The organism is Capnocytophaga haemolytica, assembly GCF_001553545.1.
Taxonomy (GTDB): Bacteria; Bacteroidota; Bacteroidia; order Flavobacteriales; family Flavobacteriaceae; genus Capnocytophaga; species Capnocytophaga haemolytica.
This window is the reverse complement of sequence record NZ_CP014227.1, coordinates 1,620,574-2,081,946: the sequence shown is the minus strand read 5'-3', so window position 1 is coordinate 2,081,946 and position 461,373 is coordinate 1,620,574. Positions and strand designations below refer to the sequence as shown.

Below are 461,373 nucleotides of genomic sequence, written 5' to 3'. Positions count from 1 at the left end.
TTTTATAGATTTTCGATTAGCAAAAAACAAAAAAAATGAACCTCAAGTGAACCCTACTTGAACCTCAAGTGAACCGCACATAAGCCCGACAAAAATTTTCCCTGAGAGAAAAGAAAGACACAGCACTCACTTTTCGCTTCTTATTTCTGATTTTTTTCGTACCTTTGCCGCCGAATCAGAAAACCATTTACAGCATAGCAATATGAAAAAACTGATTTTAGCAGCCTTGTTTGCGGTGATGCCCCTCTGTATCTCGGCGCAGCAGGATACAATTCCTCTGGCAACAGACACCCTGCAACTCGCCAAGGCTCATATTACCGAAAAATCACCCTCCGAGCGTTGGTACAAGCCCTATGTCGCGCCCGCTGCCTTGGTTAGCTTTGGGCTCATCGCAAATGCTACGTATATCAACAAGTACGTACAGCAGCAGGCTTACCGCTACTCAGGAGGACACAAACTGCGCTTCGAAGACTATATCCAATACGCACCCATCGCCGAGGTGTTCCTATTCAGCAATTTGGGCGTGAAGGCAAAGCATTCCCTACGCGAGAGGCTTCTTGTTAGCGCAACGGCTTACGCCATAATGGGCATACTTGTCAACGCCACAAAATACAGCACCAAAGTGCGTCGCCCCGACGGATCGGCATATAATTCTTTCCCTTCGGGGCATACGGCAACTGCTTTTACAGGGATTGAAATCCTTTGGCAAGAGTATAAGGACGAAAATCTGTGGATTGGCATCAGTGGCTATGCCATTGCAGCCACCGTTGGCATAATGCGGCTACACAACAACCGCCACTGGCTCGGAGACGTATGCGTAGGGGCGGGTATCGGCATACTCAGCGCAAAGCTCGCGTATATGACCCTTCCGTATACCTCGAAGTGGCTTTTTGGCAAGAAAACAACCTCTGACAAAGCTGCGATGCTATATCCTATGATAAGCCAAGAGGGTAGAGGTGTGGGACTTACTTTAATCCTTTAATGATGAATATTAAATGTTTAACAACTCATCATCTAAGAAAAATAACACCCTATGCGATTCATCATTGAACAATCATTATTGAACATTGTGTTGTAATGACTCTATTTTCCAAAATATTAAACACCGTTCCTCGTCCGTGGCTTATCAAAGCCAGCTATTGCGTGCGTCCCGTCCTTTCGTGGTGGTATAAGGGCGATCGCTTCGAAGATCCGATTGACGGGCGGCGATTTCGCAAATTCTTACCCTACGGTTACGCCTCTGAACGCCCAAACGTGCTCTCGCCATCGACGCTCTCCTTAGAGCGGCACCGTTTGCTATGGCTCTACTTAAAATCATCCACCGACTTTTTTACCCAGCCTTTAAAAGTATTGCACGTGGCTCCCGAACAGGCATTCTACACGCGTTTTAAAAAACAGCCGAATTTGGACTACACAACCACCGATCTCCACTCGCCATTGGCTGACGTAAAGGCAGATCTCTGCGCCTTACCCTTTGCCGATGCTTCCTTCGACGTGGTGCTTTGTAATCATGTGCTCGAGCATATCCCCGACGACGAGAAGGCAATGCGCGAACTTTTTCGAGTAATGAAAAAAGGCGGATGGGGCATTTTTCAAGTACCTTTAGACAATGCACGCAGCGAGACCTTTGAAGACGACAATATCACCGACCGCAAAGAGCGAACACGCATTTTTGGGCAGTACGACCACGTACGCGTTTATGGAATGGACTATTTTCAGCGGCTGCGAAGCGTTGGTTTTCAGGTAGATGCCATTGCTTACGGCGCGCAGTTGCCGACAGAGCAAATCGAGCGATTTCGTATCGTGAAGAGCGAACTCCTACCCGTAGTGCACAAAATTTAACTACTTTTATTTTTAAGATTAGTAATTTAACTTGCATAAACATAAAGAAAATGAAATATTTAACCATTACAATGGCGTTGTTACTCATTGCCTGTAAGCAAACTTCAACGCCTTCAATACACAAAATAGCCGGTGAGGCGCAAGGCAGTACCTACCATATCAAATACATATCGGCGAGCGATGAGGACTTGAAACCTGCGGTGGACTCTATCCTTCAGGTGATCGACCGCTCGATGTCGGCTTATCGTCCTGATTCGATGATCTCGAAGATCAATGCGGGGGAAGCACAGACGCAGGTAGATGCGCATTTTGAGAAAGTATTCCGTGCTTCGGAGCAGATATGGAAGGAGAGCGGCGGGCTGTTCGACCCTACGGTAGGCGTATTGGTGCGCGCTTGGGGTTTTGGCAATAAGCCTATCAGCGAGCAGGAGATTCCTTCGGCAGCGAAAATCGATTCGCTTAAAGCCTTTGTGGGCTTTGAAAAGGTGAAGCTCACCCCCGATCATCGCATTGAGAAGGCGCGTCCTGAGATTATCTTTGACTTTAATGCTATTGCGCAGGGATATACCTCGGATGTGATCGCTGATTTTCTTAAGGCGAAGGGGATTACCAACTTTATTGTAGAGGTGGGCGGTGAGATGTATCTCAGTGGGCGAAATACGCTTGAGGATACGCCGTGGACTATCGGTGTGGAGAACCCTGTAAAGCCACTCGATGAGGCAGAGCTGATCGCAACGGTGCAGTTCACCGATGCGGGGCTGGCGACTTCGGGCAACTACCGCAAGGTGTGGACAGATAGCAAGGGGCGTCGCTATGTGCATTCGATCAATCCGCTGACGGGGCTCGCCACGCAAAGCGATGTGCTCAGTGCCACCGTCATTGCGCCTACTGCGATGCTCGCCGATGGCTACGCAACGATGTTTATGGTGATGGGATTTGAGAGGAGCAAGCAGTTCCTCGAGGCACACCCCGACTTCAGAGTGTTGTTAGTATATACCCATCCCGAGACAGAGAAGGTAGAGGTGTTTAAGACTCAACCTTTTGCTGAATTAATAGCGGAATAGTCATTTTCTCTCACTTTCTTTATATTCTTTTTCCATGGTGTCTCCGTAGTGTATTCGTTTGGGATCCGTTGTGTGTTCGGTGGGGATTTTTCCTGTTGGTAGTTTTTTAGAAGATTAGCTGGTGAGGTGTTAGAGCATAGAAGTATAGAAAGTAGGTAAGTGTTAAATTGATTAAAAGTATAAGTATATGAAAATAGGTGTTATAGGGGCGATGGAGCTTGAGATTGAGAGCCTTCACGCGGCTATTGAGGGCTGTAAGGAAACGAAGGTCGGTCGGTTTGTGTTCTATGAGGGTACGATGGCGGGCACTGAGGTAGTGCTGTTGCTTTCGGGTATTGGCAAGGTGAGTGCGGCTGTGGGTACGGCGTTGCTTATTGAGCGGTTTGCCCCTGACTTGGTCGTTAATACAGGTACGGCAGGTGGGCTTGGTGATAGCTCGGTTTACGACCTTATCCTCGCCTCTGAGGTGGCATATCACGATGTGGACGTAACGGCTTTTGGCTATGCCTATGGTCAGCAAGCGCAGATGCCGCCAACCTATCACAGTGATGAGACGTACACGGAGCGGCTTCGTGAGGTAGCGTCAAAGCATAGCGGAAGACTACACTTTGGCGAGGTTGTCAGCGGTGATTCCTTTATTTCTGACCCTGAGCGGCTACGAGGTATTGAGGCGTTATTTCCTAAGGCGAAGGCGGTGGAGATGGAGGCGGCTGCCATAGCGCAGACTTGCTATCTGTTTGCGGTGCCTTTTGTGATGCTTAGGGCTGTTTCAGATAAGGCAGGCGAGGGCAATACGGTGTCGTATGATACTTTTGTCAATGAGGCAGGACGGCTGTCGGCTGCTATTGTTAAAGACTTTATAGTGCATAGTGCATAGTGTACAGTGTATAGTGCATAGTTCTCAGGGCTATTCTAAAAACTAAAAGTTAACTCCTAAAAGCTAAAATAGATGATACATAATACAATAGAAAGTAAACCTCATTATGTTGTGCTTGATGCACTCAGGGGTGTTGCTGCCTTTATGGTGCTCTTTTTTCATATATTTGAATCGTTTGCCACCTCTCCGCTTGATCAGGTGATTAATCACGGGTATTTGGCTGTGGACTTCTTCTTTATGCTTTCGGGTTTTGTGATTGCGTATGCGTATGACGACCGTTGGGATAGGTTGTCGGTAAAGGATTTCTGCAAGCGGCGATTGATACGCTTACAGCCAATGGTGGTGATAGGTGCGCTGATAGGGGCATTGTTGTTTTACACACAAGGCTGCCAAATGTGGGACGTGTCGCAGGTGTCGATAGGGGTGCTACTGGTGGCGATGTTGCTCAATATGCTAATGATACCAGTTACGTCTTCGGTAGAAATACGAGGTATTGGAGAGATGTACCCACTCAATGGGCCTACGTGGTCGTTGTTCTTTGAATATATAGGGAATATACTTTATGCATTGGTGCTCAGGCGTATGGGGACGAGGGTGCTTGCGATCTGGACAGTACTGATGGCTGTAGGGCTTTGCTGTTTTGCTGTGGGTAGTCCGTGGGGATATCTCAGTGTAGGTTGGGCGATGGATAGCACGAATATGCTTGGAGGTTCACTGCGTTTGCTTTTTGCTTTTTCGTGTGGGCTCTTGCTCAGTAGGTTATATCGTTATAGAGGTGTTAAACACGGTTTTTTGTGGGCAGCGTTACTGATTGTTTTGGTAACGGCAGCACCGCGCATAGGTGATAAAGATACGCTTTGGATGAATGGGCTGTACGACTCATTGGTGATTATACTTGTATTCCCGTGTGTAGTGCTTTTAGGGGCTTCGGCAAGTGTGAAAGGGAAGGCTATGGCAAGAGTAGCTAAGTTTTTGGGTGATATTTCGTATCCGCTTTATATGGTGCATTATCCTTTTATATATTTGTATTACGCTTGGGTAAAGAATAACGAACTTACTTTTTGGATGTCGATACACGGTGCTATAGGGGTAGTGGTAGGCTCGGTATTATTGGCGTATTTGTGTTTGAAATGGTATGATATCCCAGTGAGGCGATGGCTTGCTGGGCGTTTGAAGTAGGTTAGGCTAAAAGGAGTGTTGTTCTGTGTTTTTCTAAGCTATTGATTATAAATGAACTGTAAAAATAATTTATTTTTTTAGTAAAAAAATTGTGAAATTATTTGCAAGGAATGAAAAGTAGTTATACCTTTGCACCCGCAAAAAAGAAACAAAGACGTTCATCATAATATTAGGAGAGGTGCCGGAGTGGTAACGGAGCAGATTGCTAATCTGTCGGCGGGTAACTGTCGCCTGGGTTCGAGTCCCAGTCTCTCCGCACATAAAGAAAAGGTTATACAATAGATAGAGTTTTCGGGGCGTAGCGTAGTCCGGTCATCGCGCCTGGTTTGGGACCAGGAGGTCGCAGGTTCGAATCCTGCCGCCCCGACGAAGAGAGTATTTCAATAAATGTTTCATTTTGCATTGTTGAGATACTTTTTTTGCATATTTAAAGGTTTTAAAGGGTTATTTGGGGTCACGTAGCTCAGTTGGATAGAGCATCTGCCTTCTAAGCAGACGGTCACAGGTTCGAATCCTGTCGTGATCACGAGAATTTGTTTCATTTTGTATTAAAATTTATGTTCGAAATAACGCAGGGTTTACGCTCTGCGTTATTTTGTTATAGACGTTTTAGATAGAGAAGGTTATTGCTTTTTGTGTTGAAAGACAATGATATAAGCTACTGTTAGGTTTCATTGTTTAAAAATATATTGTCTTTTTAGCTTGTTAATTTAAAAGAAAGTCGTACTTTTGCCTCCTATGAATGTATTGGATATAGAAACGGTAAAGAACTTACTGTCTAAGCAATTGAAGATTAGTATTATACCTCATAAAAGTCCTGATGGCGATGCTATTGGGAGTTGTTTGGGGCTGTATCATTATTTAAAGATGAAAGGTCAGGACGTTACGGTGGTTTCGCCTAATGATTTTCCTGAGTTTTTGAAGTGGATGCCAGAGGCGGAGAACATTGTTATTTATGATACAGATAAAGAGCGTGCTACTAAGCAAATTGAGAAATCGGGGCTTATTTTTACGCTCGACTTTAATTCGCTGAGCCGTGCGGATAGTTTGACCCCGTTGTTGGAGGCTTCAAAAGCTACGTTTGTGATGATTGACCACCATCAGCAGCCTGATGACTATGCACGGGTGAAGTTCTCAAATCCAGAGGCGAGTTCGACGTGTGCGATGCTCTATTTATTTATGGATGCGATGGGAGATAAGAACCTTATTGATAAGACCATAGCTACTTGTCTTTATACGGGTATTATGACTGATACGGGCAACTTTAAATATCCAACGACGACTAGCAATACGTTGAGGATCGCATCTTTCCTCATTGATAAAGGGGCTAATAATGCTAAGATTAATAGTGATGTATTTGATACACAGAGCTATGATAGGTTGCAGCTTCTGAGTGTGGCTATTCGCAATATGGTGTATAATCAGGAATACCAAGCGGCTTATATCACACTTAATGCTGAGGAGATGGCAGCGCATAACTGCCAAAAGGGTGATACTGATGGCTTTGTAAATTATGGTTTGAAGATTGATGGAGCTAAGTTAGCAGTGATTTTTATTCAGGAAGGGAGCTTTGTGAAGATATCACTGAGGAGTAAATATCCTTATGACGTGAATGTATTTGCACGTAAGCACTTCAATGGTGGGGGACATATCAATGCAGCAGGAGGAAGATTTGATGGGACAATAGAGGAAGCGGTTGCTTACTTCAAAAAGGTGTTGCCTGAAATACGCTATACTGTGTAAGTAAGTTCATTTTAGGTTTTTACAGTATTTATAATGATAAATTACAATACAATGAATATACTAAAAAAGATACCCCTGTTGATGCTTTTTGGCACGTTTTTGGTGGGGTGTGGTGATAAGCCTGCTCGTCATCCTGTGATGAAGAAGACAAGTACTTTTCTGAAGGAATCGGCGAAGAAGAATAAGGCTTTGCTCAAGACGGAAGAAGCACTGATTGATTCTATTATTAAAAGGGATACTGTGCATACTTTTGTAGATTCGCAAAATGGCTTTAAGTTCTATTACACAGAGCAGAAGCCAGAGGCGAGTTATACGGCTCAGTTTGGTGATTTGGTGACTTATGATTACAGTCTGTCGGACTTACGAGGAAAGGAAATCTATCAAGAGAAACCTGATGGAGAGTACACTTATAAGGTAGATCAGCAGGAGCTTTTTCAAGGGCTAAATTCAGCGCTAAAGCTGCTTAAGGAAGGCGAGAGTGGAGTGTTTTATTTTCCTTCAAGTATGGCGTACGGCTATCGAGGCGATAAGGATAAGATCGGCACTAATCAGCCTGTGATAGCAAGAATACAGGTCTTCAAAATAGAAAAGAACAAAGAGAAGATAGCTCCACGACCTGAGTAAAAAATGAATTTAATTGATAAATTATATGAAACGAATGAATTTTTTGATGCTGCTTGCATCGATGCTTGTATTTTTTAGTTGTAATTCACAAAAGAAAGTTTACAACGATTTAGGAGATGGCTTATTTGCTGACATCCAAACTACCAAGGGCAATATGATAGTGAAGTTGAACTATAAATTAGCTCCTATTACGGTAGCGAACTTCGTTAGCTTGGCTGAAGGGACTAACACTTTTGTAAAACCTGAGTATAAAGGGAAACACTACTACGATGGCACTACCTTTCACCGTGTGATTAAAGACTTTATGATTCAAGGAGGTGACCCTACTGCCACTGGTATGGGTGAGCCTGGTTACCGTTTTGAAGATGAGTTCTCACCTGAGCTGAGGCACGATAAGAAAGGGATTATCTCAATGGCTAACTCAGGACCTGCTACTAATGGTAGTCAGTTCTTTATTACACATAAAGCAACTCCTTTCTTAGACGGTCGCCACGCGGTGTTTGGTGAAGTGGTAAAAGGTTTAGACGTACTTGACGCTATTGCTACTACTGAGACAGGACCTCAGGATAAGCCCGTACAAGATGTGAAGATCAATAAGATTGTTATCGTTCGCAATGGCAAAGATGCAAAGGCTTTTGACGCACCCAAGGTGTTTAAGAAATACTTTGACGATATTGCTAAGGTTGAGAAAGAGAATGCAGCTAAAGCTGAGGCAGCAGCTACTAAATTCTTAGCAGAAGTAAAAACACAAGAGCCACAAGCGAAAGCACTTCCTTCAGGAGTGAAGATATTTACTCTTAATAAGGGCACTGGCGCACAGCCAAACCACAAACAATCGGTATTGGTGAACTACGCAGGTCACTTAAAGAATGGAATGCTCTTTGATTCAAATGTTAAGGAAGTTGAAGAGGCTTATGGTAAATATAACCCAATGCGTGAACAAGGAGGAGGTTATCAAGCCTTCCCAATGCCATATAGCAGTGATGCACAGTTGATACCAGGCTTTAAAGAGGCTTTACTGACAATGAAAGTAGGTGATAAAGTAAGAGTATTTATCCCAGCAAGTCAAGGATATGGCGAGCGAGGTGCTGGTGATGTAATCCCACCTAATAGCGACCTTATCTTCGATATTGAGATTACTGGTATCGCAAAGTAATTAGAAATCACGGATCAGGAGATAGAGATCAGAGGCAAGAGATGAATGCTGTTACTAACAGTTGTACTCTTGCCTCTGATCTTTTTTTGGATTTCTTTTTCTGTTTGATAAAAAAGTCGTATCTTTGCAAAAATATTTAGTAAGGAAGATGGTATATAAGTTTAGAGTAATACTTGATGTAAAGGAAGATGTATTTCGAGATATTGCTATACAAGGTGAAGATAGCCTTGAGGATTTTCATAATGTGATTACACAGTCGTTTGGCTTTGCAGGTGATGAGATGGCATCGTTCTATCTTTCAGATGACGATTGGCAACAAGGGGAGGAGTTTACCCTTTTTGATGTTTCTGAGAGCGGTGAAATCCGCCTGATGGAAGAGACGCCCATTGACGAGGTAGTAGATGAAGAAAATCGCCGATTGCTGTATGTGTACGACTTTATGTCGATGTGGACTTTCTTTGTGGAGCTTGTAGAAATAGATGAAGAGGCAGTAGGTGTGAGCTATCCGCTGTTGCTGAATGCTGTGGGCAGTATTCCCGCAGAAGCCCCTGAAAAGGAGTTCGTAGCTGATGACTTCAATGAGTTCGACGATGAGTTCAACGACTTCGATATGGATGAGGAGGACTACGGGGCTTTTGCCGAAGATGCTTATTACTAATGTACAATTTATAATGTATAATTCATAATAAAAGGAATGCTTAATTTATATACAACGAATATAGAGACGCTCTCCATTCACCGTGTGGGGAACCAAAGCAAAGGAGAGCCGATATTTCTCTCTGAGCAGCCTTATGCCCTTAATGATGAGGTAGTGGGTTTGCTCAAGGAGTATTTTTTTAGACCTTTCCGTGAGAAGGAAGAGAACTACTACCGCTTTACGCACGAGGTGGATGTAGAGGGGAATGAGTTATACCGATTGGTAAGTGCTATTTTTGAGGATGAGCGCACCGTGCACGAGCAGTCGAAGAAGATTGCTGAACTGCTCTACCGCCAGAGTAATCACCCTCATATCAAGAGTGGTGAGGTGTACGTAACCCTGCTGCACGACTCGTATTTGGATAATGAGAAGGTGCACGCGGTAGGTATCTTCAAATCGGAGGTGAAGAACCCTTTCTTGCAGTTTGAAGAACACCAGAACCAGCTGGATATGATTGTGCAAGAGGGGGTGAATATCCACAAGCTCGACAAGGGTTGTATCGTGTTCAATGTCAATAAGGATGAAGGCTATAAGGTGCTTTCTATCGATAGCAATCGCTATGATACCAAGTATTGGCTTGAGAACTTCCTCGGGGTAGATGCGCTTATTGATGATAATTTCTACACTAAGAAGTACTTAAAGTTCAGTCAGGATTTTGCTAAGGATGTGGTGCTCCCCGCTGAGGATAAGAAGCAGGAGGTACTCTTTATGAACCGCGCTATCAATTACTTTGCTAAGAACGATGAGTTTGAAGAAACACAGTTTATGAACGAAGTTATAGACAACCCCGATCTGATCCCTGAGTTTCGCAATTATAAGGTAGAGAAGGGACCTAAATACCAGATTGAGGACGTTTCTGCCTTCCCCATAGCCAATAAAGCGGTGTCGGACGTGCGCAAGAAGATTAAGAACGTCATCGACCTTGATACCAACATACAAATCCGTATGGACTTCGTAAACCCTGAGTCGGCTGAGAAGTTTATTGAGAAAGGTTGGGATGAGGAGCGCCAGATGTACTATTACTTAGTGTATTTTAATAAAGAACAAAAAGCCTGATGACTGAGCTTTGAGGTCTCAGGTATGAGTATAGAAAGATAGCTTTGAGTGATCATAATAATCGCTCAAAGCTATCTTTTTATGTTCGTGCTACACGGATGGTAGCTACTTATTTACGTTTTAATACGCGCTGTACGGCAGCTATTATCCCATCTTTATCAAGCCCGTATTTGTGCATTAGCTCAGCAGGGGTGCCACTTTCGCCAAAGGAGTCATTTACGGCTACCAGCTCTTGTGGAGTAGGACAGTGAAGTGCCAATACGCGTGCTACACTCTCGCCCATCCCGCCGTAGTAATTGTGTTCCTCACAAGTAACAATGCAGCGAGTTTTGTTCACTGAATGTAAGATGATACTCTCATCCAAAGGCTTAATAGTATGAATGTCAATCACCTCGGCATTGATACCCTGAGCCTCCAACACTTCAGCGGCTTGGAGAGCTTCCCAAACTAAGTGCCCTGTAGCTACGATAGTAACATCATTGCCCTCAGTGAGCCGTAAGCCTTTGCCTATTTCAAAAGTCTGTTGCTCAGGTGTGAAGTTAGCTACCGCAGGGCGACCAAAGCGTAGGTACACAGGTCCTTCATAGTCGGCAATGGCAATGGTAGCCGCCTTTGTTTGGTTGTAGTCGCAAGGGTTGATCACTACCATATTAGGCAGCATTTTCATCAAACCTATATCTTCTAATATCTGGTGTGTTGCCCCATCTTCACCGAGGGTGAGCCCAGCGTGTGAGGCACATATTTTCACGTTTTTATTAGAGTAGGCTATCGACTGGCGTATCTGGTCGTAAACGCGCCCTGTGGAGAAGGCTGCGAAAGTGCCTGTGAAAGGTATCTTTCCGCCGATAGCTAAGCCTGCGGCAATGCCCATCATATTTGCCTCAGCAATCCCTACTTGGAAGAAACGCTCAGGGCATTCCTCGATAAATTGCTCCATCTTCAACGATCCGATGAGGTCGGCACAGAGGGCTACTACACGCTCATTGGTGCGCCCGAGTTCTGCTAAACCCGCGCCAAAGCCGCTGCGGGTGTCCTTTTTTCCTGTATCTGTATATTTTTTCATTGTAATAATTTGGTATCTAAAATGGTGTATTTGTTAACAGTTTGCAAATTTAAACTTTTTGTCTTTAATCTTCCAAATTTTTCCTAAATAATTTTTGTTAAGGATTAAAAAAGGATGTCTCCGTTCTCGCTTCGTTGTGGCTTCGATGGTGACTTAGCATCTCAATAGGGTAGGGGGGAGGGCTTCTTTTTAAAAAAACGTATAAATACTTTCGTATGTTTGTAAAAAGTATTATTTTTGCGCTTTCATTTTAGGATAAGACAAGCAAATGACATCACAAGAGATACGACAGAAATTCTTACAATTCTTTGAGAGTAAGGGACATACGATTGTTCCATCTGCGCCTATGGTCATCAAGGGCGACCCTACGCTTATGTTTACCAATGCGGGGATGAACCAGTTTAAGGAGTATTTCCTTGGACACTCTAAGTCGCCGATGAAGCGCGCTACCGATACGCAGAAGTGTTTACGCGTATCGGGTAAGCACAACGATTTGGAAGAGGTGGGGCGCGACACCTATCACCATACAATGTTTGAGATGCTCGGCAACTGGTCGTTTGGGGATTATTTTAAGAAAGAAGCCATTACGTGGGCGTGGGAACTGCTCACTGAGGTGTATGGTATCCCGAAAGAAAACCTCTATGTAACGGTTTTTGAAGGCAGTGAGCAAGACGGCGTGCCTTTCGACCAAGAGGCGTTCGATATATGGAAAGGGCTGGTGCCAGAGGAGCGTATCCTCTTTGGGAATAAGAAAGATAACTTTTGGGAAATGGGCGACCAAGGTCCGTGTGGGCCTTGTACCGAGATACACGTAGATATACGTTCGGCAGAAGATAAGAAGAAAGTCGCTGGGCGTGAGCTCGTTAATAAAGACCATCCGCAGGTGATTGAGATATGGAACAACGTGTTTATGGAGTTCAATCGTAAGGCAGACGGCTCATTAGAGAAGCTGCCTGCGCAGCACGTCGATACCGGTATGGGCTTTGAGCGACTTTGTATGGTGCTGCAAGGCAAACAATCGAACTACGATACAGACGTCTTTACGCCGCTTATCCACAAGATAGAGGAAATCACAGGCACTCAGTACAGCAACGGCACCGACCTTACTGAGGGGCAAGAGGCGGTGAATATCGCTATCCGTGTGATTGCCGACCACGTGCGCGCCGTATCCTTTGCCATCGCCGATGGGCAGCTGCCCTCTAACAATGGGGCAGGCTATGTGATACGCCGCATTCTGCGTAGGGCAATACGCTATGGCTTTACCTTTTTGGGGCAGAAAGAACCCTTTATCTATAAGCTCTTGCCAACGCTTGTGGCGCAAATGGGTAGCACTTTCCCTGAGATTGAGAAATACCAGTTGCTCATTGAGAATGTGATTCGTGAGGAAGAAAACTCGTTCCTGCACACCTTAGAGCAAGGACTTTTGATGCTCGATGTGATGATACAGAACACCACCGACAAGGTGCTCTCAGGCGGCAAGGCGTTTGAACTGTACGATACCTACGGCTTTCCGATAGACCTCACCGCACTGATACTCTCAGAGAAAGGCTTAACCCTTGATGAGGCAGGATTTGAGGAGCATTTGCAGAAGCAGAAAGAGCGTTCGCGCGCCGCAGCCCAAGTGAAGACAGACGATTGGGTGGTGCTTCGCGATGACGATGAAGAGGAATTTATCGGCTATGATACCCTTGAGGCAGTGGTGCGCTTGGTGAAATATCGCAAAGTGGAAAGCCAAAAGGACGGCACATACTACCAATTGGTGTTCAACACTACGCCTTTCTATCCCGAAGGTGGTGGACAAGTGGGCGACAAGGGAACGCTTACCGATGCTAGCGGTACTATTACCTATATCCTCGATACTAAGAGAGAGAACAATCTCATTGTACACCTATCGGAAACCCTCCCCGATAACCTCACCGATCCATTTCAAGCACAGGTACACCCCGCAGCACGTGCGTTAGCCGCTGCCAATCACTCCGCTACCCACCTGCTGCACCAAGCCCTGAGAGAGGTATTGGGCACGCACGTAGAGCAAAAAGGCTCAAAGGTAGATGGCCAAAGTTTGCGCTTCGACTTCTCGCACTTTGCCAAGCTAACCGATGAGCAACTCGCTGAGGTGGAACGCAGAGTAAATGAGCGCATTATGCAGAAGATACCGCTACAAGAGCACCGTAATATCCCCATTCAGCAGGCAGTAGAGCAGGGGGCTATGGCACTCTTTGGCGAGAAATACGGCGATAAAGTACGTATGATACAATTCGGTGAGAGCCGAGAGCTTTGTGGGGGTACACACGTGAAGAATACAGGTGATATTTGGTACTTTAAGATCGTATCAGAAGGGGCAGTAGCAGCAGGGATACGCCGTATTGAGGCCATCACTGCGCTGGCAGCTTTAGAGCACTTTAAGCAACAAGAAAAGCAGCTCGCAGCCGTGAAACACACCTTGAAGAATGCCCAAGACCCTGTGAAAGCCGTGAGTCACCTACAACAAGAGAACGCACGATTGCTCAAAGAGATAGAAGAGCTCAAGCACGCCCAGGCGTTGCAGAAGAAAGGAGAACTGAAAGCCGCCTTTAAGGAAGTGAATGGTGTGCAGCTCCTCACCCAAAAGCTCGATATGGATATGGCTACCTTAAAGGATTTGGCCTTTGCCCTCGGTGCTGAGGTGCCCAATGCGTTTATCCTCTTTGGGGCAGAGCAAGAGGGTGGTAAGGCGTTGCTCTTGTGCTATATCAACAAAGAGCTGGCAGCAGCCAAAGGCTTAGACGCAGGCAAGGTAGTGCGCGAATTGGGTAAGTATATACAAGGAGGCGGTGGCGGACAGCCGTTCTTTGCCACAGCAGGCGGTAAGAAGCCCGAAGGCATTGCTGAGGCACTCGATAAGGTAGTGGAATTTATATGAACTTCTTAGCACATATTTATTTATCAGGAGATGATGACCCGCTGTTGACGATCGGCAATTGTATTGGCGATACAGTGCGTGGCAATCAGTATAAGGAGTACCCCGAGGCGTTGCAGCGGGGTATTCTTTTGCATCGGCGTATAGATACCTTTACCGATGCGCACCCTGTGTTCAGGCAGAGCAAACGCCGCTTGGTGCCGCGCTTTAATCACTATGCGGGGGTGATAGTCGATATTTTTTATGACTATCTGCTCGCTAAGCATTTTGGGGAGTATTCGCCTATATCGCTGCACGATTTTGCGCTGCGGTTCTACACCTCAGTGCAGCAGAATTGTCAGCTATTGCAGCCCGAGGCACAGCACTTGTTGCACTATATGCTCCGCGACAATTGGCTGGAACGCTATGCCACAGTGGAGGGCATCACCCGCACATTCCACCAAATGGACGCTCGCACCGACTTTAAATCGGGAATGCAGCACGCCCCAGAGGTGCTCTTTGCAGAAGAAGAGGCGTTTGAGGCGGAGTTTAGGGTATTTTTTGAGGAGGTGCGAGGAGGAGTAAAACTAAAATAGCAATCTAAAAGTTTGTATATCTCAGTGCAAATGTGTTATTTTGCAATTCTAATTTACAATAGCAATGCTGGAGAAGATACGTTTAGAGGATATTCTTTTTTTTGATATAGAAACGGTACCAGAGTACGCGGATTTTGCCGAGCTTTCAAATGAGGAGCAGACATTGTGGGAGGAGAAAACGCGCTATGTGCGCAAGGAGGAGTTCAGTCCACAGGAGTACTACGAGCGTGCTGGGATATGGGCAGAGTTTGGGAAGATTGTTTGCATATCGGTGGGGGCTTTTTCGTTTAGAAATGCACAGCGCACGTTTAGGGTAAAGTCCTTTGTGGGTCAGGAGTGCACTATCTTAAAAGGTTTTGCACGCTTGCTCGAGGAACATTACAGCAGGGCACAGCAGCTGCTCTGCGGTCACAACAGCAAGGAGTTTGACATTCCTTACGTGGCGCGGCGTATGATTATCAATGGGTTGCCATTGCCTCAGAAGTTGCAACTCTTTGGCAAGAAACCGTGGGAGATTCCTCACATTGATACGTTGGAGTTGTGGAAGTTTGGTGATTATAAGCACTATACCTCGCTGAAACTCTTGGCACATATACTGGGTATTCCCTCACCTAAGGATGATATTGATGGCAGTGAGGTGCGGACGGTGTTCTATGAAGAGAGTGATATAGACCGCATTGCGACTTATTGTGAGAAGGATACCATCACAGTGGCACAGATACTGCTCAGGCTGCGCAATGAGCCGCTGTTGGAGGATGATGAGATATTAATTATAGATTAAGGAGAGTGGTTACTTAACTTTATCAAGGTGGGCTTGAATTCCTATATAATTAAATTTTAATTGCTTTATTCCTCAGATAAAAATCTACCAGCACCAAGGCCGTCATCGCTTCTACGATAGGCACGGCTCGCGGCACCACACAAGGGTCGTGTCTGCCTTTGCCTTGCATTGCCACCAATCTGCCGTCAGTGCTGAGGGCTTCTTGCTCCTGCATCAGCGTTGCCACGGGCTTAAATGCCACGTTGAAATAGATGTCCATCCCATTGCTGATACCGCCCTGCACGCCACCCGAGTAGTTGGTACGAGTAGTGCCATCGGCATTGAAGCGGTCGTTGTGGGCACTGCCACGCATCCGTGCACCTGCAAAGCCACTGCCATACTCAAAGCCTTTCACAGCGTTGATGCTCAACATTGCCCGCCCCAGCTCAGCGTGGAGCTTATCAAACACGGGCTCGCCCAAGCCTATGGGTACGCCTTGCACCACACAGCTGACTACCCCGCCTACCGTATCGCCCGCCTTGCGCACTTCCTTGATGTATGCCTCCATCTGCGCGGCTATCTCCACATCGGGACAGCGTACGGGGTTCGCCTCCACAAGCGATAAATCCAATTGCTCGTATGGGGTTGCTAAGGCTATTTCGCCCACGGCAGAAGTATAAGCAGTGATGCTTACGCCTTTGAGGAGTTGCTTACCGATAGCTCCCGCCACTACACGAGCCGCCGTCTCACGGGCTGAGGACCTGCCCCCACCTCTGTAATCGCGTATGCCGTACTTTTGTGCGTAAGTGTAATCGGCGTGGCTGGGGCGATACACCTCCTTAATGTGGTCGTAATCTCCTGAGCGTTGCGCTTCATTCTCAATAACAAAACCAATGGGGGTACCCGTAGTGCGCCCTTCAAATAGCCCCGAGAGGAAGCGAACCCTATCGCTCTCCTTGCGCTGGGTTACGATAGCCGACTGCCCTGGCTTGCGCCGATCGAGTTCTCGCTGGATAGCCTCAAAATCCAAAGCCACATTGGGTGGACAGCCGTCAATCACCCCACCTATCGCCTCACCGTGCGACTCACCAAAGGTCGTCAGCCTAAATAACCTGCCAAATGTATTCCCTGCCATTACAATTCCTGCATTTTACTAACAATCGTCTCTATGAGTTTTCCTAGTGGCGTCTTTACCATCATCGCGATGAGCGGGTTAAAGTCGCCATTGAAGTGCATTTGCACCTCCGTACTGTCCTCACTCAGGGCGTTCAGGTTGGTCGTCAGCATAAAAGGCAGTTTTCCCTCAGGAGCCCCCAATACCAACTGCGTAGCAGGCACTTCGCTCTTCTTCTCCAAAGTGATTTCAGGCATACCTTTCAGCGCAAAGACAAAAGCATCGTCCCTAAGCATCTCAAACTTTACGAGGTTATCAGGCATCAGTCGTTCAAAGTTCCGTACCTGCGCCAGCTGCTCAAAAAGAGCCCCTTGCGACTTCCCCACCACAATTTTCTTACTTTCTAATTCCATACTTCCTTATTCCTTATTTCTTATTCCTTATTTCTTATTCCTTATTTCTTATTCCTTATTCCTTAACTATCATCGTTTCCCATCCATCATATTCCCCGTTATTATCCAACGCCACATCTACCAAATCCCACGTATCGACGTTGATAGCTACGGGCGTACCCACCTTCGATGCCAAGATGCGATACCCCAAATCCGCATTAGGATCGTCCTCCTCATCAGGCTCCACCTTGCCCACATCGATAATCTCATAGCCCAGTTCGCGCATCTTATCCGCAGCGCGCTGTGTATCCTTGTCGGTTTCAAAATAGAGATAATGCTCTATCGGGCGAGGCACCTCCACTTGGTCGCCTACCTCTCTGGCGTGATCCCTCACTTTGTCATTTTGGATTGCCTGCATCTCGTAAATATTGGGGTAGAGGTAATCGAAATACACCTCCCAAGCCTCATTGGCAGCTATTTTCACCGCAAGCGGATAGTCAGAATATTGCCCCTCTACAGCCTTTACCGCCTCTTCCAACGCCTTCCCATTGGCGGCATAGCAATGCCACGCCACTTCCCCTTGGTAGGTTACCACCCCAGCGAGGATAGCCCCCTGCGCCTCAACCACTGCTGCGATAGCATCGTCAATAGCATAAGCAATCTCCCGTTCTTCTTCATCGTAAAAACCATTCTCATCAGGCTTTTTCAGCTGAATACTCACCCGCACCGCCTCGGGATACCCCTCAAGGGGCAAGACCTCAGCCAGCCCCAAATTCACTCTAAAAACCGCAGACTTATCATCTATATCACCGATATAGACCGCCCAATTCTCAGGTATTTTAACATTCTCCATAAAAAGTCTATTATAAGTAAGTTATTTTTTCCACGTTTCTGGACTCTTCCTCCACTCCTGAAGCGTTTCCAATTCGTCATTTTCAATGTACCCTTCTTTTAAGGCTGCTTTAAGTAGGTGATCATAATCACTTAACGTCTGTAAAATGACATTTTCCTTCTGGAAATTCTCTTCCGATAGCTTAAATCCGTAAGAAAATATAGCAAGCATTCCCAATACATCTGCCCCAGCATCTCTTAAAGCTCGTACAGCGTTAAGACTACTCATTCCAGTGCTTATTAAATCTTCAACAACAATTACCTTAGCTCTCTCTTCGAGCAAACCTTCTATCTGGTTTTGTCTTCCGTGTTTTTTAGGTTCCGGGCGAACATATATAAAGGGTAATTTAAGTAGATTTGCCACTAACATACCTATGCCGATCGCTCCCGTAGCTACCCCAGCAATGACTTCGGTTTGCGGATAATTTTGTTGTATTTGTAAAACTATTCGCTGAGCTACAAATTCTCTAATCCCTGGATATGAGAGAATTATACGATTATCGCAATAAATTGGCGAATGCCAACCGCTCGCCCACGTAAAATAATTTTCTGGTTTCAATTTAATTGCGTTAATTTGCAATAAATATTGAGCCGTTTGTTTAGCGGTATACTCATTAAATATCATAATATATGTGTGTAATTTACTTAGACGATAAGTCTATTATTTTGACAAATGTACGGGAAAATATCGGAACCAACAAATTTTTCGAGCTAAAAGATATCTCCTTTGAGGTAATCCTCTCGGAACTAAGTAGAAAGGATGTAGACAGCCTCTATCTTTTTCATCCTAAAAAGGGGAAACTTCTCAAAAAGTTTAAGAAATTGATCCCTACCATAAAAGCGGGAGGAGGCATCGTGCGCAACAAGAAATCCCAGATTCTGATTATGAATCGACGTGGAAAATGGGACTTCCCTAAAGGAAAGAAGGAAAAAGGAGAAAATATTGCCACTTGTGCACTTCGGGAAGTGGAAGAGGAAACTGGAGTGAAGAAATTGTTAATTGACCGCTATCGTACTACAACTTATCACATCTTTAAACGTGATGGACAGTACTTTCTCAAAGAAACGGTGTGGTATGATATGCATACTTCTTTCAAGAAAAAGCCTGTGCCTCAAACCGAAGAAGATATCGAAAAGGTCTGCTGGAAGGATGAAGAAGAGGTAAAACTGCTTATTAAGGATTCCTACAAGAATATCCAGCAAATCTTTGAGGAGGAGACCTCTAACCAATAGAAGAACACTATGCTCAAAGCCTCATTACTCGTTTTCCTTGGCAGTGGCGCGGGCGGCGTGCTGCGGATGCTCCTCGCGGGGGTGGTGAACCTCAAGCTACAAAAGTCGATGGCTTTCCCCATAGGCATTTTCACAGTAAACCTACTCGGTTGCCTGCTGATGGGCATCGGGTACGCCTATTTCAAGCAGCGGATCGCCCTTAGTGAGATGCAAATACTCCTTCTACAAGGCGTTTTAGGTGGTTTTACTACCTTTTCAACCTTCTCCGTGGAAGCTTTACAGCTGCTACAAGAAGGAAATCTGCTAAAATTCCTCATTTATAGCCTCGGAAGCATCGTTTTAGGAATAATAATGTGCTTTCTGGGAGCCAAATTAGTCGTTTAACAAGAAAATAACTTCGTATGAAAAGATTTATACTTGGAGCACTCGCTGCCCTGGCAGTAGTAGCCCTACTTTATTTTGTATTTAAGAAAAAGGAAAACAAAGAAATCCTTGAGGCTGATACGGCACTCATCCAGACGCAAATCGAGAACGTTAGCAAGTTGGTGGTAACCGAGGGACACTTTGCCGAGGTCATCTCCTACACCGAGAGCCAAAAGTACTTTATGGATCTCTTCACCGTTGATAAGAAGATACTCACCGTAGTAAATGCTGACGTTACAGTCGCTTACGATTTGAAAAAACTCCAATACGAGATCGACGAGGCGCAGAAGAAAGTCGTCATTAAATACATTCCGCAGGCAGAAATCAAGATCTTCCCAACGCTCAAATACTACGACGTAAGCCAAAGTCAAATCAACCCCTTTAAGGCTGAGGATGTGGAGAAGATCCGCAAGAAGGTGAACCTCCAACTCCGCAAGAAGGTAGAGGCATCTAACCTGAAGTCCAACGCCGAAAACCGTCTCCTCTCCGAGCTCTCCAACATTCTGGTGCTCACCAAGTCGATGGGATGGACGCTCGAATACAACAGCCTCCCCCTCAACGATTCGCAAGACCTAAAACTCATTGAGAAACCTTAACTACACTTCACTTTTAAAGCAATCCAACGATGAAAATCATCTGTATAGGTAAGAATTACACCGATCTATTAGCCGCAGAAGGCGCACCAACTCCCACAGAGATGGTGCTATTTACCAAACCCGATACCGCAGTTCACAATACCGAATTGCCTTATTACATTCCTGAATTTACTTCTGACTTGCTCTATGAGGCAGAAGTAGTGCTGAAAATCAATCAAAACGGAAAGGCTATCGCACCTCGATTTGCCCATAAGTATTATGAAGAAATCACTGTGGGACTTGATTTTACCGCCCGCGATGTGCTCGCACGCTTACAGCAAGCTGGATTATCGTGGGAGCGAGGTAAGGCATTCGATGGATCGGCAGTAGTAGGCACTTTTCTACCTAAACAAACCCTTGGCGACCTCTGCGCACTGCCTTTTTCACTTCAAAAGAACGGTGCAACAGTTCAAAATGGCAATACGCAGCGTATGTTATGGGGTTTTGATGCTATCGTATCGGAAGTTTCACATTACTTTACCCTCCGCAAAGGTGATTTAATCTTCACCGGAACCCCCGCAGGCGCCGCTCCTGTTAGCGTAGGCGATGTTTTAGAAGGATTTTTGGGTGATACATCTGTATTTAAACTCAAAATAAAAGGATAAACTAATGAGTAGAGCGTAGAGAGTAATGAGTAATCTTGTAGAACGTGTATCATAGTTTGATTATTTCATAATTCTACTCATTTTTCTTTAAAACTAAGTCGTTTTTCTTTAAAATTACATCGAGAACGCTTTTCTCCACTTGTAGATAACGCTTCTCCACTTATAGATAATACTTCTCCACTTGGAGATAAAGCTTCTCCACTTAGAGATAACGCTTATCCATTTGGAGATAACAATTCTCCACTTCAATTATCACATAATTCTACTTATTTTGTACAAATCTTACCTATTTATATACAAAATAAGGTAGTTTTTCTTCAAATCAATATGGATTTTCTTTAAATTAATGTGTAGCAGCACTAAATCAATGTAGATTTTCTCCCGCTCAATGTGGATTTACTAAATCTAAACATTGAGATTTGTTTTCTCAACATTGAGATACACTTTCTCAACATTGAGATACACTTTCTCAACATTGAGATACACTTTCTCAACATTGAGATACACTTTCTCAACATTGAGATACACTTTCTCAACATTGAGATACACTTTCTCAACATTGATATTTACTTTCTCAACATTGAGATTTACTTTCTCAACCTAAAAATGAGCAAAAAATGACTGTTTTTGTCAAAAATAAAATAGTTTTTGTCAAAAAATAAGTGTAGTAGATCTTCCTACAAGTGTAGTAACTCCTTCTACAAGTGTAGTAACTCTTCCTACAAGTGTAGGAACTCCTCCTACAAGTGTAGGAACTCTCCCTACACATAAAAAAACTCCTCCTTCAGGTGAAGGAGGAGGTTTCTAACCAAATTTTCAGATTAATTTAACAAAAATTGAAGAAAATCGATTTTATTTTAAGCCTCAGTAAGTATGCGGACATCTCTGAGGTAGATTTCGGCGTTGGGTCCCTCGTGGAAAAGCAAGTCCAACACTGAGAGATTGGCGATATAGCCGTGTTTGTCGGCAAAAATCTGATGGTAGGGCGGTGCCTCCACCTCGATGGGCTTCTTCGCCGTGCTGAGAAAGCGGTAATCTTGTACGCCCGAGGGGTGCTCCTCATAGGTGGAAGTGCGCGAAAAGTTGATATCGATCTGCATACACGCCAGAAGGGTTTCCACCGTGTCGATATTCACGTCCAAGAGGTAATCGTAATGCTTCTCGAAGAGGGGGGCGAGCTCATCCTCATAGTACTCGAAGTAAGGCGAAGTGCGGTAGGCGGTCTCAAGGCTTTTGAAGTGTTGCCGCTGCCAAGGGAAGTGGTTCTCCACCTTGACGTCCTTGTAATACTGCCTTCCGGTTTCGCCCCCAACGTGTTTTATGGGCACGCTGAGCATCTGCTTGCCGTTCGCACCATAGATATAAGCGCGGTTTCGAAGGGTTTGCTTCTGGTAATTGTCGCTTACCTCGAGGATACACAAGTTATTGAGCATTACGTGGAATGCGGCAATCGAAGGGAAATAAGTAGGATGTATAACGACTTGTCGCAGCATATTATTCTTTTTTCTTTTTCTTCAGTAGACTATACGCAGCCCATAATCCAAGTAGGGCGAAGACGTAGTAACGATAGGAAACGGGTTCTCCTTCTCCATTAACGGTGGTGAAAAGTCGCTCCCAACGCACCTTACGTAACCCTGATTCATTGCGATTTAAACTCATCCATACCAGCACTGGTTTGCCCACGATGTGATCTTCGGGAACGAATCCCCAAAAACGACTGTCCTCTGAATTATGTCGATTATCGCCCATCATCCAATAATAATCCTGTGCGAAAGTATACTTATCGGTTGGCTTACCATCGATGAGGATTCGTCCATCTTTCACAGCCAATTGGTGATGTTCATACACGGTAATGATACGTCGATAGAGGGGCAAGTTATCCGTAGTAAGCGCCACGGTAGTTCCCTTTTGAGGTATGGTAACAGGTCCGTAATTATCTTCATTCCAAGCGAATCGCTCGCTATGTGGGAATATCGCTGGGTTATATACGCCGGCCTTTTCGAGTTGTTTCTCCACGGATACCACCCCTGGGAATTGCCTCAACTGACTTGCGGCAAGGTCTGTGAGCGATGGAATGAGGTATACGTTTTCTTGATAACGGAACAATCCATCTGTCGCGCCCAGCTGTTTATATAGCGTATAAGGATCGAGCTGTAGCCCATCCTTTACGGTAACAAAATAAGAGGTTTGGAGCTTTGCTCGAACGGGATATCGCTCTTTCGCACCGTTAATATAAACATCGCCAGCGCGTATTTCAAGTCGATCGCCAGGTACGGCAACTGTGCGCTTCACGTAGTTAGATTTCTTATCGATTGGTTTATCAATATGTATCTTTGATTGATCACGGAAGAAGCGTACGGTATCTGTCGGCCAGTTAAATACAGTAATATCATTGCGCTGTACCTTTTGCAGGGCTGGCAATCGAAGGTAAGGCAACTGTGGGCTTTTTAGATAGGACTTTGTGCCAATCAGCGGGACGGAGTCGTGCACCATTGGCAAGGAAAGCGGCGTCATCGGCACGCGCACCCCGTAGTGGATTTTGCTTACAAAGAGGAAGTCGCCCACTAAAAGCGTCTTTTCCAAGGAGGAAGAAGGTATCATATAGGGCTGGATGAAGTAGGTATGGATTGCCGAGGCTGCGACCACGGCGAAAATCACTGCGCTGACCCACGAAGAGACGTTTTTCTTGATGACCTCCACGTCTTTGCCCACATAAGTGGCACTGGGCAGGTAGCTAACGTAAGCGGCGAAGAGCCCTAAGGTGAGGAGGGAGAGCAGGGTGTAGCGTTTCTTGCGGTACCCGAAGACGTGGAGCCATTCGTAGGTCATCACCACGACCATAATGTTGCCGATCACGGGCAAATACAGTAGGAATACCCACCACCACGGGCGCGAGATGATCCGCAAGAAGATGACGGTGTTGTAAAACGGCACGAACGCCTGCCACGCCTTGTAGCCGGCTTTCTCATAGCCTTTCCAGAAGAATAATCCGTTGAGGATTTGGGTAATTACGATGATGTAAACGTATATCATAAGTGTGATTTCTTTTTATGAATAATGATTTTGCAAAAGTAGGACTTTATTTTTGATTTGCTACTAAATGTTCCTTTAAAAAGTGCGCTACGCCGTCTTCTTTGTGATGTGTAGTGATGTAATCGGCAACTTGCTTTACTTCCTGACGAGCATTGGCAACAGCTACGCCACATCCCACACCTTCTATCATCTCAAGATCGTTGTAATTATCACCAAAAGCAACTACTGCGCTCAATGGGAGATGGTATTTCTTCTCAAGGAGGAGCTTTATTCCTGTGAGTTTGGAGACTTTAGCATCTGATACCTCGATGTAAGTCTCTTTGCCGCGATAGATATGCAAGTCGCTGGAGAATTGCTCAATAAGGAGGCGAAACATCTCGTCGATGAGGGCTTCTTCACCCATTAGCATCAGCTTGTGAACGCCTACGCCCTCGGCTTTCCACTGCTCGATGGCGGCTCTGTTGGAGAGGATTTGAGGCTCAGTGCGTGTGTTATGGGCTTCGCACTTTGCCCAGAAGTCGTCGGCAGGGGCATACCAGAGGTCGTTGTGGTAGAGGCTGATGTGTATCTGTCCGTCAAAGGTTTCCTCATTGTGTAGGACGATCTGCTCTGCGATGCTTAAGGGTATCTCGGTGGAGTGCAGCACTTGCTCGCCTTCTCGCACTAAGGCACCGTTGTAAGCGATCAGAGGCAGCTCAAGGATCCCTAATTGTCGCTGTAGGTACTCCATTTGCTTGGGCATTCGCGAGGATACCAGCACAAAGGGGATGTGCCCCTTGAGGTGTTTTACAGCTGAAATGGTGTTGTGTGAAAGTCCGCGCTCGTTGTTGAGGAGCGTACCGTCTACGTCGGAGAAGATAATCTGGTACTGCTTCATATTCCCAAGACGTCGTTCATAGTGAATATACCTTTTTTACCAGCGATCCACTCGGCTGCCATCACGGCACCTATGGCGAAGCCTTTGCGCGAGTGTGCGGAGTGTTTTATCTCGATGGTATCGACCTCGCTACGGTAGGTAATGCTGTGTATCCCAGCCACATCGCCGATGCGCTTAGCTTCTATGGGTATCTCATCTTTGGGGGCATTGCCGAGCTTCCATCCCACCTTGTCGGAGTGTGCGATGATGCCCTCGGCAAGGGTGATGGCAGTGCCGCTGGGGGCGTCGAGCTTCTGCGTATGGTGGATTTCCTCAATAGCGACATCGTAGTCCTTCAGGGGAGCCATCAGCTTGGCAAGCATCTTGTTGAGGGCGAAGAAAACGTTTACGCCCACACTGAAATTGGAGGCGTAGAGCAGGGCACTGTGGTGCTGCTGGCATAGCTCTACGGCTTTGTCATAGTCGGAAAGCCAACCCGTAGTGCCCGCAACCACAGGCACTTGGTGAGTGATGCAATTGGTGATGTTAGCAAAGGCGGTAGCGGGGGTGCTAAACTCGATAGCAACCTCAGCTTCCTCAATATTGTAAGGCGCGGAGTCCTTATCGATCTTCAAGACCACTTCGTGCCCGCGCTCCACGGCGATTTGCTCAATGGCTTTGCCCATTTTTCCGTATCCTAATAAAGCTATTTTCATATCTTACTGGTCAATCTCTATTGTGAGGTGCAAAGGTACGACATTTGGCTGAGTTATCAAAATGATTTGTGAAATCTTTGTGAAAAATAGAGAGAAATTGCATTAAGGTGCATTTCTGGAAATTTTATGTATTTAAGTTTATTTTTCCTTATATTGACCTTTAATTAGATTTTAGACGAGTCTAAAAAGGTGGGAGATGTGTTCGAGATGTGTTCGGGATGTGTTCGAGTAGTGTTCGAGATGAGCTCGAAAGAAAATTTTTCTGTGAGGAGGGGTGGGTTGTTTCGGCCTTTGATTAGGGGGTAGTGGGGTAGGGTAGGGGTAGGGCGATTTTATACTTTTTCGTATTTTTTAATGGTTTTATTTTGGTAGTTTGGTGCGAAATGCTACTTTTGCGCCCTCAAAATAACTAAAAGAATCACTAATGAAGAGAATTTTATTGCTATTGGTAGTAGTAAGTATCTCATTCCTAACGAGTTTTGCTCAGAACAAGCTCAGCAATCCAGAGATGTATACCGACCATAACAAGGGTAAGTTTTTCCTGTTTTGGGGTGGTAACCGTGATTATTACACCAATTCGGACATCCGCTTTAAGGGTGCGGATTACGATTTTACGATCTACGATGTGGAGGCGGTGGATAAGCCCAAGGGATGGCATATCGACTATATCAACCCTTTGCGTATGACTATTCCGCAGACGAATGTGCATTTGGGCTATTTTGTGAGTGATCACTACTATATTTCGGCGGGGGTAGACCATATGAAGTATGTGATGAAGCAGGATCAGATGGTGCGTATGAATGGGTATATCAATAACTCGGGCACTGCCCACGATGGGGTTTACAACAATGCGGAGAAGGTGCTCACTGAGGATTTCCTGACTTTTGAGCATACAGATGGGCTTAATTACGTGGTGCTTGAAGGGGCGCGTGTAGATGATATTTCACGCTTGTTTGGCATCAGAAACACCGATGCTTTCCAAGTACAACTCACTGAGGGTCTTGGCTTTGGTATGGTTTATCCGCGTTCTAACACTAAGTTGCTCAAGAAGGAGCGTTACGATGAGTTTCATATTGCTGGGGTGGGTGTGAATGCCAAAGCGGGCTTGCACCTTACGTTCTTAAAGCATTTGCTCATTGTAGGCGAGCTGAAAGGAGGCTACATTAATATGTACGACGTGCGCACTACTTACAGCATTGCAGACAAGGCGCAACACGATTTCTTCTTCTTTGAAACTGTGCTTGGTATTGGCTGGACTTGGCGGTTTTAAGAGTGTAAAGTAAAGATTAATAGGAGAGGCTTTTTAGCCTCTTTTTTTGGCTATATGGGTGATTTATGGTAACTTTGCCGTCATAAAGGTTTTTGTTATGAAAGATTACAGTACAGAGATCGCAAAGTGCTCACTATGGCTAATGGGGATAAGTGTTGTAGGGGTGTTGCTGTGTGTTATTTTTGATGCTGCGAATAGCTTTATGCGCTTGCTCATTGGGGTTGAGGCTGTATTGCTGCTTCTATTGCTCTTTGGTTTTCCGCTGTATTATCTTTATCACTTGGTGTTGCGGTTTATCTTTAAGAAAGAGCGTAAAGGCTTCCGACTGCTATGTTACGCAGCTATTTGCTATCTTGTGAGTATAGCCTTCTACGTAGTGCTTTTTTGGATTATCTATAATTACTCTTATAATGATGCAATAAGGCGACACCACCCGTAGCAATTAAAATGGGCTAACACACCGCTGACGTATTGGTGTGTTAGCCCATTGATTTTTAACGGCTATCTACTAAACTCTGATTAGGTATAGAACAACTGCGTAATCACTGAGTTAGAGAGTATAATCACGATGCTCGTCCATACGAAGGAGACGGTACTTGCCTTACCCACATCGAGGGCGCCCCCTTTCATATAATAGCCGTGATAGGAAGGGATGGTAGCCAAGAAGAAGGCAAAGACAATAGTCTTGGTAAAGGCATAGACGAGGCTATAGGCCTTGAAGTCGTACTGTACCCCCTGCACGAACTCGCTTGAGGTGGTATAGCCACTCATCACTGAGGCTGCCCATCCGCCCAGCACCCCGAGATACATCCCCAGAGCGATGAGGAAAGGCAGGAGCATCAAGGCTACTATCTTCGGAAATACCAAGTAATTGACAGAGTTTACCCCCATAATGTCTAAGGCATCGATCTGCTCGGTTACGCGCATCGTACCGATGCTTGAAGTAACGAAAGAGCCTATCTTACCAGCGAGGATAATCGCCGTGAAGGTAGGAGCAAATTCCAGCACAATGGATTGCCGTGTAGCAAACCCGATGAGGTACTTTGGTATAAAAGGATTGTCGATATTCAAGGCTGTTTGTACGGCTACTACACCCCCTACGAAGAAGGAGATGAAGGCTACTATGCCTATAGAGCCAAAGATGAGGTCGTCGATCTCCCTAAGTATTAAATCCTTGGTGATTGACCAACGCGTGCGCTTGCGAAATATGTCGTAGAGCATAATAAAATAGCCCCCAACCGCTGCTATGTGTTTCATTATCTAATGATTTTTTTAATGGGTAATGAGTAGTGAATAGAGAGTAATGAGTGTTATCGTTGTCTTGCTACTTGTTTCTCGCTTCTCTCTACTTATCCTAATGTTTAAAGTGTCGTATTCCCGTAAATACCATTGCCACGTCGTGATGGTTGCAGAAGTCAATACTCTCTTGGTCTTTAACAGAGCCTCCAGGTTGAATTACGTCCTTAATACCCTCATTGTAAGCGATTTCTACGCAATCAGGGAAAGGGAAGAAGGCATCGCTTGCCATTACAGCCCCACGAAGGTCGGCTTTAAACTCCTTAGCCTTTTCAATAGCCTGCTTTAAGGCATCAACACGGCTGGTTTGCCCTACCCCGCTGGCGATGAGTTGCTTATCCTTAGCCAGCACAATGGTGTTGGACTTGCTGTGTTTGCATATCTTTGAGGCAAAGAGCAGATCCTCCATAGCTTTGACAGTAGGCTTGGCAGATGTTACATAAGTAATGTCCTCTTCCTTATCTGTCTTTAGGTCTTTTTCCTGCACGAGATAGCCATTCAGGCAAGAGCGTAGGCTCATTTTAGGCAAGTCAGCCGAACGCTTCACAAGGATAATGCGGTTCTTCTTTTGCTCTAAGATGGTGAGAGCCTCATCGCTATACGAAGGGGCGATAATCACCTCAAAGAAAAGCGGGTGAATGAGCTCTGCAGTAGCTGAGTCTATCTTCGTATTGGAGATGAGTATTCCCCCAAAAGCTGACACAGGGTCGCCTGCAAGTGTCGCTTGGTAAGCCTCAGCGATTGTCTTTCGAGTAGCCACTCCACAGGCATTGTTGTGTTTGAGAATTGCAAAGGTAGGGTCATCGTGGCTGAACTCTGCCATTAAGTTTACAGCTGCATCTATATCAAGCAAGTTGTTGTAAGAGAGTTCCTTGCCGTGCATCTTCTTGAAGAGAGCGTTGAGGTTGCCATAGTACTCGCCCTTCTGGTGGGGGTTCTCACCGTAGCGGAGCACTTGCCCCTCGCTCTCGCTAATCTTAAGGCAAGGTATTTGCTCCTTTTGGTTAAAATAGTTGAATATCGCCGTGTCGTAATGTGAAGAGACTGCAAAAGCCTCAGCTGCAAAGTGGCGACGCTCTTCAAGGGTAGTAGCCCCGTGTTGCTCTACTAATATATTCAAGAGGGCATCATACTGATTCACAGAGGAAATACACAGCACATCGGCAAAATTCTTAGCGGCTGCCCGTATGAGCGAGATGCCGCCTATATCAATCTTCTCAATGATTTCAGCCTCACTTGCCCCTGAGTGCACGGTCTTTTCAAATGGATACAAATCTACAATTACAATGTCAATCTGTGGAATGGTATATTGCTTCATCTCCTCTACATCATTATCGTTGTCTTGACGGTTGAGAATACCGCCAAAGATTTTAGGGTGCAGCGTCTTCACTCGCCCTCCTAAAATAGAGGGATAATCGGTAACACTCTCCACGGGAATAACCTCAACTCCGAGATTTTTAAGAAAACTTTCAGTACCGCCAGTAGAGTAAATAGTGATGCCTAAAGTTTTCATTCTGTGCACAATAGGTTCTAAACCTGTCTTGTCAAAGACAGATATCAATGCAGATTTTGCTTGTTTTGTAGTGCTCATTTGAAATAAATGTCTTAATTTTGGCTACAAAAATAATACTTTTTTACGAGATAACGCCTATAAAGTTTAAAAAAAATTACAGCCATCGCTTATGTTTATTTATTTACAACTACTTAAAGAGAGCTTTAACTTCGCCATCAAATCCTTGCGCGATAATAAGCTGCGCACTGTCCTTTCGCTACTGGGGGTAACGGTGGGCATCTTCTCCATCATCTCAGTGCTCGCTGCGGTGGATTCACTCAACAAGATGATCCAAGACCAGCTCTCGGGCTTGGATAAGAATATGATCACCCTCTGCAAATTCTCCTTCGCCCCTACGGATGTGCCTCAGTGGAAGCGCTTTCAGTTTCCGCAAGTTACCTACCAAGAGTTTGAGCAGTTGCAACGCGAAATGACCAACACAGAGGTAGTGGTTTACCAAATATTTGGTGTAAATAGTAGCTTAAAATACGGTGGGAAAACCATAGAAAATGTTTCGGTAGAAGCCGTGAGTGCAGGGGTGGAAATGCTCAATGACATTAAGATCGCCAAAGGGCGTTTCTTTACGGATACAGAAGCCAATACAGGCAGTGCAGTGATTGTACTTGGACACAATATCGCACAGCAACTCTTTGGCAGTGAAGAGCCTCTGGACAAAGAAATACGTGCCTTTGGTCGCAAGATGCGGGTCGTAGGGGTACTGAAACGTTACGGTGATATGGGCGATGATACCGATGAGAAGGCCTATACAGACGCCAACTTTGTGCGTACGTTTATCCCCACAGGTCCCAATGGTTACCCTGCCGCCGTTACCTTTAAACCCAAGAAGGGCACCGATGCCATCGCCTACGAGGAGACCCTCCGCGCACGCGTCCGCACAATGCGAGGCTTAAAACCTGAACAGATCGACAACTTCTTCCTCAACAAAGTCTCTTCCTTTACCGATATGATCGATGAGACCATCAGTATGATGAACCTCATCGGTTGGATTATAGGGGGCTTCTCTATCCTTGTGGGAGGCTTTGGCATTGCTAACATTATGTTCGTAAGCGTCAAAGAACGTACGAACCTCATCGGCGTACAAAAATCGCTCGGGGCAAAGAACCAATTTATTCTCTTCCAATTCCTCTTTGAGGCAGTGCTCTTGGCAATCATTGGGGGCTTAGCTGGGCTCCTATTGGTATGGTTGCTCACCTTTGCACTCTCGGGCATCAGCGAGACCTTCCATTTTATCCTTTCCTTTAAGAACATCGCCATAGGGCTGGGCATTTCCTTTGTCGTAGGGCTACTCTCGGGTATTATCCCCGCCTCGTCAGCCGCACGCCTCAACCCCGTAGAAGCCATTAGAACAGGACAATAATATATGAAAAACCTTTACGCACTCGTAGGGCGCAACATCGCCTATTCATTCTCAAGAGCCTACTTCGCTGAAAAGTTTCAACGCGAAGGGCTTGCCGATTGTCAGTATGTCAATTTTGATATTCAGCGCATTGAAGAATTACCTGCGCTCATCGCCGCACACCCTCATCTCAGGGGCTTTAATGTTACCATTCCTTATAAGCGTGATATACTGCCGTTGCTTAGCTCTATTGATCCTGTGGCAGAGGCTATTGGGGCGGTAAATACCGTAAAAATAACCCCCGAAGGTTTAGTGGGCTACAACACCGATGCCTATGGCTTTGCCGAAAGCCTGAAACCACTGCTCAAACCGCAGCACACCCACGCCCTTATTTTAGGTACAGGAGGAGCTTCGCAGGCAGTGGCTTATGTGCTCAAAAGTTTAGGTATCGCTTACCGCTTTGTATCGCGCACACCTCACCTTGGGCAGTTTGCCTACACCGACCTCAACGGTTCCTTACTCAAAAAATATACTCTAATTATCAATTGCACCCCGCTGGGTACTTTTCCTAACACAGAAGCCTGTCCACCGCTGCCTTACCAGCACCTCACTGAGGCACACCTATTGTATGACCTCATTTACAACCCTGAAAAAACGACATTCTTACAGAAAGGAGCTGCAAAAGGAGCACACATCTGCAACGGTCAGCAAATGCTTGAACTTCAAGCCGAAGCTGCTTGGGGAATATGGAGACAACCCTGAGGAAAAACAACATAATCCAACGTAATGTCCGTAGGTGACATCACTGCACTCATATCGTCCTCAGGAGGAAAAAAAGAAAGCCCCACCTTCAAAGTCTCATCCTTACATTCTGATAGAAAGCGGTCGTAGTAGCCCCCGCCGTAGCCTACGCGGTTTCCTTGACGGTCATAAGCCAGTAGTGGCACAAATACTACCTCTATCGCATTAGGGGGTACTTCAATACCTCCATCGGGCTCAGCAATGCCCCAGCTATTGAGGCGCAGGAGCGTCTGCTCTGTCAGCAAGATACTGCTAAGGCGCTTCTCTTTAGTGTGCATCTTAGGCACTACCACATTTTTATCCTTCCCGTAGAGAATATCCAAGAGGTACTCCGTATTGATCTCGCCCAGTCGCTCCACTGTCAAGAAGATGTGGTAAGTACTCTTATCCCATATTGGCAGAGTGAGCAGGCGATTAGCGATTTGCATACTTAGGTTATCGCGCTGCTCTTGCGTAAGAGCCAAACGCAACTGCATATAGTGCTTGCGTAGTTCTTTTTTAGTCATAAATGCGCTGGAAAAGAGTTATTTTATCAAGATAGCCTCCATTTCTTCATAGGAACCGTTGTAGATGTTCAAATCTATCTTCACTTTTGCACCAGGGCTGATGCCATTCTCAGTGAACTGCCACATCTGCCACTTAAAGATAGTGGTCGGTACCTCTACATTGTTGTAATTAGCCACCCAAAAAGGATATTTCTTGAACTTCTGAGAGAGATAATCCTCGTAGAAGCTGATATAAGTGTAAATAATAGGCTTGCGTTTGTATTTCTGCTCTACTATGTCAAGCCACTTTTGTATATCCGCCAAGAAAGCCTCTGTTGATTTCTTCTTAGGCAACTTCTCCACATCTAAGATAGGAGGCAAATCGCCCTTCTCCAATTGAGCATTCTTCAGATAAGAGCGCGCCTGTAGCTCTGGGTCTTCATCGGGGCGGTAATAGTGGTAAGCCCCCCTGATAAGGGTGTGTTGCTTAGCCTCCTTCCAGAAGTAGGTAAAGTTCTTATCACTGCCATCATTGCCCATCGTAGCGCGAAATACAGCAAACTGCAAAGGGTATTTATGTTCATTCACCTTTATATGTAGGCTATCCCAGATGATTTCCCCTTTATCTTGGTAATGCGATAGGTCAATACCGAGTATCTTATCCGAGTGGAGACTGACGATGCGCTCAATGCGTTGGCTCTCGTAAGTAGTATTGATCTTGCGAGAAGAAATCTTATTGAGAATCTTTTGGTACATTGCTGGGTAATAAGTCCGTATGTACAAAGCTCCTCCTACGCCTACAACAAAAATGCACAGAAAGAAGCCCCACAGGAAACTTTTCCAATGCGAACCTCCTTTGTGCGCAGAGCGGCGTTGCTTTGATGATTTTCTTCTCATACGGCAAAAGTACAAAAAAAACTTAGATGTACCAAAAATAATGCGATAAACTTTCTATTTCTTTATAAAACCACCCTACGGATACAGCAGGTATTTCTTTCTCACTTCCTTGAATTTCTCTATGTCTTTCTGCCACGAAGCCCTAATCTCTTGTTCGCTTTTACCATCGATGAGCTGCTGTTTCAGGGCGGGAGTGCCTGCTATTTTATTGAAAGAAGCGGTGAAGAACGCCATCTTCACACCCTTGCTCTGCTCGTAGGCTTTCTTGAGCCACGAGAGGTTAAGTGCTGAAAGGCGGACACTGCTGCTGAGGTCTTCACCATAGCATAGTTTGCCGTTGAACTTAGGGTTCTTATCGCCCGCATTAGGCTGGGGTGTAAAGCTAAAATCGGTCTTCTCAAGATAGGGTGAGCCGTAAATCTGGAACTGCTTATCAGTGCCACGACCCATACTCACCTCAGTGCCTTCAAAGAAACACAGGCTTGGGTAAAGGTTGATAGCCACATCGTTAGGTAGGTTAGGCGAGGGCTTTACAGGCAGATGGTAAGCCTTCTGGTGGGTGTAGTGCGCCAGCGGAATGACCTTCAAGTCGCTTTTAGCACGCTGAGCGAGCCATCCCTCACCGTTGATCATCTGTGCGTACTCGCCGATGGTCATTCCGTAGACCACAGGCACAGGGTGCATCCCTATAAAGCTCTGGCACGAAGGCTCCAATACCGCTCCATCGATGTAATGCCCATTAGGGTTAGGACGGTCGAGCACAATAAGCGGAATGTGTTGCTCCGCACAGGCTTCCATCACATAGTGAAGTGTAGAGATATACGTGTAGAAGCGCGCCCCAACGTCCTGCAAGTCAAAGAGCACCAAGTCGATCCCCTTGAGCTGCTCTGCCGTGGGCTTCTTGTTCTTGCCATAGAGGGAGATAATCGGCAAGCCCGTACGCGCATCCTTACCATCTTTCACCACCTCGCCCGCATCGGCATCGCCACGGAAGCCGTGTTCAGGGGCAAAAACCTTCGTGAGCTTCACCTTCTTCGCCAGCAGCGTATCCACCAAGTGAACCAGCGAGCCGTCTTTGCGCTCCACCACACCCGTTTGATTGGTAACTACAGCGACGTTTTTATCGCGTAAATCTTTGATGTAAAGGTACATTCTGTTTGCCGCAGGAATAATCTCTTTCTGCTGACTTTCAGTCTTTTGAGTCATAGAGCTACGATGCTCTTGTCCATTATTTTTGCACGAAAGCAGTGCAATTAATAAAAAAAGTGTAACTTTGGCACCTCTAAACTCGCATATCGATTTGAACTTTGAATATTTCATAGCAAAACGCGTTATATTTAATAGCGGGGGCAAAAGTACAATTTCTTCGCCAATTATCAAAATGGCAATCACAGCTATTGCCGTCGGTGTGGTGGTGATGCTCATTGCCATTGCCACAGGCGTAGGCTTGCAACAGAAGATCAGAGAGAAGCTCGTCGTCTTCCACGGGCATATACAGATCTTCAATTACGACAACAACGCCTCTGAGGTATCCATCAAGCCCATATCCCTTGAGCAGCCCTTTTATCCACAGTTTAAGGATGTTCCCGCTGTAAAGCACATACAAGCCGTAGCCACCAAAGGAGGTATCCTCCGCACGCCCACCACTTACGAGGCTATCTTAGCCAAGGGCGTCGGCAAGGACTACGATTGGCACCTCTTGCAGGACTTCATCACCGAAGGGCGCATCCCCGACTTTACCACAGACGAAATCAGCAACGAAGTGCTCATATCCACCTACTTAGCCAACCGTTTGGGCTTAAAGCTCGGCGACAGATGTCAAGCTATTTTCCTCAAGGACGAAAGCGCACAAGTGCCCTCGCAGCGCAGTTTCGTGATTGTTGGGCTTTACAACAGCGGCTTTCAGGAGTTCGACGCCTCATACCTCTTCGTCGATCTCCGACAGATACAGCACATCAATAAGTGGAAAGCCGATGAGATCGGTACTTTCGAGCTCTTTATCGACGACTTCAACCACATTACCGAGGTAGGCAATGAGGTATACGCCCGCACCAACTCGCACCTCGATTCGCAAACCATCTTGCAGAAATATCCCTTTATCTTCGAGTGGCTCAGTATGTTCGATTTCAATATATACCTGATTATCGGCATAATGCTCATCGTGGGCGTCTTTAATATGATCACTGCCCTGCTGGTGCTCATCTTAGAGAAAACCCCGATGGTTGGCACCCTCAAAAGCCTCGGTGCTGCCGACCGCAGCATACGCAACATCTTCCTTTACAATGCCACATACATCATCACTTTGGGCTTACTTTGGGGCAATGGCATTGGCTTTGCGCTGCTTTGGCTACAACAGCAATACGGCATAGTGAAGTTAGACCCCGCCACCTACTACGTCAGTCAGGTGCCTATTGCCATTCCGTGGGTAGGCGCCCTGCTGGTAAACGTAGGCGTGCTAGTCGTATGCCTATTGATGCTCCTATTGCCATCCTTTGTCATTGCCAAAATATCCCCTACCAAAGCAATGAAATTCGACTAACAAAACAGCACTACGACCCTCAAAGCTCATACCCCACACCTCAGACCTTCAGCGCTATAGCAGTACACAACTAATTGGCTGTCGCCCTGCGACCCCTCATACCTCATACCCCGCACCTCACACCTTCAACGCTGTAGCAGTGCACAACTAATTGGCTGTCGTCCTACGACCCTCAGACCTTCAGTGCTGTGATATACTTATCGATATACAGCTCCTTTTCCTTCGACTTATACTGCTGGATATAGCGCGGATGTTCCAGCACCACCATCTGACCGAATAGCGATGCCTCCTTGTTGAGCTTTGCGATAAAATCCGCATTCTTCTTCCCTAAGATATACACCTTTGCCGTATCCAAGCCCAGCGTAATATGCTTGCGGAGCGTCTCAATCATATAGGGGCGTACACTGGCAAACAGCGCATTATCGTCGTAGTAATTAGCGTTGAGCCAATTGCCATCGCTGCCCCTACGCACGATTGCCAGCGGGAAAGGCGAGTTGATATAAAAATCCTTATAAAACGCTGCGACCCCACCATAAGCGGCAATCATCTCATACAAAAACACCGACGACACCTCGTGCGTATGGGCGGAGTGCATCACAATGCCACAGGCACTCTCAAGGCGCTTCGTATCCGTAAAAGGTACCCCCGTAACGCCCGCCCCGTTCCTACTCGGGTTGATGCCAATGATAAACCTCCGCGGGGCGTTGTCGCTGTAAAAACGCTCGTAGAACGCCCGCATCACCTGCATTGTCTCAGGGTTATCCACATACGGATTGAGCACCGCAAAGCCCTCGGGCAGTGCCTCGTCGTATCTCAAATGGCGATTAAAGTCAATCACCCTTTCACCAAAAGTAGCTTTCATCAACTTCTATTTTAGGCAGCAAAGATACATCTTTACCCTCAAATAGCCAACCCTTGCCCACAGAAAAATTTTCTTTCGGACTCATCTCGAACACTGCTCGAACACATCTCGAACACATCTCCCACCTTTTTAGGCTCCCCTAAAATCTAATAAAGGGTATATTTTTGGTAAATAGTACTAAAAAATAGGTATTTAGTGGAAAACCTCGTAGTGTCATCCAAGGTGCTTTTACCACTTGGTAGGAGCCCACAGCATTTTACCTTCCTTTATCACAGAAAAATTCTTTTGCAAGAGGGGTAAAGGGGGCTCATCAATTTCCACAACAGTGTCTTAGCCAACGGCAATGCAGGCTGTATCGGTTGCGTTTGTAAAGATGAAGATAAAGGCAAAGGTTTCTCAGCGGGCAACTTCAAGAGCTTTGAGGATTTAGACCGCTTTGATATCGACTTCTTCTGCCACGAACTCGGTCACCAGATGGGTGCCAACCACACTCACAATCTGCAGATTGAAGGCTATGGCGTGCAGATTGAGCCTGGTAGTGGTTCTACCATTATGGGCTATGCAGGTATCACAGGGGCGAATGACGTGCAATCGCGTACCGACCCTTACTTTAACCATATCAGCGTAAAGCAGATCGTTGATTACATCAAAACGCAAAAATGCCCTACTACCAAGGATCTTATTAATACCCCTCCTGAGATAGACCCTCTGAAAGGTTATACCATCCCCAAAGGTACCGCCTATGTGCTTAAGGGGTCAGCTACCGATGCAGATAATGATAAGCTCTATTACACTTGGGAGCAGTCCGATGATTTGGGGAGCATCACTGCCGATCGCTTCTCACCTAATAATACAAGGTGACCGATAGCGCGCTCTGTCTCTTCTACAACCACCCCAGTGCGCTACATACCCCGTATGTCGCGCATCTTAGAGGGTAGGCTTACTGAGAGTGCCCCTAATAGGCGTTCCTTTTGGGAAACCGTCTCCAACGTCAGGCGAAAACTACACTGGTCGTTGATGGCGCTCGACAGAAAAGTAGGTGAGAACGACGACCAACTGACAGGTAGCACCAGCTATGCCACTGTAGAAATTGATGTGGAAAGCGGTGCAGGACCTTTCGAGGTGACTTCACAGACTGAAAAATCCTATTGGTTCATCGGTAAATCGCAAACCATCAAATGGAGTGTAGCCAATACCGATAAAGCCCCTATCAATGCCGATAAGGTGAACATCCTCTTCTCTACTGATGACGGCGCTACCTTTAGCCATACCCTTGCCTCAGGCGTCCCCAATAACGGGGCTTACACCTTTACTGTCGATGCCTCGCTCACTACCGATAAGGGGCGTATCCTCATTGAGCCCACTAACAATATCTTCTTAGCCGTCAATATGGGCAGTATCATTGTAAGAGATGACGCTGACTTAGATGGCGACGGAGTAAAAGACAGTCAGGACAACTGTATTGAGACCCCTAACCCCGACCAAAAGGATACCGATGGCGACGGACTTGGCGACCTCTGTGATGAGGATACCGATGGCGACGGGGTGCCTAATGATCGCGACAACTGCCCGAACAATTACAATCCTGACCAAGCAGATGCCGACCGCGATGGCATAGGCGACGCCTGCGACCCTGATAAGGATGGCGACAGCATTGACAACGATAAGGACGACGAGTTCGACAAGGTGCTCATCCCTAACGCGTTCAGCCCTAATGGCGACGGCATTAACGATACGTTCAACATCCGCCGCATCACTCTCTACAGAAAGAACGTCTTGCAGATATTCACCCGTGAAGGGCAACTCATCTACGAGTCGCACGGCTATAAGAACAAATGGGGAGGCATTGGCAACGACGGACAGAAAGTGCCGCGTGGCTTCTATCGCTATAAATTAACTTTACCAGAAATCAAAGAAACCAAAGAAGGTTGGATATACATTAATTATTAAACTATTATGAATAAGATATACATTTTACTTTCAGCGGTGTTATTTTGTGCTTACAGCCATATAATGCAAGCGCAGAATATGAATTACGTTGATTATATTTTCTATACTGAAACCCAGAACCTCATCAATCCTGCCGCCGTAGGGGGTGAAAAAGGACATACTATTATGCTCAATCTGCGCAATCAATGGCTGCAGTCCTATGACTCTGATGCCCCCCAAGTGCAGAGTCTAATTACTACCTATAGGCTTACCAAGCGCATTGGGCTGGGAGTTTCTGTGGTGAATAACAAAGTCTTCATTCAGCGAGAAACAGCCTTCCTTGCCGACTTCTCTTACTCCATTCCATTGAATGAAACCTCCGAAATCTACTTAGGGCTCAAGGCAGGAGGCAACCTGTTCAACCTCGATGGCAGTCGCATCAAGACTTACAACGAAAAAGGGCAGTACGACCCACTCCTCAATGGCTACTCAGGGCGTTTTCAGCCTAATGTAGGGGCTGGAGTATATTACAAAACGGATCGTTTCTACGTCGGGTTATCGGCACCCAACCTCTTAGCTTCTGATGTAGTAAAGAAGAAAGATGGGATTGTCACTTCCGTAGCCGAACAGATGTACTTCTATGCACTTGGTGGTTATTACCTCCCCATCACTCAGGATATAACCCTTTGCCCTTCAATGCAAGCCTATCTCGCTAAGGATACGCATTATCAAGTCTGCGCAACTGCTGCAGCCCTCTATCGCGATTTCTTAGAGGTGGGTATTGGCTACCGCACTGAAACAGTGATGAATGGCTATGCGATGTTCAAGGCTCCCGACTGGCACTTATCAGTAGGGTATGGCTTTGAGACCAACGAGATCCCAACCTGAGCAGTAGCGTTCACAATATCCACGAGTTTATGGTACGATTTAATTGGTAAATAAAATTTTTAGGAAATATTTTGTCTATTTAAAACATTTGCCTTACCTTTGCCCCCAGTAACCATTAAAAACAAAGTGAGTATGCAGACTTTTTTACCTAATATGTTTTATTATGGGTTTCCTGTGGTGCTACTCAGTACGGTAGATAGTGAAGGAAACCAGGATGTTACACCTGTATCTTGCACTTGGACGCTGGGCAATAATGCCGTGATCGGGTTGGTGAGGCTCAACCAAGCCTATGAGAATGTAAAGCAAGTGCCTGAGGCGGTGTTCAACTTGCCGACAGCTACAATGTGGCAGCAGGTGGAGGGCATTGCGCGCTATACGGGGAAGAACCCTGTCCCTGAACAGAAAGCAGCTAAATACACTTATACGGACAATAAGTTTGCCATTGGAGGTTTTACTACCTTGCCCTCTGAGAAGGTGAAACCTTTGCGCATTGCTGAGTGCCCCATACAGGCGGAAGCTGAGGTGTTGCGCATCAACGAGCGCGACAGCTATGCCATTGTAGAACTGAGGTTCTTGACGGTGCACGTGGCGGACGATCTGGTAATGGAGGGCAATAAGATCAACCCTGAAAGGTGGCATCCATTGATATACAATTTTAAGAACTATCAGGAAGTAGGTGCACTATTGGGAAAGAATTTCAGTATCAAATGAGTTATCCCAGATATACATATAAAGCTGGGAAATACCTAACTTCTTTTGAATTTGTGAGTGTTGGGAAGAGAGGGAGTATAAAAAAAGTGGTGGGGTATGCGCCTATGTCTAATCCAAGGATATATAATTTAGGTTTTGGGGATTGGAATGAAGAAACACAAGAGGTTGATGATAGTAATGGAGATATGGTAAAGGTATTATCAACAGTTGTAGCAACAATGTATGAGTTTACAGAGGTATATCCTGAGATAGCTGTATATGCAACGGGTAGTAATGAAACTCGAACAAGGCTTTATCGTATCAATATAGCAAAACACTTAGCAATATTGCAACAGGATTTTTATGTCTATGGACAGAATAGTGATGGCTCTTTTGAGACTTTTGAAGTGAATAAAGAATATATAGGATTTATGGTAAAAAGAAAATGATATGACAGTAGGTAAAGCAGCAATAGAAATAGAAGGGGCTGATATTCAGTACAGTGAATTTTTAGATTCCTTGAAAGAGAAACTTGGTAGGAGCAATCTTTTTCCAAAGAAATTAGCTTTGGCAGAAGAGCAGTTGCGTAATGCTGTACTTCCTTGGGAAACAAAAGAAAAACCTAAAGGTGTAGGCAAAAAGCGTGTAAAGGAATAGTAATTTATTTAATTTTACGATATGAAAAAGATCAATAGAAAAGTGATGGTGCTCTCAGCAGCTTGTCTTTTAGCGGCTTGTGGCACTAAGAAACCAGTAAGTACAACCACTCCAACAATTACAGAAACAGTGAGTACAACAACAGAAATGACCACTCCTGAGAAGGGCTTAGACCTCTCGGCGATGGACCCCAGTGTGCGTCCGCAGGACGACTTCTACAACTATGTGAACGGCGGCTGGATGAAGACCGCTAAAATACCAGCAGACAAACCGCGATGGGGTGCCTTTGATATGCTCCGCGAGGAAACCGATAAGCACTGCTTGCTTATCTTGGACGAAATCCTTAAGGAGAACTACCCCACAGGCACCGAAGGGCAGAAGATTAAAGACCTCTACGCTTCGTATATCGACTGGGATAAGCGTAATGCTGAGGGCTTAAAGCCTATTGCGGCGCGCTTGGCAGCTATTGAGAAGATTAAGACACTCTCTGACCTGCAAGCCTATCTCGAAAAGACGACTCCACAAGGTGGCAACCCTATCTGTGGCTGGGGTGTATATGCCGATATGAAGAACTCTTCACAGAATGCTGTTTATCTCGGTGCTTTCGACTTGGGTATGGGGCGTGATTACTACCAGAAAGAAAGCAAGGAAAATGCAGAGGCATTGGCTAAGTATCAAGAGTTTGTAGCCGATATATTCAAAGTGCTCAAAGACCCTAAGGCAACACAAAAGGCTAAGCAAATTGTAGACTTTGAGCGCAGTGTGGCAAAGCTAATGCTCACCAATGAGGAAGATCGCGACCCTAACCTGAGCTATAATCCTCAGACAATGGCAGAACTTAAAAAACTCGTAAAGAGCCTTAATATCCCTGCTTATTTAGAGAAAGTAGGTGTAAAGACTGACAAAGTAGTGGTAGGTGAAATACGCCTCTATAAGGAGTACGACAAGTTTATCAATAAGAAGAATTTGCCCCTGCTGAGAGATTATCTGCGTTACACCCTTGTAGCAAATAATACAGGTAGCCTCAACAAAGAACTTGATGAGCTTTCGTTTGAGTTCTACAACAAATACCTACGCGGGCAGCAAGAGCAACGCGCAATGAACAAACGCGCTTTAGACCTTATCAACGGCATACTTGGGGAGGCTTTCGGGAAGCTCTATGTTGAAAAATATTTCCCTGCACAAGCTAAAGAAGAAATGGTAGAGCTCATTGGTTACCTTAAGAAGAGCTTTGCACAACATATCAATGACTTGACTTGGATGTCTGCTGAAACAAAGGAAAAGGCTTTGGCTAAGTTAGATAAATTCAAGGTGAAAGTAGGCTATCCCGACAAGTGGAAGGACTACTCTAAGCTCACCATCTTGCCTGCAAGCGAAACGGTGTATTACGATAATCTGCAACAAGTGATCAAATGGGCATACCAGCGCAAGCTTGATAAGGTGGGCAAGCCTGTGGATAAGAGCGAGTGGGAGATGAGTCCGCAAACCGTCAATGCGTATTACAATCCGCTCAACAACGAGATTGTATTCCCTGCGGCGATACTCCAACGCCCATTCTTTAGCTTTGAGGCCGACCCTGCGGTGAACTTCGGCGGTATCGGTGCCGTAATTGGTCACGAAATGACCCACGGCTTTGACGATAGCGGGGCTGAGTTCGATGCTGAGGGTAACTTGAAGAATTGGTGGACTGCTGCCGATAAAGAGAACTTTAAGAAGGTTACTAAAGCCTTAGCAGAACAATACGACAAGTACGAGCCTGTAAAAGGCGTATTCGTAAACGGTACCTTTACTAGTGGTGAGAACATCGCCGACCTCGGTGGGGTAAACATAGCTTTCGATGCGTTGCAGATGTACTTAAAGGATAAGGGAGCGGTAGATAAAATCAGCGACCTTACCCAAGACCAACGCTTCTTCATCTCTTGGGGAACCGTATGGCGTACGCTCTCTACGGAGAAATACCTCATCAACCAAACCAAGACCGACCCGCACACACCAGGGTATTACCGTGCTTTCGGTCCTGTGGTGAATGTGGATGCTTGGTACAAAGCCTTTGACGTAAAAGAAGGCGATAAGCTCTACAAAGCCCCTGAGCAAAGGGTGAAGATATGGTAAGATAAATACATACAAACATACAAAAGAGGCTGCCCGACTTTTCAGGCAGCCTCTTTTTATTATCCATAAACTCACTCAAGGAATTACCTCAGCACATACCACCGCTTTGATAGTTACCCCCACTAAGCCGTGCATCCCGATGCTTTGCCCTGTCAGGTACAAGTTTTTGATGTGCGTCTGGGGCATAATAACACTTTCCATTATACGGTCAGCGTTCTTCTGATAGCCGTAGATAGCCCCCGTAGGGTTGCCAATATAGTCGCGGTAGGTCAGTGGGGTAGAGGTATAGCTATAGGCTATTGCCTCGCGCAGGGTGGGGTATTTCTCGCAAACTACTGCCAACAATGCCTCAGCCTTAGCTGCCTTAAATGCCTCATACTCCTCAGTGCGATCGTTAGGGGCGTTCTTCGTGTTAAAGGTATCTGCCCACGGTGCTACCTCTTCAGGCGACATATAGGTAAGGATTGTAGCATTATCGCTGTAGCCATCCTCTTCACGTGGTGGACTCATAGAGAGCATATAGGTGTGGGGTGCTGCTCCTGCCTCGGGATATGTGCGGTATACGCTTGCCTCGTCGCTGAACCAATACACATTATAAGGCAGATACGGAAAGCTCTTGGGCTTCAAAACCAAGTGCAGTGAGAAGACCGATGCCACAGGTTGTAAGCGCATCACCCGATTGTAGAACGAGGGCTTAAAAGGAGTTTTGCCCGTAAGCTGCAACAATGCCTTGATGTCGATAGCCGATACAAAACTATCTGCTTCAAATACAGCGTTATCTGCGCTTATAGCCCCTGTAATAGAATGCTGTGTATCAAGCTGAAAACCCGTAATCTCAGTGTTCTTAAAGAGCTCTACCCTCAGTTTTCTCAGTTGCTTTATGAGCAAGTTGGTGATCTGCGAGCCCCCTTTTTTGAGTCGCCACGCACTTTGTATATACGAATTGACGCTTAGGGCGTGCACATAGAGCGGCGTTTGCTCACTCACCCCCGCATAAAGGAAGTTCGACCCTAAGAGTACTGCCTTTAATCGCTCGTTGGTAGTGATGGCATCTAAGAAGGGCAATAACTTACGCGAGAGCAGGTCTATATCATAACGCTCCGTCTCTCTCCTGTTGCGATACAGTGGGAAACGGTCGCATACGGCTTGCATCTCCTCAGCATAACGCCTGAGAGCAGTCTCCTCCTCAGGGAAATATACCAGCAATTGCCGTATAAAATTCTCATAACCCTGTGCGTGCGGATACTCAATAGCAGGTGTATCGCCAAAGCAAATACGGTCATAAGCATCAGTATTGAGCCTTTCGAGGGTTAAATCCTCCATAATACCCACCTCTTTGAAGTAGTTATAGAGCACTTCTCCCTCGGCGAGGCTCCCCAGATAGTGCACCCCCGTATCAAAAAGCACCTTATTACGCGAAAAGGTCTGTAAGTTACCCCCATATTGATTGTTTTTCTCTACAATAGCCACCTTCTTACCCCTCTTTGCCAACAATAAAGCGGTATACAAGCCCGAAAGCCCACTGCCTATAACAATTGTATCATAACGATTCATACGCTGATTTACTTCTCTGGCTGCAAAGATAGTGTTTTCTAGGAAAAGAACTGAAAAATAGCCTCTATAAATTTGTTGTTGCTTCGTTATTGCTTCGTTGTTGCATTACCTATGCTTTATCCTTACTTTATCGTTGCTTTTTGTTGCTTTATGTTAGGTTAGTGAGTAGTCTATTTATAATATATGTGGTGATGATGAATATATACTTAGTAATGAATGACTTAACTATATTATACAATTCTGGTGAAAAAAATGGCAGAATATTTGCAAAGCTTGCGAAAAATACGTTATTTTGCACTCTGAATGAATCGCTACAATGTTGTATATATGGAAATAACAGAACAAAAGATTGAAGAGCTGGCTCCCAATGCCGAAGCCGCTAAGAAAGGGCGTGAGCTCGAGAAGAAAAAGAAGTTTGTGAACCTGAAAATCAGTGCTGAGGGCGACCTGATTTGGGGCGAATGTGCGGGGAGCGGCAAGAACCCCTACTACTGCTCGGTGGACTTTAAGGATGCGTATAACCCCATATCGCGCTGCAATTGCCCCAGTAGGCAGTTCCCTTGCAAGCACGGCTTGGGGCTGCTATATTGCTATGCGGCTGATGCATCGCAATTTACGGTAGGTGAAGTGCCTGAGGATATACTCTCTAAGCGCGAGAAGATAGAGAAGAAGCAGGAGAAGAAAGCGCAAGAGAAGGAGAGCATCAAGGAGAAAGCCGAGAAGCCTAAGAAGGTGAATGTGGCGGCTCTCACTAAGAAGATTGACGCGCAGCTCTCAGGGATTGCCATTGCCCAAAAGCTCTTGCAGGACATCGTGCACACGGGGTTATCGTCTATTGATGCCAAGCTGCGCAAAACGCTCAGTGAGCAGGTGAAGGAGCTGGGCAATTACTACATCGGCGGGATACAAACGGCGTTCAACAAGTTGCTATTGCTCTTAGAGGAAGTAAAGGGCGAGGAGTACACCCCTGTGGTGGATCAGCTCAACTACATTGGGGCCTTGCTCAAAAAGGCAACGGATTACCTCACCGCACGCAAGGAAGACCCACAGTCGCCGCCCGAGCTCAATTCAGCCATTGAGGAGCAAATAGGCACGGTGTGGAAGCTCGTAGAGCTGATGCAGAACGGGCTATACGAGGAGAATGCGGAGCTATTGCAACTGTCGTTCAACAGCTTGGACAAGGCGGCGCGCCGTGAGTTTGTAGACGAGGGGATATGGCTGAACCTCAAATCAGGGCGTATCTTCAAGACGCTGAACTATCGCCCCTATAAGGCAGCGAAGTATGTAAAGGAGGACAATAGCGTGTTTAACGTACTCTGCTTGAAGGATTTGTACCTCTACCCTGGAGATCAGAATCCGCGTATACGCTGGGAGGCTGAGGCTGCCTCAGAGCGCAAGGTAGGGGCTGAGGATTTGGCAAAGGTGCATCAGTTTGCCTCTGCGAACTTTGCGGAGACCATCAAGTCGGCAAAGAACACGATGAAGAACCCGCTAATGGATAAGAACCCTGTGGTGCTGCTTGCCTTGCACAAGGCTTATCGCTTTGGTGAGGACTTGGTGGTGGAAGACAAGCACGGCAATGCGCTTACCCTCCGCGACCTCAGTGATGCCCCTGTGGCGAGCACTATCGCCCTGAAGGCTATCCTCCCCGCTGATGCACAGGGGCTTGCCCTCACAGTGATGCTGCACAACGATGTCGCCAGCGGACTGCTATCGGGACAACCGCTGTCGCTCATCACTAAGGAGAAGATAGTGAGGTTGTTGTATTAGAGGTCTGAGGTTTGGGGTCTGAGGTCTGAGGACAGGATGAGAACAATATATGGGTTTAACTTTTGAATGATAACAAATATGGATACAGAAAGAAATACTTATGGTGAGGTGTCCACTTCAAATGAAGCTTCTCCTTGCTGTGTAGCGGAGGCTGCGGCTACGTACGAGGTGGGTATACCTTATGCCCACAAGTTGATTATTGATGAGCGGTTAAAGGAGTTGGAGAAAGACCCTACCAGAGGGATACCTCTTGAGGAAGCTGCAAGAATGATAGAGGAAAAATATGGTATACGAAGTAATTTTAGACCCGCTGGCTTCTGATGAATGGATAGCTATCCTAAGTAGATATAATGCTATACGAGAGGGCTTAGGCACTGAGGCGTATGATGAGGTGAAGGTCTATTTATTTGCTTTGGCTGAGGATGCTTTCTTGTATCAGAAGCGTTATGGTGAGGTAAGAGTCTCGTTTACAAAGCGTTTTCATTTTGCTATTTACTATGTCATACGAGAAACAGATGTGTATGTGATTGCTGTAAAGCATCAGAGGGAAGACCCTGATGCCGTACTGTGGCGCGCAAAGAACAAATAATAAGAATGAAACAGTTATACGAATTACAACAAGAGATCAACCGCTTGTTTATAGCGGGGAGTAAGTTTGCGGGGGGCGACCCGCGTTTGGCAAAACACGTGCCTGTGCTCAAGAAGTTGGGCGAAAAAGCTCCTGTATTTGCTAAGATAGCCAGCGATGTGGAGGCACTATTGCAGGCAGCGGCTAAGGAGTCGGCAGAGAGGCTGCTGGCGGTATCAACGTTGCTCTATTCCGTGCTCTATACGCAGGGCAAAACCACTGAGGAGGGCACGGGTGAGGCGAAAGTAACCCCACAGGAGCCTAATGTAGCCCTCGCACAGGTGAACACCGCCTACTCCTATTTGCAGCTCAAGCCTGTGATGCAGGCACTCACCGAGAGCAAGTCGGGGCGATTGGAGGTGCTGAAAGAGGCGCAAGAGCGCGGTCTCTTTGCCGACTCACGTACGTTTGCCTACCTGAGCAAGGGCTTGGGCGATAAGTACGGCGAGCTGGCGGACTATGTGGAGCAAGAGATTATCCCGAGCTTGGGGACAGGTATGCTGCCCTTCCTCGTGCAGGATTTTGCCTTTGAGGATAGTACGCAAAACGTGAGACGCCTCAGGCTGTTGCAGCACTTTAATTATGAGGGCTTGAAGGCGATTGAGGACAAGGTGTTTGAGGAGAATTTGCCTAACTTGCAAGCTGCCGCACTCACTTCTATTGTAGCACGCGGAGGGGCGGAGGTAGAGGCACTTATTATCTCTCTGACGGGCGATAAGAACAAAACGGTACGTGGGGCAGCTTATAAGGCATTGGCGAAGTTGGGCACGGATACGGCGATTGATAAGCTGTATGAGGTGTATAGCAAGAATAAGAAAAAGAGCGATACGGAACTATTGGCAGCGGCGATAGGTTCGGTAGCCTTGCCGAGGCACTATAAGGCATTTTTGCAGACGCTGGAGGCGCACTTTGATGCGTTTATGGCAATGGATAAGAGCGACCAAAAGAAGGTAGGCACTGCCCTTGATAACTTTCAGGAAGAGCTGCCACTGCTCAAAGGCAAAGACTATGCAGAGGTATACGACTTTATCGCCAAACTCTACACTACCCAAGACTTTTGGAACTTCCAAAGGAGGGAATACGGCTATAGAATCGTAATGTATATCCGTGAGATATTAGGCAGCCTTGACGCTAAGAAAGTGCTCGCCTTCTACGAGCAGCATCTATCAGAGTTGCCAAAGCTCAATGAGTACTTCAATCCATTATCGCAATACCTTGAAAAAGCCGCAACAGTATACAGCAAAGAGCAGCTATTTGACTCCTTTAGCAAATACTTAAATAATGGCTTACAGCTGGAGCATTTCTACAATGTCTTTACCAATGGGCACGCTAATTACTATTACGACCTTGCACAAGTGGAGGTATATAAAGAGCGCATCGACCCGCGCTGGGCGTATAAGTTCGTAAACTACATTAAGAACTTTAACAAGTACGACTACACCTACCTCCACACAATGGTGATGCTTGAGGCGATAGACCCTAAGCGTGAGGAAGTGTTGGAGATGCTGCTATTCTTATTGCCCAAGGTGCCGCTGGATAGCCGAGAGCCGTATTACCAAATGCTCTTAAAGCAAGAAACCCCAGAGAAGTACGCCCTCATTTACGAGGCAATAGAGAAGACGCCTAAGAACAACTACTACGCCCCCAGCCTCTACAAACGGCTGATAGAGAAAGGCTTCTTTACGACTTTCCCCAAAGAGTATGCCGAGAAGCTCAACACCTTAGCCGAAAGCAGGAAAGAAGAGATATTTGAGAAGATAGCGAGGGAGATAAAATAGAGAGTAAAGAGTAAAGAGAGCACCCATTAAAGGCACTGAAAAGTGTGTAAAATGGGTGCTTTTTTGATGCTTTATAATTCGTTGATATTTCGGGGGTTGTATGCTAAACCTAATACTAACCTAATACTATGGTAATACTATATTGGGACTTTAATACGTAGTGAACGGCGTATGAACCCTATGTGAACCGCATATCAACGCTATATCAACAGTATCAACGCAGGGGCAGGGAGGCGGAGATCAAGGGGCAGGAGAGGAGAAAATTATTCATTGTACATTATTCATTATTCATTAAAAAGTCGTACCTTTGCCGTCTGATTTAGCATATAATCCTCAATGAAAGAGACTAAAAAGAAAACTAAGAAAGACAATAAACTCACTGATATACAACCTTCTAAACCACTCCTTACCGATGTAGAATACATCGAAGTACAGGGCGCACGGGTACATAATCTTAAAAATATAGACGTCAATATCCCGCGTGAGCAGCTCGTGGTGTTCACAGGGCTCTCGGGCAGTGGGAAGTCCTCTCTGGCATTTGATACCATCTATGCAGAGGGGCAACGCCGCTATATCGAGACGTTCTCGGCGTATGCACGGCAGTTCCTCGGCGGATTAGAACGCCCCGATGTAGACAAGATTGATGGGCTCTCCCCCGTGATTGCCATTGAGCAGAAGACCACCTCGAAATCGCCGCGCTCTACGGTGGGCACCGTAACGGAGATTTACGACTTCTTGCGCCTCCTTTTTGCGCGCGCCTCAGATGCCTTCAGCTACGTTACGGGCGAGAAGATGGTCAGCTATAGCGATGCCCAAATACAGACGCTTATCACCGAGCAGTACGCAGGCAAGCGCATCAATGTGCTCGCCCCCGTAGTGCAATCGCGCAAGGGACACTATCGCGAACTCTTTGAGCAGATCGCTAAACAGGGCTTCGTAAAGGTGCGTACCGATGGGGTGATACAAGACATTGAGCGCGGTATGAAACTCGACCGCTACAAAACCCACGACATTGAGATTGTGGTAGATAGGCTACAAGTGGGCACTACTGAGGAAGACCAAAAGCGGCTGCAAGAAACCATACAAATCGCTATGAACTACGGCAATGAGGTGCTGATGGTGCTTGCGGAAGGCGAGACGAAACCTCAGTATTTTAGCCGTACGCTGATGTGCCCCACCTCAGGGATTTCCTACCCTATGCCCGAGCCGAACACCTTTTCGTTCAACTCCCCCAAAGGAATGTGCCCCCATTGCAACGGCTTGGGTGAGATACAGGAGGTAAACCTTTCCAAGATTATCCCAGACGACAGCCTTTCTATCAAGAATGGTGGGATATTGCCCATAGGTGAACAGAAGAATACCTGGATATTCAAGCAATTGGAGACTATCGTGCAGAAATTTGGCTGCAAACTCTCCGATCCGATTAAGAAGTTGCCCAAGGAGGCAATAGATATTATCCTTTACGGGGGTAAAGACAAGTACGCTGTAAAATCGGAAGTATTGGGCGTTACCCGCAATTTTGAGATAGATTTCGAGGGCATCATCAGCTTTATTGAGAGCCAATACGAGCAGAGCGATTCTACTTCCGTAAAGCGTTGGGCAACAGACTTTATGGATACCATTCCCTGCCCAGAGTGCAAGGGCACGCGGCTGAGGAAGGAAGCCCTTTACTTCAAGATTGCTGATAAGAACATCGCAGAGCTTTCCGCTTTCGATATTGCCGAGCTATTGGTGTGGTTCAAGGCATTGCCTGAGCAGCTGAGCCCTAAGCAGTGGCAAATCGCAGAAGAGGTAGTCAAAGAAATCACAACGCGACTGCAATTCTTAGTAGATGTAGGGCTTACCTATTTGGCATTGGGGCGCGGCTCTAAGACGCTTTCGGGCGGTGAGGCACAGCGCATACGGCTCGCTACACAGATAGGCTCACAGCTCACGGGCGTGCTCTACATCTTAGACGAACCCAGCATCGGGCTACACCAAAGAGACAACAAGCGACTTATTAATTCCCTCAAATCACTACGCGACATCGGCAACTCCGTGATCGTAGTAGAACACGATGAGGAGATGATTACCGAGGCTGATTATGTAATTGATATTGGTCCCAAAGCAGGGGTAAGTGGCGGTGAGATTATCTTCGAAGGAACGCCCGCCGAGCTACTCCAAGCCGATACCACCACTGCGGATTACATCAGCAAACGCAAGGCGATAGCCCCAGGCGAACGCCGCAAAGGCAATGGCAAGAGCATAGTGCTCAAAGGCTGTACGGGCAATAACCTCAAGAACGTTACAGTAGAGTTCCCTCTCGGGGTGATGATAGGCGTAACAGGTGTATCGGGCAGCGGTAAATCCACCCTTATCAACGAGACCCTTTACCCCATACTCAATGCCCATTTCTTCAACGCCGTAAAGAAGCCGATGCCCTACAAGAGCATCGAAGGCTTAGAGCATATCGATAAGGTTATCGATATCGACCAATCGCCCATTGGTCGCACGCCGCGCTCCAACCCAGCGACTTACACAGGGGTATTTAGCGAGATACGCTCCCTTTTCACCCAAACCCCCGAGGCGATGATACGGGGCTATAAACCAGGGCGATTCAGCTTTAATGTAAAGGGCGGCCGTTGCGAGACCTGCGAAGGCTCAGGCCTGAAACTCATCGAGATGAACTTTCTCCCCGATGTGTACGTCCCTTGTGAGACCTGCAAAGGCAAACGCTTCAACCGTGAGACTTTAGAGGTGCGCTACAAAGGCAAGTCCATAGCCGATGTGCTGGATATGACCATCAGCGAGGCCGTGCAGTTCTTTGAGCATATCCCCAAGATATATCGCAAACTCAAGACTATTGAGGAGGTCGGATTGGGGTATATCACACTCGGGCAACAGTCCACCACGCTATCAGGCGGAGAGGCACAGCGCGTAAAGCTCGCTACCGAACTCTCCAAGATAGATACGGGCAACACGTTTTACATCTTAGACGAGCCCACCACAGGGCTACACTTTGAAGACGTAAAAGTGCTCTTAGACGTCCTCGACCGCCTTGTGGACAAAGGCAACACCGTGCTGGTGATAGAGCACAACTTAGATGTGATAAGGAAAGTAGACTACATCATTGATATAGGCTATGAAGGAGGCAAAGGCGGCGGCAAGGTAGTAGCCACAGGCACCCCTGAGGAAGTCGCCAAGAATAAAAAGAGTTACACCGCTGAATTTTTGAGATGAGGGGGTAATATTTATATGAAAAAGGTTCGGGTAAATATACTCTTTTAGTTAAAAAGTAGTGTTTTGTTTGGAGGTAATTTATTTTTTTATACCTTTGCCGAGAAATTAAAATTAATTAATAACATTATGAACAGTAAAGTTACTTCAATTGTTAGTTACTTTTCCCTTATTGGGTGGTTAATTGCATTTTTTGCAGGAACAAAAGATGAGAAATCTGTGTATCATCTTAGACAGAGTTTTGGATTGATCGTCGCAAATTTTGTATTAGTTGTTCTATATAGAATACTTGCAAGAGTATCTGAAAGCTTAGGATTTGTAGTAGGCTTATTGGCTCTTGTACTATTTGTGTTCTGGATCATCGGTTTGATCAATGCAATAAATCAAAATCAAAAACCAATTCCACTTATAGGGAAGTATTTCGAAGGGATTACTTCTATTAAATAAGTTGGGATCACTTATTTGTAAAAAGGAAAGGGCGGAAAGAATATTCTTTCCGCCCTTTCCTTTTTTATGATTATCGTAAAATTGTTTGGGTTCTATCAGGTCCTACCGATACGAGTGTGATAGGTACCTCTAAATTCTTTTCTAAGAACTCGATGTAGCTTAAAAGTTCCTTGGGTAGCTGTTCGTACTGCTTGATGGAGGTTAAGTCTTGCTTCCAACCTTTCATTTCAGTGTAGATAGGTGTCACATTTTGCTCTTCGATATTGTAGGGAAGGTGGGTGATTTCCTCTCCTTGATACGAATAGGAAGTGCACACCTTGATAGTGTCGAAGCCACTTAGTACATCAGCTTTCATCATCATTAATTGGGTTACTCCGCTTATTTGTACAGCGTATTTTAGTGCGACTAAGTCGAGCCAACCACAACGACGGCGTCTACCAGTTGTTGCCCCAAATTCTCGACCTATTTGGGTCATTTTCTCGCCTATTTCATCGAATAGTTCAGTTGGGAAAGGACCGCTTCCTACACGGGTGGTATAGGCTTTAAAAATACCGAAAACTTCCCCGATATGGCAAGGAGCTACCCCCAAGCCAGTGCAGGCACCTGCAGCAGTCGTATTGGAAGAAGTAACAAAAGGATACGTACCAAAATCAATGTCGAGCAAAGAACCTTGAGCACCTTCGGCTAAAACTTTCTTACCAGCTTTAATTGCTTGATAAAGATACTCTTCACTATCGATGAGGGAGAAGGTTTTCAGCTGAGCGATAGCTTCAAAGAATTCACTTTCGAGCTCAGCGAGATTATATTGAATATCGACATTGTAGTGGGAAAGCATTTCCACGTGTTTGTTAGCCAGATTGCGATAGCGCTCTTCAAAATCATTGAGCTCAATGTCGCCCACACGCAGACCGTTACGCCCTGTTTTATCCATATAAGTAGGTCCGATGCCTTTGAGGGTTGAACCTATCTTAGCCTTCCCTTTTGAGGCTTCGGAAGCAGCATCGAGCAAACGGTGAGTAGGTAGAATCAGGTGGGCTTTGCGAGAAATCACCAAGCGTTCTTTGATATTACTGATGTACTTTGCCAGTTCGTCGACTTCCTTTTTAAAGATAATTGGGTCAATGACCACCCCATTACCAACAACGTTGATAGCACTTGGGTGGAAGATACCCGAAGGTATGGTGTGCAATACGTGCTTTATTCCGTCGAATTCGAGAGTATGCCCCGCATTAGGTCCTCCTTGAAAACGAGCGATCACATCATATTTCTGGGTAAGCACATCTACAATTTTTCCCTTTCCTTCGTCTCCCCATTGGAGTCCTAATAATAAATCTACTGCCATTTCCTTAGTTCTTTATTGGTTATCCTCTGCTTTTTCCTTTTTACGAGTGCCATAGAAGTAAAGCGAGTGCGCTGTGATGTCAATGTTAAACACCTCTTCTATGGTTTTCTGTATACCTTGGATTCTCGGATCGCAGAACTCAACTACTTCGCCTGTATCAGTGAGGATAACGTGGTCGTGTTGCTTATCAAAGTACGATTTCTCGTAGTACGCTTGGTTTTGTCCAAATTGGTGCTTGCGTACCAGCCCGCATTCGAGTAGCAACTCCATAGTGTTATAGAGTGTAGCTCGGCTGACGCGGTATTTCTTGTTTTTCATATTGATATAGAGTGTCTCTATATCAAAGTGGTCGTTATACTCGTAGATTTCCTTTACAATAGCATAGCGTTCAGGAGTTTTGCGATGCCCCTTGCTCTCTAAGTATTTGGTAAATACTTTCTTAACGATTTCTAGATTCTCTTCGGTAGTTTTATTCATAAAGTATTAATCTTTTTTCGAGCGACAAAGGTAATGTATTTTTTTTAGATGGCAAAATGTGATGTGTTTTTGTCAGTTTTTATTTGTATTTTTTGTATAGGGAGGGATAGAGGAAAATGCGCTGTATTCTTAAAAAATGTTAAAAAGTGAGCAACTCTCTAAATAGTTGTTAATCACATTACTGTAAAAAGTATTGAAATTTTTATTTCGTTTTTTTGTCAAAATGTTTGGTTTATCAAAAGTAATCTTTATCTTTGCGCAGTTTTTCTTACTAAAAATAGTAAGAAGGTTCAGGGCAAAGTGTTCTGAATATAATAAGAATTTTTTAACATTGTAATTAAATAAAATTAAAGTTATGAATGATGCAGTTCAAAGGAAGAGTTATGCGCTTCCTATCGCAATGATGTTTGCGTTATTTTTTATGATTGCCTTTGTTACAGGCTTGCAAAATCCACTTGGGTTGATTGTTAAGAACCAATTCCACACCAGCAATTTGCTGTCGCAGTTGGGTAACTTGGCAAACTTTATCGCTTATGCTTTTATGGGGATCCCAGCAGGGCTATTGTTGCAGCGTAAAGGCTATAAGACCACCGCTTTATTAGCCATATTAATAGGCTTTGTTGGTGTGGCGATTACTTTCCTTTCGGGTATAGCAGGTAGTTTTGGGGTATACCTTATGGGGGCTTTGGTATCGGGCTTCTCAATGTGTATGCTTAACACTGTGGTAAACCCAATGCTCAACACACTTGGTGGTGGTGGCAAATCGGGAAACCAGCTGTTGCAATTTGGTGGAGTGATTAACTCTACTGGGGCTACCTTGGCACCTGTGCTCGGCGGTTATTTAATTGGTACTATTAGTCAAGACACTTCAATTGCAAATGCCAACCCTGTGCTTTACTTAGCTATGGCTATTTTTGCATTGGCTTTCATTGTGCTCTATTTGGTAAAGATCCCTGAGCCTCATATTGTGAAGGACAAGGTAGTGGAAAAGAGTTCACATAGTCCACTTTCATTTAGGCACTTTGTGCTTGGTGCAGTGGCTATTTTCATATATGTGGGCGTAGAAGTGGGGATACCTAATATCTCTAACTTGTATATGACTGGTGAGCGCGGTATAGACACTACTATTGCGGGTTCTGTGGTAGGTACTTACTGGTTTTTGATGCTCTGTGGGCGTTTGCTCGGTGGGGTATTAGGTACAAAAATATCACCTAAGGCGATGCTTACCTTTGTGTCTTGCTTAGGAATGGTATTAGTGCTTTTAGCGATTTCATTACCAAAGGAAACAATGGTAGATATGCCTGTATTTCGTTCAGATATCTCATTTGGATTTGCTGACGTGCCGCTGGGAGTGATGCTTTTGGTGCTTTGCGGTTTGTGCACCTCAGTGATGTGGGGTGGTATCTTTAACCTCGCTACTGAGGGCTTAGGTAAATACACCGCTGCGGCTTCAGGTATCTTTATGGTGATGGTGTGTGGTGGTGGTATCCTTCCTGCTATCCAAGGAGCAGTTGCTGACGTAGCGGGCTATATGGAAAGTTTCTGGGTGATATTCATCGGTATGGCATTCATCCTTTACTTTGCCCTTATTGGTAGTAAAAATGTAAATAAAGATATCCCTATGGATTAGCTTTACAAACTAAGATTATAAATATAAAAAGGATTTTCAGTTTTTTCTGAAAGTCCTTTTTATTTACTCTTTTATCCAATTGGCTCTGTCGGCAGCACTATACGCCCACGGAGCGCCGTTATTCTCTATGTTGTTCATCATTGTGTTGAGTTCAGTAGGAGCTGCAGATTGCTCCATAACTAAGTACTGGCGTAGCTCCATAATGATCGAAAGCGGACTGATGCTGATAGGGCAGGCTTCCACACAAGCGTTGCAGGTAGTGCAAGCCCATAGCTCTTCAGGGGTAATGTAGTCGTGTAGCAATTGCTTGCCGTCGTCTTTAAAAGTGCCCTTATGGGTGTCAATATTCCTGCCGACTTCCTCTAAGCGATCGCGTGTTTTCATCATAATAGCACGAGGAGAGAGCAGTTTACCTGTCTGGTTGGCAGGACACTCATCGGTACATCTACCACACTCTGTGCACGTATAAGCGCTGAGGAGCTGCACCCAGCTCAGGTCTGTAACCTCCGAAGCACCAAATTTATCGGGAAGTGTCGTTTCTTCAGTAGGAGTAGCAAATGGGTCGGTATTAGGGTCGAGCATCATTCGCACTTCCTTTGTCACAGTCTCGTTTACCTTAAAAGCGCCTAAGGGTTTTACAGAGGCAAAATAGGTGTTTGGAAAAGCTAATATGATGTGCAGGTGCTTTGAGTAATAAAGGTAGTTCAAAAAGCATAATACCCCTGCAATATGTAGCCACCAGCACGTGCGTTCAATGATTATTAGAGTAGGGGAGGAGAGAGAGCTGAGCAGTGGCGTAATCAAGGTGCTGCTTATAGGAAAGTATCCAGCGGTGATATAATGACTCACGCCTAATTGTTGCAAGCGGTAGTCAGCGGCATTCATCACCAGAAAACAGAGCATTAGGGTGGTTTCTGCATATAGAATGAGGCTAGCGTCTTTTTTAGCCCAACCGTTTAGTTCTTTCTTTTGAAAGCGATTGATTTTTAATACATAACGCCGTATCCAGAATACTATGATTGCCACGATTACCAATAGGGCAAGTACTTCAAATGCTGCGATCAGCCCATTGTAAAGGCTGCCTAATGGGGCGAATACTCTATGGGTGCCGAAGATGCCGTCAATGATGATTTCAAGCATCTCTATGTTGATGATAAGGAACCCAGCATACACAAAGATGTGCAGCACACCAGCCACAGGCCGCACCACCATCTTGCGTTGCCCAAGAGCAATACGGAGCATATTTTTCAGTCGTATAGCCTTGTGATCTGATACGTCCTCTGCTTTCCCTAATCGGATATTCCGAATTAGTTTGCGGATATTGAAAATAAAAAAGCCTACCCCTGCACAGAGCAATATTATAAACAGTATGTTAGGGATAAGCCGTATCAATTTGTACGAGATTATTATTCAGTAGGTTGCTTTTTAGTTGCTGGGTCATCGGTAAGCTCATACGGCTGTGATTTCTTCCCGAAAACAGAGATATGCACATAGCGCTTAGGGTTTAAGCGCAAATCCTGCAATAGCAATTCCAATTGTTTAGATGAATTGTTTAAGTTTTTGTAGAGTGCTTCGTCTTTCATAAGTTTGCCCATAGTGCCCTTGCCAGCATCAATATTTGCGAGCATAGTGTTCAGTTCAGTGAGTGTTTTCTGTGCATCGGCAATCACTTTGTTGAGTTCTGCTTGCGAGAGCGATTCCGACACTTTGCTTAGGTCAGTGGTGATCTTATTGGCATTCTGCAAAGTAGCGTGTAAGTTCCCTTGGTTAGAGGCAATCATATTGTTGAGCGCCGCTGAGGCTTTGTTCAGGTTCTGCATTGTGCTGCTAAGCTCCTTGATAGCCTTCTTTAGTTCAGCACTTGTTTCAGCGTCAAGCACTTTGTTTACTCCTGTAAGGGTAGTGTCTGCTTGCGATAATAGCCTATTGAGCTTGTCCTGTGTGGGCTCTATTTTTGAGCCTATTGAGGCTAACATATCTTCAGCAAAGGATGATTTGAGCACATCTCCCGACTGTGCTATAGGGGCGTCGTCAAAGGCAGGGATAATTTGCAATCCCGCACCTCCTAAAAGGCTACTATAAATCTGCGCCTCACTGTTCTTTGAGAATGTAAAGTCAGTGCTGCACTCCATTGTTATTTTTATCTTTGCTGTCTTCTCTTCCAATTGCACTGCCTCTACCGAGCCCACTTTCACACCGTTCACAGTGATCTGTGTCCCTGTCTTAAGCCCGCCCGAATGGTCAAAGTAGGCGTAGTAGGTGTTACTCCTTCCGAATAATGACTTTGACTTCAGAAAGTTAAATCCTATAAAAAAACAAACAATCCCAACTACTACAATTAGGGCTACTTTGATCTCTCTTGATATTTTCATTGATTTATTATTAATGTTTTACTTTTCTAAACGTTTCGCTTCCTCCACAGTGATGCGCTTCCCCTCTGAATAGGCTGCTATGTAAGCGTCTTTATACCCTTTTTTTTTTGCCTTAGCAAGCAAGGCTAAGGCTTCCCTATGGGTGGTGGCTTTTCCGTAGTAATACACAAATACCCTCCCCATCTTTTCTACTGAGATAGGTGCAAGCCCACTGAAGTTATACCCCTTGAGCTCTAAGCGCTTAGGGCTTGATGATATTTGCACTTTGTAAATGACGTTGCTATCTTTGGTAGCCTCTCTACCAGCTGAAGCTCTGCCTTGCCTTACGCCACTGCTGCGAGTGCTATCTCTTGATGAAATATCCTCATCAGAAGGGGTGTACGAACTCTTAGCCTCCAGCCATTTTTTGTAAGCAATGATGGCATTGGCTATATTTTCAGCAAACTCCTCTTGACCTTTAGCCGAAAGCAGGTAAGCGCGCTCCGTGTCATTGGTTATGAAGGCCGTCTCTATCAAGATGCTCGGCATATACGTCTGGTGAAGAACGATAAACCCTGCTTGGCGCACCCCTCGGTTACTGCGTTTCATCACCGTAGTGAGGTTGTTCTGCACCAATTTCGCCAGCTGAATGCTCTGCTCTAAGAACTCCTCTTGCATTATAGAAAGCCCGATAATTGACTCTGGCGAATTGATATTATACTTAGCGTACTTTTTCTTGTAATCATCTTCCAAATAGATAACCGAGTTCTCAGCCTTCGCCACCTCAAAGTTCTGGCGGTTGGCGTGCAGCCCCAGCACGTACGTTTCGGCGCCATCCACTTGCGTTTCGTGAGCGTTACAGTGCACCGATACGAAGATGTCCGCTTTGTTCCTATTGGCAATTGCCCCCCGCTCATATAGGTCGATAAACACATCCGTCTTGCGTGTATAGATCACTTTGATGTCGGGGTGTTCCTCCAGCTTTTTACCGACGAGCAGCACTATTTTCAGCGCTATATCTTTCTCAAAAACTTTTCCTTTAGCTACTTTACCAGGATCCTTGCCACCGTGCCCCGCATCCAAAACCACTTTGAACACAGATGCTTTCTGCGCATAACCCACACTGAGGGGCGCACACAACAATAGGATAAGTATATTATATAATAATCTCATTCAATACAAGACTTTTATGTTTCAAAAACCAATAGCCACACCAACAGCTATCAGGGCGCAAAGATACGTATTTTAGTTTAAACGGCAAACACTCAGTACATTTTAACAACAAAATAACAACTCAGCTAAACACTTGCTATACCGCTTTTGATAGTGTATCTATTAGTAAATCAATCTCTTGCATAGTGTTGTAGCTGTGTAGACAAACTCGTAGCCGTTCCTCTCCCTTCGGCACTGTTGGCGAGAGGATGGGCAGTACACCTAAGCCCTTTGCTTGCAACTGTGTAGCAACACCCTTTACGTAGTCATTACCAGAGAGTACAACCGCCTGAATGGCTGATTCTGAGGGTATAAAGCGAGGTAATTGACGCTTCTCCAACTCCGATTTGAAGTAGTGAATATTCCCCTTCAATGCCTCCGATGCAGTTGTTGTCCTCAGCAGCTGGTAGCCCGCTAAAATCGTAGCGACAGCGTGCGGTGCCATCGCTGTAGTGTAGATAAACGACCTCGAAAAATTCACTAAGTACTCCTTCACTTCCTTTGTAGAAACTACCGCTGCCCCGTGGGCTCCCAAGCCTTTCCCAAAGGTGACGATACGCGCCAGCACCCTGTCCTCCAACCCTAATGCCTGTACCAAACCCGAGCCGTTTTCGCCGAAAACACCTATTGCGTGGGCTTCGTCTATAGCGATGTGCGCCCCATATTGTGAGGCTAATTCACACATTCTCAGTAGGTCAGGGCTATCGCCGTCCATCGAGAATACACTCTCTGTGGCGATGAGCACCGACTTGCCTCCTCCTGCAAACTTCTGCAACAAAGCCTCTAAATGATCCAAATCGTTGTGCCTGAACTTGTACGACTGGGCTTGGCTGAGTGAAATCCCATCGCGGATCGAAGCGTGGCTATAACTGTCGTACAGCAACACATCACCCCGCTGCAAGATACACGAGAAGAACCCCACATTCGCATCGTAGCCAGAGTTGTACAACAGCGCCGCCTCCGCCTTGTGCGCCCCAGCGATATACGCCTCCGTATCCTCAAATATAGGCGCATTCCCTGAAAGCAATCGCGAGCCTGTCGCACCGTTCGCCTGCTTATACCCCTCCAGAATCATTGATGATAAGCCTCTTAGCTCATCCGATGCTGAAAACCCAATATAGTCATTTGAGTAAAAATCTACTGCAAAATCGCGCACTTGCAACCTGCGGAGCGCATTGTGTGCCTTGCGCTCAGCCAACTTTCTTGAAATATGTTCCATACACATTGATATACTGCTTATTGACTTATTGCAAACCCACTCTTTCGCCTTGCCTAAAAAATAAATTCGAAAGCACTGCCCTAACGAACCGATAACGGATGCGTAACGAAGCCTTACACGTTCAGACGCATTTCAATCCTAAAAATAATTTTGACAAGCAGCCTTTGGGTTTGCAAAAAAGTATTACTTTTGCAAAAGTAAAGAATTTATAGCTAATGAACAAAATTATTATCGCCATTGATGGGCATTCATCAACGGGCAAGAGTACCACTGCTAAGGCGGTGGCAAAAGCCTTGGGCTACGTCTATATTGATACAGGTGCGATGTATCGTGCTGCTACACTGATTGCTATCCGCAAAGGGCTCATCGCCCTCGCTGGGGTAGCACAACCTGATGGCTCCACCGAGACCTTCACTCACATCGATGCCGACAGCCTGCTTGCCGCATTAAAAAAATCGCAGCTTACCTTCAAGTACAATCCCGATTTGGGCTATGCCGAACTCTTTTTAGATGGAGAGAACATAGAGAAAGAAATCCGCAGTCTCGAGGTAGCCAACGCCGTGAGTGAAGTAGCCAAGCTGCCTGCGGTGCGCGCTTTTCTGGTAGACCTACAGCGCGAGATGGGCAAAGCCAAAGGCGTAGTGATGGACGGGCGTGATATAGGCACAGTAGTATTCCCCGATGCCGAATTGAAGATCTTTATGACCGCCTCTGAGCAAATCCGTGCCGAGCGCCGTTTTAAGGAGCTCCAAGCTAAAGACCCTTCGGTGCACTTTGCCGATGTGCTTGCCAACATTCAGCACCGCGACCACCTCGATTCCACTCGCATAGAGTCGCCCTTGCGCAAAGCTCCCGATGCCGTAGTGATCGACAACTCCAATATGACTATCGACGAGCAGGTACAGGCAATACTCAATAAAGCACAAGCCTAATACCCATAGATAATTTGAGCAGCTACCCAATCCCTTATAAAGCAAAGCCCATAAGCTATTAACCTATGGGCTTTGCTTTTTTTAAGCCATTATTTCTTCTGAAATAACAGCTATTTTCCCTCATTGCGGTACTGTCTGAGTTGATTTTCCTTTACCTCGTATCGGTTAACTTTGCCAAGCATATCAACAAAAATTCTCCCATCGTCTAATTCACTTATTTCTGTACCCCCTACATTCGATGTTGAGAAAGTCTTTTTAATGTAATCAAATTCGTATTGACCCAATCAATATATTCGCAGAACTCTTTCCTTGAAAAGTTTTATCTTGCTTGAAGGTTATTGTAAAGCACTCAGGGCATTCCTTTTCTGAAGGTGTTGCCTCGCGCAAAGCCCCGTTCTCTACAAAACCTACTAACCGTCACGTTCCTAATAGGTCGGTAGGTGTGGTGCTATCATTCTCTTTCTTGCACCCCATTGCTGCCGCAATCATTAGTGCTATCAAAACTAATCTTTTCATAAATCAAAAAAATTAAAACCTATGAACTTCTTTTATTACCCAAGATCTCTCAGGTAATTTTTTAACTACAATACCATATACAAATTCATCGGGCTGAGTAGCCAATCCACTAATTTCAACAGTAAAAATATATTTTCCTTCTGTTTCTTTCTTGAAATTAAAGTCAAAATTAGCCAAATTTGGATAGCTGTCATAACCCAAAATCAAAGTTTGTGTTGAAAAATCTATATCCTTTAAGTCTTTTGAGGCATTCACCCATTTTTTTGATAACAAATTATACAAATATTCTTCTTCATTTATTACCATCACCCTGCCAAGTGGAAAATTAATTGTGTCAGGATACATTTTAGGCAATTCTTTGATGATAAGATCTTCCTCTTTAGTTAAATTCCTAATACTTTTTAAGTGTATTTGGTCATAATTTACTTCTCCTCGAAATCCACATCGATAAGGTTCTATCAATTTTGTATATGTGATTATCACTTTTTGCTTATTAATCTTATATTCACTTGGTAAATTATCAGCATATACATAATTAGATTCTATTTTCAGAAGCCAACCGCAACCATCCACTGCAGGGCTTCCACCATCTATTACTTTCGCAGTAGTTGTATATACATACTCAGGGGTATACTCTTTCTTGCACCCCATTGCCGTAGCAATCAACAGTGCTATCAAAACTAATCTTTTCATAATACTATAATTTAATCATTAAACGTATATTCTATTTTCTTAGTTGTCTTAGGCAGTTTTAGAACACAAAAAGGCTGATTCATAACAGCTCCTATTCTATGCAATATTTTTCCTGAAATCTTTATCTGATGCTCTGTTTCTATCACTTTTGTAATTTCAATGTCAGAGGGTCCTGAGCCTAATACCTTCCAAAATATTGCCACAACGCTATACTGCTCAAAATTGACCTTTGTTTCTGAAAAATACTTTGAGACATCGTTATTTGTACTCATCTTTTTGATAAGTTCATCAAGCTCCTTTTGTGAGGTAACAATTAATTCTTGTTGGGCAATTCCTTCCCTGCCATTGCTATATAGCTGTCCTTTTCCAATGATTACAGGAGTAGGTTCCTTTTCTGTAAAGGTATCATTTTTACTACAACCGCACCCCATTGCTGCCGCAATCAGTAGTGCTATCAATATTACTCTTTTCATATCTTTTTAATTTTTAAAATGATTATTCTACGAAATCCTACACGATTTCTGCTACAAAAATAAGGTTCCTCTCCTTCAATATATGTAATACGTACTCTTAAGTTATCAATCTTAAAACCTTCTTCTAATCTTTCTGCATAGACCTTTTCATTATTGATATCTATAAGCCAACCGCACAAATCTACTCTTGGGTCACCACCATCTATTACAGTAGCCTCAGTTGTAAAAGTCCGTATATTGTTACACGAACAATCTTCATCCTTCTTGCACCCCATTGCTGCCGCAATCAGTAGTGCTATCAATATTACTCTTTTCATAAATCTAAAATGCTAAAATTTGCTGTAAAGGTACAAAAAACGCTTGCAAAACACAAACGTTTTGCAAAGAAAATTTTGTTATATTTCACAAATATAAGTGAATCAGTATTTTAGTTAGATAGCAGGAATCGCAAAAGCCTATTTTACAAACTATATTAAATTACAATCCATTTTTGTATTACATTGTTGTAATCTATATATGGATAAATGTATATTTTCTAATAAATATTCTTTACATTGGAATTAATTTTTACTTTCCCTGATTTTTATAGATAAGCACCTTCTAAAATAGGTAGTTTCATCCTATACTGTTCCTATACTCATCCTACACTCTTCCTATACTGATCCTATGGAAAAGTATTTTTTACTGTTGTAAAATGGTGATAAATGCACCTTGCATCATTATACAATTTTCAGTGATAAACAGGCAACAGGAGGTACGAAATGCTTAAATGTGCTATTTTATTGCCGATGGTTGAATGCTTATTCGTTTCTAAATTACATAATCTGCATTGTCCATTATAAATAATTTTGTACTTTTGCCCCCGAAAAATAAGAAGAATTATGAGTGAAACACGTCATAACTGGACAAAAGAAGAGGTGATGGAAATCTACAACCGCCCTCTGATGGACTTGCTCTACGAGGCTGCTACAGTCCACCGTAAATATCATGATCCCAATACAGTACAGGTATCAACCCTGCTTTCTATTAAAACGGGCGGCTGCTCTGAGGACTGCGCCTATTGCTCGCAATCGGCACGCTACGACACCAGCGTAAAGGTTGAGCACGATATGATGACCGTCCCTCACGTAAAGGCGCAAGCCCTACGCGCTAAGGCATCAGGTGCCTCGCGTGTGTGTATGGGTGCCGCTTGGCGCAACGTAAAAGATGGACCCGAGTTCGAAGATGTGCTCGAGATGGTGCGCACCATCAACAAGCTCGATATGGAAGTGTGCTGCACCCTTGGTATGATCACTGAGAACCAAGCACAACGCCTCGCCGAAGCGGGACTATACGCCTATAACCACAATCTCGATACCTCTGAGGATTATTATAAGGAAATTATCTCAACCCGTAGTTATGAAGACCGCCTCAAAACCATTGAGAACGTCCGTAAGACGAGCATCACGGTGTGTAGCGGCGGCATCATTGGTATGGGTGAAAGCCTTGAAGATAGGGCGAGTATGCTCGTTGCCCTCTCCACGCTCAACCCACAACCAGAGTCGGTGCCCATTAACGCCTTAGTGCCTATTGAGGGGACACCTTTAGAGGAGCTTCCTCCCGTAGAGGTGTGGGACTTAGTGCGAATGATTGCCACAGCCCGTATCGTAATGCCCGAAACCCAAGTGCGCCTATCGGCAGGTCGTACCCAGATGAGCCCTGAGGGACAAGCGATGTGCTTCTTCGCAGGGGCAAACTCCATCTTCGCAGGTGATAAGCTGCTCACCACGCCCAACCCCGACATCAACGCCGATATGCAGATGCTCAAAGCACTCGGTATGCGCTTGCAAAAGCCATTTGAGACGCATCCACACCCCACCACTGTTGAGGCTTGCGACTCACAGTTCCCTTCATTGGGTGAAAAGCCTAAATGGTCGCGCCCTACGCATACCATTGAGCGCAATCAGGAGAAATATAAAATTAAGAAGTGAGAAATAAGGAATTAGTAATCAGAGGGCAGAAATTAGCAATAAATAATCAGAATACGCCTCCCACACTTTCTGATCTCTCCCCTCTGATTTCTGACTCCTACGCTCTAATCCCTAACCACTAATCATTAAGAAAATGTTAATCAAGAAAGTAAATGGAAAGCAACCAACCTTCGGGGAAGGTTGCTTTTTTGCTGAGAATGCCATCCTCACAGGCGACGTCAGCTTAGGCGATAACTGCACCGTGTGGTATAATGCCGTCATCCGTGGCGATGTCAATAGCATCACCATTGGCAACAACACCAATATCCAAGATGGGGTGATTATCCACGCTACCTATCAGAAGCACGCTACCTCCATTGGCAATAATGTCTCTATTGGTCACGGGGCAATTGTGCACGGCTGCACTATTGAAGATGAGGTACTCATAGGTATGGGTAGCATCGTAATGGACGGTTGTTTGGTGGAAGAAGGCAGTATTGTTGCTGCAGGAGCCGTAGTTACCGAGGGTACACACATTGAGCGTGGTAGTATCTATGCAGGTGTACCCGCTAAAAAAGTAAAAGAGGTAAGCGATGCACAACGAAGCCTCATCGAACGCACTGCGGAGAACTACCCCAAATACGCTTCGTGGATTGAATAGCAGCGTTAAAGTAAATGAAATATATTTTTAGTAGAAAAATATTACTTTGTAAATACTTGATTAACAATGCTTAGAAAATAAAGTTTAAAATAATTCTAAATAGTCCTTGTCAGAATAAAAAAGATTATTACCTTTGCATCGTTGTTAGTAAGCAAACCAGTGCCGTGAGGTGTTTCTGTTTGCAGCAAAGAGTAATATATGTAGTGTTTTTATATTCCCTTTGCAGATTCACTATGAAGAAAATATCCTTTTTAGTGTTTTTAATCGTTGTTATTATTCTTCCTCTTCATAAGTGAATTAGTTAGTTTTAAGTAAAAAAGTCCGCCAACTTCGGCGGACTTTTATAGTTTATAAATGAGTGTATTAGTTATTAGCTACAAAACTTTACAATATATTTACAACTTTATATTTGTACCTTATGGGCTTATTGATGTACCTTTGCAACGTGAAATAAAGGGTATACCTAAGTTCTTTGACATAGTGAAAAACACACTGCTTTTGCCCTTGCTTAGAATGGATAGTTAATGCCAAAGTTAAATACCATATCTTTGAGATTCATACTTTTAAACCATCTATTGCCTAATTCATAAGCAGGATCATAGATTTTGTTGCCAATATCTAAGCGTATCACAAAGAAATTAAAATCATATCGAAAACCTAAACCACTGCTCACCCCTATGTCCTTCAGTGATGAGAGTCCTTTGAACTTAAATTCCTCAAAACGAGTGTCATCAGCTACATTCCAGATGTTACCTGCATCGGCAAAAAGCGCTCCTTTGAGTTGCCCTAATATAGGGAAGCGAAATTCTGCATTAAGAGTAAGTTTCATATTGGCTTCGTTGTAATCAAGTATAGAGTTGCTCGACCCAGGACCCAAGCGGTAGGCTCTCCATCCACGGTTATCACTCGTCCCCCTGCAAAGTAACTCTGTGAAAAGGGAATATTGCTCGAGTTACCATACGGAATAGCAATCCCAAAGAACGTACGGAAAGCCATATAGCTCTGTCGCCCCACAGGCAAGTGCTTGATATAGTCGAGCTCACCTTTTACGAATTGTGCGTATTCCACCCCGAGGAGCTTATTCTTGTTGTTATCGGTTTTCACCACGTTGTACGTAGTTGCCAAGGCGTTGAGCAACCCACCTGCAGCCTCTGCCTTCATACGGAACTGCCAAAAGTCATTCTGGAAGAACTGAGAGCTATTGTTGAAGATATACGTAAAACTGGTCGATACAATAAAGTCGTTATTAGTAAGGCGGTTATAGCGCTCAAGCACCCCAAGAGTCGGGCGATAGTCAGCGGTCTGCAGAGTGATATTTCCATTAAAAACATCTTGCATAAAGCGGAAAGTTCCCTCATTAGGCGTAAGGTCACCGCGAGCATCTACATAAGTACTACCTAAGTTGTAGTTGCGAGCAATATCATTAAGCCGTTCATAGGTACTTTGGTAGATATTAAAAAAGTTCCCTGGGTTCAGGTTGTTCACGTACTGCACGTTGAAAAGGTCGAAAATCACTCTGTCTTTACGTTTGCGTGGATTCCAAACATAGCGCAGCACCCCTGAGGTCGTACGCTTATCCAGCCCAATATTCGTTTGGTAGCTCATCCCCACTTGGAAGATGGTCTGTGGGGTCATATAGTAAGGAATGAGTCTACCCGTATTGATGGGAAAAAGAATAGAGGGAAAAATGAGCTTGACATCACCACTAATCTCAGAGGTGTTGAAAAAGCGAGTGTCTCTAAGGGTCGGTTGCGAGGCAAAAGCACCCTGCAAACCTACCTCTAATATTTCAGCCCCACGGAATACATTGCGAGCAGAGAAGGTAGTCCCTAAGCCAAAACCAATAGCTTCTATCTCTGAGCGCTTCACCTCTTGAGTAAGCCTGAGTGAGAACTTCTCTAAAGGAGTAAGGTAAATGTGTGCATCCAGCTTATTTTGAAGGCTATCGCCTTTGGTGTATTTGTATTCAATAGTAGGATAGCGAAATATCCGTAAGTTGTTGATTTGTCGATAGGTGTTACTGCGGTCAGTATCTGAGTACAGACGCCCAGCACGCATTGCAGCTGCGTGGGCGAGGATCTTAATGCGGTAGTGTAGCTTATCCTTGTAGTAAACTACTAAGTTGCTGTAAACAATGGAGTCGAGCTTTGAAGGGTCCTCCTTAGCATCGTAGTCAGTGTGGAGATACACCCTATTGATATAGTGAATCTTATAGGGTTTTGTAGTGATAACATCGCCATCGCGCTCCACAAGGTCGCCTATAGTTGTCTTTACATTGATCTTACGGTCGCCTTGCTTCTGCACAGTGTCGCGTTGCACCTCAAAGTTAATAGAGTTTTGCTGAAAGGTATAGAACCCATTATTGCGGAATAGCTCGTAAAGCCTTGAGCGTTCCCCAGCGAAGTTAGTCAACTGGTAATGCTCTCCCCTCTTTAATAGCGATTTATTCTGATGAAGCTCGTATATTGAGTCAATCTCAGCGGAACTAATCGCAGTACTGAGACTATCAATATAGTACCTATCTCCCGACTGGATATAGTAGTCTACTTCCGCTCTTCTTTCCTGCCCCTTGGGGTTTAGCACGATCGTATCCTTCACTTTTGCATTAAAATAGCCAATGCTGTTGTAGTAAGCCCCCAAGCGCTTACTTGAGTTGCTTACCTTAGCAGTATCCAATATAGCTGGGGCTTCACCAATACGTTGTAACTGTTTGCTAAGCCCAGATACTAAGAAAGATTTGCCTAAGCGCCCCACTTGTTTTTTAGAGAGTGTTTTATTTAGGAAGTTATGCCAACGAGGGTGATTGTCAAGCCATTGCCAATATTCTTGCTCAGCCTTAGGATTACCCAAATTGTAGATATAAAGACTCACAGGCATACCTAAAATGTATGAATTAGGCTTTTGTAAAATAAAATTATTTACCTTTGCATCCTCAGTCCTTGTTCCGTTGAGGTAAGTGCGATTTTCCCTCAGAAGGTACTCGTTTTTAGGCACGCGCTTAGTGGCATCACAGGCTGTCAGTAGTGCAAATAGCCCGATGAATAAAGCAATAACAGCTATATGTAAATGATATCGTTTCACAAAGTTTTGTTTTTCAGGGCTCAAAATTACATATTTTTTTATGATTAGCAAGAACCAAATCAAATTTATTCAAAAGTTGCAGCAGAAGAAGCATCGCAATCAGCTGCAAAAGTTCGTCGTTGAAGGCAAAAAAAGCATCCTAGAATTCCTCACAGAAGGCTATGCCGCTCAGGAGCTATTTGTTACAGAAACCTTTGCTAAAACTATTGATAAAGAGCAATATACACTCGTTGCCAAAGAAGAGCTCCGAAAGATAAGCAGCCTTACCAATCCCGATGATGGCTTAGCTGTATTCTCTATGCCTATCCTTGCTCCTATTGACGAAAGAGGATTACTCCTCGCCTTAGATAATTTGCAGGACCCAGGCAATTTAGGCACTATTATTCGACTTTGCGATTGGTTTGGCATCACACAGCTCATCTGCAACACCGATACGGTGGATTGCTACAACCCAAAGGTCGTGCAAGCCTCAATGGGTTCTCTTGCCCGAGTAAAACTATATTACCTCCCTCTTGCTGACTTTCTCGCTCGCACCTCGCTGCCTATTATCACCACAACTATGCAGGGCGAAAACCTCTACACAGCCTCACTCCCTACCGATGCCATTCTTGTTATGGGCAATGAGGCAAACGGCATTTCACAGTCAATACTTCAACTATCTACCAAAACCATTACTATTCCACGCTTTTCGCAGACTACTCGCACCGAAAGCCTTAATGTAGCAACAGCTACCGCTATTCTACTTAGTGAGTTCCGCCGTAGATAGTAGTGCTCTATAAATCAGAAAAGCTACTCATACAGTGATGAGTAGCTTTTCTTTTTGTATACTTATTGAGCTTATCCTCTTTACAACACCCCGTTAAGAGCCTTGTTTACCTCTCTTACAGCCTCTGCATTCTTAGCGAAGGTTGCCTTTTCAGCCTCGTTGAGTTTAATCTCTACAATCTTCTCAACCCCGTTGCGTCCAATGATCACAGGCACACCATAGCTGATATCCTTCTGACCGTATTCACCCTCTAAGAGCACTGAGCAAGGGAACAACTTCTTCTGGTCGCAAGCGATAGCTTGTACCAATGCCGATACCGCAGCCCCTGGGGCATACCAAGCCGAAGTGCCAAGCAGTTTAGTAAGGGTAGCGCCCCCAACTTTCGTTTCTTCAGCCACTTTTTCAAGGCGTTCTGCGCTGAGGCAATCACTTACAGGCACTCCACGACGTGTAGCCAAGCGAGTTAGCGGAATCATGCCCGTGTCGCTGTGAGCACCGATCACCATACCATCTACATCCGAGATAGGGCTTTCCAATGCCTCAGCCAAGCGGTATCTGAAGCGCGCACTATCCAGCGCACCACCCATACCAATCACACGATTCTTAGGCAATTTAGTAGCCTTATGAACCAAGTAAGCCATCGTATCCATAGGGTTGCTCACCACGATCACGATCACGTTAGGCGAGTACTTTACCAATTGCTCTACTACCGACTTTACGATGTTGGCATTCGTACCGATAAGCTCCTCACGAGTCATCCCTGGTTTACGCGGAATACCCGAAGTGATCACCGCTACATCACTGCCCGTAGTCTTTGAATAATCGTTGGTAACACCTACGATACGGGTGTCAAATCCATTCAATGACGCTGTCTGCATCAAGTCCATCGCCTTACCTTCCGCAAAGCCCTCCTTGATGTCGATAAGCACTACTTCCGATGCAAAGTTCTTAATTGCAATGTACTCTGCACAGCTGGCACCTACTGCACCAGCACCTACTACTGTAACTTTCATATAATCAAATATATTTTACACAAGGGCACCGTGCCCCTGATGGTTATTTTCAAGCCACAAAAGTACACATTTTCCAATAAACTGACAAATAAATTCCAAAATATTTTTAATTTAATACAAAACTACCTACTTTTGCCCCCCGTAAAAAACACTTATAAAAATGCAAAAATCAAGCACTTATTTCATTATTGGCACCTCTACCGAAGTAGGCAAAACCATCGCCGCCGCCATCATCACCCAAGCCCTCGAGGCTGATTATTGGAAACCCATACAGTCGGGCGACCTCCATTACACCGATACCGACAAGGTGCAAAAGCTCATCAGCAACCCCCATACCACTTTCCACCCCAACGCCTATGCCCTCAACACCCCCGCCAGTCCGCACCTCTCGGCAGCCCTTGACGGCATTGAGATTGCCCTTGAGAAAATCGTGCGCCCCGCCACCGACCGCCCCTTGGTGATTGAGGCAGCAGGCGGACTCTTAGTGCCCCTCAACGACCGCGACACCATCGCCGATCTCATCCTCCCTACCGATCGCATCGTGCTCGTATCGCGCCACTATCTCGGCAGCATCAACCACACCCTCCTCACTTACGAGGCACTCCAAAGCCGCGGGTTGCCCCTCTATGGTATTATTTTCAGCGGCACCCCCGCCCCTGATACCGAGCGACTTATCCTCGCCAAAACAGGCGCTAAGCACATCGGTACCATCGCCGAAGAACCTTACTTCGACCCAGCAGTCATCCGCGACTATGCCGAGCAGTTTCTGCCCAACCTCTAAACAGAAAAATTTTCTGTCGAGCTCATCTCGAACACTGCTCGAACACATCTCGAACACATCTCGAACATATCTCACCCATTTTTCCGATACCTCAAAAACTATAATACTCACGAAATGCAAAAAATTAAACTTTATAATTGAATGAATATAGAAAAACGTTAAAATTCCTTTTGGGTGGTGCGTAATTCCCCTTGTAGCCACCCCACCTGTCACCCCTGTCATACGTCTGTCATTTTGACATAACTTCGACCGCTGAAATGTTGTAAAACAACAACACTCATACAACACTCTGTTAAAAAACCTGCCATTTTGTCAGGTGTAAGATATTTTGGCATATCTATTGCCTATAGCTAATAGACGTTGCAACGCAATTCAGTTCCAATGGCCAAGGAACGATGGGCGTTGAAGAACGACAAGTTCTTTGACAAATTGTGTAGAAAATCTTTTAAAAAAACATTTTTTATGACAAAGATTAAAGGCAATGCAGTAATGTATGGCGCCTCAGGGATGTTTGGAAAGCAAGTAGTCTTTCGCAAATATCGAGGAGAGTTGATCGCGGCAATAGCCCCAGAGAGATCAGCTAAGTATTCAGCTGCACAAAAGATGCAGCAAGAGAAGTTTAAAGAAGGTTGCGACTATGCAAAACGAGCCGCCAAGGACAGTGATCTGTGGCTTAGGTACACAGAGCGAGCAAAAGAGCTAAAACTCTCACCTCACAATCTCGCCTTGGCTGATTACTTGCTGCCTCCTAAAATTGACAGGGTCAATACCAAAAGCTACGACGGAAGGGTCGGATCTAAGCTATTCATCATAGCTTCTGATAACTTCCAAATAACTTCGGTATCGGTCAGAATCAATAAGGATGATGGCAACCTCTTAGAGGAAGGTAACGCAGTGCTTGAAGGATTGCAATGGGTTTATCCCATCACAGTCGCCAACGCTGCCCTTTCAGATACAAAACTCACTGTATCCGTCACAGATACACCAGGTAACGTAACCGAAAAGGAAATCATCCTCTGACTTTAAGTAAATGGCTAATACGCTTTTCAGTGGCTCAGTGATGAATATATAATAGTAAAAAGCCTAACTGAAAGCACCGATAGTAACTGATGAGTAGCCATAGGACAATAACTCATTACAGATTTACTATCTAATTACTATCCAATCCGATAGGTTCGTTTGATAATGTTCAAGGATATGGGTTCTAAGATTTAATATTGTAATAGTTGAACAAAAGTATGCCTTGATGTGATGTATCACCTATCATCGATTGAAGAAAAAGAAATCCCTTTCACGAGTAGCTAACGTGAAAGGGATTTTCTATTTTAATTGATGGCTTTCTTACGGATAATCGATGTACACAGGATACCGCTCCCCACCTTCTTTTCGCAGTATCGCATCAAAGAAGTTCCAGTTAAAGAACGAGTCAGGAGCTGAGGGCTCAAGCACTTCAAGGAGGTAACGCTTGGCGGGCTGTTGCACCTCGATGAGGTAATCGCCTTTGCGCAATTGCACTGTCCCGCTGTGAGTGCTTGTCTCAGTGTCGTAATGCAAGTAGTGCCCTGCATAAGGTTGAGGCAGTGTCTTGTAGCTGTCGATAGTGTAATAAGTCAGGCTCATCAGCGTGTCCTTCTCTATCTCTTTCATCTCCACCTCGTTGGCTTGCAGGCGTGCTACTACTCCCTTCCACACACGTGGCACGATATACGCCTTAGGCACTGCCACCCTACGCACTGCCTTGAAGCTGTTGTAATAAGGCACTTCCTCAGTGTACGTCTGTAGACTATCGGTGGCAGTATTGAGCTTTTTATAACCGTAGAAGCTAACGGTACTGTGCTGGGTGCTATCGATTGCCCACGCCACAGGGTATTGCCGTTGTGCCAAATCGCTCTCGCGCTGCTTCACTTTCAGCTCTTTGATGTATTTCTGATCAGCACCAGCAATCTCCACTACGGACTTCATCACCTCATAGCAAGCCTCTACTCGCGCCTTATAAGGCTTCGAAGGCTGTGTAGCAATGGTGATTCCCATACAGTTCCACAAGCCCGCATAGCCCGTAGCAGTGTGCGGCAAAGCATCTACGGCGGTGTAGCCCTTAGCGGTAGGCGTTTGCACCCCAGCACTCAGCGGAATCAATCGCCAAAAAGGCTTGGGCAAGGTATCGCTCACAAACGCCTCTTCGCGCTTCACCAACGAGTCCGACAGGCGTGGTATGAAGTTATTGCGCAGATAGTTACCCAAGTAACTCCCCAATTTATTCAGTTGTGAAGTGCTATACATAAGCACGTGCTGCGAGTCCACCCCACTGCTGGCTTGGTTATCGATAAAGAGGTCGGGCTGCACTTTGTGGAAAATAGCCGCAAACGACAGCGCATTCTCGCTATCCGCCTTTATAAAGTCCGCATTGAGGTCTACCTGCACCGCATTGCCCTGCTGAGGCTCCTCTGTGGCAGCACCCCCTTTGTGTGTCGCTGCCAAATCGCGCCGCTGTGCTGCCCCTATATTGTACACAGGGATGGTTACCACCACCACATTCTTAGGCGTGGTGACTTGCTTCTGTGCCAAGTTGCGAAATAATAGCATCGTAGCATCTACTCCCTCAGATGCCGCTGCATCGCTACCGTTGTTGATGAGCACTATCGTCTTGCTCCTTTGCAATTTCTGTAAGTTAAACTCTGCCGTAGGACTGTATATCACTAAATGCAATGACTCGCCGCTATCGGTCATCCCGATGGTTTTCAGGCTGATGGTGCTATATTCCTTCGATAGCCCTTTGTAGAAGTCGATCACCTCGGCGTAGGTAGCACTTTCGCTGCCATTGCTCTCCTCAAAGCGCGTTACAAAGCTGTCTTTCTTTGAGAAGAAAGGCGTATCGCAAGCCCAAAGCAGTAGTCCAAGGCTGTAAAGTATGTATTTTTTCATAATCCTGCGTACAGCTTTCAGCTTTGAGCCTTGAGCTTTCAGAGCTAACGCACAGGGTAGATTCTCTCTCATAGTTAGATAATTCATTAGTTTATATAGCTGTAAAGTAGCATTTCATTTAGCAACACGGGCTTCAAAATCCCCACTGCCTGCGGTAGCGGTCAAAGTCCTCAGCGTTGATGGCGCGGATGCCCTCAGTGAGCAACCGCACTTTGTAGCCTAATGAGAGCGCATCGTTCACGCTGTAAGCCACACAATAGTCGCCTGCCAAGCCGCAGAAAGTAAGCTCGGTGATGCCCTTCTCCTGCAAGTAACCGTGAAGCCCCGTGGGGTGCTGCCGCTGGTTGTCGAAGAAGGCACTATAACTATCCACCTCACGCTGCATTCCCTTGCGGAAGATCGCCGCAATGGGGCGCGTATCGAGCTCAGGGTGAAGGGCTGCACCAAGACTTCCTTGCACGCAATGCGTAGGCCACAACACCTGTGCGATGCCGTTTAAGTCAATCACCTCAAAGGCTTGCTTCCCCTTGTGGTTAGCAGCAAAACTCAGATGGTCAGCAGGGTGCCAATCCTGCGTAGCCACTACCGTAGCGTAATCCTTATGTAGCTCACGGTTGATTGCAGCGACCACCTCATCGCCCTTAGGCACAGGCAAAGCCCCGCTGGGCATAAAGTCATTCTGTACGTCGATAATTACAAGTGCTTTCATATCTACTGTCTATTCGTTTTCGTTCCGTATGCTGTCCGTTACTCCCTACTCCCTAACTCCTAAAAACTTGGCAAAGATACTACTTTTTTGGGAACAATAGGCTTCTTATTCCCAAAATCTTTTTACTTTTGCCGAAAAATAACAAGTCAATGCACTTTATATCTGAAGATTTAGAGGATTACGCCTCACAACACACTGATAGCGAGCCACCTTTGCTGAGCGAACTCAGTCGCCGTACCCACCTAAGCGTATTGCAACCGCGTATGCTCAGTGGACACCTGCAAGGGCGTTTCCTAAGCCTTATCTCAAAGCTCATTGCCCCAAAAACCATCCTTGAGATAGGCACCTATACGGGCTATGCTACCCTTTGCCTTGCCGAAGGATTACAGCAAGGGGGCACGCTGCACACCATCGACATTAAGGAGGAACTCCAAGACCTACAACGCGAGTTCTTCGACCGCAGTGGCTATGGAGCCCAAATCGTTCAGCACTTGGGCGAGGCAGCCACCGTCATTCCCACCCTTACCGACCGCTTCGATTTGGTGTTTATCGACGCCGATAAGCGCAACTACGCCCTCTATTTCGACCTCATCATAGAGAAGATGAACCGCGGTGGGGTCATCCTCTCGGACAATGTGTTGTGGAGTGGCAAGGTAGTCGAAGAAGTAAAACCCAGCGATAAACACACCCAAGCACTGCTTGCCTACAACCAAAAACTAAAGGACGACCCACGCCTTGAGACCGTCCTTCTACCCATCCGCGACGGGATTACCCTCTCACGGGTGAAGTAAAGAACTATCAAAATTTTATTATTCAAAAAACTTTTTATATCTTTGCCTCTCTTTAACTAAATGAATTGAACCGTGAAAACTATCCGTTTTTTATCATTACTAACATTTGTGTTGTTAGTTTCTTGTAAAGGTACATCTTCTTCGGAGATGAAAATCACAGTGCCTGCCCCCCGACAAGTGGCGTGGCACGCTATGCAGTATTACGCTTTTATCCACTTCAATATGAATACGTTTTCGGATATGGAGTGGGGCACAGGGGGCGAAGACCCTGCGCTGTTTAACCCTACTGACCTCGATGTGAACCAATGGGTTCACGTGATTAAAGAAGCAGGAATGACGGGGGTTATCATCACCGCTAAGCACCACGATGGCTTCTGCCTTTGGCCAACGGCTTACGGCGAGCACTCCATCAAGCATTCACCCTATAAGAATGGTAAGGGCGATATCGTCAAAGAGCTCGCTGAGGCTTGCAAGCGCGAGGGCTTGAAGTTTGGGGTCTATCTCTCACCTTGGGATCGCAACCATAAGGATTACGGCAAGCCTGAGTATGTCAGCTATTTCCACAACCAATTGCGCGAGTTGCTCACCAATTACGGTGAGATTTTTGAAGTGTGGTTCGATGGTGCCAATGGTGGTTCGGGCTATTACGGGGGTGCTAACGAAACCCGCACTATTGATGCTAAGACCTATTACCAGTGGGATAAGACGTATGCCATAGTGCGCGAGTTGCAACCCAAGGCAGTGATTTTTGGTGATGACGGACCTGATATTCGCTGGATAGGCAACGAAAAAGGCTTTGGCAGTGAGACCAATTGGGCTACTTTCACCCCTAACGATCTGCCCTACGGCAAGGAGCACATCAGGCACCTACAAGAGGGCGACCCTAATGGCAAGAATTGGACGCCCGCAGAGGCTGACGTTTCTATTCGCCCAGGGTGGTATTACCACGCAAGAGAGGATCATCAAGTGAAGTCGGTAGCGGCGTTGGTGGATATTTACTATAAGTCGATTGGGCGTAATGCGAACCTGTTGCTCAATCTGCCTGTCGATAGGCGCGGACATATCCCAGAGGTGGACGCCCGTCGCCTTATGGAGTTTAAGCAGGTGATCGCAGCCGATTTTGCCAATGAAGTGAAGGGCAAGTTGAGTGAGAAGGACAATGCGCTTACCCTGCAATTTGCAAAACCTACTAAGCTCAATCGCTTGGTGCTCGGTGAGGACATCACCCAAGGGCAACGTGTGAGCGGCTTTGAGGTATTATACCAAAAGGATGGACAGTGGCAAAAGCTCGCTACAGAAACCACTATCGGCTATAAACGTGTGTTGCGCTTCCCAACAGTGGAAGCAACAGCCGTACGGCTGAAAGTGCTCAGCTCCATTGCCGAGCCTAAGGTAGTAGCACTAAAGGCGTATGATGCCCCTGCATTGCTCACCGCACCACAGCTCACGCGCACCAAAGAGGGCGTGGTAAGTCTCGCTACCGATGAGGCAGGACTTGCGATTTACTACACCACCGATGGCAGTGCCCCAACGGTGCAGAGCAAGGCGTATACCGCTCCTTTTGCAGTGGAGAAACCCGCGCAGCTGAAAGCGCTAGCCTACGACCCAGCTACTAAGAAATACAGTGAAGTAGCCGCCTATACCCTCGATGTGCCTAAAACGCAATGGAAGGTAGTAGCGGTAAGTTCTGGTGATATGAAGGGTGCAGAGGCACTCATTGATGAGAACCCCAATAATTGGTACACCAATAAGCGGGAGGGCACATCAGCACCAGTTGTTACTATTGATTTGGGCAGCGAACTGACCCTCAAAGGCTTTACCTATCTGCCTTCGCAAGACCGTTGGGCTGAGGGCACTATCAGTCATTATACCTTTGAGGTGAGCACCGATGGACAGCACTTTAAGAAGGTATCCGCTGGTGAGTTTGGCAATATCAAGAACAACCCTATTGAGCAACGCATTGCTTTCCCTGCAGCCAAAGCACGCTACATCAGGCTTACTGCCGATAAATTAGTTGATGAGGCAAAAGGAGCTTCGTATGGTGAGATAGGTGTCATTACACAGTAATATGGATTTTTTAAAAGACTTGATATCCCCTGCCTTAGCTTGCCTAATTGCGGCAGGGGTATGTATTGTGATGCTTATCGGCATTATCTTAGACAAGGATTGGGCGGTGTTCATCATCAGGAACTCAGGACTGCATTGGCATATTGCCTCACAAGGCAGGGACGCTGTGCGCCGTTATCAAGGGATAGGCTTTGCTATCGGAGCCATTGCTTCCCTATTTTTAGCAGCCTATTACTTTTTTAGAGAGTAAAGAGTAGAGAGTAAAGAGTAGAGAGTAAAGAGTAGAGAGTAAAGAGTAGAGAGTAAAGAGTAGAGAGTAAAGAGTAGAGAGTAGAGAGTAAAGAGTAGAGAGTAAAGAGTAGAGAGTAAAGAGTAGAGAGTAAAGAGTAGAGAGTAAAGAGTAGAGAGTAAAGAGTAGAGAGTTCAGCGCGTTAGCAATTTACTCTCTACTCATTAACCATTAAAAAAAGATGTACATCAATAACGCAAACTTATCCAAGGCATCCAAATGGCTTTATGCAGTAGTGCCAATATTATTTTTTGGCTTTGTATGGCTGAACTATATCGCTTTACAGACAATGGATACCGAAGCGGTAATGGCAGAACAGATAGCCGAGATGGGTGAATTGCCCTTCTTGGTGATGAACTTGTTGCCCTTCGCAGTGCTGCTGGGGCTATTGCTGCTATGGGTGAAGTTCGTGCATCGCCAGTCGCTTACAGCACTTACTACAGCCCGTCCCCGTATCAGCTGGCGGCGGTTCTTCTTTGCTTTCTTCCTTTGGGGTGGAATTTCTACTGCACTCATAGCCGCTGATTACCTCATCAATCCGCAGGATTACCAGTGGGACTTTCAGCTCGTGCCTTTCCTGAAACTCTTGGCTATTGCCATAGTGCTCGTACCCTTACAGACAGCTTTTGAGGAGTATTTCTTCCGCGCCTATCTGATGCAGGGCTTAGCCTTAGTCTTCAAAAGAGCGTGGGTGCCCCTTGTGATTACTTCTGTGCTTTTCGGACTAATGCACATTGCCAATCCCGAAGTGGAAAAGCTCGGCTATGGCTTGCTCATCTATTACATCGGCACCGGATTTTTCTTAGGGATTACCGCGATTATGGACGATGGCATAGAACTCAGCTTGGGTTTCCACGCTGCCAACAATCTCTTTACAGCACTGTGGGTAACCTCCACGTGGACAGTCTTCCAAACGCCCTCAGTGCTCCGCGATGTATCAGAACCCACTTTGGGGTGGAATATGTTCCTGCCTTTGTTAGTGTGCTTTCCGCTGCTTTTGTGGATTTATGCTAAGAAATATAAGTGGAAAGATTGGAGGGTACGACTTGTTGGGTAATGTTGATTGATTTACTTTCCGATGATAAAGATAGCAGGGCGCTTTTGTAGGTTCAGTGCCTTTTTGCGCCATTGTGATACGGGGAGTGTGTATATTTCTTCCGTAGGCAAGGTGATATCTAGTGCTACACATACGAGGGTGCTGGGCTGTAAGGTTCCCAGCATATCGGTGAGGAGCTTCTCATTGCGATAGGGTGTTTCGATGCATACTTGCGTTTGCCCTTCGTGAGCTTTGCGTTCTAAGGCTTTGAAGGTGCGTTTGCGTTCGCTTTTGTCAATAGGAAGGTAGCCATTGAAGGCAAAATGTTGTCCGCTCATACCGCTTGCCATCAGCGCTAAGAGGATAGAAGAAGGACCTACGAGGGGAATAACACGCAAGCCTCGTTGATGGGCGAGGCGCACTACCTCGGCACCTGGATCAGCTACCCCTGGGCAACCTGCCTCGGAGATAATGCCCACTGAGTGTTCTTCAGAGCAAGGTTGGAGCAGGGTTGATACATCAGCAGCGGCGTTGTGCTTGTCGATGACTGCAATGTGTAAAGTGGACTGTTCCTTCTCAGGGGCTACCTGCTTGATAAAGCGCCGTGCAGACTTCTCATTTTCGACGATAAAGTAGCTGAGAGATAGGATAGTGGCTTTGATTTGTGGAGAGAGTACTTCCAAAGAGCTATCGCCTAAGGTACAAGGTATTAAGTAGACGTTTGCCATTAGTTATCAATCTGTTTTTGGAGTTTTTTAGCAATAAGCTCACAGGCGGCATCGACCATTGCGTAGGTGTCGTCAAAAGCTTTTTCATCGCCGTAGTAAGGGTCGGGTAACTCTTTGGCAGCCATTCCGCTGAGAGTGTCGAGCAAGAAGTGAACCTTGCTGCGTTCGCGATCGTTTTTGGCTAAGCGTAGTACATTCTGATAGTTGCTCTTGTCCATCACGAAGATATAATCAAAGGAGGAGAAGTCCTTGGCAGTAAACTGTCGCCCTCTGAGGTTGGAGATGTCTACGCCATTCTTGCGTCCCACGGCAATGGCACGGGGGTCAGGAGCCTCACCTACGTGATAATTGGCAGTACCAGCAGAGTCTACTTCAAAGTGTCCAGTATCTAATTTGCTGCGTAATACGCCTTCTGCCAGAGGTGAACGACAGATATTGCCTAAGCATACTGTTAGAATCTTTATTCTGCTCATTTGTAATAATAAATGGTTTGTATTTCGGGCGGCAAAGGTAGTAAATATTTTGTAATATGAGCTGTTTCAGTGTAAAGCATTTGGTTTTTTAGCTCGGTTTTTGTTCGCTATTTATTAGATTAAATGTATAAATATGAAACAAATTTGGTGTGTATACGTTTTTTTGTGTATCTTTGCGCAATTTTTAAAAGGATAGTTTATATGATACAGTCAATGACAGGCTTTGGGAAAAGCACGCTGTCGCTTGCCGATAAGCATATTAGTATTGAGATTAAATCACTGAATAGCAAAACGATAGATATAAGTACGCGCATTCCGTTGGCGTATAGGAAGAAGGAGCTCGACTTTAGAAAGTTTATAGCTGAGCAGTTACAGCGCGGTAAGATTGATTTCAATATTTTTGTGGAGAATATTGGTAATCAGACTCCTGCTAAGATTAATCAGTCTATTGTGAAGTCGTACATAGAGCAGATGCTGGGTATTGTAGAGGGCGATCTGACGGAGCTACTTAAGATGGCTGTACGTATGCCTGATGCGTTGCAGACCTCAATAGAGGAGGTAAGTGATGAGGAGTTTTCCACAGTGGCTGAGCACCTTGCGATTGCTGTTAAGGATTTACAGTCGTTCCGCGAGCAGGAAGGCAAAGTGCTGGCAAAGGATTTTACACTGCGTATTGAGAACCTACAGCAGTTGCTCATTGAGGTGCAATTAATTGATGCAGAGCGCTTAGCTTCTATCCGTGAACGCTTGGAAAAAGCGGTTATAGAGGTAAAGAATGTAGACCCTAACAGGTTTGAGCAAGAGCTTATTTTCTATTTAGAGAAGTTGGATATCACTGAGGAAAAGATCCGCTTGAAGAAGCACTTAGATTACTTTTTAGAGACCTTGATGAACGAATCGAATGGACGTAAGTTAGGCTTTATTTCGCAGGAAATAGGGCGTGAAATCAATACCTTAGGTTCGAAGGCTAACTTTGCACCGATGCAGCAATTGGTAGTGCAGATGAAGGATGAGCTTGAGAAGATTAAAGAGCAAGTACTCAATGTGTTGTAGGTTTTATTTTAGATATATCAATAATGAATAAGTTAGTTATCTTGTCGGCGCCTTCTGGTAGTGGGAAGACTACTATTATGAGGCATTTACTATCGCTGCCTCAGCTAAATTTAGCCTTCTCGATTTCAGCTACTTCGCGTGCACCACGAGGAAAGGAAGAACACGGAAAGGACTATTATTTTATGACTGTCGAAGCCTTCAAAGAGCAAATAGCTCAGGGAGCTTTTTTGGAATGGGAAGAGGTGTATAAAGACAATTTTTATGGTACGCTTCGCTCAGAAGTTGAACGACTTTGGGCTTTGGGTAAGAATGTAGTGTTTGATATAGATGTTGTGGGAGGACTCAATGTGAAGAAGTTATATCCTGAGCAGAGTTTAGCTATCTTTGTTGAGCCACCGAGTATGGCAGCTTTGGAAGAGCGTTTACGTCAGCGTCATACCGAGAGTGAAGAGAAGATACAAATGCGTTTAAATAAGGCTGCTCAAGAGCTTGCAGTAGCTTACAAATTTGATGTGATTATCCGTAATGATCATCTTTCTGATGCTTTGAAGGAAGCAGAGAGAGTAGTTGAAGAATTTTTACGTTGATGAAAAAGCATATAGGTCTGTATTTTGGTTCGTTTAATCCTATTCATATAGGGCATCTTATCATTGCAAACCACTTAGTGGAGCACTCTGATATAGAGGAGCTTTGGATGGTAGTAACACCTCAGAATCCGCTGAAAGAGAAGCCCTCTTTACTCAATAATTACCAGCGCTTAGAAATGGTGCACCTAGCTTTAGAGCCCTATGATAAATTGCGTCCATCGGATATTGAGTTTCACCTGCCTCAGCCTAACTATACCGTTCAGACACTTTTATACTTAGAAGAAAAATACCCAGAGGCAACTTTTTCACTAATTATGGGGGAAGACAATCTAAAAACACTTCACAAGTGGAAGAATTATGAGTATATACTGGAAAATTACACTATATATGTCTATCCACGTATTTCAGAAGGAGTAATCCCTGAAAAATTTGCTGATCACCCTCATATTACTCGTGTAATGGCACCAATAATAGAACTTTCGGCTACTTTTATACGCAATGAGATCAGGGAAAGACGTAATGTTCAACCGTTACTTCCTGAGAAAGTATGGGACTATATTGATAGAGCTTCACTTTATAAATAGATAAGCAAAATAGGATATGGATTATAATTATTTTACTCAAGAAGGAACACTTTACAAGGCAAAAATACGTAATAAGTCGGTTTTTATACTTATTTTTTCACTTTTACTATTCACTGTATTTAGCTTCTATATCCAACTGTGGATAGCGGGAGTGGTTATGCTGTCATTGGCAGTATTTATCTATGTAGCTGATAAGCAGCGTAAGTTAGAAGTAGATATGCAACGACGGGAAATACGTGGTAAATTAGCTTTTGGTCAGCCTGATTTTGTTATCCCGATTGATACAATTAAGGAGTTTATGCTCACTTCATATAAAGCGAGTGTACTTGTTACCGCAACACAGATAAGTGTATCATACTCAGAAGATGGGCAATGGAAAATGCTACCTATCATACAGGAAAATAAGACGGTCGTGGTACAAAGTATTCTCGAAGAGTTAAAAAAGATTATTCAGTAAGAAGATTTTTCCCAGTTCAGCCGTTGTGGTAGTATTTGGCTATTATCAATTCATTTTATAGCATCATTATTTTTTTCTTCGTGGAATGACGCTTATATCTCTAAAAATGATTACCTTTGCGCGATTTTAATAGAGAAATGTACTTTTAGGTTTCTCTTTCACAATGACTTTTTTCAATAAATACAACAAAATGAAGGTAAAACTTTTTGTCCTCTTAGGGCTCTTGGCAGTAGTGCTGTGCTGCAAGCGCAAGCAAGCTGAGCCTCCTGCTCCCAAGCCTGAATATGTCGATGGCAAAGAAATCTACGCGAATGCCAAGACGCTCACTGTGGATACTGCCCAGATTACTTTTGAGGTGATACCTGTGGCTGACAGCCATTACAAGCGCATCATTCAGCGCGAGGCTAAGGAGTATTACACCCGCAACGGAATGAAAACCCGCTGGCTCTTCTCCCATAAGCCTTCACGCCTTTTTACTGAATATATGGCTGTGCTCGATAGTGTGAGCAATTACGGCTTAAACCCTAAAACCTATCGGCAACATACACTCAAAAAAGCAGTCGATAGCCTTTATACAAACGAAAAAAGCGATGAGGAAAAAGTAGCTCTCGACCGACAAATAACAGCTTCTTTTCTACTCTTTACCAAGCACTTAACCTCAGGGCGATTGGCACGTTCTTACTATGGAACGCACATCTGGTTAAAACCCAAACCAAAAAACAATCCGAATATACTGCTGGGTATTGGCGATGACGATGCGCTGGCAACAGTGGTTGGTGCGTTGCACCCAAAGACAGCTCAATACAAACAATTGCTGGCTAAGTACAAAACCCTAAAAGCTATCCCTGATGAGTCGGTGGAAATAGTGTATATGGAAGAGCCTAAGCTGTTTCGCTATGGCTACACCGACCCTGTGGTGCTAAAAGTGCGCCGCAACCTCGAGCAACGTGGCTACAAAGCTGAGCCCGAAATCGATGATATGGAGGTCGATAGTACACTCATTCGCACCCTCATTCGCTTTCAGCGCGATAAGGGACTGCTGGCAAACGGTCGCCTAACCGATGCTACCATACGCCGAATGAATATGACCGCTTCCTTCAAAAAGGATATCGTATGGCTCAATATTGAGCGTATGCGTGCTTTCAACAACCACTTAGGCGACGATTACCTCATCGTAAATATCCCTGATTACAAACTGCGTATCTATCATAAAAACAGTGTGATAGGGCAAATGCGCATCGTGGTAGGCAAAGCCGAAACACCTACCCCCATCTTCACTGATTCCATCCGCTTTGTGGAGTTTCGCCCTACTTGGTCAGTGCCGCAGAGCATCATTCACAAAGAGATGATCCCTGAGATGATATCCAAAGAAGACCCTGAACGCTATAAAAAACGCGGCTATTCCCTCTTTGAAAACGGCAAAAAAATTGAGCCCAACCAAGTCAATTGGGCTGACCCCAACATCAGAAAACGCTCTTTTTACTTCATCGAAGAGCCTTCCGAACGCAACTCGCTCGGATTGGTGAAATTCGCCCTGAACAACGGTATGAGCATCTACTTGCACGATACCCCTACCAAATACTTATTTGCCCGCCAAGATAGAGCCCTGAGCCACGGGTGCATACGCCTTGAACAGCCCACACAGCTCGCACGCATTATATTGCGCAATCAAGGGGGAAATGTGAAGTGGACGGAAGACAAAATCAAAGAGGCAATGACCAACGAGAAGCACAACCAATACCGCATCACTCCGAAAACAAAATATATGATCAATGTGCTCTATTACACCACAGAGGTAAACGACCGTGGCGAAATAGAACTCAAAAATGATATTTACGGTATTGATGGTGAGCAACTTAAAGAACTAAAACGCTTCGGTTCATAATGTAGACTCTCCTTAAACAACTTTATAAAGAAAGAGCCTGTCTTAATTTTTTCAAGACAGGCTCTTTTTCTATTCTATAATCAGTAAAACTATCCACTTCAACTAACTATCTCACTCTACAATAGAGGATTAGAAAATATATTACTATGCTAACCTATTGACAACAAGTCGGAAAACTCGCGTTAGCCCTAAAAGCTCGAAGCTAAATATAATATATAGGTGTAACTATCTACAAAGTTGCTTTTATCTCATCAGTAAGTGCTGCTGAAGCTGCTACCAATGGCAAACGCACATAAGGTGCGCAAATGCCCCTTTCAGCTAAGAAGGCTTTTACACCTGCGGGATTTCCTTCCTTAAAGGCAAGCGTTGTAGCGTTCATCAGGCAGTAGTGCAGCGCATTGGCTTTCGCTACTTCGCCCTTGAGTGCCAAGCGTATCATTTCAGAAAACTCACGTGGATAAGCCATCGCGATCACTGAGATGACTCCTTTCCCACCAAGATACGTAGTGAGCAAAGCCGTCATATCATCACCCGAAAGCACGCTAAAGCCCTCAGGCTTGTCGCGCAACAGCTGCATATTCAGCACCATATTGCCCGATGCCTCTTTGATGGCTACAATATTCTTAAAATCTCTTGCCAAGCGCAAAGTCGTTTCTGCCTGCATCGTTACCCCCACACGTCCAGGCACATTATAGAGAATGATAGGTAACTCAGTGCTGCGCGCAATGGCCGCAAAGTGCTCATACATACCCGCTTGCGAAGGCTTGTTGTAGTAAGGCACTACCGAAAGTATCGCATCAAAAGCAGAGAGGTCAGTGCGTTTGATTTCGTCAATAACGCTCTGGGTATTATTGCCACCGATGCCTACCACCAAAGGCAATTGCTTCTTATTTGCTTTAATGATTGTCTCGCGCACTAAGGCTTTTTCCTCAGCGGTGAGCGTAGGTGCCTCGCTGGTAGTGCCCAAAGCCACCAAAAACTCCACACCCTCCGTGCTTACGTAGTCCACCAAGCGCACAAGTGCCTCAGTGTCCACCCGATTGTCTGCCGTAAAAGGAGTAACCAACGCCACCCCTGTTCCTTCAATTATTTTTTTCATATCTTATTTGTGTATAATGGTATTCATCACCTTCTTCACCTCCTCGGCAAAGACCACCTCCTCTTGCAAATTACAAGCGATGATAATATCGTTGTAAACCAAGTCAATCCCTTGAAAGCCAATGCGCAACTTAGCCCTGATGGACGAAGAGAGCAGCAGCAGCGGTAACTTAGGTTCGTTAAAGTAGTTGATCAGCAGGTCGTACTCCTGCTCAGCCAAGCGGTCGGCGTGATAATTGCGTATCTTCCCCTGCCAATTGATTTCTTTATCAATCAGAAAAGGAGTGCCATCGGCGTGCGTTTCCTCCGACTCTTTTTTGTAACCGAGCACAATATAATTCTCTGGTCGGATACCGTAGAATTTTATCAGTTCAAGCAAGGGGTCAACCTTCCTAACTGCGTCCATATCAATGATGCAGCCCACTTTTACAAGCTCGTCACTCACGGGTTTTCGATAGCTCTCAAGCACCTTCAAATTCTTGCGAATTTTATTTTTTATGTTATAATTCTTTATTATTTCCAAAATAGTTGTAATTTTGCGTGTTTGCAAAGGTAAACATTAATTTTTAAACCAATAACATTTTTTATGAGAAAGTTGCATAAATTATCGACTTATTTTTTATTGGCATTTGTAACCGTCTGTTTTATAAGTTCTTGTGGAGCTAAAAAAACTCAGCTCTCAAGGGTTAAAGCGAAGAACATTGAGATCACAAATGCGCTTGCAGGGGCATCGGAAGTAGATGCTTTTGTGAAACCGTACCGTGAGCACGTCCAAAAAGAGATGGACGTAGTGCTTGCGTATAACCCCGTAGAACTGCCAAAGGACAGAAATGAGCCATCACTCAACGCTGCCATCGGCAATTTTATGGCTGACGCCACTTACGAGATTATCAACCCTGTGTACTCAAAAAAGACAGGGAAGAACATCGACTTTGTGCTACTGAATTGGGGCGGTATCCGCACTTCACTCCCCAAAGGAAACCTCACCGTAGGCTCGGCTTACGAGGTGATGCCCTTTGAGAATAAGATTGTGGTGCTGACGATGAAAGGCGAGAAAGTAAAAGAACTCGCACAGTACCTCATTGATAAGCGTGTGCCACATCCGCTGTCAAAACAAGTACATTTGCAAATCACCAAAGATGGGCAAATCACTGAGTTTACCATCGGCGGCAAGCCCTTCGACCCCAACGCTACCTACATCGTAGCCACTTCCGACTACCTGATGAACGGCGGCGATGCAATGTATTTCTTCAAAGGAGCAGAAGCGTTTGAAACAGGCTACTTAGCCCGCAACGTACTAATAGATTACTTTAAAAAAGTAGGCACCTTAGAAGCTAAAAAAGACAACCGATTTGAATATAAACCATAACACGATGGAAAGAAGAACATTTTTAAAGAATATAGGAGCAACTTCGCTCTTAGTAGGGATGGGCGGCTTCTCCCTCTCAATGAAACCAAGCCACGCAAAGCAGATCACCATCTTGCACACCAATGATGTGCACAGCCATATCGACCCTTTCCCTGCCACCGATACACGCAATCCCGACCGTGGAGGCGTAGCAAGGCGCGCAACGCTCATCAATGAGATACGCAAGGAAAACCCTAACACACTGCTCTTTGACGCAGGCGACATCTTCCAAGGTACGCCTTACTTCAACTTCTACGGTGGTGCCCTTGAGTTCAAACTGATGTCGATGCTTAAATATGACGCCGCTACCTTTGGTAACCACGACTTCGACAATGGCATCGAAGGGCTTTATGCACAGTTACCTAATGCCGATTTCGATTTTATCATCTCTAATTACGATGTAAGCAAAACCCTGCTCAACGGGCATACCAAACCTTACAAAACCTATATGGTCGACGGGGTGAAAGTAGGTGTTTTCGGCTTAGGCATCGAGCTGGAAGGCTTGGTAAATAAAGCTATGTATAAAGAGACGGTCTACCTCGACCCGATTGGCATTGCCCAAGATATGGAACGCAAGCTCCACGATGAGGAAAAGTGCGACTTGATCATCGCTCTCTCCCACTTAGGTTATGAGTACAAAAATGAGGATAAAGTTAGCGACCTAAAAGTAGCCGAACAAACCTCATACCTCAACCTGATCATCGGCGGGCATACGCATACCTTCCTACCACGCCCTACCTTAGTTACCAATAAAAAAGGTAACACCACCTTAGTAAACCAAGTAGGTTGCTTCGGACTTAACTTAGGGCGCATCGATTTCTTCTTTGAGGAAGAGCAATTGGTGAAGAATAAAGCCGTAGCTATTGAGGTGTAAGAGTGTCACAACGGATAGGTAACGAAGACGTATCGAAGGGATAACCTTACCCTAAAAAAATGAAAGGCTGTTCATAATTTTTGAGCAGCCTTTTTTAGCTTTTTGACTCACAGATTTTACATAAATTGTGTATTTTTTACCACTACTACACACTTTAACTTTATTTTAACACATTTATAAATCATTGTTTCTAAGGTAATTAAATTGATTTCGAAGGTAATTGTAACTTTTTTACAACCTGAGGGTATTGCGATTTGTAAAAAACTTCATACATTTGCAACCTAAGAGAATTATATACACTAATTACGTGTTCTTATGAAAAGGTTTCTTACTGCAATTTCATTTTTTATTTTAGCGGGTGTAGGGTACGCTCAGCAGTGTATTGATGTACAGCTGACTCCTACAGCAGGTACTTGCTATAGCGATGCAACGCTCAAGGTGGTAGCAACCCCTAAGAGTCCTGCACCAGCAGGTTGTGCACTTTCGGGTAGCTATATGGTCGAACTCACTAAGCCTAAGGGAGCGCCTACTTATCAAGCGATGAGTGGATCACCAGCTACCTATCAGTTCAACGACTTAGCGGAGGGAATGTATACAGTTACCGTTACTGACCCAAGTGGTTCAGCCACAGCGGTAAAATCTGTCTATATCAACTCTTCATATAAGTTGATGAATATCACTGACCTGAAAACCATAGCCCCCTCTTGTGCAGCACAATACGATGGGCAGATACAGTTCAAAATTCCTTCGGGGGGTATTGGGCCATTCTTGGTAAGTGTTGAAGATGGAGCAGGGCATCAATTGGTAGCTCCTGTCTCAAAAACACGTCCTTCAGGTAGTAATTATATCACTATTCAAGGTACAGCCTCTGAGCGTTTGGAGGCAAATAAAACAGTGGTTGTGGTGGTTAAAGACCAAGGAGGTCCTACCTCTTTATGTGGTGAGGAACGCAGAATTACAGATGTAGTCATTCCCGCAGTTGACGGGAAAGCACCAAGCTGTTATGAAATAAAAATCCGTTTTACTACACTCGAGCCTGACCTGAATTGTAAATACAAACTCGGTATTACTCTTGATAGAAAATCGGATAATAAGTCTGTCGACGAAGATGTAACTAATAAGACGGCAGTGAATACTTATTTCAATAATAGAGCTAAAATAGAATATCTTAACCCAGCAAGTAAAGGATCTTTCAACCCACCTTTCAGTGGTTCTACATATAATACAGGTTATGTATTTGAACCAGGCGATAAGATTCGTATTACTATTAATGGTGGAAAAAATACCATCGTTCACGAGATAGAGTTTCCTCAATCAATATTTAAGCCTACTACTTGTGGCTTTGGTATGTCAGCACAGGATAGAAGCGTAAATACCTGTGGAACTACTCCTACACTCAAGTGGGAAATGTTCCGTGATTTTGTAAGGAAAGACTTAACTGATATGAGAACAGGCTCTCCTATACTTAATTATATGTACTATTTCCAATACGCTTATGCTAATGGAAACTTTGTAGCTGAGAAGAAAAATGCAGCAGGTCAGTTTGTAGGCCCAGTAGGTACCTGGGTAAGCCGTGATGTGGTTGACCTCACCGCATCAGGAGCAGGTACTTATCGATTTAAGTTTAGGCACCCTAATGGCTGTTACGAGATTTGTACAAGAGAATATAATGTAAAGCCAGCTAGTACGACCCTCAATAGAGTTTTTGACGATCTGAAGCAAGTAAGAGGTGTCTTTGAAGGTACAGGAGGTTTCGTCATTGAGGCCCTTTCTACTGAATTTAATTTCCCACTGACTATAAACCTCAAGCGTGCTGATGGCAAGACGTCATACTCTTTTGCTACACGCTTACCTTTTGGTGAAACAGAAACTAAGACTATTACTTTCCCACTTACGCAGACTGCTAATGCTTCTGGGCGAAATCGCTTTGGTTGGGGTGATCTCCCTGCAGGTAAATATATCATTGAGATAAAAGATAATTGTAACAATACTGTTCAACAAACAATTGATATTAACCTACTCAGAACACAGAAGGATACCTTTAGTGAAAGCCATAACTGCTCTAATGGGTCAGTGACATATGATGTAGGTTTCCTTTATAAAATACCTGATCGTGTTCACGTTGAGTTGATGAAAGAAAGTAGTCCAGGTGTTTATATATCAACAGGGCAGATTATAAAGAACCCTAAGAGTGCGTTTAACAACATATTGGCAGGAAAGTACGCCTTAAAAGTAAAAAACCTTTATTACGAACTGGCTAATGGCGATCTGTTTATGCAATTGGAAACCACTGCCATTAATGGGGTAGGGGTAAATGGAAAAGTGTATAACCATAGTGCACAAAAGCCTTTTGAAATAAAGCGTACCAATCCACTTGAGCCCGTTATCACCTCTACGGCTTGTAGTGCCTCAAGTGGTTCAGGTATTATTGTTGCTGATGTTACGGGGCAAAATGTAGTTTACCCACTCACCTTTAATTTATATAAGGCATCAGCTCCTACCACTATTTTTAGAACAAAGACATTACAGGCTACTGATCCTGATAATACTTTTTGGGCATTTAATAACTTAGCTGATGGACAATATATTGTACAGGCGCAACACCAATGTCAAGTATCTCCAGGGGCTAATGTGGAAGTAAAGATCAATGCAGCCTTTAATCCTCCTATAACCATCAGCTCTCAACCCCGTTGTAAAGGTGATAACGCAGTACTCAATGTTGGTTTGTCGGAGAACTTGTTTGATATCCGTTGGTTTGAGCTTACTGCTGGTGGCACGCGCAAGACCTCTACACCTATTGCTACAGGTCGCTCTTACTCGCAGGTGATCAGCGAGACTACTACCTTCGAGGTAGAGTACCAGATGCGTGCTAATGTAGGCTGTGGGGCTACAACTCCTCGCAATAAGCGCGTTACTGTCAACCTACCTGTTGATACTACACCACCTACTATTTCGCGCTGCCCTGCTAATATTACGCTGGTAGCCACTGCAGGCAAGTGTAGTGCTAAGGCAAGCTGGGGTGAGCCTACTGCTACCGATACTTGCCAGCCGATAACTGTTTCGCGCAACTATGCTTCAGGCTATGAATTCCCTGTGGGGGTAACTACTGTAGTATATACCTTCACTGACCCAGCAGGTAATGTAGCTACTTGCTCATTTGCGGTTACTGTGAATTCTTCAGCCTTGAAGATGGATGCTTCTGCACGTTACACCAATACCTCGGGAGCACCTATTACAGCGCTTACCCCAGGTGAAGAGTTTATCTACGAAATAAGATATCGCAATACAGGTGCACAAGCTATTGGCGCTGCTTCGCTTACCGTTACCTTGCCTGATGCTACTATCATTCAGCGTAATGGCAATGTCAATACCAGCGGGGCTAAGCAAGGCTCAGCTGAGCCAACAGCCTCTTACAATGCAGGCACCAACAGCTATATCATTACGATCCCTGCAGCTACTTTGGGCACAGGCACAGCTGAGCGTGTTATCAAGATACCGCTCAAGCATAAAGGCAGCTGTGCTGATGCTCAGAAGCCTTGTGGTAACTACTTCGAGGCAGCTTATAGCTTGAGCTATGGTAGCAGCACTCCTGCTTGTAGTGTAGCACCACAGGCAAAGCAAGGCACTAACCCTATGAATATTGATACCTCAGGCTGTACACGCCAAGAGGTGTTCTGTGGTAGCCCAATGAACCTCACCGCTGAGCAAGGCTTTGATAGCTATCAGTGGTATGTGAATGGCACCCTCGATGCTGCACAAACTACTTACCAGTTTATAGGTGCTAACACAGCAGGCACTTACTCCGTAGTGAAGACTAAGAACTGCAACGGTCGCAACCTTACAAGCACTGAGACCATACAGTTTGACACGGTATCCACTACTACCGACCCTATCCGTGCACAAGCAGGTGGAGTAGGGGCTGAGTGTGCTGGTGATGGCAGCTGGACAAGCCACTTCTACCTCTGCAACGGCGGTAGCAAGAACCTCACTGTAAGCTATGTCAATACACAGTACAAATGGCAAAAATGGAATGGTAGCTGTACTGAGTCCTCAGCTAACTGCCGAAATACTAACGACGGCTGCTGGGGCGACCTCCATAGCAACCCTACTTTTACCATCAATAGCTCGAGTGTGGGTAAATACCGCCTCAAGTTTGACAATGCAGGTTGTACTCAGTACTATTACTTCGAGGTATTCAATAATGGCTTATCAGGTTCGGTGAGTGATATTATCCACGAGACTAACTTCTCACGAGGATCAGTGAAGTTGCAGCTCAATAGTACTGGGGTTACCTATAATATTAAGGTGTACACATCAGGAGGCTCTCCTTATAAGACGCTCAATATCACTACCAACGAAACGCGTATTACAGACTTGGCAGAAGGTACTTACCGCATTGTGGTGACCTCACCACAGATACCTAACTGTGAGTACACTGATAACTTTACCATAGAGAAGCGTACCACAATGACGATGAAGGCTAAGTTCATTAGCTGGAAGGATTGTAACACTGCCCGCTTCCGCTTTGAGGCTGAAGGAGGTAAACCTACTTACCGCTTCTTTATTTGGGCGGTTGATGGCGTACAACGTTATGCCAATGGCACAACGGCTGTAGCACCATCTAACACACCAATAGCTACCCAAGGGGTTACTGACACCTATGCTGAGGCAGATGTACCAGGGATTACCCAAGTGGGCGAATACAAATTTATCGTGGGTGATACCCAAAATGGTGCTTTTGCGATCTCTAACCCTGTAACCGTAACTCCCCCAAGCCCACACAGCTTTACTATCTCGGCTACACAAGAGATCAAGTGCGAAAGCAGTCCGAACGCAGGTAATATCAATGTGATATTTGATGTGCCTAACCAGAACCGTACCGTAAACCTCTACCAATTAAAGGCTGACGGTACCCGTAGCACCACTACCGCTTATAAAACAAGCAGCGGTGGACTCTTTACAGGCCTTGCAGCAGGTACCTACGAGGTAGAGATACTTGCCCCAGTAGGGGGTACGATGTGTACCTACACCAAGAAGCCTATTACCATAGCACCCCCTAAAGACCCATTAAAAGCTTATGTAACTATATTAGAGGACAAGTCGTGCAGTACCCGAACACCTAAGATGTACAAGGTGGCAGTTACTAATGTACACGGTGGCACCCCTCCTTACACCTATAGCTTTGATGGCGAAGCTAACTATGGAGCTGCTAACATAGGCTATATGGGTAGCTCAGGCACTGTATATGTGAAAGATAATAATGGTTGTAGGGTAGAACTTTCAGTGGTGATGACCCCTAATGTAGAGCCTACTGTTGATGTGAGTGTACCTACCTATAGGTGCGACACGGGCAGCGGGGTGGTAACGGTGACCATAACCAACACCACTGCAAGCCAAACCTACGAGTATACTATTGACAGCGACCCACGCCAGACCCTTACAGGTACTACCTTTACCCGTGAGTTGACCCCTGGTACCCATACTTTAACAGTATACTATGAGGCAGTATCTACCAATGCTGCTTATAATGCAATATTTAGAGAAGATTTTGGCAAAGGAGTTGATTTGGATGTATTACCACAAAAGGCAATATCAGATGTAATAGTAAAAGTCGTTTCTACTTCACTTGGAAGTATCAACTTTACAGATCCTACAGGAGGTAGATATGCTTACTATGATTCGCAATTATCTTATAATAAGGATATAGATAATATACAACCGAATCAACCATTGAAGATTAGTTTTGATATATCAGCTTATAATCATACTTCGGCTTCTTCCTTTAACCTTTCAGCAGGACTTTATAAATCCGATGGGACATTTATTACAAGTAAGAATATATCAGGATTATATGGTAATGCTTATTTGAACGGCTGGACTAAGAAAGAATTCAATTTTACAGCCGCAGAAATGGCAGGTATCACTGATAATAAGGTACGCATCAAGATCTCCTCTACTGTTATGGGGGCTACATCTTTCACTTATATGTTAGATAACATTGCAGTAAGTCAGCCTACACGTTATTGCGAAAATAAAGTAGAGAAGATCATCAATATAGAGCGTGGTAAGGAAATGCGTTTAGAGGCGTATGGCACACCAACGCCACCTACTTGCCACGGCGGTAATGATGGTACAATGCTTGTAAGGGTGGTAAACCCAAGCTCTAACAGCATTAAGTACAGCATTGACCCTCTCCAAGCCACTTGGAGTACCACAACCCTTAATGCACAAGGGGTATTTACTGTAACAGGCTTGTCGGCTACCCAAACAGGTACTCTTGCCGTACAAGATGCTACCAACCCTGCCTGTGTGGTTGCCCTTAACAACGGCTATAAAGTAGGCGAGCCTTCAGCTATCACGCCTAAGGTAGTGCAAACGCAAAAGGTAACTTGCTTTGCAGCAGGTACTGCAGTTGTTCGTTTGTCAGCCAGCGGTGGTACACCAGCTTCTACAGGCTACAAATACAACTGGACAGGGCCTGTAACAGGCAATGCAGGACCAAGTGTGAACCCAGTAGATGCTACTGGTTTAGCGGCAGGGGTTTACACCCTAACGGTAACCGATAGCAATAACTGTGCTACCACTACCACTTTTGAAATTAAGGATAAAGCAATCCTTTCTGCTACTGCTGAGCCATTGAGCTATTGCTACGCGACAGGTGCTCAAAAGCAAGTGCTTATCAACGTACTGAGCGGTAATGGCAACTATTCTGTAAAACGCGTAGGCGGCTTGAACAACTACGTATTTGCAGGTAATAGCTATACCTTCCCTGAGGATTTAGCAGCAGGGGCACATACCTTTGTAGTAACCGACGGCTTCGGCTGTACTACTACGGTAAGCACCGAGATATACGATGTGCTTGAGCTCACTGTATCGCCTACCTCACAGCAGTACGCAAGCTGTAAAGGTACGCCAGTAAGCTATACCCTTACAGCCAAGGGCGGTATTACTACAATGGCGAAGACCTTTAGGGTAAGTACTGATAACGGCTTGACGTGGACAAATATAGCAACCCACCCAAGCACAGCAACTTATAATACTACGGCGGTAGGTACTACACAATTCAGGTTCCAAGTGACTTACCAGCCTGACGGTTCAGAGTGTAAGGCTGAGAACTTTGTAACCCTGCAATCCGATCCACCACGTCTTACCATAGGAGCGCTCCGCACTAAGAACGCTACTTGTGGCAAAGCCAACGGGGAATTGCAGCTTACTAAGTCAGATTACCACGTAGGTACACAGTCGCATACTGTAGAGGTGCTCGACGGTGGTGGAGCGGTACAAAGCGCTACAGCCTTAGCAGCAGGTACCTACACACTCCGCATCACTGACGACCGCGGCTGTGTGATGACGCAAACCTTCACTATCGGTAGCGACCCAATGCTTCAGATAAGTGCGAGAGTTACTAAGGAGATAGGCTGTGCATCTAACGATGCCGATATCGCTGTGAAACTGATCAGTGGTGGTAAGGCACCTTATGAGGTTACTATTGAGAATAAGACCTTTGGTGGTGTCAAGACGCAGAATATACCTACACAGGCTTCAGGCTTTGACGTGCCATTCACAGGCTTGAACTACGGTACTTACAGTATCACAGTAGTTGATGCCAATGGTTGCGAAACCCATACGGATCTTATAGTGAACCCTAATGTAGCTACAATGACCTTCCGTGCAAACCCACAAAACAGTTGTGCGACTACCAACAGTATGTTCGTAGGAATCTCAGCAGGTACCGCAAATGTATCTCTTACTTCCAACGTATACTTCACTGTATACCGTGCAGGCTTGCAGAACCCTGTAACGCCACCTCACGGCAACGTACTTACTACCAACAACACCGTGATCGCGGGTGGTGTTGATACTTGGTACAAAGGTCAGACAGCAGGCGGCGGATTAGAAGCTGAGATACTAAACCTTATCCCTGGTGTAAAATACACCTTTGTGATGTACAATGCCGATACGAAGTGTCGCTATACTCAAGAGGCTACAATGCCAGTGGCTACTAAGTCGACCTTAGTGATCAACGCTACTAGCAGCAATACTACTTGTGCGGGGGCTAATGATGGTAAGGTGACCTACACATTGAGCGGCTTGCAGGCAGGCACTACAGGAGTTTCGTGGTCTATCTACGATAAGAATACCAATAATATAGTAGCAGGTGGCGTGGGCAATGTGCCAGCACCACTGACAGCGGCACATACCACCCCAAGTAATTTGGCAGCAGGTAGCTATTATATAGTCTTTACTGAGTCACCAAGCAACTGTACCAACGCTTACCACTTCGATGTGAAGAAGTCAGCCGTACAGTTGAAGGTACAGATGAAGGCGTTCGACAAGGCTACTTGCAATACCCTTGGTAAGGCTTGGCTCAATATTGAAGGTGGTACAGCAACCTATACCTACGGTTGGGTAGCTTCAGGTGCACCTTATACGCCAAGTGTGATGACCCGCACTACTACACAATCGCAGTACATCAATATGCCTGATGGCACTTGGGATGTATATGTAGAGGATGCTTACGGTTGTCGCCAGATGGCAAATGTAGTTATCGGTAAAGAACTTACACCTGATGTAGTGAGTGCTACAGCGATGATGTGCGAGGCTTACGGCGATCCTTCAGGCTTAGTACCAGTGAAGATCACTCTCAGCCAAGTAGGTCAAGGCTCACACTATTACAGTTTAGATGGTGCTGCCGATCAGCCTATCGTATGGACAGAAGCAAACCGTGCCTTCGAACTTAAAGTAACCCCAGTGGTAAGCCATACCGTAGTAGTAAAAGATGTTAACGGCTGTGCCGATACAATTACCTTTACCACTACAACGCTCATCACGGCTACGGCTACCGTCACCAAGGTGAAAACTTGTGCGGCACCTACGGCACAGATTACCGTAGCAGCCACAGGAGGTACAGGCAACTATAAATTTACATTAGAACGTTTGGACAACGGCTCTAACCCAACAGAAACGCTTTATCAAGATGTTGCCCTGCCAGCAGGGGGTATCATCCCAATAGCAGCACCAGCTACCGAAGGCAGATACCGCATCAGCTTGTACGACAGCGAAACAGAAAATTGCCCAATCGTTAAGGAAGTGGAACTCAGAGATCCTGTTCAGCCAAATGTTGCAGATGCCGTAGTAGATGGTACTGACGAGCAATGTAACTTAGGCTTAGGCGTAGCAGGTACGGGAAGCATTCAAATAACAATGCCTACCGATGCCGATAGTTACACCTTCCAGATCACTAATGCGGTAGATAACACCACAGGCACTCCGCTTGCAGGCTTTACCCTACCGATGGCTCCAAGTACTTCGGCTTCGCACCAAGCAACCTTCAATAACTTGCACGGCACAGTTATCGGCGTGGAATACACCATCAAGGTAACTTCGGCAGCAACAGGTTGCGAGGCGTTAGTAACCAAGGTACTATACTCAGCAGAGCCACTCACCTTAGAAGAAGGTGTGATTACTGCCACACAATACGAATGCGCAGGAGCAGGAGCTATGGCAATGCCTAAGATCACTGTCGACACTGCGAAAATCAAAGGTGGTAAGGCGCCTTACATTACTGAGTTCTACAAAGGTGGTACGCTCGTGGGTACAGGCACTGAATACACCCTTACTGACCTTAACGGTGGAACCTTCTACGTGACTGTCAAGGATGCCTCAGGCGCTTGTACGACCAATACGAAGAGCGTGACGGTAGCCCCAGCATTCGAATTGAAGACCGTAAGTGTTACCAGCACGCAATCGATTACTTGCTCGCAGTTAGAAGAAGTAACCATCACAGCCAACGTAGCGCCTACCTATATCGCAGGTACGCCGCTCAGGTTTATGATCAGTAGCAACAACGGCTACTCCGAGGTGAGGACAGTAAGCGCTACGACTATCAACCTGACAGGTGCTAAGGGCTTGCCAGTGGGTAATTACACCATCGAAGTAGTCAATGAGAAGACAGGCTGCTCTATTACAGGTGTCTACCAAGTGAAGAATCCTAACACCTTCGAGGTGGAAGCGCTCAACCCAGTGCGTGCACAATGTCACAACGACTTCGGCGCGATCACTTTGAGAGTGGTTGATAAAGACCTTTCTAATGGCGACCAAAGCACCAATGGATTTACTTACACCATCACATCGGTAAGCAATCCATCGATGACGCCGCTTACAGGCACTGTGGCAGGAAATGTCACCACCATCACTGGTCAGCTCAAAGGAGGCTCGTATGACATCGTGGCAACCGTTAGTGGCGTAGGATGCAACATCCCTGCTACAAGGTTCACCATCCCAAGCAACCCAGCCGAGATGAAGATCGAAGCCAAACAGAAAGTTTCCGTGGATTGCGCTAATCAGAACGGTGTAGCCTCAGTATATGTGGTAGGTGGCCAAGAAACGTACACCATCACCCTTACTAACGCTGCAACGGGTGTAGCACATACCCAGAGCGACGTCACTACGGGTTCGCCTGGCGTAGAGTTCGGCGGCTTAGACGCAGGTACGTATAATATCACCATCAAAGATGCGCTGGGCTGTACACAAGTAACGGGGACACTTTCAGTGACCATTGATCCGTACAACGGCATCAACACCAGCACCATCTCGGTAACGACACAGTCGATCACTTGTGTGGATGCTAAGGACGGCAAGCTGAGGATAGAAGGCGTACAAGGTGGCACAAGACCTTACCACTACATTTTGGTACGCACATCAGCTACGGGCAGCCAGCTCCCACCTGTGGCAACCAACGACGACCACGCTGAGTTCACAGGCATCGAGCCAGGCACTTACCGCATCGATATCGTTGATGCTAAGAACTGCTCGATCACCTTAGCAGGCACTTATCAGTTTGATAATCCAACGCCTATCACGGCAGATATCAACACTACGGCTTCGTCGTTCTACACTTGCTACGGCACCAACAACGGCTCGGTGGTGGTACACAACATCGCGGGCGGTACGGGCAGCTACACTGTCGACATCATAAGGGCAGATACCAAGCAGAAGATAACCACTGGCCACACAGGCGTGGCTGCGGGCTCGTCCGAACTGTTTGACAACTTGTCTCCAACACCAGCAGGAACCTTCTACCAAGTAGTGATTGTTGATACCAACAAGTGTACGATGACCCGAACCCTATCGTTTACCGTACAGGAATTCCCTGATATTGCCATCAATTACGTTGAGCAGGAAGGAACCTGCGAGGCGAACACCAACAATTTCAAAGATTTCTTGGTGGTAAGCTTTAGGAATAAGAACATCGACTTTACCAACATCACCTACAGCCTCAATGGAGGTCCCGCCACAACGTTCACTCGAACCGTCGGCAACATTGCCTACATCGACAACTATAACCGTGGCGTAAGATCGCAAACGATAGAGGTTACTTACACAGCTGTGGCGCCACTTACAGGGGTATGTACTTCCACCAAAGACTTCTCCGTGGTGACAATGACGGCATTGGCACTCACCCAAGTAAGTAACACTACGATGAACACCATAGAGGTGAAGGCTACTGGCGGAATCACGACCGCAGTTAAAGGATACACTTACTACTTCAACGGAGTAAGTCAGGATGGAAACCCTGTGTATAAACTGCGCCCAAGAGATCCTGAGCGTGTAGTCGGCGATGTTCACATCAAGATCATCGAAGTGAAGGTCGAAGACGCCGAAGGTTGCACGCGCACGATGACTATCGAGCAGCCGTACATCGACCTTTTCATCCCGAACAACTTTACTCCGAACGGAGACGGCGAGAACGACACTTGGAAACCAGAAAACGTCGAGAATAATATGAATACTCGAATCCATATTTACGATCGTTATGGACGTCGCCTCAAGACGTTGAAGCCTGGTGAAGGTTGGGACGGTAAGTACGACGGCAAAGAGATGCCTTCGGGCGACTACTGGTACATCGTAGAATTGAACGACGAACTCTACGACAAACGTGAGTTCTACGGCAACTTTACACTGTATCGTTAAGCCAACAAATTACGGCTATGTAATTAATTTAAATAATTGTCTTATGAAAATCTGCTGGCTAACCTGTCAGCAGATTTTCTATTTAACTACATTTTATTTTGGAGATAGCACCATATCACTGATAGAAAGACAATAAATATTTGTAAGAAGTCTATAACTGTGGAAATGTTGTTACAATCTGTTTTCAACGCATCAACTATATGAGAACGCCTACCCAAAATTATTTTGAAGACATCAACTATATGAGAATATCTACCCAAAATTATTTTGAATACATCAACGGTATGGGGACGCCTACCCAAAAATGTTGGCGACCTATCAAAGGTATGGGAATACTTAGTCAGAAATTGTTGGGGAGGGTTCAACGGTATGGGGACGGTTACTCAAAAAGTGTTTTGGAAGGTTCAACGGTACGTTAATGGGTAACCAAAAATATTGGTGAGGTTTCAACGGTTAGAGAACGTTATGAATAAAAAGTAAAAGCTGGTATTCTTTATAACAGCTTGTTTTAATTTTTTGTCATTAAAAAGAATGCGCTGCGAGAGATTCTCTCGCAGCGCATTTATTTGTAGGTGTTCGCTATAGGGGATTATCGCGAATAATTAGGTGCTTCTTTCGTTATCGTTATGTTGTGGGGATGACTCTCAGTGATTCCGCTGGAGGTAATACGTACGAACGTGCCCACCGATTGTAGCGTGGCGATGTCCTTAGCCCCACAATAGCCCATCCCAGCTCTCAGTCCGCCAATGAACTGATGCATACTCTCTTGCAGCTCACCTTTGTAAGCCACCCGCCCTACGATGCCCTCAGGAACGAGTTTCTTGACGTCGTCTTCCACATCTTGGAAATACCTGTCCTTACTTCCTTTGGTCATCGCCTCTACTGATCCCATCCCCCGATACGATTTGTATTTACGTCCCTCATATATGATGGTCTCCCCAGGCGATTCCTTGGTGCCAGCTAACATAGAGCCGAGCATCACGCTGTCAGCTCCCGCGGCGATAGCCTTCACGATGTCTCCCGTGTAGCGAATACCGCCGTCGGCAATCACGGGCACTTGACTGCCCCTCAACGCTCCCGCTACGTTCATCACCGCTGAGAGTTGGGGGTAACCCACACCAGCGACTACGCGTGTAGTGCAGATGGATCCAGGCCCGATACCTACTTTCACCCCGTCCGCGCCGTTGGCTACCAAGTAGCGTGCGGCTTCGGCGGTGGCAATATTGCCGACTACCACGTCGAGATCGGCAAAGGCGCCTTTCACTGCCTTAAGAACGCTTACCACGCCTTGCGTATGCCCGTGCGCCGTATCGATCACCACTGCATCCACCCCTGCGGCCACGAGTGCTTCGGCACGTGCTACCGCGTCGGAAGTTACGCCCAAGGCTGCCGCTACCCGCAGACGCCCCAAATGGTCTTTATTTGCTGCCGACTTCTCCTGCAGGTTGGCTATATCGCGAAAGGTGATAAGCCCTACGAGCTTGTAGGACTTGTCCACAACAGGTAGTTTCTCGATTTTCGAGCGTTGGAGTATCTTCTCAGCTTCTTTCATCGAGGTGCCCTCATTGGTGGTAACCAAGTTTTTCGAAGTCATTACTTCCACTATCGGGCGATTGGGGTCTTGCTCGAAACGCAGGTCGCGGTTGGTAACAATACCTTTTAGGATGCCAGCATTATCCACGATGGGGATCCCACCTATATGATTCTCCCTCATACTTTGTTGGGCTTGCCCCACCGTAGCGTTGAGGGGCAGCGTGATGGGGTCGATAATCATTCCACTCTCTGCGCGCTTTACTTTGCGAATTTGGGCGGCCTGTTGCTCAATAGTCATATTCTTGTGCAAAACGCCGATGCCCCCTTCGCGTGCCATTGCGATGGCCATATCGGCTTCGGTGACGGTGTCCATAGCGGCGGAAATCACGGGCACGTTTAGGGTGATGTTTCTGCTGAACTTGGATGTGATGCTCACTTCGCGCGGCAACACTTCCGAGTAGTTGGGAATGAGAAGGACGTCGTCGTAGGTGAGTCCCTCGCTGATGATTTTATCCTGAAATTCCATTTTGATATGTGTAATATAGTTTTTAAATGATGAATTATAGTTGTGGGGGGAAATATTTTCTATGGGGAAACCTCGCCGTAGATCGTTGGCTTAGGTGTGCAACTGCTTGAAGCATTCCCAGATCACCACGCCCGCACTTACCGCGACGTTGAGCGAGTGCTTGGTGCCGTATTGGGGGATTTCAACGGTGTTGTCGCAGGCGGAAACGACCTCTTGGGCGACCCCCTTCACCTCGTTGCCGAACACAAGGGCGTAGGTTTTGCCGCGTTCGAGGTGCAAGTCGGTGAGCATTGTGGCGCCCTCAGCTTGCTCAACGGCTATGGCACACACCCCCGTGGATTGTAGGGCGCGCACTGCCGATAGGGTGTCGGGGGCATACTCCCAAGCGACGCTCTCTTCAGCCCCCAAGGCGGTCTTGTGGATTTCTTTGTTGGGGGGCGTCGCGGTGATGCCACATAGCACCAGCTTTTCGATGCGGAACGCGTCCGCAGTGCGAAACACCGAACCGACATTGTTGAGGCTGCGCACGTTGTCCAAGACGACCACCAACGGGGTTTTTGGCGCGCTTTTAAAGTGCTGCACATCCAAGCGGTGCAACTCGCTATTGGCTAACTTTCGCATAGGTTTTATAGTCGCGTTACTTTGTCGACCCCTTTAATGGCTTTGATGTCCTGCATTAGCTTTTTCAGGGTCGCGTTATTGTTGATGGAGACCGATACCTTGCCTGTGAATACGTCCCCTTCCGTATCGATTTTGATATTAGTGAGTTTGATGTACTTGTTTCCGCTGATTGCGGCGGATATATCCGCAAAGATTCCCTCGCGATCCAAGCCGCTGATTCGTAGTGAGACTTTGAAATCGCGCTCGTCCTGCCTCACCCACTTGGCGGGGATAATTCGGTAGGCGTAGTTCGCTTGCATTGACACGGCGTTGGGGCAAGTTTTCTTATGAACCTTCACCCCTTCATTGATAGTCACAAATCCGAATATAGGGTCTCCCGGTATGGGATTGCAGCATTTTGAAAAGGTGTAGTCGAGGGTTTCCTCTTCTTTACCAAAAACGATACTGTCGTAGTGCTTGTCGGGGGCGTAGGTAAACTCCTCGACGGGTTTTTTCGCGGCTTTCGCCTTAGCGGCTGCCGCGAGCGAGGCGCGCTCGGAGGCGAACTCTTTGAGCATTTGGCTGTTGATTTCTCCTGTGCCCGTTTGATAGTATATGTCGAGGCTTGTCTTGGTTTTGAAGTAAGCCACCAAGTCGTTCATAACCTCTTCCGTAAGATTTATTTTGAGCTGTTTAAGCTTTCGAACGAGCTGTTCTTTTCCGTCGGCAGCCACTGCCTTTACCTCTTCTTTGAGGGCGGATTTTATTTTGGTGCGAGCCCGTGCTGTGGTAGCGTAGTTGAGCCAGTTTTTGGTGGGTTTCGCTCCTTCGGCTGTGATGATTTCGACTGTGTCGCCGCTTTTCAGCACGTAGTTCAGGGGTACGAGGCGATGGTTCACCTTAGCCCCGCGGGTTTTCATCCCCACGCCTGTGTGAATAGCGAAGGCAAAGTCGAGGGCTGTGGCGCCTTTGGGCAGCGACTTGATTTCCCCATTGGGGGTAAAGACGAAAATTTCTTTGGAGTAGAGGTTCAGCTTGAAGTCCTCCACGAAATCGACTGCGTTGGTGTCGCTATTCTCGAAGATCTCCTGCAAACGGTTCAGCCACGTCTCGATCCCTTCTTCGCTTTGGTTGCCGTGTTTGTATTTGAAGTGTGCAGCGTACCCTTTCTCGGCGATCTCGTGCATTCGTTCGCTTCGTATCTGTACTTCGACCCACTTACCCTTGGGTCCCATTACGGTGATATGTAGTGCTTCGTAGCCTGTGGACTTTGGTGAGGAGATCCAATCGCGTAGTCGCGTGGGGTTTGGGCGGAAGTGGTCGGTAACTATCGAATAGATTTTCCACGCCAGAAACTTTTCTTCTTCGGGTTCGCACTTGTAGATGATGCGGATGGCGAATTTGTCGTAGACTTCCTCAAAGCTGACCCCCTGCGCCTCCATTTTTCGGTAGATGGAATAGATAGATTTCGGACGCCCCTTGATGTAGTAGGAGATGCGCTGCTGGTTGAGCGAGGTGGCGACGATGTCGGAGAAGGCTTTAATGTATTCTTGCTGCTCCTCGCGCGATTCTTCCATCTTGCTAAGTATGCTTTGATACTGCTCCGGATTGATGTATTTAAGTGCCAAGTCCTCGAGTTCGGTCTTAATATTATATAGCCCGATGCGATGCGCTATAGGTGCGTAGATGTAGAGGGTTTCGGAGGCGATTTTCACTTGTTTGTGCTCCGCCATCGAACCCATCGTCTGCATATTATGGAGGCGGTCTGCGATCTTTATAAGTATCACGCGCACGTCGTCGTTCATTGTCAGGAGCAATTTGCGGAAGTTCTCGGCTTGCAGCGATATGTCATTCTCCTTGGTAAGATGTGAGATCTTAGTAAGCCCATCGACTATGTGCGCGACAGTTTTTCCGAAGAGTCTCTCCATATCTTCCGAGGTGTAAGCAGTGTCCTCGACCACGTCGTGGAGGAGGGCTGCGGCGATAGCAATGGCGTCCAGCCCGATCTGCTCGGCGACTATCTTGGCGACGGCTATCGGGTGGAAAACATACGCCTCGCCACTACGCCTGCGTTGCCCTTTGTGGGCGTCAATGGCAGTGTCGAACGCCAGACGGATGAGTTTGGCGTCGTCCTCGGTAAGGGTTTGGTAGCTGATGCGCAGCAGGTCCTTGTAAGCCTGCGCTAATGCTTTGTTTTCCTCCTCTGGGGTCATTTCAGTCATAGTGTTATTAGCTTTTAGGGGGGAGCGGGGAGCCGCCCTTTGTGGTTAGTGGTTCGCTACAAACTAATTGCTTCCTGCTCTTTCTTCTTGATAGACTTATTGAAAGTATCAAGTGAAAAGTTAATGCTTTTGAGAGTCTCCGTAGCTCTTTTGGCTTTCTCGGGAAACATCGTTTTTCCTTTGATTTTATTTAAGCTCTCGTCAAACCTTTCATTGGAAAGGTCAATGCTGTTTGTTTTGCTTGTTCTCATATCTATTTTCTTTTTACAAAAAAACCATCGTAGTTCTTATCTTTTATAAATTCTTCATAGCCTATATTTCGTATCACTCCAAACACATAAAAGTCTTGTTTCAACTCTTCTAAGTTCTTAGCAATATTCCAACGGTATAGGCGAGTCCGAGATTTACTGCTTCCTTCTGCATATACAATAGCGTCAGGATAATGTTCTGTGAATACATATAAAGTAGCTGCTACTGTAGCGAGTACTTTTGTCATATCTCCGTTGTCAGATACTATTTTGTCGTCTACTTCTCCTGTTTCTTCGTTATAATCTCCAAATCCTAAGTTATAAATTTTTCCCAGTTCAAACTCTCCTAATTGTACATACTCAACAAGTTTTTTGATAATGCCATTTCTTCCTACACTTTCAAATTTAAAGGCAAAGTATCCTTCCTGAGTAGTGTAATCGTATCTTTCATAGTTTGACATAGTAATCAATTAGTTTTTAACTTATCAAATTATTTGTTGTAGGGCTTTCCTCTTATTGTTTAAGTCCTAACTTTTTTAGTCGTATGGCTGTTAGTACCTTCTTGGTGTACAGTGGGAAATCGGCACCGAGCAGCCAACCGAAGTAGCCAGGTTCCTCGCTAAAGATGTCCTCCACGCGCCTGCCTTTGTGCTTTCCAAAACTAAACACTTCCTCACCTTTATCATTATAGACGATGAAGCCAGCAAAATCGACTGCCTGCTTGCGGTAGGTGAATTCGCTCAGGGCTTTAATGTTGTTCTCAAGCTCGGGGTAACGATCCAGCTGGGCTTTTAGTATTTCGTAAGTTGCATTGGTATCAGCACTTGCCGAGTGTGCGTTTACGAGTTCCTTACCACAGTAGAACTTATAAGCGGCACTGAGGGTGCGCTGTTCCATCTTGTGGAAGATCGTCTGCACATCAACGGCTACACGGTTCTTGAGGTCGAAATCAATGTCGGCACGGAGCATCTCCTCAGCCAGCAGTGGGATATCGAAGCGGTCGGAGTTGTAGCCTGCCAAATCAGCATCTTTGATCATCCCGTGGATTTGTTTTGCCAGCTCGCGGAAGGTGGGCTCGCCCGCCACACGCTCGTCGGTGATGCCATGCACCTCTGACGCCTGCTTAGGGATGGGCATCATCGGATTGACGAGCCAGGTTTTGCTCTCCTTATTGCCGTTGGGGTATACCTTGAGGATGGAAATCTCCACGATGCGGTCGCGGATGATGTCAATACCTGTGGTTTCTAAGTCAAAAAAGACGATGGGGCGTGTTAATTTCAGTTCCATACTTTGTTGTTATTAATGGGGCAAAGGTACAAAGTTTTTGGCAAATAGAAAGCGGAAAGGGAGAAAAAATTTAACCTAAGGGGAACTCTCTACAACTTTTGCCGAGGGTGGAGTAGGGTAGAGGGGACAGCTCAACCTTCGATCATTGCGGTGAGACCTGCCTCGAGGAGGGCTTCGCAGAGAGGACTGAGGTAGTCGTAACTGCCGCTTTTCACGTCGCACTTGCCTTTGTAGTGCACGATAATGGCACATTGCTCTGCCTGCTCGTAAGTGTGTTCGCATACACGCACTAAGGTCTCTATCACATAATCAAAGGTGTGCACATCGTCGTTGTAGAGTACTAAGGTGCTGACCTCGTCAATGGCCTCTTTCACGACTGTTTGGGTAAGGGTTTCTTCGGAGTGGTTGCTGATTACCATAGGGTTATTGTTTTGTAAATTGAACGGCTGCCCAGTTGTTGCGCTCTAAGTTTTGTACAAAACGAAGTGCGTGGGCGGTGCATTGCTCGGTGATGGCGGGTATATCTTCGGTGTAGAAGCCGCTGAGCAATAGGGTGCCGCCGTGGGTGAGTGAGGCAGCATAGTGAGGGATGTCGGCAAGGAGGATATTGCGGTTGATATTGGCAATAATAAGGTCGAAGGTGCGTCCGTTGAGTTGTGAGGCGTCGCCCAGCAATACGGAAATGTGCTCGCAGGCGTTGTGCGCTATGTTCTCAAGGGAGTTTTCAACGCACCAGTCGTCAATGTCCACTGCCAACACTTCTGCTGCGCCGCGCTTTTCTGCCATAATGGCGAGCACACTGGTGCCACAGCCCATATCAAGCACGCCCTTGTCCTTCAGGTCGAGTGTGAGCAGGAATTGGAGCATCATATAGGTAGTCTCGTGGTGGCCTGTGCCGAAACTCATCTTCGGGGTGATGACAATCTCATAAGGGGTGGTTGCCGCAGGGTGGAAGGAGGCGCGCACGGTGCAGGCTCCCTCGACTACGATAGGGTCGAAGTTCTTTTCCCACTCCTCATTCCAATTGACTTGTGGAATGGTCTTATAGGTGTAGGAGACGGTGAAATCAGGGTTTTGCAGGATGTAAATATCACTGAGGATTGCCTCGTTCCACAAGGGCTCTTGGATATAGGCTAAGAGTCCGCCCTCGGTATCTACGAAGCTTTCAAAGCCCACCTCGGCGAGCTCAGCCACTAATATCTCAGCACCTACCTCGCGGGGGGTGATGGTAAAGTCGTATTCTATATAGTTCTGCATATACTTATATTGAGGCTACAAAGGTACGTATTTTTGCTTAAACAGTGCGGAAGATGAATAGAAATATTTTCTGAAGGGGTTTTCTTCAGAGGTGATCCGAAGTGAATCCGATAGGGAACCGTTTGAAAATAGTTTTGTTTTTCAGTGTGATTTTCTTTTTGAGAGAAATGATGCGGTATTGTTTTCTGAATTTTTGGTTTAAAAATGGCAATTATATTAGGATTGGGAGCAGTGATTTTTTTGTGTGAGAATTTTAAAAAAAGTTAAAAAATAGTATTTTTGTGCGTAGATTGAAAAATATTGTTTATCTTTGTGCTCACATTTTGTTGTAAAAGAAAGGGTCAGGAGCCCAATAGTATATGATGAAGAGACTGATTTACTTATTTTTACTACCTGCGATAGGGTATTCACAGCACCTTTGGACGCTTGATGAATGTATTAGTTATGCGCTTGAGCACAATATTTCGGTGCAGCGGTCGGCAGTGGATTTGAAGGCTACGGATATTGATTTGTTGCAGGCGCGTGGGGCTTTTCTGCCTTCGGTAAACGCGAGCGCTCAGTATGGGCTCAATGAGGGGAAGAATGTGAACCCTGTGACGAACCAGTATGAGAATCAGTTCTTTCAGTCGGCTTCGGGGGGTGTGAATGTGGAGCTGACGCTTTTTAACGGTTTGCAGAACTGGCGCAAATTGCAACAGGCGAAGCTCAATGGGGTTGCAGCTCAGTATCAGCTTGATAAGATGAAGGATGACATAGTGCTTTCGCTGATCAATGCTTATTTAGAGGTGCTTTCGCAGAAGGAGAAACTCAAAGTGCTGCAAGCGCAATTGGAGGTTTCGAAGCAGAGTGCTGCTCGTACGCGTGATTTGATTGCAGCGGGTTCATTGCCGAAAGGGGACGTCTATGAGGCGGATGCGACGGTACTGGGGCAAGAGCAGGAGATTATTGCCACTGAAAATGCTTTGTTCATCGCTAAGATGGGGCTTGCGCAGCTGTTGCTTTTGAAAGAGTATCAGAGTTTTGACGTTGCTGATTTACCTCTTGAGGGAGAGCATACGGATATCTTAAACCGTTCGCCACAAGAGATTTACGCTAAGGCAAAGGAGGTGATGCGTGAGGTGAAGATCGCTGAGGCAAATGTAGCGCTGGCGGAGAGCAGTTTGAAGGTGTCGCGTTCGGGCTATACACCGCGTCTTTCGGCTCAGTGGGGCTATAATACGCGTTGGTCGAAGAGCCAGCCTGAGGAGTTCTGGAAGCAATTGGATGCGAATAAGGGGATGTTTGCGGGGCTTTCACTGAATATCCCGATACTCAATGGATTTAATACATTGGGGAGTGTGAAGAGGCAGCAGCTCAATCTGTTGAAGAGCCAGTTTGCTAAAGAGCAGGCTGAATTGACGATGGAGAAGAATATCTATGAAGCTTATACGGATGCAGCCAGTGCTAAGAAGCTGTATGAGGCAAGTGAAAAGACGGCAGAGGCAAAACGACAGTCGTTTGCATACGCTGAGGAGCGCCACAAAGTAGGGCTGATGACTACTTTTGACTATAATCAAGCGAAATATCAGGAGGAAAAGGCTGAGACAGATGCCATTGCGGCTAAATATAAATACCTATTCAAAGTGAAGGTGTTGGAGTATTATTTTGCTCATTAGAGGTTGATAATCAGTAAATAAAAGTATTTTATATATGAAGAAAAGGACTATTATTATCATCGCTATTGCGGCAGTGATATTATTGCTTATTATTCTTAAAAAAGCGGGTGTTTTTGGAGGAAATAACGATGCTTTGCAGGTGGAGGTAGCACAAGTGGAGCTTTCTACATTGACGCAGAAGGTGTCGGCTACGGGTAAGATACAGCCTGAGCTTGAGGTAAAGCTATCGTCGGAAGTGTCGGGTGAGATTATTGAGCTCCCTGTAAAGGAAGGACAGCAAGTGAAGAAGGGTGACCTTTTGGTGCGCATCAATCCTGATATTTACCAGTCGGGTGTGAAGCGTAGTATTGCGAGCCTTCAGACGACACGAGCTTCGCAACAGCAAACAGAAGCGACCCTGAAAGAGGCTGAGGAAAGCTATAAACGCAGTAAGACTTTGTATGATAAGGGGGTCATCTCAAAGTCGGATTGGGATAAGGTTGTAGCTACTTACGAAGGGGCAAAGGCAAATCGCGAGTCGGCGCGCTTTAATGTGCAAAGTGCGATGGCAACTGTATCAGAAGCTCAAGATAATTTGAAGAAGACGGTGATTTATGCCCCTACGAATGGAACGATTTCTAAGCTGAGTGTAGAGCTTGGTGAGCGCGTAGTAGGTACAATACAGATGTCGGGGACTGAAATTATGCGCCTGGCGAACTTGCGAAGTATGGAGGTAGAGGTAGATGTTAATGAAAATGATATCGTTAAAGTAAAGATAGGCGACAGTGTTAATATTGAGGTAGATGCTTACCTGAAGCGTGTTTTTAAGGGGAGAGTGACTAATATTGCCAATACAGCCAACTCGACTACGAGCGTGGATCAGGTGACGAACTTCAAGGTGAAGATCCATATTGAGGAGGATTCGTACAAAGACCTTTTGGTAGGCAAGCCTGAAGGTTATTCGCCTTTCCGACCAGGGATGACTGCAACGGTGGATATCCTTACCAATACCAAAAAGGATGTGGTGGCAGTACCTATCAGTGCTATTATTATAAAGAAGCGCTCGGAGATTGACCCCAAGACTCCAAAAGCAGAGGCAGATAAGCGAACTGAGGCAGTGTATGTGTTGAAGAATGGCAAAGCTGAACTAAGAGCAGTTGATACTGGTATTCAGGATAATGTGAATATAGAAATCATCTCGGGGGTGAGCAAAGGGGAGACGATCATCACAGGTCCGTATAGCACCATTACTAAATTGCTAAAGAATAACGACCCTGTTCAAACGGGGAATAAATAAAGTGATCGAGTCTCTATATTTGATAAGGAATAATTGCTAAAAGGCGCTTGTAATATAGGTAATAATACTTTTTACAGTATTTTTACAAGGTGAAATGAATGCTGTTTTGTGATTTTGTTATATCTTTGCCACCGAAAAGTAGAGCTTAGATATTTGTATGGAATTAGCTTATGAGAAATTGACGTTGCCCAATGAAGGGAAGCGTTTACTGCTGCACACCTGTTGTGCTCCTTGTTCTGGGGGGATTATAGAGGCGATTATCGCTTCGGGGATTGACTTTACAATTTACTTCTATAACCCTAATATCCACCCACGTAAGGAGTACGACTTGCGCAAGGATGAGAATATACGCTTTGCTGAGCAGTGTGGTGTGCCTATCATTGATGCGGACTATGACCCTGATATCTGGTATGCACGTGTGAAGGGGATGGAGTTTGAGCCTGAACGCGGCAAGCGCTGTGAGGTATGCTTTGATATGCGCTTAGAGCGTGCGGCTTTGTATGCCTACGAACACGGCTTTGATGTGATGAGTAGCTCGCTGGGAATTTCACGTTGGAAGAACTTTGACCAAGTAACCCAAAGTGGGCAGAAAGCAGTTTCGAGGTATGAAGGATTGACCTACTGGGATTATAATTGGCGTAAGAAAGGTGGGCAGGCGTGTATGCTCAATATCTGCAAGCGTGAGAAGTTTTATATGCAGGAGTATTGTGGTTGTGCGTATTCGCTGCGTGATGCCAATAGGCGAAGAGTAGAGAACGGGCAAGAGCGCATACGCATCGGAGAGAAGTTCTACGGTGAAGTTACACCTTTAAAAGAAGCTAAATAAGATGATCACAGCAGAAGAGTTTGCCGAAGGACGCATATTGCTGATTGATAAGCCGCTGGGCTGGTCGTCATTTCAAGCAGTCAACAAGATTAAATGGGCGATCCTCAGGCACTACAAGCAGAAGAAAATAAAGATAGGACACGCAGGCACGCTTGATCCTTTGGCATCGGGGCTATTAGTGGTTTGCACGGGTAAGTTTACTAAGAAAATAACAGAGATACAAGACGCTGTAAAGACCTATACAGGTACGATCACTGTGGGGGCAACCACCCCTTCGTATGATATGGAGACTGAGGTGGAAGTTCATTACCCCACCGAGCATATTACCCCTGAGAAGATAGAGATTGTACGGCAGCAGTTTGTAGGTGAAATAGAGCAAGTACCACCTGTGTTCTCAGCAATTAAGCGTGCAGGTAAAAGGCTGTATGAGTTTGCTCGCGAGGGAGAAGCCATCGAAGTGCCCACACGCAAAGTGCAGGTACACCGATTTGAACTTGATACCACTGAGTTTCCGCTTTTGCATTTTGAAGTGGAATGCAGCAAAGGTACTTACGTGCGTTCCTTGGCAAATGATATGGGTAAGGTGCTTGGTTCAGGGGCATACCTATCAGCGCTCAGACGTACTAAGATAGGGGATTACGATGTGGCAGAAGCCCTCTCACCTGATGAATTCATAATAAAACATATACCACGACTATGATACGACCTATTATTCTCACAACAATCGTTGATAGATTTCTCCGCAAAAGTGGGCAGACACTTAATGACCGTTTCGGTAGTGGGAAAACTACACTCAATGAGAAACTCACAAAGCGCAAGAGTGTAAATGAGTTCTATGAAGAGCGTGAACAAGAACGCGCTGCATCACATCAGCGACCTAAACCTATATCAGATCTGAATATGGAGGCTATCTTTGGTAGGCGCCGAAAGAAAAGACAGTCAGCAGTTAAAAAAGAGTTTCGTTACTTCTTCTCAATGTTCTCAAGTTCAGATAAAGCGCTGATACTAACGCTATTGATACTCTTTGGCACCGTAGTAACACTAATGGCAATGCAGCTCAATAATATGCCTAAGGAGATAATGATAGAGATGGCGCTTACTCCCGAAGATCTGCCTTATGAGCCTCCAAAACTTGAAGAACAACCTCAGGCAGATCTACCCTTGGAGCATAGCACTGCCCGCCTGACTACCAGTGCATATAACGAAGCGAATGCTGAGTTGCAGCACTCCGATATGTTTAAGTCGCTCGACGAATTAATGGCTGAGCGAGCAGCACAAGAAATGGAATCAGCTAAGGAAGAGTTAGTAAATGTTAAGAGTCCTAATACGAATATTGTATTGCCTGCTGATAACGATATGCAAAAGACCTTAGAAAAACCTCAACAATCCAATAAGGCTAACAAAAATACCTTAGTGAAATACGCACTCACAGGAAGGACAGGAAATATACCTAATCCTATATTTACTTGTGAAAAACAAGGTACTGTGGTGGTGATTATTACCGTAGATGACACAGGTAGGGTGATACGTACAGCTCTTGACAAGATCAATTCAACCACTACTGATGACTGTCTTATAGAAAACTCCTTGCAGTATGCTCAACGCGCACGATTTAATGCAGTAACTGGCAAAAAGGAACAAACAGGAACCATTACATATACCTTCCAAAGTAAGAGGTAGATTAAGAGAACTATGCTGAAAAAGATACTTTATATCACTTTAATACTATCTGTCTTAAATAGCTGCAAGAAAACTACAACAGCACAGGCAGCCTTTACGATACAGTTGAGACCTATACAAAGCGAATATCATGAGGGAGATACTATTGAGGTATATCTTACCAATAAGCAATTTAGTGAAGACATCAAGCAAGAATTGCATACGCTACACACTATTTCACTGCCCTCAAAAGCAGATAAAGTAGTGCTCAAAGATATACCTCTTGGCAAACAAAAACTTAAAGTAGATCTATTAACTACCGATGGCAAACGTTTTACGGCTCAGAAAGAAATTACAGTATTAGCAAAAGCCGCTCCTGAGATTTATCACTACAAAATCATTGCAGAATATCCACACGATAAAACCGCTTTTACCCAAGGATTGGAGTTTATCGGCGATACGTTGGTAGAAAGTACAGGCGAATATGGCGAGTCAGTAATACGTAAATGGAACCCTTTCACAGGGCAGGTTTATAAGAACGTTCCTTTGAAAGCGCAGTACTTTGGTGAAGGGGCAACTGTATTTAACGACCAAGTGCTGCAGCTCACTTGGCGAGAAGCAGTAGGCTTTATCTATGATAAGAACTTAAACTACCTGCGCTCGTTCCCTTATCACAAAAGCAAAGAAGGCTGGGGGCTCTGTCATAATGGTAAAGACAAGCTCTACAAGAGTGATGGCTCTGAGAAAATATGGATACTCCATCCAGAGACTTTTAGCGAGGTTGATAGTCTACAACTCTGTACTAATACCTCTATCTTCTCTAATGCTAATGAGTTAGAGTACGCCGAAGGTAAAATCTACGCCAATACCTTTCTCAAAGATGGTATAATGATTATCAACCCGCACAACGGTGCTATTGAAGGTGTAGTAGACGTGCGAGGCTTAAAGGACAAAGTAGAGCAAACTCCTAATCTTGATGTCCTTAATGGTATCGCTTATCACCCACAGCGCAAAACCTTCTTCATTACAGGCAAACGCTGGAGCAAAATATTTGAAGTAGTATTTATTAAATAAAAAAGTAGAATAGATAATAGCGAAGGCTGTGCTTTATTTAAAGCACAGCCTTCGCTATTATTTGATACTTACACAATCTCCAATCTAGCAAAGCGCAATAGTATGTTCTTAATACCGCCGACTTCAAACTGTATCTGTGCCTTGCGGTCGTTGCCTGCGCCTTCTACCGAGAGCACTTTCCCGCGCCCAAAACGTGCGTGTTCCACTATGGTCCCTACCTGTAACCCACCTGCACTGCCACTGTCATTGCTGCCCTTATCTGCCAACCCGTTCACAGGCTTTAGCTTGCGTAGCTTCACCGCTTGCTCACCCGTAGGGGCGTTAGCGGCTGGTGGCGTACCACTGATAGGCTTCTGCAAACGCAACTTGCTCTTGTCCACCTCGCCAAAAACATCTCTGTCTATCAAAGGCTTATAGCGGTAATTTGCATTCTGCAGCATAGGGGTTAGGTACTCCAAATAGCGGTCGTCAATCTCGTCGATAAACCTGCTGGGCTCCGATTCACTCAGCTTTCCCCAGCGGTAACGGTTCTCGGCATAAGTCAGATAAGCCTGCTTTTCGGCACGCGTCAATGCCACATAGAAAAGCCGCCGCTCTTCCTCCAACTCCGCCCGCGAGTTTACACTTAGTGCCGACGGAAACAAATCCTCTTCCATACCTACGATGTACACGTAGGGGAACTCCAAACCCTTAGCCAAATGTATGGTCATCAAGGCAACGCGGTCATCGTCGTCCACATCCTTATCCAAGTCAGTCGCCAGCGCAATATCTTCCAAGTACTCATTGAGGCTACCCGTGCTGTCTGCCACATCTTCCTGCCCTTCAACAAAGTCCTTGATACCATTGAGCATCTCCTCAACATTCTCCATTCGCGCAATGCCCTCAGGCGTACCATCCTTCTTAAACTCTTGCAGCAAACCCGTTTTGCGCGCCACCTGCTCAGCCACCTCAAAGGCATTCGCCTCCTTGCTGTACGCCCGCAGGTTGAGTATCATCACCACAAAATCAGTGAGTTTCTGCTTTGTATTGCTTTGTATGTGTAAGTCGGGAAGCTTGTTGATGTTGTACATCACTTCAAAGATCGACTTCTTATAGTGGCTTGCCGCTAAGGTCAGCTTCTCCATAGTAGTGTCGCCAATACCACGCGCAGGGAAGTTGATGATGCGCACCAATGCTTCCTCATCATTCGGGTTGATAATCAGCCGCAGATACGCCAGCATATCCTTTATTTCCTTGCGTTGATAGAACGAGAGTCCGCCGTAGATGCGATACGGAATATCCCGCTTGCGCAAGGCATCCTCAATGGCACGCGACTGTGAGTTGGTGCGATAGAGCACCGCAAAATGCCCGTTAGGCAACTGGTGCTGCATCTTGTTCTCAAAGATTGACCCCGCCACAAAGCGCCCTTCGTCAGCGTCCGTAGCACTGCGATGCACTTTTAGCGGCTCGCCCATCTCATTAGCCGTCCACACCACCTTTTCGAGCCGCACTTTGTTGTGCTCAATCACCGAATTGGCAGCCTCCACAATGTTCTTCGTCGAGCGGTAATTCTGCTCCAAGCGATACTCCTTAGCCCGTGGGTAATCGTGCTTGAAATTCAGTATATTGTTAATATTAGCCCCGCGGAAGGCGTAAATACTCTGAGCGTCATCGCCCACCACGCATATATTCTGGAAACGGTCAGCTAAAGCCTTCACTATCAGGTACTGCGAGTGGTTCGTGTCCTGATACTCATCTACCAAAATATACCTAAAACGCTGCTGATACTTTGCCAGCACATCGGGATAAACATTTAGCAATTCATTGGTTTTGAGCAAGAGATCGTCAAAATCCATAGCCCCCGCCTTAAAACAGCGGTCTACATACTCTTGATAAATCTCTCCCAATCGAGGGCGCTTGCTCATCGCATCCTGCTCCATCAATTCAGGGTTATTAAAGTAAGCGCGCACCGTGATAAGGTTGTTCTTAAACGAAGAAATGCGATTAGCGATCGGCTTGTATTTGTAAACGTCCTTATCCAGCTCCATTTCCTTGATAATCCCACGGATAAGCCGTTGCGAGTCCTCTTGGTCATAGATAGTAAAGTTCTGCGGATAGCCTAATTTATCAGCCTCAGCGCGCAGAATACGCGAAAAAATAGAGTGGAAAGTCCCCATCCAAAGCGTGCGCGCCTCGCTGTACCCCACAATGTCGGCAATACGCTTCTTCATCTCGTTCGCCGCCTTATTAGTAAAGGTCAGCGCCAAGATGTTAAAGCCATCCACACCCTCGTGCATCAGGTGGGCAATCCGATAGGTAAGCACACGCGTCTTGCCAGAGCCCGCACCCGCAATAATCATCAGCGGACCCTCTTTCTGCAACACAGGTGCCCGCTGTGCATCGTTAAGCAATGATAAATAGTCTTCCATTGATATACCTTTCTATGGGGCTGCAAAATTACAAAAGAAATATAAAATAGCAACTATCTCAACGCTTCTTCTTTGCAGAAAAACGCTCTTTGATAGCACCCCAAAGCCCATAGGGCACTACCACCATCACTATAAAAGCCAGCAACCAAAAGCCCATCCCTACCATTACTATGAGCAATAAAAAACCTAAATACGACTCAAAACTCACCATACCACCCACCTTATTAATGAAAGCACACCCAACGATCAAAACCACCATCCAAGTGAATAGCTCCCTCGTAACCCAAGCCTTCCAACAATGCGACAGCCTTACTACTGCGCCCGCCGCTCTTACAATAAATATAAAACGCCATCTCCTTAGGCACTTCGTCTCTGAAAAGCGACACAAAGTCAGGGTCAAAGAAATTGATATTCACAGCCCCCTCGATATGCCCTTGGGCGAACTCCTCAGGCGTACGGACGTCAATGAGCACCTGTCCCGACACAGGGCTATAGCTTTCAATAGGAATATGTTTACGCATCTCGAAATTAAATTAAATCACTCCGCAAAGATAGCACTTTTTTTCCAATGTTGATATGCTTTCATCAAAAAAACACTCCCGAACGCCACCCCTACCTATCTCGCACGGCCTCTGAACGCTTCCCAAAGGATCTCGCAACAGCCCCCAAGGATCCCGAACACCACTCGAACACATCTCGAACACTGAACGAAGTCAGAACGAACTCAGAACGAACTCAGAACGAACTCAGAACGGATTCAGAGCCAACCATAGCTGGATTTCTTCCCAAAAGATACTACATACGATATGTAAAAAAGCACTGCACAGCTCACTTAATTGAGGGTTCTTGAGAAAAATAAAAACATTTTTAGTGAAAACCTTTGTCAGTTCAAAAATAAGTCGTACTTTTGCCGCCGAATTAATAACGAGGTCGAGTACCTCACTAATTAAATATTTTATGCCAGTAAAAATCAGATTACAAAGACACGGTAAAAAGGGAAAACCTTTCTACTGGATCGTCGCTGCTGACTCTCGTGCTAAGAGAGACGGTAAATTCTTAGAAAAATTAGGGACTTACAACCCAGTAAGCAACCCCGCACAAATTGAGATTAATGTCGATGCTTCGATCAAGTGGCTCAAAAACGGTGCACAACCCAGCGATACAGCACGTCGTATCCTTTCTTACAAAGGAGTACTCTTGAAGTACCACTTGCTCGGAGGTGTTGCTAAAGGAGCACTCACAGAAGAGCAAGCAGAGGCTAAATTCCAAGCGTGGTTAGAGCAAAAAGAAGGCAAGCTCAGCTCAAAAACACAGCAACTTGCCAAAGCAAAAGAAGAGGCGCGCATAAAAGCGTTAGCAGCTGAGAAGGAAACCGCCGAAAAGCGCAAACTCGCAGCACAAGCCGCACCAGAGGAGCCCGTAGCTGAACAAGCTGAAGAAGCTCCCGCACAGGAAACTAACGAAACTGAGGCATAACAACGTATGACGCTTAAAGATTGTTTTTTCGTAGGAACAATTGTGTCAAAGTTTAGTTTTAAAGGGGAAGTCTTAGTAAAATTAGACTCCGACGACCCCGAGATGTACGAACAATTGGAATCAGTTTTTATTGCTATAGGCAATAATCTGGTTCCTTTTTTCGTGCAAAAAACCTCTTTGCACAAATCTGACCTGTTGCGCATAAAATTCGAAGACGTAGCCTCAGAAGCCGACGCAGAAGCTCTATTGCGATGCAAGCTCTATCTGCCACTCTCATTACTGCCCAAACTCACAGGCAACCAATTCTATTATCACGAGGTGATAGGCTTTTCCGTAGAAGACCAACGCTACGGAACTGTAGGGAAGATAAAAAATATCGACGAAAACGCCCACCAAGCCCTATTTGTGATAGAAGACCCATCACAAAATGAGATACTCATCCCCGTGAGCGACGAATTTATAGTTTCTGTGGATAGAAAAACCAAAAAAATCGTAGTGAACACACCAGAAGGTTTGATAGAACTTTACAAAGCATAACTAAAACTGTCCGAAAACGAGCGTAAACCCCATTTTTGGACAGTTTTTATGTGTTTTATACCCAGTGTTAATCTCGATTCGGTAAGATAATCTCCGATTTCACGATCGCTTCTACCGCTGCCATTTGCTCCTCTATTGCATTAGGATCAATCTTGATAGGCGCGTGTGTGGTGAATGTTACTCGGTTAAAAATCCCAAGCGGAAACTGTCCGTAGCGCAAAATCTTCCAAGAATTGTTGATGGTAACAGGCACGATGTAACCATTAGGCATATACTTTAAGATGCTCTCCAAACCTTTGGTTTTAAAAGGTTTAGGAACCCCATTGCGGCTGCGCGTCCCCTCGGGGAATATCAATCCAGCCTCGCACTTAGCCTCCAGATCCTTGCCAAAAGCCTCGAGTTGCGGTACCGCGTCCTGAGGGCGTTTGCGATCGATTAGCACCGAGCCATTATGCCTTAAATTAATCGTGATGCTTGGTATCCCCCCGCCCAATTCCTTTTTGCCCACAAAGCGAACGCTGTGCGCGCGCAAATACCAGATAAGTGGCGGTATGTCATAGATACTCTGGTGGTTAGCCACAAAAATCAACGGTGCATCTTTTGGTATTGCTACCTTTTTTCTAAAAATCACCAAGTTGCCCGTAAGCAGCAACACACGCGTGAGCACTAATGTTAAAAAATCGACAATAGCCTTGTGCGTTCTATGCCCAAAGCAATGAATAGCAATCCATTGCAACGGGTGAAATATAAGTAATAAACTACCAAAGATAAGATAGTGTAGCACGCTCAGTGGATAGGAAAGTATCTTCATTTCTAAAAATAATAGGAGATTATAAAAAATCCTTCAAGAGCATAATGCTACAAGAAGGATCTGAGTGCTTTTTAGCAAAAGTCGTTATAAGCCTGCTTTAAGTTATCGGCGATAGTCTCAGCAAAACGCCCCTCAATGTGGTGTCGCTCAAGCATATGAACTAATTCACCATCTTTAAAGAGGGCAATACTTGGTGAAGAAGGCGGAAAGGGCAACATAAATTGGCGTGCTTCCTCAGTAGCTTCACGGTCTACTCCTGCAAATACAGTAGTGAGATAGTCAGGTTTCTTAGCGTTTTCAAGGCTAAAAAGCACCGCAGGACGCGCATTGCGTGCTGCACAACCACACACTGAGTTCACTACTACCAAAGTGGTGCCAGGACGTTTCATTGCTTCTTGTACCGCCTCAGCAGTCTTTAATTCTTCAAAGCCGACAGAAGTCAACTCTTCTATCATAGGTTTAACCAAATCTGGTGGATACATAATATGTTATTTTTAAATTGGCTGCAAAGATAGTAAAAAAAATATTTACGCAAATAATTTTGCCAGTTTGTTTTTTCTTCTTACCTTTGCCCTGATAAAACAATGTACATTTTATGGCTAAATACGTAAGTGCTGATGAGGCATTGAAAGTAGTAAAAAGTAATGATTATATCTATGTGCAAGGGGCTACAGCTACCCCCACACACTTGTTAGATGCATTGGCAAGGCGAGCAAATGAGCTGAGTAATGTAAGGATAGCGCATATCCTTACAATGGGCGATGAGGCTGTAGCACATCCTGAGTTGAGAGAGAGTTTCTTTATCGATTCGCTCTTCTTCTCTAAGAATATGAAGCACGTGCTTCACGAACACAATGGCTCATATACGCCTATTTTTTTAAGTGATATACCATTGTTGTTCGACCGTCATCACATTAAGGTAGATGTGGCACTGCTACACGTTTCACCCCCTGATAAGTTTGGCTACTGCTCAATGGGGATTAGTGTCGAAGCAGCTAAGGCAGCTGCGCGCAACGCTACCTATGTGATTGCACAGATAAACCCGCTGATGCCTTGTACTTATGGAGATGCAATGCTACACATAGATGAGGTTGATTATTTAGTGGAATATGAAGCTCCTATATATACACTTCCCTGTACAGAACCAAGTGCTGTTGAGAAACAGATAGGAAAACATATTGCAGCACTGATTGAAGATGGAAGTACACTCCAACTTGGTATTGGCAATATTCCTAATGCCACTGTAGCAGAGATGGGGCATTTAAAGAATTTAGGAGTGCATACCGAATTGCTCACAGAGGGAGTAGTAGAACTGGTGGAGAAAGGAGTTATAAATGGTAGTGAGAAGAAAGTTGATAAAGGCAAAATAGTTACCTCATTCATTATGGGAACAAGGCGCTTGTATGATTTTGTTGATAAGAACCCAATGGTGGTAGCTAATGAAATCTTCTATACGAATGAAGTGTCAATCATTAGGCAGAATCCTAAGATGATTTCAATCAATTCAGCTATTGAGGTTGATCTTTCAGGGCAGGTATGCGCCGATTCTATTGGGACGAGCATTTATTCAGGTTTTGGAGGGCAAGTTGATTTTGTACGAGGGGCTGCGCTGAGCGAGGGCGGCAAATCCATTATTGCATTTTCTTCACAAACAAGTAGAGGAGAGAGCAAGATTGTGCCTTTCTTAAAGCAAGGTGCAGGTGTGGTAACTACCAGAGCCCACGTGCAATATGTGGCGACCGAGTACGGCGTGGCGGAACTCTTTGGTAAGAATCTACACGATCGTGCTAAATCGCTGATCGCCATCGCTCATCCAGATCATCAGGAGATGTTAGAAAGAGCCTTTTATAAAATAAAAAGTGAATGGTAGCAATTCCATTCACTTTGTATATTGATGCGCTGGATTGTTTATTTTCTTATCCACCACATTTGCAGTCAGGACCGCCTCCGCAGCCTTTCTTGCTCTTCTTCTTAAAAAAAAGAATCTTGATGAGGTAGAGCGCGGCGATGGCTACAAGTACGTAAGCGATAATACTTTGTGCGTCCATATTACTTATTTTTTAATAGTTCGAAACTAACGTTGATCTGTGCTTCGATAGCGATTTTACCCACCGCCAATGTATTTCTAGCAGAGGAAGATTTTAGCTCAGCCATTCCAAGTGTGCCGTAGTCTGGCAAAATAGGAGACGAAGTGCTGAATTCACTGATACTAATAGCTTTACCGATATTCTGGTCGAGACTTACCGCGTAGAGAAGCGCCTTTTTGCGCGCATCCTCGACGGCTGCCATACGAGCGTCTTGAAGTAATTTCTCGCGGTTCTTAACGTCGAAGGTCACGCTATTAATCTGATTTACTCCTGCCTCGAAGATTGTCTCCATCAGCGATTCATATTTAGTGAGATCGTCGAGCTTGATGCGAATTCCTTGCGAGATTTCGTACTTGTAAGTCTTCGTGTCGTAGTTATAAATTTTCTGAAGCGACACTAGGTCCGTTTGGAAATTCTCCAAAGGCAATTGAGCGCTGAGCACTTGCAGCACCTTAGCTACTGCCTCGCCGTTCTTCTGCTTGAGGTCTTTGGCGTTAGCGCCTTCGTTGTTGATGCTAATCGAAATATTGACAATGTCGGGTGTGACAAAAATGCTTCCTTCGCCAGTGACGCTCACTGTCGGAATGGTATTTTGGGCAGCTGCCATTGTCGAGACTAAGGAAAATAATACGATATAATTCTTCATAAATGTTACTTTTTAGAAATGATAGCAATAAACGTGCCAAGAGTTGCAGTAGTGTAGTTTTTCTTAAGAAAAATTTCAGAGTTGTTTCCGCAGTACAAAAAGTAATACGATGGGGATAAGCAAAAGCAATACAGTGCCGCGATGGATAAGCCAGAGTTCTGGATATATAAATAAGGTGAACGCAAAGCCCGCTATCGCCCCGCCAAAGTGCGCCGAATGGCCGATGTTGTCGCTCTTGGCTTTCATTCCGTAGAGGGAGTAAAGCAAATAGGCGATGCCGAACAGATAGGCTGGCATAGGCAGGATAAAAACGAGAATCCGTGCCTGAGGTTCGAAGAGGATGAATGAATACAGAATGCCGACTACCGCACCACTGGCGCCCACTGCCGTATAATAAGGTTGCCTCCTGTAGAAATACAGCGAAAGAGCGTTGCCTAAGACGAGGGCAAGGAAGTACAAAATCAGGTAATTTACTCCGCCGATGATCGCAATCAGGCTGTCGGAGAAGAAATAAAGTGTAAGCATATTAAAAAGCAAATGCTGCCAGTCGGCGTGAAGGAATCCGCTGGTTATCAGCCGATAATATTGCCCTTTCTGTACGCCAGCCACCGAGAATTTGTACTTGTTAAAGAAATCTCCGTTGGAGAAACCCTGCATCGAAATCACGACATTGCAGATAATAATAAGAAAAGGTAAAATCTGTGAAATGGAATACATATTTTATTTTTTTCGGCAAAAGTAATATATTTGCACCAAATTTCAAACAAAAAAATGGATTTAATTATTTACATCATAGCATTTCCACTGATATGGATCCTCTCCCGATTGCCCTTCCGCGTTTTTTATTGGGTATCGGATTTCTTTTATTTGATTATCTACAAATTATTAAAATTCAGAGTAAAAGTAGTTAGAAAGAACCTATCGATTGCATTTCCGTTTAAAAGTAAAGATGAATTACTTGAGATTGAGAAAAAATTCTATCGACACTTTTGCGATACCTTCTTAGAAATGGTAAAATCTTATGGAATGGATGAGAAAGAGATGAAAAAAAGGATGATTTATACCAATCTGGAAGTGCTTAAGAAGTATGAAAACGAAAATCGGAGTATTTTATTTATGTGTGGGCATTACGCCAGCTACGAATGGCTCCTTTCACTTGCCTACTATTTAAAACACAAATCATACGCACTGTATACGCCGCTGAGCAATAAATATTTTGATAAGCTGGTGCAAAAAATTCGTATGAAACACCATAGTTATTTGCTGCCGCGCTACACCGCCCATCGGGAGATGAAAAAACATAAAGACAACCACGATGTGTGTTGCTATGGCTTCGCCTCCGATCAAATTCCTAACAATCGAAAAAATTATATGCGAGCGTTTTTGGGGCTGCGCACCCCCGTTTTTACAGGAGCCGAGCGCCTTGGAAAACAACTCAATACCGTAATTGTTTTTGCTAAGATTGAAAAAATAAAACGTGGATATTACCATACGACCTTCGAAGTTTTGGCAGAAAATCCCAATGAATTTGTCGACTACCAAATCACCGATTATTTTTTCGAGCGGCTAAATCAACTCATATACGCGCAACCTGAGTTTTACCTCTGGACGCACAATCGGTTTAAGCGCGACCACTGACGGCGCCCCGCAAAACAAAAAAGCCTGAGAATTTTCTCAGGCTTTTTCATTTAAAATAAATTCATATCAATTATAGCAAACTTCCATCAAAAAGAAATGGAAGCAGATCTTTTATAGAATCGGTTTGGACAATCGCACCTTCAGCACCCATAAAATAAACGCAGATAGGCTGCTGCTGTTTGGTTTCATATTCGGATAAAGATTGCCGACAAGCTCCACAAGGTGAAACAGGATATTTTGTAGGGAGCTCAGCTGATCCACTTACGCAGATCATTTTTATTTTCTCCGACGGGCACTGTGTAGATGCCTGATAGATCGCCACACGTTCAGCGCATAAGCCTGAAGGATAGGCGGCATTTTCTTGGTTGGATCCGACGAAAATCTGTCCGTTTTCAAGCAAGACGGCAGCACCCACTTTAAATTTAGAATAAGGGGAGTACGCCTTTTTTCGCGTTTGGATTGCTACCTCCATCAGCTCCTTAGCTTCTTTTGGTAACTCTTCCAGCGATTCGTATACAGTATATTTTATTGATAACTGACGCTCTGCTTTCATAAGACACCTAATTTTTAAAAAATTACCTACGTGCTATCAAATCAGCATAATATTTTCGACTATTATTGATAACATCCAATAATTTTATGAACAGCTCCGTTTTCTTTACCTTAGCCATCGATAGCACATAGTTAGATAAAGTATTGTAAAGCTCCGCAATTTCTTTGCGAACTAATTTTATATTCTGATTATCTGCCTGCAAAGTTTTGAAGGAGCGATGCGCAAAAGTTTCATTGAATGACTTGTTAGCTTTCTCCAGCTCGTCAATAAAATACTTGATGCGCAATTTATCCACGTGAGCTTTATTATCGCTGTTACGAAGTATAGTGAGGAGAATATCGATATCTTTACTCTCTTCCTCATAGTTTTCTTTTTCGAGTCCCTTATATTTTTCCAGAACCCCGTAAATTGTATCGTATGAACTTTTATAGGTTTCGTCCTGATTTCGTTTATAAGGGCGAATGCTATCGCGGAGCGCTTGCACCGCATTATCGCGCACCTTGTCCAACGCTACAATTTTCTTTGATTCTTCTTTGCCGCGGGTCTGCTCCAAACTTTTATCATAGTTGGGCAATCGCTGCTTTAAAGTTTCAAACATTTCCTTTAAGCTCTCATCTTCTTCTAAGTTTATTTCAGATTTCTCTAAATCCTGAAATAAGCGAGTGAAGAACTGACCAAATTCTGCATTACGCAAGCGCGTATAATTTACAGATATTAATTTGTGCTCTTTCATAAGCTTTCACTATTAAAATTTTATATTTATTTTTACACCTATAATTATATATAGGGTGAATTATTTTTTATTTTCGGCGACAAAGTTATGGCAAATAAAAATAACTTCCAAATTTTTTCACAAAAAATTTTCAAAAAATTTTTCTTAGTGTTAAAATAGATACTTTAAGATGCTTTATTACAGTAGATTTTAGAGGTGATTTTATGAGAAATAATAGTAATAATATTTTTCAATCGACAATGATAAATTATTTTATTTTAGCCATTGTAAAAAGGAGACGAACTTGATTATTTTATTTTATGTAGAGATTTATGTAAAATTTACTTAATTATTTTTGAAAGTATTTTATACTATTGACGAAATATATTATAAAAATGGATTTACTATATTATTTTAATAAAATTATATAAATAGAAGTTATTTTACTTCATATTTACTTTAAATTGATATAATCAAAAATGATTTAGTATATTTTTATGCAAAAAATAATAATTTTAGTTTGTAAAAATTTAAAAATAGAGTAGAGGAGGTATTGCTATTTTACAGAGGATCATTTTAAATTTTTACATCTATATATATAAGTGAAGAAATATAGCTTATAAAAAAATATAACAAAAAAAATTAAAAAATATTTGGAAAATATTTTGCAAATGAAAAATAAGTTATAAATTTGCGGCGTAAAACAGATATGAAGTACCTCACTATTGCTTATGTCTGTTTTTTATAGCGAATAAGATATATAAATTCACAGAAAATAAAATTAAAAATTATGATTTACGAAATATGTGCTAGCTCATTCGAGTCGGCTAAGAATGCGCAAATAGCAGGCGCGAGACGTATAGAACTATGCAGCGAACTTGGTGTGGGAGGTATTACCCCGAGTTTTGGATTAATTAAGAAGATTCAAGATGAATTAACGATAGAAAATTGTGTGTTGATACGCCCAAGAAGTGGAGATTTCACGTATAGCGATGAAGAATTTGATGTAATGTTGCGAGACATCAAATTGTGTGGTGAATTGGGTTGTAAGGGAGTAGTTACAGGTGTTTTAAATAACGATAATACTATTGATGTTGAGCGTACAAAAGCGCTAAAAGAGGCAGCGAAAGGTATGGAATTTATATATCATCGTGCTTTTGATTGTGCTCCTGATGCTTTGCAGGCGCTTGAAATTCTTAAAAAATTGGGTGTCGATAGAGTGCTGACCTCGGGCGGAAAAAAATCTGCTATCGAAGGACTTCCAATTCTTAAAAGCTTATTAAAAAATGCAGAAAATGCGATTACGATTATGCCAGGCGGAGGCATCAATCCACAGTCTATTTTACAGATTAAGGAAAGCGGATTTACCGACGTACATTTTTCAGCTACGGTGTTTGAAAAATTAAAATCGACGATGCCTTTCTCTTTTAAGACTGAATCGTTTTTGGACGAGACAGTACGCCCCATTTCTAATGTAGAAGTGATTAAAAAAATAATGAATAGTAAATAATTGCAGGAGAATGATTCAAGTTTTTTTTATCATAATTTGTGTTGTATATCTTGGGATTACTTTATATGCAAGTCAAATATTATCGGTTTTTTCCTTCCCTAAATACGCTAAATATATTTTCTTTTTGGTCAGCTTACTTATTTTGGCGCTCACGATTTATTTTTGGTATAATCGAAATAAATCAACTTGGGAGGGATACCGGCAATATGCTTTGGCTGCGCTTGCTACGTGGTTAATTGTCTGCACAGTAATTAGCTTGTTCTTATTTTTAGAAGATGTGTTCCGTATCGGAAAGGCATTGACTAATCACAATTATAGCATAAAGCAATTGCCTTCACGTCGCAGATTTATAAGCCTGATTGGTTTGGGTATTGCGGCAATTCCTTTTAGTTCTATTTTGTATGGAATTTTTAAATGGAAATACAATTATAAGGTGTGGAAATATACCCTCTATTTTGAAAATCTTCCGAAATCATTTGATGGCTATAAGATCACTCAGATTTCAGATATTCACTGTGGGAGCTTTGATAATTACGAGAAGATTCGCTACGGCATCGATTTTATTAATGCCCAGCAAAGTGACGTGATATTTTTTACGGGCGATCTGGTGAATAACTGGGCGTCAGAGCTCGATCTTTGGAAAAATTTATTTAAAAAACTTTTAGCTAAGGACGGCGTCTATTCAATTTTAGGCAATCACGATTATGGAGATTACTACGATTGGGATTCTCAAGAGGAGAAAAAACAGAACTTACAAACAATTATTGACACGCAGCGTAATGAACTTGGCTGGGACTTGCTTTTAAACGAGCACAGGCATTTGGAAAAAAATGGAGATAAAATTGCCATTATCGGAGTTCAAAACTGGGGGCGAGGGCGTTTCTCTAAATACGGCGATCTCGATAAGGCGATGGAGGATGTTTCTGACGATGAATTTAAGATCCTGCTGAGTCACGACCCTTCTCATTTTGAGGATATCGTCCTCCCTGAAAATAAAAATATTCAGCTTACTTTAAGCGGACATACCCATGGAATGCAGTGCGGCATTGAAATTCCAAATTTTATTAAATGGAGCCCTGCGCAGTGGGTCTACAAGTATTGGGGAGGTATGTATAAAGAAGGTGATAAATACTTGAACGTCAATAGAGGTTTTGGATATCACGCACTTCCAGCGCGCATTGGGATGCCCCCAGAAATAACGGTGATAGAGCTGCGCTGTAAAAGCTAATTTGAATGAAAACAATTGGATATAAATTATTTTTAAGATGGACTTAGAACAAGAAATAAAGCGTCGTCGCACTTTCGGAATTATTTCCCACCCCGATGCTGGGAAAACCACCCTTACAGAAAAGCTCCTGCTATTTGGTGGGGCGATACAAGAGGCTGGCGCCGTAAAGAGTAATAAAATAAAGAAAGGAGCTACTTCGGATTTTATGGAAATCGAACGTCAAAGAGGGATTTCTGTAGCGACGTCGGTACTCGCCTTTAATTATAAAGACCAAAAAATTAATATCTTAGATACTCCAGGTCACAAGGACTTTGCCGAAGATACTTTCCGAACTCTCACCGCCGTAGATAGCGTGATCGTGGTAATCGACGTGGCAAAAGGGGTTGAGGAACAGACCGAAAAATTAGTAGAAGTATGTAGGATGCGCAATATTCCGATGATCGTTTTTATAAATAAGCTGGACCGAGAAGGAAAGGATGCGTTTGATCTTTTGGACGAGGTCGAGCAAAAGTTAGGATTAAAAGTTACGCCGCTGAGCTTCCCGATCGGAATGGGTTATGATTTTCGTGGAATTTATAATATTTGGGAGAAAAATATTAACCTCTTCTCTGGTGATAGCCGACGCAATATAGAAGAGACAATTGCCTTCGATGATATTAATTCACCTGAATTAGAAAAGATTATCAGTAGCGCTGCTGCAGAAAACCTCCGTAATGATTTGGAGTTAGTGTATGAAGTTTATCCCACCTTCGACAGAAATGAATACCTCGAAGGTAGGCAGCAGCCCGTCTTCTTCGGATCTGCTTTGAATAATTTTGGCGTGCGAGAGCTACTGGATTGTTTTGTAGAGATTGCTCCTTCGCCAAGACCAAAAGCCAGCGAAGAGCGAGTGGTAAATCCCGATGAAAAAAACTTCTCGGGGTTTGTATTCAAGATACATGCTAATATGGATCCTAATCATCGCGACCGATTGGCGTTTGTTAAAATTGTGTCGGGGACTTTCGAACGCAATAAGCCTTATCTCCACGTAAGAAATGATAAAAAGATGAAGTTCTCCAGCCCCAACGCTTTTTTTGCAGAGAAGAAGGAAATAGTTGACATTTCCTTTGCTGGAGATATAGTGGGTTTGCACGATACTGGCAATTTCAAAATTGGAGATACACTCACTGAGGGTGAGATTCTCCATTTCAGAGGAATCCCCAGTTTCTCGCCAGAACATTTCAGATATATTAATAATGCAGATCCACTTAAGTCAAAGCAATTAGAAAAAGGGATTGATCAGCTGATGGACGAGGGAGTTGCGCAGCTCTTTCGATTGGATTTCAACGGACGAAAAGTGATAGGGACGGTCGGCGCACTTCAATACGAAGTGATTCAATACCGATTGGAGCACGAATACGGTGCAAAATGTAGTTATGAGAATTTTCCTGTCCATAAAGCCTGCTGGATTGAGCCTCCGCAGAATGAAAAGGATCCAGAATTTCAGGATTTCTTGCGCGTCAAACAGAAATATCTTGCGCGCGACAAGCAAGGGCAGTTAGTTTTTCTCGCTGACTCCGCCTTTTCTATAGAAATGGTGCGGCAAAAGTATCCCAACCTGAAATTGCATTTTACATCGGAATTCTAATTTGCAACAGTACATAAAAAAAAGCGCTTTAATCGGCGCTTTTTTCTTTTGAAGATCGTAAATTTTTCTAAGGTCAATACAGTCTCCAGAAGGTTTATTTTCCTGCAAATAGTCTCACGTCCTCCTCCGAGATTTCTTTTCCACCTAAGATGATCAGCCGCTCAACTACGTTGCGCAATTCACGGATATTTCCAGTCCAATCCTGTTCTTGGAGCATTGCAATAGCTTTTTCTGAGAATGTTTTAGTTGCAATACCTTGTTCTTGAGAAATTCTGTTGCAAAAATGTTCAACCAATAGAGGAATATCATCTTTTCTTTCGTTCAGCGAAGGTACTTTAATCAAAATAACCGCCAGCCGATGATATAAATCTTCGCGGAAGCGCCCCTCAGCAATTTCTTTTTTCAAATCTTTGTTGGTGGCTGCAATTACGCGCACGTCGATGCTAATATCTTTGTCGCTACCTACGCGCGAAATTTTATGTTCTTGGAGGGCGCGCAGCACTTTAGCTTGAGCAGAGAGGCTCATATCTCCGATTTCGTCTAAGAAGATTGTACCGTGATTGGCTGCCTCAAATTTGCCTGCCCTGTCCTTCACTGCCGATGTAAACGATCCTTTTATATGCCCAAATAATTCACTTTCTATCAACTCCGACGGAATTGCGGCACAGTTTACTTCGATCATCGGAGCTTCTGCACGTTCGCTTTTCTCGTGCAACGCGTGCGCAACAAGTTCTTTACCAGTGCCGTTGTCGCCCGTAATGAGCACTCGAGCCTCGGTAGGCGCCACCTTGTCGATCATCTCTCTGATTTGCTGCAGCGGCTGGCTCTCACCAATCATTTCGTAATTCTGGTTTATTTTCTTTTTGAGACGCTTGTTCTCCACCACCAAATTCTTCCTGTCGAGGGCATTACGTACAGTGCTAAGTAATCTGTTCAGGTCGGGCGGTTTGGAGATATAATCGTAAGCACCGAGCTTCATCGCATTTACAGCGGTCTCCAGATCTCCGTGCCCTGATATCATTACAAACAGCGTCTCAGCTTTTATCTTTTTGATTTCGCTCAGCACTTCTAGGCCATCTTTTTTTGGCATTTTGATGTCGCAGAGTACTAAATCGTAGTCTTCTTTTCTGAGTTTCTCCAACCCCTCAGCACCATCGCAGGCTTCCTCTACTTCATATTCCTTGCTTTCCTCCATCAGGATTTTAGTTAGCACGCGGCGGATGGCAGCTTCATCTTCTATGATTAATATTCTAGGCATATTTAATTATTCTAAATTCGCAGCAAAATTAATAAAAAAATAAAAACCCCCGAAAAAAGTCGGAGGGTTTTTAATATATAGTTATGAAAAAAGTGTATCTCTACTCCTTAAAAGTTCCCTTAAATTTGTTTTGATAAGTTTGAAACTCTTGTTGAGATTTGATGTTTTTATAGTCATTTGTACCAACAACTTTCAAAAAAACTTCAAGCTGCCCTGGCGACATATAGCCGCTCACCGGAAATATATATTCCGCATTCTCATCAAAAAACATCATTGTAGGATAAGCCTGCACTTGCAAGAAATTAGTAAAAGGGTGCGTTGCATTTCGGCTGTTGGCATTCGCTGCATTATAGGCTGTATTTTCAAATTTCTGCCCTTTGTAGTTCACTACTTCATTTCCTTCCCCATTAAATTTCACAGCGTAGAAATTATCGTTGATATATTTTACTAAATCTTTATTCTTAAACGTATTGTTTGAAAGCATTTTACACGGACCGCACCAATTGGTATATACGTCAACAAATAGTTTCTTAGGCTTTTTCTTTTGTGCAGCAATGGCTTGGTCAAAAGTCATCCATTTAATTTCCTGAGCGTTAACCACTGTTCCCGCTACTATAAAAAGCGCAATAGCAATGAATTTTTTAATCATAAGTGTCTCTATTTAATTTTATAATTATACGTGATTATAGCCCATCAAAAACTGTGCCAAACATTTTCTGATCCCTCTCTGTTAGGAATTTCATTTCAATAGGAAGCGAATAAACATTGTTCAACTGTCCTTCCAAACGCACAAAGTCCTTCTCAGTGGTTAATATACGCTCTTCTTTTTCTAACTTACTGATTTCATCCTTGCTAAATGTATGATGATCAGCAAACTGTAAGTGCTTAAATTGTGCTTTCTTTTCTCGAAGGAAACGCAGTAATGGCGCTGGATTAGCAATTCCTGTAACCAGCGTAAAGGTTTTTTCTAAGAATGTATCTAATGGATAATGAGCTTCTTTTGAGAGTACTTCCTTTCCGTAAGCTATCTCAGCAAAGACAACTATCTGGTCTTTTCGCTGTTGAAGTTTTTTAGTGATACGTACTCGTTCTTCCTCAGATAGCTCCTCAGGGCATTTGGTAACAACCACTACATCAGCTACTCGCACTCTCGCTACAATATCACGTAGATTTCCTGTAGGCAGTAGCCAATCATCACTAAAAAGATGACCATAAGCCGTCAGTACGATATTTATTTTGGCTTTGACCTTTCTATGCTGAAAAGCATCATCAAGTATCACTATATCAGGAGGATTGTCTAAAGCTATGAGGCGTTCTATCCCCTCTACTCGATTAGCATCAACGGCTAAATGAATTTCGGGAAACTTTCTCCAAAACTGAAAAGGCTCATCACCTAAGTCATATACAGTCGAGCTTTCCTCCGCCAATACAAATCCTTTCCGTTGTCGCTTATAGCCACGACTGAGCACCCCAACCTTATGAGTACCTCTCAACTGACGGATCAGATACTCTACCATAGGCGTCTTTCCTGTGCCACCCACACTTACATTTCCAACGCATATCGTAGGAATGTCAAAACTGACAGACCTAAATATCCCACAGTCATAGCACCAGTGTCGTAGCCTGATAACTACCCCATAGAGAAGTGCAAAAGGAAATAATATGTAACGGATAAGTTTCAATGGTCAGTTGTGTTATTCTTTATAATGCCTAAAAATACCCATATCGGTGGCTGTCCATAGGGCGTATTGTTGCCCTGCTGCCCTAAGGGCGTAGTTTGCCCAAGTATTGCAAGTATAAGTGAAGTTATACGTGCCCTTTGCCTCATAGAAGGTGTCGTCATTGCCGTAGACCGCATCAGTGGTTATTGGTATATAACGTCCCTGAGCGTCTTTATCAAAGCGACCGTCAATATAGCTGATAAGTCGCTTGTACTGTGTAGGGCTGATTTGTATAGCCACGCTGGTCAGTTCGTATGTTGGGTCACTTTCGTAGGTGCAGTGCATTGCCGACTCACTCATCCAAAAAGCAGCCTTCACTGCTGTCGAAAACTTCAAATCTGCCCACGTAGGCGTATTGAGGTAAAACCCCTTGTCGCCCCAACCAAAAGCAAGCCACTGAGCCGCTTTACCGCCTTTGGTATAGATGGGTAATACCTTCTCCTCCCAGTTGATATACTCGCTATGGGTAGGCACCACTATATCGGTATGCGCTCCATTGGTAGTGATGTAAATCTCTATGCTCTTTTCCTCATTAGTCTTCTCTGAGGGGATGCGTATCATAGGCAAAAGCAAGCACAGCAGTCCGTATGTAAGGATAAAAACTACTACTGCCTTCACTGCCTTTAAAAGATATTTTAACGCTTTCTTAATCATTAATTCCTCCTAATCCCTGACTTTTAACGTAGTCCTTCCCAACTTCCTCAATCGTCTTATCGATATCAGTATACTGAAAGTCAATCGTCTTAGTAATCTTCTCTCCGTTGTATTGCTTTACCTCTCCACCAGCATCTGCAAGTACAAGGGTAAGGGTGCGTTTCTTAAGCCGCAGAAAACTCAAAAAGCCATCTACTCGTGCCATAAAGCGCAATGCCTTATGCGAAATGGGCTTTGTAGGTGCTTTTACTCCCAATACTTTGGCTATCTTCTCAAAGATCTCTTTATAGGTTAGGTTTGCCGCATTGAGCACAAAGCGTTCGTTGGCAACCTCGGAGAACTGCAAAGCCACCATAGCCCGTGCCACATCTTTTGCATCTACATAGCCAGAGCCTCCTGTGGTGTAGCGTGGGGACTCAGAGGCTACTTGTTTGAATAACAATCCCGAACCTGAGTTGTAATCACTGCGTCCCAAGATGATTGAAGGGTTTACGATTATCACCTTTAAGCCCTCTTGCGAACCGCGCCACACCTCCATCTCACCGCCGTGTTTGCTGATGGCATAGTCGCTGTTGCGCGCCTCTGGATTCCACTCATTCTGCTCATCGGCTACCTTGCCCACTGCTGCCGATAGGCTCGCTACCGAACTCACATAGCACAACTTCTGTACGCCAAAAGAGAGACACAAGTTTACAATAGTTGCCGTGCCTTCTACATTGATTTTGATGAGCTTATCAAAATCCTTAGGGTCATAAGAGATAAAGCCTGCACAGTGAAAAACAAAAACAACATCCCTGAATGCCACTTCCAGCGCAGGGATATCGTCTAAATCTGCCTTTACCCACTCAATAGTGGCGAACTGCTGCTCACCATCAGCCGATAAGTCGGTAAAGATACGTTTTACACTCTCAAGCGAAGGCTCTTTCCTGTAAATAGCACGTACCTTCCTTGCTCGCTCTTTCGTAAGTTCGAAAAGCAAGTGGCTACCCACCATTCCTGTTCCGCCTGTTACTAATATCATTACTCGTTTTCTAATGGAATACGCTCGTCGATGAGCTTTAATGCGATTGGTGAATCTTTGTCGGTAGTGAACTCAAACAAGTCGAGAATTGAGTGTACCAACTTCTCTTCTTCAAGCTGCTCTTCAACGAACCACTGTAAAAAATTCTCAGAGGCATAGTCATCGGATTGGCGCGCTTTCTTAAAGATGGCAAAGATCGACTGTGTTACCTTGATTTCGTGTTCCAAAGTCTTCTCATAAACCTCCTTGAGCGACTTAAATTCCTGTTCTACCTTACCTACTTCAGGGGCATAAGCGCGTGCACCATTCTCGTTGAGGAAACGGAAAATCTTCATCATATGGTCGCGTTCCTCTACAGCGTGATTGTAGAAAAACTCAGCACTGCGCGAATAGCCATTGTACTCCGTCCACGAAGCCATTGCTAAGTACAAAGAGCTTGCCTCAGCTTCCTTACTCACCTGCTCGTTGAGCATATCTATAATCTCTGGGTGCAGACTGGTCTGCGTTCTTGTGTATTTTGTCTTTGACATAAATAAAATGATTAAGTTGTTAATTACTTAGTTATTAATTCATCGGCAAAGATACAACAACTTTCCGAAATAGCAATACTTTTATGTCCTAAAACTGAAATATTTAAACAGTTTGTATCTTAATAAGTAGGTAATATGCTTGTAGTCAATGCTTAAACTGCCTGTGAATAGCATTCCTATAAATACGGCAAGGATCTCCTCAGGATCCTGAATACGCGGAGAACACCCAGAAGATACCCAGAGAACACAGGGAAAACACACAACGAAGTCAGAACGAAGTCAAGACGGATTCAGAACGGATCCAGGAGCTACCGTATGAGGTTCTTCAGCGAGGAAAATACCAATTGCAAAAGGATTTTATTAAAAAATAGGGTTGATATGCTGTTTATTTTGACAAAAATGCCTACCTTTGTCGCCCAAAATAGAAGTGATGTCAGTAGAAGTACAGAATCTAACCAAAGTATACGGCGAACAGGTAGCCGTCAATGCCATTAACTTTCGCTTGGAGAAGGGCGAGATTACGGGCTTTTTAGGACCTAATGGCGCGGGCAAATCCACTACGATGAAAATGCTCACAGGGGCACTTATCCCTACCAGTGGAGAGGTGCGCATCGGCGAGGTGAATATCCTCAGTCAGCCCTTGGAAGCCAAAAAGCGCATTGGCTATCTGCCTGAACACAACCCTCTGTATACGGAAATGTATGTGCGCGAGTACCTTAGTTTTATAGTCGACCTCTATCCCAACGTGCCTAAGGGTAGGGTAGAGGAGGTAATTGCCCTTACGGGGTTGAGCCCTGAAAGCCATAAGAAGATTGAGCAGCTCTCCAAAGGCTACCGCCAGAGGGTAGGCTTGGCTTCGGCGCTTTTGCACGACCCCGAGATACTGATACTCGACGAACCCACCACGGGCTTAGACCCCAATCAGCTCACTGAGATACGCCATATTATACGTGAGTTGGGAAAACATAAGACAGTGTTGCTCTCTTCGCACATTATGCAGGAAATACAAGCCGTTTGCGACCGCGTGATAGTGCTTCACAAGGGTAATATCGTTTTGGATAAAAAGATGAGCCAACTGCAAGACAAGCAGCAAGTTATTGAGGTTGCTTTTGATCTTAGGGTGGAAGAAAGGCTATTGCAGCAAATCCCTAAGATTAAGACTGCTGAAAATGTATACGACTTTCTCTATACGCTTACCTTTGATACTGAGGAAGATATGCGCCCAGCAGTGTTTGACTTTGCTTCTGCCAATGGCTTAAAGATACTGCAAATAAACCACAAACACAAGGATTTAGAGCAGCTCTTCTCTGAGCTTACTCACGCACAGTAATGAAAAAGACAGGCACTTACGCCTGTCTTTTTTCATTATGAGAGAAACACTTTTGAGTTGCTTGTGCTTTAGGAACTGCTTTTGTACTGAGAGGTCGAGCCAGCCGTAGGGGTCTAAGTCGGCAATCACGTAGCCATCGCCTGAGGCAAGCCACATCTGCGATTTGCCCATGAGCTTGTAATAAGCCGATACAGCAGTGTTCCACTTCTTGATGTTGTATGAGGCGCTTGCGTTGGCATTGAGGTTCATCAGGAAGCGGTCGTCGTTCTTGTACTTTTCGGTTTCTATTTTTTGAGAGATCCACACTAAGGAAGCCCCCAGAGAGAAATCCCACTGTGGAAGGTGCAGATTGTTAGTGCTCATTAGGTTATAGCTCTGGTATTTACTGATGTTGATGTACTGCGTACGGGGGGTGCCAGCATCAATATCTAATAGCACATTGTGTATTTTATCTTTGATGTTGTTATAGCTTGCGCCGAGTTTGTTGCTCAGATTGCTCTTTCGCTCATTAAATAGGCTTGTTTTCTTTAGGTTTAGCTCAGCTGAGATACCATCCTCAGGCAGGAGGTTTTCATTGCCTAAGAAAGCGTGTCCGCTGAAGATATTGCGTGTGTAGAGCTCCTCAAACGTGGGGGTACGATAGGTTTTACCTACCGAGACACGAGCTTCGGTATCGGCAGGCAATAGGTACCCTTCGGACTCCTCCCGAAAGGTTTTTTCAATAAGTACCCCACCGATCTCGAGCACTACCCGAACACATCTCGAACACATCACGAAGTCAGAACGAACCCAGAACGAAGTCAGATGCCAAGAAAAAGCTACTCGTTCCCTTCTTCTAACTTCATTGATAGCTCGAACCAACGTTCGGTTTTGCTGTCTAATGTGCTGATAGTCTGTTGCAATGCTACTGATTTCTCCTGAATAGCTTCCCCACTGAGTGTGCCAGAGGCAAAGTCCGCCTCAATAGCCGCTTTTTCTTCTTCTAATTTTGCAATCTCCTTCTCTAAGCGGTTGTACTCTTTCTGCTCATTGAAAGTCAGCCCTCTAAGCCCATCTTTACGCCACGTGTTCTTCTGAGGCTCCTTCTTTTCAGGGCTCACTTCGGCAGGGGGCGTACTCTCCTCGTATACGCGGTAATCAGTGTAGTTACCAGGGAAGTCGTCCACTACACCATTTCCTTGAAAAACAAAGAGGTGATCAACTATCTTATCCATAAAAAAGCGGTCGTGCGACACTACCACCAAGCACCCAGGGTAGTCGAGTAAGAACTCTTCCAGCACACCGAGGGTTACCACATCCAAGTCGTTTGTAGGCTCATCCAATATGAGAAAGTTAGGGTTCTGAATGAGCACCGTGCAGAGGTATAGCCGCTTGAGCTCGCCCCCGCTGAGTTTCTCTACATAGTCGTATTGCTTTTTGCGGTCGAAGAGGAACCGCTCCAATAGCTGTGCCGCTGAGAGCGTTTTGCCTTTCAGTAGCGGGATGTACTCGCCATACTTGAGGATGACCTCAATCACCTTTTGCCCCGCCACCACTTCGATACCCTCTTGGGTATAATAGCCGATCTTCACCGTATCGCCCACCACAATCTTCCCTGCATCAGGTACTACACTACCCGTGAGCATATTCAGGAAAGTAGACTTCCCCGTACCGTTCTTCCCGATGATACCAACGCGCTCACCACGCACAAAAGTATAGTCAAACTTACTGAGTATCTGCTTCTCACCAAAGGCTTTGCTCACATTGTGGAACTCCACTGTCTTGCTACCTAACCGCTCCATATTGATCTCGAGCTGCACTGCGTGCTCCTTGCGTCGCTTGTGGGCAGCCTCTTTGATTTTGTAGAAATCGTCAATGCGCGACTTGCTTTTGGTGGTGCGTGCCTTAGGCTGCCTACGCATCCAGTCGAGCTCCTTTACGTAGAGGTTCTTAGCCTTCTCTACGCTGGCTTGCTCTTGCGCTAGTCGCTGCTCTTTTTTCTCTAAGAAATAGGAGTAATTTCCTTTGTATGAATATAGTTCACCGACGTCTAACTCTATGATTTCGTTGCATACCCGTTCCAAGAAATAGCGGTCGTGCGTAACGATAAAGAGCGTGAGTTTCTCTTTGGCAAAATACTGCTCGAGCCATTCGATCATCTCCAAATCCAAGTGGTTGGTGGGTTCGTCGAGGATAAGCAAATCAGGCTTAGCGATGAGCACATTAGCCAATGCCAAGCGCTTCTTCTGTCCTCCTGAGAGCTGCCCTACTTTGAGGCTTAGGTCGTCCAGCTTGAGGCGCGAAAGTATCTGCTTGTACTGCGTCTCAAAGTCCCAAGCACTGAGGCGTTCCATCTTCTCAAAAGCACGTTGGTAGCCCACTTCATCTTCAGGGTGCTGCAAAGCGTGCTCGTACTCCTGAATGACGTGCAAAATAGGGTTCTCAACGGCAAAAATAGTCTCTTCTATAGTTAAATCCTCATTAAATATAGGGTTTTGCGACAAAAATCCGATATGAATTCCCTTCCTTGCCACAATCTGACCGGTATCGGGTGCATCTTTTCCTGATATTATGTTGAGGAGCGTTGTTTTACCCGTCCCATTCTTTGCGATGAAGGCTATTTTCTGGTCTTTATTAATTCCAAAGGAGATGTTTTCGAAGATTACCCGCTCTCCAAAGGCTTTTGATACGTTCTCTACACTTAGTAAATTCATTGTATAATAGTTATAGGCGGCAAAGATAGTAAAAGTTTTCATATCTCGTAGTGGAGTAGGGTAGAGGTTATCTTTTTAACACTTTGATAAGCTGCTGAATAAGAAGAAAATGCGGTATAACAGCTCATAAAAAATAAAAGTTTTTATACAAAAATTTGCTTGTTAATAAAAAATGCTGTACCTTTGCAGCCAATACATAACAAGAGGAAAAATTTGGACTGATTGCGACCTCTTTGGGTACTCCCAGAAAAATGCTAAAACAGTAAGGCTGGCACTTTTTAAAAAGATTCTTCCCACTAAGGCATTTCAATCCTATCGCTTTCCTCCTCTAAAATAATTCAACAAATGGGATACTTATTTACATCCGAATCCGTATCAGAAGGGCACCCCGATAAGGTGGCTGACCAGATCAGTGATGCATTGGTCGATCATTTCTTAGCATTCGACCCTCAGTCAAAGGTGGCTTGCGAAACCTTGGTAACCACAGGGCAGGTGGTCTTAGCTGGTGAGGTAAAATCCAACACCTATATTGATGTACAGCAGATTGCACGCAATGTCATCGAAAAGATAGGCTACACTAAAAGCGAATATATGTTCGAGGCAAATTCTTGTGGGGTGCTTTCGGCTATCCACGAGCAGTCGCCCGATATCAATCAAGGGGTAGACCGTGCTAAGCCTGAGGAGCAAGGTGCTGGCGACCAAGGGATGATGTTCGGTTATGCCGTTAATGAAACCGAGAACTATATGCCGCTGGCGTTAGACCTCTCGCACGCTCTTTTGCGCGAACTGGCTGAACTACGTCGCGAGAACAAGGAAATCACTTACCTACGTCCTGATGCTAAAAGCCAAGTAACATTGGAGTACAGCGACGATAACAAGCCCGTGCGCATCAATACAATTGTGATTTCAACTCAACACGATGAGTTTGACACTGAGGCAAATATGGCTAAAAAGATCAAGGCAGATATGATAAATATATTAGTGCCTCGTGTTATCAAAAAATACCCTCAGTATGCGCCTTTCTTTGATAAGGACATTCTCTATCACGTCAATCCTACAGGGCTGTTCATCATTGGGGGACCTCACGGTGATACAGGACTCACAGGGCGCAAAATTATTGTCGATACCTACGGAGGAAAAGGAGCTCACGGAGGAGGTGCTTTCTCAGGGAAAGACCCAAGCAAGGTAGATCGCAGTGCAGCTTATGCAATGCGCCACGTCGCTAAGAATATGGTAGCGGCTGGGGTGGCTGATGAGATACTCGTACAAGTGAGCTATGCTATTGGGGTAGCGCAGCCTACAGGGGTATATGTCAATACTTATGGCACCGCAAAAGTGAACCTTACCGATGGGCAGATCGCTGAGAAGGTACAGCAGATATTCTCACTTCGCCCTTATGATATCGAGCAACGCCTCAAGCTGCGTCACCCTATTTATAGCGAAACAGCTGCTTATGGGCATATGGGGCGCACCCCAAAGGTAGTGACCAAGGTGTTTAACTCGCCTTATCACAAGAAGAAGTCTGTTGAAGTAGAGCTCTTTACTTGGGAAAAGTTAGACTATGTTGATAAAATAAAAGCTGCTTTTGGACTCTAAAATACAAAATTGACTATCCAAGAAAGTAGTCGATTTTATCCTATAATCGACTGATTACAAGAAGATTGTTTTTATTTTGTTGTATTCACAACAAAAAAAATAATTGTTTTTTCGTGAAATCACTTGCTTTTTGAGTAGAAAGTATTAATTTTGCCGCGTAAAAGATAAGTAAAGTAAAATCTTAAAAGAGTATGTCAGAGCAAATCATAGACAGACCCACCCCTATAAATGAAGAGGTGAGTTGGGATAAAACGCGAACTATCATCAGTACTACTGATAGGGCGGGTATTATCACGGATGTGAATCAAGCATTTGTAGATACTTGTGAGTATTCACCAGCGGAGCTATTGGGTAAACCCCATAATATCGTCCGCCACCCCGATATGCCTAAAATTATCTTTAAGATTTTGTGGGATAACATCGCTATGGGGCGCAATTTCCACGCTATAGTAAAGAACTTGACAAAGTCAGGTAAGTACTATTGGGGGATTGTGAACTTCGAGGTAGGGAGAAATATCTTGGGCGAAGTAGTTACTATTATGGCAAAGCGCAAGGCAGTGCCTGAGAATGTTATCAAAGATCACATTGAGCCTCTCTATGCAACCTTGTTGAAATTAGAGAAGATTGGAGATATGGAACTGAGCAATCGCTATTTTAAAGGTTTCTTAGAAAAGCAGGGCAAGTCCTATATTGAATATATTATGGATATTATGGATCAGAGCAAACGCGAAGTTTACTTTGAGCCAGTGATTAATATTGAGCAAGCACATACTGAATTGGTAGCCACCGATGTTTCAGATGTTGTATTTGCAGAGCAGGCTACCGACCTCTCACCAGAGCGCAAGAGTTTCTTTGAAAAACTATTTGCCACAACATAGAAAAACATTTATAAAGGTTACAATAATGAAAAAAGCATCATATTAATGATGCTTTTTTATTGATTAAGGCTTTTACTACTTGTCCTTAGTCTCTTTGCTTTCAGTAGCATTGAGCTTCTTTGACATTTCCATTGAAATGGCTGAGCGCTCAAACTTGATCTTGCCAGCAAGGGTCTCAATTACACAGCTATCATCTGTGAGCTCAACGATGCGTCCGTGCATACCGCTCTTAGTGATAACTTTATCGCCTTTCTTCATCTCATTGATGAATGTCTTTTCTTGTTTCTGGCGTTTCATCTGTGGACGAATCATCATTAAATAAAGCACCGCGAACATTAGTATAAAAGGTGCCAATTGATTTAGTGTCTGCATTTTATTGAATTATTTAACAGTTAATTATTAAGGTCTATTGTAAACCTCTACCTATTTTCTTTATTTGATTTTTCTCTTGTAATTCCAAAAGCACTTGGTTGAGGATCCCATTAATAAAGGTAGCACTTTTATCGGTGGAATACTCTTTTGCAATTTCTAAGTACTCATTGATAGTGACTTTAATAGGGATGCTTGGGAATTTGACAAACTCGCAGATAGCCATCTTCAGTAAGATTTGATCAATGATGGCAATGCGCTCCACATCCCACTTTGAAGGTTTGTCGATGATGTACTGCCCAAAGTTAGAGTCGTTAAGAGCAGTCTTCTTGAATAAGTCAGTCATAAACTCCTTTAGGTCAGCATTTTTATAAAGAGGAGGGTTGAGATAACTCTCTTTGCTATTGGGTTCCAATCCATTGAGTAGGCGTATGATAAAGGTATTGATCACGGGATAATCATCACTCCAAGTGAGGTTGTAGTCGCTGATGTAGTCGTAGATCTTCTCATCAGGAGCGATAATTTCCTCGTATATGCGAATGATAAACTTCTTGTCTTCTTCAAAAGAAGAGTCCTTAGTAGCGCTGTACTGCTGGTACGTATCGCTTTCGATGATTCTTTTGTAGATGATCTTTACATATTCGCCATTGATGTCCCAAAGGTTCATCTTTGTTGTCTCAATCGTCTCTTGTAAGGTGGTGTTTTCTGCTATGGATTTCAGCAGGAGGTTGCTTGTCAGCTTTCTAAGGAATGCTTTTTCCTCAGCAGTAGCTGTGTATTTCTTCTGCATCAGCTGGTTTTGCTCATTAGCTAGTGTGTATAGTTGTGTGAAGAGAGCTGTAATGAGTAGATAGAGGTGTTGCATTTCGGCAGTACTCTGGGTCAAGAATTTTAGTTCTTGATCTAAATCATTACTTTGGTTTTGCTGCATTGCGTAGATGGATTGCATTACTTTTACGCGAATATGTCTTCTTGTGAGCATAAATTGTAGGAACTTTAACGTTATTTTTTTGCGGGTGCAAAGGTATGTAAAAAGTTGTAAAGGACAAAGAAAAAGCCTAAAAAAGTGTCTGAAATGTTAAAGTTTAATTAAAATTTGCATTTTTCTGTTGTTTTACTTGGCTGGGAATAAAAAAATACATACTTTTGTCCGCACAAACTTTATTTAAAGAGTTATCTTATGAACAAAACAGAATTAATTGATGCAGTTGCGGCTGAATCAGGTTTGACAAAAACCGACGCAAAAAAGGCAGTAGATGCTTTCTTTAAGAGTGTTGAAAAAGCCTTGAAAAAAGGAGACAAAGTAGCCGTTGTAGGCTTTGGATCTTGGTCTGTTGCTAAGAAAGAAGCAAGAGAAGCAAGAAATCCTCGCTCTGGCGCTGTGATTAAAGTTCCCGCTAAGAAGGTTGTAAAATTCAAAGCAGGAGCAGAACTTGCAGAAGCAGTAAACAAAAAGTAAAACAAAAAGTCCTTCTATTTTTAGAAGGACTTTTTTATTTCTTTAATCCACTGAGGCAAGGGTGCATCTTTTACTCTTTGTTGCACTAAGTGCCTTATTATGAATTTCTCTTAAATAAAGTTAATATTTTTACAAGTTTTTATTCTGTCTTTTCACGAGGAAAGTACTATCTTTGCACCAATATTAATTAGTATCAAAATACAATTTTATGAAAAAGAAGAAGATTGTAGTCCTCACAGGGGCTGGCGTCAGTGCGGAGAGTGGTATCAATACTTTTCGCGATGCAGGGGGCTTGTGGGAAGGGTACCGTGTGGAGGATGTGGCTTCGCCTGAGGGCTTTGAGCGAAATCCTGAGTTGGTGCTCAATTTCTACAATGAGCGGCGGCGTCAGCTTGCGGAAGTGCAGCCTAATGAGGCACATAAGCAGTTGGCAGCCTTAGAGAAGGATTATGAGGTGGTGATTATCACCCAAAATGTTGATGACCTCCACGAACGAGCGGGCAGCCATAAGGTTATCCACTTGCACGGTGAGCTTAAGAAGATGCGCTCCGTGGACGACCCTTTTACGATTTACGACTGCCAAGAGGATATTAAAGTGGGCGATTTGAGCCCTTCAGGAGTGCAGTTGCGCCCTCATATAGTGTGGTTTGGCGAAGAAGTGCCAATGATAGTGAAGGCAGTGGAAGAGGTTGAAACTGCTGATATATTGTTTATTATAGGGACGAGTTTGCAGGTGTATCCTGCTGCCGGGCTGATGGACTACGCCCCTGCGCAGTGCCCTATTTACTATATAGATTTGCACCCAGCTATTAGCAGCAGCGAAGGCTTGACGGTGATTGCTGACAAGGCATCGGCAGGGGTGAAAAAGGTAATAGAAATGTTGAAGTAGGAAAGGAGTGATAAAAAAAGAATATTTTATGAGTAATTTTCCAAAGTTTTTATTAGGAGATAATTCCGATTGTGGGGATGATATCTTTGTGGTGCACTTGGAGTATCCACGTTTTGTGCTCAATGTAGTTACCGATGAGGTGGAATGGCTTGAAGAGTTTGATGAAGAAGATGAGCAGGAGCTTGCCAACGAAGCAGAGCAGCTCATTGCTGAGGCAAATGTGTTCTACGATAGAGAGATGGCTCGCATTGAGGAAGAGTATTAATTAAAGCTGCAAGAATGAGATATACACGACTGACAAGAGAGCAGTTGGAAGCACTGCACGAGGAGTTTGCTCGCTTTTTGGCAACCCAAGAGATTACCGCCGAGGAGTGGCGTGAGATTAGGGCACACAAGCCTGAGTTAGTAGAGGAGGAGCTCGACCTATTCAGCGATTTGGTGTGGGAGCGAAGCCTTACTAAGATTCAGTACTTAGAGCGTGTGGATGCCGATGCGTATTACGGTTATTTCTATGGAGAGACTGAGGCGCGCTTGCTTATGATGCAGATAAACGACCCTGCTATCGACCTCCGTAGTAATGAGGGTTGGGGGTGGCTTCTCGAACATATTGATACCGATGCCGTAGAGGTATATAATGGGGTGCAACAGTTTGTAAAAGAGGATCGCAATTTTCAGATCTTTAAGATGATCAGAGATGGTGGAATGGCGGTTACCGATGGACAGCGGCTCAGTAAGTATTTTAGTAGGGAGCATAAATAAGCAGATGGCACAGCTCTGTGGTAGTATCTTTCCGAAAGCAAGTAACGCGCTGTTTTGCGACTGTTAATTTTCGTTCATTTACTATCAAAATCGTGTCAAACGGCTTAATCGTTTGATAATCAGTAGGTACACTATTATAAAGAAATCTTAAAAAAAGACTGCCTTGCAACATTTTTGCTCGTTTTTGGTCAATTTTTGATAGTCAGTTAGCCCTCGTGTGTGTACCTTTGCCGCAGAATTAAAACTAATCAAACGATGAGTAAGATGACACATACACGAAACTTACTTTCACTTTTATGTTGCCTATGTGTGGGAGTGCTTTCCGCACAGCAACACATAAAAGGGATTGTAAAATCAAAGACTGACAACAGCCCTATGATGGGCGTGAGTGTGGTCGTAAAGCACAAGAGCGTTGGAGGCACTACCGACTTTGACGGTAAGTACGACCTATCGGGGGTAGCTGCGGCTGACACGCTTTCCTTTTCTTACATTGGTTATAAGACCTTAAACGTAGCAGTAAAAGGTCGCAAGGAGATCAATGTGAGTTTGGAGGAAGAAGTAACCTCTTTGGAGGCAGTAACCGTTTCGGTGGGGTATCGTAAGGAGCGCAAGACCGACCTTACAGGTGCCGTTTCGGTGGTGAAGGTGGACGAGATGATGTCCACTGCTGAAAACAACCCTATGAAAGCCCTTCAAGGACGCGTAGCAGGTATGCAGGTAACAGACAACGGCGGTCCTGCAGGGAAAGCTACTATTCGCATCCGTGGGGTAGGGACGCTCAATAACAATGACCCACTCTATATTATAGATGGTGTCCCCACACAGGGTGGAATGCACGAGCTTAACTCCAACGACATTGAGAGTATACAAGTGCTCCGCGATGCTTCGGCAGCGAGTATCTACGGATCGCGTGCTGCCAATGGGGTAATAGTTATCACTACTAAGAAGGGTAAGAAAGGCATATTGAAAGTAGATTTTGATCACTACATCACTACCCAATCTTTCCACTCACGTATGAAGATGCTCAACTCCAATGAGTATGCACAAGTGCTTTGGAAGGCGAATATCAATAAAGGGAATAACCCTAATGACAATCCGCTGGGTATCTATTACGACTATACCACCGATGCACAAGGCAATAGCACCCTGAAGAACCTTTATTATCCACGTGAATACTTTGACAAAGGTGGGCACGCAATGTTGCCTTCCAATACCGATTGGTTTAAAGAAATCACACGTATGGGAGTAACCGAATCGTACAACCTATCGGTTACGAATGGTACTGAGAAGGGCAATTACTTCCTATCATTGGGTTACTACCAGAATGATGGTTTGGTAAAGAACACTGACTTCTCGCGTCTCTCAGCGCGTATCAATACCGATTACAAGCTGCTGGGTGATGCCATTACTATTGGTGAGAACTTTACTATCAATCGCACCAGCGAGGTAGAGCAGCCACACAACATTACGGAAGCGGCGATGCGTGGAGTGCCTTTTATCCCTGTGCGCACTAAGGACGGCAAGAATTGGGGCGGTCCTGTCAATGGCTTGCCCGACCGTCAGAATCCTGCGCGCCTTGTCAATGACAATAAGGACAATCGCTATAGCTACTGGCGACTCTTCGGGAATGCTTTTATCAATATTCAGCCTATAAAGGACTTCAACTTGCGTTCTAACTTTGGGCTTGACTATGGCAATCTTTACAAGCGTGCCCTCAACCACTCTTATATCTCAGGTTTTATGGAAGAAGGTAAGGAAAAGACTTTCTCCTTCTTAGAGCAAAGCCATTGGACAAAATGGAACTGGGCAAACACTGCTACTTATGACTTCACTCTGGGCAAAGCGCGTTTTGAAACCCTCGCAGGGATGGAGATGTTCGCACAAAGTGATATTAACTTTGCCGTGCAGGCTAATAACTTTGCTTTAGAAACCCCTGAGTATATGTGGCCATCGTTAGGCACAGGAGCTATCACAGGGCGTGGCGATGCTACAGGCTATAAGCTGATGTCTTACTTTGGCAAGGTCAATATTGCTTATGACAATCGCTACTTAGCCTCAGCGACCATTCGCTACGATGGTTCTTCGCGTTTCTATAAGGACAACCGTTGGGGTACTTTCCCTGCGTTCAACTTGGGGTGGCGCCTTTCGCAAGAGGCTTTTATGGATAACTACCGCCAGACCATCAGCGAGCTCAAGCTACGTTTCGGATGGGGGCAGAATGGTAACCAAGATATCTACAATTACGCGATCTATGACATCTACAATCCTTATTATGGTGTAACAGGCGATTATATTTGGTCAGGTACAGGCATTTGGAATACCTCTTATGATATTGAAGGTAAAGGCACAGGGCAACTTGCCTCAGGAGTGAGACGTAGCCGCTTAGGCAATAAGAACCTCAAGTGGGAGACTACAACCCAAACGAACTTTGGTCTTGACTTTGGTTTCTTTAACAATGCCCTTTATGGTTCGACAGAGTACTATATTAAGAAGACAAAGGACATCCTCGTGCAACCGCCTTATGCAGGCGTAAAGGGTGAAGGTGCTGACCAATGGGTCAATGGTGCGGGAATGGAAAACAAAGGTTGGGAAGTATCTCTCGGCTACCGCAATGAAACCTCTTTCGGCTTGCACTACGACGTGAATGCCAATGTCTCTACCAATAAGAATAAGGTTACTGCTTTGCCTGAATCGGTGATCAATGCCTACGGAGGCAATGGCAAGTGGGACAATATCTTAGGTCGCCCTTACGGTTCTTACTATGGCTATGTAGCAGATGGGCTTTTCCGCACTCAGGAAGAGCTTGACCAGCATCCCGCACAGAATGGGAAAGGCATTGGGCGTATCCGTTACCGCGACCTCAATAACGATGGGGTAGTCAATGAAGACGACCGCACTTGGATAGGCAATCCTTACCCTGATTTTATCTACGGCTTGAATGTCAATTTAGAGTACAAAGGTTTTGACTTTACTGTCTTCCTGCAAGGGGTACAGAATGTGGATATCATCAATGAGGTGAAGAAGCACACTGACTTTTGGAGTGTAGACGACACCTATTCTAACAAAGGTCGCCGCCTCTTAGATGCTTTTGACCCTGTTACCAATCCTAATTCCGATATACCAAGTGTGGCAGCTACCAATGACAATGACGAAGGGCGTCTTTCTACTTACTTGGTTGAGAACGGATCTTACCTTAAGCTCCGCAATGTACAGTTAGGCTATTCATTGCCTCAAGACCTTATTGAGAAGATAAAACTCAGCAAGCTGCGTCTTTACGTCAGTGGGCAAAACCTCTTCACCATCAAGAGCAAGAACTTTACAGGGCAAGACCCCGAAAACCCTAACTTCGGTTACCCTATCCCAATCACCTTTACGATGGGGCTCAATGCATCATTCTAACCTTTAAATGAATTACAGAGATGAAAAAGACAATATATACCATTCTATCCCTCGCAAGCCTATTGACCGCTTGCAACTTCTTGGACGACACTCCTCAAGGGATTATGACACAAGACCAAGTCAAGCCTGAGGACTTAGTCATCGCTGCCTACGCTTCGCTGGGTAATGACCACTACGATGCCCCTTTCAGCCTTTGGCCCTATGGTAATGTGCGTTCCGATGATGCTTACAAAGGTGGGCAAGATATCAGCGATATTCAGGACTTTCACTACTACGAAATAGCACAAAATATCAACCCTACCTTTGGTGAAGCCGACCGCTTGTGGTTTATGTGTTATGAGGCTATATCGCGTGCTAATAATGCTTTAAGTGCTTTGCAGAAGACCACCGACGCAGAGATGCCTGCTCGTCAGGCGCGTATGGGCGAAATGTACTTCCTCAGAGGGCATTTCTACTTTATGCTCAAGACTACCTTCGGCTATATTCCTTTCGTAGAAGAAGGTACCCCCAGCGATGAGTATGAGCGCACTCCTAACACTTTGCCTAATGATGAGCAATGGGCGCACATCACTTCCGATTTTAAGAAGGCTTATGATCTGCTCCCTCCACAGCAATTGCAGAAAGGACGTGCCAATAAATACGCTGCGGCTGCTTATCTGAGCAAGGCTTATCTCTACAAAGCCTACCGCCAAGATGAAGCCCATAACGTTACCGAAATCAATGCGCAGGATTTGCAGCAAGTAATCACCTATACGGCTGAGGTAATAGGCTCAAACTATGGCTTAGAAGATGACTTTGGTTTTAACTTCCTCCCTGGTAGTTACGAGAATGGCAAAGAGTCCATCTTTGCAGTGCAATACTCTGCTGAGGACGGCACAATGTATGGACGCCTCAATTGGGGAGATCAGCTCTCAACGCCTCAAAAGCTCGGTTGCTGCGACTTCCACAAGCCCAGCCAAAACCTTGTCAATGCTTTCAAAACAAGCAATGGGTTACCTGAGTTCGATAACTTTAATGAAGCCAATTACAATGCCACTTCTGATAAGGTCGATCCTCGCCTCTACCATACCGTTGCACTGCCTGATGTACCTTATAAGTACAACCCCGACCTTATCTACAAAGAGGATTGGAACCGCAACCCCAACGTCTATGGTTATTACTCATCTCTTAAAGAAAACGTAGACCCTTCGTGCAGTTGCTTTAAGAATATCAACCCTTTCAGAGGTAACTCTAAGAATCGCATTGTGTTGCGCTATGCTGATGTACTATTGATGCGTGCCGAAGCTCTCATTGAGCTCAACCGAAGCAATGAGGCACTACCGCTCATCAACCAAGTGCGTCAGAGAGCAAAGCAAAGCACTACGCTAACCCCTTATGCCTCCAATACAGACATCGCCCTCTATGTAGACGGAGTGAACTGCACTTGGACGCAAGACTTTGCCCGTAAAGCCTTGCGATGGGAACGCCGCCTTGAGTTTGCTATGGAAGGCTCACGCTTCTTCGACTTAGTGCGATGGGGCATTGCCGACCAAGTGATGAACGCTTATTACACTACTGAGAAGACTCGCCGTCCAGCAATATTCTCAAGTGCTTATTTTACAAAAAATAAAAATGAATACATACCTATTCCTCAGAACCAAATAGGCTATGTAAAGGGCTTTTATAAACAAAACGCAGGATTTTAAAGACTATGAAAAGTATATTACATAACATTGCCATAGCTGCCTTCTCTCTCATTGGGCTATGGGCTTGTGATAAAACCCATGAAGGCGAGCTAATTAACGACCGCGAAGCTAAAATCAATAGCTTTAAAGCGCAAGGAATGCAAGGCATTATCAGTGAAGAGGATAAGACCATTACGGTCTATGCCCCTTGGAGTTATGACCTTACCAAGATGACCACCGATATTTCCCTACCCGCTCAGGCTACCGTAGTGCCTGCAAGTGGTGCAGTAGTAGACCTTAGTCAAGGAGCGCAGTTCCGCGTCTTCAATGGCAATCTCTATTGGGATTATACCGCTACTGCTAAGCACCCCTCTATTGAGAGTTTTGCCGTAGGGAAGTACAAGGCTACTATTGATAATACCAAAGGGGTAATCACCCTAAAATACCCTTCAACAGAAGCCGTAACAGCACTTACTCCTGTGGTAAGCACTACGCCTGGTGCAACCCTCAGCCCAGCCTCAGGAGTAACGCAAAACTTCACCCAGAGCGTTACTTACACCCTGAGTTATGCAGGCGAATCCTTTGCTTATACGGTCAATGTGGTACCAACTTCTTTTGCGCCTATTGCTTTCTTAGGTACTGCCGATAACGCTTCTGCGATTGCTGGTGAGGATGAGAAAGACGCTTACAATTGGCTTATCTCTAACTATGATACTGCTAAGTACATCTCCTTTAAGGATATTAAAGAGGGCAAGGTGAAGCTCTCTGACTACAAGGTGATATGGTGGCACTTAGATACTGATGCCTCCGATTTGCCTGCGATTGCTTCCGATGCTGCTGTAGTGGAAAAACTCAAACAATACTATGCAGCAGGGGGTTCATTCCTCTTGACCTCTTGGGCTGACCAATACGTGGCAACGCTTGGCATCGCAAAAGATGGCAAAGTGCCTAACAACCTCTGGGGGCAAAACAATAAGCCTTTTGATGTAAATGACGACTGGGGTATACGCTTTACAGGCAATGAAACGCACCCACTCTTCAAGGGACTTAACCTTAAAGCAGGAAGCACTGACGTAGCTTATCTTGTCTCTAAAGGAGTAAAAGCCAAGGGACACAACGCGATATGGAACTTTGAATGGGGCGACTATGCTAACAACCCAGCAGCTTGGCAAACAGCCAGTGGAGCTAAGCTCTTAGCCAGCTTCCATTGGAACGATACGATGAACCGCGCAATAATCTTTGAATACACCAAATCAGGCAATAGCGGAAAGACAATATGTATCGGTACTGAAAGCTATGATTGGCATACCGATGAAGGTACAAATACTTACAAAGCCAATATGGAGCTCCTTACTGTCAACGCTTTAGAATATTTAGCAAAATAAAGTCTTAGGGATTAGAGATAAAGAGTATACTTCTAAAGTATCAGAAAGATAACAGAACTGAAAGCTCAAAGTGTTAGTCCTAAAAACTAACCCCTAATCCCTATTCCCTAACCCCTAATTAAAATACAAACAAATGAAAAAAAACATCCTTTTAGCCCTGAGCCTTACGGCATTTATGGCTTGCGATAATAAAGACGATTACGCGTCTAACGACCCTAATGCGCGCCCTGATGCGCCAACCTGCTATGATGTGAACGACACCAAGCAGACGTACGCCACCTACTTCTCACCCAAAGATGCGTGGGTAGGCGACCCTATGCCTTTCTATGACAATGGCACCTTCTATGTCTATTACCTCTACGACCAGCGACCTGCGGGGGCTACTTTTCACCCTTGGCATCTCGCTACTACGTCCGACTTTATCACTTATGAGGATAAAGGAGAGGCAATCGCTTGTGGAACTGCCGATTCTCAGGAGAAAGCACTCGGTACGGGTTCGCTGTTTAAAGACGGCAATACTTATTACGCCTTCTATACAGCTCACAACGCCGAGAAAGACCCCAAAGAGTGGATATACCTCGCTAAGGGAACAGATCCTTTGCACTTGACCAAAGATACTTCTTTTGCCTTCCGCGCTCCCGATGGCTACGATCGCAATGAGTTCCGTGACCCGATTGTTTACAAAGAAGGCAACGCCTACAAGATGCTCTTGAGCACTCGCGCCGATGTAGGCGGTGGCGTATGGAAAGGTGTGGTAGCCAAGTTCACCTCTACCGATATGAAAAAGTGGGAGAAAGACACCGCTGAACCTTTCTTCTACACTGAGGATACTGCCTTTATGGTGGAATGCCCTGATGTATTCACAATGGGTGCTTATCAGTATCTCATTTACTCGAATATTAATACCCGCCGCGTGCAGTATAAATACCGCAAAGTAGGCGAAACCGCTTGGACTACGCCCGCTAATGCCGATCTCAATGATGTGGCTTTCTACGCAGGAAAGACGGTGAGCAATGGCGCAGCGCGTTACCTTGTGGGGTGGGTGCCTACCCGCGATGGCTATAAAGATGGAGGCAATTACCATTGGGGTGGCTCGCTTGCGGTGCACAGCCTTACTCAAAACAGCGACGGATCGCTTAGCGTGAGCTTACCTAAGACCTTCGAGAGCCTTTCCTCGCTCACCTCAGGCTTGGACGCCGTTACACTGAGCGAGCAAACGAAGGAAAAGGTATACCCTCGTCTCTCAAAAGGCTTTCACAAGCTCACCACGACGATAAAAGCCGATACCGCCACTAAGTTCGGACTGATGTTCGGTGCTTGTGGCAATCTTTCAGAGACTTACCGCCTTACGCTAAACCTTACTGAGAAAAAACTCCAACTTGTAAAAGTAAAGACAGGCGATGCTCCTGTGGTGGTCAATAGCCTTGACTTATCCACTACTGCTGACAAGCAATATCAGTTGCAAATTGCTCTTGAAGGCAGTATTGCTACGGCTTACGTCAATGGAAAGTCCGCACTCTCCTTCCGCGTCTACAAGATGAATCAAAACCCTTGGGGCATCTTTGTAGGCAACGGATCTGCTACCTTTAGCTTCTAAAAACGCAGAATGTACGGACAACATACGGACACAGAACGGACACAGGTAAGAGGATAGTAAGAAGATAGTAGGAGGTTAGTAGGAAGATAGTAAGAGGATAAAGCCATCACAAAGCCAAGACAAAGCATAAAGAAAGCCAAATTAAAGCTGCAATAAGGCTAAGATGAGCGTACTATTCTCTAATCCCTAACTCCTAACCACTAATCCTTAAAAAAACTTGTCAATTCAAAAAAAAGTATTAATTTTGTAGCATCAAAAGGCAACAGTAATATGAAACGATTTACATACACCAAAAGCCTTGTTGCTGTGGGGGCGATTGCCCTTGCAGTAGGCTGTAATTCCTCGGGCGACCTGCTTATCGACGACTTCGAGAGCGGCACTTTCGCCCAATGGAAAGTAGAAGGCGATGCCTTTGGCGATAAACCCTCTACAGGGGCTTATGCAGGGCAACAACCCGTAAGTGGATTCGAGGGCAAGTACCTCGCCAATAGTTTTAACAATGGCGACGACTCCCGTGGCGTACTTACTTCGAAAGACTTCACCATAGAACGCGATTATATCAACTTCCTCGTAGGAGGGGGCACTGCTGACGACCTTTACGCCGAACTGATTGTTGAAGGCAAAAGCATTTATCGTTCGCGCTCGCTCTTTGAGAGTGAAACCCTACAATGGATGAGCTGGGACGTAAAGCAATACCGCGGAAAGAAAGCCCAAATACGCATAGTTGATAACCAGCGAGGCGGTTGGGGGCATATTCTTATCGACCAGATCGAGCAGGGTAACAAACAAAAAAGTTTATATATGACTGATTACACCAAAGAGTTCAACGCCGAGAAGAAATTCCTGCTGCTGCCCATTGAGGACGCCGCTCCTGAGGCAAAAATACAGCTCATCGCTGATGGAAAGCCCATTGGCGAGCCGATAAACGTCCGTTTGGCTCAGAGCAAGACCAACTATTGGGTGCCTATCCCTATCGAGGCTTATAAAGGCAAAAAAATAGGATTGAAATTCGCTGTTGTAAAGAGCGACGACCTTTTCCTCAAGGAGATCAAGCAATCCGATACCTATGATTTCAATTATAACGAGGCTTTTCGCCCTATCTATCACTTTACGCCTCAATATGGCTGGATGAACGACCCTAACGGTATGGTTTATCTCGATGGCACCTATCATCTCTTCTATCAATACAATCCTTATGGTGCTCGCTGGGGTAATATGCATTGGGGGCACGCCGTTAGCCGCGATCTTGTGCATTATCAGTACGAACCTATTGCGCTTTTCCCCGATAAACTCGGCGCGATCTTCTCTGGCTCAGCAGTAATCGATAACGACAACACCGCTGGCTTTGGCAAAGGTGCAATGGTGGCAATCTTCACCTCAGCTGGCGAAAAACAACAGCAAAGCATCGCTTATAGCCTCGATGGTGGGAAAACCTTTACTAAATACGAGCATAATCCCGTGCTGACCGACCCTAAGTTCATCGATTTTCGCGATCCTAAGGTGTTTTGGCACGCTCCGAGTAAGCAATGGGTGCTTTCACTCGCCACTACGCAGACAATTACCTTCTATGGATCGAAAAATCTCAAAGAATGGACGCGCCTGAGTGAGTTCGGCGAAAATATCGGCGACCACGGTGGCGTTTGGGAATGTCCCGACCTCTTTCCGCTTACGTATAAGGGTAAAACCAAGTGGGTGCTCTTCGTCAGCATCAACCCTGGGGGTCCTAACGGCGGAAGTGCCACACAATATTTCATTGGCGACTTCGATGGGCGTACATTCACCCCCGATCCGCTTGCGTATCCTTTGTGGATCGATTACGGGCGCGATAATTACGCGGGAGTTACTTGGAGCAATGTGCCGCAGAGCGACGGCAGGCGTCTTTTCCTTGGTTGGATGAACAATTGGGATTATGCCAACGATATCCCGCCGGTAAACTTCCGTGGAGCGATGACCGTAGCGCGCGAGCTTACTTTGGCAGACAATGGCGAGCATCTTGTGGTGGCTAATTATCCCGTGAAGGAATTGACCTCGCTTCGCCGCGATACGAATAGCATCGGCACTAAGGAGGCAAATCCATCGCTTGAGGTGACTCCTCTGCTTGCAAAGAACGACGGGGCTTACGAACTTGAATTTACCCTAAAACCAGACGCCGAAACTCAGAATTTTAACTTTACTCTGGAGAATGACAAAGGCGAAAAACTCACTTTTGCCTTTGATGTGGTAAACAAAACCCTCAGTGTCGATCGCTCGCATAGTGGAGCGAAATTCAACGACAATTTCTCTCAAAATGCCATCAAAGCACCACTGACGAAGAAGGAATCGTACAAAATTCGCCTCTTGGTCGATGTCGCTTCAACAGAACTCTTCGTAAATGGAGGTGAATTAGTGCTTACCAACACCGTTTTCCCGTCATCACCTTATAATAAATTGCGTTTTGCCACAGATAAAGGCAAAGTTACCGCTCAAAATATCACTGTTTACAATTTAAAATAACAAACAATGGAAAAAAATAGTACTTTAAAGTATCTGCTGCCCGTGATGCTCTCCTTTTTTTGTATGGGCTTCGTCGATTTGGTAGGGACAGCAGCCAATTATATTAAGGACGATTTCGATTTGAGCGAAACCGCTACCAACATCTTCCCCTCGATGGTTTTCTTCTGGTTTTTGTTGTTCGCAGTGCCTACGGGCGTATTGATGAACAAAATAGGCAGACGCAAAACCGTACTCATAAGTCTTGTGGTTACTGCCCTTTCGATGGTTGTTCCATTCATAGCCTATTCGTATACCTCTATGCTCATCGCCTTTTCGCTGCTCGGCATCGGCAACGCCCTGATGCAGGTGTCGTTAAACCCGTTGCTCTCATCGATCGTCAGTGGCGATAAGCTGGCAAGCTCGCTCACCTTTGGTCAGTTTGTAAAAGCAATCGCTTCCTTCATCGCGCCGATATTGATGGGTTATTTTCTCGGCAATTTCGGCGATTGGAAATATCTCTTCCCGCTCTTTGCCCTCATATCCGTGCTCACCGTGTTATGGCTCGGATCCACAGTGATTAAGGAAGACGCTTCCGACAGTCGCAATGCCTCATTTATAGAATGTTTTTCGCTGCTGAAAGATCCCTTTGTGCTATTGTGTTTTGTAGGAATAATGTGCCACGTGGGCTTGGACGTCGGTATCAACGTAACCGCACCGAAACTAATGCAAGCACACTTAGGCATCAGCGTAGGCGAGGCAAGTTTTGCCACTAGCGTCTATTTCCTATTCAGAACTATCGGATGCCTCAGCGGATCGGTGATATTAGCGCGCTTTTCTGCCAAAAAATTCTTCCTCGTGAGTGTATTTTTGATGATACTCGCGATGGTTGGCTTCTTCTTTGGCGAAACCAAAGCCGTAATTTACACCTCGCTTGCTTTGATAGGCTTCGGAAACTCGAATGTTTTCTCGATCATCTTCTCGCAAGCCTTATTGCATCAGCCAACGAAGAAAAATGAAGTATCAGGCTTGATGATTATGGGATTATTTGGCGGCACCATATTCCCATTCTTTATGGGATTAGCCTCCGACGCATTGCAGTCGCAAGCAGGTGCTTTAATCGTTCTTTGCTTTGGATTGGCTTATTTGCTATTTATCGGTCTACGCCTCAAAGGAAAAGAGGTGCATACGTCCAATAATTAAATCATAAAGTGAAAAATAGGGTAAATGAATACGTTTACCCTATTTTTATATAAAAAATGAAGTTAAAAATGTTTATTTTTGTCAAAAACCACGAGATGTTGGCTTTTACAAATAGTATTTTTGCAAAAACTACCAAAGTTTTTTAAAAATAAATATATTTTTTGCGCGTCCCAGTTTGGGACAGCGAAAAATAATATATTTTTAAGCAATTTCACTTTGGGACGACATAAAACAATATTTGTAAAAATAAATTTATTTTGCAATTTAAAAGAGTGAAAAGTGAAACAAAATTTTGTCGATGAAATAAAAATAAAAATGAATGTGAAATGAACTTTTATAAGTGAATAAATTAAGAAAAATAAGTGAATAAAATTTTCTGTTTGAAACGAAATTTTAATGCATATTAGTTGAAGTCAAAAATCGGAACAATTTTCTATTTACATATTAAAGTAGCTCAGAGTTCGGAACATTTTTTAATTTATATATTATAATAAGCCAAAGTTCGGCGTGATTTTTGATTTTCAATATTGAAGTAAACAAAAAATCGGATTTTTTGTCTTTTTCAATATGTAAAAAGACAAAAGTTTATCGTAATTTATATTTTTCACATTGTATAAAGGTAAAAATCACCCGAATTTGAGTAATTATTAATAGTTTAAGTATATAAATACACTTATATTTTTATCAAACATTAAAATATTTGGTATATATTATAGGTGTAAATTGACATAAATAAAAGAAGTAATAATTAAAATTTAAAAGTAATGAAGAACACAGTAGTAGGTTTGGGTGAAATATTGTTTGATGTTTTCCCAGAAAGAAAGATATTAGGAGGAGCACCCGCTAATTTTGCGTATCATATCTCACAATTTGGCTTTAATGGATACGCGGTGAGTGCTATTGGAGGTGATTTACTCGGAAAAGAGATCTTAAAAAACCTCGAAGAGAAGGAACTTAACTATATTATCGAAAAAACGGACTTCCCAACGGGCACGGTGAAGGTACAACTCGATAAAAGAGGCGTTCCCACGTATGAAATTTGCGAAAATGTGGCTTGGGATAACATTCCACTCACTTCACGCATTGAAAATCTTGCTAAAAATACGCAAACGGTGTGTTTTGGCACACTTGCACAACGCAGTGAAGTCTCGCGCAACACTATTTACAGCTTTTTGTCGTTGATGCCTGAGGACAGTCTAAAGGTGTTCGACATCAATCTTCGGTTGAATTATTTCACTAAGGAAATCATCGAAGAATCCTTACAGAAAGCCAATGCACTGAAAATTAACGACGAAGAAATCGTTAAGATATCCGATATGTTTGGCTGGCAGGGCACCGAAGTGGAGGTGTGTGAAAGACTGCTGACAACCTTCGGATTGAAGTTTATGATACTAACGAAGGGTACAGCGGGCAGTTGGGTAATAAATACCGAAAAAGAATCTTTTCTTCCAACGCCCAAAATCACAATTGCGGATACAGTTGGCGCAGGCGACTCGTTTACGGCAGCTTTTGTAGCCTCTTATTTGATGGGACGCACTTTGGAAGAGTCGCATCAATTGGCGGTAGAGGTTTCTGCCTATGTTTGTCAGCAACACGGTGCAATGCCACGCTTAGCCGATGCACATTTGGAGCTTTTTAGAGAGTAAAAAGCAAAAAATATGGTGTGGTAGTATTAATAATTAATAAAAAACACCCTTCTTATGGATAAAGGAGGGTGTTTTTTGCGAAATAATACAATCCTAATGCAATAAGGAGATATTTATGATGAAAAAAATAGTATTTTATGCCATAATGGTGCTTTTTGCACTTCTGATAGGAGCTTGTAAGGAGGAAAAGAAGTCAAAATATGTGATAGGAGTCTCACAATGCAGCGAAGATCTCTGGCGTCAGACGATGAATGACGAACTCAAGCGTGAGGCGAGCCTTTCGCAAGAGCCAATAGAGCTTATCATTCGTAGCGTACGTGATAATACTGAAAAACAGATCGCCGACATCGATGAACTTATTAATAGAGGTGTAGATTTGCTTATTGTATCACCCAACGAGTCAAAAGCGTGTACACCCGTGTTAAAAAAGGCTTACAACAGCGGTATTCCTGTTATTTTAGTCGATAGAAAGATCGATTCTGACGATTTTACGGCGTATGTTGGTGCAAATAACTATCAAATAGGCAAAGAAGCAGGCTTATACGCCGCAGGAACGCTCAAAGGCAAGGGAAATATACTCGAAATGCGCGGAACTCGCGGTGCTACCTCCGATACAGAGCGTCATAAGGGCTTTATCGATGCACTGAGTGCTTATCCTGATATTAAGATCGTCGCAGAATTATTTGGGAACTATCAAAAAGCAGCAGCCACAGAGGCGATGGAAGTTGCTTTAAAGGAAAATTTTCCAAAAGTAGATCTTGTTTTTGCAATGAACGATCCAATGGCGGAAGGAGTGCACGAATCTTTGATGCATTTGAGTGGAAAAATGCCCTTCATCATAGGAATTGATGCCTTGCAGGAGGTCGGTTTGAAGAATATTCAGCACGATGTAGAAGATGCTTCCTTTATTTACCCAACAGGCGGCGATAAAGTGATTGAATTGGCATTAAAAATACTCAAAAAAGAGCCTTTTGAGCGTGAGAATATCCTAAATACAGCCGTGATAGATAAAAGCAATGTGCGCATTCAGCAATTGCAAACCGAACAGATCGCACAGAAGCAGCAACGCATCGATGCTATCAACGGACAGCTCTCTGAGAGTCTCGTTCGCTATACAAACCAGCGTTCTCTGGTATATATTGCCCTCATTGCGATCGGTTTTACTACTTTATTCTTCCTTTTATCCATACGAGCCTATTATTTAAAGAGCAAAACGAACGAAAAACTTGCAAAACAGAACCTCGAAATACAAAAACAAGCTGAAACACTTCAAGAACAGAAGGAAAACTTAGAAAAAATATCCAAACAATTAGAAGAAGCTACCCAAGCAAAGCTATTGTTCTTCACGAACATATCGCACGAGTTCAAAACGCCACTCTCTTTGATATTAGGTCCTGTGGATTCGCTCATTGGCAGGCGTTCTTTTAGTGAAGAGGAACGCAATCTCCTGTTTCTCATCAAGAAAAACAGCCACCGACTCTTGCATCTCATCTCTGAGATTATAGAATTTAGAAGTTACGAGAACGGCAAGCTAAAAATGTACTTCACTCGGGGTAATTTGAAGATGTTTCTCATCGAAATGAATACTTTTTTTGAAAATTCGATGCGTCAGAAGCAAATATCGTTTGATTTTTCAGCAGAAGAGGACACCTCCTTCGAAATGGTCTTCGATAAGGAGAAGGTTGAGAAGATTTACTTCAATCTTTTCTCCAACGCGATTAAGTTTACCCCTTCTGGCGGAAAGATTTCTATCAGTATCCATAAAGAACTTATTGACGGCGAGGCTTTTGCTGTCCTGAAAGTCTTCAATACGGGATCTTACATTCCTGAAGATAAGCTCGCCGATGTTTTTGAACACTTTTACAAGGTAAATCCTCACAGTGAAGGCTCTGGAATTGGGCTGGCGTTAGTGCAAGCATTGGTGCTTTCGCATAATGGAAAGGTGTCGGTGGAAAGTTCTGAGCAGCAAGGAACGACTTTCACAGTGTGTTTGCCTTTTTTGCAGAAGGAGATTGCTCAAAATGATGCCTACGAGTCGAGTTATATCGATGCTCACTTAGATTTATTGCCCGAAGGAGCTGTAAAAAGCGAAAAGTTAGCGTTTACGACACTCAATACCCCTAAAAACGACAGTGAGAAGCCTACAGTACTCATCGTTGAGGATAATTCTGATATGAGGAAGTTTATTAAGTACCTACTTTCTGAAGAATACACAGTTGTAGAGGCTGAAAATGGCGAAGAAGGCTTTGAATATGCTAAAAAGTTCCTTCCTGACATCATCATCAGCGATGTTTTGATGCCTTTGCAGGATGGTTTCGACCTTTGCAAGCTGGTAAAGAGCAATTTCTCTACCAATCACATCCCTGTGGTATTGCTTACGGCGTACGCTTTGGATACGCAGAAGCAATTGGGCTTTGAAAGCGGCGCAGATGCTTATATTGCAAAGCCTTTCAACGCTTCTCTGCTGAAAACCCGCGTTCGGAAGCTCATCGAGACCCGAAAACAGATCCGCGAGACCTTTAGCAACTTCTTGGTCAATGAAACTAAGGGCGATACTCTTGGAAAAATGGAGCAGGACTTCATAACCGCGTTCACCGCCTGCGTTGAGAAGTACCTCTCCAACCCAGAATTGAGCGTAGATGAGCTCTCGGACGAGATGGGCTTATCGCGTTCGGCGCTCTACCGCAAGATTAAAACCCTTACCGAGTACACGCCCAACGAGCTTATCCGAATCATCAGGGTGAAGTACGCTCGTCAACTGCTGAACACTAAAAGCAAGAGCATTTCTGAAGTCGCTTATGAGGTGGGTTTCTCTTCGCCGTCCTATTTCGCAAAATGCTTCAAGGACTTCTATTCAGAAAGCCCTTCAGAGTACTTAGAAAAAATAAAATAGCAACCTTTCGGAGACGTTTTTCTTCATTTAATATCATTTTTCTTCCTTTTTATTTGGTCGGACGCAAAAAAATATTTACCTTTGCGGTGTTAAACATTATCAATAACAGATCCGCATAAGGTAGTCGGCTGTTTTTCAGTCGTTATCCGACCTATCCGAGGGCAAAACCTCGTCTTTATCTCGGTGTAGGGGTAATCCTTCTGTGGATAGTTAAAAATTTACATTATGGAAGAATTAATTGCACAGATACGTGCTAAAAAATCGTTGCTTTGCGTGGGTTTGGACACCGATATGTCCAAAATACCACCGTTTTTGCTCACTGAGCCCGACCCTATCTTCGCTTTTAACAAGGCGATTATCGATGCGACGGCGCCTTATGCCGTGGCTTACAAGCCTAACGTAGCTTTTTACGAGGCGCAGGGGCTCGAAGGATGGCAGGCACTCAAACACACTGTCGATTACCTCAATGTTTTCTACCCGCAGCTCTTTACTATTGCCGACGCCAAGCGAGGCGACATCGGCAACACTGCGGCGATGTACGCCAAGGCGTTTTTCACTGACCTTAAGTTCGATAGCGTTACCGTTGCCCCCTATATGGGGCGCGATTCCGTCGAACCTTTCCTCGAATACGAAGGTAAAAACACCATTCTGCTGGCTTTGACCTCCAATGAGGGCGCGGCGGACTTCCAGCTGCAAAAAACGGATAAAGATGCGCTCTATAAAAAGGTGATTCGCACCTCACTCACGTGGAAAAACAGTCAAAATTTGATGTATGTGGTTGGTGCGACCAAGGCTGAGCACTTAAAAGAGGTGCGCGCGCTCATTCCAGAGCACTTTTTGCTCGTTCCTGGGGTCGGTGCCCAAGGGGGAAGCGTGGATGAGGTGTGCGAAAATGCCCTTAACAAACATTTTGGGCTGCTTATCAACTCCTCGCGGGGGATTATCTATGCTTCGCACGGGGAGGACTTTGCCGCAGTGGCGGCTATTAAAGCCAGAGAGCTGCAAGAGGCTATGGCACGTTGGATTCACTAAAAAATTATTGAGATGATTACATTTATAACTAAGGATATGCTAACTCCACAGATGGTTGACGATGCCCATCGCTTATTCGCCCAGTTGAGCCGCAGGTTTCAGCAACCGCTCAACGAGCTTTTCGAGGATGAGAGCAAGGCGCCCTACATCGTGGGCTACATCGAGGATAAAAGATTGCTCGCGATGGCATCAATGGCGGTCTACAAGGTTACTTCGGGATACAAAGGCTGGATTGAAGATGTAGTGGTCGATGCTTCCGTGCGCGGCAAGCAGATCGGAAGGCAGCTCGTCGAGCAATTGATTGCCAAAGGAAAGCAATTGGGGCTGGGTGAGATACTTTTGTTCTCCTCGCCTGACAATCAAGCTGCTATCAACCTCTATGAGAGCGAAGGCTTTAAGGATAAAAGGGTAAACGTGTATGTAAAAGCACTCAAACAGATCTATCCTGAATAGCCAAAGGACAATTTTTTATCGACTTTTTTCATAAAAAAATTAGGTTCGTATCTATTTTTTACTTACCTTTGTAGTGTAATTAATGAGGCACCTCTTTTATAGCGTGCTTCACCTATATAATTATAACAATATTTAAGTTTAATACATAAAGAATTTTATAAAAATGGCAGTAAATCGATTAAACACAGAGATACCTCAAGAGGTAATCACACAAGTATCAGAAAAGTTTAAGGAAATCAAGGAATTATTAGCTCCTTACACTGAAAATTTGTCCACTGAGGAAAAAAGATCCTTGGCGAAGATGAGTGATAAGACGCTCGCCTTCGTAAGTAAGGTGGTTGAGTACACCAATTTGAACCCTAAGTTCATTCCAGCAGTGATGAAGAAGGAAGATTTGCAGCATGACTTCCGTGCGCACCAGTCGCTTACACCTTTGAGCTTCACTTGCGAGCAATTGGCAGGCATCCTCAAAGATACTTTGATGATCGCAGGGCACGAAGCCTACAAATTGGCACTTCTTTACTACGGCAGCATCAAATTAGCAGCCAAAGCGGGAGATACGGAAGCCAAAACCATCTTCGACAACCTCAGCAAGCGATTCCCCAAAGGGAAATCCGCTAAAGAAACGTCCAAAGACGGAGATAATAAAATCAACGACCTCCAATTAAAACCCGAATAGCTATCATTTTTGGTATTTATATTATTAATGAATGAGGAGCAGCAATCATTTTTATTGCTGCTCCTATCTTTTTTATAGGAACTCCTATCAAAACGATAGAACGTTTGGTAATTTTTATAGAACGTTGAATAATTTTTATAGGATAATGGGTAATTTTTATAGGTAATTTGATAACTTTGATAGGACGTTGATTAATTTTTATAGGTTGTTGGTTAGTTTTGATAGGACGTTGGGTAAATTGGATAGGTTGTTGGGTAATTACGATAGGTTGTTGGGTAATTTTGATAGGACGTTGATTAATTTATGTAAGAAAATGTAGTAAAATTATTTTATTTTATAAAAAAAACGATGCTTATTTAATAAACATCGCTTTTAAAACGCTAATTACACAAAATCAATTTTTATTTTTACTTTTTGATGGCTTGCATTACCGATAATGCTTGTTGAACGCTCTTTATATGGTCGAAAATCATAAGAAGACGCAGTCCTCCTCGGGTTTCTTTCTCTTGTATATGGCAAACGGAGGGGTGATGTTGCGCATATTGCAGTATATTTTGGAAAACGGAGCCTTGATAGAACTTACTTTCGGGGTTGAAAATGAAATAAGCGGTCATTTTACCCAATTTCATCACTAATTTTTCCATTCCTAAGGATGAAGCAAGCCATTTTAGGCGTACACTCGTAAGGAGATCGACTGCTTGTGGGGGTAATTTACCAAAACGATCGATAAGGTTATGCTCATATTGCTGCAATTGCACCTCATCGGTGAGGTTGCTCAGTTCGTTATACAAATTAAGGCGTTCGGCAACGCGATTGATATACGTATCGGGGAAAAGTAGCTCAAAATCGGTGTCTATCTGGGTGTCGGTTCGGTAGTTTTCCTCTTCAACGCCGTAAATATCGGCAAAATCTTGCTCTTTAAGCTCGGTAATTGCCTCCTGCAATATCTTTTGATAGGTGTCGAAGCCTATTTCGTTGATAAATCCGCTTTGTTCCCCTCCAAGAAGGTCGCCAGCACCGCGGATTTCGAGATCTTTGAGGGCAATATTCAGTCCGCTGCCAAGATCAGTGTACTGAGAGATGGCTTCCATACGCCGACGGGCATCTTCACTCATCGATGAGAGCGGAGGGGTTATAAAATAGCAAAAAGCCTTCTTATTGCTTCGCCCCACACGCCCACGCATCTGATGTAGATCGGAAAGGCCGAAGTTATGCGCATTATTTATGAAGATGGTGTTGGCATTGGGCACATCTAAGCCACTTTCAATGATGGTAGTCGCCACAAGCACGTCGTAAGTGCCATCCATAAACCTAAGCATTGTTTCTTCGAGCTTTTTACCGTCCATTTGTCCGTGTCCGACGGCTATTTTTGCCTCTGGAACAAGCCGAGAAAGGATCCCCGCGAGTTCTTGGATGTTTTCAACACGATTATGCATAAAAAACACCTGTCCACCACGCTGAATTTCATAAACAATGGCGTCTCTGATGGTTTCTTCATCGAAATTTATGAGCTGACTATCGATTGGGTAGCGGTTTGGGGGTGGCGTATTGATCACTGAGAGGTCTCGGGCTGCCATTAGGCTGAATTGCAGCGTTCGAGGGATGGGTGTGGCGGTAAGGGTCAGCACATCTAAGTTTTCTTTTAAGGTTTTGAGCTTATCCTTGGTATTTACGCCAAATTTTTGCTCTTCATCGACGATAAGTAGGCCTAAATCTTTATAAATGACCTTCTCGCCGACGATTTGATGGGTGCCAATGAGGATATCGATCTGCCCAGAGGCTAAATCTTTGAGTATTTGGCTCTTTTTTTTAAGAGTTCGGAAGCGATTGAGGTATTCCACGCGTACGGGGAGGTCTTTCAGTCGTGAAGTGAAGGTTTTGTAGTGCTGAAAGGCGAGAACGGTGGTAGGAACAAGCACGGCGACTTGTTTTCCGTTGTCAACTGCCTTAAAAGCTGCCCTGATAGCTACTTCGGTCTTCCCAAATCCGACATCACCACAGATTAATCGATCCATAGGACGGTCGCTTTGCATATCATTCTTCACTTCTTCGGTGGTTTTACTCTGATCGGGGGTGTCTTCATAGAGAAAAGAGGCTTCAAGCTCGTTCTGAAGGTATGAATCTTGCGAAAAAGCGAAACCTTTAGCCTCTTTTCGCTTTGCATATAGCTGAATGAGGTTAAAAGCGATCTCTTTGACGCGTGCTTTGGTCTTTTGTTTGAGTGCTTTCCAGGCGTTGGAGCCTAATTTGTAGATTTTTGGAGGTGCACCGTCCTTTCCGTTGTATTTAGTGATCTTATGTAGGGCGTGAATGCTGACAAAGAGCACATCACGGTCGCCATAGATGAGTTTGATAGCCTCTTGCATCTTCCCACCGACGTCTATTTTCTGCAAACCAGCGAATTTGCCTATGCCGTGATCGATATGTGTTACGTAATCACCTACTTGCAGTTGCAAAAGTTCCTTAATGGTGATGGCTTGCTTCTTGGCGTACCCATTTTTGAGGGAAAATTTGTGGTATCGCTCAAAAAATTGGTGGTCGGTGAAGATATTACAGTGATTTTCCAGGTCGATAAAGCCTGCGTGGAGGGAAAGTACGAAAGTTTTATAGTGAACGCTCTGTTGAAGTTCCTCAAATATGTCGCGAAAACGCTTTTCTTGTTGTTCGGAGGCGCATAATAGGTAATTTACGTAGCCTTGATCGTGCTTTTCGTTGAAATAGTTCACCAACAGGCCAAATTGCTTTCCGAATGAGGGTTGTGGTACGGTGTGAAAGTCTATTTGGGGTAGCGAGCTTGTTGAAAATCCTGTAAAAATGTGTTGTAGGGTATCAATTCTCGATAGGAGTTCTTCTTTTTGGCAGAAAAGGGCTTCTGGGGTGATGTGTTTTACTTCATTTGGCAGCGTTTGGTAGGTTTCTGAGGCTTTTTTGAATAGTTTATCGATTTTTTCGCCAAAAGTATCCATATCTTTTGCGAATATAAGGGTGTCATCGGGCAAATAATCGAGAAATGTTTGTCTTATTTCGTTAGAATGCTTGTTTTCTACGTTAGGTATGATGCTTATTTGGCTAAGTTGCGCTGTGGATAGTTGTGTTTCGACATCAAAAGTGCGGATACTCTCAATTTCATTGCCAAAAAACTCAATGCGATAGGGTTCGTTGTTCGAAAATGAGAAAACATCGACGATACCTCCACGGATGGAGAACTCACCAGGCTCGGTAACGAAGTCTGTTCTAATAAATTGGTATGAAAATAGGATTTCATTGAGGAAATCGAGTGAAATTTGCTCGCCTTTTGCTATTGAGAGGGTATTTTTTTCTAATTGCCCTTGTGTGATTACCTTCTCGAAGAGTGCTTCGGGGTAGGTTACCACGATGGTGTTTTTATTTTGGGAGAAACGGTTGAGCACCTCAGCGCGCAGCAATACGTTGGCGTTATCGGTCTGCTCGATTTGGTAAGGGCGGCGATAGCTATCTGGGTAGAAGAGCACGCACTGCTCACCGAGCAATCGTTCGAGGTCGTTGAGGATATAGGCACTTTCTTCTTTGTCGTTGAGCATCACAAAGGTAGGGCGCGCCTTGCGTTGAAAGATATTTGCGATAAGAAAGGAGAAAGCAGCTCCTGCGACGCCCTTCACAGCGGTGTTTTTTCCTTCTTCTATGTTATTTATCAGTGATTTATAGCTATTGCGGGTTGCAAATTGTTGTAATAATTCTTTCACAAGATTCCTGTTTTTTTAAGGTTGCAAAAGTACAAATTATTTAGAGAAATAAAGTATAATACACAGAGAAATTTTTTTGTGAGGTTAGGCATCCGTTACAGCTCCGTTGTGGGTTCGAGGAAAGCAGTGTATTTCAAATCTAAACACATCATCAAGCAAAAACACACCTCGCCAAGCCTATATTCTTTGAACACTACCAATCGGCAATAAATTAAAAACTTTTTGTTATCATTTTTCTATGTGCTATTTTTTTATTACTTTTGCCGAAATTTTCAACTGAGATGAATTATAATTTGAATTTTAGTGGAAAGGAGATCATCTCTGCCACAATGGTGCTATTCGCAGTGATTGATATTATTGGTAGCATACCATTGATCATCAGCCTGCGGCAGAAAGCGGGCAAGATTGAGTCAGAGAAGACCGCCATTGTAGCAGGGGTGCTGTTGATCCTATTTTTGTTCTTAGGAAAGCAAATTTTGAACCTCTTCGGAGTAACGGTGGAGTCGTTTGCCGTGGCGGGGTCATTCATCCTGTTTTTCTTAGCCTTAGAGATGATTCTTGGCATCACCCTCTACAAAGATAGCGAGCCTGAGACCGCTTCGATCGTGCCGCTCGCCTTTCCCATAGTGGCTGGCGCAGGTGCCTTGACCACCGTGCTATCATTGCGCGCCGAGTACGAAACAGAAAACATCATCGTCGCCATTTTGATTAACATCGTCATTGTGTATGTGGTGCTCAAGCTCTCAAATAAGATCGAACGCCTGCTCGGAAAGCAAGGCATCAGCGTGATTCACAAGTTCTTCGGAGTGATTTTGCTGGCGATCGCCGTAAAACTCTTTGCTACGAATATTAAAGCTTTATTTTAGATAGATTTATGTTGAATAAAGAAGAAAATTTTTTCCTCTTAGCAGGTCCGTGCGCCATTGAAGGCGAGGAAATGGCGATGCGCATAGCTGAGCGTATCGTGCAGATTACCAATAAGCTAAACATCCCCTACACTTTTAAGGGCAGCTTCAAGAAAGCCAACCGCAGCCGCATTGATTCCTTCACAGGCATCGGTGATGAGAAGGCTTTGAAGATTCTTGAGAAGGTAGGCCGTACTTTTGGGGTGCCTACCGTTACTGATATCCACGAAATCGCCGATGCAACAATGGCTGCCGCTTATGTTGATGTGCTGCAGATCCCTGCTTTCCTCGTGCGTCAGACCGATTTAGTGGTTGCCGCTGCAAAAACAGGCAAGACCGTCAATTTGAAGAAGGGTCAGTTTATGAGCCCTGAGAGTATGCAGCACGCCGTGCAGAAGGTGCTCGATTCTGGCAACGAGCACGTGCTGATTACCGACCGCGGCACTATGTTTGGCTACCAAGACCTCATTGTCGACTTCCGTGGCATCCCTACGATGCGCGCTTACGCCCCTGTGGTGATGGACGTTACGCATTCTTTGCAGCAGCCCAACCAACAAAGCGGCGTTACCGGAGGTCGACCAGAGATGATCGAAACCATTGCGCGCGCTGCCATCGTTAATAACGCCGACGGGCTCTTTATTGAGACGCATTTCGACCCTAAAAACGCTAAAAGCGACGGTGCGAATATGCTCCACCTCGATCTCTTAGAGGGGCTGCTCACTCGCCTGGTGGCAATCCGAGAAACTATCTACAATTTTTAGCCTTTTAACTTCGGTGCTCACACTTAATTACCAAGCACTTAACAGTAAAAAATGACAAAATATACAGAAGCACTCACTAACCCTATTTTTAACCTCATTAGCGACATTTCCACAGAAGCAGGCGTGGAAACTTACGTCATTGGTGGCTTTGTACGCGACTATCTCTTAGGAAAAAAGCTCCCCAAGGACATCGACATCGTCTCCATCGGCAGCGGCATCTCGCTGGCTGAGAAAGTGGCTGAGCAGCTCCCTAATAATCCCAAGGTATCTATCTTTAAAAACTTCGGAACCGCGATGATCAAGTCCGACAACCTCGATATTGAGTTTGTCGGGGCACGCCGCGAGAGCTACGAGGCTAATTCGCGCAAGCCTTACGTGGAAAGCGGCTCGCTGCAAGACGATCAAAACCGCCGCGACTTCACTATCAATGCGATGGCGCTCTCCCTCGGCAAGGATAACTTCGGCGAACTCATCGATCCCTTCAACGGATTGCACGATTTAGACCAAAAAATTATCCGTACCCCCTTAAATCCTGACGTTACCTACTCTGATGACCCCCTCAGGATGATGCGCGCCATCCGTTTCGCCACTCAACTCGGCTTCGAGATTGAAAAAAACTCGCTCGACGCCATCACAAAGAACAAAAACCGCCTAAAAATCATCTCCAACGAGCGAATTGTTGACGAACTCAACAAAATACTCGCCGCTGAGAAACCTTCCATAGGGCTAAAGCTCCTTTTTGAAACGGGGCTCCTCCATTATATCCTCCCTGAGCTCATCGCTTTGCAGGGCGTCGAAGAACAAGAAGGGCAACGCCACAAAGATAACTTCTGGCACACCCTCGAGGTAGTGGACAACATCGCTGAACACACCGACAACCTATGGCTGCGATGGGCTGCCCTACTCCACGACATCGGCAAGGCACCTACCAAACGCTTCAACAAAAAAATAGGCTGGACGTTCCACGGACACGAGTTCGTCGGCAGCAAAATGGTGTACCATCTCTTCAAAAGATTGCGCCTTCCGCTCAATGAAAAGATGAAATACGTACAAAAAATCGTGAAAATGAGCTCTCGGCCTATCATTATCGCTGATGATGTGGTAACCGACTCCGCAGTTAGGCGGCTCGTCTTCGATGCAGGAGACGAATTTGACGATTTAATGACCCTTTGCGAAGCAGATATTACCACGAAGAACCCTAAAAAATTCAAAAAGTACCACGATAACTTCCAAATCGTACGTCAAAAGGTGGTAGAGGTTGAAGAAAAAGACCATATCCGCAATTTTCAACCGCCTATCTCTGGTGAAGAAATAATGCAGACCTTTAATTTGCCGCCTTCCCGAGAAGTGGGTGTACTTAAAGAAGCTATAAAAGAGGCTATCCTCGAAGGAAAAATACCTAACGAATACGAAGAAGCCAAAAGCTTTATGTTTGACAAGGCTAAGGAACTAAAAATAGAAGCTAAGTAATAAATTAGCAAGGACATCGTTTGTAATCAATACAACAACAGATCTTTTTTACTCGTTATCTTGTAAAAAAGATCTGTTACTTTATACTTTCTTAAACAAGTACAAAGACTAAAAATTCTGAAACTTTTAAATAAAAAAACTTTAATACGAAATTTTTCGTTTATCTATAAATCGAACAGGCTTTCTACTGCCTTTAGGATAGATTTCTTTGTCCAAATCTTCGATATTACAAAATTCTATTCGAGGAACCACACGTATTTTAGCTCTAAAATGATTGCAAATGGCTTCTTTGAGCTCTTGGGTAGGTTTTTTTGTCCCCACACGTATCAATATCTCGTCGGTGAGGATGTCGTTGGTGTTAATCTCGATGATGTAATTGTCAATCTCGTCAAAAGTAGCAAGCAAATCCATCAGCACGGGCGGATAAAGCGTGGTTCCTTTGTATTTAATCATCTGCTGCTTGCGTCCAATCACAGGGCTTATGCGCATTGTGTTTCTCCCACACGAGCAAGGCTTTTTTTCCATAAAAACGATGTCTCCCGTTCTGAATCTCAAAAGAGGCATCGCCTCAACGCCCAAAGTGGTGATAGTAAGCTCTCCTGCGGTTCCTTCAGGGGCGTTTTGTCCTTGATCATCGAGAATTTCAGTGATGATAAGCTCAGGATGGTGATGACCGCCGCGTTTTTCGCTACATTCAGTGAAGGTGGTGCTCATTTCGGTGGAAGCATAGGTAGAAAATAGCTCTAATCCTTCCCATTTTTGCAATATTTTATCAGTGAGAAGGGTGTTCTCAAAGTGTTCATCGCGTAAAGCCTCACCGATACAAATAACGCCCTTTACGGATGAGTTTCTGTAATCAATAGCGTGGTTTTCGGCATATTCTATCATTTTTAGCAGGAAAGAAGGCACCGCTATGAGGTATTTTGGCTTATAAATATGAATAGAATCCCATTGCAGCTCGGGAATGCCCGCTCCTACACGCACAATGCTGGCTCCTAACTTGCGAATACCGAGAAAATATGCCAAACCAGCCATAAAACGCCTGTCGATAGTGGTCATTAATTGTATAATATCCCCTTTTTGGATGCCAGCACAGGCAAGTGATATGGATTCGTTGTAGGCTAATCTGTCGAGATCCCTATCGGTAAGCCCAAAAGTTACGGGCGTGCCCATAGTGCCCGATGTGGATGCATAATCAACGATCATCTGCTTATCAACACAGAGAAAATCATCGCCGAATTGCTGCAAATCGTCCTTATTGGTAGTGGGGATGCGCTTTAAATCGGCGATTGACTGTATGTCCTTCGGATTAATATTGTTTTCTTTGAATAATCGCTGATAGAAGACGGATTTTTCAGCGATATAAGCGATCATTTCGCGTAGTTTTTGCTCTTGGAAGGCGATGATTTCCTTCTCGGAGGCTTGTTCTATGGTTGGGATTTGATTTTTCACGCTCTTTTACCTTTAATATGTTATTTAAAAATGCGTTTTAACCATCCTCCGATTCCTTTTTCGACGATATCGATGCCGATGCCGTAGTTGCTGTCGGCAACAATGTGATAATCTTCGCGCAAAGCCTCGAATTGATCTAAGGGCACCTCAATATTGGTCAGAGGGTCGTATTCCACCACTACTTTACCTGAGTGCTTGGTGATGAACTTCTCTGTCTTATGCTTAAAGTAGAGATTGTTAATATCACACTCTTGTACGGTGTATTTCTCTTTGGTATCAATATTCTCATCAGTGAGAAGTTCAATATCATAGCGTTCACTGTCAAAACTATGCCAAAAACTCGAGTCACTATGCTGAAACTCTCTAACATTATTCTTTACTACACTACCATCGAAGTACATAAGGAATCGCTTTCCTTGCTGATCTGTAAAATAGGGTTCATCAAGGCGTGCTTCATAGCGTGTTACTACTTCATTCTCTACCTTGTCATCTTTAGTAATCTCAATCTTAGCGTCTTTAAAGATATCACGTAAATCCTTTCCTTTTCTATCATTGCAATAGTTCAGGTTGTAATACAAAGCATTACTCCAGCTGTCGAGTATCTCCTTTTTGCTAGTTGATTTAAAGTAAGAACGAATACCATCAGCCCTATTAAAGCGGTAAGTAGTCTCTAATACAATCGTTCCCTTGTTTTCTTTTACCTCTACACGCACCTTTTCATCAATGCAGTAATCTGGGAAATGGGTTGGTTTCCTTATCTTGAGTATATTATCGGGTGCAATCTCCATATAGTGGCAGAATGACAAGACAGCACGTTTTTCAAGCCTGCCAAATCGGTTACGATCTGTAGCATCTACAAAGTATTCTTCTCCATTATATTTGATCTTTACAATTACGTGATTAAATGATAATAGAGAAGGTAGGTAATACTTCAGATAGAAATCCGAGTTGTAATTCACCAATACGACATCAGCCTCTACCCCGAGATACGCCAGCATTACTTTCATTAGTACACTTTTTGCTTTACAATCTCCTTGCTTATTCTGGTAAGTGAGGTGTGGCTCTTGTGGTTTATGACCGTTCATCTCATCGGCGTTGTATAGATAGTATATATTATTCTGTACATATTCAATTACGTACTCTATCTTTTCGTCAAGACTGTTCATAGCATCTAATTTCTGTGTAAAATCAGGTGCAAAATCTTCTAATTTAGCCTCAAAAGCCTCCTTGTAAAGTGGGTAGATATAGTTCGATAAGTCATACCAATTAGCCTCAGTTGCAAAGTCAATAAATGGGAATATCTCACGATTGGGGTCAACAGGATTGATAAAGTCATACTCTAAGATTTCAAAGCTCTGACCTTTATCCAAATGACCTTTTACCTCTGGTAACAATTTACCTTGCGCATCACGATAGAAAAACTTCTTATAGGCTACGGGCTTGTCTCTATCGTTGATAAACTTATAATGATACTTGCCGTAAGCCCAATATACATCTGGACTGATGAGTATATGCTTTACAAAATCTCGGCGCAAAAATTCCTTCTCCGTAAATACCTTTACCTTGATATCCTCCAAGATGAGAATATCACCCAAATGCAAGTCTTTTATAGAGAGATTGAGTTTCTTTGAACTACTGATCACCCCACGGTTGCTCTCACTCTCATTGTCAAGTACTTTTACAGTGGTGTCACTCGTTTTATCAATGAGTTGCCCATTGCGATACACTGCAATGCGATTTACTTCATAGAACTCATTCTCCTCAAGCACCATATCGTACATAGAAGCACGCTCTAAGTTCTCAGGTTGCGTAAGTGTATACGCCATAAAGGCATACTCAGAAGTGCGATCGTTATCCACTTTTATATATTTATGTAGGAAGTAGCAGTAATCACGCCCCTCTTCGGTTACCTCGCGGGCAAAATCACTATTTACTAGCAGTTTAATCATTTCCTCATCTGTAAGGGACTGTGCCCATTCAGGTGCTGCTACAAAGCGGTAAAGTTCTTTGTTTTCTATTTCCATTTGTATGAGTATAAGATTTTAAAACGGCGGCAAAGATAGCCAAAATAAATGAGTATACAAAACTTTTAGAGATTTTTTTCTCTGTTTAATTTATGACCATTTTGGCGGCGATGATGTCTTTATCGGCTTGGACGATTACGATGTAGTCGCCAGCGGAGAGGGTGAGGGAGTTGGTGAGGATCTTGAAGTGCTCTTCGGCGGGGAAATCTTTGTTGAAGAGCTCTTGTCCTAAGATGTTGAATATACGAACGTTGATAGGACTTTTCTCGGTCATCTCGACTTTGATGTAGGGGGCAGTGCCTCTGCCTGCTGGGTTGGGCACTACCAGCACACTGATGCGCTTGTGAAAATCGTCGCTGTTTCCGATACCGATCCGATCTTTCTCCGTCCAGAATTTTTTGTAGACGCGCTTGGTGCAACCGCCGAGTGTGCCTTGAAGCCCGATGGTGTAAACGCCCTCCTTGGGAAAACGGATCTCAGCTTCACGATTTTGCTGTGAAATCATTTCAACTCCCTCAGGTAGAAGCCATTGCTCGGAGTCAATGCGTTTTGAGATGTCGATGAGTTTGAGTGTGTAATCGTAATAAGAGGTGGTGGCAGCGAGGAAATCCATCTCGAAAGTCTCGTTTTTCTGTTTTACGGTGAATTGCTTGGTGATCTGACAACTTCCTTTGTATATGGCTTTTAGGGTGTAAACCCCTGCGAGGGTAGCACTAAAAGTGTTGTCTGTGGCGACTTCCTTGCCTGTGCTATCAACCCAAGAACATTGGGTAAAATCGGTGTCGCTGACAGTGTATAGGTAGTAGTCGCCTTGGCAAAGGGTTATCTCATCGGGGAAGCTAAACGGGATTTCGGCGGCGGGCTTTACCTCTATGAGTTCGGTGACGGTGGGGCAGTCGCTCTCATCGCTGAGGACGACCTTATAAGTACCTGCGGTTAAGTCTGTTAGTTGCTTTTTATCGGCGCTAAGGTGCTCAGTGATAGGTTTTCCAGTGCTGTCGAACCACTGTATGGTGATGGCGCCTTTGCCCCCAGAGATTTTTAGGGAGATACTCCCGTCGGCGACACCATAGCAACGGTTGTGCTGGACAATGGGTTGCACCTCGATGGCGTCGGGGAATTTGAGGATGACCTGCGTTTGTGTGCTGCAACCGTTATGGTCAGTAACAGTGATAAGGTACTTTCCAGCAGTGAGGTTGCTGATGCTGTTGGTGGTATCGCCATTGCTCCAGCGGTAGTGGTAGGGCGGATTCCCCCCTGTGACAAAGACTTTGGCAGTGCCACTGTTGGGCTGTGAACATTGCATCAGAGGCGCCTCCACACGGATGTTGAGCTTTTCAGGGAATTTTAGTTGGACGGTTTGGGTGACGACATTGTTAGAAAAGTCCTTTACTTGAAGAGAGTATATACCTTCTGAGCAATTTTTAAGAATAGGCTCTTGTTTATTTTCCATCTTTATAGGAGTTCCATTTTTTTGCTGGAACCACTGATACTTGTAATTGCCTAATCCGCCAGTGACTGAGGCGGAGAGGGTGCCGTTTTCGTTTTTATCGCCGATACCGTTGAGGTTCTCGTCCTTGTCGTTGGGGTCGGGGTTGGCACTATGGCAGGAGATGGGCTGAGTGACGGTGATGGTGACTTGCATAGGGACGTAATCCTTTATGGTAAAGGTGGTTTGGGTCGTACAGCCCTTGCTGTCGGCAGCGACAAAGCGATAGTCGCCTGCGGAGAGGCCTTGAAAGTTAAATACGTTACCTATTTGCTGGCTTTGATAAGTACTGCCAATCTTGGTGAGGGTGCCTGTGTAAGTATTGCCATTACCGCCTTCAAGAGTTGCGTTATAAGCTCCGTCATTTGCATTTGGGGTAGTAATATGGGTAATACTTTCTGTTCCAGCTTTGATGGATAGGGCAGGGGGCTCTGTGATGGTAAAGCGGAAGTTTATAGGGTTGCCCATGCCATCTTTTACTGAGCAACCGTTAGCGTCTTGAATATGAACGTTGTAGTTGCCCGCGGCAAGATTTGTGATTTTATTGGAGCTATCGCTAAAAGGGGTATAGGGCGAGAATGGGGCACTGTTTTTGGCAATGCTGTAGCTATAGGGAGGCGTGCCGCCTGCGATGTTGAAGGTGATGGAGCCGTTATTGGCACCGTGACAGGTGATATTGGCGCTTGTGGCGGTTGCTGTGAGCGCTGAGGGCATAGTGACGGAAAATCGAAAAGACTGTTTTTCCCCATCGGTATAGAGAGAAATGCTTTTACGAGACCCTGACGAACTTTTATAGTAGTATTTTCCAAATAATTGAACTTCATAATAATTAGTTCCTTCTCGAAAGGGTATATCAGATAATGTAAGTGTATTAGTTGTAAGTAATATTTTGGTAGTATCATTTTTATAATTAATGGCATTATTTAAAGTATGGTTCTTAATAGAAAATGATAATGTTTCTCCCAAATAGGAACAATCCTTATCATCAAGTTTTTTTTTATTAGTTTCATATTCATTTGGATCTCCTATAAGTTTTCGACTAAAAGCTAGCGTAATAGAACCAGTTTCTCCATCGCATTTAGGGGGAGTGATAGTTTTATTTATTATTTCTGGACCTGAAGGGAGAATTGTAAATCTTAGTGGGTCAGACCAAGAGACTAGCTCATCTTTTTCTGCTTTTCCTAAATCATATGAAACGACACGTAAATTAATTTGCTCTCCATATATATCAGGGAATTTACTATCTTCAAAAATATCTTTTGCACATACATTTAAATTGCTATGTCCTAATCCGTATTCCATTTTCACCCATTTATGGCTTGGGTCATTGATTAGCTGGTATTCATAAGCGTACAGTTTTGAGCTAAATCCATCTTTAGCGAATAAAGGTATTCTTATATCACTTGGAAGAAAGCTACTATATATACGGTGAAAAGTAAGAGTATGTAAAGGAATCATCTGATATCTGAAAGACACAATGTATTTTATAGAACTAAATGCAAATCCCTCCCCATCATGAGAAAAAATTCCACTTCTTTTATTACCAGTAGTGACTAAATAAGCACCATATGGAGATGCATCCTCATTAATAATTTTAAATATTTTTTTGAAGCCTACTCTTGGTCCGGTTATATCAACTGATATATTTATCCAAGCAGGGACTTCTTTTACATCAATAGGTAAAAATTGACTTCCATAAGGTCTTTCTATTTCAGCAGATATTATATCTTCTTTTTTTCCATCAAAATAAATAGAAGATTCTTTTTTATCTATCTCAAAAAGAGGCATATAATATCCATACTTTTTCTTTTCCTCAGGAGTAACTCCTTCTTGCGCTATACTGTGGATAGAGTACAACAACACAACTATAATTAAAACAATCTTTTTCATTTTCTTTATTTTGGTTTAGGCTGCAAATTTACAACATTATTTCAAATGAGAGAAATAAAAATGTCAATAATCTTTTTTCAAAAAAAATATGTAAAATAGTTTGTGCACTTGGAAAGTTTATCGTACTTTTGGCGCGGAAAATAATCACTGTGTATTTTAACCAGAGCACAGATTTAAATATTCGTATTATGAAAAGTATTGAAATTGCAAAGACTTGGCTATCAGATGTCTTTGATGCTGAAACCCAAGCAAAAGTACGAGAGCTCATTAGTGGCAATCCTGATGATCTCAACGAGGCTTTCCACAAAAACTTAGAGTTTGGTACGGGTGGGATGCGTGGTATTATGGGTATTGGTACCAACCGTATCAATAAGTACACACTTGGCAAGAATACCCAAGGACTGAGTAACTACCTGCACCAATGTTTTCCTAATCAGGAAATTAAGGTAGCTATTGCACACGACTGTCGCAATAACTCTAAGCCCTTTGCTAAAATTGTAGCTGATGTTTTTTCAGCCAATGGGATTAAAGTTTATCTTTTTTCTGACCTCAGACCTACACCCGAGCTATCCTTTGCGGTGCGGCATCTCAAATGCCAATGTGGTATCGTGCTTACTGCCTCACATAACCCTCCTGAGTACAACGGCTATAAGGTGTATTGGGAAGATGGGGCGCAGTTAGTTCCTCCTCAGGATACTGATGTGATGGCAGCTATAGACAAGATTGATTTCAAAGATATCAACTTCAAAGCTAACGAAAGCCTTATCACCTACATAGATAAAGATATTGACAATGCTTTTGCTAAGGAAAGTATTGCTCATGCTAGCTTTGGTGCACGCGATAAGAATAAGCTTAGCATTGTGTTTACCTCACTTCACGGTACTTCGATTACAATGGTGCCTGACGTATTGGAGCGCGCAGGTTTTACCAATGTACATATCGTGGAAGAACAGCGTGTGCCTAATGGCAACTTTCCTACGGTAAAATCGCCTAACCCTGAGGAGCCAGAGGCACTTACTTTAGCCTTGAAAAAGGCAGAGGAAGTAGGTGCAGATATCGTTATTGGTACTGACCCCGACTGTGACCGTATTGGTGTGGCAGTGCGTGACTTAGATGATAAAATGCGTCTTCTGAATGGTAACCAAACAATGGTGGTAATGACCGACTTCTTGCTTCATAAAGCGCAAGAGAAAGGCTTTAAGGGCAATGAGTTTGTCGGTTCAACTATTGTATCTACTCCTATGATAGCCGAGATTGCTAAAGCCTATAAAGTGGGTTATAAGCAGGGCTTGACAGGCTTTAAATGGATTGCAAAGATGATCCGTGAGGCTAAGGAAGAGACCTTTATCGGAGGAGGTGAGGAAAGTTTTGGCTATATGGTTGGCGACTTTGTGCGCGACAAGGATGCAGTGACGGCTACGCTCTTAGCTTGTGAAATAGCCGCAACTGCTAAGGCAGCTGGGAGCTCTTTCTTCCGTGAACTTTTAAAGGCGTATGTGAAATATGGCTTCTTTAAAGAATATCTTATTTCTTTGGTGAAGAAAGGTATTTCAGGCTCTGAGGAGATTAAGCAAATGATGGTTAATCTGCGTGAGAACCCACTTAAAACTATTGGTGGTGAGAGAGTTACTATGATTGAGGACTATCAAAGTTCGAAAGCCCAAAACCAAATCACAGGTGAAGTAAAAGAGATTGACATTCCTAAATCGAATGTGTTGATCTATTACACTGAGAAAGGCACTAAAATAGCTGCCCGTCCAAGCGGTACTGAGCCTAAGATTAAGTTCTATTTTAGTGTCAATGCTCCATTGGCAAAGGTGGAAGACTACAAAACTGTAGAAGCTCAGCTCGATGCCAAGATTAAAGGTATTGTTGAGGAATTGAAATTAAAGTAGAAAACTCATAGATAACTGCCTGAAAGGTGAGATAACAAGCACTTTTCAGGCAGTTTTTATATTCTTTTTTAGAGATGGTTCACTATATTAAGATTACAGAGAGCTTACCTAAAGTAACAGACTGCTCAACAGAGACACTTGTAGAGTACATCACAATGCTGCAATCGGTTGGTTTTGAAGGCATCGATCTAAGCGAAGTAGAAGAGGGTAAGCTGAGTGAAACTGAACGAGAACAGAAGCGGCTTATAGTGAAGCTCCCTCTTATTGAGAACTGCGAGGCGATACTGGATGAGATTGGTTCTTTACAAGCCAAAGGTGTACACCATATTGTTTTACAAGAGGGTGCAAACAGGGTAGGGGAGCGTTCTTTGTGTGAACTCTTTGGACAGCTCAAACAGTGTTACAGCAATATAGCTTTTGCCTTACAGCTTTCTTTTTCAGAAGATTGGCATCACAAAGTGACAGCCACTTGCCAAGTAGGTTGTGACCATTATTACAGTACAACACGTGCTTGCCAGATACATAGCCCCTATATTCCAACTGAGAAGCTCGTGTCTCTTTTACAAAAGTTGCAACTGTCAACGCATATCAACCTTTTAGCTTTTGAGAGTGCCTATAACGAGGCAAAAAGGCTATTCGGTTAGTTATTTCTTAGCAATGAGATGCCTATTGCACAGTCTAAGCAGTGTTTGGGTGTACAATAGTGCTTGTATTGCTGTAAAAGCACCTGAGAATCGAAAGCTGAGTCTATTTTCACTCCTAAATTCTTGAATTGAGTGATGATTGTGTTCGTTTCAGGGGATAATTTCTTCATCTCTGTCATTAGTTCCTCAGAAATATCCTTTCCTAAGGTTTTAAAGTATAAGTATTTTAGTGGGACAACCGTGTTGATCCACAGGAGTTCAATGAGTTGATTGCTGAGTTGTTTGGTTGTTTTTTTCGATGTTTTTTGGAAGGTGTAATGTGTCTGCCAGAACTCAGAAGTGCTTGAACCTAAGAGTTCTTTGGCTTCTGTAAAGGAGGTAGCTTCCATTAGGTTACTGAAAAGGACGTTACTCTTTTCATAGAGTTGAGCCACTTGTGAGAGCCTGATAGTAGGGAAGCCTTGTGGGCGCAATCCTGTAAAAGTGACCTTTATAAGAGTATCAGTGAGGTTATACTTCTGCTTGAGATAGCGATAGGTGCTATACAGTTCGCTCTGGTAATGCGCCTCACTATTGGGCATCAGTAGATTAGCTTGCCCCAATAGGAGTGCCTCAAGGTGCAGTGGGTGAGTTCTTTCCTTTCTGATGATGGAAAAGTCAATATTTCTTCCTATAGAGATAAAAGATTCGCCGTTGACGGTACTCCCAAAACTCTTTAAGAGCATTAGGAATAGTGTTTTCTCCCAGTCGAAGTTGCAATTGTTGTACAGCATCTCAATAAATACTGCTTTTTCTTCCAGTCTTTCTACGAAAAGGCGCTCATTCCACGTTATGGTGACAATGTCAGGGACTAAATGATGACTTTTTTCGCAAGGAATAAAATTATACTGTGCATTTAGTGTGCTTTTATAGTGATTTATAAGCTCTTTATCTATAAAGCTCTTCAATTCTAAGGTAGGAATGGGTTGGCTATTGTTGTCAAAAACCTCTATATCGTGCTCCCAGACTACGTGGAGGATTACATTGTGATAGCTTGGGTCTTTTTCGTGGTGGTGGGCATACCAATAGGATGATTTTAGGTGCATTTCAACACTTCCAGCCCACTTTTGTCCTCCTATGATGATTTGTGCATTGAAAAAGTCAGGACCTGCGAGGGTATTATAGGTTCCAAAGGAGAGAATCTCTATCAAATCCCCTTCAGAAGTGTACATTTTGGTGGGAATTTTCTTGTATTTCCACAGATAATGCAAAAAATCCTCTTTCATAATTCTAAATCTGAGTGTTTTTCTCGGGGAGATGTACCCGTTGGTTTATTCTCACGAAGAATACATAAAAGATACTGCTTATAAGGATCCCCATCAAGAGTCCTACGGTTACATCGCCAGGGAAGTGAACACCTAAGTAGATACGACTATAGCTGATGATCAGTGACCACGGGAAGAGTAGGTAGGCGATCCACTTTACGTGCTTGCGCAGCACAAGGGTAAAAAACGTTGCTACGGCAATGGTGTTAGCTGCGTGTCCTGAGAAAAAGCCGTACATCCCGCCACAGGTGACCATTCGCATCTGAGGGATGAGCGAGGGGTCGTGGCAAGGGCGCAGACGCTCAAAGCCGTGCTTGAAGAGGTTGGCAGTTTGGTCGGTAACTAAGATAATCAGTGCTACAAAGATGAGAATAAGTAGTACTTTTTTCCAATGGAAGTGCCTAAAACAGAGGTACAGCAGGAATACATATATAGGTATGGAGCTGAGTGGATTGGTGATGAAGAGCCATAAGCCATCGAAGGCTTCGCTTCCTAAGTTGTTGAAGTAGAGGAGTAATTCTTTATCTCTTGCGATGATTTCTTCGAGCATTCGTGTAAATGGTTTAATTGGTGGACAAAAGTACTACAATATTTTGACATACGAAAGTTTTTTAGGTAAATAAAACAGTAGCATACTAAGATCGCAAGGTTTGGTAAAGTTATCCTGTTTTTGTAAAATAGGAATTTTTTGGGTTATTTTTCTAATATTGTACCAGAGACCAGTCGGAGGGGAGATGTTTTTCTTGTTCTCTTCCTTCGGTAGTGGTTCGTTCGTCCTTCGAAGGTGGTTCGATGGTGCTTCGGTAGGATATTTTTCTGTGGAGGGAGGAGCTGCTTTTTATGAAGGTAAAGGGGAGTGGGCATCAACGAAATTTAAAAATCTTTGCTGGTTTTGTGCTCGGTTTGTTATTTTTTTGTACCTTTGCAAAAATATTTAGGAATGACGAAGACTAAGCTACTTTTGTTCGTATGGGTATTGGGGCTGCTTTTGGTGGCTTGCAATGATGGTGACTTGGAGGTGGAGAAGATCACCTTTGATAACACGGATCTGCACGCGCGTACGGACAATGATATTAATGCGACGGTGTTGTTTAAGACCAATGGCAAACAGGCGCTCATACTTGAGATGCCCGCGGGTGTGTTGAAATATCAAGAGGGGACTGTGACGGGCACTATACCGAATCCTTACAAGCTATATTATCGCACTTTTAACGGGGATGTGGGCACTGATTATTTCCGTGCGACAGTTCCGCCTGCTACCCCTATTACAACCTCGAATATAGAGGCTACAGGGGGCGAGGTTACTATTGTATCAAAGGCTATTTACGACGAGACGAGCCAGCGTAGGCTGCTGCGTTATGACCATCAGATTACGATATCGAACTTAGTGATTGTCAATGCAGATGGGAATAAAGTTATTGACTCTAATTATATTTTAGGGACGTACCAGACGGCGACCTCGACGACGCAATCGACGACGGTTACCTCAACTACGACCACGACTACACAACCTTAATTATATTTGCGTATTTCAACTAAAACAGCTATCTTTGCCGTATGAATCACTTTGTAGTATCAGCACGTAAGTATCGCCCGCAATCGTTCAAGGATGTTGTGGGTCAGGAGGCTATTACCAATACCTTGCTTAATGCGATTGAGAATAATCACTTAGCGCAGGCGCTGCTTTTCACAGGTCCGCGTGGTGTGGGCAAGACGACTTGTGCGCGTATTTTGGCGAAGAAGATTAACGAGCAGACTTCTGGGGTGGAGGATGAGAACGATTTTGCTTTCAATGTGTTCGAATTGGATGCGGCTTCGAATAACAGTGTGGACGATATTCGCAATCTGATTGAGCAGGTGCGTATACCGCCTCAGGTAGGCAAGTACAAGGTGTATATTATTGACGAGGTGCATATGCTTTCGACGGCAGCGTTTAATGCTTTTTTGAAGACGCTGGAAGAGCCGCCGAAGCACGCTATTTTTATCTTAGCTACTACTGAGAAGCACAAGATTATCCCAACGATACTTTCGCGCTGCCAGATATTTGATTTCAAGCGTATTACGATCAATGATATGCGTGAGTATCTCAAATACATTGCTTCAGAACAGGGGATAGAGGCGGAGGATGAAGCGCTGCAAATCATCGCTCAGAAGGCAGATGGTGCGATGCGTGATGCGCTTTCGATTTTTGACCGTGTGGTAAGTTTTGCGGGCTCTCATATCACCCGGCAGGCGACTTCTGAGATACTGAATGTACTGGATTACGATACTTATTTTTCAGTTACGGACTTGATATTGGACAATAAGCTGCCTGAGCTTCTGTTGGCATTTAACGATGTGATTGCTCAGGGCTTTGATGGTCAGCACTTTATTTCGGGTTTGGCAAGTCATTTTAGGGATTTGATGGTGTGCAAGAATCCACAGACTATCAAGTTGCTGGAAGTAGGGGAGGAGACTCAACAGAAGTATGCCCAGCAAACACAGAGAACCAGTGTTCCTTTTCTGATGGAGGCTATTGCCATCGCCAATGATTGTGATTTGAAATACCGTACGAGTAAGAACCAGCGCTTGCTGGTGGAAATAGCCTTGATGCAGCTGGCGTCGCTCACCTTTGAAGGAGGCGATAAAAAAAAAATGATGGACGCTTCATAATCCCAGCGTATCACTATAACGGGCAGACTGCACCTGAGGTTGCTACCCCCAAGCCAGTACAGCAGGTGCAGACAACTCCTGAGGCTGTTATGAGTACTATCCCTACGATTTCGAAAGAGGAAAGGAAAGGGCTTGTGTCGAACTTTTCGATCCGCAGTGTTCAGTTAAAAACAGAAGCTCAAAAGAATCGTAAGGAAGAGGTCATTGACCCTAAATTACTGCCACGGGAGCCATTTACAGAGGCGCAATTCTTGGATGCGTGGCGGGATTATATACAAGGACTTCTCGCAAAAGGTGAGCGTTTGCAGGCTTCCATCTTGAATATTAGTAACGTTTCTTTACAAGGTACTACTATTGCTCTTGAAGTGGGTAGCCACATCGCTAAGGATGATATTTTGCATTCAGAAGAGAGGATGTTGGCATTTCTTCACAAAGCGCTGTTGAATTATGATATTACACTATTAGTATCTGTAAATGAAGAGGTTGCTAAGAAGATAGTCGTTACTCCAGAGGAGAAGTACGAGCGTTTACTCACTGAGAATACGGCTTTACAGGAGTTTCGAAATGCCTTAGGATTGGTACCTAAAGCGTAATGGTTTTTCTTTATATTTTCTGAAAATACTGTTAAAAATCACTTAAATATTATTTTTTTATTCGTTAAGTATTTTTCTTTTAGAAAGTTTTTGTAACTTTGCATTTGGAAATTACTCAAAGTAAGATATGTATAATGAATAAGGTCTGTGCTTTTGCACCTGCTACAATAGCGAACTTAAACGTAGGTTTTGATGTGTTGGGTTTAGCCCTTTCGAGTGTAGGAGATAGGGTGGAGGTGAGTGCCAATGGATTGAAAGAGAACCGAATTACGGAGATTATCAGTGAAATACCTTTGCCTACTGATCCTAAGAAGAATTCGTGTACTTATGTGATTGAGAAGATGCAGGCGTCTTTAGGGGTTGATACTTATGTGGATGTCCGTATAAAGAAGGGGTTTGCCTCAGGGAGTGGCTTAGGTTCGAGCAGTGCAAGTAGTGCGGCGGCGGCGTATGCTTACAACGCTTTCTTGGGCAATCCTTTTCAAATAGAGGAGTTATTACCTTTTGCAGCAGAGGGTGAGAGAATAGCTTGTGGATCAGCTCATTTAGATAATGTCTCACCTGCACTATTGGGGGGAATTGTATTGCTCCACAATAGGAAACCAGTGCGTCTGCCTATGCCTAAGGAGCTGTATGCAGTTTCGTTTTTCCCGAAGATAGAGGTGAAGACCTCTTCATCGCGGAGTATTGTAGCTCAACACGCTTCGCTGGATGTTGTAGCAAAGCAGGTGTCAGCAATGGGGGCTTTTGTAGTGGGGCTTTACAGTGGAGATTATCAGTTGATGAACAGCGCTTCTGTAGACTATTTGGTAGAACCTTCGCGTAAGATATTGATACCTTACTTTGATGAGATGCGAGCGGTGGCAATGGGTGCAGGAGGTATTACTTTTGGTATTTCAGGCTCTGGCCCGTCGGTTTTTGCTTTATCGCCAACTTTGATGATTGCAGAAAAGATTAGGAATGCTTTGGAAGCGATCTATGAAGGGAGCGGTATTAGGACGCTTTCGTTTGTGGAAGACCTGAAGAATGGAAAAGGAGCTAAACTATGTGAATATTAAATATAATAATATAGAGATTATGAAGATACTTAATGAACGACAAACAAAGATTTTAGAGAGTTTAGACACTACGAAGTACATTAGTGTGAATGAGCTCAGTGAAATGCTGAATGTTTCAGTGGTTACTATCCGTAAGGACTTGACATTGCTGGAGCAAGAGGGATATCTGCACCGCACACACGGTGGGGCAAGTAAACAAATGCGCTATGTGTTTGATCAGACGATCTCAGAAAAGGAAACACTTAATGTAGATCAAAAGATGCGCATTACTACGAAAGCACTTGATTTTATCCACGAGAATGAGTTTATCATTCTTTCCTCGGGTACTACATTGCATCTTCTGGCACAAAAGCTCTATGGCTTTCGTAGTTTAACTGTGCTGACACCTTCACTGCGTGTGGCTTTGGAAGTTTGTAAGAATCCTAATGTTAATACAGTTCACTTAGGAGGTGAAGTGCGCAAAAATTCTACTTCTACTATAGGGGTATTAGCGGAGGAAACATTGAATAATTTCTCTTGTACAACACTTTTTTTGGGGATTGAGGGAATTGATCTTGATTATGGCTTAAGTACTACAAATGTAGGTGAAGCACATCTTGATAAGAAAATGATGGAAAAGGTAGACAAGACCATTGTTTTAGCAGATTCGTCGAAGATACACAAGCGAGGTTTTGGCTTTATCTGTTATGTAGAGAAGATTGATGTCCTAATCACAGACTCAGGTGTTGATCCGCTATTTGTGGAGGAATTAGAGAAAAGAGGCGTTGAAGTAATTGTGTGTTAAGCCAATGGAGGGAGAGATAATAAAGATATATCATAACCCAAAGTGTTCTAAATCACGTTGTGGTCTTGCTGTTCTAAAAGAAAGTAATAAAGACTATGAGGTGATTGACTATATGAAGCACCCTTTGACAGAGAGTGCTTTGAGGGATATTATAGCTAAGCTTGGCATTGCACCTATGGATCTTGTTAGGACAAAAGAAAGTGTTTGGAAGGAGCAGTTTAAAGAACAACCACTAACAGATGACCAGATTATTGCTGCGATGTTAGAATATCCTCAACTGATCGAAAGACCTATAGTTGTGATCAAAGATAAGGCTATTATAGGAAGACCTACGGAGAGAATTATAGAGTTTGTAACATCTTTTTAAGATATTTTTATTTGTAGTTTCAAATTAAGTTTTACCTTTGTCAAAATAACAAAAATTAAAGGATGAGAAAAAAGTTATTATTGGCAGGGGCTGCTTTGTTTGGAGCAGTAGCAATGCACGGACAAGCATACGTTTCAGTAAGTGGAGGGTATGGATTTGAAACAAATAAAAAAGTAGTAGGTAGAGATGCTACAAATACGCCTCCAATTGACCTTAAAGGCAGTTATGGAGAGGGATTTCAAGCGCAGCTACGGGGAGGGTATTTCTTTCATAGGCGTTGGGGAACAGAGCTCTCATTGGGTTATCTACACGGCGAAGACATTCAGACGAATAGGAATGCCATTCTAGATATGAATGCGAGAGGTAGAGCTTTTGGTGCATCATTATCATTAGTGTTTAATATTACTGACAATCTGTATGTACGCGCTGGAGGTGTTACTAAGATAGGTGGTAGAACAGAAAGTATCACTAAACTTAATGCCACTTTACCATTACAGTTTTTTACTCAAACGCCTGTTCCATCTACGAATAGTAAATATGAAAGCTGATTTTCAAACAAATTTCCACGGGAAAGTGCCTTTTGGTTTTATAGGAGGTGTTGGTTACCGTTTTAAAGTAGCTGACCATATTACTCTTTTTGTTGAAGGAGAATATCTCAACATCAATGTTCCAAGGAAGAAATCAAAGTTGGATAGTTTTTCAGCAACAAGGACTGTAGGTGGAGTTACTACTCCTTTGACAATAGAGGAGTTTAGAGGGTATATGGATATAGTTAAGAATCTTCCTTCAAATGCTAATACAGAGAGGTTAGTACTTTTGGCAAACCAGATAAGCCCTTTACTTGAAGAGGAGTATGATTGGGATGGTAAAGGAGCTCCTGATGCACCTTATTCATCATTTGGAGTTCACTTTGGTGTGACTTATTCTTTTTAAGATAATGGTATAATAATGAAAAGTGGAGAGATAGGTTACCTATCTCTCCACTTTCTATTTTATTATAGTTAATAAAAGTTACAATAAGTTATGTTCTATGAGGTATTCGGCAATCTGGATGGTGTTTGTGGCGGCACCTTTGCGAAGGTTGTCGGCTACCACCCATAGATTGAGGGTTTTGGGCTGGGATTCGTCTCTGCGAATGCGCCCTACGAATACTTCGTCGTGATGGTGTGCGTAGAAGGGCATAGGGTAGGTGTTGGCTTGGAGATTGTCCTGCACTACTAAGCCTGGTGATTTTGCGAGTAGTGTGCGGACTTCTTCGAGGTCAAATTCGGTGTTGAGCTCGACATTGACGGCTTCGCTATGCCCCCCGACTACGGGGATGCGGACTGCGGTTGCCGTTACAGCGATGTGCTCGTCGCGCAGTATCTTTTTGGTTTCTCGCACTAATTTCATTTCTTCTTTGGTGTAACCATTGTCCTCAAAGACGTCGCAATGGGGGATGGCGTTCTGGTGGATTTGGTAGTGATATGCCATCTCGCCTTTGATACCTTTGTACTCGTTTTCTAATTGTTGTACGGCTTTTACGCCGGTACCGGTGATCGACTGATAGGTGGATACGACCACGCGCTTGATACCGTATTTCTTCTGTAAGGGTGCTAGGGCTACTAACATCTGGATGGTTGAGCAGTTGGGGTTGGCGATGATTTTGTCGGATGTGGTGAGCACGTCGGCATTTATCTCTGGGATTACTAGCGGCTTGGTGGGGTCCATACGCCAAGCCGATGAGTTATCGACCACGGTGGTGCCTGCTGCGGCAAACTTGGGTGCCCATTCTTTGGAAACGGTGGCTCCTGCGGAAAAGAGGGCTACATCGGGCTTGAGCGATACGGCTTGTTGCAATCCTACGACGGTGTATTGCTTGCCGTTGAAATCAATCTTGCGCCCCACGGATTTTTCTGACGCGACAGGGATGAGCTCCGTAACGGGGAATTTTCTTTCTTTTAATACTTCTAACATTACGCCACCGACCAGGCCGGTAACGCCTACTACTGCTACTCTCATATTATTTCTATTAATATTTATGGTGTATTTTAAGTTCCTAAGGGATTTTTAAGGCTGCTATTTATGGATATGCTCATAGTGAATAATTGTTTTTAATAGGTATAGGCTGCATTTGCATTGCTTTGGTTACTCATAATGCCCTATTGCGGAGACGATAAAAACCGTTACAATATCTTCTTCTACGTAATAAATTAGTCTGTCTTCTAAATTAATTTGCCTTGACCAAAACCCTGATAATTCATATTTTAAGGCTTCGGGTTGCCCTTCTCCTTCATAGGGAGTCTCTTCAAGCTCCGCCAAAATCTTGTTTATTTTCTTGATACTTGCTTGATTGCCTGACTTTTTGTGTTTTTTGAGATCTTTTAGAGCCTCTTTCTTATATTCAATTATATACTTTCCCATAGTTTTTCTCGGTCAATCCTCACACTTTCTTGCTTCATTGCCTTTCGAATTTTTGATACGAACTTGGGATTGTAATGTAATTTCTCGGTTCTATCTGAGGTTTGTTCAAGTGTAGTATCAATGATTTTAACAAATGAGAATGTGCGCAAGAGTTCTAAAAAGAGCTTTGCTTGCTGACTTGTTTGATCTATTTTTAAGGTAACCTCCATCTATAAAGAGTTTTAAATTTGGTGCAAAGTTACAAATTATTTTGTAAATGGCAATTCTCAAAATGGCTTTATGTTATATCTATAACAAAAAATATCCGCGAACATCCCTGCTCGCGGATACTTAAAATATGAGTCTATCTAAAAAAAAGTTTTATAAAGATGTCTTTGGTGCACCTGATTTAACAGCCGCGTCGGCACCTGCTTCGAACTTCTTGAAGTTTTCAGCAAATGCTTGTGCTAATGCCAAAGAGTTCTTCTTAAATTCTTCTTGTGAATCCCAAGATTTAGAAGGAGACAAGATGTCTTGGTTTGAAAGCCCTTCACATTGTGTTGGGATTTGTACACCAAATACTTCACTTGTTTCGTAAGGTACATTATCAAGTTTGCCTTCCATAGCTGCGGTGATCAGCGTACGAGTGTCCTTTAAGCTAACACGTTTCTTCTGACCATTGAAGCCTGTGTTCACCAACCAAACGTTTACGCCTGTATCTTTAATTTTTTGAGAAAGCATCTTAGCGTACTCAGCTGGGTGTAAAGGCATAAAGGCTGCGCCAAAGCAAGCAGAGAAGGTCTTCTGTGGCTCAGTGATGCCTACTTCAGTGCCAGCTACCTTTGAGGTATAACCAGAAATGAAGTGGTAAGCAGCTTGGTTAGGGTTGAGCTTAGAGATTGCTGGCAATACACCGTAAGCGTCGAAAGTTAAGAAGAAAATGTTCTTAGGGTTGTGCCCAATAGAACCTGGTTGAATGTTCTTGATGTGGTAAATTGGGTAGCTTACACGTGTGTTCTGAGTGATGGTAGTGTCAGCGAAATCAACCACACCTTTGCTATCCATAATTACGTTTTCGAGGATAGCCCCCTTCTTGATAGCACCGAAGATTTCAGGTTCTTTTTCAGCACTGAGGTCGATAACCTTTGCATAGCAACCTCCTTCGAAGTTGAACACTGTGTTTTCGCTTGTCCATCCGTGTTCGTCATCACCGATAAGTTTGCGGTTCTTGTCTGCTGAAAGGGTTGTTTTACCTGTACCTGAAAGTCCGAAGAAAATGGCAGTATCACCAGCCTTACCTACGTTAGCGCTACAGTGCATTGGCAAAGTGTTGCGGAATACAGGCATTTCGAAGTTCATTGCTGAGAAGATACCTTTCTTAATTTCACCTGTATAGCCAGTACCACCGATGAGGGCGATTTTCTTAGTGAAGTTAAGGATAGCGAAGTTGTGTTGACGAGTACCATCAACTGCTGGATCAGCGTGGAATCCTGGTGCATTAACAACTAACCAATCTTCTTTGAAAGAAGCTAGTTCGCTTTCTTCAGGGCGAAGAAACATATTGAAAGCAAACAAGTTGCTCCAAGGAAGTTCTGTGATAGTACGTACATTAGTGCGATATTTAGGATCAGCACAAACATAGCCATCGCGAACGTAGATTTCTTTGTTAGAGAGATAAGCCACTACCTTGTCGTAGAGCTTGTCAAACTTAGCTGGATCAAATGGAATGTTGATTTTGCCCCACCACACACGGTTTTTTGTAACGTCGTCTTCAACGATGAAACGGTCTTGAGGGGAACGTCCTGTAAATTCACCTGTGTTGATAGCTAATGCACCTGAAGATGCCACAACACCTAATTTCTTGTCCAATGTTTCTTTGTACAATTCGTCTGGTGTTAATTGATAACGAACATCAGCACCTTTAATCCCGTAATTTTCAACTGAAATTGTCTTTGGTTTACTCATAATGTTAAAAATTTTTATTAATATCTCTTGTTTATTACTCACTTATGAAGGGATTGCGCTTTTAGCATACCCTCCTGAAAAACGCCGTAAAATTACGCCAATCTCACCAACTGACCAAATTTTTTTTAAACTTTTTTCGAGAAAAATAAAATAAATAGTTATTTTTATTTTGTTTATTATGTTAAAATTTTGTCAATCTGTTAATTACATTGGCTAATTGCCCCGTAAGTTTTTCTCTACTGTATTTGCTTAAATCGGTATCACCGCGCTGTATCGTCCCTTTTTTGTAATTTTCGTAAGCCTCACGTACCGTCTTTTTCATCCGATTCAGGTCGTTATACGGCATAAGAACCCCTGTGTGGGTCTCCTCTAAGATGCGGGTTACGTCCCAACTTTCAGGTCCTACTGCCCAAATCGGTCGCCCCGAAGCCATATACTCGAACAGCTTGCCTGCGATGATCGCCCGTGTTTCGGGGGCGTCAATCTCTATGAGCAGCAGCACTTGCGCGCTGTCTTGCAAGGCAATAGCCTCTTGATGTGGCAGATAGCCCTTATTGACTACGTACTCGCTGAGCCCTGCCGCTGTCAAGTCTGCAAGGATATCCTCACTTATTTTCCCTGCTAAGCACAGCTCAAAGTCGTCAGCAAAGGCACGATCCTCAGCGATGAGTTCGGCAAATGCTTGCCACAGTAGCTTAGGGTTGCGGTCGGAAAGCAACGAACCGATATGCGCCACACGGAACTTTTCAACAGGGGCTACCTCCTGCGTTGGACGCTCGTCATAACCATTGGTAATTACATAAATGGGTGTATCGGTCAGCACTTGAAAATCTTTCCCCGTAGTGAAGCTCGTGGCAATTACGGCATCTGCCTTTTGCAACACCTCGCGCTCCCAATAGTGATGCTGCCGATCCGCCCAGCGTGTGAGCCGCAAATCCTTGTAATAGCCGATGCTCGTCCAAGGGTCGCGAAAGTCGGCAATCCATTTCAGTTCAGGGCATTGCCTTTTGAGGTGATAGCCGATCAGGTGCACACTATGCGGTGGCGAAGTGGTGATAATGGTCTGTATGTCGTTCTCTTTTATATATCTTTTGAGGAACTTCACCGAGGGCTTTACCCAGTATTTGCGGGCATCGGGGATAAAGAGATTACCGCGCACCCACAGCATTAGCTTCTCCAAGAGCGATACCCTCTTGCGGGGGATCATCCCTGCGCTGATGCTTTGCGTTTTCTTCTTTGAGAAGAGCGATGCCAAGCGATAAGGTTCCCATATAGGCTGCTTCACAACAGTTATGTCCTCAGGCAAATCTTTGTCAATCTCAGGGTCGGTAATAGGGTAGAAGGGGTTTTCAGGGGCGTAAATAACAGGCTCTATGCCAAAGTACCGCAGGTATTTAGCGAACTTCAGCCATCGCTGCACCCCAGGTCCGCCTGCGGGTGCCCAGTAGTAAGTGATAATCAGAACCTTTTGCATCTCTTTATTAGCTAACGACGGCAAAGGTACGAAGAATATTTTACATAACAAAAAGAGATTACCTTTCGATAATCTCTTTTCAACTATAAAAATAAAACCTATAAAACTATGCTTCGCTTTCCCCCTCAGTGGCAGTGCTCTCTTCACTGTTTTCCTCCTCATCTTCTTTCATTACTTTTGTAACCGCTGCGATAGAGTCCTTACCTTTAATATTAATCAGCCTTACCCCTTGGGTCGCACGCCCTGAGATGCGCAAATCATCGATCGGTAGGCGAATGGCGATACCACTTTTGTTGATAATCATCAGGTCTTCGCCTTCCAATACACTCTTGATAGCGACTAAATTACCCGTTTTCTCGGTGATAGAGATAGTTTTCACCCCTTTACCACCCCTATTGGTAATGCGGTAGACCGCCTCGCCAGTTTCTGGGTCGTCGATAAACGAGCGCTTGCCATATCCATTCTCAGAAACCACGAGTACGGTCTCTTCCTTCGGATTTTCAATGGCAATCATCCCGATAACCTCGTCATTCTCTGTATTTAAGTCGATACCGCGCACTCCTTGCGAGTTACGCCCTACGGCGCGCACTTTTTCCTCACCAAAACGAATCGCACGCCCTGATTTGATAGCGAGCATCAGCTGACTGTTACCTGAGGTGAGTCGTGCTTCGATAAGCTCATCTCCCTCCTTGATGGTAATGGCGTTAATCCCGTTCTGACGTGGACGCGAGTACTGCTCGAGGAGCGTCTTCTTCACAATACCCTGCTTTGTTGCCATAATCAGGTAATTGCTGTTGATATATTCCGTATCCTTGAGGTTCTTCACGCTTACGAAAGCCTTAATTTTGTCTCCCTGCTCGATGTTGATCAGGTTTTGAATAGCGCGCCCTTTGGCAGTTTTGCTACCTTCAGGTATTTCGTAAACGCGCATCCAAAAGCACTTGCCTTTCTGCGTAAAGAACAGCATATATTGGTGATTGGAGCTTACAAAGAGATGTTCTAAGAAGTCCTGATCGCGGGTGTTGGAGGCTTTTTGTCCTACACCGCCGCGATTTTGTGTTTTGTATTCATTCAGCGGCGTACGTTTGATATACCCCGCGTGGGTGATAGTGATCACCATATTGTCATCAGGAATCATATCTTCCACGCTGAACTCACCGCCTGCGTATTCGATTACGGAACGACGCTCATCGCCGAACTTCTCTTTTACTTCCAAAAGCTCTTGTTTGATGATCTCTGTGCGGCGTTCTTTCTTTGCCAGAATATCTTCCAAATCCAAGATGAGTGCCTTTACTTCTTCATACTCAGCGCGGAGCTTATCCTGCTCTAATCCTGTGAGCTGACGCAAGCGCATTTCCACAATGGCACGCGATTGTATGTCAGTAAGCTCAAAACGCTCCATCAATCGGGTGCGCGCCTCATCAGGACTCTTTGACGAACGGATGATAGCAATCACCTCGTCGATATTGTCCGAAGCGATAATCAAACCCTCTAAGATGTGAGCGCGCTCTTTGGCTTTGCGCAATTCGAACTCAGTGCGGCGGTATACCACATCGTAGCGGTGTTCCACAAAATAATGCACCAAATCCTTGAGGTTTAGCAGCTGCGGGCGACCATTTACCAGCACGATATTATTCACACTGAAAGAGGTTTGCAGCGGCGTATGCTTAAAGAGGTTGTTCAGCACTACGTTGGCAACGGCATCGCGCTTTAAAATATAGATAATGCGCGTATTACCACGCGAACTCTCATCCTTAATATCGGCTACACCATCGAGCTTACCTTCTTTGACGAGCTCCGAAGTTTGCTTGATCATCAAGGCTTTATTCACCTGATAAGGGATTTCGGTAACCACGATACACTCGCGCCCTTTCACCTCTTCTATATTGGCTTTGGCACGGATAATCACCCGTCCACGACCTGTACGGAAAGCCTCTTTTACGCCTTCATAGCCGTAGATCACCCCCGCCGTTGGGAAGTCAGGAGCCTTGATGTACTTCATCAGCTCATCGATCTCAATTTCAGGGTTATCGATATAAGCAATCGTACCATCGACTACCTCGCTGAGGTTGTGCGGCGGCATATTGGTAGCCATCCCCACAGCGATCCCTGAGGAGCCGTTAGCCAGCAGCGTTGGGATACGCGTAGGCAGTACAGTAGGCTCTTCAATGGTGTCGTCGAAGTTTAGCTGCATATCCACCGTTTCCTTGTCGATATCCACTAGCATTTCTTCAGCGAACTTGCGCATACGAGCCTCGGTGTAACGCATAGCCGCAGGCGAGTCGCCGTCTACCGAACCGAAGTTACCCTGCCCATCGACGAGCATATAGCGCATACTCCAACTCTGTGCCATACGCACCATTGTGTCATATACAGCCGTATCGCCGTGTGGGTGGAACTTACCGAGTACTTCCCCGACGATACGCGCCGATTTCTTATAAGGCTTATTGCTGGCTACCCCGAGTTCGGACATCCCGAAGAGCACACGGCGGTGCACAGGCTTGAGCCCATCGCGGACGTCAGGCAGTGCGCGTGATACGATCACCGACATCGAATAATCGATGTAGGCTGATTTCATCTCATCACTGATATCCACAGGGATGAGTTTCTCTCTTTCTGTCATAATTTTTTACTTTATAACTTATAAAATGTTTTATTACATTTAGCGGGCTAAATTACTACTTTTCGGCAAACTGACCAAATAAAAGTGCTATTTTTTTTACCCCTATTTTTTAATCAACTGAAAGTGAAGTCCTTTACAGTTAAAAAAGTTTTTCTTGTGCAAGGCTACTATCTTAAAATAAGCGTATTTTATCACCTATTATAGGAGAGTAAGAGGGGGTGCGGAAAATGAAGTCAAGTGCTTTATATGGGCTTAAAAGGAGTGTTTTTAGAGGTCAGAGGTCAGAGGTCAGAGGTCAGAGGTCAGAGATCAGAGGTCAGAGATCAGAGGTCAGAGATCAGAGGTCAGGGCTGCTCTCTACTCTCTGCTCTCTGATTACTGCCCTCTAAAGAAGCTTTTTTAGTGGTTTTGTAATTCGTTGATTATTCGATAGTTTTTCGCTAAACCTAATACTAACCTAATACCAACCTAATACTATCCTAATATCTTCGTTCACGCTTCCTATACCGTTCCTGTACCGTTCGTTCGGTTGCCGTTGTGGGTGCTCGCATTAGATCTTCGAGATCTATCCGAATGGGCTCCGTATCTCGTTCGTTTGGGATAGGCTCATATTACCTATTTGTTTTAGGCTTCCGAGCACGGCACTCTGCTGCACTATTTATAAAAATTAATCGCTGATCATTGCTCGTTACTCACTAAAAAGTATTACCTTTGCATTTTATTTAAGTGAAGTTTATGGATGCAAAGACGATTGCTTGTGGTATTTTGCGAGCGGTGGCTACGATCGTGCTGGTGGTACTGGGGCTTTATGCGCTTTATCTGCTTAGGGCGATAGTGGTGTACTTGGTGGTTTCTACTGTGCTGACCTTGATGGGGATGCCGCTGCTTACGTTCCTCAGGCGGCGTTGTAAGATACGCAGTCAGGCATTGGCGGCGCTTATCGTACTGGTGATTTTCATTGTATTGACTCTCGGGGTGATTGCCCTCTTTGTGCCGCTACTGATCACTCAGGGGCAGAACCTCTCTGTGCTTGATGTCAATCAGCTGAAAGAGAATGTAGAAGGCTTGATAAATTACACATTGACCTCGATGGGCATACGCGGGAATAAGTTCTCCATCGGTGTGGAAAGGCTTTTGGATTTTATTGATATTCCGAGTTTTCTCAATTCGTTTATCTCGTTTATCAGTGGTTTTGGTGTGGGGCTTTTTTCGGTGCTCTTCATTACGTTCTTTTTTCTAAAAGATGGTAAGAAAATGCTTATTGCTTTGCTATCTTTGCTGTCGGATAAGCGTAAGCGTACTGTAAAAGCGTCTATTTTTAAGATTAACAACCTACTTTCGCGCTATTTTATAGGTCTTTTGTTGCAGTTGTTTATTCTTTTTGTGATTTACACGGTGGTATTACTCATTTTTGGTGTGGAAAATGCTTTTATGATAGCCCTTTTATGTGCTTTGCTGAATATTATTCCTTATGTGGGTCCGATTATTGGCTTTGTACTGATGGCATTGCTTACGATGAGTAGTAACCTACACAACGATTTTATGAGTGTGTCGCTCCCTACGACGATCTATGTGCTTATTGGGTTCTTAGTGGGGCAATTCATTGATAATGTGTTTAGTCAGCCTTTGATATTCTCTAATTCGGTGAAGTCGACGGCTTTGGAGATTTTCCTCATTACGCTGATCAGTGGTACGCTCTTCGGCATTGTAGGGATGGTGGTGGCAATTCCTGCTTATACGGTGCTGAAAGTGGTGCTGAAGGAGTTTTACCCGAATAATAAGCTAGTGGCACTGCTGACGAAGAATATTTAGGTTAGTGATTAGGGGTTAGTGATTAGTGATCAGGAGTGCGATGGTTCTTTGAAGGAGGAAATGTGAGAGAGGGTAGGAGGGGGCTTTTGTGTTTTTAATTGATTGATTGTTAGTGTTGATAGAGGTATTTAAGGTTTGAATGAAAAAGGGTAAGAAGTGTTTTTTTTGTAAGAAAAAGTAATTTTTATTTGGTCATTCAAAATAGACTTCGTAACTTTGTAGCCTCAATTAGAATTGATAAATAATTTAAGAAAATGAGTAAATACGACATTATTGTACTTGGAAGTGGACCAGGTGGCTATGTTACAGCCATTCGCGCTTCACAATTAGGCTTTAAAGTAGGCTTAATTGAAAAAGAGAACTTAGGCGGTGTATGCCTTAACTGGGGTTGTATCCCTACTAAAGCCCTTTTGAAATCGGCTCAAGTGTTTGAGTATCTGAAACACGCTGCTGACTACGGTTTAGTGGTGAAAGGCTTTGACAAGGACTTCAAAGCAGTAGTAAAACGCAGCCGTGAGGTGGCTGACGGTATGAGCAAAGGGGTGCAATTCCTGATGAAGAAGAACAAGATTGACGTGATTGAAGGTTTTGGGAAACTTAAACCAGGCAAGAAGGTAGAGGTTACTGATAAAGATGGCAAGAAGACTGAATATGCTGCTGACCATATTATCATTGCCACAGGGGCACGCTCACGCGAATTGCCTGCTTTGCCACAGGACGGCAAGAAGGTTATCGGCTATCGACAAGCCCTTACCCTGCCTGAGCTACCTAAGAAAATGATCGTAGTAGGTAGTGGTGCTATCGGTATTGAGTTTGCTTATTTCTACAACTCTATGGGCACTGAGGTAACCATCGTTGAGTTTATGCCAAACATCGTTCCTGTGGAAGACGAGGAAGTATCAAAGCAATTAGAGCGCAGCTTCAAGAAGATCGGTATCAACATCCTTACCTCAGCCGAAGTTACTAAGGTAGACACCTCAGGCAAAGGCGTAAAGGCTTATGTGAAAACCGCTAAAGGTGAGGAAGTGCTTGAGGCAGATATCCTCCTTTCAGCTGTAGGTATCAAGACCAACATTGAAGGTATTGGCTTGGAAGATGTAGGCATCAAGGTAGATCGCGATAAGATTCAAGTAGACAAATTCTATCAGACTAATGTGCCAGGCTATTATGCTATTGGCGATGTGGTGCCAGGACAGGCTTTGGCACACGTAGCTTCTGCTGAGGGTATCCTTTGTGTTGAGAAGATCAAAGGCTTGCACGTTGAGCCGCTTGATTATGGCAATATCCCAGGTTGTACCTATTGTACTCCAGAGATTGCCTCAGTGGGCTTAACAGAAAAGCAGGCAAAAGAAAAGGGCTACGATATCAAAGTAGGTAAATTCCCATTCTCAGCTTCTGGGAAAGCAAAAGCAGCAGGTAATGCTGACGGCTTTATCAAGGTGATTTTCGATGCAAAATACGGTGAATGGCTTGGCTGCCATATGATTGGTGCAGGCGTTACCGATATGATTGCAGAGGCAGTAGTGGCCCGCAAATTGGAGACTACAGGTCACGAGATCATCAAGACGGTACACCCTCACCCTACAATGAGCGAGGCAGTTATGGAAGCCGTAGCAGCTGCTTATGGTGAGGTAATACACATATAAAATAATTTAGATTATTGTTGTTAGTGAAGCCCTGAGGTGTCTTTCCTTGGGGCTTTTTTATGAATAATCCTGCCTAATATGTTCAGAAACAAAGTGTAATAAATTAATATTCATTTTTTCAAGAAAATGTTTGGTCGGTTTCGTATTTATTCGTACATTTGTCGCATTAATTTAAACCATTCGTAATGAAGATAAAAATAGTTAGTACATTGCTGCTATTGGTGGCAATGATCTCGTGTAAATCAAAAACGGGGAACGACGTAAACGCTGAGGCTACTTCGGCGGACTACAACGTGATCCCCGCGGTGAAATCAATGAACGTAGCCCAGAGTGAGGAAGGTGCTTTTCACCTGAATTCATCTACTAAGATTGTGTTTCCTCAGAATGACGCCGACTTGCAGCGTTATGCGGGCTTTCTGCAGGAATTCATCAAAAAACAAACAGGCCTGCAACTTGAAGTCAGTTCAGCGCAAGGAAAGACGGACAACAGCATTTCGCTGGTGAAAAATCTTAACAATACCAATAAAGAAGCGTATCGAGTGAGCATCAGCGCCAACGGGATCGTAGTGGATGGGGTGGCTAACGGCGGCGTTTTCTACGGAGTTCAGTTTCTGAGAAAAGCTATCCCTGTGAAAAAAGCAGCGGAGGTGATCTTCAAAGCGGGAACAATTGATGATCAGCCTTATTTTGCTTACCGTGGTGCGCATTTGGATAGTGCTCGCCATTTTTTCACTGCCGATTCGGTGCGGATCTTCATCGATATGATGGCTTTGCACAATATGAATAAATTCCATTGGCATTTAACGGACGATCAGGGTTGGCGTATTGAATCGAAGCGATTTCCAAAGTTGACGACCCTCGGCTCAACGAGAACGCAGACGGTTATCGGGAGAAATAGTGGCGAGTACGACGGGAAGCCTCACGGCGGCTTTTATTCACAAGAAGAACTTAAGAGTATCGTGAAATACGCTCAGGATCGCAATATTACGATTATCCCTGAGGTGGATTTGCCTGGGCATATGCTTGCTGCGCTGGCGGCTTACCCCGAATTGGGATGCACAGGAGGTCCGTATCACGTGATGGAAACGTGGGGCGTGGCTGAAGATGTGCTTTGCGCTGGAAACCCTCAAACTTATGATTTTATCAAGGGAATCTTGGAGGAGGTAACTGAAATTTTCCCGTCGGAGTACATCCACATTGGTGGGGACGAATGTCCGAAAGTAAGCTGGCATAAATGCCCTAAGTGTCAGGCAAGAATCAAAGAATTAGGCATTAAAGGAGATAAGAAACACACTGCTGAAGAGTATCTTCAGAGCCACGTGATTACGTTTGCCGAAGATGTTTTAGCAAAAAAGGGTAGAAGAATTATCGGTTGGGACGAAATTTTGGAAGGTGGACTGGCGCCAAATGCAACGGTGATGTCTTGGCGTGGCATCGAGGGTGCGGTAGAGGCCGCCAAATCGGATCACGATGCGATTATGACCCCGATGTCGCACCTCTATTTGGATTATTATCAGACGGATAAAATCGAAAAAGAACCACTGGCGATTGGCGGGTGCATCACTGTCGAAAGGGTGTATAGCTTCAATCCTTTCCCCGACGCGCTCAATGAGGCGCAGCGCAAACATATTTTGGGCGTGCAGGGCAATATCTGGACGGAATATATCAAGACCTTCAAGCACGTGGAATATATGGCGCTGCCTCGCTTCGCCGCTTTGGCAGAAGTGCAGTGGGAAGACCCAGCTAAGCCTAAAAATTATGAAAATTTCGTGCAGCGATTGCCCAGATTGTTAGCGATTTATAAGCTCGAGGGCTACAATTATGCGACACACGTTTTTGGCTTGCGCGAAGATGTAAAAGCCGATAAGGACGGCATCGCGGTTAGTTTTTCTTGTCTGGAAAATACACCTATATATTATACCACTGACGGCAGCGATCCGACAGAGAAATCAGCTCTGTACACCAGCACGCTTCATTTCACGAAAAATACGTTGGTAAAAGCAAAAACTAAGGGCAGCCAAGGCGAAAGTACTTTTGAGCAGCAATTTTATTTTAATAAGGCAACCGCGCGCCCAGTGCAATTGCTTACAAAACCCAACAGTGCCTACACTTACAAGGGCGTCAGCACGCTTTTCGACGGCATCAAGGGGAATAGCAACTCTCGGTCTGGCAATTGGATAGGCTTCAAAGAAGAAGATTGTGAGGTGATTATTCCACTCGGGACTCCTACCAAAGTGAAGGAGGTCGCCTTTGATACATATATCGATACGGGCGATTGGATCTATCCGCCGACTTATGTGGAAGTATCTACCTCAAATGACGGAAAAACATTTCAAAAAGCGGCAGACCTAAAGGTCCCTGTTCCTACCTCAGCGATAAAGGAGATCAAGACCTACAAAGTTGATTTTCAAGAGAAAGAAACAAGCTACTTAAAAGTGAGAATCAATACGTTGAAAAAAATTCCAGCTTTTCATCAAGGAGCTGCAGGGAATCCAGCGTTCCTATTTATCGATGAGATCGAAGTAAATTAAGTGTAGAAATTAATAATTTTTTTAAAAGGAGAAGATGCTTTTTATCTTCTCCTTTTTTTATGAACTTCTTCAAAATTGAGGATATAAATCTTATGATAAGAAAATGCAAATTAAAATTGTGAGATACCGTCGTCAGTTTACAATTTACTTAATCATTTTTGATTTTGTTCGTCTCCTTTTAAGATTGTGATAAGTAAATATATTTTTACTGTCGTCGGTATACAATTTATATTATTAAAACATTTTTATATCGTCGTCAGTTAGTTATTTTATAATATAAAACATATTTATATAAATGTATATTTAATTTCTCTATAAAATAAAACTTTTAGTACTATTTTTTGATTAAAAATAGAACTTAAATTCTATTTTAGGTTGAATTTTGGTAAAAAATACAGCTTTTTTCACTGTAGATATGATCTTTCGGAGATTTAGAACCCATTTCGATGTAAGCAAATGGACTTGGAGAAAGAAAATGAATTTAACCTTAGGAGGTATTCTCCTTATAAAAAGGCACAAATAGAAATATAAGAATATGAGCGTTTTATAATTTTTTAATCTGCAAAATCTTTGCTGAACGATAATTTTAACAGTTTTTATTTGGCTAACTTGTGGAAAGGTCGTACATTTGTGCTACTTTTTTAGATTGTTTAATTGTAAAATTATATCGACAAAATGAGTTACAGAATTGAAAAAGACACATTAGGCGAGGTGAAAGTCCCTGCCGACAAGTATTGGGGCGCACAGACAGAACGCTCGCGCAACAACTTTAAGATTGGTCCAGCAGCGTCAATGCCCAAAGAGATTATCCGTGGCTTTGCTTACCTGAAAAAGGCGGCTGCTTATGCTAATTATGACCTCGGGGTATTGTCTCAGGAGAAACGCGACCTCATCGCTAAGGTTTGTGATGAGATCTTGGAAGGTAAACTTGATGATGAGTTTCCGTTAGTAATCTGGCAGACAGGCTCGGGTACGCAGTCGAATATGAATGTAAATGAGGTGATTGCCAATCGTGCGCAGGTGCTTGCTGGTGGCGAGATCGGTAAGGGCGACCCTGTGATGAAAGCCAATGACGATGTGAATAAATCGCAATCCTCTAACGATACTTTCCCAACAGGGATGCACATTGCTTGCTACAAAGCGGTAGTAGAGCACACCATCCCTGCGGTAGAAAAACTGCGTGACACGCTCAAAGCGAAGGCTGAGGCGTTTAAAGACGTGGTGAAGATCGGTCGTACCCACCTTATGGATGCTACTCCACTGACGCTCGGTCAGGAGATTTCGGGTTATGTGGCACAGCTCGACCACGGCATTAAGGCTTTGAAGAATACCTTGGCACACCTTTCGGAATTGGCACTTGGGGGCACTGCCGTAGGCACAGGGCTAAATACACCTAAGGGTTATGACGTGAAGGTAGCGGAATATATCGCGAAGTTTACAGGATTGCCATTCGTAACGGCACCTAACAAGTTTGAGGCGTTGGCTTCACACGATGCGATTGTAGAAAGCCACGGTGCATTGAAGCAACTTGCCGTGTCGCTCAACAAGATTGCGAACGACATCCGTATGATGGCATCAGGACCACGCTCGGGTATTGGCGAAATACTTATCCCTGCGAATGAGCCAGGTAGCTCTATTATGCCAGGGAAGGTGAACCCTACCCAATGTGAGGCGATGACGATGGTGGCGGCTCAGGTGATGGGTAACGACGTAACCATCAGTGTAGCTGGGGCGCAAGGACACTACGAGCTGAACGTCTTCAAACCTGTGATGGCTGCCAACTACTTGCAATCAGCACGCCTGCTGGGTGATGCTTGCCTCTCATTTGAAGAGCACTGTGCAAGCGGCATTGAGCCTAACTACAAACGTATCAAGGAACTCGTGGATAACTCGCTGATGTTAGTTACAGCTCTTAATACCAAGATAGGCTATTACAAAGCAGCTGAAATCGCACAGACGGCACACCGCAATGGAACTACTTTAAAAGAAGAGGCGGTGCGTTTAGGCTATGTAACTGCCGAAGATTTTGACAAGTGGGTACGTCCAGAAGATATGGTAGGGTCTTTAAAATAGGAAGCACAACCATAATGATATTAAAGAAGCTCAGCTTATCATAAGCTGAGCTTCTTTATTTTTATATATCAACCTCTATTTGCCCACGTACCAAATCTTCAAAGGTCTCAGCGCGGCGGATGAGCTTAGCCTCGCTACCTGTCCAAAGCACTTCCGCAGGACGCAGACGCGAGTTGTAGTTGCTCGCCATCGTATAGCAGTAAGCACCTGCATTGTGGAAACAGAGAATATCGCCTTCCGTAATCTCGGCAATCTGGCGGTTAGAGGCAAAGGTATCGGTCTCGCAGATGTACCCCACCACCGAGTAGAAACGCTTCTTACCCTCAGGGTTGGAAAGATTCTCAATGAAGTGCGTTGCCCCGTAAAACATTGGGCGTATGAGGTGATTAAAGCCTGTATCCACACCCGCAAAGACGGTTGAGGTCGTTTGCTTTACCACATTCACCTTCACTAAGAAGTACCCCGCCTCGCTCACTAAAAACTTACCAGGCTCAAAGGCAAGCGTAAGCTCGCGCCCGTAGGTATCGCAGAACTCCAAGAAGCGTTGCCCCAAACGCTGTCCGAGCTCCTCGATGTCCGTCTGTATATCGCCCTGCTTATACGGTACCTTAAAGCCGCTACCGAAGTCAATAAACCGCAGATCCTTGAAGTGCTGTGCCGCCTCAAAGAGTATCTCTGCCGCATAGAGAAACACGTCTATATCCAAGATGTCGCTACCCGTATGCATATGGATGCCATTGATATGCATTTTGGTATTCTCCACAATGCGCAAGATGTGCGGAATCTGGTGTATGCTAATGCCAAATTTACTATCAATATGTCCCACCGATATCTTTGAATTACCTCCCGCCATTACGTGCGGGTTGATGCGTATACACACAGGTACCTCAGGGTGTTTGCTGCCAAACTGTTCCAAGAACGAGAGGTTGTCGATGTTGAGTTGCACGCCCAGAGCCGCTGCCTGTTCTATCTCGTCCATCGAAACGCCGTTGGGGGTAAAGATGATTTGCTCAGGGGCAAAACCCGCCCGCAAGCCGAGCTGCACCTCTTGAATAGACACCGTATCTAAGCCACTGCCGAGCTTGTGCATCAGCCGCAGCACCGATAGGTTCGATAGGGCTTTCATCGCATAGTTGATACGTAGATGGGGCACTGCCGCAAAGGCTGAAGTAAGGCGGGCGTATTGGCTAGCAATCTTCTCGGCATCGTACACATACACGGGACTGCCGAAACGCTCCGCAATGGATAGTAAATCTGTATTATTCATTTTATTAGTGGTTAGGGATTAGTGATTAGTGGTCAGTGCTGATCCCTGACCTCTGTTCTCTAAGTTCTTATTTTTAAATGAGCTGCAAAAGTACAAATTCTTTTTGTAATGCTAAGCTAAAAAGTGAGAATTGTATAAAACAAGTTATAATTGTGATATTTGTAACAGAGAGTACTTAGAGATTAGTACTTAAGATAAGGGATCGCTTAATTTTTATAGTCTGTATCCGTATTGTATCCGTAGATCCTTCGTAAGGGTGTTACATTATTTCTTGTTAAATTTGTGGAGGATTTTTGATATTCTGTTAAAAAGGTGTACTTTTGCCTTACCAAACTTATTCATTATGAGAGATGAAGAATTAATATACCGCATTGCACTTAGAGATTTAATAGGTGATAGAGCTGCAAGAGTGTTGATTGACACACAGGGCAGTGCAAAGGCAGTACTAACCGATGGCGAGGAGGTAACACAGCTCTTAGCATTGGGGCATATTCAAGGGCAGCATTTGACGGTAAGAGAAGCACTTCATAAGGCTGAAGAGGAGCTTAATTACGCCTATCACAATGGTATAAAGATACTTAGTTACACCGATGCCGACTATCCTCAGCTTTTATACCAATGTGAAGATGCTCCTGTGGTGCTCTACCAGCGTGGATCTATCAACTTGGAAGGTAAGCGCTTGATTAGTGTGGTAGGCACGCGCAAGGCGAGTGCTGAAGGGTTGCGCTTTTGTCAGCGACTTATTGCAGCGGTGGCACCCTTTGATCCTGTGATTGTCAGTGGCTTTGCTTATGGTGTGGACATTGTAGCACATCGTGCAGCGATGGCACACGGCTTGCAAACGATCGCTTGTTTGGGGCACGGCTTTCAAAGGATATACCCCCAAGAGCATTCTGTGTATTGTGCAGCTATGGAAGCCAATGGAGGGCTCTTTACTGACTACGGACATCTATCTCCCTTTAAACCTACGAACTTCTTAGCGCGCAATCGTATCGTGGCAGGCTTATCGGAGGCAACCGTAGTGATAGAGTCGGGACAGAGAGGAGGAAGCCTATCGACAGCAGGGCTGGCTTTTGAGTACAACCGTGAGGTATTTGCCGTACCTGGACGCCCTATTGATGTGAATAGTGTGGGCTGTAACGAGCTTATTTATCGACATAAAGCTGAAATACTGCTACGCCCTGAACAACTTGCAGAGGATTTAGGTTGGTGCTAATCAATAACAAAAACACCTCTTCTTATAGTTAGAAGAGGTGTTTTTTATATGTTACTTATTCAGTTTAAAATCGTTCTATTGCCTTCTCTATCACCTCATACACCCTGCTGAGTTGTGTATCACTAATAATATAAGGCGGCAGTATATAAATCGTATTCCCCACAGGGCGCAGCAGCACTCCTTCGCTAATGAAGAAGTTGTACAACCTATCGCGGAACGAACCGTAATAGTCCGTATTTTCAGCTGTTTTGAGCTCAAAAGCCATAATCACTCCGAGGGTACGCCCATTCTGCACTTTGGGGTGCTGAGCTATGTGCGCCACAAACGCCTTGTGTCTGCCCATAATGCGCTGTATGTTGGCTTGCATCTCTTCACTTTCCAAAAGGTGTATCGCTTCTAAGGCGATGGCACAACCTGTCGGGTTGGCTGTATACGTATGCCCGTGGAAGAGGGCTTTATTGATGTCCTCACTGTAAAAGGCATCAAACACCGCCTGCGTAGCCGTGGTTACTGCCAGCGGAATCGTGCCACCTGTCAGGGCTTTGGATAGACACATAATGTCGGGCTGCTCGGTGAGGTAGTTTGAGGCAAAGGTGCGCCCTGTGCGTCCAAATCCTGTCATCACCTCATCAGCGATAGTGAGCACGCCGCTCTCTTTAGCAATGCGGATAAGCTCGTCGAGGCTCTCAGCGGGGTAGATATTCATTCCTACCGCCCCCTGCACCAAAGGCTCAAAGATAAAAGCCGCTGGGTTATGCGCTGCAATAGCCGCTCTGAGGGCTTTCGCTGCTGCATCACTGCCTGCTACAGGGGCAGGGATACGCACCACTTTGAGCAGGTGGTCGGCAAAGGCTTCTGTAAAGAACGAAATCCCTGAGGCTGCCATAGCTGCAAAGGTATCGCCGTGGAAAGCATTCTCCAAGGCTATCACCGTAAAGCGCTGTTCGCCCTTGTTAAAGAAGTATTGCAAAGCCATCTTAATGGCAATTTCCACTGCCGTAGAACCATTGTCTGAGAAGAACAATTTCTGCTGATTGCTGGGCAGTATACTGATGAGTTTCTCAGCGAGTTCCACTGCTGGGCGATGGGTAAAGCCCCCGAAAAGTACGTGCTCCAATTCGGTGAGCTGTTTGTAGGCAGCCTTTGCCAAAGCCTCATTGCTATGCCCAAAGGGGTTTACCCACCAGCTGGCAATCGCATCGATGTATTCTTTGCCGTCCTCGTCCCAGAGGAGGGCGTCTTTCCCGCGCACTATCCCCAAAGGCTTGGCAGCGGTTTGGTGTTGCGTATAAGGGTGCCACAAGTGGCGCGCATCTCTTTCTTGTAATGTCATTGTCTTATTTCTTCTTATCTCTAATTTCTGATTTTTTATTTCCTAATCTCGCTGTTATCATATCCCGACTGAGGTCTAACCCCCGTGCAGGGCTATATTCCCTACCGTACAAGATGATCTGTATGTGGAGCTTATTCCAACGCTCTTTAGGGAAGAGTCGCTTGGCGTCTTTCTCGGTCTGTACTACACTGCTGCCATCGGATAAGCCCCAACGCGCCATCAGTCTGTGGATATGCGTATCCACTGGGAAGGCAGGCACCCCAAAGGCTTGCGACATCACTACACTGGCAGTCTTATGCCCCACTGAGGGCAGTGCCTCCAATGCCTCAAAGCTCTGCGGTACCTCGCCGTTATGCTCTTCTATGAGTATCTGTGAGAGCCCATAGATACCCTTTGCCTTGGTAGGAGCGAGCCCCACAGGCTTTATAATCTCAAGGATTTCCTCCACCGAGAGCTTTACCATATCGTAGGGGTTATCCGCACGGGCAAAGAGCAAAGGGGTGATGGTATTCACTCGCGCATCGGTAGTCTGAGCCGAGAGCAACACCGCAATGAGCAGCGTATAAGGGTCTTTGTGTTGTAAGGGGATATCCACCTCAGGGTAAAGAGCCTCCAAGGTGTCCATCACAAACTGTACTTTATCTTTCTTTTTCATTCTTCAAATCCTAATTCTTTTTCAAAGGAGTGCATACTTTTCTCACTCACCTTTTTATTCCTTTAATAATACCCCATACCAATGCCGTTGCCCCAAAGATATGGTGGGTGGGCTCAAGAGCTAAATCCATAAAATAAAGATTCCTTTCATCGAGGCAGCATTCACCTGTGGGTTCAGGGAAGATATACCGTACCCCTATAAAGCTCACCAGCATAAACACCACCCAATCAACCCAGCAGAAGTGCCAAAACACCCTCCTGCGCACTGATAGCCACACTGCGCCATAGCACAAAGCGTGTAGCAATACCGTTGCAAATAGCAGTACAAAGAACCCTTTCATACTATTCCCTATTCCCTACTCCCTAATCTCTAACAACACCACATTCTCCACGTGGTAGGTTTGTGGAAACATATCCACAGGTTGCACGCGTGTTACCTTATAAGCGGCGTCCATTAGGGCGAGGTCTCGCGCTTGAGTGGCACTGTTGCAACTCACATAGACAATCCGCTTGGGGGCAATACGCAGCAGCTGCGCCACCACATCCTTGTGCATACCATCACGAGGCGGATCCGTAATCACCACATCAGGCACCCCATTGGCAGCGATAAACTCCTCATTGAACACCGTCTTCATATCCCCCACGTAGAACACCGCATTCTCAATACCATTATACCGCGCATTGGCTTTGGCATCTTCAATCGCCTCGGGGACAGCCTCTACGCCTACTACCTTCTTAGCACGGCGCGCAACGAACTGCGCGATAGTACCCGTACCCGTATAAAGGTCGTACACCAACTCGTTGCCACTCAAATCGGCAAAGTCGCGCACTACAGTATAGAGCCTATACGCCTGCGCCGAGTTAGTCTGGTAGAACGACTTCGCGTTAATCTTAAACCGCAGCCCCTCCATCTCCTCAAAAATATGGTCGGCACCCCTGTAGCAGATAATCTCCTGATCGTAAATACTGTCGTTTGCCTTGCCATTAACGATATACTGCAAGGAAGTAATCTGTGGGAACTTTTCAGCAATGTAATCCAATAGCAGCCGTATCTTCTCGTCCTCTCTAAAAAACTGCACCACCAGCATTATCTCGCCTGTGGAGCTGATACGCAGCATCATAGAGCGCAATAAGCCCTTTTGCTCCCGAGGATTGTAGAAAGGCATCGCATTCTCTATCGCAAAAGCCTTCACCGCATCACGAATAGCATTGGAGGGGTCTTCCTGCAAGTAGCACTTCTCAAGGTCTAATATCTTGTCCCACGCCCCCGCGATGTGGAAGCCCAGTCCATTGCGATTGTCTACCTGCGCGCCACTCTTCACCTCTTCAGGGGTGAGCCACCGCGTATCCGAGAAGGAGAACTCCATCTTATTGCGGTAAAAATAGGGATTCTCCACCCCAATAATAGGCGAAATCTCAGGTAGGGCAATCCCCCCTAAGCGGCGCAGGTTGTTCTCCACTTCTTTTTGCTTGTAGTAGAGCTGATACTCGTAGCCCATATCCTGCCACTTACAGCCCCCACAATACCCAAAATGGCTGCATACAGGCTGCACACGCTTATCCGACAAGGTGTGATACTTCGTTACAAAACCTTCATAGTAAGCCGATTTCTTCTTGGTAGTCTGCACGTCCACCACATCGCCAGGCACCGCACGGTCAAGGAAAATCACCCGTCCATCAGGGGCTTTGGCAACAGCCTTGCCCTTGGCACCCGCGTCAATTACTGCTACGTGCTCTATCAATATATGTTTCTGTTTCTTCATTGCGGGGGCAAAATTAGTTAATAATTCACAATGTACAATGAATAGTGGATAATTTTAAGGGGTCAGGAGTCAGAGGTCAGGGTTTAGTGGTTAGTAGATGGTTCTGTTCTCTGACCTCTGACCTCTGTTTTCTGCTCTCTTGTAATTCGCTCATTGTTCGATAGTTTTTTGCTAAACCTAATACTAACCTAATACTATGGTAATACATTCCTTCGGCGTTCCTGTACGCTTCCTATACTGTTCCTGTACCGATCCTTCGTTATCTCTCCGTTTGGTGTCCGTTGGGTGTTCGATTGTGGTATTGCTTATTCGGTAGAAATGTGTACTTTTGCAGCCTTGCTAATTTAGTATCAATGTACGAAAAGACTCAAGCGATTGTTCTCTCGGCTTTTAAATATAAGGATAACAGCCTTATAGTGAGGTGCTTTACTGAGGAGTTTGCCGCGCAGAGTTACCTGCTCAAAGGGGTGCTTAGTAGTGGTAAGGGCAAGTTGCGTCCTGCGTTGTTCCAGCCGCTGACGCTTTTGGAAGTTGTGGCAACCCATAAGCATCACGAGGGACTTGAATATATCAAGGAGGCACGGTTGCTTACCGTATATCAATCGCTGCACACCGATATTTACAAGAGTGCTGTCACACTCTTTCTCGCTGAGGTTATCAGTGGTGTATGTGTGTCGGATCACCGTGATATTGAGTTGTTTAGCTTTATCAAGGAAAGGCTTTTGTACTTTGATAGGATGCCTTTTTCAGCTAATTTTCACCTTAAATTTCTGCTGGAAATGACGCGCTATCTCGGTTTTTACCCCGATACTACTGAGGCTGACTTGCCTTATTTCAACTTAGAGGAGGGGCATTTCGACAGTATTGACGACCGTAAATATACTATCAGTGGTGATGTGCTTGTGCTCTTTACCTCTCTATTGGCTGCTGATGACCGTGATTTACCAGCGATTAAAGCTACCAAAGTGCTACGCAATAGGCTTTTGGAGCTTCTTCTGAAATACTATCAGTGGCATTTTCCTGCCTTTAAGCCGATTAAATCCTTAGAGGTGTTGCAGATGTTGTTTTAGTGAGGGCTCTTCACCTCTTAGGAAGTGAGTATTTAGCGGGTATAAAGGCACTTTATTGGGCTTTTAAATAAAAAAAGTTGCGCAAATAGTATTTGGTATTATATTTTTTTGTACCTTTGCGCCCTGAAAAGAACTAATAAGTCCATAACCATATACCATTTGTAGAGAAATGTCTGATATAATGACCTCTAAATCAAAGATATTTGCTTGCTCAAAGAGTCTTGAACTTGCTGAGAAGATCGCTGAGAAATACGGCACGAAGCTCGGTGAAGTGAAGTTGTCGTATTACAGTGATGGTGAGTTTCAGCCTTCATTTGAGGAGTCGATACGTGGGATACGCGTATTCTTAGTGTGCTCGACCTTTCCGAGTTCTGATAACTTGATGGAGCTACTGTTGATGCTTGATGCTGCTAAAAGGGCATCGGCGCGGCATATTACGGCGGTGATTCCTTACTTCGGTTGGGCGCGACAAGACCGTAAAGATAAGCCAAGGGTGCCGATAGGAGCCAAGCTGGTAGCCAACTTGTTGCAGGCGGCAGGGGCAACGCGTATAATGACGATGGACTTGCACGCAGATCAGATACAAGGCTTTTTTGAACGCCCTGTGGATCACTTGTTTGCCTCGTCGATATTTTTGCCTTATATCCAGAGTTTGCAGTTGGAGAATCTCTGTATTGCTTCGCCTGATATGGGGGGCTCAAAGCGGGCTTATGCTTACTCTAAATATCTGAAAAGTGATGTGGTGGTTTGCTATAAGCAGCGCAAGGTAGCCAATGTGATTGAGACAATGGAGCTCATCGGTGAGGTGAAGGACAAGAATGTGATATTGGTAGACGATATGGTGGATACCGCAGGCACACTGGTGAAGGCGGCTCAGATAATGAAGGAACGAGGGGCTAAGAGTGTAAGGGCTGTGGCTACACACGCTATCCTCAGTGGCAATGCTTATGAGCGCATTGAAGGTTCAGAGCTTGAAGAGCTTATCGTTACGGACTCTATTCCGTTGCGCCAGCCTTCGACAAAGATTAGGGTGCTTACGTGTGCGGATCTGTTTGCAGATGTGATGCATCGCGTGAATGAAAACGAGCCTATCAGCTCGAAGTTTATAATGTAAACAAATAATTAATTATATTTTTAAATGAAGTCAATTACAATCAAAGGATCTCAAAGAGAAAGCGTGGGCAAAGCGGCGAGCAAAGCCTTACGTAATGCTGGACAGGTACCTTGCGTATTATACGGAGGGGATAGCGCACTGCACTTTTCAGCACCTGAAATGGCCTTCAAAGGGCTTGTGTACACCCCTAATGTGTATACAGCTACGATTGAATTAGGAGGCAAGAAGTACACAGCCATCTTACAGGACATACAGTTTGACCCTGTAACTGATAAGATCATCCACATTGATTTTTATGAGTTGAAGAAAGACAAGGAAATCACTATTGAGGTGCCTATTCAAATTGAGGGTACATCTCCAGGGGTGATTGCTGGTGGGGTGTTGCGCATTGTGAACCGCAAACTAAAAATCAAGGCATTACCTGATAAGTTACCTGATTTTATTCCTGTAAATATTTCGGAATTAGAGATGGGGAATAGGTTGTACGTTACCAAGTTAGACCAAAGTAACTATAAGATTATGCACCCTGATAATACGGTTGTTTGCCAAGTGAGAGTTTCGCGTGCTGCGATGAAAGCTGCTCAAGAGGCTGCTAAGGCTGAGAAGAAAAAATAAGGCTTTAGGCATAAGTTAATAAAAAGGAAAGGCTATCTCAATAGGGGTAGCTTTTCTTATTTATTTTTGGCAGAAATTTGGTGCTCTCAATAATAATGACTATCTTCGCGCCAAAATAGAGTAGATACAATGATCAAGGTAAATAGTTATTATACTGCACAGGGCAGTAAGATACATAAGGCAGTGGTGTTCTTGCACGGTTTCTTAGAGAATGAAACAATATGGCACCCGCTGATGCACGCCCTTTCGGCTGACTACTACACACTTGCTATTGACTTATTGGGGCACGGGCGAACCCCCACAGTGGCAGAAGTGCACCCTATGGAGCTAATGGCGGAAGCTGTAGTGGAGGTGCTAAATAAGGAGGGGATTGATAAGGCGACTTTTGTAGGGCACTCGATGGGAGGCTATGTAACCTTGGCACTGGCAGAATTATACCCTGAGAGGGTAGAAGGAGTAGTGCTGCTTAACTCGAATACAGGTGCAGATAGCCAGGAGAAGAAAGCCAATCGCGACCGTGTGCTGAAGGTGATCGACAAGGAGAAGGAACTCTTTGTGCGCACGGTGGTTACGGGGCTTTTTAGTGAAGAGAATAGAGTGCGGATGAAGGATGCTTTGGAACGCTTGGTTTCTATTGGGATTGCTACTCCTAATGAGGGTATCAAAGCAGCGGCTATGGGTATGAAAGAGCGTCCTGACCGTACGGAGTTGTTTGTGAACTTAACGGTGAAAAAGCACCTTATTATTGGGCAGCGCGACGGCTTGATGCCTTATACTGATTTGATAGCATTGGCAGATAGCGCAGGAGCGAGCTATTCATTGCTCTCGGGGGGACATCTTACCTATATAGAGAATGAGGCGGAGTGTGCCGAAGCCTTAAAAAAGTTTTTATCGTGATATGAAACAATATATATGTTGGGGACTGTTGTTGCTACTAATAAGCTGCACCGATAGCCCTAAAAAGCAGAAGAGCAATACTGTAGTAAAGACAGAAAAGCAAGAGACAGAAAGTGTAAAAGAGGAAGCGAAGGATACTGTGGTAGAGACCCTTACCACAGAGACGGCTATTCCTTTTCTGTATGAATATGAGAAGAAAAACAAAGAGCGCTTTGTTCGTATCATTACTGATTATGGGAATATTGATATTGAGCTTTTTAAGGAAACGCCTTACCATCGGGCGAACTTTATATTCTTGACGAAGCAGCATTATTTTGATGGAAGTGTATTCCACAGAGTGGTGAAGGATTTTGTGATTCAAGGAGGTAACTCAGAGAGTTGGGAGATCAGTAGGAAGAGAGGTAAGATAGGCGCTTATTTATTACCTCCTGATACCAAGAAAGGGTTTAAGCACCATCGAGGAATCGTGTCAATGCCGAGTAGTGATATAGATAATCCTCATAAATACGCTTCGCCTTATGAGTTTTTTATCGTAGTGCAAAAGCCAGGGGCTTATCACTTAGATGGTAATTATACGGCTTTTGGCAAAGTAATCGCAGGGATGGATGTGGTTGATAAGATCAATAGCGTTGAAACAGAAGGTACGGATAACTGGCCTAAGAAAGATATTAAAATGAAAGTTATCATACTTAATAAACAGTAGCGATATGAAATACTATATCATAGCAGGGGAGGCTTCGGGGGATTTGCACGGGGCGAACTTGATGAAATCAATCACTAAGATAGACCCGCAGGCGGAGTTTCGCGTGTGGGGGGGCGACCAGATGCAGGCTGCTGGGGGTGTGTTGGTAAAGCATTACCGCGACCTCGCCTTTATGGGCTTTTGGGAGGTGCTGACCAACTTGCGCACTATCTTTAAGAATATTGCCCTCTGCAAGCGCGATATTGCGGCTTTTGCCCCCGACCGATTGCTATTTATCGACTACCCAGGCTTTAATATGCGCATCGCCGCTTGGGCTAAGCAACAGGGGATCCCTACGCATTACTACATTTCGCCTCAGATTTGGGCGTGGAAGGAGGGGCGCATTAAGGCGATCAAGCACGATGTAGATGCGATGTACGTGATTCTGCCTTTTGAAAAGGATTTTTATGAGCAGAAGCACGGCTATCCTGTGCACTTTGTGGGGCATCCGCTCTTAGACGCTATCGCCCAGCGCAAGGAGGTAGATGAGGCAACTTTCAAGGCTGAAAATGGCTTAGATGAGCGTCCTATTATTGCGTTGTTGCCTGGCAGTCGCAAGCAGGAGATCGCCAAGATGCTACGGATAATGCTCTCTGTGGTCGATGATTATCACCAGTACCAATTCGTCATTGCGGGGGCTCCTTCGCAGGAGTACAGTTTTTATGAGCAGTTTATCCGCGAGGAGAATGTGCACTTTGTCAGCGGCAAGACCTACGACTTGCTCTCTGTGTCGTTTGCAGCCTTGGTAACCAGCGGTACGGCTACGCTTGAGACGGCACTGCTCAACGTGCCCGAAGTGGTGTGCTACAAAGGTAATTGGTTCTCGTATCAGATTGCTAAGCGGGTGATTAAGCTCAAGTATATCTCATTAGTGAACCTCATTATGGATAAGCCTGTGGTTACGGAACTCATTCAGGGGGCACTCAGTAAGCGCAATTTGGAGGTGGAGCTGAACAAGTTACTGAGCTTGCGCTACCGCTATGATGTGTTTAAAGACTATGTAAAGCTACGAGAAAAGTTAGGTGGTGAGGGAGCAAGTGATAAAGTAGCCCAGTTAGTAGTGAATAGTGAACAGTGTACAGTGAATAGTGAACCGTGAGAAAAGAGGCTGCAATTATAGGGCTGTTGGTGGGGCTGTGTGTGCTGCTATTTATAGGGGCAAAGGTAGCTATCTATACGGGCGTTGTGAGTGAGTATCAGCTCAATGATTGGCTTTGTGTACCTCCGACTTTTGAGGCTTTTGCCGAGCGTTGGTGGACGCTCGTAAGCTATGGCTTCTACCACCTGAAATGGGAGCACCTCTTGGGCAATATGTTGCTGCTCTGCTTGGTAGGGCAGGCATTTACACAATTGTTTTCAGTGCGAGAGCTACTGCGTACTTACCTCTGCGGACTTCTCTTTGGGGGGGCAGCATTCCTCATAGTGAGCAACTACGCGCCAGCCTTTACAGGAGGGAGTATTCTCTTGGGGGCCTCTGCAGCGGTGATGAGTTTGCTCGTGTATATCGCCCTGTGCAAGCCTACTTACCAGGTGTATCTGTTGCGATTTAGGTTGCGGGTGGTGTACTTAGTGCTGGCAATTGTGCTTTACGATATATTTACCCTCAAAGCCGATGTTGGTGGTAAGATAGCACACTTTGGGGGAATATTTGGGGGAGCAATTTCAGTGATTAGCGGTCAGTGGTTAGTGGTTAGCAGTCAGAAGCAAGAAGTGAGAAGTGAGAAGTCAGAAGCGAGAAGTCAGAAGCGAGAGGTGAGCAGTGAGCAGTCTGATACCTCAAAGCTCAAAGTCCAAAGCTCAAAGCTCTTATATGAGCGGTTATTGGAGAAAGTGGCAGCCAGCGGGTATATGTCGCTTACGGACAAGGAAAAGAAGTTTCTCTTTGAGGCGAGTAGGGGAGAGGGTGATATTTAAAAACTATACAGATATGCTAAAACAAACACAATTCCATATATTATTGCTTATTTTTTTATCTTGTATATCAGAAATTAAAGCGCAACTAAAATTTGATATACGAGGAAAGGTAGATCTTATCGCTTACGATGAAGAGGGCAATTTTACCTTTCTTAAGAAGGTGGGCGATTCCTATCGTGAGCTTATATTTTCTTTTGATACGCTGTCAATTAAGAACTCCATTATCAATAAAAATATTTCTAAGGAGAAGGCTAACTTCAATCAATATACTAAACTTATCCCACGTGCTGAACTCAGTGATACACTCTACTCTTGGCAAGAGATATCCAAAGAACTTCCGCTAAAGGTTATCCCCAGCAATCTAAGAAAGACTACAATTGAGGATTTTATAGATAAGAGTTTCAAACTCACTGCCTCTTGGACTAAAGATGATTATGACGACCCTGCTATTTTGCGTTATTCTAAGCGGCAGCTCAATCGCTTGGGTATTGACGTAGATGCAGAGGAGATCATAAAGTACGTGATTCGGTTTTTAAATAAACAAATCATCATCTATCAGACGCTTGAATTTGATTCTTCTTACGATGAGGGGTGGCAATGGCAATCTAATGACAAGAGTTATAATGTTTTACTCCTTACTTGGGATGAGGGCAAAGAGATTTATGCAATGATAGATCGAAATGACAAGATTCGTGGGCTATTTTTACCTCATCGCTCAGGTAATATAGCGATAATAGAAGGTGAAGGTAGTAGTAAGATGAGGTGTATTTCTTCTTCAATGTATGATTTAGATGTAGACCTAAATGGGTTTAAAACACTTTATTGTGATGAAAAAGGTCGGTACAGTATTGTAGGGAAATCAGGAGAGAACCTACTTCAGGATACTTATGAAGCACTTTTAAACGACGAGACTGAGTTTGACTACGGAGGCTATACTATAGGGAAACATAAGCGTTCGGCAGATGTTTATGATGTGTACTTAAAGCGAGTTCCATTAGGGAAGGTTCGGGGAGCGTATTTTTATCATTATGGCAATAAAAAAGGTAGGTCAGATTTGGTAGAAGAGCTCAATGAAAAGGGGGTTGGCTATTACGATCATCGAGGTAAGCGTGTGAAAGTAAAACCAAGACGTTTTTCAGTGTGTGGTACGGTGCCTTACACGAGCTTTGAGCTATCTGTAAAAGAGGGGCAGCACTATCTTGAAGTTAGAGAGGGTGAGTTTGGCTATAACAGAGAAGAGGAAGGCCTCAAACCTTTTATACTCGCTAATATCCCCTTGGAGGTAGCACTTACTTTCGCAGAAACAGCTACAAAAACCTATTACTATGACGGCAATGACTATGTGCTTTCAAATGATAAAAGTTCTTTTAATCAGCGTTATATCATAGCGCAGAAAGGCAATCGCTATGGACTTTATGAGTTTCGAGACCCTAATGAAAGCATACGCGATACGTTGTCCCTCAGCGATAAGAACGACCGAAGAGAAAGAATGCAAGAGATCTTTCGCCCTCTTAGTGTAAATCTCAAAGAGCTGCTTCCTATTGAGCAGGATAAGTTCTATTATGAAAAGGGGGTACTCTTCTTTGAAAAAGAGGGTAAAATAGGCATAGCACCTTACCAAAAATCAGCTACTTATGACAAAGTAAAACGCGTCACACCACACTTTTATCGCGTGTGGCGTAATGGTAAAAAAGGCTGGGTAGATGTAGGCACGGGCGAAGACTATTTTTAGTTCTCTTCAATGCGCGCTTGAATCATCTTTAAGACCTTCTCGGGGCAGCGGATAGGGCGGAAGGTTTTAGCATCGACAAATACGAGCACTGTATTGGCAGTGGAGATCAGTTCACCTTGTGCGTTGAGGATCTCGTAGTCGAACTCTATTTTAGTGGTAGGTAGGGATTTGAGTTTTGTACGTATGGTGATAACCTCATCGTAAAGAGCTGGTTTTTTGTAGTGAATTTGTAGAGAGACAACGGGCATCATCACCCCTTCGGCTTCCATTTCTTTATAAGTAAAGCCAATATCGCGGAGCCACTCTACACGCCCAAGTTCGAGATATTGCGGATAATTACCATAGTATACTACCCCCATCTGGTCAGTTTCTGCATAACGTGTACGCAATTTGTAGTCAAAATATAACTCTTTCATATACAATATAATAAATGTCTTAATAACTTGTTAAAAAAATGTACTGTAAAAAAAAGTAAAAAAACAAGTGTTAAATAATTTTTTTTATCCAGAATTTATTCACAACTTTGCTGACTGAAATAATAGTCTGTTTTGAGCGGGCAAAGTTACTATAAAAAGTCTAATAGTCAAAATTTTAAGCAAAAACGAGTATCACAAAAGCAGTTAATTTATGAAAGAAGCGGCTGAAAAAGTATGGACAAAGTGTCTGGAATTTATCCACGACAACATCGATGAAGCGCCATTTAATACGTGGTTTGCGCCCATTATACCGATGGGGTTAGAGAATAATACACTCAAAATTAAAGTCCCTAGCAAGTTTTTTTGTGAATGGTTAGAGGAGAATTATATTTCTCTTCTCAAATCTGCTATGACCCTTACTTTAGGTACGGGGTCACGACTTGTATATATTATTGATACTCCTGCTGCTCGCCCAGAACAATTGCCAAGTACGAATCGCCCAGAACTGGCTAAACAGTCGCTACCTATAACCTCGGAAAGTAAAAACCCTGAACTGAGAAATCCTTTTGTAATACCAGGGATCCGTGAAATTACTATTGACCCACAGCTAAACTTACACTATAATTTTGATAACTTTGTTGAAGGCTCTGCAAATCGCTTAGCACGTTCGGCTGCAATGTCAGTTGCTAATAAACCTGGAAAGACAGCCTTTAATCCCTTGTTTATATTTGGAGGAGTAGGTTTAGGTAAAACCCACTTAGCACATGCTATAGGTGTGGATATCAAGGAGAAGCATCCTAAGAAGAAAGTACTTTATGTTTCTGCAGAGAAGTTTACACAGCAGTTTATTGCTGCCTCTACAGGGAAAGATAAGAATGCATTGAATGACTTTATTTACTTTTATCAGCTGATTGACGTACTGATAGTGGATGATATACAGTTCTTAGCAGGGAAGGTGAAGACACAAGATGCCTTCTTCCATATATTTAATCACTTACATCAAAATGGACGTCAAGTAATACTCACTTCTGATAAAGCTCCCGTAGACCTCTTCGATATAGAGCAACGCCTGCTCTCTCGCTTTAAGTGGGGGCTATCAGCTGAGTTACAAGCTCCTAACTATGAAATGCGCTTTCAGATACTTAAGAATAAGTTCTATACTGATGGTGCTGATATTGATGGTGAAATTATCGCTTACTTAGCCGAGAATGTCCGTACTAATATTCGTGAATTAGAAGGCGTAAGCAACTCGCTTATTGCACAAGCTGCTTTTGAACGTAAAGAGTATTCTATTGAGTTGGCACAAAGTGTTATTGAAAGGTCGGTTAAAAATCACCGTGTCGAACTTACTATCGACCATATTCAGCAGATTATCGCTGACTACTTCAATTTGGATATACAATCCTTACAGTCAAAAACACGCAGACGTAACGTAGTCCAAGCACGGCAATTAGCAATGTTCTTTGCTAAGAAGTATACCAAGAACTCACTTACTACTATTGGCTCACAGATAGGGCAACGCGATCACGCAACAGTGTTACACGCTTGCAAAACGGTGGAGAACTTAGTAGAGACAGACCAGATGTTCAAGCGATACGTAGTAGAATTAGACACTAAGTTTACTGAGTAAAGACAAAACATATTAAAATAAAAGAGAGGATTGATAGTTGATCTATCAATCCTCTCTCTTCTATTAGACCTAATATATAAATACAATAAGCCCTTAGTTTGCCACCTCACTGATGAACTTAATGCGGTAGATGCGTAGCTCTTCATCCTCGTAATCACCTGCAAACTCCTTCGAAGCCACTGATATCTTATCCGTATCTGCTTCCATAAAGTACTCGTGTAGCTCCTCTTGCTGTTCCTCATCAAGAATCTCATTCACCCAATAGTCAATATTAAGTTTAGTACCACTGTACACTATCTGTTCCATCTCTTTGAGGAAGTCGCTCATCTCTAAACCTTTTGCTTTAGCAATATCTGGCAGAGGCAACTTGCGGTCAATGTTCTGAATGATAAACAACTTCAACGAGGAGTTAGACCCTGTGGACTTCACGATTAAGTCCTCAGGACGCAGAATATCATTCTCCTCAACATACTTCGCAATTAGCTCCACAAAAGGAGCCCCATATTTCTTTGCTTTCCCTTCACCAACCCCGTGTACATTGGTAAGCTCGGTAATTGTGATAGGGTATTTCAGTGCCATATCTTCCAGCGACGGATCCTGTAACACCACAAATGGAGGAACGCCCTTCTGCTTAGCCACCTTCTTGCGCAGGTCTTTCAGCATCTCTAAGAGCACAGAGTCAGCAGTGGCTCCCGAAGAAGTATTTGTGTCCTCAGGCTCTTCGTCAAAGTTGTGATCCTCGGTCATCATAAACGAAGGTACTGTCTCCAAATAAGCCCTACCTTTATCAGTGATAAACATCACTCCGTAGGTCTCAATATCCTTGCGAATGAGCCCATTGACCATCACCTGCCTGAGCAGTGCCATCCAATAATTGTCATCCTTTTCTTTACCAATACCGAAGAACTCCTGTTCGTCAATCTTATGTGCTTTGATCAGGGCACTTACCTTACCAATGAGCGTATTGACAATCTCCTTAGCCTTAAACTTTTGCTTCGTAGCTAATATTATATTTAGCAGCTTTACTACATCTTCCTTAGCCTCCTTCTTCTCTTTCGGGAAGCGTACATTGTCGTCCATATTAGCCCCTTCGCCATTTACCTCGTCGAACTCCTCGCCGAAGTAATGCAAGATAAACTTACGTCTTGAGCTCGACGTCTCTGCATACGCCACGATGTCCTGCAACAACGCCTGACCAATCTCTTGCTCAGCAATAGGCTTCCCTATCATAAACTTCTCGAGCTTCTCAACATCCTTATATGAGTAGAACGCAATGCAATGCCCCTCGCCGCCATCGCGTCCTGCGCGCCCCGTTTCCTGATAATAACTCTCAATACTCTTTGGAATATCATAGTGAATCACAAACCGCACATCAGGCTTATCAATCCCCATACCAAAAGCAATGGTAGCAACCACCACATCCACCTCTTCCATTAGGAACATATCCTGGTGTTTGGCACGCGTCTTAGCGTCCAACCCAGCGTGGTAAGGCACTGCCGAAATCCCATTCACTTGCAGCGTCTGGGTCAGCTCCTCCACCTTCTTACGGCTCAGGCAGTACACTATGCCCGACTTCTTAGGGTTCGTCTTAATGAAACGAATGATGTCCGCATCAATGCTCTTCGTCTTAGGGCGTACCTCATAGTAAAGATTAGGGCGGTTGAACGACGACTTGAACACCTTCGCATCCAAGATACCCAAGTTCTTCAAAATATCCTCCTGCACCTTAGGCGTAGCCGTAGCCGTTAGCGCTACAATAGGAATATTATTCCCCAGGCGCTCAATGATAGAACGTATATTGCGGTACTCAGGACGAAAGTCGTGCCCCCATTCCGAGATACAGTGTGCCTCATCCACCGCTACAAACGAGATGTGAACCGTCTTAAGAAAGTTTGCATACTCCTCCTTGATGAGCGACTCTGGTGCCACATACAGCAGCTTCGTACGCCCCGCACTGATGTCATCCATCACCTCGCGGATCTCATTCTTGGTCAATGACGAATTGAGTACGTGCGCAATGCTATCGGTAGACGAAATGCCCCGCATCGCATCTACTTGGTTCTTCATCAGCGCAATCAGCGGCGAGATCACAATCGCCGTACCTTCCGACACCAATGCAGGAAGCTGATAGCAAAGCGATTTACCCCCACCAGTAGGCATAATCACAAACGTATTCTCTTTATTGATAACGCTCCTGATAATCTCCTCCTGATGCCCTTTAAATGCTTCAAAACCAAAGTAATGCTTCAAGGCACCTTGTAAATCATTCTTAATCATATCCATATCAAATAGTAATCTATTGCTATATCGAGTTTTGTTTGTTATTGATTTAAAATACAAATATACGACCTATTTTTGAATATACAAGTAATTTTATGAAAAAAACTTTCTTATATGAGTTTGATTCTCTTGTTATAACCTGAAAATGAGCTTCTTGTGTTGAATTATTTTTAGAGAAAAAGCCAATTGAATAGCAATTATTTTAAGAGGGGTCACCTTATTTATACGAAAAAAATCCCTACCGATCTCGCATATCCGACGCGAATGCCCACAGCCACAACCGAAGTATCCCGCCCCAGCACCTAAGGATCTCGGACAGCACTCGAACACATCACGAAGTCAGAACGGATTCAGAACGGATTCAGAACAGATTCAGAACGGATTCAGAACGGATTCAGAACGGATTCAGAACGGATTCAGAACGGATTCAGAACGGATTCAGAACGGATTCAGAACGGATTCAGAACGGATTCAGAACGGATTCAGAACGGATTCAGAACGGATTCAGAACGGATTTAGTCCGAAGTCAAAACGAGCTCATAGCGCTATAAACTCATACCATAAAGCGTAATAAAAGGCTTTCAGGAGAGACCGTCACTCGATTTCTCAAGGGTACTTTCTGCTTAAAAAAGGCAGCTCAAAAGGAGCGTTTGCCCCTCTTAAGAGTATTTTTACTGAGTAAGTACTAAAAAAATACTCTTATTTATATAGTTGATTTATAGTTTGTTGCGCTGTATTTCACATTTTATAAGAAAAAAATAATACTTTTTTATTGGTAGTTTCATATAAAATTCGCACCTTTGCAAATATTTTTCAAGTGCGGATTGAGCCCTTAAAAAAAGCACCTCAGTCCACTGCCATTCTTTAAGGAATAATAACAGACTTATACATATATTAATAAGAACAAATGAAGAAAATTGATAAAGCGGTATACCTCAAGTGGTATGAGGATATGCTTTTTTGGAGAAAGTTTGAAGATAAGCTCGCAGCAGTTTATATTCAGCAGAAAGTAAGAGGTTTTTTACACCTTTATAACGGTCAGGAAGCAGTAGCGGCGGGTTGCCTCCACGCTATTGACCCTACAAAAGATAAGATGATCACATCCTACCGTTGCCACGTACACCCGATAGGCTTAGGTGTTGATCCACGCAGGATTATGGCAGAGCTTTACGGTAAAGGCACAGGTACGTCGCACGGCTTAGGAGGCTCGATGCACATCTTCTCTAAAGAACACAACTTCTACGGCGGGCACGGCATTGTAGGGGGGCAAATCGCCTTGGGTGCTGGGCTTGCTTTTGCTGATAAGTATTTCGACCGTGGAGCTGTAACCCTCACCTTTATGGGCGATGGTGCGGTGCGCCAAGGAGCTTTCCACGAAACGCTCAATATGGCGATGAACTGGAAGTTACCTGTAGTTTTCATCGTGGAAAACAACCACTATGCGATGGGTACTTCTGTGGAACGCACGGCTAACCACGCTAATATTTGGAAGCTCGGTTTGGGCTATGAAATGCCTTGCCAGCCTGTGGACGGTATGAACCCTGTGACAGTAGCAGAGGCAGTATTCGAGGCAGTGGAGAGAGCACGCCGAGGCGAAGGACCTACACTCTTAGATGTACGTACGTATCGCTATCGTGGGCACTCAATGTCCGACGCGCAACACTACCGCACTAAGGAAGAGGTGGAAGAGTATAAGAAGCAAGACCCTATCACCTTGGTATTGGACGTAATCAAAAGAGAAAAATACGCTACCGATGATGAGATTGAGACTATTGACGAGCGTGTAAAAGAAAAGGTAGCTGAATGTGAGAAATTCGCTGAGGAATCACCATATCCAGAAACGCACGTGATGTACGACACTGTATATGCTGAGCCTAACTATCCATTCTTACCAAGTAGACTCTAAACTAATGTATAATGGATAATTTATAATGGATAATCATTCATTGTATATTATACATTGTGCATTATAAATTATACATCAAATAAAGGACACTAATTAAAGATAATAATAACGCAAATGGCAGAAATTATTACTATGCCACGCCTTAGCGACACTATGGAAGAGGGTGTTGTGGCAAAGTGGCTTAAAAAAGTAGGAGATAAAGTAAATGAAGGCGACATTTTGGCTGAAATCGAAACCGATAAGGCTACGATGGAGTTTGAATCGTTCCAGTCAGGAACATTGCTATACATCGGCTTGCCAGAAGGTGAGCCTGCTAAGGTAGATACCTTGATAGCAATCATTGGTAAGGAAGGCGAGGACATCTCAGCACTTATCAGTGGAGGTGCAGCAGCACCCGCAGCGGCTCCTGCTCCTGCAGCAGAGGCAGCTCCTGCACCAGCGGCTCCCGCAGCACAAAGCGCAGCAGCTATGCCAGCAGGGGTAGAGATCGTAACAATGCCTCGACTGAGCGATACAATGACCGAAGGTACCGTAGCTTCGTGGCTGAAGAAGGTAGGCGACACTGTAAAAGAAGGCGACATCTTGGCTGAAATCGAAACCGATAAGGCTACAATGGAGTTTGAATCATTCTATTCAGGTACACTCTTGTACATCGGCTTGAAAGAAGGCGAATCGGCAGCAGTGGATTCACTCTTGGCTATCATTGGTCCTGCAGGCACAGATGTGAATGCCGTACTCGCAGCCGTACAAGGCGGTGGCGCAGCGGCAGCGGCTCCAGCAACACCAGCAGCGGCAGCCCCTGCACAGGCTTCGGCTCCAGCAGCAGCTCAAAGTTCACAGCCAGTAGCTGAAAGCAATGGACGTGTATTTGCTTCTCCATTGGCTAAGAAGATTGCTCAGGATAAGGGTATCAACCTCGCTGAGGTGAAAGGTACAGGCGAAAACGGGCGTATCATACGCCGTGATGTGGAAGGCTTTACGCCATCGGCACAGCCAGCAGCCTCAGCAGCTACGGCATCTACACCTGCAATCCCTGCTTACGTACCTGTAGGCACTGAATCGTTTGACGAGGTGAAGAACTCACAGATGCGTAAGACTATTGCTAAGCGCCTTTCTGAATCGAAATTTACTGCACCGCACTATTACTTGGCTATCGACATTGATATGGAGAACGCTATGGCTTCGCGTGCGCAGATCAACAACTTGCCTGATACGAAGATTTCGTTCAACGATATGGTGGTGAAAGCCTCTGCAATGGCATTGCGCAAACACCCACAGGTGAACACTTCTTGGAAGGGCGATACTACCGTTTACAACAAGCACATCAGCATAGGGGTAGCGGTAGCTATTGAGGACGGCTTGGTAGTGCCTGTACTGAAATTCACTGATAATATGACCCTCACACAGATTGGGGCAGCGGTGAAGGAACTCGCAGGTAAGGCACGTAACAAGAAGCTCACACCTGCTGAAATGGAGGGCAGTACTTTCACTGTGTCTAACTTAGGGATGTTTGGCGTAGATGTATTTACTTCTATCATCAATCAGCCTAACTCAGCGATCCTCTCTGTAGGGGCTATCGTTGAAAAACCCGTAGTGAAGAACGGGCAGATAGTAGTAGGTCACGTGATGACTGTAACCCTCGCGTGCGACCACCGCACGGTAGATGGAGCAACAGGAGCTCAATTCCTTCAAACATTGAAGACTTACATTGAGAACCCTGTAACGATGCTTGCATAAGTTTAGTTTCCATAATTATATAATTTTTTAAGAGCTATCGCAGTGATGTGATAGCTCTTTTTTTGTGCGATTTGTATAGAGATTTAACATTGTGAGGCTTTTATTTAATAAGGTTGTATGATGTTGATAGTGTGTTTCTTGAAAAACAAGAGTGTCTTTTTACTTTCTTTTTCTGTCTAAAAGTTTTGTAAGTTCATTAATTATATCTATCTTTGCACTATCTAAAACTAATAATTTAAAACAATGAGTGTATTAGTCAATAAAGATTCAAAAGTGATTGTACAGGGCTTCACAGGTAGTGAAGGTACTTTTCACGCTGAGCAGATGATTGCTTATGGCACAAATGTAGTAGGAGGTACTACCCCTAGCAAAGGTGGACAGACGCACCTCGGCAAGCCTGTATTCAACACGGTAGCTGAGGCGGTGAAAGCTACAGGGGCTAACGTCTCTATCATTTTTGTGCCCCCTGCTTTTGCTGCAGATGCCATTATGGAAGCTGCTGAGGCTGGTATCAAGGTGATTATCACCATCACGGAAGGCATTCCTGTGGCAGATATGGTAAAGGTAGCAGCCTATATAAAGGATAGAGACTGCCGTCTGGTGGGTCCTAACTGTCCTGGGGTGATTACTCCTGAGGAAGCTAAGGTGGGTATTATGCCAGGGTTTATCTTTAAGAAAGGTAGCGTGGGTATTGTCTCTAAGTCGGGCACACTCACTTACGAAGCTGCTGACCAGATCGTACGTCAAGGGCTGGGGATTACTACGGCTATCGGTATCGGGGGAGACCCCATCATCGGCACTACTACTAAAGAGGCTATAGAGCTACTGATGAATGACCCTGAGACAGAAGCTATCGTGATGATTGGTGAGATTGGCGGTCAGTTAGAGCCTGAAGCAGCGCGCTGGATAAAGGCTAATGGCAATAAGAAGCCTGTGATCAGCTTTATCGCTGGTGAGACTGCCCCTAAGGGACGCACGATGGGGCACGCTGGTGCTATTGTAGGCGGTGCAGATGATACAGCTGAAGCTAAGAAGCGCATCCTCAGAGAGTGTGGTATTCACGTAGTGGATTCCCCTGCAAAGATAGGTGAAAAGGTCGCTGAGGTACTTCGTAAGAAAGGTTAATACTTTTATATTATAAAAACCGTAGTAGAATGTTTCTATTACGGTTTTTTTATGTAATTTTGCATCCTGAATTACATATAGTTCGTTTATACTAATGAGAAAACTAATATTTATCGTATTGATTTCAGCTATAATATCATTCTTTAACAACCTTTTTGGGCAGAAGAAGCTCCGTGATGTAGATGTGTTTAAAAAGAACCCTTCAGAGGTGGTGACCTTTGAGGAAGCGCGTGCTGAGGGAGAACGAATCATTAAGTATCTCATACAGGAGGAGCTTATCCCAGGGGCGTCAATCACAGTAGCTAAGCAGGGTAAGATTATCTGGCAAGGTGGTTATGGCTATGCCGATATAGCTAAGAAAATACCTATCGACCCTAAGAATACACTCTTTAGAGTAGCCAGTATGTCAAAGGCTATCACAGGGGTAGTCTTGGCACGCCTGCAAGAGCAAGGTAAGTTCGACTGGAACAAGTCGCTTTATGAATACATACCCGATTACCCCAAGAAGCCTTTTGATTTTACCATCAAGCAATTAGCGGGGCACTTAGCAGGCGTACGCACTTACAAAGGCAATGAATATATCCTCAATAAGCCTTATACTATTGAGCAGGGTGTTGATCTGTTTAAGAACGATATCTTGACTTCTGCACCAGGTACGCAATTCCTTTATAGCAGCTATGGTATCAATTTAATTTCGCTGGCTATTGAGAAATATCTCAATGAGAAGTTTGAGGATGTAGCCAAGAATGAGGTTTTTAAGCCGCTGAATATGTGGCGTACTTTCCCTGATAGAGGCAGGATTATCAAAGGTGAAGCTATCCCGTATAAACGTACTAAGAAAGGTATTATTAAAGCTCCTGAGGTCAATAATTACTTTAAGCTGGCCGGTGGTGGTTTCCTCTCTACTTCTAATGATATTGCTAAGATGGGCATTGCCATTCAGCGACATACTTTTCTTTCACAGCCTATAGAAAATGAGATGCTTAAAAAACAGTGTACTACTAACGAATCTGAGATAAACTACGGTATCTGCTGGCAAAATCAAACTGATTGGAATGGTCGGGAATACTTCGGGCATACGGGTATGGGTGTAGGCGGCTACGGTTGGTTCTCCATTTATCCTAACGACCAAGTGGTGATGGTGCTGCTATTCAATATTACCGACCCAGCTATCAATATCTATTTGCAGCGTTTGGTCGACTTTATTATTGAGGGTGCGGAGAAAATCCCTGCGGATTATAGTCTACCAGCTAAATAAAAGCGATTGTATTAGGTATTAATTATCCCGCACTTTATGGCATTTTGCCATAAAGTGCGGGATAACTATTTAACTATATTTTAGTTATTTGTTGTGTATTCTTTTACCGCTTCTACAAAGGCAATGGCATTCTCCACAGGGATATTAGGTAGGATGCCGTGTCCTAAGTTAGCGATGTACTTATCTTTTCCGAAGGCGTCAATCATTTGCTTTACAGCTTTCTTTATCTCAAGGGGAGGACAAAGTAAGCGCGCAGGGTCGAAGTTGCCTTGCAATACTATGTTTCCACCCGTGAGGATACGTGCCTGCTCGGGGGTACAAGTCCAGTCAATGCCTAAAGCAGCTGCCTTTGAGTGTGCCATCTCAGGAAGAGCAAACCAGCAGCCTTTGCCGAAGATAATTACCTTAGTGAGAGGTGCCAACGCCTCTATAATCTGATTGATGTACTGCCACGAGAATTCCTTGTAGTCAGTAGGAGAGAGGATTCCACCCCAGCTATCGAAGATCTGTACGGCATCTACCCCTGCTTTTACCTTTTCTTTGAGGTATAGGATGGTGGTGTCGGTGATTTTCTGTAATAGGTTGTGCGCTGTTCTGGGGTCAGTAAAGCAGAGTTCTTTGGCAGCGTTAAAGTCGCGCGAGCCTTTGCCTTCTACGACATAACAGAAGATCGTCCACGGAGCACCAGCAAAGCCTATCAGAGGCACGCGCTCGGCGAGGATTTCTTTGGTGATTTTTATCGCTTGCATTACATAGCCCAAGCGCTCGTCGATGTCAGGGATAATTACCGAATCCAAATCCTGTGAAAGGCGTATCGGGTTGGGTACCCACGGACCTACCCCTGAGCGCATTTCCACATTGATGTTCATCGCTTGGGGCACCACTAAGATGTCTGAGAATAGGATTGCTGCATCAACCTCAAGGCGGTCGACAGGCTGTACGGTGATCTCAGCTGCCAGTTCGGGGGTTTTGCAGCGGGTAAAAAAATCGTATTTATCACGTAAGGCTCTGAACTCAGGCAGGTAGCGCCCTGCTTGGCGCATCATCCATACGGGTGGGCGCTCTACGGTATCGCCGTTGAGTGCACGGAGAAATATATCGTTCTTAATCATTTTCAGGATATTAAAAAAGAAAAGATAGAGCCCAAAAGGGGATTACTTCCTTTTATGACTCTATCTTCATCAAAAATTACTAACCTAAATACTTTCAATGATTTTGATAAAATCGTCAGCTTTAAGGGCAGCACCACCGATGAGCCCCCCATCGACGTCAGCCTTAGCGAAGATTTCCTTAGCATTGTCAGGTTTTACGCTGCCTCCGTAGAGGATTGAAACACTCTCAGCGACCTCTTTGCCATATTTATCAGCAATAGTTTTGCGGATAAAAGCGTGTATTTCCTGTGCTTGCTCAGGGCTTGCAGTCTCGCCAGTGCCTATTGCCCAAACAGGTTCGTAAGCCAAAACGATGTGCTTCCAAGCCTCAGCAGGCAGGTGGAATAAGCCTTTTTTAATCTGGCTACCCACTACATCGAAGTGCTTGCCCGCTTTGCGATCAGCCAGCTCCTCACCGATGCAGAATACCACACGGATGCCGTGTTTGAGCGCAGTATCTACCTTTTTAGCGAGGCTCTCATCGGTTTCGTTGAAATAAGCGCGACGCTCAGAGTGCCCTAAAATAGTGGTTTTTACACCTACGCCAAGGAGCATCTCAGCGGAGATTTCGCCTGTGTAAGCACCGCTTTCAGCAAAGTGCATATTCTGTGCGATGACTTCTACTTTCGAGCCTTTTGCAGCTTCAACAGTAGGGATTAAGTTTACAAAGGTAGGAGCTACCATTACCTCAGCGTTCGATGCAGGGAGTTTCTTTAAGATCTCGGAGATGAGTGCCAACGATTTCTTTACGTCGTTGTTCATTTTCCAGTTTCCTGCTACAATTTTTTTTCTCATTATGTTAAAAATTTTATGGGTGAAAATGTAAATTAATATGCTAATTTATTCACTGTCTGCTCACTTGATTAGTAATAATAAGGTAGCAGACTTACGGGGGCAAAGGTACGGAAGTTTTTTTAATTGGGCAAATTTATTTTGTAATGTTAATTCATACGTAAAAAACAAATTCTTAAGAGGGGAAAACCACCACTGCCTATACTTGTAAATGCCTTTACTTAAAATGAGAAGAAAAAAAATATAAAAAAATACAAAAAATTTGTTTGGTATCCAAAAAAGATATATCTTTGTACCGTCTTAATGATGAGTAATGAACCTCATCAAGACGCGATTTTATATTATTTTTTTAACTGTTAAAACATCTAAATATGGGATTAGAAAACCTAATTCAGGTAAGTTTTACCGATGAAGAGCTTCAAAAAATTAATGGGGCTTTTCAAGAAATTGTTTCAGTGTTAGAGGGAAAAACTGTTAAACTCTCGGCTGAAGAGCGTCGCCAGTACGGTAGTATTGCTGAGCAGAATAAACTTTTTGTCAATAAGGCAAAAGAATTAATGGGGCAATACCCTCAATTTGTACCTCAATTCGTTAAGAAAGATGAATTTGATCGTGATTATCAGGCGCGGGTGCACGTGGAAGGGCTATTGCAACGATTAAAAGGTATTTCGGAACAGCTTTCGGATACTAAGATACTGCTCGATCACGATAACTACAACGCTGCGTTGAGTTTCTATCGCCATTTGCGTTATCTTAATGAGGAGAATATGCCAGGCATCAAATCCGTATTTGATGCATTGAAGCAGTTCTTCAAGGGAGGAAGACCCAATGGAAAGGATGCCGAACCTACCTCAACCTCTGAACAAGCCTCTGCAATAGTGTAGTAGAAGGTAATAAAACGGGAATAAAGAGGTATTTAATATATTTTTTAATAGTATTAAATACCTCTTTTTATACTATTAAATACATTAATTTAACGTATTAAATAGATTATTTTGGAGTATTAAATACATTAATTTAATGTATTAAATAGGTTATTAAATGGTATTAAATAGGGTGAAGAGGGGTATTAAATAGGGTGCAGAGGGGTATTAAATAGGGTGCAGAGGGGTATTAAATAGGGTGCAGGTAGGTATTAAATAGGGTGTAAGGAGGTATTAAATAGGGTGAAAGGAGATATTTTATAGGTAATTTGATATATTTTATGATATAATAGTGGTGGATGATGGTAAAAATTACAAAATATAGGGTGACCAAGAGGTAGATTTTTATTTCCTAAATGATAAAGTTATAAAAGCACTATAAATATTATTTTTGCTATCTCAATAAAATTAATTACCTTTGCGCCCTGAATTACACGGGGTGCCCGTGTAGCACTATAAAGAATAAAAAAATGCTTGAGAGATTAAATATTGTAAAACAACGCTTTGATGAGGTGTCGGATTTGATTATTCAGCCCGATATCATCAGTGATCAGAAGCGTTATATCCAGCTCAATAAAGAGTATAAAGACCTTAAAGAGCTGATGGACAAGCGTGAGGAGTACATCCTCGTAACTTCGAACTTGCGTGAGGCTGAAGAAATTATCGCCGACGGGCAAGATGACGAGATGGTGGAAATGGCAAAGCTGCAGCTTGAAGAATCGAAGGAGCGACTGCCACTTCTGGAAGAGGAAATCAAGCTGATGCTCATCCCGAAAGATCCTGAGGATGCCAAAAACGCTGTAATGGAGATCCGTGCAGGTACTGGGGGAGACGAGGCCTCGATATTTGCAGGCGACCTTTATAGGATGTACACCAAGTACTGCCAATCGAAAGGCTGGACGACCTCTGTGATGGACTTCAACGAGGGTACGGCAGGCGGCTACAAGGAGATTATCTTCGAAATCACAGGTGAGAACGTCTACGGTACACTCAAATTCGAGGCGGGCGTACACCGTGTGCAGCGCGTACCACAAACCGAAACACAGGGGCGGGTACATACCTCTGCCGCGACGGTGATTGTATTGCCCGAGGCAGAAGAGTTTGACGTAGAGCTTGATATGGCTGATGTGAAGATTATCCGCACTACCTCCACTGGGCCTGGGGGGCAGTCTGTCAATACCACTTACTCGGCGATACAGTTGCAACATATCCCCACAGGTATTGAGGTGCGTTGCCAAGATGAGAAATCGCAGCACAAGAATCTCGATAAAGCCCTCAAGGTACTTCGCTCACGGCTCTACGAACTCGAATTAGCCAAAAAGATGGAAGAGGATTCTGCCCGCCGTAAGTCGATGGTCTCCAGCGGAGATCGCTCAGCGAAGATCCGTACGTACAACTACCCCCAAGGGCGTGTGACTGACCACCGTATAGGGCTAACCCTCTACGATCTGCAAAATGTGATCAACGGTGATGTACAACGCCTCATCGACGAGCTTCAACTTGCCGAAAACACAGAAAAACTCAAGGAGAGCGATATATTTTAGGGTGAAAAAGGAGGAATTAGGAGGTAGAAGTTAGAAAGTAGGAGAGAGAAAGGAGAATATTATTTCCTAATTTCTAATTCCTATTTCCTCATTCCTAATTTCTATTTCCTAAAAAAAATATTTGTAAAAGTTTGGTAGATAGAAATATTCGCCGTACTTTTGCCGCCGATTTGGTGTAACCTCTGACGAAAGCCGTGAATGTTGCCCAATGATAACATAATTTATTTTTATTTTTTTATGGAACCATTATTAAAGTACGTGCAAGACACGTTTGTTGAAAAGAAAGATTTCCCTGATTTTTCTTCAGGAGACACTATCACAGTGTATTACGAGATTAAGGAAGGGGATAAAAAGCGAACCCAGTTCTTTAAAGGCGTTGTAATACAGCGTAAAGGGTCTGGTGTTACTGCTACTTTCACCATCCGCAAAATGTCGGGCACGGTGGGCGTAGAGCGTATTTTCCCTATTAATATGCCAGCGCTGCAAAAGATCGAGGTGAACAAGCGTGGGAAAGTGCGCCGTGCGAGAATTTACTACTTCCGCGGCCTTACTGGTAAAAAAGCGCGCATCAAAGAAGTTCGCTAATCTTTTTACTTTTGAAAAACGAAGAGCAAAGGGCTGTAAAGGCTCTTTGCTTTTTTTGCACCCCTGTATATGTATGCAATACTCGACATAGAAACCACTGGCGGCAAGTACGACGAAGAGGGAATCACTGAGATAGCTATCTATCGCTACGACGGACACGCGTTGGTAGATCAATTTATATCGTTTGTGAACCCCGAGCGCGAGATTCTGCCGTACGTCTCTCAGCTGACGAAGATCACCAATAAGATGCTGCGCAATGCACCCAAGTTCTACGAAGTGGCAAAGCGCATTGTGGAGATCACTGAGGGCTGTATCCTTGTGGCGCACAATGCCGAGTTTGACTATCGCATCTTGCAGACGGAATTTCGACGCTTGGGCTATGATTATATCCGCACGACGCTCTGTACGGTGGAGCTTTCGCAGCGGTTGTTGCCCGACTGTGAGTCGTACAGCTTGGGCAAGTTGGTGCGCTCCCTCGGCATTCCTATCAGTGATAGGCACCGCGCTACAGGCGGCGACGCGCTGGCGACACTCGAACTCTTCAAATACCTATTGGAGAAGGACAGCAAGAAGGCGATCATCACCGCTTCTGTGAAGAATGACCCGCGATTAGAGCGCAAAGCACGCCATCTGCGTATTGTGGAGGAACTTCCGAGCACCTTGGGGGTGTTTTATCTGCATAATAAAGAGGGGCGCATTATATATATAGGTAAGGATAAGAATATCAAAGGGCGGGTGAACCAGCTTTTTACCTCGCAGAACAAGCGCGATGCTTACTTACAGCGCAATACGCATAAGGTAACCTATCAAGAGACGGGCAATACGCTGATTGCAACCCTTAAATATCTGGAAGAAATAGAGCTGAACCGCCCTCGAGGCAATCGCGACCATAAGCCAGCGGCAGTGAATATTAATTATGTATTGACCTCGCATTATAATAAAGAGGGTTACCTTTGCTTTGCTATCTCGTTGATGGAAGTAGGTACGCCGTTTATCACTACCTTTGAAAGTAAGCGTTCGGCGAAGAGCTTTCTGGGGCATATTACTAAAGAGTTTGAGCTTAATCCTCGCTTTCAGGGGTTCAGAAGGCAAGGCATTTACCCCGAAACATCGGTGGAGGAGTACAACACTCGGGCGATGCAGGTGCTTACTAAGTATGGCTTTATCGGCGCTACAATCGCCATAGTGGATAAGGGTCGGACGGTGAGTGAGCGCAGTGCAATCCTCATCGTTGATGGGCAGATCAAGGGGTATGGCTTCTTCGGGCTAAATTATCAACTGACGCAGCTATCATTTTTAGAGAATTTGGTAACGCCATTGCCCGATAGCCTGCGCAATAGGCATCTGTTACAGGAATATATCCGCACGACGCCCTCACTGAAAATAATTAACTTAAAAGAACAAAAACCTTTTCATAATGATTAAAAGAACATTTATTATCGCAGCCATAGCAGGGGCTCTTGCAGCTTGCTCAGGCAACAACGCTTCGAAGGCAGAGGCTAACGGGGCAGAAACTTCCACCGAAATTGTGATGCAGCTCACTGATTCTATCAAAAAACTCAATGAGCAGGTAGATGAACTCGGTAATTTTAGTTTTCAAACCAATGAATTGGCGCAACAATACTTTGATGAACTTGGGATTGACAATCCGTCGCAGTTGGTTATTAATGCGCTAATGGAACTGAATTTAAAGGATAAGAATCCGTATATTAAATCGGAGACTAACGACAAATATTTAATCAACAACATCAGAATACTGAACCAAAAATGGGTTATCTGTAACTTTTCAGATACACGTCTATGGGGTGAACTCCTTCTGGAATACCATATAGACGGTAATAAGAACGTTACTTTCAAGGTGTTGGACGAACTACTGCATCCTTCTGATAGGGAATAGCTAATCGACTTTAAAGAGGTCGGCGGCGATACCATCAGAAAGGAATTTACCTGCTTTGGTTACCTTCAAGTGATTGTCTTCTATGTGTAAGAACCCATCGTAGAGGTATTTTGAGGCTTGTTGCAACAAGTAGGCGTGATAAGGCTCGCCAAAGGTAGTGTATACCTCCCTCAGGTCAATGCCTACCATTGTTCGGATACGTGTAATAATAAGTTCATTATATTGATTATTGAGTGTAAGCTCCTCTTTTTCAAAGGGGAGCTTTTCTTTTTGCAGTGCTTGTATATACTTGATGTTGTGGGCTATATTCCAGCGGCGTTCTTTGCCGTTAAAGCTATGTGCCGAGGGTCCGATGCCCATATAAGGCTTTCCAAACCAATAAGCAGTGTTATTCCTACTGAAATAGCCCTCTTTGCCAAAGTTAGAGAACTCGTATTGTATATAGCCTTCTGCCTCCAAAAGGTCAATCATCAGCTGAAAGTGAGCCAAAGCCAGCTCATCCTCTACGGGTGGACATTTACCTTTTACGATGAGGCTATGCAGGGCTGTGCGCTCCTCTACTGTGAGGGCATACGCGGAGATATGGGGTACACCAAAGCTCAGTGCCTTACGCAGATTGGCTTCCCAACGCGCTGTGCTCATCTTTGGGATACCGTAAATCAAGTCAATGGTGAAATTGTCAAAGTGCTTAGCTACTAAGGGGAGTAATACTGCTACTTGCTCTGTGTTGTGTACACGGTTCATCAGGCGTAGATCTTCCTCATAAAAGGACTGTACGCCAAGACTTAGTCTGTTTACACTGAGGTTTTTGAGTGTTTGTAAGTACTCCTGAGGAGCGTGCCCCTTAAAGAAGTCGTCGGGGTTAGCCTCCAAGGTGATTTCAGCCTCTGGGCTTACTTTGTAATGCTGGTAGATGGTTTCAAATAGTTGTTGTAGTTCACCCTGAGTGAGAATGCTGGGCGTACCACCGCCGAAATAAACGGTTTGCAGCTCAGAGCCTGTGGCTTCGTCCTTGCGCAGGATTAACTCCTTGCAAAGGGCTTCGACCATTGCGGTTTTGTGCTTTAAAGTAGTTGAGAAGTGAAAATCGCAATAATGGCAGGCTTGCCTACAGAAAGGGATGTGTATGTAAAGGTTGTGCACGGCGTTGGGTGTTAAGCAATACGGTCTTTATTCTGCTGTACAAAAGCCTCCCAGCCGCTGTAAGATTTCTTGGTGAGGTCTTTGCCACCGTTGAAGTGATGGCACACTGCCACTGCCAATCCGTCAGTGGAGTCGAAGTGCTTGGGGAGTTCTTTAATGTTCAATAGCTGTTGGAGCATCTTAGCCACTTGCTCCTTGGAGGCACTACCATTGCCCGTAATAGCCATTTTCACTTTCTTAGGCTCATACTCAGTGATGGGCAACTGCCGTGAGAGTCCAGCTGCCATAGCCACACCTTGTGCACGCCCCAATTTTAGCATCGACTGTACGTTCTTGCCAAAAAAAGGAGCCTCAATAGCCAATTCATCAGGGTGATAAGTGTCAATAAGCTCAAGGGTACGGTTGAAGATTACGCTGAGCTTTATATAATGGTTGCTGTATTTACTGAGTTGCAACTCATTGAGCTGCAAGAGCCGCATTCTATCGCCTACTACTTCAATAAGCCCAAAGCCCATAATAGTAGTGCCAGGGTCAATGCCTAAGATAATCTTCTCCAAAGCCACTAAATGATAGGGAAGTTATTTTACTTTTATCTCAATAGGCACTGTGAACTGAGTGCTCACGTTCTGCCCTTTTAGAGAAGCGGGTACGATAGGGTTCTCCTGTGAAATCAGGTCTAACTTATTGGTTATATTCTCCTTAAAACTCAGGCTATCGTTAGAGAAGAGATCCTTGGTTTTCTCATCAGCATCCATATTCAGCAGGGCAATCTTTCCTTCGTTGTCTACTTTGATGTAGAGCATAACTCTATCGGCAATAGGCTCGCCCACTTTGTAATTATCTTTCTTTAAGCTGTTGAGTAAGAGTGAAGCAAAGGTCTTTTCAAAGCATTCTTTCTGACCGATTTTTGTAGTGGCACTGTCGCATATTCCTCTGAAAAGAGGGTAAGTATCTACTTCCTCTTTATCGATGTCGGAGAATCGTATTTCAGCCAGCGAGTCGAGCTTAGCTTGCTTCATAGCTTCAATCTGCTCAGGTGTAAGCTTAGGCTTATTTTCACACGAGGTGAATGCTAAGGCTATGCCTAAAAGGAATAATAAGTAATATTTCATAATATTTGACTGTCTATATGAGTTACAGGGGTCAAAGGTACAACATAAAAGTGATATAGCCAAATAAAAATGTATTTTTTTATACCGTATTATATGTTAATTTTTAGAAGAGTATCTTTACTCATTGATTTACAATTGATTGTATATGAGGATCATTTTTGATGTTTTTCTGTTAATTGTTCTGAAGGGAGAAAGATGATATGTAATGGGGGTTGGTTAGGAGGCTTTTGTTTGTAGATGGGGGCTTTGTTGTGGGTTCGTTACTTGTTCGATAGGGAGGCTCGAAGAATTGCGATTTTGCTTTTTTCTGTAATGAACGCTTTTGATATAGAAATTTTTTCTGATAGTAACTTGCTTATCTATAAGTTGTTTAACAATTCGTTTTAAATTTTTAACATTTATTTAACACACTGTTTTAAAATAAATGTTTTACTTTGCTGAAAAATAAAAGGAGAACTTATTTTAACGGAATTGTATTGTTTAAACCAATCAACTAAATTATGTCAATTAACGCTTTTATAATGTATTTGTCGGTAGAGATGAAGTACTCAGTGCACACGGTTGAGGCTTATAAGCACGATTTGCGGGCTTTTGAGAAGTATATGCAGAGTGAGGATCAGCAGTGTTTGGAGGAGGCGTCGCAGGAGGATATTAAGAAATGGATCATTAGTCTTTCGCAGCAGGATATTACTTTCAGGAGTATCAATAGGAAGCTATCGGCGCTGAAGACTTATTATTCTTTTTTGAAAAAAACGCAGCAGATAGATCTGAGTCCGTTTGAGAAAGGTATTTTTTTCTTAAAGACTGAAAAGAAACATAAGTTGCCTTTTTCGGAGGTAGAGATAGAGAAGGTATTGTCTCATTTTTCGAGTAAGAGTTCGTTTGATGAGATGCGTGATAGGGCAGTGATTGAGACGCTGTATGCTACGGGGATCCGCCGATCGGAATTGGCAGACTTACGTGTGGGGGATGTTGATTTTTCTCAGAAGCAATTGAAGGTGCTGGGGAAGGGGAATAAGGAGCGCTATATACCTATTATTCCTGAATTGGAGAAGACGTTGGAGGCGTATTTGCAGCTGAGGGAAGAGGTGGTGAATGAGAGGAGTGAGGATTATTTGTTTTTGGTGAAAAGTGGTAAGAAGATATACCCTACGCTTGTATATCGGATTATTAATTCATATTTCAGTGCAGTAACGACTAAGAAAGATGTTAGTCCGCACGTGCTGAGGCACTCATTTGCGAGTCACCTGTTGGATAATGGTGCTGATTTGAATACTGTGAAGGAGTTATTGGGGCACTCTTCGCTAGCTTCGACTCAGGTGTATACGAGTACGAGTTTGGCAGAGCTAAAGCGGCAGTATAACAGTGCACATCCAAGGGCGGCTTCGGATGGGGGAGATGAGAAGAGTTAAATTGTTGAACCTTTAAATTATTAGATTTTATGAAAGTACACGTACATCCAGTTGATTTTACAGTCGATCAGAAATTGGTAGACTTTATCCAGAAGAAGTTAGATAAGCTTGATAATTTTTATGATAGGATTATTGAGGCTGATGTTCATTTAAAGCTTGATAATACGAGCTCGAAAGAGAATAAAATTGTAGAAGTTAAAGTGCATATACCAGGTGAAAGTTTGGTAGTGAAGAAGCAATTTAAGACTTTTGAGGAGGGGATTGATAGCTCGATAACCCCCTTAGAGAGAATGCTTTTGAAGCATAAGGATAAACATTAAGGAATGTTAATTTTTCTTAAATATTTTTTTATATCAAGAATAAAGCTTACCTTTGCCCCAGTTTTATAATAAGTTTTATTTATTCAAGGAAATGAAAAGGACTATTTTTATTTTGGCCTCGCTGGCTTTTATAGGAGTTCAAGCGCAAGAGGACAAGGACTACAACAAGTGGTCGGTTGATTTTAACGGAGGCTTTAATAAGCCTACCACGCCTATGACGACTGGTTATCACACTAATGATCTCAATTTGTGGGGTGCCAATGCAGGGGTTCGCTATATGTTTAACAACAGATTCGGGCTTCGTTTAGGGGGTGGTTATGATTCTTTCACAAATTCAGATAACTCTCAGAAGTTTGATTCAAGCCTTTGGAATGTAAATTTACAAGGGGTTGTGAACGTAGGTAGAGCACTGAATTTTGAGGAATGGACAAGTGATTTAGGTTTGTTACTACACGCAGGTGGTGGTTATGGCCAGCTGAACAGTGATGATTTATCAAGTGCTGACCCATTAGGATTCTTGGTAGTTGGTTTGACACCACAAGTACGTATTTCAAACCGTGTAACGTTCTTACTTGATGGTTCAATTTATATGACTAGCAAGCAGGATTATGCTTACGATACTAAATCACAGGTGAGTAGTAGAGGTTTCCAAGGAAATCACTTTACGCTTACAGGAGGTTTGAGTATTGCTATTGGCAAGCACGGCAGACACGCAGACTGGGCAGCTCAATCTCAAAAAGATGCGATAGAGGAAGTAGCTCAACGTGTTTCGGCTTTGGAAAACAATGTTTCAGATCTGAAGAGCGAAGTGGCTAACAAAGAAAATCGTATGAACGATGCTAATGGCAACCGCGTTCCGGATGAGATTGAAAGTTACTTGAATGATAATTATCAATCTAAGAAGGCTGTAGGTGAGAATGGAGAAGTGAATGATAGTGATGTAGCTGCTGATCTGATCAGAAAGGGCTATATCAATGCTTACTTTGACTTTAATTCGTCTCAACCACAGATATCATCTTCTTGGGCTGTTGATTTCGTTGCTAAGTATATGAAATCGAACCCATCAGCCAATATTCATATTTCTGGCTATGCTGATGAGTTAGGTGGTACTAATTACAATGCAGCTTTATCACAGAAGAGAGCTGATGCGGTGAAGAACTTACTTGTAAAAGCAGGTATTGATGGTTCGCGTATTACAGCAGAAGGTAAGGGCGTTGATAGCAGCGTGGATAAGAATTCACCACGTGCACGTCAATTAGCTCGTAAGGCTGTATTTGAATTGAAGTAAAATTTAGCTTTAATAGTTATAAAAGCGGATAGTTTTGCTATCCGCTTTTTTTATTTTTGAGAGGTTGTTATAAAAGAGAAGCTATATTGACGGTATGGCAAGCTACAATGGCTGCTGTTTCGGTGCGTAAACGATGTTCCCCCAATGAGATAGGGATGAAATGCTGAGAGAGTGCGGTATTGATTTCCTCAGAAGAAAAATCGCCTTCAGGACCTATGAGGATGGTGATTCTTGTAGGGAGTGGGGAGAGTTGTTGTATGAGGAGTTGTTTTGCGGTATCTTCACAATGGGCAATGAATTTGATGCTATCATCTTGTTTGTTTTTAAAGAAATCTGTGGAACTGATGGGTGGATTGAGTACAGGTAAATAACACTGTAAGGATTGTTTCATTGCTGAAAGAATGATCTTTTCGAAACGCTCTAGTTTGATTGTAGTGCGCTCTGAGTGCTCGCAAATGATAGGAGTTACTTCACTTACGCCTATTTCTGTGGCTTTTTCTAAGAACCATTCGTAGCGCTCATTCATTTTGGTTGGGGCGACTACTAAGTGCAGGTAATAGGGCAGGGGAGGTCGCTTTTCACTATTGAGTATTGCTACCTCACAACCCTTGGGTGAGGCAAGACTGAGTTGCGTAGTGAAAAGGAATCCTTTGCCATTGGTGATGTGTAGCATATCGCCTTCTATTTTGCGTAGAACTTTGGCAATATGCTGACTCTCATCTTTATTAAAGCGTATATTTTTACTTTGTTGATCAACTTCAGGGTGATAAAACAGCTGCATATTAGTGATGTTAATTACTTATAAATTATTGATTTAGGCTGCAAATGTAATATTTTTTTATAAAAAAAAGCGTTTTTTATTTTGTAATTGTAAAATTTAACTTACTTTCGCCCCCTGAAAGAAGAATAATTAATTATGAAACGTGTTATCGTTGATTACAACAAACTGACAGCTGAAATACTTGCTATGCTGGTAGAAAAGTATCCTGAAGGGTATACGGATGCCGATGTAATTAGGTTTAAAAATTCTAAGAATGAGACGGTTGAGGCCTTAGAAGTACGTACTGAGGATACTATCTATTTAGTAAAAGTAAGTACACGCTTAGCCGATACAATGGAGAATTACGATGAGGATGATTACTTTATGAATAATGAGGATGATAATATAGGAGGCAATGTAGATCTCTCAGATAATTCGATTGATGGGGATTAGTTGTTAATCTAATTGAGTTGAGCTATGGTCACAGATTTTATTCCGTATGAGAATATTCGTTTTTTTTCAAGGCTAATCAAAGATTATGTGCTTGAAAAGGGTTTATTACGCCCATTTTATAACCGTTTTCCAACTCCGTTAAACTTTGAGGAGCAGATAAAAGAGAAGGCACTTCAGTTTTCAGAGCCATCGCGAAAGAAACTGGTAGAAAGGCTGAAGGAGCAATACTTAGATGTACAAACGAGTGATAAAGTATTGAAAAACATTACTCTTTTAGGTGAGAAAAATACTTTCACTATTACAACTGGACATCAGTTGAGTTTGTTTACGGGACACTTGTATTTTATCTTCAAGATTGTATCTGTAATTAATACAACTAAGCAGCTTTCTAAACTTTATCCAGATTATAACTTTGTGCCTGTATATTGGATGGCAACAGAGGACCACGATTTTGAGGAGATTAATCACTTTCATCTCAGTGGAGGAAAGACTATCTGTTGGAATAGTGAGCAGAAAGGAGCAACGGGTGATTTTAGTACTCGATCATTGTCAATTGTTTTCGAAGCATTCAGTAATGCACTTGGCTTGGGTAAAAATGCAGAAAACTTACGCGTTTTGTTCCGAGATAGTTATTTAGAAAACAGTACTTTAGCACGAGCTACCCGCTATTTAGTCAATGCTCTTTTTCAGGAGTATGGTGTAGTGATAGTTGATGGGAATGATCGTGAGCTCAAGCGTGAGTTTACCCCATATATGAAGAATGACTTGTTACACCATATTGCATATCAGGAGGTTAGTAAACAGGCTGAAAAATTATATACCTTAGATAATACTTACCCCATACAAGTAAATCCACGAGAAATCAATTTATTTTATCTCACCACAGGCTCACGGCATAGAATAGAGCGTAGGGATGAGGGATTTGACGTGGTAGATACGAAAATAAAATTTACTAAAGATAAGATACTGAGAGAATTAGAGGAGTATCCAGAGCGATTTTCTCCTAATGTAATACTACGCCCGATGTATCAGGAAGTGATTTTACCCAACTTAGCTTACATTGGAGGAGGTGGAGAGATTGCTTATTGGTTAGAACTCAAAGGATTTTTTGAGAGAGAAAGAGTTGTGTTTCCAATGCTGATGCTTAGGAATTCAGCAATGCTAATAAGTGAAAGACAGCAAGCTAAGATACAAAAACTCGGGCTTTCAGTAGAGGATTTATTCTTAAAAAGTAATGATTTAAAAGATAAAAAGGTAAGGGCACTTAGTACTTTTCCGATTGATTTTACTCCTCAGAAAGAGGCTCTACAGAAGCAGTTTTCTGACTTATATATCTTAGCAGCACAGACTGATGTTAGCTTTATGAATGCTGTAAGGGCTCAGGAAGTGAAGCAGTTGAAGGGATTAACTCATCTTGAAAAACGCTTACTTAAGGCTCAGAAGCGTAAGCTGTCCGATGAATTGGAACGAGTTGTAGTATTGCAGAGAGAACTCTTCCCTAATGGAGGTTTGCAGGAGCGTTTTTCGAACTTTACTGATTTTTACTTAGAAGTTGGGGAGGAGTTTATCCCAACTTTAATCTCTGATTTTGACCCATTTGATTTTAGATTTGTAGTTGTAAAACTCGTATAGTTTTAGGATTCGTTATGTATATAAACATAAAAAAAGCTCTCTAAGTAATTAGAGAGCTTTTTTCACAATGCATATAAATACTACTACTAACTCCAAAAAATGAAGAATTTTTTAGCTTTTTGAAACTTTATTAAGTAATAAGGTTTCTTTGATAAGACTTTGTTTTAATTTAAAAAAATAATGTTTTAAATAGTTTAACTAATAATTTTTGTTTTTTTTCTAACTTCTGTTTTAATGATGTTTTTTCTAACAATGTTTCTTTTAGCAATTTTTCACTTATTGTACAGAAAAATCCGTGCCAAACTTTTATAAAAATATGTTTTTGTTTTTAAAATATTGATTGTCAGTTGATAAAAGTTTTGTGAGAGAATTTAAATTGAATTTATAACTCTGTGAAATGTGTGTAATTATACGTTTTAAATGTATACTTACACGCCTTTTTACACGTTTATAGCGGTTTGTTTCGATGATTTATTCTTTAAACGTGTTTAAACTTTTTTGAGGAACTTGGAGATAAACCCTAATAGGAGCATTCCAATCCAAGTTACATCAAGATACTCATATCTCATTATCAAACCTTTATATCCGTCAAGCCAACCATTTGCTTGTTCAATTTTAAACCTATTTTTGTACAATTCTTCATCAAAATAAACATCTGGTTGCTCTCCATTTCGGGGATTAGGTTTAATATTTGCTATAATTTCTTTGCTTTCTAAAAAATCTCTAAGAGACTTACTATCAAATCCTGCATCAGCATTGAGAAACAGACCTTTGTACTCTATTCCTGCTTCTTCTAATAAAGCTAAGATTTCTTTTAGTACTTCTTCTATTTCATATAAGTCATTGTGATTTCCTGCTTTAGGACTTCCCATTGCTATCATTTGCCCTTTATTATCACACAAAAAAATACTATTTGTGGTTACGGCTTTTTTTCTTGCTTGATAGCCTGTAGATTCTCCTTTTTACCGACAACGTGTATGACTACCATCCAATTGAACGCAAGACATATCTAATTTTTTTTCTTCTTACTTAATAGATTTAACCATATTCGCTGAAAGCTACCGTCTTTACTCCATTTATTGAAGTAGTAATAGACATTTTGCCAAGAGATTTCACCTTTTTCAAAATAGCTTTCAATTGGAAGTTCTCTCCATTGTACCCCTGTTTTTAATCTCTTGAGAATCAATAAAAATATTGAAGCTAAATCAAAATTACTTTTAAATCCTCTTTTTCCTACACTTAAAAAGGAAATAATCCATTTATTTATTGTATCTTTGCCCAAAGTTCCTGAATTTTGGTGTTTTTTCTCAAACACAAAATTACTAATTTTTGGGAACTTTTACTTCTCTAAAAAAAGTTTAAACAGCTTCTTTCAGAAAAATCTTTTAAAAATTTTTGACATTTTGTTTGCACAGTTAAAAAATAGTACGTACTTTTGCCCCTATAAAATATGTAATTTATAATGCCAAACATTCAAGAACTTACCGATTTGACCACGCAGGTGCGTAGAGATATTTTGAGAATGGTACACCAAGTAAATTCTGGACACCCAGGTGGTTCATTGGGATGTGCAGAGTTTCTTGTTTGCCTATATAATGAGCTGATGGATATCCGCTTACCTTTTAAAATGGAGGGTAAGGGAGAAGATGTTTTCTTCCTTTCTAATGGACATATATCGCCTCTGTTTTACAGTGTGTTGGCACGTAGAGGCTTCTTTCCTGTGAGTGAATTAGCTACTTTTAGGCATCTTAATTCACGTTTGCAAGGGCACCCAACACCTGAGGAAGGCTTAGAAGGGGTACGTATTGCTTCGGGCTCGTTGGGGCAAGGACTTTCAGTTGCCATAGGGGTTGCCTTAGAAAAGAAGTTAGATGGTGATAAGCACTTAGTTTACACCCTTCACGGTGATGGTGAACTACAAGAAGGACAGATATGGGAAGCGGCGATGTTTGCTGGAGGAAAGGGAGTAGATAACCTTATTGCTACCGTGGATTACAACGGCAAGCAGATTGATGGCCCTACGGATAAGGTACTGCCTTTAGGTGATTTACGGGCTAAATTTGAGGCTTTTGGTTGGCAAGTATTCGACATTGAGAAAGGAAACGATATTGCAGCTATCTTAGAAGGAATGCACATTGCCAAGGCTGCGACAGGAAAAGGTAAACCTATTTGTGTGCTATTACACTCAGAAATGGGTAATGGTGTAGATTTTATGATGGGTACACACGCTTGGCACGGGAAAGCACCTAATGATGAGCAGTTGGCAAAAGCCTTAGCTCAAAATCCTGAAACATTAGGAGATTATTAAGTAATAACCATTTATTTCTTAGGAAAGAGATAAATACTAAAATATTTAAAATTTATGAAAGTATCAAAATTGGCACAGAATCTTATTGGTTCTGAAATCGTAAAGATAGGTAATGAGGTAAACGACCTTAAAGCGAAAGGAGAGAAGATTACCAACCTTACTATTGGCGATTTGGATTCAAACATTTATCCTATTCCAGCAGAGTTAAAAGCTGGTATCCAGAAAGCTTATGCAGATAATCTTACTAACTATCCACCTGCAAGTGGATTGCTTAGCTTGCGTGAGAGCGTTTCAGCAGATTTGAAGCAACGTTATGGCTTGGATTACACTCCTAAGGATATCTTGGTGGCGGGAGGATCGCGCCCGCTTATCTATGCGACTTTTAAAACGATTGTGGATGAAGGTGATAAGGTGATTTATCCCGTTCCTTCTTGGAATAACAATCACTATTCATATCTCAATTCAGCAAAGAAGGTAGAAATAGAGGTAAAACCTGAAAATAACTTTTTACCTACGGCAGAAGAGCTAAAACCTCACATTAAAGGAGCTGTATTGATAGCTTTGTGTTCTCCTCTGAACCCAACAGGGACAATGTTTACGGAGAAGCAGCTGCGTGACATCTGTGAACTTATTGTAGAGGAAAATAAGTGTAGGAGTGAAGATGAAAAGCCACTTTATCTAATGTATGATCAGATTTATGCGATGCTTACCTTTGGAGAAAAGCATTTTAACCCTGTGAGTTTAGTGCCTGCAATGAAGGAATATACTGTTTTTATTGATGGTTCTTCAAAATGTTTTGCAGCTACTGGGGTACGCGTAGGTTGGGCTTTTGGACCTTCAGCTATTATATCAAAAATGGCTGCTTTACTTACCCACGTAGGCGCTTGGGCACCTAAACCTGAACAAGCTGCTATGGCTGCCTTTTTAAAGCAAACAGCTGCTGTAAATGCTTTTGTAGCTGATTATAAAGGTAAAATCAAATATAGCTTGGAGACCTTACACGAAGGTATACAAACCTTAAAATCTAAGGGCTTTGCTGTAGAAAGTATTAAGCCTATGGGTGCTTTATATTTGACTATTAAACTGGATTATGTGGGAAAGACAACCCCTAAAAGGCAAAAACTAAATGATACCACTGATTTAGTATTTTATCTGATTCAGGAAGCAGGTATGGCACTTGTTCCTTTCTCAGCTTTTGGTAATAGTAGGACAATGCCTTGGTTCCGTGCTTCAGCAGGAGGTTGCTCGTTACAGGATATCAAAGACGTTTTGCCACGTTTAGAGAAGGCGCTAAGTGTGCTTAAATAACATATCAATTTATTTATAATAAAAGAGGCTGTCCGATTTTTTGGACAGCTTCTTTTTTATAGATGATAGTGTGTTTATTTAAATACTATTTTTTGTAACAGATACATTTTCAATATCTTTTTGTGTTACAAATCTTTTATATCTGCAAAAAATTTCTCGTTTTATATTTTTTTTGTACCTTTGCGCCCTAAAATGTTAGACGATGTTTCACAGAGAAGGATATAAGATTATACTCACCACGTTTGTGATCGTGGCGGTGCTCTCATTGGGGGCTACTTATGCAATGGAGCATTGGGACTTGCCTTTTTGGACAGGGAAGACTATTCAAGGGGCAGGTATCGTGCTGCTCATTCTCATATTGCAGTTTTTCCGTAACCCAAAGCGCGTTACGCCACGCAATGACAAGCATATTATTGCCCCTGTTGATGGCAAGGTAGTGGTGATAGAGGAGGTGTATGAACCTGAGTATTTTAAAGACAAGCGACTGATGGTCTCTATCTTTATGTCGCCACTGAACGTACACGTTACCCGCTATGCGTTGGGTGGTAAAGTGGTTTACAGTGAGTATCACCCAGGGAAGTACCTTGTAGCGTGGCACCCTAAGGCCTCAGAAGAGAACGAGCGCACTACTGTGGTAGTGGATAATCCCGTCTTTGGCAAGGTTATGTACCGTCAAATAGCTGGGGCTATGGCAAAGCGCATTGTCAATTATGCCAAAGTAGGTGATGAGGTAGTACAAGGTACGGACGCTGGCTTTATCAAGTTTGGTTCGCGTGTGGATGTATATCTCCCCTTAGATGCTCAAGTAACCGTCAAATTAGGCGATAAGGCCAAAGGCGGAGAGCAGGTGATAGCAACGTATAGTGAACAGTAAATAATTACAATGCGTATATGCTATGAAGGCGAAACTACTTATTACACTATTATTCATAGCCTCTGTAGAGCTATGGGCACAAACCGATACACTAACGATTGGTACTTTGAAAGATACTATTAGCATTGTGGCAGTAGGAGATATGATGATAGGCTCAGGATTTCCTGAAGGACATTTGCCAAAAGATGACGCACGAAAGAGCTTTAAATATGTGAAGAACTTTTTGAAAGGGGATGTTGTTTTTGGCAATTTAGAGGGGGTACTTTTAGACCGTGGTGACTCTGATAAATGCAAGAAATGTAAGGATGTTGAGGGGAAAGAGACGATATTAATTGATAAAAGTAAGGAGTTCTATAAAAAAGAAGAGGATAAACCAATCACTGATAAAGAGAAGGAAGAGGAGAGTTGTTATGTTTTTCGTATGCCAGAGCGCTATGGAAAGATTATAAAAGAGGCTGGCTTTAATCTTCTTAGTATGGCTAATAATCACGCAAATGATTTTGGTTACATAGGTCGGAAAACTACTGCTAAGGTACTTGATAAGGTTGGAATACAGCACGCAGGTCCTGTGGAGAAAAAGTCAGTGGTGTTTGAAAAGGAAGGTGTAAAATACGGCTTTTGTGCCTTCTCTCCCAATGCAGATATGCTGACTGTAAATAATATAAAGCGAGCAACGACGCTGGTACAGCAATTGCGTACACAAGCCAATATTGTGATAGTGTCATTTCACGGAGGGGCTGAGGGTGCCCCTTATACGCGTGTACCTCGTGGCAAAGAGATGTTCTATGGTGAAAATCGTGGGGATGTTTATAAATTTGCACATAGCGTGATAGATGCAGGAGCGGATATTGTACTCGGTCACGGACCACACGTTACACGGGCTGTAGAGCTTTACAAGAATAAGTTTATTGCTTATAGCTTAGGCAACTTCAATACATATGGGCGTTTTAGTCTTAAAGGATTAAAAGGTATTGCGCCACTGCTGGATATCAAACTCAATAATAAGGGTGATTTTCTCTATGCAAAGGTAGTACCTATAAAACAGACAAAAGCTGCTGGCTTACGCCTTGATAATGATTGCAAAGCATTCGAAGAGCTTAAACGACTGACAAGGTTGGATTTTCCCGAGACAGCATTGAAGTTTGAAGGAGATTTTATATTAAAAGCAGATGATGCTTTAGTGGAAAATAAATGAAGAAACAACTAACTGATATGAGTTTAGAAGAGTTGTGGGAGTTGTTCCCTATTATTTTGACAGCTCATCAGGCTTGTTGGAGTGAGTGGTTTGAAGAAGAGAAGCAATTGTTAGAAGAGTATTTACCTGCTGATAAGGTGGTGAGATTGAGCCATATCGGAAGTACAGCTATTGAGGGCATTTGGGCAAAACCCACTGTGGATATGTTGCTTGAAGTAAAGGAAGGGACAGACTTTGAAGAAATGAAGCATTGTATATTAACAGCAGGTTATCTGTTGATGTCAGCAAAAGAAGCGCGTATGTCATTTAATAAAGGCTATACTTTGCAGGGTTTTGCTGAGCGTGTGTTTCATTTGCACCTGCGGTATGAGGGTGATAATGATGAATTGTATTTCAGAGACTATCTACGTATACACCCTGAGGTGGCAAAGGTTTATGAGAAATTGAAATTGTCTCTATGGAAACCTTATCAGCATAATAGGGATGGGTATACTGAGGCTAAAGAAGATTTTGTAAGAAAGTATACAGAAATAGGAAAGAAAGAAATGAATATTAACCATATAACAGATAAACAAGTTAAAGACAAAGAATAAGAAATGGGAAGAGCATTTGAATTTAGAAAAGCCCGCAAAATGAAACGCTGGGCAGCAATGGCAAAGACCTTTACACGTATTGGCAAAGACATCGTAATCGCAGTGAAAGAAGGCGGTCCACACCCTGAGACCAATGCCCGCTTGCGTGCGGTGATTCAGAACGCTAAGGCTGCCAATATGCCTAAGGAAAACATAGAGCGCGCTATCAAAAAGGCAAGCGAGAAAGACACTGAGAACTATAAGGAAATCCTCTTTGAAGGCTATGCTCCTCACGGTATTGCTATCCTCATTGAGACGGCTACCAACAACAACAACCGTACGGTAGCCAACATACGTAGCTACTTTAACAAATGTGGTGGCGCATTGGGCACCTCAGGTTCGGTAGAGTTTATGTTCGACCACACCTGCAACTTTCGCATCAAAGCAGACGGTATTGACCCTGAGGAGTTAGAACTCGAAATGATAGACTTTGGAGCTGAGGAGGTGTTCGTAGATGAAGACGGCATACTCATCTATGCACCTTTTGGTAGCTTTGGAGCGATACAAAAAGAGCTGGAAAGTAGAGGTCTTGAAATCCTTTCCTCAGGCTTTGAGCGTATCCCACAATCGCTGACGGAGCTTACCCCTGAGCAAATGGCAGACGTGGAAAAGCTGTTAGAGAAAATAGAAGAGGATGATGACGTACAGAATGTATACCATAATATGAAAGAGAGTGAGGAGTAAACAACTCTCACTTGTTATATAAAAATAACTCCTGCTTGGGTATTTCATCAAGCAAGAGTTATTTTTTATATCTTATATTTACTACACTCTGCAAAAGTTTCTTTCAGGCTCTTTATATCAGTGATTACATTGTAGACGGCATCCTCACTGAGTACACCTTGTGGCATATCTTTCGGTAGCTGTCCTTCATTGCTGGCATCGTAGTCCTCCATCCATTGCTCACTCTCGTAATAAGCGATGAGCTGCTTTAGGGCAGGCTGATGGGCTTCCCAACGCTCAAGCATTTCGTAGAGCTCTTTGATGAGTGCCTCTGAGGTGTTGAGCACTCCCTCCATCTGCTGTATATGGGCTATGCGCTGTTCGATTATCATTGCTTTATTTCTTTAACCAGTTGTTGGTAAATTGACATTTGCGATATTCGCCATTTACTGCTACATAAGTCTTCTCAATGTGCTCCTTCATCCACTTGGTGATGGCTTTCAGTTGCTTCTCTTTCAGGGCTAAATCCTGTATTTTCACATAGTCCTTTACGAAGTCGGCTTGGTGCTCATCAATGCGATTGGTAATCTGATAGATCTTATAAGTCTTTTTGCCTGTTCTATCCTCATCTAAGAAAGGAATAGACACCTCATTGTCCTTCAGGTCGGAGATACGTGCATAGAGCGATGGCTCAATACGCGTAAGCTCAAAGCGTGTGGAGAGGTCTTCTGGGTTGATGAGCTGACCACCATCATTGCGGGTCTCTTTTTCATCTGAAAGGCTACGTGCAGCCTCGTCAAAAGTGAGTTCTTTATTCACAATGCGGCTGCGTATCTTCTCTATCTTTTCCTTTGCCTCATCTAAAGCCGCTTGTGGTATGACAGGCATTAGCAATATATGCCTTACGCTTACTTCCTTACCGCGGATCTTATCCATCTGGATGATATGCCAACCAAAACTCGACTCAAAGGGCTTAGAGATCTCCCCCTCTTGCAGTGTAAAGGCTACGTCTTTAAAAGCCTTGTCAAAGGACGAGTTACGGTTGAAGGTCAGCACCTGTCCACCTGTGCCACGGTCTTGCGAGTAGAGGATTGCTTTCGTTGAAAAGCTCGCTCCGTTCTTCTCTACATCTTCCTTAATGTCATTGAGCTGGTCGATCACCTTCTGCACCTCACTCTTAGGAGCTACAGGGTTTACGACGATCTGTGCTATCTCTAATTCAGTGCCGAAGTGAGGGCGATCTTCCACAGGAATATTGTTGAAGAAAGTACGTACTTCCTCAGGTGTAACCTCCACATCCTTCACTATTTGCGACTTCATTCGCTGGGCGAGCATACTCACCTTGAAGGTGTCGAAAAGCTCATCGCGCATTGCCTGCTCATCGTCTTTCTTGTAGAACTCCATCAGCTTCTTGATGTCGCCGCCCAACTGTGCGGTAAGGAACTCTATACGCTGGTTCACCGCATCGCGCACTTCGCTATCACTGAGCTTCACACTGTCCTGTACGGCTTGGTGCGCGTAGAGCTTATCCTCCATCAACTTGCCGAGCATCTGGCAGCGCGTAATATCTTTCGTATCTATCTCTTGTTGCTTCATATCGATGAACGCCTTGTCAATATCCGACTCCAAGATGAGGTAATCCCCCACCACTGCGGCTACACCATCCACTTTCTTGCGTTCTGAGGTCTGCCCCCATAGCTGCCCCGAAAGCAATACTACTGCCAGCAGACACAAAATACGTATGTTCTTCATAAGTCTTTTTTACTTGTTTTATTTATATAACAATTTAGTTTTTAGCGTTTTACTGAGTTATAGGTAGTCCCTTTCCACCCATACAGAGCGCAAAGTTACAAATAATAACGATATTCCCAAAGATTATTGCAAATTAATTTTGCTGCTACCCAATTTCCACCCCAAGGCAGGGAAGTAAAACAGTGCGGTAAAGCCCAACAACCAATCCTGCAAATGCGGAATCATAGGCAAGCCGAGTGCCCCCGAAAATCCTTTGTAAGCGACCAAAAACTCAGTGCATACAAAGGCAAATAGAAAGAGATACACAAGCCATCGATTGGCTTTGTACACCCCTTGTTCTTCCAAGAAAAGCAATATTCCAAGGCTTACAATTCCCAAGAAATTGAAATGCAGATAGCTGATTACCAAGTCCATATTGTGAAATACGAGCACACTCACCTGAGGGATGCACCCTATGAGCATCATCACCACTTTCAAGCTGAAAAAGCCTATAAATATACTGCTGAGCAGCGTTTTGCCCTGCGTTCTCACATAGAGCAAAAGGATAAGCCCCACTGCCATAATCCATATTAGGGCACTGATAGCCCCTACGATGTAGTAAATAGTATAATCGAAATAACCCAACCACGAGATGAAAAGCGTGCCACAAACCCCTATCTGGAAGAGGACAAACACCCGCTGCAACAGCTCAGGGTACTGCCTATCCCATCCGTATTTGCGTATAAACAAGCCCATTAGCGAGCTAAGCATCCAACCGTTGTACTGAAAGTGCAGAAAAAAGGCAATCGAGCACATATATACATCGGAGTATTTGCCAAAATTCACGATAGAGACAGGCATCATCCATATCCCAATACTCGACAGCAATAGGTAAAACACCCCCATCCTCGCAAACTTATAGCTCACCTCTCCCTTCTCCTTTCTATTCTTATAAAAAAAACTCGCATAGAAGTAAGTGCAAATAATGAATATAGACGAAAAGGTGATCGACACAGCTCCGTAGCCCTGAAAAGGAAAGCTAAAAAGCATTCCGATGACGGATAACTGCGTGATGTAGAACAATATGCGGTAGTTCAGTGCCGATCGGTTGAAGAGCCGCACCTCCACACCGTCTGTCTCTAAGAGGGTTGTGGGCACTTGTTGGGGCAATCGCACAAACTCCCTTACGAGGATTGCCGAGAGCGAGACGTATACCCAGCCGAGCAACGCCAAATGTGAATGCGTATGCACGATATTGCGATAAGGAATATCAAAAGGCAACGTGCTGATAGGCAATGCTCTAAGCACTATCCCCAAGCACACCGCAATAAACAGCCACATCAATGCCCATCGTATATCCTTTGTGATATTGATTTTCATAAAGATAAAGTAATTTAGTAATAAGGCTTAATATTCAAACCTCCCAAACGCACTCTCAATCGTTAGCCTTTTTTCCTCAGACGCTTCCACGCGTCCAATCACTTGTGCCTCAACTCCAAAGGACTGTGCAATCATTATGATCTCCCCAGCAATTGCCTCTGGCACATACAGCTCCATACGGTGTCCACAGTTGAACACTTGGTACATCTCCTTCCAATCCGTGCCTGACTCCTGCTGAATGAGCTTGAAGAGCGGCGGTACTTCAAAGAGGTTTTCCTTGATTACGTGCACCTTATCCACAAAGTGAAGCACCTTCGTCTGTGCCCCGCCACTGCAATGCACCATCCCACAGATCTGCGTGTTATCGTAACGCTCCACCACCTTTTTGATGATCGGCGCGTAGGTACGTGTGGGTGAAAGCACCAATTTTCCCATATCAAGTGGGCTCCCCTCCACCGCATCCGTCAGCCTTTTTGTGCCTGCATATACAAGCCCCTCAGGTACTGCTGCGTCAAAGCTCTCAGGGTATTTCCCAGCCAGATACTTCGCAAACACATCGTGGCGTGCCGAAGTCAGTCCGTTGCTACCCATTCCGCCGTTGTAAGCACCCTCGTAAGTCGCCTGTCCGTACGAAGCAAGCCCCACAATCACATTGCCCGCCTTAATATTTGCGTTGTCAATCACCTCACTGCGGCGCATCCGTGCCACTACGGTCGAGTCCACAATAATGGTGCGTACGAGGTCTCCCACATCAGCCGTCTCGCCCCCTGTGGAATGGATCTTCACCCCATACGTCGCCAGCTCTGCTATGAGCTGCTCAGTGCCGTTGATGATTGCCGCAATCACCTCCGCAGGGATCAGGTTTTTGTTGCGCCCAATGGTCGATGAGAGCATCATATCGCTCACCGCCCCCACGCATATAAGGTCGTCGAGATTCATCACTAAGGCATCCTGAGCGATACCCTTCCATACCGAGAGGTCGCCCGTCTCGCGCCAATACATATACGCCAATGCCGACTTCGTGCCCGCTCCATCGGCGTGCATCACAAGGCAATACTCCTCATCGCCCGTTAAGTAGTCGGGCACTATCTTGCAGAAGGCTTTGGGGAACAGCCCCTTATCTATATTTTTGATCGCTGCGTGTACCTCGCCTTTGGCGGACGATACCCCCCGCTGCGCATATCGTTTGCTTACTTCCATTGCGCTTTGATTTATTATTTAGCCGCATAAAGAGCGAGAAATCTGGTTAATTTCTCTGAGATCCATATAGGTCAAAATTTCTGCAAAGGTACAGCTTTTCCACGAATTTACAAGTAAAATACCGAAAAACTTTGCCCTAAAACCCTTCTACTGATTTCCAAGGCAAAACAGCAGTAGGTGCTTTTTTCGAAAAAAAGAAGAAAAAACTTGGCGGATTGCTCTCTTTTTTCTACCTTTGCACCATCATTTCTTCCGAGCAACACAACCGATAAAACCGCTACACCTATCATCCAAAAAAGGATAAAAAATCAATCTGAGTTCGTTCTGACTTCGTTCTGAGTTCGTCTTGAATCCCAAGTGAGCCCCAAGTGAGTCGCAAGTTCCTCCCAAGTATCCCCAGTGTCTTTACCCCTTTGAAAGTAAGGTAGGAGCACACTACCCCGATGAAAGTTTGCGATAAATTTGGAACTTTCCCAAAAAAATGCGTACCTTTGTCACTTCATTATCTGAATATTCTAAATAACAATACTATTATGTCAGAAGAAAAAAACACCGCAAAACCCCTGATGGTTACTCTGAAAAACCCTGATGGGATGGAAGTTACTGTGATGGAATACGGAGCCATCATCACATCTATTAAGGTGCCTGTCGGTGATAAGAAGGTGGAGTGCGTACTCGGGTTCGACACCTATGAGGAGTACAGAGCAGATGCTTACCTTGCTGATTGCCCGTATTTAGGAGCCGTCATCGGACGAAATGCAGGGAGGATTAAGAACGGCAAGGTGTACATCGGTGGTGAGGCAGTGCAGCTGAGCCAGAACCTCGGCGAACACCAGATACACGGCGGCGTTGAGGGCTTCGATAAGAAGTTGTGGAAACTCATTGATCTTACTGAGGGGATGAATCCTTCGGCTGAGTTTGAATACATTTCCCCAGATGGCGAGGAGGGCTACCCAGGGAATGTGACCGTACGCGTGCGCTACACCCTTACGATTGATAACTGTCTGCGAGTAGATTACGAAGGGCAAAGCGATAAGCCTACCATACTGAACCTAACCCAACACACCTATTTCAATCTCAGTGAGGATGATAGTGACATCCTTAAGCACCGCTTGCAGATCCATTCAAGTTACTATATGCCTCTGGCGGAGGACTCCTTTACCCCCACAGGTGAGATACTCCCCGTAAAGGGCACCCCCTTTGATTACACACGTCCAAAGGCTATCTACGAGGATACCGACCGCTCTTATCCCGCGCAAACCAGCGATTCGGTTTATATGGCAAACGTAGTCAACGCAGAGAAGTCCATACGGATGCTCGTGCGTACCAACTACCCCGTGCTTCATATCTATGCAGGCTACTACCTCCCCAATTTCACCCCCGAAGGGCGTAAGACCATTGGCAAGAACAGAGGGCTTTGCTTTGAGGCACAATTCCCTGCGGATGCCACCAAGCACTCAGACTTCCCAAGTGTAGAGCTATCCGTTGGGGCGCTTTATAAGTATTTCACTGAGTTCAGATTTGTGTTTTAATCCTATCTCAGGGCTTACTACCTTAGCGCCTGTCGGATTTCTACCGTATAAGATGATGAAGCGTAGTGCTCCTTCCGTCCTTTAAATGAGTAAATAATTTTTATTAATAATCGCAGTTGAGCTATCATAAAAATATGATAGCTCAATTTTTTTATCAAATAAACTTGTAGATGTGAATATTTCTTTATACCTTTGCAAAAATTTCCATAAAGAAACAATGTTAATAAATAGTGTGATGAACAATTTACAAACAAAAAATCCGTATTTCAACATCTCTGGGCTCACTTCCTCCGAGGCAAACTACATCTGCGAGCGCATCAAGGAGCGGCTTAAGCCCATTCAAGAACAAGTGGGTGCCATCGAAACGCATACTTCTGCCATCGAAGGTGAACCCTTAGACAACTTTAAGCGTGTAGAGAACATCGGTGGCAAACTTGAGGAAATCGGCTCGCTGTATGCCATCTCAGCCTATCTCCGCACAGCCATCAAAGAGAAAGATGCCCGCTTGGAAGAGGTCAGCAAGCAGCTGCGCGAATTGCCCCAGAAAGCCGAACAGGAAATCAAGCCGATCGATTACGATTCGCTCGCTAAGATGAATGAAGTGACCATCGACGACTATCTGCAAACCCTCTCCATTGAAGGCGCCGTGCAGTACAAAGAAGCCGAGGCAAAAGCAGCCCATATCGGTAAATACATCCACAATTTCGACGAGATACGACAAAAACTCACCAAGCAAGAGCTCATCACCTTCAAGCAAGTAGGCGAACAGGTGATAAAAATAAAGCACACCCCGCTCTACAATATCAACGACTTGCAAGCCTTGCAGGAAACCCTCTTAGCCGAGCATCGCCAGTGGGAATCCGAAGTGAATTTCTACAAATCAAAGTTCCGCGAGTACCAAAACGATATGCGCGTAGCCTACAACCAAGCACTCCTGAAAGCCGAACAAGAGCGCAGCGAGAAAATACAACAATGGCTGTTGGACAAAACTACGGAACTTACCAAAATAAAAGAAGAAATCGCCAGTTTCAGAATCGTGATACCGGATATCTACAAAACTGAAATCGACAATTTCCTTAAGCATATAGGTTCAGTCAGAGAGCAATAGTTGACCTATAACAGATGTCTCTCCGTGCTGATTTAGAGCGCTACAAGGCGGATTACTTTCAGATAAGAAGGTCACCATTGGTTCTCTCGCTCTGCACCTTACAGAAGTTTTTTGAGCAACGACCTTTTCGCTCAGCCGCGCCCCAAAGCGCGTTTGTTCTAAAACTTCGCCTTTGTCTTTGTCTTCGTTGGTGCAGAGGTCTTTACCTTCGCCATTAACTTTATCTGCGTACCGCTTTGTAGCCTCACTATTATAAAGTCTCCTTGAGCCATCTAAAGAAAGTGCGCTGCCAAAGCAAACCGTTTTGCGGCTGCAACACCCAGTGGCTTTCATCAGGAAAATACAGCAGCTCACTTTTTATACCGCGAAGCTGTGCCGCCGTAAAGGCTTGCAAGCCCTGCTCTTCGGGCACGCGGTAATCCCTCCCGCCGTGTATCACCAATATCGGCGTATCCCAAGCCGCCACTTTTTCTATTGGGTTAAATTCCGCATACGACTTCTGCGCCGCTGCGTTGTCCTTCTCCCAATACGCACCCCCGATTTCGTTATTGTTAAAGAACAGCTCTTCGGTAGTGCCGTACATACTCCTGAGGTTGAACACCCCGCAGTGGGCTATGAACGTCTTAAAACGCTTGTCGTGGATCCCCGCCAGATAGTACACCGAGTAGCCCCCGTAGCTCGCCCCCACGGCGCCCAAGCGATCCCTATCCACGTAAGGCTCTTTGGCGATATCGTCGATAGCCGAGAGGTAGTCGCGCATCGGCTGCCCGCCCCAATCCTTGCTGATCTCAGCATTCCACGCCACCCCGTGTCCAGGCATTCCGCGGCGGTTCGGCGCAATGACGATATACCCCTGCGATGCCATCAGCTGAAAATTCCAACGGAAGCTATAGAACTGCGTCAGTGCCGATTGCGGTCCCCCTTGGCAGTAGAGTAGGGTAGGGTACTTCTTGGTAGGGTCGAAGTCGGGTGGATAGATCACCCACGCAAACATATCCTTGCCGTCCGTCGTTTTGATGCTGCGAGCCTTTACGGGGCAAAGCGCAATGTCCTTATACAGCGCGTCATTCACGTGGCTAAGCGGCTGAACGTCCGCAAAGCCGCTCTTCTTTTTCTTCAACGAAACCGTGAAGAGCTCCGTCGCGTGGTTCATATCCGTGCGTGCCACCACCAGCACGTCGCCCGTCTGCCCAATAATCCTGTTGATGTCGAACACGCCTTTGGTAAGCTGCCTTACTTGCGGCTTCTTCGCAAACGGATCGAGCTCAAAAATCTGCTCAGTACCCTCAGTTGCCGCAAGGAGGTATATCTTCTTCCCATCAGCACTCCAAAGGTAGCCCGCCACAGTGTTATCCCAATCGGCGGTCAGGTTGCGCCTTTCACCTTTATATAATATATATAGGTCATTCTTATCCGACTCATTGCCGTCGTGCGCCATACTCAGCCACGAAAGCACGCCTCCTTTGCTGAACTGCGGTTGCGTGTCGTAGCCCATCATTCCTTCCGTTAAGTTCCTCGTTTTGCCAGTGGCCAGGTCGTATTCATAAATATCAGTGTTTGTGCTCACTACATACTCCGTGCCCACCTTTGCCTTAGTGACGTACAGCACCTTTTTCCCATCGGGGCTCCACGTATAATCCTCATCACCACCGAAGGGCGCCTGCGGACAGTAGTACGGCTTGCCTTCCAAAAGGTCGATAGGAGGCTGCTTCCCCGTCACATCCTCAATAAAAACGTGATTGTAGCTCCCGTCGTTCCAGCTATCCCAATGGCGATGATCCAAAGCCGAATACACCTTGCCGCTGCTCTTCTGCAAATCGTCGTAGAGGTCTTTGCCCAGCACAGCCTTCACCTTCACCTTGCGATGCACCAGCCTCAGCCGTCCATTAGGGCTCAGCTTTTCAGTAAGGCGCTCCACCTCTTCGCCCGATATCGGAATAGGTACGCCCCCGTTGACCGCCAACTTGTAGAACTCCTTCTTAAACGAATTCTCCACCATATCGGGCGTGCTTACCTGCATCAACACATAATTTTTGTCCGCCGTCAGGACGATTCCACTCACCCGATGCAATTGCCATAACCGCTCGGGAGTGAGCGGCGCCTGCGCATTTGTAAAATTTGCTATCATACTTGTAATGAGAATAATAAAATATTTTTTCATATAGAAATCCTTGAAAATTGCCGTAAAATTACAACTTTATTTCCGAACCGACAAAAAGTTTTTTGCAAAAAATATCACCAGATAGGTGCTTTTTAAAAAAATTGTTGTATATTTGCACCATAAAAAGACTTAAGTTACGATGAAAAAACAAATAATTATGAGTGTTTTCGGTGCGTTTCTCACCTTTGCAATAAACGCACAAGATGCAAACCAAACTACTTTTAATCCTGCCGTTGGGCAGAAAGCAAGCCCTACCGAAGAGGAGGTGCCTGAGCCAAAAATCAACACAGTGATGGATCAGCTCCAAATCCTGATTGATAAAGGTGGCTCGTGGCAGAACTACAAAATGTTCGACAAGGTAAAACTTGCCCATTTCCGTCAAAGCCTCTCCGACACCCTCAAGAACATCCGCACACGCCTGCAAACCGAGAAGCAGACTGTGAAAAAACACGAAGACGAGATTAATAAACTGAACGGCGACATCGCTACACTGCAAGCCTCACTTGATCAAACGCGCAACGAGAAAGACAGTATGAATTTCTTCGGTATTCTCCTTCCCAAAGGTGCTTACAACGCTATTATGTGGGGCATTGTGCTCGTCTTAGCCATACTTTTTATCCTTTACGTATACAAATTTTCCAACAGCAACGTAGTAACGCGCAAATCTATACGTGAGCTAGCTGAATTGCAGGAAGAATACGAGAGTTATCGCAAAGCGGCAATCGACCGCGAGCAAAAAGTGCGCCGACAGCTGCAGGACGAAATCAACAAACACCGATAAAAGCCGATGCGCATCGATATTATTTCCGTCGTGCCCGAGCTCATCGCCAGTCCTTTCGCCTATTCAATTGTAAAACGTGCGATCGACAAAGGATTAGCCTCTGTGCATTTTCACAACCTGCACGATTATGCCAATAATCGCTATCGGCAGGTCGACGACTATGCTTTTGGCGGTGGAGCGGGTATGGTGATGATGATCGAGCCCATAGATAAGTGCATTACTGAGCTCAAATCACAACGCCAGTACGACGAAATTATATTTCTCACACCCGACGGCGAGACCTTCGACCAGAAAATGGCAAACACGCTATCCCTCCGTGAGAATTTGATACTGCTCTGTGGGCATTTCAAAGGAATCGACCAGCGCGTGCGCGATCATTTGATTACGAGGGAAATATCCGTCGGCGATTACGTCCTTTCAGGAGGCGAACTCGGGGCAGCCATCATCGCCGACGCCGTGATAAGGCTCATCCCTGGGGTGCTCTCCGACGAGACCTCGGCGCTCACCGATTCCTTTCAGGACGGCTTGCTGGCGCCCCCCGTCTACACCCGCCCCGCCGAGTATAACGGATGGAAAGTGCCCGAAATACTCACCAGCGGCAATACGCCAAAAATCGAGGCGTGGCGCGAGGCAATGGCTTACGAGCGGACGCGCGAACGACGCCCAGATCTGTTACAATAGGAAACGTTTTAACTTGTATATATTAATGTTGAAAAGAGATTCCTTCCCGCAAGGGAGAGAATCTCTTTTCGTTTGTTTATTCTTAAAAAAATAGAAAATTCTACTATAAATGTATGTTGGGATCAGCCTCCTTCTTTTCGACAGCCTTAGGCTTTTCCTCAGAGGAGGGCTTTTCAGCTGTCTTGCCCTCGGCTCGTGTTGAGGCTTCTGCCTCGTCCTTTGGCTTCTTCTTTACTGTCTGCCTTTTTTGGCGTATTTTTAGCTGCGTACGGTGATAATCGAGCAATTCTTTTAGCTCTTTAATCAGCGGATTGTAATCCTTATCGTCGTATTCCTCCTTGTTGGCTTCTATCATCATAAAAAGTTTATCGATAGCAGCCCCCACATTTTTTCGGATCTCTTTAATATCCACGTCGGGTAGTTGCGAAAGTTCGGCAGTGCGGGTGCGGAATAGTTTCTCAACCTCCGCATTGGCGTCCTTGAGTTTCATCAGCAGATCGAAGAGGTGCAACTTGTCGAATGCCGCCTTTATCTTAGCGTTCTTCTCGGCACCGTCAATCAGCTGCGCCGTCTTTTCGGTCTGTGAAGTATAATTCTCCTTCGTCAGTCTGCGGTCGAACTTATAGTCCTTAAAATAGGTGTCTATCGTCTTCGCATTTGACACCTGTGGCTCTACCCCCGAGTTCTTATACGCATTTGCGATGGTAAAAATCGCCCGCGTGAGCTTATCGCGCAAGTCGTCTTTTTCAGTAATCTCGTCGGTGGCTGCCGTGTTGGTGGACTGTACCTCTATTTTCTTCAAATCCTCCTCAAAGGCAGCAAGCCGATCGAAGGATTTCTGTAGGTGCAGTTCCTCCAAATTATGTTTCTTTACAATTTCGATGATGCGCTCTACCACTAAAGGGTATTCACTATTTCGCAATTGAATAAACGGAAAACTTAATGTGCTTCTCTTCATAGTTCAATTATTTTGCATTTATACTGTTATTTTCTTGTAGTGCGACGTTTGTCTTGCTCCTTTCTCTATTTGTGAAAGTGGTGTTCCTCTCAGAATACTCCTTTCTCTATTTGTGAAACCAGTGCGACAGTTGTTTTGCTGGTTTCTCTATTTGTGAAAGTAGCAATCCAGTTTTTCAATATGAAGTTCTTATGAGAAAATAGCGATTATTAGCGGATTGCTACGATCACAAATTGAGAATGTACAATATTTCGATGAATAGTCAAATCTCAAATCGAGAAAACATTATTTTTCTCGGATAGCCTCCGTCACAATTTGTGACCGTTAAACTACTTTTGTTTGCCTTTCTGTGTGCTTACGTCTGTATACTATATAGCAAAAATGATACCAACCTTCATTTTTTACCAATGTTTTTTGTTATTTTTTAATCTATTTTAAATATTTCCCCTTGCATTCAGATATTTTTGATATAAAATCGTATCTCATTCACGATTTTACCTATAAATATATAGGTGTATTTTTTGGAGATAGCTAAAGGTGTATAGTTTTTATGCTGTCTATAAGTTTTGATGTATATATGTGTAAAGTAATTACACAATTTGTAATATATGTTACTACAGCCTCTTTCCGAAGGCTAAAAGACTTGTTCCGAGATAAGCATAAACCAGCACAAAAAAAGATGTCTACAATAGTGCGTTGCGTAATCCTAAAGGGTTACTCCTATTGTAGACATCTGCATATAGCTCGCGAAAGGATTGCGAGCAAAAATGGACTATTAATTATTCAAATCCTAAGAATTTAAGCGACTTCCTATTGGGGTTGGCACGGAAGTCAATTTGCTTGATGTAAGTAAGTTGCAAGCTGGTGTTATTCACCCCGAGGGTGTTGATGTTGCGAAAATACATACTCTTGTAATTGTGGACGAGCGTCAGCGCTAACGACCACGTTTGCTGTACGTACGACAGCGAGGCGTTAAAACGATAGTTCAGGTGCGGACTAAAGACGTTCTTCTGGTGCTTTTGCAGACCTGTGCCGTAGTAAAATCCCATACCGATCAGCCCTCCTGCTCGCAGTCGGGGCAATAGATTGATGGCACCTGCGATACCACCATTCACACCGAATTGCAGATAGCGGAAGTCATCTTCGTCGAAGGTAAGAATCGGGATGGTCGCCTTGTGGTAATACACTCCACCGCCGAAGAAAAACGAGTAGGCTGGCTGGATGTATCGCTCCTCCTTGGCGAAGATGTTGCGCACTGTCACCTCTTTCCATTTCGGGAAGTAAAGCGCCTCGAGCCCTACCTGCTTCATTTGTATGTCGGAGTAGGGGCGTATCGTATCGCCAGATTCGTAGTAGAAGCCTTTGTAATTTTGGTAATAGAAGTCGAACAAAAATTTCCTGATAGGGGTGTGCATTTGGAAATCGAAATAGGTTGTTTTTCCGTACTTTCCTTCGTCCTTTAAGGGGACAATACTTTTGGCGACGGCAAAATTGACGAACGTATTGTCGATCGTAATCCCTAAGCCAGCTGTCAGCGGGTAATTCGGGTGTAAACGTTTGTTCTTCAGGTTGGCGTTTGCGGGGGTATCCTCCACATCAATAGTCAGGAAGTTGATGCTCAGCGAGGGGCGCAACGTCATCTGATACGTGCCGCGGTCATCCGTCGGCTCTTGAGCAAAAAGATAAGTAGTAGTCAGCAAAAAAATTAGTACATATCTCATAATTCTCCTTGTTTAAAAAGCATTGCCGAACGCTCATCACGCTCGGCAACGCACGTTACATATTTAGTTTATTAGTATCCTAAAATTTTCAGCATATCCTCTGCTTTTTGTTGTTCCATAAAAAGCCGTGAGGAGAGCTCGCCATCGGGTTTCTTATCGATCAACACGATTTTCGGCTGTGGGATCAAACAGTGCTGCAAGCCTCCGACCCCGCCAATGGTATCCTGATAGGCGCCCGTGTTGAAAAACCCGATATAGAGGGGTTTGTTTTTGTTGTACTTCGGCAGGTAAATAGCGTTCATATTCTGCTCGCTATTGTAGTAATCATCGCCGTCACAGGTAAGCCCCCCGAGGAGCACGCGCTCGTATTCGTCGTTCCAGCGGTTGATCGGCAGGAGCACAAAGCGCTTGTTGATAGCCCACGAGTCGGGAAGTGTCGTGATGAAAGATGAATTGATCATATCCCATTTCTCACGGTCGTTCTGCTGTTTTTGGTACATTATCTCATAAATCGCACCGCCCGCCTCGCCGACAGTAAAGCTCCCGAACTCGGTGAAAATGTTAGGTACGGGCACTTTCTCTTGCTCGCAGGTGATTTTTATTTGGCGTATGATCTCGTCCACCATATAGGCGTAATCGTACTCGAATGCCAGCGAACTTTTGATAGGGAAGCCGCCGCCGATGTTCAGGCTGTCGAGCTCAGGGGCGACCTTCTTAAGCTGGATGTAAACGTTCAAGCATTTGAGCAGCTCGTTCCAATAATAAGCGTTGTCCTTAATCCCCGTATTGATAAAGAAGTGGAGCATTTTCAGGCGCACTTTCTCGTTATCTTTTACCTCGCGGTTGTAGAACGGCACGATGTTTTTATAGCCGATACCAAGGCGACTGGTGTAGAACTCCGATCGCGGATCTTCCTCCGAGGCGATGCGTATGCCGATGCTGTACGCACCTTTTATCTTCTCTTGGAAAAGTGCGATCTCCTCGTAATTATCGATGATGGGAATACAATTTTCGTAGCCACGGTTGATCAGATCGGCGATGCCATCAATATAAGCGTCGCGCTTGAAGCCGTTGCAGAGAATGTAGTTCTCCTTGGTGATGCGCCCCTCCTCAATCAAATTATTGATAATGTTGATATCGAAAGCTGAGGAAGTTTCCAAATGAATGTCGTTTTTCAAAGCTTCTACCATCACGTGCTTAAAATGCGAGCTCTTGGTGCAATAGCAGTAGTTATATTCGGCTTTGTATTTGTGTTTTTTGATGGCTTTCTCAAACCATTTTTTAGCGCGCTGAATATTCTCAGAGATTTTTGGCAAATACATAAATTTCAAGGGGGCGCCGTACTGTCGCACTAGTTCCATCAAGTCGATATTGTGGAAGCGCAGCTCGTCGCCTTCAAGGCGGAATTCATCTTGGGGGAAGTAGTAAGTCTGGTCAATTAAATCGATATATTTATTTTTCATTTTACGTCTCGGATAAGCGTCGCCACCACTGGCGACAGGTTTTGTTAAAAAATAGATCAGGAATAATTTGCGACCAAAAGCGGATTTTCGGCCTTTTGTAAAAATGAAAAATTCAAATGCGCAGCGGGCAGGCAAAGGAAGCTCTCCACTGGTTTTGCGCTGCGATCATTTTTGCTGTATGGAAATAATTTAGTGCACGCCCCGCGCCACCACTCGGCATCGAGGAACGTATATTGACGAATATGATGCTCATATTAGTAATATAATCAATTAGTTATCAGTAAATTATTCTTATTGCTTGAGTTGTGCTACCCAATTGCGAGCGCAAAGATAGTTATTTTATTTGAATTGTGAAGTTTTGCGGGTAAAAAATCAAAAAAAGAGGACTGAAATGCTTCTCAGCCCTCTTTTAGATTTTTGGAAGACTTATTTATTGTAAACGCTTTCCTTCTTGAAATGTTTTGCTAATAAATAATACACCACTGCACGGTATTTGTTGCGGTTCGATTTGCCGTACTTTTCTAATACCTGAGCAATCGCTTTGTCTAAATCTGGGCTATCTTTCAGACCCAACTTCTTGATAAGGAAGTTTTGCTTCACTCTATCAATCTCGCTCTGGTCTGATCCAGATACTTTTGAAGCATCATCGTTATAGATCGACGGACCTAAGCCGATGGTTACCTTTGTTAAGAACGCCAAGTCGGGGTTCTTCTCACCTATCTTCTCTTGAAGATCTTTTGCATAAACTGCGATTAAGTCATCTCGTTTACTCATAATTTATTTGTGTTTAAAATTTAACGGCGTAAAAGTACAAATTTTTTCAATACGGCAAAATAATTTAACAAAACTTTATCATTTTTTTCTCTCTCGGTGAAGATTTCTAATAGTGTCGGTTTATTACTTTCATTGAAAAACGAAGTGATTTTTTCTTTCAAACTACTCAAATCGTTAGCAGATTGATAGCGGATACCAAAAGTAGCACAAAAATTCTCAGCCGACAAATGGTGGGGTGTTTCAAAGAATTGTTCGAAGTTTTTATCCGATTTGTCGCCTGGGAGTATTCTAAAAATCCCGCCGCCGCCGTTGTTGAGTAGTATCATCTTAAAGCTATTCGGGATGTAATTATTCCAGAGAGCATTGCTATCATAAAAGAAACTGAGGTCGCCCGTCACGATTGCTGTAGGTTTTTTATTTGCCACTGCCGCGCCTACTGCCGTAGAGGTGCTGCCGTCGATGCCGCTGGTGCCGCGATTGCACCACACCCGCCACGAGGACTTCGAGGGCAGGAGTTGGGCGTAACGCACCGTGGAACTGTTCGCCAATTGCAGGTTGTAGCCCTCGGGTATGGACGAAAGCACGATTTCCAACGCCTTGAAGTCCGAGAAGGGGGCTTCGGCGAGGTACGATTGCTGTACGGCGGCTACTTCTCCCATAAGCTGAAGCCATTTTTGCTGGTAATCGGAGGCGACTGCCTGCCAGCGTGGGGCTATCGCGCGGAAAAAGGCATTGACCTGGCTGCGAAAATGGTGCGTCAGGCAGAAATACGTGTCGTAACCCTTATGCAGATCGATATGATAGTGGGCGGCGGGTTGGCTCTCGCGCAAGAATTGCTTAATCTTCTTGGAGACCACCATTCCGCCGAAGGTCAGCAGGATTTCTGGGCGTAAGTCAGATAGCATTTCGGGGGTATGCGCCGCGGTGATCAGCTTGTCGATGTAAGGTACGAACTGCGGATGGTGTAGATTGGAGGTGGTTTCGGTCAGAACGAGCACCGACGGATCTTCGGCGAGCATTCTGACGTACTTTTCCTCAAGCGACCCTGGCGCGAGCACCCCGACGAGCACCATCTTGCGCGAAGCGGCGTTCCAGCGGGTAAGAAAGTCCTCCAAGTGGCTTTCGCTGAGGTAGCTTGTGGGTGGCGAGGGGGGAATGTTCTCAAAAACGACGTTTTCGGTAGTAGTCTCGTAAAGCGGCTCCTCAAATGGCGCGTTGATGTGCACAGGTAGGCTTTCGGTGATGGCGGCGTTGAGGGCGCGGTTCAGTAGATAGGTGTTACTGCGCGCGTCGGCCTCGTTGTCGGATAAGTTGGCATCGAAAGTGGTGTGATTGGAGAGTACGCCTACCTGACGTATGGTTTGCCCATCGCCGATGTCGAGTTTGCTGGTAGGCCGATCGGCAGAAATCACCACCAAAGGCACGTTGCTGTAATAAGCCTCGGCAACGGCAGGGTGATAGTTGAGTACGGCAGAGCCAGAGGTGCACACCACAGCCACGGGGGCGGCGATTTGCTGGGCAATGCCGAGGGCAAAAAAAGCGGCGGAGCGTTCGTCCACCACACTGTAACAAGTAAAATAGGGGTCGGCGGTGTAGCCGATAGTAAGTGGGGCGTTGCGCGAGCCTGGGGAGAGTACGATATGGCGAATCCCCTTAGCTTTGCACGCCTCTGTGATGTATCGCGCAAGTGCGATGCTTGGTTTTCTCATAGATTAGTCGTCAATACGTGTTTGATAATATTCGTACATAGCCAGTTGCGATCTGATGGCAGGAGTGGTGTGTGGCTTGTAGCGGTTGTCGTTGTTTTCGTCGATAATGCGGGCTTTCACATTGTCGTCCCAGCTTACGCGGAAGGTATCGATGAGCTCCCGCTTGATGTCGTTGTCGTAGATGGGGCAACCTACCTCCACACGGAAGGAGATGTTGCGCGTCATCCAGTCGGCAGAGGAGATGAATACCTTCGGATCGCCGTCATTGCCGAAGATGAACAGCCGCGGATGCTCTAAAAACTTGTCCACAATGCTGATGACCTCTATGTTTTCGCTCAGATTTTTCACTCCTGGTACAAGGCAGCATATTCCACGCACTATCATACGGATTTTTACCCCCGCGCGGCTTGCCTCGTACAGCTTGTCGATCATCTTATAGCTGGTGATGTTGTTCATTTTTAGGTGTATGAAGGCTTCTTTACCAGCAAGTGCGTTGTCAATCTCGCGATCGATGAGTGCGATGAGAGCTTTCTTGGTGTAATGGGGGGATACGATCAGGTGTTTGTACTTCTGGACGTTGTAATTAGTGTCGAAAAAGTTAAACACCTTATTGACGTCCTTCAAGATTTCTTGGTTTGCAGTGAAAAGGGTGTAGTCGGTGTATACGCGGGCGGTGCTTTCGTTGAAGTTTCCTGTGCTAATGAAGCCGTACTTCTTGATGCCCTTGCCCTCCTCGCGCTCAATGACGCAAATCTTACTGTGAACTTTGAGTCCTTTCACCCCAAATACGAGCTTCACCCCCTCAGCTTTGAGCATTTCGGCATACCGAATGTTGGATTCCTCGTCAAAACGGGCTTGGAGCTCTATCTGCACGGTTACTTTCTTGCCATTTTTCACGGCGTTGATAAGTGAATTGACCACCTGCGAGTTCTTTGCCAATCGGTAGATAGTAATCTTCACTGACTTTACCTTGGGGTCGAGCGCCGCCTCGCGAAGGAACCATATAATGTTGGAAAAAGTGTGATACGGAGTGTATTGGAGGAAGTCCTTTTTAGCTATTTTCTTCAGCAGACTCTCCTCGGAGCTCAGCCCTTTGACGGGAAGCGGCTCGATGGGGGCGTAGGTGAGGTCTTTTCTGCCTAAGGAGGGGAAATTCATATAGTCGCGGCGGTTATGATACCTCCCGCCGGGGATTACGCTATCGGTGCTGATGATATGCATCTTCTCGAAGAGGAATTGCAGCGTGTCCTCATCGATTTCCTTGTCGTAAACGAAGCGCACGGGCTCTCCTTTGCGGCGGTCTTCTACGCTTGTAGAGATTTTTTCGACAAAACTCTTGCTGAGGTCGTCGTCAATATCGAGTTCTGCATCGCGGGTTATCTTGATCATATGCGCGCTGAGGGATTCGTAGTCGAAAATATTGAAGATTTTGTGCAGGCAGAAGCGTATGATGTCATCAAGCATAATGATGTAATGCCGCTCGCCGACCTGCGGAAGCTCCACGAAGCGGTCGAGGGTAGAAGGAAGCTCAATCAGCGCGTATTGGATAGGCTCCTTGTACGCCTGAGACGAGAAAAACCGCTGATCGTCCTTGCTCTTTGGCACCTTCTTGAGTATCATCTTGATGGCAAGATAAGCCACATCGTCCTTAAGCTGCGGAAAACGCTCCAAGTCGTTCAGGATAATGGTAAAAAGCGCGGGGCGCACCTTGTTGTAGAAGTACGCATTGACGAAAGCCTCGTGCTCAGGCAGCAAGGTGCGCTCATTGACCATAAAAATCTGCTCCTTTTCCAGCTCCGTGGTGATACTATCGATGATCTCTAAGCTCTCGTTCTGCAAGGCGATGACCTCACGGGTGATCTCCTCAAGCAACTCTTTGGCGTGCATCCCGAGTTCCGTATCCGCAGCCTCATTGGTTGCCACGCGCTTCACCGTAGCATAGCGCACCTTAAAAAATTCGTCCAAGTTATTGGAGAAAATCCCAGCAAAGCGTAAACGCTCGAGCAGAGGTACCCGCTGATCCGCCGCCTCCTGCAACACTCGCGCATTGAATTTCAGCCAACTGAGTTCGCGATTTACGTATTTATTTTGTGTATTCATATTAATGACTGACCATTATTATTACTCGACTATTTATGCAGTTCCTACTAATTACCCGTAAGGCTCGTACCTCACTACTGTCTGAGCCACTTCCAGATGTCTTTATAACTCGCTTTCTTCCCATAGATGAGTATCCCTATGCGGTAAATCTTCCCTGCCAAGCGAATTACTAATAGGAAGCTCGCATACAGCGCGAGGAGCGATAGCAGCACCTCCCACCACGCCACACCAAAGGGCACGCGCATTAGCATTACCACAGGCGAGGTCAGGGGGATGTACGAGAACACCACCGACACCGTTCCGTGAGGCTCTTCTATCACGCTGTACATCCCAACGTAGACCGCCAATATCAGCGGTAGCAATACAGGGATAATAAATTGTTGCGTATCCGTCTCGTTGTCCACCATAGCCCCGATAGTGGCAAAGATGGCACTGTAAAGCAGGTAGCCGCCTATAAAGAATAGCAGGAATAGCAGCGATAGCTCAGCAAAAGGGAAATGCGATACTGCCGTGAGAATACTGCTCATATCGCTCATAGGGAGTTCACCCACACGTGGCGCAGCAACAGGAAAGAACGACGGCAGCAATGCCAATCCCACCCCACCGATGACGATCCATATAGCAAACTGTGTCAGCCCTGCCAGCGAGCTACCGAAGATTTTCCCTAAGAGCAGCGTTTGAGGTCTTACCGAGGAGATGATGATTTCCACAATGCGGTTGGTCTTTTCCTCAATCACACTGCGCATTATCAGGTTGCCGTAGATGATGATAAACATAAAGATGAGGTAGCCCGCCGCCCCGCCAATAGCAATCTTCAAGATGCTGTCTATCTCCGAACTGCGTTCGCCTGTGAAGTTCTCAAGCTGCAAGTTTACCTTAGTTTTAGCCTTCTCAATGTCAGCCGCTTTGATACCTTTGGCAGTGAGGTTCTTCTGGAAAAGGGTATTCTCAACTGCCTGCGTCAGTGTGTTTACCAAGGATAGGGGAGGGGTCTCCTCACTGAAAAACTGCACTTGCGGCAGACTATCATTGGGTATATACAGCAGTCCGTACTTGCCCTTAGCGAGCACTGCTGCCTTCGCATCCTTGAGACTGCCACCGGTGCGATATTCATACGTGGCACTCTCCGTAGGCTTAAAAGTGCCCTCAAACAGACCGCTCTCGTCCAATACTACAATCTCCTTTGCTGCCCCTGAGTTGTTTACTTGGGTTAGGTAGGCTACCAATGCCCCGAAAATGATGAGTATCAGCGGACTCACAAAGGTCATTATCACAAACGACTTATTCCTTACCTTGTTCAGGTATTCTCTCTGGGTGATGATGCTTAAATTCTTCATTCTTCTGGCTCTTTAAGGGGTGTTTGTCCACAAATAGAGATGAATATCTCATTGACGCTGGGTATTGCCTCCACAAAGTGGGTTACTTCTGCTTTGGTAGTGAGGTATTGCAGTAGCTCATTGGTGCTTTGTCCTTCTTTCTTGTGGATATGCAACTGCAAATCGTCATAAAGGCTGTGGAATTGTGTCTTTTGTACTTCAAACTGTGCTTGTAGCTCACTGAACAGTGCCTCTTTTGCTTCTGGGGCTACCTTTAAGCCTACCTCGTATATGTTGCGTTTGTACTGCCGCTTGATGTCGGTGAGCTTGCCCTCAAGCACCTTTTCCGACTTGTTAATCAGTGCAATATGGTCGCAGAGTTCCTCTACTGATTCCATTCTATGGGTTGAGAAGATCACTGTAGCCCCTTGGTCGCGCAGGTAGAGGATTTCGTCCTTGATAATAGAGGCATTGATAGGGTCAAAGCCGCTAAAAGGCTCGTCGAAGATGAGCAGTTTAGGCTCGTGTAGCACCGTTACGAGGAACTGCACCTTCTGTGCCATCCCCTTTGAGAGCTCTTGAATCTTCTTGTCCCACCAATCGCCGATGTCCAAGCGGTCGAACCAAAACCGCAGACGCCTTTTTGCTTCTTCCTTGCTCAGTCCTTTGAGTTGTGCCAAGTAAAGTGCCTGTTCGCCTACCTTCATCGATTTGTAGAGCCCGCGTTCTTCAGGTAGGTAGCCTATTTGCGTCGTATGCTCAGGAGCAAGTGGCACCCCGTCAAAGAGCACTCGCCCCGCATCGGGATAGACGATCTGGTTGATAATGCGTATCAGCGAGGTTTTCCCCGCCCCATTCGGACCCAGCAGCCCAAAGATACTCCCACGCGGCACGTGCAGCGACACGTCCTTTAGTGCGGTATAATTACCGTAGTTTTTATATATATTCTCAGCGTATAACATCTTTTTTAGGGGTTAGTTTTGTAGTTGCAAAGGTACGAATAAATGATTAATGTACAATGATTAATAATTAATTTTGTAGTAAAAAAATATCCCAATATTACCATACCTATGTGCTAAATGCTAACAGAAAAAAATCTGTAGGGTGATGATAGGGTTTACTTAGGGTTCAAGTGGGGCTCACTTAGGGTTCATTTTTGCTATTTTAAAAAAGTTACTTTTCTGATTTAGGTTGTTAAATCAGGAAAATAAATTGTGTAAGTGATTTTTAATAGAAATGTAAGTCAAATCAGTACATTAGTATCTTAACGATCTAAAGAAATAACTAATTTATTTGCCAATTAAAATGAGTAGAGTGTAAAACATTACAAGGATAATTTGTGGCAAATAGAAGAGCGATAAAGATCCTGAAAAAAAAGAGCAACAAAAAGGATTTGATCTGCTAAACTTTTTAATATCCATTGAAAAATCTATCTCTTCTTCTTTTTTATCACGTACTTCATCATATAAATCTCTGTATTTTCTTTCTAATTGTAGAAAGTATGCATTGAGAGACCAAAAAATAATAATTACAAAAACAGCTATCACACAATGAAGTATGTTACTTTCTTTTGCAATGATAGCAAATAATGCCGCTACCAAAGTAATACACCAGCCCTTTATGATAAAAGAATTAGTGTCCATCCTATTAATAGTATTGTGGATAAATTCCAGGTGTTTTAATTTCTGTTCCATTCTTATCTGAGTTCTATGATTTTTTTCTTTAAATATAAAGAATCCAAAGCGTCTTCAGGAGTATTTTCCTTTTCGTTTATCCACTTAATAAAATCATCCTCACTTAAAGAAATTAGATTCTCCAATCCTAATTTATATACTATCTTTAATTCACGATATCCTAATGATTCACTAAAATACTTTGTAAAATTATTATGTCTTTTTGGCTGGATACGTCTTATTATTTTAGCTATTTCTATTTCAGAAAATATCCAAGTAGAGTAAGTATAACTATTAATATTGTCTTTTAGTGGAACAGAGTTAGGGGTATTTAAAAAGAATAAACACTCTGTTTTATCAATCATATAATTCAAGGAGTCCATTAGCATCATTTGAATATGAGAAGCAGCTTGCAAAATTTTATCATTATTATTCAAATAATATTCTTTAACTACTAAATTTAATATATCAATATAATTCAACCATATATTTGAATCTATAAAAACATCAAGATTATGTTTTGCTTTCAATACATCAGCTATCATCTGTGCCAATTCTAAATCATTATGTGAATGAGATAGAAAAATATGATATTTCTTTTTAGGAAAACAATAATTCATTATTGACTCAGCATTAAGAACTTTATTACCTTTAATATATTCTATCATCTTAATATAGATGAGTCTTTTACAAAGTTCTTGTGTTCTCATTCCAGATGAATAACATTCATTATTTTTGTCAAAAGAGATTCTTCTATGTTTCAAATTAAAACCTACAAACATAACTTTATTTTTCTTCTATTAATTTAACTTCTTCCTCACTTAGCCCATACAGCTTATAGACTATTGTATTTACGCTATTATTAATCGCAGCGACAGCTGTTTGTAGTTCAAGCATCTCTTGCTTCTTTTTCTCAAAGAAATCCATCCACTCTGTTTGTTCTTCTAAGCTTAGTTTACGCTTTTGTTTGCTGAGTTCTGCTGTAAACTCAGCAAAGGTAAGGGACTCAAAGTAGGTGATAGGCTTGGTAATATTCGCCTTTAAATTAGCGGCTATCAAAGTGGTAAACACCTTTCGCAGCTTTGCTATTTCTTTATAGCACAACAATAACTTATCCGCCTCTTTTACCAACGCTTCCTGATTTTCTTTCAAACGTAAAGGAATAGGCAATCGATTGGTTACAGGGTTGTCAAACTGCATTGTACGGATAGCTTTGGCAAAGATAAACCGATAGGCATACCAATTGAGTAACTCAGTATTGAGCAACAACCATAGCACTTTAGCATTGTACCCCTCACTTACCACTAACTGATTGATAGTATCAACAATCGCATAGTTGCGCTCCTCTGGGTAGCAAGCTGTGATTTTGATATGGTCTGTTGGTTTCTCTATATGGGCAACAATTCTTTGTACTAATACGGCATTAGCACTGATAAAACATTTAGGATCATTATTTAAGCTGGCTTTGTATACCTTTCCTTTGACACTTACAATGCCTTCTCGTTGTATATCAGCCCCACCGAGCACTTCTATGTCTCCTTTGTCACTTATGATATTTTGAAAAATACCCCCTCTGGAATTGTTAGCAATATCTTTCACAAAAAGCCCTGAGCTTTGTATCTTCTGAGCCAAAGTAAGTTCTTCTGCTGCGATGCCATTGAGGTAAAATCCGAACTGGGTAAACGTCTCTTTGCTTATACTTCCCATTATCTGTACTGCTTCTCCTTTCAGTACGCCTGAGAGGTAATTCTCCGTAGGGCTTCCTTTTTGCGCAAGGTATATCACTTGTTCTAATTTCACCTCATTCCATACTTTTCTGCAATCAACTACTTCGTTAATATCACTGAGTAAGTATTCTCTGATAGGAGTGTAGTTAGAGGCATACGAAAATGATTTAGGTATGATAAAGCCTATATTCCCACCTTGTTTTAGTAGCATATCATACCCCAATTTGCTAAACGAAATAACGGTCTCTGAGCCGCCTTGTATATACGTGTTGTTTAGGTATTCTTGTTCTTCTTTACTGAGCTTTGCCCCATACGGCGGATTCCCGATCACCACATCAAAGCCTCCTTTGGCAAATACCTCAGGAAACTCCTTTTGCCAATCAAAAGCCTTATCGCCTGCTATGGCAGGGTCGCTGATAAGTGAGTTGCCCACTTTGATATTACGGCTCAGGTCGCCGAGTTTACGTTTGCGCGTTGCTGTGCGCAGCCATAGGGAGAGCTTGGTAATCTCCACACTCTCCTCGTTGAGGTCTACTCCAAAGAGGTTGCGCTCTAAGATGCTCGCCGAGTCGTAACCAATAGTCATAGGCGATTGTGTCAGTTTTGCCTCTAATTCGTTTACATAGTGATGCTCAGCCATCAAAAACACTAAGGCAGCGTTGAGGAATGCCCCTGAGCCACAGGCTGGGTCGCATATCGTAAGCCCCAGCAGCCACTGGCGGTAGGTGTTGAGTTTTTCCAAAAGGGCTTTCTTAACTGCTTTTTTGCTTTGCGGATCATACGCATCATCTACAATACCCAATGTTGCCTTCTGCTCGCTGCATAGCCGCCCAATGGTGTTTTCTACAATATACGCGGTGATGTAGCGAGGCGTATAGAACACCCCATCGCGCTTGCGCTTGCTGCTGCTTGCTGCGGTGTGAAAATCGAGGTCGTCAAGTGAGTTCTCAAAGATATGCCCCAAAATGTTCACATCTACTTCACTCTCAAAATCGTATTCCGAAAGCCGCTTAGTGTGCTCGTAGAGCAGTGCATCGCTGATGGTCAGTGCCTCCAATACGGGGTCTTCTTTAAACAGCCCGCCATTGTAGGCAAAGATATTGAAGTCGCCGTCCTTATGCCCTTCATTGATGTAGCGAAAATGCTTTCGAAAGAGGGAGTACAAGTCGCAAGGCACGTCCATTTTGTTGAGTAGCTCCCAACGCTTTAGTATAATACGCGTACTATTGGGTTCTAACAAGCCACTATCTTCGGCAAAGAAGATAAACAAAAAGCGGTCTAAGAGTTTTTGGGTCTTCTTAAAGAGCAGTAGCGGCTCATAAGTAGGGTTGTGCTGCAATAAATCGTCATAGAGTGCCTGTTTAAAGCCCGAATAATCCTTATAAAGCCGCTTGGTGATCTCGTCTTCCCTACTCACCGACTCTTCTTTGAGCTTTTGAGGCACTTCCTTTGCGATATTCTCGTACGCCAAACACAGATAGAGCCGCTCAAACTCGCCGCGGGTGAGCGCAAAGAGGTTAAACTCCTCAAAGTCGTTACGGTTATCGATGTAAAAGCGCAATTTCTCAAAGTTGGAAATCACCACATACTTACAATTGCGATGGCTATTTTTGTAGTTAAAGGCTTGGGGTTCTATCTCAGTAAGCTGGGTAGTGCGGGTGCTTTTAAGCTCTATCACTGCCTTAACGTCTCCCTCAATGAGGATTGCCCCATCGGCTTTCTTACTGTCCTTTACGTTTTTGAGTTCCGTAAGCAGATTGTAGCCCTCAGCAGGACTAAGGGTATAGCCGAGTACCCGCACAAAGAGGTCGCGCAAAAAGCCCTCTTGGTACTGCTCTTCTTTTGAGGCACGAATATTCTCCTGCACCCCCACATCGTGGAAATGGGCGGTAAACGCCTGCCAACGCTCCTCAAGGGTCGCTACATCTTGTAACGCGAGGTATTTATCTATTATCTTCTTTTGAAACACGGTAAGGTATAATTATCAAACCGCAAAGGTACGATTTTTTAATAAATAAAGTAGGAAGCGTAAAAAATATTATCCTCTAAATTGAGCTTCCAACCACTCAGCCGCATTTTCTATCCCTCTTTCAGCTCGAATGCGTTGCCCTATGAGCTGTGCTTGTTGCACTAATTTTTCTTCTTCTATATTTTTCAGTGCACTAATTAAGCCTTCTTTTGTTATGCGTTCAGACAAAGGCTCTAAGCCACAACCTATTTGATACATACGCTTTGCCCAAAAAGGTTGGTCTAAGGCACAAGGCATTATCAGCTGGGGGATGCCAGCTCTCAAAGCTGCCGCGGTTGTCCCTACACCACCGTGATGAAGGACTGCATAACTTTTTTCAAACAATAGTGCGTGTGGAGCTTGTTTTGTGACAAAAATCCTATCATTGCGAGGTAAATCAAGTTGGAGATTTCCCAGCAAAATTACCGCTCGTTTGTTGAGCTCTTGCAGTGCTGAGAGTAATTTTCTCATAAAGATTTCAGGTTTCTTGAGTTGCATACTACTAAAAGTTACCGTAAGAGGTCGCGCTCCCTCTTCTAAAAAAGTTACTAAATCACGAGATAGCACCTCATTGGTCTCTAAGAAGAAAAAGCCTGGTAAGTAAACGTGACCATTCCAATCCTTAACCTCTTTAAACAAAGTTGGACTAATTGGGTACACAATTGGGATTTCCTCCCCGCCTCGAAAGTAAGTGTATGCACCTGCCTTACGCGGTGGCAAATGGAGCGTTTCATTGCGAAACGCATTGATCTGCTTGATTTGTGCCACTTCGCTCTTACTGTTGAGCGCATAACTTTTTCTATTGAGCCAAGCCCCAAGATTATAACGCGCTGTGAGTGCCAAACAAGGAAAGTCAGCAATAGGATAAGTGCTTGGAGTCGATGGCATACTGATAGCTGGAATGCCCAATTTCACAGCAATATCCACTGCACCCAATGCCTTGGGGTGATAAATAATCATAGCTGCACCTTGTGCTGCCTTATAAAAATCGTCCATCGTTTTGCGATAGGCAGGGTTAAGTACTTCTTTCGATAGCTTTATAGCAGTCTGCAAGTGCAATAAAGGTGCATTAAGAACAGCTTTCCCTTCTGGAGTTTGCGCTAATGCCATAAAATCCAATTCTGTTGGATAAAACGCTACATTTTCAGCCTCAATCAAGTGCTCAAAACTTCTTCCTGTGGCAATTAACGACTGATGCCCACGCCGATTGAGTTCTTTTGCCAATGCCAAATAAGGCTGAACATCGCCTCTGGTTCCTAATGTTAAAAAGCAAATTTTCATTCTTCTATATATTACTCAGTGCCAAGCAGTGCATTTTTATCAGTTCTTCATTAGCAATTGCGACAATCCACTGCTTAGGTATAGCCGTATAACCGTAAATAGCTCCCGCCAAACTACCTGTAATAGCTCCTATTGTATCAGTATCTTCTCCCAGATTGACCGCGTATAACTATCAAACCGCAAAGATACAACATTTTAGTGAATAATCAGTAGTGAAGAATGATTAATTTCACTGCAAAATTATACATTATGCATTATCCATTATACACTGAAGCTGTTTAAACTTTTCCCTATAATAAAATAAAAGTTCCCAAAAATTAGTAAATTTGTGTTTGAAAAAAAAGAACACCAAAATTCAGGAACTTTGTGCAAAGATACAATAAATCATTGGATTATTAGCTTTTTAAGGGTAGAAAAAAGATTTAACTTTAATAAAGGAGTGCAACCAGATGTTTATTTTGATGAAGAATTGTACAAAAATAGGTTTAAAATTGGATGAGCAGAAGATTGGCTTGATGGATATAAAGATTTGATAATGAGATACAATATAAAACTAAATCCCTCTTTGTTTGGAAAATCATCATTTTATCAAGAATGATATTTTTATACATAAGCATCTCCTTTTCTGAAATCATCTATACCACCATTTTGCAGAGGGCGATATGGTATGCCTCGTCGCTGATAAATACGTAATTATCCCAAATATCCATAATCCTGAATTTAGAATATCCCCTTGGGAATGTAATATCGAGAAGCTCTAGGTCAGACAATCTCAACAGTTTTTGGTTTCCTTTCCATTCATCTGTCTTGAAAATCGGGGATAGGATTAGATATTCTTTTTGGGCGCTGAATTTTCCCCTCAAGCCTTGTTTTTGTGCAAGCTTTTCCAATTTTTCCTTTCCCCATATTTTCCTCTTGTAGATACCGTCTTGGGTGAGTTCGAGGTACCAATAATACTTGAATTGTGATAAGCTGCAAGGATTTATTGTATCTGCTTCCACGAAGGCATAAATCGAATTATCTTTTATCATAAGGCTACCTATCTGGGGATAGGAGTAACTAAAATCCATTTTGTGATAGATACCCTCTGCCCGTCCTAAGGATAGCATAAAATTGCTTCGGACTTTTTCATTTGTAAACACAGGGGTGAGTTGCTTGTCCCAATGCAGCGTATGTGTCTCATTGTCATAGTGTAGAGAGGTAAAACTATTTGCGGCAAATACCTCTCCGTCGACACGGCAAATAATCGGATAAACCCCGTTTTCGCCAAGTGTGGAAATCTCCGTGATATTCTCTGCAACACACAAGTTTTCACTTACTACTTCGCACGGTTTCTGCTCGGGAGACGACACCCACCAGACTTTTTTGTCTTCTCCGCTAATAATTAAAATATCGGAACCTGTATCCAACAAAACGGGCTTATTCCAGCTTTTCTTTTGTGCGGGAGACGGAATGAATGACCATTGCCCCGCCTTTATCCAAACGATACCGTAGCTATTGCCGTCATCGCCGCTACTCCAGATAACAAATTCGTCTTTTCCTCGTGCAAAATGATTTTTTGCATTTATGGGAGCATATTGATAGGCACCATTGCTTAGCTTGAATCCCGTAGTCGTCCACTCTGAAATTTTATCTAATTTTACCTGCATAATTTTCTCTCCTAATTCCCACAGATATTACAAGTACGCGAAAAATCTTTTCGGATTTGATATTTTTTATGACCACATTTGCGATAGCAATATCCGCCTTCCCTTTTTAAAGAAGCTAAATATTCTTCGCAATCTAAGTCAGTTTTAAAGCGTTCTGTAAACTCTAAGAGGCTTTGTCCTTTGAATAAATTCATAATATATTAGTTTTCAGAGTGCAAATATATGAAAATACTTTGACACTTCAATAATTATTTTTGCCCGACATTATTTTGTCCTGCATCTGCTGTAAAATTACCTTCAAGGTTAAATCGTTGAGCAGTAGAAGAAAAGCCTGTAAGCTTTAGATGTCCATGTACAAAACCTTTAGAGTCAATTCCATAGAGTACGCAAGTACCAGACAACGACGTGATTTCATCTGAGGATCCGTCTTTATTAATTGTACTTAAAATGCTGACACCGCCACTCCCAAAAGCAGGAAGTTGTCGTCTTTCCTTCCATGTTTTCATTATAAATTCCATTCTTTTTTCCTTGTAGACTAAAGTGTCTGCAGTTGGAACAATAGTATAGGGTTCATTTATTTTTAATCTCTGCAAAGGTGCATCAAAGTATATATGTAGCAGATATGCGTTACCCTTATAGTCTCTTTGCCGGAGAAATAAGCCTAATTCATATAGCTGTCGATTGCATTCGTTATATTCAGATATGACAGGAAACATAGGAGAAAGATACCATTTCTGTGTATCAAAATGCTCGTATGGCTTTCCATTCAGAGTTATTCTTGCATAGGTAATATATCTATCCTCTTCTTTCACACAACTTGAAAAAAGAAAAATGTTGCATGACAATAATATTAAGATAATCCTTAGATCCTTTCTCATAATTCTATTTTTTATTTATTGAAGCTGTTTAAACTTTTCCTATAATAAAATAAAAGTTCCCGAAAATTAGTAAATTTGTGTTTGAGAAAAAAGAACACCAAAATTCAGGAACTTTGGGCAAAGATACAATAAATAATTGGATTATTACCTTTTTAAGTGTAAGAAAAAAGATTGAGCTTTAATAAAGGAGCGCAACCAGATGTTTATTTTGATGAAGAATTGTAGAAAAATAGGTTTAAGATTGAACAAACAAATGGTTGGCTTGACGGATATAAAGGTTTGATAATGAGATATGAGTATCTTGATGTAACTTGGATTGGAATGCTCCTATTAGGGTTTATCTCCAAGTTCCTCAAAAAAGTTTAAACACGTTTATTAAAAAAAGCCGTCACTTCCCAGCAACGACTTTTCCTCATTAAAACAAAAAATTATGAAAAAAACTAAATTACTTCTGTTTTTCCATCTTCTCTTTCAACTCTTGCAACGCTTCTAAGTCGCCAAGTGTTGATTTTTCTACAGTTGTAGAGGAAGATGCGTTATTATTAGCACTTGCAGTAGCTTCTTTCACGATGCGCTCTTCTTCTTCACGGAAGATAGCAGTGTGTGATGCCACTACACGGCGTGTATCTTTATTAAATTCAATAATCTTGAACTGAGCGGTTTCACCCTTAGCGAGCTTCTTACCGTCTTCTTTTTCCAAGAAACGTGAAGGTACAAACGCTACGATGTCGTCAGTGATTTTCACCTGTGCACCCTTGTCTACGAGCTTGCTTACAGTGCCTTCGTGAACAGTACCTACACCAAACTCAACTTCGTACTTATCCCAAGGGTTTTCAGTAGTCTGCTTGTGCCCAAGTGAAAGCTTGTGGCCTTCAGCGTCTAATTCCAATACCATTACTTCGATCTTATCACCTGTATTCACCAATTCTGATGGGTGTTTTACCTTCTTATTCCAAGAGAGGTCGGTGATGTGAATAAGCCCGTCGATGCCTTCTTCTAACTCAACGAATACGCCGAAGTTAGTGAAGTTGCGTACCGTACCGGTGTGCTTAGAACCTACAGGGTATTTCTCAGTGATATTAGTCCAAGGGTCAGAAGTGAGTTGCTTGATACCGAGCGACATCTTGCGCTCTGCGCGGTCTAAAGTAAGCACCACACATTCTACTTCTTGCCCGAGTTTTACGAAATCCTGAGCTGAACGCAAGTGTGTGCTCCACGACATTTCTGATACGTGGATAAGCCCTTCTACACCGTCAGCGATTTCTACAAACGCACCATAGTCAGCGATTACCACTACCTTACCTTTCACCTTGTCGCCTACTTTGAGGTCGTCAGCCAGCGCGTCCCAAGGGTGTTTGCTAAGCTGCTTTAAGCCCAATTGGATACGCGACTTGTTGTCGTCGAAATCCAAAATAACCACGTTGAGCTTCTGGTCTACTTGTACCACTTCGCTTGGGTGGTTGATGCGTGCCCAAGAGAGGTCGGTGATGTGGATAAGTCCGTCTACGCCGCCCAAGTCCACGAATACACCATAAGAAGTGATGTTCTTAACCACCCCTTCGAGTACCTGTCCTTTTTCGAGCTGACCGATGATTTCTCTCTTCTGCTCTTCAATATCTGCCTCAATAAGAGCCTTGTGCGAAACTACCACATTCTTGAACTCGTGATTTACTTTCACCACTTTGAACTCCATTGTCTTGTTTACAAACTGTTCGTAATCGCGGATAGGTTTCACATCGATTTGTGAACCTGGTAAGAACGCTTCGATGCCGAATACGTCTACGATCATACCGCCTTTGGTACGGCTCTTTACAAAACCGTTTACTACTTCGCCACTTTCGAACGCTTGAAGTACGCGATCCCAAGCCTTGATAGTGCGCGCTTTGCGGTGCGAAAGCACGAGCTGACCTGCCTTGTCCTCACGAACGTCGATCAATACCTCTACTTTGTCACCTACTTTTAAGTTAGGATTGTAACGGAACTCGTTGAGTGAAATCACCCCTTCTGATTTCGCGTTGATGTCGATAATCGCCTCGCGGTCAGTAAGTCTTGTTACAACGCCTTCAACAACCTCATTGTCTTGTGTATCAACGAAGTTGTTTTTTACTAATTCTTCGAAGTTCTTGCGTTGATCATCTCCGATAGCATCAATACCTTCTTGGTATTTTTCCCAGTCAAATGAGTTCAAGAACTCCTCTTGTGTTTGTGTGTTTTCAGCCATTTGCTGATGTTAAAATTTGTATTCCCTCCAAAAGCCGAGAGTAGAGTAGGGGCAAAACCTCTGTCAGGAAGTGTGAAACTTATACTTAAAATACTCTCTACCTGCCCTAAAAATCGGTGCAATATTACGAAGATTATTTGAAGCAGCCAAATATTTTTAAAGAAAAATACGTATTTTTGTGAAATAATTTTTCATTAAATGTACAATATATTGATATATAGTTAATTATAACTTTACTTAATTTGTAAATAATTTCAACAAAGAACGAACTTTAGTCACTTTTTCACACCGAAATGCCCTAAAATGAGCTTACTAATTTACCAATGCTAGCCCTATTCTCCTCCTCTCTTTGTCTATTTCCAGTACTTTTACGCTGATATGCTGATGTAGCTTCACCACCTCATTGACATCGGCTACATAGCCCTCCTTAAGATTGGAAATGTGTATCAATCCACTTTCCTTGATGCCTAAATCAACAAAGCAACCAAAGGCAGTGATATTGTTCACAATAGCAGGCAATACCATCCCTACGTGTAGGTCTTCAAAAGTTTTCACATTAGGGTCAAACTCAAACACTTTAGCTGCTTTGCGGGGGTCAATACCAGGCTTCTCAAGCTCTTTAAGCACGTCTTGCAGGTATAGTTTTCCAGCCTCAGCAGTGATGTACTTATCAAGGTCTATTTTGCTGATAGCTTCCTTATTGCCAATAAGTTGAGGTAGAGAGATTCCTATATCCTTAGCCATACGTTCCACAATAGGATAAGCCTCAGGGTGTACTGCTGAATTGTCCAAAGGGTGTTCACCTCCCTGCACTCTTAGGAAGGCAACTGCTTGCTGGTACACCTTTTCGCCTAAGCGTGGCACATTGAGTAAATCCTTGCGCTGCTTAAACACTCCCTTTTCCGAACGGTAATTGACAATATTCTCTGCCATCTTCTCACCAATTCCCGATACGTATGATAAAAGTGCCTTACCTGCCGTATTGAGATTCACCCCTACGGAATTTACACATCTAATCACCACATTGTCAAGGGCTGATTTTAGTTGTGTCTGGTTTACATCGTGTTGATATTGCCCTACACCAATGGCTTTAGGTTCTATCTTTACTAATTCTGCCAGAGGGTCAGCCAGTCGTCGCCCAATAGATACCGCTCCTCGCACCGTTACGTCGTAGTTGGGGAACTCTTCACGGGCGATTTTCGATGCTGAGTATACCGAGGCCCCAGCTTCACTAACCACAAATACCTGTACAGGGCGGTCAAAGGCGACCTGTTTTACAAATAGCTCTGTCTCTCGTGAGGCAGTGCCATTGCCTATGGAGATAGCCTCAATCTTGTAAGCACTGACCATTGAGCGGAGCTTCTTCATCGCAATAGCGGTCTCGTGTTGAGGGGCGTGTGGAAATATCGTCTCGTTGTGCAATAGATCTCCCTTCTCATCTAAGCATACCACTTTACAGCCCGTTCTATACCCTGGGTCGATAGCTAAGATGCGCTTTTCACCTAATGGAGGGGCGAGAAGCAGTTGTTTTAAGTTTTCAGCAAATATGTCAATAGCTTTATTATCAGCTTGTTCCTTAGCTTCTTGTAGCACTTCATTAGAGATAGAAGGGGCAAGCAGTCGGCTAAAGCTATCATCAATTACCTTTTCCATAAAGTCAGCAACCTCACCATTGCTCTTTATGAAAGTACGTTCTAAAAAGTTCAATGCCTCCTCCTCATCAGTGCTTACTTTTAGTCGTACAATACCTTCAGCTTCAGCGCGTAGCATTGCCAGTAAGCGATGTGATGGCGCTTTCATCAACGGCTCTTCCCAATCGAAATACATACTGAATTTCTGCGCTTCTTCACTCTCGGCTTTTCCTTTCACCACCTCTGTTCGTACCCTTCCTTTGCGCTGATATAGGCGGCGTAGGGTTTTGCGGGCATAGGTGCTTTCATTAATCCACTCTGCGATGATATCGCCAGCCCCTTTCAAGGCTTCCTCTTCGGTAGCCACTTCAGCCGTTAGGTACTTTTCAGCCAAGCGCTCTAAGCCCACAACTTTCTGAGCCATAATGATCTTCGCCAATGGTTCTAACCCGAGCTCACGAGCCTTGTCAGCACGTGTCTTGCGCCGTTTTTTATAAGGCAGATAGAGGTCTTCCAGTTCACTGAGTACAAAGCAAGCCTCAATCTTTGTCTTCAAATCTGGGGTAAGCTTGCCCTGCTCTTCAATGGAGGAGAGGATACTCTCTTTACGCTTTATAAGCGCCTCGTAATCAGCCTGACCCTTAGCGATTTGTTCAATGGCTACCTCGTCTAAGTTTTGCGTTCTATCCTTGCGATAGCGCGCAATAAAAGGGATCGTACACCCTTCCTCTAAGAGTGCCAATGTAGCCTCTATCTGCTTCTCAGTCAGACCTGTATGCTGACTTTTTATATATAGTATATTTGTCATATAAGTGTTTTACTAACTCAATGAGTGTGCTATTTTCTGTGTATTTCTTATGGACGGGCTAGCTACAGACATTCTACCAATAGCAAACCAAGTAGGGTCAGAGGCATTAAAAAGTCGGGTAAGATAATGTACACATTACCTGGGTTGTAGTTCTTATCACGCACTATTTCAACAATATGCAGTATGCCTGCCCCTATCAAGAACACGCTAAAAGGGATTGCCGTAGCCCACCAAAAGCCCTCTCTCACCCAATAGCAAAGCACCCCGCAGATACCAATGCCCAGCGATACCAAACCCAGTTCCTTCTGAAAACCATTGGATACCCAACCGATTTTCTTAGCAACCTTCTCACTGAAAATAAAGTGCCCTACAAAGTTAAAGAACCCAAAGAACCCAACCCCCAGCACCAAGTGCACTAAGAGGGCAATACTTAGGAAATCTCCCTGAGGATGAGTGAGATACAGCGCTCCTGCTACCGCCCAGCACAATATGTATAGAATGAGATAAATCATACATTTGAAACTTTTAAAGCGCAAAAGTACGAAAAATATTTAACACAATACTTCAAAAAATACGCTTTCTATACCTCAAATAGGAGAAATATACAAGGAAAACACATTAACTACAACAGCTATGAATTATATTACTTTGTTAATAATCAATGGTATATAACAACCCCGATCTATACCCTTAAAAAAATTATTCATTATGCATTGTGCATTATGCATTATTTTGTACTTTTGCAGTATCTTTTTAACAATACCACAACACAACATTTTCCCTCAACATTCTAACCACTAACTACTAATCCCTAACCCCTCTCCGTAGGAGCAACCTAAGAGCAACGTAAGAGGAAGGTAAGAGCAACTACGGTACCAATACGGATGGAGTACGGTTGCAATACGGATGAGTTCCCTACCTAAAAAGGTCTTATTTTGGTACTATTAAGGATTACGTATTATTTAATAATATTCCATTTATGTTGATAATATGTTAATAATACATCTCTGTTCAGTATCTCCTATGAGAGTGCCGTAGCTCCCTTCTGTGCACCTTGTCCAAGAAATATTGTACAGATATGCTTTTATTTTGCACTTATTTTGGTATCTTTGCAGGAAAATAACTGTAAAAAATAGGTTTATGAATAGCCAATTGATAACAAACAAGCTCTTAGCACTCCGTGATGAGACTAATAAAGCTTTTGTCGAAAAGTTGATACCAACAGTGCCTAAGGAGTGTATTCTTGGAGTACGTACGCCACAATTGCGCACTTTAGCAAAGGATTTATGGAAAAATCAGCCGTTGGTGAGTGATTTTTTAGCTAAATTACCACATTATTACCTCGAAGAGAACCATCTTCACGGGTTTTTGATAGAGAAAAGCAATGATTACAGCTGGGTAATGACCCAAACTGAGCGCTTTTTGCCTTTTATTGACAACTGGGCTACTTGCGATAGCTTTTCACCAAAGATTTTCAAGAAATATCCCACTGAGGTCTATGTGAAGATCAAGCAATGGCTGGACAGTCCACACACCTATACGGTGCGCTATGGCATAGGACTGCTGCTTTCCAATTACTTAGATGAGGCATTTGAGAAAGCAATGCTCCATCAAGTAGCAGGCATACACTCTGAGGATTACTATGTCAATATGATGATTGCGTGGTATTTAGCCACAGCACTCGCTAAACAGCCCACAGCTACATTGCCCTTAATTAAAGCACAAACCTTACCAAAATTCGTGCAGAATAAAGCTATCCAAAAAGCGCGTGAAAGCCGAAGAATATCCGAAGAGATGAAAACAGCGCTTTTGGGGTATAAACTTTAGATAAATAATATTACTCACTATCTTCTATTTGCTCAAAGAAGGAAAAAGCATTGCCACCATAATAACGAGTATCAGTATAGTGAGGAGCAGTTTCTAAATTGGTGCGTTTGGAATGCTCAATAACAAGTAGCCCATTATCAGTGAGAAGATTACGCGAGAAAACTAAATTGGCTATCTCAATAAATTGCTCAGTGGAAAACTCATAAGGGGGATCCGCAAAGATAAAATCAAACTGTTGTGTAGTGCGTTTGAGATACTCATAGACATCAGCGCGCAAGGTATTGATAGGGTAGGAGAGAGCCTCGGCAGTCTGGTTGATGAACTTTATACAAGCAGGGTGTTTGTCTACTGCAGTAATTGACTTGCAGCCACGTGATGCAAGCTCATAGCTGATATTACCTGTACCCGCAAAGAGGTCAAGCACAGCAATACTTTCGAAGTAATAATTATTGCTGAGGATGTTAAAGAGAGCCTCCTTAGCAAAGTCTGTTGTGGGACGCACGGGCAGCTTCGCTGGTGCGATAATCTGTTTACCTCTGTTCAATCCTGAAATGATACGCATATTATAAATAATAGCTTACAGACCAATAATAATCCCTACATTTGGCACAATACCTGTTGAGAATATACTGCTGTCCTTTTTGTAAAGCACATTGTAGCTCACCCCTATCTGCATATACACGCGCTCACCCAATTGCTGCATATAGCCTCCGCCTATATACAGCGCATCTTCCTCAGTGGTAAAGGTCTTCTTAGTATCCTTATCTTTCTGTGAAACAAAGTAATGCTCAAAAGAACTACTCACATAAAAGTTCCGCAAAATGTAGTATGTCAGTGACGGACCTACACCCAAAAACTGATTGCGGTAATAGCGCGTATGTTGCAGATTGTAGTTCACCTGTGCTGCTACCTCAAAATCCTCGGTAACCTTATACCCCAAGCGCGGTGTTACGGTGAAACCCGTGCCCCACTCGCTAAAGGTAAGCCCGATGTTGCCCCCGTACGTCCAGCGATTGGGGTTGTGTGCCTGCTGATACTCAGGGCTTAGGATATTCTCCTGAGCCACTGCCCATTGCCCTATCAGCAGCAATGTGATCACTAAAACAATTCTTCTCATAATTAAATTACTATTTAAGCCCCAAAAGTACAATAAAAATCTGTATACACAACTGTCTTACTGCGCTTTTTGCACAAACTCCACTTCTTCAAGAGGGGCAGAGGTGGTGAAAAGCCCGTAGTTGATCACCGCTTTGCCTTTCTCTATCTTGTCAATTGTGCCTATACTCCGACTGTCCTTAATGCGCACCCTGTCGCCTATCTTCAGTGTGCGCTGTTGCTGTGCCTTAGCCTCGCGTTCGGCTGCTACACGTGCTTTTCGCTCTTCCTTGCGCTGAGTGCGCACTGCCTCCATCTGGGCAAGTACCTCTGCCTCTGTGGCTTTCTTTTCCTCCTTTTGCTTTACGCGCTCGCTCTTTTCTATGGCTTTGCGCTTCGCATTCTCAGTCTCTACAATGTTCAGGAACTCCGAAATTAGTGGTCTCCGTTTGCCATCGTAAAAATACCGTTCAGCAATCCGCTCTACCTTGCTGCCGAGGGCGATCATCCGCTGGTTCTGATCGTAGAGCTCTTGATAGCCCATCAGTTTGGCTTTCACCTTGTCGTTGAGCTGCTCTAACTTGTTGGCTTCCTCGCGTGCCCGCACCTCCTCATCCTTGAGCGTCTCGGCAGTTTTCTCCATACGCGAGCGTTCCTTTTGCAACTTAGCAATGGTGGCATCAAAGCGCACTTTGCCTTTCTCTATCTTCTTCTTCGCACGGTTGATAAGTCCAAAGGGAATGCCATTTTTCTGTGCCACCTCAAAGGTAAACGAACTCCCCGCTTCGCCGACGATGAGTTTGTATATAGGCTCTAAAGTCTTGTCGTTGAAGAGCATATTAGCATTGGTAGCACAAGGCAATTCATCGGCGAGCATCTTCAAATTGGTGTAGTGGGTGGTGATGACCCCAAAAGCCTTCCGATGGTAAAACTCCTCTAAGAAGGTCTCTGCCAAAGCTCCCCCAAGTTCAGGGTCAGAGCCTGTGCCAAACTCATCAATAAGGAACAGCGTATGCGCATTGCACTTCTTTAAGAAGTAATTCATATTTTTAAGCCGATAGCTGTAAGTGCTCAAATGGTTCTCAATGGATTGGTTATCACCAATATCGGTAAGGATACGCTCAAAGAGACACATCTTACTCCTATGGTGCACAGACACTAACAGTCCACTTTGGAGCATTAGGCAGAGCAGCCCGATAGTTTTCAGGGTGATACTCTTGCCGCCTGCATTCGGTCCCGAGATGACGATGATGCGCTGTGAGTCATTGAGTTCAATAGTTTGTGGATAGGTGGTTACTCCTTTCTTCTGGTTGCTCAGATAGAGTAGGGGGTGGTACGCCTCGCGCAGCAAGAGTTCCTGCTGCTCACTGATTTCGGGTAGCAGACCGTTCGTATGATGGGCGTATTTGGCTTTGGCGTAGATGAGGTCGATGGCTGTGATATAGCCTTGGCAGTCGCTGAGCAGCTCTTTGTAATCGCTTAGGTATAAGGTCAGTGCAGTGAGGATACGGCGCACCTCCTCCTGCTCGTCATATTGCAAGTTGCTCAGCTCGCGCGAGTAGAGTTCCGTTTGCTTGGGCTCTATGTACACGATGCTGCCCGTCTTAGAGCTGCCCAGCACCGTACCGCCCACCTTGCGGCGATACATTGCCTTCACAGCGAGTACACGGCGATGCTCCACCACACTTTCGCGGATGTCGTCTAAGTAATCAGCGGCATTGTACTCCGCCAGCGCACGGTTAAAACTGTCGTTGATTTTGCCCCGCACCGTGCCGATCTCCTTACGGATACGCGCCAACTCCTCCGAAGCCTCGTTCTTCACCTCACCGTATTTGTCGATCACCTTCTCAATCGCCGCAATCACTTCCTTAGGCGAATCCACACGGTCGATAGTAGCAAAAAGCATCTCATAGAGTTCCTTAAACTTCTTGAAGAACACCAAATGCTCTTGCACCGTTTTAGCCATTCTTAGGATACGCTGCAAGCCTGTAAGTTCTAAGGTAGTGCCCTCTATACCCAGCAGTTGTAGCTCGCCTGTGATAGCATCGCACTGATGGGCAGGAATGGTATTCTGGTTTTCGAAGGACGATAGGTATTCATTGGTCTGTGCAAGAGCTCTCAGCAGTGCCCCCTTATCCGTAAAAGGAGCGATGCGCAACGCCTCCTTACGCCCCAATTCCGTAGTGCAAAGAGCCGCCACCTGCTCCAATACCCTGTTAAATTCTAAATCTTCAAGTGTTTTATTTGTCATCGTAATGCCCTAACATTTGGTGGATAAGAAACTCTATGTTAGATAAGTTACTCTTCCCTGAGCTACTTCCTCACGATTTTTCTTGATAAACTCAGCATATTCATCTGAATAAGTATCTGGGTCTTCTTTCTTTTCTCTCTTTCTTTTAGTGAAGAAATGATTGATAGATAGAGTTTCCTTTAAAACACGTTTTACCCTTTCTAACTCTTTTTCACCTACCACGTCAAATGAAACCGTTGTTACCATATCCTTAAATTATTAGTTATTATTACTCTCTACTCATTACTCTCTACTCTTTGCTCATTATTTTCCGTCTTCGGAAACACCCTCTTGTGGAAGATAATCATTATTGCCACAGCTACGCATATTGCCGAATCTGCCACGTTAAACACAGGCTCGAAGAACTGAAATCGCTCACCGCCCCATTTGGGTATCCAGCTGGGCAGTACGGTATCTATCAGCGGAAAGTAAAACATATCCACTACCTTGCCGTGCAACAGTTCGCCATAAGGCACTGCTGAGCCGAAGGTAGCCACCTGTCCGTAGCTATGGTCAAACAGCACTCCGTAGAACACCGAATCAATAATGTTGCCCAACGCCCCCGCCAATATCAGCGAAATGCACAATATCAAGATTTTCGACTGCTGTTGCTTCACCGCACTCCACAGCCAATAGCCAATCCCACACACGGCGATAATTCTGAAGAGCGTCAAAAAGAGTTTGCCGTAAGCCCCTGGTATCTTCGTGCCCCAGGCAGCCCCCTCATTTTCCACAAAAAGAATTTTAAACCACGAGAACACCTCTACCTGCTCATTGAGGATAAAGTGTGTCTTTACATATATCTTACTCCATTGATCGATGATGAGCACCAGCAAAACGATGCCCAAAGCGTGTTTTAATTTCATTCCTATCTTTTGTTTTAAGGCGCAAAGATACAACTTTCTGCTAAACTAACAAAATTAACGTTTGTAAGAATGTTAAAAAACGATCCTATATACTATTGAAGCATACGGATCGCTTATGATTCTTTATGGATATTCTACAACTCTTATTCTTGAGCAAATAAAGGTCTGCCTTCCATAAACTTATTGACTTCTGAAGCAATACCTTCGAGATAATCATCATTGCTGGCGTGCTGTATGGCATCATCTATAAAATCAGCAATCTGTTGCATATCAGCTTCTTTAAGACCTCTGGTGGTGATAGCAGCCACCCCTACACGGATACCACTGGTGATGAAAGGCGAGCGCGTATCAAAAGGCACCATATTCTTATTCACCGTGATATCAGCTTTACCCAGAGCCTGTTCTGCCTCTTTACCACTGATGTTCTTATTTCGTAAATCAATGAGCATTAAGTGGTTGTCAGTACCCTTTGAGATGATATCATAACCTTTCCCTACCAAGAGGACAGCTAATTTATGCGCATTCTTTTGCACCTCAATAGCATAATGAAGAAAATCATCAGAGAGTGCCTCACCAAAGGCAACAGCTTTTGCAGCAATAATATGCTCCAACGGACCTCCTTGATTGCCAGGGAATACCGCACTATCTAATAAGGACGACATCATACGCGCATCCCCCTTAGGAGTCTTAATTCCAAAAGGATTCTCAAAGTCCTTGCCCAGCAATATCAGACCGCCACGTGGTCCTCGAAGCGTCTTGTGAGTAGTGGTCGTAACGATGTGGCAATATGGCATAGGGTCGTTTAACAACCCCTTGGCGATCAATCCCGCAGGATGCGATATATCCGCAAAAAGCAGCGCACCTACTTTGTTGGCAATATCTCTAAACGCCTTAAAGTCAATATCGCGAGAATAAGCCGAAGCTCCTGCTACGATCATCTTAGGCTGTTCTTTTAGAGCGACTTCAAGTATCCTGTTATAGTCAAGCCTGCCACTTTCCTTATCTACGCCATAGAACACAGGTTGGTAGAGCCTCCCAGAAAAATTCACAGGCGAGCCGTGCGTTAAGTGCCCACCGTGCGAAAGATCAAAGCCCAATATCTTATCCCCAGTCTTTAAGCAAGCAGCATATACAGCCGCGTTGGCTTGCGAACCACTGTGAGGCTGCACATTCGCATACTCAGCCCCAAAAAGTGCACGAGCGCGATTAATAGCGATTTGCTCTATCTCATCGATTACCTCACAACCCCCATAATACCTATGCGAAGGGTAGCCTTCGGCATATTTATTAGTAAGTACAGAGCCAGCCGCTTCCATCACTTGTTTACTTACAAAGTTCTCAGAAGCAATCAGTTCAATACCTCTCTCTTGTCTTTCTCTTTCGTCTTCAATAAGTTCGAAGATGTCAATATCTCTTTGCATACAATGTTATATGAATGGTTATTGTTTTAAAACGACAAAGGTACGTAAAAAAGTTAAAACAACAAGCGTCACTACTAAAATTTCTACGCTAAACATTCCCAATGCAAAGGGTCTAAATTGCTGTATATTTATGACAGTCAATCATATATATCAAGCCTAACTACCTTTCCTTCACAAATCAAGGAAAATAGCCTTACAGAAATTTGGTAGATTATGAATTATTTGATACTTTTGCAGCATCTTTTTAACAATACCGCAACACAACATCATCTCCCTACATTCTAACCACTAATTACTGATCACTAACCCCTCTCCGTAGGAGGAAGGTAAGAGCAACGTAAGAGCAAGGTAAGAGCAACTACGGTAGCAATACGGATGGAGTACGGTTGCAATACGGACGAGCTCCCTACCTAAAAAGCTACTTTTTGGGTGCTATTCGGTGTTATTACGGATTACAGATTATTCAATTATAATGGTATTTCATTAAGAATATGGCAAAAACTCCCCGCGAGAAAATACCCTCTAAGGTACTTTCTCGGTACTTTTTGCCTTGTAAAAACTATGAAATAGGGAAGTAAATGGCTAATGGTATACTTTCAGTTCGGGCAATTCGTACTTGCCGAGAGTTGCATCATTAGGCACTAAACTCATCTCAAAGCGTAGCTCGCCACCTTGCATCAGCTCCTTGTGAGTGATGTAGAGCTTTTTGTAAGGTTTACCATTGAGAGTGATCGACTTGATGTACTTATTCTTGTCAGAAACGCCCTCGGCTTTTATCACAAAACACTTCCCATCGCCGAGCTTGATAGTGGCTTGAGGAAAGTAGGGAGCACCAAATAAGTACACGCCTTGTGCAGGATTGACAGGATAAAAGCCCAATGAAGAGAGCACATACCACGACGACATCTGCCCGCAATCCTCATTGCCACAGTGTCCATCAGGTTGGTTTCTATACTGTGTATTAAGTATTTGCCTTACCATTGCCTGTGTTTTCGAAGGGGCGCCTACGTAGTCGTACAGATACGCCACGTGGTGACTTGGTTCATTGCCGTGGGCATATTGACCGATCATCCCAGTACTGAAAATAGGAAGTTTATCGGTAGAGAGAGGCGCATAGGAGAACATCGAATCGAGCTTTTGCTCAAAGCGCTCTTTGCCTCCAACCGCTTCGATGAGCGCAGGAATATCCTGTGGCACGAACCAGAAGTAGTGCCAAGCGTTACTCTCACAGTAATAAGGTGTGTATTGCTTTGCCTCAAAGGGGGTTACGAACTTTCCTTCTGCCGTTTTTCCCCTCAGAAAAGTAGACTTAGGGTCGTATAGAGCTTTCCAATGCTGAGCGCGCTTTTCAAAAATAGGTGCTTTCTTACCCAATGCCTTAGCCAATTGCGCAATACACCAGTCGTCGTAAGCGTATTCAACGGTCTTTGACACCGACCAGTTCTCATTCTCTTCACTTGCAGGCACATAGCCGTATTTCTTATAGAGGTCGATCTGCCGCTCATCTACCATAGCACTTTCCACGCAGGCTTTGTAAAGGAGCGCCCCATCTATTGGGAAACCTTTAAAATATGCGTCAATGAGCACAGGCACTGCGTGGTAGCCGATCATCATATTGGTTTCATTGCCTTGCATCGACCATACAGGTAGCCTTCCAGTCTCTTTATAATGGGCTAATAACGACTGCATAAAGTCGTTTACACGCTCCTTGTGGATGATTGTAAAGAGAGGGTGCGCCGCCCGAAAAGTATCCCACAGTGAAAAAGTATCATAACGCTTATAGCCCTCTGCCTTAGCAGTATTGCCATTAGCGCCTTTGTAGTTACCGTTGGGGTCGCTCAGTAGGGTAGGGCATAGCATTGACTGGTAGAGCATCGTATAGAAAACTGTCTTTTTATTCCTATCGTCCGTTGCGATCTGCACCTTGCTGAGTTCCTTTTGCCAGATGTGCTTAGCATCATTTCGGTAGGAGTCAAAGTCAAAGCTCTGAGCTTCTGATTGCATAGAGGCATAAGCCCCTGCAATATCTGCTGTGGAAAGCGCTGTCTTTACGACAATCTGCTCATTATCTTCTGTCGGGAAAGAGAGTTCAATACGCGTATGTAGGGCTTTGGTTTCTATACGCACTTTCATATCCTCGTGATATAAAGCATAGTCGGCAAAAGGTTTAGAGAACTGCATTACAAAGTAAATACGCTGGTCTTTTGCCCAGCCAGTAGAGAAGCGATATCCCTCAATGGTGGTGTTATCCACTACCTTCATATAGGTTTGCGTGGGGGCATCCCAATTCATCGCAAACCCTAAGTCGACTGTGATTTTACTGTCCTTATCCTTAGGGAAAGTATAGCGCTGAATACCGACACGCTCCGTTGCTGTGAGCTCTGCCTTGATGCCATAGCTCAGCAGATCGACAGCGTAGTAGCCAGCTGTAGCCTGCTCACGATCGTGATGGAATACCGAGAAAGGGCGCATCCCATTGGCTTTGATACGCTCTGAGAAGCGGCTATTAGTGGGCATCACTTGTATGTCGTACAAGTCGCCTGCACCCGTCCCTGAGAGGTGTGTGTGTGAGAAGCCTGAAATGATGCTATCTTGGTAAAAGTAGCCTGCAATACGATCCCATCCCTCAATGCCAATATCAGGGCTGAGCTGTACCATCCCAAAGGGTAGAGTAGCCCCAGGGAATACATTGCCAGGTCCATCAGTGCCTATAAACGGATTTACGTAAGCAGTTAGGTCTTCATTATCCGTTGTAGTGGTGCTAATTTGCTTGCGGTTATGGCATCCTAAAGCAAGGGCAAGGATAGATAGAAGAATAAGAGGGGTGATAGTTCTCATAGTCTGTTGTAATTTATTAGTTATAGAAAACAAAAAATCCATTATAATATTACTACTATAATGGATTACTGTTTAACCTTGTTCATATGAGTTTAGCGGAGAGAGAGGGATTCGAACCCCCGGAGGTGTTACCCTCAACGGTTTTCAAGACCGCCGCATTCAACCACTCTGCCATCTCTCCAATAAAACGCTCCACTATTGTTACCTCAGTTAAGCGGGTGCAAAGTTACGACTATTTTAATTACGTACAAATTTTTTAGCTAAAAAATGCTAACTTTTTTTATACGTATGCTATAAATATTTGTAAATCAATAGTAAATATTTGCGTTAAGGAAGTATTAACTATTCATAGTGACTAAGAACTCCTTGTTGTCGCGTGTTTGCTTCATTTGCTTTTCCATAAACTCCATAGCCTCTATAGGGTTCATTTCGGCTAAATACTTACGCAATACCCAAGTGCGGTTGAGTGTATTCTCATCGAGGAGCAGGTCATCGCGACGGGTGGAAGAAGCTATCAGGTCAATAGCTGGGAAGATACGACGGTTAGAGATACGTCGATCGAGTTGTAACTCCATATTACCCGTACCCTTGAACTCTTCGAAGATCACTTCATCCATCTTTGAGCCTGTTTCGGTAAGCGCCGTAGCGATGATAGAGAGCGAACCGCCTCCTTCGATATTGCGGGCAGCCCCAAAGAAGCGTTTAGGCTTGTGTAGCGCATTGGCATCCACCCCACCCGTGAGCACCTTTCCTGAGGCAGGTTGCACGGTGTTATAAGCGCGTGCTAAGCGGGTGATGGAGTCAAGCAGGATCACTACATCGTGACCGCACTCCACAAGGCGTTTGGCTTTCTCTAAAACGATGTTAGCTATCTTGACGTGCTCAGATGCCTCTTTATCAAAGGTTGATGAGATGATTTCACCACGCACACTGCGTTGCATATCAGTTACCTCCTCAGGGCGCTCGTCAATCAGCAGTACCATTAGGTATACTTCAGGATGGTTCTTAGCAATTGCGTTGGCAATGTCCTTCAGGAGCATTGTCTTACCAGTCTTGGGTTGAGCTACAATCATACCGCGCTGCCCTTTCCCGATAGGCGCAAAGAGGTCAATCAGGCGAGTGGAGATGGTAGCGCCTTTTTCAGCCAACTTGAATTTCTCATTAGGGAAGAGAGGGGTAAGGTGCTCAAAGAGCACACGGTCGCGTACCACCTGTGGGTCTAACCCGTTTATCTTTAATACTTTTAATAAGGGGTAATACTTCTCACCTTCTTTTGCAGGGCGTATTTGTCCGTAGATGGTATCGCCAGTAAGTAGCCCAAATAGGCGTATTTGCGATTGTGATACGTAGATGTCGTCGGGAGAAGCTAAATAGTTATAGTCCGATGAGCGCAAAAAGCCGTAACCTTCAGGGGTGATGTCCAAGACGCCTTCGCAATCTACAATACTGTCGAACTCATATTCAGGTGAACGGTAACGGTTTCGCTTCTCTTGGTCGAAGTTCTCACTGTTGATTGGGGCATAGGTGTTGTTATAACCGTTGTTAGTTTTGTTGAAGTTATTTCCATTGCCGTTATTAGTAGGTTTGGCAGCAGGAGGGTTATTCTGACTGTGTCCTTTTCCTGTAGGCTGTGGATTGTAGGGTTTGCTTTGGTTCTGATTGTTGATAGGCTGTTGTGGTTTGCCCTTTTTAGGATAGTTCTTTTTACCTTCCGCCTTTGTTTTATCTTGGTTGTTGAGTGAAGGTTTCTGTGAGTTGTCCTCTTTCTTACTGTAAGATTTTGGGTGGCCTTCACTCTTGGGTGTCTCTTGAATTGGAGAAGGTTCTGCCTCTGTCTTTTCAGGAGTAACGGTTTGAGCTACTTGATTCTTAGGCTTTCTTCCTCTTTTCTTAGGAGCCTCTGTGGGTATTTCTACCTTGGGAGTGTCTTTATTTTGCCAATCTACTATCTGCTCAATTAAAACCCCTTTGTTGAGGTAGCGGTATTTAGGCACGCCAAGCCCTTTAGCTATTTCCTGTAGTTCAGGAAGTTTCTTTGCTTTTAAGTCTGTTATATCAAACATCTTTAAATATGGTGTTATTAAAAAATCGTCGTTCTACCAGTCGTCAGCACCGATATTTTCAGCGCTGTGAGTGTTTTTCTAATATGTTTTATTGGAAGTGTCTCTTGTTGAAGAATTGAATTCGGGCGCAAAAGTATAATTTTTTTTTTAAATAACAATATTTTTTATTACTTTTTTTTCACTTTTTTAATATGTGATTTATTCTTCTTCTCTAAAAGAAGGTCGTTCCTCCTTCGATGGAGCTTCGTATTGTATCCGTATTAAACTCGTGTAGATTTTTTATTTAGAAGAAATGCACACTTACTTGGTCGAAATTCTTTACTCCGAGTAGGGTAGAGGCGCCGCCCACAGTTTCGAGGTCGCTTTTGTAGATACTCAATTGTAGGTAATCGAGGTCGTTGAAGAGCAACATACGCTTCCCATCGGGGTGGCGCAGGTTCTTTTCAGTCGTAAAGTCGATGATATCGCTGTACTTGTTGTATATCTTGTCAAAGGCGTACATATTGAAGATAATCTCAAAGCGGCGACCCTTGCCTATTTCCTCGAAAAGCGTTCGTGTGATGTTGCTCACCGCATTTCCGTAGTGATCAATGTAGATGATGGTGCCATATATAAAGGTGTTATCGGCAGAAATCTCAGGTTTGAAGTATTTTACCTCTACGAGTTTGTCAGTCTTCTTACCTATTTTATTTAAAGGTACATTATTGTAGAGCTTCTCTGCGACTTTTGGGAAGAAGTAAAGAGTAGGGAAGAGTGTGGCAGGCTCATCAGCTCCTATTTCATAGAGCTCAACCTTAGGTTTATTTTCAGCCAATAGATGGAATATACCGTTATCAGCCCCAATGAAGTAATGACCATCGAGCAGCATTAGGAGGTGTTTTTTTTCGGGGGTACGCTCGGCATCTACACCAATGATGTGGATACTGCCTTTCGGGAAGTGGTGATAGGCATTTTTAAGGATAAATGAGGCTTGCAATATATCGAACGGGGCTACCAAATGCGATATATCGACGATATTCACTTCGGGCAGAGCACTGTAAAGTTTGCCTTTTACAGCGGCGACGGAGTAATCGCGCTGCCCGAAATCTGTGGTTAATGTAACGATTCTCATTTGTGTAAGGAATAAAGTGCAAAAGTATAACATTCGGCTGAATTGCCCAAGTATTTTTTTCAAATTGTTAATAACTTTGTTTATAAGGGACTAAAATAACGTCTTAGGAAGGTTGTTTTTGGGGCGTTAATAGCTTGTTATAAAATAAAAAAGAACTTTTTTCTATATTTGTCAATAGGTAAAGCCGTGAAACTCACAAAGATTACGAGAATTGTTAATAACTATGTTGATAACTTCTGCGGGTAGGTGGATAATAATCCAATAAAAAGTCGTTACTTTGCGCTCCGAAAAATAAAAAGTTATGAACGAAGAATTAGATATTTGGTGGCTCAATGAAGAGTCAGAACAGATCCTCAACCGAGGATATTTGCTTAAAGGTGAGAGCGTAGAGGGTGCTATCGACCGCATCACGCACGCTGCCGCAAAAAGATTGTTTAAACCCGAATTGCAACCTGCATTCAAGGAGATGATCACTAAGGGATGGATTAGTTTCTCTTCTCCGATATGGGCTAATATGGGTACCGAACGAGGACTGCCTATTTCGTGTTTTAATGTGCACGTTCCCGATAGTATTGAGGGGATTACCCATAAATTGGGCGAAGTTATTATGCAAACGAAGATAGGCGGCGGCACTTCGGGCTATTTTGGCGAATTACGCAGTCGTGGCTCGGCTGTAACGGACAATGGCAAGTCAAGCGGAGCTGTTAGCTTTATGAAGCTCTTCGATTCGGCGATGGATGTCGTATCTCAGGGCGGTGTGCGGCGCGGCGCGTTTGCAGCTTATTTGGACATCGATCACCCCGACGCTGAGGAATTTTTACAGATAAAAGATGTAGAATTCCCCATTCAGAACCTGTTTTTCGGGCTCTGCGTACCTGATTATTGGATGCAGGAGATGATTGAGGGGGATATGGAGAAGCGGCGCCTTTGGGCACGCGTTCTTGAGTCGCGTCAGCAGAAGGGGCTCCCTTATATCTTCTTTACGGATAATGTGAACCGCAACCGCCCGCAGGTGTACAAGGATAAGGATATGATTATCCGCTCGAGCAACCTTTGTAGCGAGATTATGCTGCCATCGAGCGAGGAGGAGTCGTTTATCTGCTGCCTCTCGTCAATGAACCTCGAGCTTTTCGATGAATGGAAGGATACTAAGGCGGTGAAGCTGGCAATCTTCTTCTTAGATGCGGTGCTCTCGGAGTTTATCGAGAAAACTAAGGGCAATTACTACTTGCAATCGGCACGCAACTTCGCCATAGCGCATCGTGCGGTGGGGTTAGGCGTTTTGGGTTATCATTCTTACTTGCAACGCAATATGATTCCGTTTGAGAGCTTTGAAGCTACGCAGTTCAATGCGCGTGCCTTTAAACATATACGCGAGGAGGCTGAAAAAGCTACTAAAGAGCTTGCACATATCTACGGTGAGCCTGATCTGTTGAAAGGATACGGCAGACGCAATGCAACCACGATGGCGATTGCACCTACTACCTCAAGTTCTGCTATCTTGGGGCAAGTCTCTCCAGGGATTGAGCCTTATTCGAGCAATTATTACAAGGTGGGGCTATCGAAAGGGAATTTTATGCGTAAGAATAAGTATTTGGCGCAATTACTTGAAGAACGCGGACTGAATAACGAAGATGTATGGCGCAGCATCCGTCTTAACAACGGATCGGTGCAACATTTGCAGGAACTTACCCCTCACGAGAAGAATGTCTTTAAAACCTTTAAGGAAATCTCGCCTATGGAGATCGTTTCGCAAGCAGCGCAGCGACAAGCGTATATTGACCAAGCGCAGAGCCTTAATTTGAATATACCTTCGGCGATGCCTATCAAAGATGTCAATAAAGTGATGATTGAAGCCTGGAAATTGGGTGTAAAGACGCTTTATTACCAACGAAGCCAATCGGTGGCTAAGGAAATGATGATGAACTTCGTGAATTGTAGCAGTTGCGAAGCATAACACGCTCTTATAAATATAAATCAGATGAAAAGAACGTATGCAGGCATTCCTGAGGAGAATGCTACCTTAAAGAATTCGAAAGTAATGTTAGTGACCGTTCCTTACGACGGAACTTCTACTTGGGGCAAAGGTGCTGACAAAGGACCTGAGCTGTTTTTGGATGCTTCCGAAAATATGGAGCTCTACGACATAGAAACCGATACGGAGCCCTACCTGAACGGGGTGTATATGGCTGGTGAGGTTTCAGAAAATAGCACGCCTGAGGCGATGACTGAAGCGGTGTATCAAAAAACGAAAGAACTGCTCAAGCACGAGGATAAACTCTTTACGCTTTTCGGGGGAGAGCATTCTGTATCAATAGGTTCCATCAGGGCAGTGGGCGAGAAGTACGAGAAACTTACGGTTTTGCAGCTCGATGCGCATACGGATTTGCGCCCCGAGTACCACGGCTCCACTTCAAATCACGCGTGTGCGGTGTTTGAAGCTAACCAGAAGCATCGATTGGTGCAAGTGGGTATTCGCTCGATGGATATTGAGGAAAAACAATACCTCCCGAAGGGTCGCGTTTTCTTTGCGCATAAGATCGCTAAAGATCCGAAGTGGATTAATAAGGTGCTCGATAAGCTCTCTGGCAATGTGTATATTACAATTGACCTTGACGCCTTCGATCCTGCCATAGCGCCTTCAACGGGCACTCCTGAGCCAGGTGGATTGCAGTGGTACCCGACGCTAAAACTGCTGCGCAAGGTCTTTAAGAAATGTAACGTGGTTGCTTTTGATATTGTCGAGCTAATGGATAGCCCACAGGCGAAGCCCACCGCCTTCTTAGCGGCAAAATTGTATTATAAAATGCTGGCTTATCACTTTAAGTATAAGCGATAGCGCGCTTTACTTGATAAAAAGAACCCATCAGAGCATTATTTTTATTTTATCACGGATGAAAATAATGCTCTGATGGGTTCTTTTTATGTCTTTATGGGTCAAAATAACGAACCGTTTAATTCATTTGATGCTCCGTTTAGTTAAAAGAAAGAACCGTTCAGTCAATTTAATGCTCCGTTTAGATAAAATCATCAAACGTTTAGATAAAATGACTGAACGTTTAGGTAAATAAGCTAAACGTTTGATGTCTTTCATTAAACGGAGCACCTTTTTTGTTAAACGTTTCATCATTTTGATTAAACGGAGTATCTTTTTTGCTAAACGTTTCATCATTTTGATGAAATGAAGCGTCATTTTAATAAAAAAGAGCTCCATTTTCATAAAATGAAGCTCCTTTTAATTTGGAGATGTAACACTTTTAACTAATTTCTCGATAAAATCGATTGAAGATAATCTTAAACCACTCGGTGTATTGGTCGGGATGGCGCTCCATATCGGTTTTTACTTGCGCTGGTGCTTGCCAACGATACGCCATTACTTCCTCGGGATTGATGGTTGGTTCACCGTCATAATGCCCTACTAAAATATGATCGAGCTCGTGTTCCGTAAGCCCGTTGTCAAAGGGCGTCTTATAGATAAACGAGAGCACATCCTCCAACGGAACGCTAAATCCCATCTCCTCTTGTAGCCGTCGCTGCCCTGCTGCTACATTTGTTTCGCCTTCCCGCTGATGACTGCAACAGGTGTTCGTCCATAGGCGCGGCGAGTGGTATTTATGGGCTGCGCGTTGTTGCAATAAGAGTTCGCCCCGCGCATTGTAGATAAACACTGAGAACGCCCTATGTAGCACTCCCTTTTCGTGTGCTTCCATCTTGGGCATCAGTCCGATGACTTGATCTTGCTCATCTACCAATAATACGTTTTCTTCCATAATGATTTATTGTAACAGGAAAGTCGCTACTCAACCTTGGCAGTGCAGCCCTCAGTGATGCCCCACTTGTCCGCCATACCACCATTTACCTCGAGCACGTACATTGCAGGCTTGATTGAGGGCAGCGAGGTCTCGTCGTAAGGCTTTGCGTTCTTTGCGATGCTCACCACCTTTTTGTCTTTATCGAAATAGATGATATCGAGCGAGATCTCGGTGTTCTTCATATAGAATGAGCGTGGTGCTTCATCGCTGAATATGAACCACATCCCTTGGTCTTCCGCCATTTGCTTGCGGTACATCAGCCCCAAGTTGCGCTCTTCCTCACTTTTGGCAAGCTCCACATCGAGTTTCTTTACCAGACTATCGCCTTTGAAGAGCGATACCTCTCCTTGCTTTGTAAAGTCGATGTCGTCGATAGTGATTTCCTCAAAAGTCTCGGTCTTTGCATTTTCTCTGGGGAAGAATTTCTCAATTAAAATCACCCCAAAAGCCAAAACTACCAATCCCAGTGCTATGGGCACGAAATATTTTCTAAAAAAATTCATATTTATTATTATTATTTTTCTGATTCTTAATTCCTGATTGCTGATCGCTGACTACTGATCACTGATGGCTGTCTTCCTAAAGAGCAAATAAACCCCTGCGATGATAAACGGAATGCTCAGCCACTGCCCAGTAGAGAGCAATCCGAGCTTATCTTCAAAGCCGCCTTGGCTCTCTTTTACGAATTCCACCAAGAAGCGGATCGTCCAGAGGAGCACTAAGAAGAGTCCGAAGATGTAATACGGCTTATTGCGCTTGTCGGTCTTCCAATACACGTACCACAGCACCCAGAAGAGCACGAAATAGCCTGCTGCCTCGTAGAGTTGCGCAGGATGGCGGTAAGGGATCGCTGCCAAGATGTCGGCATACTGCGGATTGTGCACTATCTGGTAGTAAGCCTCCTTAGCTGTGTTTGCCCCAGTGATGCTCATCGCCTTATAAGTACTCAAGTCCTCGCCTTGCACGAATTTTACCCCCAATGGGAAGGTGTTGCTCACCACTTTGCCGACGATCTCCGAGTTGAAGAAGTTGCCAAAGCGCACAAACATTCCACCGATGGTAATCGGGATCACAATGCGGTCGAGCACCCACGAGAGCTTCATATCCTTGTACTTACGGATGTAGAGGAACATCGCCAAGATGATGCCTATCGCCGCCCCGTGGCTCGCCAGTCCTGAGAAGCCCGTAAGCTCCCAGCCGCCGCCAGGTTTTTCCTTGATAGGCAGGAATATTTCGAGCAAGTGGTGCTGGAAGTAATCCCAATTGTAGAAGAGGCAATCGCCCAAGCGCGCACCTACAAGCGTTGCGATGGCGGTGTAGATAAAGAGCGAGTCGAGCTGCTCGACAGTTTTACCCTCATTGAGGTAAATCTTTTTGGTGAGATACCACCCTAAGCTGAAAGCCACTACAAACATCAAGCTGTAATAGCGGATGTTGATACCCAGCAGGGAAAAAAAGATCTCATTTGAGTTCCATATAAAATTTAAAGTTATCATCTTTATTGATTTGAGGCGGTAAAATTACATCTTTTTGAAAAACTGACCAACGCTTTACCGCATTTTATTTACATTAATGAAAGTTTTCTCCTGATACTTACCAGATTAGCGTTGTTTACTCAATCACTAAGCGCATACGCGTATTGCCATCTTCCTGATGCGCCTCACTGCGGATACGCTTACCTAATACATACTTAGTCCTACGAAGTGCCTCCAGCGAACCACCGAGCTCTACCAGCGCATTCGCTCCCGATTTGCAAATATACTGCACGCCATATATACCATATTCATCCATCATATCCTTTAGCGGATGCTCATCATCGGCATCGCCCGTCTCTATCACATAGCTTATGATCATTCGGTAAGGGGTCAGCCCCTTATCGTTCAATTCCCGATAAATACCTTCCTCCACAGCCTCATAAAGTGTAGTGTCTTTGAGCCTTTTTAGCGTTACTAATTCAATATTTTTCATTATACGTTATGCATTATCAATTATGCATTAGTGTTAGTATCCGAGACGTCTGAGTTCATCGCGCACTTCCATTAGCGCAAAACCGAGCAGGTTCTCACCGCGCCACTGCTTGGGATTACTTGCATTTTCATCCTTTGCCGAGAGACCAATACCCCACACTTTGTCGTACGGACTCGCCTCTACCAGCACCTTATCACCTGTAGAGAGCAAATAGTCGCGCATCGCCTCATTCTGCACAAACTTATAGTAATTACCCGCCAGCACGATGCTGTATTTTACCTTGTTCCATACTCTTTCATCGAAGTTTCGTACCTTTCGCCCCAAAGCCTTCATCGTTTTAGGGTCAGTGGTGGCAAGTATCTCCTTTTCTACTTCCTCATCTTCAAAAAGGGCTGCCTTTTGCGCCATCATATACTGCTCAGCACAAGTGTATTCACCTGCATTTACATAGAAATGTGAAGGTTGCCATTGCGATAAGCAAGCACTACCCACACCCTTGTCATCAGGCTGCCAGAAGAAAATAAACTCGTGCTTCCCATCTGAGTGCTGCAACTCCTCTCGGCTGTATTTATAAGCCCCATAAGGCTGCCAAAAGCTCACGCCACCTTCCCCATAATAGCGTTCTTCATCTTGCTCATCCGCCTCTTCATTCTCCTGCTCGTCATTCCAATTGTTATAATGCCAAAAGATAGGGTAAGGATACGCCTCTTGATAGGCTTGCTGCTCTTCCTTAGTTAGCTTTTCGTACCAATCCCAAAACTTGTAGCGATAGTCTTCACCACCGCCCATACGCCAGCCCATAGAGAACTCCCCGTAAGAAGGATACACCATCCATTGCGGGCGCATTGCTTTTTGTAAAAAATCTTTAGTCATACGTAAATAATATGTTATAGCTACTTCACTATCACCTCAATTTTCTCGGTAGGAACGGGCTGATTATTTTCTAAAATAGGCTTTACCCAATAAATATAGGTATTGTCGGGCGAAACGTCACTATCTTCGATCTGTGTGATATTCCCATTTAAGTTACGCCAGAGTGTAGGCTTGTCGCCTTTTAGGGCTTTGTAGATGATAATTTGTTGAGCGGGCACTTTCAGTTCAAGCCAGCTCAATAGCACCTTCCCTTGGCGCTGCTTGCTGTTTAGCCCTCTGAGAACGCGCTTATCCATCTTAGCACCGTAACTTATACGTATCTCGGGCGAGTAATCCGATAGCAGATGACTGGTATCCTCAGCACGGACGGCATATCGGTAATCGCCACTGAGGGAACGTTTCTCAACATAAGTATACGTCTCTTTCTTGTTGGCAGGCACTCCGTAAATCCACTGCCATTCATCATTGTTTTCTTGCTTGCGGAAGAGGTGATACTTGATGACATCTGTGCTAAAACTCTTCTGCCAAGTGATTTCCCAGCTGCCATTCTTCGTCTCCTTATAATCAGTGATAATAGGAGCCGTAGGTGCTATCTTGTCGGGCTTTACTATCTCAAGAATCTTTGAAGGAGCTGACTGGTTCTTCCTGACATCAATCGCTGTAACGTAGTAATAGACCTTATCGTTAAGCTGTTTGAGGCTGACACTGTCGATTATCTGCGTCTGCTGAATGCTCGACGGCGTTATGCGCATCATCTCCTCGCCTTTGCGATTACCACGAAATACGTGATAACCCTCTAAGTCACGCTCAGTATTAGCTTTCCAACGGATAGTGACCACACCAAGGCTATCAATCGCTCCGCTAACTTCTTGCACCACCGCAGGAGGTGTTTCATCATCGGGTTGCACTAATACCGAGAAGGAGTCCTGTTCGCTACCGTCCTTGCCCACAGTCCTTATCTTGTAATAGTTTGAGGGTAGGGGAGGGGTCACTGTTATTTCCCTCAGATGGCTCGAAATAGGGCTTTGCACAACCTTATAACTACGGTCGTCGGTGGAGTGTAACAGCGCAAAGTGCTTGATATCTTTTTCTTTATCCTTAGGAAATTGCCAAAGAAGTTTAAACTTATCCTTCCCTAAGGGGATACTCTTAGTCAGCTGGGCAGTCTCAGACACTCCCGTGATGCCTTTTCCTTTAATCACCTTCGAATACGGGCTAAACGTTCCAAAGATCGTCTTACCCCGCAAGCGATATGCGTACTCTTTGTTATTTTGAGGGATGGAGTCAATATACAGCATTGTCTTCGAGCCTCCCTCTTGGTGCATCTGCCCGATAGGCGTATCACTCAGAGGCTTGAAGTCGTCTCCTTTCTCCGATCTTTCTATGAAGTAATAATTATAGAGGTGCTGCAAGGTGCTGTAATCCCACGACAAGGTAGCTTTCCTATCTTGGAAAAATCCAGAAAAGCCTATCGGTACAGGCAAAGGCTCATAGCCAGCCATATCAGCACTTACGAAGCCTTCTTCTACTTTTACCTTCTCGTTTTGTAGCAAGGTCACTTTATAGAGATACTTCTCGCCTTTCTGCACTTGCCTGTCAATAAATCCCCAACCAGCAAACTGCGCCACTTCAAAGTCAAGGTCAGCAGCCATTAACGCAAACGAAAAGCGCTGGTCAATCTCGCTTGCCTTATTAGCAATTCCTTCAATGGGATTATTCTTGTTAGTTACCTCTACCTCAAAGCTCTCACCATAAAGCGCTTGGGCTACGATGGCAGCATTGTCGTTCTTTGTTGCCAAAGGTTCCCACTTTTCTAATACAGGCACGTGGAACTCACCTAATAGCACAGGTTCACTCGGCGGTAGCACTTCCCCATTGCGCCCTACTAAGAAGCGCTCCAAGCGAAACCCAATAGCATTGCTCTTCTGCCAAGCAACAGGCTCATCAATAGCCCACCGAAGACGTATTTCATTGGGATGAATCTCTCTAACAACACGAATTTTAGGAGCTTCCACTTGCGAAAAACTCAACTGAAAGCACAGTGATAAACAGATCAGATATAAGTGTTTCATAATAAAAGCAGGTTTAGGCGGCAAATGTACAAAAAATATTACTACGATAAAAACCTTTTCAGAAAAAACAAGACAACAAAAAATCCCAAGCCTTTACGACTTAGGATTTTCCTTAACGCATAACACTACTAAGATTAATAGGCTTATCGCAATCGATCTGCTGATTTTACAAGGCGTTCGTCCCGCTTGATGGCTTGGTTAGCCAAAAACAAAAAAACGATAGAAAGCACGGGCAACGCTACCCCAACACCCTTCACAGAAGGCACGCCTTCTCCAGATGAACTTAGCATTCGAATGAGTAACCCTAATAAAATAAAATTTACTATTGTGTTCAGATTGTTGAGCAAAACCTGCCTTGGTCTTGCCTTATAACTAAAAATCGCATAAAGCGCCATCACTGCTGATACAGTAAATAAGATCCCTATCGCTATGTTGCTATCATAGACATAGCCCCCTTGACCATTTACTGTGAATATAGGTATTATAAGCGGCAACACAGCCCCGATAAGCACCACTATCAGCATAAATATTGTCTGTATTCTCTGTATCATCTTTAGAAAATTAGAAATGAGAAATTAGAAGTAAGAAAGTTCATTGAACATTAATCTCTACCTTAGATTATCAAAGCCATTGCCATACACACCCATCACGTTAGTTTTAGTCACAAACGCCTGTGGGTCGATGGTGCGCACCAAGCGGAAGATAGATGTAGCTTCCGTTCTACGAGCAATAACAATCAGTATCTTCTGTGAGGATTGGGTGTACCATCCGATCCCATCTACCACCGTACAACCGCGTTTCAACTCCGTATTGATGTGTGTGGCAATCTCATCGTAATGCTTTGAGAAAATAAACAACTGAATAGATTGTCGGGCACCGTTGATAACGATTTCTACCATCTGCCACATCAGCGGCAAGAGGATAAGCCCGTAGATAGTCTTTTCGAGCTTCATAGCTTCCTGACCCTCAGGAGCATCTAAGATAAAGTAACCCGAAATCACAATCAGTACATCTACGATCAGCAGTATGCGCGAAATACTGATGCGGTAATACTTCGCCACTAAGAATCCAATGATATCTGTACCTCCTGTGCTACCGTTGGACGAGTATACCAAGCCCAAGCCAGTACCGCAGAGCAGCCCACCGACAATCACCGTCAGGAAGTCGTCGCTGAGCACTGGGTGCGCCTGAAAATAAGGTTGCAAGTACGTCTGTCCATACTTAATCATAAACGACAGGGCGGTGATAGAAATCAACGTTCGTATGACGAACTCCTTGCTCATCACCTTAAACGCCACCACAATCAGTGCCGCATTGATTACAAAATAAGCCGTAGGAAGGTCTATGCCAAACTTATAATTTAGTATCAGCGTAATACCCGCCAAGCCCCCTGTTACAATCTTGTTGGGGATAATAAACCCCGTAAGCCCAAAGGCATAAACCGTTAGCCCTATGAATATAGTGAGGTAATCCTTTATGTAAAAGGACTTTAAGTACTTAATGGTCTTGCTATCACTTATAGCCATAATTCCTATTGTTGATTCTCTTTCAGGGCGCAAAATTACTACTTTTATTTAATTCATAAAATAAAAGCCCTAAAATTTCTGAAAAAATAATTTGATAACGATAAAAATACTGACTTAACAATCTTAGGATAGGCTCGCTTTTATTCTTCTAATAGCCTCAGTGAGTGCCTCTTCTGATGCCGCATACGATAGCCGTATACACTTCTTATCACCAAAAGCCTCACCCGTTACCGTAGCTACTCCCGCTTCTTCCAATAAGTACAGCGAAAAGTCCGAAGCATTATTGATCTGTCTTCCGCGCAGCTGCTTCCCAAAATAATGAGAAATATCAGGGAAAACGTAGAACGCCCCCTCAGGCATACTTAGCTTAAAGCCTTCAATCTCACCGAGGAGCTTCATTACCAACTCCCTGCGTGAGCGAAAAGCGTCAATCATATACTGTATCTCATCCTTAGGCGCCTTCAGCGCTGCGATAGTAGCCCGTTGAGCGATCGCATTTGCACCACTGGTGATCTGCCCTTGCATCTTAGTGCACGCCTTGGCAAGCCACGCAGGGGCACCCATATACCCGATGCGCCAACCTGTCATAGCAAAAGCCTTCGAGACACCATTCACCGTGATAGTGCGCTCGTACATCCCCTCAATAGAAGCAATACTCGTGTACCCTCCCGTAAAGTTGATATACTCATAAATCTCGTCCGAAAGCACAAAAATATTCGGATGCTTCCTCAATACTGCTGCCAGTCCTTCCAGTTCCTCCTTGCTGTAAACAGCCCCACTAGGATTACAAGGCGAGTTGATCCACAGCATCTTAGTGCGAGGTGTGATAGCCCGTTCCAACTGCTCGGGCGTCATCTTAAAGTTGTTAGAAAGCAGCGTCTCAACCTCTACGGGCGTCCCACCAGCCAGCGAACAAATATCTCTGTAGCTCACCCAATACGGTGCAGGAAAAATCACCTCGTCGCCTTGGTTGATCATCGACAGCGCCACGTTCGCCAAGCACTGCTTAGCCCCCGTCGATACCACGATTTGCGAAGGTTGGTATATCAGCCCATTATCCCGAGCAAACTTCTCACAGATCGCCTCCTTGAGCTCCATATAACCGTCCACAGGCGTGTATTTACTGTAATTCTGTTCAACAGCCTCAATAGCCGCCTGCTTGATAAATTCAGGAATGTCGAAGTCAGGCTCTCCCAAGCTCAGCCCGATGATATCCTTTCCTTGGGCTTTGAGTTCACGCGTCTTGGCAGCCATTGCTAAGGTTGCCGAAGTGCCCATACGCTTAATGCGGTCAGATAAATAGTTTTCCATTTGTGATATAATTAAAATCCTTTGAGGGCACAAAGGTACAAATAAAAATAGTACGAACTATCAAAACCAGCTAAAAAATATTTTATCGCACCCGTTCCCCTCTTGTTCACAATGCATTACTCGCTCAGTACCCGCTCACTGCACACCCTTTACGAACTATCTCCACAGACTCTTCCCGCGATCGCCCAACACCCTCCGAACCCATCTCCAAGGATCTCTACAGCGATCGCCAAGGATCCCCACAGTGATCGCCCAGCGATCTCGCTCTCTTTGTGAACAAAGATGGGAGACACATAGAACACACTTCGAACACATCTCGAAGTCAGAACGAAGTCAGAACGAATAAAAAACGACCCCAAGACGAACTGTATGAGGGTTTTATTCGTTGTACTTTGGGTAGCTCTCCTCACTTACCTTGACTCCATCCGAAATAAGTACTGATTTCCAAACACTCATATCCCTTATTTACAGTACATTAAAAACTTATTTAACATTTTTACAACACTTATTGCTGCCCGTTACAAAAAATATTCGTACCTTTGCACTCTCAAATCTAATAACACTGATAACTTATGAAAATCACAAAAAAAATCCTCAAATGGAGCGGTATCACCTTAGTAGTGCTCATTCTGGCAATGATCGCCATTCCGTTCCTCTTCAAAGGCACCATTAAGGACAAAGTGATGGAAGCCGTTAACAAAAACATCAAAGCAACAGCAAGCCTTCAAGACGTCCACATCAGTCTATTCCGTAACTTCCCAAAAGTGCAACTTCGGCTTGATAACTTTGTGATTGCCAACAAAGAACCCTTCGTAGGCGATACCCTCTTTAAGGCAGAAACCATTACCGCCAAGGTAAGCCTTTCCGACCTCTTCGCAGGCAAGTATAACATCCTCGGATTTACCCTGAAAAACGCCGTAGCCAACATACACCTCAACAAAGAAGGTCAAGGAAACTACGACATCGCCATCCCATCCGAAGAAGAAGAAACAACCCCATTTAAGATGAAAATCGAGCAATACAACATCGAGAACCTCGACTTCACCTTTAAAATGGACGATGGCGACCTCCTCTTGCGCGTGGACGACATCAACCACAGCGGCAAGGGCAACTTCGCCGACCAAGTGCTCGATCTCAACACCCACACCAAGGCAAACATCACCTTAGCTATGGCAAAATCAACCTTTATGAAGGCAGTGCCCGTAACGCTCGAAGCAATCCTTGGCATCGACCTGAATCAACAGAAATACACCTTTAAGAAAAACAAAGCCACCGTCAATCGACTCGATTTAGTCTTCGACGGATACCTACAACTGCTCGAAAAAGGGCAACATTACGACCTGACCTTCAGCACACCTACCAACAGCTTCCAAAACTTCCTCGCCCTCATCCCCGAGCAGTACAGCAAGGAGATCGCCGATGTGAAAACCACCGGGCAGCTCACTCTCAAAGGATTTGTAAAAGGAGATATGACCGATGAAAAGATACCCACCTTCGCGCTGGAAATGTACGCCGACAACGCCTCATTTCAATACCCAAGCCTGCCAAAGGCCGTGCGCGATATCACCATCGACCTGAAAGCCACCAATAGCACCGGCATCACTAACGACACCAAGGTGAACCTCAACAAATTCACAATGACCATCGACCGCGACCACTTCGAGGCTCGCGCCGCCGCCAGCAATCTCATCAAAAACCCCTTCATTGACCTAGCACTCAAAGGCACCATTAACCTAGCTTCCCTCAAGCAAGCATACCCCATCTCCATCGATAAGAAGCTCGCCGGTATCCTCCGTATGGACATCGCCACCCAGCTCGATATGCAATCAGTCGAGCACAAACAATACCAAAATATTAAGGCAAATGGCAATTTCTCCCTATCACAATTCGTTTACGCAGGCGAGGAATTTGTAAAACCCTTCCATATCGACCTTATGCAGCTCACCTTTAACCCATCGCACATCGCCCTCTCGCAATTTACCGCAAGAACCGGCGACACCGACCTAAAACTCAAAGGCACCATCGACAACCTCTACGGATTCGCCTTCAAGAAAGAAACATTAAAAGGCAAATTCGAGCTCAACTCCAATAAAATAGTCGTAAACGACTTTATGCAGCCCGACTCTGGCGATAAACCCGCTGAAAAAAAAGCAGAAAAGCCAAAATCTGACACCAAAACCAGCCCAAAAACCCCAGCAACAGAGTCCATCAAAGTTCCCAAATTCCTCGATTGCTCGCTATCGGCAAAAGCTGGCACCGTACTCTATGACAACCTCAAGCTCGCCAACGTCTCAGGAGTGCTCGTCATCAAAGACGAAAAAGTGCGCCTCGAAAACCTACGCAGCGACATCTTCGGCGGCAACATCGCCGTAAGCGGAGGCGTATCCACCAAAGAAGCCACACCCACCTTCGATGTCGATCTAAACCTAAACAAACTCAACATCCCCGACGCATTCTCGCAAATAACAATGCTTGAAAAAATCGCGCCTATCGCAAAAGTCATCCAAGGGAAAATAAACAGCACCATCAACGTCAAAGGCAAGCTAAAACAAGACCTTACCCCCGAGATAAACAGCATTTCTGGCGATCTGATCGCCGCCCTGCTCGACTCCAAGGTCAATGCCCAAGCCTCCCCACTGTTATCATCCCTAAACTCCGAGTTCGCCGGGCTAAACCTCTCCGCCCTTAATCTAAAAGACCTCAAAGCCGCCGTTGATTTCGAAGATGGAAGAGTAAAAATCAAGCCTTTCACCATTAAATATAACGACATAGCCATAGAAGTCGCAGGGCAACACGGTTTCGATCAAACGATGAAGTACGATCTCAAGTTGAACCTCCCACCCAAGATGCTCGGTAAAGAAGCCGAAACATTGATCGCAAAACTCACACCCGCCGAACAGAAAAAAATCCAAACCCTGCCCGTTACCGCAACCATCGGAGGCACATTTAAAAAGCCAACCATAAACACCGATATGAAAACAGCCCTGAAGGACCTCGCAACCCAAGTAGCCCGCAGCCAAATGAACAATCTGGCAGGTAAAGGCGCAGACGCCCTCACCAAAACCCTCGGAGGGGCAGCCTCTGGCACCGCAAAAGAAATCAGCGGCGCAGTGAGCGGAATGATCAAAAACCGCGACAGCACCGCTACCAAAATCAAAGAAAAAGCCAAAGAAGAAGCCAAAAAAGAAGCCAAAAAGCAAATCGGCAACTTCCTCCAAGGCCTCGGTGGCAAAAAAAATGAGTAAACCACCCCAAAACAAACCCCACCAACGCGCAGATATGCGCACACAAACAGTAACTAAATAAACAAATATAAAAATGTATAAATTAGTACTTTTACGCCACGGACAAAGCGAGTGGAATAAGCTCAATTTGTTCACAGGATGGCAAGATGTAGACCTGACACCCCAAGGCGAGCAAGAAGCCCGCGAGGCAGGCCGCGTATTGAAGAGCGAAGGCTTTAAATTTGATGTCGCATACACATCAGTGCTCAAGCGCGCCATTAAAACACTTAACTTTGCCTTAGAAACAATGGGCGACCTATGGCTGCCCACACACAAAAGCTGGCGACTCAACGAAAAGAGCTACGGCGCATTGCAAGGACTTAACAAATCCGAAACCGCTGAAAAATACGGTGAAGATCAAGTGCTGCTTTGGCGTAGATCTTACGACGTGCGCCCACCGCTTATCGAAGAGAGCGACGAGCGCCATCCATCGCACGACCGCCGCTACGACAACCTGAGCAAGAGCGAAAAAACCGCAGGTGAAAGCCTCAAAGACACCTACGACCGCCTTTTGCCCCTTTGGTTTGAAGCCATTGCTCCCGACATCAAAGCTGGCAAAAGCGTCATTATTGCAGCACACGGCAACAGCCTACGTTCCTTAGTGCAATATCTCGACAGTATGAGTGAAGAGGCAATATTAAAGCTCAACATCCCCACCGGAGTGCCGCTCGTCTACGAGCTCGATGCCGAATTAAAACCCATCAAGCACTACTATCTGGGTGATCAAGAAGCCATTGCAGCCGCCATCAACAGCGTTGCAAATCAAGGCAAAAGCAAATAACACATCACTTTGATATCGATAGAAGTCCTGCCCCTTAAAAGGCAGGACTTTTTTATTATATCTTAAACTGCTATCCTACTTATCTCACTTTCTATGTTTCAACTTCTCTAATTATATCCATTATTCACTATCCATACAAATTAAATTCGTATCTTTGCCCCACAGAGATGATTATTTTAAGCTATGAAATACGTTGTTTTACTATTGAGTTCTTGCCTCAGTGCTGTTGTAAGTGCGCAGCAGGTGGTGGATATGCGCGCCGTAGACGTGATTGCGTATAGCAATTCTTCCAATGGATGTAGATTTTATAAGAGAGTAGGGGAGAAAGAGTTCCAAGAAATACAAGTGCGTAGAGCATTGATAGATAGAAGAAATAGCATACTTTCTCGGACTGTTGTAGAAAGTGATGTTATTAGCAAAGAGGACTTGGAAAGCAGATTTAGTGCCATTTATCACAAGGAAGAAATACGCCCCACAAAGATTGAAAATCTCATAGGAAAAACCTTTGAACTGCCTACCAATGAGAAGGACAAAAAAGCTATTTTTAAGCAAGCATTGTATTGCCTTTCAGGGACTTTTTCAAAGAAAAACATCTACAAACTTAGAAGATGATAAACAGTGGCACATAAGTTACCAATTTCAGTATTCCCCTGTGATATATGACTTAGGCAATGAGCGAAAGATATATTCCTTAGCACCTTATCACGCTATGTATATCCCTCTAAATGACAACAATATCTTTATAAATGTAAACTTTAAGAGCGTATTGATTGAAGGAAAAGAAATCTGCAATTACACCCTTTCTTATCAAGAGAATTTTAATAATATCAATATAGGCATAAGAGCCACACTGAGGGCTATGGAAGGCGGCAAATATGAATTAGTCGATACAACAAATGAGAACGTACTTGAGAAAACCTATGACACCATTATTGCTTCTAATTGCTACGTTTTAGGGATTGACAAAGCAAAACCTCTTGATGTTTACAGTGGAGCCTATCAGAAATTGAATTTTGGAAAAGTAAAGTTGCCTATTTGCATAATGGCTGTGCAATAGAAGTCTTGAATGAAAAAGGAGCTGCCTACTATATCTCACCTGATGAAAAAGTACAATCACTTCCAACGGTAGAAGAAGAATACATCTGTGGATTGTTTTTATATCACCCAATCACCTATTGGTTGAAGAAGGTAGGAACTCAGTATAGAATTATCTATGAAGGTTCAGGAAAAGATTATTTTACATTGATGGGTAGGCAATCCTCTGAGCAATTGACCTTTATCAATGGAAAAGACAGTATTCAAAGTGATGACTTGGTCAACTATATCAGAGTAAAACGCAATGGGCTTTATGGTTTATTTGAGTATGATTATGATTCTGTTGAGAAAGACAAAGGCAAGTGCCGAGCTATTCGCACTCTTTTACCCATACAGTACAATGCTATTTATCATTCAAAAAAAGGTGGTAAAATATTTTTTGTAAAAGGAGGAAAAACAGGTGTTTATGGAAAACATAAAACGCCTGTGTACACCCTATTTGAACGCGTTACAGCGCACTTTTATAAGATTGCAAAGAACGGCAAACAGGGCTGGTTGGATATAAACACTTTGCAGGAGTATTTTTAATAGTTCGAAAAAGATACATATTTGAGCAAATTATACATTATACATTGTTCATTATTCATTAAAAAGTAGTATCTTTGCCGCCAAATTATTTATGATGGCTAATGCTAAATATATATTCGTAACGGGAGGGGTTACCTCCTCATTGGGCAAGGGGATTATCGCGGCCTCCCTTGCTAAGCTCTTACAGGCACGCGGTTATAGGGTTGCTTTGCAGAAGTTCGACCCGTACATCAATGTAGACCCTGGTACGCTCAACCCTTATGAGCACGGGGAGTGCTACGTAACGGAAGACGGCGCAGAGACCGACCTCGATTTGGGGCATTACGAGCGTTTTTTGGGTGTACCGACCTCGCAGACGAACAATGTAACCACAGGGCGCATCTACCAGAGCGTTATTGAGAAAGAACGCCGCGGTGAGTTCCTCGGGAAGACCGTGCAGGTGGTGCCGCACATCACCAACGAGATCAAGGAGCGTATGCAGCTGCTCGGTAAGACGGGCGATTACGACATCGTTATCACTGAGATTGGTGGGACGGTGGGCGACATCGAGTCGTTGCCGTACATCGAGGCGGTGCGTCAGCTTTTGTGGGACTTGGGTGAGCACAACGGCATCGTTATCCACCTCACTTTGGTGCCTTACCTCTCGGCAGCGGGCGAACTGAAGACCAAGCCCACCCAACACAGCGTAATGACGCTGATGGAGAGCGGTATCAAGGCGGATATTATCGTTTGCCGCACCGAGCACGAGCTTTCGGATGAGCTGCGCTACAAAATCGCGCTCTTCTGCAACGTAAAGCGCGAGGCGGTGATCCAATCCATCGATGCGTCTACCATTTACGACGTGCCGAATATGATGCTCTTAGAAGGGCTGGACAAAGTAGCCTTGCAGAAGCTCGACTTGCCGCAAAAAGGCGAGCCCGACCTCACCCAATGGAATGCTTTCCTCCAACGGCACAAGAACCCCAAGCACCGTGTGAAGATTGGGCTGGTAGGTAAGTACGTTGAGCTGCAAGATTCGTATAAATCAATCTTAGAGGCGTTTATCCACGCGGGGGCGGCTAATGAAGTGCGCGTTGATTTGGAAACGATACACTCCGAGCACCTTAACGAGGAGAACATCGAGGCGCGCTTGGGTCACTTAGATGGGGTGCTGGTGGCACCAGGCTTTGGCAGTCGCGGTATCGAGGGTAAAATCAGTGCGTTGCAGTACGTGCGCGAGCATCACATTCCTTTCTTGGGGATATGCCTCGGTATGCAGATGGCGGTGGTGGAGTTTGCGCGCAATGTGGCGGGTCTTGCAGGGGCGAACTCCACGGAGATGGACGAGCATACGCCTTACCCTGTAATTAGCCTTATGGAAAGTCAGAAAACGGTAACTGACAAAGGTGGAACGATGCGCCTTGGGGCGTGGGATTGCGAGCTTACGAAGCCGAGCCATATCTTTGATGCGTATGGCAAGACGCACATTAGCGAACGCCATCGCCATCGGTATGAATTTAACAATGATTATAAGGAAACTTTGGAGGCGGCAGGCTTGCGCTGTACAGGTATCAACCCTGAGACGGGCTTGGTGGAAGTGATAGAACTGCCTTCGCACCCTTGGTTTGTAGGCGTGCAGTATCACCCTGAATACAAAAGCACGGTCGCCACGCCGCACCCGCTGTTTGTGGCATTTGTGAAGGCGGCGTTGCAGAGAAAGTTAGAAGTTAGGAAGTAGGAGTTAGGAAGTAGAAATTAGAAATTAGAATATTAGAATGGAAGAGAAAAGAATTGATTTTAAAACCATTATAGGGTTTGTCCTTATCTTTATCCTGTTGATATGGGTAATGCAAAACAACAAGCCTTCGGAGGCTGAAATCGCTAAGCAGAAGGCACAACAGGAGGCAGCAGCAGCGGCTAAAAAGCAACGGGAGACTCAGCGCGTGGCGGGTACGCCCCAGAGCGCGTCTGTACCAACTGATTCGCTGGCGTTGGCGAACTATAAAGCCTCGTTGGGCGCGTTTGCTTATAGTGCGGCACTCCCTTCGGCACAGGCGGAGCTTACGACCATCGAAAACAGCGATGTGAAGCTCACCGTGAGCAACAAAGGCGGGCAACTGAAAAGCGTGATCCTCAAAGGGCAGACCACTTACGAGGGGAAACCCGTGGAGCTCATCGCTAACGGCAACTCGTACTTCTCGCTGAGCTTTACCACCGCACAAAACCAGACCCTGAACACTAAAGAGCTGTATTTTCAGCCCACTTTGACGCAGCAGGACGGCAAACAGACGCTCTCGATGAAGCTCAAAGCCTCTGATAGCCAGTATTTGGAGTATGTTTACACCTTGCCCAAGGACGGCTATATGGTGGACTTCGCCGTGCGCAGCGTGGGGCTTGCCAACATCGTGAATATGAGCAAACCGATCGATGCGAAGTGGTTCCTCAAGGCGCGCCGTATGGAGAAGAGCGTGACTTACGAGAACCGTTACACGCAGCTGACCGTGCAGTACGGTGATGGCAAGGTAAACCGTATGAGTGCGGCGGGCGGAGACGTGCAAGAGGAGCAACAAGTGCGCTGGATAGGCTTCAAGCAGCACCTTTTTGCCTCTGTGCTCATCGCCGACAGCCCCCTTTCGAGCGGCGAATTCAAATCGAGCAGTATCGCCAACGAAGAGCGTAAGGATTTGAAGCACACTAAGGACTTTGTGGCGACCTTCCCGCTGAAAGCCAAGAGCGGAGAGCTTAGCGAGTCGCTGCATTATTACTTCGGACCGAGTGATTACAAGCTCTTAAAGCAATACGACAAGCAATACGACCTCACCGACCTCATTCCGCTGGGCTGGGGCATCTTTGGCTGGCTCAATAAGTGGCTATTCATCCCGCTGTTTGGCTTTTTAACCAACTATTTCTCAGTAGGTATCACCATTATCTTGATGACCATCATCGTGCGGGTGCTGCTCTCGCCTATTGTCTACAAATCGTACGTATCGCAGGCAAAAATGAAGGTATTGCGCCCCGAAATTACCGAAATCAACGAGAAATATCAGGAACCGATGAAGCGTCAGCAAGAAACGATGGCACTCTATCGCAAGGCGGGCGTCAATCCGATGAGCGGTTGTATCCCCGCGTTGCTGCAATTGCCCGTATTCTTGGCATTGTTCAACTTTTTCCCTACCGAATTCGGGCTTAGACAGAAGAGTTTCCTCTGGGCGCAGGATTTATCCTCTTACGACTCGGTGCTTGAATTGCCTTTCTCGATACCGTTCTACGGCAGCCACGTGAGTTTGTTCCCATTCTTGGCATCGGTAGCGATCCTCATCTACTCGCTGATGACGATGGCGCAAAGCGTGCAGCAACAGCAGCCTGGGATGCCGAATATGAAGTTCCTCATCTATCTTTCGCCCGTGATGATGTTGTTTTTCTTCAACAATTACGCCAGCGGACTGAGTTTGTACTACTTCGTATCGAACTTGCTTACCATTTTGATAATGTTGGCGATCAAATACTGGATTATCGACGAGAAAAAGATCCACGCACAGATCGAAGAGAACAAGAAGAAGCCTAAAAAGGAGAGCAAATTCCAGCAACGTATGCGCGAGATGATGGAACAAGCAGAAGCGCAACGCAAAGCACAGCAAAAGCGATAATACATAGCTATCTTTATATAGATCGCGCCTCGGCGAATGCCGAGGCGCGATTTTTTGTGGGTTTATTTAAGGGAATGGTTTATAAAAATATTTACTGTTGGTCTCTTTTTATTTTCCTATTGGTTATTTTTATATTTTGTAGAGTTATTTTAATAAATAAAGCTGTTTAAACTTTTTCTTATAATAAAGAACCTGTTTAAACTTTTATCTTTCTAAGGAAGAAAAAACTGAATGCTAATAGATGCATCGCCACCCAATTGACATCTAACTTTTCATATCTGACCAATAAAGCTTTTTGCCCATCTATCCAAGCATTAGCCCTTTCTATTGTAAATCTTCTTTCGTATAACTTTTCATCAAAATAATTATCTCTTTCACCTCCATTTCTTGGGTTTCCCTTGATATTAGCAACAATATCTTTACTCTCTAAATAATCTCTAACTGACTGACTATCAAAACCTGCATCTGCACTTATAAATAGTCCCTCTGTATTTATATCAGCCTGTTCTAAGAACTCAAAAATAGCCTTTAGATTCTTCTCTATTTCGTACAGGTCATTATGATTTCCTGCCATTGGAGGACTCATTGCTAACATTTGTCCCTGATTATCACAAAGGAAAATAGCATTTGTCGTATTAGCTGCTTTTCTACCTTGAAACCCTCTACTTTCTCCTCCTTTTGTCTTACTATGGCTACCATCTATTTGAGCACAAGAAAGATCTAACTTACTCTTGTTTTTCTCTAAAATATTAAGCCATACCCTCTGAAATGAGCCGTCTTTGCTCCACTTGTTAAAGTAGTAATAGATGGTGTTCCAAGAGATTTCTCCCTCTTCAAATTGCTCTTTTATAGGAATTTCTCTCCACTGACATCCTGTTTTTAATCTCTTAAAAATCAGTGTAATAATTTTCATAAGACAGAATTTTGAAGAAAATCCTCGTTTTCCTACACTCAAAAAAGGTAGAATCCAATTAATTATTGTATCTTTGCACATAGTTCCAGTTTTTTTTAGATTTTTAGTTTGACAATACAAAAGTACTAAAAATTCTGGAACTTCTTTATTTTTGAAAAGTTTAAACAGGTTTCATATGTAAAATATATAAAAAATGAAAAATATAAAACTTCTTATTTTTACTTTTAGTGCATGTTTCCTTTTCTCTTGTAGTGGCGATGATGCTAGTCCTAGTATTCCAAATGGGGGGAAAGTCTTTAGTGGTGGCACAATCTTGCTGGAAGATAACGAAAAGAATCTGACTAATCCAGGGATGGGATGGAATCAAATGTACTATACATTTGATAATGTTGTTGTCCCTACGAATAATGATAAAAAGGATTTGTTGAATTGGGTTCCATGTGACATTATGTCTTTTCGTCTAAGCTGGGCAAAGATGGAACCAAAGGAGGGGCAATATAATTGGTACATAATTGATGATGTTGCTCGAAGCTGGGTTGCCGCAGGTAAAAGAATCGCATTCAAATTTTATACCAATTTCTTGTGGGATAATGCTGATCATCAGGCCACCCCATTATGGGTAAAGGATGCTGGAGCTAAGGGAAAGAATCTTGATGGGAATGGAAATCCTGCGGATGACTCTTGGATGGCCAATTATGGTGATCCAATACTTCTAGCTAAGTTGGCAAATTTTTATAAGGCGGTAGCTGACCACTTTAAAGATATGCCTGTTGAGTTTATAGAGATGGGGTCAATAGGCCGTGCAGGTGAAGGCAATAGCTATCAAATTGGCGTAGAACCTACAAAAGAAGAGATGAAAGCTCATGTTGATTTATTAAGGTCTAGTTTTCCTAACACGCAATTGATAATTAATGATGATTATGGTGCAGATGCCTGCCTTTATGCTAAGTCGGTGGGATTCGGCATTGATGACCATAGCATTGGTGTTGACAAAAGTGCGTCTTCTCCTGGTAGAGCCTATAATAAGTCTTTGATAGATAAGTTTCATGATGGGACTACTGTTATAGGTTTGGAGAACGACACTTGGTTAAAGCCTGACGATTGGTATCTTCAGCAGATGACAGATGCCCATGCCAATTATTGTCGGATACACACATCTCCATCTAATTTGAAATCAACGGAAGTACGTGATATAGTTAATAAAATGAATTTGAAAATGGGGTATAGAATACAGTTCCCTCAAATAGACTTACCCAAGGAAATAGTGAAAGGGAAATCTTTTGAAGTTACTTATTCTATAAAGAATGTAGGGGTAGGTTATTGCCCAATAGAGTGTTATCCAAAGTTTATCCTACAAGATGCTAAAGGACAGACAATTGCAGAAGCTACTGACAAGCAATTTGATTACCATAAGTTGATGTCACTTAGTGATAATGTTTTATTAACTAATCAAGTGACGATGATGATACCTGCAGGCAGTAAGGAAAATACGTTAAACCTGCTTATCTGCTTGGTAGATAAGAATGGTAATCCTGTTATCAATTTACCTTATGATAATGGAAAAGACAAGATGTATTCCATTGCGACAATAAATCTTAAATAATCTTTCTACGAAATGAATTAGGTGTAAGGGATGTTTAGCAAAATCCATAAGGCTACGTTCCTTACATTTTGAAAACGTGTGTATTATGAACAAATCTATATTTATAGCCATTTGCACCTTGTTCTGCCTACAAGTTCGGGCTGCTGATTATACGTTGATGTCCCCTGATGGGAAAATCAATGCAAGGATTCAAGTAGACCGTAAGGTCGATCTGCAAGTATCTTATCAAGGACAGAAATATATTTCTATTCCTGCTATCCGACTAATCACAGATAAGCAGGTGCTAGGTGAGAAGGTATCTGTAAAGAAGGTTGTACGCCATAGCGTTAATAGAGTATTACATCCCGTGTATGGCATTAATAGTAATGTAGGAGAAAACTATAATGAGTTACAAATAGACTGCAAAGGAAACTATAGCATTGTCTTTCGTGCTTACAATGAAGGTATGGCATGGCGGTTTATGACCAGACTAGGAAGAAAGGAAATTATAGTAAAGGAAGAACCCGTGGATTATCACTTTGCGGATAACTATACAGCGTGGTTCCATCCTGTTATGTCTGAATCAGATTACAGAAAGCAAAGAGTTTCAGATAATAAACAGAAACCCAACTATTCAAGTCTGCCACTTTTAGTTAAGGCTAATGACGGTGTGAATATTCTACTGCATGAATCTGACGTGTCTGATTATCCTTGTATGTCTGTGCAGTCTTCAATAAATCAGTCGAATACACTTACCGCCATTCATCCTTTTTATCCTAAGGCGACAGAGCCTGGGGGATATAAGAACTTTAATATGGTGGTGAAAGAACGTAACGATTATATTGCTCGAACTTCTGGTACACGTAGCTTTCCGTGGCGTATCATTGCATTTAGTGCTAGTGATAAGGATATTCTTAATAATCAGTTAGTATGGTTACTTGCCAATGACTGCAGGATACAAGATACTAGTTGGATTAAGCCTGGCAAAGTGGCATGGGATTGGTGGTATGGCTTAAACCTCTCTGGAGTTAATTTCGAGGCTGGCATTAATACTGAAACTTATAAGTATTAAAGCTGTTTAAACTTTTTCTTATAATAAAATAAAAGTTCCCGAAAATTAGTAATTTTGTGTTTGCAAAAAAAAGAACACCAAAATTCAGGAACTTTGGGCAGAGATACAATAAATAATTGGATTATTTCCTTTTTAAGTGTAGGAAAAAGAGGATTTAAAAGTAGTTTTGATTTAGCTTCAATATTTTTATTGATTCTCAAGAGATTAAAAACAGGGGTGCAATGGAAAGAACTTCCAATTGAGAGCTATTTTGAAAAAGGAGAAATTTCTTGGCAAAATGTCTATTACTACTTCAATAAATGTAGTAAAGACGGTAGTTTTCAGCGAGTATGGTTAAATCTATTAAGCAAGAAGAAAAGAAAATTAGATATGTCTTGCGTTCAATTGGATGGTAGTCATACACGTTGTCGGCAAAAAGGAGGTTGGCTTGACGGATATAAAGGCTTGATAATGAGATACGAGTATCTTGATGTAACTTGGATTGGAATGCTCCTATTTGGGTTTATCTCCAAGTTCCTCAAAAAAGTTTAAACACGTTTATCCTCTAAACTGAGCTTCCAACCACTCAGCTGCATTTTCTATTCCTCTTTCAGATTGAATGCTTTGCCCTATGAGCTGTGCTTGTTGCACTAATTTTTCTTCTTCTATATTTTTCAGTGCACTAATTAAGTCTTCTTTTGTTATGCGTTCAGATAAAGGCTCTAAGCCACAACCTATTTGATACATACGCTTTGCCCAAAAAGGTTGGTCTAAGGCACAAGGCATTATCAGCTGGGGGATGCCAGCTCTCAAAGCTGCCGCGGTTGTCCCTACACCACCGTGATGAAGGACTGCATAACTTTTTTCAAACAATAGTGCGTGTGGAGCTTGTTTTGTGACAAAAATCCTATCATTGCGAGGTAAATCAAGTTGGAGATTTCCCAGCAAAATTACCGCTCGTTTGTTGAGCTCTTGCAGTGCTGAGAGTAATTTTCTCATAAAGATTTCAGGTTTCTTGAGTTGCATACTACTAAAAGTTACCGTAAGAGGTCGCGCTCCCTCTTCTAAAAAAGTTACTAAATCACGAGATAGCACCTCATTGGTCTCTAAGAAGAAAAAGCCTGGTAAGTAAACGTGACCATTCCAATCCTTAACCTCTTTAAACAAAGTTGGACTAATTGGGTACACAATTGGGATTTCCTCCCCGCCTCGAAAGTAAGTGTATGCACCTGCCTTACGCGGTGGCAAATGGAGCGTTTCATTGCGAAACGCATTGATCTGCTTGATTTGTGCCACTTCGCTCTTACTGTTGAGCGCATAACTTTTTCTATTGAGCCAAGCCCCAAGATTATAACGCGCTGTGAGTGCCAAACAAGGAAAGTCAGCAATAGGATAAGTGCTTGGAGTCGATGGCATACTGATAGCTGGAATGCCCAATTTCACAGCAATATCCACTGCACCCAATGCCTTGGGGTGATAAATAATCATAGCTGCACCTTGTGCTGCCTTATAAAAATCGTCCATCGTTTTGCGATAGGCAGGGTTAAGTACTTCTTTCGATAGCTTTATAGCAGTCTGCAAGTGCAATAAAGGTGCATTAAGAACAGCTTTCCCTTCTGGAGTTTGCGCTAATGCCATAAAATCCAATTCTGTTGGATAAAACGCTACATTTTCAGCCTCAATCAAGTGCTCAAAACTTCTTCCTGTGGCAATTAACGACTGATGCCCACGCCGATTGAGTTCTTTTGCCAATGCCAAATAAGGCTGAACATCGCCTCTGGTTCCTAATGTTAAAAAGCAAATTTTCATTCTTCTATATATTACTCAGTGCCAAGCAGTGCATTTTTATCAGTTCTTCATTAGCAATTGCGACAATCCACTGCTTAGGTATAGCCGTATAACCGTAAATAGCTCCCGCCAAACTACCTGTAATAGCTCCTATTGTATCAGTATCTTCTCCCAGATTGACCGCGTATAACTATCAAACCGCAAAGATACAACATTTTAGTGAATAATCAGTAGTGAAGAATGATTAATTTCACTGCAAAATTATACATTATGCATTATCCATTATACACTGAAGCTGTTTAAACTTTTTCCTATAATAAAATAAAAGTTCCCGAAAATTAGTAATTTTGTGTTTGAAAAAAAAGAACACCAAAATTCAGGAACTTTGGGCAAAGATACAATAAATAATTGGATTATTCCCTTTTTAAGTGTAGGAAAATTTAGCTTCAATAATGGAGCGCAACCAGATGTTTATTTTGATGAAGAATTGTAGAAAAATAGGTTTAAAATTGGATGAGCAGATGGTTGGCTTGACGGATATAAAGGTTTGATAATGAGATACGAGTATCTTGATGTAACTTGGATTGGAATGCTCTTATTAGGGTTTATATCCAAGTTCCTCAAAAAAGTTTAAACACGTTTAATAAAAAAAATTATACAGTACATATATTATTATAAGAAAAAGTAGTACCTTTGTGCCACTTAATACAATTCAAACAATGATGGATTATTATAAAATATTAGGCGTAAATAAAGACGCCAGTGAGGCTGACATCAAGAAAGCCTATCGAAAATTAGCTCGGAAGTACCACCCAGATATGAACCCCAATGATAAAACTGCCGAGCAAAAGTTCAAAGAAATCAATGAAGCCAACGAAGTACTCAGCAACCCTGAAAACCGTGCTAAATACGATAAGTACGGCGAGCACTGGAAATACGGTGAAGAGTACGAGCGCGCTCAGCAGCAGCAACGCTCACAAGGCGACTTCGGCGGCTTTGGTGGCTTTGAAGGATATACCTCAGGCAACTATTCTCAAGAGGATTTCTCTGATTTCTTCAAGGATATGTTTGGGGGAAGAAGTGCAGGTGGCTTTGGTCGAGGTTACGGAAGCGCCTCAGGAAAATTTAAGGGACAGGACATCTACGCTGATATGTCACTAAGCCTGCGTGAAGTAGCTGTAAGCCAGCAGAAAACATTCACTGTAAACGACAAAAACATACGCATTACCGTACCCGCAGGAGTGTACGACGGATTACAAATCCGCCTTAAAGGTCAAGGACACGAGGGCTACAATGGTGGACCTAACGGCGACCTCTACATCACCTTCCACATTGAACCTGATAGCCAATTCGAGCGCGACGGCAACGACTTGAAAACCAAGGTAAACATCGACCTATACACCGCTATTTTAGGAGGAGAGATCGAGGTGAATACTCTCAATGGAAAGGTAAAACTCAAGGTGGCACCCGAAACCCAAAACGGCACAACCGTACGTCTTAAAGGCAAGGGCTTCCCTGTTTATAAGCAAGAAGGCGTGTATGGCGACCTATTCGTTACCTACAACGTACTATTGCCTAAAAACCTAACCGATAAACAAAAAGAACTATTTCAGCAACTTAAAAATTCATAAGCCTTATGGAAGAAAGAATATCAAGAGAGGATATTGTACGCCTCTACAACATAGAAGTAACGTTTTTCAACGATCTGGAAGCCTCTGGACTTATTCAAACAGAGGTAATCGCAGGCACCACCTATCTGCACTACGATCAGCTCTCAGCCTTTGAGCAATTCACCAACTGGCATTACGACTTAGAAGTAAATATGGCAGGATTGGAAATCATACATCATCTATTACAACAAATACACCAGCTGAGAGGCATCTCGCAACCTCAACTGCACAACCTCTAATACAACACTAAAACAGAACCATTTGAAAAGGGAAGATCACCGAAGATAGTTACTGATCTTCCCTTTATTTTCTTATATATACTATACCAATACCGCAACAGTATCTTTTTCTATCAAGAGATGTTCGAAGGATAACCGAAGGACATCCGAAGAACGACCGAAGAACGAGCTATACTTATTCCCATTTCATAAATACCTCAAGAAGATTATCTTGTAGAAAATTAAACTAAAATAAAGCGTGCTGAAAGAAAATAGACTTTCATAAAAATCATCCTTTATGTTTGGCAAACGCCTTACAAGCATTTTTAGTAAAATAAAGAGAGGCTTTTTCATCTCACACCATTTGCTAATTGAGAAAAATGTAGTACCTTTGCCGCCTGAATGATAAGTAACCTATGTACAAATATATTATACGCCCCCTGCTATTCAGCCTTGATCCCGAAAAGGCACATCGCTTTACCTTCTCATACCTGAAATTTATCTGCAAAATACCCTTTGTTCCTGCCCTACTCAGCGCTTTATTTAAAGTAGAGCACCCCTTGCTGGAGCGGGAAGTCTTCGGTATAAAATTCAAGAATCCAGTAGGTTTAGCCGCAGGCTTGGACAAAGATGCCAAGCTGTATAAGGAGCTTTCCAACCTCGGATTTGGCTTTATTGAGATTGGCACCCTCACCCCCAAGCCTCAAGCAGGCAACCCTAAAAAAAGGCTTTTCCGACTGATTGAAGATAGCGGCATCATCAACCGTATGGGGTTTAACAATGAAGGTGTAGAGGCTGCTATTGAGCGCTTAAAGCAAAATAAAAATGTGCTTATCGGTGGCAATATTGGCAAAAATAAAGTAACCCCTAATGAAGAGGCGGTAAGCGACTATCTCTATTGCTTCGAGCATCTATTTGATTATGTTAATTACTTCGTGGTAAATGTCAGTTCACCTAATACGCCCAACCTGCGTACTTTGCAAGAAAAAGAACCTTTGAAACACATTCTCAACACTTTGCAGCAACACAATCTACAAAAAGAAAAAACCAAACCTATATTACTAAAAATAGCTCCCGACCTCACCAACGATCAACTGATGGACATCATCGAGATTGTAAAGGAGACAGAGATAGCAGGCGTAATTGCTACCAATACTACCATAGAGCGCAAAGAGCTCAAATCGCACAACCAGAAGGAAACAGGAGGGCTCAGTGGCAAGCCACTCACACAGCGTTCAACTGAGGTGATACGTTTCCTCCACGAAAAAAGCGAAGGAGCCTTCCCTATCATTGGTGTAGGAGGGATTTTCACCGAAAAAGATGCTCTCGAAAAATTAGCTGCTGGTGCATCACTCATTCAGCTGTATACAGGTTTTATCTATGAAGGTGCAGGCCTGGTAAAGCGCATCAATCGAGTGCTGCTAAAAGCCAATCGTATTTAGTTCACAGCTCGTACAAAATAGCTTGGCACGACAATTGCAATACATAAGAAGCAGTTTTGTCAGAAATAGGTCAAGCGGCTGATTTACTTGTAGATATGCAATTCCTATGTCAGCTCTATACAACAGCACCTGACAAAATGTCAGTTAAAAATAATAAAAAATGATAGAAATAAGTAGTTTTGACAGTTTATCAAGTGAACACATAGAAGATGCAGAAATTATCCCGCTAATGAGCTCTGAGGATGAAGAGGCAATGCAGCGTGAAGGCTTACCCGAAGTACTGCCTATATTACCATTGCGCAACACCGTGCTTTTCCCAGGGGTAGTAATACCTATCTCTGTAGGGCGCGACGCCTCTATTCGGCTGATAACCGAAGCATATGAGCGCTCTAAAACGATTGGTGTGGTAGCACAACTGGACGAAAATGTAGAGGCTCCCGAAAGTAAAGATATATTCCGATTAGGTACTGAAGCACGTATTCTGCGTGTATTCAAAATGCCTGATGGCAATACCACGATTATCATACAAGGGCAAAAGCGCTTTATGATTGATACCGTGCTTGAAGAAAGACCGTATATCATCGCAAGCGTCAAAGCATTAGCAGAAACTAAGCCTAATGAAGAGGATAAAGAGTTTCAAGCTACCATTGAATCCGTTCGCGACTTGGCTGTACAGATCATCCAGCAAAGTCCTAATATTCCCACAGAAGCCACTTTTGCGATCCGAAATATTGAGAGCTCTTCATTCTTAATCAATTTCATTGCTTCGAATATGAATGCCTCTGTGATTGAGAAGCAAAGCGTACTCGAAGTTGATGACCTAAAGGAAAGAGCCACTGAAGCCTTAAAATATTTAGATATTGACTTGCAACGACTTACTCTGAAGAATGAAGTACAGTCGAAAGCACGATTTGATATTGACAAGCAGCAACGTGAGTACTTCTTGCACCAGCAGATGAAGACCATACAAGAGGAATTAGGCGGTGTTTCCTACGAGGTAGATACCGAAGAACTCAGAGCAAAAGCCAAAGCTAAGAAATGGGATGCGAAGGTAAAAGAGCATTTTGATAAAGAATTAGGCAAACTACTGAGAACCAACTCCAATAGCCCTGATTATAGCATTCAGCGCAACTATTTAGAGACACTCTTAGAACTGCCTTGGAATCAGTACTCTAAAGATAACTTCGACCTGAGGCGAGCTCAAAAGATATTAGATAAGGATCATTACGGTTTAGATGACGTAAAGCAGCGCATTATTGAGTATCTCGCAGTGCTGAAATTGCGCAAGGATATGAAGTCGCCTATACTTTGCTTCTACGGACCTCCAGGAGTAGGAAAAACTTCCTTAGGTCGCTCCATAGCCAAGGCACTCAATCGCGAATATGTGCGTATGTCGCTCGGGGGGCTTCACGACGAGGCTGAAATACGCGGTCACCGCAAAACCTATATAGGTGCAATGCCAGGGCGTATATTGCAATTGTTAAAAAAAGCACAAACCTCTAATCCCGTTTTTGTGCTCGATGAGATTGACAAATTAGGGAATAGCTATCACGGCGATCCCTCAGCGGCAATGCTTGAGGTGCTCGACCCTGAGCAGAACAAAGAGTTCTATGATAACTTCTTAGAGATGGGCTATGACCTATCAAAAGTGATGTTTATCGCCACAGCAAATGATTTGACCCCTATACAGCCAGCACTTCGCGACCGTATGGAAGTGATCACTATTTCAGGTTACACCACTGAGGAAAAAACAGAAATAGCTAAGCGCCATCTTTTGCCTAAACAATTAAAAGAGCACGGTATGAAATCATCTGACTTGCAGTTGAGCAAGAAAGAAATAGAACGCATCGTTGAAGGATACACCCGTGAATCAGGTGTAAGGGCATTAGAAAAAGAAATAGCCAAAGTAGTGCGTAACACAGCTAAGAATATCGCAATGGAAGAGCCTTATGACGTAAAGCTCTCTATGGAAACAATAGAGAAGATTTTAGGTCCTGCACGTTTAGAACGCGACAAATACGAGGATAACGATATAGCTGGCGTGGTCACAGGCTTAGCGTGGACAAGCGTTGGTGGGGATATTCTCTTCATCGAGTCGGCACTCTCCAGCGGTAAAGGGCTACTGAACATCACAGGTAATTTAGGTCAAGTGATGAAAGAGTCAGCTACCATTGCTTTAGAGTATCTCAAGTCGAATGCAGAGCGCTATGGGATCAATCCTAAGTTATTCAAGAAATACGATATCCACCTGCACGTACCAGAAGGAGCTACCCCAAAAGATGGACCGAGTGCTGGGATAGCAATGCTTACTGCCTTAGTATCGCTCTTCACCCAAAAGCGTGTGAAAAAACACTTAGCGATGACAGGAGAAATCACCTTGCGAGGCAAAGTACTGCCAGTGGGAGGTTTAAAAGAGAAAATATTAGCAGGAAAACGGGCAGGTATCAAAGAATACATCCTCTGCAAAGATAATGAGAAAGACATATTGGAGATTAAACAAGAGTATTTAAAAGGGCTCACATTCCATTATGTAACTGATATGGAAGAGGTTGTAAAATTAGCTATCACTAATAAAGATGCTAAAAACAAAAAGGAACTAAAAATAGAAGAGGACAAAAAAGAGGAAAAGTAGTGTTAATTTACCAAAGAGACTCCACTATTTGAAATTTTATTAGTACTTTTACAGCTCGTAAACAAACATAGGAATGAATAGAGAAGAAGATATTATAGGAGAAAACCATATAGCAACCTCAGCCGTTACCCCTCTTAGGGCTGATGCCTTTGATAAGTCAGTAGACGAAAAAATCGCAAAGATTGAAGAGCACGTGCGTGAGATATTGCTCACTCTTGGCTTAGACCTTACTGACGATAGCCTCAAAGGTACTCCTAAGCGAGTGGCTAAGGCATACGTAAAAGAGCTATTTGGTGGCTTATTGCCTGAGCGTAAGCCTTCAGCTTCTACATTCAACAACTCATACCACTATGGTGAAATGCTGGTGGAAAAGAACATTGTAGTATACTCCACTTGCGAGCATCATTTATTGCCCATCGTAGGGCGTGCACACGTGGCGTATATCTCCAATGGAAAGGTGATAGGACTCTCAAAGATGAACCGCATTGTGGAGTACTACGCTAAACGCCCACAAGTGCAAGAGCGGCTCACTCTGCAAATCGTGCAAGAAATGCAAAATGTATTGGGTACTGACGATGTAGCCTGCATCATTGATGCAAAACATCTTTGTGTGAACTCACGCGGTATCAAAGATATTGAAAGCAGTACTGTTACAGCTGAGTTTGGTGGTAAGTTTAAAGACCCAGAAGTAAGAAAAGAATTTTTAGAATATATTAAGTTAGACACTCGATTTCATTAAAAAAAGCTGCCCTATAATAAGGCAGCTTTTGCTTTGTGGAGAAGATGGGGCTCGAACCCACGACCTTTTGGCTGCCAGCCAAACGCTCTAGCCAACTGAGCTACATCCCCGTTCAGGGCGCAAAGATAATACAAATATATGAACTAAAACAAATTTTTAAGAAAAATATTTGCAATGACAGATAGATTGAATGGATCTCTATACACAAAGATTGAAAACTGTGTAGCAATAGTAGAGTTTGGGCACCCCAAATCCAACTCATTTCCTTTGGAACTTTTGGAGCGCCTTACCCGAGAAATAGATCTTCTCTCAGAGGATAAGTCAGTACGCTTAATACTGCTCAAAAGCGAAGGAGATAGAGCTTTCTGCGCAGGAGCCTCCTTTGATGAACTCTTAGCGATTGAAGATGAGGCAAACGGTAAGCGCTTTTTCGAAGGTTTTGCACACTTGTTCTTAGCAATGCGCCGTTGTACAAAGCTCATCATTGGTCGTGTACAAGGTAAAACCGTAGGTGGTGGTGTGGGCTTAGTTGCCGCAATGGACTATGTTTTCGCCACTGAGGCAGCAAGTGTGAAACTATCCGAACTCTCATTGGGCATTGGTCCATTTGTCATTGCCCCTGTGATACTGCGTAAGGCAGGTCAGGCAACACTCAATGAGCTATTTATGGCTCCTGACCAGTGGAAAAGTGCCTATTGGGTACAAGAAAAAGGGCTATTTGCAAGAGTATTTGAAAACACAAAGGATATGGATAAAGAAATTGATTACTTTTTAGATAAACTTTTACAATCAAACCCAGAAGCCCTCTCAGAAATGAAACGTATCACTTGGCAGGGCACAGAACATTGGGAAGAAGAACTCATTAAGAATGCAGCTATATCAGGCAAATTAGTACTTTCAGAACAAACCAAAGCAATGTTAGCTAAATTTAAGAACAAAGATTAAAGATGAAAACAGAAGAGACAGTATTAGAAATTGATTTATCAGCATTAGAAAAGAATATCAAATACTTACGCAGTAGGTTAAAACCTGAGACACGATTTTTGGCAGTAGTAAAAGCCTCCTCATATGGGAATAATTCTTTAGAAATAGCCTCCTATATTGAGCGTAAGAACTTGGCAAATTATTTTGCAGTAGCCTTCACCTCTGAAGGAATTGCCTTGCGCGAAAGAGAACTCAAACTGCCTATACTGGTGTTGCATCCTCAGGCAGTAAATTTTGAGGATATCATAAAGTACAACTTAGAACCGACACTTTACAGCAAACGTATCTTAACTCAGTTCTTAGACTTTGCAAAAGACAAGCATTTAGAGCACTATCCAGTACATATAAAATGCAACACAGGGCTAAATCGTTTGGGTTTTGATTTAGAAGAAATGGATGACGTATTACCTTTGTTAAAAAACAACCCTCATATCTCTGTAAAAACAGCTTATTCACACTTAGCAGCTTCTGAAGATATGAACGAACGAGAATTTACAAAAAATCAAATAGCTCTATTTGTGAAGTTTCAAAAGAAAATTGATGCTACATTTGATTATAAAGTGATTTACCATCAATGCAATACCTCTGGTATACTCAATTATCCTGAGGCACAATTTGATATGGTGCGCTGTGGTATTGGGATGTATGGCTTTGCTAATGACGCTTCCCTACAACCCAATATGACCCCTATTGCAGCACTTAAAAGTGTGATTTCGCAAATTCACCAGCTAAAAACAGGTGATAGTCTCGGCTACAACAGAGGTTATATTGCCGATCGTCCTACACACACAGCAACCATCCCTGTAGGACACGCTGATGGGATTAACCGTATCTACGGCAAGGGTAAGGGTTATGTATTCATCAATGGAGAGAAAGCACCTATACTCGGAAATGTATGTATGGATATGATTTTAGTAGATATCACATCAATTGATTGCAAAGAAGGCGATGAGGTGATTGTCTTCGATAGAAACCATACAGCAGAGGCATTAGCGGAATCAGCTGGTACAATATCGTATGAGCTTATTACTTCTATGGCACACAGAATCAAGAGAATATATAAAGAGTAATAAAAAAGTTTAAAAAAAAATGCAAAAATGCTTGCTATATCAAAAATAGTTTGTAATTTTGCACCCGATTTACAGCGCGGGATAGAGCAGTAGGTAGCTCGTCGGGCTCATAACCCGAAGGTCACTGGTTCGAGTCCAGTTCCCGCTACTAAAGCGGCGTAACGTGTTATTTGATAGCGAGTTACGCCGATTTTATTAAAAAGTGTGGGACAAATTCGGGTCAGTTATCCGCCACACTATGAAAAATGATTTTTAAGGCTTATTTAGGACTATTGATGAATAGCCCTAAATAAAAAAATGCCTAAGAAAGAAAATAACACCTCTTCGCGTAGGGTATTCGTAGACTACAAGCCCGCAGAACTTAAAAAGGGCAAGGAATGGCGTATCTCTTATTACGCCAAAGTACCCGCTCAGAATGAATTTAAGCGTTTTAGGCAACGTGTGCCCCAAATGAAAAGCACGCGTGAGCGGGAACGATACGCCCAAAGAATGATAGCAGCCATCAACTTAAAGCTATCGCAAGGCTGGTCGCCGTTCTATGAGATGCAAGATGTAAGCTACAAATCATTAGAGTATTGTGCAGAGCTATTTATAAGTATGCAGCAACGTGAAGTAGATGACGGCATCAAGCGACCCGATACGGTGCGTTCCTATCGCTCTATGCTCGATATGCTTATGAAGTACGTAAAAGATAAGAAAATAGAATTGAAATTTATCATTGAGCTGGATAGGTTTTTCATAACAAACTACCTCGATTACTTATATTACGAACGTAAAAACAGCCCTCGAACTTATAACAACCACCTGCGTTTCCTCAATACCTTCTTAGAATGGTGTAAAGATAAACAGTTTGTAAAGCAAAATGCCGCAGAAGGTATAAAAACTAAGGCTAAAACACAGAAAAAACGCGAAGTACTTAGCCAAGCTGTTAAAGAGAAGGTAAGAGCATTACGCGATACTGATTTTCATTTTTACGTGCTTTGTATGCTTACTTATTACTGCTTTATACGGCGCACGGAGCTAACAAAGCTCAAAGTGAAGGACGTGCAGTTGTTTAGGGGCTTTATATTGGTAGAAGGTGAGAACTCTAAGAATAAAAAGACGGAAGCCGTTACCATACCCAACGCTTTGCTGGCTGACCTTGCGCAGCATATCGGCAATGCAAAGCCTGACGATTACCTATTCTGTTATAATGATTTTAAGACAGGCAAAAAGCAGCTCACTCCTAAAAAGATTTCAGACCGCTGGGCTAAGTTCAGAAAAGAACATAAGTTTGATAGCAAATACCAATTCTACTCACTCAAGGATACAGGCATCACTGACCTACTCAATACGGGTATCCCCGCCATAAAGGTGCGCGACCAAGCGCGACATCACGACTTAAAGATTACGGAAATGTACACTGCTCGCAATAAGTTTGCCGATGAGACGGTAAAAACAGTCGATTTCACCTTCTGACCCCTACCCAGCTCTCTCTCTGCAATAAATAATACAGAAAAGTGTGTGTGTTCTGTATGCAGTGCGTTTTTGCGGTATAATACGCTGATAAACAGCAAAATAATTGCACACAAAAGTACATACAATTCAAAAAATAAACTGTAACATAAGGGGGCGGGTTTTGTGTGCAACGGGTTTCAATGACAAAAAATGCCCTTTCCTCTGTTTCTCAAAGTGTCGCAGAGCTAATTTGTATCATACAGCGGTGAGGTGTAAATACAGGTCTATTATGTTGTTGTGGTAAGTTTTGTGTTAAAGCGACAAACGGCGTGCTTCTTTGGCGTGCCGTTTGCTGAGTTCCTTCCCTCAAATGAGGAATGAAGTTTATTTTTTCTTTGTTGTCTTAGCGTTCTTTGTGGTTTTGGGCTTACTGATTTTACGTTTTTCTACTTCTTTCCCTTTTCGGTATAGTTCTGCTTTTATTTCTTCATCTTTTACGAATATATCACCGTATCCTTTTTTGGTAAGTCCTTTTATAAGTTCTTTATCGCCTGTCCAGATTTTATACCCTGTTTGTAGGTGTAACCCGAAAAAGAATACGTCGTCTCTATCTATATCTTTGATTATTTCGAATGCTTTGTCTAATATAGGGGTTGGTATCTCGCTTACGTTGTAGGTTGTTATTATGCTTTTGTAGTAATCGAGTTCTGTTCTGAGTTCTTTTTCGGAGAGTGGTGAATACTTTTTTATTACGTCCCAATGTTCTTTTACCTCAAAAAAGAGGTATGAGGGGGCACAGAACCCTAATTTGCTTCTTGTTTTTAGTATGATAGCGCAGCTACCTCGTGGAGATATTAGGGCACTAACTATGATGTTGCTATCGGTAATGAGTATCATCTTTCAGCTGATTGTTTTTTAAATAGCATATCGAATAGGTAACGCTTTGTCATTGAGGCGTTGATAGATTTTGATATTTCGGTAATGGCGCGTTGTTTTTCTGCGCGGGTGTATTTGTTTTTTCCTATTTTATCTTGTTTTTTCTTTTCTACTGTTTTCATACGTTTGTAATTTTTTGGCAAAGGTAGTAAATGTTTTTGAATTGGCAAGGGGTGGGCGTAAAAAAAGCTGCCTTACGGGGCAGCTATGAACTCAGGCGCGGCACTTTTAGCGACGTCTTGCCTTGCGCAGGCGCTTCAAAGAACCTTTAAGCAGCTTGTCAGCTTGACGACGGTGCTTTAAGATTGTTTTTGTCTTTGGAGAACCTACATAGACTACTTCACCGCCTTTACGGATTTTATAGCCTTTACGAAGAACTCGTAACTTTACGGTCATTTCGCGAGAATTACTACTGTTTAATTTACTCATCTTTATTGTGTTTTATTAGTTACTTATCTTAATGTGTCCAACCTCTTTTCGAGAATAGAACTATAATTTAGCATAGCTTCATATTGCGCTATTAGCAACGATTGTTGCGTTCTATCAATAAGTTTAAATCCATTACTTTCAATAAAGTTCTCTAACTTTTGGATTTTTCCATCAAGAGAACGTTTTTCATTAAAAATATTAGTGAAAACCTGTTTTCTTACATTCTTATCCATACTTATTTATATTAATATAGGTTATACACATTTGTTTGCGTTGGTTCCTCCTCTGCTTCTACAGGTATAAGCGCTTTTTCAGCGATGTTATACCTGAGTAGGCTGGCAGGAACACTATTGTAACGGTTCTTGTCGGGATAGACGTAGTTGTCGCGATAGTCGGGAAACTTTTGGGTGAATAGGATTATATCGCCATCGTACTGGGACTTGCTTCCGCCGCGCATCTTACCGTCTACGGTTTGCTGGAATATGACCAAAAATAGTTTTCCGTTGTACTTCTTTCGAAGGTCTTTGTCAATTTCGAACTTAGGGTCTATCTCTTTGAGCTTTTGGTAGCTATCAATGACAATTACGTCGTTACGCTTGATAAGGGCATCGAGTTCTGCAATACTTCGCACATCGGCAGCCTCAACGTTGTGGACAGCGCGGTCATTGAGGTATTGCAGGGCCTTCTGCTCGTAGAGAAGGCTGTCGGGAGTTTCTTCTATCGAAACGTGTCCGACACGGTACCGTTGTGCCAGGTCATCGATGAACTGAAAAGCAAAGCGGGTTTTTCCGCTACCTTGTCCCCCTGTCATTGTGATGACGAGGCTGTCGGTAGTTTTGCGTTCGAGGTTGCCGAGAAAGTGCGCCATATCGTAGCGGTCGATGTGGTACATTTCGCGGTGCGAGGGTGCGGCATTGAGACGGTCGGCGAGTGTGGTACGTCCGTCCTTAGAGCTACTATAGCTAAGGTCTAAGTAAGGCGTAAGCTTGTCGATAGGTAAATCCTCAACGTAAATGTCGTGGCTTTCCTCCTCATTGGGGATTTCAGGAGCGGCGAGGCGTATGTTGTCAGAGGGGCGAATAGGGGCGGTTTTTGAAACTTTTTTTGTTTTTTCTTTGGTGGAAAGTTTTTTTGTTGTACCTTTGCGCCCAGAAGACGTCTCAACCTCCTCGTCTTGCAGAGTGCCTACTGGGTTCTGCGTAGGTTGAGACGTCTTTTTTTCTTTACGTCCCACCTCCATATTTTTGAGTTCTGTTTTTCTATCTTTATAGACGGCAAGGGATATACGAACGTGGCGTTTTTCGCCGTCAATGGTGAGTTTGGACTTGAAATTCATATAGCCGATAACGTCTTTTCCATCAGTGGTTTTGCGGTCGCCCCAATTATTGTAGGTTGAGTTCTCAATGAGTTCTTTAAGGTGCTCAACGGCTGCGACTTTTGCAGCATACATAGCTTCGCCACGTGCGATTTTGCGCCCTGCGGCAGAGGTTAGTACGACTTCTTTTAGTGCTTTTTTGATAAGTGCTTTGTGCCCTTTGAGATACTTGTTGTAGTACTCGAGGGTGTAAACACGCAGCTCTCGTCTTGACATTTCTTTAAAGCGGTCGGTGGAGACGGCGAGGTGTGGGGTGGCGAGGGCAGTTTGCTTTTTCTTGTTTCCCAGCATTCTGTTAAGTTTGTCTTTGGTGAGGATATTGCTTGTTTTTACCCAATCGCCTTTGACAGTACTCCATTTGTAGCCTTTTGCTTTCATTTCGGCACTTTTATCAGTAACATATTCCTCATAGTTTTTTGTTACGCCTCTTGTTTTTTGTAAGTCGTGAACAATTTCAAGTCCTATTTCTGAGAATATGTAAGACCTTCCTTTTTTTATGGCTAAACCTAAGTCTTCAAGATGAAAAGCGGGTATGATGTATATATCATCAAGGTAGAATGTTTCGTCTTTCTCGACAAGCCAAGGTTGCCCTGCTAAGCCTGAGCCGAACATTAATGCACGGATGTGCTCAGGTTGGCATTTTACCTTCTTTGCCCATTTTTCATAAAATGCTTCCCATTTTTTGTAGTAGGTAGTGGAAATTACATACTTAATATTATTTTGTTTTTCAACAGGGTATTGGCTAAGGTCTATTTTGAGTTTTTTGGCTCTATCGAGTATGTAGTTATCCCAATCCTCTGTGTTTTTTGGGAGCTGTTTCTCTTCTGTGGCTTCAGTGCGTTGTTTTTTTCGTGTGCCGATTAAGAAGTCGTCGTCTTCTTTACTTTTTATGATTTCTTGTATAGTTTCATCGGCTAATTGGTCTGCTATGCCTTTGTGTATTTCCTCTTCAAAAGGATGTCCGTTTAGGTGGTTTATCATATCTATATACATCTTAAAGCCTAAATCAGTTAGCTCAATGGTGTGCTTAATTCCTTTAGCGGATACATTGAAGACTATGGTGTCATTCCAATAGTTTTTATGGTCAGTAACATCAAATACACCTTCAGGGTCTAATTTGGCGAGTGTAGCGTTGTGAATTGTTGGGTGTATCTTTTCAATCTTCTTGGGGGCTTTTTCTTTGAGGTATTTGGTAAGAGCAAAAAGGGCGTTGATTTCTTTTTGGGGTATAGTGGGGTACTTCTTAGCGATTTTAGCTAAGAAGTTGGTGGGTTGAGGTGTGGGGTTTGAGGTTTGAGGTGTGGGGGGGGTGCCTAATTCTGCCCAAAAGGCCGGTTCGCCTTCTGAGTTGAGGGCGAGGATATAGTTAGCGGCTTTTTGTGCGGCGGCTGAGGCGCGCATCATAAATTTGTTGTCTTTTTCGGTTTCCTCTAATACTATTGCCCAATTTTTTAGATATTCGGCGTGGTTTCTTGATGTTTTCCACATAATACCTGCTTGTGCGGATAGGAATACGGAGCCGAACTCAGCAATGAGTTCTTCAAAGGCGTATTCTTTTGAGCCGAATTTTGTGTTTAAAACACGGTCGAGACGCTTTTTCACTCCTGTGGAGTGGGTAAGCTCGTGGAATAGGGTGCGGTAATAGGCGTTTGCCCCTATAAATCTTTCGAAAGGAGGCACGTTTACAACGTCTTCTTGGGGGTCATAATAGGCTTCATTGGGGTCTGTATGTTCTATTTTGGGTGGGTTGGGGTAGTGCTTTACGATGAGTTTTGCAGCGGGATTTTCCTCTGCATCTTCTGGGGTCATTTTCCCTATGATAACTTCATCAAGTCCAAAGTCAATGCCTTCTATGTCTGCACCGTTAAAGACGTTGTAGTATTTAGGCATAGGGATATAACTGATTAAGGGCAAATTGTCGTCTGTGTATCCGAGTTCTTTTAGGTGTGCTACTACTTTTTCTTTGCTGTAGCTTTCGAAGTTGTTTTTGGGGTTATCATTGTCTTTGTAGACGTGCAATTCTGTGTAATAGATTACTTTAAAGGCAACTGCACCCTTCTTTACTTTACCTTTATGGGCTTCCACTTGCTTAAAGGTAAGGAAGTAAGGGTTTGTAAATACCATATCCCCCGTCATTTTTTTCTGTTGAGCGTGTATAAAAAAGACGTTAATCCCTCCATAAGGTTTTTTGCTGTCAAAGTTAATGGGCATACAGTAGAGTTTGTCTGTTTTCCATTCTTGGGTAACGTTATCGCCTGTGGCGTCTTTCATCATCTCGATGATGTGGTCGGTTACCATTTTGTAGATTTCCTTAGTGGATACAGGCTTACCGAGAGCTAATTCGGGGTCGTTTTCCTCATCTTCAGGGGTGTACAAATCTACCCCAGCCAAATAAGAGCGAGGAACGACTTCGCTTTCTTTATGGCTGAGGTTGATGGTGAAACTTTCGGCAGTGGGGTAAGCATCGAGTACTTTTTTGATACGATGTACAAGAGGCGTTTGTTCCTCACTTTTTGCCAGTTGCAAGAGTTCGTACAGGTCGGGGCGGCTAATATCTTTACCGTCTAAGGCGTTGAATTTATCTACTGAGTTCATTGTTTTAACTTTTGGTTACTTTCTTCGTTTGGTGTGTGTGGCGCGTGTGGCGCGTTTAGTGCGTGTTTTAGGTTTACGGGTAGATTTTGTTTTAGGTGTGCCGTTGTCTTTTTTCAAGATGAAAAAGGCAGCAGCGGCAGCACTACCCAATAGCAACCAGTTAGGAGTGCCTGCTTTTTCCTCAAAAGGCTTAGGGGTTGCTTTTGGGGTTTCGGCGGGCTTTACGGATGGTTTAGGCGTAGGCTTGGGAGTTACCGCTGGTTTCTTAGGGGTCACTTTGGGCGCTGAGGGGGCTACAGGCTTTGCTCCTGTGGCTACCAGTTGCGCGCGTCGGGTTTTGAGCTTAGCAATAAGCTCTTTGTTCCTTTTGATACGCTCCTCTTCAATGGCACCTACGACACTTGTACTGCCGTAACGCTTGCGGTACTCAGATAAGGCTTGTTGGTCTTTGAGGATTTCGACATTTAAGGCAGTTACCTTAATGTCTATCTCATTGATACTTAGCTTATCGATATTTGCGTCGCCTGTGAGGCTGAGCTGACCGTATAAGGTCTTGTGTGTGGTACTTGTTTTTTTCATCGTGCTGGGTATTACTTTTTAAACAATATGTATCCTGCCAAAAGACCGATACCTACTTTTATCCAAGTGTCTTTCTTCTTGGCTTCAGCGATAATTTTGTCGGTTTCACTCTGCGCCTTTGGAGCGATGTCCGTAGTGCTTGGCTGGGTTACGCTTGGGGTGCTCTGTGTGTTGAGTTCTTCTCCGTATAGGAGTACTCGGTTTGCGATGCTTCTTTCTTTTTCTTTTTCCATTGTGATATGATTTTATGATGTTATTTTATCCAGTTACTACATACGTCGTCGTTTTGGCGGGCTTTGGCTGCTAATGGACAACCACAAGCACCGCAGACGTATACACCAAAGCGTTTTTCCTTAAAAGGGCAAAGATGGCAGATGTTCAGGCGCCGAGTAGCTTCACGCTCTACGTTCTCGCGACTGAGCTTTACACTTGCTTTGGCTAAATTGCTGTATCCGTTGTATATGCCTTTAAGGTTTATCATTGCTTAATGCGTTTGGTTATCAGTTCGTGAGTTATAAGGTTCGCCGCAACGGTAGCTCCGAAGGTAAAGAGTACAGGAGTGTACCACTTTCGGCTGTTGCGCTGGGTGTATAGCAATACGGCAATGCCTGCCACAGCTACATAAGGGACGATATTGCGTTTCTTTTCCATAGTTATTTGCGAATGATTTGGTTATCCCATACACGGGTAAAGATATGCCCAAAGGTAAAGGTGTCTACATCTACGATATAGAACTGACTTTGCGGGTTGAACTGTACACAGGCATAGACCTTTCCGATAAATCCCCCTTGCTTTACGGTAGTGATGAGCTTACCTGTTGCTTTCCATTTTTTGGTTTTATCGTCCCAAACGTACTTTTGCAGGTCGAGGCTTGGCACACCACAATACACCTTTGTGCCTTTCAGCAGATTGTGTAGGGGCTGCAACTTGGAAGTGTTGAAATTGTCCTTATTTGCAGGTTTGGTAGGCTTATTGCTACTACTTGGCTTATCATCAAAAAAACCATCATCAGCGGCTTTGTTAGCGCCGTTTTTCGGTTTTTTGTTGCTAAATACGAGGTATACCAAAGCTACGGCTAAAATGCCGCCTGCAATGATGATTTTTTTGTGTTTCTTATCCATAGGGCTTTGTTTTAACTGTTTAACTTTGCCATTATTGAGGTATTAGGGACATAAGCAAGATACCCGTTGTTGAGCTTAACAAGGTAGTCTACTTTGCCAGTAGATACTTCTCTGCGCTGTATTGCTACACCTAATTCTTTACCATAACCCTCAAAGTGATATTTTTCATTGGTAGGAACGTACTGGTTTACTGGTATATAGTAATCAAACGATGTAACCGTTAGGCGCGGCTTTAGGTTTGGCTCCAATATCGTTTTCACTTTTAGTAAGTTGAGGTTTAGCTCCTCAACTGCTGAATAGACTTTTTTGTTGAGTAAATCCATTTCAGGGTAAGGATTTCCGTACTGAATGCTTGGGGCTTTATTTTCTGCTACTCTCTGGGGAGCTTGTGCTGCTGAGTTGGCAGCGGGTGGGGTGATGGTATTGCCTGCGGGCTGAGTAGTATTAGGCTCAGCGGGGGCAGTGGGTTCCTCATCATTCTTTTTATTGAGAAACCACCACAGTCCGCCTAAGAGTAGGGCACCGACGATTAATTTTTTGCTTTTATCCATTGTTTTATTGTTTTACGTTCTTTATATAGCTGATAGCCGCCATAAGCTGCGGCTAAGAGGGCAATAGTGCCAAATGTTATTAGGGCTTTTTTTTTACGCCGTAAAGGGTCGCCTCATCGTGGCGACGGTTGGCTAAGCCTTGCATATAGCCCTTTTTGGTGCTGCTGTGTTTTAGGAAGGCGTCATAAATGGCGTCATCGTTAGGATTTTTGTTTACCAAAGACAACACAGAGGAGCGCTGAAAGTTGCCTGTACCGATAGCCATACAGAGGGACACGAGGGCGTCCCATTGGTTTTGGGTGAGTGGCACCTTGATAAGGCGGCGCATCACTACTTCGAACTTAGCGACAAGGGCGCGCAGCAAGGTTGTAGCTTCTGCCTCTGTGATAGGCTTGTCTGCCATCGTTACCTTGCGTCCGTCAGGATAGAACGTACAGCCGTAGCCGATGGTAGGAATGCCAACAGCATCGAGGTAGGGCTTGGAACGAAATCCTTCGTGGCGCTTGATAAAGTTTAATCCTTTTTCTGAAAGTGTCATTAGGCTACGGTTTGTTTGAATGTGAATGTTTGTCCGAAGGCTTCTACATCAATCTCATAAACCAACTCGTTGATGTATTTGTAGAAGTCAATACTTTTTGCTTTATCGACAAGGCGCTTTACACCATCTTGCTGTATGAACATCTTCAAGGAACTAAAACCGCCCAACAAGTCGAGGGCTTCTTGTCCTAATTGGATAAGAGGGATTTCGACGCTGATGTTCTTAAAGGTGAATTGATTGCCTGCGCTTAGGTCAATAGCCGATAGGTTGTTGAGCGAACCGCCAGCAATGAAATTGGCGTTGCGATAGATACGATAAGCCTTGCCCTTGATAGTGCCCCCGCTGGACAAGTCTACGTGTTGCGAGGTAGTATTTTGTAGGGTAAGGTCAATATTAGCTTCGAGGTTGCCGCCGCGTATGCCAACATTGCGCACACCTGTGATTTTTAGGCGCATCTTCTCAAAGATTTTAGCCAGTTGTGTCTGTGTGGTCTTGGTAAAGCTCATTAGAGCAATAGCCCCTACAGCAAGACCGCCGAGTATTAGATATATTGGTTTTATTTTCATTTCTTTAGACGGTGCGACCGTCAGCGATTTACAGTTTGACTTTTATTTTGAATACGATATATAGAATTGCTATTATCAAGGCTAAGGCGCCTATCCAAGCGAATATTTTGGTAAGGCGTGGGGTGTAGCGTTCCTTTATGGTGACAGTAGTTGTAACGGTACTTATTTCTTTATGGTGCTTTGCTTTGTATACGTTTAGGGTGCTATCGAGCGCGGCATAGGCGACGAGTTGCTTTTTGTAGGCATCGTAATAGAAGCCCGCGGCGTTGTTACCGCTGCGACGAGTGAATGCCAGTTGCTGCAAGGTGAGTTCGAGTTCTTTCTGACAGAGGCTGTCGCAGTCAGGACGCAGCGTATGGACTACGGGCACGGTGATTTTGACAGTGTCCACTGTGCGGGCGGTGCGCTCAATGTATACGGTATCTACTGAGCTTACAGATTTGAGCTGTGAGCTTTCAGTAGTGGGCTTGTGCTTAAAGAGACCGCAGGCGCTTAGGCTTATTAACAGTATGAGAAATAACATCTTTTTCATTGCCTTAATATTGTTTAACGATTTGTGAGATTAGAGCTTGTCTTTTTTCGCGACGTCCGTTATACAATCTCCCTGATGATTGTCTTACATATTCATTTATATAAATATGCTCTACATAAATTGGGAAGCCTAATATATCAACGCCTATTTGGTATACTAATAACATAATTTACTTGATTTACTTAGTTTGTAAATAGATGTACAGGGCTGAACCTACGATGGCAGCAATGATGAGTAGCTGCCCTGCAAGGGAGGCCTGTGCTAACTTTTGGCGGCGGTTGTCCCAACGGGTTTTTACACCTCGAATGTCGTAGTGAACAAAGTTGTTGTACAGACCAAGTCCACCTTGTTGCATTTTACCTTCTGCGATGAGGCGCTCGATGGTTTGATGCAATTGGTAAGGGGTCATTCCTTCGACACATATATCGGCAGCTTTTCCTACCTTATGCTGGCTGTTGGGCGAGCCACCAACGGCTTTATTGTGCTCTTCGGTACGGTAGCCGCTGTTGATAACGATAGGCTTTTTAAGATAGTCGCGCAGAACTTGAAGGCTCTGTGCTACTCTCTTCACATTAGCCACGTATTGCGTGGGTACGGGAGTACGAGCTTTGTCGTGGCAGGCAAATTCTTCGAGGGTGAAATCTTTTGTAAGTTGCATAGGGCTTTGTTATTTAGCGGTTTAAACTTGCTTTGAGTATATCGAGCTGTTCCTTGAGTGCTCTATTCTCATCTTCGAGTTCTTGGACGCGAGTTTTTAGGTTTTCGTACTCCTTTTCGTGGGTTTGTACGTATTTTTCGTACGAGGCTTCGATGAGTTCAAGAACTTCTGCTTTGCGTTTACGTTTTTCGACAAAAATGCCGATGATACCACCCCCGACGAGGGTGGAAATAAGGCTAATAATAATTTCCATTGTGCTTATATTCATTGTTTTAATATTATAGGTTTACGACTGAGATGTAAAACCCTTGAAGGCCTTTATCAAACACTACTACTGCATAACTACCTTCGGCTCCTGTAAGATTAGTTTTTCCGTGTACAGGGTAATTGTTAGAATAAAAAGTTATCTCCCCTCCAAACTTATAAAACACCATTCTTGAGGATGATGTTCTGTAATCATCTAAATTTATATTCTCATTACCACTACCATTAAAAATGTAATCTTTTTGTTCAATAGGTAGTGTTACTTCAAAGTTAGTTCCATCTTTAAGCTCAATATGCAGTGTTGTACTCCCATTAGCCTCTTCTGTTTTATAAAAACCTACAACAGGATTTTCATCATTTGGCTGTGGAACATTACCGCCTGTATTATCTGTGAAATAGGCAGTGAGTTCCTCACTACTTTCAAGAATAATAGTTGCTTTATATTGGTTGCTACCAAAAGGTTCTATTTTAAAATCTTTAACGCCTCTATTGTTAGTAGAGGTTCCTCCACTGTTGTTTGTTACTTGCGCTTTTTTTACTCCTACCATTGTATTATGCTTTTGGGTTACTACTTCTGTTAAACAAATAAAGTCCTACACCGACGCCCAATACGATAAGTGCCAGCCACAACCACTTTTTAGAGGTATCGGCTTTATCGTTGAGGTTAGGACTTACCTGTACCTGCGTTTGTCGTGGTTTTATCTCCTTTTCAGGAGCCTTTGGCCCAGCAGGTGTATTTGGTGTGCTGGGGGTTTTAGGGGTGAGGGTGATACCGTCGAGCTGGAACCCTGTTTTAAAGGTCATTCGCTGAGGAATACTGCCCGCCTTTACCGTAACTTGTTCCCCTGAAACGTGCGTTATCTTGATGTTGTCAGTGGGGTTTGCCCTGAGCGTGAACTTACCATCAAGCCCTGTAGTGGTGCTGTTCTTAGGGCTGTTCAAGTTGATAATGTGCGCGTTTAGTACAGGTTGCCCACTCTCATCGAGTAGGTATGAGGTGATAACCCCCGATTGTAACGCCTTTTTCTTACAAGCCTTACACTCATCAATCACTGAGGGCTTTACCTCTTGGACAATAGGAACGCCAAGCCTGTAATATGTTTTTTGTAAAATGCTTCTTTTCATTGCTTTATGTGTTAAAATGTGAACCCTGAACCTTCGACAACCTTTTTAACCCGTTTGTATACCTCGCCATCGGAAGGGCTTAACTCGGACTTGAGCCAATAGACCAAATCGCGCTTTTGGTATACATCTAAGTACTTCCAAAAACTTTTAGGCGGTGAGTTATAGCCATTGTAATCACGTAAACCGAAAGCGTGGTACACCATCAGAAAGTCGTGTTTGTTTTTCAGCTGGTTGAACACTGCTAAAATGGTTTTTTCATCAGTGCCCCACAATGGATAAGCGGCATTCATCGCGTCTAAAAGTTGCTCAGCATAGTTTTTTGATTGCGCTTCGGTGATGGTAGCTTTGCTTTTATCTAAGTCGCTACCAGTGCCCTTTACGTGGTCATCGTCATCACTGCCAGCAAAGCGCTTGGCAACTTTGTATACGACAAATACACCCGCAAGTACAGCAGCACTTACAAGAATTGTCATTTTGTTCTTTGCAATAAAGGATAGCGCGTTTTGCGTCTTTGTGGTGGTTGTGGGCTTATCGGTCATTGTGTATTACTTTTTTATAGCAAGGTATCCCTTGAGGAGCGCGAACTGAATGTCATTGCTGAAATAACTCCTTGCTTTTGAGTTATCAGAAATCTCAGCCAAACGGCTCAACGTCTTTTCATCGAGCTGTGCGAGCTTTTGCAGGGCCTCTTCCTTGGTGTATTTTGCTTTACTCATACTGTTGTTCATTCGTTAATTGTTCGTATAACTCGTTTACCTTTTCATCAGAAATTTCTGGGTCGCTAATGATAGCAATAAAGGTTTTTTTAACCTCTGAGAGTTCAGGAGCTGCTAAGGCAGTCACTGGCGCACTCGATGCCATATACTTTTCTGCTATCATTGGAGCTACAGCGCCTAACGCTTCAGTTATCTTCTCAAAGGCAGGGCTTTCATAGAACCCTTTCTTATTGAGTAACTCAGTCTTTAAATTTAGGTCAGCCCGCAGTTCTGCGGTATCTAACTGTGTTTTCAAACTGCCCTTTTCTTGCTCCAAGTGAAGAATTTGCTTGCGCAAATCGAGGTTTTCACCTTGTAGGCGGTCATAATCCCTTTTGAGATCTTCGTAACGCTCTCCTTTTACTTTCTGAGTTACCCATTCCTCATTAGGCACTGGGGTGTACCCAAGCCCTACGTTAGGGTATCCCATCGACATAGGAACCTGCATTGCCATAGGCACCGCCCCCGTAGGTGCTGGGGACACGGTACCGCTGGCTTGTGAAGGTATTTTATCGGGAGATGTATTGCCGTACGTGTTCATTGCTTGTTGCATTGGTAGTTCCTCAGCAGGGGCTTGTGGCGGAAAAAAGTTCAATTCGATACTTTCTACAACTTTCGGCGAGAGGCTTGCCCCTTGACCGTATTTGCGTTTCATATCGAGCTTTGTCCCATTGCCAAAACCATATTCAGGCAATGTGTCTAACATCTCTTCTACCCCGCCGAATTTCTTGATAATATCGTTGAGGGTAAAGAGATATTTAGGCATCGTTTCTTTGGATAGGCGATTGCCATTGAAAGAAACGGCTATCACATTGCTTTCTGACTGCCTTAAAAACTCTGTTATTCGTTTTATTAACTTATCTAACTCATTCATAATCTATTCATCGATGTTTTCGGTGCAAACTTCATAGATATATCGCACCACTGCCCTACGGTCATCTTTGCCTGCCTCACGCTTGAAACTCACCCTTACGCTGGGGTTGATGATAGGGATATCACACTCTACCACAAAAGCATCATCGGGAAGGATTTCCTGCATTGAGCCGTCTTCAAGTATCAAGGTAGCGTTGCCTATATTCTGAATGGTCAGCGATAGCACACCGTTGCCTTGTGAACTCTCTGAAAAGTCAAGGATTTCGTCTTGGGTGATGAGTTTGGTTACTAATTTACCTATACGTCGCATCTTTATTATTTTTTAATTAATTGAAAAATAGTTGCTTACTCGTCTTCTTTTTCGCGTTCAACCACAAAAATGAGTTGTCCCGCAAAGTCTTTGGTAAGGGCTTGCTCAGCGGTGACACTTACCTCAAAGCGCGTAGGCTTGCTGGGGAACCCTACGGGCTTCATACCGTTGAAATACCCACCTTGTTTGTGAGTGTAATCGCGGTAATCGGTACCATTGAGGATTATATCCCCTTGTGAAGTCTTCACTTCAATATTGATGTCAAAATCAGCTTCAGGGTCTTTGGTAGGAACAAAATACACCCCTACACAGATGCCAGCATCTAAACTAATACCACCACCATAAGAGAGTTGCCCTGTGGCAATTTTGACTTTTAAAGGATTGTATACTATACGGCTTAACATATTCTAAATATTTTTACGTTTGTAATGTGTTAAATCAAAAATAGCCCGCCCGTTTAAAGGCAGGGCTATTTCAATGAATTGATGTGAATGATTATCGTTTCAGGTAGGTTTCTGAACCTGTCAAAATTACCTTCACGAATGAAGAGTTGCCTGATGCAGCAGGTGTGATGCTACTACCTACTGGGGTATCGATATAAATATCGATGGTTTGGTTTGGCACTAAGAGCGCCAAAGCGTTCAACTTACGTACAAAGTCCTCTGACTTTTTAGCGTTGTTGACGTCCTCAATAGGAAGGCTAATTACTACTTCGTTTTGCTGCATTACCACCAACTGGGAGTTTTTGAGCACTTCTGGAAGGTCTTTTGAGTAGTCTACTTCCCAAACCTTTTTAGTTGGTGCAGCCTCGCCGTACATAATGGTAACCCCATCGATGACTGCGTAACGGTCTTGCTCCAACGTTTGACCGTCGAAGTTAGTAACACCTACTTGCTTTACAGTTACGTTTTGCAGTAGGGAAACCTTACCGCCAGCAGTGAATGGACTGGCGATATACAACCCTGTTGGGGTTGGTTTCATACGTGAAATTGGCATATTGATGCCCTTGCTTGCGGCGTGGTTCGCCAAAAATTCACATACTCTGAGGAATTGCTCCTCATTTGATAATAAATAATTTGCCATATTCTTTTTTTTTAGCTTTATTAATGAATTGATTACGTTAGGATTGCTGCAAAAGCCTATCGGTTAGACAGCAGCAAATTCGGGTTGAGCCAAGAAGCGAGGGGCATTGTCAGGAAATGGATTGTCGAGGACCTCCTGATAGTCTACGTCTTGGGTTTGTTCGGCAGGGTACATTGTATTGTCTACCAATACGTACTCTGTATCTGGTGCGCCGAGAGCGGTTTTCAACACACCTTCTTTGAGCGGTTGCTTGCTGCTCAGTGCGAGCTTAGCAGTCTCGTTCAGCTGAGCGGCACCTGCACCATATAAGGCGAATTGCAGTGCTTTGGTGGTGTCGTCCTTTGGAGTGATAAGGGCCGCACCTACCACTGCGGCAACGCCTAAGATGGCAGCTTTGTACACTGGCTTGTCTTTGAAGAGTGGCACGTTGTCGGCAATCACTCTTGAAGCCATTCCCCCAGCAAGTGCGCTTACTGTGGCTACGCCCGCGCTGGTTATCGTTTTTTGGTTTAATTTACTCATTTTCTTTACTTTGTTTAATGTTTTGAAAATTCTTATTTATGGATTACTTTTTATTACTCATCATTACGAAGCCTAAGAGGGCCACCGCAGCAACGCCTAAACCGACGTATAAAATGGTATTGTTGCCCTTAGACCTGTCGGCGCTATCATCACCATTGTTTTTTTGGTTCATCATATTCATCATCATCATCATCATTTGCATAAAGTCCATACCGTTGGCTTGGGCTTGTGATGCCATACTGCTACTGTAATCACGAATGGCGTTATAGTCCTCTTGTGTGAGATACTGCTTGTTGCCGTTCTCATCGGTGATATACCCACCTTTGCCTTGTATGGATTGAACCAGTCCGTAACCGCTGATACCTGTACTAATGAGGTCTTTCAACCCGTTTACAATCGTATCAAAGCGGCGTTCTCCGTTGCGCTCAAAGTAGGAAGGTTGATTTTTCCTTGCCTGCTGCCTTGCCAGTCTGTCGGCTTGTCTGAGCTGCGACTGGTTGAGCGTTACGCGGTTGTATCGGCTCATATCTACCGTACCACTGGGCTTAAAGGTAGGAGTGGTAACGCTTGGCGTTGTGGTTTTTACGCCGTAGCTTGTTGTGGGCACCGTTGCTAAGGGGGCCGCTAATTGGTATATGTCTAATTCTGCTTCCATTGTCTTACTTTTTATTCATTGCTATTAGGAACGCACCTACTAAGATAATTCCACCCAACAGGTAAATAGGTGTGTTATCCTCTTTCTCAGGCTGCTTTGTACTTTTATCCATCATACGCCACATATTGGCTTGGTTCTGCATTTGCAAGGCGTTCTGTGTACGGTTATTGCGCTCAATTTCTTCTTGCTGACGCTTCATTAAGGCGATTTCTTCTGCACTCTTGGGGGCTTGATAGATGTTTGTAGTGCTATTGTCTACGGTTCCACCGCCGCCGCCGCTACCGCTGTTGTTGTTCCCCTGATTAAATGCTGCGTAAGCGTTAGCACCTGCATTGACGAGGTTAGCACTTGTATTACCTATATTAGTGATTAACCCCCAATTAGCACCTAATCCTTGTAATTTTGTCACTCTCATAGCATTAAACAGTTACGGTTACGTGTTTCTTATCGTCTCCACTGAGGAGCACCCAAACTAAAATCGCCGCGCCCGCCACAAGGAGAATGGTGTTATTCTGCTTTTTGCTCTGTGCTTTAGCGTTTACTGCTTGAGCATTGGCTTCGCGCTGTTGGCGCTCTTGCTCCAAAGCGAGCTTTTCAGTCTCTTTGCGAAGGTTGTAAGCGTTTTTCAGGTTGTCAATCTCTTCGGTGAGAGACTTCTTTTCAGCTTCGAGCTTAGTAACTTCTGTTTCTAACTTCGCCACTTCATCACGGAAAAGCTGTATATTCTCAGGCGATAAGCGCTTTTTGATGTTTTCTGCTCTCTCTTCAAGGGTAGCCTTCAGAACTTCAAAGTTTCTCAATTGCGCTAAAAGATTTTCATAGGTTTTTCTATCAACACCATATTTCATTTCCTTAATAAGGCTCTCATCAATCTTACTGCCAAGTCCAAATCTTACAGCAGCTACTTCGGGGTTCTCTTCCCAAGCCGTTTTTATCTTTTTCAGCCCTTCAACATCTACTTGTAAGTCTACTAACTTTTTCTTTAAGTGAATAGACTTTGCTTCTAAGGCTGTATATACTTTCTGTTGTTCTCCATTCTCAGCATTATGCAAATAGTTCTGTAAGGAAATGGTATTAGCTTTTAGAGCTTCTCTACGATAAATAAGTTCTTGCATTTCCAACATATTATCATAAGAGTACATAAAACCATCTCTAAAGCCTAATCCTGTATGTTTTGTATTATATACTGTATCAAACATAGTCTTGTTGTTTTATTTACTTCTTTATAACTGCCAGCATTGCCAGCCCTATGGCACCAAACAGCAAGTAGTTAAGCGTTTTCTTCTGCTCTAAACCTGCCTTTGCATCTGCATTGCTTTGGGCTATCTTTGCGATATTCTCCACACGCCTGTTTTCGTCATAGAGGCGCTGCGCTCGTATTTTTTTCAGCTCTTCCCAAAAGGTTAAGTTTGCTGCCGTATAGGCTTCTTTTGCGCTCTTGGTTTTAGCCAGTAGCTCGGCTTGATACTCCTTATCGTATTTCAGGTATATAGAGTACTCTTGCGCTCTTAGTTTGTCTTCCATACTGAGTTGTACAGGTACAGACACATATACATTCTTCCGAATGGCAGCAATCTTTTCTTTAAAAGGGAGCATCTCAGCGTAATACTGTTTAGCCACGCTATCGCCGTACTTCTTAGCTAAATCCATCGTGTTTTCATTGAGCCAATCGTCAAAATTTTGCTCAGTACCATAAGGATATACGCCTTTCTTTTTATCGCGGCTTTCAAAAATGATTACCCTATAAGTAGCTTCCACAGGGCGGCGCCCGTTAGGAATGATAAAGTACCAAGTACGCTCTGCGGTGGAACCTTTCTTTTTTACTTCTGTAACATTGTAGTACTCACCCATAACTGCTTTTAAGCCTACTAAAAAGTTCTCTATGATTTGGGCTATTTTGCCTACAAAATCAGTATAACCTATTAGAGCGGCTTTGCTACACGGATTACTTTCTTTCTGTATCTCAGATGTGAAATGTGCAATGCCTAAGTCTATGTTTTTCAACATTGAGTTAAGCTCATTTACAGCGGCTGCTTCCGTACCTTTGTTAATATGCTCCTGAACTCTTAACATCGACTTTTTAAAGCTCTCGTTAAAACGATTTTTCAAGTTGTTGTTAATTTCGTCAGGAATATAAAAACTACCAGCGCAAGGGTCAGGTCTGCGAGAACGGAAAAGTAGTGATACTACGGCAGCCACAGCGCCCACAACAGCACCTGCAACGGGATTAATAGCGGTTGCAATCGCGGTAATGGCCCCACTGGCAGCGTCAATCTTAGCATTCTCATTGGCTAATTTAATAGCCCCCTCAATACTACCTGTTTTGTGCGCTTGCTCGTAGCTCAGCAGTGCATCGTTATAACCTCTATCCAAATAACTGTCTATATCATCTCCTTTATAATCGGTTTGTTGCGCTGCCCCTAAACCTCTTTTCTTCTTAGGTTCGACAAGCACATCATCGGCTTCGATATAAGGTAGTTCTTGCAGGCTATTGATAGTGCCATCAATTACGTAATAGTCTGTCAATGTACTTTTTTTCAGCGTCCGCTGGTTCTTCGGTACGATGATATACACGTGAGTGAACCCGTCGGGTTTGCTGGCTTGCTTGATGCGGCGCATATAGTGTTTAACACCTGCATTGAGCAGTATGGTAGAGGCAAAAATGCTGTAACTCTTGCAGTCTACCCCATCGTTGCGGCTGACCCACGTACAGGCAGGAGAGCGTAGTAATTGTTTTTCGCCATCGAGTTTATACTGTATGTTATTGAACAGAAAATCGTGTATGTCTCTGCATAGTTTTTCAAGGTTTTTGTCGTTGAAAAACTGCTTTTGCAGCTTCTCAGTGTGGTGACGGTATTTAAGGGCGGTCTCTTTCATATTAGCTATTGATAGAGAGGTATTGCCCTTGACGAGCCACGTAGAACTGCAATCACTGGCTGGCATAAACGCCGCGTACACCAACCCTGATTGAATTGGACGGCGCAGCGATGCGTTTATGTCGGCAGCAGTGAGTTCCATACATCTGTTCTAATGAAAAAAATTATGATATTAACAATTATGACTTAAAACTTTCGGGGCAAAGGTACGGTAGAAGGCAAGGAAGAGACGCACGGAAGAGCACGGACGGTAACGGAAGAGCACGGAAGAGCACGGAAGGACACAAAAAAAGCCCTGCGAGAGGCAGGGCGGTTGTTATTCATCGTAGTAGACAAACGACTGAGGGGCGTGGGTAAGTCCATAATCTGACAGGGGGCGGGGTTTATCGAAAAGAGTAGGATTTTTTATTGCTAAGGCAAGGGCGTATTTCATTAGGTCGAAGTAATTAATAAACTCTCTTATTGTTACACAGGCTAATGATTTATCTTCTGACAAGCGTATCATATTCCAAAGCTCAATAGGGTGCGCTGCGATGATATGGCTTACTTCAAATTCGCCTATTACCTTGCTAATAGGTGCAGTGGCATATACTATAACGTGAGTTATAGGGTACTTAAACAAATGCTTGCGTAGTTCGTAAGTCTTTTCGCCGCTAAAAATCTTTTCAGCGTACTGAGGTTTAATTGGTAAGATTACTTTCATTGGTTTTCTACTATATTTCTTAAATCGGTTTCGGTGATACGCCCTAAGTTGTCAAGGAAATACTCGATTTTAGAAGCCTCTGTTAAGCTCCTCCCAAGCGTGAACATCTTCTTGAACGTTGCAAGTACGGTGTCCTCATCAAAATCATCATCATTTTTTATCCTAAATTCCAATTCGTCTAATAGTTCCTTAGTACTGAACTCATTCGGATATACTTCTGCTGTTACTTCTACTGTCATATTGTTTATATTTTTAATTTTCTGTTATTTAGCTCGTTTTGTAATGTATCTGATAGGCGGTATCCGTCGGGCAGTCCGTAGAGTTCAACAAAAGTTAGGAACTCCTGAGTACTGACATTACGGCACTTATGATTTACATTCGGGCGATAGTCTTTTATAATATCATTGATATAATTACGTATAGCTTGACGGCTGTACTGACTTTCGTAAAGCTCGTACAATTTGGTTTTGGTACGTACATAATAGAGTGTCTTTAAGGGCATTTCATTCATAGTTTTTACTTGTTCTTATGGTTTTTGTTATAGATGGTTTTAAATAGTTCGAGACGCTTTAAGCCTGCATTGTATTTGTCGTATATCTCGTTACCAATGGTTTCTTTGCCTTTGATATTGACAGCTATACGTAGATAATTGCCGTAATTATCAGTGGGTATAGGGTATATTTGCACACCGTTATTGCAGCACCAACGAAAGGCTTCGAGCACTTCGGGCTTGTTAGCCTCGTCGATGAGGCGGTTCTTCAATTGGTTTTTTTGTTCGCTTGTCATAGTTATTAAAATGCTAAATCGTCTATATCTATATTATCCTCTTGCTCAGGAGCTGCATCCGTTACGGGTTCGTTATCGGTGGGCTCTTGGGCCTCTATATAAAAGTACTCAATAGAGGTGCGCCCGCCTGTGGCGATTGTAGCGGTACGAATGATACGCCCATCCTTGCCACGTAGCCGCTCAGGGTTGAATACATATCCTTTCAGACGGCAGTACTTTTCAAGGTGTTGCTTAAATAAGCGTCCGCCAATTTTGTATTTTGCACCTACGGTAGTCTCGTAATTTGCATATATTTCAGCACGAGGTATTTCGTTGTTTAGGTTCTCATCTACAAAATAACCATCAGCCCACTCAATAAAGTTATCGCCAATAGAGGCTTTCAGATTGTTTATATTTACGTTCTCAGTAGGCGAAAGGAAATTGCTGTAATCGTTATAGTTTTTCAAGTAAAACTGCACACAAAATAGCATAAAGTTATAAAACGTATTCCATTGGTTTTTATCCCAATCCTCAAAGAATTGATGTCCAAAGTCCATTACGGGGGTATACTCTTTTAGGTCATCTTTCTGAGCGTGGTAGTAACTGGAATAGGATACAAACAGCAAACGGCGTTGGGTAGAACCGTTGTCCATATCCTTGACACCATAGTTGAAAGTGCCCATAATCTTTGGGGACTTCTGAAAAGGAAAGGTTTTTGTTTTCTGCTGCAAAGGGCGCGTTACGATACTATCGGTTACGAGGTTGTAAAGGCGTTCGAAGCCATCGGACTGTCGCGCCATATCCTGAAATAGTATAATGTCGTGGCTTTCATCAAGCCCACCAAGAAAGTGTCTGTCGCCGAAAAGGTCTTTTTTCTTACCGTCCTCTTCGTGTACATTAGCAAGGCACTTAATACCCTGAGAAAACAGTCCTTTACCTGTACCACCATTTGCATCTGAAATATTGTCCTTTACGTCATCATCTACGATATAGACAAAACGTTGAAAATCGAAGCGTTTTTGTCGGTGCAGTAAGTAACCGATAGCATAACATTTGCCGAGAAAGTGTTGCTCTTGTGTGATTTGCTCTTTCTCAGAAAGTACGGGGTTATCGAGTATAAACTTTTTGCGGAAATCGGGGTCAGCCTCTTGTTCTTTTTGCCAATGTACACGACTACCATTGATAAGGTAGTTCATAAAATCGCAGTCGTTGCGTAGTAGTTTTACGCGGTTTTTCCCGTTTTCATCTTTGTAATTCTCAAAGAATAGTCCGTGAGAAATCCAATAATCGCGCTTTATGATGGCGTTTTCCCATACGTAATTCTTAATATCCTTCTTATTTACGGTTGCAATTTCAGAAGCTGTAACTTTTACAACTGTATTATGGAAGAAAAACAGCTGAAAATCTTTGCCGTACTTAGTGAAATCTAATGTTTTCGGAGTGATTTTCTTTAAATCATTAGGGCGTAAAGCGTTACAACTATCCACAAGGTCAATCACTTTTTCGGTTGTGCCCTTTCGAATAAGGAATTGCTTACAGAAATTACGTACTTTGGAACTTTCAGGAATAGAGATTTTAAATTCATCAATATGCACGAGCACACCATTATCCTCATTGTCGCTTTTTTCTGTTAAATCAGAGTTGTACACAAAGAAATTATGTCCATTGAGGAAGTAATTCAAGTTACGTGTATTTATTCTGTATTTTCCATCAATAACACTCACAAAGTTATACGATACGGGCACGTTCAGAAACTTTTTAAACTCACGCACAATTGTATCAGCAGTTGCATTTTCAGGAAAATAAGCTACAAAATCGCGAAAGTCCTTACCGCCGTTCTTTTCAAGGTAGAATTTAGGAATAAACACGATGGGAAGTTGCCAGTATTGATTTGAGTAATTATAGGCAAATTGAATACCTGAAGGGTCTAAGTCAGGTAAATAGCAAAGATGTTTACACCAATTTTTGAGGGTAGTGTAAGTGTCGTAATCTATGATGTCATTCTCGGAATTGCCCCACACAGGGAAAAACTCATCGGAAAGCCCTGCAATTGTAAGCCCATCAGAGCCGCCAGAGCAGATAATGATGTAGGGTAGTAGAAGGTCATCTAATTCAGCTTGTAATTTTTGTTTTTCAAAGGCGTTTTTTGTGTCTTTGAGTTCTTCACGTATTTCTTTAATACGTTTATCTTTTGGCTGCATTGCATCAAAGATACGAGCCAGCCCGTGATAGTATTTTGAAGGTTTTTTACCAAAATAAGAATGCTTAAATTGTCTTTCTTTTTCAGCAACGCAGTAGGTTTTTGCCCATACAGTAAGGTTGTCAGAATAGGCAAAAATTGGGTAATCAGGCGTGCTATCGGTACGCATTATCTGCCCTTTCTTAGTGATGCGCTCTGTATACTCGAGTTCGTAAACGTTGTACAGCTTGCATATCTCAGGCGTTACAAAGCGGTTTATCTTATGCGCGCTTTTTATCTCTTTCTTAGGCTCTAACTTAAAGTAATCTATCGGGAGCGTACCCCTATCGTGAAAGGTTTTGTTAGGCTCAAAATAGGCAGCATTTTCAGCAACGTTAAACTCAGCATATAGTTTTTTGAGCAGTTCCACAAAGTCAGTAAGCCCCGTGCACAGAGTTACAACACCCAGAGGGTCATAAGTCGTGCCCGTACCATAATCAGTAACAAGGTAGCAGTCCACTTGTGTACCATAATAGAGAGAGCAAGAGGGTGTTTTTTCGTCTCTAATCTTGAATTTTTTATTTGTGGAAGTCTCACAGCCTACGGACTGCGGTAGGTAACGGTGAATAATGTCAAGCCCGTCATTCGTATGCTCGTATAGCTTTTCTTTTGTGTATTTATATTCTGCCATTTTAATCAGTTTATTATATATGTTTTTCAGTTTCTTTAAAAAACTGCCCTGCTTGGTGCACTTGCAAGGCAGTTAAAAACTGAAAAATCAGGACTACTAAACGTTTCTAATTCTCATCATCAGGATAGCCAAAAGCATATACTTTTATTATCCTTTCGCTCTTCTGAACTTGCTGTTTTTTACGAATATTGTTAAGCATCTTATCTGCGGTAGCAACCAACTGTTTTAATTCTTCTATTTCCAACTCTTTTGGTGCTTGTAAAGGGATTTCAACAGTTGCAATGTTTTTGCTTTTCAAAAGGTGTAGATGATAATTGTAAGGAATTGCTGCATCTACTTCGTTAAATACATTAAAATCATTGAAAAAGATGTTAAAGTATATAGTATTGTCATCAATGTAAGGTATAATATCACTAATACCCTGAATTTTTATTAATTTTGAAAGTATTCTTTCTTTAATTTCTTCTATAAGTGTCATAATTCTATTTTTTTATTTGTTATCTTCTTAAAAAAGAAAACCCTATATTTGCACCGCAGGCGAGGGACTGAGAGACAAACCCACTCAGTAAGTTAAAACCCTGCGGCTTACTATGAAGTATAATAGTCTTCAAAGGAGTGATGTACCTGTAATAGTAACCCACGTAGACCAGAAAACTATGGGTTGGTTATTATTAGCTATGGGTGCAGTTTTGCTGATAACAGCAAAATAACTCCTAAAAGCCCTGCCCTCGTGGTGGGGCCTTGTGCATTTATAGGGTTCTCTATATGTTTATGTACGTTATTACTTTTGAAAAGAAAACCCTATATTTGCACCGCAGGCGAGGGACTGAGAGACAAACCAACTCAGTAAGTTAAAACCCTGCGGCTCAGCCTATTAAAGGGATTACTATTTCTAACGGAAGAGCTAATATTCAAATTCCTGTGAAAAATCAAAAAGAAGCAGGAATTGTATTATTAACTCTTGGGATTGTTTTGCTGATAACAGCAAAATAACTCCAACAAAGCCCTGCCCTCGTGGTGGGGCCTTGTGCATTTATAGGGTTCTCAATATGTTTATGTACGTTATTACTTTTGAAAAGAAAACCCTATATTTGCACCGCCGTAGAACATACGGCAGACATCTTAACAAACTGCCGTATTAAAATCCTACGAGCACCAACCGTATGCAGATAAGCATAATCACCAAAAATGCTAATGTACGTATTCCACTTAACCAACAACAAGCGGGATTAATGTTCTTAGCTATTGGGATTGTTTTGCTGCTAACAGCAAAATAACTCCAACAAAGCCCTGCCCTCGTGGTGGGGCTTTGTGCATTTATAGGGTCCTCAATATGTTTATGTACGTTATTACTTTTAAAAAGAAAACCCTATATTTGCACCGCAGGCGAGGGACTGAGAGACAAACCAACTCAGTAAGTTAAAACCCTGCGGCTCAGCCTATGAAAGGAATTACTATTTCTAACGGAAGAGCTAATATTCAAATTCCTGTGAAAAATCAAAAAGAAGCAGGAATTGTATTATTAACTCTTGGGGTTGTTTTTCTACTTACAGCAAAATAACTCCTAAAAGCCCTGCCCTCGTGGTGGGGCCTTGTGCATTTATAGGGTTCTCTATATTACATTTCCACATCAACCAGTTCGTAAACGTCTCTGCTGAGGATATGCCCTATTGCCAGCAGCACAGGGTAATACAGCAGCTTGTCGTAGTCGCCCGCCTTTACCCAACGGTAAATAGTATCCGCCTTTATGTTCGTCATTAGGAAGATAGAGGCTAATACACGGTCATCATTTAGTACTTCGAGCACGTCCTCTTTGATGGTTACTTTTATTACTTTACTATTCATTTTAAATTGTTATTATATTTTATAGGTGAAAAATTTTGTCAGTTAAATTTTTCCGTGTAATTTTGCGGCGAGTTTTTCCTGAAAACTTCCGTGTGTTTTTACGGACGTTTTGCGAATAAACTTCCACGAGATTTCGGGGACAAAAGTACGAAGATTTTCGTATTCTGCAAATTTTTTAACGAAAATTTTAGCTATGACAAAGGATAGAATTTTACAATTTATTGATTATAAGGAATTTAGCATTAAAACTTTTTTAGAAAAAACAGGGATTAAAAGAGGTTTTTTAGATACTGACAAGCGAAATGCTACTGTTGCGGATGTGTATTTAGCGAAAATTATCGCTGTTTTCCCTGAGTTAAATCTTGAGTGGTTGGTAACAGGAAAGGGAGAAATGTTGAAGCCCGCACCTGTTACTATTATGCAAAATGGAAACACGAATGCAGCAAATAACGTTTCGGGCAAAGTGAGAAAGATTGAGCAAAATGTAGAGTATTCTAACAAGGAGCTTATTGAAATCATTAGGGAAAAGGATAAGCAAATAGCTGAAAAAGACAAGCAAATCAATAAACTATTGGATAAAATAAGTAATTAATAATTTTAAAATAATTAAAAACAATGAAAAGAGTAATTTTAGCGTTATTGGTAGCGGCAGCTATCGTAACAAGTTGCAGTAAAGACGATAATGGTAAGGAACCACAAACTCAGAAACAAATCAATAATAACAGTGGAGGCGGTTCAAACTCAGGAGGAAATACACAACAACCTAAAAAAGAGGTAAAAAAGACAACTTATGAAGTTGTTACGTTAATCAAAGAACAAAATTTTTGGTTATATAGTAAAACAGGTTCTGGTTCAGGTAGAAATGTGCTGTCTTTTGAACTTCCTAAAAATATATATGGATTGTATTATTCAGTTTCTACAAGTAGAAGTAAGAGCGCACCTGTTAAAGATTTAAAGTTGGCAGAGCAATTAACTGAGCAAATAAAGAAAAACCCTTATATTCCTCCAATAAATCTATCATCTGTGATTACAGTACCTGATACAAAACAAACAGACAAAGTACAGGTTATCTTAATGGAAAGTATAAATAAGGACCTTTTTTTATCAGATGGAAATTATGAATACAACAAATTAGGAAGTAGTTTTTATGGCACAGAAAAAGAACTTTTTGAAGTAACCTTACTTCCATATATACAATTTCCGAATAATCCATATTTTACAAACAAATATAGTTTAGGTTTTTATAACAGTAACTATTTTGACGGTTTTAGTGTAACAGTAGAAGCTGTTGCTATTATCAAAAAAGAAATTACCGTTTATGAATAATGAATAAATGTAAATATGATAACACTACTCAGCAACTACAAACCAAACGATAAAGGGTTTTAATCTTTATTGTTTGCACACAAAAGTTTTGTGTGCAGAATTTTGTGTGTGCAGTTTTGTGTGTAATGTAACTATTTGATTTATTTATATATATACTACTGCACACAAAACATACAAATATTTATATAATATATAAATAAAAATAATAATAAATATATAATAAATAGGAAGAATGAGCTGCGTACGCGGGTCATTTTTGGGACAATAATAATAGAAAATAGGGAAAAAACAGTAGTCTAAACTCCTAAAAATCAATACCGAATTATGACGGTGGCTTTTTACCACCGTCCAGTTCCCGCTACTAAAGCGGCGTAATAGGCTAATAGATAGTTTATTACGCCTTTTTATTTTTAATCTTAACGAAGTACCTCTATCTTACCATTGGATAGGAAGCGAACAAGTCGTGAGGACTGACGTGGAGTTTCATCGTCTTGACGAAAAGTACAGACAAAATCACAAGCTTCAATAATAGAGGAGCTTATCTCCTTAAAGAAGGTGGGAGTAGGCTCGCCACTGATATTCGCTGAGGTAGAAACGATAGGCTTGCCAAAGTTTTCTATCATACTCTTACAGAAATCATCTTGAGGTATGCGAATAGCAACACTTCCATCACTTGCAATCACATTAGCCGCTAAATTCTTTGCCTTAGGATAAATCACCGTAGTAGGTCGATCTACATTTTTGAGATAGATAAGTATCTCAGCTGGGATCTCTTCTACATAATCTTTTAGCATCTGCTCGTCACTTACCAGAATAATGAGACTCTTACTCTCACTGCGTTGTTTTATCTTGAATATTTTATCTACTGCCACATAATTAGTTGCATCACATCCTAACCCCCAAACAGTATCTGTTGGATAAAGTATTATTTTCCCTGCTGCTAAGATTTCTTTCATAAAAACAATGCTATTAAAAATAAGTTTTGTAATTTTGCACAAAGATAGAGAAAAAATGTTTCATAAGATACTTTCATTCTTCAAAAGTTTTTCATTCTTTAAAGGCTGTAATAAGGCTACGGCAGTGTTATTGCCTTTGGCAGTAGGTCATTTCACTAATACACTGGATATTTTCTTTCCTATTGGGCTCAGTGTCATTGGCATTGCCCCAAGTGATATCCCTGGAAATCAAAAGCATCTTTTCGGGGGTATATTTGTTGCAACATTGCTGATGAGTTTCAGCTGCCTGATGATTAACCTCACGGTAGACAACCTGTATCTGCTATTGCCGACAATGTTTGTACTGACATTCTTCAACGCTTATATATCGCTATACGGACATAGGGCAACAATGGTGTCGTTTGCAGGACTCTTTGGTATTGCCACCACTTTCGCACATTTACAAACAGGTATTCATATTCTCTATTATTCATTGCTTATCTGCTGTGGAGGCTTGTGGTATGCCATACTTTTATATATCTATACGCGTATCCGCCCGCGCCTGTACAGTGAGCAATTATTAGGCAAATGCTTTGAACTCACCGCCCAATTTTTTGCTATTCGTGCCGATTTACTAATGAATAAAAATCGCCAAACTGAAATCACTCAACTGATCAACCTACAAACACAACTAAATGAGAACTACGAAAAGCTACGAGAAGCTGTGCTTGACTCACGTAGTAAATCAGGTAAAACAGATTATCTACAACGTCAATTCCTGATGTTTATTGAGCTTGTGGATATCTTTGAACTTGCTTTGGCTAACCCTGTGCATTACGAGCATATTGACGCTCTTTTTAAAGATAAGAAACACTACTTGGAAGTTTATCAGCGCTTCTTGCAAGAATTAGCATCGCAGATGAAGCAAATGGCTGCCTATATTGGCTCACGAAAGTCAATAAAGCTCACGAACTCACTTAAAAGCCTACTGATAGAAGCCAAGGAAAAGAACGATTCACTAAAAGATCGCACTGAAACAGATAAAGAGAAGGAGCAGCTACTTGCACTCCGCAACTTTTACATCTACATTGAGAAACAATACACATTGGTAGAAAATATTCGTACCATCTTTGAGAACTATTACAGCAGCGATATGGGGCAGCGCGATGAGAGCACGTATCGTAAGTTCGTCAGTGAGCAAAACTATTCACTGCGACGCCTTGGCGACCATATTTCGTTGCAATCTACTTTCTTTCGGCACGCATTGCGCCTTTCCATTGTGGTGACCATCGGTTACCTTATCGGGCTACATTACTCGCTGGAGAATGCTTACTGGATCCTGCTGACGATCTTCATCATAATGCGCCCAGGGTTTGGCATTACACAATCTCGCTCACTGAGTCGCGTCTACGGCACTATCTTAGGAGGGGCAGCTTCATTTGCGGTAATATATTTCGTACCCTACCCACCATTATATATGTATATCGCCATACTGGCAATGCCTATTGCTTTTGGACTTTTGCAGGAGAACTATATGTACGCCTCTATCTTTATCACGATTTCAGCCGTGTTTATGTTTGCATTGATCAACCCCGATGTCTACTCAGTGATATACGTCCGCCTTATAGATACCGTTATCGCAGTTGGGCTTTCTGTGGGGGCAAACTACTTACTGCTTCCTACTTGGGAACACACTACCTATCAGGGAGCCGTCGTGCGTTCTATCAAAGCTAATATGGGCTATTTACAGCAGGTGAAGGAAATCTTCAATACGGGCGAAGGAATTACCACTGCTTACAAAGTATCGCGCAAAGAAGCTGTTCTGGCGCTATCAAACCTCAATACTACCTTCCAAAGAATGCTTCAAGAGCCTAAGTTTATGCAGAACAAGAACCCCTCTGTCTACGGGATTATCGTTTTGCAACAATCTTTTTTAGCCTCAGTGGCATCGCTTGGGGTGAGAATTAGTGCCAAAAAGAGTACTTTTCCTAAAAAAGTATTCAACGATGCCATTGATACACTTATAGAGATGTTGCAGCAATCGCTTTCTGTATTTGTACAAGAAAGTACTGATACTTCGAACTCTGACACCGCTATCAGTGAGTTCAATGAGGCAATACAGACAATTATCAGCACCCCTCCCCAGCCCGATGATCTGAGCAATATTTCAAAGCGGGAAACGCAACTCTACTTCGAGCAGTTCAACTATCTATTTGGCTTGGCAAAGAACTTAAACCAATCGGTAAAAAGTGTCTTCAACCGTCAAAATGAGGTTTAGCATCTATTCGATACCCATCCGATTTTTGTGTTTATTCTCCCTATCTCCATTGTATATTAACAATTTGAAAAAAAACACTTAAAATAATGTGAAAATTATTTGCCCAGTTTATCAAAAAGCTGTAACTTTGCGTCTCGGAAATAAAAAATCAAAAATTCATTTACCAAATAAGAATGAGAACACATATTAAACAGAAAGTTTCTTTGATAGAACACCAGCCAGCGGGCTTGTTTGAGGAAACGCGATTTGAGAAGATCGACAATATTGTTTTTGCCGATTCAGTAGATGCGTCTGTAAGCGTGGCACGCGAGATCGCCGCACTTATCAAGCACAAACAATCAGAGGGGAAAGCCTGTGTATTGGGCTTGGCAACAGGGTCGTCACCTGTGAAGGTATACGAGGAGTTGGTACGCCTGCACAAAGAGGAAGGCTTGAGCTTCAAGAACGTAATTACCTTTAACTTAGACGAGTACTACCCAATGGAGAAGCAGGACTTGCAGAGTTATTGGCACTTTATGCACGAACACCTCTTCAATCACATCGATATCCCTAAGGAAAACATCAACATCCCGAACGGAACCGTAGCACGTGAGGATATCGAGACCTACTGCTTGGGCTACGACAAGAAGATTCAGGACTGTGGCGGGCTTGATTTCCAGCTGTTGGGCATCGGACGTACGGGGCACATCGGCTTTAATGAGCCTGGCTCGCACCGCAATTCGGGTACACGCATCATCACCCTCGACCACCTCACTCGTTCCGATGCTGCGGGCTCTTTCCACGGCATTGACAACGTGCCACGCCAAGCCATCACTATGGGTATCCGCACCGTGATGAGCGCTAAGCGCATTGTGCTGCTAGCTTGGGGTAGTGCCAAAGCATCGATCATTGCAAAGGCGGTAGAAGGTCCTGTAACTTCGGACGTGCCAGCTACTTACTTGCAAGAACACGACAATACCACCTTCGTGTTGGACACTGAGGCGTCTGCAGATCTTACCCGCATGAAAACTCCTTGGCTCGTTACTGACGTGCAGTGGGATGAAGACCTCAAAGCGAAGGCGATCGTATGGCTTTGCGAGCATCTGGATAAAACGATCCTCAAGCTCACCGATAAGGACTACAACGACAATGGTATGTCGAAGCTGTTGGCGGAATCAGGTCCTGCTTACGACCTCAACATCGCGATGTTCAACCGCTTGCAGCACACCATCACAGGTTGGCCAGGTGGTAAGCCGAATGCGGACGACACTGCCCGCCCTGAACGCGAACAACCACACAAGAAGCGCGTGATTATCTTCAGTCCGCACCCTGACGACGACGTCATTTCAATGGGTGGCACCTTCGACCGCTTGGTATCGCAAGGACACGAGGTGCACGTGGCTTACCAAACCTCGGGTAACTATGCCGTGTCCGACCACGAAGCCCTCAAGTTCGCCGAAGTGTTCCGCGATGTAGTCAAAGAAAACAAAGGGGATATGGGTGTGCTCAACGAGATCATCACCACGCTGCAAAATAAGAAGTCGAACGAGATCGATAGCCTTTTGGTGCGCCAATTGAAAGCCAATATCCGTCGCCACGAGTCGCTGGCAGCCACACGTTACGAAGGCGTGCCCGATGCGCACGTGCATTTCCTCAATCTGCCGTTCTACGAAACAGGTACAGAGAAGAAAAACCCTATTGGTGAGGCAGATATCAAGATCATTATGGATTTGATCGAGGAAGTGAAGCCGCATCAGATCTACGCTGCGGGCGATTTGGCTGACCCTCACGGCACACACAAGGTTTGTCTCGACGCTATCTTCGCCGCATTGAAGAATTTGAAGCACAAGGACTATATGAAGGACTGCTGGGTATGGCTCTACCGCGGTGCTTGGCACGAATGGGACATCCACGAGATCGAAATGGCGGTACCGATGAGTCCTGCGCAGGTGCTCAAGAAGCGTCAGGCGATATTCTTCCATCAATCACAGAAAGATGGGGCGATGTTCCAAGGAGAAGACCTTCGCGAGTTCTGGCAACGGGCTGAAGCACGCAACAGCGAGACAGCTCGTAGATATCGCGCGTTAGGTTTTGCAGATTACGCCGCTATCGAAGCCTTTAAGCGTTATTTCTTTTAGAAAATAAAGGCCGATATTATAACAAAAACTGTCTGAAAACACAAACGTGTTCTTCGGGCAGTTTTTTTATACTAAATTTGCTAAGAAATGAAGTATCTGTATTTTTTTATATGTAATGCTATGTTATATTGCAAATACATAACAGTGGAGACTACCTAAAAAGTCTATTTGCATTGATCAGGTGTTTTGTGATTTGTAAATAATTCACAATAACAAATATATTTCTCAAATTTAGTAGTACTAACTTCTCTTAAAAGATATTGTATACAATAGATTTTTTAGGTAGTCTCTTTGTCACTTGATAATTGACTATCTTTCACTTATTGCACCTATTGAAAAAGTCAATAGCTTCCAAGTCTCTCTTGATCACCGCTTCTTCCTCATCAGTGATGTTCTGGAAAGGCGTACGGTTGATACCCAAATCCACTCCCAGCAACTTCATTATGCGTTTCCCACAAACGATATTGCCACGGTAGCGTGCAATCACATTAATCACCTCTTGAGCGTAATTCTGAGCTTCACGCGCCTTAGCCATATCACCCGCATTGTAAGCATTGATCACCTCTACCAACACATTGCCAATATAGCTACCAGTGCCACTGATTCCCCCTTGAGCACCCCCCATTATGAGGGCTGAGAGTATCGTCTCATCCTGCCCGTGCAGCATATCAAACTTACCGTCTTTGTATAGCATACATTGGTTATACTCATAGAGAGCCTCGTAGGTGTACTTAATTCCTGCTAAATTAGGAATGCGATCCTCAGCTGCCTTTAGGAAGGGCAACATTGGTAAATACACCCCATTGAGCACAGGGATATGGTAGAAGTAGAAAGGCAACTGAGGTGCCCCTGCCGCAATTTCCTCGCAGTACTTCACCAACTCTTCCACACGCCCCGCTTTAGGAAAAGGCGATGCCATCGCCCCGATACCGAACGCCCCAATGCGAGCAGCGTGCTGTGCCAATTGGTAGCTGTCTTTGATGCAGCAAGCCCCCACGTGCACGATTACCTTAAAGTGCTTAGGCGCAGCAGCCATCCACGCCTCAGCAATCTTCATACGCTCCTCAACGGTCAGCATATAGCCCTCTCCAGACGACCCGTTGATAAAAACTCCAACAAGCCCATTGCGCTCCAAGAGCTTTGCATAATCTGCAATAGGAGCTACATTCACCTCACCTCGCTTATCAAAAGGCGTAAAAGGTGCTACAATCAATCCTTTAATCTTTTCAAATGTCATTTTTTATTAATTTTAGTGATTAGTGTTAGCATTCTGTTACGACCTCCGCCCACTAATCAAATTATACATTATAAATTATACATTGTGTAGTATACATCACTCCCCACAAATTTCACGCTTAGGTTTGGCAAAGGCAAGCATCAGCACAATCGCTATGAGTACCACGATAGAGAGCTTGCTAAAATCCGCCCCTAAGTTGCCTTTATCGGTTGATGAACCGAGCATCAGTGTAATGGCATAGCCAGCAAACACGCCCACCATATTCATTATCCCGTAAGCCGTAGCCCGCAATTGTTGGGGCAATATCTGGCAGAGGATAGGCATATTGTTCGTATCGAACATCCCATAGCCAATACCAAAGAGCAACGTTGCCCCTATCATACTGACATAGCTACTGCCAAAGCCCATTAGCACCAAAGCTGGAATGGTCAGTGCCAGCCCGATAGTGCTCGTGTAGATACGCCCTTTGATGTGTGTCTGCACCCATCTGTCGGATAGAGGTCCACCAATAACTACCCCAACAAAGGACGCTATCGCAATGGAGATAGTCGCCATTGGTCCTGCTGAGGCCATATCAACGTGTAGATTATTAGAGAAGAGCGTAGGCAGCCAGTTCTTTGTTGCCCAACCAGGGAAACTCGGTGCCATAAAGTAGAAGAGCAATACCCAAAAAGATGCCGTACCTAAAATCATTCCCAGCGATTTAAAGAGCGGCAAGCTCTCAGTTTGTGGCACATCTGCACTTGCTTTGGGCGTTCTATCCACATCATACAAGGTAAACACCAAGAAGATGGCATATACGATCCCCGCAATACCAAACCAATGAAAGACGGTGTGCCACGAGAAGTAATGCGCGATAGTCGCCCCGAAACCACCCAACGCCTGGCCCGCATACAAGCCCGACATATGGATACCCACTGCCAGCGAGCGCGTTTTAGAGGTATGAAAATCGGCAATCATCGCCAGAGCCGTTGCCAAGTAAAGGGCCTCACTAAGTCCCATTAAGGCACGCAGATAGTAGACCCCATCGTACGTATCGGCAAAGCCCATACTATACGTAGCTGCCGACCACACAAAGAGGCTGCCCACAATGAGCCACTTCCTATTGACCCTATCGGCGATAATCCCCGCTATGGGACTCATCAACCCGTAAATCAAAAGGAATACCCCCATAATCCGCCCAAAATTCTCTGCCTGCTCCAACTCCTTGATATCCATCATCATCGAAGGTTTCATCGTAGAAATCATCTGGCGGTCTAAGTAATTTAAAAGAGCTACCACCCATAACAAGGCTACCACCGCCCATTTGTACCAACTTTTAGTTGTTAAATCTTGTGCCATTATCTTATTAGTTATTGGTTATTCGTTTACTAATTTTGCACCAAGTTGGTGCAAAATTATCGTTCCTTATTCTCCATTTTACACCGAAAAGTCTGATTACTCCTCACCCCTGGCCTGAGTTCCCCTTGTATGAGATAAAAACACTCATCAGCCCCTTCAATTAAAGTAGCCCCAGCTCTTGCGAGTTCAGGGTATTCACCAGCATTATGCCAAATGCTCTTCTCGGTATCGAACAAGCGCAGCATCTTGTTAAATCGATAGTCTTCCGTCTTGCGGGTCATATATTCCTGCATATACGCCTGTGTCTTAGCTTTGCGCTCTTCCTCACTGAGTTGCTTGTTATGCGCCAACTTCCATAAGTCGGTAATGGCTTTGATAAATACATCGTGATTTACTCCACCAAAGCAAGCGATATAGCGACCATCTTGCCTTGCCGTTGCCCCTGTCAGTGAGAAATACTCTCCACTCTCAGGGTCTTTTGTTTCACCAACTACGCTCCACGTACCTGCCTCTATATCATAACAAAGCACCTCAGTAGCCATCTCTGGCTTATCGGTATCACCTCCCCAAAAGAAGCCACCGAGCAAGTAAAGCACCTTGCGCCCTTTATGATAACCCGCTGTAAGTACAGGCTGCACACGTGCCACACTAGTAAAATCAGCGAGACGCCTCCACGCCGTATCTTTATCAGGGTTAATAGTGTATAACGCATTAGAGGACTTCCCATCGGCAGCTCCTCCCACTACGAATACCTTACTGCCAACACTTACCCCCGCAAAGTTGTCTAACGTTACAGGTAGCGAAGGGAATGCCTCTAAAATCACTTGCCCTTCTTTACCATTTGTCTTGCCCAAGTGCACTTTGTAGCAACTGCTCATTGAGCCTTTATCACCTGTGCCGCCTACCCATAAAGCAGTGTCCTCTGCCAATTGCACCGAGACCCCATACGCTGCTGCCTCAGGCAGTTCGCCTACCTTCTCCCAACGCTTATGCTGCGCATCATAGCGCACAATATCGTTATAAAACACCTTCTTTCCGCCCTCAAAGCCCAACTTGTCAGGGAAGTTACAACCCCCAGCCACTATAAGCTGGTCGCCTAACACCGCTGCATAAGCAGCCGACACCCCTTTGCTGAGGTTGCCTTCTAAGCCCGCTGTTGCGAGCGTCTCTATAGTCATTTTCATCGTTATATTTTTATGTGATTTACAACCAATGGCACACAAAGCAAAGAGTATAGTGCATAATCTCTTGCATAAATCTTGTTTATTATTCATCATCCATTATCCCCTATTAACCGATGCAAGCACTTGCCACACCTGATACAAGCCTCTCGGCACGTGGAAACAGCCTTTCCACTTACCGCCTTTGAGGTCTAACAACACCTCCCCTTGGCGATTGAGATAGCCCCACCACTCAGGATACTCAGGATCTTTGAAGTGCTCCCACGTATAGGTATGCACCTTCTCGAACCACTGCAAACAGTCCGCATTACCCGTGAGCTGATAGCCCTTGATGAGCGAAATGAGCGTCTCAATATGCACCCACCACAACTTCTGATCCCATTCCAATTGCTGCGTAGGTCGCCCCAGTCTATCCATAAAGTAGAAGATACCCCCGTGCTCTTTATCCCAACCGTAATTGAGCATCACAAGGGTCGTCTCCACTGCCTTTTGTATGAGCTCAGGCCTACTGAGGCGTACCCCCAAGTCCATCGTGAACCACATCGCCTCAATGGCGTGCCCAGGGTTTACGAGTCTGCCGTCAAACGTATCCGATAGCGAGCCGTCTAAATGCACATTTTCTACGATGATACCCCCCAGCTCAGGGCGCAAAAACACGTCCATCACCTCGTGCACACACGTATTGATGGTGCGTTCTAAGAACGTCTTATCGAGCAGCGGCTCAATCTCTAACGCCAGATTACACAATATCATTGGGAGGGCAAAGTTCTTCAGGGCGCGACTACCTGCGTGCGCCTTGCTCCACTTACCCTTAGGGTTATCCGTCTTGCTGAGGATAATATCAAAAGTCTTCTTAGCGATCTCTGCATACTCCTTATTGCCTGTCGCCACACTCAGCTGACCAAATGCCATTGTTGCAAACGTATAGGAGAAGATATTATAAGGGTCTACCAGCGGATTGCCCTCTCTATCCAAAGAAAAATACCAATTTAGTTGCCCATCGTGGCCTTTCTTTTTCAGAAACTCCGCCCCCTGAATGGCACAATCAAGCCACTCCTGTCGCCGCTCAACCTTGTTGTAAAGCATCGCAAAGAGCCACACCTCACGCGCCTGCAACCAAATAAACTTATCCGTATCATACACCTCCCCCCGTCTGTCCAAACACGTAAAATAGCCGCCAAACTCCTTATCCTGTGACTTTTCGAGCCAAAACGGAACCACACTCTCCAAGAGTTCCTGCTTATACTGTTGTTCTAAAGTTTTTAAATCCATATTGAATTTTAATTATTTAAAAAATACACCGCAAAATAACAAAATATAGTTTAAACAAACAAATATTTCTTAAACTTTTTTATTAGAATATGCTTCTAAGTATGATGAACGAACATTTAAGAATAAGATTTACAAATATTTATCTCACCATTGTAGTACTTTATTTTCCTCTATAAATATAAAACAAAAGGATCTAAGCCTATCAACAGAACAAAAATCTGACGCCATATATACGGATGCAATACGGAGAATATACGGATGATCTACGGACAAAGTCAGGTAGTTTTCAGGTAAAGGCAAATACTGTATTTCCTAATGTATTAGAAATTAAAACTATAAAAAGCGATCACGTTAAAAATATACAAGCAAAATGACCTTATTTTCTCCTATAATAATATTCCTTAAAAGGCGATGTACTTATCACTTCCGCCTATAGTTTCCACTAAAATATTTGGTAATTCGCTAAAGTTAGCGTACCTTTGCGGCATCATTCTTTAGGGAGTTATGTTAATCGTTATTCGTGAAAATATCAAGATTGCCTTGGAGTCCATCAAAGGGCAGCTGTTACGCACTATTCTCACAGTGCTGATTATTGCCATCGGCATTACGGCATTGGTGGGCATACTGAGCGTGATTACTGCGCTGCGCAATACGCTCGAAGGCAATTTTGAAACCTTGGGTGCCAATACTTTTATGATCAGTCGCTATCAGGACGAGCGGCGTGCACAGGGTAGCGGTACTACGCAAAAGCCTCACCCGATGATCACTTACAGCGAGGCAGCAGCATTTAAGCAGCGACTCGACAATCCTTTTGCACATACGAGTATCAGCCTTAATGCAGCGAGCCAAGTGGAGGTAAAATACGAAAATGCAAAGACCGACCCGTTGGCAAACGTCATTGGGGTGGATACATACTACATTCCCAACTCGGGATTGACAGTGGAGGAAGGACGCAACTTTGGCGAGTTCGATATGCAGAACGATTTGAATGTCTGTGTGATAGGTCCTGATTTTAAGAAAACGCTTCTCAAGGATATAAACCCATTGGGCAAGGAGATTTCGGTGCGTGGGTATAAGTTTAAGATCATTGGAGTACTCAAATCGCAGAGTTCCTCTTTTGGTAATTATGAGAACTTTCAGGTACTCATCCCGTTGGGCTTGGCAAGAGCTATTTTCCCCGTTGAAAATCCAAATTTTAATATCAAAGTAAGCGTTGATGGTACAGATAAGCTCGAGGCAGTAATCGGTGATGCCACAGTGCTGATGCGCAGTTTGAGAAATTTGCGACCGTTGGACGAGAATAACTTTGGCATTGAGCGCAGCGACGACCTGCTGCAACGCATCGGCAGTATTACGGGCGTACTCACCATTGCGGGTTTCGTTATTGGGTTGATTACCATTCTCGGTTCGTCCATTGCGCTGCTCAACATTATGCTGGTATCGGTAACTGAGCGCACTAAGGAGATAGGCATACGCAAGGCGTTGGGGGCAAAGCGCAAGAACATCACCTGGCAGTTCTTCACCGAGACGGTCATCATTGCGCAATTGGGTGCTTTGGTGGGGATTATCCTCGGTATTAGCTTGGGCTATGCGATCTCGAAGGTAGTGGACTTTCACTTTACCATTCCGTGGGGGGTGATATGCATTGCTATTGTGATAGCCTTTGTAGTGGCAACGATATCAGGTCTTTATCCCGCGATGAAAGCAGCGAAGTTAGACCCTGTTGAGGCATTGAGATATGAGTAGAAGTCAGCGGTCAGTAATATGAATAATGAGAAACCATTAGTATTTGAGGGCTTAGCCATTGAGAACCAAAAGGTAGCCATTGAGTTGCCTTGTGAGGTGGAACTCACTATCAAGCGTGAGGATAAGAACCATCCTTATGTGTCGGGCAATAAGCTACGCAAGCTCAAATACAATATTTTTGAAGCGCAGAGGCAAGGGAAAACGGCTTTACTTACTTTTGGTGGAGCGTATTCTAACCATATTGCAGCCACAGCGGCAGCAGGTAAGGCAATGGGGATGCGCACCATTGGAGTGATCAGAGGCGACGAATTGGCTTCCCAAATAAATGTTAATCCAACGTTAAAGTTTTCACAAAGTTTGGGTATGGAGTTTCTCTTTGTTACACGAGAAGCCTATCGACACAAGACAGAGCTTTCGTTTCTGGAAGATTTACGACAACGCTATGGTTCTGAGGTGTATATAGTGCCTGAGGGAGGTACAAACGAGTTAGCTGTTCGTGGTACTGAGGAAATCCTCACTCAGGCAGACGAAGCCTACGATGTCATCTGTACAGCAGTAGGCACAGGCGGCACTATCGCAGGGCTTATAAATGCAAGTGCTGACCATCAGACTGTTCTGGGATTTCCCGCACTCAATGGTAAGTTTTTAGAGGAAGTTATTAAAGGTTATACTACCAAAACGAATTGGCAGCTCATACACGATTATAATTTTGGAGGCTATGCAAAGGTAAATGATGAACTGATAGAATTTTTAAATAATTTTAACAGTTTAACAAAAATCCCTTTAGACCCTATTTATGTAGGTAAAATGATTTTTGCTATCTTTGCCCTCGCAGAGCAATGTTATTTTAAGCAAGGCACGAAGGTATTGGCTATCCATACCGGAGGTCTACAAGGTATTCAAGGGTTTAATAAGCAACGTTTAAAGAAAAACAAAAGTATTTTGAGTTATGATGAAGAGATTTAGTACGGTACTACTACTTCTATTATTAATTTTAGCGTGTTCTAATCAATATCAAACTTCTTCGCGCAAGCCTCGCACAGTGATTTACCGCGGACAGAAGCCAGCGCACGTCAATATGGCGGAGCGTTCCAAAGCGCTTAACAATTCAAAGATAGCACGACCTGCAATTGTGGAAGATGATTACCAAGAAATCGCTCCTGCATTGAAGGTTACCCCTGTTGTTACACAGAAATACATCGAAGATTATAAAGAAATCGCTATGGTGGAGATGCAACGCTACAATATTCCTGCCAGCATCACTCTTGCACAAGGTATTTTGGAGAGTGGCTCAGGGCAGGCGAGGCTGGCGCGCTATGGCAATAACCATTTCGGTATCAAATGCCACGCTTCGTGGAGTGGAAAAACAATGACCCACGATGACGATGCTAAAAGCGAGTGTTTCCGAAGATATAAATATGCTTACGAGTCGTTTGAAGACCATTCGCAGTTCTTGGTGGGACGTACGCGCTATGCGGCGCTCTTTGAGCTTGACCCTACCGACTATGAGGCGTGGGCTCACGGACTTAGAAAAGCAGGTTACGCCACTGACCCAACCTATGCGCGTAAGCTCATTGCCCTTATCAAGCAGTTTAACTTACATCAATATGATACCCAAGTGATTGCACAGAGTGGTGGGGTGAAGAAAAACCCTAATAGCACTATTGCAGTTGCTCAAAAGATAGATAGCACAGCTGAAAAAGAGGCTCGCAAGCCTGTTATCAATCCGCAGGTGGTGAAAGCAACCCCAACGAAGCCTACACCAAAGCCTACAACTCCTTCGCAGAAGGCTGCGCCTGTGCTCAACACGCTTCCCACTCAGATGACAGTGCCTTCAGCAGCTACAACAAAGGCTGAGACCATTGCCCAAGGCTATTATCAGGTGCAAGCAGGCGATACACTCTACAAAATTTCGCGTGAGCAGCAAGTGCCTGTGCAACAGTTGATGGCGCTGAACAATTTCGATGATGTGACGAGTGCTAATTTGCGTATAGGGCAGCAAATACGCCTTAACTAATGCGATGACGCTTAAAGATTTACAGATTTACATCCATAAAAGAATAGAAAGACTTTATCCCGAAGGCGAGATAAGGTCTTTCTATTTTATTTTGCTCGAACATTATGCCCACCTGAGCCGCTCCGAGGTGCTGGCAAACCCTCAACAACAGCTTTTGACGGTTGCAGAAAGCCAAATTATCGCTGCTATTGAAGAGCTTACCACCGAGCGACCTATACAATATATAATAGGTGCGACTGAGTTCTACGGAAGTAGCTTCGAGGTGGATGAAAATGTGCTTATCCCGCGACAGGAAACCGAAGAGCTCGTCGATTGGATCATCACAGAGGTAGGGGAGAGGTCAGGTAGGGAAGGAAAACCTATCCGCATTGTGGATATAGGCTGTGGCAGCGGTTGCATTGCGATTTCATTGGCTAAACACTTGAAAAATAGCGTTGTTACAGCCCTCGATATCTCTGAAAATGCCCTTGCCATCACCCGAAGAAACGCCGAAAGGAATGGCGTAAGCCTCCAAACCCTTCAGGCGGACGTACTGACCCTTGAGGCGCTGCCTGACACCTACGACATCATCGTTTCAAACCCGCCGTATGTGCGTGAGAGCGAAAAAAAGGAAATCCAGCGGAATGTGCTCGACTTCGAGCCACATCTCGCACTGTTCGTAAGTGATGAAAACCCACTCGTGTTCTATGAAAAAATTACACAACTCGCTTCACAAAGTCTTTTGAGGGGCGGACTGCTCTTCTTTGAGATCAATCAATACCTTCCGAGCGAAATGCGAACCCTCATAGAGGGCTTTTTTGGCTTCCAGATGACCCTCAGAAATGACCTTTTGGACAACGCAAGGATGGTAAAAGTAGCTTTTGAGGGCTTTTCCCTATAAATTTTAACAAAAATATAACATAAAATACTTGACTTTACCTATTGTGTATGTCAAAATATTATCGTACCTTTGTCTCCGACATCAATACTGTTTCAGAGGCATTGTCAAAGGGTAGGAGGGGAGTGCTTTTGCCTGCGTAGGATTGCCTAAATCCTCTTTATCTACGTGTGTAACATCTACACAATCAAAAGAAGGCTCCGAAGGCTTTTGGCAATCATCGGGAGGGTATTTTTATAGGTAGAAAACATTTTAATAATCAACAAAAAAAGTAGAAGAATATGAGTATTTTTAATTTAAACAATTTGCATCTGACAAAAGAGCAGATTGACGCCATTGACTTGGCACTGACGAATTTAGAAAAGGCTTTGGAGCCTGTAAACATCAATTTAACCTCTGAGGACAGAAAGAAGTACGGCAGGGTGAACGAGCAGAACAAGCTATTTATATTAAAGGTGCTTGAATATGCTAAGAGCCAGCCCACTTTGCGCACTTCGGATGTGAATTGGGAGGAGTTCGAGCGTGATTTTGAGTCGCGAGCGATTTTAGAACGCTTTATAGGTCGTTTGGAGTCGCTTACAACGCGTATTACCAACGCTAAAACGCTTCACGACTACGATAATTATCAAGAATCGCTTGAGGATTATGCTTATACTTCCTTCCGAGCGAAGTCAAAGGCGATTGGATATGAGGATAAGCACCGTGAGCTGGCACAATTCTTCGCTAAAGGTCGTAAAAATGCCGCAAAAACTCCTAATGCAGACGCTAATAAACCCAATGTGAAGGATAATCCAGCACAATAAAATGGTTTAGAAGCTCATTGTATATTTATTTATATTTAAGAAACTCCTCCTGAGGTGTTTACATAGCCTTGGGAGGTATTTTTTCACCATTAAATAAGTACTTTTATTTATAGAGCGCATTCGTTTAATTCTTCAGATGAGTAATTTAATCATACGGATGATTAAATCAATGGTACGGATGAGTAATTTAAAGGTTCAGATGAGTAATTTAAGGGTCTGAAGGATTAATTTAATGATAATTATGAGTAATTTAATGGTTCGGAGGATTAATTTAATGATAATTATGATTAAATTAATGGTTCGAAGGATTAATTTAATGATCTGAACCCTTAATTTAATGGTCTGAAGGGTTAATTTAATGGTTCGAAGGATTAAATTAATCATCTGGAGGATTAATTTACTCATACGGATGAGTATTTTAATCATAATTAGTATTAAATCAGAGATAAATATGATTGATTTACTCATATTTAGCATTAATTGTTAGATAATTATCATTAAAATAACCGTTTTATTGATAATAATATAAATAGAGAGCATACGGCGATGCCTCGTAAGGTGCAAAAACACCTTTATATATAGTATATTAATTATTAAATTTATAGAGAGATGAAAAAATTTATTTTCGTAATGACTGCAATGGCAGCAATGGTGCTTTCCTCGTGTGGAAAGGACGGTGAAGGGGGACGCGGCGGGATCTAACAAGCCTAGCGGACTCTCTGGGAAGGTTTATTCGTACTTTACGGGATATAACCGCATTAACCTGAACAATAATAAGTACGATGAAAAGTACTTTGAGAACAATGGATACAACACAAAAATCATTCCGCTCAATGGCAAGCAGTATAATTTGGATGAAAAGGGCAATGGGGTGTATTTCCCCGTGGATAAGAAAGGTCTCCCATTGGCTGTGGACGGTGGGTTCTACTGGGTGCCTTAAGCGCTTACGGATATAAAGAACTAGAACAGCGATGAGCAATGTGCTTGTCGCTGTTTTATTTTTCGTGAGAAGTATACAAAGCGTTAAATCAGTGGTATAGAGGCTATAAAGTACGCTTTTGAGGCATTGAGGAACCCTTAGGAAGGTAGGGCAAAATAAAAAAACTTCACTTTTTACTATTTAGAAAGAATTAAAATACTATCTTTGCACCCTCAAACCTTAACGACGTATGAAATTTACTTTCATCAGCATATTAACAATCCTCTGTACGCATCTTTCACTCTCTCAGAACCTTTTTACCATCAAAGGCTGGGTGCACGATGCGGATAAGCAGCCTCTGCAAGGGGTTACGGTGCAATTGGCAGGCACTTCGCGAGGGGTGGCTACTGATGCTAATGGTTTTTTTATCCTTAAAGTGGTGCAGCCTAAGGGTGAATTCATCTTTTCTTACATAGGAATGCAAACCCTTAAGAAGCCTTACCAAGGGGATACCGACCTGAGTGTTACTCTTCGCGAGGATATGGTAACTTTGGAGGGTGTACAGGTAGTTGCTAAGCAGAATATCAACGAGATAGACGTCCGTGCCAAAACGGGTAACGTCGAGGCGGTAGCGGTACAGCAACTGAAGAATATCCCTGTGGCAAGCCTCGTGCTGGCATTGCAAGGGAAGACCCCAGGGTTGCGCATTATCAACCGCGGAGAGGCTGGGCAACTGCCTGAAATCCGTATACGTGGTAATTCATCGCTGCGTAAAACTGATGGAGCCAATCAGCCGCTGTTTATATTGGACGGGAAGGCTATTTCAGCTGAGACGTTTTATTATCTCAATCCTGAGGACATCAAAGAAATGAAAGTGCTCAAAGATGCAGTGGCTACAGCCCTTTACGGTATCAAAGCCTCTAATGGAGTGATCGAAATTACCTCCAAACGTGGCGGCGAAGGGGCTTTCAGTTATCATCTGCAAACGGGTTATACCTTCCCAGCCCCTCTGAAGGTTGAGCTGATGAATAGCACTGAGAAGTTAGAGCTCGAAAGGCGTTTGCAGAATGTAGGCACACCTGGCTATCTGTATAGCGAGGAGTATATCAGGCAGAAATATGGCAATACGCCAGAGCTGGCAGCGCGTTTGGCTGAAGGCGCACAGAAGTTGGACTCACTCAGGCAGATCAATACCAATTGGTATCGCGAACTGACCAATCTGCAAGTCTTTCAGAAGCACGATTTAAGCTATCAGAATGCCTCAGAGAAGAATGCTTACCTCTTTTCGGTAGGCTATTTGCAACAAGATGGGCAGCTGCGTGGTAACGGACTCTCTCGGGTGTCATCGCGCTTGGTAGTAGATCAGAAAATCGGTGATAATGCGGTGGTAATCCTCTCTGTCAATGGTGCTTATGCTAAGAATACCACTTCTAACGGTGCTACTTACTCCTTGCAGGAGCTTATCTACCAGCTCAACCCTTATGAGACGCCCCATTCGCAGCAGTTATTTTCGCACCCATCGCGTTCGTATGCTGATTTATTCAATCAATACAGTCGTGAGAGCCTGACTAAGAACTTGGGCACCTCGCTGAGCCTCAATTGGAAGCTCACGAAGGCATTAGAGCTCTCGGCAATAGCAGGCTTTGATTATAGCCTTGCTGAAGACCTTCAGATTACGCCTGCCACCGCCTATTCAGAGCAGCGTTCGGGGCGGGCAAATAATGCTTTGGGCACCTTAGTACAGGCTAAGAATACACTGCTGAATACTACTGCCAACCTGCGCCTGAATTACGAGAAAACCATAGGCAAACACGAGATTTCCTTAGGTGCCAATGCCGATAATTACACCACTACCAGCGATAATCTTTCAGCAGAAGGGCACGGCTTATATGGCAAAATACGCTCTATCGCTGCTATTGATAATACCCTTGATGGCTCGGGGCGACCACAGATAAGAGGTGGCAAGCAAACGGATCGCAATCTCGGTTTTGGAGCGTTGGCAGGCTATACGTACAACAGCATCTACAACCTTTTTGGTACCTATAAGCTCGATGCTTCTTCTATTTTGCCTCGTGAGAAACGCTGGAATAGTGCGTGGGCAGTGGGGGCGAGTATCAATGTGAAAAGTTACCCTTTCTTGAAGGAAGTGGACTGGCTTTCCAATCTCGATGTGCGTGCCTCGTATGGGCATACGGCGAATGCACAAGGAATATCGCCTTCACTGATTACCGCTACTTTTGAGTATGAAACAAAGAACTATGCAGGTACACGCATAATGAATATCAAGGCATTGCCTAACCCTAATTTAAAAGCAGAGCAGAACCACATAGCTGATTTGGGCTTATCGCTCTCAGCTTTTAAAACTACGCTTTCTGCCTCGATGTACAAACGCACTACCAAAGATGCCCTGTTGAGTATTCCTATCCCTTCCTCGTCAGGCTTTACGGTGCAGATGCAGAATGTTGGCATACTTGAAAATCAAGGGGTGGAAGTAAGTCTCAATCAGCAGCTTTATAACACCGATAATTGGAGTATTAGCTGGGGCGGTAATCTTTCATATAATGAAAACAAGGTGAAGGAACTCTATGGGCGTGATCGTATTTATACTAATGCCGAGAACAAGATCCCCGATTATCAAGTAGGGGAATCGACTGAGGCTTTTTACGGCTTGAACTCCGTGGGTATCAACCCCGCTACAGGTTTGCCTGAGTTTCTCACTGCCGATGGGCGTCAGGTAGAGGCTACTTACAACTTTAAAGGGGAAGACTTTGTCTATCTGGGGCAATCAGCACCGCCTATCAGCGGTAGTTTTTTTCTTTCGATGAGTTATAAACAATGGCAACTCAATGCTGATTTTTACTACGCTCTCGGAGGCAAACGCAGCTATTCCAATCGCTTTATTCGCGATAAGGACAATGCGCGCTATAATGCCGCTAAGGCACAGCTGAGCGATATGTGGTGGCAGGTAGGTGATGAGAACAAGAAGTACTACACCGCTTTTTACAATTCAGCAGCTTTGGAGAACTTGCTTCTGCCTAACACCAAGACACTGCTCAGTACCGACTTTGTGCGCTTCTCCAATCTCTCATTGCGCTATCAACTCAGTGCTGAGCAGCTGCAGACTATCTGGCACAAAGTGCGCTATGCCACTGTGGGACTTACCGCTACCAATATAGCCGTGTGGTCGCCTTATAAGGATAGCGATCCTGAGACCAGCAGCATTGTCAATCCGCTGCCCCCGACTCTTACGTTGAATTTAAACCTAACCTTTTAACGCAAATGATGATGAAAAAATATAAAGCCTATCTATTGCTGTGGCTCTCGGCGATAGCAGTGAGTTGCTCGCTTGATTATCCCCCTGAGAGTGAGGTGAGCGACCCTGATGCCATCGTATCGGTAGCATCGGCTGAGCAAGCTTTGGCAGCTGCATACGCCTCGTATAAACCTTATGGTGATGCCGTGATGTGGGCAGGGCGTGCTGATGATTTGCTCCCTTCGGAATACCTCTCAAGGGATAACAGTCTGTACAATACCTATATGTGGGACGAGCGAGAGCTTATCACCCAATCGGAAAACCTCTGGAAGTCGCTTTACGAAACCGTAGTAAAGTGCAACGTGCTGATAGAACGCTTGCCCAAAGTACCAGCCAACACCCGAGACGATCGTGAGCAATTGCAACGCATTCATCAGCGGGCGAGTTACCTCAAAGCCCTTTGCTACTTTGATTTGTTACGTATCTTCTCTCCAGCTTTTGGCAGTAATGAATCAGCTCCTTATGGCGTGCTTATCAAAAATAACTTCACCATTACCGAGCAGCAAAAACGGCTTACCCAGAGCGAGTCAGTGGAAGAGATAGACCGCCTGCTCAGTATCCCTGCTGTGGAAGATAAAGGCGGCAATATAGGCGGAAAGACTCTTGAAACTGTGCCCTATTACCTTACCCCCACAGCAGCACAAACCCTGCGGGCAGCCCTATACCTTTGGGCAGGCAATGACCAAAAGGCATTGGAGATTGCGATCCCTCTTTACGAGCAACTTAAAGCAACAGAAACAGCTGAAAACCTTACCAAGTTATGGAACACAGAAAAGAGCGATGCGTGCCTCTTTGCTATTGATATGCGTGGCGAATCTACCTCGCCTTATATCGCTTTGGAGTATACAGGTACGAATGGCTTTATCAATGATTATTTGGTGGTGAGCAATACCACCACTGCCACAGTGCTTTATGCCGACACCGATATCCGCAAAGGAGTATACAGCATTGCCCATCCTACCCTTAGCAATGTGCAGCTATTGGGCAAGTATCGGAAGTTAGCACAAGAGAAAAAGCAGATGCAGTACTTTACCGCCTTGCGTGTGGCACATCTGGCATTTATTGTGGCTGAGGCGTATGCCCATCAGGGAGATAACAGCGCTGTAACAGTAGTCAATACGATGCTCGCAACCCGCAGTGCTACAACCATAAGCAGTAGCAGTACCGACAGAGAGGAATTATTGGGCATAGTGCTTGCCGAGAAGCAAAAGGAGTTTGTAGGAGAGCCAGAGCGTTTCTTTGACCTAAAGCGCAATCACTTAGCTCTAAAACGACAAACCACAGGTAGCGTGCGCACTATCGAAGCAACCGACTATCGCTTTACGCTGCCCATACCTGCCTCTGAAAGGCGTTATAACAGTGCTATTACACAGAATAAGGGGTGGAATGTAGGGAGCTCTCAGCTTTGAGCTTTCAGGGAATATAAATCGGAAATAAGAGAAATCATTTATAAATTAAAATTAAACAAGTATGAAGATGTCGAACATCAAATCAATGATAAGCAGTGCTTTGGTAGCACTTGCAATCGTAGCCTGCTCAAAGGACGACAACAACAGTTCTTATAGCGGGAAGAACCACGCCTATATCACCTCACAGGGAACCACTACACTCTCTGTTGGGGAAGAGAAGCAGATAGAGGCTAAGATAGGGCTCTCGGCAGCGGTGAATGATGCCACCACTATAAAGCTGAAAGCCGTAGACGCTAAAGGCAACACCAGCGATCTGCTCACCTTTACGCCCAACCCCGTAACTATTGCCAAAGGAGCACGCGAAGTCAGCTTTACAATAGCACTCTCAGCAGCTGCCCAAAGCATAGAGAGCGAGCAGCAACTGAAGGTAACCATCGAAAGCAGTGGCAACTTAGAGCCCAATACCGACCTATCGGTAAGTGTGAAACCTGCTGCTGCCCTTGCCGAACTTACAGAGGCACAGAAAGCCCTCGTAAAAGCCTATCAGGCAAAGGGTATGAATATCCTCCCTTTCTTAGGGAAAGTGAAGGTAAAGACTATGGTTACGCTCAATTCCACAGAAGATCTCTTGGTGAAATACAAAAATCAGTTCCCTAAGACGTACGATGGCTACACGGTGATCACCCTTAGCGAGAAAGCTACTGCCGATCAACCTGTGCTGAAGATGACTTCTAACCCTATGGGGCTAACAGATTTCTTCCAGTTCTTGATGCGCAAAGAGACTATTGAGAATGACGATGTCTGGTACGGAGAGAATGCGGGTCCTAACTACACAACCGTAATGAAACTCATCAGTTGGACAAAAACAAGCACCGAAACCTTTGGGGTAACCTTAGACGGGATAGAACTCAACGGGAATCGTATCAACTACGTACACGAACTTGATAAGTCTGCTAAGGACGATGCCGATACGAAGTACAAAGCCGTACCATTCCAATTCACGTATACCGCTTGGGATAGGCTGCTGAAGTTGGCTAAGGCAGGCGATGCCGATGCTTTGGGCATCTACCAAGCCGATGGCACTTCCAATCCCGCCTATTACCTCAACGTAGATGATATAACCAAAGATGAGTATCAAAAAGGAGCTTGGAAAGCCCCAACAAGCAGCATTGATTACACAAAGAAGACAATGCAATTTGAATTCTCTACTTATGCAGAAGGCTTAGATGATTATATCAATGTGAAAGTGGAATACACCGCTGAGTAATCCTATCGCATAGAACAACTTATCATACAAACATACCACGTATTACAACAATACTACGGTATGTTTGTTTGTGTTGTAACAATTGAAGAGGATTTTGCTATTTTTACTATAAAAGTTAATTTCGTTAGTTATATTCACTAATATTTTCACAATATTTAGAGGAGGAGTGTCTGAAAAAGGTCAAATCTTTGTATAAGGTTCGTGTAATGTCCGTATAAGGTTCGTATAAGCTCCCTATAAGGTAGTATATTTTTCTGTTGTAAATTATGAAGAAAATGAAGATACAGCGTATGCTTGTGGTGGGTTTGTGGTGGCTCACAAGTGCTATTTTTGCACAAGACTTGCCCTTGCCACAAGGGGCAATCAAAGAGCAATTGCCCAATGGGCTTACGTATATAGTCTTGCCTAATGACCAGCCTAAAAATAAGCTGGAAATACGCCTTGTGCTGCGTGTTGGCTCTTACCAAGAGGCGGCTGGTGAGGAAGGCGTTGCCCACTTTATAGAGCACTTAGCCTTTAATGGATCGGCGCATTACCCTGAGCGTGAGGCTGTCAGCTATTGGGAAGGCTTGGGAGCTAAGTATGGTGAGACCATCAATGCCTTTACTACTGATGATCGAACGGTTTACAGCCTTTCACTACCTACCCTCGCTGATGCTGACCTAAGCAAAACACTGCACATCCTTGCCGATTGGATAGGTACACTGAGCTTTAGCCCAGCGGCGGTGGAGAAGGAACGCGCTATCATCTTAGAGGAGATTGCCAGCTATCGCGAGGATAAAGACCGCCTACCCATTAAGGTAGGGAATGACCCCGCTTTGGTACGCCTGCCCATAGGTACACCCTCCCAAGTAAAAGGCATTACCCTTGAGAAGTTACACGCTTTTTATCATCAGTGGTATGCTCCACAGAACGCCTGTGTGATGCTCATCGGCGATATAAATACGCAAGAGGCTGAAAAGGCTATTAAGAGCACATTTGGAGTGCTTTCTCAGCGAGGTAAAGTAACTATGCCTCCTGTGCCTATTATCTACAGAAATAAGCCCCTTATAGCCACGAAGATCGAAGCAGGCAAAAATGAGGTAACTCTGTATTTCCCCAAGACAATGCACTCGCTATCTACACACGCCGGACTATTGCAACAAACTCAAGAGGAGACCTTACTACGTATGGCACGCGCTCGCTTAAGGGAAGCCCTCTCTCAGGCACATATAGATGCCTATTGGTATCTCCGCGGCACTGACTTCCTCAGCTTAGAGCTACGCGCTCCTATAGGGCAAAAGCTCTCTACAGAAGTGCAAAAGGCAGTCGGGATACTCTCGGGAATGCAGGCGAGTCTTACCCAAAAGGAAGTAGCCATTGCTGTAGCACGGAGCGTAAAGGAATTGCAAGAGGCGCGCTTTGAGAAGACGTCAGAGGAGTATGCGCTTTCCTTTACTGATGCCTTCTTATTCGGTGAGGCTTTTCTATCTACCCCTGCCGATCGCGATACCCTCATAAAGGCTTTAGAAACTACCACTTTGCAGCAATGGAAAGCTTTAGCAAAGACTTACTTCCACTTGCCAGCGCCTCTTGTTGTGGAAACCATAGACAATACTACTCATAAAACTACTTACAAGCATTACAAGCAGGCAGTGCGCAAAGGGCAGCGACACGGCATCAATGTGCTCCCCAAGGAGGAAACCCCTACAATGGATACCCTTGCTATAGCCCCACCTGCAGTGCTCACAGCCCCCATCAACTACAACCCTGAGGTGATAGCCAGTGAGCAGTATTTTAAGCGTCTGGGAGTGCATCGCATTGTGCTGAAGAATGGTGCGACAATCTACCTCAAGCCCACTACCGACCCTACGCTCAACATCTCCCTACTCTTCAAAGGAGGGTATGCCTCCCTACCACAACACAATTCTAAGCAGTATGAGGATATCCTTTCATACCTGCACTTAGGAGGCATTGAGGCACTGAAAAACCCTGATTATGAAACCTTCCTCTACCAAAACGACCTTACCTTCATCGCAGGAATGGACAACTATCACCACCTCGCAATGGCGACTGCCCCTGTGGCTAAAAGCGCAATGCTGTGCCACCTCCTTAAAGAAAAGCTCCTGCACCCTGAACTTGCTAAAGATGAGTTTCAGACGCTTATCAAAGAGGAGCAGCAGCAACTCTCTTCTGAAAGTTCAAAAACCCAAACAGACAACTCCTTAGATGTTCAGTTGCACAAAGCAATAGGCACTATCTACCCGCCAACACGTGAGCCTAAAACGCTATCCGATCTTCAAACTATCGACCTTAACGCCCTACATAGCTATTATCAAGAGTATTTGCTTTCATCAGAGGGCTTGCTGTGTGTCATCACAGGTGATTTTGATATTGAGACAGTTAAGAAACAGATATGTCCTGTGATAGCAATGCTCAAACCGCAGCAAGCATCACACCGAGAAGCGCCTTCAACAGCCGTGCGTAAGCCCGTATTGCTTACAGCGCCCTCAAAGGAGAGTCCGCAGCGGGCATCTTTCAACATTGTTTATCCGTTTACCTATGAGCCTCATCTTGGCAGTGTACTCTCTTTGAAACTCTTAGCTGAGGTAATCCGTGACCGTGTAGTCAGCGAAGTAAGAGAGCGTAAAGGACTTATTTACAGCCCGTATACCACCATTGAGTTGCGTCCTTCCCCAGCACATCAAGCCTATATAATTGTTTCAGGTATGGCAGATACTAAGAATGTAAACGAAATCAAGACGACAGTAGATAATATCGTGCAAACACTTAAAAATAAGCCTCTTACAGCTGAGCAGTTAGCTCCTTATAAAAAGCGTTTTATGATAAACAAGAACGAATCCCTCACCCCCGACAATAGCTACGCTTGGCGCACCTACCTCACCGATCGCTTTAAAGATGGTATCCCTTTGGAGGAATTAGAGCAGTATGAAGAAATACTTTTAGACAATGATTGCCAGCATAAAGAACAGCACTAATACAACCAATCAATAACGGAGCGAGAACGAACCTACAACGGAGCTACAACGGCATTAAAACTGTATTGTAAGTATATCAATCTGGTGAAAAAATAGTGTAAAACCTTTGTGGTATTGAAAAAAATAGCTACTTTTGCTCTTGGAAACATAAAAATGACAAACAACTACTTACATACACCCATAGAGCAACTGCGAGGCATAGGCACTGCAAGGGCTGACCTGCTCAAGAGCGAGCTGGGTATTTTTACTTATCAGGATTTGCTCAGCCTCTTTCCGAATAGGTATGTGGACCGCACGAAGTTCTACAAAGTAAAGGAGTTGCATAACAACAGTGCTGAGGTACAACTCATCGGGCGCATTGTGAACTTGCGCACGGTGGAGTCGAGCAATAAGAAGATGCGGCTTGTGGCCACCTTCGTCGATGAGACGGGGCAGATGGAGCTGGTGTGGTTTAAGGGAGTAAGCTGGATGCGCGATAACTTGCGCATCAACGAGCCGTACGTAATCTTCGGCAAGGTGAACCTAATGGGCGGGGTCTACTCAATGCCCCACCCCGAAATGGACCTCATTAAGGACTTCGATAAGCCCCTTGCGGGCAGCATACAGCCCGTGTATCCTTCTACTACAAAGCTCGACAAGAAGAACATCACAGGGAGGGTGATGCGGCAATTTATCTACACCGTCTTCCAAGAGATGCCTGCACCCATTGCCGAGACCCTGCCTGAGTCACTACGTGCTAAGCTGAGCCTTATCAGCAAGAGCGAGGCGATGCTGCACATTCACTTCCCGCCCGACCAAGAGCGACTTACGCGCGCCTCTATACGGCTCAAGTTTGAAGAGCTTTTCTACATACAACTGCAATTGGTGCGCAAGAACGTGCTCAGCAAGCAGAAGTTCGTCGGGCTGCCCTTTGAGAAGGTAGGCGAGCACTTTATGGACTTCTATAATCACCATCTACCTTTTGCCCTGACAGGGGCGCAAAAGCGTGTAATGAAAGAGATACGCGCCGATGTGGGGTCGCGCTCACAGATGAATCGCCTCCTGCAAGGTGATGTGGGTTCGGGCAAGACAATCGTTGCCCTGATGACGATGCTCTTGGCAGTGGACAACGGCTACCAAGCCTGCCTAATGGCACCTACGGAAATCCTCGCTAATCAGCACTATGTGGGTATCTCTGAGTTGCTGAAAGATATGCCCGTAAGCGTGCGGCTGCTGACAGGCTCTACCAAGACAAAAGAGCGCAAAGAGCTTGACGAGCAGTTGCAGACGGGCACGCTCAACATACTCATCGGTACGCACGCCCTTTTGGAGGACAAGGTGGTGTTTAAGAACTTAGGGCTAGCAATCATTGACGAGCAACACCGCTTTGGGGTAGAACAGCGAGCTAAGCTATGGCGCAAGAATACGCTGCCGCCGCACGTGCTGGTGATGACCGCAACACCCATACCGCGCACCTTAGCAATGAGCGTATACGGCGACCTCGACGTCTCTGTAATTGATGAGTTGCCCCCAGGGCGTAAGCCTATACGCACCCTGCACCACTTTGAGCAACACCGCGGGCAGACTTATGAGTTTGTGCGTCAGGAGCTTGCCAAGGGGCGACAGGCGTATGTGGTATACCCGCTGATTGAAGAGTCGGAGGCGTTAGATTTTAAGAACCTCAGCGAAGGCTATGACTATATCCGCAGTATTTTCCCTGAGCCGCAATACAAAGTATCGATGGTACACGGGCGAATGAAACCTGCCGAGAAAGACGCTGAGATGGATAAGTTTGTGCGTGGCGAAACGCAAATAATGGTTGCCACCACAGTGATTGAGGTAGGGGTGAATGTGCCCAATGCCTCCATAATGGTGATTGAAAGTGCTGAGCGATTTGGGCTCTCGCAGTTGCACCAGTTGCGCGGCAGAGTCGGGCGAGGTTCGGAACAGAGCTACTGCATACTCCTCACGGGTAGCAAGCTCAGCAGCGACACCCGCACGCGTATGGAGACAATGGTGCGCACCTCAGATGGCTTTGAGATTGCCGAAGTAGACCTTAAGTTGCGCGGTCCTGGCGACCTAATGGGCACCCAGCAGAGCGGTGTACTCGCCTTGAAGATTGCCGATATCGTCAAAGATCAGGATATACTGCGTATGGCGCGCTTTCAGGCAATTGACCTCGTAAAAGCTGACCCCAATTTAGAGCAACCTGAGCACAAGGTCATCGCCGATACCTTAGCGCAATTGCAGCGATATAAAAATCTGTGGACATACATTAGTTAGTGCATAGTGTATAACGAATAAGGAATAGTGATGAAAAAGATATGGATTATAATGCTAATAACATTCTTCGGGGGGTATAGCAGTCAGGTTTTAGGGCAAGAGTCGCCGTTACGTAACAGCTTTTTAAAAGAACTTTACACTTGTGGGGTAGCGACTGTGGAGAATGATAACGTAAAGGTAGCTATTCCGTTTGATGTGCACGGGACAGATTGTGGGGCTCCTGACTGCTACACCACTGAGGTGCGGTTTGCCTTTCCACTACGCAAAGAGGTGGTATTGCCCAAGAGCTTGGCCTTTGAGGAAGAAGAAACAGGTTGCGTGGAGCCTTATCGCCTTACCGATGTCTTTCAATTGCAAGAGCAGACCCCTGATTATGTGATTTACTATGCACCGAAACACAAGCGCACCCTGCTAATCTTCAAAAACCGCTCAATGCAATCAACAAACGCATTTTACTGTTTAGGCTTAGCAGCAGGACGTATCCATCGCAAAAATGTATACCGTGTTTATGAGGATTATTTCTTGAAAGAAAACAAAGACTATCAGGTGTATATGTTGAGTTTTTAGATTTTTTGCATAGGATAATAAAGAAATTGTATGAATAAAGCTGTATTAGATGAGTTTGGAGAGGAATTTATAGCAACTATACGCGATGCTTCCTTGCAACAGTTTGAAAAAGTGGTCTCTGCTGAGATGAAAGATGCAGAAAGTAAGCGTATAAGTGCTTCTTTGGCTAAATGCACTGAAGAGCAGCTTGCTCTTATCAAAGAAGTAGCCTACACAATGGTAGACGTAACGCTGCATAATATCTTGTTTTTCTTCGAACAAGGTGATGTAAATGGTTGGAAGATTGCCAATGAAGAAAAGGGTATTAAGGACTTAGTTGCTATTTCTGATGGACTTAGTGGGGAGCTTTTATACAGAAGAGGGGTGGATTGCGAAATACAGCCGTTATGATAGTAGTCTAAAAAGCTAAAAATCCATAGTTAATAATAACCTCTTATAAAACAAAAAGCCCTCAAAGCGTTTGCTTTGAGGGCTTTTTGTGGGTCCTACTGGATTCGAACCAGTGACCCTCTGCTTGTAAGGCAGATGCTCTGAACCAGCTGAGCTAAGAACCCTAATTATGAAAACAACAATAAAATTCAGTTTTTAGTGGGTCCTACTGGATTCGAACCAGTGACCCTCTGCTTGTAAGGCAGATGCTCTGAACCAGCTGAGCTAAGAACCCTAAAAACAACAATGATAAAAAGTTTATGAAACTTCAAGTGGGTCCTACTGGATTCGAACCAGTGACCCTCTGCTTGTAAGGCAGATGCTCTGAACCAGCTGAGCTAAGAACCCTTGTTTTTTCATTACGGCTGCAAAAGTACGACTATTTTATAAACCTACAAATTTTTAAGCAACTTTTTTTAAAAAAAGTTTGGATAAAGTAATTTAGGGAACTTTCCTTTAAGGGAATTTAATGAAGGCTATAACTTGATTATTATTAAGTTATAGAGATAGCTGCAAAAAGTTTAAGTTATTTTCTTAATTGAAGAAAGAAGAAGGCTTTTACTTACTTGATAGATAAAGAAGCTCTTTACACCACTTCAGCTACTACAAAAGTGCTTCCACCCACAAAGATAAAGTCATCAGCAGAGGCAGCGGATCGGGCAGCCGTGAGTGCTTCACCCACAGAAGCGTAAGCCTTACCTTGCAAGCCCTTACGTGTGGCAATCTCTTGTAAAGTCTCTACAGCCAACCCTCGTGGGATATTCGGACGTGCAAAGTAATACGTAGCCTCTTTCGGGAAATACTCCAACACCTTATTCACGTCCTTTTCCTTCACAAAACCAACTACTATATGCAGCTTCTGGTAAGTCTGTTCCTTGAGTTGTGTCATTACGTACTGCAACCCGCCCTCGTTATGACCTGTATCACAGATGATGGTCGGACGCTCACCAAGGCACTGCCATCTGCCCAAGAGATGTGTGTTGCGCACTACGTGTAAAAGTCCTTCCTCAATGTTTGTATTGCTTATCTTCCAGCCTTGTGCCATCAAGATCTGAAGTACAGCCAATACACCCTTGATATTCTTCGCTTGATAATTGCCTTGGAGATCTGTTTTTAAGTCCGTCGTGATAGTATTGGCAAAAGTAATAGGAGCCTCTATCTCTTTAGCTTTTGCCTCAAAAACGGGAGCCGTTTCAGCCTCGTATTCACTGATCACCACAGGTGTATGTGGCTTAATAATTCCTGCCTTTTCGTATGCAATCTTAGCCAAAGTATCGCCAAGGATATCAGTATGGTCAAAAGAAATATTTGTGATAAGTGAAACCTCAGGGGTGATGATATTCGTGGAGTCAAAGCGTCCTCCTAAGCCTACTTCAATCACAGCAATATCCACTTGCTCCTCTGCAAAATAAGCAAAAGCAAGCCCTACGGTCATCTCAAAGAACGACAGTGCTTGCTGCTCTAAAAAACCTTTGTGTTTAGCGATGAAATCTACAACGAAAGCCTCGGGCACTTCTTTTCCATCTATTTTTACCCGCTCACGAAAGTCGCGCAGGTGAGGGGAAGTATATAATCCTACTTTATAACCAGCCTCTTGCAACACCGAGGCGAGCATACTGCTGCTCGAACCTTTGCCATTTGTGCCTGCGATGTGCAGACTCTTAAACTGCGTTTGTGGATTGCCTAAAACCGCCGCAAAAGCGCGTATATTATCCAACTTAGCATTGAGTGCCTCGCGCCCCTTCTGCTGGAACATCGGTAGACGACTGAACATCCATTGAAGTGTTTCCTGATAGTTCAATGTAAACTCTTTTTAATGTTTGTTTTTTTGTTTTCTATGTATAGTGAATCGCTTCTTTTCTCGTTGGGTATACTTGAAAGGGTTTGTGATTAGTAATAAAAAGATTACAGCAAATAGAAAAAAAATCATAATTATTCTCCTAATTTAAAATTAATAACAATAAACCCCGTTTGATGTGCAGGCGCATTCTCGTCGGCATTCCATCGGTGCATATTAGCTGTTCTCTTAGCTGCTTCAAGCAAGCACGGAGCAGGATTTGTAGTTCCCTTTACCCCTGGGGTTGCTTTCACTACACGTCCCGAGCGGTCTACAACAATCTCAACCACAACCCTGCCTTCTTCATTGCAGTTTTGTAGCGATTTTCCTTGGGCTGCAATGGTTCTGCCATTCAAGCCCCAACCTTTACCGCCTTTGCCACTGCCCGAGCCATCACCATAGTAGGAGTTCCCATACTGACTGCCTTGTAAGCTCCCTTGATACCCCACCTTATTGCCATCACCTTGTCCCGCAGTGCCACTACCCCCAGCGTTAGCAGCCCCCAATATGTTGGAAAGCGCATCTGAAGTCTCCCTTGAGGGCTTTTTAGGCTTCTCTACAGGTTTAGGAGTATCTTTGGGCTTTTCTATCTTAGGAGTTTCTTTCTTCTTCTCTTGCTTCTTTGGAGTTTCAGGCACTGCAAAATCCTCGTTGTTATCCTGCGCTAAGAGGTTTTCACGAGGCACCTCCTGAGTTGTCTGCTCAGGCTTTGCTACAGGTTGCTTCTCTTGTTTAGTGGCAGCAGGTGGTTCAGTGCGCTCACCCATACCTTCGATGTCCACACCAAAGATGACGTCCACACCACTCTCAGGCGGCGGGTCGAGGTACTTCATTCCTGAGAAGAAAAGCAAAAGCACTACCAAACTCATCACGACTGTGGTAGCAGCTAATGATTTCCGCTCGTGTGTTGTACTAAATAAGTTCATAATTTTTTGTCTTCTAAAAGTAACTATTGCGGTCTCACCGCTAATATCACCTTGTATTGGTGCTGATTGGCTACGTCCATCACAGCCACACCATTCTTGATAGGCACACTCTCCTCCATTCGCAAGATGATGGTAGGATTCTCCACACCTTGCAAAGCAGTGGTCAGTTCTGCATCTAAGTTGTCGGGAGAGATCGGTCGCTTATCAAGAAAGTAATTCAAATCCTTATCAATGCTCACCGATACGTTTTGTGTGTTGGTCGACTTTCCCTTAGCCTTGGGTAGCAACAAGTCCAACGCATTAGGGCTGTTGGCAGTGATCATAAAGAACACCAACAACAAGAACACAATGTCCGTCATTGACGACATACTAAACTCTGGGCTTACTTTATTTCTTCCTTTTAATTTCATTGTTTTATTTAGTAAATTAGAAGATTAGTAAATTGGGAAATTAGAAAATTGAGCTATTAGAACATATAATATATCATATCTTCTTTTCTCATTTCTCTTTTCCTACTTTCCTATAACGGCTCATTGAGCAAGTCGAGGAACTCAACCGCATTGGCTTCCATCAAGTGCACAATCTTATCGGTCTTTACCACTAAGTGATTGTAGCCAATGTAAGCGATAATCCCCACAATAAGCCCTGCAACGGTTGTAGCCATTGCTGTGTAGATACCCGCTGCCAAAGCACCCATTTCAGCCTGTCCTCCAGCAGAAGCCATCTCGTGGAATGACATTATCATCCCCACAACCGTACCAAAGAACCCAATCATTGGTCCTGCCCCAGCGATAGTCGCCAAAATCGCTGTGTTTTTCTCTAATTTATACACCTCAAGCGTACCTGCATTCTCAATTGCCTTGTTGATGTCGTCCAAAGGCTTCCCGATGCGCGAAACGCCCTTCTCAATTAAGCGTGCCACAGGCGAATTGGTCTGAGCACAAAGCATCTTAGCGGCATCAAGACGCCCAGCAGAAATGCAATCGCGTATCTTGTACATAAAAGTTTTATCAACCTTCGATGCCGCCTTGATGGCAAACAATCGCTCGAAGTATATGAACAGTGCTACTGCGAGCATCACGAATAATATCCCAATGATAATCACGTTGGCAGTACCACCATCGAGTATCATTTCCATTATCGAGAGTGTCTTTTCCTGTGCAGGAGCTGCCGCTGCCACGGCATCAGTTACCGCTGAAGTAATTGTCGTTTGTAATCCTAACATAAGTGTATTCTGTGTTTACATTTAAAATATTTGCAAAAGTAATAAATATTTTTGATATACAAGCATCTTTTACTAAAAAAACATTTTTTTAACTTCTTTGAACTTTTACTTATCTTAGAAACAACTATGATAAATGTTAATAGATGGAGAGCTGCCCAGTTGATATCTAACCTTTCAGACCTCACTAATTTAAATTATATTTTGCTATATTTGCCCTAACAAGAATGACTTTTAAAAACTTGTTTTTAAATATTTTATATATTTTTGCCGTCTAAAACAATTGATTTTAGAAGCGAAGGTGATTTATAAATAAAATAGATTGATTATGAAAAGACTAAGCAAAAGAACATTAGTAGTAATGGCAGCTTTGCTCGGCAGTATGGCTTGCAGCAAAGACGACGGTGTGCAATTGGGTAAGCAAATTAAGTGGGATTTTGCCTCCACTGACGATTGGACTACGGATAACCAAGGTGATGACGAGGAAAAAATCAATTCATCAGTAGTCAATTGCACTGATTGCAGCGATAAGAAAGCATTGCGGATTTATACCCAAGCCAATACACGCCAACGACAAAAGATGAAGACTAAGAAACGTTTTGGTGCAGGGCTTTACACTTGGCGCACTTATATTTCAGATCTAAGTAAGAACGAACGCGCCAGCATAGGTTCGTGGATATGGCATAATGACAAACACGAACTCGATTTTGAGGTAGGTTCAGGTCCAGAGGAAGAGCGAAGAGAGCTGAAGGTTGCTGATGATGAGGTGATTGCCTATATTACCAATCAAGAAAGTCCTCACTTGCACAAGAAAGTTAAAATTAAAAAGAATGCTTGGCATATCTTTCAGATAGACCTTAAATTGGTTAAGAATAATTACTTTGCAACTTGGATTATTGATGGAACTGAATATGCCTCTGCGCAACTTGAATTTGGGCAGGAATACCCTTTTCATATTTTTTGTAGTACCGAAAATATTAAGTTTGTAGGCGATAAAACTCCCGTAAAGGATAACTATGGTCTTTGGGATTATGTTACTTATGCCCCTTATTCTTATTCAATAGCCCCTAAAGAACGAAAATAATTAAAATTGCTGTTTATCTACAATGTGAATTAACAGTTAAGATTTACAACTTATTATATTGCTTTATGCGATATCTTCTTAAGATGGTATCGCTTTTTTTTATCTCATTTCTCTTAAAAGCCGAGTAACATCTTCGCGATGGAGAAGTAAATCAAGATACCCAAAACGTCGTTGCTGGTGGTGATAAAAGGTCCTGTGGCTACGGCGGGGTCTACACCGCGTTTAGCGAGGAATATAGGGATAAAAGTGCCTATAATAGCCGCATTGACGATCACCGTTACCAAGGCAATGGCTACGGTGGTGCTGATCATATACTCAGCGTGGAAAGCGAAGTGGCTTACTAAGATCACGATCCCCGCAATGGTAAGCCCGTTGATGAGCCCTAAGATAAACTCTTTGAGCAGCCGCGCAATAAGCTGTCCGTCAATAGAATTATTTGCCAAACCCTGCACTACAATCGCTGAGGATTGTACCCCTACATTCCCTGCGGTGGCTTGTATCAGCGGAATAAATATCAGCAGTATAGGGTATTTGCCCATTGCATCCTGAAAGCCGTTGATGATGCTCGCCGCCCCTAATCCGCCAAACATACCGATGAGTAGCCACGGCAGGCGCGCTTTGGTGAGTTTCCAGATGCTGTCATCTGCCTCTACGTCGTGGGTGATCCCCGCCGCCAATTGGTAGTCCTTTTCGGCTTCTTCTTTGATCACGTCTACGATGTCGTCAATGGTGATGCGCCCTACCAATCGCTTCATCTCATCTACTACGGGGATTGCCTCTAAGTCGTATTTCGACATTATGTGTGCCACATCTTCGGCCGTATCGTTCACATACACGTAGTCTACTTTGGGTATATAGATATCCTTGACTGCCGAGCGCGTAGAGGTTACCAGCAGGTCCTTGAGCGAAAGCCGCCCTTTGAGTACATCATTGTCGTCTACCACATAGATAGAGTGCACACGGGTAACATTCTCTGCCTGTTTGCGCATCTCACGCACACACTCCAGCACATTCCAATTCTCATTTACCTTTACCAGTTCCTTAGCCATCAACCCCCCAGCGGTGTCCTCATCGTAGCGCAAGAGATCAACGATGTCCTTAGCGTGCTCCACGTCCTCAATGTAGGAGATAACTTCCGTTTTGCGCTCATCTGAGAGATCAGAGATGAGGTCTGCTGCATCGTCGGTGTCCAGCTCGGTTACCTCATCGGCAATCTCTTTTGCTGACAGCGTTTTAAGGATCTTATCGCGGTAATCATCATCTAACTCCGTGAGCACATCGGCAGTCTTATCCGCATCGATAAGGCGAATAATATACACTGCCTCCTCTATGGTCAGCTCGTGGATAATCTCAGCAATATCGGCATAGTGTAACTCACAGATAAGCTCGGTGAGTGCCTTATTGTTATTCTCCTCAATGAGTTGCTGTATCTGCGCTATAAGTCCGTCTGTAAGTTTGAATGAAGTCATATTTTAATGAGTAATGAGTAGAGAGTAATGAATGCTTACTTCTTACTTCTCTTCACTTATTTCTTTAGTAATTAACATAAATTCTTCCCAAGAGAGTTGTTCAGGACGCTTATCGAATATAGGGTTTTGCTTTATCTCCTCTGTAAGCAAGGACTTAAGGCTATTGCGTAGCGTTTTACGGCGTTGGTTAAAGGCAGTTTTCACTACTGTAAAGAACAGCTTTTCATCACAATCGAGGTGGTAATTGGCTTTGCGCCGCAGCCTTAGTACACCACTTTTCACCTTCGGCGGAGGATTAAAGACGTGCTCGGAGACGGTGAACAGATATTCCGCCTCGTAGAACGCCTGTACCAGCACCGAAAGTATGCCGTAGGTCTTGCTACCCGCCTTCTCGCAAATACGCTCAGCCACTTCCTTTTGAAACATACCACTGAACTCAGGCACTATCTCACGCAGCTCTAAGAGCTTAAAAACGATCTGTGTGGAGATATTGTAAGGGAAGTTACCAATGATGGCAAAGGGTTCTCCCATATAGCCTGCTATGTCGTATTTCAAAAAGTCCTCAGCAAGTATGCTGCCTTGTAGGGTAGGGTAGTGCTCATTGAGATACGCCACAGATTCCTTATCGATCTCAATGACATGCACCTCAGTGTTCTTCTCCAATAGAAACTGAGTGAGTACGCCCATACCCGCCCCAATCTCTACTACCTTGCGATAGCCCACAAGGGAGAGTGTATCGGCTATTTTCTTAGCGATATTCAGGTCGGTGAGGAAGTGTTGCCCCAAGTGCTTCTTTGCGCGGACTTCTGTCATTGGTCATTCTCTTTTTGCTTAACAATCAGCGATGTTTACGGCTACGGCTAGGCCTCCTTCGGAGGTCTCTTTGTATTTGGAGTTCATATCCTTAGCGGTTTGCCACATTGTGCCGATGACTTTGTCCAGCGGTACTTTGGCATTGCGAGGGTCGGTTTCGATGGCCAGCTCAGCAGCGTTAATAGCTTTGACGGCTCCCATTGCATTGCGTTCGATGCAGGGGATCTGTACCAGTCCGCCGATAGGGTCGCAGGTGAGCCCAAGGTGGTGTTCCATAGCGATTTCGGCAGCGATAAGCACCTGCTCAGGCGTGCCGCCCAATAGCTCGCACAACGCCCCTGCTGCCATTGCTGAGGATACGCCTATCTCTGCCTGACAGCCCCCCATTGCCGCTGAAATAGTTGCCCCCTTCTTAAAGAGACTGCCTATTTCACCTGCCACCAGTAAAAATTGCTTAATCTCTTTTTCGCCTGCCTCTTGGTTGTCGATAGTCAGGTAATAGAGCAATACGGCGGGTATCACCCCTGCGCTACCATTGGTAGGGGCGGTAACCACACGCCCCAGCGAGGCATTTACTTCATTGACAGCCAGCGAAAAACAGCTTACCCATTTGAGTATCTCGCGAAACTTAATATCCGTCTTTTTAATTGAGTTGAGCCACCCCTCAGGACTATCGTAGCTGACCACACCGATGAGGTTCTTGTGCATATCATAAGCACGGCGGCGCACATTCAGCCCACCTGGGAGTATCCCCTCCGTATGGCAACCGATGTAAGCACATTCCAGCATCGTATGCCATATACGCAGCAGTTCGTGGTGTATCGCTTCCTCAGAGCGGATAGATTTCTCATTCTCATACACGATTTCAGAGATCTTTTTACCTTCTCTGTGGCAATAATCGAGAAGTTCGGTAGCTTTGTCGATAGGATAGGGGAAGTTCTTTTCTTCAACGGGCGAGGAAACACTGTCGTCTGCCTCTTCTTTAACGATAAAGCCGCCGCCTACGGAGTAGAATGTCGATTTGTACTCAAAATCCTCACCGTAAGCCGTAAAGGTGAGTCCGTTGGCGTGAAAAGGCAAGAAATTCTTATTAAAAACAATGTCTTCTTTAGGATTAAAGGGTAGTATACGCTCACCTCCTAAGCACAGCTGTTGGTTGTTGTTGATAGCAGCGATGATCACATCAAGGCTTTCGATAGGTACATACTCAGGGTCGGCACCACTGAGCCCCAGCATCGTAGCCAAGTCGGTAGCGTGCCCTTTGCCTGTAAGGGATAGCGAGCCATAGAGGTCTACGCGCACCTTGTCGGTGCGGGAGAAGTAATCCGTGGTGTGCAGTTCTTTTAAAAAAGCCTCAGCAGCGCGCCACGGACCTAAGGTGTGGGAGCTCGAAGGACCCACGCCTATCTTTAACATATCGAATACACTAATTCTTTCCATTGTCAGTTTTTTAATCGGGCTGCAAAATTACGAAATAATGTTTAATGAGCAATGAGTAATGAGTAATTTTGCTATCGCGTCCTTTATCGCTTTCTGATCGCTGACCTCTGACCTCTATGTTGGCATTAGGGAATTATTTACTATTTTTGCCGCCAAAATGAAATATATTTATGAATGATGATAAACAGCAGCGTTTAACACGCCATAAACAATTAGCTACAGGCCTATTTGTAGCAATGCTAATCCTTTACAGCACAATGCTATACCTCACTCACACCCAGCCTGCACTCGCTTTTGTGGGCTATGTAAAAGCCTTTGCTGAGGCGGCTATGGTGGGAGCTTTGGCGGATTGGTTCGCTGTTACGGCTCTTTTTCACCACCCGCTGGGTCTACACATACCCCACACGAACCTCATTGTGCATAAGAAGAACGATATCGGTGAGAATCTCGGGGCTTTTGTGGTGGATAACTTCTTAAAGGCGGAGCAGTTACGCCCCTATGTTACGCAACTCAGTATAGGGCGTTACCTCACCGATTGGCTCAATAAGGAACGTAACATCACTCAAATAAAACAATGGCTCACTAAGGCCGTGGAGGGCAAAACCACAGACCGACTCACCAGCAAACTCTTTGGCAGCGTAGCAAGCTATCTCACCAGTCACCAAAGCACCCTACAGGGCGAAATCAACAAGCAGTTACCTTCGCTCGTACCTGATTTTATTAAGAATATCATCTCTGAGAGCCTACTAAAGGGCATACAAAAACTCCTGACTGAGGCACAGGCTGACCCTGAGCACGTTTTGCGCACTGAGGTGCAGGGGCAGTTGCATACACTTGCCAATGAGTTGCCTTTTTTAGAAGACCTAAAAGCCAAGCTCCGCACCCTGCAACCCACCATTGATTCCTGGGTACAAAAAGCCGCCTACCAATTCGTACTGCGCAACCGCCACGAAGTAGGCCACCTCATAAGCAACACCGTAACCAACTGGGACGGCCAAGCCCTTAGCGAAAAGCTCGAACTTGAAGTGGGTAAAGACCTGCAATTTATCCGCATCAACGGGACGCTCGTAGGGGGATTAGTAGGCTTGCTGATTTATGTGGTTACTCAAGTGGTTAGTAGTTAAGGATTAGTGGGGGTATCGGTTAAAAATGAAAATTGAGTTGTATAAAACCTATCTTTGCTAAGCGACTTTCTACCCAAGTATTTCGGTTATTAGGGTCGAAAGTTTTGTTGTCTTTGTTGATATTGTATTTTACAAAGAAGCCAGGTTCTGTGCATACAGAAAAATTCTTCGTAATCTGATATTGTATGCCCAAGAAAGGGTTTACAGCCAGATTTGTAAAGTGCTGTTTACGGTCTTTATAGTAGAGATAGCGCCCCCAGAGGTCAATTCCATAATAAAATTTCCAATGTTTGTAATCTTTGAAAAGCCAATCTACCCCTATTTTTAAAGCAAATTCATAGCTACTGTCCTTTGAAGAGTCTACCCTATAGTCTCCTCCTGCTCTATAGGCAATCTTAGGGGGGGTCAGATAGCGATATTCCACTAAAAAGGCATTGCTATCACTTGGGAAAGCTGCATTCACAAACTTTGATATTCCTATCCCTATTTGATGTTTGAGCTCAGCATCTGTCTTTGTTGTGATAGTAGTATTGCGGGTAGCCATAGTGCTATCGATAACAGAAACAGCATTGCCCTCTTGTGCGAAGGCAATGCTGCTCATTATTGTTAAAATTGATATTATAAATATTTTCATTGCTTAATTCTCGTTGTCAATGAACTTCTTAAAGATTCTATTCACTTGACTGTCAAAATCCTTTACATACTTTTCAGCTTTATCTTGACTACCATCTGAGAAGATCAGGTCAGGTGAAAATTTACCATTTTCCTTGTTGTATTTCAAGTCAGCAATATGGCTATCTCCTTTGAATACCAATGTTTTTACATAAGTGTTTACTTCGTCAATAGAGGGTTTATAATCTTTGTTTTTACCTCTGTACATCCCTTCTACATCGGCAGTGGTATACACCCTGAGATCGTCTTTGTAGGCTTCTGCTGCTACGCTCTTTACAAGTTCTTGGAAACTTGTTACATTATCGAAATCACTGTGTTTTAAGCGAATATCAGCCTTCACACCAAAGTCGCATCCTTGTGATGTCGCCATTGAGAAGGCAAAGGTATAATGCTCTTTTTCTGCCTTTTTTGCCTGTAGGCGAGCCGTAAATGGATTCGCAATAACTACGATATCCACTAGCGAAGGGATAAAGATATTGTTATATTGCTCATACTTAATATTGTCGATAGTTACTTCAAAAACTCTTAGTCCATCAACTGTGAAATAAGCATTGCCCCTTGTGGGATAGCGAGCTTTTTTATTTTCAACGGTTACTTCTGTATCCTCATAATTAGTCAGTACAAAAGTAGCATTGTTAGTTTTGCCCTCTTTTGTTGAAGGAAATTTCAGTGTTAGAACCTTACTATCGCCTTCCTTTACCCATTTCTTGTTTGTAATATCCCACGCATAGGTAGCTTTCAGCTTGTGAAATACAAAAGAGCTATTGGGGTCGTCTACGATTTTATCTCTGCCGAGATCATCTTCTAAGGCAAACCATAAGGTCTGAACCCACTGATCAGAATTGCCCCCAGATTTATCCCCTTTGGAAAAAACGAGATTGTAGAAGAACTGCGAAAAGCTGCCATCATTTAAGGTTTGCATACATCTGTAGAGCCCATCAATAGTGTTTTGGATAGCTTGCCTTGCTTCGGCAGGTGTGTAGACTTTCTCGTCATCGCTTTTTGAGCAAGTCGTAAATAGGGTGATAACACCAAGTGCTACAACCCACTTTTTGATACTGTTAAATCTTTTCATTTGTTAAAACTATTTTCATTATTTGGCTGCAAAAGTATGGCAATAAAATTGAACTGCCAAATAATTGGGTAAAATAATTAGTTATGGGTTAGAGGGTAGAACTGCTTTCTGATCCCTGATCTCTTAAAGTACTATTTCCTGTTCGGCGATGTTGCCTGGGAGGTCGATGGCGCGGGCGATGAGGTGGGTGCCGCTCGGTTGGGGGTTGTCGGTGGTGGTGATGTAGAGCCAGCCTTGTAGTGCTTCGGTGGCTTCGCCTTGTTCGATGAGCGCCCCCTCGGCATCGCGGAGTTGTACGGTTACTTTGGCAACCTTGGTGGCTTTAAATGCATTGATGATGATTGTCTCGCCTGCGGCACCTGTGTACTGCGAGGCGTCAATTTCCTCAATGGAGGGCATCGCAAAGTAGTCGGCAACGGCTATGTTGTGGGCGGTTTTGCCTTTGCGTTTGGCGATTTTGGCATAGTAGTTGTATAGCTCGGGGTCTTGGCGGGCCTCTACGGAGTAGGCGGTGGCGTCTGCAAAACGCATAGCGTGCTTCTTTTGGTTGGGAGTGCGCTGCGCAGGCAATTGCGGTTTTCGGCATATAAATGTCTTGCCGTTGCGCTGCTTGAATACGAATTGGTCGCCGAACTTTCCTGAGACTCCCTTCAGGAATACATTGTCTTTTACTTCTGCCATTTTTTATTAGTGTTTAGTGTTTAGTGTTTAGGGATTAGGGGTTAGTATTTGTATTCTTTACCGTTGTATTTCAGTGTTTTAGTTTCTTTAGTTTTCTTCATACGCTTCTTGCAATTAGTATCGTAAGTGATCTCCTCTTGTGTGATAGTATCAATAATGTCATAATAGCCATTCGTTTTGTTTTTGCTCATTGAGAACATCGACTTACGGCTATCCGAAGGCGCACAATCATTCTCATCGCCGTTGGTAGGAGTCTTATGTACAAATCCTAAGGGGTAATTACTCAACACTCTGTCCAAGTTGTTATTTCGGTATACAAACAGCTCAAAATCAGTGTCTTCAACATAGTCAAAACCGTTGTGATAACTCTCCACTCTAATACCAAAGGCACGCACGCCTTCTGTGAGCACAAACAAACCTGTATCAATCCAGATGCGTGAGATTTGCATATCATTACGGTCTGAAAGCCATTTGTTTTTTTCTTTATAGAATGCTTTTATCTTCTTGTTATTCAAGTCGTAAAGCACTATGTAGGCGCTGTACTCTGTAGTGCCTTTCTCCTCCTCATTATCTTTGGCAATCTCAGCAAAGACCATCACCCACGTAGATTTGTCATTAGGTAATATCTTTTCGGTATAGAATTGTGTATCAATTGCTTGTTTGTGGATACCCAGCTGCTTTATCACTGTGTTATATGCCGCCATATCTACACTTTGGGCGTAAACACTTAGTCCTAAAAACACGCTTATCATTGTCAGTACCTTTTTCATAGTTCTCTTTATTTATTTTTGTTTTTGTTTTTTTCTTTCCAACGGAATATCCATTTTACATAGATAAGCATTATCACCACGCCTGCAAGGCGCATACATAAATCGGTATAATTGATCATTGGTGTCTTCATTTTTCAGTGCAAAGGTACAAAATAATTTGTAATTAACAATAAAGTTGTTTAAACCCAAATTGCGCAGTAGGATTATGAAATCTCTATAATCTATTGATTGTTAGCAACATCCTCTCCCGTCCTCTCCTTCGAAGGAGAGGGGAATCCGAAAGCGTACTCACACATTGTTAATTAGTTAGTTGCAGTGGATAGTTCTACTGCGTAATTTGGGATGATTAATTTGCTAATGCGCTGAACTTTTTACTTTTTACTCTTTACTCATTAGCATTATGTCTTTCATAATCAATTCGTTAGGTTGGGTGGATAGGTCTATATAAAGTGTGTAAAATGGGTGTTTTTGATGGCTTTGTAATTCGTTGATTTTTCGATGGTTATTCGCTAAACCTAATATTATCCTCTTACTAACCTAATACTATAGTAATACTGTGGTAATACTATTCAATGGCTATCCTTCGGCGTTCCTCCGAGATGTGTCCGAGCGCGTTCCGATCGGGGTGGGGCGATCGCGGTGTGAAGTTAGGGGATCGGTGGTCAGAAGGCAGGAGATCAGTGGTCAGAAGGCAGGAGATCGGTGGTCAGAAGGCAGGAGATCAGTGGTCAGAAGGCAGGGGATCAGTGGTCAGCAGTCAGGAGATTAGTGGTCAGAAGGCAGGAGATCAGTGGTCAGAAGGCAGGGGATCAGTGGTCAGCAGTCAGGAGATTAGTGGTCAGAAGGCAGGAGATCAGTGATCAGCAGTCAGGGGATCGGTGGTCAGAGGTCAGGGGATCAGTGGTTAGAATTGATGGTTGGAAGCCGATCGCTGAAAAATTATTCATTGTGCATTATTTATTATCCATTAAAAAATCGTATCTTTGCCGCCAGATTAAGTTTGTATATGGAATTTGAATTATTGACCACTGATGCGGCGACCAAGGCGCGTGCGGGGCGTATTACCACCGCACACGGGGTGATTGAGACGCCCATCTTTATGCCTGTGGGCACCGTGGGGACGGTGAAAGGGGTGCATCAGCGCGAACTGAAGGAGGACATCAATGCTGATATTATCTTGGGCAATACCTACCACCTCTATTTGCGTCCGCAGACTGACATACTTGAGGCGGCGGGCGGTTTGCATCGTTTTATGAATTGGGATAGGAGTATCCTGACCGACAGTGGGGGCTATCAGGTGTATTCGCTCTCGGCTACACGCAAGATAAAGGAGGAAGGGGTGAAGTTTAAGAGCCATATCGACGGCTCATACCACGTTTTTTCACCCGAGAAGGTGATGGAGATCGAGCGCTCGATTGGGGCGGACATTATGATGGCGTTCGACGAGTGTACGCCCTATCCGTGCGATTATGCATACGCGAAACGCTCAATGGCAATGACGCATCGCTGGCTGGATAGGTGTATTGCACACTTGGAGAAGGTGCCACCGAAGTATGGTTACGCGCAAAGCCTCTTCCCGATCGTGCAAGGGGCTACTTATCGCGATTTGCGCACTCAGTCGGCAGAGTATATCGCCAGCAAGGGGGCGGATGGCAACGCTATCGGTGGCCTCTCGGTGGGAGAGCCTGCGGAGAAGATGTATGAGATCACCGAGTTGGTGTGCGACATCCTCCCGAAGGACAAGCCGCGCTACTTGATGGGGGTAGGCACGCCAGTGAATATCCTCGAGAATATCGCCCTTGGGGTGGATATGATGGATTGCGTGATGCCTACTCGCAATGCGCGCAATGGGATGCTCTTTACCTCCGAGGGGATTATCAATATTAAGAATAAGAAGTGGGAGGCGGATTTCTCGCCGATTGATGCCGATGGGCATACATACGTAGATACGTATTATACGAAGGCGTACTTGCGACATTTGTTCGCTGCCAATGAGTTTTTGGGCAAACAGATTGCCTCGATTCACAATTTAGGGTTTTACTTGTGGTTAGTGCGTGAGGCGCGGCGTCAAATCCTCGCTGGGAGCTTTGCATCGTGGAAGGCGGCAATGGTGCCACGGTTAGAAAATAGATTATAGATGAAAATACTTGATTGGTACATACTAAAGCGTTATTTATTGACGTTCTTTGTGATGCTATTGATGTTTATCCCCATAGGGATCGTGGTCGATCTCTCGGAAAAGGTCGATAAGATGCTTGATAAGAAGGCACCGCTGAGCGAAATACTTGCTTATTACGGTAGCTTTATCATTTATTACGCGAATATACTCTTCCCGATCTTCCTTTTTATGTCGATCATCTGGTTTACCTCGCGCCTAGCGATGCGCACGGAGATCATTGCCATTCTGGGCTCGGGGATTTCGTATCGGCGGTTTCTGCGTCCGTATTTAGTGGGGGCGTCGATCGTATCGGTGGTGGTATTCTTTATGGGGATGTTCATCGTGCCAGCCGCAAGCACGGTGTATAACGACTTTTGGAATAAGTACTTACGTGGTTCGGAGGTGGAGAGCGTCTCGGAGCTTTACAATCAGTTCTCGGAGAACGATGTGCTGTACGTAAGCTCGTTCGACTACAAGAAAAAGACGGGCTATAACTTTTCGGTAGAGCATTTTAAGGGTATTAAGATGACCGAGAAGATCAATGCGGCTGAGATACAGTGGATAGATAGCACCCACACCTATCAATTGCGCAATTATGTAAAGCGTAGGGTAGGGGAGGGCGATGATGTGATACAGCGCAAGGAGGTGCTGGACACTATCTTCAACTTTAAGATTGACGACTTGATGCCGATGGAGTATACGGCGGAGAATAAGAACCTCTTTGAGCTCAATAAGTTCATCGAGCGTGAGAAGATGAAGGGGTCGCCGAATATCAACCTCTATCTGCTGGTGAAATACAGGCGTTGGAGTGCGATGATTACGGCTTTTATCTTGACATTCATCGGCGTGGCGGTCTCCTCAGTGAAGAAGCGCGGTGGTATGGGGATTAACCTTATCTTTGGGGTGGTAATTGGCTTTAGTTACGTGTTCTTCGACCGCATTTTCGGTACCTTGGCGCAAACCTCAGGGCTCTCACCGTTGATGGCGGTGGTAATCCCAAATCTAATATTCCTCACCTTGGCAATTGTGCTGCTGAAAAGAGTAAGAAGCTGATGTAGAAACCTTTTAAGAATTTACAGTATATGGATATGAATTGTAAAGGAACGCTTGTATCTCTTGCCTCACCAAAGGTAATGGGGATATTGAATATAACGCCTGACTCTTTTTATGAGGGCAGTAGAGTTACAGAAGTCAATGTGCTGAAACGTGCTGAGAAAATGCTATCAGAAGGGGCTGATTTCTTGGATATTGGTGGATACAGCACGCGCCCTAATGCTGCTGAAGTATCTCAGGAAGAGGAGCTGCATAGGGTAGTCCCAGTAGTGAAGCTGTTACTAAAAGCATTCCCTACGGCAAGGCTTTCTATTGATACTTTCAGAAGTGAAGTAGCACGGCAGACTTTAGAGGAAGGGGCTTGCATTATTAATGATATTTCTGCGGGGCTGCTTGATGATAAGATGTTGGAAGTAGTGGCGAAATATCAAGTGCCTTATATTGCAATGCATTTAGTAGGTACTCCTCAAACAATGCAACAACGAACTCACTATGAATCAATCATCAAGGAGATGCTTTACTATTTCTCAGAAAGAAAGGCAAAAGCACTCAGTTTGGGGATTAATGACTTTGTGGTTGATCCTGGCTTTGGTTTCTCTAAAACCTTAGATCAGAATTATGAGGTATTACATAATTTGGAATACTTTCAGGAATTAGGTTGCCCTATTTTAGTAGGAGTCTCACGTAAGTCAATGCTTTATAAGTTGTTGGATACAACTCCTCAAGAGGCACTCAATGCTACCTCAGTGGTCAATACTATTGCTTTGATGAAAGGGGCGCATATATTACGTGTACACGATGTGAAAGAGGCTAAGGAATGTATAACCATTTACAATAAGATGCGATGAAACTATTTGATGTATTAGAGATTTCGATAGCTGATATACTTGATATACTGCTTTTTGCGGTATTGTTGTACTATATCTACCGCCTGATAAAAGGTACTGTGGCTATTAACATCTTTATGGGGATTGTGATTATCTACCTGATATGGAAAATCACTGAGGCCTTCCAAATGCAGTTGCTTAGTAGTATTTTAGGACAGTTCATAGGGGTGGGGGTCTTTGCCTTGATAGTGGTCTTTCAGCAGGAAATACGCAGTTTTCTGTTGACATTAGGTTCTACAAATATTACGGCACGCAATAAGTTCAGCCAGCTATTCCATTCATTCAAGCCTAAGGAAATTTCTCTAGAAATCGACGGCTTAGTGAGTGTATGTCAGAAGCTATCTTCTACTAATACAGGGGCTTTGATAGTATTGGAGCGCAATGTTCCTTTGGACTTTGTCACTGAAACAGGCGATAAAGTGAATATAGAGTTCTGTGAGCCTATTATAGAGAGTATTTTTTATAAGAATAGTCCTTTGCACGATGGAGCTATTGTCATCAGGGATAATCATATTATTGCCACCCGTGTGATACTTCCTGTAGTAGGTGAAAATCAATTGCCTAAACGCTATGGATTACGCCACAGGGCAGCTATTTCTATCACTGAAAAGACAGATGCTACTGCATTAGTAGTTTCAGAAGAAACGGGGCGTATATCGTACTTCAAAGGAGGTAGTTTTGTGAAATATAAAGATATTGCGAACCTTATCGAACTTATCAAGCAAGATTTTAGGCTTATTTCATAAAAAAGTCTCTAATAGAACATTCTATTAGAGGACTTTTTGTTATATCACTTAGTGAATCTATACTAAATTTACAATCTCATTCACAATTTGTAATTCCTCATTGGTAGGGATTACTAAGATCTTCACACGGCTATCTGTGGCTTGTATCTCCACAGGCTCAGTAGGGTGGTTGCGACTTACGTTCTTCTCCTCATCGAGCTTGATACCGAAAAACTCCATATTCTTACATACTAATGAACGTGTGAGTGCGTCATTTTCACCTACGCCAGCAGTAAAAACAATGCTGTCTAAGCCGTTGAGTGCTGCAGTGTACGCCCCAATGAACTTCTGTATACGGTAAGCGTACATCTCATAGCAGAGAATAGCCTCAACATCGCCTTTGTGATATTTAGCAGAGACATCGCGGGCATCGGAGTTGCCGGTAAGCCCAAGCATACCACTCTTTTTATTGAAGATCGTTTTGATTTCTTCATTGCTGAGCCCTAATTCTTCATTGAGGAAGAAGACCACAGAGGCGTCAATGAGGCCACAACGTGTGCCCATAATAAGTCCATCAAGAGGGGTTAAGCCCATTGAGGTATCCACGCAGTGCCCCTCAACGTTTACGGCTGCCATACTTGCGCCATTTCCCAAGTGAATCGTGATGTTCTTCAAATGAGGATTGTTGAGGTACTTGCGTGCCTGAGCGTCTACATATTTATGGCTGGTGCCGTGGAAACCATAGGCGCGCACCCCGTGTTTTTCGTAATACTCATTGGGGATAGCGTAGCGGAACGCTTTAGCAGGCATCGTCTGGTGGAAAGCCGTATCGAACACCGCCACGTGAGTAGCATTGCTGAACAACTTACGTGCCACTCTGATGCCTTCTAAGTGCCCAGGGTTGTGCAAAGGTGAGAGCGGGATAAGTTGTTCTATCTTGCTCACTACTTCATCGGTGATCACTGTGGGTTGCACTAAGGTCTCCCCGCCGTGCACCACGCGATGGCCTACACCTTTAATCTCGCTGGGGTTGCTGATAACCCCTACTTCTTTATCAGTAAGCAGCTCTGCTACAAGGTTCATACCCACCTCGTGCGTTGGGATTGCTACCTCACGTTTTACTTCTACTTCTTTGCCATTTTTTAGGGCTATGTATTTGATAGTACTGCCATCAATACCGATGCGGTCTACCAAGCCTCGTGCGTGCGATACACCTGTTTTTGAGTCTATTAATTGATATTTAAGGGACGAACTCCCTGAATTGATAATAAGTATCTCCATTCTTCTATTTTTCTAATTGCTAATTTTCTATTCTTCTACTTCTACATTTCCGACTGTATGGCTGTAATGAGCACGGTGTTGTAGATATCCGGAATGAGTGCCCCACGGCTGAGGTCGTTTACGGGCTTCCTGAGTCCTTGCAGTACAGGCCCGATAGCCAAAGCCCCTGTTTCGCGTTGCACCGCTTTGTAGGTGTTATTCCCTGTGTTGAGGTCTGGGAAGATAAGCACATTCGCTTGCCCAGCCACTGGGGAATTAGGCATCTTGCCCTTAGCCACTTTGGGGTCTACCGCTGCATCGTATTGGATAGGTCCTTCTACAAGTAAGTCGGGGCGTTGTTGTTTCACGATAGCAGTAGCCTCGCGTACCTTGTCCACGTCGGCACCACTGCCTGAGGTACCTGAAGAGTACGACAACAAGGCTACCTTAGGCTCAATACCAAAAGCAATCGCTGAGTCGGCAGAGGTAATAGCAATCTCTGCCAATTGTTCTGCCGTTGGGTTAGGCACAATCGCACAATCGCCATATACCAACACCCTATCGTGCAAAAGCATAAAGAACACTGAGGACACAGTGTTTACCCCTGGCTTAGTCTTTACAAATTGTAATGACGGACGAATAGTATGTGCCGTAGTATTCACCGCTCCTGAGACCATACCATCAGCATCGCCCAAGAATACCATCATTGTGCCAAAATAAGAGGCATCGAGCATCAAGTCCTTAGCTTGTGAGAGCTCCATACCCTTTGCCTTGCGCAATTCGTACAGCTTCTCTGCATACGCCTCGTACTTAGGACTATGGATAGGGTCTACCACGGTGATACGATCTTCATTCCATTTTAAGCCGAGCACGCCTTTCGCACGAGCTTTCACTGTCTCAGGATCACCTAAGATAGTGAGGTATACCAACTCGTCTTCTGCCAATTGAGAAGCAGCAGTGAGCACACGGTCGTCATTGCCCTCTGGCAACACAATGCGTTTCTGTGCCTTGCGCGCCTTTTCCACCATATTGTATTGGAACATACGTGGGGTAATGGTCTCTGACTTAAAGCTCGAAATACTGTCATTGAGGCGTTTCACATCTACTGTCTCCTCAAAAAGCTGTAACGATAGTTTTATTTTCTCTGTATTCTCTGGATAGATGCTTGACTGCACATTACCAATAGCGTTAGCCACCTCAAAGGTATCGCTCTTGGCAATCATCACAGGAATATGCTGTTGCAAGCCTTCTAAAATCTTGATAACTGATGGCTCTGGCTTAAATCCGCCATAGAGCACTACCCCTCTGATTTGTGAGAAGTTAGCATAATTCGCCAGTAGTGTACCCAAGATAAGATCGCTTCTGTCAGCAGAGATCACTGCCAAGCCCCCTTCAGTGAGGCGGTCTAAGTAGTTGGATAGACGCATTGCCCCAATGATAGTGCGCTTAGTGATCACGTCTATGCTGTCGCCTTTGTAAATAAACTCAGCATCTAACGCCTCAGCAACCTCTCTGATAGTAGGGCGCGATAGCTCTTCGCGCTCTTCGATGATCGTAAAAGGAATATCCTTAAAAATAGCCTCTAAGCGCGTTTTGGTTTCTGCAGTAGCATTCTTTGCTTTATTGATGAATACGCTGAGCACGCGCACATCTTTCTCTAAAAGGTTATGCAACTCCACTTGCACCTGCTCAATGAGTTCTTCCTCTGAGGCGTACGCATCATTTAGTACTACCAAAGTAGGAATATTAAGGCTCTGCGCGATAGAAGCATTCAGGCTCTCATCAAAAGGATTGCTGTCTTCACCAATACTGGCACTATCCACGAGCACAAAGTCGAACTTAGCCTCAAGCTCTTTATAACGCTTGATGATAGTGTCGTATACCTCACCGATACTCCCCTCGTTCTTAAGGGCAACAGCCTCTTTACGTGTGTAGACGTGTGCATCCTCGTATTGCATATTGAGGTTAAAATGCGAGAGCACCGTCTCAACAAACTTGTCTTTCTTTGATTTCTTCTCTACAATAGGCTTAAAATAGCCTACATTGGCTGTGTTGCGCATCACCATTTGCAACACGCCTAAGCTCACTAACGACTTGCCACTGTTGGCATTAGGAGCCATAATATAAACTGATTTATTCATCTTAACTTGAAAATTACTCTCTTAAGTTTCTGAGCCGCAAAGTTACGACCTTTATTTCGTTCTCACAAGAAAAAGTATACTTTTTTATCTTTTCAATGCGCACCGTACTAATTGAGGAGAGTCGATAAAGGGATCGCGATTGCGCTCCAACCCCGAGATGGAGTCTTCCTCATTCCAGCTTAAAAAATGACTATGCTTATCATTATTACTAAAATCATCGTACAGCGTTTGCCCTCCATTCAAGGTTTTCTAAAAGTCATTGCATAAAAGCGATTATCCCACAAATAATGTGTCTGACGATTGAGTACTATCTCAGGAATAGCCTTCTCAATTTCACTCAAATCAAAATGAGCGTCTGCGTATGCTTTTTTGGTCAAACTATTTTTTTTGTACTGACTCTCAATAAAGTCTTGCGTTTCATCGGCTATCATCAGTAGGGTTTGCGGTTTGGCTACGCGCAACATCTCATTGATTGCCCGCTCTTTGTTTGAAAAGAAGTTAATACCTCCCACGTGAAAAACCACATCGAAACTATTATCTACAAAAGGCAAATCTTCTGCTGCACAATTCACTAATGAGAGGTTGAGCTTATGCTTCCATACTTTCTGTGCACGCCATAACATTCCTATTGATATGTCTACCCCGACAATGTCAAGTGATTTTTTATCTACACTCTTGGGCAAATAATTAAAATCCTTGCCTGTACCTACCGATACGTACAGCACCTTCACCCCTTGCTTCCACTCCAAGAGCTGCATCATCTCGCTGCGCATTTTCGCTACGGTATTGCCATATTTAAGCCATCCTATCCAACGCTCGCCAAAGTCGTACAAAGGAGCTAATTTGTTATAGAGCTGCATATATTTCTCATTATCCCCTGATAAATAGGCAGGGTTAAGATATTTCAGTATCTCCCCATCCTCTGATACATACGTCTTGTTGAGGTCATCTCTCAATATCGAATGAAGTTTTTCTTGTTTTGTCATTTATAAATTTGTTTATACAGTTTTGTGCTATAGCTTTCTCATTAGACGTCATAATATAAACTAATTTATTCGTCTTTTATATGATAAAATTTGATTAGCTTTTATTTTGAGATGACAAAATTACAAATATAAAATTACACTGCAAAGAAAAAAGTAACTTATTTTCTATAATTCAATAGATGAGGTACTTGTTCCCTTTTTTTGTCTGAAAACTCACCTCTTTATTTTTATCTCCTTTGGCGATCACTTTTCCGTTCAGATATACACTTTTCCCAGTGGGAAGCCAAACCGAGCACTTATTGCCACTTAATGAGAGTATCTCCGCTTGCTTTAGTTGAAAGTTTTCCCATTGGAAGCTGACTTCAAAGCCATTGCGTGCTCGCATTCCTTTCATATTGCCTGCTTTCCAATCTTCGTGAGAGGGTAGGGCAGGTAAGAAGCGTATTGTACCATTTTTCCCGTGGCTTTGCAATAGCATTTCACCGATGCCTGCAGCCCCACCAAGATTACCATCAATTTGGAATGGAGGGTGTGCGCAGAATAGGTTAGGGTAGGTGCCACCCAGTTGTCCCTCTTTGCTTGTAGGGTTTACAGGTTTTAGCAATTGCCTGAGTAGTAGCAATGCGTGGTTACCATCTTGCAAGCGTGCCCAAAAGTTGATCTTCCACGCACGCGACCATCCTGTGCCCCCATCGCCTCGCTTTTCGAGTGTTTTCTTAGCTGCTTTTGCAAGTTCTGGGGTGTCCCACGGGGTGATCTCATCATAAGGGTAGAGTCCATAAAGGTGCGATACGTGTCGGTGGGTAGGTTCAGCATCTTCCCAGTCATCGAGCCATTCATTTAGGTCACCCTCTTTACCAATGGTGTTAGGCGCTGTATGGGCGATAATATCTTGCCATTGCTTCTGCTTGTCCTTATCCAGCCCTAATATTTCAGATGCCTGTAAGGTGTTTGTAAATAACTCCCTTATGATCTGCATATCCATCGTAGGGGCGATGCAAGTAAAGCCTATTTGCCTTTTGCTCTTGCCGCTGGAACGGAATATATAAGCATTTTCAGGTGAATTAGAAGGGGCGGTTACCCAGTAGCCTGTTTGAGTGTCTTTGATCAGTACACTCTCAAAAAAACGTGCTGCCTCTCTCAATACAGGGTAGTATTTCTTTAAGAAATCAATATCCTGAGTATACTGATAGTGTTGCCACAGATGCTCGCACAGCCAAGCCCCTCCAGTGAGGGTTGAGCCCCAATTAGCACTTTCGCCAGGGGAAGTGTAGAACCAAGGATTGCTTATCACGTGGGCTACCCATCCCTCTGCGTTGTAGTACGCTTTGGCTGTCTTTTCACCATTAGGCACTAAGTGCTTCGTAAAGCGATGTAGTGGCTCTGTCAGTTGAGAGAGGTTTGCCATTTCGGCCAGCCAGTAGTTCATTTGTAGGTTGATATTCAGGTGATAATCACCATTCCAAGGAGTCTGGTACTCTTCTGCCCATAAGCCTTGTAGGTTGGCGGGTAATAGTCCTTTGCGTGAAGAGCATATCAATAAATAACGTCCGAAGTTGTAGTACAGCACAGGCATAAGGGCGTCCTTTTCACCTTTATGGAAACGCTCAAGGCGCTCGAAAGTTGTGAGGCTTTCAGTAGTGGCATTGGGCTTACTCGTCCAGCGGTTGCGATTGAACAACTCCTGATAGAGGGTTTTGCTTTCTGTATAAGCCCTCTCGAAGTCCTTAGGTAATTTTTCTATATAAGATACTGCTTTTTTCAGTATATCATCCTTGGTAAGACCGCCGTTGAGGTAATTGTAATTAGTAGCTGCGCTGATTTTCAGTACAATCTCCTTGGCATTGGTTACGGCTAAGGCTGAGGGAGTAGCTTGCAGGGTGCCATCAGCACTTACCTCTATCACTGAGGCAAAGTGCATCCCTTCTTTATCCTCATCGGGCAAAATACCATTAAGCACGATTCTGTTACCCTCATAGCGAGTGGTAGCATTCTCTTTTCGATTAAGAGCAATTTTTACTCCCAAAGGCTTATTACTACGTATTTTCACCCAGAGGAGATCGTTCTTAAAGTCAGCAAAGGCACGCTGCTCTATTTGGGCACCATTGCGCTCAAAAGTAGTGGTTGCCATTGCCTTTTCAAGATCGAGGATGCGCCGATAGTTCTTCACAGTGCTATTGCTCCCCCAGTCGAGGCTCAATTCGCCTAACACTTGATAGCAACCGTAGTGGCAGGTAGCCCCTCTGCCATTGCAAGAGCCTTTACTTTTGGCTATAAAGTGTTTTTCTAAGAGCTTTTGAGCCTCTAAGTTCTTGCGTTCCAAAAGCAAGCGTTGTATTTCTGGTAGATACTTATGCGCTTCTGGATCGTCAGCCTCTTGGGCACCGCCCGACCATAGTGATATCTCATTGAGCACAATATGGTCTATATCAGTTCTACCGAATAGCATAGCCCCCAATCTGCCATTGCCAATGGGGAGGCTTTCGGTAAAAGTAGCTGCAGGTGAGTGGAATACCACTGCTACGTCCTGTGGCTGTGAGTAGGCAAAACTACTCAGGATCAGTAATAAAAGAAGTAAGTTGGTCTTCATTATAATGATATAGTTTTTATGCTGCAAAGGTACACAATTGTTGTCAGATAGACAAAATAATAGCACAAAAAAAAGCAGCCCTTTTTCAGAACTGCTCTTTTGTATATGAATATCAGAACAACTATCTCAGCACTAAGTCTGTCTGACCTACTTCCTCTAATCTGTCGTCATATACAGTGATTTTGTAGGTACCTTTTTCAAACTCTTTACCTGTTTTGCTAACAAAGTCGCACACATCCACACTCTTGTTTTCATAGATGAAATTAGTGGCGGTACTAAAGTTAGCTGTTCGTTCGTTGTACGAAGTAGAGTCGTTGGCCCCTAAGGTAAGCCCTGAAGGCGCTACTATCTTCACGTAGAAGTATCGTGAGCCGCTCTTAGCGATTCTGTTGCCCCCTACGGTAAAGCATACTCTAATTTTCTCTGCACCACGTGCTCTATCAGTAATTTTGTTTTTCTCACCTTTGATACCCTGTGCGTAGAGTTTTGAGATCTGTAATGCAGATCCTGCCTCAACCACCTCTTTTAGCTTAGAAGCCTGTCTTGCCAATGAATCGGCTTTAGCATTGGTATTGTCCAACTTCACTGATACGCTATCAAGGTCCTTTCTAATAGCTGTATTGGCACGCATAAGTGAGTCGTTCTTTTTGATTAAGAAGTCACGTTCCTTAGTAAGGTTGAAGGCTTGTGCTTTAAATCGTGCCAAATCTTGAATGTTCAGTTTCATATTTTGAACTGAGTCGATATAACGGCTAATTCGTTCACGAGCATCGAGCAAGTCTTGGTTGACGTTCTTATTGTCTTCCACCACCTTGTCGTAGCTCCCTTTTAAAGCACCTAACTCTTTAATGATTTGATCTTTTTGAGAATTAAGCTCTGATTCCTTCATATCCTTATCCTTATTGAGCGAATACGTATAGTAGCCCAACCCTCCTGTTGCCAATACTAACAAGGCAATAATAATCTTGGATAAGACACCTCCTTTGGGTTTGTCATCTTCTTCATAAGACGATAATGATTGTGAACCTAAATTTGAATTAGGATCGAAAACTGGTCTGTCGTAATTATTACTCATAATATTTCGTTTTGTTTACACGGGGCAAATTTAGAAATAAAAAATAATATCTTGCAAGTGTTTAAGTATATTTTATAACTTATTTAACGTTTATTTAACATATCGAAAGTAACAAACATTCGTACCTTTGCAGCCGTTTTCAATTTATATAAAATAAGATGATAATACGTTATTTTGCAATCATTTTTGGTTGCTTAGCCTTAGGGGAATTAGTCGTGGCTGTTACTCATATCCCCTTCCCTTCAAGCATTATTGGAATGCTTTTTTTAACACTCTTCCTTCACCTGAAATGGATCAAGCTACACGCCATTAAAGGCCTTTCCGACCTGCTTATTTCCAATTTAGGGCTCTTTTTCGTCCCCCCGAGTATCGCCATTATGGACTATCTCGACATCATCGAAGCCAATTTCTGGGCAATTATGGGCTCCATCGTACTCAGCACCGTATTTGTAATCCTCATCACAGGACACGTGTACCAGCTTTTCCGAAAGAAAGTAGATATTGACTTCAAGCACATTATTAAAAAGAACAAACAAAAATGATAGACTTCTTACAAAATCCCGTATTCCTATTGGCACTGACCTTTGTCTTATACTTCGGCGCCATCTATATCCAAAAGAAGTTCAACTCAGCACTCCTCAACCCAGTACTACTGACTTCTATCGTGCTGATCACCTACCTACTCTGCTTTAACATCTCACACAAAAAGTACGAAGAGGCAGGCACTTACATTGAGTTCTGGCTCAAACCATCGATCGTGGCGCTCGGCGTACCACTCTATTTGCAGCTCTCCAAGATCAGGAAGCAACTCGTACCCCTCTTAGTATCACAAGCCGTCGGCAGCCTTGTAGGCATCGTCTCCGTATGCCTTTTAGCCAAAGCCTTCGGTCTCGACAACGAGCTGGCAGAGTCCTTAGCCCCTAAATCCGTCACCACCCCCATCGCCTTAGAGGTCTCAAAGATGGTGCACGGCGACCCCCCAATCACCGTAATGGCAGTGATCACCACAGGGCTTTTCGGCAATATCTTCGGGCTGACACTCCTGCGCTGGTTCCGCATCAAAAGCCCAATGGGCAAAGGCATCTCACTCGGCACCGCTTCCCACGCCTTGGGCGTAGTAGCAGCCTTCAACCTCAGTGAAAAGTACGCCGTATACGCCAGCCTCGGGATGATCTTCAACGGTATTTTTACCGCCATATTAGCCCCACCAGTCGTACACCTATTATTTTAGAAATAAACAAACCTGACAGAAGGCATACTGAGCCCCCTGTCAGGTTTTTATTTACGAACCAACTAAACCTATTTTTTCACCGAAGGAGGGTACTTCTCCAAGATGCGATTCACGAAATTGGCAATCGCCTCCTCCTTTCTCTCCACCGATTGTGGAACATAGCCCGTGCCTTTCCCTTGCCAGATCAGCTCCTTCTTCTTCGCGTCGATAATCTCAATGTAAAGCGTCCCCTCTATATTCCTACTCACATTATAAAAACTGCCGCCCCAAAAAGGACCCCAGCCTACACCCCAACCCCAATACGTAGGGTAATTGTTGTAGACGTCCACATTCTCCTCTTCGCGCGTAAAGATATTTACCAGAAAATCAGGTTGCTCCGATTTCGTAAACCCTTTCTCATTCAAATTCTGCTCAATAGCACGCAAAATTCGCCGCTTATCCAAGTCAGATATCTGTGCCCTATCCACCCCTTCCTTGAAAAACGCATACGACTTATAGGCAGAAAAATCCACTTGGCGGTCGTAATCCGTCGTCACATACACACTGGCACACGAGGTGAGCGTCAGTGCCAGCACAAGCCCTATAAAAATACCTATCTTTTTCATTGCATATAAAAATTTAATATCCTACCAAATCCACAGCAAAATCTGTACCGAACTCCACTTTTCCCCTACAAAAATAATCTGCAGCCCTCTGTAAGCAATTTTTTACAGTTGATTATCAATTTCTTATGAAAATAGCGATAAAAATTCACCTCACCTATTTCACAAAGAAAGAAAAAAAGTGTATCTTTGCATTTTAGAACCCCACCGAGGGCATACTGCCACTTTTCTACCTACAGGTGCCCCACAAATTCCTCTGCAACACAACCCTCATATTTTAAGCTAATTAACTTATCTGACTTCGTTCTGACTTCGTTCTGACTTCGTTGTGAGTTCGTTCTGACTTCGATATGTGTTCTGTCTGTGTTCTATGTGTCTCCTATGTGTCTCCTATGTGTCTCCTATGTTTCTTCCTTTTATTTTTGATACCCTCATACACCTTCTCCCAGAAAAAAATAGCCCAATAGCAGTGTCATTCCACAAAAAATATATACCTTTGTCCCCGAATAACCACTCATAGTAGAATCAAAAAAGCGTGAAGAAACTCATAACAATCCTATTGGTCATAGTCATCGCAGCACTTGCCTCAGCACAGGATACGCTGCCTAAGCGCGATCTGAAGGTGGGCTTAGTGCTCAGCGGGGGCGGTGCTAAGGGGCTGGCGCATATCGGGGTGCTCAAAGTGCTCGAAGAGGCAGGCGTGCGCATTGACTATATCGGCGGCACGAGTATGGGCTCAATGGTAGGGGCAATGTATGCGGCAGGCTACTCAGCAAACGAGTTGGACTCTATCTTCCGCAGCCTCGACTTCGACAAACTCTTGCAGGATAAGACCTCCCGCCGCTCCAAGTCGCTGCACGACCGCTATGTGTACGACCGTTATGCCGTTGCCTTGCCTTTTAATAAGTGGAAGGTCGGCTTACCGCGGGCAGTCTCAAAGGGGCAGAATATCTATAACGAGTTTGTAAAGCTGCTCTATCCCGTCAGTGAGATTTACGACTTCTCGCAGTTGCCCATTCCCTTTCTCTGTGTGGCTACCGACATCGAGACGGGTGAGGGCGTAGTGCTCGACCACGGTTATTTGCCTAAGGCGGTAGTCGCCAGCGGATCGTTCCCATCGCTCTTCGATTTGGTAGAGATCGACGGACGGCTGCTCACCGATGGGGGTATCGCCGATAATTACCCCGTGGATAAGGTCAAGGCGAAGGGTATGGACATCATCATCGGGGTGGACGTGCAGAGTCCGCTGGCAACACGTGAACAGATAGACTCCGCACTCAAGATATTGCTGCAAATCACTACCTACCCTATGGTCAATGACTTGCCCGACAAAGTAAAGCGTACCGACATCTACATCAAGCCCGACATAGAGGGCTACAACGTGATCTCGTTCGACAAGGGCGATGCGATTATCCACAATGGAGAGGTGGCAGCACAACCCTTTATGGAGCAACTGCGTGCCATCGCGGCACAACAGCAGCACACTAAGGAGCGCGAGCGTATCCAGAAGATCGACTCCTTCTATCTGAAGGACGTGCATTTCTTCGGTAATGAACACTTTACGCGTAGCTATCTCAGAGGGAAACTACGCCTGAGTAAGCTCGACCGCAATATCTCCTTTGATCAGCTCGACAAGGGATTGGATAACCTTATGGCAACGGGCAACTTCCACGCCATCGACTACCAGATCCGTCATACTTACGAAGGTGAGCATATCGACTTTATCGTCAAGGAGAACCCTCAGCGCACTTATCTGAAGTTTGGGGTGCATTACGACAATCTCTTTAAGACAGGCTTCTTGATGAACTACACATCCAATTCGCTGCTGCAAAAGAGTGATTACCTCGCATTGGACTTGGTAGTAGGCGACAATCTGCGCTATCAGTTTGATTATTTTGTGGATAAGGGCTACTATATCAGCTATGGGTTGCGCTCCAAATACAATCACTTCTACCGCAAGCTACGCACCGACTATTGGTCGCGCTACGCAGCGGAGGAGTCGCACTTGAGTCGCATTAACATTGAGGCGTACGATTGGCAGAATCAGCTTTACTTACAAACGCTCTTGGGCAACCGTTTTGTCTTTGGCTTAGGTGTGGAGCATCGCAAGGTGAAGTTTGAGACGGAGCAGGTGTATGGCACGGCTGCCTTTCAGCTCTATGAGGAGGATTCGCACTTCGGCAGCCTCTATTCCTACTTAAAGTATGACACGTTTGACAATAGTTTTTACCCCCGCAATGGCTTGTATTTCAATACACAATTTAACTTTTACGCATTGGCATCGGCTTATGACAATTTTAATAAGTTTACCACAGGCAAGGCGGAGTTGGCGTTTGCCTTTCCATTAGGTAGGCACGCGGCAATGCGCTGGGGCTTTGAGGGAGGCGTAACCATCGGCGGTGCGGATGTGCGTGCACTGAACTTCTTCTTTGGAGGCTACAACAAGAATGCTTTTCACAACTATACGCCCTTCCTTGGGTATGACTTCCTGAGTTTTGGTGCGAAGAACTACCAAAAGGCAGAGGTAACCCTTGATATTGATACCTTTAAGAAGCAGCATATTCTCCTGCAAGCCAATGTAGCCAATGCAGGTGAGGATTTTTATAAGACGGTGGATTGGTGGAAACATATCGACTATACGGGCTATAGCGTAGGCTACGGCATTGATAGCTTCTTAGGGCCTGTGGAGCTGCGGTGTACGTATTCGCCTGAGGTAAAAAAGGCAGTGTGGCTGTTTAATATAGGGTTTTGGTTTTAATACATACGATGAGTAGTTTATTAATAAGTTGATTTATAGTACTCTATTAAAAAGTTGTATTTTTGAAGCTGGATACACAACCAATTATTAAATATTTTTTGTACCTTTGCAGCACAACAAGATAATAAAGCTAAAATATTATGAATATAACAGATTTAGAACCCAAGGCGTTATGGAAGAATTTTACGCTTCTGAACGCTGTACCGCGACCTTCAAAACACGAAGAGAAGGTGATTGAATTTATGCTTAACTTTGGTAAGAGTTTGGGCTTGGAGACTTCGCGCGATGAAGTCGGTAATGTAATCATAAGGAAACCTGCTACAGCGGGTATGGAAAACCGCAAGCGTGTGGTGCTGCAATCGCACCTTGATATGGTGCACCAGAAGAACAACGACACTGTCTTTGACTTTGCCACCGAAGGCATTAAGATGCTCATCGATGGTGATTGGGTGCGCGCTGATGGCACTACCCTCGGGGCGGATAACGGCATCGGTGTATCGAGCATTATGGCGATCTTGCAAAGTATTGATATTCCGCACCCTGCCTTAGAGGCACTCTTTACCATCGATGAAGAGACAGGAATGACAGGTGCTAAGGGGCTTAAAGGAGGCTTATTGCACGGTGATATCCTCTTGAACCTCGATACGGAAGAAGACGATGAGCTCGACATCGGTTGTGCTGGTGGGGTAGATATCACTGCCTTCCGCGAATATGACACTGAAGAGACCCCAGAGGGCTGTGTTGCTTTCCAACTCACTGTGAAAGGCTTGCGAGGCGGGCATAGTGGTATGGATATTCACAAAGGCTTTGGCAATGCCAATAAACTGATGAACCGCCTGCTGTTTGCCCTTGATGAAGAGGTGGATATGGGCGTGGCAAGCATCAACGGCGGCGGCTTGCGCAATGCTATTCCGCGTGAGAGTGTGGCGGTGATCGTAGTGAATAAGGCTGAAAAAGAGGCGCTCTTAGAGACGCTTGCTGATGAGGTAGAGGCTATCAAGCACGAGTATAGCGTAACGGAGCCTACCCTTGAAGTGCTGGTAGAGACTGCTGCCATACCTGAGCAGGTGATGAGCTATCCCGCACAGTGGGAATTGCTGCGCGCTTTGTACTCTGCACACAATGGGGTGTATCGTATGAGTCAAACGATTGAAGACTTGGTAGAGACCAGCAACAACGTTGCGCGTGTGGAGGTGGCTAACGGAGAAGCCAAAGTGCTCTGCCTTACGCGCTCTTCGTCAGAGACCTCAAAGTTTGACTTGGCAGATGCTATACGCTCAGCTCTCGAACTCGGTGGCTTTGAGGTAGAGTATTCAGGCAGTTACCCAGGGTGGGAGCCTGACGTCAATTCGTCTATCCTCAAAGAGATGACAGGCTTATACAAAGAGCTTTTTGGTGAAGAAGTGCAAGTAGTAGCGTGCCACGCGGGCTTAGAGTGCGGTATCTTAGGTACTAACTACCCCGATATGGAGATGATCAGCTTTGGACCTACTATCAAGGGGGCGCACTCACCAGAGGAACGCGTGAATATCGCCTCTGTACAAAAGTTCTGGAAGTATCTGTTGGCGATATTAGAGAACATACCTATTAAAGGTTAGAAAATAGCTTAATGATTACAATTTGGCTTAAGAAGCTAAAAACGAAAAACAACGGATGATGCATTTGTATCTATCATCCTGTTGTTTTTTTTAACTTTATATACTCTACTAGACCTAAATTTTATTTTTTACAGCTCCATAAAAAAAAGCATATTATTCATTGCTTATTGCCCATTAATTTGTATCTTTGCCGCCGATTTACAAATAAGCAAATGGCTCATTTACGACATATACGCAAATACTTCTTCAAATACCGCTACCACCTGCTGCTGGGCATCGCCATTACGATCGTCTCGCGCATCTTCTCACTCTTTATGCCGCGCTATGTGAAGAACTCCATAGCCGCTATTGAGCAGTATGCCCGCGCAGAGGTCAAAGACCCCTCGCAGATCACTTGGCTGCTCATCGAGTACGCCGCCATCATCATCGGCACCACTATTGTCTCAGCCGTGTTGATGTTCTTTATGCGGCAACTCATCATCAACGTATCGCGCTACATCGAGTACGACCTCAAGAACGAGATATTTGTAAAGTACGAACAACTATCGATGTCCTTCTACAAGCGCAATCGCGTAGGCGATCTTATGAACCGCATCAGTGAGGACGTCAGCAAGGTGCGTATGTACGCAGGTCCTGCCATAATGTACAGCGTGCAGACCATCACCCTCTTTGTCTGTGTCATACCCCTGATGTTCATCATCTCGCCCACGCTCACCGCCTATACCCTCATACCCCTGCCCATACTCTCAGTGCTTATCTACAAGATGAGCGCGCGCATCAACACCGAGACAATGCGCGTGCAAGCCTACCTCTCAGACCTCACCGTCTTCTCACAAGAAACCTTCTCAGGCATCGGCATCATCAAGGCTTACAACGATGAAGACCGCACCGATAGGCAACTCGCTGCACTCGCTGACGACGGCTTTAAGAAGAATATGAAGCTCGCCAAGATACAAGCCTTCTTCATCCCCACAATGATATTGATGATAGGCCTCAGCCTCATCTTCGTCATCTTCATCGGCGGACGGCTCTACTACCTCGGCAAGATAGAGAGCATCGGGGTAATAGTAGAGTTCAGCATTTATGTGATGATGCTCACTTGGCCTGTGGCTACCGTAGGTTGGGTAAGCTCCATAGTACAACAAGCCGAAGCCTCACAAAAGCGCATCAACGAGTTCTTAGCCGAAGAGCCTGAAATAGCAGATACAGTGCCCAGTGCTCAGGGTTCAGGGCTCAGTTCACAGCTCTCAGCTCAAAGCTCAAAGCTCAAAGCTCATAACACAGACCCCACACTCGCTGTGGTCGCACCGCCTCAAAGCTCAAAGCTCAAGGCTCAAAGCTCAATAGCCTTCAAAGACGTCTCTTATCGCTATGAAGATACAGGCATAGAGGCACTCAAAGACGTCTCTTTTACCATTACGCCAGGGCAGACAGTCGCCATTATTGGCAAAACGGGCAGCGGCAAGAGCACCGTCCTTGACCTCATCACCCGTATGTACGATGCCACTGAGGGAGAGGTCGCTGTAGAGGATACCCCCGTAAAGGAGTGGCAAGTGCAGGCATTGCGCAGTCGCATATCGGTAGTACCACAAGAGAACTTCCTCTTCTCAGACACCATCGCCAATAACCTGCGCTTTGGCAACAACGCCACTGACGAGCAGCTTGTAGAGGCTTGTAAGCGGGCAGTGGTGCACCACAACATTGAGGGCTTTACTCACGGTTATGAGTCAGTGTTGGGCGAGCGAGGCGTCTCCCTCAGTGGCGGACAGCGGCAGCGCATAGCCATAGCCCGTGCCCTGCTCAAAGACGCCGACATCTACCTCCTTGATGACTGTCTTTCAGCCGTAGACACCGACACCGAGGAGAAGATCCTCAGCAACCTACGCGACACGCTCAAAGGCAAGACCGTAGTGATCGTAAGCCACCGTGTATCGGTAACCAAATACGCCGACAAGATACTGATGCTCGAAGGCGGACGCTTAGTAGAGCAAGGTACCAAAGAAGAGCTCCTCGCCAAAGGCGGAGCCTTTAAAGCATTTTATGATACACAAGCGATTTAAGGTTTGGGGTGTGAGGTATGGGGTATGAGGACTGATGCACCAAAGATCTGATAAGTCACTGTCTCAAAGCTCACTCCTGACACCTACCTCATACCCCACTCCCCAGACCTCACACCTAAAATAATAAATATATGTATTCAAATGATTTTATGAGTTCAGTTGTAGATCCTAAGACGATCTTCGGCGACAATCAGCCCATTGTGTTTTACAAAGAGAAAGGAAAGGCTGAACCTACTTTTATAGTGCAGAGCGACCGTAAGGTCTATCGCTTAGGCGAGAAGCCTGCGGGCTTTGTTTTTGCACCCTTTGGTGGAGGCGTGGATGAGGCGATTATAGTGCCTCGTGATAAGCGTGCCTCGGTCAATTTTATGGAACCCCCACAGCTGAGAGAGGGTACTCTTTCCTCTATACCTGATGAGAGCACGCAGCATACGCGTTTAGTGGCTAAGGCAGTGGAGAAGATACGCTCAGGTGCCTTTGAGAAAGTGGTGCTTTCGCGCAAGATTACCATCAACTATCAGCTTGATAGTATGATGAACCTCTTGCAGCGGATGATTGAGCGTTACCCCAATGCCTTTTGTTATGTCTTCTACCACCCCGAGATAGGTATGTGGGCGGGGGCTACCCCAGAGCTGTTGCTCAACTATAATGATAGTGTGGTTACTACAATGGCATTGGCAGGTACACAGCCACTTATGGGCTATACCCACCCAAAGTGGGGCGATAAAGAGCGCGCCGAACAACAGGTTGTCGTAGATGTTATCAAACAGAAATTAGCCCTTTACAGCAATAATGTAAGTGCCTCATCTACCTATACGAAAGCCGCAGGAAGCGTATGCCATCTGTGTACAGATATGAATGCGTTTGTAGGGAAAGAAGTAGACGTGTGGGAGATAGTAAAAGCCTTGCACCCAACGCCTGCGGTCTGTGGTTACCCTACTGAGAAAGCACGTGAGTTTATCCTCGCCAACGAGGGCTATGACAGGCAGTACTACACAGGCTTCTGCGGACTTGTGGAAGAAAATAAGTTAGACCTGTACGTCAATCTGCGCTGTATGCAGCTTAAAGAGGGCAAAGCACATCTATACGTAGGTGGTGGCATCACCAAGGACTCTAACCCAGAGAGCGAGTTTGCCGAGACGCAGCACAAAGCGCAGACAATGCTCGCGGTGCTGTAAGTAATAAAAAATAAAGGATTAGCAATTTATAAAAACTTTTGTTGTAAAAAAGTTTATTATATTTGACTTGTATTACATAAAAGTAGTATCTTTGCACTTGAAATCTAACTTTGGAGATATAAACATTTAAAATATGAAAAGAATACTGATTTTTGCTATTTTAGGAATGATCATAAGTTGTTCGCATACAGAGGAGAAAGACCTTATGGTAGTAAATGGAGATATTGAAGGATTAAAAAAAGGCACCATCTACTTACAGCAAATTCAAGATGGCAAACTTGTCAATCTCGATTCGGTAAAGGCGGATGGCAATGGCAAATTTACCTTTAAGAGAAAACTCACATCACCTGAGGTCTTCTATATTTACCTCGATCTGAGTAAGAAAGCAGGTACTGACCTCGGAGATCGGTTGTTGTTCTTCGGGGAGCCTAAGACGATTACCATCAATAGTGCGTATGATATGTTTGAAGTGAAGGCAAAAATCTCTGGGTCGGAAACCCAACAGCAGTATGATGAGTATCTCAAGACGATACGTAGGTTCAGCTTTCACAATGCAGAACTTTTAGAGAAGCAGGTTAACGCCCTCAGAGCTAATAATATAGCTGAGGCGGATTCACTTGGTAAAATCTCCGAACGCAACCAACTGCACCGTCATTTATTTGTGCTCAACTACGCTCTTCACCACCCTGATTCGTATATATCTCCTTATGTGGTGCTTTCCGATGCAGCTGATACAGGGGTAAAATACCTCGATTCGATCTATAATGGATTCTCAAAGGACGTAGCTTCTTCTAAATATGGTAAGGAAATGAAGTTATACATCGAAGAAATGCACAAAATATCTCAGTAAAGTAGCCCTAAAGCATTAAAATTGTATTCATTGGGCATAGTATTTATATAAAACACCCCAAAATTCCCAGAAAAGGAAGTTGAGGGGTGCTTTTTTATCTCAAAGTTGATCGATTTTTGCACTAATCACGACCGTAAAGCAGTTTACGTAGCGGTTTGCAATATCGAACGAGCCTTTGGAATAGATCAGATCCTGCGATGGCAAGTGTGGTAAAGAGCAGCACCTTGACGTAAAAGTGATCGCCGATGATGGTATTGAGCTTCTCGACCAAAAAGTAGGCGTAATAATGCGTTACATAGATTTCCAACGATATCGTACCTAAGTAAATGAAGAGCGTACGCAACTTACTTTGCCTCGCATTTAGCCACTCACCGAGCTTATAAGAGGCTAAAATACCCGTAAGTGATACTAAATATAGGTGTGTGATCTGCATAAGTTGCTTGAAACTCTCAGAAACGTGTGTGTTTTCCGATAAAAAGCTCGATGTATTGGCTTTTGGCACCCCAAGAATCAAGATTGGGAACGCAAAAATACTAATAATACCCGCTATTCGTACATATTTGATCAAAAAAGGTTCATATTTATGCAGAATGTAGCCCAATGCGAAGTGTACTGTACACCACGACAACTGGTAGAGCCCAAAAGATGGATCGGGTGAACCTAAGGCGAAAAAGGCTATTGCGATCACTCCCCAGAAGGAAAGTAGCACTAATTCCGTGTGTTTTTTGGAGATTTTGAGGGCAAAATAGAGCAAAATGCAGAGCCAAAACAGTATCCACAGGAACCAATTGCCTGTCGCAGGATCGTAAATGAGGTTGTAGAGCCTTGAAATTACGTCCTTATAGTCGAGAATATGATGATAAACAAGTATATTTATGAAAAACCACACAAAAAAAGGGACTACAAGCACCTGAAATCGCTTTTTTAGGTTCACGCGATGGGATTCATTATAGCAAACATAGCCTGAAAGCAGCATAAATAGCGGCATATGGAAGCTATAAATGGTAATAAACAGCCTATTGGTAAGGTCATAGCCCGAAAACCACTGCGAAGCGTGCCCTGCCACCACCAGCGTGATCGCAAATCCTTTTAACAAATCAATGAGTGGATTACGTTTTTGTGCCATAATTGTGCATATATATTATAGGTGAACAACCTCATTTACTGAGGCAAAGGTAAAACAATCATCGCAAATAGCCAAAAAAAGCACAACTTTTATTTTTTAGAGATTTCTTAAAGCTCTAATTACCAACGATTATAATAAATTACTACAAAAAATTATTCAAAAATATTTGTGTAGTTAAAAATTACTGTTTACCTTTGCTGTGTGATATTGAAATCACAAACCTTGTATATTTTTATTAATTCATTTAAAATCAAATTGATATGTTACATCTTACCAAAGAAATTCAGGAGTTTGTAAGCTCCTATCCACCCCGCAACCTCAGTAGGTTGCTATTGCAGAAGCCCCTATTTGCAGGGACTACCAACCGCGATTTGGTGCAACAAATCGAAGGAATTGCCATTGCAAAGAAGAAATTCCCATTTATGCTCAAAGAGGGGATCATTTTCCCCAAGAAAATGAATTTGGAGCAGGCTTCCTCAGAGGCGACCGCCAAGTGGAAAGCCGATGATATGGTGGGAAACAGGTACTTAGACCTTACTGGCGGCAGCGGAATTGACGCCTACTTTATGTCGGAGGGCTTCAAGGAGGTTACTATTGTTGAGCCTGACCGTGAGCTGGTAACGCTGCTGCGTCATAATTGGAAAACCTTTGGCAGGAAAGCCAACTTCTGGCAGGATAAGGCTGAGGACTTTTTGCAGAACGACAAAGATCGCTATGATTGTATTTATTTAGATCCCTCACGTAGAGACGCTTACGGAACGAGAAAGTTCCTTCTCGACGAGTTGGAACCCAACCCCATCGCCTTACAACCGCTGTTGCGCGCGCATACCAATAGGGTGGTGATGAAACTCTCGCCGATGGCAGACCTTAAATACCTATTCAAAATGCTTGAAAATATAGCTATAGTGGCTATCATTGCCGTTAAGAATGAGGTAAAAGAGCTTGTTATCGTGCAGCATTACGACAAAAAACCCGAAGAAGTGCTCGTACATTGTGCCAATTTGGAGGCTAAAGAGCCCGATGTTAGCTTTTTCTACGATGAAATAGAGCAGATTGCAGCTTTATATGCTCCACCAAAGCATTATTTGTACATTCCGAATAACGCAATCTTGAAATCAGGGGCATTTAACTACATTGTACAGCGTTTTGGAGTGGAAAAACTGGAAGCAAATACCCATTTGTACACTTCTGATCGGTTGATAACTACCTTTGCAGGACGAGTGCTCGAGGTTGAAGAGGTTGACATCGATGAAATCATCGGAGGTAAATACAATATCATCAGTAAAAACTACCCTCTCAGTGTAGATGAACTCAAGAAGAAATGTAAGCTCACCGAAGGAGGGGAAGATTATCTCATTTTTACTCGTTCCATTCGTGGGATAGAGATACTTCGAGGTAAATTAATTGATGTACATCCCGATGAAAATGAGCATAACGAGTTAATAGTTCACTCAAATTAGAGGAACTATTCGTTCATTATATTTTAATTATTCATTAAAATCGCAGTTTTTATAAGCTGCGATTTTTTTATTTATGATATATTGTAATTTTTAATGATAAAAATAGCGTTTAATCATTAAAAATTGCAATTGAAATAAAATAAACAGCTGTTATCTTATTATTTTTTATAAAAAATAGTAGTATAATAACTGTTTTTTTATATTTATATACGAAATTATGGAGCATTATAATCATTATTTTTATATAATGATGCACTCTATAAAAGTAAAAGCTATTTATCTCATAGAATTGTACTGTATATATAGGTGTAAAAATAATGTTCTTAACTTAAAAAAATAATTATATAGAGAATAAATACGCTAATATTAATATATATTATAGAAGAAAAGAAGATAGCTCTCTTGAACTTTATAAATGAAAATTTCATAGAATAAGTAAATAATCAAAAAAATATTTAAATTTTAAAATATTGTAAATTATATAGTTATAAAATTTATAAAAATTTTTTCATAAAAAAATTTGCGAGTATCAAAAATTGTTTCTACATTTGCGCCATAGAATTACAACTTAAAATAACAGTAAGCTATGTATACATTATTGCAAGTAAAACGGATCAATGCTGCAAAGCTCAATAATGATGAGTATACGCAGTTTATGAAAGAGGTAGTAACGAATGCTGTTACAGCAACTATCGAGAAACTGGCTATCACTGAGGATCTACTGACAGAGATGCGAAAGAAGATAGATAATCTTACAGAAGCATCGCATCAAAGTCGTGTAAATCAGAGCTCTGATAGTATTGAAGGTTTGGATAAGTTACGTAGCAATTTGCTATCGTACTTAGTGATTGAATTTAAGAATTCACGTAAAAGTGGTGTTCATAATGAGGCTGTTGCAGCTGGTGCACTTTACAAAGAGTTCAAAAACTATACCAGTACGCATAATACACCGAAGCGTCAGAAGTCGCAAATCATCGATTCTTTCCTTAAAGATATCGATAAACCCGAGAATTTAGCGAATATAGATATTTTACGACTCGCTGAATCGGTAAAAAAGCTAAAGGATACCAATAAACGTTATCAAGAGATGGTAGCAGGGCGTTCAGAAGAGGAGCTTAATCGCCCGAGAATCAATGTACGTAAGGAACGCAAGGAGCTTCGTGATCTTTATCTTTATTTGATTGCGCACGCTGAAGCAAAGAATATTGTGGAACCTTCAGATGAAGCAGCAGCATTTATCACCAAAACGAATAAGCTCATTGACGACACGGTAAGAGCGCACAGCCAACGAGTAGGTATAGCGGTTGCCAACAAAAAGAAAAACAATTTAGATGACGAGGAGCTACCTCAACCTGTGGCAGCTTTTAAAGTTACGAATAATTAGATTATACGACATATTTAAGTAGTGTGATTTAGAGTAATTGAGATGTTAAAGTCCCTAATCTTCTGTGAATTTAAACATTAGGGCACCTATAGCAGGAGTGATTTCGTGGTAATTTCATATCACGAAATTTCTCCCTGTTATAGTTTTTTTTATTTTAAAGAGTACCCAAATGGAGTAGAGGAGGAGGGGAAGGAATTTTGAGCTGCAAAAGCCCGCTACAATTACAAGTTAAGGTGTTTGGTGAAGGATATTTGTAGCAAAGAGGCTACTATTCGTATAGGTTTCCCGTTGATAGGGTACACGGATTTGTTGTTGAAGATACTTTGAAAGGAAATAAGCCAGTCATTTTTAGCATAAATGGCAGATAAACGGGTCATAGTCGTAGGGTGCAGCTTGAGTTTCCAAGCTCTAAAAGCATCAGATTGGTTGCCGAAATTAGCGCCGATGATTTCACCAAAAGTAAGCGCCCATCGCTGCCCAAGCACCCAAGTATAGACGTAGCCAAAGTGGAAACCCACTTGAATGTTCTCAAATGAAGTGTCCGTAAGCCCTTGTAAATCAGGGTCGGGCTCAACTCTGTGCCAGTAAACCCCATTACCAAAGAGGAAGCTACCCGCTGATCGCACCTGCAATTCGCTTTGTTCGAAGGCGGCACGAGCCGAAAAGCGCTTGCCATTCCATACGTAAGTGGCTTCAATGCCTACCTGCTGCATCGATAGGTTGCGATAGTTGGGTTCGGTAGGTTTGCTATCCCTGAGGTAGAAACCTTCATAGTCTTGATAATATGCGTCGAAAAATAGGTATTTACCATACCTATGCGCTTGTAAATCAATGATGTTGCTCTTCAGTTTCCGATCGTTCTCCAGAGGGAATATATTAGTTGAAGCCAGTATGTTGATGCCTATAATCTTACGTAGACCCACGCCACCCCAAAGCTAAAAGAAGTGCTGGGGAGATACGTTTTTTTATCTTGGGAAACCATCAGTAACTTTGTGGGTATAAAGGCTTTAAGCCATATATCCTGCGGATAGGGCTGTATATAAGTGGTGTCGCGATCCTGAGCCGATAGGGTAGGAAGAAAAGTTATTGCTAAAAAAGTAAGTAAAATATGTTTTAATTTCATAACTTTGCGCGCTGAAAGCTCCCTTATATTGCAGAAGAAAGCAATTTTAAAAGCGAGTGCAAAAGTAATACAAAAATTTAGAATAATGGAACTTATTGAGAAATATTTTTCACTCACCGAGGCTCAGAAGTTGCAGTTTGGCAAACTCAAGGCCTTGTATGAGGATTGGAATGCAAAGATCAACGTGATCTCTCGCAAGGATATGGACGACTTTTACGAGCGCCACGTGCTGCATTCACTTGCTATTGCCAAGGTAATACGCTTTGCCGAAGGTACTGACATACTTGACGTGGGGACAGGTGGAGGCTTCCCAGGTATTCCACTCGCCCTATTGATGCCCGAGGTACGCTTCACCTTAGTGGATTCCATAGGGAAGAAAATACGAGTTGTAAATGAAGTAGTTACCGTCTTAGGCATTGAGAATGTAATTGCGATACAATCACGCGCTGAAGAGCTCACCGAGGCGTACGACTTTATCGTCAGTAGGGCGGTCACCCAAATGCGCGACTTTGTGCCTTGGGTAAAGCAAAGGGTAAAACGCAACTCACGCCATCAGCTTAAAAACGGTATACTTTATCTCAAAGGGGGTGATCTCACAGCTGAGCTTTCTTCATTCCCTGAGGCACAGCTCACTGAGATAAGTTCATTCTACGAAGAGCCTTTTTTTGAGACAAAGAAGGTAGTTTATCTGCCGCTGAGCTAACCATCGGGTAGCTCTCATCAGGATTGCGCATAATAAAAGTTCTATAAATCAATTGGTTTATAGAACTTTTACGTATCTCAGTTCAGCATCTAAGTATCTGATAAATAAGTTTGTGCTTATATCTTTTTGAGCTGCTGCTGTAACATCTTAATTTGGTCGGTGAGCATCTTCTGTTTGTCGAGCTTTTTAGCATCTGAAAGCAGCTCTTGTGCTTCACGTTTTTTGCGTTTCTGCATCATTATACCCGCAAGACTGAGTTTAACCATCGCGAGGTCAAAATCCATTGACAGACCTAATTGTAAAGCCTTACGGAAGTATTTTTCAGCCTGCGTAAGGTTCTTTTGAGAGTAGATTACACCATACATATAGTTGTAATACCCCTGTTGCTTGCGGATGAGGGCAGTTTTAGGGTCTTTAATCCTTCCGAGCCATTTCTCCATACCAACAAAATCCTGTTTACGTAGTCTTAAAAAGGTAAGGAGGATATATTCGTTCCTAAAATATAGGAATATAGGCACTAATGAAAGGAATATCAGGGCGATACCATTCCATATATTGCGCTCAGTAAACTGATATACAGCCCACAGAATGATAAGCCCAGCTACTACTAATTTAACATATTTATTCTGTAAATATTTCATTCTAATCTTTATTTCGGCTTGCAAAGGTACAAACTTATTTCCAATCTGCAAGTTTTTTAACTTACTTTTTTCAAAAATATCTCCTCTGGATATTCCACTTGAGTTAAGAATAAGCCACACGCTGGCACTGAGGCTCCTGCATTAGAGCGATTTCTACTGTGTATAATCTCTTCAAAATCAGCAAAGGATAACTTATGTAAACCTACCTCAATAAGAGTACCCACCACAGCTCGCACCATATTCCTTAGAAAGCGATCAGCACTGATGGTAAATACAAGCTGTGAATCTACACGTTCCCAATGCGCCTCATAGATTTTGCAGAGATAGGTCTTTACATCTGTATGTGTCTTAGAAAAACATTGAAAGTCGATATATTTAAACAGCACTTGTGCTGCGGTATTCATCGCTTTTATATCTAAAGGCGAATTCAAGTACATACTATATTCATACGCAAAAGCATCCTTCACAGTGCTAATATAGTACTGATAGGTACGCTTTACAGCGTCAAAACGTGCGTGAGCATCATCTTTTACCTTATGCAGTTGGTGGATTGCTATGTCCTTAGGTAAAAAAGCATTGAGCCTATTACAAAAGTACATATCAAGAGGTTCATTTATATCAAAGTGGGCGAACATCTGCTTTGCGTGTACGCCACTGTCAGTACGCCCAGCACCTATGAGCGCAATAGGCGTACGAAGTATGGTACTCATAGCCTTTTCCAATGTTTCCTGCACAGAGTTAGCATTAGGCTGACTTTGCCATCCGTGGTAATTCTTTCCATTGTATGAAAACTCAATAAAGTAACGCATATTATTAATAGGAGAGTAAAAAAGAAGTAGAGACCAAAGTTATACCTCAATCCCTACTTACTTATTTTGTTGTACTTTAATTTCTCTTATTGACCTAATAATTTTTTCAATCTTTGGAAGTTAGCACTGTCACCCAACGCACCGTAGATATTTTTCAACTGTTCCAAAATGCTGTTGTCATTACCATTAGCCTTGGTGTAGTTTTCCAATACTTCAGCACCTTTTTTGAATAAAGTTTCTTTTTGGGCTTTCAGTTCGTTGAACTTCTTAATATCAGCAGCTGAGTTACCGAGTTTGTTCATTTCCTCAATAAGTCCATTGCCCTCATTGATATAAGTAGTTGAAAGGTTCAATGCAGCTTCTGGGTATTTAGGTTTGATTTTCAAGGCTTGCTCAAATCCCTTTCTGGCTTCAGCAATATTGCCCTGCTGCATATTGATTACCCCAATATTGTAGTGAAGGTCAGCGTTGTTAGGGTCTAACTGAGCTGCTTCTTGCATACGTTGCTTGAACTCGTCTTTCTTGTCTAATTGCAAGTAAATATTTGCTTCCGCAAGTATTAAGTTAGCATCTTTTGGATATGCTTTTCTCGCTTCAGCAAAAGCCTTTAAAGCGTCATCACTCTTTCCTTGCTCTACATATATAAAAGCAATATTTTTAATGATGTCTGCACGACGTGACGGTGTTTTTTCTTGTCTTGGCTTGATGTGTGTGCCACCCTTCACCATAATATCACGTTGATTTTTATCAGGGAATGACTCTTCTTTATTAGTTTGCTTGTTGGTAGCGATATACTGCACTTCAGCACCATCATATCCCAAGTCTTTTAACTCTTTATAGTGCTTTAAAGCAGTGTTGTAATCCTTGTTTTCAACGGCTACTACTGCGGCATTGTACAAGAAAACTGTATCACGTGGACTGAGGCGATATACTTGTTCAAAAGCTACTGCTGCATTCTTAAGGTCCTTGCGTTCATAAGTCTGTTGTGCTTGCTTCATTGCCAAGTTCACTGCTTCATTGCTAAGAGCTTGTATTTGGCTCGCATATTTACCTTTGCCTCCTTCCAGTTGTTTTACCTTAGCAAAAGCAGTCGTAGCAGCTTGCAATGACGAGAGTACATTCGTATTCTTCTTAGCCTGTTCAACATTCACAGAACCTTCTAAAAAGTAGAACTGTGGTGCAAACTCAGTACCATCAATGTTTCCTTTCAGGGCATTCAATCCACTCTGTGCCTCTGCTAATTCACCTCTTTTAATCTGTTTCTCAATTTCTTTAAGCTCTTTTTTCTGACCAAAAGCTACAGCTGAAATGAGTAAAGCTGATGCAATTAATAATGGTTTTTTCATATCGTTTTGTAATTTTAAGTACACTGCACTTTGTTTTTATTATGTGTGCCTATTTCACGCCGCAAATGTACATATTTATTTTAACACGACAAATATTTTTATCTAAAATTTATATTAAAATTTTATTTCTTTGCTCTCGTACGGCTCCTTTCTCTTCTCAAATAACCTTGCCGTAAGTTCACCTTCAAGACTAATACGCTCACCTTCAACAAGTAGCCAACTACCTTCGCGTAATCCTACCACAGGGGTGTCGTTAAGTACTAAGAACTCTTTGATGCGCGTCTCGCGTGTCTCGCCCTTGTGCTTACTCGTAGGGTCAGGGTCAAGATAGTGTGGATTGATATTAAAAGGCACCACCCCCAGCGTCTTAAAGCTCGATGGATAGACGATAGGCATATCGTTAGTGGTCTGCATCGTCCGTCCTGCGATGTTACTCCCTGCGCTGGTTCCCATATAAGGTGTACCGCTAAGTACCACCTCGCGCAGTACGTCCATTAGCCCTAAGTCATAAAGCTGCTTTACTAGCAAAAAGGTATTCCCTCCACCTGTGAATATTGCCTGTGCTGTTCTTATAGCTTTAGCAGGGTCTGCAAAGGTGTGCAAGCCGACTATGCGCTTTCCTATTACCTCAAATCCACTCTGTGCCACCTCGGTATAGGCTTCGTGTGTAATCCCACTCGGGCGTGCATAAGGCACAAATAGCACCTCATCTACATTTACAAAGAAAACTGTCATTGCTTCCTTCAAATACGATAAATACGTACCTCCATACACTGTAGAAGTACTGGCTAAAAGTATCTTTTTCATCATTTTAATAGCTTCTAATATAAATTTACTTCCAAACGCTTCTGATTTCTGTATAACTGCGTAGTACAGTCACCTCTTTGTGATTTCTTATATCCGAAACTTTATAGGCAATGGGAGTACAGATACTACTGAGGAAGTTTGCAGAAGGCAACTTAAAGAAGTCTGTTAAGGCACTCAGCGTTTTGATGCGCTGCCTGCTACTGCCATCTCCTGAAAGGCTCACTACCTGCACCTTACCACTAGCAAAAAGCTGGTTAATAGCACTAACAGCAGCTGTATCCGCTGCTTCACCAAGTTCAGTTGCCACTGCTTGCTGCAATTGCGCTGTAAGCTCATTAGCCATAACGTTGCTTTCAATCAGTAGCACTGCCGACTGTCCGTAGAGCACCTCGCTTATGTAGCCTGGCACATAATAAGTTCCTTCATTGCCAATACCCCACGCATCAGCGGCTTTCGCACTTACACCTACTTTGTAAATACCTTGTAATACCCTCACACAGACATACTTTTTTGTTTGCTGTAATACTGCCTTTTCATCAAAATCAAAGTGAAATTGTACCCATTTGGTAAAGTCGTTTTTAGGCAGATAAGCCCCTATCGTCTTATTCAAACTCTCTGTAGTACTCACTTCATTGCCAACATACTGTAAGTATACAGCCGATTTATTCCCTGTCAATGTGCCTGCATTGGCTTTTACAGCTTTTTGTGCCTCATAATTCACTTCGGCTACAGAACCTAAGCTATTAAATTTTATAACTTGGCTTTCTCGTCCTCGAAAAGTCAAGTTAAGTTCCACATCCTTAGCCGCCTCAATCTTTATAGGCTTCAATTGCTGCCCATTGATAAAATCATCACCATTGAACACACAAGCAGGATAAATTTCCTCATTACCATTAATATCCAGAGCGGCAATAGGGTCAATCACTTGCTGTACTTTTACATTCTCGGTGTATTCCGCTTTACCGTTTTGTACTCTCCCTGTTGGAGTAGAGGAGAGCACTTGTTCTCTCTCAACGTGAAAGCGTAATGGGTATAAACCTGAAATCCATTCCTCAAACGATTTTTCAAATACACAACCTACAACGAATATCGATAGGAAGGCGACTACTAAGCTACCACAATATTTCTGCTTCATAAAGTAATAGATTTAAATTTTCGCCAAAGGTACAACTAATTATCCATATCACCAAAAGAATTTAATAAGTTACAAATGTAAACCGCAAGTTATACATTCTCGAAAACTTCAAACTTTTTATTGGTATAAAATATAATAATACATTGAATCTCTTTGTTTACATTTGTATTAGCATTACCTTGAGCCTTTATAGTTTCAGGAGCCGTAACTTTTGTAGATTTGTTTACAGATGTGATTATATTTGTAATGTCAGAATCTTCTTTCTCTACAACGTCGATAGTTTGCTTATTCTCTACTACTGATTTTTGAGCTGTACTCTGACTGAGTTCCTGACTGAATAAATCAATAGGATAAGCCGCTTTTGGCTCCTTCTCAGCCTCTTTTACAGGTGGAAAAATACCTTTTCCCTGTGTAATCCAATACATATCTACCTCGGGGAATTTCTCAACTAAACGCAATATAAAATCCAGACTGGGCTTGTTGCGCTCTGAAAGTAGGTGCGAGATACCTGAGCGCTGTATTTCAAGTGCATCGGCAAAAGCTGAAGCACTTAATCCGTAATAATCCATTATGGTTTGTAGGCGTACTACAAAATCACTTGTGTTTAACATTGTAAATCTATTAGATTGGGTTAATAATTTGCAAATGTAAAACTAATATTTCATATACACAAATCTAAACTTATAAATTTTTACGTGAATGAAGTGTTTATTTATTATAAACTTATAAATATATGAAACAATGATATTTATAATTTTACTATAATTTTTTTCAATAGTATAAAATAGCCTATATACAATAGTGAAATACTTTTTAAGATCTAAAATTGTGTGAAAATAGTGGAGCGTATGTTTACATATTAAGAAAATAATTTTACAAACGTAACTAACTTCATAGAAGTCAGTATGTAATCTTACTTAAAGAACTATGTTAGGAAATAGTCCTTTATAGTATACTGCCTTTGTATATCTCACCTATGTTTATTTCCCATTTTAAAAGAAAGTGAGATACTGCTACAGTACGTGACTAATGCGCTGAAAAAGTATGTGAAAGGGGTGAGGTTGTTTTTCAATTGTTATATTATAAACGTGTTTAAACTTTTTTGAGGAACTTGGAGATAAACCCTAATAGGAGCATTCCAATCCAAGTTACATCAAGATACTCATATCTCATTATCAAACCTTTATATCCGTCAAGCCAACCATTTGCTTGTTCAATCTTAAACCTATTTTTGTACAATTCTTCATCAAAATAAACATCTGGTTGCTCTCCATTTCGGGGATTAGGTTTAATATTTGCTATAATTTCTTTGCTTTCTAAAAAATCTCTAAGAGACTTACTATCAAATCCTGCATCAGCATTGAGAAACAGTCCTTTGTGTTCTATTCCTGCTTCTTCTAATAAAGCTAAGATTTCTTTTAGTACTTCTTCTATTTCATATAAGTCATCGTGATTTCCAGCTTTAGGACTTCCCATTGCTATCATTTGCCCTTTATTATCACACAAAAAAATGCTATTTGTGGTTATGGCTTTTTTTCTTGCTTGATAACCTGCAGATTCTCCTTTTTGACGACAACGTGTATGACTACCATCCAATTGAACGCAAGACATATCTAACTTTCTTTTCTTCTTACTTAATAGATTCAACCATACTCGCTGAAAACTACCATCTTTACTCTATTTATTGAAGTAGTAATAGACATTTTGCCAAGAGATTTCTCCTTTTTCAAAATAGCTTTCAATTGGAAGTTCTCTCCATTGTACCCCTGTTTTTAATCTCTTGAGAATCAATAAAAATATTGAAGCTAAATCAAAATTACTTTTAAATCCTCTTTTTCCTACACTTAAAAAGGGAATAATCCAATTATTTATTGTATCTTTGCCCAAAGTTCCTGAATTTTGGTGTTCTTTTTTTTTCAAACACAAAATTACTAATTTTCGGGAACTTTTACTTCTCTAAAAAAAGTTTAAACAGCTTCTTCTTAATAAACTTACCACACACTCTAAAAGTTGGGGTTATTTGTTCTCTTTTACGCCTATAAAAATATCTACTTCGGAGGTATCACCTTGCTGAGACTTCTCGGTGTAGCGCTCATAGTCATATATATAAGTGCGATTGAGCGTGGCGTCGTTGTCCCAGATATGTTGCCACATTGCCCCTACAGCTTGAGGCATTGCGCCTTTGGCTACAAACTTTTCAAAAGTTTGTTCAGGGAATTCCCTGCCTTCTAAGCCGTCGGGAATCGTGCTGAGCGTGGTAACTTCCACTCCTATTATACAAGTATAAGGCTCGGTATAGTCCTTTTGGTAATCGGTGTAGATGCTGTAAATGGCATCGCTTACCTTATTGGGTATTTTTGCCAAAATTTGCTCGCTAAAAAAGCGTTGCCAAAGGTTTCCGATGTCTTGCATCGCTTGTCCGTTCTGATTGGTAGTGCGTACACTAATTCCTATGATTTTCATTTTCTTTTTATTTAAATAGTTTTTAATAAATTCTTTTTAACTTCTTACAAACTTGCCGATACTCTCTAAAAGTTGGGGTTATTTGTTCTCTTTTACGCCTATAAAAATATCTACTTCGGAGGTATCACCTTGCTGAGACTTCTCGGTGTAGCGCTCATAGTCGTATATATAAGTGCGATTGAGCGTGGCGTCGTTGTCCCAGATATGTTGCCACATTGCCCCTACAGCTTGAGGCATTGCGCCTTTGGCTACAAACTTTTCAAAAGTTTGTTCAGGGAATTCCCTGCCTTCTAAGCCGTCGGGAATCGTGCTGAGCGTGGTAACTTCCACTCCTATGATACAAGTATAAGGCTCGGTATAGTCCTTTTGGTAATCGGTGTAGATGCTGTAAATGGCATCGCTTACCTTATTGGGTATTTTTGCCAAAATTTGCTCGCTAAAAAAGCGTTGCCAAAGGTTTCCGATGTCTTGCATCGCTTGTCCGTTCTGATTGGTAGTGCGTACACTAATTCCTATTATTTTCATTTTTTTGTATTTAATTCGTTTTTAATAAATTCTCTTCTAACTTCTTACAAACTTCCCGATACTCTCTAAAAGTTGGGGTTTGTCTTCCAAAGCGATTTTAGCGATGGCATAAAACTCGCGTACCCACTTCTCGAAGGCGGCGAAAGCGGCGTCTTTGTCCTTAGTAGCCTGCTGACTTTCACCTCTTTCGAGGACGTAAGTGGCTTCGGCTTGCTTTACATCGGCGAGGATGGTGAGCTGGGTTTCGATATGCTCAGCAGTGATTTTAAGTTTGTTGAGCGGAGTGAGCAAATCGGGTTTAGCTTTGAGCTCTTTGTAGAACGCCTCGATGTCTTCAAGGAGCTTATTGGTACGCAAAGGTGCCACTCCCTTGATATGAAGGGCAATAAGGATTTTAGGCTCCTCTTTGTAAATGATTTTAGCCTTTTTGCGGTCGGTAGCGTAAGTGTTTTTAAAGGCTTCGAGCTTTTTGGAGAACTCGTTATAGGCGAGAGCTTCCTCGGAGGTCTCACGCTTATTGGTTTCGTATATCTGGGCGGCGGTATCGTACAGGGCTTTGCCTTGTGCGATTTCCTTATCGCCATAACCGTACTCAGCTAATTCCTTTTTCAGGACATCATTCTTGGAAATATTCTCAAAAATGAAGGAATAATTCTTGAATTTTTCGAATGAGATGTGGATAATTGCCATATTGATTGAATTTTTAAATGATTATTAAATTATTTTTACTATTTTTTACTTGATTTTGCGTTCCCATGACTTAATATTGTATTCCCGTGAGTTGATATTCCGTTCCCATAATCTAATATTGCGTCCCCTTGAGTTGATTTTGTATTTCCACGACTTAATATTGTGTTCCCGTGAGTTAATATTGGAACTTTTATAGTCTATTAAGATTTAAATTTACCAAATATTATTTTTCAAAAGCAAAAATACATATTTTTTTAGAATATCTATATTATACTATTCTATCCACTCTATATTGTCTGGATTTTTTAAATAAATTTCTCTCAAAATTTTAGCTATTTGAGTATTTTTGTCTTTAATAGTAATAATTAAAGTATCTATTGCTCTTGTAAGAGGAATTAATGTCCACAAATTTACAAATCTTTCTCTCTTTTCTTCAAAGGATTCTAAAGCTAACTCTTCTTGATTAATTTCTTCTTTATATGTATTGAATTTATACTTCATAAATTCATCTAACTCTAAACAAACAACAGTCCACCCTTCTAAACCTCTACATGATTCATATTGTAAAAGTCTATGTTGATTAATATCTACAGGATAATTTGTCCTTAAATCTTGTTTTGTGCCATCCCATATAGAAATCTCTTTTTTGAAAAATTCTTCTGTTTTAATAAAATATCTTTCTTCTTTTCCTTCTTGATTTCTCTTATAAACTAAATTAGGTGGACATAGGAACATCATGTCATAGGCACTATTCAGGTTAGCTTTACATGCTTCAAACTCTCTTTTATGGAGTTCTTCTGTATAATCTCCTATTTTGACAATTATTTTTCCTCCATAATAGTCTTCCTTTGCTTTTAAATTCCAATTTGTATTTAATTTAGCAGCTATATCATTTACAAAATTTACAAGTACTATTTTTTGTCGCAAACTTATTTTTTCATTTGTTTTTACAAAATCTATATCTTTCCTCAATCCTTCTATCCAATTACATCTTCTTTGAGAACGAATTAATTGATCTACTCCATCTGCTACAATAGATTTTTGTCTTCCAAAAATAAAAAAAATGATTTTCTTTTCTATTTCATTCCAATCCTGACCTTCATCAATTAACACATAATCCCATGCTATTTGTTGATGTCTTGTTTTCATTAATTTTTCTAAGTCAGAATGTTCTATTAGTTTATTTTTTACGTACTCATAAAACTCATTTAACAAATCATAATAGCGATTTAAGTAATTGGGTATGTAGACATTTCCTTTATTACTTTTTTCAGTTTGTATTTCAAAACCTAATAATATTTCATAAAAAAATTTATGAAGAGTTGATATATTGACGGAACGACTATCTATATCATCAGGTATTTCACCCAAAGCTAGTATTCTTTTTATATCACTAACTAAAGCATGATTATAAGTAAGTATCAAACACCTTGCTCCTTTATTTTCAGCTAAATCACAAGCAATATTAATTAGTTTTATAGTCTTTCCTGTTCCAGCTCTTCCAGAAATAACAACAAGTTTTTCTCCTATGGCTTGTGCATAAATTTGTTCTTTAAGTATTTTTTTTGTGATTTGTTCTAATTTTCTTCTATTTAAGTCTCCCATAGATTCTTTGACTTTTGAAAACAAATCAAAAATCCTATCCATTTCATTAAAATCATAACTTTGATTGTATTTTAAACTTTTAAAAGTACAATATCCTTTAGGTTGATTAGTATCTTTATTTATAGGATTATAAGGTATTGATTGAACGCAGGCTAATTGGAATAACCATCTTAAAGTAAATTTATTAGGTAGATAATTATGCTTATCATAAAGGTTAGGATTACTATTTAAAAAATCTTTTTTAATTGTGTCAGCACTTACATTACGAAGCCAGATGAAATTACATATATATGGAGAAAAGTTAAGTCTATCTTCAAAATAATTTTTTAGTGAATATTTCTGATTTTCACTTTGGGTTGTAACATCGTGAAGTTTATCGTTATAACGGACTAATAAAGTTGTGCCTTCCAATTTAATTTTATCAGCAGAATGAAGTTTTGTTTCGATTACAAAACAAAAATCATTTATAAAGAGATTCCTATTTTCTTGAGGATAAAATATTTCTTTCTCATTTTGGAAAGTTTTTGATTTTGTTTTAATATTCATTGAAAATTTATCGAAATTTCCTATTACAATAATATCAACATCCTTTGTTTCTTGACCGAAAAGTGTTACATTACTTAATATTAAAATCTCTCCATTTGTACTTGGAAATTTTCTAAGTTCTTCTTCAAAAATTTCTTTCAGAACAATAGCATCTTTATATTCATTAGAGTCCTGTTTCCCTTTTATTTTAATAGTTACTCCCATTTCTATATTTTTAATTGATACTATAAGTTATTTTTTCCTTTCTCTCAGCAAAAAAAATAACATTAATTGTCTATTTTCCTCAAAAAAACTTTGACAAAGCTCATTTTAATTCCCTTTTATACAACGAATTTTGCCAAAGTGCCGTGATTAACCATTAATCATTAACCGTTAATCATTGTTTGTACATTTTTTCGCGGAGTTCTTGAATATTCTTGTCATCCATATATTCATCAAAGGTCATATAGCGGTCAATAATGCCACTAGGGGTGAGCTCGATGATACGATTGGCGACGGTTTGCGAAAATTCGTGGTCGTGAGTGGTGAAAAGCACGGTGCCTTTGAAGTTTTTCAGCGAGTTGTTGAAGGCGGTGATGCTCTCCAAATCCAAGTGGTTGGTAGGTTCGTTCAGCATTAGCACATTGGCGCGCAACATCATCATACGGCTGAGCATACAGCGCACTTTCTCGCCTCCTGAGAGCACTTTGCAGTTTTTGAGGGCTTCCTCGCCACTGAAAAGCATCTTGCCCAAGAAGCCACGCACGTATACTTCCTCGCGTTCTTCCTCTGTTTTTGCCCATTGGCGCAACCAATCCACCAAAGAAAGGTCTTGGGTGAAAAAATCGGAGTTATCCACAGGAAGGTAAGACTGTGAGGTGGTAATTCCCCACGCAAAAGTACCCGCATCGGGCTTGAAGTTGCCGTTGAGAATCTCATAAAAAGCAGTGGTGGCGCGTGAATCCTTAGAAATCACGGCTACTTTGTCGTCTTTGGCAAGGTTGATGTCCACATTTTGGAACAATACCTGTCCGTCGATAGATGCAGCGAGGTTTTCCACGTGTAGGATTTGGTCTCCCGCCTCGCGGTCACGGTCGAAAATGATGGCAGGGTAGCGACGAGAAGACGGTTTGATTTCCTCGATATTGAGTTTCTCCAACATCTTCTTACGAGAGGTCGCCTGCTTTGATTTTGCCACATTGGCACTGAATCGCGCAATAAATTCTTGTAACTCTTTGGATTTCTCTTCCGCCTTTTTGTTCTGTTGCGCACGCTGACGTGCTGCCAACTGACTACTTTCGTACCAGAAAGTATAGTTACCCGAAAAATGGTTGATTTTTCCGAAGTCAATATCCGAGATATGGGTACAAACGGCATCGAGGAAGTGGCGGTCGTGGGAAACGACAATCACCGTATTGTCATAGTTTGCCAAAAAGTTCTCTAACCAACCGATAGTCTCGAAGTCGAGGTCGTTGGTAGGCTCGTCCATGATGAGTACATCGGGGTTGCCAAATAGCGCTTGTGCCAAAAGTACACGCACTTTGAGTTTGCCGTCCATTTCGGACATTAGAGTATAGTGCATATCCTCAGAGATGCCCAAATTGGAGAGCAAAGCAGCCGCATCGCTCTCGGCATTCCAGCCGTTCATCTCGTCAAACTGCATTTGTAGCTCACCAATGCGTTCGGCGTGCTCATCGGAATAGTCCGCATAGAGGTCGTCCATCTCTTTTTTGACTTTGGAGAGGACTTTATTGCCCATAATCACGGTGTCAAGCACAGTATAGTCGTCATAAGCGTAGTGGTCTTGTTCAAGCACCGACATACGCTTGCCTGGTTCGAGGATCACACGCCCCGAAGTAGGTTCTTGCTTGCCTGAAAGGATTTTAAGGAATGTAGATTTGCCTGCCCCATTGGCACCGATAATGCCGTAGCAGTTGCCTTGTGTAAAAGTTACATTGACCTCATCGAAGAGGACGCGCTTGCCGAATTGTACGGATAAATTGGATACTGATAACATTCTATTTTAGTGTTTAGTAATTAGTAGGTAAGGGTCGGTTTCGGGCGGCAAAGATACAACTTTTTAATGGATAATGAATAATATACAATGAATAATTTATCTCGCAGGTTCAGGGATTAGGATGCAAGAGCTACCTCTGATAAAGGAATAACGAACGAGGTACGAAAGCAATACGAATACAAAGGCGCAGACACAGCTATGATGACACAAAAAAATCTCTTGTTAATAAGCTTTAACAAGAGATTGACTGTGCCTGAGAAGGGACTCGAACCCATACTCCGAAGAACACGTACCTGAAACGTGCGCGTATACCAATTTCGCCACTCAGGCTTCATTTCTGATTTCGGCGGCAAAGGTACAACCTTATTTTTTAACTACCAAACTTTTTCTGAAAAAGTTTTCTTTGGAGAGCAGTAGGCAACAATTGCAGAGCAGCACTACCCCCTAATCCTTATTATTTATTCCCTACTACCACCAATGCCTTCGAAGTCTTTTCATCAAAAGGTTCTTTCTTGAAGTTGCCATAGTGCTGCACTTGTGCAAAGCCTACTTTGGCAAGTAGCTCAGTGAATTGCTCGCAGGTGATAATGGTTAGGTCTTCCTCAGCGTGGAGATGACTGTCAAGCACTGCCTTAAAGCGTATGGTCTGGGCATCTTTAAGGTAGTATGAACGCTCAAAACGCACCTCTGGTTTGTCAATTAAGGGCAGATCGCCTAAATAATCCTCCTTGCGCTGTGCAAGGTAGAGGGCAAAGTTTACCACCTGAACGATGAGTTTACCCCCTATGCGCAGTTTGCTATGGGCTTGCTGCAAAAAGTGCTCCACTGTGCTAAGACCATTTAGATGGGGTAATGTATTGCCTATATTAATCATCGCATCGTAGGTATGAGGCAAGTCGCCAATGGTGAGCATATCTTTATAGAGCACGGCTACACCCTTAGCACGAGCTTGGGCAATAAGGCTCTCACTGAGGTCGATAGCAGTAACTTCCAAGCCTTTATGCTGCAAATAAGCCGCAAGACTTCCCGTTGCAGCCCCTATGTCGAGAACGCGTTGCCCCGCACTGAGTTCGCTATCAAAAAAGGCTTTATGTGATGGCGATAGCGGAAAGATAAGGTCGTATTTCGCTGCAATTGTATCGTAAAAATGCTGTATATCGTGTTGATGACTCATAATGTTATGATTTGAATTTACCCTGCAAAAGTAAGGCATTTATATTACACGGACAATTTTTTAGGCAAAAAAATACACCCGCACTTTACTAATGATGCAAAGCGCGGGTGCATTCTTTATTCCTCAATGGATTAAAGTTCCCTGAATGCAGTGTGCAACAGGCGACGCTTGTCGTTGAGGGCTTCTTCCATTGAAATCATCGTTTCGGAGCGCGATACGCCTTGTATCTCACTGATCATATAGATGATTTCCTTGGCGTGCTGTGTATCTTTAGCACGGATCTTGCAAAAGAGATTATAACGCCCTGTGGTGACGTGTGCTACTGTTACGTAAGGGATTTCCTCCAAACGTTGTAGCACAAACTGCGCTTGGTGGTTCTTCTCCAAAAAGAGACCCACATAGGCAATAAAGGTGTACCCCAGCTTGTCGTAATCAACAGTGAGGGTTGAGCCTTTGATAATGCCTGTTTCCTCCATCTTGCGCACACGCACGTGTACCGTACCTGCCGAGATGTCTAACTTCTTAGCTATATCAGTGAAAGGAGTACGCGTATTGTCAATAAGCATATCCAAAATCTGATGGTCTATTTCATCCAATTTAAATCTTCCCATTGTAAATACCTTTTAATTTGTTTGAAAGTGCAAAGCAACGCCTTTTTTTAATATATTGCAAACAAATTTACATAATTTTTCAGAATAATGCTATTTTTTTAATCTATTTGATATAAAGCGCCGACCAATTAATGGCGTCCTCAAGGGCTTTTTTATCCTTAGGAACGTGCATAAGTAATTCATTTAAAGGTAGTTCCTTATGCCCGTACTTCCCTTGGAGGACTCCTACCTCGGCGATGTAGGGCACAAAGGTTATTTTAGCCTCTTTGAGCTCTTCGCGGTACATAATGCCTACATTATAGCCCTCATCCCCTCGCAAAATGACGTCGAAAAAGCACTTGGCATTCTCCGGAATTGAAAAATAATCCTCGTAATGTGCCCCTGTAACCTTATTCGTTGTGATGTATTGCAGTGCCTCCATCATCGCCATAGCAACGTATTGGCGCGTTTGCTCACGAGGGTAATCCTCAGGATAGTGTCCCGCCTCAAAAAGGATGGTAGGGGTTCCGAGAGCGGTGTACCTATCGCCTGTGCAGTTGAGGTTAAAGCTATCGTCAAAACGCCCGACCTGCTGTGGGATGTGCTGCGAGAGTTTGCGCCACATCGCTGTGATGACCTCCATAGCCGACTGACGCACAGGGTTTAACGCACGCGCCTCATTGTACGACGGTGCCAAAAAGGACACGGTAGCTGGGTGCTTGCCTGTGCCTGCGCTGAATATGGTACGCTGGTCGTGTAGGTTAAAGCACCAATGGGGTTGCACGCTGTCGTAGGCAAGGCGCAGCGCACGACTCTCTGGCTGGGTCAGGGCAAGGGCATCGCGGTTGAGGTCTACCCCCGCGGCGTTCACCCGTGTATAAGCCATTGCTCCATCAGGGTTTAAAATGGGTATGCAGTAGAGGCTCAAGCGATCGAGCAAGGGGCTGCCTTCGAGCATCATCAGCACATCGAACAAAGCCTTAGTGGTGGTCGATTCGTTGCCGTGCATCTGCGACCAGAGCAGCAACTTCGTCTGCCCTCGACCCTTTCGGTACAGACTGATAGGGCGCCCCGCTACCGACTGCCCCAGTGGCAGCACCTCATCAAAGGGATAGCCCTCAAGTACGGGGGTGAGCATCTCTTGGGTAATGTAGCGACCGCTAAGGGTATTACATTTTATATAGGTATCAATATTCATTTTATGATTTATATGAGTAATTTGAGCGGCAAAAGTAAGTATATTTTCCGAGATAAGCAGCAAAACCCCACACAGAAAATTTTTCTTTTGTATAGGAACAGTATAGGATGAGTATAGGAAGAGTACAGGATGAGTATAGGAAGAAAGTAGCTTTTTCGGATGTGTCGTCTCTTTAAAAAGTAGTTTTATTGGAAAAATAAACTACATAAAGTAATAAATGCAGTATATTTATAACGCGCAAGGAATATAGTTTTTATTACTTTTAGGGAGAAGATTACAACAGGTTGAAAAACTGTTTTTTACTTAAAAAAGAGACGTGTTGTGTAATTTTTCAACGTAAAAAATTTGCACAGATTAAAATATGGGTGTACATTTGCGGCGTATAAAATTCCCAATAGATGGTAATCTATTTATTTTTATAATAAATTATAAAATACAAAATTAGAGACATTACTATTTTGTATAAAAATATTAATAAGTTATGGCTATATTAAAATATTTTAAGGGAGAGGATCTTTTACAATTAATTGCATATTTGCAAACGTTGCCTCAAAACTCTTTTTATATTTATAGATTGAAAGAGTGTTTAAGAATTACTTTATTACAATTAAATAAGAAAAAACAGAACTATAGTTCATTTTTTAATATATTGAAGAATGGATTCCTTGGTGAAGACCCACAGGAAATTATGTTTACAGGGCAAGTTGGTACTCCATACGGTTCCTATACTGTTTTTCCTGAAATAAGAGCTTTTTTTCAACATAATCTCACAAGATTATTAAGTATAGCAGATAGAAATAGTATAGGAAAAAAAGAGCTCTCTACAGTATATTTTTTGTTAGAAATATCTCAAATAATTGCAGATCGTTCAGAATTAAGACGTAATGAAGAAGGTATGCCTAATGCAAAAGAGTTATATATCCCATCACTTAATGCTATAAATAAGGAAAAGGATAGGATTTTTTTTACTTATAATGAAATTAAAAACTTAATAACAAAGTATAATCTCTCTGAAGATAAATTCAAACAATTTGTTTTGTCTTTAAAAAAATAAATAAAGATATAAAGTCTAATGAAAATTCAGATGAAATAAGCTTACACCCTTTTTACAAATCAGAGTTTGGATATTTTGTCTTATATCCATCAGGATTACTCCACTCAGCATATAATCAATGTAAAGAGATACTTTACAAGATGTTTGGGAGAGAAGAAGTATGTAATGTATTTCATAAAAGTATTTTTAAAGAAATTATTGCAGTTACTAATAGAGATAATAACGGTTTTATTGGCGAAGTAGATAACATCAAATATCTATGTTATGTAATAGATATAGATAAAATACTTTGTTTTCATTCTCTATTTATAGATAAAGGAGTAAGTATTGATAAATCAAGAGAAATTGTAGAGACACGTATAAGGAAAGAATTTCCTATGTGTAGGAATACACTCCATATTATAGTGGGTTCACAAATAGAAGATAATGAATATTTTATAATGTATCCTCAAGATACTCTTTATTTTACTATAGATGATTTAATTATACTTTTTAAGCAACATTTTATCAATTTTAATAAGAGAACATTATATTATTATGCTCAAGACAAGAAGAAATTAAATCTGATTCCTATGACTCAGGATATAGATATTATTACCTATTACCTCAAAAATAAGCAGACATTCTACCAAGAAGGTTTATTTGACTCTAGTATGATATACATAGAAATAGGATTAGGACTTTATCTTAGAAAATATTATATGGATGAAGATTTAAGATATGTGTACTCTCCCTATTATAATAAAGTAATACCAATTTTCCATTTGTCTGCAGGGGTTCCCATTTATGCTCCAACAGTATCAGGAAAAGAAAAGCAATTTATAATGATAGAGATTGGAAATAAAAAATTGTATATTCACTTTTCTGAAAATCCTCAACAGCATTATTTAGAAGTAGCAGGGAGTTTTGCTTTATGGATGTATGCAGCTTGGTATAAAAAAGAAATAAATATATTAAAAAAAGACACAGATATTAAATTAGTTTTAACTAATAAAAATGATATACAAAAGGAAGATGGTTATTATATTGTTTTTATTGATATAGATACTCTTTTTAAAAATACAAAGTATGAAAATATAGAGAAAAAGTTATTTTTAAATTTCACTCATTTATTACAATCAGCTAATGTGATTTCTATATCTTTAACTAACAATGTTGTTGATGAGATGTTTAAGGAATCTGCAGGACATTTTCTAATGACGAATGAAGATGCCCTTATATATTCAAATAATGACATTGTTAACCATCAGCTTAATGACAGATGGATAGATATTATTCTCGAAGATATATCAGAATATCTTAATATTAAGGGAAAAGAGAAGAAATTATCAATAATAGAATCTAAAGAAATAATCAAGAGTATTATTAATTATTTACAGCAAGAAGTCAAAGCACTAATAGTAAAGTTTGATACTAAAGAAATGTTAAAATCTTTAATTAAAATATATTATAGCACATTATATCAATCAAAGATTATAAGAAAAGGGTTTAATAGTATAAATAATGCATACAGATATATTGGTACAGAACTTGACCAACAATTTGGTGTAAATAGTGAAAACTCTACAATAGGTATTATTACTCAAGGTATTATAGAATTTATAATTCTAAATAATATTGATAATCAATCAAGCAGTTCTTCATTAGAAGATAGGGATAAGCTATTTGCTTTAATGTATCATATAGCTAAAATGGGAAGTTATATGGATATGTTTAATAATGAAATCCCAAATACGGAACTTACAATACTTAAAAATGGTAGAATTGTAATTCCTGATATATTTTTCAGAATAAATAATGAATATTTCCTTACCTTAAGAAAAAGAGAGATTGCAGACTTAAAACTACTTGAAAAACAGCATCAGTTACTTCCTCCATTTATATTAGATGTATCTGATAAGAACTTCCTTCAGGCATTTATAAAAGAATATGGTATAAGTTTTGATGTTTATAAGAGTATATTGTCTACATGCTCAGATTATTCTATTAATAAAAATACTTCACTTGTAGAATTATCAAAAAATAAATTTGATTCGATCTTACACAAGTTAAATGAAGTGGAAAAAAATGCTTTCTATAAGTCTTTTGTGCTAAAAAATGATTTAAATGATAAGCAAAAGTTACCATAATCTGAATTATTTTTCCAGCGCTTTAATAGACTACCACAAATAATTACAAGACCTTGGGTATTGTATAATAATACTATATTCTTCTCAATAGAAATTTTACATATAAGTGTATCTTTATTGGGAGAAAGAATATCAAATGGAACACTACGAGCAAAGTCTAATGAAATGAAAAGTTTTATTGGTGATATCAATAAGAAAAAAGGAGAATACTTTACTGAACAACTATATCAATATTATATTGACTTAGACGACTCTTCTCTTATAGTAAAAAAAGAAGTTTTAGTTAAGCCAAATAAATTATTATCAGCAAATACTGATTTGGGAGATATAGATTTACTCATTATAAACACAAAATTAAAACAGATAATCTGTATCGAAATAAAAGATTATTATGAGGCAAGAACAGTCTATGACTATATATCACAGAATGAAAAGATAAAAAAAAGTCTCCCGAAAGTTCAAAAAAGAGATGATTGGTGCAAAAATAACATTAATAAGTTTAAAAGCTATTGTGAATCAGTTGATGAAGATTATAGAATTAGAACATTTTTTATTACACGTAATGAACCCATATATAATTATATACCAAATGAAAATGATTCTACTATAGCTATAATTCCTGTATTTGTACTTATAAAAGACCCATATTACTTATTTAGAGATTAACCAGAACATATTTCGTTATAATAAAAATTCACTAAAAACATTTATATTTACTAACTCCACAAAAAGCAAAGTTTTCACATTTTTGTAAAAAAAATAAAAATATGACATTCAATTAATTATCTTAATCTTTCTTATCCTAATGATCTCTTTTTCTTCATACTGAGATTAAATTAGCTAATAAGTTGTATAATTTTTTAACATAAAAAATTTGCACAGATTAAAATATGGGTGTACATTTGCGGCGTAAAATAAAATGAGAAGAATTATAAGAAAGATTTAAGAAAGAGATTTCAATAAAATATTTTTGCGTTTACGCTAACAGACCTTGTATCCGAAAGTCCAAATAGAAAGTAATCGGGGTAGTTGGTGAAATGCCTGCGCTGCGAGCGTGGGCTTTTGCTACCTTGATTACAGGGCTTGGACTCCCTCGGATACGAAGTAGTAAAAGCCCTTTTTTATGCCTATAATTAAGGGTTCTCCAAATGAATATACGAATGCCTATCCGGAGGGCGTTTTATATATTAGGGAATACCGAAGCCCTTACCAAGTAGGTATAATTAAATACAATTTATAATGAGAAACATTTTAAAAATTGCCGTAATGGTTGTATGTGTGTTATTCTTGGCTGTAGGATGCAGCAAGAGTGAAGACAAAAAAGAAGAAAAAATAGAGCTTACTGGGAATATGGCTCTTATTCAAGGAACTTGGAATATCTATTCCGTAAACAATCAGGTAGTTACAGATGCTACTGTAAAGAAAACGTCTATGACCTTTTCTAAACGTAATGTAACTATGACTGATTACTCTACAGGAAGTTTAAAAAATCTTTCAGGAACCTTTGCAATTGAAGGAGGGTACTTGCTTATCACAGTTGAAGGTGATACTACAAAGAATGAACTCATCTCTTTGACATCACAAGAACTGAAGATAAAAACCTCAGATGCAACCTTAGTCTTTAGGAAATAAAGATTTATTAAATTACTAACAATCATTAAAGCCTCTCTTCGTGAGGGGCTTTTTATTGTCTGTTTCAAAAAGTAACTTATTATTCCACATTTAAGACATTTTGTCATATATCATCATTTGTGTCAGGTGATACAGGACATTTTGTCAGGTTAAAGAGAAAAAACATCTTTGGCACACTTTTTGTTGTTAGAAAAAGTATAAAAGGTTCTAAATTGTAACCTCACAAGGCGCCAAAGCAGGATACAATAATGGACAACTAATATTAAGTTCTTAAACATTTTAGATACTCTTTTAATTATAATTAAGCCTATGGCAATACAAATAGGAAATTATGCTATGGTAGGTCTCAAAGGAAATATTGGAGGCTTGCTAGTATACAAGAGAGTTCGAGGCAAATTAGTAGTAGCTAAGATGCCAGAGTTTACTAAACCTGCTTCTGATAAGCAAAAAGCACATCGCAATCGCTTTAAGGAAGCTGGGGTGTATGCAAAGACGCTCAAAGAGGGCAATTCTGAATTATACGAAAAGTATGAGCAGATTGCCAAGAGCCGAAACCTCACTACACGCAATGTCATCTTGCAGGATTTTTTGACAGCTCCACGGATAGAGCACATCAATACCTCGCACTACGACGGCACTGTTGGTTCAACGATAAGTATTGAAGCAACGGACACAGTTGAAGTGAAGAGCGTAACGGTAAAAATCCTGAAAGCCAATGACACGCTGGTAGAAGAAGGGAAGGCTGTAAAGCTCGAAGGCAAATGGACTTATAGTGCCACTGCTACCAACACGCCTGTTGCAAACTCGAAAGTAGTTGTAACAGCGGAAGACTTACCAGGAAACATTACAGAGCGTGAAGCGATAGTGTAATGTTATCTTAAGGTAACGAGAATTCGAGTGCGAATCCGTTTGCAAGTAAGGTAATATAAGATATAGGTCGTAATGTACATACGACACCCACCCTTCTACAAACATCCGATTTTTAGCTATGAATTTCCAACGTCTAATAAATTAGACAATCTTAGAATGTTGATAAAACCTCTGCAGCTGATGATAGCTATATAAAAATGTTGAGCATCATCGAAGAGTGATTTTATACACTTCGAAACCCCTCATTGTAAGGACGCTTACAATGAGGGGTTTTTATTTGTGCGTTAGCAGATTAATTATTAATCATTGCTCATTAATCACTATAAAAGTCCTTCTTGCACTAAGTTATGTAGGTGCACAATGCCAACATAAGTGCACCCTCGGTTAACAGCAGCTGGGTGATCTTATTGTGCTGCATCAGCTCTAAGGCGTCGATGGCAAGGGCATAACTCTCACAAGATAGCTTTCTCAACTCGGTGAGATGGAGTTTACTGCTAATATCATAGGTGTGAAACAAGCTCAGCTGTTCGCGACTGGCTTTTTCAGCAACACAAATAACACCCAGCCGTTCTGTTGTGCTGTCTCCTCTAAGTATAAGCCAAAATGCTCCATATAAGAGCTAAACGCCCCTGTCTCTTCAAGGTCGCGAAGGTAGTACCTTATCTTGCTTTTCTCGCAGGCGATGAGCAGTACGCCGCTATCTGTAAGCAAGCGATGGATTTCAGTGTAGGCAGTCTCGGCGTTCTGCCAATGGAAATGCGTTTGGAAAGCACAAATAAGGTCAAAAGACGCCGAGAGGTAATCCGTCTGCGTAATGTCCTTTACAGCAAAGCTAACTTTCCCCTTTATGGGCTGCTTATACGCCTCTGCAATAGCCGTCTCGGAGAGGTCTATCCCCGTAATATTCGCATTGGGAAAGAGCTCAGTCAAATAGGCAGTAGAGCCGCCATTGCCCACCCCTACGTCTAAGATATTATTTACCTTTTTGCCCTTTATGTAGCCCGAAGCCCAACGCACCATCGGCAGGTATGTTCTATTCCACAACTTCATCATCAGTACGCCCACAAAACCACGAGGACGCTTCGATTGGCTTACCAAATGCACGAATAGCAAGTCCAACAATGCGATGAGAATGATCAATGTGTAAAGCATATTTTGAGAAAATAGAAAACTAGAAATTAGGCGGTAGCAATAACTAATAGAAAAGCTATTCCGCACCAAACAAAGTGTAATCTCCCGTCATTTCACTGAGGGAGTGCAGGCGATTATCTATAAAATAGAACTCTATTTCAAGACAGCAATCGCTGCCTGCGATGCTCCAATTGGTCTCAGCGATGATAAAGATATGGCTATCTGTAACATCGCTCAGGTTGGGCACGATGCAGGCAGTGTACTCAGGGCAGAAGCTATCGGTAGGGTGCTGCTCAATACGTCTCTCACGGAGTTGCTCTTCATAGAGGTCTTTAACGGCTTGCGCAATCATCTCCCGTTGCGAAGGTAGTGCTACAAAGGCATCAAAGCAGGTGCGCTGGTGCGGCGAAAAGTCGGCAAAACGCTCGCTTTCGGTGTATATCCATAGCTCCATAGCCTCGCCAATGAGGGGAATGAAGATTGCCTCCGTAGAAGTGGCAATGCCGCAATCTTTCGTAAAGGTAATTTGTGGGGTGTTATGCATCATTCAGTTTCTATAGTAATAAAATACTGCGTTAAGTAATCACTCATATACTCCTCGATCCACTGTTTTTGTTGCTTCTCATCAGAGAGCAGGCGAAGATAGGTCTTCCTTAATTTCTTATTCGATGTACGGTACAGCTTATAGCATTCAGCAATTATTTGATAACCGTTATAATACGTCTTTTGCAGGGCATCAAATCGGTTGTTATAAGCCGTGTGATAGTTGTTTAACGCCGCCCTTATCACCTCCCTTTCAAAGAAGCGAGGCAGTGGTTCTAAGTGGTTGAAGGTGGTGGTGTACTGACTGTCGTACATCTCTGAGTACAGATAGGTGTCGTTACAATTGCAAAACCCATAAAAGGCGAATTGCTCAAAGGATTTGGCATCGCTTTTCAGCTTTGCATAGGTCGCGCTGATGAGTGCTTGGTTTTGTCCCTTGCAAAAAACGCTTGCGAAGAGCAAAAGATACTTACAAAGGTTATTTACTGCCATACGATACGATCTGCTAATTGTAAAAAATAGTCATTACTCCATATAGCAAGTGCTTGCGAATTTTTGATAAACGGCAATACATCTTGCCTTACGGCTTTGATGTCGGTGGTAGCAAGGCGTTCCTTGAAGTGCAAAAGATACTCCTCACGGGTCATCTCAGTGTGGTTAAACTCGCGGATACGCTCTTGGAGGTGCGTGAAATTCAGCGGCGTACGATGGCGCACATACCACTCAAAGTCGTACCAATCGCGCCCTTTTACGCGTCCACGCCACGAGCGGAAAGCTAAGGCGTGCATCTTACCTGCATAAAGGTCAGGGAGGGTGAAGCAACGCGTCATAAACGATGAGGGCAGTAGCAGAAGCTTTTCCTCAGTCTCGAACTGCAAAGGTGAGGTGGTATCCACTTCAATCTTTATTTTGATACTCTTTTCGGTTTGGAACTGCAAGTCGTATACGTGGATATTGTCTTTGAGAAAAGCTGATTCTACGCGTGTATGCTGCTTTTTATCCTTGCGTGTGAGCGACACATCGCACCCTACTAAGGCAAACTCATCGAGGATAGCAGGAAAATAACGCTCAAAGTTAAAATCGGGCTGAGGACGCAAGAGCAAGAAGTCCATATCCTCACTAAAGCGGTCTAAGCCATAGAAAATACGCAGACACGTGCCTCCGTAGAAGGCGGCTTCCTCAAAGAACCCTCCACGATAAAGCCCTGCGAGTATGAGGCACTGATTGACCTCAAAGGTAGCGTTGCGGCGTGCCTCCTCACTGCTGAGGTCGTAAGGGGCGAGCATCGATTGATAGATGTTGTTCATTTTTTCTTAGTGGTTAGTGATTAGGGAGCAGAGGTCAGTAGTCAGAAGTCAGGACTCAGTTCTGATCTCTGATCCCTCAACAACTTAGCAATAGCCTTCATTGTGGTAGCTTTTTTGCCGAGTGCAGCACACGCTTCGAATATAGTGGCATCCATAGCAAAAAAGGCGTCCATATCAAGGCGAAGGTCGTCCTTGAGGTAGGTGAGTATTTCCTTGCGGTAGCGCATATTGAGTCCTTTAGTGTAGGTGATAAGGTCGGCAAGGGCTTTTTCGGGGGTAGCAATAATAAAAGCATAGCCCGTACGCTGCACAATAGTAAGCCCAATAGCAAAATAATCGCGCGTGCATTGCTGGTAATGGAAGTGCCCCACAGGAGTGGTGAAACTGCGGCTGTGCTTAATGGTCATTGATAGGTGCTGATACACTGCCTCAGGTATCAGTCCGTAATAGCGCAATGCCGATTGCAACGAGAGGTACGAAGGACCATAGAGCTGATTGGCGATAAGTTCCGTAGAAAGTGGCACGCCGCTTAAAGAGGGCGAAACCACATAGAGGTTGCGCTTCAGGCGTATCAGACTGCCCGCACGCTCTAAGTCGGCAACCTTTTGCGCCTTGCTCTTGATATGCGGGTAAAGCCCTGCTACCACAGCGGTATTTATGGGAATGGTATGTAAATCCTGTAACATTGCGTTCGATTTATGGGGACAAAGATACAGAATAATTTATAATGGACAATGCACAATGTATAATTTCTTAGAAGCAAGTAGTAAAAACAGGAACAGTTAATCGTGTTTTAGGCGATTAACTGTTCCTGTTTTTACTGTTTTATTGCTGCGTTAGCCCTCACACCCCATACCCCATACCCCATACCTCAAACCTTTTCCAAAATCTTTTCGTAAGCGGTGTAGAATATAGGGGCTTTTACGCCTTTCTCTTTGCCAAAGTCGTATACAGTTTTGCATACGTAGAGCAGGTCAGAGAGGTTGTTGTGGAGGGTCATTATTTTGCGGGTGAGAATGTTTTTGGCGAACATACGCTTCATCAAAGGCACTGAGATAAAAGTCGGCAGGTGGTATGCCCAGAGTTCATTGCGGTAGTGCTTTAGGTCTATTCCGCGTGCGGCAGCTATCTTTGCCGTCTGGCGAATGGTACGCACCACTTGTTTGAGTTGTTTTGAACTTTGCATCAGTGCTTCGGCAGCCGCGGAAGTGTTGTGTATATTGCCATTGCTGCCTGCTACTACCTGCACAGCAGCGTTGATACAAAGGTGCAACTGTATCCATTCGAGCATATCGTAAGGACATTCTAACTTGAGCTGGGCATCAGCAAAGAGGGACTTTAATTTTGTGTAGTTTACAGAGCCTGCTTTGCTCTCTTTTTCTAACATAAAATGGTCGAATACACAGCCATTGAGTATGTCACCCTCAATATTGCCTCCCGCTACGGGATAACCCAAGATATAGTCCTTCTTCTGCAACATTTCGTGCCCGTCCCAGTGTGCCTCTATGTAGTGATAGGCTTCCAATAGTTTTTCCAAAGCCTTGCGATCTTCCCACAGACCGCAGCACAAGAGCAACTGCCCCGTGATACCCTCTGCCTGCAAGCTCTTCAGCACTCCCTCAATACCTCCTGAGGGGACGCTCACAAAGATAAAGTCATACGCTTTTTGGCTACAATGAGCTATGGGATACGTGTCCGTGTAGGCTTCTCCCTTGGGGTGTCGTCTTCCATCAAGCATAGCTACTTTAAGCTCAGCAATCCCTGCCTTGGGACTATCCTTTCTTAAAAAGTGCTCTACTTTATGTCCTGCCTTATGGAACAAGTAGCCGTAAATGCTACCTATAGTTCCTAAACCAATGATAAGTATATTCATAACAATGTTTAATGTTATTATTTGGTCGCAAAGATACGAAAATAATGATTAAAGCTTAACTTTTCAGGGAATAACTACTCCCTTAGCTCACTTCTCATTATACATTGTGCATTATACATTATTCATTATCAAAGTCTTTCCCGCTCTTCTACTTCCAATATTTCAACGCTGCGCTCACGTTGTTTGCCGAACTTGTAGACGGCTTGCAGTTTGAGTTGCCGCGACTCCATATTGCCATAAGCAGCGATGTGGGTGTCTCTCAGCCTACTCTCGTTGTCCCAGCGGTTGGTGTGGAAGAGGTCGCTGAGGGTGAGGCTTACACTGAGGCGGTCGTGCCAGCAATCGCGCTGTAAACCTACATCTACGCTGCCTGAGGGGAGCGCAAACTCGCCCACTTGGGTCAGGCGGCGACTGTTGTACTCCCCACTGACTTCCGCGCGTATGCCCCAGGACAAGGTAAAATAGTGTTGCATCGCACCCATTACGCTCCACTGGCGGAGTGCCCCCACAAAGAGGTCTTCGCGCAGCTGGTTATCGATGTAGAAGATGGCGGCATTTGCCGAGGCTTTCCACCACGGGGCAAAAGTAAACTCACGGAAGAGCGTGAGCGAGAGGTGCTGCTGTTGCCCGATATTACGGTGTATGTAAGTGAGCAATCCCCCTGTGCCACTCTCAGCGATTTGCGCGTAATAGTCGTTGGCAAGGGTATAAGAGAGCGCACATTGTGTTTTGCCAAGTGGTGCGCTCAGACTTAGCTTGTGTATCTTCTGAGGTGATAAAAAAGGATTGCCTTTCCACTTGGAATAATTATCCAAAAAGAACTCCACAGGGTTCAGCATCTCATAAGCGGGTCGCTCGATGCGACTGCTGTACGCCAGCGACCAATGTTGTTCATCGGTAAAAGCATAATCAAGGGTAGCAGTAGGGAAGAAATCCGTGTAGTGGTGCGTGTGGTGCTCTGGGGTGAGCGTGCTACCTATGTGAGGGGTAAGTTGTCCATCGGTATCGGTGTGTTCTATGCGTAAGCCTGCTGCAAGCCTCCACGCCCCGAAATTGTGCTCATAGCTTCCGTAAATCGCGCTGATTTGCTCACGATAGGTAAATGCATTAGAAGCGTCTGCATCAAGTGTATTTGCCACAGGAATGCCCGTGAAATAGTCCAATCCGTTGCGCGATTGCACGCGGCTGTACTTTGCCCCTGTCTGCATCTCTCCACCAAAGAGCGCAAAAGTCTGTCCCGCTTGTAGGGCAAAAATATGTATGTTGCGATGGTTCAGTACTCGCTGCCCATCGGTAAGGCTGTGGCTGCCATTAGTAAGATTTACATCGTAGTTAGAGAGCGCGTTATCAGTAAAGCCATCAAAGAAGATATAATCGGCATCGAATTGGTACTGCGCCTTATCGGAAGGTTTGTAAAGATACTGCAAAGCACTGCTGTACTGATTGGCTTTCTGATGCAAGGCATCGCTATAAGAGTAAGTGCGTTTGAGCAAAGAGCCTGTATTGCTCAGTTTATCGGTGTACGTAAAGATGTCGCCCCTGCCAAAAAGACTGTTCAATGAGGCGTTAAAGCCCAACGTATGCTGCGTAGTAAAGCGATATTCACCCCCAAGACTGCCTGCAATACTGCTGCGCTTATCAGTATCCTCAGAGTCGGCATTATAGATAAACTGCTGTCCGCCAATGTGCCCTCCCTCACTCTGGGTACGCTTATTGCCATAGCGACTGCCAAAGTGCCCCACTTGGTGTCCGTAGCTGCCGTAAATACTCGCCTTCTCGGTAGACTGCTGGAAGTAGATATCCGTGTTCTGATGTAGGTGCGTACCATAAGCCACCCCATTGCCCACAGAGAGGTACGTACCTTCTAAACTGCTCTGCTTTAGGACAATGTTGATAACCCCCGCCGCACCTTGCGCATCGTAGGAAGCGGGCGGGGTAGGCATCACCTCAATGGAGGCAACACGACTGGCTGGCAGTGATTGCAGAAAGGACTTGAGTTCCTCCGCCTGCATATAGGTAGGCTTATCGTTAAGCAGCACCAGCGTACCTCGCTTGCCGATGATGCTAATGCCGCTCTGGTTGTCCACCGTAACTGCTGGGGTCTTTTTGAGGATTTCTAATGCCGAGCTCCCTGCCGTGGTAAGACTTTGTTGTGGATTGAAAATCACCTTACCCGCCTCAACGCGCACTGCTGAGGGACGCTTCTCACCTGTGAGAGTAACGCCCTCTAAGGCAGTAATAGCCTCGCTTAGACGAATCGTGCCGAGGTCAGTGCTAAGGTCTTGGGGTGTGGAATAGCGGTGAATCGTTTGCTCGTAAGGCTGAAAGTTATACGCCTCAATGGTGAGGGTTAAGGTCTGAGGGGTGGGGTTTGAGGTATGGGGTGTCAGTCGTACTGACCCGTTGAGGGCGGTAACCTCTTGGGCGATGACCTCTCCCTCAGCGATGAGCCGCACCACTGCCAGCGGAACGCCCTCGCCCGCACTATCGACTACCTTTGCCGTAAGGGTAAAAGCACTTTGTGCATACGCCGCGCTGCCACAGAAGAAAAGCAGCATAACGATGAGGGTAAAGAAAAACTTCATAATGGTTTGTTTTTAGCGAATTATTGGAGGCAAAATTAGTGAATAATCTTTAATGCACAAGGAATAATGATTGTTTTTTTATGTTAAAATAAATTTATGCTAATGAATGTTAAACTGGGGGGGTATTTCTATGTTAGCATGGTTTTATAGGATAATATACTAAACGCTAAAGGGTGATTTTCTAAGGAATAGGGATTAGTGGTTAGCAGCCAGCAAGCAGTAGATCATCGTACTACTGTCTGCTGGCTGCTATTTTCTAATTTCTTATTTCTATTTTCTAAAAGAATAATGTGTGTAAAAGGGGCTTTTTGGGTGGTTTTATAATCCGTTCATTTTTCGATGGTTATTCGCTAAACCTAATACTAACCTAATACTATCGTAATACTGTGGTAATACCATTCAATAGCTATCCTTCGGCGTTTGTTCGAGTTGTATCCGATGTGAATAGAGAATAACAGGGGGCAGGTTGCTGGCGGTGCAGGCTGACCTCTGTCCTCTCACTACTCCTTTCTCACTACCTCTTCCATCGGTTTGCGTTTAGAGTAGGGCATAGGTTGGGCATAACCGATACGCAGCAAGATTTGAGGGTACTCTTTGTTACCCAAAAGTTGGGCACGCAGCCTCTCACGTAAGGAAGGTACTTCACAGGGTTGATTGAGGTAAGCATTAGCGATACCTTGTGCAGTGAGAGCGAGGAGCGTTCGTTGTAAGGTAGCACCAAGGGCAATCCACGCGGGGATAGTGTCTTCATCGGTGGAGAGGAGCAAGAGATGTGAAGAGGAGGCTATCTTCTTGTGGTCAGATTTATTCTGCGTCTTGCCTTTGAGCATCAGGGTGATGATAGGCTTGGTAATCCATCGGGGTAGGTTAGGGGCACCCATTACGGCGTAACTCAGTCCGTCTGAAGTCTGCTCGCTATGGCGTTTGTTAAAGCGTATCCACGAGAGGAGTTCTTTCTTAAAGCCTTTGTCATTCATTTGGTAAGTATTACCATCCATTACGGCGCGGGTAAGCGTTTCCACCTCAGGAGCATTTACCGCCCAAGTGCGGAGGTGCGTGCCAGTAGTAGGTAACGCATCGAGCAGCCTATCTAAGGTTTCTTGTGGAATGGCACGCCCATCATAAAGAGAACGATTAGTCTGTCTCTTAGAAATTTGCTCAAAAAGTGGGTCAGCACTTGCACCCGTACTTTTGCTTAGCGCAATAGTGATGATGCCCTCAGCACTCACAGCGGTAGAAGTAGTATAACCGAAGTGAGAGGCAGCAATGCGCAGGTTTTCAGCCGCACACCCCAGACTAATAAAAAGTTCTCGGTTATGCGGGTCTACTTCGGGCAGACTTTTAGCAAGCACGGGCGTGATAGTAATCGTATCCTTCCCAATGGTGAATTGCCAAGGCTGGGTATTGTGCCCTGAGGGGGCTTTAGTAGCATATTGTACCATCTGGTACAGTTCATTTTCTTGTGCAACAGTTTTCATAGCGAAAATTAGTGATAAAACGGTAAACATAATTGATTTCATTTTACTGATTATTACACCCCCAGCCCCTTCAAAGGGGTATTAAAGGAGTTTGTTATTACGCTGCAAAGTAACGGCGGCTTGGTGGAATAAAAATGAACTTGGGTTAATTTCGTGTTCTTTTAAGGATTAGGGAATAGGGAATAAAAAGTAGCGAGTAGTGAGAGGATGGGGTTCTCACTACTCGCTGGCTACTATTTTTCTAATTTTCTAATATCAAAACTTAACCGCTACTCCTATGCTATTTGTACCTATGATAGGGCTAAGAGTGATGTTCTTTTGTTGATTGTGGTTGTAGACCTCTATGGCTTCATCAAATCTATTTGAAGAAGTAAGACTAATGACCACTCCTGGAATAAATCCTCCTATCAATAAAGAGGAATAAACAAAGCCACTGGGAAAGTTTTCAGTATTGTTATCGACAATTAAAGTAGCTAAGCCTAATCCTGCTGAACTAAATACCATTATTTTACCGATAGTATTCATAACATTTGATTTGCGAAACAATCGGTAGGCTTCTGGGTCATTTTTAAGTACTTCTTCCAATTCCCATTTCTTGGATAGTAGTTTACCATCGGCGTAGTAATCATCACGCTCTATT

420 protein-coding genes, 10 tRNA genes and 2 pseudogenes (1 of these 432 only partly in view) are annotated in these 461,373 nt (G+C 43.5%); 203 read left to right on the top strand and 229 right to left on the bottom strand.

What is annotated here, in order from left to right:
• Positions 1–202: 202 nt before the first annotated feature.
• The 13 genes from AXF12_RS09370 (at position 203) to AXF12_RS09310 (ending at position 10,238) form a co-directional block, all read left to right on the top strand.
• Positions 203–982, top strand: a complete 780-nt coding sequence (locus AXF12_RS09370) for a phosphatase PAP2 family protein (protein ID WP_066430557.1) — start codon at positions 203–205, stop codon at positions 980–982.
• Between the two features lie 95 nt (positions 983–1,077).
• The gene (locus tag AXF12_RS09365) at positions 1,078–1,842 is read left to right on the top strand and encodes a class I SAM-dependent methyltransferase (RefSeq protein WP_066430555.1); all 765 of its coding nucleotides are present in this window, start codon (positions 1,078–1,080) and stop codon (positions 1,840–1,842) included.
• A 50-nt stretch (positions 1,843–1,892) separates the two neighbouring features.
• A complete protein-coding gene (locus tag AXF12_RS09360; protein ID WP_066430554.1) occupies positions 1,893–2,906 on the top strand; it encodes an FAD:protein FMN transferase in 1,014 nt (337 codons plus the stop codon).
• A gap of 187 nt (positions 2,907–3,093) precedes the next feature.
• The gene (locus AXF12_RS09355) at positions 3,094–3,783 is read left to right on the top strand and encodes a 5'-methylthioadenosine/adenosylhomocysteine nucleosidase (RefSeq protein ID WP_066430553.1); all 690 of its coding nucleotides are present in this window, start codon (positions 3,094–3,096) and stop codon (positions 3,781–3,783) included.
• A gap of 72 nt (positions 3,784–3,855) precedes the next feature.
• Positions 3,856–4,962 (top strand): acyltransferase family protein, encoded by a 1,107-nt coding sequence (locus AXF12_RS09350; protein WP_066430551.1) that lies wholly within the window; start codon positions 3,856–3,858, stop codon positions 4,960–4,962.
• A gap of 172 nt (positions 4,963–5,134) precedes the next feature.
• Positions 5,135–5,218, top strand: a tRNA-Ser gene (locus tag AXF12_RS09345).
• A gap of 36 nt (positions 5,219–5,254) precedes the next feature.
• Positions 5,255–5,329: transfer RNA gene (locus AXF12_RS09340), tRNA-Pro, on the top strand.
• An 85-nt stretch (positions 5,330–5,414) separates the two neighbouring features.
• Positions 5,415–5,488 (top strand) — tRNA-Arg (locus tag AXF12_RS09335).
• 212 nt (positions 5,489–5,700) lie between these two features.
• On the top strand, positions 5,701–6,705 hold the full coding sequence (locus AXF12_RS09330) for a DHH family phosphoesterase (protein ID WP_066430549.1): 1,005 nt from the start codon (positions 5,701–5,703) through the stop codon (positions 6,703–6,705).
• A gap of 51 nt (positions 6,706–6,756) precedes the next feature.
• Complete coding sequence (gldI, locus tag AXF12_RS09325) at positions 6,757–7,329, top strand: gliding motility-associated peptidyl-prolyl isomerase GldI (RefSeq protein ID WP_066430547.1); 573 nt, start codon at positions 6,757–6,759, stop codon at positions 7,327–7,329.
• A gap of 25 nt (positions 7,330–7,354) precedes the next feature.
• A complete protein-coding gene (locus AXF12_RS09320; RefSeq protein ID WP_066430544.1) occupies positions 7,355–8,485 on the top strand; it encodes a peptidylprolyl isomerase in 1,131 nt (376 codons plus the stop codon).
• A 148-nt stretch (positions 8,486–8,633) separates the two neighbouring features.
• On the top strand, positions 8,634–9,143 hold the full coding sequence (locus AXF12_RS09315; protein ID WP_066430543.1) for an IS1096 element passenger TnpR family protein: 510 nt from the start codon (positions 8,634–8,636) through the stop codon (positions 9,141–9,143).
• 36 nt (positions 9,144–9,179) lie between these two features.
• Positions 9,180–10,238, top strand: a complete 1,059-nt coding sequence (locus AXF12_RS09310) for a nucleoid-associated protein (RefSeq protein WP_066430541.1) — start codon at positions 9,180–9,182, stop codon at positions 10,236–10,238.
• Between the two features lie 109 nt (positions 10,239–10,347).
• Here the strand turns inward: AXF12_RS09310 and AXF12_RS09305 are convergent, their stop codons facing one another.
• Positions 10,348–11,301, bottom strand: a complete 954-nt coding sequence (locus AXF12_RS09305; protein ID WP_066430539.1) for a transketolase family protein — start codon at positions 11,299–11,301, stop codon at positions 10,348–10,350.
• 268 nt (positions 11,302–11,569) lie between these two features.
• Between AXF12_RS09305 and alaS the strand changes: the two genes are divergently transcribed.
• The 3 genes from alaS to AXF12_RS09290 all read left to right on the top strand — a co-directional run bounded on the left by alaS (position 11,570) and on the right by AXF12_RS09290 (position 15,556).
• Positions 11,570–14,203, top strand: a complete 2,634-nt coding sequence (gene alaS / locus AXF12_RS09300) for an alanine--tRNA ligase (RefSeq protein ID WP_066430537.1) — start codon at positions 11,570–11,572, stop codon at positions 14,201–14,203.
• Positions 14,200–14,775 carry an acyl carrier protein phosphodiesterase gene (locus AXF12_RS09295; RefSeq protein WP_066430535.1) on the top strand — a complete coding sequence of 192 codons (576 nt, stop codon included), beginning with the start codon at positions 14,200–14,202 and terminating at the stop codon, positions 14,773–14,775. The genes alaS and AXF12_RS09295 overlap by 4 nt, the downstream gene beginning before the upstream one ends.
• Positions 14,776–14,839: 64 nt before the next feature.
• Positions 14,840–15,556 (top strand): 3'-5' exonuclease, encoded by a 717-nt coding sequence (locus tag AXF12_RS09290; RefSeq protein ID WP_066430533.1) that lies wholly within the window; start codon positions 14,840–14,842, stop codon positions 15,554–15,556.
• Positions 15,557–15,605: 49 nt separating this feature from the next.
• Here the strand turns inward: AXF12_RS09290 and aroC are convergent, their stop codons facing one another.
• Genes aroC through pyrE form a run of 4 tightly spaced genes read right to left on the bottom strand, consistent with a single transcriptional unit; the run spans position 15,606 to position 18,557 of the window.
• A complete protein-coding gene (gene aroC, locus AXF12_RS09285; protein WP_066430531.1) occupies positions 15,606–16,670 on the bottom strand; it encodes a chorismate synthase in 1,065 nt (354 codons plus the stop codon).
• A complete protein-coding gene (locus tag AXF12_RS09280) occupies positions 16,670–17,062 on the bottom strand; it encodes an orotate phosphoribosyltransferase (protein WP_066430529.1) in 393 nt (130 codons plus the stop codon). Before AXF12_RS09280 ends, aroC begins: the two co-directional genes overlap by 1 nt.
• A 55-nt stretch (positions 17,063–17,117) precedes the next feature.
• On the bottom strand, positions 17,118–17,894 hold the full coding sequence (locus AXF12_RS09275) for a DUF695 domain-containing protein (protein ID WP_066430527.1): 777 nt from the start codon (positions 17,892–17,894) through the stop codon (positions 17,118–17,120).
• 21 nt (positions 17,895–17,915) lie between these two features.
• Entirely contained in the window at positions 17,916–18,557 is a 642-nt protein-coding gene (pyrE, locus tag AXF12_RS09270) for an orotate phosphoribosyltransferase (protein WP_066430525.1), read from the bottom strand.
• A gap of 5 nt (positions 18,558–18,562) precedes the next feature.
• Here pyrE and AXF12_RS09265 point away from each other — a divergent pair, with 5 nt between their 5' ends.
• The 5 genes from AXF12_RS09265 (at position 18,563) to AXF12_RS09245 (ending at position 21,449) form a co-directional block, all read left to right on the top strand.
• Positions 18,563–19,165 carry an NUDIX hydrolase gene (locus AXF12_RS09265; RefSeq protein WP_066430524.1) on the top strand — a complete coding sequence of 201 codons (603 nt, stop codon included), beginning with the start codon at positions 18,563–18,565 and terminating at the stop codon, positions 19,163–19,165.
• A 9-nt stretch (positions 19,166–19,174) separates the two neighbouring features.
• Positions 19,175–19,549 carry a fluoride efflux transporter CrcB gene (gene crcB, locus AXF12_RS09260; RefSeq protein ID WP_066430523.1) on the top strand — a complete coding sequence of 125 codons (375 nt, stop codon included), beginning with the start codon at positions 19,175–19,177 and terminating at the stop codon, positions 19,547–19,549.
• A gap of 17 nt (positions 19,550–19,566) precedes the next feature.
• On the top strand, positions 19,567–20,184 hold the full coding sequence (locus AXF12_RS09255) for a DUF4230 domain-containing protein (RefSeq protein ID WP_066430522.1): 618 nt from the start codon (positions 19,567–19,569) through the stop codon (positions 20,182–20,184).
• A 29-nt stretch (positions 20,185–20,213) separates the two neighbouring features.
• Positions 20,214–20,828, top strand: coding sequence for a fumarylacetoacetate hydrolase family protein (locus AXF12_RS09250; protein ID WP_066430521.1), 615 nt, complete (start codon positions 20,214–20,216; stop codon positions 20,826–20,828).
• Between the two features lie 390 nt (positions 20,829–21,218).
• A complete protein-coding gene (locus AXF12_RS09245; RefSeq protein ID WP_066430519.1) occupies positions 21,219–21,449 on the top strand; it encodes a hypothetical protein in 231 nt (76 codons plus the stop codon).
• Between the two features lie 236 nt (positions 21,450–21,685).
• Here the strand turns inward: AXF12_RS09245 and AXF12_RS09240 are convergent, their stop codons facing one another.
• Genes AXF12_RS09240 through dapB form a run of 4 tightly spaced genes read right to left on the bottom strand, consistent with a single transcriptional unit; the run spans position 21,686 to position 25,433 of the window.
• Positions 21,686–22,321: a WbqC family protein gene (locus AXF12_RS09240; protein ID WP_066430518.1), complete on the bottom strand. Its 636-nt coding sequence runs from the start codon at positions 22,319–22,321 to the stop codon at positions 21,686–21,688.
• A gap of 1 nt (position 22,322) precedes the next feature.
• Entirely contained in the window at positions 22,323–23,861 is a 1,539-nt protein-coding gene (gene lepB, locus AXF12_RS09235; protein WP_066430517.1) for a signal peptidase I, read from the bottom strand.
• A 46-nt stretch (positions 23,862–23,907) separates the two neighbouring features.
• Positions 23,908–24,738: a Cof-type HAD-IIB family hydrolase gene (locus tag AXF12_RS09230; RefSeq protein ID WP_066430515.1), complete on the bottom strand. Its 831-nt coding sequence runs from the start codon at positions 24,736–24,738 to the stop codon at positions 23,908–23,910.
• Complete coding sequence (gene dapB / locus AXF12_RS09225) at positions 24,735–25,433, bottom strand: 4-hydroxy-tetrahydrodipicolinate reductase (protein ID WP_066430513.1); 699 nt, start codon at positions 25,431–25,433, stop codon at positions 24,735–24,737. Before dapB ends, AXF12_RS09230 begins: the two co-directional genes overlap by 4 nt.
• A 424-nt stretch (positions 25,434–25,857) precedes the next feature.
• On the opposite strand from dapB, the gene AXF12_RS09220 reads away from it, so the two are divergent.
• Both AXF12_RS09220 and AXF12_RS09215 read left to right on the top strand, forming a co-directional pair.
• Positions 25,858–26,703 carry a hypothetical protein gene (locus AXF12_RS09220; protein WP_066430511.1) on the top strand — a complete coding sequence of 282 codons (846 nt, stop codon included), beginning with the start codon at positions 25,858–25,860 and terminating at the stop codon, positions 26,701–26,703.
• A gap of 97 nt (positions 26,704–26,800) precedes the next feature.
• Entirely contained in the window at positions 26,801–27,142 is a 342-nt protein-coding gene (locus tag AXF12_RS09215) for a hypothetical protein (protein WP_066430509.1), read from the top strand.
• Between the two features lie 80 nt (positions 27,143–27,222).
• On the opposite strand, the gene AXF12_RS09210 is transcribed toward AXF12_RS09215, so the two are convergent.
• Both AXF12_RS09210 and purH read right to left on the bottom strand, forming a co-directional pair.
• The gene (locus AXF12_RS09210; RefSeq protein WP_066430508.1) at positions 27,223–27,960 is read right to left on the bottom strand and encodes an MlaE family ABC transporter permease; all 738 of its coding nucleotides are present in this window, start codon (positions 27,958–27,960) and stop codon (positions 27,223–27,225) included.
• Positions 27,961–28,057: 97 nt separating this feature from the next.
• Positions 28,058–29,590, bottom strand: coding sequence for a bifunctional phosphoribosylaminoimidazolecarboxamide formyltransferase/IMP cyclohydrolase (gene purH / locus AXF12_RS09205; RefSeq protein WP_066430506.1), 1,533 nt, complete (start codon positions 29,588–29,590; stop codon positions 28,058–28,060).
• Positions 29,591–29,681: 91 nt separating this feature from the next.
• Between purH and AXF12_RS09200 the strand changes: the two genes are divergently transcribed.
• Positions 29,682–30,929: an ABC transporter permease gene (locus AXF12_RS09200; protein WP_066430503.1), complete on the top strand. Its 1,248-nt coding sequence runs from the start codon at positions 29,682–29,684 to the stop codon at positions 30,927–30,929.
• A 3-nt stretch (positions 30,930–30,932) separates the two neighbouring features.
• A complete protein-coding gene (locus AXF12_RS09195; protein WP_066430501.1) occupies positions 30,933–31,670 on the top strand; it encodes a shikimate dehydrogenase family protein in 738 nt (245 codons plus the stop codon).
• On the opposite strand, the gene AXF12_RS09190 is transcribed toward AXF12_RS09195, so the two are convergent.
• The 3 genes from AXF12_RS09190 to AXF12_RS09180 form a co-directional block, all read right to left on the bottom strand.
• Positions 31,631–32,215, bottom strand: coding sequence for a 5-formyltetrahydrofolate cyclo-ligase (locus AXF12_RS09190; protein ID WP_066430495.1), 585 nt, complete (start codon positions 32,213–32,215; stop codon positions 31,631–31,633). The genes AXF12_RS09195 and AXF12_RS09190 overlap by 40 nt on opposite strands.
• A gap of 18 nt (positions 32,216–32,233) precedes the next feature.
• Complete coding sequence (locus tag AXF12_RS09185) at positions 32,234–33,091, bottom strand: GH25 family lysozyme (RefSeq protein ID WP_066430494.1); 858 nt, start codon at positions 33,089–33,091, stop codon at positions 32,234–32,236.
• Positions 33,092–33,166: 75 nt separating this feature from the next.
• A complete protein-coding gene (locus tag AXF12_RS09180) occupies positions 33,167–34,411 on the bottom strand; it encodes an exo-beta-N-acetylmuramidase NamZ family protein (RefSeq protein WP_095114465.1) in 1,245 nt (414 codons plus the stop codon).
• 61 nt (positions 34,412–34,472) lie between these two features.
• On the opposite strand from AXF12_RS09180, the gene AXF12_RS09175 reads away from it, so the two are divergent.
• Positions 34,473–35,630, top strand: a complete 1,158-nt coding sequence (locus tag AXF12_RS09175) for an ABC transporter permease (RefSeq protein WP_066430492.1) — start codon at positions 34,473–34,475, stop codon at positions 35,628–35,630.
• 172 nt (positions 35,631–35,802) lie between these two features.
• On the opposite strand, the gene AXF12_RS09170 is transcribed toward AXF12_RS09175, so the two are convergent.
• Positions 35,803–36,492, bottom strand: a complete 690-nt coding sequence (locus AXF12_RS09170) for an SMUG2 DNA glycosylase family protein (RefSeq protein ID WP_066430490.1) — start codon at positions 36,490–36,492, stop codon at positions 35,803–35,805.
• Between the two features lie 309 nt (positions 36,493–36,801).
• Here AXF12_RS09170 and AXF12_RS12565 point away from each other — a divergent pair, with 309 nt between their 5' ends.
• The 7 genes from AXF12_RS12565 (at position 36,802) to AXF12_RS09135 (ending at position 42,768) form a co-directional block, all read left to right on the top strand.
• Complete coding sequence (locus tag AXF12_RS12565; protein WP_262482255.1) at positions 36,802–37,353, top strand: reprolysin-like metallopeptidase; 552 nt, start codon at positions 36,802–36,804, stop codon at positions 37,351–37,353.
• A 36-nt stretch (positions 37,354–37,389) separates the two neighbouring features.
• On the top strand, positions 37,390–38,442 hold the full coding sequence (locus tag AXF12_RS12560; RefSeq protein WP_231909910.1) for a T9SS type B sorting domain-containing protein: 1,053 nt from the start codon (positions 37,390–37,392) through the stop codon (positions 38,440–38,442).
• 6 nt (positions 38,443–38,448) lie between these two features.
• Positions 38,449–39,309, top strand: a complete 861-nt coding sequence (locus AXF12_RS09155; RefSeq protein ID WP_231909911.1) for a PorP/SprF family type IX secretion system membrane protein — start codon at positions 38,449–38,451, stop codon at positions 39,307–39,309.
• A 132-nt stretch (positions 39,310–39,441) separates the two neighbouring features.
• Positions 39,442–40,020, top strand: a complete 579-nt coding sequence (locus tag AXF12_RS09150; RefSeq protein WP_066430486.1) for a flavin reductase family protein — start codon at positions 39,442–39,444, stop codon at positions 40,018–40,020.
• A complete protein-coding gene (locus tag AXF12_RS09145; RefSeq protein WP_066430484.1) occupies positions 40,017–40,448 on the top strand; it encodes a DUF6934 family protein in 432 nt (143 codons plus the stop codon). Before AXF12_RS09150 ends, AXF12_RS09145 begins: the two co-directional genes overlap by 4 nt.
• Before the next feature lies 1 nt (position 40,449).
• Positions 40,450–40,656: a hypothetical protein gene (locus tag AXF12_RS09140; RefSeq protein ID WP_066430476.1), complete on the top strand. Its 207-nt coding sequence runs from the start codon at positions 40,450–40,452 to the stop codon at positions 40,654–40,656.
• 147 nt (positions 40,657–40,803) lie between these two features.
• Positions 40,804–42,768: a M13 family metallopeptidase gene (locus AXF12_RS09135; RefSeq protein ID WP_394336603.1), complete on the top strand. Its 1,965-nt coding sequence runs from the start codon at positions 40,804–40,806 to the stop codon at positions 42,766–42,768.
• Positions 42,769–42,843: 75 nt separating this feature from the next.
• Here AXF12_RS09135 and AXF12_RS09130 read toward each other — a convergent pair whose 3' ends face one another.
• Positions 42,844–44,322 (bottom strand): phytoene desaturase family protein, encoded by a 1,479-nt coding sequence (locus tag AXF12_RS09130; RefSeq protein ID WP_066430472.1) that lies wholly within the window; start codon positions 44,320–44,322, stop codon positions 42,844–42,846.
• Between the two features lie 327 nt (positions 44,323–44,649).
• Here AXF12_RS09130 and AXF12_RS09125 point away from each other — a divergent pair, with 327 nt between their 5' ends.
• The 6 genes from AXF12_RS09125 (at position 44,650) to AXF12_RS09100 (ending at position 52,161) form a co-directional block, all read left to right on the top strand.
• Positions 44,650–46,092: an SWIM zinc finger family protein gene (locus AXF12_RS09125; protein WP_066431953.1), complete on the top strand. Its 1,443-nt coding sequence runs from the start codon at positions 44,650–44,652 to the stop codon at positions 46,090–46,092.
• Positions 46,093–46,170: 78 nt separating this feature from the next.
• On the top strand, positions 46,171–46,413 hold the full coding sequence (locus AXF12_RS09120; RefSeq protein WP_066430470.1) for an addiction module protein: 243 nt from the start codon (positions 46,171–46,173) through the stop codon (positions 46,411–46,413).
• A complete protein-coding gene (locus AXF12_RS09115) occupies positions 46,376–46,681 on the top strand; it encodes a hypothetical protein (protein WP_066430468.1) in 306 nt (101 codons plus the stop codon). Before AXF12_RS09120 ends, AXF12_RS09115 begins: the two co-directional genes overlap by 38 nt.
• A gap of 5 nt (positions 46,682–46,686) precedes the next feature.
• The gene (locus AXF12_RS09110) at positions 46,687–48,498 is read left to right on the top strand and encodes a HEAT repeat domain-containing protein (RefSeq protein ID WP_066430467.1); all 1,812 of its coding nucleotides are present in this window, start codon (positions 46,687–46,689) and stop codon (positions 48,496–48,498) included.
• A 336-nt stretch (positions 48,499–48,834) separates the two neighbouring features.
• Positions 48,835–51,717 carry an excinuclease ABC subunit UvrA gene (gene uvrA / locus AXF12_RS09105; RefSeq protein WP_082752987.1) on the top strand — a complete coding sequence of 961 codons (2,883 nt, stop codon included), beginning with the start codon at positions 48,835–48,837 and terminating at the stop codon, positions 51,715–51,717.
• 126 nt (positions 51,718–51,843) lie between these two features.
• Positions 51,844–52,161, top strand: coding sequence for a hypothetical protein (locus AXF12_RS09100; RefSeq protein ID WP_066430466.1), 318 nt, complete (start codon positions 51,844–51,846; stop codon positions 52,159–52,161).
• Positions 52,162–52,231: 70 nt separating this feature from the next.
• Here the strand turns inward: AXF12_RS09100 and AXF12_RS09095 are convergent, their stop codons facing one another.
• Both AXF12_RS09095 and AXF12_RS09090 read right to left on the bottom strand, forming a co-directional pair.
• Positions 52,232–53,503, bottom strand: coding sequence for an adenylosuccinate synthase (locus tag AXF12_RS09095; RefSeq protein ID WP_066430464.1), 1,272 nt, complete (start codon positions 53,501–53,503; stop codon positions 52,232–52,234).
• A gap of 12 nt (positions 53,504–53,515) precedes the next feature.
• Positions 53,516–53,980, bottom strand: coding sequence for a Fur family transcriptional regulator (locus AXF12_RS09090; RefSeq protein ID WP_066430458.1), 465 nt, complete (start codon positions 53,978–53,980; stop codon positions 53,516–53,518).
• Between the two features lie 355 nt (positions 53,981–54,335).
• Between AXF12_RS09090 and AXF12_RS09085 the strand changes: the two genes are divergently transcribed.
• Positions 54,336–55,610 (top strand): MFS transporter, encoded by a 1,275-nt coding sequence (locus AXF12_RS09085; protein ID WP_066430457.1) that lies wholly within the window; start codon positions 54,336–54,338, stop codon positions 55,608–55,610.
• A gap of 63 nt (positions 55,611–55,673) precedes the next feature.
• Here the strand turns inward: AXF12_RS09085 and AXF12_RS09080 are convergent, their stop codons facing one another.
• The 4 genes from AXF12_RS09080 to AXF12_RS09065 form a co-directional block, all read right to left on the bottom strand.
• The gene (locus AXF12_RS09080; protein ID WP_066431941.1) at positions 55,674–56,999 is read right to left on the bottom strand and encodes a 4Fe-4S dicluster domain-containing protein; all 1,326 of its coding nucleotides are present in this window, start codon (positions 56,997–56,999) and stop codon (positions 55,674–55,676) included.
• Positions 57,000–57,016: 17 nt separating this feature from the next.
• Positions 57,017–57,982, bottom strand: a complete 966-nt coding sequence (locus tag AXF12_RS09075; RefSeq protein WP_066430456.1) for an MlaD family protein — start codon at positions 57,980–57,982, stop codon at positions 57,017–57,019.
• Positions 57,983–58,000: 18 nt separating this feature from the next.
• Complete coding sequence (locus tag AXF12_RS09070) at positions 58,001–59,134, bottom strand: N-acetylmuramoyl-L-alanine amidase family protein (RefSeq protein ID WP_066430454.1); 1,134 nt, start codon at positions 59,132–59,134, stop codon at positions 58,001–58,003.
• A gap of 136 nt (positions 59,135–59,270) precedes the next feature.
• A complete protein-coding gene (locus AXF12_RS09065; RefSeq protein ID WP_066430453.1) occupies positions 59,271–60,392 on the bottom strand; it encodes an aminotransferase class I/II-fold pyridoxal phosphate-dependent enzyme in 1,122 nt (373 codons plus the stop codon).
• Positions 60,393–60,607: 215 nt separating this feature from the next.
• On the opposite strand from AXF12_RS09065, the gene cmk reads away from it, so the two are divergent.
• Positions 60,608–61,324 (top strand): (d)CMP kinase, encoded by a 717-nt coding sequence (gene cmk, locus AXF12_RS09060; RefSeq protein ID WP_066430451.1) that lies wholly within the window; start codon positions 60,608–60,610, stop codon positions 61,322–61,324.
• A gap of 528 nt (positions 61,325–61,852) precedes the next feature.
• On the opposite strand, the gene AXF12_RS09055 is transcribed toward cmk, so the two are convergent.
• Genes AXF12_RS09055 through AXF12_RS09045 form a run of 3 tightly spaced genes read right to left on the bottom strand, consistent with a single transcriptional unit; the run spans position 61,853 to position 63,323 of the window.
• The gene (locus tag AXF12_RS09055; protein ID WP_066430449.1) at positions 61,853–62,533 is read right to left on the bottom strand and encodes a hypothetical protein; all 681 of its coding nucleotides are present in this window, start codon (positions 62,531–62,533) and stop codon (positions 61,853–61,855) included.
• A gap of 11 nt (positions 62,534–62,544) precedes the next feature.
• On the bottom strand, positions 62,545–63,006 hold the full coding sequence (locus AXF12_RS09050; RefSeq protein WP_066430447.1) for a hypothetical protein: 462 nt from the start codon (positions 63,004–63,006) through the stop codon (positions 62,545–62,547).
• On the bottom strand, positions 63,003–63,323 hold the full coding sequence (locus AXF12_RS09045) for a hypothetical protein (RefSeq protein WP_066430444.1): 321 nt from the start codon (positions 63,321–63,323) through the stop codon (positions 63,003–63,005). Before AXF12_RS09045 ends, AXF12_RS09050 begins: the two co-directional genes overlap by 4 nt.
• Before the next feature lie 564 nt (positions 63,324–63,887).
• Between AXF12_RS09045 and bioB the strand changes: the two genes are divergently transcribed.
• Positions 63,888–64,976 carry a biotin synthase BioB gene (gene bioB / locus AXF12_RS09040; RefSeq protein ID WP_066430442.1) on the top strand — a complete coding sequence of 363 codons (1,089 nt, stop codon included), beginning with the start codon at positions 63,888–63,890 and terminating at the stop codon, positions 64,974–64,976.
• Positions 64,977–65,109: 133 nt separating this feature from the next.
• Positions 65,110–65,616 carry a gamma carbonic anhydrase family protein gene (locus AXF12_RS09035; protein WP_066430441.1) on the top strand — a complete coding sequence of 169 codons (507 nt, stop codon included), beginning with the start codon at positions 65,110–65,112 and terminating at the stop codon, positions 65,614–65,616.
• A gap of 508 nt (positions 65,617–66,124) precedes the next feature.
• On the opposite strand, the gene AXF12_RS12755 is transcribed toward AXF12_RS09035, so the two are convergent.
• Positions 66,125–66,493, bottom strand: a complete 369-nt coding sequence (locus tag AXF12_RS12755) for a BamA/TamA family outer membrane protein (protein ID WP_470256358.1) — start codon at positions 66,491–66,493, stop codon at positions 66,125–66,127.
• On the bottom strand, positions 66,442–68,697 hold the full coding sequence (tamL, locus tag AXF12_RS09030; protein ID WP_470256355.1) for a translocation and assembly module lipoprotein TamL: 2,256 nt from the start codon (positions 68,695–68,697) through the stop codon (positions 66,442–66,444). Before tamL ends, AXF12_RS12755 begins: the two co-directional genes overlap by 52 nt.
• A 40-nt stretch (positions 68,698–68,737) precedes the next feature.
• Between tamL and AXF12_RS09025 the strand changes: the two genes are divergently transcribed.
• Positions 68,738–69,463 carry a TrmH family RNA methyltransferase gene (locus tag AXF12_RS09025; protein WP_066430440.1) on the top strand — a complete coding sequence of 242 codons (726 nt, stop codon included), beginning with the start codon at positions 68,738–68,740 and terminating at the stop codon, positions 69,461–69,463.
• An 80-nt stretch (positions 69,464–69,543) separates the two neighbouring features.
• Here the strand turns inward: AXF12_RS09025 and mdh are convergent, their stop codons facing one another.
• Positions 69,544–70,476, bottom strand: coding sequence for a malate dehydrogenase (mdh, locus tag AXF12_RS09020; RefSeq protein ID WP_066430434.1), 933 nt, complete (start codon positions 70,474–70,476; stop codon positions 69,544–69,546).
• A gap of 160 nt (positions 70,477–70,636) precedes the next feature.
• Here mdh and bioD point away from each other — a divergent pair, with 160 nt between their 5' ends.
• The gene (gene bioD / locus AXF12_RS09015; RefSeq protein WP_066430432.1) at positions 70,637–71,257 is read left to right on the top strand and encodes a dethiobiotin synthase; all 621 of its coding nucleotides are present in this window, start codon (positions 70,637–70,639) and stop codon (positions 71,255–71,257) included.
• Between the two features lie 462 nt (positions 71,258–71,719).
• Complete coding sequence (locus AXF12_RS09010) at positions 71,720–72,277, top strand: hypothetical protein (RefSeq protein WP_074860839.1); 558 nt, start codon at positions 71,720–71,722, stop codon at positions 72,275–72,277.
• 321 nt (positions 72,278–72,598) lie between these two features.
• Here the strand turns inward: AXF12_RS09010 and AXF12_RS09005 are convergent, their stop codons facing one another.
• Both AXF12_RS09005 and pncA read right to left on the bottom strand, forming a co-directional pair.
• Positions 72,599–74,179 (bottom strand): M14 family metallopeptidase, encoded by a 1,581-nt coding sequence (locus tag AXF12_RS09005; protein ID WP_066431938.1) that lies wholly within the window; start codon positions 74,177–74,179, stop codon positions 72,599–72,601.
• 133 nt (positions 74,180–74,312) lie between these two features.
• Positions 74,313–74,888 carry a bifunctional nicotinamidase/pyrazinamidase gene (gene pncA / locus AXF12_RS09000; RefSeq protein ID WP_066430429.1) on the bottom strand — a complete coding sequence of 192 codons (576 nt, stop codon included), beginning with the start codon at positions 74,886–74,888 and terminating at the stop codon, positions 74,313–74,315.
• A 149-nt stretch (positions 74,889–75,037) separates the two neighbouring features.
• Here pncA and AXF12_RS08995 point away from each other — a divergent pair, with 149 nt between their 5' ends.
• From AXF12_RS08995 to AXF12_RS08980, 4 genes are all read left to right on the top strand, one after another.
• Positions 75,038–75,679 (top strand): O-methyltransferase, encoded by a 642-nt coding sequence (locus tag AXF12_RS08995; RefSeq protein WP_066430427.1) that lies wholly within the window; start codon positions 75,038–75,040, stop codon positions 75,677–75,679.
• Between the two features lie 81 nt (positions 75,680–75,760).
• Entirely contained in the window at positions 75,761–77,746 is a 1,986-nt protein-coding gene (locus AXF12_RS08990) for an alpha-L-fucosidase (RefSeq protein WP_066431935.1), read from the top strand.
• 1 nt (position 77,747) lies between these two features.
• On the top strand, positions 77,748–77,996 hold the full coding sequence (locus tag AXF12_RS08985) for an Imm17 family immunity protein (protein WP_066430425.1): 249 nt from the start codon (positions 77,748–77,750) through the stop codon (positions 77,994–77,996).
• A gap of 220 nt (positions 77,997–78,216) precedes the next feature.
• Entirely contained in the window at positions 78,217–79,092 is an 876-nt protein-coding gene (locus tag AXF12_RS08980) for a CPBP family intramembrane glutamic endopeptidase (protein WP_066430424.1), read from the top strand.
• An 11-nt stretch (positions 79,093–79,103) separates the two neighbouring features.
• On the opposite strand, the gene AXF12_RS08975 is transcribed toward AXF12_RS08980, so the two are convergent.
• Entirely contained in the window at positions 79,104–79,799 is a 696-nt protein-coding gene (locus tag AXF12_RS08975) for an SAM-dependent methyltransferase (protein WP_066430423.1), read from the bottom strand.
• The gene (locus AXF12_RS08970) at positions 79,799–80,272 is read right to left on the bottom strand and encodes a low molecular weight protein-tyrosine-phosphatase (RefSeq protein WP_066430421.1); all 474 of its coding nucleotides are present in this window, start codon (positions 80,270–80,272) and stop codon (positions 79,799–79,801) included. Before AXF12_RS08970 ends, AXF12_RS08975 begins: the two co-directional genes overlap by 1 nt.
• 201 nt (positions 80,273–80,473) lie before the next feature.
• Here AXF12_RS08970 and AXF12_RS08965 point away from each other — a divergent pair, with 201 nt between their 5' ends.
• From AXF12_RS08965 to AXF12_RS08945, 5 genes are all read left to right on the top strand, one after another.
• Positions 80,474–81,325: a YicC family protein gene (locus AXF12_RS08965; RefSeq protein ID WP_066430419.1), complete on the top strand. Its 852-nt coding sequence runs from the start codon at positions 80,474–80,476 to the stop codon at positions 81,323–81,325.
• Between the two features lie 23 nt (positions 81,326–81,348).
• Entirely contained in the window at positions 81,349–81,912 is a 564-nt protein-coding gene (gene gmk, locus AXF12_RS08960) for a guanylate kinase (protein WP_066430416.1), read from the top strand.
• The gene (nadD, locus tag AXF12_RS08955) at positions 81,912–82,496 is read left to right on the top strand and encodes a nicotinate (nicotinamide) nucleotide adenylyltransferase (protein WP_066430413.1); all 585 of its coding nucleotides are present in this window, start codon (positions 81,912–81,914) and stop codon (positions 82,494–82,496) included. The genes gmk and nadD overlap by 1 nt, the downstream gene beginning before the upstream one ends.
• Positions 82,497–82,512: 16 nt before the next feature.
• Complete coding sequence (locus AXF12_RS08950; protein ID WP_066430411.1) at positions 82,513–82,953, top strand: hypothetical protein; 441 nt, start codon at positions 82,513–82,515, stop codon at positions 82,951–82,953.
• A 190-nt stretch (positions 82,954–83,143) separates the two neighbouring features.
• A complete protein-coding gene (locus AXF12_RS08945) occupies positions 83,144–84,838 on the top strand; it encodes a L,D-transpeptidase family protein (protein ID WP_066431933.1) in 1,695 nt (564 codons plus the stop codon).
• 229 nt (positions 84,839–85,067) lie between these two features.
• On the opposite strand, the gene dapA is transcribed toward AXF12_RS08945, so the two are convergent.
• Together dapA and AXF12_RS08935 are read right to left on the bottom strand one after the other, a co-directional pair.
• Positions 85,068–85,937, bottom strand: a complete 870-nt coding sequence (gene dapA, locus AXF12_RS08940; protein ID WP_066430410.1) for a 4-hydroxy-tetrahydrodipicolinate synthase — start codon at positions 85,935–85,937, stop codon at positions 85,068–85,070.
• A gap of 3 nt (positions 85,938–85,940) precedes the next feature.
• A complete protein-coding gene (locus AXF12_RS08935; RefSeq protein WP_231909912.1) occupies positions 85,941–86,459 on the bottom strand; it encodes a DUF6913 domain-containing protein in 519 nt (172 codons plus the stop codon).
• A gap of 63 nt (positions 86,460–86,522) precedes the next feature.
• Here AXF12_RS08935 and AXF12_RS08930 point away from each other — a divergent pair, with 63 nt between their 5' ends.
• The 4 genes from AXF12_RS08930 to AXF12_RS12130 all read left to right on the top strand — a co-directional run bounded on the left by AXF12_RS08930 (position 86,523) and on the right by AXF12_RS12130 (position 100,610).
• The gene (locus tag AXF12_RS08930; RefSeq protein ID WP_066430406.1) at positions 86,523–87,305 is read left to right on the top strand and encodes a 5'-nucleotidase C-terminal domain-containing protein; all 783 of its coding nucleotides are present in this window, start codon (positions 86,523–86,525) and stop codon (positions 87,303–87,305) included.
• Between the two features lie 4 nt (positions 87,306–87,309).
• On the top strand, positions 87,310–88,218 hold the full coding sequence (locus AXF12_RS08925; protein WP_066430404.1) for a bifunctional metallophosphatase/5'-nucleotidase: 909 nt from the start codon (positions 87,310–87,312) through the stop codon (positions 88,216–88,218).
• Between the two features lie 315 nt (positions 88,219–88,533).
• Complete coding sequence (locus AXF12_RS08920) at positions 88,534–100,191, top strand: T9SS type B sorting domain-containing protein (RefSeq protein WP_066430402.1); 11,658 nt, start codon at positions 88,534–88,536, stop codon at positions 100,189–100,191.
• Between the two features lie 200 nt (positions 100,192–100,391).
• The gene (locus AXF12_RS12130) at positions 100,392–100,610 is read left to right on the top strand and encodes a hypothetical protein (protein ID WP_143325024.1); all 219 of its coding nucleotides are present in this window, start codon (positions 100,392–100,394) and stop codon (positions 100,608–100,610) included.
• Positions 100,611–100,780: 170 nt separating this feature from the next.
• Here the strand turns inward: AXF12_RS12130 and guaB are convergent, their stop codons facing one another.
• The 8 genes from guaB to prmA form a co-directional block, all read right to left on the bottom strand.
• Positions 100,781–102,250 (bottom strand): IMP dehydrogenase, encoded by a 1,470-nt coding sequence (gene guaB, locus AXF12_RS08915; RefSeq protein WP_066430398.1) that lies wholly within the window; start codon positions 102,248–102,250, stop codon positions 100,781–100,783.
• A gap of 90 nt (positions 102,251–102,340) precedes the next feature.
• The gene (locus AXF12_RS08910; RefSeq protein WP_066430397.1) at positions 102,341–102,871 is read right to left on the bottom strand and encodes an RNA methyltransferase; all 531 of its coding nucleotides are present in this window, start codon (positions 102,869–102,871) and stop codon (positions 102,341–102,343) included.
• Positions 102,872–102,876: 5 nt separating this feature from the next.
• A complete protein-coding gene (locus AXF12_RS08905) occupies positions 102,877–105,072 on the bottom strand; it encodes a RelA/SpoT family protein (RefSeq protein WP_066430395.1) in 2,196 nt (731 codons plus the stop codon).
• 56 nt (positions 105,073–105,128) lie between these two features.
• Positions 105,129–105,323 (bottom strand): hypothetical protein, encoded by a 195-nt coding sequence (locus tag AXF12_RS08900; RefSeq protein ID WP_066430393.1) that lies wholly within the window; start codon positions 105,321–105,323, stop codon positions 105,129–105,131.
• Positions 105,324–105,325: 2 nt separating this feature from the next.
• A complete protein-coding gene (locus AXF12_RS08895; protein WP_066430392.1) occupies positions 105,326–105,781 on the bottom strand; it encodes a DUF6934 family protein in 456 nt (151 codons plus the stop codon).
• A 52-nt stretch (positions 105,782–105,833) separates the two neighbouring features.
• A complete protein-coding gene (locus AXF12_RS08890) occupies positions 105,834–106,607 on the bottom strand; it encodes a 3'-5' exonuclease (RefSeq protein WP_066430391.1) in 774 nt (257 codons plus the stop codon).
• A gap of 131 nt (positions 106,608–106,738) precedes the next feature.
• The gene (locus AXF12_RS08885; RefSeq protein ID WP_066430390.1) at positions 106,739–107,026 is read right to left on the bottom strand and encodes an ATP-dependent Clp protease adaptor ClpS; all 288 of its coding nucleotides are present in this window, start codon (positions 107,024–107,026) and stop codon (positions 106,739–106,741) included.
• 4 nt (positions 107,027–107,030) lie between these two features.
• Positions 107,031–107,864 carry a 50S ribosomal protein L11 methyltransferase gene (gene prmA / locus AXF12_RS08880; protein WP_066430386.1) on the bottom strand — a complete coding sequence of 278 codons (834 nt, stop codon included), beginning with the start codon at positions 107,862–107,864 and terminating at the stop codon, positions 107,031–107,033.
• Positions 107,865–108,223: 359 nt separating this feature from the next.
• On the opposite strand from prmA, the gene AXF12_RS08875 reads away from it, so the two are divergent.
• The 5 genes and pseudogenes from AXF12_RS08875 (at position 108,224) to AXF12_RS08850 (ending at position 114,354) form a co-directional block, all read left to right on the top strand.
• Complete coding sequence (locus AXF12_RS08875; RefSeq protein WP_066430384.1) at positions 108,224–109,519, top strand: TolC family protein; 1,296 nt, start codon at positions 108,224–108,226, stop codon at positions 109,517–109,519.
• A 34-nt stretch (positions 109,520–109,553) separates the two neighbouring features.
• Complete coding sequence (locus tag AXF12_RS08870) at positions 109,554–110,795, top strand: efflux RND transporter periplasmic adaptor subunit (protein ID WP_066430382.1); 1,242 nt, start codon at positions 109,554–109,556, stop codon at positions 110,793–110,795.
• Positions 110,796–110,952: 157 nt separating this feature from the next.
• A complete protein-coding gene (locus AXF12_RS08865) occupies positions 110,953–111,621 on the top strand; it encodes an epoxyqueuosine reductase QueH (RefSeq protein WP_066430380.1) in 669 nt (222 codons plus the stop codon).
• Position 111,622: 1 nt separating this feature from the next.
• A pseudogene (truB, locus tag AXF12_RS12700) lies at positions 111,623–113,301 on the top strand (tRNA pseudouridine(55) synthase TruB).
• Positions 113,302–113,313: 12 nt separating this feature from the next.
• Positions 113,314–114,354, top strand: a complete 1,041-nt coding sequence (locus AXF12_RS08850; protein ID WP_066430375.1) for a glutaminyl-peptide cyclotransferase — start codon at positions 113,314–113,316, stop codon at positions 114,352–114,354.
• 68 nt (positions 114,355–114,422) lie between these two features.
• On the opposite strand, the gene AXF12_RS08845 is transcribed toward AXF12_RS08850, so the two are convergent.
• Genes AXF12_RS08845 through AXF12_RS08835 form a run of 3 tightly spaced genes read right to left on the bottom strand, consistent with a single transcriptional unit; the run spans position 114,423 to position 117,283 of the window.
• Positions 114,423–116,762 (bottom strand): ATP-dependent helicase, encoded by a 2,340-nt coding sequence (locus AXF12_RS08845; protein ID WP_066430373.1) that lies wholly within the window; start codon positions 116,760–116,762, stop codon positions 114,423–114,425.
• Between the two features lie 58 nt (positions 116,763–116,820).
• On the bottom strand, positions 116,821–116,973 hold the full coding sequence (locus AXF12_RS12320) for a hypothetical protein (RefSeq protein WP_095114509.1): 153 nt from the start codon (positions 116,971–116,973) through the stop codon (positions 116,821–116,823).
• A 13-nt stretch (positions 116,974–116,986) separates the two neighbouring features.
• Positions 116,987–117,283, bottom strand: a complete 297-nt coding sequence (locus AXF12_RS08835; protein ID WP_066430366.1) for a rhodanese-like domain-containing protein — start codon at positions 117,281–117,283, stop codon at positions 116,987–116,989.
• 436 nt (positions 117,284–117,719) lie between these two features.
• On the opposite strand from AXF12_RS08835, the gene AXF12_RS08830 reads away from it, so the two are divergent.
• Both AXF12_RS08830 and rimM read left to right on the top strand, forming a co-directional pair.
• Positions 117,720–118,238, top strand: a complete 519-nt coding sequence (locus AXF12_RS08830; RefSeq protein WP_066430364.1) for a 30S ribosomal protein S16 — start codon at positions 117,720–117,722, stop codon at positions 118,236–118,238.
• A gap of 6 nt (positions 118,239–118,244) precedes the next feature.
• Positions 118,245–118,775 (top strand): ribosome maturation factor RimM, encoded by a 531-nt coding sequence (gene rimM / locus AXF12_RS08825; RefSeq protein WP_066430362.1) that lies wholly within the window; start codon positions 118,245–118,247, stop codon positions 118,773–118,775.
• Between the two features lie 67 nt (positions 118,776–118,842).
• On the opposite strand, the gene AXF12_RS08820 is transcribed toward rimM, so the two are convergent.
• Together AXF12_RS08820 and AXF12_RS08815 are read right to left on the bottom strand one after the other, a co-directional pair.
• Positions 118,843–119,586 carry a lysophospholipid acyltransferase family protein gene (locus tag AXF12_RS08820; protein ID WP_066430357.1) on the bottom strand — a complete coding sequence of 248 codons (744 nt, stop codon included), beginning with the start codon at positions 119,584–119,586 and terminating at the stop codon, positions 118,843–118,845.
• Positions 119,587–119,657: 71 nt separating this feature from the next.
• Positions 119,658–120,068: a BrxA/BrxB family bacilliredoxin gene (locus AXF12_RS08815; protein ID WP_066430354.1), complete on the bottom strand. Its 411-nt coding sequence runs from the start codon at positions 120,066–120,068 to the stop codon at positions 119,658–119,660.
• A 113-nt stretch (positions 120,069–120,181) separates the two neighbouring features.
• Here AXF12_RS08815 and AXF12_RS08810 point away from each other — a divergent pair, with 113 nt between their 5' ends.
• Positions 120,182–121,456 (top strand): acetyl-CoA hydrolase/transferase family protein, encoded by a 1,275-nt coding sequence (locus AXF12_RS08810; protein ID WP_066430352.1) that lies wholly within the window; start codon positions 120,182–120,184, stop codon positions 121,454–121,456.
• 46 nt (positions 121,457–121,502) lie between these two features.
• Here the strand turns inward: AXF12_RS08810 and AXF12_RS12125 are convergent, their stop codons facing one another.
• From AXF12_RS12125 to AXF12_RS08800, 3 genes are all read right to left on the bottom strand, one after another.
• Positions 121,503–121,634, bottom strand: coding sequence for a FeoB-associated Cys-rich membrane protein (locus AXF12_RS12125; RefSeq protein WP_095114468.1), 132 nt, complete (start codon positions 121,632–121,634; stop codon positions 121,503–121,505).
• Position 121,635: 1 nt separating this feature from the next.
• Positions 121,636–122,319, bottom strand: a complete 684-nt coding sequence (locus AXF12_RS08805) for an SIMPL domain-containing protein (RefSeq protein WP_066430350.1) — start codon at positions 122,317–122,319, stop codon at positions 121,636–121,638.
• A 75-nt stretch (positions 122,320–122,394) separates the two neighbouring features.
• A complete protein-coding gene (locus tag AXF12_RS08800) occupies positions 122,395–123,036 on the bottom strand; it encodes a rhomboid family intramembrane serine protease (protein ID WP_066430347.1) in 642 nt (213 codons plus the stop codon).
• Positions 123,037–123,090: 54 nt separating this feature from the next.
• Between AXF12_RS08800 and AXF12_RS08795 the strand changes: the two genes are divergently transcribed.
• On the top strand, positions 123,091–123,957 hold the full coding sequence (locus AXF12_RS08795) for a lysophospholipid acyltransferase family protein (RefSeq protein ID WP_066430346.1): 867 nt from the start codon (positions 123,091–123,093) through the stop codon (positions 123,955–123,957).
• A 70-nt stretch (positions 123,958–124,027) separates the two neighbouring features.
• Here the strand turns inward: AXF12_RS08795 and cdd are convergent, their stop codons facing one another.
• Positions 124,028–124,510: a cytidine deaminase gene (cdd, locus tag AXF12_RS08790; RefSeq protein WP_066430345.1), complete on the bottom strand. Its 483-nt coding sequence runs from the start codon at positions 124,508–124,510 to the stop codon at positions 124,028–124,030.
• 22 nt (positions 124,511–124,532) lie between these two features.
• Entirely contained in the window at positions 124,533–125,243 is a 711-nt protein-coding gene (locus AXF12_RS08785; RefSeq protein ID WP_066430344.1) for a DUF6261 family protein, read from the bottom strand.
• A 769-nt stretch (positions 125,244–126,012) separates the two neighbouring features.
• Here AXF12_RS08785 and AXF12_RS08780 point away from each other — a divergent pair.
• The 3 genes from AXF12_RS08780 to AXF12_RS08770 are packed head-to-tail and all read left to right on the top strand — an operon-like array spanning position 126,013 to position 129,587.
• Entirely contained in the window at positions 126,013–126,732 is a 720-nt protein-coding gene (locus AXF12_RS08780; RefSeq protein ID WP_066430342.1) for a copper homeostasis protein CutC, read from the top strand.
• A 10-nt stretch (positions 126,733–126,742) separates the two neighbouring features.
• Entirely contained in the window at positions 126,743–127,960 is a 1,218-nt protein-coding gene (locus AXF12_RS08775; protein ID WP_066430341.1) for a metallophosphoesterase, read from the top strand.
• Between the two features lie 37 nt (positions 127,961–127,997).
• Entirely contained in the window at positions 127,998–129,587 is a 1,590-nt protein-coding gene (locus AXF12_RS08770) for a peptide chain release factor 3 (RefSeq protein ID WP_066430340.1), read from the top strand.
• Positions 129,588–129,681: 94 nt separating this feature from the next.
• Here AXF12_RS08770 and AXF12_RS08765 read toward each other — a convergent pair whose 3' ends face one another.
• The 6 genes from AXF12_RS08765 to AXF12_RS08740 form a co-directional block, all read right to left on the bottom strand.
• Positions 129,682–130,845: a sigma-54-dependent transcriptional regulator gene (locus AXF12_RS08765; RefSeq protein WP_066430338.1), complete on the bottom strand. Its 1,164-nt coding sequence runs from the start codon at positions 130,843–130,845 to the stop codon at positions 129,682–129,684.
• A gap of 100 nt (positions 130,846–130,945) precedes the next feature.
• Positions 130,946–131,494, bottom strand: coding sequence for a thioredoxin family protein (locus tag AXF12_RS08760; RefSeq protein ID WP_066430337.1), 549 nt, complete (start codon positions 131,492–131,494; stop codon positions 130,946–130,948).
• A gap of 34 nt (positions 131,495–131,528) precedes the next feature.
• On the bottom strand, positions 131,529–132,527 hold the full coding sequence (gene lpxK / locus AXF12_RS08755; protein WP_066430335.1) for a tetraacyldisaccharide 4'-kinase: 999 nt from the start codon (positions 132,525–132,527) through the stop codon (positions 131,529–131,531).
• Positions 132,528–132,539: 12 nt separating this feature from the next.
• Complete coding sequence (locus AXF12_RS08750) at positions 132,540–133,220, bottom strand: TIGR02117 family protein (protein ID WP_082752986.1); 681 nt, start codon at positions 133,218–133,220, stop codon at positions 132,540–132,542.
• Positions 133,213–134,241, bottom strand: coding sequence for an NAD-dependent epimerase/dehydratase family protein (locus AXF12_RS08745; protein ID WP_066430333.1), 1,029 nt, complete (start codon positions 134,239–134,241; stop codon positions 133,213–133,215). The genes AXF12_RS08750 and AXF12_RS08745 overlap by 8 nt, the downstream gene beginning before the upstream one ends.
• On the bottom strand, positions 134,241–134,771 hold the full coding sequence (locus AXF12_RS08740; RefSeq protein ID WP_066430331.1) for a ferritin: 531 nt from the start codon (positions 134,769–134,771) through the stop codon (positions 134,241–134,243). The genes AXF12_RS08745 and AXF12_RS08740 overlap by 1 nt, the downstream gene beginning before the upstream one ends.
• A gap of 430 nt (positions 134,772–135,201) precedes the next feature.
• Here AXF12_RS08740 and gldA point away from each other — a divergent pair, with 430 nt between their 5' ends.
• Entirely contained in the window at positions 135,202–136,101 is a 900-nt protein-coding gene (gene gldA, locus AXF12_RS08735) for a gliding motility-associated ABC transporter ATP-binding subunit GldA (RefSeq protein ID WP_066430330.1), read from the top strand.
• On the opposite strand, the gene AXF12_RS08730 is transcribed toward gldA, so the two are convergent.
• Positions 136,063–136,872, bottom strand: a complete 810-nt coding sequence (locus AXF12_RS08730; protein WP_082752985.1) for a TonB-dependent receptor domain-containing protein — start codon at positions 136,870–136,872, stop codon at positions 136,063–136,065. The two genes, gldA and AXF12_RS08730, sit on opposite strands and share 39 nt — an antisense overlap.
• 47 nt (positions 136,873–136,919) lie before the next feature.
• Positions 136,920–138,794 (bottom strand): ABC-F family ATP-binding cassette domain-containing protein, encoded by a 1,875-nt coding sequence (locus tag AXF12_RS08725; RefSeq protein ID WP_066430326.1) that lies wholly within the window; start codon positions 138,792–138,794, stop codon positions 136,920–136,922.
• Between the two features lie 345 nt (positions 138,795–139,139).
• On the opposite strand from AXF12_RS08725, the gene metK reads away from it, so the two are divergent.
• Positions 139,140–140,390 carry a methionine adenosyltransferase gene (metK, locus tag AXF12_RS08720; RefSeq protein WP_066430317.1) on the top strand — a complete coding sequence of 417 codons (1,251 nt, stop codon included), beginning with the start codon at positions 139,140–139,142 and terminating at the stop codon, positions 140,388–140,390.
• Between the two features lie 191 nt (positions 140,391–140,581).
• A complete protein-coding gene (locus tag AXF12_RS08715) occupies positions 140,582–141,268 on the top strand; it encodes a PAS domain-containing protein (RefSeq protein ID WP_066430315.1) in 687 nt (228 codons plus the stop codon).
• A 75-nt stretch (positions 141,269–141,343) separates the two neighbouring features.
• Here the strand turns inward: AXF12_RS08715 and yajC are convergent, their stop codons facing one another.
• Both yajC and AXF12_RS08705 read right to left on the bottom strand, forming a co-directional pair.
• The gene (gene yajC / locus AXF12_RS08710) at positions 141,344–141,640 is read right to left on the bottom strand and encodes a preprotein translocase subunit YajC (protein ID WP_066430313.1); all 297 of its coding nucleotides are present in this window, start codon (positions 141,638–141,640) and stop codon (positions 141,344–141,346) included.
• A gap of 34 nt (positions 141,641–141,674) precedes the next feature.
• On the bottom strand, positions 141,675–142,619 hold the full coding sequence (locus AXF12_RS08705) for a transcription antitermination protein NusB (RefSeq protein ID WP_066430311.1): 945 nt from the start codon (positions 142,617–142,619) through the stop codon (positions 141,675–141,677).
• Between the two features lie 198 nt (positions 142,620–142,817).
• Between AXF12_RS08705 and AXF12_RS08700 the strand changes: the two genes are divergently transcribed.
• The 15 genes from AXF12_RS08700 to AXF12_RS08630 all read left to right on the top strand — a co-directional run bounded on the left by AXF12_RS08700 (position 142,818) and on the right by AXF12_RS08630 (position 163,164).
• On the top strand, positions 142,818–143,096 hold the full coding sequence (locus AXF12_RS08700) for an HU family DNA-binding protein (RefSeq protein ID WP_066430310.1): 279 nt from the start codon (positions 142,818–142,820) through the stop codon (positions 143,094–143,096).
• Positions 143,097–143,304: 208 nt separating this feature from the next.
• Positions 143,305–143,985 (top strand): SIR2 family NAD-dependent protein deacylase, encoded by a 681-nt coding sequence (locus AXF12_RS08695; protein WP_066430309.1) that lies wholly within the window; start codon positions 143,305–143,307, stop codon positions 143,983–143,985.
• Between the two features lie 28 nt (positions 143,986–144,013).
• Positions 144,014–144,250 carry a hypothetical protein gene (locus AXF12_RS08690; RefSeq protein WP_066430307.1) on the top strand — a complete coding sequence of 79 codons (237 nt, stop codon included), beginning with the start codon at positions 144,014–144,016 and terminating at the stop codon, positions 144,248–144,250.
• Between the two features lie 14 nt (positions 144,251–144,264).
• Positions 144,265–144,744, top strand: coding sequence for a DUF6495 family protein (locus AXF12_RS08685; RefSeq protein ID WP_066430301.1), 480 nt, complete (start codon positions 144,265–144,267; stop codon positions 144,742–144,744).
• Between the two features lie 264 nt (positions 144,745–145,008).
• Positions 145,009–148,143 carry a SusC/RagA family TonB-linked outer membrane protein gene (locus tag AXF12_RS08680; RefSeq protein WP_231909913.1) on the top strand — a complete coding sequence of 1,045 codons (3,135 nt, stop codon included), beginning with the start codon at positions 145,009–145,011 and terminating at the stop codon, positions 148,141–148,143.
• Between the two features lie 20 nt (positions 148,144–148,163).
• The gene (locus AXF12_RS08675; protein ID WP_066430298.1) at positions 148,164–149,828 is read left to right on the top strand and encodes a RagB/SusD family nutrient uptake outer membrane protein; all 1,665 of its coding nucleotides are present in this window, start codon (positions 148,164–148,166) and stop codon (positions 149,826–149,828) included.
• Between the two features lie 5 nt (positions 149,829–149,833).
• The gene (locus tag AXF12_RS08670) at positions 149,834–151,192 is read left to right on the top strand and encodes a DUF4960 domain-containing protein (RefSeq protein ID WP_066430297.1); all 1,359 of its coding nucleotides are present in this window, start codon (positions 149,834–149,836) and stop codon (positions 151,190–151,192) included.
• A 133-nt stretch (positions 151,193–151,325) separates the two neighbouring features.
• Positions 151,326–152,789, top strand: a complete 1,464-nt coding sequence (locus AXF12_RS08665) for a glycoside hydrolase family 32 protein (protein ID WP_066430296.1) — start codon at positions 151,326–151,328, stop codon at positions 152,787–152,789.
• Between the two features lie 270 nt (positions 152,790–153,059).
• Positions 153,060–155,282, top strand: a complete 2,223-nt coding sequence (locus AXF12_RS08660; RefSeq protein WP_082752984.1) for a glycoside hydrolase family 32 protein — start codon at positions 153,060–153,062, stop codon at positions 155,280–155,282.
• A 63-nt stretch (positions 155,283–155,345) separates the two neighbouring features.
• Entirely contained in the window at positions 155,346–156,461 is a 1,116-nt protein-coding gene (locus AXF12_RS08655; protein WP_066431921.1) for an MFS transporter, read from the top strand.
• A 764-nt stretch (positions 156,462–157,225) separates the two neighbouring features.
• Entirely contained in the window at positions 157,226–158,107 is an 882-nt protein-coding gene (locus tag AXF12_RS08650; protein WP_066430294.1) for a carbohydrate kinase family protein, read from the top strand.
• A 115-nt stretch (positions 158,108–158,222) separates the two neighbouring features.
• A complete protein-coding gene (locus AXF12_RS08645; protein ID WP_074860822.1) occupies positions 158,223–161,000 on the top strand; it encodes a hybrid sensor histidine kinase/response regulator transcription factor in 2,778 nt (925 codons plus the stop codon).
• Between the two features lie 225 nt (positions 161,001–161,225).
• On the top strand, positions 161,226–162,032 hold the full coding sequence (gene pyrF / locus AXF12_RS08640; RefSeq protein ID WP_066430292.1) for an orotidine-5'-phosphate decarboxylase: 807 nt from the start codon (positions 161,226–161,228) through the stop codon (positions 162,030–162,032).
• Between the two features lie 12 nt (positions 162,033–162,044).
• A complete protein-coding gene (locus tag AXF12_RS08635; protein ID WP_066430289.1) occupies positions 162,045–162,485 on the top strand; it encodes a GNAT family N-acetyltransferase in 441 nt (146 codons plus the stop codon).
• Between the two features lie 163 nt (positions 162,486–162,648).
• Complete coding sequence (locus tag AXF12_RS08630) at positions 162,649–163,164, top strand: hypothetical protein (RefSeq protein ID WP_066430287.1); 516 nt, start codon at positions 162,649–162,651, stop codon at positions 163,162–163,164.
• Positions 163,165–163,571: 407 nt separating this feature from the next.
• Here AXF12_RS08630 and mfd read toward each other — a convergent pair whose 3' ends face one another.
• On the bottom strand, positions 163,572–166,886 hold the full coding sequence (gene mfd / locus AXF12_RS08625; RefSeq protein WP_066430285.1) for a transcription-repair coupling factor: 3,315 nt from the start codon (positions 166,884–166,886) through the stop codon (positions 163,572–163,574).
• A gap of 293 nt (positions 166,887–167,179) precedes the next feature.
• Here mfd and AXF12_RS08620 point away from each other — a divergent pair, with 293 nt between their 5' ends.
• Genes AXF12_RS08620 through AXF12_RS08610 form a run of 3 tightly spaced genes read left to right on the top strand, consistent with a single transcriptional unit; the run spans position 167,180 to position 170,022 of the window.
• A complete protein-coding gene (locus AXF12_RS08620) occupies positions 167,180–167,752 on the top strand; it encodes a MarC family protein (RefSeq protein WP_066431917.1) in 573 nt (190 codons plus the stop codon).
• A gap of 8 nt (positions 167,753–167,760) precedes the next feature.
• Entirely contained in the window at positions 167,761–168,552 is a 792-nt protein-coding gene (kdsA, locus tag AXF12_RS08615; protein ID WP_066430283.1) for a 3-deoxy-8-phosphooctulonate synthase, read from the top strand.
• A gap of 51 nt (positions 168,553–168,603) precedes the next feature.
• A complete protein-coding gene (locus tag AXF12_RS08610; protein ID WP_066430281.1) occupies positions 168,604–170,022 on the top strand; it encodes a CCA tRNA nucleotidyltransferase in 1,419 nt (472 codons plus the stop codon).
• 141 nt (positions 170,023–170,163) lie between these two features.
• Here AXF12_RS08610 and flxY read toward each other — a convergent pair whose 3' ends face one another.
• The 3 genes from flxY to AXF12_RS12315 form a co-directional block, all read right to left on the bottom strand.
• Positions 170,164–171,474, bottom strand: a complete 1,311-nt coding sequence (gene flxY, locus AXF12_RS08605) for a flexirubin biosynthesis putative acyl-CoA ligase FlxY (protein ID WP_066430279.1) — start codon at positions 171,472–171,474, stop codon at positions 170,164–170,166.
• A gap of 20 nt (positions 171,475–171,494) precedes the next feature.
• Entirely contained in the window at positions 171,495–173,498 is a 2,004-nt protein-coding gene (locus tag AXF12_RS08600) for a transglutaminase domain-containing protein (RefSeq protein WP_066430278.1), read from the bottom strand.
• An 85-nt stretch (positions 173,499–173,583) separates the two neighbouring features.
• The gene (locus AXF12_RS12315) at positions 173,584–175,701 is read right to left on the bottom strand and encodes a T9SS type A sorting domain-containing protein (protein WP_066430276.1); all 2,118 of its coding nucleotides are present in this window, start codon (positions 175,699–175,701) and stop codon (positions 173,584–173,586) included.
• 1,364 nt (positions 175,702–177,065) lie between these two features.
• Between AXF12_RS12315 and AXF12_RS08590 the strand changes: the two genes are divergently transcribed.
• Both AXF12_RS08590 and AXF12_RS08585 read left to right on the top strand, forming a co-directional pair.
• Positions 177,066–178,772 carry a phospho-sugar mutase gene (locus AXF12_RS08590; RefSeq protein WP_066430274.1) on the top strand — a complete coding sequence of 569 codons (1,707 nt, stop codon included), beginning with the start codon at positions 177,066–177,068 and terminating at the stop codon, positions 178,770–178,772.
• A gap of 74 nt (positions 178,773–178,846) precedes the next feature.
• A complete protein-coding gene (locus AXF12_RS08585; RefSeq protein WP_066430269.1) occupies positions 178,847–179,416 on the top strand; it encodes a hypothetical protein in 570 nt (189 codons plus the stop codon).
• Here the strand turns inward: AXF12_RS08585 and AXF12_RS08580 are convergent.
• Positions 179,413–180,681: a DUF2851 family protein gene (locus AXF12_RS08580; RefSeq protein WP_066430267.1), complete on the bottom strand. Its 1,269-nt coding sequence runs from the start codon at positions 180,679–180,681 to the stop codon at positions 179,413–179,415. The two genes, AXF12_RS08585 and AXF12_RS08580, sit on opposite strands and share 4 nt — an antisense overlap.
• 4 nt (positions 180,682–180,685) lie before the next feature.
• Positions 180,686–181,270, bottom strand: a complete 585-nt coding sequence (locus AXF12_RS08575) for a phosphatase PAP2 family protein (RefSeq protein ID WP_066430265.1) — start codon at positions 181,268–181,270, stop codon at positions 180,686–180,688.
• 390 nt (positions 181,271–181,660) lie between these two features.
• Here AXF12_RS08575 and AXF12_RS08565 point away from each other — a divergent pair, with 390 nt between their 5' ends.
• From AXF12_RS08565 to AXF12_RS12730, 8 genes are all read left to right on the top strand, one after another.
• Positions 181,661–182,236, top strand: a complete 576-nt coding sequence (locus AXF12_RS08565) for a hypothetical protein (protein ID WP_074860992.1) — start codon at positions 181,661–181,663, stop codon at positions 182,234–182,236.
• Positions 182,237–182,277: 41 nt separating this feature from the next.
• Positions 182,278–183,372, top strand: a complete 1,095-nt coding sequence (gene dnaX / locus AXF12_RS08560) for a DNA polymerase III subunit gamma/tau (protein ID WP_066430261.1) — start codon at positions 182,278–182,280, stop codon at positions 183,370–183,372.
• A gap of 65 nt (positions 183,373–183,437) precedes the next feature.
• Positions 183,438–183,965 (top strand): hypothetical protein, encoded by a 528-nt coding sequence (locus AXF12_RS08555; protein ID WP_231909914.1) that lies wholly within the window; start codon positions 183,438–183,440, stop codon positions 183,963–183,965.
• A 134-nt stretch (positions 183,966–184,099) separates the two neighbouring features.
• Complete coding sequence (locus AXF12_RS08550; protein ID WP_066430258.1) at positions 184,100–185,023, top strand: homoserine kinase; 924 nt, start codon at positions 184,100–184,102, stop codon at positions 185,021–185,023.
• Between the two features lie 19 nt (positions 185,024–185,042).
• The gene (locus tag AXF12_RS08545; protein ID WP_066431915.1) at positions 185,043–185,807 is read left to right on the top strand and encodes a DeoR/GlpR family DNA-binding transcription regulator; all 765 of its coding nucleotides are present in this window, start codon (positions 185,043–185,045) and stop codon (positions 185,805–185,807) included.
• Between the two features lie 16 nt (positions 185,808–185,823).
• Entirely contained in the window at positions 185,824–186,174 is a 351-nt protein-coding gene (gene arsC, locus AXF12_RS08540; protein ID WP_066431914.1) for an arsenate reductase (glutaredoxin), read from the top strand.
• A 62-nt stretch (positions 186,175–186,236) separates the two neighbouring features.
• Positions 186,237–186,722 carry an outer membrane beta-barrel protein gene (locus AXF12_RS12735; RefSeq protein ID WP_231909915.1) on the top strand — a complete coding sequence of 162 codons (486 nt, stop codon included), beginning with the start codon at positions 186,237–186,239 and terminating at the stop codon, positions 186,720–186,722.
• The gene (locus tag AXF12_RS12730) at positions 186,712–187,107 is read left to right on the top strand and encodes a hypothetical protein (RefSeq protein WP_231909916.1); all 396 of its coding nucleotides are present in this window, start codon (positions 186,712–186,714) and stop codon (positions 187,105–187,107) included. The genes AXF12_RS12735 and AXF12_RS12730 overlap by 11 nt, the downstream gene beginning before the upstream one ends.
• 78 nt (positions 187,108–187,185) lie before the next feature.
• Here the strand turns inward: AXF12_RS12730 and AXF12_RS08530 are convergent, their stop codons facing one another.
• The 6 genes from AXF12_RS08530 to gyrA form a co-directional block, all read right to left on the bottom strand.
• Positions 187,186–188,175 carry an aspartate-semialdehyde dehydrogenase gene (locus AXF12_RS08530; protein WP_066430256.1) on the bottom strand — a complete coding sequence of 330 codons (990 nt, stop codon included), beginning with the start codon at positions 188,173–188,175 and terminating at the stop codon, positions 187,186–187,188.
• Positions 188,176–188,301: 126 nt separating this feature from the next.
• Positions 188,302–188,577, bottom strand: a complete 276-nt coding sequence (locus AXF12_RS08525; protein ID WP_066430254.1) for a Txe/YoeB family addiction module toxin — start codon at positions 188,575–188,577, stop codon at positions 188,302–188,304.
• A complete protein-coding gene (locus tag AXF12_RS08520; RefSeq protein ID WP_066430252.1) occupies positions 188,562–188,786 on the bottom strand; it encodes a DUF2683 family protein in 225 nt (74 codons plus the stop codon). Before AXF12_RS08520 ends, AXF12_RS08525 begins: the two co-directional genes overlap by 16 nt.
• A 151-nt stretch (positions 188,787–188,937) precedes the next feature.
• A complete protein-coding gene (pckA, locus tag AXF12_RS08515) occupies positions 188,938–190,521 on the bottom strand; it encodes a phosphoenolpyruvate carboxykinase (ATP) (protein WP_066431912.1) in 1,584 nt (527 codons plus the stop codon).
• A gap of 181 nt (positions 190,522–190,702) precedes the next feature.
• Positions 190,703–191,995: a glycosyltransferase gene (locus AXF12_RS08510; protein WP_066430250.1), complete on the bottom strand. Its 1,293-nt coding sequence runs from the start codon at positions 191,993–191,995 to the stop codon at positions 190,703–190,705.
• A gap of 106 nt (positions 191,996–192,101) precedes the next feature.
• The gene (gene gyrA, locus AXF12_RS08505; RefSeq protein ID WP_066430248.1) at positions 192,102–194,618 is read right to left on the bottom strand and encodes a DNA gyrase subunit A; all 2,517 of its coding nucleotides are present in this window, start codon (positions 194,616–194,618) and stop codon (positions 192,102–192,104) included.
• Between the two features lie 735 nt (positions 194,619–195,353).
• Between gyrA and AXF12_RS08500 the strand changes: the two genes are divergently transcribed.
• The 4 genes from AXF12_RS08500 to fumC all read left to right on the top strand — a co-directional run bounded on the left by AXF12_RS08500 (position 195,354) and on the right by fumC (position 202,680).
• A complete protein-coding gene (locus AXF12_RS08500; RefSeq protein WP_066430242.1) occupies positions 195,354–196,430 on the top strand; it encodes an AI-2E family transporter in 1,077 nt (358 codons plus the stop codon).
• A 254-nt stretch (positions 196,431–196,684) separates the two neighbouring features.
• Entirely contained in the window at positions 196,685–198,076 is a 1,392-nt protein-coding gene (gene lpdA / locus AXF12_RS08495; protein ID WP_066430240.1) for a dihydrolipoyl dehydrogenase, read from the top strand.
• Between the two features lie 185 nt (positions 198,077–198,261).
• Positions 198,262–200,607 (top strand): beta-N-acetylhexosaminidase, encoded by a 2,346-nt coding sequence (locus AXF12_RS08490; RefSeq protein ID WP_066430239.1) that lies wholly within the window; start codon positions 198,262–198,264, stop codon positions 200,605–200,607.
• A gap of 675 nt (positions 200,608–201,282) precedes the next feature.
• Positions 201,283–202,680, top strand: a complete 1,398-nt coding sequence (gene fumC / locus AXF12_RS08485; RefSeq protein ID WP_066430238.1) for a class II fumarate hydratase — start codon at positions 201,283–201,285, stop codon at positions 202,678–202,680.
• 61 nt (positions 202,681–202,741) lie between these two features.
• Here fumC and lysA read toward each other — a convergent pair whose 3' ends face one another.
• Positions 202,742–203,947: a diaminopimelate decarboxylase gene (gene lysA / locus AXF12_RS08480; RefSeq protein WP_066430237.1), complete on the bottom strand. Its 1,206-nt coding sequence runs from the start codon at positions 203,945–203,947 to the stop codon at positions 202,742–202,744.
• 343 nt (positions 203,948–204,290) lie between these two features.
• Between lysA and dprA the strand changes: the two genes are divergently transcribed.
• On the top strand, positions 204,291–205,163 hold the full coding sequence (gene dprA, locus AXF12_RS08475) for a DNA-processing protein DprA (protein ID WP_066430235.1): 873 nt from the start codon (positions 204,291–204,293) through the stop codon (positions 205,161–205,163).
• 64 nt (positions 205,164–205,227) lie between these two features.
• Here the strand turns inward: dprA and bioA are convergent, their stop codons facing one another.
• Genes bioA through rlmD form a run of 4 tightly spaced genes read right to left on the bottom strand, consistent with a single transcriptional unit; the run spans position 205,228 to position 208,913 of the window.
• Positions 205,228–206,496 carry an adenosylmethionine--8-amino-7-oxononanoate transaminase gene (gene bioA, locus AXF12_RS08470; protein ID WP_066430233.1) on the bottom strand — a complete coding sequence of 423 codons (1,269 nt, stop codon included), beginning with the start codon at positions 206,494–206,496 and terminating at the stop codon, positions 205,228–205,230.
• A 4-nt stretch (positions 206,497–206,500) separates the two neighbouring features.
• Positions 206,501–207,151, bottom strand: coding sequence for an endonuclease III domain-containing protein (locus tag AXF12_RS08465; protein WP_066430231.1), 651 nt, complete (start codon positions 207,149–207,151; stop codon positions 206,501–206,503).
• A 46-nt stretch (positions 207,152–207,197) separates the two neighbouring features.
• Positions 207,198–207,491 carry a hypothetical protein gene (locus AXF12_RS08460; RefSeq protein WP_066430225.1) on the bottom strand — a complete coding sequence of 98 codons (294 nt, stop codon included), beginning with the start codon at positions 207,489–207,491 and terminating at the stop codon, positions 207,198–207,200.
• Positions 207,492–207,506: 15 nt separating this feature from the next.
• The gene (rlmD, locus tag AXF12_RS08455; RefSeq protein WP_066430223.1) at positions 207,507–208,913 is read right to left on the bottom strand and encodes a 23S rRNA (uracil(1939)-C(5))-methyltransferase RlmD; all 1,407 of its coding nucleotides are present in this window, start codon (positions 208,911–208,913) and stop codon (positions 207,507–207,509) included.
• Between the two features lie 353 nt (positions 208,914–209,266).
• Between rlmD and recO the strand changes: the two genes are divergently transcribed.
• The 8 genes from recO (at position 209,267) to AXF12_RS08415 (ending at position 216,997) form a co-directional block, all read left to right on the top strand.
• Positions 209,267–209,983 (top strand): DNA repair protein RecO, encoded by a 717-nt coding sequence (gene recO, locus AXF12_RS08450; protein WP_066430221.1) that lies wholly within the window; start codon positions 209,267–209,269, stop codon positions 209,981–209,983.
• Positions 209,984–210,164: 181 nt separating this feature from the next.
• Positions 210,165–211,097, top strand: a complete 933-nt coding sequence (locus AXF12_RS08445) for a ribose-phosphate pyrophosphokinase (RefSeq protein WP_095114470.1) — start codon at positions 210,165–210,167, stop codon at positions 211,095–211,097.
• Positions 211,098–211,121: 24 nt separating this feature from the next.
• Positions 211,122–211,712: a 50S ribosomal protein L25/general stress protein Ctc gene (locus tag AXF12_RS08440; protein ID WP_066430217.1), complete on the top strand. Its 591-nt coding sequence runs from the start codon at positions 211,122–211,124 to the stop codon at positions 211,710–211,712.
• A 129-nt stretch (positions 211,713–211,841) separates the two neighbouring features.
• Positions 211,842–212,609 (top strand): alpha/beta fold hydrolase, encoded by a 768-nt coding sequence (locus AXF12_RS08435; RefSeq protein WP_066430214.1) that lies wholly within the window; start codon positions 211,842–211,844, stop codon positions 212,607–212,609.
• Position 212,610: 1 nt separating this feature from the next.
• Positions 212,611–213,312: a peptidylprolyl isomerase gene (locus tag AXF12_RS08430; protein WP_066430212.1), complete on the top strand. Its 702-nt coding sequence runs from the start codon at positions 212,611–212,613 to the stop codon at positions 213,310–213,312.
• 4 nt (positions 213,313–213,316) lie between these two features.
• Positions 213,317–214,450, top strand: a complete 1,134-nt coding sequence (gene lpxB, locus AXF12_RS08425) for a lipid-A-disaccharide synthase (protein ID WP_066430210.1) — start codon at positions 213,317–213,319, stop codon at positions 214,448–214,450.
• Positions 214,447–215,265, top strand: a complete 819-nt coding sequence (locus tag AXF12_RS08420) for a rhomboid family intramembrane serine protease (protein WP_066430209.1) — start codon at positions 214,447–214,449, stop codon at positions 215,263–215,265. The genes lpxB and AXF12_RS08420 overlap by 4 nt, the downstream gene beginning before the upstream one ends.
• A gap of 13 nt (positions 215,266–215,278) precedes the next feature.
• Entirely contained in the window at positions 215,279–216,997 is a 1,719-nt protein-coding gene (locus AXF12_RS08415; RefSeq protein ID WP_143325059.1) for a hypothetical protein, read from the top strand.
• Here AXF12_RS08415 and AXF12_RS08410 read toward each other — a convergent pair.
• Entirely contained in the window at positions 216,994–217,413 is a 420-nt protein-coding gene (locus AXF12_RS08410; protein ID WP_066430207.1) for an acyl-CoA thioesterase, read from the bottom strand. The genes AXF12_RS08415 and AXF12_RS08410 overlap by 4 nt on opposite strands.
• Positions 217,414–217,624: 211 nt before the next feature.
• Here AXF12_RS08410 and dnaA point away from each other — a divergent pair, with 211 nt between their 5' ends.
• Complete coding sequence (gene dnaA / locus AXF12_RS08405; RefSeq protein ID WP_066430205.1) at positions 217,625–219,043, top strand: chromosomal replication initiator protein DnaA; 1,419 nt, start codon at positions 217,625–217,627, stop codon at positions 219,041–219,043.
• Positions 219,044–219,136: 93 nt separating this feature from the next.
• On the opposite strand, the gene recQ is transcribed toward dnaA, so the two are convergent.
• Positions 219,137–221,326: a DNA helicase RecQ gene (gene recQ, locus AXF12_RS08400; RefSeq protein WP_066430203.1), complete on the bottom strand. Its 2,190-nt coding sequence runs from the start codon at positions 221,324–221,326 to the stop codon at positions 219,137–219,139.
• A gap of 904 nt (positions 221,327–222,230) precedes the next feature.
• Between recQ and pdhA the strand changes: the two genes are divergently transcribed.
• From pdhA to AXF12_RS08380, 4 genes are all read left to right on the top strand, one after another.
• A complete protein-coding gene (gene pdhA / locus AXF12_RS08395) occupies positions 222,231–223,229 on the top strand; it encodes a pyruvate dehydrogenase (acetyl-transferring) E1 component subunit alpha (RefSeq protein ID WP_066430201.1) in 999 nt (332 codons plus the stop codon).
• Between the two features lie 114 nt (positions 223,230–223,343).
• Complete coding sequence (locus AXF12_RS08390) at positions 223,344–224,966, top strand: pyruvate dehydrogenase complex dihydrolipoamide acetyltransferase (protein WP_066430199.1); 1,623 nt, start codon at positions 223,344–223,346, stop codon at positions 224,964–224,966.
• A gap of 243 nt (positions 224,967–225,209) precedes the next feature.
• Positions 225,210–226,091: a succinate--CoA ligase subunit alpha gene (sucD, locus tag AXF12_RS08385; protein WP_066430198.1), complete on the top strand. Its 882-nt coding sequence runs from the start codon at positions 225,210–225,212 to the stop codon at positions 226,089–226,091.
• Between the two features lie 94 nt (positions 226,092–226,185).
• Entirely contained in the window at positions 226,186–227,349 is a 1,164-nt protein-coding gene (locus tag AXF12_RS08380; protein WP_066430197.1) for a serine hydrolase domain-containing protein, read from the top strand.
• 80 nt (positions 227,350–227,429) lie between these two features.
• On the opposite strand, the gene hemE is transcribed toward AXF12_RS08380, so the two are convergent.
• The gene (hemE, locus tag AXF12_RS08375; protein WP_066430196.1) at positions 227,430–228,461 is read right to left on the bottom strand and encodes a uroporphyrinogen decarboxylase; all 1,032 of its coding nucleotides are present in this window, start codon (positions 228,459–228,461) and stop codon (positions 227,430–227,432) included.
• Positions 228,462–228,545: 84 nt separating this feature from the next.
• A complete protein-coding gene (tpiA, locus tag AXF12_RS08370) occupies positions 228,546–229,295 on the bottom strand; it encodes a triose-phosphate isomerase (protein WP_066430191.1) in 750 nt (249 codons plus the stop codon).
• A 368-nt stretch (positions 229,296–229,663) separates the two neighbouring features.
• On the opposite strand from tpiA, the gene AXF12_RS08365 reads away from it, so the two are divergent.
• The 5 genes from AXF12_RS08365 (at position 229,664) to AXF12_RS08345 (ending at position 234,241) form a co-directional block, all read left to right on the top strand.
• The gene (locus AXF12_RS08365; RefSeq protein WP_066430186.1) at positions 229,664–230,176 is read left to right on the top strand and encodes a hypothetical protein; all 513 of its coding nucleotides are present in this window, start codon (positions 229,664–229,666) and stop codon (positions 230,174–230,176) included.
• Positions 230,177–230,685: 509 nt separating this feature from the next.
• Positions 230,686–231,759: a peptide chain release factor 1 gene (prfA, locus tag AXF12_RS08360; protein ID WP_066430180.1), complete on the top strand. Its 1,074-nt coding sequence runs from the start codon at positions 230,686–230,688 to the stop codon at positions 231,757–231,759.
• A gap of 237 nt (positions 231,760–231,996) precedes the next feature.
• Entirely contained in the window at positions 231,997–232,344 is a 348-nt protein-coding gene (gene rplS / locus AXF12_RS08355) for a 50S ribosomal protein L19 (RefSeq protein ID WP_066431911.1), read from the top strand.
• A 69-nt stretch (positions 232,345–232,413) separates the two neighbouring features.
• Positions 232,414–233,769 (top strand): exonuclease domain-containing protein, encoded by a 1,356-nt coding sequence (locus AXF12_RS08350; protein WP_066430178.1) that lies wholly within the window; start codon positions 232,414–232,416, stop codon positions 233,767–233,769.
• Positions 233,762–234,241, top strand: coding sequence for a hypothetical protein (locus AXF12_RS08345; protein WP_066430176.1), 480 nt, complete (start codon positions 233,762–233,764; stop codon positions 234,239–234,241). The genes AXF12_RS08350 and AXF12_RS08345 overlap by 8 nt, the downstream gene beginning before the upstream one ends.
• Here AXF12_RS08345 and hemW read toward each other — a convergent pair whose 3' ends face one another.
• The 3 genes from hemW to AXF12_RS08330 are packed head-to-tail and all read right to left on the bottom strand — an operon-like array spanning position 234,242 to position 236,496.
• The gene (gene hemW / locus AXF12_RS08340; protein ID WP_074860989.1) at positions 234,242–235,384 is read right to left on the bottom strand and encodes a radical SAM family heme chaperone HemW; all 1,143 of its coding nucleotides are present in this window, start codon (positions 235,382–235,384) and stop codon (positions 234,242–234,244) included.
• 11 nt (positions 235,385–235,395) lie between these two features.
• On the bottom strand, positions 235,396–235,941 hold the full coding sequence (gene ruvC, locus AXF12_RS08335) for a crossover junction endodeoxyribonuclease RuvC (protein ID WP_066431904.1): 546 nt from the start codon (positions 235,939–235,941) through the stop codon (positions 235,396–235,398).
• Positions 235,942–235,962: 21 nt separating this feature from the next.
• The gene (locus AXF12_RS08330) at positions 235,963–236,496 is read right to left on the bottom strand and encodes a hypothetical protein (RefSeq protein ID WP_066430168.1); all 534 of its coding nucleotides are present in this window, start codon (positions 236,494–236,496) and stop codon (positions 235,963–235,965) included.
• Between the two features lie 500 nt (positions 236,497–236,996).
• Between AXF12_RS08330 and AXF12_RS08325 the strand changes: the two genes are divergently transcribed.
• From AXF12_RS08325 to AXF12_RS08315, 3 genes are all read left to right on the top strand, one after another.
• Positions 236,997–237,908 carry a tyrosine-type recombinase/integrase gene (locus AXF12_RS08325; protein WP_066430167.1) on the top strand — a complete coding sequence of 304 codons (912 nt, stop codon included), beginning with the start codon at positions 236,997–236,999 and terminating at the stop codon, positions 237,906–237,908.
• A gap of 29 nt (positions 237,909–237,937) precedes the next feature.
• Positions 237,938–238,228: a ribosome hibernation-promoting factor, HPF/YfiA family gene (gene hpf / locus AXF12_RS08320; RefSeq protein ID WP_066430166.1), complete on the top strand. Its 291-nt coding sequence runs from the start codon at positions 237,938–237,940 to the stop codon at positions 238,226–238,228.
• 91 nt (positions 238,229–238,319) lie between these two features.
• Positions 238,320–239,516, top strand: coding sequence for an OmpA family protein (locus AXF12_RS08315; protein ID WP_066430163.1), 1,197 nt, complete (start codon positions 238,320–238,322; stop codon positions 239,514–239,516).
• Between the two features lie 67 nt (positions 239,517–239,583).
• Here AXF12_RS08315 and AXF12_RS08310 read toward each other — a convergent pair whose 3' ends face one another.
• The gene (locus AXF12_RS08310; RefSeq protein ID WP_066430162.1) at positions 239,584–240,297 is read right to left on the bottom strand and encodes a 16S rRNA (uracil(1498)-N(3))-methyltransferase; all 714 of its coding nucleotides are present in this window, start codon (positions 240,295–240,297) and stop codon (positions 239,584–239,586) included.
• 135 nt (positions 240,298–240,432) lie between these two features.
• Here AXF12_RS08310 and AXF12_RS08305 point away from each other — a divergent pair, with 135 nt between their 5' ends.
• Positions 240,433–240,729 (top strand): hypothetical protein, encoded by a 297-nt coding sequence (locus tag AXF12_RS08305; protein ID WP_066430161.1) that lies wholly within the window; start codon positions 240,433–240,435, stop codon positions 240,727–240,729.
• Positions 240,730–240,753: 24 nt separating this feature from the next.
• Positions 240,754–242,361 (top strand): bacillithiol biosynthesis cysteine-adding enzyme BshC, encoded by a 1,608-nt coding sequence (bshC, locus tag AXF12_RS08300; protein WP_066430160.1) that lies wholly within the window; start codon positions 240,754–240,756, stop codon positions 242,359–242,361.
• A gap of 488 nt (positions 242,362–242,849) precedes the next feature.
• Here bshC and AXF12_RS12555 read toward each other — a convergent pair whose 3' ends face one another.
• On the bottom strand, positions 242,850–243,263 hold the full coding sequence (locus AXF12_RS12555; protein WP_231909917.1) for a transposase: 414 nt from the start codon (positions 243,261–243,263) through the stop codon (positions 242,850–242,852).
• A gap of 107 nt (positions 243,264–243,370) precedes the next feature.
• Positions 243,371–243,676, bottom strand: a complete 306-nt coding sequence (locus tag AXF12_RS12550; protein ID WP_231909918.1) for a transposase — start codon at positions 243,674–243,676, stop codon at positions 243,371–243,373.
• A 147-nt stretch (positions 243,677–243,823) separates the two neighbouring features.
• Between AXF12_RS12550 and AXF12_RS08290 the strand changes: the two genes are divergently transcribed.
• From AXF12_RS08290 to AXF12_RS08265, 6 genes are all read left to right on the top strand, one after another.
• A complete protein-coding gene (locus AXF12_RS08290) occupies positions 243,824–244,669 on the top strand; it encodes a transketolase (protein WP_066430159.1) in 846 nt (281 codons plus the stop codon).
• A 54-nt stretch (positions 244,670–244,723) separates the two neighbouring features.
• Positions 244,724–245,977, top strand: coding sequence for a pyridoxal phosphate-dependent aminotransferase (locus AXF12_RS08285; protein ID WP_066430158.1), 1,254 nt, complete (start codon positions 244,724–244,726; stop codon positions 245,975–245,977).
• Between the two features lie 202 nt (positions 245,978–246,179).
• On the top strand, positions 246,180–246,851 hold the full coding sequence (locus AXF12_RS08280) for a phosphatidylserine decarboxylase family protein (RefSeq protein ID WP_066430157.1): 672 nt from the start codon (positions 246,180–246,182) through the stop codon (positions 246,849–246,851).
• A gap of 22 nt (positions 246,852–246,873) precedes the next feature.
• Positions 246,874–248,046 carry a CapA family protein gene (locus tag AXF12_RS08275; RefSeq protein ID WP_066430156.1) on the top strand — a complete coding sequence of 391 codons (1,173 nt, stop codon included), beginning with the start codon at positions 246,874–246,876 and terminating at the stop codon, positions 248,044–248,046.
• On the top strand, positions 248,043–248,639 hold the full coding sequence (locus AXF12_RS08270; RefSeq protein ID WP_066430155.1) for a GrpB family protein: 597 nt from the start codon (positions 248,043–248,045) through the stop codon (positions 248,637–248,639). The genes AXF12_RS08275 and AXF12_RS08270 overlap by 4 nt, the downstream gene beginning before the upstream one ends.
• A gap of 3 nt (positions 248,640–248,642) precedes the next feature.
• The gene (locus AXF12_RS08265) at positions 248,643–249,362 is read left to right on the top strand and encodes a YebC/PmpR family DNA-binding transcriptional regulator (protein WP_066430154.1); all 720 of its coding nucleotides are present in this window, start codon (positions 248,643–248,645) and stop codon (positions 249,360–249,362) included.
• A gap of 65 nt (positions 249,363–249,427) precedes the next feature.
• Here AXF12_RS08265 and AXF12_RS08260 read toward each other — a convergent pair whose 3' ends face one another.
• The 4 genes from AXF12_RS08260 to AXF12_RS08245 form a co-directional block, all read right to left on the bottom strand.
• Positions 249,428–249,733, bottom strand: coding sequence for a DUF4298 domain-containing protein (locus AXF12_RS08260; protein WP_197697152.1), 306 nt, complete (start codon positions 249,731–249,733; stop codon positions 249,428–249,430).
• Positions 249,734–249,737: 4 nt separating this feature from the next.
• Positions 249,738–251,093: a peptidylprolyl isomerase gene (locus tag AXF12_RS08255; RefSeq protein WP_066430152.1), complete on the bottom strand. Its 1,356-nt coding sequence runs from the start codon at positions 251,091–251,093 to the stop codon at positions 249,738–249,740.
• A 123-nt stretch (positions 251,094–251,216) separates the two neighbouring features.
• Positions 251,217–252,452, bottom strand: coding sequence for a hypothetical protein (locus AXF12_RS08250; protein WP_231909919.1), 1,236 nt, complete (start codon positions 252,450–252,452; stop codon positions 251,217–251,219).
• A gap of 27 nt (positions 252,453–252,479) precedes the next feature.
• On the bottom strand, positions 252,480–253,652 hold the full coding sequence (locus AXF12_RS08245; protein WP_066430151.1) for an AIR synthase related protein: 1,173 nt from the start codon (positions 253,650–253,652) through the stop codon (positions 252,480–252,482).
• A gap of 533 nt (positions 253,653–254,185) precedes the next feature.
• Here AXF12_RS08245 and AXF12_RS08240 point away from each other — a divergent pair.
• Together AXF12_RS08240 and AXF12_RS08235 are read left to right on the top strand one after the other, a co-directional pair.
• A complete protein-coding gene (locus AXF12_RS08240; protein WP_066430149.1) occupies positions 254,186–255,184 on the top strand; it encodes an aldose epimerase family protein in 999 nt (332 codons plus the stop codon).
• Between the two features lie 235 nt (positions 255,185–255,419).
• Positions 255,420–256,292 carry a hypothetical protein gene (locus tag AXF12_RS08235; protein ID WP_066431896.1) on the top strand — a complete coding sequence of 291 codons (873 nt, stop codon included), beginning with the start codon at positions 255,420–255,422 and terminating at the stop codon, positions 256,290–256,292.
• Positions 256,293–256,542: 250 nt separating this feature from the next.
• Here the strand turns inward: AXF12_RS08235 and AXF12_RS08230 are convergent, their stop codons facing one another.
• On the bottom strand, positions 256,543–258,453 hold the full coding sequence (locus AXF12_RS08230; RefSeq protein ID WP_066430147.1) for a S9 family peptidase: 1,911 nt from the start codon (positions 258,451–258,453) through the stop codon (positions 256,543–256,545).
• A 139-nt stretch (positions 258,454–258,592) separates the two neighbouring features.
• Here AXF12_RS08230 and AXF12_RS08225 point away from each other — a divergent pair, with 139 nt between their 5' ends.
• Positions 258,593–259,234: a hypothetical protein gene (locus AXF12_RS08225; protein ID WP_066430145.1), complete on the top strand. Its 642-nt coding sequence runs from the start codon at positions 258,593–258,595 to the stop codon at positions 259,232–259,234.
• Between the two features lie 6 nt (positions 259,235–259,240).
• Positions 259,241–259,915: a tRNA (guanosine(37)-N1)-methyltransferase TrmD gene (gene trmD, locus AXF12_RS08220; protein ID WP_066430143.1), complete on the top strand. Its 675-nt coding sequence runs from the start codon at positions 259,241–259,243 to the stop codon at positions 259,913–259,915.
• Positions 259,916–260,018: 103 nt separating this feature from the next.
• On the opposite strand, the gene AXF12_RS08215 is transcribed toward trmD, so the two are convergent.
• From AXF12_RS08215 to AXF12_RS11910, 14 genes are all read right to left on the bottom strand, one after another.
• On the bottom strand, positions 260,019–260,873 hold the full coding sequence (locus tag AXF12_RS08215) for a DUF6261 family protein (RefSeq protein ID WP_143325058.1): 855 nt from the start codon (positions 260,871–260,873) through the stop codon (positions 260,019–260,021).
• 779 nt (positions 260,874–261,652) lie between these two features.
• Positions 261,653–262,594 carry a DUF4421 family protein gene (locus AXF12_RS08210; protein ID WP_074860980.1) on the bottom strand — a complete coding sequence of 314 codons (942 nt, stop codon included), beginning with the start codon at positions 262,592–262,594 and terminating at the stop codon, positions 261,653–261,655.
• Between the two features lie 71 nt (positions 262,595–262,665).
• Positions 262,666–264,057 carry a type III PLP-dependent enzyme domain-containing protein gene (locus AXF12_RS08205; RefSeq protein WP_066430139.1) on the bottom strand — a complete coding sequence of 464 codons (1,392 nt, stop codon included), beginning with the start codon at positions 264,055–264,057 and terminating at the stop codon, positions 262,666–262,668.
• A 112-nt stretch (positions 264,058–264,169) separates the two neighbouring features.
• Positions 264,170–264,310 (bottom strand): hypothetical protein, encoded by a 141-nt coding sequence (locus AXF12_RS12310; protein ID WP_159429720.1) that lies wholly within the window; start codon positions 264,308–264,310, stop codon positions 264,170–264,172.
• Positions 264,311–264,483: 173 nt separating this feature from the next.
• Positions 264,484–264,831 (bottom strand): DUF2853 family protein, encoded by a 348-nt coding sequence (locus AXF12_RS08200; protein WP_066430134.1) that lies wholly within the window; start codon positions 264,829–264,831, stop codon positions 264,484–264,486.
• 20 nt (positions 264,832–264,851) lie between these two features.
• The gene (gene menD, locus AXF12_RS08195; protein ID WP_066430133.1) at positions 264,852–266,540 is read right to left on the bottom strand and encodes a 2-succinyl-5-enolpyruvyl-6-hydroxy-3-cyclohexene-1-carboxylic-acid synthase; all 1,689 of its coding nucleotides are present in this window, start codon (positions 266,538–266,540) and stop codon (positions 264,852–264,854) included.
• 3 nt (positions 266,541–266,543) lie between these two features.
• Positions 266,544–268,640, bottom strand: coding sequence for a polyphosphate kinase 1 (ppk1, locus tag AXF12_RS08190; protein WP_066430131.1), 2,097 nt, complete (start codon positions 268,638–268,640; stop codon positions 266,544–266,546).
• Positions 268,641–268,714: 74 nt separating this feature from the next.
• Entirely contained in the window at positions 268,715–269,977 is a 1,263-nt protein-coding gene (locus AXF12_RS08185) for an ABC transporter permease (protein WP_066430129.1), read from the bottom strand.
• Positions 269,974–270,918 carry an ABC transporter ATP-binding protein gene (locus tag AXF12_RS08180; RefSeq protein ID WP_066430127.1) on the bottom strand — a complete coding sequence of 315 codons (945 nt, stop codon included), beginning with the start codon at positions 270,916–270,918 and terminating at the stop codon, positions 269,974–269,976. Before AXF12_RS08180 ends, AXF12_RS08185 begins: the two co-directional genes overlap by 4 nt.
• Positions 270,919–271,245: 327 nt before the next feature.
• Positions 271,246–271,650: a hypothetical protein gene (locus tag AXF12_RS08175; RefSeq protein WP_066430126.1), complete on the bottom strand. Its 405-nt coding sequence runs from the start codon at positions 271,648–271,650 to the stop codon at positions 271,246–271,248.
• A 2-nt stretch (positions 271,651–271,652) separates the two neighbouring features.
• Complete coding sequence (locus tag AXF12_RS08170) at positions 271,653–272,297, bottom strand: TIR domain-containing protein (protein WP_066430125.1); 645 nt, start codon at positions 272,295–272,297, stop codon at positions 271,653–271,655.
• A 118-nt stretch (positions 272,298–272,415) separates the two neighbouring features.
• A complete protein-coding gene (locus tag AXF12_RS08165) occupies positions 272,416–275,325 on the bottom strand; it encodes an Eco57I restriction-modification methylase domain-containing protein (protein ID WP_066430123.1) in 2,910 nt (969 codons plus the stop codon).
• 69 nt (positions 275,326–275,394) lie between these two features.
• Positions 275,395–276,645 (bottom strand): glycosyltransferase, encoded by a 1,251-nt coding sequence (locus tag AXF12_RS08160; RefSeq protein ID WP_066430121.1) that lies wholly within the window; start codon positions 276,643–276,645, stop codon positions 275,395–275,397.
• Between the two features lie 4 nt (positions 276,646–276,649).
• Positions 276,650–276,769 carry a hypothetical protein gene (locus AXF12_RS11910; protein ID WP_234945907.1) on the bottom strand — a complete coding sequence of 40 codons (120 nt, stop codon included), beginning with the start codon at positions 276,767–276,769 and terminating at the stop codon, positions 276,650–276,652.
• Positions 276,770–276,973: 204 nt separating this feature from the next.
• Between AXF12_RS11910 and AXF12_RS12305 the strand changes: the two genes are divergently transcribed.
• On the top strand, positions 276,974–277,144 hold the full coding sequence (locus tag AXF12_RS12305) for a hypothetical protein (protein WP_169792832.1): 171 nt from the start codon (positions 276,974–276,976) through the stop codon (positions 277,142–277,144).
• A gap of 136 nt (positions 277,145–277,280) precedes the next feature.
• Here the strand turns inward: AXF12_RS12305 and AXF12_RS08155 are convergent, their stop codons facing one another.
• The 6 genes and pseudogenes from AXF12_RS08155 to AXF12_RS08135 form a co-directional block, all read right to left on the bottom strand.
• Positions 277,281–278,294 (bottom strand): hypothetical protein, encoded by a 1,014-nt coding sequence (locus tag AXF12_RS08155; RefSeq protein ID WP_066430119.1) that lies wholly within the window; start codon positions 278,292–278,294, stop codon positions 277,281–277,283.
• Between the two features lie 14 nt (positions 278,295–278,308).
• Positions 278,309–278,488 (bottom strand): annotated as a pseudogene (locus AXF12_RS11905) (IS1595 family transposase); the annotation flags it as partial.
• Between the two features lie 54 nt (positions 278,489–278,542).
• On the bottom strand, positions 278,543–279,172 hold the full coding sequence (locus AXF12_RS08150; RefSeq protein ID WP_074861054.1) for a hypothetical protein: 630 nt from the start codon (positions 279,170–279,172) through the stop codon (positions 278,543–278,545).
• Positions 279,173–279,617: 445 nt separating this feature from the next.
• Positions 279,618–281,393, bottom strand: coding sequence for a 30S ribosomal protein S1 (rpsA, locus tag AXF12_RS08145; protein ID WP_066430115.1), 1,776 nt, complete (start codon positions 281,391–281,393; stop codon positions 279,618–279,620).
• 312 nt (positions 281,394–281,705) lie between these two features.
• The gene (locus AXF12_RS08140) at positions 281,706–283,832 is read right to left on the bottom strand and encodes a Tex family protein (RefSeq protein ID WP_066430114.1); all 2,127 of its coding nucleotides are present in this window, start codon (positions 283,830–283,832) and stop codon (positions 281,706–281,708) included.
• Positions 283,833–283,894: 62 nt separating this feature from the next.
• Complete coding sequence (locus tag AXF12_RS08135) at positions 283,895–284,344, bottom strand: DUF6790 family protein (protein ID WP_066430113.1); 450 nt, start codon at positions 284,342–284,344, stop codon at positions 283,895–283,897.
• 628 nt (positions 284,345–284,972) lie between these two features.
• On the opposite strand from AXF12_RS08135, the gene AXF12_RS08130 reads away from it, so the two are divergent.
• Positions 284,973–285,659 (top strand): DNA alkylation repair protein, encoded by a 687-nt coding sequence (locus tag AXF12_RS08130; protein WP_066430110.1) that lies wholly within the window; start codon positions 284,973–284,975, stop codon positions 285,657–285,659.
• Positions 285,660–285,669: 10 nt separating this feature from the next.
• Here AXF12_RS08130 and AXF12_RS08125 read toward each other — a convergent pair whose 3' ends face one another.
• The 10 genes from AXF12_RS08125 to AXF12_RS08080 form a co-directional block, all read right to left on the bottom strand.
• Complete coding sequence (locus tag AXF12_RS08125) at positions 285,670–286,221, bottom strand: RsmD family RNA methyltransferase (RefSeq protein ID WP_066430108.1); 552 nt, start codon at positions 286,219–286,221, stop codon at positions 285,670–285,672.
• Positions 286,222–286,236: 15 nt separating this feature from the next.
• Positions 286,237–286,776: a hypothetical protein gene (locus tag AXF12_RS08120; protein ID WP_066430107.1), complete on the bottom strand. Its 540-nt coding sequence runs from the start codon at positions 286,774–286,776 to the stop codon at positions 286,237–286,239.
• Between the two features lie 57 nt (positions 286,777–286,833).
• Positions 286,834–289,005: an endonuclease MutS2 gene (locus AXF12_RS08115; RefSeq protein ID WP_066430106.1), complete on the bottom strand. Its 2,172-nt coding sequence runs from the start codon at positions 289,003–289,005 to the stop codon at positions 286,834–286,836.
• A 33-nt stretch (positions 289,006–289,038) separates the two neighbouring features.
• Positions 289,039–289,251, bottom strand: a complete 213-nt coding sequence (locus tag AXF12_RS08110; RefSeq protein ID WP_066430104.1) for a hypothetical protein — start codon at positions 289,249–289,251, stop codon at positions 289,039–289,041.
• Between the two features lie 29 nt (positions 289,252–289,280).
• Complete coding sequence (locus AXF12_RS08105) at positions 289,281–289,910, bottom strand: lipoprotein signal peptidase (RefSeq protein WP_066430099.1); 630 nt, start codon at positions 289,908–289,910, stop codon at positions 289,281–289,283.
• A 143-nt stretch (positions 289,911–290,053) separates the two neighbouring features.
• Positions 290,054–291,331 (bottom strand): serine hydroxymethyltransferase, encoded by a 1,278-nt coding sequence (glyA, locus tag AXF12_RS08100; protein ID WP_066430097.1) that lies wholly within the window; start codon positions 291,329–291,331, stop codon positions 290,054–290,056.
• A 582-nt stretch (positions 291,332–291,913) separates the two neighbouring features.
• Positions 291,914–294,169, bottom strand: coding sequence for a GH92 family glycosyl hydrolase (locus tag AXF12_RS08095; protein WP_066430095.1), 2,256 nt, complete (start codon positions 294,167–294,169; stop codon positions 291,914–291,916).
• Positions 294,170–294,265: 96 nt separating this feature from the next.
• A tRNA-Ser gene (locus AXF12_RS08090) sits at positions 294,266–294,350 on the bottom strand.
• Positions 294,351–294,507: 157 nt separating this feature from the next.
• Positions 294,508–296,232 (bottom strand): transcription termination factor Rho, encoded by a 1,725-nt coding sequence (gene rho / locus AXF12_RS08085; RefSeq protein ID WP_066430094.1) that lies wholly within the window; start codon positions 296,230–296,232, stop codon positions 294,508–294,510.
• 283 nt (positions 296,233–296,515) lie between these two features.
• A complete protein-coding gene (locus AXF12_RS08080) occupies positions 296,516–297,343 on the bottom strand; it encodes an SAM hydrolase/SAM-dependent halogenase family protein (protein ID WP_066430093.1) in 828 nt (275 codons plus the stop codon).
• A gap of 301 nt (positions 297,344–297,644) precedes the next feature.
• Between AXF12_RS08080 and AXF12_RS08075 the strand changes: the two genes are divergently transcribed.
• Entirely contained in the window at positions 297,645–299,300 is a 1,656-nt protein-coding gene (locus AXF12_RS08075) for a ribonucleoside-diphosphate reductase subunit alpha (protein ID WP_066430092.1), read from the top strand.
• A 24-nt stretch (positions 299,301–299,324) separates the two neighbouring features.
• Positions 299,325–300,182 (top strand): agmatinase, encoded by an 858-nt coding sequence (gene speB / locus AXF12_RS08070; RefSeq protein WP_066430089.1) that lies wholly within the window; start codon positions 299,325–299,327, stop codon positions 300,180–300,182.
• Positions 300,183–300,600: 418 nt separating this feature from the next.
• Here speB and idi read toward each other — a convergent pair whose 3' ends face one another.
• The 9 genes from idi to AXF12_RS08020 all read right to left on the bottom strand — a co-directional run bounded on the left by idi (position 300,601) and on the right by AXF12_RS08020 (position 308,905).
• On the bottom strand, positions 300,601–301,113 hold the full coding sequence (idi, locus tag AXF12_RS08060; protein WP_066430085.1) for an isopentenyl-diphosphate Delta-isomerase: 513 nt from the start codon (positions 301,111–301,113) through the stop codon (positions 300,601–300,603).
• A gap of 26 nt (positions 301,114–301,139) precedes the next feature.
• Positions 301,140–301,658 carry a DUF192 domain-containing protein gene (locus AXF12_RS08055; protein WP_066430084.1) on the bottom strand — a complete coding sequence of 173 codons (519 nt, stop codon included), beginning with the start codon at positions 301,656–301,658 and terminating at the stop codon, positions 301,140–301,142.
• Positions 301,659–301,709: 51 nt separating this feature from the next.
• A complete protein-coding gene (gene lgt / locus AXF12_RS08050) occupies positions 301,710–302,651 on the bottom strand; it encodes a prolipoprotein diacylglyceryl transferase (RefSeq protein ID WP_066430083.1) in 942 nt (313 codons plus the stop codon).
• Between the two features lie 115 nt (positions 302,652–302,766).
• A complete protein-coding gene (locus AXF12_RS08045; RefSeq protein ID WP_066430082.1) occupies positions 302,767–303,123 on the bottom strand; it encodes a hypothetical protein in 357 nt (118 codons plus the stop codon).
• A 33-nt stretch (positions 303,124–303,156) separates the two neighbouring features.
• Positions 303,157–303,996 (bottom strand): NADAR family protein, encoded by an 840-nt coding sequence (locus tag AXF12_RS08040; protein ID WP_066430080.1) that lies wholly within the window; start codon positions 303,994–303,996, stop codon positions 303,157–303,159.
• 20 nt (positions 303,997–304,016) lie between these two features.
• Positions 304,017–306,068, bottom strand: coding sequence for a fibronectin type III domain-containing protein (locus AXF12_RS08035; RefSeq protein WP_231909920.1), 2,052 nt, complete (start codon positions 306,066–306,068; stop codon positions 304,017–304,019).
• Between the two features lie 143 nt (positions 306,069–306,211).
• Complete coding sequence (locus tag AXF12_RS08030) at positions 306,212–306,619, bottom strand: DUF4293 domain-containing protein (RefSeq protein WP_066430079.1); 408 nt, start codon at positions 306,617–306,619, stop codon at positions 306,212–306,214.
• Between the two features lie 57 nt (positions 306,620–306,676).
• Positions 306,677–307,594 carry a YitT family protein gene (locus AXF12_RS08025; RefSeq protein ID WP_066430076.1) on the bottom strand — a complete coding sequence of 306 codons (918 nt, stop codon included), beginning with the start codon at positions 307,592–307,594 and terminating at the stop codon, positions 306,677–306,679.
• Between the two features lie 123 nt (positions 307,595–307,717).
• Positions 307,718–308,905, bottom strand: a complete 1,188-nt coding sequence (locus AXF12_RS08020) for a pyridoxal phosphate-dependent aminotransferase (RefSeq protein WP_066430073.1) — start codon at positions 308,903–308,905, stop codon at positions 307,718–307,720.
• 572 nt (positions 308,906–309,477) lie between these two features.
• Here AXF12_RS08020 and AXF12_RS08015 point away from each other — a divergent pair.
• The 7 genes from AXF12_RS08015 (at position 309,478) to yidC (ending at position 318,219) form a co-directional block, all read left to right on the top strand.
• The gene (locus tag AXF12_RS08015) at positions 309,478–312,150 is read left to right on the top strand and encodes an AsmA-like C-terminal region-containing protein (RefSeq protein WP_066430071.1); all 2,673 of its coding nucleotides are present in this window, start codon (positions 309,478–309,480) and stop codon (positions 312,148–312,150) included.
• Positions 312,151–312,223: 73 nt separating this feature from the next.
• Positions 312,224–312,970 carry a 2,3-diphosphoglycerate-dependent phosphoglycerate mutase gene (gpmA, locus tag AXF12_RS08010; protein ID WP_066430069.1) on the top strand — a complete coding sequence of 249 codons (747 nt, stop codon included), beginning with the start codon at positions 312,224–312,226 and terminating at the stop codon, positions 312,968–312,970.
• 183 nt (positions 312,971–313,153) lie between these two features.
• Positions 313,154–313,582 carry a hypothetical protein gene (locus AXF12_RS08005; RefSeq protein ID WP_066430066.1) on the top strand — a complete coding sequence of 143 codons (429 nt, stop codon included), beginning with the start codon at positions 313,154–313,156 and terminating at the stop codon, positions 313,580–313,582.
• Positions 313,491–314,027, top strand: coding sequence for a hypothetical protein (locus AXF12_RS08000; protein ID WP_145955112.1), 537 nt, complete (start codon positions 313,491–313,493; stop codon positions 314,025–314,027). Before AXF12_RS08005 ends, AXF12_RS08000 begins: the two co-directional genes overlap by 92 nt.
• Positions 314,028–314,032: 5 nt before the next feature.
• Positions 314,033–314,593, top strand: a complete 561-nt coding sequence (locus AXF12_RS07995) for a hypothetical protein (RefSeq protein WP_066430062.1) — start codon at positions 314,033–314,035, stop codon at positions 314,591–314,593.
• Positions 314,594–314,687: 94 nt separating this feature from the next.
• Complete coding sequence (locus tag AXF12_RS07990) at positions 314,688–316,310, top strand: CTP synthase (RefSeq protein WP_066430060.1); 1,623 nt, start codon at positions 314,688–314,690, stop codon at positions 316,308–316,310.
• Positions 316,311–316,347: 37 nt separating this feature from the next.
• The gene (gene yidC, locus AXF12_RS07985; RefSeq protein WP_066430059.1) at positions 316,348–318,219 is read left to right on the top strand and encodes a membrane protein insertase YidC; all 1,872 of its coding nucleotides are present in this window, start codon (positions 316,348–316,350) and stop codon (positions 318,217–318,219) included.
• A gap of 196 nt (positions 318,220–318,415) precedes the next feature.
• Here yidC and AXF12_RS07980 read toward each other — a convergent pair whose 3' ends face one another.
• Positions 318,416–319,132 carry an IS5 family transposase gene (locus AXF12_RS07980; protein WP_231909921.1) on the bottom strand — a complete coding sequence of 239 codons (717 nt, stop codon included), beginning with the start codon at positions 319,130–319,132 and terminating at the stop codon, positions 318,416–318,418.
• Between the two features lie 193 nt (positions 319,133–319,325).
• Between AXF12_RS07980 and AXF12_RS07975 the strand changes: the two genes are divergently transcribed.
• The 3 genes from AXF12_RS07975 (at position 319,326) to AXF12_RS07965 (ending at position 322,317) form a co-directional block, all read left to right on the top strand.
• Positions 319,326–320,735, top strand: coding sequence for a DUF4832 domain-containing protein (locus tag AXF12_RS07975; RefSeq protein ID WP_066430053.1), 1,410 nt, complete (start codon positions 319,326–319,328; stop codon positions 320,733–320,735).
• Between the two features lie 85 nt (positions 320,736–320,820).
• Complete coding sequence (locus tag AXF12_RS07970; protein WP_066430052.1) at positions 320,821–321,786, top strand: glycoside hydrolase family 97 N-terminal domain-containing protein; 966 nt, start codon at positions 320,821–320,823, stop codon at positions 321,784–321,786.
• Between the two features lie 60 nt (positions 321,787–321,846).
• Positions 321,847–322,317, top strand: a complete 471-nt coding sequence (locus AXF12_RS07965; RefSeq protein ID WP_231909922.1) for a transposase — start codon at positions 321,847–321,849, stop codon at positions 322,315–322,317.
• Between the two features lie 6 nt (positions 322,318–322,323).
• Here the strand turns inward: AXF12_RS07965 and AXF12_RS07960 are convergent, their stop codons facing one another.
• Together AXF12_RS07960 and AXF12_RS11900 are read right to left on the bottom strand one after the other, a co-directional pair.
• Positions 322,324–323,574 carry a glycosyltransferase gene (locus AXF12_RS07960; RefSeq protein ID WP_066430051.1) on the bottom strand — a complete coding sequence of 417 codons (1,251 nt, stop codon included), beginning with the start codon at positions 323,572–323,574 and terminating at the stop codon, positions 322,324–322,326.
• A 4-nt stretch (positions 323,575–323,578) separates the two neighbouring features.
• A complete protein-coding gene (locus AXF12_RS11900; protein WP_234945907.1) occupies positions 323,579–323,698 on the bottom strand; it encodes a hypothetical protein in 120 nt (39 codons plus the stop codon).
• Positions 323,699–323,902: 204 nt separating this feature from the next.
• On the opposite strand from AXF12_RS11900, the gene AXF12_RS12545 reads away from it, so the two are divergent.
• The 6 genes from AXF12_RS12545 (at position 323,903) to folE (ending at position 330,254) form a co-directional block, all read left to right on the top strand.
• Entirely contained in the window at positions 323,903–324,046 is a 144-nt protein-coding gene (locus tag AXF12_RS12545; protein WP_169792831.1) for a hypothetical protein, read from the top strand.
• 226 nt (positions 324,047–324,272) lie between these two features.
• A complete protein-coding gene (locus AXF12_RS07955) occupies positions 324,273–325,184 on the top strand; it encodes a DnaJ C-terminal domain-containing protein (RefSeq protein ID WP_066430050.1) in 912 nt (303 codons plus the stop codon).
• A gap of 5 nt (positions 325,185–325,189) precedes the next feature.
• Positions 325,190–325,462, top strand: a complete 273-nt coding sequence (locus AXF12_RS07950; protein ID WP_066430049.1) for a chaperone modulator CbpM — start codon at positions 325,190–325,192, stop codon at positions 325,460–325,462.
• Between the two features lie 395 nt (positions 325,463–325,857).
• Positions 325,858–326,883: a quinone-dependent dihydroorotate dehydrogenase gene (locus AXF12_RS07945; protein ID WP_066430047.1), complete on the top strand. Its 1,026-nt coding sequence runs from the start codon at positions 325,858–325,860 to the stop codon at positions 326,881–326,883.
• A gap of 160 nt (positions 326,884–327,043) precedes the next feature.
• Positions 327,044–329,515: an endopeptidase La gene (lon, locus tag AXF12_RS07940; RefSeq protein ID WP_197697153.1), complete on the top strand. Its 2,472-nt coding sequence runs from the start codon at positions 327,044–327,046 to the stop codon at positions 329,513–329,515.
• A 67-nt stretch (positions 329,516–329,582) separates the two neighbouring features.
• Positions 329,583–330,254 carry a GTP cyclohydrolase I FolE gene (folE, locus tag AXF12_RS07935; RefSeq protein ID WP_197697159.1) on the top strand — a complete coding sequence of 224 codons (672 nt, stop codon included), beginning with the start codon at positions 329,583–329,585 and terminating at the stop codon, positions 330,252–330,254.
• Positions 330,255–330,290: 36 nt separating this feature from the next.
• On the opposite strand, the gene AXF12_RS07930 is transcribed toward folE, so the two are convergent.
• A tRNA-Ala gene (locus tag AXF12_RS07930) sits at positions 330,291–330,364 on the bottom strand.
• 64 nt (positions 330,365–330,428) lie between these two features.
• Between AXF12_RS07930 and AXF12_RS07925 the strand changes: the two genes are divergently transcribed.
• The 4 genes from AXF12_RS07925 to AXF12_RS07910 all read left to right on the top strand — a co-directional run bounded on the left by AXF12_RS07925 (position 330,429) and on the right by AXF12_RS07910 (position 333,766).
• Positions 330,429–331,199 (top strand): enoyl-CoA hydratase/isomerase family protein, encoded by a 771-nt coding sequence (locus tag AXF12_RS07925; protein ID WP_066430041.1) that lies wholly within the window; start codon positions 330,429–330,431, stop codon positions 331,197–331,199.
• A 2-nt stretch (positions 331,200–331,201) separates the two neighbouring features.
• Positions 331,202–332,308 (top strand): alanine racemase, encoded by a 1,107-nt coding sequence (gene alr, locus AXF12_RS07920; RefSeq protein WP_066430039.1) that lies wholly within the window; start codon positions 331,202–331,204, stop codon positions 332,306–332,308.
• 75 nt (positions 332,309–332,383) lie between these two features.
• Positions 332,384–332,456, top strand: a tRNA-Met gene (locus tag AXF12_RS07915).
• 149 nt (positions 332,457–332,605) lie between these two features.
• The gene (locus AXF12_RS07910; protein ID WP_066430037.1) at positions 332,606–333,766 is read left to right on the top strand and encodes a tyrosine-type recombinase/integrase; all 1,161 of its coding nucleotides are present in this window, start codon (positions 332,606–332,608) and stop codon (positions 333,764–333,766) included.
• Positions 333,767–334,129: 363 nt separating this feature from the next.
• Here AXF12_RS07910 and AXF12_RS07905 read toward each other — a convergent pair whose 3' ends face one another.
• The 36 genes from AXF12_RS07905 to AXF12_RS07760 form a co-directional block, all read right to left on the bottom strand.
• Positions 334,130–334,642: a PIN domain-containing protein gene (locus AXF12_RS07905; protein ID WP_066430034.1), complete on the bottom strand. Its 513-nt coding sequence runs from the start codon at positions 334,640–334,642 to the stop codon at positions 334,130–334,132.
• On the bottom strand, positions 334,639–334,803 hold the full coding sequence (locus AXF12_RS12295; RefSeq protein ID WP_169792830.1) for a hypothetical protein: 165 nt from the start codon (positions 334,801–334,803) through the stop codon (positions 334,639–334,641). Before AXF12_RS12295 ends, AXF12_RS07905 begins: the two co-directional genes overlap by 4 nt.
• 106 nt (positions 334,804–334,909) lie before the next feature.
• The gene (locus AXF12_RS12120; RefSeq protein WP_143325047.1) at positions 334,910–335,110 is read right to left on the bottom strand and encodes a hypothetical protein; all 201 of its coding nucleotides are present in this window, start codon (positions 335,108–335,110) and stop codon (positions 334,910–334,912) included.
• A gap of 23 nt (positions 335,111–335,133) precedes the next feature.
• Positions 335,134–335,343, bottom strand: coding sequence for a crAss001_48 related protein (locus tag AXF12_RS07900; RefSeq protein ID WP_066430033.1), 210 nt, complete (start codon positions 335,341–335,343; stop codon positions 335,134–335,136).
• Positions 335,344–335,354: 11 nt separating this feature from the next.
• On the bottom strand, positions 335,355–339,080 hold the full coding sequence (locus AXF12_RS07895) for a zincin-like metallopeptidase domain-containing protein (RefSeq protein ID WP_066430030.1): 3,726 nt from the start codon (positions 339,078–339,080) through the stop codon (positions 335,355–335,357).
• A 15-nt stretch (positions 339,081–339,095) separates the two neighbouring features.
• Entirely contained in the window at positions 339,096–339,659 is a 564-nt protein-coding gene (locus AXF12_RS07890) for a hypothetical protein (RefSeq protein WP_066430028.1), read from the bottom strand.
• Between the two features lie 11 nt (positions 339,660–339,670).
• A complete protein-coding gene (locus tag AXF12_RS07885; protein ID WP_066430026.1) occupies positions 339,671–339,892 on the bottom strand; it encodes a hypothetical protein in 222 nt (73 codons plus the stop codon).
• A gap of 20 nt (positions 339,893–339,912) precedes the next feature.
• Complete coding sequence (locus AXF12_RS12115) at positions 339,913–340,140, bottom strand: hypothetical protein (protein ID WP_143325048.1); 228 nt, start codon at positions 340,138–340,140, stop codon at positions 339,913–339,915.
• Positions 340,137–340,310 carry a hypothetical protein gene (locus AXF12_RS12290; protein WP_159429718.1) on the bottom strand — a complete coding sequence of 58 codons (174 nt, stop codon included), beginning with the start codon at positions 340,308–340,310 and terminating at the stop codon, positions 340,137–340,139. The genes AXF12_RS12115 and AXF12_RS12290 overlap by 4 nt, the downstream gene beginning before the upstream one ends.
• A gap of 2 nt (positions 340,311–340,312) precedes the next feature.
• Positions 340,313–340,780: a hypothetical protein gene (locus tag AXF12_RS07880; RefSeq protein WP_066430024.1), complete on the bottom strand. Its 468-nt coding sequence runs from the start codon at positions 340,778–340,780 to the stop codon at positions 340,313–340,315.
• An 11-nt stretch (positions 340,781–340,791) separates the two neighbouring features.
• Positions 340,792–341,331, bottom strand: coding sequence for a hypothetical protein (locus AXF12_RS12395; protein WP_066430023.1), 540 nt, complete (start codon positions 341,329–341,331; stop codon positions 340,792–340,794).
• A 79-nt stretch (positions 341,332–341,410) separates the two neighbouring features.
• Positions 341,411–341,869: a lysozyme gene (locus tag AXF12_RS07870; protein ID WP_066430021.1), complete on the bottom strand. Its 459-nt coding sequence runs from the start codon at positions 341,867–341,869 to the stop codon at positions 341,411–341,413.
• Positions 341,869–342,435 (bottom strand): hypothetical protein, encoded by a 567-nt coding sequence (locus tag AXF12_RS07865; protein ID WP_143325049.1) that lies wholly within the window; start codon positions 342,433–342,435, stop codon positions 341,869–341,871. Before AXF12_RS07865 ends, AXF12_RS07870 begins: the two co-directional genes overlap by 1 nt.
• A 28-nt stretch (positions 342,436–342,463) precedes the next feature.
• Positions 342,464–342,967: a hypothetical protein gene (locus AXF12_RS07860; RefSeq protein ID WP_066430017.1), complete on the bottom strand. Its 504-nt coding sequence runs from the start codon at positions 342,965–342,967 to the stop codon at positions 342,464–342,466.
• Positions 342,968–343,145: 178 nt separating this feature from the next.
• Complete coding sequence (locus AXF12_RS07855; protein ID WP_074860944.1) at positions 343,146–343,625, bottom strand: YcbK family protein; 480 nt, start codon at positions 343,623–343,625, stop codon at positions 343,146–343,148.
• Positions 343,626–343,638: 13 nt separating this feature from the next.
• Positions 343,639–343,893 carry a hypothetical protein gene (locus tag AXF12_RS07850; RefSeq protein ID WP_066430015.1) on the bottom strand — a complete coding sequence of 85 codons (255 nt, stop codon included), beginning with the start codon at positions 343,891–343,893 and terminating at the stop codon, positions 343,639–343,641.
• A 10-nt stretch (positions 343,894–343,903) separates the two neighbouring features.
• On the bottom strand, positions 343,904–344,437 hold the full coding sequence (locus AXF12_RS07845; protein WP_066430013.1) for a hypothetical protein: 534 nt from the start codon (positions 344,435–344,437) through the stop codon (positions 343,904–343,906).
• Between the two features lie 4 nt (positions 344,438–344,441).
• Positions 344,442–345,014, bottom strand: coding sequence for a PLD nuclease N-terminal domain-containing protein (locus tag AXF12_RS07840; RefSeq protein ID WP_066430011.1), 573 nt, complete (start codon positions 345,012–345,014; stop codon positions 344,442–344,444).
• A gap of 11 nt (positions 345,015–345,025) precedes the next feature.
• Positions 345,026–345,553 carry a hypothetical protein gene (locus AXF12_RS07835; protein ID WP_066430009.1) on the bottom strand — a complete coding sequence of 176 codons (528 nt, stop codon included), beginning with the start codon at positions 345,551–345,553 and terminating at the stop codon, positions 345,026–345,028.
• 6 nt (positions 345,554–345,559) lie between these two features.
• Positions 345,560–345,730, bottom strand: coding sequence for a hypothetical protein (locus AXF12_RS12285; protein WP_159429719.1), 171 nt, complete (start codon positions 345,728–345,730; stop codon positions 345,560–345,562).
• Positions 345,723–346,643 carry a hypothetical protein gene (locus AXF12_RS07830; RefSeq protein ID WP_066430008.1) on the bottom strand — a complete coding sequence of 307 codons (921 nt, stop codon included), beginning with the start codon at positions 346,641–346,643 and terminating at the stop codon, positions 345,723–345,725. Before AXF12_RS07830 ends, AXF12_RS12285 begins: the two co-directional genes overlap by 8 nt.
• Before the next feature lie 3 nt (positions 346,644–346,646).
• Positions 346,647–346,952 carry a hypothetical protein gene (locus tag AXF12_RS07825; RefSeq protein ID WP_066430006.1) on the bottom strand — a complete coding sequence of 102 codons (306 nt, stop codon included), beginning with the start codon at positions 346,950–346,952 and terminating at the stop codon, positions 346,647–346,649.
• A 35-nt stretch (positions 346,953–346,987) separates the two neighbouring features.
• Positions 346,988–347,356 carry a hypothetical protein gene (locus tag AXF12_RS07820; RefSeq protein WP_066430004.1) on the bottom strand — a complete coding sequence of 123 codons (369 nt, stop codon included), beginning with the start codon at positions 347,354–347,356 and terminating at the stop codon, positions 346,988–346,990.
• 91 nt (positions 347,357–347,447) lie between these two features.
• A complete protein-coding gene (locus AXF12_RS07815) occupies positions 347,448–348,035 on the bottom strand; it encodes a hypothetical protein (RefSeq protein ID WP_066430002.1) in 588 nt (195 codons plus the stop codon).
• A 63-nt stretch (positions 348,036–348,098) separates the two neighbouring features.
• On the bottom strand, positions 348,099–348,557 hold the full coding sequence (locus AXF12_RS07810) for a hypothetical protein (RefSeq protein ID WP_066430000.1): 459 nt from the start codon (positions 348,555–348,557) through the stop codon (positions 348,099–348,101).
• A gap of 43 nt (positions 348,558–348,600) precedes the next feature.
• The gene (locus AXF12_RS07805; RefSeq protein ID WP_066429999.1) at positions 348,601–349,212 is read right to left on the bottom strand and encodes a hypothetical protein; all 612 of its coding nucleotides are present in this window, start codon (positions 349,210–349,212) and stop codon (positions 348,601–348,603) included.
• Positions 349,213–349,216: 4 nt separating this feature from the next.
• Positions 349,217–349,627, bottom strand: coding sequence for a hypothetical protein (locus tag AXF12_RS07800; protein ID WP_066429992.1), 411 nt, complete (start codon positions 349,625–349,627; stop codon positions 349,217–349,219).
• 4 nt (positions 349,628–349,631) lie between these two features.
• Positions 349,632–350,411 (bottom strand): hypothetical protein, encoded by a 780-nt coding sequence (locus AXF12_RS07795; RefSeq protein ID WP_066429991.1) that lies wholly within the window; start codon positions 350,409–350,411, stop codon positions 349,632–349,634.
• A 16-nt stretch (positions 350,412–350,427) separates the two neighbouring features.
• Positions 350,428–352,230 (bottom strand): hypothetical protein, encoded by a 1,803-nt coding sequence (locus AXF12_RS07790; RefSeq protein ID WP_066429990.1) that lies wholly within the window; start codon positions 352,228–352,230, stop codon positions 350,428–350,430.
• Positions 352,231–352,404: 174 nt separating this feature from the next.
• The gene (locus AXF12_RS07785) at positions 352,405–352,791 is read right to left on the bottom strand and encodes an ASCH domain-containing protein (RefSeq protein ID WP_066429988.1); all 387 of its coding nucleotides are present in this window, start codon (positions 352,789–352,791) and stop codon (positions 352,405–352,407) included.
• Positions 352,788–353,030: a hypothetical protein gene (locus AXF12_RS07780; RefSeq protein WP_066429986.1), complete on the bottom strand. Its 243-nt coding sequence runs from the start codon at positions 353,028–353,030 to the stop codon at positions 352,788–352,790. The genes AXF12_RS07785 and AXF12_RS07780 overlap by 4 nt, the downstream gene beginning before the upstream one ends.
• Before the next feature lie 5 nt (positions 353,031–353,035).
• Positions 353,036–353,293 carry a hypothetical protein gene (locus tag AXF12_RS12105; RefSeq protein ID WP_074860953.1) on the bottom strand — a complete coding sequence of 86 codons (258 nt, stop codon included), beginning with the start codon at positions 353,291–353,293 and terminating at the stop codon, positions 353,036–353,038.
• Positions 353,294–353,307: 14 nt separating this feature from the next.
• Positions 353,308–353,577, bottom strand: a complete 270-nt coding sequence (locus AXF12_RS07775) for a hypothetical protein (RefSeq protein ID WP_066429985.1) — start codon at positions 353,575–353,577, stop codon at positions 353,308–353,310.
• Positions 353,578–353,582: 5 nt separating this feature from the next.
• On the bottom strand, positions 353,583–356,426 hold the full coding sequence (locus AXF12_RS07770; RefSeq protein ID WP_066429984.1) for a hypothetical protein: 2,844 nt from the start codon (positions 356,424–356,426) through the stop codon (positions 353,583–353,585).
• A 106-nt stretch (positions 356,427–356,532) separates the two neighbouring features.
• A complete protein-coding gene (locus tag AXF12_RS07765; protein WP_066429982.1) occupies positions 356,533–356,904 on the bottom strand; it encodes a hypothetical protein in 372 nt (123 codons plus the stop codon).
• A 1,139-nt stretch (positions 356,905–358,043) separates the two neighbouring features.
• A complete protein-coding gene (locus AXF12_RS07760) occupies positions 358,044–358,271 on the bottom strand; it encodes a hypothetical protein (RefSeq protein ID WP_066429980.1) in 228 nt (75 codons plus the stop codon).
• Between the two features lie 193 nt (positions 358,272–358,464).
• On the opposite strand from AXF12_RS07760, the gene AXF12_RS07755 reads away from it, so the two are divergent.
• Together AXF12_RS07755 and AXF12_RS07750 are read left to right on the top strand one after the other, a co-directional pair.
• Positions 358,465–358,863 carry a hypothetical protein gene (locus AXF12_RS07755; protein ID WP_066429978.1) on the top strand — a complete coding sequence of 133 codons (399 nt, stop codon included), beginning with the start codon at positions 358,465–358,467 and terminating at the stop codon, positions 358,861–358,863.
• A gap of 23 nt (positions 358,864–358,886) precedes the next feature.
• A complete protein-coding gene (locus AXF12_RS07750; RefSeq protein WP_066429976.1) occupies positions 358,887–359,597 on the top strand; it encodes a hypothetical protein in 711 nt (236 codons plus the stop codon).
• Positions 359,598–360,013: 416 nt separating this feature from the next.
• Here the strand turns inward: AXF12_RS07750 and AXF12_RS07745 are convergent, their stop codons facing one another.
• A complete protein-coding gene (locus AXF12_RS07745) occupies positions 360,014–360,553 on the bottom strand; it encodes an L-threonylcarbamoyladenylate synthase (protein WP_066429975.1) in 540 nt (179 codons plus the stop codon).
• A gap of 55 nt (positions 360,554–360,608) precedes the next feature.
• Here AXF12_RS07745 and AXF12_RS07740 point away from each other — a divergent pair, with 55 nt between their 5' ends.
• Complete coding sequence (locus AXF12_RS07740; RefSeq protein ID WP_066429973.1) at positions 360,609–362,810, top strand: FUSC family protein; 2,202 nt, start codon at positions 360,609–360,611, stop codon at positions 362,808–362,810.
• Positions 362,811–362,983: 173 nt separating this feature from the next.
• Positions 362,984–364,927 (top strand): glucosamine-6-phosphate deaminase, encoded by a 1,944-nt coding sequence (gene nagB / locus AXF12_RS07735; protein ID WP_066429971.1) that lies wholly within the window; start codon positions 362,984–362,986, stop codon positions 364,925–364,927.
• A 316-nt stretch (positions 364,928–365,243) separates the two neighbouring features.
• Here the strand turns inward: nagB and AXF12_RS07730 are convergent, their stop codons facing one another.
• The 4 genes from AXF12_RS07730 to AXF12_RS07715 all read right to left on the bottom strand — a co-directional run bounded on the left by AXF12_RS07730 (position 365,244) and on the right by AXF12_RS07715 (position 369,958).
• Positions 365,244–366,164, bottom strand: coding sequence for a dihydrodipicolinate synthase family protein (locus AXF12_RS07730; protein ID WP_066429969.1), 921 nt, complete (start codon positions 366,162–366,164; stop codon positions 365,244–365,246).
• A gap of 96 nt (positions 366,165–366,260) precedes the next feature.
• Positions 366,261–367,505, bottom strand: coding sequence for an MFS transporter (locus tag AXF12_RS07725; protein WP_066429966.1), 1,245 nt, complete (start codon positions 367,503–367,505; stop codon positions 366,261–366,263).
• A gap of 56 nt (positions 367,506–367,561) precedes the next feature.
• Entirely contained in the window at positions 367,562–368,689 is a 1,128-nt protein-coding gene (locus AXF12_RS07720; RefSeq protein ID WP_066429963.1) for a cyclically-permuted mutarotase family protein, read from the bottom strand.
• A gap of 96 nt (positions 368,690–368,785) precedes the next feature.
• On the bottom strand, positions 368,786–369,958 hold the full coding sequence (locus AXF12_RS07715; RefSeq protein ID WP_066429961.1) for a n-acyl-d-glucosamine 2-epimerase: 1,173 nt from the start codon (positions 369,956–369,958) through the stop codon (positions 368,786–368,788).
• 504 nt (positions 369,959–370,462) lie between these two features.
• Here AXF12_RS07715 and AXF12_RS07710 point away from each other — a divergent pair.
• The 13 genes from AXF12_RS07710 to AXF12_RS07645 all read left to right on the top strand — a co-directional run bounded on the left by AXF12_RS07710 (position 370,463) and on the right by AXF12_RS07645 (position 388,506).
• Positions 370,463–371,704, top strand: a complete 1,242-nt coding sequence (locus tag AXF12_RS07710; RefSeq protein WP_066429959.1) for an ABC transporter permease — start codon at positions 370,463–370,465, stop codon at positions 371,702–371,704.
• A gap of 18 nt (positions 371,705–371,722) precedes the next feature.
• Complete coding sequence (locus AXF12_RS07705; protein WP_066429958.1) at positions 371,723–372,670, top strand: 1-aminocyclopropane-1-carboxylate deaminase/D-cysteine desulfhydrase; 948 nt, start codon at positions 371,723–371,725, stop codon at positions 372,668–372,670.
• Complete coding sequence (locus tag AXF12_RS07700) at positions 372,654–373,721, top strand: glucosaminidase domain-containing protein (protein ID WP_066429956.1); 1,068 nt, start codon at positions 372,654–372,656, stop codon at positions 373,719–373,721. The genes AXF12_RS07705 and AXF12_RS07700 overlap by 17 nt, the downstream gene beginning before the upstream one ends.
• 4 nt (positions 373,722–373,725) lie before the next feature.
• Positions 373,726–374,601, top strand: coding sequence for a peptide chain release factor N(5)-glutamine methyltransferase (gene prmC, locus AXF12_RS07695; protein WP_066429950.1), 876 nt, complete (start codon positions 373,726–373,728; stop codon positions 374,599–374,601).
• Positions 374,602–374,879: 278 nt separating this feature from the next.
• Positions 374,880–375,401 carry a hypothetical protein gene (locus tag AXF12_RS07690; RefSeq protein WP_066429949.1) on the top strand — a complete coding sequence of 174 codons (522 nt, stop codon included), beginning with the start codon at positions 374,880–374,882 and terminating at the stop codon, positions 375,399–375,401.
• 676 nt (positions 375,402–376,077) lie between these two features.
• Positions 376,078–376,341: a hypothetical protein gene (locus AXF12_RS07680; RefSeq protein WP_066429946.1), complete on the top strand. Its 264-nt coding sequence runs from the start codon at positions 376,078–376,080 to the stop codon at positions 376,339–376,341.
• Positions 376,342–376,570: 229 nt separating this feature from the next.
• A complete protein-coding gene (locus AXF12_RS07675) occupies positions 376,571–379,594 on the top strand; it encodes a SusC/RagA family TonB-linked outer membrane protein (protein ID WP_066429945.1) in 3,024 nt (1,007 codons plus the stop codon).
• A gap of 11 nt (positions 379,595–379,605) precedes the next feature.
• Positions 379,606–381,042, top strand: coding sequence for a RagB/SusD family nutrient uptake outer membrane protein (locus AXF12_RS07670; protein WP_066431884.1), 1,437 nt, complete (start codon positions 379,606–379,608; stop codon positions 381,040–381,042).
• Between the two features lie 67 nt (positions 381,043–381,109).
• Entirely contained in the window at positions 381,110–382,309 is a 1,200-nt protein-coding gene (locus AXF12_RS07665; RefSeq protein WP_074860957.1) for a DUF4929 family protein, read from the top strand.
• A 266-nt stretch (positions 382,310–382,575) separates the two neighbouring features.
• Positions 382,576–385,287 (top strand): M16 family metallopeptidase, encoded by a 2,712-nt coding sequence (locus tag AXF12_RS07660; RefSeq protein ID WP_066429938.1) that lies wholly within the window; start codon positions 382,576–382,578, stop codon positions 385,285–385,287.
• Between the two features lie 153 nt (positions 385,288–385,440).
• The gene (recG, locus tag AXF12_RS07655) at positions 385,441–387,549 is read left to right on the top strand and encodes an ATP-dependent DNA helicase RecG (RefSeq protein ID WP_066429936.1); all 2,109 of its coding nucleotides are present in this window, start codon (positions 385,441–385,443) and stop codon (positions 387,547–387,549) included.
• Positions 387,550–387,579: 30 nt separating this feature from the next.
• Entirely contained in the window at positions 387,580–388,116 is a 537-nt protein-coding gene (locus AXF12_RS07650; protein ID WP_143325051.1) for a hypothetical protein, read from the top strand.
• Between the two features lie 30 nt (positions 388,117–388,146).
• On the top strand, positions 388,147–388,506 hold the full coding sequence (locus tag AXF12_RS07645) for a hypothetical protein (RefSeq protein WP_066429931.1): 360 nt from the start codon (positions 388,147–388,149) through the stop codon (positions 388,504–388,506).
• Between the two features lie 89 nt (positions 388,507–388,595).
• On the opposite strand, the gene AXF12_RS07640 is transcribed toward AXF12_RS07645, so the two are convergent.
• The 7 genes from AXF12_RS07640 to AXF12_RS07610 form a co-directional block, all read right to left on the bottom strand.
• A tRNA-Val gene (locus AXF12_RS07640) sits at positions 388,596–388,670 on the bottom strand.
• Positions 388,671–388,705: 35 nt separating this feature from the next.
• Positions 388,706–388,780, bottom strand: a tRNA-Val gene (locus tag AXF12_RS07635).
• Positions 388,781–388,818: 38 nt separating this feature from the next.
• Positions 388,819–388,893 (bottom strand) — tRNA-Val (locus AXF12_RS07630).
• A gap of 238 nt (positions 388,894–389,131) precedes the next feature.
• Positions 389,132–390,346, bottom strand: a complete 1,215-nt coding sequence (locus AXF12_RS07625) for a bifunctional folylpolyglutamate synthase/dihydrofolate synthase (protein WP_066429930.1) — start codon at positions 390,344–390,346, stop codon at positions 389,132–389,134.
• Positions 390,347–390,477: 131 nt separating this feature from the next.
• Entirely contained in the window at positions 390,478–391,308 is an 831-nt protein-coding gene (locus tag AXF12_RS07620; RefSeq protein WP_066429928.1) for an energy transducer TonB, read from the bottom strand.
• Positions 391,309–391,331: 23 nt separating this feature from the next.
• Positions 391,332–391,718, bottom strand: a complete 387-nt coding sequence (locus AXF12_RS07615) for an ExbD/TolR family protein (protein WP_066429925.1) — start codon at positions 391,716–391,718, stop codon at positions 391,332–391,334.
• 110 nt (positions 391,719–391,828) lie between these two features.
• Positions 391,829–392,533: a MotA/TolQ/ExbB proton channel family protein gene (locus AXF12_RS07610; protein ID WP_066429922.1), complete on the bottom strand. Its 705-nt coding sequence runs from the start codon at positions 392,531–392,533 to the stop codon at positions 391,829–391,831.
• Positions 392,534–392,858: 325 nt separating this feature from the next.
• On the opposite strand from AXF12_RS07610, the gene AXF12_RS07605 reads away from it, so the two are divergent.
• The gene (locus AXF12_RS07605) at positions 392,859–393,614 is read left to right on the top strand and encodes a hypothetical protein (protein ID WP_074860947.1); all 756 of its coding nucleotides are present in this window, start codon (positions 392,859–392,861) and stop codon (positions 393,612–393,614) included.
• 113 nt (positions 393,615–393,727) lie between these two features.
• Here AXF12_RS07605 and mgtE read toward each other — a convergent pair whose 3' ends face one another.
• From mgtE to AXF12_RS07590, 3 genes are read right to left on the bottom strand one after another with little or no spacing between them, the layout of a single operon-like run.
• Positions 393,728–395,083, bottom strand: a complete 1,356-nt coding sequence (gene mgtE, locus AXF12_RS07600; RefSeq protein WP_066429916.1) for a magnesium transporter — start codon at positions 395,081–395,083, stop codon at positions 393,728–393,730.
• A gap of 42 nt (positions 395,084–395,125) precedes the next feature.
• Positions 395,126–395,896 carry a 16S rRNA (adenine(1518)-N(6)/adenine(1519)-N(6))-dimethyltransferase RsmA gene (gene rsmA / locus AXF12_RS07595; RefSeq protein WP_066429914.1) on the bottom strand — a complete coding sequence of 257 codons (771 nt, stop codon included), beginning with the start codon at positions 395,894–395,896 and terminating at the stop codon, positions 395,126–395,128.
• Between the two features lie 18 nt (positions 395,897–395,914).
• Positions 395,915–397,336, bottom strand: a complete 1,422-nt coding sequence (locus tag AXF12_RS07590; RefSeq protein WP_066429911.1) for an L-serine ammonia-lyase — start codon at positions 397,334–397,336, stop codon at positions 395,915–395,917.
• Positions 397,337–397,506: 170 nt separating this feature from the next.
• On the opposite strand from AXF12_RS07590, the gene AXF12_RS07585 reads away from it, so the two are divergent.
• Entirely contained in the window at positions 397,507–398,460 is a 954-nt protein-coding gene (locus AXF12_RS07585; RefSeq protein ID WP_066429907.1) for a DUF445 domain-containing protein, read from the top strand.
• Between the two features lie 19 nt (positions 398,461–398,479).
• Here AXF12_RS07585 and AXF12_RS07580 read toward each other — a convergent pair whose 3' ends face one another.
• The 5 genes from AXF12_RS07580 to AXF12_RS12665 form a co-directional block, all read right to left on the bottom strand.
• A complete protein-coding gene (locus tag AXF12_RS07580; protein ID WP_066429906.1) occupies positions 398,480–399,094 on the bottom strand; it encodes a hypothetical protein in 615 nt (204 codons plus the stop codon).
• Between the two features lie 3 nt (positions 399,095–399,097).
• Positions 399,098–400,207, bottom strand: coding sequence for a hypothetical protein (locus AXF12_RS07575; RefSeq protein WP_066429903.1), 1,110 nt, complete (start codon positions 400,205–400,207; stop codon positions 399,098–399,100).
• Positions 400,208–400,330: 123 nt separating this feature from the next.
• Positions 400,331–400,888: a hypothetical protein gene (locus AXF12_RS07570; RefSeq protein ID WP_066429900.1), complete on the bottom strand. Its 558-nt coding sequence runs from the start codon at positions 400,886–400,888 to the stop codon at positions 400,331–400,333.
• 41 nt (positions 400,889–400,929) lie between these two features.
• Positions 400,930–401,658, bottom strand: coding sequence for a PA3715 family protein (locus AXF12_RS07565; protein ID WP_074860950.1), 729 nt, complete (start codon positions 401,656–401,658; stop codon positions 400,930–400,932).
• Positions 401,659–401,666: 8 nt separating this feature from the next.
• Positions 401,667–401,789 (bottom strand): hypothetical protein, encoded by a 123-nt coding sequence (locus AXF12_RS12665; protein ID WP_257721644.1) that lies wholly within the window; start codon positions 401,787–401,789, stop codon positions 401,667–401,669.
• 441 nt (positions 401,790–402,230) lie between these two features.
• Here AXF12_RS12665 and AXF12_RS07560 point away from each other — a divergent pair, with 441 nt between their 5' ends.
• The 5 genes from AXF12_RS07560 (at position 402,231) to AXF12_RS07540 (ending at position 406,502) form a co-directional block, all read left to right on the top strand.
• A complete protein-coding gene (locus tag AXF12_RS07560) occupies positions 402,231–402,518 on the top strand; it encodes a hypothetical protein (protein WP_143325052.1) in 288 nt (95 codons plus the stop codon).
• Positions 402,519–402,664: 146 nt separating this feature from the next.
• Positions 402,665–403,795: a tRNA guanosine(34) transglycosylase Tgt gene (tgt, locus tag AXF12_RS07555; protein WP_066429892.1), complete on the top strand. Its 1,131-nt coding sequence runs from the start codon at positions 402,665–402,667 to the stop codon at positions 403,793–403,795.
• Positions 403,796–404,869: an LptF/LptG family permease gene (locus AXF12_RS07550; protein ID WP_066429891.1), complete on the top strand. Its 1,074-nt coding sequence runs from the start codon at positions 403,796–403,798 to the stop codon at positions 404,867–404,869. It abuts the gene before it with no gap.
• A gap of 29 nt (positions 404,870–404,898) precedes the next feature.
• Positions 404,899–405,717 carry a dihydropteroate synthase gene (gene folP / locus AXF12_RS07545; RefSeq protein WP_066429889.1) on the top strand — a complete coding sequence of 273 codons (819 nt, stop codon included), beginning with the start codon at positions 404,899–404,901 and terminating at the stop codon, positions 405,715–405,717.
• Positions 405,714–406,502, top strand: a complete 789-nt coding sequence (locus tag AXF12_RS07540; protein WP_066429879.1) for a diadenylate cyclase — start codon at positions 405,714–405,716, stop codon at positions 406,500–406,502. Before folP ends, AXF12_RS07540 begins: the two co-directional genes overlap by 4 nt.
• A 57-nt stretch (positions 406,503–406,559) precedes the next feature.
• Here the strand turns inward: AXF12_RS07540 and AXF12_RS07535 are convergent, their stop codons facing one another.
• The 5 genes from AXF12_RS07535 to AXF12_RS07515 all read right to left on the bottom strand — a co-directional run bounded on the left by AXF12_RS07535 (position 406,560) and on the right by AXF12_RS07515 (position 414,533).
• Complete coding sequence (locus AXF12_RS07535) at positions 406,560–407,762, bottom strand: acetate/propionate family kinase (protein ID WP_066429867.1); 1,203 nt, start codon at positions 407,760–407,762, stop codon at positions 406,560–406,562.
• Between the two features lie 41 nt (positions 407,763–407,803).
• Positions 407,804–409,882 (bottom strand): phosphate acetyltransferase, encoded by a 2,079-nt coding sequence (pta, locus tag AXF12_RS07530; RefSeq protein WP_066429864.1) that lies wholly within the window; start codon positions 409,880–409,882, stop codon positions 407,804–407,806.
• A gap of 239 nt (positions 409,883–410,121) precedes the next feature.
• Positions 410,122–410,868: a class I SAM-dependent methyltransferase gene (locus AXF12_RS07525; protein WP_066429863.1), complete on the bottom strand. Its 747-nt coding sequence runs from the start codon at positions 410,866–410,868 to the stop codon at positions 410,122–410,124.
• Between the two features lie 172 nt (positions 410,869–411,040).
• Positions 411,041–413,458 carry a glycosyl hydrolase family 95 catalytic domain-containing protein gene (locus AXF12_RS07520; RefSeq protein ID WP_066429861.1) on the bottom strand — a complete coding sequence of 806 codons (2,418 nt, stop codon included), beginning with the start codon at positions 413,456–413,458 and terminating at the stop codon, positions 411,041–411,043.
• A gap of 121 nt (positions 413,459–413,579) precedes the next feature.
• The gene (locus AXF12_RS07515) at positions 413,580–414,533 is read right to left on the bottom strand and encodes a hypothetical protein (RefSeq protein ID WP_066429859.1); all 954 of its coding nucleotides are present in this window, start codon (positions 414,531–414,533) and stop codon (positions 413,580–413,582) included.
• Between the two features lie 158 nt (positions 414,534–414,691).
• On the opposite strand from AXF12_RS07515, the gene AXF12_RS07510 reads away from it, so the two are divergent.
• Together AXF12_RS07510 and AXF12_RS07505 are read left to right on the top strand one after the other, a co-directional pair.
• On the top strand, positions 414,692–415,075 hold the full coding sequence (locus AXF12_RS07510) for a CidA/LrgA family protein (protein WP_066429858.1): 384 nt from the start codon (positions 414,692–414,694) through the stop codon (positions 415,073–415,075).
• Positions 415,072–415,764 carry an LrgB family protein gene (locus AXF12_RS07505; RefSeq protein ID WP_066429851.1) on the top strand — a complete coding sequence of 231 codons (693 nt, stop codon included), beginning with the start codon at positions 415,072–415,074 and terminating at the stop codon, positions 415,762–415,764. The genes AXF12_RS07510 and AXF12_RS07505 overlap by 4 nt, the downstream gene beginning before the upstream one ends.
• 68 nt (positions 415,765–415,832) lie before the next feature.
• On the opposite strand, the gene AXF12_RS07500 is transcribed toward AXF12_RS07505, so the two are convergent.
• A complete protein-coding gene (locus tag AXF12_RS07500) occupies positions 415,833–416,369 on the bottom strand; it encodes a DUF4136 domain-containing protein (protein WP_066429849.1) in 537 nt (178 codons plus the stop codon).
• A gap of 532 nt (positions 416,370–416,901) precedes the next feature.
• Here AXF12_RS07500 and AXF12_RS07495 point away from each other — a divergent pair.
• The 5 genes from AXF12_RS07495 to AXF12_RS07475 all read left to right on the top strand — a co-directional run bounded on the left by AXF12_RS07495 (position 416,902) and on the right by AXF12_RS07475 (position 424,810).
• On the top strand, positions 416,902–419,124 hold the full coding sequence (locus AXF12_RS07495; RefSeq protein ID WP_066429845.1) for a patatin-like phospholipase family protein: 2,223 nt from the start codon (positions 416,902–416,904) through the stop codon (positions 419,122–419,124).
• Positions 419,125–419,264: 140 nt separating this feature from the next.
• Positions 419,265–420,722, top strand: a complete 1,458-nt coding sequence (locus AXF12_RS07490; RefSeq protein WP_066429842.1) for an aminoacyl-histidine dipeptidase — start codon at positions 419,265–419,267, stop codon at positions 420,720–420,722.
• Positions 420,723–421,036: 314 nt separating this feature from the next.
• Positions 421,037–422,782, top strand: coding sequence for an ABC transporter ATP-binding protein (locus AXF12_RS07485; protein WP_394336604.1), 1,746 nt, complete (start codon positions 421,037–421,039; stop codon positions 422,780–422,782).
• 131 nt (positions 422,783–422,913) lie between these two features.
• The gene (locus tag AXF12_RS07480) at positions 422,914–423,960 is read left to right on the top strand and encodes an isochorismate synthase (protein ID WP_082752981.1); all 1,047 of its coding nucleotides are present in this window, start codon (positions 422,914–422,916) and stop codon (positions 423,958–423,960) included.
• 133 nt (positions 423,961–424,093) lie between these two features.
• Positions 424,094–424,810 (top strand): DUF4369 domain-containing protein, encoded by a 717-nt coding sequence (locus AXF12_RS07475; protein ID WP_066429833.1) that lies wholly within the window; start codon positions 424,094–424,096, stop codon positions 424,808–424,810.
• 121 nt (positions 424,811–424,931) lie between these two features.
• On the opposite strand, the gene AXF12_RS07470 is transcribed toward AXF12_RS07475, so the two are convergent.
• Entirely contained in the window at positions 424,932–425,936 is a 1,005-nt protein-coding gene (locus tag AXF12_RS07470; RefSeq protein ID WP_066429831.1) for an acyltransferase family protein, read from the bottom strand.
• Positions 425,937–426,196: 260 nt separating this feature from the next.
• Here AXF12_RS07470 and AXF12_RS07465 point away from each other — a divergent pair, with 260 nt between their 5' ends.
• Positions 426,197–427,396, top strand: a complete 1,200-nt coding sequence (locus tag AXF12_RS07465; protein WP_066429827.1) for a class I SAM-dependent methyltransferase — start codon at positions 426,197–426,199, stop codon at positions 427,394–427,396.
• 586 nt (positions 427,397–427,982) lie between these two features.
• A complete protein-coding gene (locus tag AXF12_RS07460) occupies positions 427,983–428,780 on the top strand; it encodes a DUF6261 family protein (RefSeq protein WP_066429825.1) in 798 nt (265 codons plus the stop codon).
• A 221-nt stretch (positions 428,781–429,001) separates the two neighbouring features.
• On the opposite strand, the gene AXF12_RS07455 is transcribed toward AXF12_RS07460, so the two are convergent.
• Both AXF12_RS07455 and AXF12_RS12100 read right to left on the bottom strand, forming a co-directional pair.
• Complete coding sequence (locus AXF12_RS07455; protein ID WP_066429822.1) at positions 429,002–429,703, bottom strand: DUF4421 family protein; 702 nt, start codon at positions 429,701–429,703, stop codon at positions 429,002–429,004.
• Positions 429,682–429,903: a hypothetical protein gene (locus AXF12_RS12100; RefSeq protein WP_066429820.1), complete on the bottom strand. Its 222-nt coding sequence runs from the start codon at positions 429,901–429,903 to the stop codon at positions 429,682–429,684. The genes AXF12_RS07455 and AXF12_RS12100 overlap by 22 nt, the downstream gene beginning before the upstream one ends.
• Before the next feature lie 85 nt (positions 429,904–429,988).
• Between AXF12_RS12100 and rsmG the strand changes: the two genes are divergently transcribed.
• On the top strand, positions 429,989–430,606 hold the full coding sequence (rsmG, locus tag AXF12_RS07445; RefSeq protein WP_066431882.1) for a 16S rRNA (guanine(527)-N(7))-methyltransferase RsmG: 618 nt from the start codon (positions 429,989–429,991) through the stop codon (positions 430,604–430,606).
• 116 nt (positions 430,607–430,722) lie between these two features.
• Here the strand turns inward: rsmG and AXF12_RS07440 are convergent, their stop codons facing one another.
• From AXF12_RS07440 to AXF12_RS07365, 17 genes are all read right to left on the bottom strand, one after another.
• Positions 430,723–431,247: a tetratricopeptide repeat protein gene (locus AXF12_RS07440; RefSeq protein ID WP_066429818.1), complete on the bottom strand. Its 525-nt coding sequence runs from the start codon at positions 431,245–431,247 to the stop codon at positions 430,723–430,725.
• 56 nt (positions 431,248–431,303) lie between these two features.
• The gene (truA, locus tag AXF12_RS07435; RefSeq protein ID WP_066429812.1) at positions 431,304–432,056 is read right to left on the bottom strand and encodes a tRNA pseudouridine(38-40) synthase TruA; all 753 of its coding nucleotides are present in this window, start codon (positions 432,054–432,056) and stop codon (positions 431,304–431,306) included.
• An 86-nt stretch (positions 432,057–432,142) separates the two neighbouring features.
• Positions 432,143–433,402 carry a tetratricopeptide repeat protein gene (locus AXF12_RS07430; protein ID WP_066429810.1) on the bottom strand — a complete coding sequence of 420 codons (1,260 nt, stop codon included), beginning with the start codon at positions 433,400–433,402 and terminating at the stop codon, positions 432,143–432,145.
• A 114-nt stretch (positions 433,403–433,516) separates the two neighbouring features.
• Positions 433,517–434,209: a dipeptidase PepE gene (pepE, locus tag AXF12_RS07425; protein WP_066429804.1), complete on the bottom strand. Its 693-nt coding sequence runs from the start codon at positions 434,207–434,209 to the stop codon at positions 433,517–433,519.
• 25 nt (positions 434,210–434,234) lie between these two features.
• The gene (locus AXF12_RS07420; protein WP_066429803.1) at positions 434,235–435,344 is read right to left on the bottom strand and encodes a thiol-activated cytolysin family protein; all 1,110 of its coding nucleotides are present in this window, start codon (positions 435,342–435,344) and stop codon (positions 434,235–434,237) included.
• An 89-nt stretch (positions 435,345–435,433) separates the two neighbouring features.
• Positions 435,434–435,955: a helix-turn-helix domain-containing protein gene (locus tag AXF12_RS07415; RefSeq protein ID WP_066429801.1), complete on the bottom strand. Its 522-nt coding sequence runs from the start codon at positions 435,953–435,955 to the stop codon at positions 435,434–435,436.
• Positions 435,956–436,436: 481 nt separating this feature from the next.
• Positions 436,437–436,955 carry a transposase gene (locus AXF12_RS07410; protein WP_082753014.1) on the bottom strand — a complete coding sequence of 173 codons (519 nt, stop codon included), beginning with the start codon at positions 436,953–436,955 and terminating at the stop codon, positions 436,437–436,439.
• 66 nt (positions 436,956–437,021) lie between these two features.
• Positions 437,022–437,264 carry a hypothetical protein gene (locus AXF12_RS12540; protein ID WP_231909923.1) on the bottom strand — a complete coding sequence of 81 codons (243 nt, stop codon included), beginning with the start codon at positions 437,262–437,264 and terminating at the stop codon, positions 437,022–437,024.
• Between the two features lie 96 nt (positions 437,265–437,360).
• Entirely contained in the window at positions 437,361–437,807 is a 447-nt protein-coding gene (locus AXF12_RS07405) for a GyrI-like domain-containing protein (RefSeq protein WP_066429799.1), read from the bottom strand.
• A gap of 78 nt (positions 437,808–437,885) precedes the next feature.
• On the bottom strand, positions 437,886–438,332 hold the full coding sequence (locus tag AXF12_RS07400; RefSeq protein WP_066429799.1) for a GyrI-like domain-containing protein: 447 nt from the start codon (positions 438,330–438,332) through the stop codon (positions 437,886–437,888).
• Between the two features lie 36 nt (positions 438,333–438,368).
• The gene (locus AXF12_RS07395; protein WP_066429796.1) at positions 438,369–439,022 is read right to left on the bottom strand and encodes a PQLLE family protein; all 654 of its coding nucleotides are present in this window, start codon (positions 439,020–439,022) and stop codon (positions 438,369–438,371) included.
• 273 nt (positions 439,023–439,295) lie between these two features.
• Complete coding sequence (locus AXF12_RS07390) at positions 439,296–441,377, bottom strand: AAA family ATPase (RefSeq protein WP_231909924.1); 2,082 nt, start codon at positions 441,375–441,377, stop codon at positions 439,296–439,298.
• 172 nt (positions 441,378–441,549) lie between these two features.
• Complete coding sequence (locus AXF12_RS07385; RefSeq protein WP_066429792.1) at positions 441,550–443,169, bottom strand: ABC-F family ATP-binding cassette domain-containing protein; 1,620 nt, start codon at positions 443,167–443,169, stop codon at positions 441,550–441,552.
• 250 nt (positions 443,170–443,419) lie between these two features.
• Positions 443,420–443,499: transfer RNA gene (locus AXF12_RS07380), tRNA-Leu, on the bottom strand.
• Positions 443,500–443,623: 124 nt separating this feature from the next.
• Positions 443,624–444,343: a class I SAM-dependent methyltransferase gene (locus tag AXF12_RS07375; RefSeq protein ID WP_066429789.1), complete on the bottom strand. Its 720-nt coding sequence runs from the start codon at positions 444,341–444,343 to the stop codon at positions 443,624–443,626.
• A 131-nt stretch (positions 444,344–444,474) separates the two neighbouring features.
• Complete coding sequence (locus AXF12_RS07370; RefSeq protein WP_066429782.1) at positions 444,475–444,954, bottom strand: Lrp/AsnC family transcriptional regulator; 480 nt, start codon at positions 444,952–444,954, stop codon at positions 444,475–444,477.
• Between the two features lie 103 nt (positions 444,955–445,057).
• Positions 445,058–446,131 carry a M14 family zinc carboxypeptidase gene (locus tag AXF12_RS07365; protein WP_066429780.1) on the bottom strand — a complete coding sequence of 358 codons (1,074 nt, stop codon included), beginning with the start codon at positions 446,129–446,131 and terminating at the stop codon, positions 445,058–445,060.
• Between the two features lie 481 nt (positions 446,132–446,612).
• Here AXF12_RS07365 and AXF12_RS07360 point away from each other — a divergent pair, with 481 nt between their 5' ends.
• The 5 genes from AXF12_RS07360 to AXF12_RS07340 all read left to right on the top strand — a co-directional run bounded on the left by AXF12_RS07360 (position 446,613) and on the right by AXF12_RS07340 (position 451,816).
• Positions 446,613–447,185, top strand: a complete 573-nt coding sequence (locus AXF12_RS07360; RefSeq protein WP_066429778.1) for a hypothetical protein — start codon at positions 446,613–446,615, stop codon at positions 447,183–447,185.
• A gap of 140 nt (positions 447,186–447,325) precedes the next feature.
• Positions 447,326–449,314, top strand: a complete 1,989-nt coding sequence (locus AXF12_RS07355; protein WP_066429776.1) for a hypothetical protein — start codon at positions 447,326–447,328, stop codon at positions 449,312–449,314.
• Positions 449,315–449,479: 165 nt separating this feature from the next.
• Positions 449,480–449,980: a hypothetical protein gene (locus AXF12_RS07350; RefSeq protein ID WP_143324990.1), complete on the top strand. Its 501-nt coding sequence runs from the start codon at positions 449,480–449,482 to the stop codon at positions 449,978–449,980.
• A gap of 573 nt (positions 449,981–450,553) precedes the next feature.
• Positions 450,554–450,946 (top strand): lipocalin-like domain-containing protein, encoded by a 393-nt coding sequence (locus AXF12_RS07345; RefSeq protein ID WP_082752980.1) that lies wholly within the window; start codon positions 450,554–450,556, stop codon positions 450,944–450,946.
• Between the two features lie 309 nt (positions 450,947–451,255).
• A complete protein-coding gene (locus AXF12_RS07340; RefSeq protein ID WP_066429768.1) occupies positions 451,256–451,816 on the top strand; it encodes a hypothetical protein in 561 nt (186 codons plus the stop codon).
• Positions 451,817–452,156: 340 nt separating this feature from the next.
• On the opposite strand, the gene AXF12_RS12660 is transcribed toward AXF12_RS07340, so the two are convergent.
• From AXF12_RS12660 to AXF12_RS07295, 10 genes are all read right to left on the bottom strand, one after another.
• On the bottom strand, positions 452,157–452,288 hold the full coding sequence (locus tag AXF12_RS12660; RefSeq protein WP_257721643.1) for a hypothetical protein: 132 nt from the start codon (positions 452,286–452,288) through the stop codon (positions 452,157–452,159).
• Positions 452,289–452,335: 47 nt separating this feature from the next.
• The gene (locus tag AXF12_RS07335; RefSeq protein ID WP_066429766.1) at positions 452,336–452,968 is read right to left on the bottom strand and encodes a class I SAM-dependent methyltransferase; all 633 of its coding nucleotides are present in this window, start codon (positions 452,966–452,968) and stop codon (positions 452,336–452,338) included.
• Between the two features lie 55 nt (positions 452,969–453,023).
• Entirely contained in the window at positions 453,024–453,494 is a 471-nt protein-coding gene (locus AXF12_RS07330; protein WP_066429765.1) for a hypothetical protein, read from the bottom strand.
• Positions 453,491–453,982: a hypothetical protein gene (locus AXF12_RS07325; RefSeq protein ID WP_066429764.1), complete on the bottom strand. Its 492-nt coding sequence runs from the start codon at positions 453,980–453,982 to the stop codon at positions 453,491–453,493. The genes AXF12_RS07330 and AXF12_RS07325 overlap by 4 nt, the downstream gene beginning before the upstream one ends.
• Entirely contained in the window at positions 453,973–454,797 is an 825-nt protein-coding gene (locus tag AXF12_RS07320) for a nucleotidyl transferase AbiEii/AbiGii toxin family protein (RefSeq protein WP_066429763.1), read from the bottom strand. The genes AXF12_RS07325 and AXF12_RS07320 overlap by 10 nt, the downstream gene beginning before the upstream one ends.
• Positions 454,798–454,838: 41 nt before the next feature.
• The gene (locus AXF12_RS07315; RefSeq protein WP_066429760.1) at positions 454,839–455,483 is read right to left on the bottom strand and encodes a type IV toxin-antitoxin system AbiEi family antitoxin domain-containing protein; all 645 of its coding nucleotides are present in this window, start codon (positions 455,481–455,483) and stop codon (positions 454,839–454,841) included.
• Positions 455,484–455,668: 185 nt separating this feature from the next.
• A complete protein-coding gene (locus AXF12_RS07310; protein WP_066429758.1) occupies positions 455,669–456,670 on the bottom strand; it encodes a ketopantoate reductase family protein in 1,002 nt (333 codons plus the stop codon).
• Between the two features lie 128 nt (positions 456,671–456,798).
• Positions 456,799–459,255, bottom strand: a complete 2,457-nt coding sequence (locus AXF12_RS07305; RefSeq protein ID WP_066429756.1) for an outer membrane beta-barrel protein — start codon at positions 459,253–459,255, stop codon at positions 456,799–456,801.
• A 500-nt stretch (positions 459,256–459,755) separates the two neighbouring features.
• The gene (locus tag AXF12_RS07300; protein ID WP_231909925.1) at positions 459,756–460,733 is read right to left on the bottom strand and encodes an Acg family FMN-binding oxidoreductase; all 978 of its coding nucleotides are present in this window, start codon (positions 460,731–460,733) and stop codon (positions 459,756–459,758) included.
• A 255-nt stretch (positions 460,734–460,988) separates the two neighbouring features.
• Positions 460,989–461,373 carry the 3' portion of a hypothetical protein gene (locus AXF12_RS07295; RefSeq protein ID WP_066429753.1) on the bottom strand. It continues 254 nt past the right edge of the window, so the window shows 385 of its 639 coding nt (coding positions 255–639); its start codon lies beyond the right edge, outside the window; it ends in the stop codon at positions 460,989–460,991.

Coding starts and splice junctions, on each gene's coding strand:
- AXF12_RS09370 (WP_066430557.1), top strand. CDS start 203: ATGAAAAAACTGATTTTAGCAGCCTTGTTTGCGGTGATGCCCCTCTGT.
- AXF12_RS09365 (WP_066430555.1), top strand. CDS start 1,078: ATGACTCTATTTTCCAAAATATTAAACACCGTTCCTCGTCCGTGGCTT.
- AXF12_RS09360 (WP_066430554.1), top strand. CDS start 1,893: ATGAAATATTTAACCATTACAATGGCGTTGTTACTCATTGCCTGTAAG.
- AXF12_RS09355 (WP_066430553.1), top strand. CDS start 3,094: ATGAAAATAGGTGTTATAGGGGCGATGGAGCTTGAGATTGAGAGCCTT.
- AXF12_RS09350 (WP_066430551.1), top strand. CDS start 3,856: ATGATACATAATACAATAGAAAGTAAACCTCATTATGTTGTGCTTGAT.
- AXF12_RS09330 (WP_066430549.1), top strand. CDS start 5,701: ATGAATGTATTGGATATAGAAACGGTAAAGAACTTACTGTCTAAGCAA.
- gldI (WP_066430547.1), top strand. CDS start 6,757: ATGAATATACTAAAAAAGATACCCCTGTTGATGCTTTTTGGCACGTTT.
- AXF12_RS09320 (WP_066430544.1), top strand. CDS start 7,355: ATGAAACGAATGAATTTTTTGATGCTGCTTGCATCGATGCTTGTATTT.
- AXF12_RS09315 (WP_066430543.1), top strand. CDS start 8,634: ATGGTATATAAGTTTAGAGTAATACTTGATGTAAAGGAAGATGTATTT.
- AXF12_RS09310 (WP_066430541.1), top strand. CDS start 9,180: ATGCTTAATTTATATACAACGAATATAGAGACGCTCTCCATTCACCGT.
- AXF12_RS09305 (WP_066430539.1), bottom strand. CDS start 11,301: ATGAAAAAATATACAGATACAGGAAAAAAGGACACCCGCAGCGGCTTT.
- alaS (WP_066430537.1), top strand. CDS start 11,570: ATGACATCACAAGAGATACGACAGAAATTCTTACAATTCTTTGAGAGT.
- AXF12_RS09295 (WP_066430535.1), top strand. CDS start 14,200: ATGAACTTCTTAGCACATATTTATTTATCAGGAGATGATGACCCGCTG.
- AXF12_RS09290 (WP_066430533.1), top strand. CDS start 14,840: ATGCTGGAGAAGATACGTTTAGAGGATATTCTTTTTTTTGATATAGAA.
- aroC (WP_066430531.1), bottom strand. CDS start 16,670: ATGGCAGGGAATACATTTGGCAGGTTATTTAGGCTGACGACCTTTGGT.
- AXF12_RS09280 (WP_066430529.1), bottom strand. CDS start 17,062: ATGGAATTAGAAAGTAAGAAAATTGTGGTGGGGAAGTCGCAAGGGGCT.
- AXF12_RS09275 (WP_066430527.1), bottom strand. CDS start 17,894: ATGGAGAATGTTAAAATACCTGAGAATTGGGCGGTCTATATCGGTGAT.
- pyrE (WP_066430525.1), bottom strand. CDS start 18,557: ATGATATTTAATGAGTATACCGCTAAACAAACGGCTCAATATTTATTG.
- AXF12_RS09265 (WP_066430524.1), top strand. CDS start 18,563: ATGTGTGTAATTTACTTAGACGATAAGTCTATTATTTTGACAAATGTA.
- crcB (WP_066430523.1), top strand. CDS start 19,175: ATGCTCAAAGCCTCATTACTCGTTTTCCTTGGCAGTGGCGCGGGCGGC.
- AXF12_RS09255 (WP_066430522.1), top strand. CDS start 19,567: ATGAAAAGATTTATACTTGGAGCACTCGCTGCCCTGGCAGTAGTAGCC.
- AXF12_RS09250 (WP_066430521.1), top strand. CDS start 20,214: ATGAAAATCATCTGTATAGGTAAGAATTACACCGATCTATTAGCCGCA.
- AXF12_RS09240 (WP_066430518.1), bottom strand. CDS start 22,321: ATGCTGCGACAAGTCGTTATACATCCTACTTATTTCCCTTCGATTGCC.
- lepB (WP_066430517.1), bottom strand. CDS start 23,861: ATGATATACGTTTACATCATCGTAATTACCCAAATCCTCAACGGATTA.
- AXF12_RS09230 (WP_066430515.1), bottom strand. CDS start 24,738: ATGAAGCAGTACCAGATTATCTTCTCCGACGTAGACGGTACGCTCCTC.
- dapB (WP_066430513.1), bottom strand. CDS start 25,433: ATGAAAATAGCTTTATTAGGATACGGAAAAATGGGCAAAGCCATTGAG.
- AXF12_RS09220 (WP_066430511.1), top strand. CDS start 25,858: ATGAAGAGAATTTTATTGCTATTGGTAGTAGTAAGTATCTCATTCCTA.
- AXF12_RS09215 (WP_066430509.1), top strand. CDS start 26,801: ATGAAAGATTACAGTACAGAGATCGCAAAGTGCTCACTATGGCTAATG.
- AXF12_RS09210 (WP_066430508.1), bottom strand. CDS start 27,960: ATGAAACACATAGCAGCGGTTGGGGGCTATTTTATTATGCTCTACGAC.
- purH (WP_066430506.1), bottom strand. CDS start 29,590: ATGAGCACTACAAAACAAGCAAAATCTGCATTGATATCTGTCTTTGAC.
- AXF12_RS09200 (WP_066430503.1), top strand. CDS start 29,682: ATGTTTATTTATTTACAACTACTTAAAGAGAGCTTTAACTTCGCCATC.
- AXF12_RS09195 (WP_066430501.1), top strand. CDS start 30,933: ATGAAAAACCTTTACGCACTCGTAGGGCGCAACATCGCCTATTCATTC.
- AXF12_RS09190 (WP_066430495.1), bottom strand. CDS start 32,215: ATGACTAAAAAAGAACTACGCAAGCACTATATGCAGTTGCGTTTGGCT.
- AXF12_RS09185 (WP_066430494.1), bottom strand. CDS start 33,091: ATGAGAAGAAAATCATCAAAGCAACGCCGCTCTGCGCACAAAGGAGGT.
- AXF12_RS09180 (WP_095114465.1), bottom strand. CDS start 34,411: ATGAAATATTCAAAGTTCAAATCGATATGCGAGTTTAGAGGTGCCAAA.
- AXF12_RS09175 (WP_066430492.1), top strand. CDS start 34,473: ATGGCAATCACAGCTATTGCCGTCGGTGTGGTGGTGATGCTCATTGCC.
- AXF12_RS09170 (WP_066430490.1), bottom strand. CDS start 36,492: ATGAAAGCTACTTTTGGTGAAAGGGTGATTGACTTTAATCGCCATTTG.
- AXF12_RS09155 (WP_231909911.1), top strand. CDS start 38,449: ATGAATAAGATATACATTTTACTTTCAGCGGTGTTATTTTGTGCTTAC.
- AXF12_RS09150 (WP_066430486.1), top strand. CDS start 39,442: ATGCAGACTTTTTTACCTAATATGTTTTATTATGGGTTTCCTGTGGTG.
- AXF12_RS09145 (WP_066430484.1), top strand. CDS start 40,017: ATGAGTTATCCCAGATATACATATAAAGCTGGGAAATACCTAACTTCT.
- AXF12_RS09140 (WP_066430476.1), top strand. CDS start 40,450: ATGACAGTAGGTAAAGCAGCAATAGAAATAGAAGGGGCTGATATTCAG.
- AXF12_RS09135 (WP_394336603.1), top strand. CDS start 40,804: ATGACCACTCCTGAGAAGGGCTTAGACCTCTCGGCGATGGACCCCAGT.
- AXF12_RS09130 (WP_066430472.1), bottom strand. CDS start 44,322: ATGAATCGTTATGATACAATTGTTATAGGCAGTGGGCTTTCGGGCTTG.
- AXF12_RS09125 (WP_066431953.1), top strand. CDS start 44,650: ATGGAAATAACAGAACAAAAGATTGAAGAGCTGGCTCCCAATGCCGAA.
- AXF12_RS09120 (WP_066430470.1), top strand. CDS start 46,171: ATGGATACAGAAAGAAATACTTATGGTGAGGTGTCCACTTCAAATGAA.
- AXF12_RS09115 (WP_066430468.1), top strand. CDS start 46,376: ATGGTATACGAAGTAATTTTAGACCCGCTGGCTTCTGATGAATGGATA.
- AXF12_RS09110 (WP_066430467.1), top strand. CDS start 46,687: ATGAAACAGTTATACGAATTACAACAAGAGATCAACCGCTTGTTTATA.
- uvrA (WP_082752987.1), top strand. CDS start 48,835: ATGAAAGAGACTAAAAAGAAAACTAAGAAAGACAATAAACTCACTGAT.
- AXF12_RS09100 (WP_066430466.1), top strand. CDS start 51,844: ATGAACAGTAAAGTTACTTCAATTGTTAGTTACTTTTCCCTTATTGGG.
- AXF12_RS09095 (WP_066430464.1), bottom strand. CDS start 53,503: ATGGCAGTAGATTTATTATTAGGACTCCAATGGGGAGACGAAGGAAAG.
- AXF12_RS09090 (WP_066430458.1), bottom strand. CDS start 53,980: ATGAATAAAACTACCGAAGAGAATCTAGAAATCGTTAAGAAAGTATTT.
- AXF12_RS09085 (WP_066430457.1), top strand. CDS start 54,336: ATGAATGATGCAGTTCAAAGGAAGAGTTATGCGCTTCCTATCGCAATG.
- AXF12_RS09075 (WP_066430456.1), bottom strand. CDS start 57,982: ATGAAAATATCAAGAGAGATCAAAGTAGCCCTAATTGTAGTAGTTGGG.
- AXF12_RS09070 (WP_066430454.1), bottom strand. CDS start 59,134: ATGAGATTATTATATAATATACTTATCCTATTGTTGTGTGCGCCCCTC.
- AXF12_RS09065 (WP_066430453.1), bottom strand. CDS start 60,392: ATGGAACATATTTCAAGAAAGTTGGCTGAGCGCAAGGCACACAATGCG.
- cmk (WP_066430451.1), top strand. CDS start 60,608: ATGAACAAAATTATTATCGCCATTGATGGGCATTCATCAACGGGCAAG.
- AXF12_RS09055 (WP_066430449.1), bottom strand. CDS start 62,533: ATGAAAAGATTAGTTTTGATAGCACTGTTGATTGCTACGGCAATGGGG.
- AXF12_RS09050 (WP_066430447.1), bottom strand. CDS start 63,006: ATGAAAAGAGTAATATTGATAGCACTACTGATTGCGGCAGCAATGGGG.
- AXF12_RS09045 (WP_066430444.1), bottom strand. CDS start 63,323: ATGAAAAGAGTAATATTGATAGCACTACTGATTGCGGCAGCAATGGGG.
- bioB (WP_066430442.1), top strand. CDS start 63,888: ATGAGTGAAACACGTCATAACTGGACAAAAGAAGAGGTGATGGAAATC.
- AXF12_RS09035 (WP_066430441.1), top strand. CDS start 65,110: ATGTTAATCAAGAAAGTAAATGGAAAGCAACCAACCTTCGGGGAAGGT.
- AXF12_RS09025 (WP_066430440.1), top strand. CDS start 68,738: ATGATTAGCAAGAACCAAATCAAATTTATTCAAAAGTTGCAGCAGAAG.
- mdh (WP_066430434.1), bottom strand. CDS start 70,476: ATGAAAGTTACAGTAGTAGGTGCTGGTGCAGTAGGTGCCAGCTGTGCA.
- bioD (WP_066430432.1), top strand. CDS start 70,637: ATGCAAAAATCAAGCACTTATTTCATTATTGGCACCTCTACCGAAGTA.
- AXF12_RS09010 (WP_074860839.1), top strand. CDS start 71,720: ATGACAAAGATTAAAGGCAATGCAGTAATGTATGGCGCCTCAGGGATG.
- AXF12_RS09005 (WP_066431938.1), bottom strand. CDS start 74,179: ATGAAAAAATACATACTTTACAGCCTTGGACTACTGCTTTGGGCTTGC.
- pncA (WP_066430429.1), bottom strand. CDS start 74,888: ATGAAAGCACTTGTAATTATCGACGTACAGAATGACTTTATGCCCAGC.
- AXF12_RS08995 (WP_066430427.1), top strand. CDS start 75,038: ATGCACTTTATATCTGAAGATTTAGAGGATTACGCCTCACAACACACT.
- AXF12_RS08985 (WP_066430425.1), top strand. CDS start 77,748: ATGGATTTTTTAAAAGACTTGATATCCCCTGCCTTAGCTTGCCTAATT.
- AXF12_RS08980 (WP_066430424.1), top strand. CDS start 78,217: ATGTACATCAATAACGCAAACTTATCCAAGGCATCCAAATGGCTTTAT.
- AXF12_RS08975 (WP_066430423.1), bottom strand. CDS start 79,799: ATGGCAAACGTCTACTTAATACCTTGTACCTTAGGCGATAGCTCTTTG.
- AXF12_RS08970 (WP_066430421.1), bottom strand. CDS start 80,272: ATGAGCAGAATAAAGATTCTAACAGTATGCTTAGGCAATATCTGTCGT.
- AXF12_RS08965 (WP_066430419.1), top strand. CDS start 80,474: ATGATACAGTCAATGACAGGCTTTGGGAAAAGCACGCTGTCGCTTGCC.
- gmk (WP_066430416.1), top strand. CDS start 81,349: ATGAATAAGTTAGTTATCTTGTCGGCGCCTTCTGGTAGTGGGAAGACT.
- nadD (WP_066430413.1), top strand. CDS start 81,912: ATGAAAAAGCATATAGGTCTGTATTTTGGTTCGTTTAATCCTATTCAT.
- AXF12_RS08950 (WP_066430411.1), top strand. CDS start 82,513: ATGGATTATAATTATTTTACTCAAGAAGGAACACTTTACAAGGCAAAA.
- AXF12_RS08945 (WP_066431933.1), top strand. CDS start 83,144: ATGAAGGTAAAACTTTTTGTCCTCTTAGGGCTCTTGGCAGTAGTGCTG.
- dapA (WP_066430410.1), bottom strand. CDS start 85,937: ATGAAAAAAATAATTGAAGGAACAGGGGTGGCGTTGGTTACTCCTTTT.
- AXF12_RS08930 (WP_066430406.1), top strand. CDS start 86,523: ATGAGAAAGTTGCATAAATTATCGACTTATTTTTTATTGGCATTTGTA.
- AXF12_RS08925 (WP_066430404.1), top strand. CDS start 87,310: ATGGAAAGAAGAACATTTTTAAAGAATATAGGAGCAACTTCGCTCTTA.
- AXF12_RS08920 (WP_066430402.1), top strand. CDS start 88,534: ATGAAAAGGTTTCTTACTGCAATTTCATTTTTTATTTTAGCGGGTGTA.
- AXF12_RS12130 (WP_143325024.1), top strand. CDS start 100,392: ATGAGAACGCCTACCCAAAATTATTTTGAAGACATCAACTATATGAGA.
- guaB (WP_066430398.1), bottom strand. CDS start 102,250: ATGGAATTTCAGGATAAAATCATCAGCGAGGGACTCACCTACGACGAC.
- AXF12_RS08910 (WP_066430397.1), bottom strand. CDS start 102,871: ATGCGAAAGTTAGCCAATAGCGAGTTGCACCGCTTGGATGTGCAGCAC.
- AXF12_RS08905 (WP_066430395.1), bottom strand. CDS start 105,072: ATGACTGAAATGACCCCAGAGGAGGAAAACAAAGCATTAGCGCAGGCT.
- AXF12_RS08900 (WP_066430393.1), bottom strand. CDS start 105,323: ATGAGAACAAGCAAAACAAACAGCATTGACCTTTCCAATGAAAGGTTT.
- AXF12_RS08895 (WP_066430392.1), bottom strand. CDS start 105,781: ATGTCAAACTATGAAAGATACGATTACACTACTCAGGAAGGATACTTT.
- AXF12_RS08890 (WP_066430391.1), bottom strand. CDS start 106,607: ATGGAACTGAAATTAACACGCCCCATCGTCTTTTTTGACTTAGAAACC.
- AXF12_RS08885 (WP_066430390.1), bottom strand. CDS start 107,026: ATGGTAATCAGCAACCACTCCGAAGAAACCCTTACCCAAACAGTCGTG.
- prmA (WP_066430386.1), bottom strand. CDS start 107,864: ATGCAGAACTATATAGAATACGACTTTACCATCACCCCCCGCGAGGTA.
- AXF12_RS08875 (WP_066430384.1), top strand. CDS start 108,224: ATGATGAAGAGACTGATTTACTTATTTTTACTACCTGCGATAGGGTAT.
- AXF12_RS08870 (WP_066430382.1), top strand. CDS start 109,554: ATGAAGAAAAGGACTATTATTATCATCGCTATTGCGGCAGTGATATTA.
- AXF12_RS08865 (WP_066430380.1), top strand. CDS start 110,953: ATGGAATTAGCTTATGAGAAATTGACGTTGCCCAATGAAGGGAAGCGT.
- AXF12_RS08850 (WP_066430375.1), top strand. CDS start 113,314: ATGCTGAAAAAGATACTTTATATCACTTTAATACTATCTGTCTTAAAT.
- AXF12_RS08845 (WP_066430373.1), bottom strand. CDS start 116,762: ATGGAAGACTATTTATCATTGCTTAACGATGCACAGCGGGCACCTGTG.
- AXF12_RS12320 (WP_095114509.1), bottom strand. CDS start 116,973: ATGGTGAGTTTTGAGTCGTATTTAGGTTTTTTATTGCTCATAGTAATG.
- AXF12_RS08835 (WP_066430366.1), bottom strand. CDS start 117,283: ATGCGTAAACATATTCCTATTGAAAGCTATAGCCCTGTGTCGGGACAG.
- AXF12_RS08830 (WP_066430364.1), top strand. CDS start 117,720: ATGCCAGTAAAAATCAGATTACAAAGACACGGTAAAAAGGGAAAACCT.
- rimM (WP_066430362.1), top strand. CDS start 118,245: ATGACGCTTAAAGATTGTTTTTTCGTAGGAACAATTGTGTCAAAGTTT.
- AXF12_RS08820 (WP_066430357.1), bottom strand. CDS start 119,586: ATGAAGATACTTTCCTATCCACTGAGCGTGCTACACTATCTTATCTTT.
- AXF12_RS08815 (WP_066430354.1), bottom strand. CDS start 120,068: ATGTATCCACCAGATTTGGTTAAACCTATGATAGAAGAGTTGACTTCT.
- AXF12_RS08810 (WP_066430352.1), top strand. CDS start 120,182: ATGGCTAAATACGTAAGTGCTGATGAGGCATTGAAAGTAGTAAAAAGT.
- AXF12_RS12125 (WP_095114468.1), bottom strand. CDS start 121,634: ATGGACGCACAAAGTATTATCGCTTACGTACTTGTAGCCATCGCCGCG.
- AXF12_RS08805 (WP_066430350.1), bottom strand. CDS start 122,319: ATGAAGAATTATATCGTATTATTTTCCTTAGTCTCGACAATGGCAGCT.
- AXF12_RS08800 (WP_066430347.1), bottom strand. CDS start 123,036: ATGTATTCCATTTCACAGATTTTACCTTTTCTTATTATTATCTGCAAT.
- AXF12_RS08795 (WP_066430346.1), top strand. CDS start 123,091: ATGGATTTAATTATTTACATCATAGCATTTCCACTGATATGGATCCTC.
- cdd (WP_066430345.1), bottom strand. CDS start 124,510: ATGAAAGCAGAGCGTCAGTTATCAATAAAATATACTGTATACGAATCG.
- AXF12_RS08785 (WP_066430344.1), bottom strand. CDS start 125,243: ATGAAAGAGCACAAATTAATATCTGTAAATTATACGCGCTTGCGTAAT.
- AXF12_RS08780 (WP_066430342.1), top strand. CDS start 126,013: ATGATTTACGAAATATGTGCTAGCTCATTCGAGTCGGCTAAGAATGCG.
- AXF12_RS08775 (WP_066430341.1), top strand. CDS start 126,743: ATGATTCAAGTTTTTTTTATCATAATTTGTGTTGTATATCTTGGGATT.
- AXF12_RS08770 (WP_066430340.1), top strand. CDS start 127,998: ATGGACTTAGAACAAGAAATAAAGCGTCGTCGCACTTTCGGAATTATT.
- AXF12_RS08765 (WP_066430338.1), bottom strand. CDS start 130,845: ATGCCTAGAATATTAATCATAGAAGATGAAGCTGCCATCCGCCGCGTG.
- AXF12_RS08760 (WP_066430337.1), bottom strand. CDS start 131,494: ATGATTAAAAAATTCATTGCTATTGCGCTTTTTATAGTAGCGGGAACA.
- AXF12_RS08750 (WP_082752986.1), bottom strand. CDS start 133,220: ATGATTAAGAAAGCGTTAAAATATCTTTTAAAGGCAGTGAAGGCAGTA.
- AXF12_RS08745 (WP_066430333.1), bottom strand. CDS start 134,241: ATGATATTAGTAACAGGCGGAACAGGAATGGTGGGTAGCCACTTGCTT.
- AXF12_RS08740 (WP_066430331.1), bottom strand. CDS start 134,771: ATGTCAAAGACAAAATACACAAGAACGCAGACCAGTCTGCACCCAGAG.
- gldA (WP_066430330.1), top strand. CDS start 135,202: ATGTCAGTAGAAGTACAGAATCTAACCAAAGTATACGGCGAACAGGTA.
- AXF12_RS08730 (WP_082752985.1), bottom strand. CDS start 136,872: ATGTGTTCGAGATGTGTTCGGGTAGTGCTCGAGATCGGTGGGGTACTT.
- AXF12_RS08725 (WP_066430326.1), bottom strand. CDS start 138,794: ATGAATTTACTAAGTGTAGAGAACGTATCAAAAGCCTTTGGAGAGCGG.
- metK (WP_066430317.1), top strand. CDS start 139,140: ATGGGATACTTATTTACATCCGAATCCGTATCAGAAGGGCACCCCGAT.
- AXF12_RS08715 (WP_066430315.1), top strand. CDS start 140,582: ATGTCAGAGCAAATCATAGACAGACCCACCCCTATAAATGAAGAGGTG.
- yajC (WP_066430313.1), bottom strand. CDS start 141,640: ATGCAGACACTAAATCAATTGGCACCTTTTATACTAATGTTCGCGGTG.
- AXF12_RS08705 (WP_066430311.1), bottom strand. CDS start 142,619: ATGCTCACAAGAAGACATATTCGCGTAAAAGTAATGCAATCCATCTAC.
- AXF12_RS08700 (WP_066430310.1), top strand. CDS start 142,818: ATGAACAAAACAGAATTAATTGATGCAGTTGCGGCTGAATCAGGTTTG.
- AXF12_RS08695 (WP_066430309.1), top strand. CDS start 143,305: ATGAAAAAGAAGAAGATTGTAGTCCTCACAGGGGCTGGCGTCAGTGCG.
- AXF12_RS08690 (WP_066430307.1), top strand. CDS start 144,014: ATGAGTAATTTTCCAAAGTTTTTATTAGGAGATAATTCCGATTGTGGG.
- AXF12_RS08685 (WP_066430301.1), top strand. CDS start 144,265: ATGAGATATACACGACTGACAAGAGAGCAGTTGGAAGCACTGCACGAG.
- AXF12_RS08680 (WP_231909913.1), top strand. CDS start 145,009: ATGACACATACACGAAACTTACTTTCACTTTTATGTTGCCTATGTGTG.
- AXF12_RS08675 (WP_066430298.1), top strand. CDS start 148,164: ATGAAAAAGACAATATATACCATTCTATCCCTCGCAAGCCTATTGACC.
- AXF12_RS08670 (WP_066430297.1), top strand. CDS start 149,834: ATGAAAAGTATATTACATAACATTGCCATAGCTGCCTTCTCTCTCATT.
- AXF12_RS08665 (WP_066430296.1), top strand. CDS start 151,326: ATGAAAAAAAACATCCTTTTAGCCCTGAGCCTTACGGCATTTATGGCT.
- AXF12_RS08660 (WP_082752984.1), top strand. CDS start 153,060: ATGAAACGATTTACATACACCAAAAGCCTTGTTGCTGTGGGGGCGATT.
- AXF12_RS08655 (WP_066431921.1), top strand. CDS start 155,346: ATGGGCTTCGTCGATTTGGTAGGGACAGCAGCCAATTATATTAAGGAC.
- AXF12_RS08650 (WP_066430294.1), top strand. CDS start 157,226: ATGAAGAACACAGTAGTAGGTTTGGGTGAAATATTGTTTGATGTTTTC.
- AXF12_RS08645 (WP_074860822.1), top strand. CDS start 158,223: ATGATGAAAAAAATAGTATTTTATGCCATAATGGTGCTTTTTGCACTT.
- pyrF (WP_066430292.1), top strand. CDS start 161,226: ATGGAAGAATTAATTGCACAGATACGTGCTAAAAAATCGTTGCTTTGC.
- AXF12_RS08635 (WP_066430289.1), top strand. CDS start 162,045: ATGATTACATTTATAACTAAGGATATGCTAACTCCACAGATGGTTGAC.
- AXF12_RS08630 (WP_066430287.1), top strand. CDS start 162,649: ATGGCAGTAAATCGATTAAACACAGAGATACCTCAAGAGGTAATCACA.
- kdsA (WP_066430283.1), top strand. CDS start 167,761: ATGTTGAATAAAGAAGAAAATTTTTTCCTCTTAGCAGGTCCGTGCGCC.
- AXF12_RS08610 (WP_066430281.1), top strand. CDS start 168,604: ATGACAAAATATACAGAAGCACTCACTAACCCTATTTTTAACCTCATT.
- AXF12_RS08600 (WP_066430278.1), bottom strand. CDS start 173,498: ATGGAAATAGAAAACAAAGAACTTTACCGCTTTGTAGCAGCACCTGAA.
- AXF12_RS12315 (WP_066430276.1), bottom strand. CDS start 175,701: ATGCCCTCAGCGCTCACAGCAACCGCCACAAGCGCCAATATCACCTGT.
- AXF12_RS08590 (WP_066430274.1), top strand. CDS start 177,066: ATGAAAAGTATTGAAATTGCAAAGACTTGGCTATCAGATGTCTTTGAT.
- AXF12_RS08585 (WP_066430269.1), top strand. CDS start 178,847: ATGGTTCACTATATTAAGATTACAGAGAGCTTACCTAAAGTAACAGAC.
- AXF12_RS08580 (WP_066430267.1), bottom strand. CDS start 180,681: ATGAAAGAGGATTTTTTGCATTATCTGTGGAAATACAAGAAAATTCCC.
- AXF12_RS08575 (WP_066430265.1), bottom strand. CDS start 181,270: ATGCTCGAAGAAATCATCGCAAGAGATAAAGAATTACTCCTCTACTTC.
- AXF12_RS08565 (WP_074860992.1), top strand. CDS start 181,661: ATGACGAAGACTAAGCTACTTTTGTTCGTATGGGTATTGGGGCTGCTT.
- dnaX (WP_066430261.1), top strand. CDS start 182,278: ATGAATCACTTTGTAGTATCAGCACGTAAGTATCGCCCGCAATCGTTC.
- AXF12_RS08550 (WP_066430258.1), top strand. CDS start 184,100: ATGAATAAGGTCTGTGCTTTTGCACCTGCTACAATAGCGAACTTAAAC.
- AXF12_RS08545 (WP_066431915.1), top strand. CDS start 185,043: ATGAAGATACTTAATGAACGACAAACAAAGATTTTAGAGAGTTTAGAC.
- AXF12_RS12735 (WP_231909915.1), top strand. CDS start 186,237: ATGAGAAAAAAGTTATTATTGGCAGGGGCTGCTTTGTTTGGAGCAGTA.
- AXF12_RS12730 (WP_231909916.1), top strand. CDS start 186,712: ATGAAAGCTGATTTTCAAACAAATTTCCACGGGAAAGTGCCTTTTGGT.
- AXF12_RS08530 (WP_066430256.1), bottom strand. CDS start 188,175: ATGAGAGTAGCAGTAGTAGGCGTTACCGGCCTGGTCGGTGGCGTAATG.
- AXF12_RS08525 (WP_066430254.1), bottom strand. CDS start 188,577: ATGGGAAAGTATATAATTGAATATAAGAAAGAGGCTCTAAAAGATCTC.
- AXF12_RS08520 (WP_066430252.1), bottom strand. CDS start 188,786: ATGGAGGTTACCTTAAAAATAGATCAAACAAGTCAGCAAGCAAAGCTC.
- pckA (WP_066431912.1), bottom strand. CDS start 190,521: ATGAGTAAACCAAAGACAATTTCAGTTGAAAATTACGGGATTAAAGGT.
- AXF12_RS08510 (WP_066430250.1), bottom strand. CDS start 191,995: ATGCAAAAGGTTCTGATTATCACTTACTACTGGGCACCCGCAGGCGGA.
- gyrA (WP_066430248.1), bottom strand. CDS start 194,618: ATGACAGAAAGAGAGAAACTCATCCCTGTGGATATCAGTGATGAGATG.
- AXF12_RS08500 (WP_066430242.1), top strand. CDS start 195,354: ATGGATGCAAAGACGATTGCTTGTGGTATTTTGCGAGCGGTGGCTACG.
- lpdA (WP_066430240.1), top strand. CDS start 196,685: ATGAGTAAATACGACATTATTGTACTTGGAAGTGGACCAGGTGGCTAT.
- AXF12_RS08490 (WP_066430239.1), top strand. CDS start 198,262: ATGAAGATAAAAATAGTTAGTACATTGCTGCTATTGGTGGCAATGATC.
- fumC (WP_066430238.1), top strand. CDS start 201,283: ATGAGTTACAGAATTGAAAAAGACACATTAGGCGAGGTGAAAGTCCCT.
- lysA (WP_066430237.1), bottom strand. CDS start 203,947: ATGAATAATACAGATTTACTATCCATTGCGGAGCGTTTCGGCAGTCCC.
- dprA (WP_066430235.1), top strand. CDS start 204,291: ATGAGAGATGAAGAATTAATATACCGCATTGCACTTAGAGATTTAATA.
- bioA (WP_066430233.1), bottom strand. CDS start 206,496: ATGACATTACAAGAAAGAGATGCGCGCCACTTGTGGCACCCTTATACG.
- AXF12_RS08465 (WP_066430231.1), bottom strand. CDS start 207,151: ATGAAAAAGAAAGATAAAGTACAGTTTGTGATGGACACCTTGGAGGCT.
- AXF12_RS08460 (WP_066430225.1), bottom strand. CDS start 207,491: ATGAAAGGGTTCTTTGTACTGCTATTTGCAACGGTATTGCTACACGCT.
- rlmD (WP_066430223.1), bottom strand. CDS start 208,913: ATGAAGAAACAGAAACATATATTGATAGAGCACGTAGCAGTAATTGAC.
- recO (WP_066430221.1), top strand. CDS start 209,267: ATGTACGAAAAGACTCAAGCGATTGTTCTCTCGGCTTTTAAATATAAG.
- AXF12_RS08445 (WP_095114470.1), top strand. CDS start 210,165: ATGACCTCTAAATCAAAGATATTTGCTTGCTCAAAGAGTCTTGAACTT.
- AXF12_RS08440 (WP_066430217.1), top strand. CDS start 211,122: ATGAAGTCAATTACAATCAAAGGATCTCAAAGAGAAAGCGTGGGCAAA.
- AXF12_RS08435 (WP_066430214.1), top strand. CDS start 211,842: ATGATCAAGGTAAATAGTTATTATACTGCACAGGGCAGTAAGATACAT.
- AXF12_RS08430 (WP_066430212.1), top strand. CDS start 212,611: ATGAAACAATATATATGTTGGGGACTGTTGTTGCTACTAATAAGCTGC.
- lpxB (WP_066430210.1), top strand. CDS start 213,317: ATGAAATACTATATCATAGCAGGGGAGGCTTCGGGGGATTTGCACGGG.
- AXF12_RS08415 (WP_143325059.1), top strand. CDS start 215,279: ATGCTAAAACAAACACAATTCCATATATTATTGCTTATTTTTTTATCT.
- AXF12_RS08410 (WP_066430207.1), bottom strand. CDS start 217,413: ATGAAAGAGTTATATTTTGACTACAAATTGCGTACACGTTATGCAGAA.
- dnaA (WP_066430205.1), top strand. CDS start 217,625: ATGAAAGAAGCGGCTGAAAAAGTATGGACAAAGTGTCTGGAATTTATC.
- recQ (WP_066430203.1), bottom strand. CDS start 221,326: ATGGATATGATTAAGAATGATTTACAAGGTGCCTTGAAGCATTACTTT.
- pdhA (WP_066430201.1), top strand. CDS start 222,231: ATGAAGAAAATTGATAAAGCGGTATACCTCAAGTGGTATGAGGATATG.
- AXF12_RS08390 (WP_066430199.1), top strand. CDS start 223,344: ATGGCAGAAATTATTACTATGCCACGCCTTAGCGACACTATGGAAGAG.
- sucD (WP_066430198.1), top strand. CDS start 225,210: ATGAGTGTATTAGTCAATAAAGATTCAAAAGTGATTGTACAGGGCTTC.
- AXF12_RS08380 (WP_066430197.1), top strand. CDS start 226,186: ATGAGAAAACTAATATTTATCGTATTGATTTCAGCTATAATATCATTC.
- hemE (WP_066430196.1), bottom strand. CDS start 228,461: ATGATTAAGAACGATATATTTCTCCGTGCACTCAACGGCGATACCGTA.
- tpiA (WP_066430191.1), bottom strand. CDS start 229,295: ATGAGAAAAAAAATTGTAGCAGGAAACTGGAAAATGAACAACGACGTA.
- AXF12_RS08365 (WP_066430186.1), top strand. CDS start 229,664: ATGGGATTAGAAAACCTAATTCAGGTAAGTTTTACCGATGAAGAGCTT.
- prfA (WP_066430180.1), top strand. CDS start 230,686: ATGCTTGAGAGATTAAATATTGTAAAACAACGCTTTGATGAGGTGTCG.
- rplS (WP_066431911.1), top strand. CDS start 231,997: ATGGAACCATTATTAAAGTACGTGCAAGACACGTTTGTTGAAAAGAAA.
- AXF12_RS08350 (WP_066430178.1), top strand. CDS start 232,414: ATGTATGCAATACTCGACATAGAAACCACTGGCGGCAAGTACGACGAA.
- AXF12_RS08345 (WP_066430176.1), top strand. CDS start 233,762: ATGATTAAAAGAACATTTATTATCGCAGCCATAGCAGGGGCTCTTGCA.
- AXF12_RS08330 (WP_066430168.1), bottom strand. CDS start 236,496: ATGAAATATTACTTATTATTCCTTTTAGGCATAGCCTTAGCATTCACC.
- AXF12_RS08325 (WP_066430167.1), top strand. CDS start 236,997: ATGTCAATTAACGCTTTTATAATGTATTTGTCGGTAGAGATGAAGTAC.
- hpf (WP_066430166.1), top strand. CDS start 237,938: ATGAAAGTACACGTACATCCAGTTGATTTTACAGTCGATCAGAAATTG.
- AXF12_RS08315 (WP_066430163.1), top strand. CDS start 238,320: ATGAAAAGGACTATTTTTATTTTGGCCTCGCTGGCTTTTATAGGAGTT.
- AXF12_RS08310 (WP_066430162.1), bottom strand. CDS start 240,297: ATGCAGCTGTTTTATCACCCTGAAGTTGATCAACAAAGTAAAAATATA.
- AXF12_RS08305 (WP_066430161.1), top strand. CDS start 240,433: ATGAAACGTGTTATCGTTGATTACAACAAACTGACAGCTGAAATACTT.
- bshC (WP_066430160.1), top strand. CDS start 240,754: ATGGTCACAGATTTTATTCCGTATGAGAATATTCGTTTTTTTTCAAGG.
- AXF12_RS08290 (WP_066430159.1), top strand. CDS start 243,824: ATGCCAAACATTCAAGAACTTACCGATTTGACCACGCAGGTGCGTAGA.
- AXF12_RS08285 (WP_066430158.1), top strand. CDS start 244,724: ATGAAAGTATCAAAATTGGCACAGAATCTTATTGGTTCTGAAATCGTA.
- AXF12_RS08280 (WP_066430157.1), top strand. CDS start 246,180: ATGTTTCACAGAGAAGGATATAAGATTATACTCACCACGTTTGTGATC.
- AXF12_RS08275 (WP_066430156.1), top strand. CDS start 246,874: ATGAAGGCGAAACTACTTATTACACTATTATTCATAGCCTCTGTAGAG.
- AXF12_RS08270 (WP_066430155.1), top strand. CDS start 248,043: ATGAAGAAACAACTAACTGATATGAGTTTAGAAGAGTTGTGGGAGTTG.
- AXF12_RS08265 (WP_066430154.1), top strand. CDS start 248,643: ATGGGAAGAGCATTTGAATTTAGAAAAGCCCGCAAAATGAAACGCTGG.
- AXF12_RS08260 (WP_197697152.1), bottom strand. CDS start 249,733: ATGATAATCGAACAGCGCATAGCCCATATACAGCAGATGGAGGGAGTG.
- AXF12_RS08255 (WP_066430152.1), bottom strand. CDS start 251,093: ATGAAGAACATACGTATTTTGTGTCTGCTGGCAGTAGTATTGCTTTCG.
- AXF12_RS08250 (WP_231909919.1), bottom strand. CDS start 252,452: ATGAAAATCAATATCACAAAGGATATACGATGGGCATTGATGTGGCTG.
- AXF12_RS08245 (WP_066430151.1), bottom strand. CDS start 253,652: ATGGAAGTAAGCAAACGATATGCGCAGCGGGGGGTATCGTCCGCCAAA.
- AXF12_RS08240 (WP_066430149.1), top strand. CDS start 254,186: ATGTCAGAAGAAAAAAACACCGCAAAACCCCTGATGGTTACTCTGAAA.
- AXF12_RS08235 (WP_066431896.1), top strand. CDS start 255,420: ATGAACAATTTACAAACAAAAAATCCGTATTTCAACATCTCTGGGCTC.
- AXF12_RS08230 (WP_066430147.1), bottom strand. CDS start 258,453: ATGAAAAAATATTTTATTATTCTCATTACAAGTATGATAGCAAATTTT.
- AXF12_RS08225 (WP_066430145.1), top strand. CDS start 258,593: ATGAAAAAACAAATAATTATGAGTGTTTTCGGTGCGTTTCTCACCTTT.
- trmD (WP_066430143.1), top strand. CDS start 259,241: ATGCGCATCGATATTATTTCCGTCGTGCCCGAGCTCATCGCCAGTCCT.
- AXF12_RS08215 (WP_143325058.1), bottom strand. CDS start 260,873: ATGAAGAGAAGCACATTAAGTTTTCCGTTTATTCAATTGCGAAATAGT.
- AXF12_RS08210 (WP_074860980.1), bottom strand. CDS start 262,594: ATGAGATATGTACTAATTTTTTTGCTGACTACTACTTATCTTTTTGCT.
- AXF12_RS08205 (WP_066430139.1), bottom strand. CDS start 264,057: ATGAAAAATAAATATATCGATTTAATTGACCAGACTTACTACTTCCCC.
- AXF12_RS12310 (WP_159429720.1), bottom strand. CDS start 264,310: ATGAGCATCATATTCGTCAATATACGTTCCTCGATGCCGAGTGGTGGC.
- AXF12_RS08200 (WP_066430134.1), bottom strand. CDS start 264,831: ATGAGTAAACGAGATGACTTAATCGCAGTTTATGCAAAAGATCTTCAA.
- menD (WP_066430133.1), bottom strand. CDS start 266,540: ATGAGAAAACCAAGCATCGCACTTGCGCGATACATCACAGAGGCGTGC.
- ppk1 (WP_066430131.1), bottom strand. CDS start 268,640: ATGAATACACAAAATAAATACGTAAATCGCGAACTCAGTTGGCTGAAA.
- AXF12_RS08185 (WP_066430129.1), bottom strand. CDS start 269,977: ATGAAGAATTTAAGCATCATCACCCAGAGAGAATACCTGAACAAGGTA.
- AXF12_RS08180 (WP_066430127.1), bottom strand. CDS start 270,918: ATGTTATACGCTGAGAATATATATAAAAACTACGGTAATTATACCGCA.
- AXF12_RS08175 (WP_066430126.1), bottom strand. CDS start 271,650: ATGGAACAGAAATTAAAACACCTGGAATTTATCCACAATACTATTAAT.
- AXF12_RS08170 (WP_066430125.1), bottom strand. CDS start 272,297: ATGATAGAATATATTAAAGGTAATAAAGTTCTTAATGCTGAGTCAATA.
- AXF12_RS08160 (WP_066430121.1), bottom strand. CDS start 276,645: ATGAAAATTTGCTTTTTAACATTAGGAACCAGAGGCGATGTTCAGCCT.
- AXF12_RS08155 (WP_066430119.1), bottom strand. CDS start 278,294: ATGCAGGTAAAATTAGATAAAATTTCAGAGTGGACGACTACGGGATTC.
- AXF12_RS08150 (WP_074861054.1), bottom strand. CDS start 279,172: ATGAGAAAGGATCTAAGGATTATCTTAATATTATTGTCATGCAACATT.
- rpsA (WP_066430115.1), bottom strand. CDS start 281,393: ATGGCTGAAAACACACAAACACAAGAGGAGTTCTTGAACTCATTTGAC.
- AXF12_RS08140 (WP_066430114.1), bottom strand. CDS start 283,832: ATGACAAATATACTATATATAAAAAGTCAGCATACAGGTCTGACTGAG.
- AXF12_RS08135 (WP_066430113.1), bottom strand. CDS start 284,344: ATGATTTATCTCATTCTATACATATTGTGCTGGGCGGTAGCAGGAGCG.
- AXF12_RS08130 (WP_066430110.1), top strand. CDS start 284,973: ATGAATAGCCAATTGATAACAAACAAGCTCTTAGCACTCCGTGATGAG.
- AXF12_RS08125 (WP_066430108.1), bottom strand. CDS start 286,221: ATGCGTATCATTTCAGGATTGAACAGAGGTAAACAGATTATCGCACCA.
- AXF12_RS08120 (WP_066430107.1), bottom strand. CDS start 286,776: ATGAGAAGAATTGTTTTAGTGATCACATTGCTGCTGATAGGGCAATGG.
- AXF12_RS08115 (WP_066430106.1), bottom strand. CDS start 289,005: ATGACAAATAAAACACTTGAAGATTTAGAATTTAACAGGGTATTGGAG.
- AXF12_RS08110 (WP_066430104.1), bottom strand. CDS start 289,251: ATGGTAACAACGGTTTCATTTGACGTGGTAGGTGAAAAAGAGTTAGAA.
- AXF12_RS08105 (WP_066430099.1), bottom strand. CDS start 289,910: ATGAAATTAAAACACGCTTTGGGCATCGTTTTGCTGGTGCTCATCATC.
- glyA (WP_066430097.1), bottom strand. CDS start 291,331: ATGCAAAGAGATATTGACATCTTCGAACTTATTGAAGACGAAAGAGAA.
- AXF12_RS08095 (WP_066430095.1), bottom strand. CDS start 294,169: ATGAGAACTATCACCCCTCTTATTCTTCTATCTATCCTTGCCCTTGCT.
- rho (WP_066430094.1), bottom strand. CDS start 296,232: ATGTTTGATATAACAGACTTAAAAGCAAAGAAACTTCCTGAACTACAG.
- AXF12_RS08080 (WP_066430093.1), bottom strand. CDS start 297,343: ATGAGAATCGTTACATTAACCACAGATTTCGGGCAGCGCGATTACTCC.
- AXF12_RS08075 (WP_066430092.1), top strand. CDS start 297,645: ATGAACGAAGAATTAGATATTTGGTGGCTCAATGAAGAGTCAGAACAG.
- speB (WP_066430089.1), top strand. CDS start 299,325: ATGAAAAGAACGTATGCAGGCATTCCTGAGGAGAATGCTACCTTAAAG.
- idi (WP_066430085.1), bottom strand. CDS start 301,113: ATGGAAGAAAACGTATTATTGGTAGATGAGCAAGATCAAGTCATCGGA.
- AXF12_RS08055 (WP_066430084.1), bottom strand. CDS start 301,658: ATGAATTTTTTTAGAAAATATTTCGTGCCCATAGCACTGGGATTGGTA.
- lgt (WP_066430083.1), bottom strand. CDS start 302,651: ATGATAACTTTAAATTTTATATGGAACTCAAATGAGATCTTTTTTTCC.
- AXF12_RS08045 (WP_066430082.1), bottom strand. CDS start 303,123: ATGAAAAATATTGAATTAGTAACGCTAAAAAGGCTCAAAGACACTACA.
- AXF12_RS08040 (WP_066430080.1), bottom strand. CDS start 303,996: ATGACTAAAGATTTTTTACAAAAAGCAATGCGCCCGCAATGGATGGTG.
- AXF12_RS08035 (WP_231909920.1), bottom strand. CDS start 306,068: ATGAAACACTTATATCTGATCTGTTTATCACTGTGCTTTCAGTTGAGT.
- AXF12_RS08030 (WP_066430079.1), bottom strand. CDS start 306,619: ATGATACAGAGAATACAGACAATATTTATGCTGATAGTGGTGCTTATC.
- AXF12_RS08025 (WP_066430076.1), bottom strand. CDS start 307,594: ATGGCTATAAGTGATAGCAAGACCATTAAGTACTTAAAGTCCTTTTAC.
- AXF12_RS08020 (WP_066430073.1), bottom strand. CDS start 308,905: ATGGAAAACTATTTATCTGACCGCATTAAGCGTATGGGCACTTCGGCA.
- AXF12_RS08015 (WP_066430071.1), top strand. CDS start 309,478: ATGAAAATCACAAAAAAAATCCTCAAATGGAGCGGTATCACCTTAGTA.
- gpmA (WP_066430069.1), top strand. CDS start 312,224: ATGTATAAATTAGTACTTTTACGCCACGGACAAAGCGAGTGGAATAAG.
- AXF12_RS08005 (WP_066430066.1), top strand. CDS start 313,154: ATGAAATACGTTGTTTTACTATTGAGTTCTTGCCTCAGTGCTGTTGTA.
- AXF12_RS08000 (WP_145955112.1), top strand. CDS start 313,491: ATGAGAAGGACAAAAAAGCTATTTTTAAGCAAGCATTGTATTGCCTTT.
- AXF12_RS07990 (WP_066430060.1), top strand. CDS start 314,688: ATGGCTAATGCTAAATATATATTCGTAACGGGAGGGGTTACCTCCTCA.
- yidC (WP_066430059.1), top strand. CDS start 316,348: ATGGAAGAGAAAAGAATTGATTTTAAAACCATTATAGGGTTTGTCCTT.
- AXF12_RS07980 (WP_231909921.1), bottom strand. CDS start 319,132: ATGAAAATTATTACACTGATTTTTAAGAGATTAAAAACAGGATGTCAG.
- AXF12_RS07975 (WP_066430053.1), top strand. CDS start 319,326: ATGAAAAATATAAAACTTCTTATTTTTACTTTTAGTGCATGTTTCCTT.
- AXF12_RS07970 (WP_066430052.1), top strand. CDS start 320,821: ATGAACAAATCTATATTTATAGCCATTTGCACCTTGTTCTGCCTACAA.
- AXF12_RS07960 (WP_066430051.1), bottom strand. CDS start 323,574: ATGAAAATTTGCTTTTTAACATTAGGAACCAGAGGCGATGTTCAGCCT.
- AXF12_RS07955 (WP_066430050.1), top strand. CDS start 324,273: ATGATGGATTATTATAAAATATTAGGCGTAAATAAAGACGCCAGTGAG.
- AXF12_RS07950 (WP_066430049.1), top strand. CDS start 325,190: ATGGAAGAAAGAATATCAAGAGAGGATATTGTACGCCTCTACAACATA.
- AXF12_RS07945 (WP_066430047.1), top strand. CDS start 325,858: ATGTACAAATATATTATACGCCCCCTGCTATTCAGCCTTGATCCCGAA.
- lon (WP_197697153.1), top strand. CDS start 327,044: ATGATAGAAATAAGTAGTTTTGACAGTTTATCAAGTGAACACATAGAA.
- AXF12_RS07925 (WP_066430041.1), top strand. CDS start 330,429: ATGACAGATAGATTGAATGGATCTCTATACACAAAGATTGAAAACTGT.
- alr (WP_066430039.1), top strand. CDS start 331,202: ATGAAAACAGAAGAGACAGTATTAGAAATTGATTTATCAGCATTAGAA.
- AXF12_RS07910 (WP_066430037.1), top strand. CDS start 332,606: ATGCCTAAGAAAGAAAATAACACCTCTTCGCGTAGGGTATTCGTAGAC.
- AXF12_RS07905 (WP_066430034.1), bottom strand. CDS start 334,642: ATGATACTCATTACCGATAGCAACATCATAGTTAGTGCCCTAATATCT.
- AXF12_RS12295 (WP_169792830.1), bottom strand. CDS start 334,803: ATGAAAACAGTAGAAAAGAAAAAACAAGATAAAATAGGAAAAAACAAA.
- AXF12_RS12120 (WP_143325047.1), bottom strand. CDS start 335,110: ATGAGTAAATTAAACAGTAGTAATTCTCGCGAAATGACCGTAAAGTTA.
- AXF12_RS07900 (WP_066430033.1), bottom strand. CDS start 335,343: ATGGATAAGAATGTAAGAAAACAGGTTTTCACTAATATTTTTAATGAA.
- AXF12_RS07895 (WP_066430030.1), bottom strand. CDS start 339,080: ATGAACTCAGTAGATAAATTCAACGCCTTAGACGGTAAAGATATTAGC.
- AXF12_RS07890 (WP_066430028.1), bottom strand. CDS start 339,659: ATGAAAAAAACAAGTACCACACACAAGACCTTATACGGTCAGCTCAGC.
- AXF12_RS07885 (WP_066430026.1), bottom strand. CDS start 339,892: ATGGAAAAAGAAAAAGAAAGAAGCATCGCAAACCGAGTACTCCTATAC.
- AXF12_RS12115 (WP_143325048.1), bottom strand. CDS start 340,140: ATGATAAACCTTAAAGGCATATACAACGGATACAGCAATTTAGCCAAA.
- AXF12_RS12290 (WP_159429718.1), bottom strand. CDS start 340,310: ATGGAAAAGAAACGCAATATCGTCCCTTATGTAGCTGTGGCAGGCATT.
- AXF12_RS07880 (WP_066430024.1), bottom strand. CDS start 340,780: ATGGATAAGAAACACAAAAAAATCATCATTGCAGGCGGCATTTTAGCC.
- AXF12_RS12395 (WP_066430023.1), bottom strand. CDS start 341,331: ATGGATAAAAGCAAAAAATTAATCGTCGGTGCCCTACTCTTAGGCGGA.
- AXF12_RS07870 (WP_066430021.1), bottom strand. CDS start 341,869: ATGACACTTTCAGAAAAAGGATTAAACTTTATCAAGCGCCACGAAGGA.
- AXF12_RS07865 (WP_143325049.1), bottom strand. CDS start 342,435: ATGAAAATAAAACCAATATATCTAATACTCGGCGGTCTTGCTGTAGGG.
- AXF12_RS07860 (WP_066430017.1), bottom strand. CDS start 342,967: ATGAAAAAGATGTTATTTCTCATACTGTTAATAAGCCTAAGCGCCTGC.
- AXF12_RS07855 (WP_074860944.1), bottom strand. CDS start 343,625: ATGCAACTTACAAAAGATTTCACCCTCGAAGAATTTGCCTGCCACGAC.
- AXF12_RS07850 (WP_066430015.1), bottom strand. CDS start 343,893: ATGAATATAAGCACAATGGAAATTATTATTAGCCTTATTTCCACCCTC.
- AXF12_RS07845 (WP_066430013.1), bottom strand. CDS start 344,437: ATGGTAGGAGTAAAAAAAGCGCAAGTAACAAACAACAGTGGAGGAACC.
- AXF12_RS07840 (WP_066430011.1), bottom strand. CDS start 345,014: ATGAAAAGAAGCATTTTACAAAAAACATATTACAGGCTTGGCGTTCCT.
- AXF12_RS07835 (WP_066430009.1), bottom strand. CDS start 345,553: ATGACCGATAAGCCCACAACCACCACAAAGACGCAAAACGCGCTATCC.
- AXF12_RS12285 (WP_159429719.1), bottom strand. CDS start 345,730: ATGAGTAAAGCAAAATACACCAAGGAAGAGGCCCTGCAAAAGCTCGCA.
- AXF12_RS07830 (WP_066430008.1), bottom strand. CDS start 346,643: ATGAATGAGTTAGATAAGTTAATAAAACGAATAACAGAGTTTTTAAGG.
- AXF12_RS07825 (WP_066430006.1), bottom strand. CDS start 346,952: ATGCGACGTATAGGTAAATTAGTAACCAAACTCATCACCCAAGACGAA.
- AXF12_RS07820 (WP_066430004.1), bottom strand. CDS start 347,356: ATGTTAAGCCGTATAGTATACAATCCTTTAAAAGTCAAAATTGCCACA.
- AXF12_RS07815 (WP_066430002.1), bottom strand. CDS start 348,035: ATGGCAAATTATTTATTATCAAATGAGGAGCAATTCCTCAGAGTATGT.
- AXF12_RS07810 (WP_066430000.1), bottom strand. CDS start 348,557: ATGAGTAAATTAAACCAAAAAACGATAACCAGCGCGGGCGTAGCCACA.
- AXF12_RS07805 (WP_066429999.1), bottom strand. CDS start 349,212: ATGGAAGCAGAATTAGACATATACCAATTAGCGGCCCCCTTAGCAACG.
- AXF12_RS07800 (WP_066429992.1), bottom strand. CDS start 349,627: ATGAGAGTGACAAAATTACAAGGATTAGGTGCTAATTGGGGGTTAATC.
- AXF12_RS07795 (WP_066429991.1), bottom strand. CDS start 350,411: ATGTTTGATACAGTATATAATACAAAACATACAGGATTAGGCTTTAGA.
- AXF12_RS07790 (WP_066429990.1), bottom strand. CDS start 352,230: ATGGAACTCACTGCTGCCGACATAAACGCATCGCTGCGCCGTCCAATT.
- AXF12_RS07785 (WP_066429988.1), bottom strand. CDS start 352,791: ATGAAAGTAATCTTACCAATTAAACCTCAGTACGCTGAAAAGATTTTT.
- AXF12_RS07780 (WP_066429986.1), bottom strand. CDS start 353,030: ATGACAGTAGAAGTAACAGCAGAAGTATATCCGAATGAGTTCAGTACT.
- AXF12_RS12105 (WP_074860953.1), bottom strand. CDS start 353,293: ATGCCCTTAAAGACACTCTATTATGTACGTACCAAAACCAAATTGTAC.
- AXF12_RS07775 (WP_066429985.1), bottom strand. CDS start 353,577: ATGACAAGCGAACAAAAAAACCAATTGAAGAACCGCCTCATCGACGAG.
- AXF12_RS07770 (WP_066429984.1), bottom strand. CDS start 356,426: ATGGCAGAATATAAATACACAAAAGAAAAGCTATACGAGCATACGAAT.
- AXF12_RS07765 (WP_066429982.1), bottom strand. CDS start 356,904: ATGACACTTATAGAAGAAATTAAAGAAAGAATACTTTCAAAATTAATA.
- AXF12_RS07760 (WP_066429980.1), bottom strand. CDS start 358,271: ATGAATAGTAAAGTAATAAAAGTAACCATCAAAGAGGACGTGCTCGAA.
- AXF12_RS07755 (WP_066429978.1), top strand. CDS start 358,465: ATGACAAAGGATAGAATTTTACAATTTATTGATTATAAGGAATTTAGC.
- AXF12_RS07750 (WP_066429976.1), top strand. CDS start 358,887: ATGAAAAGAGTAATTTTAGCGTTATTGGTAGCGGCAGCTATCGTAACA.
- AXF12_RS07745 (WP_066429975.1), bottom strand. CDS start 360,553: ATGAAAGAAATCTTAGCAGCAGGGAAAATAATACTTTATCCAACAGAT.
- AXF12_RS07740 (WP_066429973.1), top strand. CDS start 360,609: ATGTTTCATAAGATACTTTCATTCTTCAAAAGTTTTTCATTCTTTAAA.
- nagB (WP_066429971.1), top strand. CDS start 362,984: ATGAGAACACATATTAAACAGAAAGTTTCTTTGATAGAACACCAGCCA.
- AXF12_RS07730 (WP_066429969.1), bottom strand. CDS start 366,164: ATGACATTTGAAAAGATTAAAGGATTGATTGTAGCACCTTTTACGCCT.
- AXF12_RS07725 (WP_066429966.1), bottom strand. CDS start 367,505: ATGGCACAAGATTTAACAACTAAAAGTTGGTACAAATGGGCGGTGGTA.
- AXF12_RS07720 (WP_066429963.1), bottom strand. CDS start 368,689: ATGAAAATGACTATAGAGACGCTCGCAACAGCGGGCTTAGAAGGCAAC.
- AXF12_RS07715 (WP_066429961.1), bottom strand. CDS start 369,958: ATGGATTTAAAAACTTTAGAACAACAGTATAAGCAGGAACTCTTGGAG.
- AXF12_RS07710 (WP_066429959.1), top strand. CDS start 370,463: ATGTTAATCGTTATTCGTGAAAATATCAAGATTGCCTTGGAGTCCATC.
- AXF12_RS07705 (WP_066429958.1), top strand. CDS start 371,723: ATGAATAATGAGAAACCATTAGTATTTGAGGGCTTAGCCATTGAGAAC.
- AXF12_RS07700 (WP_066429956.1), top strand. CDS start 372,654: ATGATGAAGAGATTTAGTACGGTACTACTACTTCTATTATTAATTTTA.
- prmC (WP_066429950.1), top strand. CDS start 373,726: ATGACGCTTAAAGATTTACAGATTTACATCCATAAAAGAATAGAAAGA.
- AXF12_RS07690 (WP_066429949.1), top strand. CDS start 374,880: ATGAGTATTTTTAATTTAAACAATTTGCATCTGACAAAAGAGCAGATT.
- AXF12_RS07675 (WP_066429945.1), top strand. CDS start 376,571: ATGAAATTTACTTTCATCAGCATATTAACAATCCTCTGTACGCATCTT.
- AXF12_RS07670 (WP_066431884.1), top strand. CDS start 379,606: ATGAAAAAATATAAAGCCTATCTATTGCTGTGGCTCTCGGCGATAGCA.
- AXF12_RS07665 (WP_074860957.1), top strand. CDS start 381,110: ATGTCGAACATCAAATCAATGATAAGCAGTGCTTTGGTAGCACTTGCA.
- AXF12_RS07660 (WP_066429938.1), top strand. CDS start 382,576: ATGAAGAAAATGAAGATACAGCGTATGCTTGTGGTGGGTTTGTGGTGG.
- recG (WP_066429936.1), top strand. CDS start 385,441: ATGACAAACAACTACTTACATACACCCATAGAGCAACTGCGAGGCATA.
- AXF12_RS07650 (WP_143325051.1), top strand. CDS start 387,580: ATGAAAAAGATATGGATTATAATGCTAATAACATTCTTCGGGGGGTAT.
- AXF12_RS07645 (WP_066429931.1), top strand. CDS start 388,147: ATGAATAAAGCTGTATTAGATGAGTTTGGAGAGGAATTTATAGCAACT.
- AXF12_RS07620 (WP_066429928.1), bottom strand. CDS start 391,308: ATGAACTTATTTAGTACAACACACGAGCGGAAATCATTAGCTGCTACC.
- AXF12_RS07615 (WP_066429925.1), bottom strand. CDS start 391,718: ATGAAATTAAAAGGAAGAAATAAAGTAAGCCCAGAGTTTAGTATGTCG.
- AXF12_RS07610 (WP_066429922.1), bottom strand. CDS start 392,533: ATGTTAGGATTACAAACGACAATTACTTCAGCGGTAACTGATGCCGTG.
- AXF12_RS07605 (WP_074860947.1), top strand. CDS start 392,859: ATGAAAAGACTAAGCAAAAGAACATTAGTAGTAATGGCAGCTTTGCTC.
- mgtE (WP_066429916.1), bottom strand. CDS start 395,083: ATGACTTCATTCAAACTTACAGACGGACTTATAGCGCAGATACAGCAA.
- rsmA (WP_066429914.1), bottom strand. CDS start 395,896: ATGACAGAAGTCCGCGCAAAGAAGCACTTGGGGCAACACTTCCTCACC.
- AXF12_RS07590 (WP_066429911.1), bottom strand. CDS start 397,336: ATGGAAAGAATTAGTGTATTCGATATGTTAAAGATAGGCGTGGGTCCT.
- AXF12_RS07585 (WP_066429907.1), top strand. CDS start 397,507: ATGAATGATGATAAACAGCAGCGTTTAACACGCCATAAACAATTAGCT.
- AXF12_RS07580 (WP_066429906.1), bottom strand. CDS start 399,094: ATGAAAATATTTATAATATCAATTTTAACAATAATGAGCAGCATTGCC.
- AXF12_RS07575 (WP_066429903.1), bottom strand. CDS start 400,207: ATGAAAAGATTTAACAGTATCAAAAAGTGGGTTGTAGCACTTGGTGTT.
- AXF12_RS07570 (WP_066429900.1), bottom strand. CDS start 400,888: ATGGCAGAAGTAAAAGACAATGTATTCCTGAAGGGAGTCTCAGGAAAG.
- AXF12_RS07565 (WP_074860950.1), bottom strand. CDS start 401,658: ATGAAAAAGGTACTGACAATGATAAGCGTGTTTTTAGGACTAAGTGTT.
- AXF12_RS12665 (WP_257721644.1), bottom strand. CDS start 401,789: ATGAAGACACCAATGATCAATTATACCGATTTATGTATGCGCCTTGCA.
- AXF12_RS07560 (WP_143325052.1), top strand. CDS start 402,231: ATGGCTATCCTTCGGCGTTCCTCCGAGATGTGTCCGAGCGCGTTCCGA.
- tgt (WP_066429892.1), top strand. CDS start 402,665: ATGGAATTTGAATTATTGACCACTGATGCGGCGACCAAGGCGCGTGCG.
- AXF12_RS07550 (WP_066429891.1), top strand. CDS start 403,796: ATGAAAATACTTGATTGGTACATACTAAAGCGTTATTTATTGACGTTC.
- folP (WP_066429889.1), top strand. CDS start 404,899: ATGGATATGAATTGTAAAGGAACGCTTGTATCTCTTGCCTCACCAAAG.
- AXF12_RS07540 (WP_066429879.1), top strand. CDS start 405,714: ATGAAACTATTTGATGTATTAGAGATTTCGATAGCTGATATACTTGAT.
- AXF12_RS07535 (WP_066429867.1), bottom strand. CDS start 407,762: ATGGAGATACTTATTATCAATTCAGGGAGTTCGTCCCTTAAATATCAA.
- pta (WP_066429864.1), bottom strand. CDS start 409,882: ATGAATAAATCAGTTTATATTATGGCTCCTAATGCCAACAGTGGCAAG.
- AXF12_RS07525 (WP_066429863.1), bottom strand. CDS start 410,868: ATGACAAAACAAGAAAAACTTCATTCGATATTGAGAGATGACCTCAAC.
- AXF12_RS07520 (WP_066429861.1), bottom strand. CDS start 413,458: ATGAAGACCAACTTACTTCTTTTATTACTGATCCTGAGTAGTTTTGCC.
- AXF12_RS07515 (WP_066429859.1), bottom strand. CDS start 414,533: ATGAGTAATAATTACGACAGACCAGTTTTCGATCCTAATTCAAATTTA.
- AXF12_RS07510 (WP_066429858.1), top strand. CDS start 414,692: ATGATAATACGTTATTTTGCAATCATTTTTGGTTGCTTAGCCTTAGGG.
- AXF12_RS07505 (WP_066429851.1), top strand. CDS start 415,072: ATGATAGACTTCTTACAAAATCCCGTATTCCTATTGGCACTGACCTTT.
- AXF12_RS07500 (WP_066429849.1), bottom strand. CDS start 416,369: ATGAAAAAGATAGGTATTTTTATAGGGCTTGTGCTGGCACTGACGCTC.
- AXF12_RS07490 (WP_066429842.1), top strand. CDS start 419,265: ATGAATATAACAGATTTAGAACCCAAGGCGTTATGGAAGAATTTTACG.
- AXF12_RS07485 (WP_394336604.1), top strand. CDS start 421,037: ATGCCGCGCTATGTGAAGAACTCCATAGCCGCTATTGAGCAGTATGCC.
- AXF12_RS07480 (WP_082752981.1), top strand. CDS start 422,914: ATGTATTCAAATGATTTTATGAGTTCAGTTGTAGATCCTAAGACGATC.
- AXF12_RS07475 (WP_066429833.1), top strand. CDS start 424,094: ATGAAAAGAATACTGATTTTTGCTATTTTAGGAATGATCATAAGTTGT.
- AXF12_RS07470 (WP_066429831.1), bottom strand. CDS start 425,936: ATGGCACAAAAACGTAATCCACTCATTGATTTGTTAAAAGGATTTGCG.
- AXF12_RS07465 (WP_066429827.1), top strand. CDS start 426,197: ATGTTACATCTTACCAAAGAAATTCAGGAGTTTGTAAGCTCCTATCCA.
- AXF12_RS07460 (WP_066429825.1), top strand. CDS start 427,983: ATGTATACATTATTGCAAGTAAAACGGATCAATGCTGCAAAGCTCAAT.
- AXF12_RS12100 (WP_066429820.1), bottom strand. CDS start 429,903: ATGAAATTAAAACATATTTTACTTACTTTTTTAGCAATAACTTTTCTT.
- rsmG (WP_066431882.1), top strand. CDS start 429,989: ATGGAACTTATTGAGAAATATTTTTCACTCACCGAGGCTCAGAAGTTG.
- AXF12_RS07440 (WP_066429818.1), bottom strand. CDS start 431,247: ATGAAATATTTACAGAATAAATATGTTAAATTAGTAGTAGCTGGGCTT.
- truA (WP_066429812.1), bottom strand. CDS start 432,056: ATGCGTTACTTTATTGAGTTTTCATACAATGGAAAGAATTACCACGGA.
- AXF12_RS07430 (WP_066429810.1), bottom strand. CDS start 433,402: ATGAAAAAACCATTATTAATTGCATCAGCTTTACTCATTTCAGCTGTA.
- pepE (WP_066429804.1), bottom strand. CDS start 434,209: ATGAAAAAGATACTTTTAGCCAGTACTTCTACAGTGTATGGAGGTACG.
- AXF12_RS07420 (WP_066429803.1), bottom strand. CDS start 435,344: ATGAAGCAGAAATATTGTGGTAGCTTAGTAGTCGCCTTCCTATCGATA.
- AXF12_RS07415 (WP_066429801.1), bottom strand. CDS start 435,955: ATGTTAAACACAAGTGATTTTGTAGTACGCCTACAAACCATAATGGAT.
- AXF12_RS07410 (WP_082753014.1), bottom strand. CDS start 436,955: ATGTCTTGCGTTCAATTGGATGGTAGTCATACACGTTGTCGTCAAAAA.
- AXF12_RS07405 (WP_066429799.1), bottom strand. CDS start 437,807: ATGAAAATCATAGGAATTAGTGTACGCACTACCAATCAGAACGGACAA.
- AXF12_RS07400 (WP_066429799.1), bottom strand. CDS start 438,332: ATGAAAATAATAGGAATTAGTGTACGCACTACCAATCAGAACGGACAA.
- AXF12_RS07395 (WP_066429796.1), bottom strand. CDS start 439,022: ATGGCAATTATCCACATCTCATTCGAAAAATTCAAGAATTATTCCTTC.
- AXF12_RS07390 (WP_231909924.1), bottom strand. CDS start 441,377: ATGGGAGTAACTATTAAAATAAAAGGGAAACAGGACTCTAATGAATAT.
- AXF12_RS07385 (WP_066429792.1), bottom strand. CDS start 443,169: ATGTTATCAGTATCCAATTTATCCGTACAATTCGGCAAGCGCGTCCTC.
- AXF12_RS07375 (WP_066429789.1), bottom strand. CDS start 444,343: ATGAGTCATCAACACGATATACAGCATTTTTACGATACAATTGCAGCG.
- AXF12_RS07370 (WP_066429782.1), bottom strand. CDS start 444,954: ATGGGAAGATTTAAATTGGATGAAATAGACCATCAGATTTTGGATATG.
- AXF12_RS07365 (WP_066429780.1), bottom strand. CDS start 446,131: ATGAATATTGATACCTATATAAAATGTAATACCCTTAGCGGTCGCTAC.
- AXF12_RS07360 (WP_066429778.1), top strand. CDS start 446,613: ATGGCTATATTAAAATATTTTAAGGGAGAGGATCTTTTACAATTAATT.
- AXF12_RS07355 (WP_066429776.1), top strand. CDS start 447,326: ATGTTTGGGAGAGAAGAAGTATGTAATGTATTTCATAAAAGTATTTTT.
- AXF12_RS07350 (WP_143324990.1), top strand. CDS start 449,480: ATGAAAAGTTTTATTGGTGATATCAATAAGAAAAAAGGAGAATACTTT.
- AXF12_RS07345 (WP_082752980.1), top strand. CDS start 450,554: ATGAGAAACATTTTAAAAATTGCCGTAATGGTTGTATGTGTGTTATTC.
- AXF12_RS07340 (WP_066429768.1), top strand. CDS start 451,256: ATGGCAATACAAATAGGAAATTATGCTATGGTAGGTCTCAAAGGAAAT.
- AXF12_RS07335 (WP_066429766.1), bottom strand. CDS start 452,968: ATGCTTTACACATTGATCATTCTCATCGCATTGTTGGACTTGCTATTC.
- AXF12_RS07330 (WP_066429765.1), bottom strand. CDS start 453,494: ATGATGCATAACACCCCACAAATTACCTTTACGAAAGATTGCGGCATT.
- AXF12_RS07325 (WP_066429764.1), bottom strand. CDS start 453,982: ATGGCAGTAAATAACCTTTGTAAGTATCTTTTGCTCTTCGCAAGCGTT.
- AXF12_RS07320 (WP_066429763.1), bottom strand. CDS start 454,797: ATGAACAACATCTATCAATCGATGCTCGCCCCTTACGACCTCAGCAGT.
- AXF12_RS07315 (WP_066429760.1), bottom strand. CDS start 455,483: ATGTTACAGGATTTACATACCATTCCCATAAATACCGCTGTGGTAGCA.
- AXF12_RS07310 (WP_066429758.1), bottom strand. CDS start 456,670: ATGAATATACTTATCATTGGTTTAGGAACTATAGGTAGCATTTACGGC.
- AXF12_RS07305 (WP_066429756.1), bottom strand. CDS start 459,255: ATGAAGTTTTTCTTTACCCTCATCGTTATGCTGCTTTTCTTCTGTGGC.
- AXF12_RS07300 (WP_231909925.1), bottom strand. CDS start 460,733: ATGAAAACTGTTGCACAAGAAAATGAACTGTACCAGATGGTACAATAT.